The organism is Qipengyuania marisflavi (assembly GCF_005884405.1).
GTDB classification, from domain to species: Bacteria; Pseudomonadota; Alphaproteobacteria; order Sphingomonadales; family Sphingomonadaceae; genus Qipengyuania; species Qipengyuania marisflavi.
The window spans coordinates 1-450,723 of record NZ_VCAO01000002.1; the positions used below are offsets into that span (position 1 = coordinate 1).

Genomic DNA, 450,723 nt, shown 5'->3' on the forward strand with positions numbered 1-450,723 from the left:
GATTATCAAAAGATGCTGCAGGCTTACGGCCTGCGGCCATCGATGAGCGGCAAGGGTAATTGCTATGATAACGCCTCTGTCGAGACATTCTTCAAAAGCCTGAAGGCGGAACTAATCTGGCGGCAGAGCTGGCCAACACGGCGACAAGCCGAGGCCGCCATCTTCCAGTACATCAACGGGTTCTACAATACCCGCCGCCGCCATTCATATCTGGGCGGCATCAGCCCGCTCGCATTCGAAGCCAAAGTGGCATAATGAGATCAGTGACCGGCACAAAACCGTTACAAGTCCAGACCGCTGCATATTCACTGGATGATCCGCTGGCCCTTCAGAAAATGTGAGCGCCTCGACTATTTCCTACGGCGGCAATATCAGCGAGAATTTTTCAACGCTAAGCCCGGCTCTGTCAGATTGGGGAGGGTGCGCCATTCCCCGGCCGCTGCAGCATACATCGTGAAGGGTATCGATCCGCCATTTGCCAACCATCATCACATTGACCATATCCCTCAGGGACCGATTAATCATCGCCGGATCATAATATCGAGATCGCTTGGACCGACCGCGCGAAAGCGGGCAAAACAAGCTGGACGAGACCCCCTTCCAAAAAAACGAAAAGCCTATTTCAAGAAGTTCCGAAAGGTCGATATTGATCAGCTGATAACGAGGTCAAGAGGGGCCCACCGCGCCAAGACACAACAGCGAACTCTATTCTAATCATCATCGTCTTCCGGCACCAGTAGCACTTCACCGCGCACCGATGGGCGGGTCATCCCCTCGGCCAGCTCTCTTGCATTCTTGCCGATATGAATAATCAAATCCTGCGCCAGATCGGTCAGCTGCTGGCCGGCGGCCTGAGGCGAGGGAAGGGTCTCGTCGGCCGCGCCGACCAGGTTCAGCCGCTTCAACAGCTCCCAGTCGCGCAGAATTTCAACAGTCCCATCAGCCAAACGGCAGGCGCCGACCACGATCCGGCCCACTGTCTGGCCGTGGCCGGTAATTTCGTCAGTTATCGAAGTAATCAGCAGCGGGACTTTGAGACGGCTGCACCGGGCCAGAAAAGCTTCACGGTCAAGGCTTTCCTTTAGCGCGCGGTCGAGGAGGCTGTGCCCAATGCCGATCAGGCGGGTTGGCGCCTGCTTGCGGTCGATTGGGGCATTACGGTCGAACACCAAGCCAGTGTAGCGTTTGGCAATGGCATAATCGGTTTTCCTCCATTCATCGGGCGCGATCACTTCCATGCCATCTTCGCGGTTCATCGCTCGCTTGCCTTGGCGCTCGAGTTCCAGCTTAAGAAAACGCTCAAGATCGGGAAGGTCGACTTTGGGAATATTATTGCCAACCTGCGCGAAATCGAAACGGGTGACATTGCCAAGCATGTTGCGCACACTCTTGACGAGATCTTCCCCACCGATGGTGGCAGATGCCTGATCGAACCATGTGCTAACTCCCTCGCGAGCAGGTTTGCTATCGGCTCCGAAGCGGGCTTGGCCTTCGGCAAACATGACTTCGATCGAGGGGCCACTGAGGCCCACCACCAATTGCGAGATATCCTCTCGCTCGTCCATCGCCACATCCAACGCTGCCTGGATGCGTTCAAGCTTCGCATTGAGCAAATCCCAGATGCGGGCCTCGACAGTGGCCGGGTTGCGCAGGATGAACACCTGCACCGGCCTTGTCTGGCCATACCGCGACAGCCGGCCCACCCGCTGATGAAGGCGCATCGGGTTCCATGGCATGTCAACATGGACCAGCGTGGCACATCGTTCCTGCAAGTCGATCCCTTCGCCAGCGGCTTCAGTTGAAACCAGGAAACGCACCTTACCAGCGTTGAAATCGTCTGCCGCGGTCTCGCGGGTGGAGGATCGCGGACCGTAGCTGCCATCGGCACGCAGTAGGTTTTCGAGTTTGCCTTCGCCGTTGATGAAGGCGCAGCGGCCATACCCGAAACGGGCGTGCAGAGCATTGACTACCAGTGCCTGCGTCGCCTTGTATTCGGTGAACAGCAGGACCGGCTCGTCTTCGGGCAGGTCGGTCACGATTAGCTCCACAAGCCGCTCGATCTTTTGCTCGCTGACGATCGGCTCGGCGAGGTCGAGGAGTTCCTCGAGGCGCGCAACCTCACCGTCCATCAGTTCGGCAAGCAGCCTTGCCGATGCCTCTTCGTCGAGCACCGCAGCATCGTCGAGCGTTTCGGGCTGGTCGGTGGCAGCGATGGTAGCGCGCGCATTCTCGGCGACTGAAGCCAGCTTGTCGCGACGCTTGATCAGCGCGCTGCGGATGGCTGCGATCGAGCTTGCCGCCAGCTTCTGCAAGGCGATGAGCAGAAGCATGCGAGCCGTCTGCGCCTGTCCGGAAAGGTTCGAGGCATAGGCTCTCCCGTCGATGATAAAGGCGCTCAAAGTGTCATAGAACGCTGCCTCCGCATCCGAGAATTGATATTCGCGGCTTTCCACCGTCACCGGAGTGAACAGTTTCTCGCCCTTAAGGTCGGTGACCTTGGCCTTGTTGTTACGGATCATAAACTCGGGAAGCGCGGCGAGTTGCTCCTCGGGATCCTTGTCCGGCCCGAACCGCTCGTTGTCGAGCAGGCTCAAGAGCGAGAAAAAGCCGTGGTCCTTCCCGCGATGGGGCGTGCCTGTGAAAAGAAGCAGCGACTTGATCTTGCCCCGGCGCTCCATCTCCTTGAGCAGTTCGAGCGACAGTGTTTCGCCGGTGCGATCGTCGGCGTGCAGGTGGTGCGCTTCGTCCACCACCACCGCATCCCACGGCTCGGCATCGAGAAAGGCGCTAGCCTCCGCGCGTCCTTCGGATACCTCCTGCCTGAGAGTGTGGACCGAGGCGACCACCATCTGCGTCACGCCCCAGAAATCGGCCGAGGCCTTGGCGATCTCGCGGCCATACATCTGCAGCCGCAGGTCGAACATCTCGTAAAGCCGCTTCTGCCATTGCGGCACCAACTTGGCGGGCGCGAGGATCAGCAGGCGGCGCACCTGCGCCCGGGCGACTAGCGGCATTAGAACCAGCCCGGCCTCGATCGTCTTGCCGAGGCCCACATCGTCGGCCACGAGCCAGCGGAACGGCCACTGCCGGTTGACCTTATGGCAAACCCACAGCTGGTGCGGCAGCAATTGCACCCGCGAACGCGAGAACACGCCCCACTGATCATTGACCGAACGGATCGCCAGTGCGCTGGCGCGCAACAGGCCTTCGGCGCTGTCGTCGAAAGCCCCACTCTCCAGCGCTAAATCAAGCGAACGCGCGCGCACAAGTTCACTGCGCAGCACGGAATGGATCTCGCCCCCGAACCGCACGACGACGGCGTCCCCGCTATCGACGATGACTTGTCCGCTGCCGTGGAGCGGATGCGAAACTGGGGTATGCGGGGCGAGGAAGGTGTTAGTTTCAGGCATCGATGGTAAGCCTCGGTAAAGATTCTGTGTTCCAGCTTCCGCTTAGGATTTGTTGGCGGGCGAGGGGGTATCCCACGCTCCGGGTGCGGGTGTTGAGGATTTCCAGCGGCAGATCCCCATCAATGCCGAACGGAGGCTCGGCTTCCAGCAATTGCGCGACCTCATCGTGGATGCGCCTGCCTTCATCCACCCCGGGGGAGAAGGTGCCAAGCCCGATTTCCTCGGAAAAGTTACGGATGCGCTGGCGGGCGCTCCAGGCGAAAGGCTGCACCAGTTGGGCCTCATCTGGTTCGTAAAAGCCGCGCCGGGCCAGTTCGCGCACGATCCAGTTGGCACCCATGCCGATCGATCTTGCCAGCGGGGCGGCGTCGATGCCCATTCGGGCGATGATCTGGCTTTGCGAGGGGCGCAGCAATTCGCGCAGGCTGAAGGGATTGGCCACCTGTTCGACCATTTGCGGCAAGGCGGTGAGGATCTGGCGATAGGCGTCCAGATTGCGGGCGATCAGGCACATATCGCCAAGGCAGCGGCGCCAGTGCTGAAAGTCTTCGTCGGCACCGATCTCGCTCCATACCCACAGCCTTTGGGCATATTTGGTCAAGGCTTCGTCTTCCACGCTAGCGAGTTCGTGCCACCAATCCTCCCTTACTCCACGCAGAACGAAGTTGCGCGATTGCTTGGGAGTGATGCGGCCCAGCGTCTGGAACGAGGCAAGCGAGAGCATGGTGAACCAAGCTGTGTCGTCGTCTGCTTGCAGTTTCTGGGCGCTGCACAGATCTTCCAGCTCGCCGTAGGTCCGCATGTCGTGTTGCTCGACAAGCTCGGTGCGATCGGTTTCCCACCACTCGGCAATGTCCCAGAGGATGTCTTCGGCTTCGCGGACAGGCGGCGGGGTAGGGGTAGGAGCATCGGCATTCAGCCACGCCAGCAGGGTGCCGAGTTGCTGCGACGAAAGCTCCTGGTGTGCCGGCTGCGCCAAAAGCGCGTCTGCATCGCTAAGCCAATTCAGTCCTGAGATCGCCTTCGGGTTCTGCGCTAGATAAATGAGTGCCGCCTCGCAGCGGGCGTGATCGCGGTGGGCATCCTTGAGGTGTTCGCGCTCGATCTGGGTGCTGTAGCCCTTAATCGAGCGGGCTAGCTGGGCAAAGTCGACGCCGCGCGCCTGATAGTCCGGGTGAAGCCGGGCTTGGGGCGGCATAAAAGCAGCGCGCAGCCGTTCGGTTTCGCCTTCTTGGCCCTGGCGAGGATCCTGCGCGAACCAGAGATTATGAACTTGCACAAACTTGCCGTCTGCTGCCCTCAGCTGCACATCTTTGAGCGCATCTTCGACGCGCTTTCTTTCTTCCGGAAACCAGCGTTCACGTTCGCTGGCGTTGAACACCTCGCCGACCATGGCCGCAGTTTCGGCAGTGATCTGGGACCGGCAAATCCGCCTTGCCATAGTGCCAAGGTCAATGGTTTCGGGCGCAGCAAAGCCCAGCCTTTGAAGACGGTTCGCCCAATTCTCCTCAACATGATTGGCTTTGGCATCGCCAGCGCCGGGCCAGCCCTCGACCTTCTTGCGCACCTCGGGATCGGCGAGCGTGTGACTGTAGACGCCATCGACCTCATTCGCACTCACTAGCCTACCCGAAGCGAGTGGCACCACTGCCCGGCTCCCGATCAGTGCTGCCAACCCCCGCAGTTCTCCACCACTTGCGCCGTGCAGATACTGGGCGAGATGGTCGTTGAGGTCGTGCATCATTCGGTCGATGAGCGCGGCAAAGAAGGCATCGCGGCCCTGCTCGGCAAGGCCTGCAGCAGGCGCGATCGTATCCCACTTGTCGAAAAGTTCTAGCAGCCGCTCGCCCAACGGCGCGCCGCGCATCTGTATGGTTTTTAGCGCGCTTGCGGCCTCGCCGTGCAGTTTACGGCGGCCCTGATCCATTTCGAAATTTCCGTCGATCAGCCACTCGGTGCGTAGATCTTCACCGTCTAGCGGGGCCAAGTTCCACAGGCGGCTCCAGTCCTTCGCAAAGTTTGAAGGCATACCATCGAGCAGCCGCAAATAGAGCTGATGGCCTGCGCCAAGGTCAAGCCGCAGCGTGCGCTTGTCTTGCCCGTATTCGACCAGCGCGATAGTCGGCGTGATAGATTGCACCAGTGCCTTGCCGCTGGGCTTGTCCAAGTTATCGAACAGCACCACTTCGCCAAGGTCGGAAGCGACTACGGGCAGAAACTCGGCTACCCTCGCAAACTGATCGAATGCGCGCTTAGCCGCATCGGCCATGCCCGGCGCGATCGGCATCTCGATAATCGTTGCTGGCGCATCGGGCAGGTTGTGCTTCAACTGCAAGTCCCGGCCTTTCTCCCAGTTCAGTGGGATCATACCGCCGCGGATGGCAAAGCGCAGGCGCCCGCTGGCGACCCGGGTTTCATCGCTAAGCATATGGCAGGTCTTGAAACCCAGCCCGTGCTTGCCTCGATCCTCGCTCGCCTTCTCGGAGGAATCCATGTCCAGCATGTTATCGAGATCGCGCTCAAAGCGTTGGGGCGTCCTAGGGCCGCCTGCGACATTGATCGGCCGTCCCCAGTGGATCACACGCAGGGTGGCAATTGTGCCGTTCTCATCGCGCTCTGCTTCTACCCGCATATCGGTTTGCTGGCCGTTCTGGTGTGCGGCATCCACCGCGTTTTGGAACAGCTCGAAGAGGGTGCGTTCGGGTGCGTAGCCGCGGCGATGTATCTTTTCGCGAATGGCCTGCAACAGTTCGCCTGCTGCCTCCTCACGCTTGATCGCCTGCCACAGGTTCTCCTTGGCTCGGTTGCGTGCGGATGCCTCGTCGCCTTCGCGGCGCCCGGTCTTGTGATCCGCATCGTAGATGCTGAGCGCCTGCTTGAGGTAGTCACTACGGTCCAGCTTCTTGACGCGCTCGTAGAGGCCATCCTGGATGTCTTCAATCAGGTTATCAAGCGTGGCCTGATCAGAGGCGAGATAGCTGTCGAGAAGCTGGAGAAGCGCGCCACGCTGTTCGTGCATCCGCATGGTGATGGGATCGGCCAGTTTGCTGACGGCTTCACGCAGCATGGTCGTAGCGTGGTCAAGGTCACGCGGCTCGCTCGCTGACATCGTCAGCTGCCAGTGATTGGGCGCAAGCTTGGTGCAGTCGTAGAGCAGCGTTCCATCAGCCCCGGACCGTGCCAGCGTCTCCACACCGGCGGCCGACATGACGAGGGCTTGCCCCTCTTGCAATGGAACCACGGTAAACTGCTGAGCCTGAATATTCTCGTAGGCGCCAAGTCGCCGCTTCGAACAATCTGCGATGTCCGCGCAAATGTCCTCATAGTTTGGGTTGCCTTGGAACTGCCCGGCAACTCTGCGCAGCTCCGGGCCGCGGCCAAGCATGGCGAGGACCATCAAGACGGCGCTGTGCAACTCGTGAAACTTGCGAAAGGGGGCAAACAGTTCGCCTATGCGGCGCTCCAGCGGTTCCCCTGCAATTGTCGCGGAGGTGCGGGGTGGCGCATGGTTTTCAGGCCGTTCAAACCCACAGTGGGCGGCGAGGCAGGCTGTATCCTCAAGGCCGGTCCTTGCAAGCGCGAGACAGTCGGCACGGCTAAAGGTGCCCGCCTCGCTTTCGACCAAGAGGTCGGCGGGTAGGAACTCGCTTGCTGCGCGCAGGCCTTCGACATGGGCAGCATAGCCCGCCCGCCACAAGTTCCGGGCGGCTTCGCTCAGGCGCCCCTCCTGGCGGTCTGAGGCGAGCTCCGCCAGCGCATTGAGCTGGTCGATCGCGGCATCTTCATCCGGCGCGGGAAAGGTGATCCCGGTGAGCAACTGGCTCCACCTCTCGTCATCCTCGATTGCGCGCAGGGCACTCGAGAGCAGCGGCCAAAGATCATCGTCGATCCTGCGCCCGGCTTTGGCCAGAGCGCAGAGATCGGCGCGCTGTTCGCGCAGGTCGACAACCAGACCGCTCCTGTGCTGCGCCATGTTCTGCAAGAGCAGCCGATAAGAGGCGAGGCGAGTGTGCACCAGCTTCAAGCGTTGCAAAATCTCGCGCTGGTCTTGCGGTAGCTTCTCAATCAGGGCCGGGGCGATACCCAGCGGAAAAGCGGGCCATGCATCGAGCACGCAGGGCAGGAAATCGCGCAGATCGCCAGGCGCCACGGTGCGCCCGTTTACGCGGAGCCATTTTCCTTCGCGCAGAGACTTGGCCAGATCGTCAGACAGGTTGGGGAGCTTTTCGAGCGCAGCGAAGATGTCGGCTGCAAAATCCTCCGGCCTTTCGCTGCCGAGCGCGATGGTGATCTGCCGCTCAGGTGTCCAGTCCGCGATCAGGTCGCGCTGGCGCTGGCCCGCCTGGGCCGGATAGGGATCGACGATGCGCACCAAGTGTCGCATGGCTTGAGGCACCTCAGCAAGCCTGCCGCGCAGGAGATTACTGCAACGATGCAGACCGCCTTCCCCTTGAACCCTGTGCAGCGCCAGCGGGACCAGCGTGTCAGACGGCAGCTGGGCGGAAAGCAGGGCCTCGGCTTGATGCTCGGTGAGGTCAATCTGGCTGCGCTTCAGGCGGCTGCCAAGCCAGTCGATACCCAATTCCTCGACCCTGGCCTTGGTGGCATCATCGGGCGCGATGTGCCTGGCGATGTCCGGATCAAGAATGTGCAGCCCGCGCTCGTCGGCGGAGATCTGATCTGCCAGCGACTTGAGCGGCGAAGGCAGGTCGGCAATGCGGGCCACGCGCGGTTCGTCCTGCAGATCGGGCTGGCCGGTCAGCAGGCAGCGCATCTGCTGCGGCGACATCTGAGCTTTTAGCTCTTTAAACTGGTTCGCGCGGGCGGCCACGGAGCCGAAAGCGCGCGCCTTGCCAAGGACGGCGGCCAGATGAGCGGGAGTGTTGGACGACGAGAGCGTCGTTCCGGGCGACATCTTCAGAGTAACGTTCTGCCGCAGGCTCCAAAGCGTCGGCTCGGTGACCGCTTGCGCAAGGCTGTCCAGCAGATTGATCTTGCCGCCCTGCTGGAACAGCAGCCCCTTATCGACCAACGCGCGTGCTTCGGCAGGCGCTAGCAAAGCATCGCCGCCGTCACCTGCACGTCGCGCGGGGATCACCTTGAGCGCACTGACGCGCACATGCTGTGCCAAGCTGCCAAGATGGGGGCCTTTGGCCAGCACCCGCCCCAGCAAACTGATTGCCTCGCTGCGGACCTTGCCTTCACGTCGCCCCAGCGGTTCGAGCGCTTCCAGCAGGGCAAAAGCATCGTTTTCGGGCAACTCTTGGTCGCTGTCCGCGCGGTTTGCGGCGATCTCCTCGGCGACCCATTCATCACGCAGGCAGAGCAGGGGTGCATTCTGCGCAAGATGAGCGAGCAGTTCCGGGGCGCTGACCGATTTGGGTAAAACAAGGATGCCTGCCGGCCTCAGGTGACGGGTGAGCTTTCTTAGCTCGACCGTCGGTGCCATCTTGCTTTTGGCAATTAAGGCAGCGCGTAAGCTCTCACCAAGGCTCTGTTGCGCAAGTTCGCCCAGCTCCACGAAGCCGTTCGCGGGCGCTTCGAGCAAGGCAGATAGCGTTTTTGCCGCCTTCATGCTGCTCCATGCTGCCTGGCCCATGCCATCGATAATGGCGGCCAGTTCACTGTCGCTCCAAGTCGGAGCGGCAGCGCTTAGCGTGCCGCCTTGGGCAAGCACGATGCCGTGCTGCTTGCGCCATTCGGCAAAGCCTGGCCAAGCTTCGTCCAGCATACGCGGGCGGGTCGCTTCGCCGACCGGAACGGGGCGCAGAGTGGCGGCGGGTTCGATCCCCCAGCGCTGGCCTGTGCCATCGGCCACGCAGGCTAGCGCGCGCTCCCCGCAGATAGCGGCGGCATTGGCTAGCCACCAGTCTTTCGCCTCCTGCAATGCCCTTATCAGGCCGTAGCGCGCGGGGTTGTCGGGCAAGGCCGCGACAGCGCTAGCCACTGCATTGAGGACGCATGGAAGTGCAGCTTCTCGCTGCAGTTCGGCGTTCCAGCGCGCCTTGATGTCATTCCCTCGATGGAGTGACCTGCGATCGCTTGAGACGAAAAAATCGCCGTGCACGATCAGCTCGACATTCTCCTTGCCCTCCAGCGCCGCATCGACGAGCGGGACCTTTTCCTTGTCCCTTTCGCGCGCAGGGTCGCCCAACGGAAGATAGACCGCGTCCCAGACCCGCAGTCGCGCCTGCGCCCCCTCGGCCACCGGATGACGGCAGACGATGGCCCCGCCGTGTGGTGTGGCCTTGTCCCTATCAAGTCCGGTTAGGGTCCAGATCTTGGGCCACTCCGGATCGTGGCGAAGCGCATCGGCCTTGCCGCCAGCCGCATTACGCTGCGCGCCGTGGACAGTTGCCGCCATGCCACTGATGACAAGGGAGCCGCCAATGCTCTCCTGCATTTGCTCCTGTGCCGCGGCGCCCGGACCAGCCAGACGGGCAAAGCCCGGCCTTACCTCTGCCCGCCAAGGCTGCTCGCCCGGGCATGTGATTTCGATGCTTTCAAGGCGGCGCAGGCACGCCAAGGCGGCAAGGAGCTGCTGCCCATCTCGGATGTCCGTAATCGCCTCTTGCGCTGTCCAGTGTGCCCCGGTCAGTCGCATCTGCCTGTCATCCCCCGGGCGCAGGCTTTCGGTCCGTAGCGGGATGCGCAGGACTAGTCCCCCGCTCATGCCTGCAGCTTCGGCCCAGGTCGCGAGCAGCGCCTCGTCGAGTCGGCTCAGTTCTTTCCAGCCTTGGGCATGGTGCGCGACCGGAATGTCTTCATAAGGGTTCAGGACCATCGAGGTTGCCTCGGCCGCGCCATCGAGACGGGCGAACACCGCATAGGCATCGCATAGGTGGTAAAGCGCCTTTTGTCCCAAACCATACCGGCCCACCGCTGCTTCTTGACCGCCTTTACTCCCGCCGGCCGCCTTTTGAAGGCCTTCCCAGTCCGCGCGCGTTACGTTGCCATCGTTGGCCACAAATAGGCCGGGCACCCTCAGCAGGAGGTTCTCCGCCTCAGGAAAGCCATCATGTCCGGCAAGCAGCAGGCGCGTGGCGCCCCCATCGTCGGCGTTCTGGATCAGTTCCTTGAAAATCGTGAAGCCGGTGCCGTAGCCCTCCTGCAGCAGGGTCTGGATTTGTTGAATTGTGGTTTCCGGAGAATGTTTTAGGGCGGTCATGCGGTTTCCTGTGTGGCCGCGGCGGCCTGGGAGAGAGCAGATCGCGCATCTTCAGCAGACTGGCATGACAAATCCGGACGTATCCATTTGCGCGCGGCCGATTTCTCACAGCGGCAATCACCTAAAAAATTGGCCTGTAATGATGCCAGCAGATATTGGCTTATTTTCATTTCCCACAGGTAATTGAGCGTTCTACACTTGAACAGGTTCATAGTCGCGCGAAAGTAGTAGTTGGTGCATTCTTTCGCGCTGAAAGATATCGACGAGCTAGCCGATCGGGTCCCACAGCCGGCTGACGGTCCGCTCACATATTCTCCGAGGATCCTCTCGTCTTGCGGTGTTACCTATCGCGCTACTCTGGTGCCGGCCAGCCGTTCTATGCTCTCCACGCTGATCAGGGTGCGCCGGCCTACCTTCGTCCTCTCTAAAGTGCCGTCTCGCATAAGCTGATCGATTTTGGTTCGACCCAGCCCCGTCGCCTGCACGGCTTGCGCGACCGTTGCTGTAAGGTCGCCTGGTTTGATTGGCGCAACTTCTTTTCTTCTATGCTTGCTACTTTGTGAAGGAATAGCGGAAGATCGACCCACCTGAGGTTCTGAAATTCGGGCGAGGGGCTCCTGAAGAATAATCGAAGGCGCATCCGTGCAATAGCGATCTAGAACCTTGGTCAGGGATGCTTCCGAGAAACTGATACCGGTTATCCGGATTGTCGGTGGTCCACCAGGCAGTTTTGACCCTTCCAGTTGAACTGTGCCCCCGTTCAAAGCTGTCACGATATTGTCTGAAGCGACGATACGACCCCATTCCTCTTGTGGAATCTGAGAATCCCTGACTGTCTTCGTCGGCCCACCCGCGGGCCGTATTTCACGCATCAGGGCATAAGTCTTGATCAGTCCAGCGGCCGCATAATCGGCGAGAAGCTTCTCGGGGGCATCCAAATTGCGGGATTTGACAAGTTGGATTGCCTTGCCGGGCAGGATAGGTCGGTGAAATGACATCGTTCTTCTCGCTCTTTGGCGCTCAGACCTGCCAGCGAAACGTGAAGAAGGGGTAACTTGCTGGATCGATGCTTGAATCGGTTGAAATTGGCTCAGCCAGGGATCGCAAGATCAAGACCCCAAAGCACCGCTGATGTTCGCGGATGCCCACCCAAGTTTTTCATGTTTTTTTCATGGAAACGCCGCCCATCTCTTATAAGTCATTGAAAAGATGGTGGGCGCGGCAAGGATTGAACTTGCGACCCCACCCGTGTGAAGGGTGTGCTCTACCACTGAGCTACGCGCCCGTCCGTTACCCGGAAGCATAAGGCCCGGAATCCGGGACACCTCGGCTGGACAGGGCCGCGCCTTTACTCGGGGGGTGGGTGAATGACAAGCGCCAGATTGGCTCTTGCCGTTCAGTCTGCCAGCAGGCGCACCAGCTTTGCCAGCCAGCCTTCGAGTGGCAGCTGCCCGGCGGTTGCCGCGCGCGACGCGGGACATTCCAGGCAATAGGCCTGCATCCCCTTGGCGTCCATCAAACGCCCAACATCCGCAGACAGCCGCGTGGCCAGCGCCGCATCGCGCCGCGCGAACAGCGTCACGACATCGGCCCGCGCGCTCTCCTCGCCATCACCTATCAGCCAGGTGCGCAGCAGCGTATCATAAGTGCTTTCCTCGGTGCCCAGATAGTCGGCATGCCAGTCCCCATCGGCCAGCTTGGCCTGCTTGGCCGCCCATGCCAGCGCCGCATCCATACCGCCATATTGATCGACCAGACCCAGCTGGCGTGCGGTGCCGCCATCCCAGACGCGGCCCTGCGCCATGGTGTCGACCTTTTCGAGCGTCATACTGCGCGACTTGGCCACCCGTTCCAGAAAATCACGATAGCCGTCTTCGATGGTGGCTTGCAGGATGGCGTCGACTTCGGGGGTGAAGCCGCCAATCAAATCGGGCTGTCCCGACAGCGGCGTGGTGCGCACACCATCGCTGGTTACGCCCAGCATTGCGGCGGTTTCCTCGAAGGTCGGGATGACTGCAAAGATGCCGATGGAGCCGGTGATCGTATCGGGCTCGGCAAAGATGCGGTCGGCGGGGGTAGCTACCCAATAGCCGCCACTGGCCGCGACATTGGCCATCGATACTGCGATCGGGATACCCTTCGCCTTGTGGCGCAGGATGGCGTGGCGGATTTCTTCCGACGCCATGACTGAGCCACCGGGCGAATTGACGCGCACCACCAGCGCAGCCAGATCGTCATCGGCCAGCGCCGCGTCGAGCAGTTCGGCAATGCGTTCACCGCCAGCGGTGCCGGGGCCCGCAGAGCCATCGACAATTTCTCCGGCAATCGTCAGCACACCGATGGCACTACCCGATTTTTCGGGGCGCTGATCTTCAAGCCACGCCGCCAGCGGTGTGGCGGGATAAGCGCCGGGCAAATCGCTCCAGCTGTCTTTCCCGACCAGCGCGACCATGCGCATTTCAAAATCTTTGCGCGTGCCGATCTTGTCGACCAGCCCGGCTGTCAGCGCCGCAGTCGCCAGATCACCCTTGGCCGCAGTAATCCAGCCCACAGGGTCGGAGGTGACCAGCGCGACATCGGCACCGGGGCGCGCCTTTTGCAGGTTCGCGCGATATTCCTCCCACAACACACCATACAGCGCAGCAGCGTTTTCGCGGGCGGGTTCGGACATATCGGCGCGCGAATAGGGCTCGATTGCACTCTTGTAGGTGCCGACCTTGTAGATCCGTGCCTTAACCTTCAGCTTGTCCAGCAAGCCCGAATAATACAGGTTTTCGCCGCCCGGCCCGGCAATAATCGCGCCGCCCAGCGGGTTTACCCAAACCTCGCTGGCGTGGGCTGCCAGCAGCATTGCGTCATCGGCATAGGCGGTGGCGTAAGTCAGCACCGGCTTCTTGGCCGCGCGCACCCGGTCAATTGCCTCGCCGACTTCGGTCAGATGCACCTGGCCTGCGCCTATGAAGCGGTCTAGATCGAAGACAACCGCAGTAATCCGCTCGTCACCTGCAGCCGCGTCCAGCGCGCGGATCAGGTCGCGGGATTGATATTCGCCCATCGGCGCCTGACCGGACAGCAAAGCCTGGATCGGATCGACCCGCGATCGCTCTTCGACAATCACGCCGTCCAGCGCGATCACCAGCGCGCCTTCACGCACAGCAGCGGGGCTGGGGCGGGCGGTCAGAATGGCAAACAGCGCCATGAAGAACAGCAGCATCAGGATGAGCACCAGCCCGTCCTTGATGCCAACCAGCAAGCGCCAGACTTTGCCTGCGAAATGCATATCCGAAGTGTCCCGTGTTTGTGTTCTGCGCCCTAGCTAGGGGAGGAGAGCGGGGTGCGCCACCCGAATATGCTTGAGGGTATGATGGCACTCGATTAAGGGCTCGGCTTTAATGACATCGTTGCCGACATCCAGCCACGCGGCCCGCTATCCAGCGGGCGCGCAGGCCTTCCCGCACCGCGACCTGCTGGGCATTGGCCAGCTGGAGCGCCATGAAATAATGTTCCTGCTCGACGAGGCGGAACAATGGGTGCGGCTGAACCGCCAGCCAACCAAGCATAATGATCTGCTGGCCGGGCTGACGATCATCAACGCTTTTTTTGAAAATTCGACCCGCACGCTGCTCAGTTTCGAGATTGCGGGCAAGCGGCTGGGCGCTGATGTGGTCAATATGCACGCCGCGCAATCGAGCGTAAAAAAGGGCGAGACGCTGATCGATACCGCGATCACACTGAACGCGATGCGCGCCGATGCGATCGTGATCCGCCACGGATCAAGCGGAGCGACCGGCCTGATCGCCAGCAAGGTGGAATGCCCGGTGCTGAATGCCGGTGACGGGCAGCATGAACATCCCACGCAAGGCCTGTTGGATGCGCTGGCCCTGCGTCAGGCCTTGCGAGAGCGGGGCGAGGCAGCGGACGATTTCACCGGGCTGGTGATCGTGATCTGCGGCGATATCCTGCACAGCCGTGTCGCGCGTTCCAATTTGCTGTGCCTTCAAGCATTGGGCGCGACTGTGCGCCTGTGCGCGCCGCCCGCGCTGATGCCCACGGGTGTCGCCGCAATGGGCGCAGAAGTTTTTCACGACTTTGACGCTGCGTTGGATGGCGCGGATGTGGTCATGATGCTGCGGCTTCAGACCGAGCGGATGAGCGGCCAGTTCATCGCGTCGGAACGAGAGTATCACCATCTCTATGGCCTGACCCAGAAACGGCTGGCCAGTGCGCAGTCCGATGCGCTGGTCATGCATCCGGGACCGATGAACCGCGGCGTGGAAATCGATAGCGAAGTGGCTGACATGATCGACCGTTCGATCATCACCCGGCAGGTCGAAATGGGCGTGGCGATCCGCATGGCCTGCCTCGACGTGCTGACGCGCCGCGCGCGCGGGGTCGCGGGATGGGGAGAGCGGCCATGAAACAGCAGCGTCCCCTGACGATTACCAATGGACGGCTGGTCGCCGCAGATGGCCTGCGTGAGGGGGCAATCCGCCTGGTCGATGGCCGAATTGATGCGCTGGGAGACGTCACGCCGCAGGACGGCGACGATGTGCATGATGCCAAAGGCCAGCTGATCGCACCCGGTTTGGTCGACCTTGGCGTGTTCGCCATCGACAAGCCGGCGTTCCGCTTTGGCGGGATCACGCGGGCGGCGCTGATGCCCGACCAGTCACCGTTGCTCGATTTGCCGAGCCGGGTTTCCTACATCGCCAAGAGCGGCAAGCCTGATCTGTGGGTGCACCCGCTGGCCGCAGCGACACGCGGGCTAGAGGGCGAGCAGATTGCCGAGATAGCGCTGATGCGGCAGGCCGGTGCGCGCGGGATTGCGACAGGGCGGCGCTGGATTGCCGATACCGGGGTGATGCTGCGGCTGCTGCAGTATGCCGCCATGCTGGATCTGACAGTGATCGCCCATGCCGAGGATGCGGCGCTGGTCGGCGATGCTGTGGCCACTGCGGGCGAGATTGCCACGCGGATCGGGCTTCCCGCTGCTCCGGCAGAGGCAGAATCGCTGGCGCTGGCCCGCGATATCGCGCTGGCCGAACTGGCAGGCGCACGAATTCATTTCCGCCAGGTCACGACCCGTGCCGGGCTCGAACTGATCCGGCAAGCCAAGGGCAGGGGGCTGCCGGTCACTGCTGGCGTAACTCCTGCGCACTTCATGCTGTCGGATCTGGCAACCGTGGATTTCCGCACCTTCGCCCGGATTTCACCGCCGCTGCGCTGCGAAGATGACCGGCAAGCGGTGCGCGAAGCGATTGCCGACGGGACAGTGGATGTCGTCTCAAGCGGTCACGATCCGCGCGGCCCCGAGGATAAGCGGCTGCCCTTCGCCGATGCCGAGCCGGGCATGGCGGGGGCGGAGACGCTGCTGGCCATGGTGCTGACACTGGTGCGCGATAACTTGCTCGATATGTCGCGGGCGTTCGATCTGGTTGCGGGCAAGCCAGCGCGGTTACTGGGGCTGGAGGCGGGCGCGCTGATTGCGGGCCATGACGCGGATATCGCGCTGGTCGATCCTGAGAAGCCGTGGATCATCCAAAGCCTGCGCATGGAGGCGACGGCGGGCAACACGCCGTTCGACGGTCAGCCCACACAAGGCCGCGTCATCGCGCTGTTCAAGGGCGGCGTTCGGCTGACGGACTAGGCAGCAACGAAAAGCCCCTCCCGGATTGCTCCGGAAGGGGTCTTCCATTCGGTGCTTGGTGAAATGCGCGTTTACCGCGCTGCGACCCGCACGTCTTTGTTGATTGTGCCGGGCAGTGGGTTGCTGGCCGCATAAGCGATGCAACCGGCGCCTTTGCCTTTGACCATCGAGCACATGGCCCGGGCCGAGCTTTTGGCAAAGCCGGTGGCGGCGACACGGTAGTAAATCTTGCCGTTCACGCGCGCCTTGGTGATCTGCTTTTCAGCATTCGCCAGTTCGGGATAGCGTTTCTGGAACTGCTTCCAGGCTGCCTGTGCATCGGACATCGAGAAGTACGAGCCGAGTTGGACATTGTGATCGCCGCCGACAAATTCGAAGCCAGCCTGCTTGGCGGCTTCGGTTTCAGGGGCGAAGGCCTGCGCCACGGTCCCGGCTACCCGCGGGGCGACTCGCGCCCGTGATGCGGTGCGCGGAGCGGGTACTGACTGAACAACTTCCTTCGATACAAAGCGGGTGCCGCTAACCGCAGTGACTGCGGTTAGCTGGGCCAGTCCGGCATCTGCCAGTGCAGCATCACCAGCCTCATATTCAGCCGGAGCTTCGCTTTGTGCGGGCAATTCCGCCGCGAAGGCAAAGTCGCTGACCGGCTGAGGCGCGGGATAATCCTGTGCAGCGCTTTCAGCAGCCAGCTGTTCGACCGCCGGATGGTTGGCCAGCGCCAGCATCGTGGGCTGACCCGGATCCGCGCTGGGCATGACACCCAGCAGGTTCGCGACGCGTGTCAGATATTGTTCGGGCCGGATCATGGCCGCCCACTGGGCCAGCCGTGCACCAACCTGATCGGCAGGAACATCCTCAGCGGCCATCAACCGGGCCGAGCGCCAGTCACCCATCAGGGCATAGGTATAGGCCAGATTCTGGCGGACTTTGGCAGTGTTCTGGCCGCTGCGCAGGGCGTTGCCGAGTACGTGAACACCCTGCTGAGGACGTCCGGCCAGCGCAACCGCCAGGCCAAAATCGGCGGAGTCGAGAGAAGTTTCCCAGCGCTCCAGCGTTGCCAGCGCGCCGCTTTGATCGCCCAAAGCGGTCTGTGCCAGCGCATAGCTGATGACAGTGCGCGGGGCGGTATCGCCCAGCTCGATGGCTTCGGCAAAGGTGGTCACAGCCGACAGGAAGCGGCCCGATTCGAGATAGGCATTGGCGAGCAGCGTGCGCGTATAGGCGTCACGCGGCGTGGCCAGAACAGCCGCTTCGGCATGGCTGACAGCCTGCGAGCTCTTGCCCTTTTCCAGAGCGACCTGGGCCTTGGCAGCAGAATAGGCCGCGCTGGGCGCGACCTTGGCATTGCAACCGGAAAGCATCGTCGATGCCAGCGCCGTGGTGATGGCGAGCGTGACGAGCCGTGTGTTCTTGGCTTTGGTCTCAGTACTCATTGGTACCCCCTGGGTGCGATCCATTGGTTCGCTGATTCTCATTGCGAGTCGCGGTTCACTTGCGCCGCGAGGCTTGCGATTTCGGGCATTTCAGCCAGTAAGTTGTCGAGTGCGTCGGTGACCAGCTGCTGCGCGCTGCAATTGCGCACAGTGCAGGCCAGCCGCAGCATCAGATGCCGGTCATGATCAAGGCGCAGTGTAAAGGCGGCGCGCTTGCCCTGACTGGGTGCCGATTTGCGTTCGACCGGCTTGGCAACTGCCGGCTTTTCAATATGCGCTGCGATCCGGTCGAGCGACTGGCGCACCTGATTGGGTGCGTCTGCCTGCGCGGCCGGTGCATCCTGATTGGCAGCGGCAGCGGGTTTGATCGAAACAACCTGTGCACTGGACGCAGGGGTTTCTTCACCCATGTCGTTCCAGCCCAAATCTTCGAGATTGGCCGCGGCTTCTTTGCCGTCGACAGGTCCCGCGATCCCCGATTGCGGGCGCATGGCAGGCTTGGCCCCACCCTTGCGCGCAAGCAAAGTGGACGAAAGCGAAGCGAAACTGGCGTCAGACATTAAGCGTACCTCCGCCTTCGCGTTCTTACTGAGCCACCCGGCGGCCGAAGCCACCAGCGGGGCGATGTGCGACACCCGGATGCACCGCTTGGGTGTTCGGGGCGGCAAAGACCGTGCGCCGGAAATTCTTCTCCAGCCGGTCTGCGATATATTTCCACAAGGCGGTAACCTCGGCAGCGCTACGGCTTTCCGGGTCCACTTCCATCACCGTGCGGCCATCGATCATCGAAGCAGCAAAATCGGTGCGATGGTGCAGGGTGATCGGGGCGACGGTGCCGTGCTGCGACAGGGCAACGGCGGCTTCCGAGGTGATCTTGGCCTTGGGAGTTGCGGCGTTCACTACGAACACCAGCGGCTTGCCAGCCCGTTCACACAGATCGACCGTGGCACCCACAGCGCGCAGATCATGCGGGCTGGGACGGGTCGGGACGACGATCAGTTCAGCGACCGAGATTACCGATTGAATGGCCATCGTGATGGCTGGAGGGGTGTCGACCACCGCCAGTTTGAAACCTTGCTGGCGCAGGACCGCAAGGTCACTGGCGAGCCGGGCGACAGTGGTTTGGGCAAAGGCGGGATATTCCGCCTCGCGTTCATTCCACCAATCGGCCAGTGATCCTTGCGGATCGATGTCGATAAGGACGACCGGGCCAGCGCCAGCGCGCTGCGCCTGCACAGCCAAATGTCCGGAGAGCGTGGTCTTGCCCGATCCGCCCTTCTGCGATGCCAATGCCAGTACACGCAAGGCTAGGTCCCCCTGATTACGCCTGTGTTCAAATTCGTTGCCGCTGGTTGTCTGCGGCGGTCTCGATGCTGGAAATCGCAGACTACCCCTAATTTTGGGTTAACCTGCTGGCATTTTGCCCGAAATGGTTTGGCAACATTTTGCTAAGCGACGATTTACTATAGTGTATGCGTGAAACCGGCCCTCCCGCAGGGCAGCGCATCAAGGGGCAAGTTATGGCTGGACAGGCAAACCGCATCGGACTTTTGCTTTTGGGGGCCGCATTTTTTTCTGCGAGCGCGCCAGCTGCCGCCGATGTCGAGGCCGGCGTCAATGCCTGGACCAGCGGCGATTATGCAGCGGCGGTGCGCGAATGGGCAACGCCTGCCGCGCAGGGTGACCCCGATGCCCAGTTCAATATGGCGCAGGCCTATCGGTTGGGGCGCGGGGTCGAAGCCGATCCCCGCCAGGCCGAGGCATTGTATGCCAAAGCCGCCGCGCAGGGCCATATCAAGGCAGCTGACAATTACGGCCTGCTGCTGTTCCAGAACGGCGAACGCGAACGGGCCATCCCCTATATCGAAGGGGCGGCAAGCCGCGGCGATCCGCGCGCGCAGTATATTTTGGGGATCGCCCATTTTAACGGCGATCTGGCCGCCAAGGACTGGCCGCGCGCCTATGCCTTGCTGACCCTCGCCAATGGGGCAGGGCTGCCGCAGGCGCGCGCTGCGCTGACACAGATGGACGAATATATCCCGCTGTCAGAGCGCCAGTCTGCACAAACGCTGGCTGCGGCGCTGAAAGCCGAGGCTGAGGCGAGTCGTGCACGCGATCTGGCCGCAGTTGATCTGGCACTGGCTGGAGATGCTCCGGCCGGGCCGGTGGTCACTGCCACAGCACCACCGCCGGTGGCTCCACGCGTCGCCGGTACAGCAAGCGCCGGGGCCGATTATACGCTGCCTGCTGCAAATGACGGCGAGGTGCTGGCGCGCGAAGTCGTGGTGGCATCTGCGATCCCTGCGCACAAACCCGCTCCGGCTACGACTGTAGCAGCGGCCCGCGTATCCGCTCATGGCGGGCCGTGGAAAGTCCAGCTGGGTGCCTTTGGCGTCGCGGGCAATGCCGACCGCCTGTGGGACAAGTTATCCACGCGGCGCGAGTTGGCGGGGCGGGCAAAACTCAAGACGCCCGCAGGCCGCCTGACCAAGCTACTGGCCGGAGGATATGCGACCCGCGCTGAGGCGGACGCCGCCTGTGCTTCGCTCAAGGCCAGCGGCCAGGCTTGCCTCGTCACCCGGTGAGGTCTTTCCCCATGCAACCGGGCTGCTAAGGCGGCGCGCTGAGCGATAGGGGTTAGCCATTGAGCGAATCGGAAAGCGCCACTGCCCCGCAACCGCTGGGCGGCGATGCTGCATCACGGATCGAAAGTCTGGATTTCATTCGCGGCATCGCGGTGATGGGAATTCTGGTCGCCAACATTATCGTGTTCGGTCAGCCGCATAGCGCCGGGTTTTATCCCGGTGCCTTCATTTCTGACCCCGGGACAGGCGCGGATGCCATGTGGGCGGCCCAGCTGGTGTTGGTGGATGGCAAGATGCGCGGGCTGTTCACTCTGCTGTTCGGGGCCGGGCTGCTATTGTTTATGGATAAAGCGTGGGCGCGGGGTGCCACGCGGTGGCTGCAAGTGCGGCGGCTGGCCTGGCTCGGCCTGTTTGGCGCGCTGCATTATTTCCTGCTGTGGCGCGGGGATATCCTATTTCTTTATGCGGTTGCCGGATTGGTGGCATTGCTGGTCGCAGCGCTCTCGCGGCACAAATTGCTGGTGCTCGGCGCGCTGGGTTATGTTGTTGGCGGGCTGCTGGATGCGGGCAGCTCGATCCCGTTCGCATTTGTTGCCGACACAGATATGGGTGACCGCCCGATCTATGCGCAGTTGGCCGCCGATCTGGATGCCAGCAAGGCCGCCGATTTTGCCGATGGGATGCTGGAAACCGCGCTCATCACGCAGGGGCGCTATGGCGAGTGGGTGGCGCATAACGTGTCCGAACATGCCAGCTCCTTCGCATATCAATTGCAGGATTTCTGGATCGAAACGCTGCCGCTGATGCTGCTGGGCATGGCACTATATCGCTATGGCCTGTTTAGCGGGGGCTTGGCAGCCGGACGCCAGCGCCTGTTCGGGTGGATTCTCCTCGCGGCAGGCACCGCTCTGTCCGTTCCGGTTGCGGTGTACACGCTGGCAGGGGGGCTGACCTATTACGGCACGCTGGCGGCGCTCACCGGCTGGCTGGTGGTGCCGCAATTGTTAAGCACTTTGGGGCTGGCCGCGCTGCTAGGCCTGTGGGGAATGCACGCAAATGGCTGGCTGGCCGAGCGGATCAAGGCGGCAGGCCGAGCTGCGTTCAGCAATTACCTTGGCACATCGGCGGTAATGATGATCGTGTTTCACGGCTGGGCAGGGGGATTGTTTGGCCAGCTATCACGCGGGGAGCTGTATCTGGTGGCCGCGGCCACCTGCGCGCTGATGCTGCTGTGGTCGAAGCTGTGGCTGGACAGATTTCGCTATGGTCCGCTGGAATGGCTGTGGCGTTGTCTGACCTATGGCTGCCGCTTCCCGCTGCGCAAATCCCGGCCAGCAAGCGCCTAAGCACCCTCGCGATGGCGCATCCGTTCGCGGTTGCGGTGTGCGGCGGTGCGGGTTTCCAGCAGGAAGAACGTCAGCCCGATGAACAGCAGCGACATCGTTGCGATCCACGCCAGCGCCACTAGCGTGCCCAGCGGGGTGTAAACAAACGCGCTCACAAACAGCAGCACGATTACCACGCTGATGGTCAGCGCCGCCGCTGTGCTGAACATGACCGAACGCTGCGCATAGATGCGCCGCTGTTCCAGCGCGGGCAGTTCCTCGACTTGTTTGCCTGCCGACCCGTCAGCATCGGCCTGCATGATCCGTTCGATCTTGTTCGCCACCCAGATCAGCCGGTTGGTCATCACATTCATGATCGCACCGATCCCGGCGAGTAGGAAGGCGGGTGCCATGCTCAATTGCACAACATGCTGCACGCGTGAGGTGGAGGACGTGCGTTCGAGCAGATCGCTCGCCATCGCTCCGGTCAGGACAAGCAGGTCCATCGCGGTCACTTCTTGGAATAAGGGTTTTTCGGGCTTTTCAGCACGACACGCACCGGGACCGCGTCAAAGCCCAGCTTGGCCCTGATGCCATTGACCAGATAGCGTTCGTAACTGGTGGGCAGCAGTTCCAGACGCGTTCCGAACACCACGAAGCGCGGCGGGCGGGTGCTGGCCTGCGTAATATAGCGCAGCTTGATGCGCCTGCCCTTGGGCGCGGGCGGTGGATTAGCCTCCAGCGCATCGTCGAACCAGCGGTTGAGCGCAGCGGTGGAGACACGCTTGGACCAAGCTTCACGCAGTTCGAATGCCGCGCCCAGCATCTGGTCGAGGCCCTTGCCGGTCTTGGCGCTAACCGCGAACAGCGGCACACCGCGCACCTGCGCCAGACCATCTTCCAGAGCGGCCCGCACGCCGTTGAACAGCGAGCTGGCTTCTTGCGCAATGTCCCATTTGTTGATGGCAATCATCAGCGCGCGGCCTTCTTCGAGCACCATGCTGGCGATCTTGAGGTCCTGATGCTCCAGCCCGCGGGTGGCATCGAGCAACAGCACCACGACCTCGGCAAAATCCACCGCGCGGCGGGCGTCCTGAACGCTCATGATTTCGAGCTTTTCGACGACATTGGCGCGTTTGCGCATTCCGGCGGTGTCGATCAGGCGGATTTCACGCGCTTCACCGCTGGACGGATCGGTCCATTCCCAATCGACCGCAATCGAATCGCGTGTGATCCCGGCTTCGGGGCCCGTCAGCAGGCGATCTTCGCCCAGCATTCGGTTGATCAGCGTGGACTTGCCCGCATTGGGACGTCCGACGATGGCGAGCTTGAGCGGACCCAGCGGCGCATCTTCGCCAGCCTCCTCGGCCAGCTCGATCGCTTCATCGCGGGCTTCGGATTTTGCGCCGATGATCGGCCACAGATGTTCAAACAGATCGGCGACGCCTTCGCCATGCTCCGCTGACAGCGCGACAGGTTCGCCAAAGCCCAGTTTGAAGCTTTCGAAAATTCCCGGATCGCCAAATTTGCCTTCGGCTTTGTTCGCCACCAGCACCACGGGAATGTCTTGCGCCCGCAGCCAGCGCGAGATTTCCTCGTCCAGCGGGGTCACGCCGGCGCGCGAATCGAACACCAGCAGCGCCGCATCGGCGCCTTCGATGCTGACCTCGGTCTGCTGGCGCATCCGGCCGGGCAGGCTTTCGGGATCGTCATCTTCCCACCCGGCGGTGTCGACGATGGTAAATTCCATCCCGGCGATCTCGGCCTCGCCAAAGCGGCGGTCGCGCGTCACGCCGGGCTGATCATCGACCAGGGCCAGCCGTTTGCCAACCAGCCGGTTGAACAGCGTCGACTTGCCGACGTTGGGCCGTCCGATGATAATGACGGTGGGCTTTTCAGGGTGTTTTTCTGGTGCGGACATGATGGCGCGCCAAGTGGCCCCTTGCCGCGTGCTTTGCAAGCAATCGCGCCGCCCGTGGTTAATTCGCATTAACCGTGTGCGGAAGGCCGGCAGCAAGGTTAACGGCCTAACCAGCATGGCCATGAAGGTTAGCTCAACAGCATTCGCCCTGGTCTGCGCCAGCTTCGCCATCACTCCGGCAGCCGCCGAAGATGTGCGCGATTTCAGCGGGAGCCGCGAATTGCGCGGCGCCAGTGATGGCCGTGAACTGGCCCCTTATCTGCAATGCGTTCCCTATGCCCGCACTGTGTCGGGGGTTGAAATATATGGCGATGCGCGCAGTTGGTGGGATCAGGCGCAGGGACGCTATGCAACAGGCAAGCGCCCGCGTGTCGGCGCGGTCATGACGTTCCGCCCGCACCGCAATATGCAATTGGGCCACGTCGCAGCAGTCAGCCGCGTGGTCGATTCGCGCCGCGTCCTGCTTGATCACGCCAATTGGTCTCCTATCGACGGACGGCGCGGGCAAGTCGAAAAGGATGTGCTGGCGATTGATGTGTCGCCGGATAATGACTGGAGCCAAGTGCGCGTCTGGTACGCGCCGCTGGATGCAGTCGGGAACACCGCCTGGCCGGTCGAGGGCTTTATCTACCCGGACACGGCCCGCAAATCGCGCCGCGTCCATGTGGCTCGGGCCGCCACGCCGCCTGCCAATGCTCCGGCGCGCGAGAAAAGCTCCAAACGCTTCCTCGCCGCCTTTGCAGATATCAAATAATCAGTCGGCCTTGGCGACCGGGGCATCCTCACCCAGATCTTCGAACCATGCCTCGACAGGACCGTTCAGCTTGAGTGTCAGCGGATTGCCGTGGCGATCCATCGTCTTGCCTGCCTGAACCCGCACCCAGCCTTCGGAAATGCAATATTCCTCGATATCGGTGCGCTGACGCCCCTTGAAGCGGATGCCCACGCCGCGTCGCAGAATCTCGACATCGAACTGCGAATTCTTCGGATTGACCGAAAGGTGATCGGGCGGGGTGTCGGGTTTGGTCTCTTCAGTCATGGAGCGCCCACTAGTTTGCGTTGCGCGCGCTCGCAAGCCCGATCAGCCGCAAATTAAACCATCGGCGGCGGGGTTTCATCCGGAGTGTGTCCCGGATCGTCATAATCGGGCTGCACCGGCTCAATCTCGTCAGGTTCGTGCATGGGCGCTTCACCTGGGCTGGTCTGCGGCGGCATTTCCTGCGGAGCGTCGGGATTGATCGTATCGGGCTGGGGGTCGGGCTGGGTGGCCATTGGGCAGGTTCCTTCATGCGGGAGGAGATATAATTATAGCAACGCTGCGGACCTTATGTGCGTTCCTGTGGACACGCGCGCGCTTGCGCTCTGGCCCGCAGCCGACTAGAGGCGCACGCCTATACGCGTGGTGGACAACGCCAACGCGCAAAATTCGTTCGGGCTAGCGGGCGTGGCGGAATTGGTAGACGCGCTGGTTTTAGGTACCAGTATCGTAAGATGTGGGGGTTCGAGTCCCTTCGCCCGCACCAGTTTTCGCCGCCGCGTGGGCCTCTCGCGCCATTGTACTAGATATGGAAAGTCACGAGTTTCATCCCATGCAGATTAAAGAAACCGCCAATGAAGGCCTGAAGCGCGCCTATACCGTCACCATCCCCGCCAAGGAGATTGACGCGCGCATTTCGGCCGAGGTCAAGAAAATTGCTCCGCAGGTCAAAATGCCCGGCTTCCGCCCCGGCAAGGTGCCTGCGAATCTGGTGCGCAAGATGCACGGCGAGCAGCTGCACGGTCAGGCGGTCAACGACATGATCCGCGAATCGGCTGACAAGGTCATGAAGGACAACCAGCTCCGCCCGGCAATGCAGCCGAAGATGGAACTGGCCGAAGGCTATGAAGAAGGCAAAGACGCCAAACTGACGATCGAGCTGGAGGTCCTGCCGCAAGTCGAAACCCCCAGCATCGACACATTGGCAATCGAACGTCTGACTGTTCCGGTCACCGATGAAGAAGTGATGGAAGCGGTGACGCGCATCGCTGGCCAGAACCAGAGCTACAAGGATGCGCCCAAGACCAGGAAAGCTGGCGAAGGCGACCAGCTGATCATCGATTTCGTTGGCCGCACCGACGGTGTCGAATTTGAAGGCGGCAAAGCCGAAGATGCCGCGTTGGTGATCGGTTCAGGCCAGTTCATTCCGGGTTTTGAAGAGCAGCTGACGGGCGTCAAGACAGGCGACAAGAAGACCATCACGGTCACGTTCCCCGCTGACTACCCGGCCAAGGATCTGGCTGCCAAGGATGCCGAATTCGACATCACCGTGAAGCAGGTGAAGATCGGCACCGAAACCAAGATCGATGATGATTTCGCCAAGAACCTCGGCCTCGACGGACTGGACAAGCTCAAGGAATTGATGCGCGGCCAGCTGGAGCAGGAAACCGGCGGCCTGACGCGCACGCAGATGAAGCGTTCGTTGCTCGACCAGCTTGCAGCCGGGCATGATTTCGCCGTGCCCGAGGGCATGGTCGACGCCGAATTCGAACAGATCTGGGCGCAGTTGCAGCAAGAGGCTGCCAAGTCCGATGATCCCGAAGCGTCGATGAAGGAAGTCGAAGGCGAGAAGGACGATTATCGTCACATCGCCGAACGCCGCGTGCGTCTGGGACTGTTGCTGTCCGAAATCGGACAGGCCAATGATGTGCAGGTCTCGCAGCAGGAAATGAGCATGCTCATCCAGCAGGCGGCCCAGCAATATCGCGACGAAGACCGCGAACGGTTTGTCCAGTACGTCCAGCAGGAACCGATGGCCGCCGCCCAGCTGCGGGCGCCGTTGTATGAAGACAAGGTCGTCGACTTCCTGTTCGAAAAAGCCACGATCACCGAGCGCGAAGTGACGCGCGAGGAGCTTGAGGCTGCGATCGAAGCAGAGGAAGACGCGGCGCCTGCCAAGAAGGCTCCGGCCAAGAAAAAGGCTCCGGCCAAAAAGGCAGATCCGAAAAAGGCTGCTGCAAAAAAGGACGAGGCCAAGGCTGAAGAGCCCAAAAAGGCCGCCGCCAAAAAGCCAGCCGCCAAAAAGGCTCCGGCCAAGAAGGCTGACGCTGACAAGGCACCTGCGAAAAAACCCGCAGCCAAGAAGGCGCCTGCCAAAAAGCCAGCCGCCAAGAAGGCAGCACCGAAAAAGTAAGCTGATCGCCGGAACCGGGAGCATTAGCTCCCGGTTGTCCGGTTATGCTTGAAAACCTCATCCGTGAAATCACTCTCGCCATCTCATTGGTGGTGGAGGGGGTTGCTGCCGTGATCGTTGCTTATGCGGTCATCGAGGCGGTTCTGCGGCTGGTCGGGGGGTTTTGGCACCACTCTGTCGCCGATTCCGAGGCACGGGCTCACAATGCCAAGGAAGAAATCAGGCTTCGCTTGGGGCGATGGCTGGCATTGGCGCTGGAGCTGCTGTTGGGCGCGGATATTCTGCGGACCGCAGTGGCCCCGAGCTGGAGCGAGATTGGCCAATTGGCAGCGATTGCCACCATTCGAACTGCTCTCAATTATTTCCTGCAAAAAGAAATCGACGCCAAGGATCGCGGTGATCAAGTGCGGGATTCGACAAAAATCCGCGATTATCGCCCTGAGACCAGAGAGGCTGGCAATTAGAAATTGCCGCTTACCGAGAAGCGGAACATCGGCCCTATCCGGCGATCCGATTGCTCGTTGAACAGGACATCGCCGCCGGGGCGTGGGTCTGCGAAAACCGTGCGAAAGTTTTTCTGCCGTGCGCCCGCGACATTGCCGACGCTGGCATTGACCGTCAGCCCCATGACATCCTTGTGCTCGACAAACAGGCTGACAAAGGATGGCCCTTCAAAATCACGCCCGATTTCAAAGCGCCGTGAATATGGGGCGTTTTCTTCGGTGAAGAGGCTCGCGCCATAGGCGATATCGCTGCCGGGAATGTCATGGCGAAAATCCAGGTCGAGAAAAGCGACCGTATCGCGGGAGAATGGCCGCGTTACCCCGACAAAGGGATCTGTTACCCGCATCCAGCGGCGCACTCCGTTTGCTTCGATCTGCGCGCCGTTGATGCCAAGCGGATCGAGCTTGATCGTCCCGCTCAGACCCACCGATGTGCGCTGGGCATTGCCGATGTTTCCCCGGGCCTCGCCAGTTGCACCCACCGGAAAGAAATCGATGAAATCCTCGAACCAGGCGTGGCCAATCGTCAGCTTGGCTGAGCCCCACGCGCCCAGCCGCTTGTTCATTTCAAAGTCAAGTTTCCAGCTCTGGTCAGGTACCAGTTCGTTATTGCCCGCATTTTCGTTCCCGTCATCCAGTGCGACGCTGGCCAGAAAGTCCCCGAAGGACAATTGGCCGACCTGGCGTCGCAACTCGAGCGATAGGTCAAAGTCATCGGCCGGGTTCCACGCCAGCGCCAATGATCCCTTGGGGCGTAGGAAAGTGCGGGCATTCGCCGCGACACCGGTCTGTTCGATCTGCGAATATTCCGCCCCGGCGATGGCCTGAAGCGATAGCTTCGGGGTCAGCTGGGTCCCGAAGCTGAGCGAACCGTCATACCGCGATTCGCGAACGCCGCCGGTCCCCTCCGGAAAAGCTAGCTGGGTGAAAGTGCCGTCAGGGGCAAGCTCGAACAAGCCGGAGACGCGGTTGAGCCGGTTGAAAGCCGCCTCTCCTGAAATCTGCCAGTCGGAACTCCACATGTTCCAGCCATATTCGAATCGTCCGATGCGTTCGCCGGCCTCGCCGATTTGCGTAAAGCGAAAGCCCTCCGGATCGCTGCCATCGTCGAAGCTGTCCATCAGCTGGGTGCTGAAATTGTCCCGCTCGAACCGCTCAAGCGCGATCAGCTTGAGCGCGCCCGGACCCAACGGGAAAGCGAGATCGGCGCTCAATTCATATTCCGGGCCATCTTCATACGTGCGCAAATCGCGTGTGCGGACCGGGCCGGATACCGGAAAGCCGGTTTCAGGTTCGTTGCGTGAGAAGAAGTCCTCGCCATAGCTGGCGTTGAAATGGGCAAGCACATCGCCGCCAAAGTCATAGGTGAAATTGGTCGCCAGCTTGGGGTTGTCGAATTTGCCGGAGAATTTGGTGTCCTGCGTTTCGATCAATGCGCCTGTGCCATCGGTCAGGATGTTCGGGCCATCGGCACCGAAGCGGTCGTTGCGATTGCTGAGCGCGACAGTGAAATCCAGTGCACCGCTTTTGCCGGTCAGCGACACCTCGCCGCCGTAAAGCTGCGCCTCGGTATTGTGCGCCCGGAAGCCCGTGTTCCAGCGGAACTGGCCCGATGCGCCGGTATTGTTGACGATGACATTGGCGACCTGGCCGGTAAGTCCGGGAATATCCAGCGTGGCACCTTCGACGATATCGATGCGCACGACATCGGCAGCAGGGATGCGGCTCAGCTGGTCGCGCAGGCTTTCAGACTTGCCGGAGAACCGTTTGCCATTGATCAGGACATTGCCCGTTGCCTGGCCCAGGCCACGCTGGCCTCCGCCGCCGTCAGAGATTGAAAAGCCCGGAATACGCGCCACCATGTCACGCGCATTGCGCGGGGCGAATTGTTCAAAATACGCCGGTTCATAGCTTTGCCCATTGGCCGGAGCGGCGGATACGGCAGTCTCGCTCGCTGGTTCATCGGCGGCATCCTGTGCAAACGCAGGGGCGCACTGCATCGCGGCGAGCGCGATCAGGCTCGCGGAAACAGGCAGTTTGGCAAATGGCATTGGGCGGGGGCTCCAAGTAGACAGATTGTTCGCCTACAGCTGTAATTCATGATCCCTAGCTTGCTTCGACAGGCGGCTATTCGAATTCGACAAACAGCCACTTGTCACTGTTGAACGACGGGCACAGCCTGCGCCGCACTATAATGCTGGTCGGGTATATCGGAAGGTCAAGAAGGTTAAGCCCCTTGAACATCGGTGCGGCTGACGCGACATAGGCGCGCAACAGACCCGACGAGAGGACCTTTGATGATCGACCTGTTCGGCAGCGATGCCCATGCCAGCCAAGGCCAGTTTACCCAAGACCCCATAACCGGGGCGCTGGTCCCAGTTGTGGTCGAACAGACCAGCCGCGGTGAACGCAGCTTTGACATTTTCAGCCGCCTGCTGCGCGAACGCATTGTGTTCGTCACGGGTCAGGTCGAAGATGGCATGGCCAGCCTGATCACCGCCCAGCTGCTGTTTCTGGAGAGCGAAAATCCCTCCAAGCCGATCAGCATGTATATCAATTCGCCCGGCGGCGTGGTGACGGCCGGCATGGCGATCCATGACACCATGCAATATATCAAACCGCGCGTTTCGACCGTGTGCATGGGCCAGGCCGCATCAATGGGCAGCTTCCTGCTGGCCGCAGGCGAGCCCGGAATGCGCGTGGCGCTGCCGAATGCGCGGATCATGGTTCACCAGCCTTCGGGCGGTGCCCGCGGTATGGCGTCCGACATTGAAATTCAGGCGCGCGAGATCCTGCGGATTCGCGAGCGGATGAACAGTCTCTATGTGAAATACACCGGCAAAACGCTGAAAGAGATTGAAAAGGCGATGGACCGCGACACCTTTCTCGAAGCCGATGAAGCGATGAAATTCGGGATCGTCGACAAGGTTTTCGAGACTCGTCCCGAGAACGAATCCGACGCCGAACCCGAGGGTACAGGCGGCGCACCCGAGTAAAATACCGACGGCAGACTGTCCCCGGACAGGACTGCCGTAAATTTGTCGTAGGAATTCGGCAACCTTGGCGCTTCAGCTTGTGGCAAGGGATGTCGGGTACCTATGATATTGACCCAAACACGCTCCGGCCTACAGTTGGCGGATTCGCCCACCTAGCGGCGCGGGGAAGACACAGGATATGACCACGTTGAGCGGAACCGATAGCAAATCCACGCTGTATTGCAGCTTCTGCGGCAAGTCGCAGCACGAAGTCCGCAAGCTGATCGCCGGGCCCACCGTGTTCATCTGCGATGAATGCGTCGAACTGTGCAACGACATCATCCGCGAGGAAACCAAAGCCGGGATCGCCGGGCGCAAGGAAGGCGATGTTGCTACTCCGGCGGAGATTTTCGCCACGCTCAACGATTATGTGATCGGCCAGGACCGCGCCAAGCGCGTGCTCTCGGTCGCAGTGCACAATCATTACAAGCGGCTGAAGCACAGCGGCAAATCGGGCGATGTCGAACTCGCCAAATCGAACATCCTGCTGGTTGGCCCCACCGGGTCGGGCAAGACGCTGCTGGCGCAGACGCTGGCGCGCACGTTTGATGTGCCGTTCACCATGGCCGATGCCACCACGCTGACCGAAGCGGGTTATGTGGGCGAAGATGTCGAGAACATCATTCTCAAGCTGCTCCAGTCCTCTGATTACAATGTCGAGAAGGCGCAGCACGGCATCGTCTATATCGACGAAATCGACAAGATTACGCGCAAGGCGGAAAACCCCTCGATCACGCGCGATGTGTCGGGTGAGGGCGTACAGCAGGCCTTGCTCAAGCTGATGGAAGGCACCACAGCTTCGGTCCCGCCGCAAGGCGGCCGCAAGCATCCGCAGCAGGAATTCCTGCAGGTCGACACCACGAACATCCTGTTCATCTGTGGCGGCGCGTTCTCCGGGCTTGAAAAGATCATTGCCGACCGGCTGCAGAAGCGTTCGATCGGGTTTGGCGCGCATGTTGCCGATCCGGACAAGCGCCGGGTGGGCGAACTGCTGGAGAAGGGCGAGCCCGAGGATCTGCTGAAATTCGGCCTGATCCCCGAATTCGTCGGCCGTCTGCCAGTGATCGCTTCGCTGCGTGATCTGGATATCGACGCGTTGGTGACCATCCTCACCCAGCCGAAGAACGCACTGGTCAAACAGTATCAGAAGCTGTTCGAGCTGGAAGATGTGGAACTGACCTTTACGCCCGAAGCGTTGCAGACGATTGCCGAAAAAGCGATCTTGCGCAAAACCGGCGCGCGCGGCCTGCGCTCGATTGTCGAAGGCTTGCTGCTCGACACGATGTTCGACCTGCCCGATATGGACGGTGTGACCGAAATCGTTCTGGACAAGGACGTGGTCGAAGGCCGCAAGGAACCGATCCAGGTCCACGGCGGCAAGAAGGATGACGAAGAGAAAGAGGAAGCGGCCTAACACCGCGCCTTCGTTCTTTGCGGCACTTCCTGTTCGTCTGTAGCCAGAACCGGCTTCGCAGCCCCACCGCAGAACAGATTTTTGCAGATTATCCCGGCGTGACAGCAATGTCCGCCGGGACCAACAATGATGCGGAATATCCGCTGTCGGACGAGCTGGTCGCGTGGGCTGACACAGTGTTCGTGATGGAACGGGCACACCGCCGAAAGGTGTAGGCGCGCCACCAGCAGGCGCTGGGCAAAACGCGCATCATCTGCCTCGACATTCCCGATGATTTCGCTTTCATGGATCCTGAGCTGATCAGGTTTCTTAAAGTGAAAATGCGTGCCCATCTCCCGGCTTGCACCCAGGACACCGCTGCATGAAAACCATTGGCCTGATCGGCGGGATGAGCTGGGAAAGCTCGGTCCATTATTACCGCCTGATAAATCAGAGCGTTCGCGCCGCGCGGGGCGGCATCGCTTCGGCGCCGCTGGTAATGCACAGCTTCGACTTTGCCGAGATTGCCGCGCTGCAATCGGCAGGCGAGTGGGATGCGCTGGGCGACAAGCTGGCCGATGCGGGGCGCGGATTGCACGGCGCGGGGGCAGAGGCCCTGCTGATCTGTACCAACACGATGCACAAGCTGGCCGAGCAGGTGGACACTGTTTCCCCCGCGCGGCTGATCCATATTGTCGATCCGCTGGCCGATGCGGTGCTGGCGGCGGGGCATCGCAAGCTTGGCCTGCTGGGCACGCGGTTCACCATGAACGAGCCGTTTTATTCCAAGCGGCTGGCGGCCAAGGGGTTGGAAGTTATCCTGCCCGCACCGGAAGCGCGGGACGAACTTAACCGCATCATCTTCGAAGAGCTGTGCGCGGGGACCATCTGCGACAAGGCGCGCAGCTTTTATTGCGAGGTTATCGCCGACATGGCGGCGCGCGGAGCCGAAGCGGTTGCGCTTGCGTGTACGGAGATCATGCTGCTGGTGAAACCGTGTGACAGCAGCCTACCGGTGTTCGACACGACTGAACTGCATGCCGCCGCAGCGGTCGACTTCATCTTATCCTAACAGCCCGCCGCGCAGTCACGGCTGCGTTCGACCTGAATGGTGGAATGGCCGATGCGGTGGTGATGCTCCAGCTGATGCGCAATATCGGCCAGAAACGCGTCACCGGGTGATCCGTCGGGCATGACGATATGCGCGGTTAGCGCTGTCTCTGTGGTGCTCATCGGCCAGATGTGCAGGTCGTGGACGGCAGATACCCCCGGCAGGCCGGTCAGATAGGCGCGTACAGCGCTTTCAGAGATGCCCTTGGGCACCGCAAGCAGGCTCATCGCCAGACTGTCCTTGAGCAGCCCCCAGGTCCCCCAGGCGATCACGGCCACGATCAGCAGGCTGACCGCCGGATCAATCCAGTTCGCACCGGTCATGATGATAGCGATCCCGGCGATCACCACCCCAAGGCTCACCAGCGCATCAGCCGCCATGTGCAGGAATGCACCGCGAATGTTGAGGTCGTCATGCCGCCCGCGCAGGAAAAGCAGCGCGGTGCCTGCATTGATCACTATGCCGATGCCCGCGACAATCGCCATCGTCTGGCCCTGCACCACGGCAGGTTCGGCCATGCGGTGCAGCGTTTCGAAGGCGATCGCACCGATAGCGACCAGCAGCAGCCCGGCATTGGCCAGCGCGGCAAGGATGGTCGAACTTTTGAAGCCATAGGTGAAGCGTTCGGACGGTGGCCGCTTGGCAGCGACACTGGCGCCCCATGCCAGCGCCAGGCTGAGCACGTCGGACAGATTGTGCCCGGCATCGGCAATCAGCGCCATCGATCCCGACAGCCAGCCATACACCGCCTCGACAATGACGAAGCCGGTGTTGAGGATGATGCCAAACAGGAATGCGCGCCCGAAATCGGCGGGGGCATGGCTATGCCCGTGACCATGTGCGTGGCTGTGACCCGTTTCCGAGGTGTGACCTACTTCCGACGTATGCCCCGTTTCCGAATTGTGACTCTGACCCGCGCCCATAGTGCCTACTGGTATACACAGGAATCGAGGCCGTCACGTCCGACCACGCCGATCCTTGCGGATATCGTGTTGCCGTGGCGGCGCAGCCACCCGCCGGGGTTTACGACAGAGCGTTCCTTGGGCAGCGGCAGGGCAGCCGCCATGCGGGCAGCTTCAGTGGGGCTGAGCGAGGCGGCGGCATGGCGGAAATAGCGCTGCGACCCTGCCTCCACACCGTAAGTACCGATCCCGGTTTCCGCGATGTTGAGATAGACTTCCATGATCCGGCGCTTGCCCCATACCTGCTCGATCAGCAGCGTAAACCAGGCTTCCAGCCCCTTGCGGACATAGCCGCCGCCTTGCCACAGGAAGACGTTCTTGGCGGTCTGCTGGCTGATGGTGGACCCGCCGCGAATGCGTCCGCCCTTGGCGTTTTGATGCAGCGCCTTTTCGATAGCTGCGCGGTCGAAACCGTCATGCGTGCAAAACTTGCCATCCTCTGCCGCGATCACTGCGCGCACCATATTGCGGTCGATGTTTGCCAGCGATTCCCAGTTCTTGGTAATCCCGTTGCCATCCATCACCATCGTCGCGGTGACCGGGACGGGCACGAATTTGAACAGGATGACCAGCGCCAGGCTCAGGCCGACAAAGCCGATCAGGAGACGGAACAGGAGCTTGGTGAGAAAACGCATCGTCGGCCTCTAACGAAAAGCGGCGCGAGAGGAAATTCCCCTCGCGCCGCAAAGCGTCGATTGTTGGCGGATCAGGCGGCGACCGGAATCAGCCGTTCGCCCGCGATCCGCTGCATGGCCTTCTGCAGCTTTTCAAACGCGCGCACTTCGATCTGGCGGATCCGTTCGCGGCTGACGGAATAAACCTGGCTCAGCTGCTCCAGCGTCTGCGGGCTGTCGGTCAGGCGGCGCTCGGTCAGGATATGCTTTTCGCGATCGTTGAGGCTATCCATCGCCTCGACCAGCATTTCGTGGCGTACATGCGCTTCTTCGGCCTCGGCAACGGTTTCGTCCTGCAGCGGGCGGTCGTCGGTCAGCCAATCCTGCCATTCGCCAGACCCGTCTTCACCATTGCGCATCGGGGTGTTGAGCGAACCATCGCCGCCCATCATCATCCGGCGGTTCATATTGACCACTTCCTGCTCCGGCACGCCCAGATCGGTGGCGATCTTCTTGACGTCGTCAGGGTGGAGGTCGGAATCCTCGTAGGCTTCGAGCTGTTTTTTCATGCGGCGCAAATTGAAGAACAGCTTCTTCTGCGCGGCGGTGGTGCCCATTTTGACCAGCGACCAGCTGCGCAGGATAAATTCCTGCATGCTCGCCTTGATCCACCACATTGCATAGGTGGCCAGACGGAAGCCGCGATCAGCCTCAAATTTCTTGACGCCCTGCATCAGGCCCACATTGCCTTCGGAAATCAGGTCACTGACCGGCAGGCCATAGCCGCGATAGCCCATGGCGATCTTCGCGACGAGCCGCAGGTGGCTGGTCACGAGCTGCGCCGCAGCTTCGGGGTCTTCATGTTCCTCGTACCGCTTGGCAAGCATATATTCCTGCTCAGCCGTCAGCACGGGAAACTTCTTGATTTCAGATAGATAGCGGTTGAGGCTCTGCTCCCCGCCAAGCGCCGGAACGCCGATAGTTTTCTTCGTAGTCACTTATCCCTGACCTTTCCTGTGTCGACCTCTGGCGCCGGACCCCTGCTGGGCATCCGTTCGATCGGGCCACTTGGTTACATATATACGAGTTTTGCGCGCTGTGCAGCGACTTTCATCGATTTCAACGAGCGGTTTCGTCGATGAGTTCCCGCATATCCGCCGGAAGCTCGGCCCGAAAATCCAGCCGCTGCGCCGTGACCGGGTGTGTAAAGCCCAATTCGGCGGCGTGCAGTGCCTGGCGCCGGAAATCGAGCCGGTCGAGCAGGCCGCGCAAGGCAGCGGGAGAGCGTCCATAGACAGGATCCCCCAATAGCGGATGACCAATTGACGCGCAGTGAACGCGCACCTGGTGGGTTCGCCCGGTTTCCAGCGTGCAGGCGATCAGCGCACTGTGGTCAAGCCGCTCGATCACCGCGTAATGTGTCACCGCATGTTTGCCCCGGCTGCTGTCATCATCCAGAACTGCCATCTTTTTGCGGTCGCGGTCTGACCGGCCCAGTCGCGCCGCGATGGTTCCGCTGGCGGGGGAGGGGTGCCCGGCGCAAACCGCGAGATAGCGGCGGTGGATCGAATGATCAGCAAACTGCTTGGCCAACCCTTCATGCGCGGCATCGGTTTTCGCTGCCACCATCAGACCCGAGGTATTCTTGTCGATCCGGTGGACAATGCCTGGACGCGCGACCCCGTTGATACCCGACAGCTGCCCGCGGCAATGGTGCAGCAATGCATTGACCAGCGTGCCATCATGATTGCCCGCCGCCGGATGCACGACCATCCCGGCAGGTTTGTCGATCACCACCAGATCGGCATCCTCGAACACGATGGTCAGCGGGATATCCTGCGGCTCGGCAGTCAGCGGTTCGGGCGGCGGGACGATGATGGTGTAATGCGATCCGGCCTGCACCTTGGTGGATGGCGAACTGGCCACAGTGCGTCCCACGGTCACCGCTCCATCGCTAATCAGCGTCTTGACCCGTTCGCGCGAGAGGCCCGACACTTCGGCCAGCGCCTTGTCCATACGGCCCGCGCTTTGCAGGATTCCGGTAAGAGTTTCGCTTTCGCCCATGCTAGGGCCATGCGCGATGATGCTGAGAGTCTCAAGCGCGATCCTGACCCGGCTTCACCGCGAGGCCGATGCCGCGCACCCGCAGGAATGCTGCGGCATCATGCTGGGCGAGGGCGATCGGGTGACTGCGCTCTGGCCAGCGCGCAACGTCCATGCCGCACCAGCCACGCATTTCGAGATTGACCCTCAAGCGCTGGTGGATGCGCACCGCAATGCGCGGCAGGGCGGCCCTCAGGTGATCGGCTATTACCACTCGCACCCGGTCGGACAGCCTGCCCCGTCAGCCACCGACAGCGCGATGGCGGCGGGTGACGGGATGGTCTGGGCGATTGTCGGGGCAGGACGAGTCGCTTTCTGGCGCGATGGGGGTGCCGGGTTCGAAGCGCTTCCCTATCTGGTCTGCGATAGCTAAAGACCCCGCTAACCAGTTTTTGTCGCAGACCCGACGGGATCCCCATGACCGACCGCCAAGCCACCGACCTCGCCGCGATGCTGTGTTCGCGCCTTTGCCACGATATGCTCAGCCCCGTGGGCGCGATGAGCAACGGGCTTGAGCTGCTGGCGATGGAAACCGACGCCGAAATGCGCAAGAATGTGATGCAGCTGCTTGAACAAAGCGCATCGATCAGCACCAACAAGCTGAAATTCTTCCGCCTCGCTTTTGGCGCCGCGGGGGGTTTTGGCGATCATGTCGATGTCGAAGAGCCCAAGGCGCTGATTGCCGCGCTGGTGGCGGACAAAAACGGGGTCACGATCAATTGGGCGCTGGCCGACCGCACGTTGGGAAAGCCGGCAATCAAGGTGCTGCTGAACTTTGCGCAGATCGCGATCGATGCGGTGGTGCGCGGCGGTACGCTGGATATCGGGGCGGAACGCCGTGATGGTGCGTGCGAGATCGTGGTGCGGGCCGCCGGACCGCGGATTGCCTTCGACGATACGATTGGCCACGCGCTCGACGGTTCGCTTGACCCGGCAGAGCTGTCCAGCCGCACTGCCGCTGCCCACATGATTGCGCTGCTGGCAGCGGAAAATGGCGGCGGGCTGCAATATGCCAAGACGGGCGATACTCTGGTGCTCGGGGCAATCCTGCCCGAGGGCGAAGGATTGATCGGTTGAGCTCGGACGAGCTCGGCGCGGGATTGCCGCTCAGCCAGGACGAACTGGTCCACCGCGAAGTGCTGTCGCCCAACCATGACGAGCGCGCGCTGCCGATCACGATGGTGGTAATCCATTACACAGAAATGAAGGACAAGGGGTTCGCGATTGAACGCCTGTGCGATCCCGAGGCAAAGGTCAGCGCGCATTATCTGATTGGCGAGGCTGGCGAGGTTGTGCGGCTGGTGCCCGAGCAAAAGCGCGCCTGGCACGCGGGCCTGTCATACTGGCGCGGCCACCGCGATGTGAACTCGGCTAGCATCGGGATCGAACTGGATCATCCCGGCCACAAATATGGCTACCGCGAATTTCCCGATGTTCAATTCGAAGCGCTCGTCCCGCTGCTCGCGCGGATCGTCAAGACATACGACATTCCCCGCTCCAATGTGATCGGCCATTCGGACGTTGCCCCGGCGCGCAAGATCGATCCGGGCGAGCTGTTCCCGTGGGACCGGCTCGCCGAATATGGTCTGTGCCTGCCGCGCCCCAAGATCGATCTTGGCGATCCGTTCGACAATGACGGGGCGTTTTACCTAGCGCTCGAACGCTACGGCTATGACATCACCGACGGTCACAAGGCGGTCGAGGCGTTCCAGCGCCGCTGGCGCCCGCACAAGATCAATGGCGAAATCGACGGCGAAATCCGCGCGATCCTGTTCCAATTGCTGCTGGACCGTGATCGGGGTAATGCGCGGTAGGGATTGGTCGGCATGGGGTGGGAAGCGGCCATCAGTCCTTGACACTAGTCACCTATGGGTTACATGTAACCTGTAAGTTACAGGAGTAGGCAAATGTCCGATGATTTTCAAGCCGCTGACAAGTTCACCAATTCGCGAGCCCTAATGGCCCCTTTCGTGGGTTTTCTCATATTGGCTCTCCAGCAAGGCGTGTTTTCGCATGGGATTGGGGGCCAAACTCAATCATGCAATCCGTGCTTTGGATCATTTTTGCCGTAGCCATGCTCATCCTTCTTCTCACGGGCGGAGGCTGGTTTTTATCGGCAAGAGCACGCGAATTGGCGAATGACGAACCCACACAAAGAAATCGCGGCAAGGCAGTGGAAATCGGCTTCGTCGCCACAATAGCTACGTGTTTACTAGTGGTCGGCGTAGCCCCCTTCGAGCCGCTTCCGGCGCAGGAAGCCGCTCACATAATCGCGAGTATTGGTTTTGGCTGCGCTTTCCTCGCATTTGGTATTGCAGAAATCAGCACCAATGGTTGAGGAACTTAACAATCAAATCCGAGACTTCCGAGAAGCCTCAAGTTTGACGCAAGCGCAATTAGCGGAGTTGATGGGAGTAAGCAGAAAAACAGTTAATACTGTAGAGAACGGGGTTTTCGCTCCATCCGTCATTGTGGCCTTGAAATTCGCTCATGCACTTGAAACTTCGGTCGAACAGTTGTTCGAACTTAAAAGCGCTCATGACCGCTAAGGACCGCTCTTGGGTCGTTAGCTGACAGCGAACTTTCCTACATTTGCGCGGTTCAATAGGTTGCGATTGGCTCTTTCCTATCGTTGGATCGCGCAGCGCGCTTGTCGGTGCGGGCATCGGGCATTCGCGTCGTGTCTCCGTTTTTCTGCGGTGAGCCGACTTTGTTTGAATTTTGGCGAAACTGGAAGGTTACAGATGATGCACCGAAATTCGCCGCAAACCGTTGTTTTTCATTTGGATTTTAGTCAGCCAATAATTTTCCAGTCACCCCCTGTCTGTGTAACACTCTGGCGCTTTCGCTTGGCGGCAAGCGCGGCACGCACTATCTGCCACAACGCCAGGGGGCCGGGCAGCCGCGAGCGGGGTAACCTGTTCGAGGAAAGTCCGGGCTCCACAATACAAGGGTGGCGGGTAACGCCCGCCGGGGGTGACCCCAGGGACAGTGCCACAGAGAGCAAACCGCCGATGGTCCTTTCGGGGACACAGGCAAGGGTGAAAGGGTGCGGTAACGGCGCACCGGGGCTTCGGTAACGCGGCCCGCACGGCAAACCCCACCCGGAGCAAAGCCGAATAGGGGCGGCGCGCCAGCTTGCTGGCAGATGTGTTTTGCATCGACCGCCCGGGTTGGCTGCTCGAGCCACGGAGCAATCCGTGGCCTAGACGAATGGCTGCCACCGCCGATACGGTCCCACCTGGGATACCGTCAGCGGTACAGAACCCGGCTTACAGGCCCCCTGGCATTTTCTCCGCAAAGCTCTGGACTTTGCAGCGGCAAACCGAAACAAGGCCGCGCATAGGGTTTGAGGAGAGAAAAGCCATGACACGCACCACCAAATTTGCATCCGCCGCACTTCTGGCCGGGGGGCTAGTAATGGCCGCCCCTGCCAGCGCGGACGAGGGGATGTGGACCTTCGACAGCTTCCCCGCCGACAAGATGCGGGCCGATTACGGCTGGGCACCTGATCAGGCATGGCTGGACCGCGTGAAGTCCGGTGCGGTGCGGTTGACCGGCGGCTGTTCGGCCAGTTTCGTTTCGCCCGAGGGCTTGATCCTGACCAATCATCACTGTGTGGCGTCCTGCCTGTTCGACAATTCGACGGCGGCGATGGATTATCTCGACAAGGGACACGTCGCGAACCGCCGTGACGAGGAGCTGAAATGCCCCGGCCAGCAGGCCGAGGTTATGACCCGGATCACCGATGTCACCAATGATATCAAAGCGACCTTCACCGGCCTGACCGGCGAGGCGCTGACCAAGGCGCGCAATGCCAAGATCGCCGAGATCGAATCGGCGGGCTGCCCCGACACGGCGACAACGCGCTGTCAGGTGGTGACGCTGTTCGGCGGCGGGCAGTACAAGCTGTACAGCTATCGCAAATATTCCGATGTGCGGCTTGCCTGGTCGCCGGAAGACCGCGCGGCGACCTTTGGCGGTGATCCCGACAATTTCAATTTTCCGCGTTACTCGATGGATGCCAGCTTCCTGCGCGCTTATGAAAACGGCCAACCGGTCAAGACGCCCAAGCATCTGAAATGGAACCCGCGTGCTCCCAAGGCTGGCGAGGCGACATTTGTGGTGGGCAACCCCGGTTCGACCAGCCGTCTTTACACGCAAAGCCAGCTGGCGTTCGAACGTGAAGTCCGGTTGCCGATCACGCTGACCGTGCTGTCCGAGCTGCGCGGCCGGTTGATCACCGCGATGGACCAGAACGCGGAACGTGAGCGCGAAGGGCTCGACACGCTGGGCGGGATCGAGAACAGCCTCAAGGTCTATATCGGCCGCGTCAAAGCGTTGAATGATCCGGCTTTCACCAAGAAGCTTGCCGATGCCGAACTTGCTCTGCGCGCTAAAAGTGCCGGCAATAGCGACCTTGGCGATCCGTGGGCGGATGTCGATGCCGCGGTCAGCGAATACCGTTCGCTGTACCTGCCGCTGCGATTCACCCAGCCTTCGGGCAGCCTATACGGATACGCGTCGACGCTGGTGTTTGCCGCACAGGAGCGGGTCAAGCCCAATGGCGAACGGCTGCGGGGCTATACCGACAGTGCCTTGCCGCTGACCGAAAAGCGCCTGCTGGATGATGCGCCAGTCTATCCCTGGCTCGACGAGCTGATGATGGGCTGGAGCCTGTCCAAGGCCCGCGAATATCTGGGCGTGGATGATGCGGACAGCAAGCTGCTGCTGGGCAAGGAAAGCCCCGAGCAACTGTCAGAGCGTCTGGTGAACGGCACCCAACTGGCCGATCCGGCAGTGCGCAAGGCGCTGTGGGATGGCGGACTGGCCGCGATTGAAGCTTCGGACGATCCGATGATCCAATATGCGCTCAGGCTTTCGGACCGCCAGCGCGCGCTCGATAAGATGAGCGACGAGGCTTATTCCGGCCCGCTGGCGATTGCCGGGGGCAAGCTGGCCGATGCGCGCTTCGCTGCCTATGGCGACAGCCTGTATCCCGATGCGACGTTCACTTTGCGGATCAGCTATGGTCAGGTGAAGGGCTGGGAAGAACGCGGCAATATGGTGCCGATCGCCACCACGATGGGCGGCACATTCGAACGCGCGACCGGCAATGCACCGTTCGATGTCGCGCCGGGTTTTGCGGCGAATCAGGACAAGATCGATATGGCCGCAGCCTATGATTTCGTGACCACCAACGACATCATCGGCGGCAATTCCGGCTCACCCGTGATCGACAAGGATGGCACCGTGATCGGCGCAGCCTTTGACGGCAACATCCACTCGCTGGGCGGCAATTACGGTTATGACGGCAAACTAAACCGCACAGTCGTGGTGTCGACCGACGCAGTGCAGGAAGCGCTCGAGAATATCTATCCGGCGCCCGCACTGGTGAAGGAACTCGGCGCCAAGTAAACAATGGGGCACAGGGGCCGGGCGCTATGCCTGGCCCCTGACACCGCCGGATCAGCTGCGGCCGACGCTGATATAGTCGAAGCCCAGCGCGCGGACATCCTCGGGCCGGTAGATGTTGCGCAGATCGACCAGTACTGGCGCCTTGGCAATGTCCTTGACCCGCCGCAAATCCAGCGCGCGGAAGGCATCCCATTCGGTGACGATGGCAATGGCATCGGCATCTGCAATCGCGGCGTAGGGATCATCCTGCATCGCAACCTCGGGCATCAGCGGCTGCGCCAGTGCCATGCCTTCAGGATCATAAGCCGCCACGTTCACCCCCGCATCGACCAGCGTTTGTGCAATGGCAATGGCAGGCGAATCGCGCATATCGTCGGTATTGGGTTTGAACGTCAGACCCAGCAATGCGACCTTCTTGCCGCGCGCAGTTTCCGCGCCGCCAATCGCGTCGAGCACCTTGCGGCCCATCGCGCGCTTGCGGCTTTCATTGGTCTTCACCACCGCCTCCACGATCCGCGTGGGACTGTCATAATCTTCGGCGGTTTTGAGCAGCGCCAGCGTATCCTTGGGAAAGCAGCTGCCGCCATAACCGGGTCCGGCATGGAGGAATTTTGCGCCGATGCGGTTGTCCATGCCGATTCCCCGGCTGACATCCTGAACATCCGCCCCGACCTTTTCGCACAGATCGGCCATTTCGTTGATGAAAGTGATCTTGGTGGCGAGGAAGGCATTGGCGGCGTATTTGATCAGCTCGCTGGTGCGCCGTCCGGTGAACAGGATCGGGGCCTCGTTGAGGAATAGCGGGCGGTACACTTCGCGCATGATGTCGCGGCCAAATTCGTCTTCAGCACCGATTACGATACGGTCTGGGCGCTTGAAGTCGCCGATAGCGGCCCCTTCGCGCAGGAATTCGGGGTTCGAGACCACAGCAAAGCGGTGGCTGTTGCCGCTGTCCTGCAGGATGCGCTCGACCGCGTCGCCGGTGCCGACGGGGACTGTGGATTTGGTGACGATCACTGCGTCATTCGCTAGATGCTCGCCAATTTCCTTGGCTACGGCATAGACATAGGACAGATCGGCGTGCCCGTCGCCGCGGCGGCTGGGGGTGCCCACTGCGATAAAGATCGCGTCGGCGTCCTTGATGCCCGCCGCCAGAGTGGTGGTGAAGGTCAGCCGCCCGGCGCGCACATTGGCGCCGACCAGCTCGGCCAGACCGGGCTCGTAAATCGGCATGACGCCGTCATGCAGCCGGTCGATCTTCGACTGATCCTTGTCGATACACACCACATCGTGTCCGAAATCAGCGAAACACGCACCCGATACCAGGCCGACATAGCCTGACCCAACCATTGCGATTTTCATTCCGCCTCCGCCTTTTCGATGCCGATCGTCCCGTCGGTTTCGACCGCTTGTATGGTGCGCCGCCTATCGCCCTCAAGCACAAGCGCGGTCAAGCGTCCGGTGCGAAAAGCGCCCGTGTCGATGCCGATCCGGTGTTCGCGGTTCTCGACTTCTTCGAAGATCGTGTGCCCGTGAACCACGACATGGCTGAAGGGTTCGGTGTGCTTCAGAAACCGCTCGCGGATCCATCTCAGATCGCCAGTGCGCTGTTCCTCCAGCGGGCGGCGCGGATCGATACCGGCATGGACCAGCACATAATCGCCGATGATGATGACATCTTCAAACCCGCTCAGGAAGTCGCGGTGGTCCTGCGGGACGACGCGGATCAGTTCCTGTTGCAATTCGGCGATTGTCAGCTTGTTATAGGTCGCGCGGTCCAAACCGTAGCTGAGAATGGTTTCGCGGCCGCCGTGTTTGACGAAGTGGCGCAGCATTTCCGTATCGTCGAAGCTTTCGAGGAACATTTCCTCGTGATTGCCAGCGATGCAGCGCAGCGTGCGCTGCTTGCCAAGCGCCATAGTGCGCGCGATCACTCCTGCGCTTTCGGGGCCGCGATCGACCAGATCGCCCAGTAGCACCAGTGTCGTTTCCGCAGCGCCGCTTGCCGCGTCATCTTCGTCGATGGCAACGAGCAATGCGTTGAACACATCGAGCCGGCCATGGATATCGCCCACGATATAATGGCGCGTACCATCGGGGACGCGCGCGATGCGGCGCTGGGGCCGTTCGGGCCGGAAGAAATTTCGAAGCGGGCGGATCATGTGGGGACTGCTGGATAAGGGCCTGAGTTGCACAATTGCAGATAGGTGACTGCGCCCTAGCGGGCAACCGATGAGCCATAAGTGAATATTGTGCAGTTGCGAAAAAGACACGCTAATGCTGCAATTGCGAACAAACGTCGTGGCGATCTTGCGTGTCGGTGCGAAATGGAGCACGAATATTCCCAGATCAGCAGCAGGAACCCATCAGATAATGTGGGCCGCGCCGATTTGCAGGCGGGACGAAGCGACACTCAATCAGGAGTCTGTAATGCTCACGTCCTTTCGCGGCTTTACCGCCGCAACACTCGCTGCGTCGGGTCTGTTTCTTTCCGTGCCAGCGCTCGCGCAAACCGCCAACCCCGCCGATGAAGTCGATGGCGATGGCGCCTCTGCGGGACCGATAACCTTGTCCGCCAATGCTGCGATTACCAGCGATTACCGCTTTCGCGGGGTTTCGCTGTCGGGCGGCGATCCTGCGATTCAGGGCGGTTTCGATGTCTCGCATGACAGCGGATTTTATGCCGGTACCTGGGCGTCCAGCATCGATGATGGCGGCACCGGCGCTTATGGCGATCTGGAACTTGACCTGTATGGCGGGTGGAGCGGCGAAGTCGCACCCGGGCTGACGGTCGATACGGGCCTGTTGTATTATCTTTATCCGACCGAAGACCTTGGGCTGGATACCGATTATTTCGAACCATACGCTTCGCTCGGCTTCACCTTTGGCCCGGCCGAGGCGACTGTTGGCGCTGCTTATGCCTGGAAGCAGGATTCGCTGGGCGGCAGCGATAATCTGTATCTTTACACCGACCTTGGCGTCGGAATTCCCACGACCCCGCTCACGCTCAATGCGCATCTCGGCTTTACTGACGGGACGCTGGCTCCGCCGTTATTGGCGGGCACGGGAGATGATACGGGCTTGGATTGGTCTCTCGGCGCTGCCGCTACGCTCGGCATGTTCGAACTCAGTGTCGCCTACGTCGGCGTCGAGGGGCCAGCCATTGACGGCTTCACCGAAGATACGGTCGTTGCCACACTGTCAGCCAGCTTCTGAACCATGTTCGGGGGCGTAGCAGTGCTGCGCCCCCGGCCTTTCAGTCGAGCGCGAAATCGACGGTGGTCACCACGCGCACCTTCTTAAAGGGCGTGTCGCCCACACCCCATCCACCCGCCTCACCATCGCGGGCGTCGATCGAGAAATAACCCTGCGTCGCCTTGCGGATGCTGCCGACATCGGCACCGCTGTCCTTGGCGAATTGTTCGGCGGCCTTGCGCGCATCGCGGGTGGCCTGCGCCACCATCTCGGGTTTGACGGTGTCGAGAGCGGTGAAGGTATAATTGATGCCTGACCCGTCTTCCAGAACCACGCCGCTACGCACCAGCTCTGCCTGGCGGCGCACCGCCTGCTGTGCCCGCTCGATATCGGTGGTGCGCAGCACCATGCGCTGGCGCACGGTGTAATAGGTCACGCCATCATCGGTGTAGTTCGACACATTGATGCCGGCGGGGGTAAGCTGTTCTGCGGGGAAACCCAGTTCTGCAAAGAACCGTTTGATCGCCGCGCTGTCGCGGTCGGTATCCGCCTGCGCACTTTGCAGGTCGGTGCGGGTGGAGGCATAGGAGATTGTCCAGACCGCCAGATCGGCGATCACGTCGCGTTCGGCCAGCCCGCGCACAGTAACGCTGCGCTCTGCCGCTTTCATGCGGACGAGCCCGTCACCCATGACAAACCCTCCGACCATCAGGCCCAATGACAGGATCGCGGCGCTGCCCAGCCAGCGCCGCAAACTGTGGTCGTGGGGCAGAGACGGGGCACCGGTTGCGGTTTGGCGAGTTGTGGCGGACATGATCACGGCTCCTTACTGGGGGCGACCCGATGGCGTTACATCTGGCACGCTGCCGCTGAACCGTGCTTTAATGTCGATGAATGGAGTTGCCTTGACCAAATTTCTGCACAGTATGATCCGCGTCACCGATCCCGATGCTACCGTGGCGTTCTTCAAATTGATCGGGCTGGAAGAGGTTCGCCGCGTCGATGTGGAGCAGGGACGCTTTACGCTGATCTTTCTGGCTGCGCCGGGACAGGAGGGCGTGGCCGAGGTCGAGCTAACGCACAATTGGCCGCCCGAGGATGGCAGCGCCCCTGAAGAATATTCCGGCGGACGCAATTTTGGCCATCTGGCGTACCGGGTCGATGATATTTACGAAACTTGCCAGCGTTTGCAGGACGCCGGACATATTATCCACCGCCCGCCGCGTGATGGACACATGGCATTCGTCAAGACGCCTGACGGGGTCTCGGTCGAATTGCTTCAGGACGGTAATCTTCCGCCTGCTGAACCGTGGGTCAGCATGGCGAATAGCAGCAGCTGGTAATCAGCGCAGCAAGCGCGCCGCGGGTCAGGTCCCCGGCGCGCGCGGATCGTCGGGATGCGGTGTCGACAGGCGCAGGATGGTGTAACCCACCAGCGCCGAAATCATCGAGCCCAGCAATGTACCAATCTTAGCCTCATCGATCAGCAGGCGCTGCCCCGGGAAGGCCAGCTCGCCGATGAACAGCGACATGGTAAAACCAATCCCGCACAGGATGGAAATGCCCCAGATTTCGACCCAATTGGCCTCATCGGGCCGCGGTGCGAAGCGCAGTTTGTCGGCAATCCAGATCGCGGCGAAAATCCCGACCTGTTTGCCAAGGAACAGACCCGTCGCAATCGCCAGCGGCAGCGGCGCAAGAATCCCGGCAAGCCCCATACCCGCCAGCGGGACACCGGCATTGGCAAAGCCGAAGATAGGGACAATCAGATAGGCGCTCCACGGGGCCAGACCATGCTCCAGATTTTCCAGCATGGTATCGTCATTCTGTCCGACCATGGGAATGGTCAGCGCGGCCACAACTCCAGCGATGGTGGCGTGCACGCCGGTGTTGAGCACAAAGAACCACAGGACCGCCGCCAGCAACAGGAACGGCCAGACGCTGGTGACCTTCATCCGGTTGAGCGCGAACATGATGCCAGTGACGATCAATGCACCAACCAGCCATGCCAGCTTGATCCCGCTGGTATAGAACACCGCAATCACCAGCACCGCGCCGATGTCGTCAACGATCGCCACGGTCAGCAGGAACAGCCGCAAAGATGCCGGCACGCGGTTGCCCAGCAGGCCCAGCACGCCCATCGCGAAAGCGATGTCGGTGGCAGCCGGGATCGCCCAGCCTCGCGTCAATGCTGGGTCACCGCCTACCACGAAGATATAGAAAGCCGCAGGAACCGCCATCCCGGCGACTGCCGCCAGGATCGGCAGACGGCGTTGTTGCACGGTGGATAGCTGTCCCTCGATCCACTCGCGTTTCACTTCCAGACCGACGACGAAGAAGAAGATCGCCATCAGCCCGTCGTTGATCCACAGATGCAGATTGTTGAGCTTGAACACGCTCTTGTCGAACATCGCCCCGTGGAACAGATGTTCGTAAGTTCCTGCCAGCGGAGAGTTTGCCACCAGCATGGCCGCAGCAGCCACAAGGATCAGGAGGATGCCTGCCGAAGCGTCGCTGACGAACAGCGCGCGGACGGGGGCGAAGACGATCTGGAAAGCTGATGGGCGCTGGGTCATTATGCGGACGCTCTCTTTCGCATAATGTGCTGCGTTGCAAGGGGCCAATCCGCGCGTTACCAAGGCAATTGGGGGGAGGGTCGTGTTGCCAGCAGTACAATTCAGTGCCGCAGAGTGGTTGCTCGTGGCCCAATACGAGCTGTTGCTGTTCGCGGCCTGCTTCTTTGCGCTTGGCGCGCTGGACGAACTGGTTGTCGATTGCAGCTATTTCTGGCTGCGCCTGACCGGCAAGGCGCGCACGCCGAAACTCGAGGATAGCGACTGGGGCAGTGCAAGGCTGGCGGGCAGGGCGGCGGTATTTATTCCTGCCTGGCAGGAATCTGCGGTCATCGGTCCCACGATCTCGCATGCACTGACGGTTTGGCAGCACGCGGAGATGACGATCTATGTCGGCTGCTACCGCAATGATCCGCACACCATCGCCTCTGCGATGGTGGCTGCACGCGGCGATGTGCGGGTGCGGGTGGTGATCCACGCAGCACAAGGCCCCACCAGCAAGGCGGATTGTCTGAACCGGCTCTATGCCGCGCTGTGCGAGGATGAGGCGCGTAGCGGAGAGCTGGCGCGCATGGTGGTGCTGCATGATGCCGAAGACATGGTGGACCCGGCGGGTCTCGCCGCGATGGATCAGGCGCTGTGGCACGCCGACTTCATCCAGTTGCCCGTGCTGGCCTTGCCGCAAGGCGGATCGCGCTGGATCGCTTCGCATTATTCCGACGAATTTGCCGAGGCGCATGGCAAGACAATGGTGGTTCGCGGCGCGTTGGGTGCCGCGCTGCCGGGTGCGGGGGTAGGCAGTGCGATTGCGCGCACCATGCTGGGCACGCTCGATCGCAAGGCGCGCGGCGATGGCCCGTTCGCCCGCGAATCGCTGACCGAGGATTACGAGCTGGGCTTCCGCATCGCGGCGCTGGGCGGCTCCAGCCACTTCCTCAGGGCGCGCGCAGCAGATGGCCGTCTGATCGCCACCCGCGCTTATTTCCCTGCGCAGCTATCGGTGGCGGTGCGCCAGAAGACACGCTGGATGCACGGGATCGCGCTGCAAAGCTGGGACCGGCTGGGCTGGAGCGGCGGCGCGATCAGCCAGTGGATGCAATTGCGCGACCGGCGCGGGCCGCTCGCCGCTATCTTGCTGGCGATTGCCTATATGCTGGTCGCCACGACTTTTATCGGCCTGCTGGCAAGCAATGCCGGATTGATCGAACCACCCCCGCTGTCGCCGCTGGTCGAGGGGCTGTTGGCGTTCAACATTGTCGCCCTGGCGTGGCGATTTATCATGCGCGCGGTGTTTACCGGGCGCGAATATGGGGTTGCCGAAGGTTTGCGGGCAATCCCCCGCATGTTCATCTCAAACATCATAGCGATCATGGCGGGGCGCCGCGCGCTGAGCGCCTATCTGTCCACATTGCGCGGCGCACCAGTGGTGTGGGACAAAACCGAACACCGTGACCACCCCGCCTTGTCGCGCGATGCGGAGTTGCTTGCATGACAATCAGATCGGCGAGGCGGGGCCAGCCCGTTTTCTTCTTTGCCATGCTGCTGCTGGGCTGGGCCGGGTTGCGGCTGGCGATCTGGGAGACGCCGTGGCCCGCTGCGCTGAATCAGCCACTGTCACTGATTGCAGCGAGCGAGCCTGCATTGGCGAAAATTCGCGAGCCCATCGCCGCGAGGCGCCCAGCAGATGCGCCGAATCACAACGCTCAGACGCTACCGCCACTGCTCGCCGCGCCCGAACGTGCGATCACTCCGGCACGCGAGGCAGCCATTACCCCAGCCGAAGAGGAATTGTTTGCCGCCAATCGCAGCGCGGCGGGGCACAGTCTGATCTGGATGGCGGGCATGGCTGCCCTGCCAATGCCCACAAGCGTTGCCGCCGTGATTGATCGCGGTGCCGCGGCGCTTACCGGCAATTCTCAACCAACCACGGCGCAGCCAGCCAACCCCATTTTTACAGCACTGCAACACTCTCGCTGGCAAGCAGATGCATGGCTGCTATGGCGGCCGGGCGGCGCGCGTATTGATGGCGAAGGCGCGCAGCCTGCGGGTTATGGCGGCAGTCAGGCGGGCGCAGTGCTGGCCTTCCGGCTGGCTCCGGGCGGCAGCTCTGCCCAGGCCTATATGCGGCTTGGGCGCGGGCTTTCGAACATCGCCGATACCGAAGCAGCGATTGGCCTGAGAGCCCGTCCGGTCGCGGCCATTCCGGCCACCTTCCACGCGGAAGTCCGCGTACGCCAGAACATTGGCGGAGTGGAATTGCGGCCCGCAGCGATGGTTACTTCAGGCTTCGACCGGACGCCGGTGCTAAAGGGGCTGGAGGCGCGGGGTTATGCTCAGGCGGGCTATGTCGGCGGCCGCGATACCACTGCGTTTGCCGATGGTCAGCTGATTGCCGATCACGCGGTCGCGCGGTTCGATCTGGCTGCGGTACGCGCAGGCGGCGGTGTCTGGGGCGGGGCGCAGCGCGGAGCCGCCCGACTGGACGTTGGACCGACCATATCGGTCGATGTTGCACTGGGGCCGATGCCTGCGCGGCTGTCTGTCGATTACCGGCTGCGGATTGCGGGTGAAGCACGGCCCGCATCGGGTGTTGCGCTGACGCTTTCGACCGGCTTCTGAAAGCGCACGCTTTGCGCGGAGGCCATGCTGGGATAGGGCGGCTGGAATGGACGTCTATCTCCCCATCGCGAACCTGTCCGTCAACGGACTGTGGATCGTCGCGCTGGGCGGGCTGACGGGAATCCTGTCCGGCCTGTTCGGTGTGGGCGGCGGGTTTCTGACCACACCGCTGCTGATTTTCTACGGAGTTCCGCCCACTGTGGCGGCAGCATCGGCCTCCACCCAGGTCACAGGTGCCAGCGTAACCGGCGTGATCGCGCATGGCAATCGCGGCGGGGTGGATTACCGCATGGGTGCGGTACTGGTGGCGGGCGGCGTATTTGGCGCGGGCATCGGTGCGCTGCTGTTTCGCTTCTTCCGCTCCATCGGTCAGATCGATGTGGTTATCAGCGGGCTCTATGTCGTCCTGCTGGGCACCATCGGTCTGTTAATGGCGCGCGAATCGATTCAGGTGCTGCGCGGCACTGGCGCCGCCAAACAGGCGGCGCGGCGGCGGCATCACCCGCTGGTGGCTTCGCTGCCGATGCGCTGGCGGTTTTACGGGTCTGGCCTGTATATCTCGCCGCTCGCACCGTTTATCGTCGGGATTGCGGTGGGAACTTTGACGATGCTGATGGGCGTCGGCGGCGGCTTTATCCTCGTCCCCGCCATGCTGTATATTCTGGGTATGAGCGCAAATGTTGTGGTCGGCACCAGCCTGTTCAACATATTGTTCGTGACAATTTCGACCACCATGATGCACTCGCTGACCACCAAATCGGTCGATATCGTGCTGGTCGTTCTGCTGCTGCTGGGATCGGTGACGGGCGCGCAAATCGGCTCGCAATTGGCCGTGAAGGTCAAGCCGGATGCCTTGCGGCTGGTGCTGGCGGCGATTGTTCTGGTGATCGCCTTTCGGATGTTCCTTGGTCTGTTTTATCAGCCCGAGGAAATTTACACGATATCGCCGCTATGAAACATCTCTGGCTGATCCTGTTTGCGGTCTTGCTGATGGGCCAGCGCGATCCCATTCTGGTGCCCGATGTTTCGCAGCACGAGGTTCAGGTTCGCCAGGGCTTTACCGGGACCGAGCTGCTGCTGTTCGGCGCGATCCTCGATCCGCGCGGGCAGCGGGCAGGTCAGGATTACGACATTATCGTGGTGTTGAAGGGGCCGTCGCAGCCAATTCGCCTGCGCGAAAAAGAACGGTTCGCAGGTGTATGGATGAATGCCGACAGCACCGACTTTCGCTCGGCTCCGGCATTCTTCGCCGTGGCGGCATCGCGGCCGATTGGCGAGATTGTCGATGAAAAGACCGCTGCGATCTATGAATTCGGGACCAGCTATATCCAGCTCAGCCCAAGCGGTGTGATCGACACCGAGGAACAGCAGCGCTTTGCCGCCGGTCTGGTCGATCTGCGCGAGCGGCAGGACCTTTACAAGGAAGACCCGCAGGGCGTGCAAATCCGCGAAAATGTGCTGTATCAGGCGCGGATCAGTCTGCCGTCCAGCGTGACGACGGGCACTTATACCGCCGAAACTTTTGCCGTCAGCCGGGGCCGCGTCATCGCCTCCGCACTGGCCGAGGTTGAGGTGCGCAAGGTCGGTTTTGACCGGTTTATTACTGACAGTTCGCAGAATTATGCACTGGCCTACGGGCTGATCGCAGTAATGTTGTCGGTGGGGATGGGCTGGGCCGCAGGACGCTTCTTTGCGATGATCTGAGCGATCGGTGCAAACTATCATTGACCACATCTTAACCGCTTTCGGGCAGGAAACGCTGAGATCAGCACGCATGTGCGAACGGGGATCCAGGCGACATCATGACCGATATGGGCAATCAGAACTTCCGAACTTTCGACCCGGCCAAGGAGGCTGGCGCCGAACCACCGCAGCCGCGCGGCAACAGTCTGCGCGACCGGATCAAGCGTTCCGAACAGGCGCATAGCGCCGGGCAGCCCTCGACATCGGGCTATGTCCACCAGCCCGCTCCTGCCCCGTCGGAGCAGCCGGAGCAGGTCGCTGAACAGGCACCGCAGCCAGTGGCTGAACCCGCGCCGCAGCCCGCTGCCGAAGCGCCTGCACCGCCGCCGGTGGCTACGCCCTCGCCAGAGCCTGAAGCTGAAGCCGATGAAGCTCCTGTCGCGCTCAGCGACAATGCTGGCCAACCCCTTGGGGTGGTGCTCGAAATTTCTGGTGCAGGGTCGCAAATCGCGATTGATCTGCAACGGCTCAACGAATGCATGACCGACGAAGACCCCTCCATTGCGATGGCAGGTCAGGTCGGCAGCCAGATCAAGATCCGCGTCGGCAACAGCTGGCTGCTCGCCAGCGTGCGCAATCAGAAACAGGACCGCAAAGCTGGCAGCATTGTCGCCAATATCGATTTCCTCGGCGAAGGCGTTGAGGAGAAGCTGACCGGCAAGCTCCACGGTTTCCGCCGCGGTGTTACCCGCTATCCAGTGCCTGGCGCGATGGTTTATCCCGCCAGCACACTCGATCTGAAACAGGTCTATGCCAGCGATGGCCGCAGTGCGGTGACGATTGGCCGGGTCTATCCCACCAAGGACATCCGCGCCGGGATTTATATCGATGCGATGCTGGGCAAGCATTTCGCGCTGCTGGGTTCGACCGGCACGGGTAAATCGACCAGCGCCGCGCTGATCCTGCACCGCATTTGCGAAGCTGCGCCCGAGGGTCACATCGTGATGATCGATCCGCATGGCGAATATTCGGCAGCGTTTCGCAATACCGGCGTCATCCTTGATGTTTCGAACTTGCAGATGCCGTATTGGCTGCTCAATTTCGAAGAGCATTGCGAGGTCCTGCTGACCTCCAACGGCAATGAACGCCAGGTCGATGCCGACATTCTGGCCAAGTGTCTGCTGGCCGCGCGCAGCAAAAGCCGACTGGCCGAGACGATGGGCAAGATTACCGTCGATTCGCCGATCCCTTACCTGCTGTCCGATCTGTCGAACGAAATCCAGAACCAGATGGGCAAGCTGGACAAGGCGACGTCGTCTGCGCCGTTCATGCGCATCAAGAACAAGCTGGAGGAGCTGAAAGGCGATCCGCGTTACCAGTTCATGTTCTCCGGCATGCTGGTCGCCGATACGATGACCAGCTTTATCTCCAAGATTTTCCGGATGCCGTCGAATGGCAAGCCGATCTCGATCATAGATGTGTCGGGCGTGCCCTCCGATATTACCGCCACCGTGGTTGCCGTGCTTAGCCGGCTGGTCTTCGATTTCGCCATCTGGGGCCGCGAGGAACGCACCACGCCGATCCTGCTGGTGTGCGAAGAAGCGCACCGTTACGTGCCCAGCGAAGCCAATGCGGACGGGTCGAGCGTTGGCAATATTCTGGGCCGTATCGCCAAGGAAGGCCGCAAATACGGCATCAGCCTTGGCCTGATTACCCAGCGCCCGTCCGACCTTGCCGAAGGCGTCTTGTCGCAATGTGGCACGATCATTTCGATGCGCCTCAACAACGACCGCGATCAGGCGTTTGTGAAAGCCGCCATGCCCGAAGGCGCACGCGGCTTCCTTGATGCCATCCCCGCCTTGCGCAACCGCGAGTGCATCATCTGCGGCGAGGGTGTCGCCATTCCGATCCGTGTCAGCTTCGACAATCTGGAAGAATCGAAGCGTCCCGCATCCGAAGATCCCAGCTTTGTCGAACTGTGGAACAAGACCGGCGGCGAGGAAGATATCGTCCAGCGCACCGTCCAGCGCTGGCGTTCGCAGGGCTGATCACGTTCCGCGGGTATCTCCGAACAGATGGATATGCAGGCGGTCCGACAGGCGAAAACCGTGCTCGACACACAGCGGCGCGAGCCATTGTTCGCGGGTCCGCAAAGTCTCGCTCTCGGTGCCTTCGGGCATCAGGAAGACATGGCCGGGGCGGAAGCGATAGCGTTCGGCCAGCGCCAGCACCTCGTCCACATCGGCGGGTGAGGCGATCACGAATTTGAACCATGCGCGCGGGTCGGTGGCGTAAAAGTCCAGCCGCTCGGGCAGCAGCGCCAGCTCTGCCGGATTGCCCGAATGCGCCAGCTTGGGGCTGACGTTGAACTGGTCGATGCGGACATCCAGCTGCGGCGGAGCGGCGGTGGTGCCGTTGGTTTCAACCTCCACCGTGATATCAGGCAACAGCTCAAGCAGCTTTGCCAAAGCGCCAGCCTGCAGCAGCGGTTCGCCCCCGGTGATCACCAGCCGGTCCTGGCCCAAGGCGCGGATGCGGCCGGCTACCACTGCCTCGTCCAAAGACAGCTGATTGGCCTTGCGGGCAAAAGTCGCGCCATCGCGGTGGGGCCGGTCGTCGCCATCAAAATGCCAGGTGTAAGCGGTGTCGCACCAGACGCAGGCAAGATTGCAGCGGCTCAGACGCAGGAAAGTACAAGGGCGGCCCGCGCTCGGCCCTTCGCCCTGTACCGACGCGAAAATCTCCGCTTCGCCGGGGGCCTGCGTGGCAAGCATCAGCGGCATGGTGCACCTGCAAATGAAGGTAACAAAGGTGACACCGTGTCACCTATACCCAACATGACGCAAACCTTGGAAACCACGTGCAAAATTACCGGAAATCCCAAGGTGACAGTCACGGGGGTGGGGCGCGCAGGGCTTCGGGTCGATTTCGCAGTCATATCCGGCCCATACCTGAAGCTTGGCGTGTAGGAAAATCCTCCCCGCATGGGGGAGGCTTTAGCCCAGCCGTGTCAGGGCCGCTGCGATCCGCTCCACTTCGGCGCTGTGATGCGCCAGATCGGCGCGGGCTTTCTCGACCGCTTCGGGCTTCGCCCGGTCGACGAAATTGGCATTCGACAGCCGCCCGTCGAGCGATTTGGCTTCTTTGCGCGACGCCTCCAGCGCCTTGCTCAGCCGCGCCTTTTCGGCATCGACATCGACCACGCCTTCCAGCGGAATGATGAAGGCATCGTCCCCCGCTGCGATCTGCATCGCCGCGCCTGCGGGCGCTTCGGCGAAGTGGATGGGGGTGAGACGCGCCAGCCGCTCGATCGCAGGCGCATTGGCCTCGATCACTGACTTGCCCAGCGCGCTGGGGGCTGGGCACCATGCGGCCAGTTTGACACCCGGAGAAATGCCAAGCTCGTTCTTGGCCCCGCGCATCGCGCTGGTCAGCCCGATCAGCCAGTCGATTTCCGCCTTGGCCTGCGCGTCAACCTTGGCATCCGGCTCGGGCCATTTGGCGGTGATCAGCGGGTAATCCGCGCGGTCGCCCTGTGCATTCCACAGCTCTTCGGTGATGAAGGGCATGAAGGGGTGTAGCATGACCAGAATCTGGTCGAGCACCCACCCGGCAACAGCCTTGGTCTCGGCGTCGAAATTTGCCCCCACGCCCGGCTTGATCAGTTCGATATACCAGTCACAGAACCGGTCCCACACGAAGTGGTAGATGGTGTTGGCGGCAGCATCGAAGCGCAGATCGGCCAGCGCCTTGTCCAGCGCGGCCTGTGTTTCCACCACTTCGCCGATGATCCAGCGATTGACCGCGTGGCTGGCGGCAGGCGCGGCCAGTGTCTCGCTCGCGCCGATGCCGTTCGACTGGCAGAAGCGGGTAGCGTTCCACAGCTTGGTGGCGAAATTGCGATAGCCTTCGACCCGGCGGTCATCCATCTTGATGTCGCGGCCCTGGCTTTCCATCGCCGCCATGAAGAATCGCAGCGCATCGGCGCCATATTTGTCGATCAGGCCCAGCGGATCGACCACATTGCCCTTGGATTTGGACATTTTCTGCCCGTCCGCCGCGCGCACCAGACCGTGCAGATACAGCTTCTTCCACGGGTTTTCGCCGGTCAGATGCCGTCCCATCATCGCCATCCGCGCATCCCAGAAAAACAGGATATCGAAGCCGGAGATCAGCAGGTCATTGGGGTAGTGTTTGTCGAGCAGGTCGGTTTTGTCGGGCCAGCCGAGCGTGGCAAACGGCCACAGCGCGGAGGAGAACCATGTGTCGAGGACGTCATTGTCGCGGGATATGCTCACGCGGTGCTGGTTGAAAACACCATCACCAATAAATACTTCAATTCCGTCTCCATAGTATTCACGGGCTTGTTGAAGCGCGTCGTCTTCTGACTCAGCGACAAAAGGTTGCTTGTCTAAAATCGCGCGAATTTGGCCCTTTGGGGAAAATGCAGCAGCGTCTTCGGAGGCCGCAAGATATAATCCGGACGCGTCTTTTTTCGGTCCATACCATGCCGGTATCCGGTGCCCCCACCACAGCTGGCGGCTGACACACCACGGCTGGATGTTCTCCATCCAGTTGAAGAATGTCTTCTCCCAGCTTTTGGGAACAATCTCGATATCGCCATCGCGCACGGCCTTGATCGGGGCCTGTGCCAGTGTTTCGGCATCGACATACCATTGGTCGGTCAGCCACGGTTCGATGACCACGCCGCCGCGGTCGCCGAAGGGGGTCTGGATGGTGCGCGGCTCGAAATCGGCCTGCGTTTCCTCGCCATTCTTGTCTTTGGTCACGTGCGGGATCAGGAAGCCAAGCGCGTTCATCCGCGCCGCCACCAATTCGCGCGCGCCATCGACCTTGTCGCGGCGGAAACGGTGCAGGCCGAGAAATTCTTCGGGCACCAGTCCGTCCGCCGTCTGGCAGACATCGCCATTGCCATCGAGCATATTGAGCATCTCGCCCGGTTTGAACCCGGCGCGTTTGCCCACTTCGAAATCGTTGAAATCGTGGCCCGGAGTGATCTTCACCACGCCGCTGCCCAGTTCGGGATCGGCGTGTTCATCGGTGATCACCTTGAAGCGGCGTCCGGTGATCGGCTGGAGGATATCCTTGCCCACCACGCTGGCATAGCGCGCATCATCGGGGTGCACCGCCACCGCCATATCGGCCAGCATGGTTTCGGGCCGCGTGGTGGCGACCACGAGGTGATCCTTGCCCTCTGCCGTCATGACACCATCAGCCAGCGGATATTTGAAGTGCCAGAAGCCGCCCTTGGTCTCCACGGTTTCGACCTCGAGATCGGAAATCGCGGTCTTCAGCTTGACGTCCCAGTTCACCAGCCGCTTGTCGCGGTAGATTAGGCCGTCCTTGTGCAGATCGACGAAAACCTTGGTCACCGCATCGGTGAAATGCGGGTCCATCGTGAATTGTTCGCGGCTCCAGTCCATCGAACAGCCAAGGCGGCGCAGCTGGCGGGTGATCGTGCCGCCGCTTTCCTCTTTCCACTGCCAGACCTTGGCGATGAAATCCTCGCGGCTGTAATTGGTGCGCTTGTCCTGCTGTGCCTCCAACTGGCGTTCGACCACCATCTGCGTGGCGATGCCTGCGTGATCGGTGCCAACCACCCATAGCGCATCCTTGCCGCGCAGCCGTTCATACCGGATCATGATATCCTGCAGCGTATTGTCGAGCGCGTGGCCGATATGCAGACTACCCGTCACATTGGGCGGCGGGTTGACGATGGTATAGGGCGCGGCGCCGGGCCGGGCCGGGCGAAACAGCCCTTCCTGCTCCCAATGCGCGTACCAGCGCGCTTCGATTTCAGCGGGGTCGAAGGTGGTGTCAAGTTCCTGGGCCATAGGGCCACGGCCTTTGCCAGCCTGTATTGTGCGATGCAACGCGCTTGTGCCTAGCGGCTTGTTTACCGGCCAATTTCACCGCATACGCAGGGTAGATGAACGAACTGGCGCAATACGAGCTCGATCAGGGGGGCGACGGGGGCGGGGTGCTGACCCTGTCCGGCCCCTATCTGGTGTCGACCGTGGGCGCAGTCGAAGACGATTTGCAGGATCTGGACGGCCCCATCGCCACCATCGATGTGTCGCAAGTGACCGAAATCGACACGGTTGGCGCATGGATCGCCAACCGCCTGTCGCGCCAGCATTCGGCTGAAATCACCGGCGCCAGCGAACGCGCGCAGCGACTGATGAATGCGCTGGGTGAAGACTTTGACGAAGAGGAAATCGCCGCCCCGCGTCTGCCCTTTGCCACCCGCGTGCCCGAGGCGATGGGCGAGAAAGTGTTCAATGCGGGCCGGGGTGTGCGGGGCGTTATCGGCTTTCTCGGCGCGCTGCTGATCGCGTTTGGCTCTGTAATCCGCCACCCGCGCAAATTCCGCTGGCTGGCGCTGGTCCATCAGTTGGAGCTTGTCGGCGTGTCGGCGCTGCCGATTATCGGCCTGATGAGCTTCCTGATCGGCATCGTCATTGCCCAGCAGGGCGCGGTGCAGCTGCAACAATTCGGGGCGGAGACTCTGACGGTCAATCTGGTTGGCCGGATCACCCTGCGCGAACTGGGCGTGCTGATGACTGCGATCATGGTCGCGGGCCGTTCGGGCAGCGCCTTTGCCGCGCAGATCGGGACGATGAAGCTGACTGAAGAAGTCGACGCGATGCGCACTATCGGCATTTCGCCCATGGTTGCCTTGGTGATCCCGCGCGTGCTGGCCTGCACTTTCATGATGATCGTGCTGGGGTTTTACGCCTCGATCATGTCGATCATCGGCGGCGCAGTGGTCGGTGATGCGATGCTGGGCATTCCGTTCTGGACCTTTCTGGTGCGCATTCAGGAAGTGGTGCCGGTTTACGATTTGTGGGTCGGGATGATCAAGGCGCCGGTGTTCGGCCTGATCGTGGGCCTGGCTGGCTGTTATCACGGGATGCAGGTGCAGGGCGATTCCGAACAGGTCGGGCTGCGCACCACGATGGCAGTGGTGTCGGCGATCTTTGCAGTGATCGTGATCGATGCGTTCTTCGCGGTGTTTTTCACCAATATCGGGTGGGGCTGATGGCCGAGGATGATCAGGGCCAGCCGCTGGGCCGCCACCAGCGCTATCGCGGTGAATATCCCATCGTCGTCGAAGGGCTGCAAACGGCATTTGGCGAACAGGTGATCCACGACGGGCTGGACCTGAAGGTCAAGCGCGGCGAGATTCTGGGTGTGGTCGGCGGATCGGGCACCGGCAAATCAGTGCTGATGCGCGCGATCATCGGGCTGCAACATACGGCTGCGGGCAATATCGACGTGTTCGGTCGGTCAATGACCGATTCCGACCCCGATGCGGACATTGGCGTGCGCAACCGCTGGGGCATCCTGTTCCAGGGCGGCGCGCTGTTCTCCACGCTGACCGTGGGCGAGAACGTGCAGGTGCCGCTCAAGCAGTTCTATCCTGAATTGTCGGAGAGCCTGCTGCACGAAATTGCGCGCTACAAGGTCAAGCTGTCGGGCCTGCCCGAAGCGGCGGTGAACAAATATCCGTCCGAACTGTCGGGCGGGATGAAGAAACGCGCAGGTCTGGCGCGGGCGCTGGCGCTAGATCCTGAACTGTTGTTTCTGGACGAGCCGACGGCGGGTCTCGACCCCATTGGCGCGGCGGCATTTGACCAGCTGACCAAGGAATTGCAGAAAACCCTGGGCCTGACCGTGTTTCTGATCACCCACGATCTGGATACGCTGCACGAGATTTGCGACCGGGTCGCGGTGCTGGCAGACAAGAGGGTGATCGCGGTGGATACGGTCCCGAAGCTGATGGAACTCGACCATCCCTGGATACAGGAATATTTCAACGGTCCACGCGGCCGCGCGGCGCTGACCGCGCAGGCGCTCGATGAATTGCGCAAGCATATGGACGAGCCCGTGGCTGCGCAGGCGGTCAAAGCGTTGGACAAGCCCGCACCGGGCAAGGCATAGGGCAAACAGCATGGAAACGCGGGCAAATCACGTTTGGGTAGGCGCGGTCACATTGTTGATCCTGGGCGCCCTTGCGCTGTTCATCGTCTGGCTGGCGCGGCTGGGGACGGGTGAGCAAAAGGAATATGACATCTTCTTCAAAACGTCGGTGGCCGGGCTTGCCAATGGTAGTCAGGTGTCCTTCGCGGGTGTTCCCGTCGGACAGGTCGACCAGATTGTGCTGTGGGACAAGGACCCCGAATTCGTCCGCGTGCGGATCAAGGTGAAGGAAGATGTGCCGATCCTGGTCGGCACCACCGCCACCATTCAGGGCAGCTTTACCGGCGTTTCGGCGATCATGCTCGACGGCGCGCGCAGCGGTGCCCGCGAAATCACCTGTGAAACCACCGCCTGCACCGAAGGCGCACCGATCATTCCGCCGGCAGCGGGCGGCTTTAACGAAATCCTCGCCAACGCCCCGCTGCTGCTGGAACGGCTGGCGACGCTGACCGAGCGGTTGACGATGTTGTTGTCGGACAAGAATCAGGACGAAATTCAAGGCATTCTGGGCAATGCCAATGAAGCGAGCGCGGGCTTTGCCAAGGCGGCCCCGCAAATGGAACGCACGCTGGCCGAATTGCAGGTTACCCTGCGAGAGGCGAGCGGCGCTTTGGACGGGTTCACGCAGGTTACGAACTCGACTGACAAGCTGCTCAATCAAGAGGGCGCGCAGCTGGCGAACGAATTGCGCGGTACGCTGAAAGCCGCCAATGGCGCGGCGCGGCAGCTGGAGCAGACTTTGGCCGAAGCTGCGCCTGCGACCAAGCAGCTGACCGAAAGCACGCTGCCCGCTGCCGAAGCCACGCTGAAAGACCTGCGCGCCACCAGCAAGGCGCTGCGGCAGGTGACCGAGAAGATCGACGAAGGCGGCGCGGGCGCATTGCTGAGCAGCCAGCCGCTGCCCGATTACGAGCCGTGATGTGAGGGAAGCCCGAGCCATGACCACCCTGTTCAAAATGGCCGCACTGGCCCCGGCGCTGCTGCTTGGCGGCTGCCTGAGTCTGGGCGGTAAAGTGCCCGAGAGCCTGCTGACGCTGACCCCGACCGCAATGGCCCCGGCGGGAAACACCGCCGGTAGTCAGAGCAATGCGCTGGCGATGGTGGAATTTGACGCGCCGTCCTCTGTCGATGTCACGCGAGTGCCGGTGCAGATGTCCGACACCGAACTGGCCTATCTCAAGGACGCGGTATGGGTGGAAAAGCCCGCCCGTCTGTTCCGCCGCCTGATTGCCGAAACTATCCGCAGCCGTTCTGGCCGCGTTGTCATCGATGGCGATGATCCCGGCGTATTGGCAACCGACCGGCTGCAAGGCACCTTGCGCCAGTTCGGCTATGACGTGCCGACATCGTCGGTAGTGCTGGTATTCGATGCGGTTCGCAATGGCGAAGGTTCGGCCGTGAACACGCGCCGGTTTGAAGCGCGCGTCTCGGGCGTTTCTGCCGATGTGGCATCGGTTGGACCGGCACTGAATCAGGCCGCGAACGAAGTTGCTGGCCAGATCGCCGACTGGGTCGGCTGAGTTAGCTGCGCACTGCGGCGGCAAATTGCATCGCTGCCAGAAAATCCGCCTCACGCCGCGCAGTACGTTCAGCGGCCTCGGCATCTTTGCCCCATTGTTCGGCCTGCCAGATTTCTTCCAGATTGGCAGCGTCCCACAGCGCCTTGCCATCGGCATACGGTTCCAGCGCGGCCAGACCAACCACCAGTGAGGCGCTGAGCGCGGTCAGCTGGTCGAAAGCAGCCAGAGTGAACGGGTCGAGCGCCGCCAGCCGTGCGCGCAAAGCCGCCAAAGTGGCCTCAGCCTGCGGGCGGTGAACCACCCCGCTGACACGCACCAATGCAATGTTTTCGCGTGCTTCGCAGGCGGTGACAATCGGCTCCCACACTGCGTGCTGACGGCGATAGAATGGCTCGTCCGGATCGGCGCGGTAACACAGCGTATCGGTCTCGGCGAAGGCGAGCAGCTTGTCGGCCACCGCCGCCGGATCGGGCGCGACCACATCCAAGGCGTAATCGGCCATATCGCGGAAAGTAAAGGCGGCAGGGTCGAGCTGCTCCCCCTGCTGCTCCCATTCGGCGGCCAGCAGTTCGGCCAGGCCGGCTGTCGGCACACTCTGCGCCGCACCGCGCTGAGTCTTGAGCGGCTTGCCGTCCAGCCGGACTTCATACGCGCCCGCTGTTTCAGCCACTGTTACATCGCGATAGAAGCGCTTCATTGACGCGGGTTTTTCCAACTTTTGGCCAGCATGATCGGGATCACGAAAAAGCCTGTCGCGCCCAACACTAACAGCATCGTGCCAAGCGCGCGCGGCTGGTCCAGCCGCCCGGCGATAATCATCGCGCCGATCACCACCATGGCCGCCCCGCTAAGGCGCAATGCCTGAAGCAACCAGAACCGTTTCATCGCCAGATCAGGCTCAGCCATTGATCAATTCCCATAAGTCGCCGGGCGCCTGTGCCACTGCGCAGGCTCCGGTGGCGAGCAATTCGCCCGGTTTGTGATAGCCCCATGCCACGCCGATTGCCCGCACACCCGCGCTGCGCGCCATTTCGGTGTCGAAACTGGTGTCACCGATCATCACTGCGTCGCTCACCGCCACTCCGGCCTCGGCCAGTGCAGCCTCCAGCATGGCGGGGTGCGGTTTGCTGGGATGCCGGTCAGCGGTTTGCAGGGTTACGAATTTGTCGCGGATGCCGTGAGTGGTCAGACACGCCTCCAGCCCGCGATCGCTTTTGCCGGTGGCCACGCCCAGCAGCCAGCCGGCATCATCCAGCCGCTCGATCAGCGCGGCAATGCCATCGAACAGCGGTTCTTCCAGCCGACCAGAGGTGCGGCGGCCTGAATAGCCGCTCTTGTAAGCATCCAGCGCGCGGGCGTGCTGGTCGGCGCTGGCATCGGGCGCCAGCATCCGCAGCGCCTGCGGAAGGCTCAGCCCGACCATCCGGCGCACGGTGTTGCGATCTGGCTGGGGCAGGCCCGCAGCGGCGAACGCCTCTTCCATCGTCTCGCAAATCGCCGCCTGCCCATCGACCAGCGTGCCGTCGCAGTCGAACACGACCAGACGGCTCATCAGCGCTTGTCCTTCGGCTTGGGCTTGGCCCTGGAATTGGATGGCGGTTTGGTTTTGGCACCATCACTGGCATCGCGCCGTCCGCGACGTTCGCCCTTGCGCGCCTTGCGATATTGCTTGGCGTGCTGGCGGGCGGCCTGCTTCTTTTCCTCACGCGTGCGTTCGGGCGGAGAATCGTTGAGCGGCTGGGCATCGCTCAACCCCTGATCGAAGCCCAGCTGCGCCATGCTAGCGGCGAAATGTTCGGGCAGTTCGGCCGTGGCATCGATCTTGCCGCCGCCCGGTGCGCCAATGATCAGCCGCCGCGCGTGGAGATGCATCTTGCGGCTGAGCGAACCGGTCAGGAACGCTTCCTTGCCGCCATATTTTCCGTCACCCACAATCGGATGCCCCATCGCCGCGCAATGCACGCGCAATTGGTGGGTGCGCCCGGTCAGCGGTTCCAGTTCAAGCCATGCGGCCTTGTTGCCCGCGCTGTCGACGACACGGTATTTGGTCTTGGCAGGCTGGCCCTCTTCCTCGTCGACATGCATTTTCTCGCCGCCGGTGCCCGGCTGTTTGGCCAGCGAAGCGTCGATCGTGCCTTCGCGGATGTCGGGCACGCCGACCACCAGCGCCCAGTAAACCTTCTTGGCGCTGCGTCCGGCAAAGCGTTTGGAGAAAAACGCCGCGCTGCCCGGCGTCTTGGCAATCAGCAACACGCCGCTGGTGTCCTTGTCCAGCCGGTGGACCAGCCGCGGGCGAATATCGTCATCGCCGGGCGCAAAGGCGTCCAGCAGGCCATCAACATGGCTGAAGGTGCCGGTACCGCCCTGCGTGGCGAGGCCGGGAGGCTTGTCCAGCACCAGCGCGGCATCGGTTTCGGCGATCACCATGCCCTTGGCCTGCTCGATCTGATCAGGCGTGAGCGGGCGTTTTTCCTTGGGTTTGCGCTGCGCAGTCTCGCCGCCGGGCGGGACGCGGATTTGCTGGCCGGTGACCAGCCGGTCCTCAGGTTTGCTGCGTTTGCCATCGACGCGGATCTGCCCGGTGCGTGCCCAGCGCGACACGGTGCCGAAGCCGACCTGCGGCAGATGGCGTTTGAACCAGCGGTCCAGCCGCACGCCGTCATCATCTTCGCCGACGATAAACTGGCGTACATTGTCGGAAGCGGTCATGCCGTCACCCGCATCACGGTCAGCCCGAACAGCAGCGCGCTGATGCCCAGTGCAAAGGACAGCACCGCATAAAGCGCGGCGAAAGTGTATTGGCCGCGCTCGATCATCATGACCATCTCCAGGCTGAATGCGGAAAAAGTGGTGAAGCCGCCCAGCAGGCCGACCCCCAGTAACAGGCGCAATTGCTCACTCTCGGCAGTGCCGTGGCGGAACAGATAACCGGCCAGAATGCCCATCAACAGGCTGCCCAGCGCATTAACGGCCAGCGTGGCCCAGGGAAACATCGTCACCGCCTGCGGGCCAAGCCATGCGGTCAGCGCGCGGCCCGACTGATAACGCAGGACGGCGCCAGCCGCGCCGCCAATGGCGACATGGAGCGAGGCGACAAGGGGAGACAGCGATTGCATCGCGGCACCTCTAGCGATTTGGGCGGGGCGAGGGAAGCGGCCAACGAACGCGGCAGAAGTGCTTGCAATTCGCGCCCCGAATCCGTAGGTGCGCCCTGTGCGAGCCGGTCCGGAACGGATTCGGCGCGTTTTTCGTTTATCAGACGAACCCATTATTTATTCAAGGCAGACCCGCTGGCGCGGGCTTTCGCCCGTTTTGTGAGGTGTTGGAATTTATGCAGATCATCGTTCGCGATAACAACGTCGACCAGGCCCTGCGCGCGCTCAAGAAGAAGCTGCAGCGTGAGGGTGTGTATCGCGAAATGAAGCTGCGTCGCCACTTCGAGAAGCCGAGCGAGAAGCGCGCCCGCGAGAAGGCAGCTGCCGTGCGCCGCGCCCGCAAGCTGGAGCGTAAGCGCCTGGAGCGCGACGGGTCGTAAATAGCGAACCCGCCTCGCAAGCAAAGCGCTTGCGGGCCAAGCCAAGCTAAGCCAAGAGGGCGCGGACTTGTTTCCGCGCCCTCTTGCATTGCGGCGCCAGCCTTCAGGATTCCCCAGATGACCGAGATTACCCGTGTTCCCCTGCAACCTGTTGCCAAAGGCTCTCTGACCAAGCTGTGGCTGGGTGTACTGATCGCAGTCCTGATCGGTGCGGGTCTCGCCTTTGCGGCGTGGCAAGGCGGGCCGCGCGGGGTCGAAGTTGAAACAATCCGTGCGGGCACTGGTGGTTCGCCGCAGATGGGCGACGTGGTGTTCGTATCCTATGTCGGCAAATTGGCCGATGGCGCTGAATTTGACCGCTCGCAGCCGCTGCCGATCCCGCCGGGCCTGTTTCCCGATGGCAATCCGCTGCTGATGGAAGAAGGCGCGATTATTCCGGGCTTCCTTGAAGGGCTGCAACAGATGGAGAAGGGCGGCAAATACACGCTGACCATCCCCGCTGATCAGGCTTACGGTGCTGAACCGCCGGAAGGTTCGCCCATTCCGCCAAATTCGGACCTGCTGTTCGAGATCGAGCTGAACGAATTTATGGGCCGCGAAGATTTCCAGCGCCGCGCCGCCGCGTTGCAGCAGATGATGCAGGCCCAGCAGGGTCAAGGCGCGGGACCGGGCCAGGGACCGGGACAGGGCGCCGACGGCCCGCTTGGCCCGCCATCACCGCCAGCGGAATAATCGCCGCCAGTAACGGAACGGGGAGTTCGCATGACGTCAGCCGCCGCCGCGACCCCCGATTTTCCCACGATTGTCGATTGGCCGCTGCGGCCATGGCCGCTGGCCGCGCTGCTGGGTGTCGCCGGATTGCTGGTGCATTTCGCCAGCCACACACGCGATTACGCGCAGGATCTGGAGGCATGGCGCGCGGCGCTGACCGCGCTGGTGTTCTTTGGCCCGCTCGCCGCGGCCTTCACCATTGACCGCAATGACTGGCAAGCGCCGGCGGTGCTCGCGGCGCTGGTCGGACTGGTCATGGCGGGCATCGCCTGGCGCGTGGCCCGCGCGCAGGACCATTATGCGGACGAACAATTCTGGTTCGCCGCCGGCGTGTTGGCGATCGGGCTGGCGCTGCCGCTGTTTCAGGCCGGGTTCCACCGGCTGCGCTGGAACACATCATACCGTCAAACCCATTTCCACGTCTGGACCGACGCGATCAGCGCGGCGGGCGCGATGGCCTTTACCGGCCTGTCGTGGCTGCTGCTGTTTCTGCTGGCCGAACTGTTTTCCGCAATCAAGATCGAACTGCTGCGCGATCTGGTGCGCGAGGGCTGGTTTGGCTGGATGTTCAGCGGTGCGGCCTTTGGCGCGGCTCTGGGTGTGCTGCGCAACCAGCTGAAAATTATCGGCACGCTGCAATCGGTGGTCTTTCTGGTGTTTTCATTAATGGCAGTGCCGCTGGCAGCGGCGCTGGCGCTGTTCCTGTTGGCGGTGGTGTTCAGCGGACTGGATGTGTTGTGGGCCGCAACGCAGCGCGCCACGCCGCTACTGCTGTCCTGCGCGGTGGGCGCGTTCGTGCTGGTCAATGCCGTGGTGCGTGACAGCGATGCCGAGGCCAGCAATTCGCGCGTGCTGCGTATCGCCGCATTTGTGCTGGCGCTGGGCATCCTGCCGCTGGCGCTGCTCGCCGCGGTGTCGATGGGCACACGCATTTCGCAACACGGGCTGAGCCCCGAGCGGCTGTGGGCGTTGATCGCGATTGCGGTCGCTGTGGCCTATGGGGCGGGCTATTTCGTCGCCGCGCTGCGCGGACGGCGTGAAGGCTGGCGCGATCTGGTGCGGCGGGCAAATCTGCATCTGGCAGTCGGAACCTGCGTGATTGCATTCCTGCTGGCGATGCCGATCCTCGATTTCGGCGCGATCTCCACGCGCGACCAGCTGGCGCGGCTGCAATCAGGCGCAGTTTCGGTGGAGGATTTCGATTTCGACGCCCTACGCTGGGACTTCGGCGATGCAGGCCGCGCGGCGCTGGCGAAGCTGACCAACAGTGACAATGCGAAAATCGCGGAACTGGCGACCGATTCGACCAAGAGCGAATACAGGAGATACCGCGCCGAAGCCGCAGATACCCGCGCCGACCGGATCGAGAATCTCCGCATCCAGTTTGACGACGCCACGTTGCAAGACGCAGTGCGATCCTATGTCCGCGCGAATGGATATCTCTGCAACGACGCTTGTTTCGCTCTGGATATTGGCGCGGCGGAAGAGGGCGGTCGGCGCATTGTGTTCGTGCAGGAACGCGGTGTGTCTTTCCAGACCATCGATCCGGCCGCAAAAATCGACAGCGCAGACAACATCACCCAAACGCGAGAGATTGATCGGCCTGTCCGCGCAGACCAGCCGCTCACCACCGATTCCAAGGTCGAAATCCGCGAATGGAACGGTCGCCAGATCTATGTCGACGGCAAACCGCTGGGTGACCCCTTCGAATGATGGTGCGATGCGGCGAAAGCGTGCTTGAAGCGGTGCGCCAGCCCAGCTAACGCGCGTGCCATGTCGGTCAATAAAGCAGATGTGGCGAAAATCGCCTCGCTCGCGCGGATTCGCATGGACGATGCCGCGTTGGAGCGCATGGTCCCTGAACTCAACAATATCCTCGGCTGGGTCGAGCAATTGGGCGAGGTCGACACCAGCGGTGTCGAGCCGATGACTGCGGTCATCGCCAACACGCTGCGACTGCGCGACGATGTGGTCGATGCCGACCCACTGACCGCAGGCGGACGGCGCGAGGATGTGCTGGCCAATGCGCCCGCTGCCGAGCATGGATTTTTCGGCGTGCCCAAGGTGATTGAATGATGTCCGATCTGACCCAGCTTGGCGTCAAAGCCATCCGTGACGGCGTGTCCGGCGGCGATTTCACTGCGCGCGAAGTGGCCGAGGCGTTTAATGCCGCTGTTGCCGGTGCCGCCGCGCTCAACGCCTTTATCGTCACCACTCCCGACCATGCATTGGCCGCTGCCGATGCAGTGGATGAGCGGCGCGCGCAGGGCGAAGCGCTTGGCGTGATGGGCGGCGTGCCGATTGGCATGAAGGATCTGTTCTGCACCAAGGGCGTGCAGACCACCGCCGCCAGCCACATTCTCGAAGGCTTCATCCCGCAGTATGAAAGCACTGTGTCGAGCAACCTCTGGGCCGCAGGCGCGGGGATGCTGGGCAAGCTCAATCTCGACCAGTTCGCAATGGGCTCGTCCAACGAGACCAGCTATTTCGGCAATGTCTCCTCGCCCTGGCGCAAGGATGGCACCAATGCCGCGATGTCGCCCGGCGGTTCGTCAGGCGGGAGCGCGGCCTCTGTCTCTGCGCGCATTGCCCCGGCGGCAACCGGCACCGACACCGGCGGTTCGATCCGCCAGCCTGCCGCCTTTGCGGGCATTTGCGGGATCAAGCCGACCTATGGCCGGTGCAGCCGTTGGGGAGTGGTGGCTTTCGCCTCCAGCCTCGATCAGGCCGGACCGATGGCACACAGCGTGGAAGATTGCGCGATCATGCTCGGCGCGATGGCGGGCTTCGATCCCAAGGATGCGACCAGCCTGAAAATGGACGTGCCGGATTGGGAAGCAGCTCTCGACGCGGACCTCAAGGGCAAGCGCATCGGCATCCCGCGCGAATACCGCATGGAGGGCACCGATCAGGCAATCCTCGACAGCTGGGAACAGGGCAAGGCGTGGTTGCGCGATGCCGGGGCCGAGATTGTCGATATCAGCCTGCCGCACACCAAATATGCGCTGCCCGCCTATTACATTATCGCACCTGCCGAAGCCTCCAGCAATCTGGCGCGCTATGACGGCGTGCGCTACGGCCTGCGCGATCTGCCAGAGGGTTCCGGCCTGCAGGATATGTACGCCGCCACCCGCGCCGCGGGTTTCGGCGACGAGGTAAAGCGCCGCGTGCTGATCGGGACCTATGTGCTCAGCGCGGGCTTCTACGACGCCTATTACACGCAGGCACAGAAAATCCGCGCGCTGGTGGCGCAGGATTTCGCGCAGGCATGGGCGCAGTGCGATGCGATCCTCGCACCGACCACGCCCACCGCCAGCTTCCCGCTGGGTTCGCTGAGTGACGATCCGCTGACAATGTATCTGAACGATGTATTCGCAGTGCCCGCCAGCCTAGCCGGACTACCCGCGATGTCAGTGCCCTGCGGCGTGACCAGCGAAGGTCTGCCGCTGGGCCTGCAATTGGTCGGCAAAGCCTTTGACGAGCAAGGTGTGCTGAATGCTGGGTTGGCGATTGAAGAACGCGCCGGGTTTACGGCTAAGCCGGAGAAATGGTGGTGACGATTATCGGGTTTCTTGCAGTTGTTTTTGTAATTGTGGGACCAATTTTTCTCGTACTAAGTGTCGCTCAGGCCAAATGGACAACTTACGTTTTCACCTTTGCCGGCTTGGCCATCCTTGCTCTGATGGTTTGGCTGATGACCATTTTTGATGAAGACACGGTCATTTTTGCGTTTTGTGGCATCGGGTTGATCTTTGCTGCCGTTGTTTGGTGGTTCCAAACATACGATCCAGAAACCAGTCGTATGCGACAGGACTACCTTGAGAAGAAGCAGCGTGAAAGAGAAGCAAGAAGGAACAATTGGTGACCAAGGAAAGCGCCGATACAGCTTCAAAATCTGCCGTCACCCCGGCAAAGGCCGGGGTCCAGTGCGGTTTCGCGACGTGGCAAAGCTGGATTCCGGCCTTCGCCGGAATGACGAAGGGTTGAGGCAATGAGCAACTACCGTATCCAGGGCGCAACGGGCGAATGGGAGGTCGTGATCGGCCTTGAGGTCCATGCGCAGGTCACTTCGAATTCCAAGCTGTTCAGCGGCGCCGACACCACTTTCGGCGCCGAGCCGAACACGCAGGTCAGCCTCGTCGATGCCGCGATGCCGGGGATGCTGCCGGTACCCAACCGCGAATGCATCCGTCAGGCGGTGCGCACCGGCATGGCCATCGAAGCGCAAATCAACAAATACAGCCGGTTCGACCGCAAGAACTACTTCTACGCCGATCTGCCGCAGGGTTATCAGATCAGCCAGCTGTACCATCCCATCGTAGGCGAGGGATCGCTGACCATCGACGCCGATGACAAGGCGGGTATCCCCGAGGATAAGGTCATCGGGATCGAGCGGATCCATGTCGAGCAGGACGCTGGTAAACTGATGCACGACCAGCATCCGACCATGTCCTATGTCGATCTCAACCGCTGCGGTGTGGCGCTGATGGAAATCGTGTCGAAGCCCGATATGACCTCGCCCGCCGAGGCCGGGGCCTATGTCCGCAAGCTGCGTAGCATCCTGCGCTATGTCGGATCATGCGACGGTAATATGGAGCAGGGATCGATGCGCGCCGACGTCAATGTCAGCGTCCGCAAGGTGGGCGATACTGAGTTGGGCACCCGCACCGAGACCAAGAACGTAAATTCGGTCCGCTTCGTGATGGCCGTGATCGAAGGCGAGGCGCGCCGTCAGGTCGCGCTGATCGAAGACGGCGGCACAGTGGTGCAGGAAACGCGGCTTTACGATCCTGACCGCAACGAAACCCGCTCGATGCGCTCCAAGGAAGACGCGCATGACTATCGCTATTTCCCCGATCCGGACCTGCTTCCGCTGGAGCTGGAGCAGGACTTCCTCGACGCTTGCCGGGCCAGCTTGCCCGAGCTGCCCGATGCCAAGCGCGCGCGCTATACCGATGCGCTGGGCCTGACGCCGTATAATGCGCGCGAACTGACTGCCGAGGTCGAGACTTTTGCGCGCTTTGAAACGCTGCTGGCGGCCACGGCGGGCCTGCTGGGCAAGGGCGAGGAAGCGGTGGCAACCCAGGTCGCCAACTGGTCGCTTTCGGTCGCGCCGGGCGTGATGAACGCGCTGGGTGACGAGGCCAATCCCGCCCACGCCACTGCCGCTGCGCAGGCAGCGATCCTGAAGATGCAGGCGGCGGGCGAAATCAGCGGCGGGCAGGCCAAGGAGATCTACGAGATCGTCCTGAAAACCGGCCGCGAACCGGGCGAAATTGCCGAGACCGAAGGCCTCAAGCAGCAGAGCGACACCGGCGCGATCGAAGCGGTGATCGACGAGGTTCTGGCCAGCAACACCGACAAGGTGGAGCAGTATAAAAGCGGCAAGGACAAGCTGTTCGGCTTCTTCGTCGGCCAGACGATGAAAGCGATGCAGGGCAAGGGCAATCCGGCGGTGGTCAACCAGCTGCTGAAAGACAAGCTGGGCTGACCCGCGCCGGGCAGTCGGCGTCGCGGCTTAGTCGGTCGCGGCCTGCACTGCGATAAAGCCGTCACCCTTGGACCAGATCACTGGCCCTGCCGCATCGCGCATCAGCACTGGCCCGTGGAAACCGCCGGTAAAGGCGCTCTCGCGCTTCTTGTCGGTCGCGGCGTCGAATTGTGCGGGTGTCAGCGCCATAACGGCAGGGATCAGCGTCTCCAGCCGGGCAAAGGCGGCGGTGAGCGCAGCCTTGGCCACGCGGCCATTCTCGGCGCTCCAGCGTGTCACATTCTCGCTTGGCTCGTAAGACCGCTTCGCCAGCCGCACACTGCTGACGATCTGCTGGCCGTAAAGCCGCTTGAGATTGTCCCCGTGTGCCACCGACAGATCGGCGATAATTTGCAATTGCGTGAAATCGGGCGACATCTGATAGCGATAGCTGACCAGACCGACCTGCTGCGCCGGATTGGCAGCGACAAAATCTGCAACCGAATTAAACGCCGCGCCAGGCACCAGTTCGATTTCGCTGGCCGCGAACCATTCGGGCGCAGCGATGGCCTTGCGCGTGGTTTCCAGCGCCAGACCTGCGACATCGAAATCCATCAGAACGTCAGCCAGCGGCGCAACCGCCGCATCGGCGCGGTCGGCTGCATTGGCCGTCATCACCGAACGCTTGTTGTCCATGCCGGCAATCACCAGCGCCCCGATCAGGCCGCCGCCAGCTCCATCGGTGACCACCCGGCCGACATCGACCGAGGTGCCGATCCGCTCTTGCGCGATCGTCACTGCGACCGGGCGCAGGCTGGCAATCGCGCGTTCGGTTTCCGGCATGGCAGGCGCGCCATCACCGGCATTCGCCGCAACGGGTGCGGCCAGTGCGAGAAGGATGGCCAGGGTACGGTTCACCGGTATCTCCGAGTTTTTATGGAGGGTAGAAATACGCAGCGGGGCACCGCCATCGGCAGCACCCCGCCAGCGGGATCAGATCTTGTTGGAATATTCGAGGAAGTTCTTGGTGAAGGCACCGCGCAGATCGGATTCGGCAGCCTCGGTCTCGTCAGTGGTCTTGGGCGGGAACTGGCTCAGGCCATTACCGCCGCGACCCTTGACCATGTCGGTTTCGGTTTTGCCCGTACGGAAATCCTTGAAGATGAAGCGGTTGTTCAGCGAACGACCGTAAATCGCCTTCTTCTGGTAGAGGTTCTGCGTGACGATCAATTCCGCATAGCAAGGAGCAGTCGATTCGGTTAGGCGGGTCTTCACCTTGGTCGTGATCTTGCGATCGGCGATCGGGGTTTCATAGATGATCTGCGTGCCTTCAGGCATTTTCAGCTCGGCAACCAGATCGATTTCCGCCAGCGCAGCAACCTGCAGCCGGGGGCCGAGGGCTTCCTTGAGGTATTCTGCCTCGGAAATGTTGCGGTCCTTATTGGCCGCCGCATCGGCAATCGCGCCAACTACGCCGAAGCCCGAGAGCAGCGAAGTGGTCTGCGCCTGACCTTCAGTGGTGGGGAAGACGTGCAGTTCGCAAGTTGCGGTCTGCGGTACAGCTACGGCTTCCGGCTGGGCGTCCTGCGCCGCAGCAATAGTGGCAACACCCAGAGCGAGCGTGACGCCCGCAGTCATTGTGAATTTACGCATTAAAGTTCTCCGTCCAGATCGTTAATTTCGGAATTGGCTGGGGCGGCCGCGCTGTCGCTGTCCGCCAGAATTTCGGTTGTTTCGGCAATGGGTTGTTCCGGCTGCGCAGCCAAAACTGGTGCTGCATTCTCGCCAATGATGAAGGCAATTTTCTCACCTGTGCGGGCACGCAGTTCGCGGCCCTGTTCGATGAACCCGGCCTTGCCCTTGATGAAACCGGAGAAGACCCCGACGGCAATCCAGCTGGCGAACACTGCGCCATTGTTGTTCTTGCCTTCTTCGCGGTAACGGCCATCCAGCCGCACACCGCCCGTGGCCAGTTCCAGCGTGCGCAAGGAAATGCCCAGGATGCCGGGCTTGCCAAAGCCGCCCTTGGCCGTTGCGAAAGTGACCTCGCCCCAGCCGATGCTGCCCGCCGGGACGACCACTGTGTCGTTGTCGATCACATCTTCCAGCACCGTGACGCTGAAGCGGTCACCGACCTTGTGGGTCTGGCTGGAAAGCTCTTCATTGAGCATGACCTTGAGCGGGGTGAAGCCTGGCAAGGTGGCGGATTGCGCCACGATTGCTGGTTCAACTGCCGGTGCAGCAACCGCGGCCTCATCGGCAGCAGCCATGGCTTCACCAGCAGCCACGGTATTTACCGCGCCAACCTGGGCAACGGCGCCTGTATTCAAGAAGATTGCCGTCAACGCCAATGCTGCGGCGCGGGTTACGTCAGAAATGCCGCCCATAATTTTACCCACCCGTTGTTTGGCGGCAGCTATGACAAGGCATTATGCGAGTCTATGATTCCTAGCCAATCTGGCCCCATACCAATTGCTAATTTGCGCCACTGTTGCGCGCCAACAACACGTTCACCGGCCAAATGGATTTTCATCGCCGGTTCAGCACGATGCCGGCATATATCCGCCGCATTGATCGTGGAGGGTCGCATCCCATGAAGGCATTACTCACGGCGATTGTCGCCGCATTGTTACTGTTCGTCCCCGCCGGTTCCGCGCATGCGCAGTTCGGCGGGTTGGAGCGTACCGAGGTCAAGGAGGGCTATCAGCTCAAACCCGGCGCAGTGCAGATTCTGGTGTTCCGGCCCGATGTCCACGTGGGTGAACAGACCACCGGCGGGATGAACGAACCCAATGCCGAATGGACCCAGACTGCCAAGGCGCACATCATGGCGGCGCTGGAGCAGGAGCATCTGGCGCGGGGCAGCCAGCTGGTGATGGTGACGCAGGAAGACGGCGAAATGGGCGAACTGGTGGCGGATTACACCGCGCTGTTCGGCACGGTCGCCAATTCGGTGCTCAATCACAAGATGGTGCGCAGCAACCGCCTGCCGACCAAGCGCGATGCGTTTGACTGGACGCTGGGCGAAGATGCGGCGCGGCTTAAGGCGCTGGGCGGCGATTATGGCCTCTTTTTCTACACTTACGACAGCTATGGTTCGACCGGGCGCAAGATCATCCAGGGTCTGGCGCTGGTGCTGGGCGGGGGCTTTGTCCCCTCTGGCGTGCATATCGGTTATGCCGGTCTGGTCGATCTGGATACCGGCGATCTGGTCTGGCTGAATGTCGACACGTCGATGGGCGGGGACATCCGTACAGCCGAGGGCGCGCAGAAACGCGTGGCGCAGCTGATGGAGGAATTTCCGGTGCGCGCAGAGGGTGTTGTGGTGCCAGAGGGGACCGTGACCTTTGATCCGCCGCTGCCGCCAGACGGGCCGGTTGATGACGAGCCGGTCGTTGCCAGTCCAACCGCTGCGGGAGACGGGCAATGAAGCAATTTGCAATCACCCTGGCCGCCAGCGCTTTGTTCGCCAGCCCGCTCGCCGCGCAGGACGTGGCTGCGGTGGAGCAGGTGGCTGACCCCGCGCCGCTGCCCAGTGCGCATGGCTATGAACCGCAGGACGATCTGGAAAAGGGCCTGTGGTACGAAATGGACGAGGCCGAGCGGCGGCTGAAACAGTCCAAATTCCTGATCGAAGACCCCGCGCTTAACGATTATGTGCGCGGTGTGCTGTGCCGCACGGTGGGCGAGGATCGCTGCCCAGCGGCGCGGATCTATCTGATGCGCACCCCGCAGTTTAACGCCAGCATGGCACCCAATGGCGTGATGCTGGTCTATTCCGGCCTGCTGCTGAGGATGCGCGATGAAGCGCAGTTGGCGGCGGTGCTGGGGCACGAGTTCACCCATTTTGAGAAACAGCATTCGCTCCGCCTGTTCCGTAATATGCGCAAGAAGAGCGATCTGATGGCATGGCTGTCGGTCGCGCCGGTCCGGCTGCCCTATGCTGCGGCGATGGCGACGCAATTTGCTGTGATCGGCAGTGTGTTCTCCTTCAGCCGCGATATGGAGCGTGAGGCGGATGCCGGATCGATCAAGGAACTGGCGCAGGCCGGTTACGATCCGCGCGCAGCCAGCGCGGTCTGGTCGCAGCTGGGCGCTGAAATGGACGCCACCGCCAAGGAGCGCCGCCACCGCAGCAACAAAAAGCGCGGCGGCCTGTTCGCCACGCATCCGCGCACCACTGACCGGATGGGCACGCTGGCGCAGCTGGCAGAGGCCGCCGTGCCCGATGCCAGCGCCGCGGAGACTCGCGCCGCTGAATATCGCGCGGCTCTGGGAGACTGGTGGCCGCAGCTGATTGACGACCAGATCGCCTTGCAGGATTTTGGCGGGACCGAATATCTGCTTGCCACGCTGGCGGGTGGTGATCCGGCGGGCTGGACGGGCGATCTGCTCTATGCCCGCGGCGAGTTGTACCGCGCGCGCGCCAAGGAAGGCGATTTCGCGCAGGCGGCAGACTTCTTCCGCCAGGCAATTGCCACCGGCGATACACCGCCTGAAAGCTGGCGCGGGCTGGGGCTGGCGCTGATGAGACTGGGCAACAAGCCCGAGGGGCAGGAGGCGCTGCGCAGCTATCTGACGCTGCGGCCGCAGGCAGCCGATGCCGCCTTGCTGCGAACGATGGCCGGGGAGACACTATCGTGAAGCGTCTGGGAAAACTGTTCATCGCACTGGCTCTGGCAGCCGGGCTGACAACGCCCGCACAGGCGGGCTGGCGTCTGGTCGAGAAGGGCGAGGAGCGCAAGGTTGCGGGCCGGATGTATGTCACCCCGACCGAAGACTGGAACCGCTCCACCATCCGCCCCGTCAGCCGGTCCGAAGTGTGGACGCGCGACGGACGTGAGCTCAACGATCTCGATTTTTTCATGGGGATCAAGGATGGCAAACCGCTGTTCCGCGAAACCCATCGCAAGCGCGCGCCGCTGCCCAAATTCGACCCCGCAATGCTGCCCACCGATATCGTGGAGTGGTATCAGGACACGGCCAACATCGTACTGGGCGGATCTTTGTTTGCGATTACAGAGGTCAAACCGGCGCGGCTGGCGGGCTATGACGGCGTGCATTTCGCCTTCAGCTACACCGGCAGCGACAATGTCGAGCGCAAGGGCGAGGTCCGCGCGGCGATCATCGACAGCCGCCTGTATCTGATCAGCTTCGATGCTCCGTCGCTGTATTATTTCGACCGCAATATCGGCGGTGTTCGGGTGTTGATGGATAGCGCGCGGCTCAAACGCTGACGCATAACAACTGATGTCACTAAAAAGGGGCGCCGGAGATTAGTCCGACGCCCCTTTTGCATTGCTGCGCAGGATTAGTCCTGACGCTGGCCTGTGATCGGCATTGCGCCAAATGCACCGGCATTGACCGTTCCGGTCATCTGATTGCCTTCAACAGTGGCTTCACAATCGAGCGTCATCGGCATGGGGACCGTCATGTCCATCTTCCAGGTCAGCTTGTCGCCGTCCATTTTGCCATCTTTGACGTCCATCGAGCCCATCGCGCCGGCCATCGAGCCGGTGAAGCAGCCATCATCGCCGGGTACGACGGTGAAGGTGCCTTTCTGTTCGCCCATCGGGCTCTTGACGACGGTGTCATAGGTTCCAGCTGCGGACATACATATTCTCCTGTAATTGATTTCGTGGACATTGGGATAACTGACAGTGATGTCAATAAGGTCCCTTATTCGATCTCCATCACTTCGACTTTGAGGCCAAGCGTGTCCAGCTGCGGGCGAACCACCGCTGCATCGCCGACCACCACATAAACCAGGCTGGGTTCAAGGAAATTGGCCCGGCCAATTGTGTCGAGTTCGGCAGCGGTCAGGTTCTTGTACCGATCAGCCAACGTTTCGTAATAGGTATCGGGACGGCCATAGCGCACGATATTGATCAAGCCGCCCAGCACATCATTAGCGGTTTCGAACTGACCCGGCAGCTCGCGCATATTGCCGTTGATGATCCGCTCCAGCTCGTTGGGCTGCACGCCGCGGGTGGTAACGAAATCGCCGATCTCGCGGCGGATTTCGGCGATGGAATCGCCCGTGCGGTCAGCCTGTACCGGCGCGTTGATGCGATAGGACACGCGGTCCAGCCCGGTAGCGATGCCAGTGCCGGCACCATAGGACCAGCCCTTGTCTTCGCGCAGATTCATGTTGATCCGGGCGAGGAAGCCGCCGCCCAATGCCTCGTTCGAGGCGTTGACCAGCACCAGATCGTCCGTGCCCTTGAAGTCGAGCACGCGGCCTGCGGAGATGATCGACTGCGGCGAATTGGGCCGGTCGAGCAGGATTATCCGCTGCGTGTTCTGCGGCAGAGCCAGATCATAACCACGTGCCGGTTTGGCCGTGGCAGGGGCTTTCCAGTCGGCGAAGCTGGCTTCGAGCAGGCGCACCGATTCTGCCAGCGTGGTATCGCCCACCACATAGATGCGCGCATTGTCGGGGCGCAGCCAGGTGGCGTGGAATTTCTCCAGATCGCCGCGGCTCAGCCCCTCCAGCGTGGCGGCAGTGCCAAGGCCGGAGCTGGGCAGGCCATAAGGGTAATCGCCAAACAGCGCCTTTTGCAGCGCACGGGCGGCGATCGAATTGGGGTCCTTCAGCTCGGCATTCAGGCTGTTGAGCAGCTTGCTGCGCACCCGTTCGATATCGCTATCGCGCAGACCCGGATGCCGGATGAAATCGGCCAGAAGTTCAAGCGAGGGGGCCAGATTGGGTGATAGGGCCGACAGCGTAAAGGTCGTCCAATCGGCGTCGAAACTGCCTGAGACATTCGCGCCCAGCCGTTCCTGCGCGATGGCAAGAGCGGTGGAGTCGAGATCCTTGGTGCCTTCATCCATTACCCCGACAAGCAAGCGCTGCGTGCCCAGTGTGGCGCGGGTTTCAGCGGCACGGCCGGCATCGAATTCCACCATGACCGAAACGGTCGGCACGGCGTCGCGGCGGGCGAAGTACACTTCCATCCCGTTCGACAGTGTAGCGCGTTCGATATCGGGGAAGTCCAGCCCGGTCAGGTCGCCCATCGGCGGCAGCGTGCTGCGGTCGGCGTGGGAGAGCGTGACCATGGCGTCGAGATCGCAGACCTCTCCGGGGCAGTAATTGGCCTGCGCCACGTCTTCGATCCGCGTTGGTTCGCGCACGGCACCGCCGCGATCTTCGCCGCCTTCGGTGCGTTCACCGGGGGTGATGATCAGGTTGAAAACCGGACGCGACACCCACTGGCGGGTCAGCGCGGTAACCTGTTCAGGCGTGGCAGCTGCCATCTGTTCCAGCTGCTTTTCGACAAAGCCGGGATCACCCATGAACAATTCGCCGGAGGCCAGCTGCGGCGCTTTGCCGCCAAAGCCGCCAACCGATTCCAGCCCGCGGATCACGCCCGCCATGGTGCTGACCTTGGCACGCTCCAGCTCGTCAGCGGTGGGGCCTTTGGCCAGGAAATCGGCGATCTGGGCGTCGAGCTTGGCGGCCACTTCGTCCACCGAAACACCCGGCTTCACATCTGCCTGAACGATAAAGACACCGGCATCTTCCAGCGTCCAGTTGAACGCGGCCACCGAGACTGCAACCGGATCCTTGCGGACAAGCGCATTGTCAAGACGCGAGCTGGACAGCCCGCCGAGCACAGCCGCGCCCAGACCGACCGGAATGGCGTCTGGCGAGTTCGAGCCGGGTACGGTCCACATCCGGTACAGGCGCGTGGTGGCGACCTGATCGGTGATTTCCTTGGTTACCGGCGCTGCCAGTGTCGGGACCGGCATGGCGGGATGGTTTACTTCCGGCCCGGCGGGAATATCGCCGAACCATTCCTGCACCTTGGCGCGGGCGGTTGCGGTGTCGATATCACCGGCCAGCACCAGCACGGCATTGTTGGGGCCGTAATGATCCTTGAACCAGCTTTGCACGTCATCCATCGACGCCGCGTCCAGATCGCCCATCGAGCCGATGGTCGAGTGGTGATAGCGGTGCCCCTTGGGGAACAGGTTTTCGAAGATTTCGTACCGCAGCAGGCCATAGGGCTGGTTGTCGCCCTGGCGTTTTTCATTCTGCACAACGCCGCGCTGGTTATCGAGCTTTTCCTGCGTCACCGCGTTGAGCAGATGGCCCATGCGGTCGCTTTCCAGCATCAGCACGCGGTCCAGCGCGCCGGTGGGCACGGTCTGGAAATAATTGGTCCGGTCGCCATTGGTGGTGCCGTTGACGTCGGTGCCGCCCATTTGCTGGATATATTCAAACCAGTCCTCTGGCGCGTTTTCGGTGCCGTTGAACATCAGATGTTCGAACAGATGCGCAAAGCCGGTCTTGCCCGCAGGTTCGTGCTTGGAACCGACGTCATACCAGACCGAAACGCCGACCAGCGGCGCCTTGCGGTCTTCATGGACGATGACGGTGAGGCCATTGTCGAGCGTGAATTTGTCGTAAGGAATATCAACTTCGTCGACCAGTTCCTGCAGGCTGGCGACCTTGCCCATTTCGGCATGGTGGTCGGCATAGGCGGGGGCCGCGCTCGCAAAGGCGAGGGCAATGGCGCTGGTGGTGGCCAGGCGAAGTTTCATGATGGCAGTCCTTCCGGGAAATTTCGTGAACGAGTGGTAGTTTAAAGGGTCAGCGGCGGTGTGCAACCGTCTTGCGGCTGGCCGCATTGGCCAGCACATCCTGCCGCCAGAAGCGCACCGGTTTCAAGCGGTGCTGGACGAACAGCGTAGCCTGATCGGTGTAATGCACAGAATCGGGCCGCGTGGTCGCCGCGCCAAAGGGCTGGATTGATTCCGACCGGACCCGCTGGCCCGGCTCCCATTCCACAAATTGCACGAAGCTGTCGCCGTGACGCACGGCCAGCCGCCCGTCCTCATGCACATCCCACAGCGTCGAAGCGCGCAGCGTGTCCGACCCGCCATCCAGCGGCAGATCAACCTCGCCCTGACGCAGCCGCAACAGCTCGCTCATCGGCGGGTCGATCCGGCCAAAATGCTTCATCAGATGCTCGGTGGCCGATTCCAGCCGTTCAAGCGGATCGGGAGCGACCTTGTTCTGGTATTCGGACGACATGAATTCGCGGATCAGCAGCAAGGCGATGCTGTCAGCGCGCCCGCGATTGTCGGCGGTGTAATCCCAGCTATTCAGCAGCGTGCGCGCGCGGGCCAGATCGGGGCGATCCGACAGATCCAGCTTGGCAATGCCCGCGTACATATCCGCGACATAGCCTGCGTGTTCATAGCCCTGGTCATATTTGATCCGCTCCAGCGTTTCGCGGTCGATAACGTCCGCCTCGCTCATCAGCTTCCATGCGCGGCGTGACCGGTTGGTGGTCTTTAGCTCCACCCCCATTTCAGCCGGCACGCTGTCAGGCGACAAATCGCTGCCCGGTCCCGCCGCATTGAACGGCGTGTTGTTGGCATTGTAGAGCCAGCCGCTGGCCGGGTTCACATATTTGGGAATGTCCGCATAGGCGACCGGGCCGGTCCAGATCAGCCGCGGATCGTCGCCCGGCAGGATACCGCGCCAGTCATATCCGGGCAGCCGGTCGGGCATGGCGGCGTTATAGACATAGGCGATATTGCCCTTGGCATCGCCGTAAATGAAATTGGTCGACGGAATATCCATCCGCGCCAGAATGCCCTGCCATTCGTCCAGCGTCTTGGCCTTGTTCAGCCGGTAATAGGCATCCAGCTGGCCGAGATTGTCGATCCCGCCATAGCGGAAGGCGAACACGCCATTGGCATTCTTAATCACCGGGCCGTGGACACTGCGATACACCGTGCGGCGCACCGGCAGGACAATGGGGCCAAACCGGACGGGTAGGGTGACGGTCTTTTCTTCCAGATCCAGCCAGCGTTCGCCCATGCGGTATTTCTTGCCGCTGTCGTCCATCACCAGCTGATAAACATCGACCATGTCGGGGCGGTTGACCGTGTTGGTCCAGCCCAGATTTTCGTTATGACCCAAGAAGGGGAAGGGGCTGCCTGGGAAGTTTGCGCCCGCGAAATGCCAGCCCTCTTCGCTTTCGACGACCAGCTCGTACCACGCCACCCCGCCGCGCCACGGTTGGTGTGCGTTGGAAACCAGCCGAGTGACCCCGTCGCCCGATTTCTCCGGCGCAATGGCAAAGGCGTTTGATCCGGACAGCGCGCCATCCTCGCCCCACGGCAGCGGTTTGGGGCGCGCCGAAATCTGCATTGGCGCACCATCGCGGATAACGCGGGTGGGTTCGATCTGCGGCTGGTCCTCGCCCGCATCCTTGGGGATGGCGGGGCCGAATTCGGGAAGCAGTGGCTCGCCCTTGACCAGCGGTTCGATCACGCCGTTAAGGCCGAAGAAAAACGGCTGGCGCAGCGCAAAGCCGGCCGCGACATCCATCCCGTCAACCGGGAACAGATTGCTCAGCTTAAGTTCTTCAGGATGCGCCTCGGCATAATCGTTCAACCCGGTGGCATAGGCATCGAACAGCGCGCGGGTATCCGCTGGCAGCTGCATATAATGCCGCTCTGCCGTGCCGCGCGCGTCGAGCAGGTGATAGACGTAATCAATCGCTGCGCCGTCTTCCCCGGCAATTGCGCCAAAGCGGCCGCGCGTCATCGCTGACACGTCCTGCAAGGTTGAAAAATCATCCTCGGCATGGGCCTGCGCCACGCCGTAAGCGACATCGGCATCGGTTTTGCCATAGATGTGGGGGACGCCAAACTCGTCGCGCACAATGTCCGCCGAATAGGCGCGGCTGGACAGCCTGACGTCGTCGCGCTGCGCCCAGAATGGCTCCCAACTTGCCAATGCCACAAAGGCGATCAGCACGATCACGATAAGCGCAAAGCCGATGCGCCCCAACCATTTCCGCATGCAGTAAGTCCTCTCCTGCAACTGGCCTAGCGGGAATTGGCCGCGCCGGAAAGGGGGTGAAACTGGAACAGGGATAAGTTGCCGCGCACCCTTCCGCCAAATGGATTCGCCCCGCTACCCCCGCCGGTGTGACAGCACAGATCACCATCGGCCATGATGCCACCGGCAAGCCGGTCGAGTTCGATATCGAGGAGCTGCTGGCAACGCGCCTGCTGGTCCAGGGCAATTCGGGCAGCGGCAAATCGCACTTGCTGCGCCGCCTGCTCGAAGAAAGCGCCGCAATGGTGCAGCAGGTGGTGATCGATCCCGAAGGCGACTTTGTGACGCTGGCCGAACCGTTCGGCCATGTGGTGATCGACGGCGCGGCCTATTCCCCGCACGAGATCGAGGCGCTGGCGCGGCGCATCCGCGAACACCGCGCATCGGTTGTGCTGGCGTTGGAAGGGCTGGAGGTCGAACAGCAAATCCGCTGTGCCGCGCAATTCCTGGGCGCGCTGTTCGATGCACCGCGGCAACATTGGTATCCGGCGCTGGTGGTGGTGGACGAGGCGCAGATGTTTGCCCCTGCGGTCGCGGGTGAAATGGCCGAAGACACGCGCCGCTTGACGCTGTCGGCGATGACCAATCTGATGTGCCGGGGCCGCAAACGCGGACTGGCCGGGATCGTCGCGACGCAGCGGCTGGCCAAGCTGGCCAAGAATGTCGCGGCAGAAGCGTCCAATTTCCTGATGGGGCGCACCTTTCTGGACATCGACATGATCCGTGCCGCCGATTTATTGGGTATGGAACGCCGCCAGGCCGAACGCATCCGCGAGCTGGAGCGCGGGCATTTTCTGGCGCTGGGTCCGGCGATCAGCCGCCTGCCTGTGGCGGTCAAGATCGGACCGGTTCAATCCGGCCACGCAGCCCGCTCAGAAGGGCTGATGCCGATGCCCGAAGCGGCGGCGGGCGATATGGAAGCGCTGCTGATGAACGAGCTGTCGGTGGAGGCCGCCAAGGCTGCACCCCCGCCGCCCCCGCCGCCCGCGCCGCGTCCCGAACAACTCGCTGACAGCATCGCGCGGGCCGAGGAGCGTCAGGCTCCGCCACTGGCCGCCGCCACTCCGCCGCCGTCAGAAATTGCCGCGCAGGTTGAGGCGATCATCGCCGCGCTGGCTGCGGAGGAGGGCAGCGCGTTCCAGTCTGCCTCCGCGCAGTTCCAGACCTTCCTGCTGCGTTGCCGGCAGCAGCGACTAATTGGCCCGCTGCCTGATATGCCCGCCTTCCGCCGCCGCTTTGCCGTGGCCGGGGCCGGGCTGGACGATCTGGACAGCGCAGTGCGCGCGCGGATCATGGAGCTGGCGCACGGGGTGGAGGACGATCTGCTTGCCCCCTTTCTGGTCATCGCGCGCAGTGCCCATGCGGGTGAAACCACTGTCGATGAAGACGCGATTGCGCGCGCCTATGGCACCAGCTCGCCGGGCCGCATTCGCCGCCTGCTCGAACATTTCGAAAAAAAGGGCGTGATTGTCGTTCGCGAGGAGTTTGGCGGCGGGCGCACGGTGATGGTGCCCGGCATGGAGCAGGTTGCGCAGTCTTGAAGTGTGGCCTTACCACGCCCTTGCAGTGACACCGGGCGGCTCGCATACATCGGACATGGAAATCGCAAGCTTCGCCCAGTTCGCAGCGCTGGACATTCGCGCCGGGACGATTGTGCGGGCGGAGCCTTTTCCCGAAGCGCGCAAACCCGCCATCAAGCTGTGGGTCGATCTTGGCAGCGAGATCGGCGTGCGCAAAAGCTCGGCCCAGATCACCAATCTCTATACACCCGAAACGCTGGTGGGCCGCCGGGTGATGGCCGTCGCCAATTTCGCCCCCCGCCAGATCGGGCCGATGCTGTCTGAAATACTGGTGCTGGGCTTCCCTGATGCGCAGGGGCGGATCGTGCTGGTCGAACCGGAAACTGCGGTGCCCGATGGCGCGCGTTTGGCGTGAGTTGCGGCGCACCCCTTCCAACTCCGCCACCGACCCCTATATTCGGGTAACACACCTTTCCACCGTGAAAGGCTGCACGGCAATCGATTGAGGGACACTGCATGAATCTCGAAAAATTCACCGATCGCGCCAAGGGTTTCCTGCAAAGCGCGCAGACCGTCGCGATACGCATGAATCACCAGCGGATTTCCCCCGCGCATATCCTCAAGGCCTTGCTTGAAGATAACGAGGGGATGGCCGCTGGCCTGATCCAGCGTGCAGGCGGCGATGCGCGCCGGGCAGTCGATGAAATCGACGCAGTGCTGGGCAAGGTGCCCGCAGTTACCGGGGGCGGGGCGCAGCAGACGCCAGGGCTGAACAATGACGCCGTGCGCATCCTCGATCAGGCGGAGCAGATTGCCGAGAAATCGGGCGACAGTTTTGTGACGGTAGAACGGCTGCTGGTCGCGCTATCGCTGGCCAGCACCACCTCTGCCGGACAGGCGCTCAAGGCAGCCAAGCTCGACCCCAAGGCGCTGGAGACCGCGATCGGCGAATTACGCGGCGGGCGTACTGCCGATTCGGCGAGTGCGGAAAATGCCTATGACGCGATGAAACGCTATGCCCGCGACCTGACGCAGGCGGCGCGCGACGGCAAGCTGGACCCGGTAATCGGCCGTGACGAGGAAATCCGCCGTACGATCCAGATTCTGGCGCGGCGGACCAAGAACAATCCGGCGCTGATCGGCGAACCCGGCACCGGCAAGACCGCGATTGCCGAAGGTCTGGCGCTGCGCATTGCCAATGGCGACGTGCCCGACAGCCTGAAAGGCCGCACGCTGATGAGCCTCGACCTTGGCTCGCTGATCGCCGGGGCGAAATATCGCGGCGAGTTCGAAGAACGGCTGAAGGCGGTACTTGACGAGGTAAAGGGCGCCGATGGCCAGATCATCCTGTTCATCGATGAAATGCACACGCTGATCGGCGCGGGCGCGTCGGAGGGCAGCATGGATGCCGGCAATCTGCTCAAACCCGCACTCAGCCGCGGCGAGCTGCACTGTATCGGCGCGACCACGCTGGATGAATACCAGAAATATGTCGAGAAAGACCCCGCTTTGCAGCGACGCTTTCAGCCAGTGCATATCGCTGAACCCTCGGTGGAGGATACAATCAGCATCCTGCGCGGGCTGAAGGAGAAGTACGAGCTGCACCACGGCGTGCGGATCACGGACGGTGCGATTGTCGCGGCTGCGCAGCTGTCCAACCGTTATATCCAGAACCGCTTTCTGCCCGACAAGGCGATCGATCTGATGGACGAGGCCGCCAGCCGCATCCGCATGGAAGTGGAGAGCAAGCCAGAGGAAATCGAAAACCTCGACCGGCGCATCATCCAGCTCAAGATCGAAGAGCAGGCGCTGCAAAAGGAAACCGACCGCGCCTCGCAGGACCGGCTGACCGCGCTGCGCAAGGAGCTGGCCGAGCTGGAGCAGCAATCATCCGAGCTGACCACCCGCTGGCAGAACGAGCGGGACAAGATCCATGCCGAGGCCAAGCTGAAAGAACAGCTCGATGGTGCGCGGCTGGAACTGGAGCAGGCGCAGCGTGAAGGCGATCTCGCCAAGGCGGGGGAGCTGTCCTACGGGCGCATCCCGCAGCTGGAAAAGCAGCTGGCCGAGGCCGAAGGTCATACCGAGAATGCACTGCTGCGCGAAGAGGTCACCGATGACGACATTGCGGGCGTTGTCAGCCGTTGGACCGGCATTCCGGTTGATCGCATGCTGGCGGGCGAGCGCGAAAAGCTGCTCGATATGGAGAACCTCATTGGCAAGCGGGTGATCGGCCAGAGCCAGGCGATCGAGGCGGTGGCCAAAGCCGTCCGCCGGGGCCGGGCGGGGCTGCAAGACCCCAATCGCCCGCTCGGCAGCTTCCTGTTCCTCGGCCCGACCGGCGTCGGCAAAACCGAGCTGACGAAAGCGCTGGCCGGTTTCCTGTTCGATGACGACAGCGCAATGGTGCGCATCGACATGAGCGAGTTCATGGAGAAGCACGCGGTCGCCCGCCTGATTGGCGCGCCTCCGGGCTATGTCGGGTATGAAGAGGGCGGCGTGCTGACCGAAGCGGTACGGCGGCGGCCCTATCAGGTGGTGCTGTTCGACGAGGTCGAAAAGGCGCATTCGGACGTCTTCAACGTGCTGCTGCAAGTGCTCGACGATGGCCGCCTGACCGACGGGCAGGGCCGCGTGGTGGACTTTACCAACACGCTGATCATCCTGACCAGCAACCTCGGCAGCCAGTTTCTGGCGAACATGGAGGATGGTCAGGGGGTCAAGGATGTCGAGCCCCAGGTGATGGATGTGGTGCGCGGACATTTCCGCCCCGAATTCCTTAACCGGCTGGACGAGATCATCCTGTTCCACCGCCTGAGCCAGGAACACATGGCACCCATCGTCAAACTGCAGGTCGCGCGGGTGCAGAAACTGCTCAAGGACCGCAAGATCGCCATCGATCTTACCGAGGCGGCAGAACGCTGGCTGGGCCGGGTCGGGTACGATCCCGTCTACGGCGCCCGCCCGCTCAAGCGCGCGGTGCAACGCTATCTGCAAGATCCGCTGGCGGACAAATTGCTGAGGGGCGAGGTACCCGATGGGGCATCGGTCAAGATAGACGAGGGCGATGGTGCGCTGGTCATGACGGTGGTGTAACGCATTGGCAACACACTGAGGAAATGGCTTGGCAAATTTCGGTGCCACATAAATTCTGCTACCAGAATTGGCGGTCCCCTGCGGTTTTCCGGCTACAACCTATGCTGTGTGATTTTCGCCACAAGGCGCCCAAAAAGCTATTCTGCGCTTTGACAAGGCGGCCCGTCTCTTGCAGGAAAGAAGTTCTAGGGACTGGGGGTCTCCTGATTCAAGGGCGCCATGCATGGACGCTGCGGCAAGTTGCCGTGATCGGACGCTGGCTTTGATTGGGAAATTCAGTTCCGGTTGTCGCGACTGGAGTTGATATGAAAACGTTTCACGAAAATACAATTAAGGGTCTTGCGGTCTCGGTTTCCGCACTCGCACTGGTAGCCGGTGCGCCTGCATGGGCGCAGACTTCGCAGCCTTCTGGCGTAACGTCCAACGAAACCCAGACCATCGATTGCGATGACTATGTCAACGCGCCCGACGGCACTGTAATCCCGGTAGAGTGCGACAACGCACCTGTCGACGTGACGGGTACGGGCGCGGACGGCTCGGTTACGCCGGGCTCGATCGTTGTTACTGGTTCGCGCATTAAGCGCGATACCTATAGCAGCATCTCGCCGCTTCAGGTGATCACCACAGAAGCTTCAAATGAACAGGGCTTGTTTGATCCGTCGCAGATTCTGCAACGTTCGGAATCGGCTTCGGGTCAGCAGATCGACGCCACCTTCCAGGGCTTCGTGCTCAACAACGGTCCGGGTTCGCAGACGCTGAACCTGCGCGGCCTTGGTGCCGACCGAACTCTGCTGTTGGTAAATGGCCGGCGTCTCGCGCCGTCGGGTACCGAAGGCGCACCAGTCAATCCTTCGATCAACCTGCTGCCAGGTTCACTGATCGACCGCTATGACCTGCTGCTTGATGGCGCGTCGTCGGTTTACGGTTCGGACGCTGTCGCAGGTGTCGGTAACGTCATTCTCCGCAAGGATTTCGACGGCCTTGAACTTTATGCTCGTGGCGAAATCAACCCGCAGGGCGGCGGCGATGACTATACGGTCAGCGCGGCTTTCGGTAAGAACTTTGACCGTGGCTTTATCGGCATCGGTGCGGAATATGATTTCCGTGACACTGTTCGCTTTAATGATCGCGATTTCTTCCGCGGTTGCGACAAGAACTATGAAGTCGATCAGGATGGCAACATCTACACTCTCGGGGTGCGCGATAATGCGGTGGTTCTAAATGCATCGGGTGGCGCAGTTGGCGTTTCAGAGAACGAATGCAAAATCGGCGGCATTTCAGGTCGTCTCTTCAATCCCTACACTTTCTCAGGTTCGATCTATTATCAGGGGGACAATGGTCTCGCATTCCCGGGCTTTGTACCTGGCTATAGCGACTCGCAGAATGCCTTTGGTCAGCAGATCGATTTCAACGGAGACGGTATCCGCGACGTCGATTTCCAGAACGTCAACACCAATGGATCCAATCTCGACCAAGTGTTCCAGAGCCAGCAGAAGCTCTACAACATCATGGCTTATGGCGAATACACCTTCCCTAGTGAAGTCAATCTGACGCCGTTTTTCGAGGCCAATTACAGCCGCGCGGAAATTTTTGCTGACAATGCAGGTACGCCGCAGATTTTCCCGTCGGTACCTGATCTTAACGCTTTCAACCCTTGTAACTTTGCAACCAACCCTAATGGTGTTGACTGCCGTCTAGCTGACAATGCGATCAACAATTTCCCAATCTATAGCCCGACCGGGGGTTTTAATGGCAGCTCGTTCTCGGGAATCAATCTGCCGGTTCTGCCAATCGTTTCGGTTCGCGGTGATCGTAATAACACCGATGTTGTTCAGGAACAGTACCGCGGCGTGATTGGCGTACGCGGCGATTTGCCTTTCATCGATCCAAGCTGGACGTTTGAAGTTTCGGGCGTGTATTCGCGCTCTGAAGGTACTTCTGTCCGGCGCGGTATCCGTGAGGACAAGCTGGCGTTTGCGCTGGGTATCGATCCCACTGGCGATTTCAACGGTGACGGAATTGTAGACAACGACACCGACGCCAACGGCGACGGCATCCCCGACAATCCTGGTGACGGTATCGCAGATGATTACGATTCAGACTATGATGTCTTCGGTGCCTTTGGTGATCCGCTCTTTATTGGTGCCTGTAATGGCGCCGGTCTCGCCAATCCCGACCTAGCAGCATCAGATCTGCTTCAGGGTTGTGTGCCGGTAAATCTGTTCGCTCCCAGCCTTCTGACTGGGGCAATTGGTGATTTCGCTTCGCAGGCTGAACGCGATTATGTCTTCGGTGTTCGCAGCTTCGATACCACTTATGAGCAGATGATCGGTAACGCCTTCATCACCGGTGATCTTTTTGATCTCCAGGGCGGCCCCGCTGGCGCTGTGCTGGGTGTTGAAATCCGCAAGGACAGGATCGATTCGCAGCCGAATGATGTCGCTTCTAATGGCCTGTTCTTCGGCTTCTTCCGTGACCGCGGCGCCGTTGGCAGCAAGGTGACCAAGGAAATATTTGCGGAGCTCGATCTTCCGCTGACGGCTGATAAGCCTTGGGTGCGCGAATTGAGCCTCAATGTCTCCGGTCGGCTTACCGATGACGAAATCTATGGCACAAACTACACCTACTCGCTCAAGGCGGGCTGGCGCCCGGTTGACCCGCTGTTGCTGAAGTTCAGTTATGGTACGTCGTTCCGTGCTCCAAACCTTCGCGAAAACTTCCTGCTGGGTCAGTCGGGCTTCCTGACACTGTTCGATCCGTGTGCTGTTCCTGCCAACGCTTATTTCCCGCTGGCTGGTGGGTATGATCCCACTCAGGATGAGCGTGATCCGCAAGTGCTTGCTGCTTGTCGTCGCGAAGGGCGCGATCCGACAACGGTCGGGACCAACGGTGTAACCACTATCCAGAGCACCAGCATTGAAGTGGAAACTCAGGGTAGCTTGGACATCGATCCGGAAACGTCACGTTCGCTGACGGCCGGCTTCGCTTTCGAAGAAACACTTGGTGACGGATTTGATGTGGCGCTGGGCGCAAGCTATTTCGATATCAAGGTGAAGAATGCCATTGTCGAACTGAGTTCACAGTTCGCCATCAACGATTGCTTCACCCGCAGCGATGGTCAGCGTAGTACGTTTTGTGATGTCCTCACCTACGGTGCGACCGCGGGCAGCCGCCAGCTGATCACCGATGTGACGCCGATCTTCCTGAACCAGGATGCAGAGAGCGTTCGCGGCATCGATTTCAGCGCCAACTTTGGCAAAGAAGTCACCTTTGGCAACACTCTGGTTGATTTCGGTCTGAACCTTCGTGCCAACCATTTGATCGAACGCAGTTCGCTGTTTGTGGGTGATGATGGCCAACCGATCCGTTCGGATGTCACCGGTGAGTTTGGCTTCCCGAAATGGACTGGCCGCGCTGCTTTCACTGCTGACGTGGATAAGTTCCGCTTCACATGGACGACGCGCTACATCGGTGCGGTCGAACAGAACGAAGATGGTATTGACGCATTCAGCGATGCCTTTGGCAATGGTCCCGATGGCAATCCCACCGGCTTCTTCAGCGATACTTGCCTTGGTGGCGGTTCGGCGAATGGCGTGGTTCCGGGTGACGGTCGTTATTGCCGGGACGTTGGTTTCGCCAAGGAGCAGTTCCTGCACACCGCATCGATCCGTTATCGCGCTGATACGTTCACGATCATTGCTGGTGTTGATAACATCTTTAACACCGCTCCGCCGCTGGTTGACAGCAGCGAAGTCCTTGCCATCGCCAACACTGCGATCGGTAACGGCTATGACTATGACGGCCGCGAATTCTTCCTCTCGGTCGAGAAAAAGTTCTGATTGTCAGCTAAGCGATAAGCGAACAACAAGAGGGGCGGGGGTTTTCTCCCGCCCCTTTTTTGTGCCAGCTTCCGAAGCGGCAGGCAGTGACCAAGCCCGTGCGCTGCGGCGAAGTCTTGGTCTGGCGTTTTCAATCTGATAGATCATCCCGGCACATTTGATCCATCCGAGAGGAAATTCGCCGATGTCACCTATGTACGCCATTGCAACGCTCGCTCTGGCCCCGTTGGCCGCTCTAACTGCCCAGATAGCGCACGCCCAGACCCAGCCTGCGGACAGCCCGTTGCTGCCGTGCCGCGCGATTGAGAAGAAGTCCGATCGGCTTGAATGCTACGACCGCGCGATGGATGCGGTTTACGGTGTCGATCAGGCGCTGATGCAGCAGCGTGAGGAAAGCCGCCGCAATAATTTTGGCGATGCTGATGCTGCGCAAGAGGACCGCGCCACGGAAATCACCGCCACGATCACCAATATGGATTACGATCAGCGCTATGACATCCTCCAGATCGAACTCGACAATGGGCAGGTATGGCGCGCGACGTCGCTGGGCGCGCTGCGTAACGGCTTTGAGCGCGGGCAGGTTGTTTTGATCAAGAAAAGCGGTCTGGGTGGTTACAAGCTGACAATGGAAGGCCGGAACGGCTTTCGCGGCGTGCAACGCGTCCGGTGATGGATGCGCGCGGCGCGCAGCACGCTCTGGCACAGGCGCAGCTTGCTCTCCAGCAGGGTAGGCCTGGTGAAGCCAAAACGCTGCTCGCCGGATTGAGACGCCAGCTCCCGCGCGAAAAGGCCATACTCTATCTCAGCGCCAGAGCAGAGCGGGCTGCGGGCGACCACGCTGCGGCTGCAGCTTACCTGCGCAAGGCCACCAAAGCCGCTCCGAAGGAAGCGCCACTATGGGCGGAGCTGGGCCAATCGCTCGACGATGCCGGATCGCCGCGTGACGCGGTGCGCGCCTATGACCGGGCGTTGCAACTGGCGCCGGCGCTGATTGATGCTGCGATTGATCGCGCGGTGGTACGCGCTCGGGCGCTGGGCGAGGCTGCGGGACTGGACGAGCTGCGTGCGCTGGCGGCGGCCAATCCGCAGCATTTGCGGGCCTGGCGCAATCTGGCGATCCTCGAGCGCGAGGCACTGGCTCCCGAACGTTCCAGCGCGGCAGCCGATCACGTGCTGCACATGGCGCCCGGCGATGCCAAGGCGCTGGCTTGCAAGGCCTATGCGCAGTTCGATGCGGGCGCCCCCAGCGCGGGCCTGTTCGCCAAGGCGCGTGACAGTGATCCGCGTAATCCCGATCTTGTTCTGAAGCACGCGGCTGCGCTCCACGCAGAGGGGCATTCGGACGAAGGCGAGCGCCTGCTTGATGCCGTCACCGCGGCCAATCCGCATTGGGTGGAAGCGCACCGCACCTTGGCGCAATTGCGCTGGGAGGCGCAGACGGGTCCAGATCCGCTGGCCAGTTTCGTGCGCGCTGAAGCTGGTGGAGCGTTGCCGGCGGAAGTGTGGGTGGAGCACGCGAGGCTGGCTGAACGGTTTGCGGACTCTCAGGCGGCAGATGCCATTATCGCCCGTGCCAGCGAGGCCATGGGGCCAAACCTGCAAATCGACCTGATCGCTGCCCAGATTGCGTGTGAGGCAGATGATTTTGCCGGGCGCGAGGCTGAGATTGCGAAAATCCGCGATCGGCACGATCCTGCGGCGGCTTTGACCCTGTGCCGCTGGTTGGGGCGGATGCACCGGTTTGACGAGCTTTGCGAACGTAGTGAGGCCTTGTGGAAGCGGGGGTTTGGCCGTGATGTCCTGCCCTACGTCGCGCTTGGGTGGCGGGGTATCGACGATCCGCGCTGGGAATGGCTTGAGCGCGGGGGCGGGTTTGTTCGCGCGATGGATCTGGCTGGCGAGATTGACGATCTGGAGGCATTGGCGGCACGTTTGCGGAGCCTGCACCGGACCAAACACCACCCGCTTGAGCAATCTCTGCGCGGCGGTACGCAAACCGATGGCATGCTGTTTGCGAACAGCAGCCCCGAGATCCGGCAGTTGCGCGATGTTATCGAGGCAGCGATTGCCCACTATCTGGCGGAGCTTCCCAAGGCGGACCGCAAGCATCCGTTGTTGTCATTGCCGCGCGATCATCACCGCTTTGCGGGCGCGTGGTCGGTGCGACTGGCGGGAGGGGGCTTCCACGTCCAGCATTTCCATCAGGCGGGCGATCTGAGCTCTGCCTGTTACATCGCCTTGCCTGACGGCCTGGGAGCGGGCGCGGGAAGTGACGGCGCAGCGGCGCATGCGGGCTGGCTCAGCGTAGGCGAACCGCCTGCGGAGTTTGGTCTGGATTGGGAACCGCTCAAGCTGATCGAGCCGCGTGAGGGGCTGCTGGCGCTGTTCCCTTCGTGGAGCTGGCATGGCACGCGGCCATTCGCAGCCGGAGAGCGGCTCACCGTCGCATTCGACGTCGCGCTAGGCTGAATTTCTGACATATCGGATGAGTGCGCAGTCTTGGCCGCGCCTCCCTGCACTCAAGAATTTCTGAGCGAGCAATTACGGTATTGGGCTGAGGATTCTGGACAAAAAGAAAGGCGGGCCGAAGCCCGCCTTTCCTGTTTGTACCGATTTCGAACTGCTTAGAATTCGAGGGTCGCGCTTGCGAAGATGCGACGGCCAACCGGATCGTAGGTTTCGACATAGGTGTTGCCGTTGCTGCCACCGAAGTTGGAGGCGATGATCGGCGGTTCCTTGTCGAGGATGTTGTTGACACCGAAACGCAGCGTAACCGGATCGAGCTGATACGAAAGCGTCAGATCGAAATAGCTCTGCGAGCCGATATTGGCAGTGGTGACCTGCGAACCTGTGCCGAGATCGTCGTCAGTGCTCGTCTGATCCCAATCGACTGGGCCAAAGTACCGCCAGCGTCCCGAGAGGCCAATTCCGCCGTCGAACTGATATCCGATGCGAAGCTGATGGCGCCAGTCAGGCTGCGGCGAGCCGCAGGTGTTACCATGATAACCGGCACAATCGTACACGCCATCATTACCGTTGACCGCAGCACCCGTATCGAACTCGAAATTGTCGAGATACGTACCAGTGAAACCGATAGTTACCCGGCCCGGTCCGATCGAGCGGTTATACGCCGCTGAGATATCGACACCTTCGGTCGAGACGCCACCGACATTCTGCGTCACGTTGGTCACGAAACCACCGTTGACCCACAAGGCAAGGCTACCGGGAGCGCGCGTAACTGCATTGCAGAACAACGGATCGCCGGTCTGGCCACACAGGTTGAGGACGCTCTGCGCGCCCAGGGTCGAAATCGCCGAGTCTACCGAGATGTTATAGTAGTCAACCGCGAGACTGAAACCGGGAAGGATATCGCGAGGATCAAGCACAACACCGGCGGTATAGGTGTCAGCCTTTTCCGGGTTTACGTTCACGTTGCCACCGATGAACTGGTTGTACTGACCAGCCGGGCTAGCGGCGATTGAGCCGTACCGGTTGGCGGGTACACCCAGGTTCTGACACTGAGCAACCGTGAAGTCGGGGTTTGCGCCTGCGCAGGGATCGCTGCCGCTGAACAGCGCCACACGGCTGGGCGAGAACAGTTCAAGGATGTTAGGAGCACGGACCGCGCGGTTGTAACCCCCGCGGAACTTGACCCATTCAACCGGAGCAAATTCAACGAGCGCCTTGTAGGTGTCAGTCTGCGCGCCAGTGCTGTAGTCCGAATAGCGATATCCGAGTTCGAACGCCAGCAGATCGACAAAACCGTCCTCGATCAGCGGGATGCGAAGTTCGCCGAAGACTTCCTTCACATCGAAGCGGCCTTCAACATCGAGCTGCGGGCTACCCTGGCCGGCACCGTCCTGCGTCTGGAAAGCGAGATCGTTGCGGGTCGAAAGCAACTCTTCACGATACTCGGCACCGATTGCAAAACCGATTGGGCTGGCATTGCCGATGCTCATCAGATCGCCGGCGATATAGGCATTGACGATCACTTCTTCCACTTCGCCCTTCGAAAGGAGCGGAATGTTGACGTAATCGATTGCGGCCTGAGTGATGCCATCACGCGGATCACCGCTGGTTACGATACCAGGGCCCTGGAACGGATTGTAAACCGAACAGGATGGATCGGTACCATCGACAACCGACTGACAGACAACGTTGCCATTGGCGTCGGTGGTCGCCTGAAGCGCATTGCGCAGACGCGAGACCGAGAAGTCGTTGTTGTAGACCTGGCTGAAGATCGTGGTGCCGTACTGGACCGACGCGTCGTAACGGATGTTGTCGGTGATCGGACCACGCAGGCCGCCAACCATGCGATAAGCGGTGTGACGAAGATCGTCGAAACGCGGACCACCTTCGACGTTACGCTTGCCGATATAGATCGGAACGATGCCGGCACCGGTAGGATCGGTATCGGCTACGCCGTCACCGTCGGTGTCGATAAAGTCGCCATTTTCTTCAACGCCGTCGATTGCATTACACAGGAATGCGCCCTGACCAGCGGTGAACAGCGGGCTGTTGCAATCCAGATTGTACTGTTCGGCAAAGAATGTGCCGGACTGTGCGATCTGAGCCTGCGACCGATCGTCCATGAACATGAATTCGGCATAGGCAGTGATCGCCGGCGAGATTTCATAATCGCCGAAGAAACCAGCCGTATATCGGGTGTCGGGACGCTGGAAGTAGTTGATCGGGTTGTAGTTATAGGCTGCGAACGGACGGCTGAAGTCGTCCGATCCGTCAGCTACAAGCGTGCCGAACAGGTTGAAGAACGGATCGGTGACGGTCGCGTATGGCGCCGTCGAGGAGCCACCGCACGATGCGTTGTCGTTGTTGCCACCACCGGTGAGGGCGCAGAACGAATAGTCACGGTCGCCAAGGAACAGCGCCTCGACTTCGCGATAGCCGACATAGCCGGTTACGTGGCCGCGGCCATCGTCGAAGGCAGCGCCGACCGACAGTTCAACATTATACTGCTGACCGCCAACCGTATTGCCGCTCGGCGGAGTGAAGCCGCGCGCATCATTACGGTCGAGGATGGTCTGGCCATCGCCGCGAACGACCTGGTTGGTGTCGTTGTCGTGCTGATAGAAGCCGTAGGTTGCATCGAGGCGAACGCCTTCGAAATCGGTGTCCATGACGAAGTTGACAACGCCGGCAACAGCGTCGGCACCGTAGGTTGCAGAAGCGCCGCCGGTGAGAACTTCAACACGTTCGATCAGACCAGCAGGGATCTGGTTAAGATCGGCTGCGGGCAGCGCGGGATCGCCCGGCTGCAAACGGCGACCATTGACCAGCACTAGGGTGCGCGAGGTGCCGAGACCGCGAAGATCGACCGTTGCGGTGCCGCTGGCGCCGTTGGCGATAAAGGCGTTCTGGCCGCCGACAACCTGCGGCAGCGAGTTGAGCAGATCTTCCACGCGGACGGTGCCGGTGTCAGCCACTTCCTGTGCACCGACGACGGTGACGGGGCTGGCGCTTTCGACTTCGGGACGGCCGATACGCGAGCCGGTAACGATAATCGCGTTGGTTTCAGTGACGGTCGGATCGTCGACGGTTGAATCGTCGGCGGGGCCAACCTGGGCGAAGGCAGGCTGCGAAAGCAGTGCCAGGCCAAGTACGGCAGGAGCCGCGCTGGCTTTGAGATAGCTGTGAATTTTCACTCTGTAGATCCTCTTTTTAAAACCGGTCCCGGAAGGGGTCCCGGTATAAAAACCCCTGGTTGGGCATAGCCAGTCACGCCGTGCGATCATGGTTTACCTTCCGGTGGAGGCTCGCATTTGCCTTGTGAGAGGGGGGCAATGCAAAGCTTTTGTTACAAAGGGAACCGATTGGCGCATGCGGTGTTGCCCGCAAAGCACACCCCTGTCGGAGGACACCGATTCCCTCCGAGGGCCGCAGCAATCCAGCGTAAATGCAACCAAGCGTGCTTGATTCTCCACAATCGCGCACCTAATGCCAGTGGCAATTCGCAACGCATAGGAGAGCGCGGTGCCCGAAGCATATATCGTCGAAGCTGTAAGGACTGCCGGGGGGCGCCGTGGGGGCCGTCTGGCCGGGGTGCATCCGGTCGATCTGGCGGCGGTATCGCTGGATGCGATCATCGCGCGGTCGGGTGTCGATCCGGCGGCGGTCGAGGATGTCGTGATGGGTTGCGTCAGCCAAGGCGGCGAACAGGCCATGCAGGTCGGGCGCAATGCCGTGCTGGCCAGCAAGCTGCTCCCGCAATCGACACCGGCAGTGACGATTGACCGCCAGTGCGGGTCGTCGCAGCAGGCGATCCAGTTTGCCGCACAAGCGGTGATGTCGGGCACGCAGGACGTCATTATCGCCAGCGGCGTCGAGAGCATGAGCCGCGTGCCGATGGGTTCCACCGCCATGCTGCATATGAAAGAGGGGCTGGGGCATTACAAATCGCCCGGGCTCGAAGAGAAATATCCCGGCATCCAATGGTCGCAGTTCATGGGTGCGGAGATGATCGCCGCCAAACATGGCCTGTCAAAAGACGATATGGACCGGTTTGCACTGGCCAGCCATGAGAAAGCGATTGCGGCGACCAAGGCCGGAGCGTTCGAAGCCGAGATAGTTCCGGTCGAGATCGAGACGCCTGAGGGCAACGAGATGCACACGGTGGACGAGGGGATACGCTTCGATGCCACGCTGGAAAGCATCGCCTCGGTCAAATTGCTCAGCCCCGATGGCAAGATCACAGCCGCCAGCAGCAGCCAGATCTGCGACGGATCCAGCGCGGTGCTGGTGGTGTCCGAACGGGCGCTCAAGCAGCATGGCCTCACCCCGCTGGCGCGTATCCACAATCTGACCGTGACGGCGGGCGATCCGGTGATCATGCTGGAGGAACCGCTGTTCGCCACCGACCGCGCATTGCAGCGCGCGGGCCTGAGCATTGGCGACATCGATCTGTTCGAGGTAAACGAAGCGTTTGCTCCTGTGCCGCTGGCATGGCTCAAACACACCGGCGCTGATCCTGAGCGGCTCAACGTCAATGGCGGCGCGATTGCGTTGGGCCACCCTCTTGGTGCATCAGGCACCAAGCTGATGGCCACGCTGGTCCACGCGCTGCGCGCCCGCGGCAAGAAATACGGCCTCCAGACGATGTGCGAAGGCGGCGGCGTCGCCAATGTCACCCTCGTCGAGGCGCTTTAATTCCTTCAATTCCAAGAGGATTTTACCATGGAAGTTTCCGCCAATACCCCCGCAGTCGTCACCGGCGGCGCATCCGGCCTGGGTGCCGCAACCGCCCGCGCGCTGGCCGCCAAGGGGGCCAAGGTCGCCATTTTCGACATGAATGAGGAAAAGGGCACCGCTCTTGCCGAGGAACTGGGCGGCGTGTTCTGCAAGGTGAATGTCACCAGCGACGAGGATGTCGATGCCGGTTTCGCCAAAGCGCGCGAGGCGCATGGCCAGGAACGCATTCTGGTATGCTGCGCCGGGATCGGCAACGCGATCAAGACTGCCAGCCGTGACAAGCAGACGGGCGAGATCAAGCACTTTCCGATCAGCGCATTCGACTTTGTCATTCAGGTCAATCTGATCGGCACCTTCCGCTGCATCGCCAAATCGGCTGCCGGGATGATGACGCTCGACCCGATGAGCGAAGACGGCGATCGCGGCGCGATGGTCAACACCGCCAGTGTCGCTGCCGAAGATGGCCAGATGGGCCAGGCGGCCTATTCCGCATCCAAGGGCGGTGTTGTCGGCATGACCCTGCCGATCGCGCGCGATCTGATGCGCGAAGGCATCCGTGTGAACACCATTCTGCCGGGCATTTTCAACACCCCGCTGATGAATGCCGCCCCGCCGCAGGTGAAGGAAGCACTGGCGCAATCGGTGCCATTCCCCAAGCGGCTCGGCAATCCCGAGGAATATGCCAAGGTCGCCATGTGCATGATCGAAACCGGCTATTTCAACGGCGAAGACGTGCGCCTCGACGGCGCGATCCGCATGGCACCGCGCTAATATACACCACAGACGCCGCCGCCCGCACAAATGGACGGGCGGCGGCGCATTTCATTATTGCCATTTGAGATTGATGCGTCGCCTCAGTCGTCCGGATCGTCGACCAGACGCGATGCTGCGGCAAATTCGCGCCAATCCGTCAGTCCGTCCATATCCTCGGACGCGGTTTTCTCTTCAAGACTTCCGCGCGGATAATACAGCCAGTGATATTCCTCGTTAGCCCCAAGCTGACCCGGAGCCAGACCATAAAGCCTGCGGACGTCGCGAATCCAGTGTGACTGGTCGACATAGTCAATTTCAGCAGGAACATTTGCCCAGCGCAATGTGGGATAGTCATGTCCCACCATTGACCGGAAAGTCCGGACCAGCTTGGTATATTTGAGCGGTGACATCCCGTATCGGCGTCCAAATGCGCGTTGCAGGGTACGCTGGGATACGCCGAGCTCATTTGCCAGATCCGGGATTTTCACAGTGTAATCATTGGCAATCATGATCCGCGCTTGCTCGGCAATGCCTTCCGGTTCGGCCCCATTAAGCGCATCAAGGAAAAACCGGTTTATCTCCTCCAACAGGAACCCAGTGTTGCTCTTGCGCGCGACAAGCCGGTGGTGAAGTTGCGCCAAAGCAGGATTACGATTGGGGTTGAGGGGCGTTATCGAATGGCTGATCGAAGCCGGATCAATCCCGAGCAGGCGCGACCAGACGCCTTGATCGCACAGCACGTACAGGATGCGACCCGCCGGCTTGGAAACCAGCGGAGCCTGCTTCAACCGGGAGCAACCCCACACAGGTCCGCTGATCTGCGTCCCATCAGCCAAAAGCGTAATATCATCCAAGTTGAAGCACAGAGCATTGGCGGCAAGGAAACGGAATTCGGGGATTGGGTCATCAACGACCGCATAGAAGTAAACGCAGCGCGCGAGTGCAAAATCAGGAAGATGGGCGTGCGCCGTCATGCCCCGCAATTTAAAGCAGTGCATTATCCTTGCAAGAGCGCGGCCTAGGCGCGGGCGGGCGTCATTTCCGGCTGAGCTGCTGCGACACGCCCGTCATCAATGCCTTCATCCTCGTAAAGGCGATAACGGTGCAGCAGCCTGACACTGGCCAGCATGCAAATTCCGGGCAGGACAGCAATAGTCATCGTCATCGCAATCGTGAAATTCGGCCCTTGCTCCTGATTGGGCATATAACCGGCAAGTTGCAGCATCCAGCCAAGCAGGAATGCTGTCAGCGCGGCCGCGATTTTCCCGACAAAGCCATAAATGGTCGCATAAACGCCCTGACGCTGACGTCCCGACACCTTGGCATCGTAATCCGCGATATCCCCCAGCATTGCGTATCCGACGCAACTGCCCGCCGCTGATCCGATACCCCCCAGGAAGGCCAGCACGAAAAACGCAGGCAGCCCGAACACCAGCACCAGCGGCCACATCGCCAGAGTCACCAGCCAAACATATTGTCCCGCCAGCCATGTGCGCCTTGTGCCGAGCCGCCCGACCACCAGCCACCATCCTCCGCCAGACACAACAGCGATAATCAGATTGGTGAGGTAGATATACATCGTCATGTCCGGACGGCCCAAGGTGTATTGCATCACATAGGGCACCGCGAAGCCAATGCTGACATATGCGAAGGTCTCTGCCATCTGGATGCCGATATATTGGCGATGATATTTGTTGGCCAGCACCTCGCGCATCATGTGGATGGGCGGGCGTTCTTCGGAACGGTGCGGCTTGGGCAGTTCTTTGAGCCTTAACCCCATCAGGAACGTGGCTGCGAAAGATAGAGGGACGACAATCAATACGATTGGCACAACGGCGCTGCGCGGGTCTGGATGATTAAGCAGATATTGCATAACGAATATGCCAATGACACTGCCTATCAGGGCCGCAATCCCCGAGAGCACCATGGTCATAGTGCGCCGCCGGGCAGTCGTCGCCACTTCAAACCCCAGTGCCCCAAATGCCACCGTACGAAGCGTTTGGCCGGTTTCCCAGATAAGTAAGATCATGGTAAGCCATGCAGCCAGCGCCAAGCCGGTCAGATGCTCGGGCACGATCCAAATCCCCAGCATCGACAAAGTACCCAATGTGCCGACAAGGTAGAACGGGACCCGGCGCGGAGCTTTTCGCCGGTCGGATAGCCAGCCGAAAATCGGGTCCGTCACGCCGTCGAAAACTCTGGAAATCAGCATCACGGTGCCAAGCATGGCGGGCGCGAGCAGCAGGACATCAGTGGCGTAGATAGCAAAATAGCGCAGAAACATTCCGCCAAGTATCCAGCTCGGAATGAACGCCGGCATCATCCACAGATAGCGGCGAAAGGCGAAATTCTCGTCCTCAACTATGATCTGCATCTGCGCCTCCAGCTTGAGCACTTGGGTTCAGGATAAGCGCGTGCAATCCTTTGGCATTGGATGTTTTCGTCATGCGCCTGGTCTTCGCATTTGGAGCAATTTCGCAGGCTTGGTGAGACCCGGATCGAAGTTCCCCATTCCTGCACGGACGGCTACGATCTAACGCCTTGCCATTCCGCACCGCCTTTTCCTTATCCCGAAACACGGTTCTTGTTGTGATGATGGTGCCATCGCCCGGACTGACCTGTTTTCATTGCCAGGACCGTGTCCCATGTGTTCCATCCAGATGGACTGACCAGGGGGAATCCAAACCATGTCCTACACGCAGATCAAGCTCGACATCGCCGATGGCATCGCCACCGTGACGCTGCATCGGCCCGAGAAGATGAACGCCTTCACCCGCGTGATGATGGCCGAGATTATCGACGCCATCGACACCACCGATGCCGATGACAGGGTGCGCGCGGTGATCGTAACGGGTGCGGGGGAGCGGGCCTTCTGCGCCGGGGCGGATTTGACGCCGCCCAAGAATCAAGATGGGAGCGGGGGGCATGTGTTCTCCGATCCCAACCCGGTTGATGACCTGTCGGACAGCCGTGTGCGCGATGGTGGCGGGCGGCTGGTGCTGCGACTGTTCAACTCGCAAAAGCCGCTGATCGGTGCGTGCAACGGGGTGGCCGTGGGCGTGGGGGCGACCATGCAGCTGCCCTTTGATATGCGGCTATGCAGCGACAACGCGCGCTTTGGCTTCGTGTTCGCGCGGCGCGGGATCACGCCGGAAGCTGCCTCCAGCTGGTTCCTTCCGCGGCTGGTGGGCATGCAGACTGCGCTGGAATGGTGCATGACCGGGCGTATTTTCGATGCCAATGAAGCGCTTGATCGGGGGCTTGTACGTTCAGTACACTCCCCGAACACCTTGATGGACGCAGCCCGCGGCCTAGCGCGCGAGATTGCCGACAACACATCTGCGGTATCGGTGGCGATGACCCGGGCGATGTTGTGGCGCCTGTCAGCCACGGAGCACCCGATGATGGCACACCGGATCGACAGCCGCGCGATCTACCGGCTCAGCCGCAGCCAGGACGCCAGGGAAGGGATCGCCAGCTTTCTGGAGAAGCGCCCGCCCGACTATCCCGACACAGTGGGCGCGGATATGCCCGACTTCTACCCGTGGTGGGATGAACCGGATTACCGGTAGTTACAGGTGATACGGACTTGCCAAGCGCGGCACGGTTTCTAAGAATAGCATCATGTCCAAACGCCAGCCCGCCCAGCGCCTCGCCAACTTCCTCCCGTATCAGCTGTCGATCGCCTCGAACGCGGTGTCGGCGCGGATTGCCGAGCAGTACCGGCGGCGCTTTGCGCTGAAGACGGCGGAATGGCGGATCATGGCGGTGCTGGGTGACAGCGGTGCCACCACCCAGCGCGAGTTGAGCCAGCAGACGCTGATGGACAAGGTGCCGGTCAACCGCGCGTGCAAGGCGCTGGAGGACCGCGGACTGGCAGAACGCCGCCCCAATGCGCGCGATGGCCGCTCGCATCTGCTGGAACTGACGGCGGAGGGGCGGGCGGTGCACGCCGGAATCATGCCGCTGGCGCTGGATATCGAAACCGAGCTGTTTTCCGTACTGTCCGCCGACGAACAGGCCAGCCTGCGCGAAATGCTGGTGCGGGTCCGGGACAATGCGGGTGACTTTGACGCGGAAAGCCTGGCCGACAGATAACGCCGACCAGGCTTTGCGCGCGTACCGAACTGCGACTTGTGTTTAGCCGGTGTTGCCGATCCCGCCGCTGAAGGCATCGGAGATCGAGCAGGCCGCCGGGCCAAGAATAACGATAAACAGCACCGGCAGGATGAACATGATCAACGGCACGGTCATGATGGCCGGCAGGCGCGCAGCCTTTTCCTCGGCGCGCATCATGCGTTCGTTCCGGAACTCAGCGGACAGCACCCGAAGGGCAGAGGCCAGCGGCGTACCGTATTTTTCAGTCTGGACCATCGTCGTCACCACGCCCTTCACCGCATCAAGATCGACGCGGTAGGCGAGGTTGTTGAACGCTTTGCGGCGTTCATTGAGGAACGACAGTTCGATGGCAGTGAGCGCGAATTCGTCGCCCAGTTCAGGGTACGCCCGGCCCAATTCCTTGGCTACGCGGTTAAACGCAGCATCGACGGTCAGGCCCGCTTCGGCGCAGATCACCAGCAGATCGAGCGCGTCGGGCAAACCCTTGCGGATCAGGTCCGAACGCTTCTTCGCCTTGTTCTTGAGGAAGATTTCTGGACCCTTATAGCCTGCGAACAGCGCCGCACCGAGCGCGAAGACGCGCTTCATCTGCCAATCAGGTTTGATTTCCAGCACATAGAGCAGGATGAAAGCTGTGAGGCCCAGCAAGACCGGCAGCACCAGCCGCAGACCAATCACGAATACCGCAAGTTCCTTGTTGCGGTAACCGGCGTGAGCCAGCTTTTGCTGGACCGTTTCGACTTGGCTCTGCTGCAGCACTTTCATGCTGCCCAGCGTGTCCTTGATCTTTTCGGTCGTATCGGTCTTGCGGACCAGCGACTGACGCTTCTTGGCGGTCGCAGTGACGAGGCCGAGCTTGAGCTCCTCGCGCCGTTCGCCCAGCGCCTTGACGCGCTTGGCCATCGGGTCCTTGATGGTCACCGCAGAATAGATAGCGACGAATACGGCCATGGCGGCGATCCCGGCAAGGATCGAGCCGATGAGCATAACATCGAAACCAAGAAGAGTCGGGCCTGAAGGCGTATCGAACATGGCTTACCGTCTTTCCTCGATCAGATTTCGAAATTGACCATCTTGGCCATGATGAAGGCGCCAAGCGACATCCACACCAGTCCGCCAAGCCCGGTCGCGATCAGCCGGTCATCGACGAAGAACCCGCCGACATATTTGGGATTGATCCACCAGATCATGGTGAACACGATGAAGGGCAGCGAGCCGACGATATAGGCCGACGCTTTGGACTCCGAGCTCATCGCCTTGATCTTGAGCTTCATTTGCGAGCGTTTGCGGAGCACATCGGACAGATTGGACAGCGTTTCGGCCAGATTGCCGCCCGTTTCGCGCTGGATCGCCAAAGTGATGCAGAAGAAATTGAATTCGGCGATACCCAGACGATCAGCCGCTTCCTGGAGCGATTCGTCCATGGAACGGCCAATTCTGATGCGTTCGGTGATGCCCTTGAATTCCTGACCCACGGGCCCCGGAACTTCCTGCGCAACCACACCCAGCGTCTCGGTTACAGGCAAGCCCGAACGCAGGCCGCGGACCAGCAGTTCTATCGCGTCGGGAAATTTCGTGTTGAAATTGTTGGTCCGTTTCTTGATCGCGCGGCCCACCAGGAAATGCGGGATGCCCAAACCGGCCAGCGCGCCCACGCCAAGCGAGAGCATGAGCGAACCACTGCGCAGATACAAAACGAGCGCGACCACCAGCCCGATGCCGAGCGAAGTGTAGGCATATTGGCTCAGGCTCCACCCCTTGCCGGTCCGGTCGAGCCGGATCGCCAGCGCTTGGATTCGCGAACCGGACCCGGCGATGATCTGCATCTTGGGCTTGCGCGAGGCGATTGCTTTCTTGAACTGCGATTCAACCTTGGTGTCGGTGCTTTCCGAATGGCGATAGCGCAGCGCCATCAAGCGGCGCTGGCCGGCTTTGGCGGCATTTGGGCCGGCAAGCAGGGCGTAGGCGATGGCCATCAGGGCCAGTACCCCGATCACTACCAGCGCTAGCTGGAAAATGCTCATGCCTTATCTCCGTCCATTCTGTTCAATAGGTGGCGGCGGGTGGGCCGCGATTGTGGCCCGCCGCCGTCCATGTTCAATCGGCTGCCGCAGGGGCGGGCTGGGTCTTTTTCTTCGCCAGCAGGCCCTTCAGGTCGAAACTGCCGAGCAGGGATTTCTTGCCCTCCACAGCGGCATCGCCTTCCTCGCCTTCGTCACCGGCGCCAATGATGCGGACCGCCAGATCCTTGATGGTCGAAGTGGCCTTGGCCGAACCATTGGCTTCTGCAAAAGTCTTGCCCAGCTTGGCCGCATTGGCCGCTGCTTTCTGATCGTAAGGGATCGTGAAATCGATCTTGCGTTCGATCGAAGCTTCAAAATCGGCCTTGCTGATCTCGGCTGCGCCTGCCTGCACCTTGTTGGCAACAATCACCGGAGTCGCATGGGCGACGTTGGTCTTGAGCCAGGACAGCAGGCGAATGGTGTCACGCGCCGAAGCGAGCGTCATCTCGGTCGCCAACACAATAATGTTGGTGTCGTTGAGCAGATGCGGGAAATTGATCACCATATGACGCGGCAGATCGACCACGGTCATTTCGAAAGCGTGGCGGAATTCTTCCTGCAATTGCATGAAGGCCGCGCCATCGGTCATCAGCGGAGCATTGATGGGCGCCTCTGCTGACAGGATCGCCAGATTGTCGTTTGCGCGGATCATGGCGCGTTCGATGAACAGTCCGTCGATCCGGCTGGGATTGTCGATTGCATCGGTCAGGCCGCGGCCCGGTTCGATATCGAGCGTCAGTGCGCCGGTGCCGAAATGCACGTCGAGATCGAGCAGCGCGGTCGGCATCTTGTGCGTGTCGCTGAACATCCACGCCAGCGAAGTCGCCAGTGTCGATGCGCCAACGCCGCCGCGGGTGCCGATAATGGCTGTCGAGACGTGCTTGCGCCCCTCCTGGTTCTCATGCGCCTTGGGAGCAGAGAAGATCGCCTGCGCCTGATTGAGCGAATCGCGCAGGGCATTGGCGGATAGCGGCTTGAGCAGGTAATCCTGAATGCCGCTGGCCAGCAGGTCGCGGTACAGGCGGACATCGTTGACCTGGCCAATCGCAATCACGACCGTACCGGGCTCGCACACCTCTGCCAGGCCGTTGATGTCGTTCAGCGGATCGCCGCTTTCCGAAAGATCGACCATCAGGATGTTCGGGCTGGCGGCAACCGACAGGGACTGGACCGCGTTGCGCAGGCCGCCCTTGTTGCATTTTTCCGGCTGCCAGCCGAGTTCGATCACCACCGGACGCAGAACGTCGAGCGCGTTTTCGTCGCAGATAAAGGCCGCGAAGGGATCACGATTCCCCGGCGTGCCGAGTTTTAGGGGAGCGTTCATCGCTTAGTTGCCTCCTTCGGTGCTGCTGACTTCAGCCAAACCGCCGGTGCCGGTGGGTTCTTGGCTGCGATAGGCCCTGATGGCCTTTGTTGACGTGGTGACGATGGTTTCACCAGTGCCCTGCTGGCCCTGAATCAGGTCCTCGGGATTGGCGACCATCGCGGCCAGATTGCTGTTGGTCGCACAGCCGTAATTGGGGCTGGTGCGGTTCATGTCGTCGGCATCGCGGTTGAATGACCAGTCGGGACAGCCGGGAACAGATGCGGTCGAACGGGTGATGACCACGCGCGCCTGACCGGGCTGGACATAACCAACCGTGACTGGAACCCCGTCGCTGACCAGCAGACCATAGCGGCCCGCAATCGCGGCGACATTGGCGCTGACCGCCGGGCTGTTGCCCGGATTGTCCAGCGAGATACGGTCGCCGTGGCGCAGGTCCATAGCTTCGAACCAGTCGGACAGCCGCTGCTGTTCGGAAACCTGCAGGCCTTCGTATCCGGTGGCCAGATCGATGGAGAAATTGCTCCGTTCGACCACTGGCTGGTGGGCACTGTAAAGCGTCCGGTTGATCTCGGGCATACTCCCGCTGCTGCAGGCGCCGAGGACCAGGCTGAGCGAAACGGCGAGGGTGCCGGCAAGCTTGCGATTGGTTGTGATACGCATGGTTCTCATCCCCTTATTCGAAGCTGAAGCCGGGCTTGGCAGCAGCGGTCTTTTCGGCGCGACGCGCCTCGCTCTGCGCCGCAGCCTGCTGCTGACTGTTACCGGCCGGCTGGCCGTTGCTGGAAATTTGCGGAGCCGCCGCCGCACCATTGCCGGTTGTCGCAACCGGACGGCCCTGGCCAACCACCCCGTCGCCGGTCTTGTAACCAAGCAGGCGCTGGAATTCGGTGGGCTTCATATAGCCATCGGTCGGCAGCCTGATCTCGTTGGCATTGACCGGCTTCACCAGATACGGCGTGACAACGATAACCAGTTCGGTTTCGCCGCGACGATAGGTGGTGGAGCGGAACAGATTGCCGAGGATCGGAATATCGCCAAGGCCGGGAGCCTTTTCGATGGTGTTCTGCGAATTGTTCGACATCAGACCGGCGATCATGAAGCTCTGGCCTGAACCCAGCTCGACCGTGGTTTCTGCCCGGCGCGTGGTCAGAGCAGGAACCTGAAAACCGTTGAGCGTAATCGCGCCCTGGCTGGAAAGTTCGGACACTTCGGGACGCACGCGGATCGAAATACGGCCGTTTGAAAGCACTGTCGGCGTATAGGCCAGGCTGACACCGTATTTCTTATATTCGATGGTGGTCGTGCCCAGACCCTGGCTGAGCGGGATCGGGAATTCGCCGCCAGCAAGGAATTCTGCAGTCTCGCCAGACAATGCTGTCAGATTGGGCTGCGACAATGTCGTCACAAGTCCCTGAGTTTCAGCAAGGTCGAGCGCTCCGGAGAGGTCGAGACCCAGCAGCTGGCCGGCAAAGCCCAGCGTCGAACCGATGCCCGCACCCTTGATATTGGTTGCAGGAACCTCTCTGATGGCGCCGGTGACCGGATTGATGATGCGGTCTACCGTCGCACCAGCATTCAATCCGAGCGAGCGGCCCGGGTTGAAGGTCGTCGGACCTGCACCCTGACCAACGCCGAACTGGAAACCGCCCGTGGAATCGATCGAGGCGAGATTCATGCCGATGGCTTTCACCACGCTGCGGCTGACCTCGGCAATGCGAACCTGCAGATTGACCTGCAGCGGGGTCGACATCCGCAGGCGGCTGATGACATTGGTGCCTTCACCCACGAACGCTTCGACCAGCATCTGTGCTTCGGCAGCGTCTTCCGGCGCGGCAACAGTACCGGTCAGCAAGACGGTGTTGGTGCCCATGGTGGACACGGCAACCTTGGCCTGCGGCATCGCCAGCGCCAGCATCTGGTCGATGCTGCCGATGTTCGATCCGACGCGAATGTTGGCGGACCAGACGATGTCGCCTGCGGCGTTACTGGCATAGACTGTTGTTTCACCGCCAGCCTTGCCGAACAGATACAGCTGGCGCTGCGACTTGACCTGCACATCGGCGATGGCTTCGTTCGCGATGAACACGTCGGCCATTGCGCCCGGCACGTTGATCAGTTCACCGCGCCCGATTGACAGCACGATGTCCTGGCTCGGGCGGACGACCGACTGGGCCGTTGCCGGAGCTACTGGCAGGCTGGCCAGCGGCGCAAGCGCCAGGCTGGCAAGCAGCAGTTTGGTGGGAAGACGATATGTCATGGAATTGCCCCCTGAATGGCTTCCTGATGATGCTTTGGTCACTTACTTGCCGCCCTTCTTGGAAACCGGCACTTCGACGGTTTCCTTGCCGCGGGTAACGCGGACGGTGGGTCCCTGCCGGACAGGGACTCCGCTGACAGTCACAGCCACGCCCGGTGCCGCCTGGGTGGGTGCCGCAGTCGCTGCACGGGGCGTGCCCTGTGCAGGCATCGAACCGCGCTGGAACCGTGAAACATCGGCGCCCGTGCTGTAGGTGCTTCGGGCGTCGTCGGGACGAGCCATTGCATCGCGCAGCAGCTTTTCCTCTTCGGCAGGTGAGAGATTGTCGGGGATCGCAAAGTCACCCGAGGCAACGGCGCGTTCCAGTTCGCTCTGGCTGTCGGCAATCGAGCGCAGCGAGAGGCTGAGCGTGCCGATAGTCTGGGCGACCGATACCTTTTCAGCGATGGTCGGCGTCACTTCCAGCGTAACCGTGCTGAACGCGCTGACGATCGTATTGCCGTCTTCGCCCTTTTGCTGCGTGGTCGACTGGTCGGTTGCCAGCACGCGCAGATTGCGCAGGATGGTTTCCGATGCCTTGAGATTGGTGCCGTCATTGCCCTGGACCGTCTGGGTCAGGACCATATCGACGCGGTCACCCGGGAAGATAAAGCCGGCAACGCCGCTTTGCGCCGAAACCGGGACCGTGATGGCCCGCATGCCTGGGCTGAGCGCCGCTGCGAGGAAGCCGCGGTCGCCGGGGCTTACCAGCGATCCTTGTGTGATGGGTTCACCCGCTGTCACAGCGTGGCGGACCACGGTGCCGAGCAGCTTGGAGATATCCGCCTCACCATCGAGGAAATAGGCGTCCTGCACCAATTGCGAAGGCCACATCTGATAGCTGATGGCATCTGCCGTGATCAGCGTTCCGACGGGCAGCGCGCGTTGCGCCACCAAAACCTTGGGTCCCTGCGGCTCGACTGCCGCAGCTTCGGCAGACGGTGCACCGGCACCGGCAAACATACTACGCGCAACCAGTGCGGTACCGATCGCAACGATCAGTGCACCTACCAGCAGAACCAGCTTCTTCCTGTCCATGGCTAAACTAGCCCCCTCGTTGGCCCGCGAGAATCTGTGTGCGGGCATCTATGGTTTCCGGGCTTAGCGCCCGATTGGTTAAGATCGGGTTGTCAGCCCACGGTGCCGGTGACGCCGGCAAGTGCAAAAGGTTCGGTTCCAAGGACCCACAAACCGCTGGTCGCGATTGCCAGGCCATAGGGAATGGCGATGCGGTCCTTGCGGCGGCGCATGATGTGCCAGCCACCGAACACGATGGTCAGCACGCCGCCGATCAACGCCATCAAGAGAATGAGTTTGAAAAATGCCGCAGGCGGAACCCACAGCGCCAATGCGGTCAGCAATTTGACATCGCCGCCGCCCATCTGGCGAACAGCGAACAGCACGCAGCAAACGGCAAAGGTGGCGAGCGCCACGCCAAGCTGCATAGTCACGCCGGGATATAGCGACAGGCCGCTGGCCCACCAGAACAGCGGTGCACCCAGCGCAATCGCACCGTTCAGCCAATTGGCAATCTTGCGATGCCGGAAATCCGTGAAGGCGGCGATCAGCAGTGCGATTGCCAATGCGCCGAGCAATCCGTAGGTAAAAATCTGGTCTGGCATAAGGCCCCCGAAAGTTCTTGAGGGCCTTGCTACAGGACAGTGCTTACCAAATAGTAACCATGAGGAATGGGTCATCAGCGCGCATCAGACACAGCCGGGCAATGCTTCGGACACGGGCACAAACACGAGCACCGGAAGGATCGATCGGCGCGCAATTCCGGCGCACGCCAGCGAATCGGTTTGGAGCACCACTGACGGCCATCAGGTGCGGCGCATCGATTGGCCGGGAAGCGAGCCTGCGCGCGGTTCGATCCTGTTCTTTCCGGGACGCGGCGACAATTACGAAAAATATATCGAGACGCTGGAAGAATGGCACCGCGCGGGCTGGCGGGTCACCGCTGCCGACTGGCGCGGGCAGGCCGGATCGGGACGGCTGACCAAGGATGCCGTCACCGGGCATATCGAAGATTTTTCGATCTGGATCGACGATCTCGCTGCGTTCTGGACGCAGTGGCAGGCCGAAACCCCCGGTCCCCATGTGCTGGCGGGCCATTCGATGGGCGGACATCTGGTGCTGCGGGCGCTGGTCGAAGGGCGCGCCACTCCCGATGCGGCGTTTCTTTCGGCGCCGATGGTCGGCTTTGTCGGGCCGAAGCTGCCGTTTGGCTTGCTGCACGGCGTGGCCAAGGTGATGCGCAAAATCGGCGATCCGATGCGCCCGGCATGGAAATGGAGCGAAAAGCCGGGCGAAATGCCCGCTGGACGCAGCAAGCTGCTGACGCATGATGCGCAGCGTTATGCAGATGAATTGTGGTGGCGGGAAAAGCGCCCCGAACTGGTGATGGGGCCGGGCAGCTGGGGCTGGGTGGAGCGCGGCTATGCCTCGACCCGCGTGCTCGATGCGCCTGGTGCAATGGAAGCGGTGCAGGTGCCCGTGCTGGTACTGTCCACGGCGGTTGACAAGCTGGTCAGCCACCCTGCTGCAGTGCGTGCTGCTGAACGCCTGCCCAAAGGCGAGCTGGTCGCTTTTGGCGCAGAGGCAGAGCACGAATTGCTGCGCGAGACCGATGAAGTGCGCGGCCGTGCGCAGGCGGCAATCACCGAATTCCTCGACCGCACGGCGCCGCGCCCGGCCCAGTGAACGTTTACGATTTCGCTGTCATCGGCGCCGGAATGGCGGGCGCCAGTCTTGCTGCCGAACTGGCGGACGATGCGCGCGTGCTGCTGCTCGAAGCGGAAGACACGCCGGGTTATCATGCCACTGGCCGCTCCGCCGCATTCTGGGAGGAATGCTATGGCGGACCGGAGATCGTGCCGCTTACGCTGGCGTCTGGCGTGTTCCTGCGCGAGGGCGGCTATCTTACGCCGCGCGGTGCCTTATATGTCGGGCGTGACGAGGATGCGTCTGCACTTGATGCCTTTGTGGACCGCTTCGCACCAACCGGCGCCACGATCCAGCGTCTTGGGCGCGCGCAATTGGCGCAAAAGATTCCCGGTTTGCGGTCAGAATGGACTGGCGCGGTGTGGGAACCGGCCTGCGCGGATATCGATGTCGCCGGATTGCATCGCCATTATCTTTCACTGGGACGCCAGTGCGGAGTTGAGCTGGAAACCCGCGCCCGTGTGGCACTGGCGCAGCGCGCAGGCGATGTGTGGACCATGCGGACGCACAGCGGTCAGGAATATCGCGCCCGGACCATCGTCAACGCCGCCGGGGCATGGGCAGACAGTATGGCGCAGATTGCCGGGGCACGCCCGCTGGGCATCCGCCCGCTGCGGCGGACGGTGCTGCAATTGCGGGTCGATCCCGCGCCGCCTGCCGATTTGCCGCTGGTGCTCGACATCGGGTGGCAGTTCTATTTCAAGCCGGAATCCGGACGGCTGTGGCTTAGCCCGCATGACGAGGAACCCAGCGACCCGTGTGACGCTGCGCCGGAAGAGCTGGCGGTGGCCACGGCCATCGACCGGCTGCAAAATGTGGTCGATTGGCGGGTCGAAGCGGTCGAGCACAAATGGGCCGGCCTGCGCAGCTTCGCGCCAGACCGGCTGCCCGTCTATGGCGCCGACCCGCAGATCGCAGGTTTCTTCTGGTTCGCAGGGCAGGGCGGATTTGGCATCCAGACCGCGCCCGCCGCTGCACGGCTGGCGGCGCAGGATCTGCTGGGGCACGAATGCGACGCCATGACGCAGGCGATTGAAGGCGCGATCTATTCACCCGCACGCTTCGGGTAGCCAAGTGCCTTGCGGCTGCTAGGATGCTGGCAGTTCAACATTAAAGGGAGCACCACGATGGCGCATCAGTTCGAAATCTACAAAGACAAGGCCGGGGAATTCCGTGCCCGCTTCAAATACAATTCTGAAGTGATGTTCTCGTCAGAAGGCTATTCCAGCAAGGCCAGCGCGAAAGAAGCTGTGGAATCGATGAAGAGCAACGGCCCCTCTGCCGAGGTCGTCGACAACAGCTGATTTAGCTGCGCGCCGCCTCGTCCGCAGCATCGCTGGCGAGGCGGTCGACCCGCTCGTTCTCGACATGGCCGGAATGGCCTTTGACCCAGTGCCAGTCGACCCGGTGCGTGGCGGTCAGTTCGATCAGCTCATGCCATAGGTCTTCGTTGCGGACCGGCTTCTTGCTGGCATTAACCCAGCCGCGCTTTTTCCAGCCGTGGACCCACTTGGTGATCCCGTCGATGAGATATTTGCTGTCGGTGTAAAGCGCGACCTCGCACGGTTCGACCAATGCGGACAGGCCGCGAATCGCAGCGGTCATTTCCATGCGGTTGTTGGTGGTGTCAGGCTCGCCCCCGGACAGTTCTTTTTCATTGCTGCCCAGACGCAGCAAAGCGCCCCAGCCGCCCGGACCTGGATTGCCCTTGCAGGATCCGTCGGTGAACAATTCTACTTTTTTCATCGCGATGCGCTTAGCGTGCCCGGCGGCCTACGCGAAGACCTGCTGGCCATTTTCGTCATAGAAGTCCCACCGCCGGACAAAATCCATCGGGTCCTTGCGGGTGACATGGGCATCGCCGGGCGTATCCAGCCAATCCTCGGCGCGGCTGGCGACAAAGCGCAGGCAGGCCCCCTGTGCCAATATTGGCAAGGCATTGCGTTCCGCGGCATCAAGCGGGCGGACACTCTGGTAACCGTCGATCAGCGCCCGCCCAATTGCCGCATCATAACAAGAACCGCTCTTGTCGAAGCTCCATGCCGCATGGGTCACCGCCAGATCGTAAGCCATTGCGTCGCTGCAGGCGAAATAGAAATCGATCATGCCCGACACCGTGCTGCCGCGCATCAGCACGTTGTCGGGAAACAGATCGGAATGAATGATCGAGGCGGGCAGATCGCTAGGCAAGTGCGCGGCCAGATCGCGGGCGCGTTGCAGCGCGGCGGGTAACGCGGGATCGATCTGCGCCAGCCGGTCCTCGCCGCAATCCTCAAGAATGCGTGCATTCGCCTCAGCGTCCAGGGTGTTCGCGCGCGTGAGCGGGAAATCCGCCGCCGCCAGATGCACCTGAGCCAAGGCAGCGCCCACCGCCTGTGCCTGCTGCGCGGTCGGCCGGGTGGGGGAGACACCGGGCAGGAACTCGATCAGGGCAACCGTTTTGCCGTCCAACACGCGAAAGGCGCTGCCCGCGCAGTCGTGAATGGTGCTTGGGACCGGGCAACCCTTGGCTGAGAGATGGTCGAGCAAGCCAAGAAAGAACGGCAAATCGCCCGTGTCGATCCGCCGTTCGTACATGGTCAGGATAAACCGCGCGCCAGTGCCATCCGCGCCGCTGGTCTCGATCAGCCAATTGCTGTTCGAAATGCCTTCGGCAATGCCCTTGGCGCTGACCAACTCGCCCACATCATAGGCTGCGACCAGCTCGGCCAGCTGCTCCGCGCCGAGATGGGTATAGACCGCCACTTATTCGGTAAGCTGGCGGGGCAGCTTGAAAATCATGTTCTCTTCTGCGGAAACCAGCGTCTCTTCTTGGACCAGCCGCCATTCGGACAACCGGTCAACCACTTCGCGCACCAGCTTTTCAGGGGCCGAAGCGCCCGCAGTCAGCCCCATCGTGCCCACGCCTTCAAGCCATGACGGATCGATATCGCTGGCCCGCTGGATCAATCTGGCATCGGTGCCAAGTCGCTCGGCAACTTCGACCAGACGCACTGAATTTGAGGAATTGGGCGCGCCGATCACCAGCACCAGATCGCTAGCCGGCGCGATCCGCTTGACCGCTGCCTGACGGTTGGAAGTGGCATAACAGATGTCCTCTGCCTTCGGTCCGACGATCTGCGGATAGCGGGCCTTGAGCGCGGTGATCAAATCCTCGGTATCATCGACCGACAGCGTGGTCTGCGTCAGGAAAGACAGCGCATCGTCCTGCGTAAACGGCAGCGCGGCGACATCGGCAAGCGTTTCAACCAGGGTAATCTGTCCCGGTGGCACCTGGCCCATTGTCCCGATTACCTCGGGATGACCCTCGTGCCCGATGAACAGGATGTGCTGACCCTTTTCGATCTGGCGTTCGGCCTGACGGTGGACCTTGCTGACCAGCGGACAGGTGGCATCGACATACAGCAGCTTGCGGCGATCGGCTTCTGCGGGGACCGATTTGGGCACGCCATGCGCGCTGAACACTACGGGGGCGTCGTCGGGAACTTCATCCAGTTCCTCGACAAAGATCGCACCCTTGGCTTTCAGCGCGTCGACCACATAGCGATTGTGGACGATTTCATGCCGGACATAAACCGGTGCGCCATATTTTTCGAGCGCGCGCTCAACGATTTCAATGGCGCGGTCGACCCCGGCACAGAACCCGCGTGGCGCGGCAATCAGGAGCTTTAGCGGCAGACGATGATCGCTGCTGCTGCGGATGCCGGACGATGTGCCGGTGGATGGAAAGGGGGCATTCATATCCCGCCCTCTAGCGCTTTCATTAAGCGCAAGCTAGGGCGTGCCAGCGCGCACCCGCGCACCGAATTCGAATGCCTCGCAAGGATAGACGCCGCATGACCAGCCCACTCCGCCTCCTTCCCGCGCTTGCCATCGGCATCGCGCTCGCCGGTTGCGCCAAGGAAGGCGATCTGATCGTTGACCAGGGGGTCGGTATCACAGCGATCCGCACCGCCTGCCCGGCCGTGGGTATTCCCGATTTTACCGGCGATATCACCACTTTCCGTCAGGCAGGGTCGACTACGATGGCCGATCTCGACGTAACCGCGGCGATGACCAATCTGCGCTTTACCTGCAACGAAACTGCTGATGACCGGGTGTATTCGGAGGCGACTTTCGACGTCCGCGCCCGTCGCACCGATGTGCGCGGCGCGCGCACTGTGACGCTGCCCTATTTCAGCACCGTCCTGCGCGGCGGTAGTGCGGTTGTCAGCAAGCGAGTCGGTTCGGTCACGCTGGCCTTTGCCGATGGCCAGGAACGCGCCACGGCACGCGGCACCGCCGGGGCCTATGTCAATCGCGCGGATGCCACGCTGCCCGCCGATGTCCGCGAACAGATCACGCGCAAGCGCAAGCCGGGGGATCCCGATGCGGCGCTTGACCCGCTGGCTGATCCCGCGGTGAAAGCAGCTGTGCAGCGCGCCACGTTCGAATTGCTGGTCGGTTTCCAGCTGACCGAAGCGCAGCTGAAGTATAACGCCACCCGCTAATCCGGTTTTCCGTTGAAAATGTGTGACGCGCGGAAGCGATTCCAGCGCGGCCCCACTTGCGATTCTGGCCCATTCGGCTAGGCGCGCGCAATGGCTGATATGCAGACACTACACGCCGCCTTCGTGGCCAAGATCGACGCAGTTTTGAACGCGCTGGAGATGGAGGGCGCGCTGCCGCCAGAAACCGCGCGCGGCAATGTGGCTGTCGAACCGCCCCGCGATCCTTCGCACGGTGATCTGGCGACCAATGCCGCAATGGTGCTGGCCAAGCAGGCAGGCACCAATCCCCGCGCTCTGGCGGACAAGATCGTCGCGCATATCGCCAATGATCCCGATGTCGTCTCGGCAGAGATTGCCGGGCCGGGCTTTATCAATCTGCGCCTGTCGGACGATGTCTGGCGGCGCGAACTGGCGGCGATTGCCGATCTGGGCGCGGATTATGGCCGTTCGGCGCTGGGCGCAGGCACGCGGGTCAATATCGAATATGTCTCCGCCAATCCGACCGGGCCGATGCATATGGGCCATTGCCGCGGCGCGGTGGTGGGCGATGCATTGGCGGGCCTGCTGGAATTTGCCGGCCATCCGGTGACACGCGAATATTACATCAATGATGCCGGAGGTCAGGTCGACGTGCTCGCGCGCTCGGCGCACCTGCGTTACCGCGAGGCATTGGGCGAAGATATCGGTGCCATCCCCGAGGGGCTGTATCCGGGCGATTATCTCACTGACATTGGTCAGGCCATTGCTGACCTTCACGGTGATAAGTTTGTAGATTTGCCTGAAAGCGAATGGCTTAGTGACTTTCGGAAGGCATCGGTCGCGGCCATGATGAAGCTTATTCGTCATGACCTTGAGCTGCTGGGCATCAAGCACGATCTGTTCGCGTCGGAGGCTGAGCTACAGGCTGCGGGCAAGCCGGAAGCCGCCGAAGCATGGCTGCGCGAACGCGATCTGGTTTATGACGGCGTGCTGGAAGCGCCCAAGGGCAAGGCTCCGCCGGAAGATTGGGAGGCGGTCGAACTGCCGCTGTTCCGCTCGACCAAATTCGGGGACGATCAGGACCGCCCGATTCGCAAATCGAACGGCAGCTGGACCTATTTCGGCGCCGATCTGGCCTATCACATGCAAAAAGCCGAGGCTGCCGATGCGCTGATCGACATCTGGGGCGCTGATCATGCGGGCACGGTCAAGCGGATCAAGGCAGCTGTTGCGGCCTTGTCCGAAGGGCAGGGCAAGCCGATCCCGTTCGATGTGAAGCTGATCCAGATGGTCCAGCTGATGCGCGGCGGCGAGCCGGTGAAAATGTCCAAACGCAGTGGCAGTTTCGTGACGCTGGCCGATGTGGTGAGTGAAGTGGGCAAGGACGTTGTCCGTTTCACCATGCTTACCCGCAAGCCCGAAGCGCAGATGGAATTCGACTTTGCCAAAGTCGTCGAAGCCAGCAAAGACAACCCGGTCTTCTACCTGCAATACGCCCATGCGCGGATCCGTTCGACCCTGCGCAAGGCAGGCGTGGAGCCAAGCGCCGATCATCTTGACCGGCTGGGCGATGCCGAGCTGGGGCTGGTGCGCGAAGCGGCGCAATTCCCGCGCATGGTCGAAGCCGCCGCCAAGGCGCGGGAGCCGCACCGCATCGCGTTTTTCCTCGGCGATCTGGCGGCTGCCTTTCACAGTTTCTGGAATATGGGTAATGATGATCCGGCAAAGCGGATCATTCTGGAAGCCGATCCTGAATTGACTGCCGCGCGGCTGTTTGTCGCGGCGCAGGTGGCGCAGGTGATCCGCAACGGTCTGGCGATCCTTGGGGTCGAGGCTGTGGAGGAGATGTGAGCATGAGCACCACACCATACGATACCGACCCGTATGACACGGACGAGGACTGGGACGAGAACGGGGAACTGGCGCTGAGCGACAGTGACGAACGGCTGCCCTGGCTCGAATCGGATGACGATGAAGAGGCTGCAACCGGTTTCGATACGGCGCGGCTGTTGTTGATGGGCGCATTGGCGCTGGTGTTGCTGGCCGCAGTGGTCGGCGGCATCTGGTTCGCCAGCCGTTTTGGCGCGGGCGCCGAGCCTGAGGCTGACGGCAGCGTGATCGCGGCGCCCGACGGACCATACAAGACGCGGCCTGAAGACGAAGGCGGCAAGACTTTCCCCGGAACCGGCGACACCAGTTTCGCAGTGGGCGAAGGGCAGACCCGTGAGGGGCAGCTGGCCTCCGCCCCCGCAGTAACGCCGCCCAAAGAAGCCGCCGCGCCCACTATCCCCAGCACCGTTGACGAAGAACCGCGCGCTGCGCAGCCGACTGGTCCCAGTGTGCAAGTGGGCGCGTTTCCCCGACGCGAAGATGCCGAAGCGGGCTGGGCATCGCTGATCCGCCAGACCGAAGCGTTAAGCGGTGTCAGCCACCGCGTGGTCGAAGGCCAGGCCGATATTGGCCGGGTGTTCCGCCTGCAGGCGCTGCCGGGTGACCGTGCCGCGTCGCGCCGCCTCTGTGCAGCGCTCAAGGCCGATGGGATCGCCTGTTTCGTGAAGTAAGCGCCAGCTTTTGCACATTCAGGCGTTGCGCGAAACTTGCGCATGGGGCGGGAAACTGCGATTCCCCTGCGCATGATACCCGCGATTTTCGGCATTTCCGGTGACCAGCTGACAAAGGACGAACGCGCCTTTTTCAAAGATGCCGATCCGGCGGGCTATATTCTTTTCGGCCGCAATTGCGTGTCGCGCGACCAGATGCGTGCGCTGACCGATGATCTGTGCAGCCTGCACGGGCGTGACCGTAATTTTATCTCGATCGATCAGGAGGGTGGCCGTGTCGCACGGATGAAGCCGCCCGAATGGTCTGCCTTTCCCGCAGGGGCGGCGTTCGACGCCCTGTACCAGATTGCCCCCGCCAGCGCGATCGAGGCAGCGCGTATCAATGCCGAGGCGCTGGCACGCGAACTGGCGGAGGTTGGCGTGACAGTCGATTTTCACCCCCCGCTCGATATCCCGCAACCCGGTGCGCATGATGTCATCGGGGACCGGGCCCTGGGGCACGAGCCGATGCAGGTGGCGGCGCTGGGCCGCGCGATCCTCAACGGATTTTCCCGCGCGGGCGTACTGGGCTGTATCAAACATATGCCCGGCCACGGCCGCTCCACCGCCGACACGCATAAGGAAATGCCGACGGTCACGGCCAGCGCCGCTGAGCTGGCGCGCGATATCGCGCCGTTCAAGACGCTGGCTGGCACACCGCTGGGAATGACCGGGCATTTGCTGTTTACCGCTTGGGATGCCGAAAACCCCGTGACGCATTCTCCCGCGATTATCCATGACATCATTCGCGGCGAGATCGGGTTCGGCGGGCTGTTACTGACCGACGATATCGACATGGAGGCGCTGAGCGGCTCGATCCCCGAACGATCGGAACGCGCCCTCGCCGCTGGCTGCGATGTGGTGCTCAATTGCTGGGCAAAGATGGACGATATGATCGGTATTGCGCAGCGGTGCCCCGCTATGCGCGGCGATAGCATTGCCCGGTACGACCGCGCGATGGCGGCGCTTGGCGCGCCGCCCACCAGCTTCGAAACTGGCGAGCTGCTGGCCAAGCGTGATGCGCTGTTGGCCATCACGGAAGAAGCGACCGCGTGACTGCGGACGGCCTGCTGTTTGCCGATCAGACGGCAGCCGGGGCCGCTGCCGAAGCCGACGATTGGGACGGTATCGCGGCCGATGACACGCGCGATAATGAGGCGCTGTATCTTGAGCTAGACGGGTGGGAGGGGCCGCTCGACCTGCTGCTGGATCTGGCGCGGCGGCAAAAGGTCGATTTACGGCAAATCTCGATCCTGGCGCTGGTCGACCAATATCTCGACTATATCGATCAGGCTGGGGCGCTGCGGCTGGAACTGGCCGCCGACTACCTCGTGATGGCGGCGTGGCTGGCCTATCTCAAATCGACCATGCTGCTGCCGCGTGACGAGCAGGAAGATCCCAGTGCCGAGGAGCTGGCGCTAAAACTGCAATTGCGGCTGCAACGGCTGGGCGCGATGCGCGAGGCGGCCGGGCGGTTGATGGGCGGCGACCGGATCGGGCGTGATGTGTTCCTGCGCGGCAATCCTGAAGGTCTGGAGATTGCCCGCAAGACGCTGTGGCGCTGTGACCAGTTTGCGCTGCTGGAGGCCTATGGCAGGGTCAAGGCGCGCACGGCGCCCGCCGTCCATATGGTGCGCGAACGTCCGGTTATGACGCTCGACAGCGCGCTGGAACGTGTCAGCCATATGCTGGGCGTCACGCTGGACTGGATGGAATTGCGCGATTTTCTGCCGCCGCATGCCGAACCCCGTCTGCGGCGCTCGGCCCTGGCTTCCAGCTTTGTCGCCGCGCTGGAACTGGCGCGGATGGGGCGGGCTGAAATCGCGCAGGAGGATGTCTTCGGACCCATGCGCCTGCGCCGGATCGCGCAGAAATGAACGAGCTGGCGCGCGCTATCGAAGCGGCGCTGTTCGCCGCAGACGAGCCGATGACTGCCGATGCGCTCGCCAGTTTTCTGGGCGATGCTGCGGCTGGTGATGTCAGGACGGGCCTGCGCGAACTGGCCGAGCATTACGGCAAACGCGGTGTCCATCTGGTGGAGCGCGGCAAGCGGTGGCATTTCGAAACCGCACCCGATCTGGCGCATCTGTTGCGGCGCGAAAAGGAACAAGTCCGCCGCCTGAGCCGCGCGGCCACCGAAGTGCTCGCCATCATCGCCTATCACGAACCCGTCAGCCGCGCCGAAGTGGAATCGATCCGCGGGGTGCAGACCAGTGGCGGGACACTGGATGTGCTGATGGAGGCGGGCTGGGTGAAAATTGCCGGTCGCCGCGAAGTGCCCGGACGCCCAGTGATCTATGCCACCACCCCCGATTTCCTCGACCACTTCGGCTTGTCCAGTCGTCGCGACTTGCCCGGCATCGCCGAATTGCGTGCCACCGGACTGCTCGATCCGGTCGAGGATGCATACGAAAGCCTTGTTTCCGGGGCCGAATCCGAGGGCGGGGGCGAAGGCGATCAACAGGCCCCGCAGGACGCTTCGGACAACGACACCGCTTACTGACTGGCACTTGTGCCCACCAACGCCTATATTGATGGCAATCTAGCGAAAGAGAATTTCCCATGGGACTTAGTGTCTGGCAGCTCGCCATCATCGCCATCGTCGTCCTCGTCCTGTTCGGGCGTGGCAAAATCTCTGAAATGATGGGTGATTTCGGCAAGGGCATCAAAAGCTTCAAGCAGGGTATGAACGAAGAAGACGGCAAGCCCGCGCCGCGCATCGAAGGCCCCACGCACGAGCCGAAGCCGGCTGATCAGGCGGCCAAGGATCCGCAGCCTGCGCCGCGTCAGGATCTGAACTGATCCGTTAAGAGAGGGCTCCGCCCATGTTCGACATCGGCGCCAGCGAATTGCTGGTGATCGTCATTGTGGCGATCCTGGTCATTGGCCCCAAGGATATGCCGCGCGCGCTGCGCAGTGCAGGCCGCTGGATCGGCAAGATGCGCAGGATGTCCAACCATGTCCGCGCCGGAGTGGACGCCATGATCCGCGATGCGGAGATGGAGGACATGGAAAAGTCCTGGGCCGAACGCAACCGCCAGATCATGGCGCAATATCCCGATGGTTCGCAGCCAGAGGGCGGCGCTGCCGAGAGCGACCCGGAGAATTTGCTGCCTGCTGAAATGGAACCGCTGGCCGCCGCTGGCCGCGTACCCGATGCGGATGCCGCTGCCGAAGCGACGATTGCGCGTGCTGCGCCGGTAAAGGCGCCAGAGCATGGCGAGGAGCCACCGCTGCCGCTTGATCCGCCATCTCCCCCGCCCGCGAAGGGCGACTGACATGCCCCTCAACCTCCGCGATATTGACGAAACACAGGCCCCGCTGATCGATCATCTGATCGAACTGCGCACGCGGCTGGTGCGCAGCGTGCTGGCGCTGGCGATTGCCTTTGGTGTGTGCCTGTATTTTGCCGATCCGATCCTGGGTTTCCTGATCCAGCCGCTTAAAAATGCCTTTCCTGCGGGCGAGGGGCAGTTGATCTTCACCAAGCTGTATGAAGTATTCTTCGTCGAGATGAAGGTCGCGCTGTTCGCCGGGTTCTGTCTCAGCTTTCCGATCATTGCCAACCAGCTGTGGGCCTTCATCGCGCCTGGTCTCTATGCGCGCGAGAAGAGGGCATTTCTGCCGTTCCTGCTGGCCACACCCATCCTGTTCGCGATGGGCGCAGCGCTGGCTTATTATGTCGTGATGCCCACGGCCTTTGAGTGGTTTCTGGGCTTCGAGGGGCAGGCCGGCGGGCTGGAAATTCAGGCACTGCCGTCCGCCAATGAATATCTCGGGCTGGTGATGCAGTTCATTCTGGCGTTCGGGATGAGCTTCCTGCTGCCGGTACTGCTGTTGCTGCTGCACCGCGCGGGGATTGTCAGCCGGGCGCAGCTGGCGGGGGCGCGGCGCTATGTCATTGTGCTGATAGTCGCGGTTGCAGCCATCATCACGCCGCCCGATCCGGGCTCTCAGCTGCTGCTGGCGATCCCGCTGCTGCTGCTGTTCGAAGGCTCGCTGCTGCTGATGCGGCTGACCGAGCGGCGCGCCGCGAAGGACGCGCCCGCTACTGAAGATACCGCGACCGATGACACGCCAGCCGACGAGTCTCAGTCCGCGTCGTAAACCTTGCGGCCGCCGACCCAGGTTTCGTACACCTTTGTCGCGCGCAATTCTTCAGGCGTTGCCAGCAGTGGATCGCGGTCGATCAGCACGAAATCGGCGCGCTCGCCCGGCAGTAGTCTGCCGAATCGGCCATCGGCAAAGCCTGCAAAGGCAGCGTCCGAGGTAAATCCGGCCAGTGCCTGTTCGCGGTTCACCCGCTCTTGTGGACGCCAGCCGCCAAATGGCTGGCCATCGGGTCCGGTCCGGCTGATCGCAGCGGCAAGCCCGGCGAAGGGATCGGGCGATTCCACCGGCGCATCCGAGCCGAACGCCAGCTTCCCGCCATAACGCAGGATCGTATTCCACGCATAAGCGCCGTCCAGCCGGTTAGGCCCCAGCCGCGCTTCGGCCATGGTCCGGTCGCTGGTCTGGTGGACCGGCTGCATCGAGGAAATGATGCTGTGCTTGCCCAGAGTGGGGAGGTCGGCTGGGTCGACGATCTGGACGTGTTCGATGCGCCAGCGGCGGTCGCCGGTGAAGCTTTCGGACAGTTCGGCAATGGCGCTGATCGCCTCGGCATTGGCGGCATCGCCGATGGCGTGGACGGCGGTCTGAAACTCGCCATTGGCGGCGCGCACCATGACATTGCGCAGCCGTGCGCTGTCGGTCAGCGGCAGGCCGGTGTTGCCGGGGTCATCGCTATATGGTGCCTTGAGCCATGCCCCTCGGCTGCCCAGCGCGCCGTCGAGGTAAATCTTGATGCCGTTCATGCGCAGCTTGTCATCATACAGCCACGGTGTCGGGCGCGCGCCTGCGATCAGTTCCATCGCATCGGCGCTGGCGGCATAGGACATGATCCGCACATGCAGCCGCCCGGTGTCGCCCGCGCGGCGGAAAGCCTGCCAATCCTCGATCGTGGTGCCCATATCGGCCACCCCGGTGATGCCAAATTTGTGGAGGATTTTCTGCGCCGCATCCAGCGCCAGATCACGCTCGGCAGGGCGGGGTGCAGGAATTGCGGCAGTCATCAAAGTGGTCGCATTATCGACGAACACGCCCGATGGCATTTGCGAACCACTGGCCCGCTCGATCCGGCCACCATCGGGGCTTTTCGTGCCAGCGACGATACCGGCGGCCTCCAGCGCCTTGCCATTGGCCCAGCCGGCATGGCCATCGACCCGCTCCAGATAGACCGGGCGGTCTGACACTGCGGAATCCAGTTCGGCAGCGGTGGGGAAACGGCCCAGACCCCACTTCTCCTGATTCCATCCGCGCCCCAGAATCCACGGACGGGCGGGGTTCTCGGCGGCAAATCTGGCAATGGCGGCAAGCGCTTCCTGCAGCGAATTGGTGTCTGACAGATCCAGCGTCAGCGCGCCGATGCCCAGTCCCATGACATGGGCGTGTGCGTCGATCAGGCCGGGGATCATCACGCGCCCCGCGCCATCTTCGCGGTAATCGGTCCGCGGGCGCTTGTCCTTGGCCGCCAGCAATTGCGACACGCGCCCTTCGTCATCGATCACGATGGCGGCAAAGCGTTTTACTTTGCCGTCCTTGTCGATGGTCAAGCCTTCGACATTGTCGATCAGCACATCGGCGTGAAGCGGCGAAGCAAGCAGCGCGCAGGCGAGCGCGGCGGTGGAGGCGAGTAATTTCAGTGTCATGGCAATCCCGATGGCGCTTGGTGGCTGCGTGAAGCGATAAGCTATAGCTTGGCCTGCGCAAACCCTTTCCGCAATTGCGCGAGGCGCGCCTGCGCCGTAGGGGCTTTCGCCATGACCGCAGCATCCACAGTCCACAGTTCGGCCAAAGCGACCGACCTTCTCACCATCGACGACGTCCGCGCCGCCGCTGCGCGGATTGAGGGCGCAGTGGTCAAGACGCCGATGATGCGCTCGATCACGCTGTCGGAAATCACCGGGGCCGACATCTGGCTCAAGTTTGAAAACTTGCAGTTCACAGCCGCTTATAAGGAACGCGGCGCGCTCAACGCTTTGCTCCAGCTGACCGATGAACAGCGCGCGCGGGGGGTGATTGCCGCATCGGCGGGCAATCATTCGCAGGGGCTGAGCTATCATGGCCGCCGGCTGGGCGTGCCAGTCACTATCGTAATGCCCAAGACCACCCCCAGCGTGAAGGTTATGCAGACCGAAAGCGTGGGCGGCATGGTCGAGCTGTTCGGAGAGACTTTCGACGAAGCCTATGCCCATGCGCGCGAGCTGGAACAGCAACGCGCGCTGACCTTCGTCCACCCGTTTGATGATCCCAAGGTCGCCGCAGGGCAGGGCACGGTCGCGCTGGAAATGCTGGCGCAGGAAGACGACTTCGATTGCCTGGTGGTGCCGATTGGCGGCGGCGGGTTGATGAGCGGGATGGCGACAGTCGCCAAGGCGCTGAACCCTGAAATAACGATGATCGGTGTGCAGGCCGCGCTGTTCCCGTCAATGTATGCACATCTGCGCGGCGAGGACATGACGTGCGGCGGCGATACGCTGGCCGAAGGCATCGCGGTCAAGGCTCCGGGCAATTTTACCCGCGAAGTGATCGCCGATCTGGTCGACGAGGTGCTGCTGGTTGACGAAGCTGCGCTGGAACACGCGGTGGCACTGTTGCTGCAGATCGAGAAAACCGTGGTCGAGGGTGCGGGCGCCGCCGGGCTGGCCGCCGTGCTGTCCAATCCGGAGAAATTTGCGGGCAAGAAGGTCGGCCTGGTGCTGTGCGGCGGCAATATCGACACGCGGTTGCTGGCCAATGTGCTGCTCCGCGATCTGGCGCGCGGCGGGCGGCTGGCCCGGCTGCGGATCACGCTGCAGGATCGTCCCGGCGCGCTGTACAAGGTGATGCACGAGTTCAACGCGCACAACCTCAACATCATCGAGATTTATCACCAGCGCATTTTCACCACGCTGCCCGCCAAGGGTCTGATCACAGAAATCGAGTGCGAAGCCCGCGATGCGGAGCTGATCGATACGCTGGTGGAGGCGTTGCGGGCCAAGGGCTATCAGGTCGAATTGGCCGAGGTGGAATAGGCCAGATCGGGCAATTTCGGCCCACAAGGCCAGATTTCATGGTTAAGGGACTTTTAACACTTTCATCTGTGCGGCATACAGGGTCCAGGTGAGGATGTGCTTCGCCCCCCTGATGAAAGGTTGCTCCACCCCGTGACGGCCCCGATCCGCTTCCCACGCTTCTTCGTGACCAGCCCCGCGCCGTGTCCGTACCTGCCGGGCAAGAGCGAGCGAAAGGTGTTTACCGAGCTGCGCGGTGACAGTTCCGATGAACTGAACGAAGCGCTGGGCCGCATCGGGTTCCGCCGCAGCCAGACCGTGGCCTATCGCCCCAGCTGCCTGGATTGTCAGGCCTGCGTATCGGTGCGGGTGGTGGCCGGAGAATTCAAACCCTCGTCAACGCAGAAGCGCGTGCTCAAGGCCAATGCCGATCTGGTGGCGACCGAATGCCGCCCCTGGGCGACCGCCGAACAGTTCGAATTGCTCCAGCGCTACCTCGCTTCGCGCCATCCCGGAGGCGGCATGGCGCGGATGGAGGAAAGCGACTTTGCAGATATGGTGGAACATACTCCCGTATCCAGCTATGTGATTGAATATCGGGAACGTGGCATAGGGTCCGCACCGGGTCGCCTGGTCGGTGTTTGCCTGACCGACTATCAGGGTGACGGGCTGTCGATGATCTACAGCTTCTATGACCCGGAAAACAAGGATCGCGTCGGGCTTGGCAACTTTATCATTCTGGATCACATCCGCCGCGCGGCGGAACGGGGCTTGCCCTATGTCTATCTCGGCTATTGGGTCGATGGGGCAGATCGGATGCAATACAAGATCCGCTATCGTCCCATTGAACGGCTTACCCGTGGCGGCTGGGAACGGATGCCCGATGACGAACAGCGCCAACGGATCGCGGCCATCGCCAGCCCTGGCAAACCGCGAACAGCCGATGCGCTGCCTGCCAAGGATGGCCATCCGGCAGGCTACAAACTCGCCGACTGACAGCTTTCGCGGCGTACTGCACGCCTGCGCCGCTGTGCTGGCGCTGGTTGCGGCCCCGCTTGCCGCGCAGGATATGGATGCGCCGCAGCGGCTTGAAGATCTGATCCCCGACAGCGCTGTTTCCGACCCAGAGGCTTGGGCGCAGCAGGGCACTGTTGCCGATCCCGATGTTCCTGCCGATGGCTTGTCCGAAGTAGCGGTTGAAACGCCTATCGCCGATTTGCCCGGCACCGATCTTGCTTGGCCCGAATCCCTCGAGATCGGCGATATCGACGTGCTGGCACCCGATGAAGACATCCAGTTTGCCGAGGTTGACGAGGGCCGCCCGCAAATCGCCTTCGCCGATGCCGAGCTGGAACGCATTTCCGATGAGCTGGTGCTCGGTTTCCCGCAAAAGGCACCGCCGTTCAGCGAACGCGGCGATTTCTTCAACCGGTTCAAGGCGCTCTCTACTATCGAGCAGCTGGACAGCGACGAAGACAATGTCGCCCAGCTGGCGGCACGCGCGCGGCAGGACGAGGCGCTGCTGAACAATCTGTTGCACGTCTATGGCTATTATGACGGCGAGATCGTCCGCTCCATCGGCACCCGCGAAGTAGGCGAAAACACCGCCGATACGCGCCCCGAAGTGCGTTTCGATATCATTCCCGGTCCGCGCTATACTTATGGCACTGTCACGCTGGGACAGCTGGACACCGCGCCCGATTACCCCGCGCTGCGCGACAGTTTCGACATCAACAGCGGCGATTTCCTGCAAAGCGATGTCATCGTGCAGGAGCAGTTCGATCTGGACCGCGCGCTTGGTGAAACCGGCTATCCCTTTGCCGCCATCGATGCGCCTGAACTGCTGATCGACCATGACCGGCTGGAAGGCGATCTGACCATGCTGGTCACGCCGGGCGGCAAATATATCTTCGGCGAAGTCATCAGTGACGATCCGGAATTTCTGTCCAGCAAGCATCTCGCAGAAATCGCCCGCTTCGAGCCGGGTGACGTTTATCAGCGCAGCCTGTCGCTCGATTTGCGCCGCGCGATTACCGCCACCGGACTGGTGTCCAGCGTCAGCGTCACGCCACGCGAAGTCACGCCGCCGCAGGGTGACCAGCCGGGCGTGGTGGCGATGGATGTCGCATTGCAGCAGGCCAAGCTGCGCACCATCGCAGGCGCGATCGGCTTCGGCACCGAAGAAGGCATCCGGCTGCAAGCCAGCTGGGAGCACCGCAATCTGTTCCCGCCCGAGGGATCGCTGCGGGTTCGCGGCATTATCGGCACGCGCGAACAGCTGGCGGGGGTCACCTTCCGCAAGAACAATTTTGGCGGGCGGGACAAGATCCTGACGCTGGATGCCTATGCCTCCACCATCGACAGCGATGCCTATGATGCGCAGACGGTGGCCATTCGCGGGACCTATGAACGCACATCCAACCTGTTGTTTCAAAAACCGCTGAGCTGGGGCGTGGGTGCAGAAATTCTGGCAAGCGATGAACGCAACCGTATCGTCGACGGTATCGAGCGGCCCCGGCAACGCTATTTCATCGGCTCGCTGTTCGGACGCGCCACCATCGATTCGACCGATTCGCTGCTGGACCCGACGCAAGGTTTCCGCCTCGGCGGCTTCCTAGGCCCCGAAACCTCGCGGACCGAGGGGCAGCAATTCTATTATCTGCGAAATCAGGCTGATGCGTCCTATTATCAGTCGGTGGGCGACAGCATCGTGGTGGCGGGGCGCGTGCGCTTTGCCAGCATTCAGGGGGCCGATCTTGTCGGCATCGCACCCTCGCGGCGGCTGTATGGGGGCGGCGGCGGATCGGTGCGCGGCTATGGCTATCAGGCGATTGGACCCAAGAACGATCTGGGCGAGCCCATTGGCGGACGCTCGCTGGTCGAAGCTTCGATTGAGGCGCGCATCGGCACTGGCTTTTTCGATGGTGCGGTGTCGATTGTACCGTTCCTCGATGCGGGCAGTGTGTCGACTGCGACCGTGCCTGATTTTGGCGCCATCAAGCTCGGCGTTGGGGTGGGGCTGCGCTACACCACCGGCTTCGGGCCGATCCGTGTGGATGTCGGCGTCCCGCTTAATCCGGAGGAGGATGACGCGCCGGTCGCGGTCTATGTCTCGCTGGGGCAGGCTTTCTGATGGCGAACGAAGCGACTTCCGCGCCGCCCGAAGCGCCAATGCCGCCACCCGCACGCAAGCGTTCGCGGATGGGCCGTGCGGCCAAATGGGGCATCGGCATTGTGGCGGCGCTGGTGCTGGCGCTGGTGGCCGGCGTGGTGCTGCTCAACACACCGCTGGGCGAGCGTTTTCTGGCCAGCAGGATTGCCGAACGGACCTTTCCCAACGGCCTCAACATCAAGATCGGACGGATCGAGGGCAATCTCTATGGCGCGGCAGTGCTGCACGATGTGCAATTGTCTGATCCCAAGGGCGTGTTCCTGACCATCCCGCGCGCCGAAGTGGACTGGAACCCGCGCGGCTGGCTGAACAATCGGCTCGATATCGACAGCTTCTCTGCACGCCGCGCCACGCTGTCGCGGCTTCCAGAGTTTCTGCCGAGCGAGGAAGACAGTCCGCTGCTTCCCGGCTTCGACATTGCCATCGACAAATTCGCTATCGACAATCTGATGCTGGCACCCGGTATCGCCGGCCCCGATGCGCAGCGCGTCGATCTGGCGGGGTCGGTGCTGGTCGAGGATAGCCGCGTCAAACTCGACGCCAGGGGCAAGCTTGGCGAGAAGGACCGGGTGGCGCTGCTGCTTGATGCCGAGCCTGACGGTGACACCTTCGACCTCGCGCTCGATCTGGGCGCGGCGGCGGATGGCCCGCTTGCGGCAATGATCGGCGTGACCCGGCCCTATTCGGCAAAAATTCGCGGTGACGGGACATGGCGGTCATGGGCTGGCGGATTGCTGGTTCGCAGCGCTGACGAGCGTGTCGCTGCGTTGAAAATCACCAATCGCGCAGGCAAGTTCGGCGTGCTGGGAAAAATCGACCCCAGCGATTTTCTCACTGGATTGCCCGCCAGTGCACTGGGCAATGATGTGGCGCTGGGCGCTGATTTCACCTTCGATAACCGCGTGTTCGATGGCGGTTTCAAACTGATCGGGCGCGGCGTGACGGCGCGCGCCGAGGGCGGCGTGAGCCTTGCCGAGAATAGCGTGAGCGCGCTCACACTCGATGCGCTGCTGACAGACCCGGCCTTGTTCGGGCCGACTATGCAGCTGGAAGATGCCCGGCTGAAAGCGACTGTGGATGGTCCAATGAAGGATCTGACCATTGTCCACAATCTGTCGGTGGGGCGCCTGCTGGCGGGAGAAACCGAAGTGGCGGGCCTGACGCAGCAGGGCACGGCGCGCTATGACGGCACGCGCTGGACGTTGCCGCTCAACCTCGCCGTGGAGCGGGTGAAAAGCGGCAATGCGATGGTCGATCCGCGGCTGGTCAACGGCACCGGTAAGGGCACGCTAGTGCTGTCGGGCACCAAGCTGCTGGGCGACGATCTGCGGCTGACCTTTCCGGGCACTGTCGCCAATCTGGCGCTGCGCGGCGATCTGGGCGGCGGCAGTTATGAAATCGCCGGACCGATCCGGGCAGACCGTCTGGTGCTGGACAATGTCGGCACGGCTGGCGGCACGGCGGTGATCAATCTGATGCTGGCCAATGGCGCGCCGTGGCGGCTCAAGGCGCAGCTGGATGCGCGGGTCGCGCAGGTCAGCAATGCCACGCTGGCCAATCTGGCGGGTCCGGCAATCCGTGTGCGCGGCGGCTTCGCGATGGGCGGCAATGCGCCGCTGATGTTCAACAACGTCCGCGTCGATGCCGCCAAGCTGACGCTCGCGCTCAATGGCTCGGTGCGGCAGGGCACCACCAGCCTGGCGGGCAATGGCCGCCATACCGATTATGGACCGTTCACTGTCGAAGCGCAGTTGGCCGATAGCGGCCCCAAGGCAGTGCTGGTGTTCGCCAGCCCGGTAAACGGGCTCGACAATGTCCGCGTTGCCATCGCGCCGACCCAGGACGGCTTTGCCATCGACACCTCGGGCGGCTCTCTGCTCGGGCCGTTTCAGGGCCAGCTGGGCCTGTTCGCTCCGGCGGGCGGGCCCACGCGCATCCAGGTCAATACGCTGACCGTATCCGACACCAATGTCACCGGCGCGCTGACGCTGGTCGATGGCGGCGCACAGGGCAAGCTGGCCTTTGCTGGCGGCGGCGTTGACGGCACGGTGGCGCTGGTCCCGCGCAGCGGCGGGCAGGGGCTCGATGTCAATCTGCAGGCTCGCAACGCGCGCTTTGGCGGCGATACCCAGCTCACCATCGCGCGCGCCAATGTCGATGCGCAGGGCCTGATCCGCAAAGGGCACACCAGTTTCAGCGGCGAGGGTACCGCGCAGGGCATTGGCTATGGCTCGCTGTTTATCGGCAGGCTGGCAGCGCGCGGCAAGATCGATGACGGTACCGGCCGGATCGACGCATCGCTGTCGGGACGCCGGGGCAGCCGGTTTGACCTGGACCTCAACGCGCTGGTCCAGCCGCAGCGGGTCGCACTGGCAGCGCGGGGCGAATTTGCTGGCAAGCGCATCGTGATGCCGCGCCGCGCAGTGCTGACCAGCCTGCCCGAAGGCGGCTGGCAATTGGCGCGCACGCAGCTGTCCTATGGCAGCGGCGGTGTGGTGGCTCAGGGCAGGGTCGGCGGCGGGGAAACCGCGCTGGAACTGAAGCTGGCGCGGATGCCCTTGTCGCTGGCCGATATCGTCATGTCCGACCTGGGGTTGGGCGGGACGATTTCCGGCGTAATTGATTATCGCGCGGCCAAGGGTGGATTGCCGGTTGGCACTGCACGGGTGAAACTGGACGGGCTGACCCGCTCGGGCCTGGTGCTGACCTCGCGCCCGGTCGATCTGTCGCTGGTGGCGCGGCTGGATGCTGACAGCCTGGATGCCCGCGCGCTACTGCGCAATCAAGACATCAAGCGTGGGCGAGTGCAGGCGCAGATTTCCGGATTGCCATCAAGCGGTGTCCTGTCTGAACGGCTGCGTGCCGGACGCCTGTTCGCCCAATTGCGCTATGACGGCGCAGCGGAAACGCTGTGGCGCTTGGCGGCGATCAATGCCTTCGACCTTACCGGCCCGGTTACGGTGGCCGCCGATGCCACCGGCTCGCTGGCCGATCCGCGCGTACGCGGCACAGTTGCTTCCGACGCGTTGCGGGTGCGCAGTGCGCTGTCGGGGACAGACATTACCGACGCCGCTGTGCGCGGACGGTTCAACGGTTCGCGCCTCCAACTCACCCGCTTCTCGGGCAAGACCGGCAATGGCGGCAGCGTGTCTGGCAGCGGGACTGTGGATCTGCAGGGTCTGGGCGAACGGGTACAGGGCCGCTTCCTCGAAGTGCGCGGGCCGAAACTGGATCTGCGGGCAGCGGCCAAGAACGCCAATCTGCTCAACGCCAATGGCATCAACGCCACCATCACCGGACCGCTGCGGATTGTTTCCAATGGGCTGGGCGGGACGATTGCGGGCCGCGTGCGGATCGACAAGGCCAGCTGGAAACTGGGCACTGCTGCCGATGACCTGCGGCTGCCCAAAATCGCTACGCGCGAAATCAATGCGCCTGCCGACCGCGCGCCCAGCCTCGCCGCTGCAAGGCCCTGGCGCTATCTGATCGACGCCAAGGGCGACAGCCGCATCGAAGTGGACGGGATGGGGCTGGAAAGCGAATGGGGCGCCGACATCATCCTGCGCGGCACCACAGAAAATCCGCGCATCGGCGGCAGCGCTGAAGTCGTGCGCGGCGATTACACCTTTGCCGGAACGCGGTTTGAACTGACGCGCGGCGAAATCGCCTTTGATGCCAGTGTCCCGGTCGATCCACGGCTGGACATCCTTGCCGAGAGCGAAGCGCAGGGCGTTTCGGTAGAAGTCGCGGTGCGCGGCAGTGCGACACAGCCGGAGATTACATTCTCGTCCAACCCGTCTCTGCCTGAGGAAGAATTGCTCGCACGGCTGCTGTTCGGCGGTTCGATCACTTCGCTATCGGCAACGGACGCGCTGCAATTGGGTGCGGCGCTTGCCTCGCTGCGCGGCGGCGGCGGGATGGACCCCATCAACCGCTTGCGTTCGGCAATCGGGCTGGACCGTTTGCGCATCGTCAGTGCGGACCCGGCTTTGGGGCGGGGTACGGGTGTGGCTCTGGGCAAGAACTTTGGCCGCCGCTTCTATGTCGAGATCATCACCGACGGCAAAGGATACAGCGCGACCGAGGTCGAGTTTCGCGTAACCAGCTGGATTTCGCTGCTGGCATCGATCTCGACTCTCGGCCGCGAGAGCGTGGTCGCGGAAATCAGCCGCGATTATTAAACGGGGCGGTTAGCCCTCTTCTTTCGGCATCAACACTGCATCAAGCGGCAGCACGACGCCATTGTTCGCCGCGATGGAGGTGCCCACCACGCCGGCACTGGCACCGCCGCTGTTCGATACGGTCAGCCTGTCGCCTACCTTCGAGAAGGTTATCGTGCCGTCTCCCAAGGTGGTCATCGTGACCGGGCCGCCCTTTTGATCGACTGCGGTGGCAATCGTTTCCGGCGTAACGTGGCCGGGCAGGATGTGATCACGCAAGATCGCCACCAGCAGCGGGCGCTGCTCGTCTTCCATCAACGCGCTACCCTGCTCCCCCAGCGCGGAAAATGCGCCGTCATTGGGGGCCAGCAAGGTGTAGCTGGCCGGACCATCAAACAGCGAACTCAGCTCCGACGCTGTCAGCGCGGACTGCAGGGTCTGCATATCGTCCTGCGAGCCCAAGGCTGTGGCCAGAGTGACAGTTCCGTCCTCCTTGGTCGCAGTGCTGGGGTTCTGGTCCACAACCTTGCTACAGCCAGAGATCAGCGGAAGCGTCGCGGCCAGAGCCACAGCCGCCGCAGCGGTTTTCAACTTGTCCATCATATTTATGCGCTCCCTTAAACCAGCAGGTCGATCGCGGCAGCGACCAGTTGCGTGGTGGGATCGATGCGATAGACATAGCCGTCGGAGTAGCGATAGTTCGCCTCGGGCGTGTCGTAATACCGGTCACGATACGAATAGGGCACGTTGTACACGTCATATCCGCGCGGCATCGGCTGGCCGATATTGATGTCATCACCCGTCAGCAGGGCCGCAATCGAAACGATGGCGGAATCCTGCGGGTCGACACGATAGATCACGTCGTCGGCGTAACGGTAATTGTTGGTTCCGCCGAGATTGTAATAATCGACGTAATAATTCGGCACCTCATAGCTCTGGTACGAATTGGGCCACTGGTTGCCCACGGCCAATGCGCCGCCGAGCAGCGGGATATAGCCCGCCACCGAACCACGGTCATTCATCCGTAGCAGATAGCCATTGTTGTAAGTGTAGCGGCCGCTGCTGTAATTGGTCAGACCGAACAGGCGCGGGCGATAATCATAGCGGAACATCTGCATGTTCGTGCGAGCACGCTTCGCCAGGCCCGGAGGGGTGCAACCATTGCCCTTCTTGGCCAATCCCGGTGGGCAGCCGTTGATATAGACACGGCTGCGGTCGCGGCGCATGAAATCACGCTGGCTCTCGTAAGCTACGCGGTCGACATAACGCGGCGCGCGGCGATCATCATCCCGGCGCGTTTCGCGCCGGTCCTGCCGGTAATCCGTGCGGCGCACATCGCTGCGGTCATCGCTGCGGCGCGTGTCGTACGAGCGATCATTATTTTTACGATCATCCGATTTGGCGCGCTTGGGAGCCTTGTTGTCCTGCTTGTTATCCTTGCTGTCAGAACGGCGATAATCCTTGCGATCATCGGCCCGTGAAACCCGCACTGTGTCGCGGCGTTCAACCTTTGCCTTGGCTTTCACGTTGGATTTGTTGCCCACTTTGGCCTTGGCGGAAACCTGCGCCTTGCCCTTATGGTCCTTGCCGTTCCCCTTGTCCGGTCCGGCCTGTGCTCCGGTAGCGGCCAATGCAATCACTGCCGCTCCAATAAGAAAATGCTTCATAAGTTAACTCCTTTGGAGGGGTAACGCCGCGAAACGAGATATAGTTCCACCGGGAAAACTTGGAAAATCCCCGTTTTCTGCGGTGTTCAGCTCCCCGAAAGGTAGAGCGCAGCCTCTTCGCGGCGGCGGCGGGCAAGGCCTTCAAGCACCCGTCCCCCGGCCCTGTTCCAACGACCAAACTGGCCTGCAGCAGCGGAAAACTCATGGTTTTTGTGCAATCTGGTCAGTGTGGCACGGCCAATCGCGCCGGTATTGTAGTGAAAACTGACCAGTGCATCGAACTGCGCCTGGCTGGTCGGAAACCCCGCCACAGCGATTTCGACTTCCCGTGCATGGCGCATGATATCCTGTTGCAACCGCGCATCACATTGCGCCTGTGTCCACACAGTGCCTGGCCCGATGTCGCTGCCTGTGGCGCCCCAGCCGATTGTCCAGGGATGGCCGCCCGTACCCGGATCGGGATAGGCCTCCACCATTCCATCCCGGCGCAATCGCGCGCAGCCTTCGAAGCGTTTGATGATGGCGACCCCGGCCTCGCTGACCGTCAGCCCTTTGGCGCTGCTGTCGCCCCCGGCACAATCAATCGCCCGGTCCAGCGCCGCAATCTCGCTGCGCCGGAACCCGCGGCCCAGCAAGCGGCGGACGGTATCGAAAATCATTTTGCGCTGCATGGCTCACCCCGGTGAAGAATCGAGGCGCAGCAAATAGACACCAGTGGGGCGTGTAGGAAAATGGTTTCTGCGTGGCAGGCACACAAAAAGGGCGCCCGGTCTCCCGGACGCCCCTTGTGTCGTGATTTCAGGCCCGTGTCAGGCGCTGTAATACATGTCGAATTCCACCGCGCATGGCGTGACTTCGAGGCGCATGACCTCTTCCCATTTCAGCTCGACATAAGCGTCGATCTGGTCCTTTGTGAACACATCGCCCTTGAGCAGGAATTCATAATCCTCGCCCAGCGATTCCAGCGCTTCGCGCAGCGAACCGCATACTGTCGGCACATCCGCCAATTCGGCAGGCGGCAGATCGTAAAGGTTCTTGTCCATCGCCTCGCCCGGGTGGATCTTGTTCTGGATCCCGTCGAGACCCGCCATCAGCAGCGCCGAATAGGCGAGATAGGGGTTGGCCATCGCATCGGGGAAACGGAATTCCACGCGCTTGGCCTTGTCACCGGCGCCATAGGGGATCCGGCACGATGCCGAACGGTTGCGGGCGGAATAGGCCAGCAGCACAGGCGCTTCGAAACCCGGAACCAGCCGCTTGTAGCTGTTGGTCGTAGGGTTGGTGAAAGCGTTCAGCGCCTTGGCGTGCTTGATCACGCCGCCAATGAAGAACAGGCAGTTTTCCGACAGCCCGGCATACTGATTGCCCGCAAAAGTCGGATTGCCATTCTCCCAGATCGACATGTGGGTGTGCATCCCGCTGCCGTTATCGTCCTTGATCGGTTTGGGCATGAAGGTCGCGCTTTTGCCATAGATATGGGCGACCTGATGCACGACATATTTGTAGATCTGCATGTTGTCGGCGGTTTCGACCAGCGTGCCGAACGTGACACCAAGCTCGTGCTGGGCAGCGGCGACCTCGTGGTGGTGTTTGTCGCAATTGAGGCCCATTTCGATCATGGTCGAGACCATTTCGCCGCGAATATCCACGGCGCTGTCGACCGGGGCGACGGGGAAATAGCCACCCTTGGCGCGCGGGCGATGACCCAGATTGCCGCTTTCATATTCCTTGCCGCTGTTGGTGGGCAATTCGATGTCATCGATGGCATATCCCGAAGCGGCATAGCCGTCTTCGAAGCGGACATCGTCGAACATGAAGAATTCGGCCTCGGGACCGACATAGATCGTGTCACCAATGCCGGTGGATTTCAAATAGGCTTCGGCGCGCTTGGCGGTGGAGCGCGGGTCACGTGCATACCATTCGCCTGATGACGGTTCCACAATGTCGCAGAACACGATCATCATCGGCTCCGCACTGAAGGGATCGATGAAAATCCGCTCCAGATCGGGCTTCAGGATCATGTCGCTTTCGTTGATGACTTTCCAGCCGGCGATGGAGGAACCATCGAACATCAGGCCGTCTTCCAGCTCGTCTTCACCCAGGATCTTGGCGACCATAGTCAGGTGATGCCATTTGCCCTTGGGATCGGTGAAGCGCAAATCGACCCATTCGATGCCATCGTCCTTGATCTGTTTGAGGACGTCCTTCGCACTTGCCATTTTAACAGTCTCCATTTGGATAATCACTTGTAGCCCGCGTGATGCAGGCGGGATAATTCAGATTGCGTCTTCGTCACGCTCGCCAGTGCGGATGCGCAGCGCCGCTTCGATGTTCGAGACGAAGATCTTGCCATCGCCAATCCGTCCGGTTTGTGCAGCGGCAGCGATCGCTTCGACCACCCGGTCGGCGATGGCGTCGGTCACAATAACCTCCAGCTTCACCTTGGGCAGGAAGTCGACGACATATTCGGCGCCGCGATACAGTTCGGTGTGGCCCTTCTGGCGGCCAAAGCCCTTGGCTTCAGTGACAGTGATACCGGAAACGCCAATTTCGTGCAGCGCCTCTTTCACCTCGTCCAGCTTGAACGGCTTGATGATCGCTTCGACTTTTTTCACGGTTTGCTTGCCCCCGTCTGGAACTGGATTTGATCCTCGCGCAATACTATCCAAGAATCGTGCCAAGCGTTGTTGAGGGGCCTTACCGAAGATTCCAGCTGTGCCAAACCCGGTTGGCGTAATTTTTGCCAAGCGGCAGCCTGTCCGCGCGCAATACGGTCCAGTTACGGCTGGTACTGTGCTTATGCTTCGGACAGCACGTGCCTAATTATTGGGCAACGCCAAGTTGCAAACCGCTGGTTTCGGGCAAGCCGCACATCAGGTTCAAATTCTGGACCGCTGCGCCGCTGGCACCTTTGCCCAGATTGTCGAGCCGTGCGACCAGCCGCGCGTGCCAGCCGCCCTTGTTGCCGAACACGAACAGCTCCAGAGCATCCGAAGGCGCGGCGTGAATTTCCAGCAGTAATTCCTCGCAGGGACTGCCATCATGGACGGTCACAACGGCAGAACCATCGTAAAATTCGCGCAATGCCGCGCGCAGTCCCTCCACCGTTACCTCTCCCGCCATCGCGCCAAGGTGCAGCGGTACCTCGGCAAGCATTCCGCGATACGCGGGGACGACCGCGGGGGCGAAGATTACCGGGTGATCCAGCCCGGCGTGGATCTTCATTTCATCAAGGTGCTTGTGCGCCAGATCATACGCATAGGCGCGAAACGCCGGTGCTCGGGCGCTATTGAAGCGCTTGATTGACGCCTTGCCGCCGCCCGAATAACCACTGACTGCATTCACGGTATAGGGCCAGTCGGCAGGCAGCAGCCCGGCCCGCACCAGCGGTGCAACCAGCGCCAGAAACCCGGTGGGATAACAACCCGGATTGCTCACACGAAGCGCATTGGCAACCCGTTCCGGCCCGACCAGTTCGGGGAATCCATAGCACCATCCCGTCGTCGTGCGGTGGGCACTGGAGGCGTCGATAATGCGCGTCTTGCTGGCGGGATCGAGCAGATCCACCGCTTCACGCGCAGCATCATCGGGCAGGCACAGGATCGCAATATCTGCGGCGTTCAGCGCATCCCGCCGCGCCTTGGCATCCTTGCGCATTGTATCATCCAGCGTGATCAGCGCAAATTCGCTGCGACCCGCCAGTCGCTCGGCAATTTCCAGCCCGGTCGTTCCCGCCGCGCCGTCGATGAAGATATTATGCACTGCGGGAGGGGGCGAGCGCAGCGCGCCGGACATATCCGCTGGGCCCCTCGGGACCGCGCGTGATCCACAGCCAGTCGCCAGCTTCATCGAGCAGTTCAACCATCTCGCCCGCTGCGAAGGTGACGCCGTCATCGGCATCATCGCGCGGCTGGAGTTTGAGCGTCACCGCTGCATCGCCCAGCGCATGCGCTATCGGGATCACGTAATGCGCCGCGAGGAATTGGTCCGCCAGAGCGATATGCGCCAGATCACCGCGCAGGGGCAGGGTGCCCGGGGCCGGTCGCTGGATCGGACCTTTCAGGCCAACAATGCCTTCTGGTAAGGAATACAGGGCAGGCCCGGTCACTCTGGTCGCAATGCTCGTCTGTTGCAGGATGCGGGCGCTTACCCCTCCCGCCGCAAACTCGCAAGCCGCCGCCGCTGATTATGATCAGCCATAGCGTTTGCGCAGCATGTGCCAGGCGGCGCGCAGGCCATAGGCATCGCCGCCCTTGGGCCGCCCCGGCTTGGCTGTAGGCCGCCAGGAAAACGTGTCGAAATGTGCCCAGTCGATCTCCTCACCAACGAATTTGTCGAGGAACAAGCCCGCCACGCTGGCACCGGCAAAGGAATTGGCGTGCGCATTGTTGGTGTCAGCAATGTCGGAGTTAAGCCATTCGCGATAGACATCTGGCAGCGGCAGTCGCCACGGTTCGTCATCGCATTCGCGGCCCGCATCGATCAGCGCCTGTGCCGTGTCATCACGGCGCGTCATCAGCGCAGGAAATTCCGGCCCCAGCGCCACCCGCGCTGCGCCCGTCAGCGTGGCGAAATCCAGGATCAGGTCGGGATCTTCCTCACTCGCCCGGTCCAGCGCATCGGCCAGCACCAGCCGCCCTTCGGCATCGGTATTGCCAATCTCCACCGTCAGCCCCTTGCGCGACGTCAGGACGTCACCGGGCCGAAAGGCATTGCCCGCAATCGCGTTTTCAACCGCAGGCACCAGCAGGTGCAGCCTCACGCGCAGACCCGCGCCCATGACCAGCCCGGCCAGGGCGATGGCGTGCGCTGCGCCGCCCATGTCTTTCTTCATCAGCAACATGCCGGAAGAACTTTTCACGTCCAGCCCGCCGGAATCAAAGCACACTCCCTTGCCGACAATCGCCAGCACCGGGTCGGTTTCCTTGCCCCAGGTCAGATGGATCAGGCGCGGCGCATGGGGGCGGGCGGCGGCCCGGCCAACCGCGTGGATCATTGGATATTCCTGCTCCAGCGTATCACCGCGCGTGGTCTTAACCGCGCCGCCATGCTGCTTGGCCAGCGCGTCGATGGTTTCCTCAAGCGCGGCAGGGCCCATATCCTCGGCGGGGGTGTTCACCAGATCGCGGATCACGCACACAGCCTGCGCCTCGGCAATGGCACCGTCGATCTTGCTTGCTTCCTTGGTCAGCAGAACACGCGGGCCGGTGGGGTTTTCGGCCTGTTTGTAGCGGTCGAAGACATATTGCGCAGTCTGCCAGCCATGCAGCGCCGGACCCGCATCGCCATCAGCGCGGCGATACGTGCCTTCTGGCAGGGCCTCGGCCAGTTTCGCCATGCACCAGCTCGACAGATCGTCAGGATTGGCGACGCCGCCCACTGCAAACCAGTCATCGCCATCGGGCACGATGCCGACCTGATAGCCGCTGCCATTGAATTTTTGTGCGGTCAGCGCTGCCCGCTGTCCGGTAGAGAGCTTTTTCGCCCAGCCTTCAAAGCCATCCTTATCCACCAGGTGGATCGGGATCGCATCCTGTCCGCGATCGGGCTGGATTAGCGGGTTGCTCTCGGCCATAATGGGAACGCTCTCTGTCAGTTTTATCTCTGCATAAGGAAATCCCATGCATCCGCGCCTGTTCCTGATTCCATTGCTCGTGTCGAGCGCAGGATGTTCGGATGCGGGCGAATATGGTGACGCGGTAGGGGTGGATCAGGCCGCAGCAACCGCCTCTGCCGAAGCCAGTGCCAGCTCTGCCAAGGGCAAGGCGCGCAATGTGTCGGAGGAAACCGACGCCTATTTCTTCGAATATTCCTATCCGGCCGAGGTTGGCGCCTATCCTGAATTGAAGGCAGAGCTTGACCGGCAGCTGGAGGCCGAACGCGCGCAGTTGGTGAAAGACACGGCCCAATGGAAGGCGGAGGCCGAGGCCGAGGGGTTCGAATTTCGCGCGCATAGTTCCAATCTGGAATGGAAAGTCGTGGCGGATATTCCCGGCTGGCTGAGCCTGTCGGGAGATGCCTCCAGCTATACCGGCGGGGCGCATGGCAATTATGGAACGGTCGGGCTGGTTTATGACAAACAGGCCAAGACCATCCGCGAGGCGATTGACCTGTTTCGCTCACCCACCGCATTCTGGCAGAGCGTGTCGGCGAAGTTCTGCGAGAAACTGGACGCCGAGCGTGCCAAGCGTAGGGGCGAGCCGGTCGATCCCAATGACGAAACCTTTGGCACCTGCCCTCCGATAGACGATCTGGTGCTGCTGTTGGGATCATCGAACGGCAAGGTGTTCGACCGGGTGGGGATCATCGCCAATCCCTATGTCGCGGGCGCTTATGCCGAGGGGCTGTACGAGATCGATCTCGACGTCGATGCCCGCATGGTCGATGCCGTGAAGCCCGAATTTGCCTCAGCCTTCACCATTCACCGCTGACATCTCGCAATTTGCCATCGGGGGCGCTACATTGCGGCCATGACCGAATATCAGATGATCGACAGCGACCAGACCGTTTACCGTGACGGCACCATCAAGCTGCACGGGCCGGAAGGCTTTGACGGGATGCGCAAGGCAGGCCGACTGGCTGCCGACATCCTCGATGCGTTGGTGCCAATGGTGCAACCCGGCGTGACCACGGCCAGCCTTGACGATACCGTGCGTCAGATGACGCTGGATGCCGGGGCGGTGCCCGCAACGATGGGCTATCGCGGTTATGCGCACAGCAGCTGTATCTCGATCAACCATGTGATCTGTCACGGTATTCCTAGCGACAAGGCGCTGAAGGATGGCGACATCGTCAATATCGACGTTACCCCGCTGCTGGACGGCTGGCATGGTGATACGAGCCGGATGTTTCTGGTCGGCGATGTCCCGCTGAAAGCGCGGCGACTGGTCGATGTGACGTATGAATGCCTGATGCTGGGGATCGAAGCCGCAGCACAGCCCGGCGCGCGGCTGGGCGATATCGGCGCGGTGATCGAAGGCCACGCGCGGCAGTTCCGTTATGGCGTGGTGCAGGAATTCTGTGGCCACGGCGTGGGCCGCCTGTTCCACGACGCGCCCGAAGTCATCCATGCCGCCCGCCCGGGCACCGGACCAGAGCTGAAACCGGGCATGTTCTTCACCATCGAACCGATGATCAATCTGGGCCGCCCGCACGCCAAATTGCTCAATGACGGCTGGACTGCCGTAACCCGCGACAAATCACTCAGCGCGCAGTTCGAACACTCGATCGGCATCACCGAAAACGGCGTGGAGATTTTCACCGAGAGCCGGACGGGAAAGCATCAGCCGCCTTACTGAGCTTTGGTCGGCATTGGGGTGGCAAACGGACATTCGTCATGCAACGGTCCTGCCTAAGGAATTGCCTCTAACCATGCGCCGCCGCTGGTTGCTGTCGGTGCTAATCATCATCGCTGGAGCACTGGTCTTGTGGCAAACCCAGTTCCGCTACGGCTGGCTCGAAATGGCTCTCGGTAGTTTTGCGTGGTTGTTTTGGATCGCTGTCGTCGCATGGGGTGCGCTAACTGCTGTTGCGATCCGTCGGCATCGGGCATGGTGGCTGCTCATTGCTGCTCCTGTCGTGCTTTACCCGGTCGTCATGGCAGCCGGTTTGCTCGTTTCGTGTGCAGGGGGCGATTGTCTCTAAGGTTCAGCGGAAACGACAGCAAATGGCTGGTTAGCAAAGAGTTCGCTTAATCCTCCCGCGCCGCCCGGATCGCCGCGCCTGCCGCAAATGGTGCCAGCGCACAAAGTCCCAAACTGATCGCCGCAGTCAGCAGCAATCCTGAACTGTCGGGTCGTGACAAAGCGCCGGCTCCGAAAATCAGGATCGGTACCGCCAGCGGGATCATCATCAGGCCTGCCAGAGCTGCTCCGCCGCGCAGGCTGGCGGTCAGGGCTGCGACGGCGAGGCCCACTGCGGCAAGGCCCGGAGTGCCTGCCAGCAGGCCCAGCAGGACAGTCCGCACAGTCTCAGCTGACAGGCCCAGCAAAGCGGCGGCGGGCAGGGTGGCCAGCAGCAGCAGCGGCGCGAAGGCCAGCCAGTGCGCAATCAGCCGGATGGCCATCGCCAATTCCTCCGATACGCCGCGCAGATGCAATTGGTCGAACACGCCCCCCTCAAGATCGCTGGCGACCAGCTTTTCCAGCGGCAGGATCGCTGCCAGCAGGGCGGCGACCCAGATCACGCCGCCGCCGGTCCGTGCCAGCAATTGGGCATCGGGCCCGACTGCGAAGGGAAACAGCATCGCCACTGCGATAAAGAACAACAGCGGCAGCACCCCGCCGCCTCGCCCGCCGGGTAGCAGCAGTCCCAGATCGCGGCGCAGCAGGGTCAGTGCCGCGCTCATTTCGCGTAATCCGCCAGCGCAATCATGCGTGCGCGGGGCAGCGCCATCGGCTGGTGCGAGGCGACCACGGCGATCCCGCCGCCGCCGCAATGCAGCGCCACCAGCGCCTCGACACTTTTGCGCGCCTGATCGTCCAGCCCGTTGAGCGGTTCGTCGAGCAGCCAGATCGGCTGTGCGGCGTTGAGCAGCCGCGCCATTGCGGCGCGCTTGCGTTGGCCGGTCGACAGGAATCGCACCGGCACATCCATCAACGGGTCCAGTTGCAACACCTCCAGCGCGCGGCCCGGATCGCCGCAGCCATCAAGTCTCTCCCAGAATGCCAGAGCGTCACGCAGGGTGTGATTTTCGTCCATTGCCAGCCGCTCATCGACCAGACCCATCGCGCCATCGTGGGATACTTCGCCCAGATAGGGGCGCAGCAATCCGGCGAGAATACGGATCAGGCTGGACTTGCCCACGCCGTTTGCGCCCGCGATGTGGACGGCATCGCCAGCCGCGCATTGCAGCGACAGCCCGCTGAACAGCAGGCGGTCGCCGCGGCGGCAGGCGATGTCCTTCGCGGCGAGTTGCGCTTGCATGGCTGGCAGCGATAGGCAAAAGCCGGGCAGCCGACAAGCGAAGGAGTATTCGGGCGATGACAGTGGAAAAACTGGACGAGGACGAACGCGCCAGCTGGCTGAGCGTGTTGCCCGAATGGTCACTGGCCCGCGATGGCGACGCGATCGAGCGCAAGTTCGAATTTGCCGATTTTTCCGAGGCGTTCGCCTTCATGACGCGCATTGCGATCATGGCGGAAAAGCGTGACCACCATCCCGAATGGTTCAATGTTTACAATCGGGTGGAAATCACGCTGACCACGCATGACGCGGGCGGGCTGAGCCTGCGCGACGCGCATATGGCCAAGGCCATCGACAAGCTACTCCCCTAGATTGCCCTCCCGCGCGACTGGCCCCAGATCGAGGTTCAGGCAGCGGTAGAACAGCCGGTCACGGCCCATGGCCGCACTTTCCGGCGTCAGCGCGGTGGTGTTCTGCGCAGTGCATTCCGTGTCCAGCATGGCCTGTTCGGCGGCAGTGCGCGGCGCTGCTTCGCGGCCCAGCATTTCTGACGCGGGGCGATATTCGCGCGTCGTGGTGCCATAAAGCAGACGAAACGCATCCAGCGCGGCGGTGTGGTAAATCGTGCCATGCGTTTCGCTGCGACCCAGCGGGACATAAGCCCATTGCCAGTCGTCAGGGGCGTCAGACCGCAGCGCATCGACCATCCGCTCGACCCCTTCCTCGTGCCGATATCCCTCGTTGGCGAGTGTCAGATATAGCCGTTCCTTGCCGCCCGCCGCCTGCCGCAAACGCGCAGGGGCCGCGATGGCCAGCTTCATATTGTCCCACCACAATGATGGCGACACGGCGATCCAGTCGTCGAACAGATCGGGCTGCTCGAACAGCGTTTCGATGATGAACAGCCCCGCCAGAGATTCGCCCATCACCGCGTCCTGCCCGCTGGTGCGGTAGGCCTGCTCCACCCAGGGCTTCACATCCTGTGCCAGAAACCGCCGAAATTCTGCAGCTCCGCCCGGTGTTGCGCCCAGCGATTCGGTGTAGTCTGCCAGCGCATCGGCGCGCACCGGGGGCGAGATTTCGGCGCGGCGGTTGACCGTCTCCACCCCAACCAGAATGAACCGGCCAAAGCTGTAATTCATGTCGCGGCTCTGCACGATGCCTGCAATATGCGGGAAATCCTGCTCCGGTCCGCCGTCGATCACATAGACCACTGGGAAGCGCATTTCAGGCTGCTCGACATAGCCAAGGGGGAGGCGGACAGTAATCCGCCGCTCGCCGCCCAGCACTGCCGAGGGGATCGTATAAGTGGTGCCGATTGTGACCGGCTCACCCAGCGAGCTCTGGCCAAGGGCCGGGGCCGCCAGCATCAATGCGCCGACAGCAATCATCGCATTATTCAACATCTTACTCTCCCATCGGCCGCAAAGTGGTGCGGACCTGTTTGCGCACGCGGCCAGGCATAAAACGTGCCCAAAACTCAAGCCGCCGCGCGCTCTTACCGACCAGCGTGTGGAGCCGCTGGCCATGCACCGCGGCCCATGCTGCCTTGGCGACATCCTCGACCGGCGAAATCTCCAGCTCCGATTGTTCGACCTGCGTGCGGATTGCCGCATTGCTCTTGGCATTGCTGGTGTGGTCCAGCAGCGGCGTGTCGATAAAGCCGGGCATCAGCGAGCGTACATTGATGCCGTCCTCCGCCCATTCGGCATCAAGGCTTTCGGTAATGGCGCGCACTCCGAATTTGGTGGCGGAATAGACGCTGGCTCCGGGGGTTCCATAAATGCCCGCCAGACTTGCCGTGTTGAGCAGGCAGCTGCCCGGCGCGGTTTTCAGCAGATGCGGATAGGCGGCCTGTGCACCGAAAATCACGCCCTTCAGATTGACGTCCAGACAGCGGACAATCTCGTCCTCGCTATTGTCCAACAGCGCGCCGCCAAGCGGGACACCCGCATTGTTCGCGACCACATCGATCCGCCCGCCGGTGGCGGTGCTGAACCCGTCCAGCGCCTTGTCCCACGCTGCGCGGTCGCGCACATCGAATTTATGCGTGTAGACGAAACCGTTGGAAATCTTGTCCTCGGTTACGCGCATCCCGTGCTCGTCAACATCGGCCAGCCCGACGAACCAGCCCTGCGCGGCGAAATGCAGCGCGATGGCGCGGCCGATGCCCGAACCGCCGCCGGTGATGAAAATGGCCTTGCGAATGCTCACAGCAAATCCTCTCGTGTCATAATGCCGGGTCGGCATAGGCATGCCAGGTAAACACTGCCATCGCGCCGCGGTGGGGCCGCCAGCCCTCTGCCAGCGCACGGGTTTCTTTTTCGCTGGGGCGTTCAGCCAGATCCAGCATTTTGCCCACCGCCGCCTGTACCGCCAGATCGCCCGCGGGCCAGATGTCGCGGCGGCCTTCGGCAAACAACAGGTAAATCTCTGCCGACCAGCGCCCGATGCCCTTGATCTGAGTCAGCTCGGCAATCGCTTCCTCGTCATCGGCAGGCAGGCTGTCGAAACACAATTCGCCATCGGTCACCAGCTGGCACAGGCTGCGGACATAACCCTGTTTCTGCCGCGACAATCCGCAAGCACGCAAAGCGTCGAAGTCGCGGGCGAGCAAGGCATCGGCGGGCACATCGTCGCCCAGCTCGGCCTGCAATTTGCGCCACACCGATGCGGCAGAGGCTACGCTGACCTGCTGGCCCACAATCGTGCGCAGCAATGTCTGGTATCCCACATCGCGGATACGTTCTTCGGGATAGCCGCAGCGCGCCAGCGCGCCCGCCACCACCGGGTCGCCAGCCGCCACCGCGTCCAGATCTTCGCGCAGCTGCGCATTTGTCAGGCCCATGACTGCGGCTTGCCTTCCCGTTCACGATTGAATAGCAGCGCCCGCAATAGGGCCGCGAACGGGGCCGACGCAACAAGGACCTGCACGCGATGCCAAAGCTGATTGTTACCACCCGCGACGGCGCGACCTCCGAGATCGAAACCGAGGACGGCCTGACCGTGATGGAGGCCATCCGCGACAATGGCTTTGACGAATTGCTGGCGCTGTGCGGCGGCTGCTGCTCCTGCGCGACCTGCCATGTCCATGTCGACCCCGCCTTTGCCGACCGCCTGCCGCATATGAGCGAGGACGAGGACGATCTGCTGGAAAGCAGCGATCACCGCGCACCAACTTCGCGGCTCAGCTGCCAATTGTCCTTCACGCCTGATCTCGATGGCCTCATGGTTACTATCGCGCCTGAAGATTGATGTTGTTTGCGGCGCGGCCCGGCTGGGATTACTCCAACTGACATGACAGCACCTGTTCTGCGCGAGCATACGCTCGACCTCATCGGCAACACGCCGCTGGTTCGCCTCGAAGGGCCGAGCCGCGAGGCGGGCTGCGACATCTTTGGAAAATGCGAATTTGCCAATCCCGGTGCGTCGGTCAAGGACCGCGCCGCGCTGTGGATCATCCGCGATGCCGAGGCGCGGGGCGAATTGCAGCCGGGCGGCACAGTCGTCGAAGGCACCGCTGGCAATACCGGGATCGGCATTGCGCTGGTCGCCAATGCGCTGGGCTATCGGACAATCATCGTGATGCCCGACAACCAGAGCCAGGAGAAAATGACCACGCTGCGTGCGCTGGGGGCCGAGCTGGTGACGGTTCCGCCCACCAAATTCGCCGATTGCAATCACTTCGTCCACACCAGCCGCCGCCTTGCAGAGGAAACCGAAGGGGCGATCTGGTCCAACCAGTTCGACAATACCGCCAACCGCAAGGCGCATATCGAAGGCACCGCGCGCGAGCTGTGGGAACAGATGGAGCATCGCATCGATGGTTTCACCTGCGCGGCTGGCACGGGCGGGACGATTGCGGGCGTTGGCATGGGGTTGAAGGAATTTGACGAGAAATGCGTGATCGCGCTGACCGATCCGCATGGCGCCGCGCTGTTCAACTATTACGCCAATGGCGAGCTGAAGGGCGAGGGTTCTTCCGTGGCCGAAGGGATCGGGCAGGGACGCATCACCGGCAATCTGGAAGGCGCACCGATCGATACGCAATTCCGCATTTCCGACGAGGAAGGGCTGGACTGGGTCGCGCGGTTGCTGCGCGAAGAGGGCCTGTGCCTTGGCCTGTCATCGGGCATAAATGTCGCAGGCGCGATTGCGCTGGGGCGGCAATTGGTGGCCGAAGGGCGCAGCAATCCGCGCGTCGCGACGATCCTGTGCGATACCGGCTTCCGGTATCTGTCGACGCTGTACGATGCGGCATGGCTGGAGGCGAAAGGGCTGCCGGTCTTCCCATGGTTGCAGACCGGCGATTGACGCAAATGCGAACTGGGGCCTAGTCTGATGGTCATGCGCTTCTTCGATATGAGCCGTAAGCCCCCTGTGGGCGAGCTGCCGCAGATCGGCGATGCCCGCCGTGCGCGCATTGTCCAGCGGTTGCAGATCGGGATTACCGGGGTCACGATGATGATCCTGCTGATCGGACTGGCCAGCATCATCCAGGACCGCGCTGCGCAAACCGACGCCACGGCCGTGCCGCAAGCCGCCGCAACGACCGAACCAAACGAAGGCGCTTCGCAAAACGATCCGCTGGTGGAGGCGGGCGTGGTGCCCGATCTGCCTGACAGTCCGGTTGATACCCCGGCTCAGCAGCCAGCGGTAATGCCCGAAACCGGACAGGACGCGCCGGGTGCGCAGTAAGCACGCGCTGCTGCTGGCAGCGCTGGCGTCCTCCGCCCTGACCGGGTGCAATGACGCGCAACCGCAAGCCGACAATTCCGCAGGGCCAGAGCTGGGTCTGTTCACCACGCTGCCGATCTATTGGGGTGAGGGGGAGGATATCACGGCGCTGCTCGATCCCGCTGGCGAGCCGGACTGGGTGCGCAGCGCGCTCGAAGAACGCTACCGCCTGCAACCGCTCGACACGTTATCACCTGATACGCTGAAACCGCTGGCGCTGATCTTCCTCGCCCAGCCGCGCGTGCTAGCCCCGGCGGAAAATCTGGCGCTGGACGAATGGGTACGGAGCGGAGGTCGGGCATTGATCATGGCGGACCCGATGCTGACACGGCACAGCGAATATGCGCTGGGTGACAAGCGGCGGCCGCAGGATGTTGCGGTGCTGTCACCGATTCTGGCGCGTTGGGGGTTGGAGTTGCGGTTTAACGAGGATCAGCAAGGCGGCGAGCGGAATGCCAATTCTGACGGTTATGCAATCCCGGTCGATCTGGCGGGCCAGTTCGTGCTGAAAAGCACTGACGCGCCTGCCGATTGCACTGTGTCGGAAGATGGTATTCTGGCGCGCTGCCGGATCGGGGAAGGGCAGGTGACACTGCTGGCCGATGCCGCGTTGCTGGACTGGGAAGGGCCGGGAGCACCGCCCCCGCAGCGGCGCGGCGCGCTCGACTCGCTGCTTGCCGAGTCGCTGGTGAATTGAGCCGGGGATTATGCGGGAGCAGCGCGTGTTCTGCCGGAATTACAGCGGTTTCTCAGATGGATCATTAATGAAGTGGTAAGTTTTTCGAGGAGGCAGGCAACTAATTTTCTGTGATTTTGCAATGATTTATAGGGTTTTCCCGTAAATTCCCGCAATTTTCCCTTCCATCCCCGCCGCTCGCGCGGTAAACCCCCATCACATCGGACAGCCACTGTCTTTGCGCGCTTCGCTTTCGCGAGGTGAGCCACCCACACTTGCGTGCGGGAGGACGCGGAGAAGGTCTGTCCGGTTGGAGTCGGGGATTTTGGATCGGGGTAGAGGTCGGTGCTTTTCGGAGGATACAGTGGACAGGCTTATTCGCCCGCAGGCGATAAGGGTCGGTTCGTCCTCCCGCCGCTGTTCCGCAAAGCTCTGAAGGAAAGCAGCGAAGGCCGCGTCCTGTGCATTGCCAAGCACCCGACATGGAACTGCCTCACCGGGTTTGGCCTCAGCCGCAAACTGGAACTCGAAACGCAGCTAGATCGCGAAGAAGAGCTCGCCTATCGGGCGTCACGCGATTTTGACCGCGATACCCGCGCCAGCCAGCTGTTCGGCTTTGTCGAACTGCCTTTCGATGACAGCGGCCGCTTCGTCATGCCCGATCACTTGCGCGATCTGGGCCGGATCGAAGACGGGCTGTATTTTCAGGGCGGCGGGCGCTTTTTCACCCTGTGGAACCCGGCGGAGCTGGAAAGCATGGGTGATGACTGGGCCAGCGCCAAGGCAGCATGCGCCAGCTTCCTTGCTGACAGCAAGGGGACCAAGAAGTGACTCAGCCCCACGTTCCAGTCCTGCTTGACGAAGTCGTCGCCGCGCTCGACCCGCAGGCTGGCGATGTCATTATCGACGCCACTTTTGGTGCGGGCGGATATACCCGCGCGCTGCTGGATCGCGGCGCCACAGTTCATGCCTTTGATAGAGACCCCGATGCCCTGGCCTCGGGTCGCGACTGGCGCGAGACGGGGGAAAACCCGCCGCGCCTTATCCTTCACCCGCGCCGCTTTTCCGAAATGCTTGATGTCATGACAGCATTCGGTGTGGCGCGGGTCGACGGGGTGGTGATGGATATCGGCGTTTCCTCAATGCAGCTTGATCAGGCCGAGCGCGGCTTTGCCTTTTCGCTCGACGGTCCGCTGGACATGCGGATGAGCCAGGACGGCGAAAGCGCAGCGGATTTCGTCAACAGCGCGGAAGAAAGCGCGATTGCCGATGTGCTGTACAATTTCGGCGAGGAACGTCAGTCGCGCCGCGTCGCCCGCGCGATTGTCGCGGCGCGCCCGCTTTCAACCACCGGCGAACTGGCGCGCGTGATCCGCAAGGCGCTGGGCTACCGGACCGGCGCGCCCAAGGATCCTGCGACGCGCAGTTTCCAGGCCATTCGTATTCATGTGAACGGCGAACTCGACGAACTGTCCCAGGGGCTGTCGGGTGCCGAGCACTTGCTGAAGGAGGGTGGCCGCCTTGCGGTGGTCAGCTTCCACAGCCTCGAGGACCGGATCGTGAAGCGTTACCTGCGCGACGCATCCTCAACCCCGAGCGCGTCACGCCATCTCCCACTGGTGGCAATGCGCGATCCGGTCTTCACCCATGTTAGCAAGGCGATCAAGCCGGGCGAGGCCGAACTGGCACGCAACCCGCGTGCCCGCTCATCCGTGCTGCGCCACGCCGTGCGCACTGCCACACCCGCACGAGACGCGGCATGATTGCGGCTGGGTCACGGCTTCGCCAGATCGGCTGGGCGCTGGTGCTGGGCCTGTGCTTTGCCGCGCTGCTGGCGCTGACGTTCAAAGTGAATGCGGTCAAAAGCGAAGTGCGGCTGACCGAACGCCATATCATTGCTGCTGAACAGTCACGCATCATGCTGGAAACCGAATTCCAGACCCGCTCCAACCAGAAGCAGTTGGCTGCATGGAATGCGGTCGAGTTTGGCTATGGCGCGCCGCGCGCCGATCAATATCTCGAAAACGAACGCCAGCTGGCATCGCTGGGCACGCCGCGCGGTAGCGGCGCGCCGCAGCAGGTTCGCGTGGCGCTGAACCGCCCGGTGGAAGACGCTGAAGACAGCAGCATGATTGCTGATTGGCTGGCGGGCGAAGACGATGCGCCTGACAGCGAAGCGCCGCCGCCTGCGCCGCGCCGCGAGCTGGTCGCCAATTCCATCGCGCAGCGGCTGGCCCGTCCCGCCGGGTCGATGGCCGGTTCTGCCGAGGTGCAGCAATGAACGCCATGACCGGTTTCGGTCCGATGTTCGCACCGGCCGGACGCGCCGCGCCCGGTGCGGTCAGTCAGGCAGCGGTGGTTGGCCGAGTCAAACTGGTGACTCTGCGCCAGACCGCCATCGCGCTGGCCCGTTGGCGGGTGCTGTGGCTGGCGCTGGCCTTTGCCTTTATTGCGTTGATGGCGCTGCTGCGGATCGGCTATCTGGGCATGTCCGACCACGGCACCCGCGCCACGTCGCTGGCCGAGGCGCTGCTGCCTGCGCGCGGTGAAATCACTGATCGCCACGGTGTGCCGCTCGCCCGTGCCTTCCCCGCATACGCGCTGTGGTTCAATCCCGAAGCTTTGGGCGAAGGCGGTTCGCCGCTGGTTGGCGCGGCGGCTTCTGTTGCTGCCAAACTCAAATCGATTTTCCCCGATCTGGATGAGAAGCGCACTGCCGCGCAGCTGGTCTCTGGCAAGCAGGGCTATATCCGCCGCCGCGTCCTGCCCGAAGAAGCCAACAGGGTGCAGGAGATTGGCGAACTGGCGCTGGAAATGCCGATGGAGGCTGACCGCCACTATCCCCAAGGATCGATGGCAGCGCATGTGCTTGGCTATGTCGCCGCCGACGGCAAAGGCCGGGTGGGCATGGAGCAGGTGCTCAATGAGCGGCTGAGCGACCCCGCGCAGCGCGGCACGCCGGTAGCATTGTCCATCGACATGCGCGTACAGGGCGCGCTGGAAGACGAACTGGCGCGCGGCATGAAGCTGACTGACGCGCAGGGCGGCGCGGGCATCGTGCTGGATGTCGACACAGGCGAAGTGCTGGCGCTGGCCAGCCTGCCCGAATTTGATCCCAACAAGATCGACGCCAAGGGCCAGAGCCTGATGTTCAATCGCGTGACCAATCAGGTTTACGAGTTGGGCTCCACCTTCAAGCCGATCACTGTCGCCGCCGCCATCGACGCGGGCGTGGTCCGCGATTTTGGCAAGCGCTGGGATGCCGCCCCCATCAAGGTGGGACGCTTCACAATCAAAGACAGCCACCCGTTGGGCAATACGTTGAATGTTGCCGAAACCCTGATCCACTCATCGAACACGGTCACGGCCCGGATCGCCGATTCCCTCGGTCCGGCAAAAATGCGTCAGACTTTGATCGATCTGGGCATGAATGAACGGCCCTATATCGAACTGCCGGCCAAGGGCTTCCCGATCTGGCCGGGCGACAATTGGCCGCGTCTGCGCAATATGACGGTCAGCTATGGCCACGGTATTGCTGTCACGCCGCTGCATCTGGCCTCGGCCTATGGCGCGATGGTGAATGGCGGCATCTGGCGTCCGGCAACGCTGCACAAATTGGCACCGGGCGACGTGCCCAAGGGGCGCCGCGTGTTCAAGGCATCGACCTCCAGCCGGATGCGCCAGCTGCTGCGGATGATCGCGGTCTATGGTACGGGCCGCAATGCCAATGCACCGGGCTACCGCGTGGGCGGCAAGACCGGCTCGGCAGAAAAGCCCTCCGCTACCGGCTATCGCAAGAAGGCGCTGGTTTCGACCTTTGCCGCAGCGTTCCCGATGGACCGCCCGCGCTATGTCGTGATTGCCATGCTGGACGAGCCGCGCGGCACAGTGGCCTCCAGCTTCCAGCGCACGGCGGCGTGGAATGCCGCGCCCATCGTCGGGCGGCTGGTTCCGCGCATCGGCCCGCTACTGGGTGTGCAGCCCGATGACACGCGCGATGTCGATATTTCGGACCTCAAGCCGCTGGTTCCGGGGAAGCACGAATGAAGCTGGGCAAACTGTGCGCGGCTGCTGGATTGGCCTGTCCGTCTGGCGAGGACCAGGCCGTCACCGGCTTTGCCATCGATCACCGCAAGGTTGCGCCGGGCACCGTGTTCGGCGCGTTTCAGGGCACGCAGGTCAATGGCGAGGATTACATCGCCCCCGCCATCGCCGCCGGAGCTATCGCGGTGGTCGCCCGCGCCGAGGCTGTTGTCGAGGGCGCAGCACATATTGCTGTGGCACAGCCGCGCCAGACATTCGCGCAGCTGGCCGCCGGGTTCTTCACACCGGTGCCCGAACATATCGTCGCGGTGACTGGCACCAATGGCAAAACCTCCACCGCCGAAATGACCCGCCAGATCTGGCGCATGGCAGGCGAACGTGCGGCCAGCATCGGCACGCTGGGCGTCACTACGCCGGACGAGAGTGTTTCCACCGGGCTGACCACGCCCGACATCGTCACTTTCCTGTCGAACATGAGCGGGCTGGCACGCGAAGGCGTGACCCATGTTGCCTATGAAGCGTCGAGCCACGGCCTGTCGCAATATCGCAATGAAGGCGTTCCGGTGCAGGCCGCTGCTTTCACCAATTTCAGCCGCGACCACCTCGATTATCATACCGATATGGAGGATTATTTCACCGCCAAGATGCGGCTGTTTGGTGAAGTGGTCTCTGATGGTGCGACCGCTGTCGTTTGGTTGGGCGAAACCGATAGCGACTGGAACCGCCGCGCCGCCGATCATGCGCGCCAACGCGGCCTGACCTTGCTGACCGTTGGCGAGCAGGGCGAGGATATCCGCCTGACCAGCCGCAAACCCACGCAGCTCGGGCAGACGCTGACCGTCGAACACGCCGGACAGCAGCGCCAGATAACACTGCCGCTGATCGGCGCCTATCAGGTCGCCAATGCGCTGACCGCTGCTGGGCTGGCGCTGGCCACGGGCACCGATGCCAGTCTGGTGTGGGACGCAGTCGCGCGGCTCCAGCCCGTGCGCGGACGGCTGGAACGGGCGGTTATCGCGCCAAGCGGTGCGCCGGTCTATATCGATTACGCCCACACGCCCGACGCACTGGAGGCCGCCATTGCGGCCCTGCGTCCGCATGTTTCCGGACGGCTGATCACAGTCTTCGGAGCCGGCGGCGACCGCGATCATGGCAAGCGTGCGCCAATGGGCGCAGCGGCTGCCGGGGCGAGCGATCTGGTCATCGTCACCGATGACAATCCGCGCGGCGAAGATCCTGAGGAAATCCGGCGCCAGGTGCTTGAAGGCGCAGCAGGAGCAAGCGAAGTGGGCGACCGCCGCGCAGCCATCCGCACCGCTATCGCCGAGGCTGGGCGCGATGACATCGTGCTGGTCGCGGGCAAGGGACATGAAGTGGGTCAGATCATCGGATCGGGAGAAAACATGCAAGTGCTGCCCTTCGACGACGTCGAGGTCGCGCGCGAATGCGCTGCTGCCATTGCCAGAGGCGCGGCATGAGCGCCGCAATCCTGCGCCATCCCGCCTATCTGGAATGGCCCGCCGATCCGCGTGACCGGCTGCCGCTGACGCTGTGGGATGCCGCCAGCATTGCCGAGGCAGTGGGCGGCACCGCCAGCTGTGATTTCCAGGTGGCGGGCGTCGAAATGGACAGCCGCGACGTCGTCAATGGCGATCTGTTCGTGGCGCTGAGGGGCGAGGCGATGGACGGCCACCGCTTTGTGGACAAAGCTTTTGCCAATGGCGCCTCTGCTGCACTGGTCGATCGCCCTGTCGATAATCCGCATATTCTGGTCAAGGACACCGGTATTGCGCTGGAAGCATTGGCGCGGGCCGCGCGTTTGCGGACCAAGGCGACCATAATAGGGGTGACCGGATCGGTTGGAAAAACCGGCGTGAAAGAAGCGATTTTCGCGGGGCTGGAACGCGCCAGCCGCGGCGCGGCGCATCGTTCCACCCGCAGCTATAACAACCATGTCGGCGTTCCGCTCAGCCTGGCGCGGATGCCCGCGCGCAGCCGTTTCGGGATTTTCGAAATGGGTATGAACCATGCGGGCGAAATCGCGCGGCTGACCACGCAGGTTCGCCCGCATGTCGCGGTGATTACCACCATCGCGCCTGCACATATCGAAAACCTTGGCAGCGAAGAGGCGATTGCCGATGCCAAGGCTGAAATCGTTGCGGGGGTCGAACCGGGCGGGGTCGCAATTATTCCCGCCGACAGCCCGCATTTTGAACGACTGAGTAAGGCAGCACAGTCCGCCGGGGTACGTGTGGTCAGCTTTGGCCGGGCGCGCGGCGCGGATATGCGGCTGCTGGATTCTATCCCCAGCGCCAATGGCGGATCTCTGGTGACCTGCGAGTTTGATGGCGGGCGGCTGTGTTTCACTGTGGCCGAGCCGGGCGATCACTGGGTGATAAATGCGCTTGCTGTCATGGCAGCTGTGCGTGCGGCGGGCGGCGATATGGCCGCTGCCGGACTGGCGCTTGCCGAAATGGGCGGCCTGAAAGGTCGCGGCGCGCGTCACGGAATTGATGCGCCGGGCGGCAAGGCGCTGCTGATCGATGAAAGCTATAACGCCAATCCGGCCAGTATGCGCGCCACACTGGCGCAGCTGGGCCAGACCCCGTCGGCCCGCCGCATCGCGGTGTTGGGCGCAATGAAGGAATTGGGTGATTTCGCTCCGAAATTTCACGCCGCACTTGCCGAGCCTTTACTGGCCGCCGATGTCGATCTGGTGGTGATGGTGGGCGAAGAGATGCGCGCGCTGGCACGCGAATTGGGGAAACAGACTGCTCAGTCGCTTGGCAACACGATACGCTACGCCCATTGCAATACAGCCGACGAGGCAATCGAACTGCTGAATGACTTCGGGATCGTCGCTGGCGATGCCGTGCTGGTGAAAGGCTCCAATTCAGTCGGGCTCGGCAGGCTCGTGGATCACTTCACCCGCGCCCGCTGAGGGCGCCGAGAGGCTCAATGCTTTACCTGCTTGCCGAATGGTTGGATTTCGAAGGCCTCTCGAACCTTGTGCGGTATCAGACCGCGCGGGCCGGGGCCACGCTGCTTACCGCGCTGTTGATCGGGCTGGTCATCGGGCCGCGCTTTATCGATATGCTGCGGGTGCGACAGGGCAAGGGTCAGCCAATCCGCGAAGATGGCCCGCAAACCCATCTGGCCAAGGTTGGCACGCCGACAATGGGCGGGCTGATGATCCTGGTCAGCCTGTTCCTGTCGCTGATGCTGTGGATGGATTTGAAGAACCCCTTCGTCTGGGCCTGTCTGGCGGTCACCGGGGGCTTTGGCCTGATCGGCTTCCTTGACGATTATGACAAGGTGACGAAGGCCAGCCACAAGGGCGTATCGGCGCGCGTCCGTCTGCTGATGGAATTTGTCGTCGCAGGCATCGCCAGTTATATAATTGTCAGCCAGATCAACACTTTCCTCTACGTCCCCTTCGTCAATGACTTCGGAATCGAGATGGGGTGGTTCTATTATGTCTTTGCCGCCGTGGTGATGGTGGGCGCGGGCAATGCGGTCAATCTGACCGACGGGCTGGACGGGTTGGCGACCATGCCGGTGATCATTGCGGCAGGCACCTTTGCCGTGATCGCCTATCTGGTCGGACGCGTCGATTACTCCGAATATCTGGGCATCCCCTATGTTGAGGGTGCGGGTGAGTTGGCGATATTCTGCGCCGCTATCATGGGCGCGGGACTGGCCTTCCTATGGTTCAACGCGCCGCCTGCTGCGGTCTTCATGGGTGACACCGGCAGCCTGGCCCTGGGCGGCGCGCTGGGCGCGATTGCCGTGGCGAGCCATCACGAGGTCGTGCTTGCCATCGTTGGCGGGCTGTTCGTGTTCGAGGCTCTGAGCGTCATCATTCAGGTGTTCTGGTTCAAGCGAACCGGTCGGCGCGTGTTCCGCATGGCGCCGATCCACCACCATTTCGAACAATTGGGCTGGTCTGAAAGCAAGGTCGTGATCCGGTTCTGGATCGTCGCCATCGTGCTCGCGCTGATGGGGCTCGCCACGCTGAAGCTGAGATGATCACCTCGCCCGCCTTTTCGGGAAAACGCTATGCGGTGCTGGGCCTCGCGCGGTCGGGGCGGGCGGCGGTCGAGGCGCTGCTGGCAAGCGGAGCCGAGGTGCTGGCGTGGGACAATCGCGAGGAAGCGCGGCAGGCTTTCGCGGGCCGCGTGGAACTCGCCGATCCGGTTAAAACCGATCTGACCGGGTTTGCTGGCGTGGTGGTCAGCCCCGGCGTCCCGCTCAACACCCACCCGATCAAGCCCCATGCCTACAGCTTCGGCGTGCCGGTGATCGGCGATATCGAACTGTTCGCGAAGGCGAGGGCGGACCTGCCGCCGCACAAGGTCGTCGGCATCACCGGCACCAACGGCAAATCGACCACCACCGCGCTGGTCCACCATATCCTCAAGACCGCAGGCGTACCGACCACCATGGGCGGCAATATCGGCCTGCCGATCCTCGAGCAGGAGCCATTGCCCGAGGGCGGGGTCTATGTGCTGGAGCTGTCCAGTTACCAGATCGACCTGACCTATTCGCTCGATTGCGACGTGGCGGTGCTGCTGAACATCACGCCGGATCATCTGGACCGGTATGACGGGGATTTCGAGAAGTACGCTGCAGCTAAGGCTCGGCTATTCGAGATGCAGAGTCCCGGAAGCAAGGCACTTCTCTATGACGACCCTCGAGACGCGAGCGATGTTATCCTCTGGATGATGGATGACTTCGAGGACGGGGAGTGGCCGATTCTAGCGGACGTAATCGGTATGGTTCGAATTAGTTTGGATGGCCTGACGCTAGCTTCAAGCCTCCGAGGACCACATAATCACGCCAATGCCAGTGCCGCATTTTACACCGGCACGTATCTCGGGATTTCGGAACCGCAGATGGAGGCTGCCCTCCGCACCTATCCCGGCCTCCCGCACCGCATGGAGCGGGTCGCGGAAATCTCCGGCGTTGCCTACATCAACGATAGCAAGGGCACCAACACCGCTGCCTCCGCCCCCGCGCTGGCGGCGTTCGACAATGTCCACTGGATCGTCGGCGGTCTGGCCAAGGAGCAGGGGCTCGGCGAATGTGAAGCGCAACTCGGCCATGTCAAAGCCGCCTATACCATCGGCGCGGCGGGCGAGGATTTTGCGCGGCTCCTGGAAAACAGGGTGTCAATCAAGCGCTCGATAACGCTCGAACAGGCGGTGTTCGACGCTTCGAACGCTGCCGAACGCGGCGACACAATCCTGCTCTCCCCTGCCTGCGCCAGTTTCGACCAATATCGCGATTTCGAAGCGCGCGGTGACCATTTCCGCAGCCTTGTGGAGGCGCTCGCATGAGCACCGTGCAGCCCTATGTCCCCGGCAAGCGCCAGCCGATGCATATGCCGCGCCAGCGGCTGTCGCGGCTGTCCGAACTGAAAATCTGGTGGCGCGAGATTGACCGGGTGCTGCTGTTCCTGATCCTGCTCCTGATGACCTTCGGCACCGTCGCAGTTGCGGCGGCTTCCCCTGCCAGCGCGGGTCGTCTGTCGACATCGGCAACCACGCTCGACCCGCTGTATTTTTTCTACCGCCATATTGCCTGGCAATTTTTCGGTCTGATAGCGATGGCGGCGGCGTCGATGATGACACGGGAAAATGCCAGGCGATTTGGCGTGCTGGTCGCTGCGGCAATGCTGGGGCTGATGTTTCTGGTTCCCATCATCGGCGCGGAGGTCAACGGCGCCCGGCGCTGGATCAATTTGGGGATGCGTTTCCAGCCCTCCGAATTTCTCAAGCCCGCCTTTGCCATTACGCTGGCATGGATCATTTCGTGGCGGATGCGCGATGCGCATATGCCGGTTGTGGCCATCACTTCGGCGTTGACGGCGGTGGTGGCTATTCTGTTGATGATTCAGCCCAATCTGGGCGAGACCATTTTGATTGCGGGCGTGTGGTTCGTGATGATCCTGCTGGCCGGGGTGCCGATGAAGCGGATCGGCGCGCTGGCGGGCGGGGCGATGGTGGGGCTGACCGCTGCCTATTTCCTGTACGACAATGCGCGCCACCGTATCGATGCGTTTCTGGGCGGCGGCACGGCCTATGACCAGGTCGATCTGGCCAGCCGCACCTTGCTGGCGGGCGGCTGGACCGGAGCGGGATACGGGCTGGGTATCCGCAAGATGAGCCTGCCCGAAGCGCATACCGATTACATCTTCAGCGTGATTGGCGAGGAATTCGGCCTGATCGCCTGCGGTTTTGTGGTGCTGCTGTATCTGGCGATCATCACCCGCGTGCTGATGCGGCTGGTGGAGGAGGATGATCTGTTCGCGCTGCTCGCCGGGGCCGGGCTGACCGCGCTGCTGGGCGGGCAGGCATTTATCAATATGCTGGTCAATCTGCAGCTGTTCCCGTCCAAGGGCATGACGCTGCCGCTGGTCAGCTATGGCGGGTCATCCACCATCGCGGTTTGCCTGACCGTCGGGCTGCTGGTCGCAGTGACCCGGCGCAACCCGTTTTTGAAAACCAGCACTTCGGGACTTGGCGACAGGCTGGGTTTAGGGCAACCGCGGGCGATGAACGATAAACCGGGCAGCATCATACGCGAGGTTACGCCGTGACCACCGCGAACCGCCATTATGTATTGGCCGCAGGCGGCACCGGAGGCCATCTGCTGCCGGCCTTTGCGCTGGCGACCGAGCTGGAGCGGCGCGGGCATCATGTCGCGCTGATCACCGATGAACGCGGGGCGGAGATTCCGGGGAAGCCCGATTTCCTGCCCGCACATGTCCTGCCTGCGGGCCGGTTTCGCAAGAACCCGCTGCATTGGTTCAAGGGGCTGTCCGCCGTGCTGGAAGGGCGCCGCATGGCGATGCGGCTGTTCGAAAGCTTCCAGCCCAGCGCGGTGGTCGGCTTTGGCGGCTACCCCTCGCTGCCTGCACTGCTGGGCGCGACGTCGGCGGATATTCCCTGTGTCATCCATGAACAGAACGCGGTGCTGGGCCGGGTCAACCGGCTGTTGTCGGGCCGCGTGCAGGCCATCGCCACCGCCTATCCCGATATCGAGCGGCTGAAACCGCGCCATCAGGAAAAGGTCCATCTGGTGGGCAATCCGGTGCGTGCTGGCGTGTTGACGCTGCGGGACGAACCCTTCCCGGCATTTGGCGAAGACGGCGTGCTGCGCGTGCTGGTGACCGGCGGCAGTCAGGGCGCGCGGATATTGTCCGAAGTGGTGCCTGACGGCCTTGCCATGCTGCCCCCCGCCTTGCGCCAGCGGTTGCAGGTGACGCAGCAGTGCCGTCCCGAAGATCTGGACGCGGTACGCGCGCGCTATCGCAATCACCAGATCCCCGCCGAGCTGGCGACCTATTTCGAGGATATGGCCGCGCGGCTGGCTGACGCGCATCTTTTCATTGGCCGTGCGGGTGCATCAACCATTGCCGAGCTGACTGCGGTTGGCCGCCCGGCGATCCTGATCCCGCTGCCCATCGCCACCGACGACCATCAGGCTGCCAATACGCGCGAAATGGTCAAGGCAGGCGGCGCGCGGATGATCCGGCAGGAACGCTTTACCGGCAAGGAATTGGCCAAGCAGATCATGGCGCTTGCCGATGATCCCCAAGGTCTCGCAAATGCGGCCCATGCGGCGTGGAATTGCGGGCGGCCCAAGGCGGTGCAGGACCTTGCCGATCTGGTCGAAAGTTTTGGCGGCGCAGATCTGATGGATGTCATCCGCGTCGGCGGCAATAATGAACGCGGCGCGTCGCAGGGCGCTCCTGCCGGACAAGGCGCAGCGCGGGAGGCGAGCAAGTGAAGGGTGTCGGCACCGATATCGGAACCATCCATTTCGTCGGCATTGGCGGGATCGGCATGTCGGGCATTGCCGAAGTCATGCACAATCTGGGCTACGCCGTGCAGGGTTCGGACATTGCCGAGGGGCCGAGCGTGGAACGGCTGCGCGGGCGCGGCATCCCGGTGATGATCGGCCATGCTGCAGGGAATGTGGACGGGGTGGCGGTGGTCGTCACTTCAACGGCGGTGCGCCGCACCAATCCCGAAGTCGCCTGCGCACTGGAAAACCGTATTCCTGTGGTTCGACGCGCGGAAATGCTGGCCGAGCTGATGCATCTGAAATCGACCGTCGCGGTGGCCGGTACGCATGGCAAGACCACCACCACCAGCATGATCGCCGCGCTGCTCGATGCCGGGAATATCGACCCGACCGTGATCAATGGCGGGATCATCGAACAATATGGCTCCAACGCGCGGCTGGGCGACAGTGAGTGGATGGTGGTCGAAGCCGATGAAAGCGACGGCAGCTTCCTGCGGCTCGACGGGACCATTGCGGTGGTCACCAATATCGATCCCGAACATCTCGACCATTACGGCGATTTTGACGGGGTAAAGCGCGCCTTTGTCGAGTTCATCCACAATGTCCCCTTCTACGGGGCTGCAATCCTGTGCGTCGATCATCCTGAAGTGCAGGCGGTGATCGGCCAGGTCCGCGATCGCCGCGTGGTCACCTATGGCTTCTCGCTCCAGGCGGATATCTGCGGTGTGAATGTGCGGCCCAGGGATGGCGGCAATGCTTTCGACGTGGTGGTACGCCAGCGGGGCGAGGAAGACCGCAGGATCGAAGGCGTGCATCTGCCCATGCCCGGCCGCCACAATGTCCAGAACGCGCTCGCCGCGATTGCCGTGGCGATCGAGATGGGCTGTTCGGACGAGGTTATCTGCAACGGCTTTGCCAGTTTCAGCGGCGTGCGGCGGCGCTTTACCAGAGTGGGCGAAGTTGCCGGTGCAGCGATCATCGATGATTACGCGCACCACCCGGTGGAAATCCGCGCCGTGCTGTCCGCCGCGCGCGAAAGCGCCAGAAACCGCGTGATCGCTGTGGTGCAGCCGCATCGCTACACCCGGCTGCGCGATCTGATGGATGATTTCCAGACCTGCTTCAACGAAGCGGATCAGGTCTATGTCACCCCGGTCTATACCGCAGGCGAGGACCCGATTGAGGGTGCCGACGCCGCGTCGCTGGTGGCGGGGCTGAAATCGCGCGGCCACCGTTCCGCCGCCACGATTGCCGATCAGGCCGATCTGGCAACAACCTTGGCCGGGGAACTGGCCGAGGGCGATGTTGTCGTCTGTCTTGGCGCGGGCGACATCACCAAATGGGCCGCCGCTCTTCCCGATGCGATTACAGCGCAGTTGGACGCGGCATGAAGCAGCTGGGCGAAATTCCCCGCCGCGATAATGGCGAAGCGCCGTTTGCCGAAACCGCGGGTAAATCGCGCACTCCGGTTTCGACCAAGGGGCTGCGCGGGACGCTGACGCCGCAGGCGCCGCTGGCGAAACTGGTGTGGTTCAAGGCGGGCGGGAAGGCTGACTGGCTGTTCGAACCGGCCGATATGGACGATCTCCAGCTGTTCCTCGAACGGCTGAATAACGATCTGCCCGTGATGGCTCTGGGGCTGGGTTCCAATTTGATCGTGCGCGATGGCGGGGTGCCCGGCGTGGTGATCAAGCTGGGCAAGCCGTTTGCCGAAATCGAAATCCGCGATGACAATGTGCTGGCCTGCGGGGCGGGCGCACACGGTATTCTGGTGGCCAGTGCCGCGCGCGATGCGGGCATTGCGGGAATGGAATTCATGCGCGGTATCCCCGGCACGGTCGGCGGCTTCGTGCGGATGAACGGCGGTGCCTATGGCCGCGAGGTGGCCGATGTGCTGACCGATTGCGATGTCATCATGCCCAATGGCCGGGGCCACTGCCTGACCGCGCGCGAGCTGGGCTATTCCTATCGCCATTCCGAGCTGCCCGCCAACGCCGTGGTCATCGCCGCGCGCTTCAAGGGCGTGCCCGGCGACCCCGAGGCAATCGGCGCGAAAATGGACCGCATCGCCGCTGCGCGCGAGGAGGCGCAGCCGCTGCGCACCAAGACCGGCGGATCGACCTTCAAGAACCTGCCCGACCGCAAGGCGTGGCAATTGGTCGATGATGCCGGGTGCCGCGGGCTGACACTGGGCGGCGCTCAGGTGAGCGAGAAGCACACCAACTTCCTGATCAACACCGGCGATGCCACCAGCGCCGATATCGAAGGGCTGGGCGAAGAAGTCCGCCGCCGTGTCTATCAGAAATCGGGCGTCGCGCTCGATTGGGAAATCCAGAGGGTCGGCAGGCCATGAACGCACTCCCCAAACTCCATGTCGCGGTCCTGATGGGCGGCTGGGCCAATGAACGGCCCGTTTCGCTGATGTCTGGCGAGGGTGTTGCCGAGGCGCTGGAGCAGCGCGGGCACCGGGTCACGCGGATCGATATGGACCGGCAGGTGGCTGCACGCATTGCCGAGGCTGCGCCCGATGTCGTGTTCAACGCGCTGCACGGGGTGCCGGGGGAAGACGGGACGGTGCAGGGCATGCTCGACCTGATGGGCGTGCCCTATACGCATTCCGGCCTCGCCACCTCGGTAATCGCGATCGACAAGCAGCTGACCAAGCAGGCGCTGGTGCCGCATGGTATCCCGATGCCCGGCGGGCGGATCGTGCATAGCGAGGAACTGTATCAGCACGACCCGCTGCCGCGTCCCTATGTGCTTAAACCCGTCAATGAAGGCAGCTCGGTCGGCGTGGCGATTGTCACTGACGAGGGCAATTACGGCAATCCCATTGCACGCGATACGGCGGGGCCGTGGCAGGAATTTTCCGAGCTGCTGGCCGAACCCTTCATCAAGGGCCGCGAGATGACCACCGCCGTGGTGGATTTTGCCGATGGGCCGCGCGCGCTGGCGGTGACCGAGCTGAAGCCCAAGAGCGGCTTTTACGATTTCGACGCCAAATATACCGATGGCATGACCGACCATATCTGCCCCGCAGAAATCCCCGGGCATATCGAGCAATTGTGCCTCGAAATCGCGCTGAAGGCGCATAAGGTGCTGGGCTGCCGGGGCTGTAGTCGCACCGATTTCCGCTGGGATGATGAGCAGGGCGAAGACGGCTTGTTCGTGCTGGAAACCAACACCCAGCCGGGCATGACCCCGCTCAGCCTGGTGCCCGAACAGGGGCGCTTTGCGGGCATGGAATATGCCGATACCGTCGAAGCGATCATCGCGGCGGCCATGCGGCATTTCGAGGCTAAGGATGGCTAAGGTCAGCCGCAAACCCCAAGGCGTTCGGCGATCTGCCGCAGCGCGCAGCCGCAGTCAGAAGGCGCGCGCGGCGCGTCGCCACACGCATTCTTTGCTGGATCAGGCAATGGCCGCGCTGCCGTTCACCGAAGAGCAGTGGAACAAGTTCTTCCTGTTGCTGATCGTCGGCATCGCTTTGGCGCTGGCGTGGACCGTGGCAAGTTTCGCCGGGGTGCCCGAAATGGCGCGGGTGCAGCTGGCGCAATCCGCCTCGCGTGCGGGTTTCGAGGTCAGCCGGGTGCGCGTGTCCGGGGTCGAGCGCATGAACGAGCAGTTGGTGTATGAGCGCGTCCTGTCGGAACAGGATCGCCCGATGCCGCTGGTCGATCTGAAGTATGTGCGCGAGAGGCTGCTCGAATTGCCATGGGTCGCCGATGCGCGCGTATCGCGCCAGCTGCCCGACACGCTGAAAATCGATATTGTCGAGCGTGTCCCGCACGCCGTGCTGCGCAAGCCGGGGCGGCTGATGCTGGTCGATCGTCAGGGTAATGAACTGGAACCGATCTCCGCCAAGGCTGCCAAGGGCAAGCTGCTGATCGAAGGGCCGGGCGCGCAGAAACAGGTCGATGAGCTGGGCAAATTGCTCGATGCCGCGCCCGCGCTGAAACCGCGCATCGCCTCTGCCGAATGGGTGGGCAATCGCCGCTGGAATCTGATCTTCGAAACCGGCCAGATGCTCGCGCTGCCCGAAGGTGATGCAGGATCTGCGGCGCTGGTGAAATTTGCCAAGCTTGACGGGATGCACCGGCTGATCGGCGGCAAGCCTGTGGCCATCGATATGCGCGTGCCCGATCGCGCCTATCTGCGCTGCAAGGACGGTCCGTGCCCCAAGCAGCTCGCCGCCAATGGACAGGCCGAATAATGGCCGCGCCGCTTCCCCGCATCAGCCGTGTGTTCGGGGCGGTCAATATCGGCTCGTTCCGCGTGTCGGCGATGATCATGGGGCTGGCCGATGGCGGCGAGATGGTGGTGCTGGGATCAAGCCACCGCGCCAGCGAGGGGATCAAGCGCGGCTATGTCACCGATATGCGCGCCGCGACCCACGCGATCCGCACGGCGGTGGAAAAGGCGGAGGCCAATGCCAACACCAGCATCTCAAGCGTGTGGATCGGCTGCGCGGGGGCAGGGCTGTCCAGCAAGATTTCCTCGGTAGAGATCGCCATTGGCGGCCGCCGCATCGAGGAAGATGATATCGAGCACCTGCTCTATGCCGCGCGCGATCATATCCAGCCCGACGGCAAGATGGTGCTGCACGCGCAGCCGGCGCATTACACGCTGGACGGGGCGCATGGCGTCGCAAATCCCAAGGGCCTCCATGCCGAGGCGCTGGGGGTCGATATCCATGTAACGCTGGCCGAGGGTCCACCCATCCGCAATCTGATCGAGGCAGTGCAGAACGCGCATCTTGATGTCGAAGGCGTGGTCGCCAGCCCGCTGGCCGCCGCTTATGCGTGCCTGTCTGCCGAAGAGCGCGAGCTGGGTGTGGCGCTGATCGAAATCGGTGCGCAGGTCACCAATGTCTCAGTCCATGCGGGCGGGATGCTGCTGGGCCTGAAATCGGTAGCGGTCGGATCGAACGATATCACCGATGCTATCGCGTCGAATCTGGGTATCCGCCGCAGCCAGGCCGAGCGGCTCAAATGCGTCGCCGGTTCGGCCATTGCCACGCCCACCGATCACCGCGAAATGATCGCCGTCAACGCGCCGGGTGACGAGGCCAGCGGCCCGCTGGCCCGCGGCGCGGACGAGCAGAACCGCATTGCCCGTGCCGAGCTGGTATCGGTCGTCACCGACCGGCTGGGCGTGCTGACCGCTGAAATTGCCAAGGGTCTCAAGGCGCTGGGCTTTTCTGGCGCGGCAGGCGGGCAAGTCGTATTGACCGGCGGCGGCGCAGAATTGCACGGCATTGCCGAATTCATGCAGGGCGCGCTGGGGCGGCCAGTACGCATCGGCAAACCGCCTGTGTTGACCGGTCTGCCAGAAGCCCATGCAACGCCCGGATTTGCTACGCTGGCGGGGCTCTGCCTCTATGCTGCGGAAGATCCGGTGGACATCCGCTCGGTCGGTCCACGCCATCAGCCAACCCGTCGCTATTCGGGTGTCGGATTGGTCAATCGCGTGGTTCAGGCGGTGAAAGAGTATTTTTAGCCGGTGCCGCAATCGTCAACGCCGCGTTTAGGCATTGTGGATAAGGCAACATTCCCTTTGCACCATCGATTCGCTTTGTGCCAAATGTGTTACACCGTAATACTGGCGATTATTTCTACCCCGGGGGACACCCAATGAGCATCAATATCGGACCCGCATCGACTGACGAACTTCGTCCCAAGATCATGGTCATCGGCGTCGGCGGCGCGGGCGGCAACGCCATTGCCAACATGATGCAGGCCGAAATCGAAGGCGTCGACTTCATCGTCGCGAACACTGACGCGCAGGCGCTGGCGATTGCCACCTCTGAAAAGCGGATCCAGCTTGGCCCCGACATTACCGGCGGCCTGGGTGCAGGCGCACGTCCCGAAGTGGGCAAGGCTGCGGCTGAAGAAACCGTCGACGAGATCGACGAGGCGCTGGAAGGCGTGAATATGTGCTTCATCGCTGCCGGCATGGGCGGCGGAACGGGCACTGGCGCGGCACCTGTCATCGCGGAAGCTGCCCGCAAGAAGGGCGTTCTGACCGTAGGTGTCGTGACCAAGCCGTTCCTGTTCGAAGGCACCCGCCGGATGCGCGCGGCTGAGGCCGGAATCGACGAGCTGCAAAAGCACGTCGATACGCTGATTGTCATTCCCAACCAGAATTTGTTCCTGGTCGCCAAGGCGGAAACCACCTTCAAGGAAGCCTTTATCCTTGCGGACGAAGTGCTCCAGCAGGGTGTGCGCTCAATCACCGATCTGATGGTGATGCCGGGCCTGATCAATCTCGACTTTGCCGATGTACGTTCCGTGATGAGCGAAATGGGCAAGGCGATGATGGGCACGGGCGAGGGCGAGGGTGACAACCGTGCGCTCGACGCTGCCGAACGCGCGATTGCCAATCCGCTGCTCGACGGGGTCAGCATGGCGGGCGCCAAGGGCGTCATCATCTCGATTATCGGCGGCGAAGACATGAAGCTGCTCGAAGTCGATGAGGCGGCGAACCACATTCGCGAACTGGTCGATGAAGACGCCAACATTATCTGGGGTTCGGCATTCAATCCCGATCTCGACGGCAAAATCCGCGTTTCGGTGGTTGCGACCGGTATTGATGAAAGCGGGCGGTCGACAGAATCGGCCCCGCGTTCATTCTCCATGTCCGAAGCGCGTGCGCCCAAACGTCCGATCCTCGACCTGCCCAGCGAAAGCATGGCCGAGCCGGAGCCATTCGAATTGAGCGAGGGTCTGTCGGCTGAGCCCGAGCCGGAGCCGGTGGAAAAGCCCGCCTATGAGGCGGCTCCTGAGCCAGCTTACGACCTGACGGAATCCTACAGCGGTGCCGACGATTCTGCGACTTCGGACGATGACGAAGAGCCGGAAGCCGAAGAGGAAGAGCCGGTCTATTCGGCTGGCGGCTTGTCGCCCGCTTCGGGTGGTTCGGATGACGAAGAAGACGAGGACTATGACGACGTTGACGGTATCGTCGACCCGCTCGCTGGATTGAGGGATTCGCACACCGAGCGCTTTGAAGGCAGCGAAGATATGCCCGAGCCTGCTGCCGACGCTGGCTTCGGCGGCGCTGCTGAAGAGCCCGGCTGGAGCGCAGAAGGCACAGACGACAGCACCCCACTCGACCTGTCCGACCCGGCCAGCGAGGGCGGCGACCAGGACGAATTCCAGCTTGGGAGTGACCATATGGCCGAAGGCGAAAGCCCGCTGGTCGCCAAGCCCGGTCGCAAGCGTCCGCTGGTGCCGGGCGGCGACGCCGGAGGCTTTGGCGGCGGCGGCGGTGCAGGCGGGGGCGGTGATGATGACGGTGCCGGCAGTACGCTGTTTGAACGCATGGCCAAGCTGTCTCGCGGGTCCTCTCCCACAGCTTCGGAAGAGGATGAAGAGGACGACGAGGACGAGGGCAGCGGCGGCGCGCTCAATATCCCGCGCTTCCTCGGACGCCAGAACAATCAATAACCGGACTTTCGCGTCAGCGGATGTTCAACCGCGCGCGGATACGGACACGCAATGAGCATTGTCAGGCGATTGACCGGCGCGGCAGCGCTGGCGGCATTATGCGCGGGTCCGTCCACCGGATGGGCGCAATCGGGCGAAGTCGTCCAGCCGCTGCCGCCCGCCGGTTCTGATGCGCTGGAGACGGCGCTAGGCCGGTTAGCCCGCGATCCGCGCAACGTGGGGGCGCTGGTCGATGCCGGTGAAGCGGCTCTGGAGCTTGGCGATATTGATGCGGCGACGGGCTTTTTCGGGCGCGCGCAAGATCTGTCTCCGGGCGATCCGCGTGTAAAACTGGGCATGGCCCGCGCCTTTGTGCGTGCCCGCCGCCCGATTGAGGCGCTGCGGCTGTTTGCCGAAGCAGAACGAGGCGGCATCCCGGTAGCGCGTATGGCCGCTGACCGGGGCCTTGCCTTCGATCTGGTTGGTGACAGCGCCAGCGCACAGGCGATGTATCGCACGGCGTTGCGGCAGGGCAGCGATGATGAACTGATCCGCCGGCTGGCTATCAGTCAGGCGATTGCCGGTAACCGGCAGGGTTTTGAGGAGTCGTTGCTGCCGCTGCTCAAGCAGGGCAATCTCTCCGCCTTCCGCACGCGCGCATTCGGTCTGGCGATCCTGGGCGAGGAGAAGGAGGCCCTGTCGATCGCAGGGTCGCGCATGACCCCTGCGCTCGCACAGCAGATGGCGCCCTATCTCAGCTATATGCCGCGTCTGACGCAGGCACAGCAGGCCGCTGCGGCCAATCTGGGGCTGTTCCCGCGCGCCGCCAATATCGGCACGGACGACGCCGCGATTGCGCAATATACACGGTCTGGTGGACGCTCGGCGGATGCGGGACTGGTGCCCAGCGGAACGCCGCTTGGCGCGCAGGCAAATAACACGCCGAAAACGGATCCGCGCAGCCGGGAACGCCGCCGCAGACCCGACCGTACCGGCAGCCGTAGCGCGCGGGATTCGGGTGGTACCGCCTATCCCGGCCGTCCGCGCGTTGATCCGCAAGCTGGCCGGTCGACCAGGCGGCAGGCTGCGGCAAAGCCTGTGGTGACGCCCAAGCCTGCGCCGCCTCCGCCTCCGTCACCGTCACCTGCGCCATCACCGACGCCAGTTCAGGTCGCTGGGCCCACACCCATCCCCGCGCCCTCAATCGCGTCAACAGTCGCCCCTGGCCCTGCGCCCACAAAACCGCCTGTCGTGATCATCAATGTCCCGACGCCTGCCGAAGCCGCATCGCCGACACCTGTCGTGGTGGCTACAGTGTCCGACCCTGCGCCGCCGCTTCCCGCCCCTCAACCGGCAGATGTCGCGGATGCCTTCGCCAGCTTCGACCTGGCCGACACCGCGCGCGCTGAGCCAGCACCCGGAGCGGTCGACATCACCGCCATCGCAATCCCGCGAGAGGTCGAGGAGGCCAAGCCACCGCCGCCTCCACCCCCGCCGCCAAAAGCGCAGCATCCATCGCGCCACTGGGTACAGGTGGCGACCGGTAAAGACCGCGCCGCTCTGAAATATGACTGGCGGCGCATTGCCCGCCGGGCTGCTGGCAGGCTCGACAAAAACGGGCCGTTCGTTACCCCGTGGGGTGTCTCTTCCCGACTGCTCGCCGGACCTTTCCCCACCGCCACCGCCGCGCGCGAGATGGTAAAGGAACTCAACGCGTTGAACCTCGATTCCTTTACCTTCACCAGCAAGGCTGGCGAAGAAATAGAGCCTTTGTAAAGACTTGCGCCTTGGCGCGCAGCTTGTGCACAGGGTTTACACAGGCCAGATCAGTTCTCCCCAGCCGCCATCGCTGCGCGCATTGCCAAGCCGGACCAAGACACTGCAAGCAGCATGCATGGCTTGGACGGGACCTTTTCGATGAGAGCGGCTGAAGAACGCTTCGAGGCGGTGCATGACGCCGCGCCGCTCGAAATGCTGGCTGCGCTGTTCGATGCGCGGGGCTGGCCGTGCGAGCGCGGGGCGGACGAGATCAGCGGCGAAATTCAGGGGAGTTGGACCAAGTATCAGATCAAGGGCATCTGGCGCGCCGAGGACAGAGTGCTGCAAATCCTCTGCCTGCCCGATATCCGTATCGCCGCCGAAAAGCGCGGTCCCGCCAACGAGCTGGTGGCGCGGGTCAATGAACAATGCTGGCTGGGCCATTTCGAAATCTGGTCGAGCGGCAGCGTCCTGCTGTATCGTAATGGCACCATGCTGTCTGATGACGGGATGCTGAGCCTGGGTCAGGCGCAATCTCTGGTCGAAATCGCAGTTGATGAGTGCGACCGCTTCTATCCCGCGTTCCAGTTTGTGCTGTGGGGCGACCGGACGCCTGCCGATGCGCTGGATGCGGCAATGGTGGACGCAGCGGGCGAGGCCTGACATCACCCACTACACCCCAAATGGAGGGTGCAAATGACATCGAATATTCTGATTTACGGTTACGGCACGATGGCTGCCGCGATGGTCGATGGCTGGCTGCACGCGGGTGTGCCTGCCGATACCATCACCGCCTACAACCCGCGCCCCAAGCAGGCCGCGCCGGGTGTCCGGCTGGTCACTGAATTGCCCGAGACGCAGTTCGATTTCGTCGTGCTGGGGTTCAAGCCCTACATGCTCGCCGACATTGCTCCGGCGATGCAGGCGGTGGCGGGTCAGGGTACGGCGATCCTGTCGGTGCTGGCCGGGGTCGATCTGGCGACGCTGCGGCGCAGTTTTCCGAAGGCGGGCGGCGTGGTGCGGTTCATGCCCAATCTGGCGGTGGCGCTGGGCAAATCGCCCAATGCGCTGGTGGCCGAAGGTCTTGACGATCACCGCCGCGATCAGGTCACAGGTTTGGCCGAAATGCTGGGCAGCGCAGAATGGCTGGCGGGCGAGCAGCAGTTCGAGCTGGTCACGGCGCTGGCCGGATCGGGGCCGGGCTTCGTCTATCGCTTTATCGATGCGCTGGCGTCTGGGGCGGCTTCGCTTGGGTTGGAAAGCGCTCAGGCGCAGCGGCTGGCGGTGCAGATGGTTGAAGGCGCTGCGGCGCTGGCGGCGGCATCGCCCGATGCGCCGGGTGAATTGGCACGCCGTGTCGCCAGCCCTGGCGGGATGACGCAAAAGGGGCTCGATGTGCTGGATAAGGACGCCGCGCTGGCCACTTTGGTGGAACGCTGCCTGCGTGCCGCCCGCGATCGCGGCGTGGCCATGGGTGAAGAGGCCCGCAAACAAGGTTGACGCCCGCAAACCTTTATTGCGTCGGTTTTGCTTGAAATACGCGCGCATACTGCCGATATTGGCGAAAGAAGCGGGTGCCCCGGTGCCCCGCGCAAATGGAGTGACGCAGACATGGCCGATTGGGACGACACCAAGCAGAGGCAGGGCTTCGGCTCCGTGCCGCGCGCCGGGGACCCCGTTGCCCGCGCAGAAACTTTCGACGCGGGCCTGCGCTCGCATATGCTCAAGATTTACAATTACATGAGCTCGGGCGTGTTGCTGACCGGGCTGGTCGCGCTGTTGACGGCGCGGTCGGGTCTGGCGATGACTTTCGCATCAGGTCCGCTGATGTGGTTGGTGGCATTGTCGCCGCTCGCCATCGTTTTTGCGATGAGCTTTGGCGCCAAAAAGTTCAGCCAGGGCACGCTCCAGCTGATGTTCTGGGGCTTTGCGGTCCTGATGGGCCTGTCGCTGTCGACGATTTTCCTGGTTTATACCGGCGCATCCATCGCGGTTACGTTCTTCGCCACCGCCGGTGCATTCGCAGGGCTTAGCCTGTTCGGTTACACCACCAAGAAGAACCTTCAGGGCTTCGGCACATTTCTGGTGATGGGTGTGATCGGGTTGTTGATCGCCATGGTGATCAACATCTTCCTGCAGTCTACTGTGATGACGATGGCGATCAGCTTCATCGGTGTGCTGATCTTCGCAGGCCTCACCGCCTACGATACGCAGCGCCTCAAGGCGGAATATCAGTTCGTCAAAGGCACCGAGTTCGCTGGCAAGGCGATCATCATGGGTGCGCTGACACTGTATCTCGACTTCATCAATATGTTCCTGTTCCTGCTGCGCTTCATGGGCAGCCGCGACTAAACGCATACACGACTCGTTTCATCGTGCCCGGGGTGCCAAGCGCACTCCGGGCATTTCTTTTGCCCAAAGCGCACGTTAGAAGTGGCTGCTTCATCCCCGGTCAATCTGTCACGGGGGATGATGCATCGGGAAATTTCAGGAGGGTCGCGCGCCATGAGCCGCGTTACATCGAACATCATCCGCATCGTTACTGTTGCCAGCGGCATTGCCGCGCTGGGCGCTTGTACCACACCTCCGCCGCCGCCGCCGCCGCCTCCCCCACCTCCTCCGGTTGTGGTTATTCCCTACCGGCCGCTTCCCCCCGGCGGCGCGGCTACCGCGATGACCATTCCGATGGTGGGCGTGGATGGTGTGCGCCAGACAGTGAATGCCAATCTCACACCTGCGCAGACGACGTGGAACCTGCGCTCAGCCTTGAACGTGGCCGCGCTCAACTGCCTTGGTCCGCAGCACGCCGCGATCCTGCCGAACTACACCAGTTTTCTGGACCGCAATGTGCGCCAGCTATCGGCGACAAACCGCGCCTTGCAGAGCGAGTTCCGTCAGAAATACGGCCCGACCTATCGCGATGTGCAGGATTCCTACATGACGCAGGTCTACAATTATTTTGCGCTGCCACCCGCGATCAACCAGTTCTGCGATATCGCGCTGGTGGTCAGCAACGAGGCGCTGCTGGCCGACCCGGGCGATCTGGATGTGTTCGCCGCACGGACCATGCCGCGGATCGAGGCCGTGTTTGAAGACTTCTTCCGTGCTTACGAACAATACCGCATCAATCTGTCGAGCTGGGACGCGCAATATGGCCCGCCCACCGTGCGGACCACCGCGACGGGCTACACCAATCCGCTCGACCCGTCGGTGCGTATCGAACCGGGCGAAACGGTGGTGGGAACGATGCCCGCGACACAGCCGGTGGTGATCGCCGGGGAATCGCAGGCCCCGATCGATCTGCCGCCCGCCAGCGCTATTCCTGCACCAGCTCCGATGATTATCTTGCCGGGCGCGGGTCCGGTTTTCAGTTCTGGCGAAGTCGTACAGGGTGAAGATGCCCCGGTCACCGCTCCGGTCATCACACTGCCCAGCGAAGGTCCGATCTTCCAGTCTGGCGAAGTGGTGCAGGATAATGACGGCGTAACCGGAGGACAGCCGCAGGGCTAAACCCTCCGGCCCCTTTGTTGCGCTCGCCTTGGCGATGAAAAGCGATTAGGGCGCCATCCATGCATTTCCTCGACCAAGCAAAGATCTATCTGAAGTCCGGCGCGGGCGGCCCCGGGGCTGTCAGCTTCCGGCGTGAAAAATACGTTGAATTCGGCGGCCCCGACGGCGGCAATGGCGGCAAGGGCGGCGATATCGTGTTTGAAGCCGTGCAGGGCCTGAACACGCTGATCGACTTCCGCTATGCGCAGCATTTCAAGGCCAAGCGCGGCAGCCACGGCATGGGCCGCGACCGCACCGGCGCGGGGGCCAAGGAACTGGTCGTCAAAGTGCCGGTGGGCACGCAGGTCATGTCCGAAGACCGCGAGGAAGTGCTCGCCGATTTTACCGAGGTTGGCCAGCGCGTGGTCTTCCTTGAAGGCGGCATGGGCGGCCGGGGCAATGCCAGTTACAAATCCAGCACCAACCGCGCCCCGCGCCAGCATCAGCCGGGCGAAGTGGGGCAGGAGCTGTGGGTCTGGCTGCGGCTGAAACTGCTGGCCGATGTGGGTCTGCTGGGCCTGCCCAATGCCGGCAAATCGACATTCATCAATCAGGTGTCCAACGCCAAGGCCAAGGTTGGCGCATACGCCTTCACCACACTGGTGCCAAAGCTGGGCGTGGTGCGGCACAAGGCGCGCGAATTCGTGATCGCGGATATTCCCGGCCTGATCGAAGGCGCTGCCGATGGCGCGGGGATCGGGGACCGGTTCCTGGGCCATATCGAACGCTGCCGCGTGCTGATCCACCTGATCGACATCGCCGGAACCGACCCGGTTGAGGCTATGCGCGTGGTCGAAGAAGAGCTGGAAGCTTACGGCGCGGGACTTGATGGCAAGACCCGGCTGGTGGCGCTGAACAAGCTCGATCTGGCCGATGACGAGCTGGTGGAAGCCTTTTCGGACGAACTGCTGGCGGCGGGCGCGGACAAGGTGTTCCCGATCTCGGGCATAACTGGTGCCGGGGTCAGCCAATTGCTCGACGCAGTGCTGGGTTATCTGCCTGATCGTACCGCGACCGAAACCAAGCAGGGGCAGGTCGAAAGCATCGAAGAAGAGGAAGGCGACTGGTCGCCGCTCTGAGCGCATGAATTTCACCGTCCTGTCCGATTTGCGCAGTGCCAGGCGGCTGGTCGTCAAGATCGGCTCGTCACTGCTGGTCCAGCGCGGTCAGCCGCGCGGCGAATGGCTGGCGGCGCTCGCTGCGGAACTGGCCGGGCTGCGCGCGAGTGGGCAACAGGTGATCGTGGTCAGCTCTGGCGCAATCGCACTGGGCGCGGCGCGCATGGGCATGGCGAAAGGCGGGCGCGGCAGTCTGGAAGACGCGCAGGCCGCCGCCTCAGTCGGTCAGATCGAACTGGCACGGCTGTGGTCCGAAGCGCTGGCTGCGCATGACATTGTCGCGGCGCAAATGCTGGTGACATTGGGCGATCTGGAAGGTCGCCGTCGTTACCTCAACGCCGCCGCGACGCTGGAACGGCTGATGGCGGCAGGCGCGGTGCCGGTGGTCAATGAAAACGACAGCGTGGCGACCGAGGAAATCCGCTTTGGCGACAATGACCGGCTGGCCGCGCGGGTGGCGCAGGCGGCGGGGGCCGATGCAGTGTTGCTGCTGTCCGATGTTGACGGCCTGTATGACCGCGATCCGCGCAGTGATGGTGCCACACTCTTGCCGCAGGTCGACGGGATCACCCCCGAGATATTCGCAATGGCCAGTACGAAGTCGGGGTCCGGTCTGGGTTCGGGCGGTATGACCTCCAAGCTCAAGGCGGCTGAAATTGCGGAGCGGGCGGGTATCGCTCTCGCCATCGTCAATGGCACCCTCACCGCGCCCATTGCGCGGGCGCTGGATGGCGGTATCGGCACGCTGTTCCTGCCCCAGCGCCATGATGATGCGCGCAAATCATGGCTGGGCGGGCGATTGGCGCCAGCGGGCGTGTTGACCGTGGATGCGGGCTGTATGGCCGCGCTGCAAACCCATGCCAGCCTGCTGGCCGCCGGAATGACCGAAGTGCAGGGCGATTTCGCGCGCGGCGATCTGGTGGCGGTGTTCGGGCCGAAAGGGGAGCGGCTGGCGCAGGGGCTGGTCGAATATTCCGCCGGGGAATGCCGCGCGATTCTAGGGCTCAAGGTCGAGCAGCAGGCCCCCGTGCTCGGCTATGTTCCGCGCGGCTGCGTAATCCACCGCGATCATCTGGTGCAGCTGTGACAGTCGCGCTGACTGGCGGCACGGGCTTTGTCGGGCAGGCGGTGCTCGACGCGGCGGAGCGGCATGGCACGGCGATCCGCGCATTGACCCGGCGGCCACCTGACCAGGCGCGCAAAGCGGTGGACTGGGTGAGCGGAAGCCTGTCCGACCCGGCATCGCTGGGCGATCTGGTCCGCGGGCTGGACACAGTGATCCATGTCGCCGGGCTGACCAACACGCCCGACACTGCCGAGTTCGAGATTGCCAATGTCACCGGCACGCAGAACCTGCTTGATGCCTGTGACCGGGCCGGGGTGGAGCGTTTTGTGCTGGTGTCCTCGCTCTCCGCGCGCGAGCCGGAGTTGTCGCAATATGGCGCGTCGAAGGCCCGCGCGGAAACGCTGGTGGAGAGCAGCCGCCTCGACTGGACGATCGTGCGTCCGCCAGCGGTCTATGGCCCGCGTGACAGCGACATGTTCGAACTGTTCCGCGCCGCAAAATATCGCGTGGTTCCAGTGCCGCCCAAGGGGTACAGCTCGATTATCCATGTCGATGATCTGGCAGAATTGCTGCTGGCGCTGATCCCTGCCGGACGCTTGGTATCGGGTAAGTTGTTCGAGCCTTCGGACGGCAATACGGCGGGTTATGAGCATGGCCAACTGGCGCGGTTGATCGGCGATGCTGTGGGCAACAGCGTGGTTGCGCCGCATCTGCCCGCGCCGCTGCTGACGCTGGGGGCGAAACTGGACCGGATGCTGCGCGGCGACGCTGCCAGGCTTACCGCCGACCGGGTGGGCTATATGACCCATCCCGATTGGGTCGCCCGTTTCGACCGCGCGGTCCCGCTCGAGATCTGGGAGCCGCGCATTGGCGGCGAGGAAGGGCTGAAAGCCACCGGCGAATGGTATCGCGCTCAGGGGTGGCTGTAAGATCTTGATAGGCAATAGGACGCTAGCACTGTAACCCATGCCTCAGGGGAGCTTTTGTCTGGCCTTCGACACGATAGTCGGGCGTCCGAAATTGGGGAAATTTCGATGAAATATATTGTTCTCGTGGCCGCGCTGGCCAGCCTTTCAGCGTGCGGCGGTGCCGCGACTGAAGAAGAATCTTCGGCAGCACCGGCGGAAATGGTCGTAGAAGAAGCGCCAGCCATGACCGCCGCCGATGGCGGGCCTTCAACCGGCACGTTCGAGATTACCAATGCCAAGGGCGAAGTCAGCACTGAAGTGCTGGCGGCCGACGGAACCTTCACCAGCACAAATGCAGCAGGCGAATCCAAGACCGGCGTATGGGAACAGCGTTCACCCAACGAATTCTGCGCGCAGGATGCGGACGAAACCGAAATGACCTGTTTCGCCGAAGCGGTTGGCGATGATGGCGTCTGGACCTCCACCGATCCCGATGACGGTGAGGTTTCGACCGTCAAGCGGGTTGCCTCGTAAATTGATCCCGGCCTTCGGGCCAATATAAATGCCTACGGGGTTCCGGGCGCTGCTGCACCCGGGGCCCCGCTTGCTATCGGGACTAGAGGAACGGCTCCTCGCCGGGTTTGTGGATGCCGCATTCGGTTTTGTCCCACCCCTTCCACCGGCCCGATCGGGGGTCTTCGCCGGGCGCGACGGCGTGGGTGCAGGGGGAGCAGCCGATAGAGGGGAAGCCGCGCTCCACCAGTGGGTGGCGCGGCAGATCATGCGCTGCGAAATAATCGGCAATCTGCGCGCCGTCCCAGTCGATCAGCGGGTTGATCTTGAGCCGCCCCTGCGCATCCGCAGTGTCGATTTCAAAGCGCGGCAGATTGGCGCGCGTGCTCGATTGGAATGCCTTGCGGCCTGTAAAGCTGGCGTCGAATCCCGCCATCGCCAGTTCGAGCGGGCGCACCTTGCGCATCTCGCAGCACCCATCGGGATCGTAAGACCAGCGCATCCCGGTGGCGTCACGCGCCTCCAGGTCGGGCAGGGCTGGGTACAGATCGCGGAAGTCCGTCAGCGCCAGTCGCCCGACCAGCGCGTCACGATAGGCCAGTGTTTCGGGGAAATGCTTGCCGGTTTCCAGAAACAGAACCGGCACTGACTGATCGACCGAGGCAATCAGGTGCAGCAGCACGGCGCTTTCTGCACCAAAGCTGGAAACCACCGCCACATCGCCCGCCAGCCGGTCGCCAATGACTGCACGCAGCATCTCTTGCGTGTCGGCGCCGCGAAACCGGCGGTTGAGGCCGATTGCATCCTGTTCGGTAAAGCGCGGCGCGGTGTCGAGCCGGTCGATGGCGCGCAAGGCGGTCACGCAGCGTGCCCGTCTCCATGCCGCAGCGCCCAGATTGGCGCGCGCTGGTCGGCAGCGACCTGATATACATCGGGCCAGCGGGCCAGCGCCGCCTCGACATCGCCGGCATCGAGAGGGGCATCGGGTTCAAAGGAATCGTAGCCGCAGCGGCGCATATAGGCCAGCTGGTCCACCAGCACATCACCCACCGCGCGCAGCTCGCCATCATAGCCGGCTTCGCGCAGGATCCGTGCCGAGGAATAACCACGACCGTCGCCGAATGCAGGGAAATTCACCTCCACCAATGCAATCCGTTCCAGATGCGGCAGCAAGGCGCGGGCATCATCGCCCGGCTCCACCCGCACCGCAGCTGCGTTGCTCTGGTCGAGGAAGGAATCCACCGTGACGGCGGCATGGCCGACAGCTTCGTCATCGCGGTATCGCAGGATATCAACCATAGAGCGCCTCTTTGAACGGGGTCATGCCAATGCGGCGGTAGGTGTCGATGAAGCGCTCGCCATCACGGCGTTCGCGTTCGTAAACCTGCGTGACGGTGTCGACAGCATCCACCACGCCATCCTCGTCAAAACCGGGGCCGGTGATCTTGGCCAGGCTGACGTCCTCCGCCTCGCTGCCGCCAAGCGAGAGCTGGTAATTTTCCACCCCCTTCTTGTCGACGCCAAGGATGCCGATGTGGCCAGCATGATGGTGCCCGCAGGCGTTGATGCAGCCGGAGATTTTCAGCTTCAGCTCGCCCAGTTGCGCAGTCTTGCCGCTGTCGGCAAAGCGGGTCGCGATCTTCTGCGCGACAGGGATGGAACGGGCGTTGGCGAGGCTGCAATAGTCGAGGCCGGGGCAAGCGATGATGTCTTCCACCGTATCGAGATTTGGACTGCCCAGACCCGCTGCATCCAGCGCGGTCCACAGCGTGTGCAGATCAGCCGTGCGGACATGCGGCAGCACGATGTTCTGCGTGTGCATGACGCGCAATTCGTCGCAGGAGTAATCCTTCGCCAGATCGCCCATCAGCCGCATCTGTTCGGCTGTGGCATCGCCGGGAATGCCGCCGGGCGGCTTCAGGCTGACGACTGCCGACACATAGCCGGCGGTCTTGTGCGGCACCGTATTGCGATCCGCCCACAAGGCGAAATCCGGATCGCTGCGGTCGAGAGCATCGGCAGCGGCGTCTGCGAACAAGGGTTCTTCGAAATAGGTCTTGATCCGCTCAAGCTCGGCCAGCGGCGGCTCCACACCCTGTTCCAGCAGAAGCGCAAACTCCTCCTCGACCTGCCGCGTGTATTCCTCTGCGCCCAGCTCGTGGACCAGGATCTTGATCCGCGCCTTGTACTTGTTGTCGCGGCGACCGTGCCGGTTGTAAACGCGCAGGCACGCCTCGGCATAGGTCACCAGCTGATCCAGCGGGACAAATTCGCGGATGCAGGGGGCAATCATCGGGGTGCGGCCCATACCGCCGCCGACATAGAATGCCGCGCCCAAAGCCCCGTCACGCTTCACAATGCGGATGCCGATATCGTGCAGCCGCATGGCCGCGCGGTCTTTCTTGCTGGCGATGACGGCGATCTTGAACTTGCGCGGCAGATAGCTGAATTCGGGGTGGAAGCTGGACCATTGGCGCAGCAGCTCGGCATAGGGGCGCGGGTCGGCGACCTCGTCCGCGGCGGCCCCGGCGAAATGGTCGGAACTGATATTGCGGATGCAATTGCCGCTGGTCTGGATGGCGTGCATCTCAACCTTCGCCAGATCGGCGAGGATATCGGCGGCGTCCTCCAGCTTGATCCAGTTGTACTGGATGTTCTGGCGGGTGGTGAAGTGGCCGTATCCGCGGTCATATTTGTCGGCAATATCGGCCAGCGCATGCATCTGGCGGCTGTCGAGCGTGCCGTAAGGGATGGCGACGCGCAGCATATAGGCGTGCAGCTGGAGATAGAGGCCGTTCATCAGCCGCAGCGGCTTGAACTGATCCTCGCTGAGCGAACCGTCGAGGCGGCGGCGTGCCTGATCGCGGAATTCCGCGACACGGGTATCGACCATTTGCTGGTCGTAAGTGTCATATTTGTACATCAGATCACCCAATTGCCGATATCGGGATCGGCCGGCTTCAGCGTCAGGTCGGGGCGCACCGTGGGGCCGAGCGCGCGCACACGGTCCTTGATATGTGCGGGGCGGGGGCTGCCTTCGTGCAGGTCGGCTGCGATGGCATAGGGCACGTTGACGCGCCGCGCGGCTTCTTCGCGCCGGGCGATTTCCTCTTCGCTGCCAGTCACATCCACCGCGTCTTCGACATGGAGCGACCAGTCGCTGCCGGTCCACCACGTGACTGCGCCGGTTTTCAGATCATTGCCGGTCAGGATTTTCACAGTGCTGCCTCCTGCGCCAATGCCACCAGCGCCACATCTGCGCGCGCGGTCACTTCGCCGATTACGATCAGCGCAGGGCTGACCACGCGCTCGCGCTCGACCAGTTCAGGCAATTCAGCCAGCAACCCGCGCAGCACACGCATATTTGGCCGCGCGCCATTCTCGATGATCGCCACAGGCATGGCCGGGGCAAGGCCGTCCGCCATCAGCTTCTCGGCAATTTGCGGTGCGGTCTTGACTCCCATGTAGATCACCAGCGTGCGGCCGGTTCCGGCGAGGCCGGCCCAATCCTGCTGCGCCAGCCCCTTGCACTGGCCCGCCACGAAGCTGACGATGCTGGCGGCATCGCGGTGGGTGAGCGCGATTTGCGCGGCTGCGGCGGCGCCATTGGCGGCGCTGATGCCGGGGACGATCTCGACCGTAATTCCGGCGGCGCGAGCGGCCTCGGCTTCCTCACCGCCGCGCCCGAAGACCAGCGGATCGCCGCCTTTCAGCCGCACGACATCGCGGCCCGCGCGCGCATGGCGCACCAGCAGCGCGTTGATATCTTCCTGAGGCAGGGTGTGATGCGCTCGGCGCTTGGCGACATTGATCAGCACCGCTTCCTTGCAGGCCATCGCCAGCACTGCGGGTTCGATCAGCCCGTCGTGAACGATGATCTGCGCGCGTTCGATCAGCCGCGCGGCGCGCAGGGTCAGCAGGTCGGGATCACCCGGCCCGGCGCCGACGAGATAGATGGTGCCATGTTTTTCCATGGCTGCGAAAATGCGGGATGCCGCTGTTTCGCGCCAATCAGAATGAATGTGCGGCTGGACAGATCAGCTTTTGAAATCGCCGCTACCGCACCTGCAAGCTATCCTTGGGGCTCAGTCTGTAACTTTGCCCAGCGCGCGGCGATTGCTGAGGCATGATCCCTCCGCCAGTGTGACCAGCGAGCCCGCAACCAGCGCAGCGGCCAGATAGATCGGCAATGTTTCGGTGGCGAAGCGTTCGCCGGTCAGGCCGATGCCGTAGCCGCGCGACCAGTCGGCGGGGATCAGCGCCAGTGCCAACAGCTGCGCAGTGATGGCCGCCAGAATATCGGCAAGCCGCAACATCGCACGCTCCAGCCGCAGCAGCTTGCGTGCGGCCAGCGCCAAGCCGCCGAAGATCAGCCCGAAGCCGAGCTTGGCCATTGGCGAAACCTCGTCCGCCACCGCGAACATCCCGGCACCGAAGGATTGGCCGTTGGCCAGCGGTGACAGGCCCGCAGCGGCAATCGCCGCGCTCGCCAGAAAAATCGCCAGCGCCCATGCGGGCACCCAGCCAAAGGCAAAGCATTTCCAGTGAAACACGCGCGCCTGCGTCTGCGGCAAGTCAGGCATTGCCATCAGGGCCGCGCGTTTCCTCGCGCCGCGCCATCAACTCGATCAATTTGTCGAGCTGGTCGCTGTTGCGCAAATGGATGTCACGCTGCGGGAAGGGGATTTCGACGCCTTCTTCGGCAAACAGCGTCCATAGCTTCTTGAGCACAGCGGAACGGACATTGCCGACGCCTTCTTCCGGGTCCTTGATCCAGCACTGGATAATGAAATCGACCGAACTGTCACCATAACCGTCCAGCCAGATCGTTGGCGGCGGCGCTTTTAGCACGCGGCTGGAGGATTTGGCTGCCTGCAACATCAGGCGTTCGGCCAGGTCCAGATCGCAATTATAGGACACACCCACCGGCACCTGAATGCGCACATTGCGTGAGGAATAGGACCAGTTTTCCACCTGATTGATCATCAGATTTTCGTTGGGAATCAGATATTCACGCTGATCACGCGTGGTGATCGACACGGCCCGGATACCGATCTTGCGGATTTGTCCGAAGCTTTGCTGACCAGCAGTGTCGGTCACTGCGATCACGTCGCCCGGTTTGATCGATTTGTCCATCAGCAGGATGATCCCGGCGATCAGATTACCGAAGGTTTTCTGAAGGCCGAAACCGATAGCCAGACCGAACGCGCCGGAGAATACCGCCAGCGCGGTCAGGTCGATACCCAGCAGATCGATCCCGATAAACAGCGCGGCGGCCCACACCAGGATCGAAACCAGCTTTTCCGCCAGCAATTGCTGCGACGGGTCCAGCTTGGTCACCCGGCGGACCATACGGCGGCCCAGCTTGGCAAGGAACCACGCCAGCGCGAGTACGCCGACGATCACGCCGACGACGATCAGCACATCCCACAAGGATATTCGCACATCGCCGAAACTGATCGCCAGACTGTTTAGCGAATCCACCAGCGAGCCGAGCGTATCGCTCTGCTTGGCGACCGCGTCACGCAGGCCCTCGGCTGCGGCGACGCCCTGCTCGGGCGCATCTTCGGACAGGCTCCACGCCTGTTCGATTGCGGGTGGCTCGGGCGTTGTCTCCGGCGAGGGGGTGGGCGATGCCTGCACGTCTATCCTTCGTTCATGGCGGCAAACCCGCGTTCAAGATCGGCGATCAGGTCACCGGCGTCTTCCAGTCCGACCGATAGGCGAACCGCGTGCCGGTCCTCAAGCCCCCAGCCCGCGCGGGGCCATGCCATCACGCTGCGCACTGGATTGACATCAAAGGGCAGGGCCAGGCTTTCAAACCCGCCCCAGCTATAGCCTATGCCAAACAGGCTAAGCGCGTCGACGAAGCGGCACCGCGCCGCATCATCGCGGCCAGCCAGCACAAAGCTGAACAGTCCGCAGCTGCCGGAAAAATCGCGTTGCCACAATTCGTGGCCGGGGGTGCCGGGCAGGGCGGGGCAAAGCACATGCGCTACCTCGTCGCGCGCTGCCAGCCATTGTGCCAGCGCCAGCGCGCTTGCGCTTTGCCGTTCCAGCCGGACGCCCATTGTGCGCAGTCCGCGAAGCGCCAGTGCGGCATCATCGGGGCTGACCACATGGCCCAGCTCCTGCGCGGTCAGGCGCAACTTGCGATACCAGCGGTCCCCTGCTGCGGCAGAACCCATCATCACGTCCGAATGCCCGCCCACATGCTTGGTCAGCGCGGTAATCGCGATATCGCAGCCATGTTCAAGCGCAGGAAAGCCCAGCGCGGTGGCCCAAGTGTTGTCAACCAGGCTGACCGCGTCATGCTCACGCGCAATCCGGGCAAGCGCGGGAATGTCGCAGACTTCCATCGTCAGGCTGCCGGGATTTTCGAGGAACACCGCGCGGGCCCGATCACAAAATGCGTCGGCAAAGGCATCCATATCGAGCGGGTCGAAGAAACGGTGCTCGACACCATAGCGTTTCAGCAGGCCCGCCGCTGTATTGCGCGTGGGGTCATAGGCATTGTCCGACACCAGCAGCACGTCGCCTGGCTTCAACACTGCCAGCAGCGCGCCGACAATCGCCGCCAGCCCGCTGGGATACAGCACTGTGCCCGCCGCGCCGGGTTCCAGCGCGGTCAGCGCTTCGGACAGTGCCCACTGCGTCGGCGCGCCGCGGCGGCCATAGAAGAACTCGCCATCCTTATTTGAACCCTTGCGGCTGCGAAGATCCTCGCAGCTGTCATACAGATGCGTGCTGCCGCGCCACACGGGCGGATTGACCACATGACGGGCAAAATCGCCCGAGCGGCCGCCGGTCACCAGCGTGGTCGCTGCGGTGCGCTGCGTGTCGCCTTCCTTGGCCATATCAGTCGGCGGGACCGCTCTGTTTTGGAGTGGCGGGGTCTGCGCCCCATTCCAGCCAGCTGCCATCATACAGCGCCGCGTCACCTTTGCCCGCGCGGGCAAGGCCGAACAGCAGCACCGATGCGGTCATCCCGCTGTTGCAGCTGGTGATGACGGGGGAGTCCAGTGCGATCCCGGCGGCGGTGAATTCGGCGCGAATGGCTTCGGGGTCTTTCCATGTGCCGTCTTCTGCAAACAGCCGCCCGAACGGCAGATTGCAGGCGCCGGGGATATGGCCATCCGAACCGCTACCCTCTGCTCCGGCAAAGCGGCCCGCGTCACGTGCATCGACCACCTGCTCGTCACAGGCCGCGCAATTGGCGAGCATATCGGCCTTGCTGCGTACTTCACGCGCAGTGCCGGGCACGGGAAAGTCACTCGCCGGAAATTCGGCCATGCCGCTTTCGGTCGGGCGGCCCTCAGCCAGCCATTTGGCCAAGCCGCCGTCGAGAATCGCGACCTGTGCGATGCCGTATAATTCGCAAACGAACCAGCCGCGGGCTGAACTGCGGATCATGCTGTCATCATACAGCACCACGCGGCTGCCGGGCGGAACGCCCAGCGCGCCCATGCGGACTGCGAATTGTTCTGCCGATGGCAACGCCTTGGGCACTGGCGAGGTGCTGTCGACAAAGCTGTCCAGATCGAGGAACCGTGCGCCGGGTATATGCTGCTGGCCAAATTCGGCGCGCGCATCGCGGCCACTGTCGGGCAAGTGCATGCTGGCATCCAGCACCACCAGATCGGGAGTGCCTAACTGGCCAGCGAGCCATTCGGTTGAAACGAGATTATCCATGACCGAGGCCTAGCGAGCGCGGGGCCTCAAGTCGACTCACGCCAGCTCGCGCTGCGCCACCGCATCATAACTGCGCGGCGCATCATCCAGCCGGAACGGTTGCAGCCGCCCGCCGCCCGGTACGCCCTGACCGATCACAAAGGTCTTCACCAGTGCGCCATCGCCCGCCCCGTCCACGCGCACGCGCAGCAGCGGCACCAGCAGCGGCAGGCGCCCCTGATGGATAATCTGCGCTTGCGCCAGTGGCATCTGCACCTGACCTTCAATGGTCATGCTCTGGCTGGGCGAGACGCGCGCGATGGTGTGGCGCGTTTCGATGGCAGTGCCGCTATTGGCGACCTGCTGATCAACAGGGGATTGCGCATGGGCGGACACGATATCCGCGCCCACGGTCACATCCTTCAGCGCCGCATGTGTGCGATTGATCAACGTCAGCCGGTATTTCAGCGTTGCGAAGGCCACGCTGCGGGTCAGTTTTACCGCCTCGGCGCGCAGGATGACTGTCTGGTCAGCAGGCGCGGCAGGGCGCGCAGTGGCTCCGGCGACCACCGGCTTCTCGATCTCCGGCGGCGGCCGACTGGCCTGACGTCGCCGCCAGAATGCGAAACCGGCAGCCAGCAATGCCGCAAGGGCTGCCAGCGCGGCGAGCAGGGGCCAGTTGCTGTCTTCGCTCTCCGTATCATCGATGGGCAGGGTAAATGCGGGATCGGTGGGAGTGGTAGCGTCCGTGGGGATCGGCGGCGGCATCGGCGCGCCCGTGTCGGAGGGCAGCGGAAGCGGTTCGGCTGGCGTCACGGGGGTCCGCTCGACCGGCGTGACCTGATCGCGCTGCGATGGCGAAGCTGAGGGGCGCGGGCGCGGCGAGGGTACGGTGCGCGTAGGTTGCGCTGGTGTTGGCGTTGGGGTGGCAACCACCGCGCCGGTAGCAGGCGACGGGCGCGGAGCGGGAGCAGGGGTTGGCTTGGAGGTCGCGATTACACGGGGCCTTACGGGAATCACGCCGCTTTCCTCGTCCACAGGACCTTGAACACGCGATTCGGGCGTCGGCGTTGGAGCGGGCGGCAGCTGGAAATCCTGCGGCGAGCGCGCGGATTGCGCCGCGGCGGGCGCAGCTGCCACTAATGCGAGAGCGAGGGTCAGGAAGCTTGGTCGAAACATCATATTCAGGAGAAATCTGCCGTTGCATGGGCATCCATGCGAATGCGCGCTGAATAGGTACTGAAGGCCGCCAGTCCAACCCCCGGCTTGCACCCGCGCACGCTTCACGGCAAATGCGCGGCATGAGCGACACACCTGCACCCAAATTCCTTGGCGCCAATACCGCGCTGCCCGCCTCTCCCGAAGCGGCCGAGCTGGATTATGTGCCCAATCCGCGCGCCGGCCAGCTGTATATGGTCCGCTTCGCCGCGCCGGAGTTCACATCGCTGTGCCCGGTGACCGGTCAACCCGATTTCGCGCATCTGGTGATCGATTACGCACCGGGCGAAACCATCGTCGAATCCAAAAGCCTCAAGCTGTTCCTGGGATCCTTCCGCAATCACTGCGGATTTCACGAAGATGTGACCGTGGGCATCGGCCAGCGCCTGTTCGACGAAATGCAGCCCCGCTGGCTGCGGATCGGCGGCTATTGGTATCCGCGCGGCGGCATTCCGATCGACGTATTCTGGCAAAGCGCCGCTCCGCCCGAGGGGCTGTGGCTGCCCGACCAGGGCGTCAGCGGTTATCGCGGACGGGGTTGAGCCCCGCGCTCAAGCAGCGCAGCGGTAGGGCAGACAAGAACGCCCTCAAGCAGCGCAGCGATAGGGCAGACAAAAACCCATTTCCGCCTTGGCGGAAATGGTGCCGGCTAGAGGATTCGAACCCCTGGCCCCCTGATTACAAATCAGGTGCTCTACCAACTGAGCTAAGCCGGCGTGCCGATTGGCAGCGGCGCCCTTTATTGCGAAACGGGGGCGCTCGTCCAGTCTCTTGATAGCGACAATCTTCATATCGCGCCTGCATTGCGCGCCGGACGGCGGCGGACTATCGGCGGATCATGGATTTGCAGCGCATTGTCGACGAAACGTGGGAGGCGCTGGCGGACCAGCGCGGCAGCGGTACACCTGCACGCTATATCCCGGCGCTGGAGCTGGTCGATCCGCGGCAATTCGGCATTGCGATGGCGACCCGCGACGGGCCGGTTTACTGCGCGGGTGACGCCGATGTGCCGTTTTCGATCCAGTCGGTGTCCAAGGTGTTTGCGCTGGCACTGGCGTTGGAGCGTGAGGGACCGGCGCTGTGGGATGTGGTCGGGCGCGAGCCGTCGGGCAATCCGTTCAATTCGATCCTGCAACTGGAACGCGAAAAGGGCGTGCCGCGCAATCCGTTTATCAACGCCGGTGCGATTGTGACGACTGACCGCTTTATTGGTGACCGCAGCCCCGAAGTCGCCATCGACGATCTGCTCGCCCGGCTGCGGCTGATGGCGCGTGACGAAGGGGTCACTATCGATACGGAGGTCGCGCGTTCGGAAAGCCAGACCGGTTCGCGCAACCGTTCGCTGGCCTATTTCCTCGCCGATTTCGGGCGGCTGTTGAACCCGGTCGAAGATGTGCTGTCGGTCTATTTCCGCCAGTGCTCGCTGGCGATGAGCTGCCGCCAACTGGCCGAAAGCGCGCTGTTTCTGCCGTTTGACGGCACCGATCCAGTGTCCGGCGTGACAATGTGTTCGCCCAGCCGGGCGCGGCGCATCAATGCGCTGATGCTGCTGTGCGGACATTACGACAATTCGGGTCAATTCGCTTTCGAAGTCGGCTTCCCCGGCAAGTCCGGGGTGGGCGGGGGCATATTGGCCAGCGTGCCGGGCCGCGCCTCGATTGCGGTATGGTCGCCGGGGCTGAACCGCGCAGGGACCAGCCTGCTGGGAGCCAAAGCATTGTCGGATATTGCGCTGCGCACCGGCTGGTCGGTGTTCAGCGGCAAATTGCCCGAGATCTAAAGCGCGCCGAAGGTCCAGCCTTCGGTCCGGGCGATCTGCGGGGTCAGGCCCGCCGGGTTCCAGCGGCGCGGATCATCCGCGACCGCGCGCAGCCATGCAGCGGTCAGCAGCGCATCGGAGGAATGATCGTCAATCGCGCCGCTGCCGGTGACGGGCGGCGATCCCAGCGCGGCAAGGGCATGGTTCAAGTCCTCAAAGCTGCGCATCTTGGATTTCGCCGCGCTGCGCCCCGCTTCGCGCGCAGCCAGGCTGGTGTAAATCTCCACCACCACCGAACCTTTGTCCGGTAGCAGATCGACCGGCCACACCGGCAGGTGCCCGCGCAGCGCGTGCAGCATTCGCATGCCCGTCAGGCTGGATTTGCCCACCTGCGCCGCACCGACGAGGTTGAAATTGGAATACGGTTTGCACCCCATCGCCGCCTGCGCGTGCTCGGTAACGCGCAACCGCCCGCGGCCATGCTCTGCGCCGTCGCAGCCGAACTGCGCGCCGGTATTTGCACCGTCGCGGAAATAGGCGCGCAATTCGGGATGTGTGACGAAGCTGCTAGCACCCAGATTGGCCTCCCCGGCACAAACCGCCTCGATCAGCGCCCACAGGCCCTGCGCATCGCGGGGCGAGCCGGGCCAGCCGGGGAAATAGTCGCCGCAATCCGCGTGGGGCAGAGCAATCCCGAGATCCAGGCCGACTAGCGTATCGGCGGGCAAGCCATCGCGCAGCACGGCAAGCGCATCTTCTCTGCTCCAGCGATGCGCGGCAAGCACTGGTGGCCCGCCATCAGCATCAGCAATCGCCAGCGCAACGCCCTTCTGCCGCCCACCTTTCGCACCCGACCAGTCGATGGCGAGGAAATGCGAAAAGCGGCTCATTCGCGGTCGCGCCGCAATTTGTCCCAATAGTCCAGCCGCTTGGCAATGTCGCGCTCGAACCCGCGTTCCACGGGCTGGTAATAGGTTTGCGGGTCCATTTCTTCGGGCCAGTAATTGTCGCCCGAAAAGCCCTCGTAAGCGTCGTGATCATAGCTGTAGCCTGCACCGTAACCGATGTCCTTCATCAGCTTGGTGGGCGCGTTGAGGATGTTTTGCGGGGGCGTGAGGCTGCCGGTTTCGCGCGCACTTTTAAAAGCCGATTTCTGCGCCTTGTAGACCGCATTCGATTTCGGCGCGGTGGCGAGGTAGATGCATGCCTGCACCAGCGCCAGCTCGCCCTCGGGACTGCCCAGAAATTCGTAGGCATCCCTGGCCGCCATGCATTGGGTCAGCGCCTGCGGATCGGCCATGCCGATATCCTCCACCGCCATGCGGACCAGTCGGCGAGCAAGGAAGCGCGGCTCTTCGCCCGCCACCAGCATCCGCGCCAGATAATACAGCGCTGCCTGCGGGTCGGAGCCGCGCACCGCCTTGTGCAGCGCCGAAATCAGATTGTAATGCCCCTCGCGATCCTTGTCATACACCGCCACGCGGCGTTGGAGGAAGGCACCCAAGGCTGCGGGATCGAGCGGCTCGCCCAGCATGGCATTGTAGAGCGTTTCCGCCTGATTGAGCAGGAACCGCCCGTCGCCATCGGCGCTCGCCACCAGCGCCTCACGCGCGGGCGGGGTGAGCGGCAGAGGGCCTTCCAGACCTTCCGCGCGGTCAAGCAATTGGTCGAGCGCCTTGTGATCCAGCCGCTGGAGGATCAGCACCTGTGCACGGCTGAGCAGGGCGGCGTTGAGCGCGAAGCTGGGGTTTTCGGTGGTGGCACCCACCAGCGTCACCGTGCCGCGTTCCACAAACGGCAAGAAGCCATCCTGCTGCGCGCGGTTGAAGCGGTGAATCTCGTCCACGAACAATAGCGTGCGCTGTCCCGCCTCGGCGGCCCGATCGGCGGCGGCGAAGGCTTTCTTGAGATCGGCGACGCCGGAAAACACCGCGCTGACGCTTTCAAAGCGCATTCCAACGCTGTCGGCCAGCAACCGCGCGATGGTGGTCTTGCCGGTACCGGGTGGCCCCCACAGGATCATCGAGGACAGCCGCCCTGCCGCCACCATGCGCCCGATTGCGCCTTCGGGGCCGGTCAGATGTTCCTGTCCGATCACCTCGGCGAGTATCGCGGGCCGCAGCCGGTCGGCCAGCGGCGCATCTTCGCGCAGCGGGGCAGGCTTGCTGTCGGGAAGCGGATCATCGTCAAAAAGGTCGGGCATTGCGGCTAGATAGGCGGGCACAGCGAAATTTGCACCGGGGCACTTGCATTCAATCCTTAAAGATATATCTTAGAGCCATCTTAGATAGGTCAGGATATTCTCATGAACAGACATTGCAACAAACGCAGCCGCCGCAGCGCGTGGCCGCTGATTGCCATGATGGCAGCCAATTCCGGTCGTCACGGCTCAGGCAAAAACTGGGGCAGTGATTGGGGTGACTGGAGCGGTGGGTTTGGACCCGATGGCCCATTTGGCCCCAAGGGTCCGTTCGGTCCCGATGGCCCGTTTGGCCCCGGTGGCCCCTTTGGAAAGGGCGGACGCGGCGGTGGACGGCGGCGCGGGCGGATGTTCGGCTCTGGCGAATTGCGACTGCTGCTACTCCATCTGATCGCCGAGGAACCGCGCCACGGTTACGAGCTGATCAAAGCTATCGAAGAGATGACCGGCGGCCATTATGCGCCCAGTCCCGGCACGGTTTACCCCACATTGTCACTGCTGGAAGACGAAGGCGCGATCCGTCAGGCGACGGGCGGTGACGAAGCGCGCAAGGACTATGAAGCGACCGACAGCGGGCGCGCCGAGCTGGAAGAGCGGTCGAGCGAGGTTGAGTCGCTGCTCGAACGCCTGACCGGCCATGCCGAAAAGCGCGGCGCCTTTGCCACACCCGAGATGTTCCGGGCGGCAGGCAATCTTGCCGCCGTTCTCAAAAACCGCGCGCGCTCCGGTGATCTGAACGACGCTAAAATCGCTGAGATCGTCGATCTGGTGGATGATCTGGCGAAGAAGATCGAGCGGCTCTGACCCGGCCAAACTTGCGCTCCGCGCCGCAGGCGATAGTCTGGGTGCGGGCCGCAAGCGGGAGGAACAGTTATGGATACTGAGACGACGACGAAAACCCCCTGGCACCTGTGGCTGATCGGTGCGCTGGCAACGGCATGGAATGCGATCGGACCCTATGACTATATCCAGACACAGACTGGCAATCTGGACTATTTCAAAAGCTCTGAAGAGATGATGGGCGTCGATGGCGCCACCGCGCTCGCATATTTTCAGGACCTGCCTGCATGGATCGACGCGTGTTGGGCTCTGGGCGTTTGGGGCGCGCTGATCGGATCGATCCTGCTGCTGCTGCGCTCACGCTATGCCGTATGGTCCTTTGCGATTTCGCTGTTTGGGCTTGCCGGATCGACCTTTGGCCAGCTGGCGCGCGGAATGCCCGAATGGGCATCTGGCGGTAGCAATACGATTTTCACAATCGTCATCTGGTCAATTGCCACATTCCTGCTGATTTATGCAGTCAGCATGCGCAACAAGGGTGTGCTGCGTTAAGCGTCAGCTGCGCGCGTCGCCATTGGCGCGGGCTTTTGCCAGCCGCAGATAGACGTCGACCACTGCCTGGTTGATTGCGTCCCAGCTGAACTCGCGGCTGCGCATCTCGCCAGCCGCGCCGTGCGCCTGCCTCAGCTGCGGATCGCGGCAATAGCGTTCCAGCACGTCGGCATAGGCCTCTGCACTGCCCGTGGGCACCAGCGCGCCGGTTTCGCCGTCCAGTACCAGACTGGTGCTGCCGGTCGCCCCGGCGGCGACCACGGGCAGGCCGCTGGCCATAGCTTCCAACGTCACATTGCCGAATGTCTCGGTGATCGAAGGGTTGAAGAACAGATCGGTGCTGGCCAGCGCGCGGCCCAGATCGGGGCCGGACTGGAAGCCGACGAAAATCCCGCCGGGCAGCGCCTTTTCAAACCATGCGCGCGCCGGGCCTTCACCGATTACCACCACGCGGTGCGGCACCTGGCGGCGGCGCAATTCGACGACGGTGTCGGCAAACACGTCGAGGCCCTTTTCCATCACCAGTCGGCCCAGAAATCCGATAGCGACCTCGTCCGGCGCCAGTCCCAGCTCGGCGCGCCATGCCGCGTCTCGTTTGTCGGGGCCGAAGACATTGCGATCGACACCGCGCGACCACAGCGAGATGTCGTGATGCATCTCCTGTTCGCGCAGCGTTTCGATCATGCTTGGCGAGGGGGCCACCAGCGCATCGCACCGGCGATACAGCCGCCGCAGGATAGCTTCGACAGCGGGTTCCAGAAAACCCATCTTGTAATAGCGCGGATAGGTCTCAAACCGCGTGTGCACCGAAGCCAGCGCCGCCACATCATTGTCACGCGCCCAGCTGACCGCGCGGTGGGCGGACACATCAGGCGATGCAACATGCAGCACATTGGGCTTGAACGCTTCCAGATCGTCTCGCACGCGGCCCGGCAGGCCCAGTGGAAACTGGAATTCGCTGCGACCCGGCAGTGGGAAGGATGGCAGCGAGACCAGCTCGCCCGTGGGTTCAAAGGCGGGGGTTGGCACGGTGGGGGAATAGACCCGAACCTGCGCGCCCTTACCCATGACATAACCCATCAGGCAGTTGAGCGCCTGATTGGCCCCGTCACGGGTGTAATTGTAATTCCCGCTGACCAGCGCGATGCGAAGATCCGACACGTTCATCAGCGCGCCCATAGGCAAGCTGGACGCATTTGGCGAGAGGGAGTTCACCGTGTCGCCAAACCGGCCCGGCGCTGCATACCTATTTCGCATTGACATGTTGCGGCGCAACATTACTGCGGCCGACGGGCCACGCGGTCCCAACGCCGCGCGAGCTCTCTGTAAGGAGAGAATACATGACCAATACCCCTGCGCTCAAGCCTGAGCGTCCTTTCTTTTCGTCCGGCCCCACCGCCAAATTCAAAGGCTGGTCGGCGAACAATCTCAAAACCGAAGCATTGGGCCGTTCGCATCGCTCTGCCGTTGGCAAGGCGCGGCTGAAATATGCCATCGATCTGACCAAAGAGCTGCTCGGCGTGCCCGATGATTATCTGGTCGGTATCATGCCCGGTTCGGACACTGGCGCGCTGGAATGCGCGATGTGGACCATGCTCGGTGCGCGCCCCGCGACGGTTGCGGCGTGGGAAAGCTTTGGCAATGTGTGGATTCAGGATGCGGTCAAGCAGCTCAAGCTGGCCGACCTGACCACGCTGGATGCCGATTATGGCAAGATCCCCAATCTGGCATCGATCCCGCAGGACAATGACGTTGTCTTTACGTGGAACGGCACCACCAGCGGTGCGAAAATTCCGAACACCGACTGGCTGGAACCGGGCCGCGCGGGCATTACGATCAATGACGCCACCAGCGCCGTTTTCGCAATGGAGATGGACTGGGCCAAGCTGGATGCCACCACTTTCAGCTGGCAGAAGGTCATGGGGTCCGAAGCGCAGCACGGGATGCTGATCCTCAGCCCCAAAGCGGTCGAGCGGATCGAAAGCTATGATCCCCAGTGGCCGCTGCCAAAGCTGTTCCGCATCAAGAAGGGCGACAAGCTGAACCGCGCGATCTTTGAAGGCGCGACCATCAACACGCCGTCCATGCTGGCCACCGAAGATTATATCGCGGCGCTGGAATGGGCCAAAAGCATTGGCGGCCGCCAGGCGATGTTCGAACGCGCCGATGCCAATGCCAGGATCGTCACCGACTGGATCGAGGCCACGCCGTGGCTGCGCAATATGGTGCCCGACCCTGCGCAGCGCACCAATACCGGCGTCTGCTTCGTGTTTCAGGGCGACTATTACGACAGCCTCTCGCCCGAAGATCAGGCCTATGTGCCCAAGCAGATCGCCAAGCAGCTGGAACAGCTTGATGTCGGTTACGACTTCAATGGCTATCGCGATGCGCCGCCTTCGCTGCGCATCTGGTGCGGCGGCACGGTCGAGCAGGAGGATCTGAGACGCCTGCTGCCGTGGATCGAATGGGCTTACACAGAGCTGCAGAAATAGCGTGTCATCCCGGCGCAAGCCGGGATCGCTCGCCGCACGCTCCAACCAAATTTCCTATAGCGATCCCGGATCAGGTCCGGGATGACGAAGGTATTATCATGACCAAACCAAAAGTTCTCATCTCCGACAAGATGGACCCCAATGCTGCGCGCATCTTTGAAGAGCGCGGCTGCGATGTCGATGTCATCACTGGCGAGACCCCCGAACAGCTGATCGCCCGGATCGGCGATTACGACGGGCTTGCCATCCGGTCCTCCACCAAGGTGACGGCTGCGATCCTGGATGCGGCCACCAATCTCAAGGTCGTTGGCCGCGCGGGTATCGGGGTCGACAATGTCGATATCTCCTATGCCAGCGGCAAGGGCGTGGTGGTGATGAACACCCCCTTCGGCAATTCGATCACCACCGCCGAACACGCCATTGCGATGATGTTCGCGCTGGCCCGTCAGATCCCGGAAGCCAACACCCGCACACAGCAGGGCGAGTGGCCCAAGAACGCCTTTATGGGCGTGGAAGTCACCGGTAAGACGCTGGGCCTGATCGGTGCGGGCAATATCGGTTCGATCGTGGCGGCACGGGCGCTGGGGCTGAAGATGAAAGTGGTGGCTTTCGACCCGTTCCTGACGCCGGACCGCGCGGTGGAGATCGGGGTTGAAAAGGTCACGCTGGACGAGTTGCTGGCGCGCGCGGATTTCATCACGCTGCACACTCCGCTGACCGACGAAACCCGCAATATCCTGTCGGCTGAAAATCTGGCAAAAGCCAAGCCGGGCGTACGGATCGTCAATTGCGCGCGCGGCGGGTTGATCGACGAGGCGGCGCTGGCCGAGCTGCTTGAAAGCGGCCACATCGCCGGTGCGGCCTTGGACGTGTTCGAAAGCGAGCCCGCCAAGGAAAGCCCGTTGTTCGGCAAGCCCAATTTCATCTGCACCCCGCATCTGGGCGCCTCCACCACCGAAGCGCAGGTCAATGTTGCCTTGCAGGTGGCCGAACAGATGGCCGATTATCTGGTCAATGGGGGTGTTAGCAATGCGCTCAATATGCCCAGCCTCAGCGCCGAAGAAGCGCCTAAGCTGCGCCCTTACATGAAGCTGGCGGAAAGCCTGGGCAGCCTGGTCGGGCAGCTGGCGCATGGCAATCTGACGCAGATCAGCATCGAACGCGAAGGGTCGGCGGCAGACCTCAATGGCAAGCCGATTACCGGCGCGGTGCTGGCGGGTCTGATGCGCCAATATTCGGACACGGTGAACATGGTCAACGCGCCCTATCTGGCCAAGGAGCGGGGGCTGGACGTCCGCGAAATCCGCCATGACCGTGAAGGCGTCTATCATACGCTGCTGCGCGTTACAGTGGGCACCGAGCAAGGTGACCGTTCGGTTGCAGGCACGCTGTTCGGCAGCGAGGCACCCCGGCTGGTCGAGATTTTCGGTGTCGGGATCGAGGCCGAGTTGGAGGGCAATATGCTCTATATCGTCAACGAGGACGCGCCGGGTTTTATTGGCCGGATTGGTACGTTGCTGGGTGAAAACGGCATCAATATCGGCACCTTCCACCTTGGCCGCCGCGATGCGGGCGGGGAGGCGGTGCTGCTGCTCAGTGTCGATATGCCGATCCCGGCAGATGTGGTCGCCAAGGCCAGCGCGCTGGAAGGCGTGAAGGTCGTGACGCCGCTCGCCTTTTGACGATTGGGGCAGCGCGGGCTTGACCCGGGACCGCTGACGGCACAGGCGCGTGCCCGAAAGCGGTCCCGGCGGCCGGTGCGATGAAGAGATGTGACGATGCCCAACCAAGATGATCTACTCCCCATCGGCCTCGAAGACGCGCTGCCGCAGCGCGCCGCCGCGATCACGCGAACCATGCGCGCGGTGCTGGATGCGATGGATGCGCATGGTTTCGACCGGGTGCGCCCCCCGCTGATCGAGTTCGAGCACTCGCTCGCTGGACGGATGGAGGGCGTGCACACGCGGCGCATGGCGCGCTTTACCGATCCCGAAAGCCTGCGCACGCTGGCCTTGCGCAGCGATATGACCCCGCAAATCGGGCGGATTGCCGCGACCAGCCTGTCTGCCGCCCCGCGCCCATTACGGCTGTGTTATGCAGGCGAAATTGCCGTGCTGCGCGCCGACCAGCTGGACCCCGCGCGCCAGCGCTTACAGATGGGGGCAGAGCTGATCGGCAGCGACAGCGTGGCCGCCGCAATCGAAATGGTGATGCTGGCCATCGACACGTTGAAGGCCGCCGGGATCGCTGATGTCTCGGTTGATTTCACGCTCCCCGATCTGGTCGATACGCTGGCGCAGCAGGCGTTGCCGCTGGACGCTGGGCAGCGCGATGCGGTGCGCCGCGAACTGGATATGAAGGACGCTGGCGAACTGGCCGAAGTGGGGGGGCAGGCCTATCTGCCGCTGCTCTATGCCACCGGGCCGTTTGACGACGCGATCGAAAAGCTCTCCGCCATTGATGCAGGCGGCGCGCTGGCGAGCCGGATCAGCGGGCTGCGCGCAATTGCTGCTGCTGTCGGTGACAGTGCCCGCGTCACGCTGGACCCCAGCGAGCGGCACGGCTTTGAATATCAGAGCTGGTTCGGTTTCACGCTCTATGCCGGCGGCGCGCGCGGCGTTGCGGGCCGCGGCGGCAGCTATGCGATCCGCGGCAGTGACGAGGCCGCGACCGGGTTTTCGCTCTATATGGACCCGCTGCTAGAGGCCCTGGGCACGGCGTCAGAAGCGCTTCGCCAGACGCTATTCCTGCCATTGGACCACGATCATGCAGCGGCATCGCGGCTGCGCGCGATCGGCTGGCGCACGGTGGCGGCCATTGGCGAGGGTGACGATGCGGTGGCGCTGGGCTGCACACACCGGCTCAGCGGATCGGAAACCATCGCGCTTTAGACGGCGCTGCGCCACTGGGGGTGTTTGACCATGATCCCGGTGAATAGCGCGGATGCTGTCATTTCCGCCAGCCAGCGCTGCACGCCGGATAGCGGCTGCGCGGCGAACCAGTCCCGGTCGGTATGCGCAAACTGGCGCACAAACGGCATGATCGCCGCATCCGCCAGCATCCGTCGCTCTCCGCACAGATAGGCGGATTTCGTCAGCCGCGCGTCTAGCTCACCAAGTATCGCCAGCCCGGCCGCGCGGTGCTCCTCTGACGCACCGGCATCGTCATAACGGCCCGCATATTTGTACCTGTCGAGATGGTGTTTGAACGCCCCGTCATTCGCCGTGATCAGCGCCGTGTCATCACCCTCCAGCCACCCCTCGGGGTCGCTGCGGGCCAAAGCCCAGCGCATGATATCGAAACTTTCTGCGATCACGCTGCCATCGGGGCGGACCAGCACCGGCACGGTTCCCTTGGGGGATGCAGCCAGCATTTCGGCGGGCTTGTCGCGCAGCACCACTTCACGGTGTTGGTATTTGCATCCGCTAATCGCCAGCGCCATCCGCGTGCGCATCGCATAGGGGCAGCGGCGGAAGCTGTAGAGCACCATGTCAGCCATCGCCGCGCTGACCCTGCTTGGCACCAATATGCTCCTCTCCCCGCTGCTGGGCCAACGCGGTCTGGCGCTGGCGTTCGGCATAGCGGGCACGTTGTTCGTCGGTGCGCTGGGCATGGCAATGCGGGCAGCTGACGCCGTCTTCAAACAGATCGGAGGCGCGGTCCGCCGCGTTCAACGGCATCCGGCAGGCGCGGCACAATGTGTGATCGCCCACCGCCAGCCCGTGGCCCACGCTCACCCTTTCGTCGAACACAAAGCATTCACCCTGCCAGCGGCTGTCCGCTGCGGGCACTTTCTCCAGATAGGACAGGATCCCGCCTTTAAGATGATAGACGTCCTCCAGCCCTTCGCTCTTGAGGAAAGCGGTGGATTTTTCGCAGCGGATGCCGCCGGTACAGAACATCGCGATGCGCGGGGTTTTGCCGCCTGCTTCGAAAGCCGCGCGGCGGGCGCGGAACCAGTTGGGAAATTCGCTGAAACTGTCGGTTTCGGGATCTATCGCCCCGGCGAAGCTGCCGATGCCGACTTCATAGGCATTGCGTGTGTCGATCACGACGGTATCGGGATCGTCGATCAGCGCGTTCCAATCCTCTGGCGCGACATAATGGCCCACGCCCTTGGCGGGATCGAGATCGGGCTGGCCCATCGTCACGATTTCGCGCTTCAGACGCACTTTCATGCGGTGGAACGGCATTTCGCCAGCGCGCGAAAACTTCACCTCCAGCGCCGCGCAACCGGGCAGCGCGCGGATTGAATCCAGCACCGCACCAATCGCGGCATCGGACCCGGCCAGCGTGCCATTGATGCCCTCGGACGCCAGCAACAAAGTGCCGCGCACGCCCGCATCATCGCAAGCGGCCTGCAATGCGGGTTTCAGCGCGGCAGGGTCGGCGAACCGGGTGAAGTGATATAGCGCAGCGATCAGTATGGGGGCGGTCTGGGTCAATGATGTCTTGCGGTTTGAGTGGGCAGGGCAGCGGGCCGATAGCATCCTATAGCCCGCGCTGCACCTGCGCATAGCTCAGTTAAAGTCGGCAGGGTCCGGCCCCATCCGTCCATCGGCGCTGTCCAGCGCGTCGATCGCGGCCATCTGATCGCCGGTCAGATCAAAATCCAGCGCCTGGAAATTTGCTGCCATGTGATCGCGGCTGGATGCCTTGGGAATGGCGCACAGGCCGTGCTGCATATGCCAGCGCAGGATCACTGCAGAGGCGGGCTGGCCGGTCGCCTCGGCAATCGTCTTCACCGCAGCATTGTCCATGCCGCCGCCCTGGCCCAGCGGGGACCAGCTTTGCGTCACAATCCCCAGCTCTTCATGCACCGCGCGCAATGCGCGTTGCTGAAATCCGGGATGCAGTTCGATCTGGTTGAGTGCAGGGACCACGCCGGTTTCGTCGATAACCCGCCGCAGATCCTCTTCGCGGAAGTTGGAGACCCCGATGGATTTGGCCTTGCCCTCTTCCCGCAGCCCAATCAGCGCGCGCCAGCTGTCGGTGAACAAGTCCTTTTCCGGACAGGGCCAGTGGATCAGCAGCATATCCACCGATTCGCGGCCCAGCCGCTCAAGACATTTGTCCGCCGCCTTTTTCGTCCGGTCGAACCCCTGGCTTTCATTCCAGATCTTGGTTTGCAGGAAGATGCCGCCCGCATCGCGCAGGCCTTCGCCCACGCCGCGCTCGTTCTGGTAAATCGCCGCAGTGTCGACCATCGGATAGCCGACCTCCACCGCCGTGCGCACGGCGTCTGCCGCTTTGTCTTCGTCAATCTGCCAGGTGCCAAAGCCCAGCTGGGGCAGCTGGCGGCCATCGTTCAGGGCGAGTGTGGGGGTATCGGTCATGAAATCTCCTGTGTTCACCAGCCCAACGGCGGCGGCGCGCAATCTTTCCGCAGCCATTTCCTACAGCCGCGCAAGCTGGCATGGAGGCGGCGAATAAGCACCGCGCGATGTTGCCCCGCTCACCGGCTTGCCCTAGGGCGCGGCGGGCTTTTTTTCGAAGGATAGCTAGCTTGGCAAATGTCACCGTAATCGGCGCCCAATGGGGCGATGAAGGCAAAGGCAAGATCGTCGACTGGCTGGCCAGCCGCGCCGATGCCGTCGTGCGTTTTCAGGGCGGGCACAATGCCGGTCACACGCTGGTGGTGGGCGATACCACCTACAAGCTGTCATTATTGCCCAGCGGCATCGTTACCGGCACACTGTCGATTATCGGCAATGGCGTGGTGCTGGACCCGTGGGCGCTGAAGGCGGAAATCGCCAAGCTGGAAGGGCAGGGCGTCACCATCAACCCTGACAATCTGGCAGTGGCTGACAATTGCCCGCTAATCCTGCCGATCCACCGCGATCTGGACGGCCTGCGCGAAACCGCAGCGGGCAGCGGCAAGATCGGCACCACCGGACGCGGCATCGGCCCGGCGTATGAAGATAAGGTTGGCCGCCGCGCGATCCGCGTGTGCGATCTGGCGCATCTGGACCATCTGGAACCGCAGCTCGACCGGTTGTGCGCGCATCACGATGCGCTGCGTGCCGGGTTTGAAGAACCGCCGGTGGACCGCGAGCGCTTGCTGCGCGATCTGCGCGAAATTGCGCCCTTCGTGCTGCAATATGCGCAGCCGGTGTGGAAACGCCTGAAGAAGGTCCGCAAGGCGGGCGCCAAGATTCTGTTCGAGGGCGCGCAGGGCGTGCTGCTCGATGTCGATCACGGCACCTATCCCTTCGTCACCAGCTCCAACACGGTCAGCGGCACTGCTGCATCGGGCAGCGGGCTTGGCCCCAATTCCACCGGCTTTGTGCTGGGTATCGTCAAGGCGTACACCACCCGCGTCGGCAGCGGTCCGTTCCCCACCGAACTGGACGATGAAAACGGTCAGCGGCTGGGCGAGCGCGGGCATGAATTCGGCACCGTCACCGGACGCCAGCGGCGGTGCGGCTGGTTCGATGCGGTGCTGGTCCGGCAAAGCTGCGCGATCAGCGGCGTGACCGGCATCGCGCTGACCAAGCTGGATGTGCTCGACGGGTTTGCGACAGTGAAAATCTGCACCGGTTACCGCCTGCACGGCAAGATCATGGATTATTTCCCCAGCCACTCCGCTGATCAGGCGGCGGTTGAGCCGATCTATGAAGAAATGGACGGCTGGCAGGAAACGACCGCCGGCGCGCGCAGCTGGGCCGATCTGCCCGCTCAGGCGATCAAATATATCCAGCGCGTGCAGGAATTGATCGAAACCCCCGTAGCGCTGATCTCGACCAGCCCCGAACGCGACGACACCATTCTGGTGCGCGATCCGTTCATGGATTGATAGGGCAGGAGCGGCTAGAGTGCCTGCCATGATGCGCGCTCTGTCCGCCCTGCTGCTGTTGCTCGCCGCCTGCGCCCAGCCTGTTCCGGCAGCGCGTGCGCAGGCAGAGCAGGTGGCCGATCTGGTAGTGATCGACAAGTCGGAGCGGACGCTGTGGGTCTATTCCGGCGACATCATCATCCGCACCTATCGCGGCCTGCAATTCGGTGACGCGCCTCAGGGGCACAAGCAATTTGAAGGCGATGAGCGCACGCCCGAAGGCCGCTATACCATCGATTACGGGAACGAGCAGAGCAGCTATTATCTCAGTCTGCACATCTCCTATCCCAATGCGCAGGACCGCGCCTTTGCCAAGGCGCGGGGCCGGTCACCGGGCGGGCTGATCTTCATCCATGGCCAGCCCAACGGCCTGCCCACCGGGCGCATTCCCGGCGACTGGACCGATGGCTGCATCGCGCTGACCAATGCCGAGATTACCGAGCTGTGGGGATTGGTCCCCGACGGCACGCCGATCTACATCCGCGCCTAGGCCTCCCCACCGGGACGCATGGCCAGCTGCAATTGCAGCCGCTTCACTTCGCGCAGAATGCTCAGCATGTTCATGCGGCTGAACATCCATTGCTTCAGGAAACCCTGCATGATCAGCAGCGCCAGCGTGACCGCCGCCCAGCGGATGATCGCTGCGGTGTCTGCCACGGTGAACACCTGCCAGGCCGAATAAACCAGCCCCAGCCCGATCACGAAGGACAGCACAAAGGCCATCTTCGCCCAGCCGCCCAGCGGCCCGGTCAGGCTGTCGCCGATCTGCCGGTATAATCCCCGGTCGCTTTCCAGGCTCGCCAGGAACGCCTGATCATCGGCGCCCAGACCCTCGCTGATCCGTGTGTCGAAATCGGTCATTATTCGTCTCCTTTCAGCGCCGCTTTCAATTTGCGGCGGGCATGGAACAGGCGCGTCTTGGCTGTGCCCAGCGGCACCTCCTGCACCTCGGCAATCTCGGCGAGAGTCAGCCCCTCGACGAAGAACAATTGGGCGGCCAGCCGCTGGTCAGCGGGCAGCGCAGCAAAGGCATTGCGCAGATCAATCGCTGCATCCGGCTCTGGCAACGCAGCGTGTTCGGTCTCCAGCGGTGCCTCGGTCCCGCGCCGGGTTTGTGCGCGGCGAATGGTATCGGCGCAGCGGCGGCGCAGGATCGCAAAGGCCCAGGGCGCAAACCGTGCCGGATCGCGCAGACTGCCGATGCCGCGCAGGATCGCCAGCCAGCTGTCCTGCACCGCGCTCACCGCAGATTCGTCCTCACCCAACAGCCTGCGCGCGGTGCGCAGCAACCGTGGCTGCCAGCGCCGCGCCAGCCGCTCGGCAGCGGCGCGGTCACCGGCCTGGAGCATGGTGACGAGCAGTTCGTCATACAGCTGGCCCGCGCCGGGCAGTGTGACCTGCTGTGTCCCCGCTTGCATCATGGCCCTATAGTCGCAGGCCGGACGTCAAAGGTTCAATCTTGGGAGCGAATATCTCCAAAATCTTGACATGATCCGTGTTTGTTCTCATCCTGTTCGAAACTTTCGGGCAAGGAGTGCGAATCGATGCAGGCGGATTTTGCTTATCAGGCGGCGCAGGATTCGGCCGGTTGCCAATTGGCGGTGACGATCATCGCCGACCGCGAGCTTATTCGCGCCCAATTGCATGATGATGCAGAGGCGGCCGGGTTCCGGGTGATCGAATGCTGCACTCTGGAGGACTATGCGCAGGCGGGAATTGCCTCACTGGGGGACTTGCTGCTGATCGACTGCGCACAGGTCGATGCGCAGGATATGGCGCAATTGTCGCGGCTGGATATCCGTGCGGGCAAGGCGGGCGCGCAGATGGTGGTGGCCACCAGCATGGCGGCGCTGGATGCGGTGTTTGGCTGCTTTGCACTGTCCGGCCCGCAAATTCTGGTCGATCCGGGCCGGGCCGAACGGGTGATCGCGATTGGCCGGGCGCTGGCGCATGTGCCCAATCTGCGGCTGCGCGAACTCGATGAGGAAGATCGGCTGATGTTGCTGCGCCTGACTGAGCAAGTCGGGCAGATTGCAATGCGGCTGGAACGGACATCGCCGGGCAAGAGTGCATCGGGCGGGGCGTTCCGGCTCGAATCCCCTGCACCGGCATGGCGCGGTCAGGGCGAGGAATATCTGGTCGAGGCCAAGGTGCGGGCAAGGCTGCCTGAACCCGCTTTGCTGCGGCGCATTCTCAAGGCGCGTCAGGCCCGCGCGCGGTTCTTCGATGGCGATCTTTTCGCCGATCCTGCGTGGGATATGCTGCTCGACCTTGCCGCCGCACGCGGGGAAGGGCTGCGCGTCAGCGTGACCTCTCTGTGTATTGCCGCCGGCGTGCCCGCGACCACAGCGCTGCGGTGGATCGGGCAGATGGTGGAGGCGGGGTTGCTGCTGCGTGTGCAGGACCCGGAAGACCGCCGCCGTGCCTTTATCGCGCTAGCGGACACCAGTGCCGCCGCGCTGGCGAATTACTTTGCAGAAGTGGGCACTGCCGAACTTGCGGCGGTGTGATCCGCGCGCCGCAGCACCACGGTGAGGCCGGTCTGCGGTTCCGGCTGCGCGCTCAGCAATTGCCGCACGGCATCGGCCCGCGCACGGATCAGGATCGCCTCGGCCACGCCGGGATCGTGCAGCACCCGGTCGGCCATGCCCAAGGCGCGCGCCTGCCGCAGGGTCAGGTCTTCGGGATCATCGCTGGTGAGCGTGAATTCCACTGTCTGTGCGGTGTCATCCACGGCTGCGCCTGAAAGCCAGTCCGTTACCCGCTCGCCGCTCGCCGGATCGAACGGATCAAGCGTGCCGCCCTGCGCCAGCGCGGTATCCAGCGCCCGCCGCCGCTCGTCACCGCCCGGAAAGCGCGCCCGCAATGCTGCGCGCGTTTCGTGCAATGCCGCCGCCAGTCGGCCCAGCGATTGCGGCAGGATCGCCTCCAGCCGCAGCCGGATATGTTTCGCCAGTCCTGCTGATGCTCCGCCCGTGCTGACCGCTACCAGCACCGGATTGCGGTCGAGAATGCTCGGCGTGGTAAAATCGCACAGCTCGGGCCGGTCCGCGACATTGACCAGCAGCCCGCGCCGTTTCAACCGCAGCGCCGCTGCTTCTGCCGCGCCTGTATCCTCCAGCGCCACAAAGGCCAGCCGCGCATGATGCGCTTCGGCCTCGCTGCACACAGCGCCGCCAGCCCGCCGGATCAGCCGCCGCTTGGCCACTGCCATATCGCCGTCGCCCACCACCACGACGCGGGTTCCGGCGATGCGGTGGAACAGCGGCAGGGAATGCATCGCGCCGCCGGTCATGCCAGCCACTCGGGCACGCGTTCGGCCCCCATGATCGCGTCAGCGGGGATCCGGTCCGCTACCACGGCAAACTGGTCGCCATCCACCAGCACTTCGGCCACAAAGCCGCGCGAATTGTAGGAGCTGGCCATAGTTGCGCCGTATGCTCCGGCGGTGCGGAACACCGCCAGATCGCCGGGGGCCAGCGTGTCGCACATTCGGTCCATCGCAAAGGTATCGCCGGTCTCGCAGATCGGCCCGACAATATGCGCCGGGGCCAGCTCCCCGCTGGGTTCCACCGCGTCGAAATCATGCCACGCACCATACAGCGCCGGGCGCGCCAGATCGTTCATCGCGGCATCGACAATCACGAAGGGCGGCCCGCCCGCGCTGCGTTTGGAGCGGATGACACGGGTCAGCAGCACACCTGCATTGCCCGCGATCACACGGCCCGGTTCGAATGTCAGCGCGACGTTCCAGTCCCGCGTCACCCGCGCCACCATCGCGCCATATTCCGCCGGAGTGGGCAGCACTTCGCCCGCTTTGTAGGGCACGCCAAGGCCGCCGCCGAGATCGGCATGGGTCACCGCGCAACCCCGCTTGCGCAACTGGCCGATCAGCGCGCCGACACGTCCGAAGGCATCCTCCAGCGGTTCAAGGCTGGCCAGCTGGCTGCCGATATGCACCGCAATTCCGCGCATTTCGAGGCCTGCTTCATCCGCCAGCGCGGCGTAGATATCCGCCGCCCTATCCAGCGGTACGCCAAACTTGTTCTCGCGTTTGCCGGTCGAAATCTTGTCATGCGTGCGCGCATCGACATCGGGATTGACGCGTAGCGCGCAGGCGGCGCGGTGGCCGTGACGCTGCGCCAGCAGGGACAGCTCGTAACCCTCTTCCTCGCTTTCGAGGTTGAACTGGCCAATCCCCGCCTCCAGCGCCTGCAGCAATTCGGCATGCGTTTTGCCGACACCCGAAAACACGATCTTGCCCGGCGCCATGCCCGCCGCCAGCGCGCGCGTCAGCTCGCCGCCTGAAACGACATCGGCGCCGAAGCCTTGTTTCTGGAGCACTTTGAGCACGGCCAGATTGGGATTGGCCTTCACCGCAAAGGCGATCTGCGGGTTGTCCAGCGCGGACAATGCCTCGCGGAACACTCGTGCGTGGCGTTCCAGCGTGGCGCGCGAATAGACGTAAACCGGCGTTCCGACCGCCTCGGCAATCGCTGGCAGCGGCACATCCTCGGCGTGCAATATGCCGCCGCGATAAGTGAAATGGTCCATGATCAGCGCCTTTGCAGACCCCGCAGTGCGCTGTCGAGCAAGCCTTGCTTGGCAGGCTGCAACCTGCCGCGAAGCCTATTCCGGCGGCAGGTCGAACGGATCGTCTTCGCGTTCCTCGGACCGGGTGCGCAATTCCACCGAGCGTTGCGGTGCGGCCTGCGGGTCAAGCGCAAGCAATTCGTCCGCGCTGGGCTGTACGGTGGAGCCATAGGGTGCGGGCGGCAGGCTGGCCCCGGCGGCCGGTGTCAGATCGGCTTTCTGCCCGCAGGCGGCCAGCGCCAGCAGTGCGATCAGGGAAACGGCTTTGCGCATGGTCACTCCAGTCCCAGCCGCTCCCGCGCGGCCTTCACCTGCTCGCATACCCGTTCCGGCGCGGTCCCGCCATAGGATGTGCGCGCGGCGACCGAAGCCTCCACCGACAGCGCGCCAAACACCCGCTCGTCGATCCGCGCATCAATGGCCTGCAAATCCGCCAGTGCCAACTGGTCCAGCGCCACTCCCCGCTCATCGGCCCGCTTCACCGCCGCGCCGGTAATATGATGCGCCTCGCGAAAAGGAATGTCGGCGGCGCGCACCAGCCAGTCGGCCAGATCGGTCGCGGTGGCGTGACCCTGTTCGGCCAATTGGCGCATCCGGGCCGTGTTGAAAGCACTGTCCGCGACCATGCCGGTCATCGCCGCCAGGCTCAGTTCCAGCAGGCCCGCCGCCTCGAAAACCGGCGGTTTGTCGTCCTGCATATCCTTGGAATAGGCCAGCGGCAGGCCCTTCATCGTCACCATCAGCGCTGTGACACAGCCGACAATCCGCCCTGCATGCCCGCGCACCAACTCGGCGGCGTCGGGATTGCGTTTTTGCGGCATGATCGAACTGCCGGTGGAAAGGCTGTCAGGCAATTTGATGAAGCCAAAGGGCTGGCTGGCCCACAGGATCATCTCCTCGGCCAACCGCGACAGATGCAACGCGCACTGGCTGGCGGCCATCAGATAATCGAGCGCGAAATCGCGGTCGGATACGGCGTCTAGGCTGTTGCGGGTCGGCTGCGCAAAGCCCAGTGCGGCAGCGGTCGCATCACGGTCCAGCACAAAGCCCGTCCCCGCCAATGCGGCGGAGCCTAGCGGGCACTGGTCCATCCGCGCGCGGGCATCGGCAAAGCGGCTTCGGTCGCGTTCAAACATCTCATAATAGGCCAGCAGATGGTGGCCCAGCGTCACCGGCTGTGCGATTTGCAGATGGGTGAAGCCAGGCATGATGCTGGCCGAATGCTCGCCAGCCCGCGTGACCAGCGCCGCCTGTAGGCGGGCGAGTGCGGCATCGCTTTCCTCGCACGCATGGCGCACCCACAGGCGGAAATCGGTGGCGACCTGGTCATTGCGGCTGCGCGCGGTGTGGAGGCGGCCCGCAACCGGCCCGATCAATTCGGTCAGCCGCGCCTCCACCGTCATGTGGATGTCTTCGAGGCTCCAGTCCTCGGGCACGCCGTCACGCGCATATTCCTCGGCAATGGCGGCCAGACCGGCATCGATGGTTTCAGCATCGGCGGCGCTGACGATATCCTGCGCGGCCAACATGGCAACATGCGCGCGGCTGCCGGCGATATCTTCCCGCCACAGCGCCTTGTCGAAGGGAATCGAAGCGTTGATTTCGCGCATGATCGCGCTAGGCCCTTCGGCGAACCTGCCGCCCCACATTGCGTTGGAACTGCCCATGTTTGTCCGCTTCTCGCTCACGCTCGTCCTGACCCTCGCCGCTGCTGTTGGCGGCTGCGATAGGGGCGCACCGGACGCCGCGCAAGAAACCACCGCTTCACCGGCCACAACCGCAGGCGGTACTATCGACACCGGCATGGCGGGTGAACTGATGCCTGCAGTGGCGCTGACCGATCCAACAGGGGCGCAGCTGAACACGGGCGCCTTGCAGGGCGGGCCGGTGCTGCTCAATCTGTGGGCCACATGGTGCGCGCCATGCGTGAAGGAAATGCCGCTGCTGGATGATCTGGCGGGCGAATATGGTGACCGGTTGCGGGTGCTGACGGTGAGCCAGGATATGGGCGGCGCAGACAAGGTTGCGGCATTTTTCGCGCAGCGGGACTTTGCCAGGCTGGAACCCTGGCTGGACCCCGACACCGAACTGCTGTTCGCATTGGGCAGCAGCGATTTGCCGACCACGGTGCTCTACGATGCGCAGGGCCGCGAGGTCTGGCGGGTTTCGGGCGACTATGACTGGGCGAGCGAGGAAGCGCGCGCCGCCATCGAAGAAGCGGTTGTTTCAGAAACCGATATTTAACCGAAAGACGGCACTAGCGCCGCATGAACTATGTCACTGGCAAAGCCATTTCGGGCGGCACCCCGCTTGACTCGGCAGAAATCGAATCGCTCGCAACCACGCATCTGAGCGCGCTGCGCGAGGCGATGCGGCGTCCTGAGGTCGAGAAATCCGGCGATGTCCTCGACCAGCGGCTGGGCGAGGAATTGCGGCTGGTCCAGCGGATGCTCGAAATGATCGAGGCCGATATGCGCCGCCGCGGCGACAAGATTGCGGCCGACGCTATCGAACAAAGCGAAGAGGCGATCGAGGATCTGGCGGATATCGTCGAGGCCGAGGATCGCTGCGATGCGATTGCCACAGCCGATGAAGACATGGCGCGGCGGATGACCCGGCGCTCGCTGGATGGCGGAGCAGTTCCCTGCGACAATCGCCGCCCAGTGCCCGCAGAACCAGACAAATAAGCCCGCGTCAGGTAACCTCCTGCTGTGCTGCTGCAAGCGCGGCATAATCCGGCGCGTCAAGCCCCAGCATTGCCAGCGGCCAGCCGAACAGGCCGCTCATCAATTGCGCCTGTATCCGTGCCACCGGGGCGAACCCTGAGAGCGGGGCCAGCACACGGTCGCGCAGGGCTGGTAGCAGCGTGCTGTCGGACTGGAACAGCGGTGTGAAAGCCGCCGTGACTGCCTGATACAGCGCCACATGTCCGCGCCGCGTAGCGCAGACATAGCGCAATGCTTCGGTGACCGACCGCCCTTCCGACAGCCTCTGCGCCAGCGCCCAGGCATCCAGCAGTGCCATATTTGCACCCTGGCCCAGCTGCGGGCTTGCCGAATGCCACGCATCGCCAATGCGGATGAATTTGTCGCCATGCGACCGGCGCGCGGTGCGGTGGGCGTAGCGGGCAAAGGTCAACTGATCGCGGGTGTGGATACGGTCCAGCAGGAAAGCGATTTGAGGCCATAGCGCGCGCACTTCGGCTTTCCAGTCGTCCAGCGGTGTCGCCAGCCAGCGGGCATGGTCTGCGCCCTTGAGCGACCAGAAAAACGCCACTTCTTGCGGCTGACCCGGCCCCCGCGTGCCGATGGGCAGCACTCCGACCATTTGCGATGCCCGGCGGTATCTTTGTTCCAGCAGATTGCGCGCATGCGAATCATCCGGCGCCACCGGCAGGCTGGCCCACAGCGCGCCGAAGGGCAGCACGCTAGCGCCTGCACTATCAGCGCCGCCATCACCCAGAGGCGTGTTCCACCCGGTCGCATCCACCAGCAAATCCATGGGCCGCGAGCGCGCGCCATCGGCAAAGATCAGCTGACGGCCACCAGCGGCCAGCGCGCTGCCGGTAATCTCATGCGCGGTCTGGATCTCGATCCCTGCGCCCAGCGCTGCCTGATACAACACATCGAACAGGCTGGCGCGGTGGATTCCGATGCCGAATGCGCCGGGCAGGCCAAGCCGGGAATAAGGGGCATCCAGCGCTGTGCGGCCATGCTCCTCCAGCCCCTTTAGCGCATCGATTCGCGCGCCGCGCATTGCCACCGCCTCGGCCAGACCCAGCTTCGCCAGCACCGCCATGCCGGTGGGCTGGAGCATCAGGCCGGAGCCAAGCGGGCGCGGTTCATCGAAGCGTTCGAACAGCGTGACCCGGTGCCCGCCGCGATGCAGCAGTAAAGCCGCCGCCAGCCCTGCCGGACCGCATCCGGCAATCGCAATGTCGAGACTGTCAGCTGGGGAAATTCTGAAATCCTCCAACATCAGGGATGGTGGGCGCTGACGGGCTCGAACCGCCGACCCTCTCGGTGTAAACGAGATGCTCTACCAACTGAGCTAAGCGCCCCCATGAACTGCGTGGGGTGGCGCGCTTCTACCGTGCTATTCTGCAAAATCAATTGCCGATAACACTCGGCCCCGGCTAGGCGCGCAAATTATGACTGCAAAGCTGATCGTTTTGGCCACAGGTGGCACAATTGCGGGGATTGCCGGGTCGGCGCTGCGCAATGATTATCAGGCGGGTGCGATCGATATCGATTCGTATCTGGAACAGGTCGGCGGACTGGGGCTGGATGCGAAGTTTGCCGGCCAGCAGATTGCCAATATCGATTCGGCGGATATCGGCCCGGCAGAATGGAACGCGCTGCACGCGGCCACGCTGGCGGCGATTGCCGATGACAGCTGCCAGGGCGTGATCGTGACCCATGGAACCGATACGCTGGAGGAAACCGCTTTCCTGCTCGATCAGACGCTCCCCTGCGCAAAGCCGGTCGTGGTGGTCGGGGCGATGCGGCCTGCCGATGCGGTGGGTTACGATGGCTTGCGCAATTTCGCCAATGCGGTGCGCGTGGCCAGCGATGGCGAGGCCTCCGGGCGCGGTGTGCTGGTGGTGATGGGTGACCGCGTGTTTGCCGCGCGCGACGTGCGCAAGGTACGCACGCGCGGGACCGATGCGTTTCGCGGCTTTCCGCGGGGTTCGATCGCAATGGTTACGCCATCATCGCTCGAATGGTTCGGCGCGCCGTGGCGGGTTGGCGAGGCGGCGCGCTGCGGCTGGCATGACACGCTGCCCGAAGTGCCCATTGTCTATGTCCATGCCGGGTTGCGGGCCGGTGAATTGCTGCGGCAGATCGGGGACACTGCGCGCGGGATCGTGCTGGCGGGTGTGGGGGAGGGCAATATGCCTGAAAGCGTCCGCGCCGAACTGGTGCGGCTGCGCACAGCTGGCCTGCCGGTGGTGCGCGCCAGCCGGACGGGTGAAGGTCTGGTCGACCGCGAGCCTGAGGACGATGCCAATGGCTTTGTCGCGGCGCGGGCGCTCAACCCGCAAAAGGCGCGTATCCTTCTGCAGCTGCTGATCGCCGATGGAATTGATGATCCATCGGCGATCCAGACAGCTTTCGACGGGCGTTGATCAGTCCGCCGGTCAGGCGTGCGGCGTAACCAGATATTTCTCGCCGGTTTTCATCGCGCGATATTCCAGCGCGGCTTCCTTGGTCAGCATTTCGGCCAGCCCTACCTTGCGCTTGTACTTGCTCGCAAAGGTCGTGGTCAGGCCCGCCAGCACGCGCTGGCGCATCCGGCCCATCGTTTCCATCCCGGCGCCTTGCAGGAAGGGGAACAGCAGCCAGCCGGTCAGCGTGAAGCCAAAGCCATAGCTGGGCGTCAGGATGGTCGGGCCGAGGTCGAGACGGCCATAGATGTGCATCTTCTTCGCCTGGTTCGAACCATAGCGACTGAATTCGGTCATCTTGCCAACCGCGACCTGCTCCATCGCCTTGAAACAGTAATCGACCATCTGCCCGCCGCCAATCGGATCAAATCCGTAATAGGCGTCGGTGGTGTCGATAGCGGTGCGCAGCTGCGCCATGAAGTCGTCTTCGGCTGAATTGACGACATATTCGGCGCCCTGGCCCTTGAGGAGATCGACCTGCGCTTCGCTGCGCACAATATTGACCAGCGCGATGCCGTCTTCCTGACAAATGCGGTTGAGCATTTGGCCCAGATTGGATGCGGCTGCCGAATGGACGATGGCCTTCTGCCCATCCATCTTCGCGTTTTCGACAAACCCCAGCGCGGTCATCGGATTGACGAAACCCGACGCGCCATCTTCGGATGAAAGATCGCCCAGCGGCAAGCACATGGGCGCATCGGCGAGGCAATATTGCGAAAACGCATTGCCCGGTACGCAGGCGACGCGCTGGCCCATCAGCGCCTTGGCCATGTCGCTATCACCTGTGGCGATAACGGTGCCCGCGCCTTCATTGCCAACCGGCATCCGCTGGCCGTGGCGGCCCTTGGAGCCGGTGTTGAAGGGCTCAGGCATTTTCGCCACGACCTTGCCGGGCGAGAAATCGGCGTTTTCCAGATCGGCGGGGCCGAACAACAGCGCCAGATCGCTGGGATTGATCGGCGCGGCTTCCATTTTGACCAGCACCTGATTGCCGGTGGGCGCGGGAAAAGTCGCGTCGGCCAGTTCCACAGTCAGCGTGCCGTCGGCGGCCAGCGTGGTGAAAATCTGTTGTCCGGTGGTGCTCATGAAACTGCTCCTCTCGAGTGATGTTGCCCCCTCGCTACGCCTGCATTCACAGGCTGGCTAGGGTGACGTAGGGTAAAGTGCCTCGACAAAATAAAGGCCCTGCGGCGGAGCGTTCAGGCCCAGCGCCTGACGGTCGCGTGCGGCCAGCGCCTCGGCAATCTGCTCCTCGCGCCAGCGGCCCATGCCGACCAGCGCAAGGCAGCCCACCATGCTGCGCACCTGATGATGCAGGAAACTGCGCGCGGCGGCATGGATGCGGATTTCATCGCCTTCGCGTTCGACATCCAGCCGGTCCAGCGTCTTGACCGGATCGGCGGACTGGCAATGCGCGGAACGGTAGGTGGTGAAGTCATGCCGCCCGACCAGTGACTGAGCGGCGCGGTGCATCGCGGTGTGATCCAGCTCCGGCGTGACTTGCCACACCCGGTTGCGGTCCAGCGTCATCGGGGGCCGCCGGTTGGCGATGCGATAAACATAACGCCGCCCGGTGCAGGAAAACCGCGCGTGCCAGTCATCGGGCACATTCTGACACGCGATGATGGCGACAGGGTCAGGGCGGAGCAGTGCATTGAGCGCCTCCATCAGACGGAACGGGGTGATGTCCTTCGCGATATCCATATGGCTGCGCATCGCCAGCGCGTGGACGCCTGCATCGGTGCGCCCCGCGCTGTGCAGCGTGGCATCTTCGCCCGTCACGCGGCGCGCGGCGGCTTCGACCGATTGCTGGACACTGGGGCCGTGCTTCTGGCGTTGCAGCCCGAAAAACGGCGTGCCGTCGAATTCCAGAGTGAGCGCGAACCGGGTCACCGCACCTGCGTTCCCGGCTTGACCGCCTTGCCGCGCAGAAATGCCGCGCGCTCCATCGCCGGTCTGCCCGCGCGCTGGAGCATCAGCGGGCGCAGCGCGCCATCACCGCAGGCAATTGTCAGCGCGTCGTCCAACACGGTCCCGGCATCGCCGCCGCCTTCGGCAAGTTCGGCGCTGAGCAGCTTGACCCGCTCGCCATCCAGTTCGAACCACGCACCGGGGAAGGGGGCCATCGCCCGCACCTGTCGCTCGATTTGCTGGGCACTTTGCGACCAGTCGATCCGCGCCTCCGCCTTGTCGATCTTGGCGGCATAGGTGGCCTCGGCATCGTCCTGCGCCACGGCGTGCAGCAACCCCAGATCGGTCAGCGTGCCAACCATCAGCTGCGCGCCCAGCTCCGCCAGTTCCGTGGTCAGAACGCCTGTAGTCTTGTCTTCGATGGGGGTGCGGGCGGTGGCCAGCATGGGTCCGGTGTCCAATCCCGCTTCCATCTGCATGATTGTCACGCCGGTTGTCGGATCGCCCGCCATCACCGCGCGGTGGATCGGTGCCGCCCCGCGCCAGCGCGGCAGGATCGAGGCATGGACGTTGAGACAGCCATGTCTGGGGGCCTCCAGCACCGGGCGCGGCAGGATCAGTCCATAGGCCGCCACCACCGCCACATCCGCTTCAAGCGCAGCGAAGCGCGCCTGTTCCTCTGCCGATTTCAGGCTGACCGGGATGCGCACCTCCAGATGGCGAATCTCGGCCTCGCGCTGCACGGCGCTGGGCTGCAATTTCTTGCCCCGGCCCGCCGGGCGCGGCGGCTGGGTGTAAACGGCCAGAATTTCGTGCGCCGCATCGTGCAGGGCGGCGAGGGTGGGGACCGCGAAATCGGGCGTTCCCATGAAGATTATGCGCATGGCGGTGGCTGTGCCCTTTCGTGTTCGCGCCGTCGCCCCTATCTGTCGGCCCATGGCATCGCAAGAGATCGAAACGCTCGCCTCCACGCTCGCACGCCTGCCCGGCCTTGGTCCGCGCTCGGCCCGCCGCGCTGTGTTGTGGCTGGTCAAGCGGCGCGAAACCGCGCTGCCCGAACTGCTGGAGGCGCTGTCCAGTGTGGGCGAGGCGCTGGTGGAATGCCAGACCTGCGGCAATGTCGACACCCGCGATCCCTGCGCGATTTGCGCCGATCCGCGCCGCGATCAGCGCAGCCTGTGTGTGGTGGAAGATGTCGCCGATCTGTGGGCGCTCGACAAATCGCGGCTGTTCGGCGGGCGCTATCACGTGCTGGGCGGCCGGCTGTCCGCGCTCGACGGGGTGCGGCCCGAAGACCTCAATATCGCTGACCTGCTGGCGCGAGTGGAGGCGGGCGGTTTTGACGAGATCGTTCTGGCAATGAACGCTACGCTGGAGGGCCAGACCACCGCGCATTATCTGGCGGAGCGGATGGAGGCGTTGCCGCTACGGATTACGCAGCTGGCGCATGGCCTGCCGGTGGGCGGAGAGCTGGACTATCTGGACGAAGGCACACTGGCACAGGCCCTGCGCGCGCGCCGTCCAATGTCCTGACCGCGCTGCGAAACATTCGCGGCGGCTTGTGAATCGGCAAAACGCACACTAAATCACCGCGCATGGCTATACGTGAAATTCTCGAAGTGCCGGATCCCCGGCTCAAAACCGTGTCGCAGCCCGTCACCGTCTTCGATGACGAGCTCAAGACGCTGGTCGAGGATATGTTCGAAACCATGTACGCCGCGCCCGGCATCGGGCTGGCCGCGATCCAGGTCGGCGTGCCGAGCCGCGTTCTGGTCATGGACCTCCAGCCTGAAGATGAAGATGCCGAGCCCGAGGCGTGCAGCCATGACGGGCACGCACACACGCATCAGCCGGTCAAGCGCGAACCGCGCATCTTCATCAATCCGGAAATCCTCGACCCGGCAGAGGAACTGGCGACCTATCAGGAAGGCTGCCTGTCGGTCCCCGAGATATACGCCGATGTCGACCGCCCCGCCACCTGCCGCGTCCGCTGGCAGGATTTGTCGGGCACAGTGCACGAAGAACAGATGGACGGGTTGATGGCGACCTGCATCCAGCACGAGATGGACCATCTCGAAGGGGTGCTGTTCATCGACCACCTCAGCCGGTTGAAACGCAATATGGCGCTGAAGAAGCTCAAGAAAATGCGCGAATACGCCTGACCAGAACCGTCATTCCGGCGCAGGCCGGTATCGCTGTCAATTAGGCGCTAGTCCGCAAAACAAACCTGCTCAGTACCGAGAAAACGGATGTGGGAAAGATGTTTTCCAGACTCTGGCGTTCCGCATCCGTTCCGCCTAACATGGCGCGATGGATCCCACTGTATTTGCCCTCATCGCCATTGTCCTCGGCCTCGCCATCGGGGCTGCGCTCGGCTGGTTCTTCGGCTCGCGCCCCGTTGCCGACTGGAAGGCGCGACACGACGAACGCGATGCCGAGGCGCGCGGACTGGACGAAAAGTTTCGCAAAGCTATCGTTGACCTCGAAAACGCGACTGTGCGCGCCGGTCGGGCCGATGATCTTGAGCAGAGGCTCGAGCTCTTGCGGGCCGAACATGGCGAGGCCAGTGTAAAGTTGGCACAATTGCGCAGTGAAATGACGGAACGGGAAAAGGCGCAGAACGCGCGCATCGCAGACCGCGAACTGCAGTTCGAACGTGAGTTGAAACGGCTGGTCGATGCAGAGGAAAAGCTGCAGGCCAAGTTCGGCGAGATCGGGGAAAGGATGCTTGAAGGCGCACGCACCCGCTTTCTGGAAGGGGCGGGCACCCATCTGAGCGCGCTGGGCAAGGAAAGCCTCGATCAATTGGAAAAGAAGGTCGGCCCGGTGGGCGAAACGCTGGAACGTTATCGCAAGCGGGTGGAGGAACTCGAAAAGAATCGCGTGACCGATTTCGAACAGCTCAAAGGCGTGATCGGTGAAGTGCGAGCCGGTCAGGAGCGAGTGATGGAAGGCGCACACCGCCTCACCACCACGCTGCGCGGCGCCACCAAGGCGCGGGGCGACTGGGGCGAATTACAACTGGAAAACCTGCTTGAGAGCTGCGGCCTATACGACAAGGCCGACTTCGATTTTCAAGCGAGCGTGCGGGGCGAAACGGGCAATATCCTGCGCCCCGACGCAGTGATCAACATCCCCGGTGGACGGCGGCTGGTTGTGGACGTGAAGAACGTATTTAACACCTATGCCCGGGCCAATGAAGCGGACAGCGAGGACGAGCGCCAGACGCTGCTCAAGGCCCATGCCCGCGAATTGCGCACGCATATCGAAGATCTTTCTTCGAAACGATATCAGGATCATGTTGCCGGATCGGCGGATTTCGTAGTGATGTTCGTACCCGGTGAACACGTCCTTTATGCGGCCATCACGCAAGACAATGGCCTGCTGGAATTTGCGCTGCAACGGCGGATCGTTCTGTCCAGTCCGCTGAACTTCATGTCGATCGCACTCACCGTCAGCACGGTCTGGCGACAGGCAGGTGAACAAGCCGACGCGCGAGAGATCGCGCAGCTCGGTAAGGAACTTTACGACCGACTTGGCGTGGTGGCGGGGCATCTTGCTTTGATGCGCAAGAATCTGGCTTCTACCAATCAGCATTTTGACAAGTTGGTGGGCAGCTTCGACACCAATCTGCGCCGTACTGGGGAACGCTTCGAGACGCTCAGTATCGACACCTCGGCGCAGGATATCACCGAAGTCCTGCCGCTTAATACGCAGCCAAGACAACTCATGAATTTCGATACAGCTGGTTCGGAAGACGAAGCCTCTGCCTGATGGCAGAGGGAAAAGGTGATAACCGCCGAAACCGCGCCATTTAGTGGGTGCGTGTGTCTGGCAATTTCGATTTGACTCGTTCGTATATGGGTGTGCAGGAGATTGCTCGCATTGCCTGCCCACCCAGCACACTTTCCTACACGCGGCAATTCTGCTCCATGCTGGCCGGTGCCCAAATCTCCCGCTCACCGCTGCCGCTGTCGGCCGACGTTTTTTCATCCCGTCCCGCTGCGCGGGCGCGCGGACGGGTGGAGCGAACTTCGGCAATGCGGATTTCTTGCGCAGCTCTATTTCACCGGCTCGGTCACGGCGGCGGCGCGCAGCGTGCAAATGTCACGCGAAAGCGCGTACCGCCTGCGCTCCCGATGCGGAGCGGAAGGGTTTGCGGCGGCATGGGACCGGGTGCTGACGCCGCCCGGATCGGGACGGATCAGGGCCCCCAGACCCGATTTTCGGAAGGTCACGAACGAAGCGCTGCTGCGGCGTCTTGAAACCGGGCTGGTCCAGCCGGTCATCTATCAGGGGAAGATGACGAATATGCGCCGAAAAGCCGACAATTTCGCGCTTTTCCGGCTATTGCGGCGCGGCGCGGTGATCGCTCGACTGGCGGGGCCAGAAGGCTGGGACCAGTGAGAAGAAAGTTTTTTAGAACCCCCCGGTCGGTGGTCCACCGCGCCCTAAAGGCCCGCCAGCACTTCATAGCCCAGCACCGCCGCAGCGACGGCGGCGTTCAGGCTGTCGGCGCGGCCTTTCATGGGCATGGTGACCCGCAGGTCGCAGGCCAGTTCGTAATCCTCGGGCAGGCCGCGCGATTCGTTGCCGACCATGACGAAGCACGGCGCGGTGTAGGGGGCGCTGCGATAGGGTTGGGCGTCGCGCAGGCTGGCGGCGACCAGCTGGCCTGCGCCGCTGCGCAGCCAGGGGTGGAATTCGTCCCAGCTGGCCTGGGCGATGGTCTGGGTGAACACTGCGCCCATGCTGGCGCGCACTGCCTCCACGCTGAAGGGATCGGCGCAATCGTCGATCAGGATCAGCCCGCCCGCACCGATGGCGTCACCCGTGCGCAGCATGGTGCCCAGATTGCCGGGATCGCGCACCGCCTGCCCGACCAGCCAGATATCGGCGGCGCTGCGGTCCAGACTGGCCAGCGATGTGTCGAATTCAGCGAACACGCCTGCCACCGCCTGCGGGTTGTCCTTGCCGGTGATCTTGGAGAGGATGTCGGGCGCGGTCTCGATAATCTCGCCGCCCGCAGCGGCAACCTCGGCTTCCAGCTCGGCCAGCAGCGGATGCGGATCGCGGGTGGTGGCCAGCACCAGCACCTCTGGGATGTGGCCGCACTCGCGGGCATCGGTCAGCAGCCGCAGCCCTTCGGCGAGGAATTTGCCCTCGCGCTTGCGGTGCTTCTTGTCGCGCAGCTGGCGCAGCGCCTTGACTGTGGGGTTGGAGAAACCGGTAATCTGGCGGCGCATCTCTATCGCTCCGGCTGCGCGGTCATGGTTCGCCGAACCCGTCCTCGACCATGGCGGACAAATCCGCGAGCACGCTGTCGCCATTGGCGCCGGTTACGATGATGTCGATTGTGTCGCCCTTCGCCGCGCCCAGCATCATCAGCCCGAGGATCGAACCGCCGCCCGCCTCATTCGCACCTTTGGCCACGCGGACCTCGGTGCCCTCTGGCAATTCGGATACGGCATTGACGAATTTGGCGCTGGCACGGGCGTGCAGCCCGCGTTGGTTGACCACGGTGAGCGTGCGGCGATGTTCGCTCAAGACGCTTTCTTCCGTGCCGAATCCAGATCCTGCCCGAGAAATTCCGAAGCGACGGTGATATAATTGCGCCCGGCGGTCTGCGCGGCGTGCACGGCATCGACGACGCTCATCGTCTTGCGCGTGCCCGCCAGCCGGATCAGCATCGGCAAATTGATCCCGGCGATCACTTCGATCCGCCCGGTGTCGAGCAGCGAAATCGCCAGATTGGACGGGGTGCCGCCGAACAGATCGGTCAGGATGATCGCGCCGTCACCGGTATCGACCGCAGCGATGGCATCGGCAATTTCCTGTCGCCGCTGCTCCATATCGTCATTGGGACCGATGCAGATGGTGGCGATTCCATCCTGCTTGCCGACCACATGTTCCATCGCATCGATGAAGTGTTCGGCCAGCTTGCCGTGGGTGACAAGGATCATGCCTATCATGAAGGGGTTCCGATTGCGGCCATCGAAGGATTGTTTGCCTGGCTTTCGACCATTGTTGCGCTCCGGGAATCAGCGGCGTTCGAGCGGGTCGGCGGGGCGGGTTCCCAGATTGCGGTGAATAACAGTGGGCGAAAAACCAGCCTCGCGCAAGACCTGCGCTGCACGCTCGGCCGAGTAGACCGAGCGGTGCCTGCCGCCGGTGCAGCCAAAGGCGATGTTCAGATAGCTGCGCCCCTGCGCGGCGTAATGCGGAATTAGCGTGCGGATCAGATCGGCGATGCGGTCGAATGACGGGGCAAAAGCGGGGTCGCGCCGGATGTGTGCGCCCACCGCATCATCCAGCCCGGTCTGCTCGCGCAGCTCCGCAATCCAGTGCGGATTGTCGAGAAACCGCATATCGAACAGCAGATCGGCCAGCGGCGGCATCCCGCGCGAAAAGCCGAAGCTGGAGACGGTGACGGTCATCTCGCGCGCGGCGGTATCGGCGAATTGTTCGCGCACAACCTGTTGCAGCTGGTTGCTGGCGAAATCGCTGCTGTCGATAACATTGTCGGCCCAGCTGCGCAGCGGGTCGAGCAATTCGCGTTCGGCCTTGATGCCCTCCAGAACGGGGCGTTCCCGCGCCATCGGATGCGGCCTGCGGGTTTCGTTATAGCGCCGCTCGATCTCGCCGCTGGCGCAGTCGAGAAACAGCGTCTCCAGCTCGACATCGCTCTGCGCGGCCAGCTGGCTGCACAGAGTGATGATCTCGTCCGGGACAAAGCCGCGGGTGCGCGAATCGAAGCCGATGGCGAGCGGGGCGGGTTGCACCGCCTTGCCGCCGACCATCCCGCCCAGCAGGCGCACCGGGAAATTGTCGATGGTCTCCCACCCCAGATCCTCCAGCACCTGCAGCGTAGTGGTCTTGCCCGCGCCGGACAGGCCGGTGACGAGCAGGATACGCTGGCGGGCAGACGGGTTCTCGGAAGGCGCATCGCTGGTCATACGGCGCCTTCCTGCGCGCTTTTCACCGCCACGGGGAGGGGGAGGCCATGAATTTGCAGCGCGTGTTCGGCGCGCAGCGCCTGCGCCGCATCGCCGGGGGCGAACGGCAGTGCAGGAATTGCAACGCCGCAGATCTCCCGCGCCGCCAATTCCAGCGGGAAACGCGGCGCTGCCGGATCGAGCGTCAGGACCAGCGCAATTGGCGCTTCGGTGGTTGGCATTCTGGCGATCCCAACATTGCGAATTTCGATCAGTCCGGCGGTGTTGGGCGGGGGGGTGGCCCAGACTGCGCCGCCGCGCAGCGCTGTGCTCACCGCATCGTCACCGATCAAAACCGCGCCGCGATCAATCAGCGCCAGAGCCAGCGCCGATTTCCCGCTGCCCGGCGCTCCTTCAATTAGCAAAGCGCGGCCTGAGATGGCGACGCCGGTGACATTGGCCAGCACGGCTGCGTTCACAGCGGAGCCTTGGGCATGACGGGCAGGTCCAGCTGAAGACACGCGCCCGCCGCGCCATCGCTGCGGGTGGTGGCGAACAGGCGGCCGTCATGCGCCTCGGCAATGGTACGCGCGATGGCGAGACCAAGACCTGAGTGATTGCCGAAATCCTCACCCGTCGGACGGTCGGAGTGGAAGCGGCTAAACACTTTCTCGCGCTTGTCTTCGGGGATGCCCGGACCCTCGTCGCAGACGGTCAGCGTCAGCGAGCTCTCGCCAGTGGCCAGAGTGACATCAATGGTCCCGTCAGGCGGCGAGAAGGATACCGCATTGTCGAGCAGGTTTTCGATCACACGCTCCAGCCGCAAAGCGACCCCCAGAACCCGCTCCGGCTGTCCTTGTGCTGAGACAACAATCTGGCGGCCCTCGTTCTCGCCCCGCTCGTCACGGCTGGTCACGATATTGCGCACCAGTGCGGCAATATCGACCGGTTCGAATTCGGTTCGCGACAGTTCGGCATCGATGCGGCTGGCTTCGGAAATCTCGGAAACCAGCCGGTCGATCCGGCGGACGTCATGGGTGGCGATGGCGAGCAATTGGGCGCGCAGTTCGGGGTCTTCGACCTTGGCCAGCGATTCGGTTGCGCTGCGCAGGCTGGCGAGCGGGTTCTTGATCTCGTGCGCGACATCGGCAGCGAAGCTTTCGACCGCGTCAATGCGGTGCCTCAGCGCGCCGGTCATGTCCGAGAATGCGCGCGCCAGCATCCCGATCTCATCTCGCCGGTCGGGCAGGCGGGGCACCTCCACCTGACGGTCACGCCCCTGGCGCACGCGCACTGCCGCCTGCACCAGCTGGCGCAGTGGCTGCACAATAGTGCGCGCCAGAAACAGCGAGAGCAGCGTGGAGACGAGCAGCGCGAGCAGCGCCACCACAGCCACCGTGGTCCGCGCATCGCGCACGCTTTGGGTGATATCGACCGGGTTGCGGGTCAGTAGCAGGGTCTCGCCATCCAGCCCCACGGGAGCAGCGGCGTTGATGACATGCGTACCATCGGGCGCATCGCGCAGCACGATCTGCGTCAGGCTTTCCTCTCTCGCCCGCCCAAGCTCGGGCCATTGGTCAATATTGTCGGGTTGCGGTTCGCGGTAGTCGGGCAGCAGCGGCGCCCCAACGATGCGATCGAACCAGCGGTCGAGTGTCAGCGAAAACGAATCGCTGGCGGCAGCATCCGATCCAGCGAGTGTGTAGCTGGGCGGGGCCAGCGCGAAACTGTCTGCCGTCTTAACGCCATCGGCGGCGTAAATCCTCAGCCGCAGCCGCTGTTCCTTACCGATCTGGATCAGCAGCGCATCCTGCCGTTGCGGCGTCGCCCCGGCCAGCGCCTCCGCCGTGATCTGCGCCTCGACCAGCGCCAGCTTGAAACGTTCATCGAGCAGTTGCTTGCGATAACTGTCGAGATAGATGACCCCGCCACCCAGCAGCACCAGCGGCAGCACATTGACGAACAATATGCGGCTGGTGAGCGAGAGCCGCCGCGACCAGCGCAGCTTGTCGAGGCGAGGGTCACCTCTGAGGACGCTGCCGCGTTCGGACATCGGCCCGTCAGCCGTCGGTAAAGCTGTAACCGGCGCCATAAAGCGTTTCGATGGCGCCGAATTGAGGGTCCACACTGCGGAACTTGCGCCGCATCCGTTTGACGTGGCTGTCGACAGTGCGGTCATCGACAAAGACATCGTCGGGATAGGCCGCATCCATCAACTGGTTGCGGCTCTTGATCACGCCGGGCCGGGCAGCCAGCGCCTCCAGCAACAGGAATTCGGTAACGGTCAGCGACACCGGAATATCGGCCCATGTCACCTGATGCCGCGACGGGTCCATCCGCAGCCGTCCGCGTTCGATCACCTCGCCCACCGGATCATCCACGATTTCGTCGGCGGGGAAGGGACGCAGGGCATCGCTGCGGCGCAGGATGGCGCGGATACGGGCGAGCAACAGGCGCAGGCTGAACGGTTTGGCGATGTAATCGTCCGCGCCCATTTCAAAACCGGCCTGTTCGTCTTCCTCGTGATCCTTGCTGGTCAGGAAGATTACCGGCAGCGGTGAATGCTCGCGCAGACGGCGCAGCAATTCCATCCCGTCCATCTTGGGCATCTTGATATCGAAAATGGCCAGGTCAGGCGGGTTTTGCAACAAGGCGGCCAGCGCCGTCTCTCCATCGGAATAGACGCGCGTGGAATAGCCTTCCGCCTGCAAAGCTATGGAAACGGTGGTCAGGATGTTGCGGTCATCATCGACCAGCGCGATGACCATACGGTCGGCGTCGAGAGTCTCCGCCTGCGGGTGTTCGCTTTCCATGGATACTGCCTATCGCGTTTGCCGGGCCAAAACAACGCGCTGACTGTCCTGCAGGTGGATAATGGCCCTGGCGGCGGTTTGACGCGGCTTGCAGGCACGACTATGCGCAGCAGTGAAGTCCGGTGCATTCGTATGCGCCGACGCGATTCCATCAAAAATGCCTTCGCGCGCTGGAGATTTTCCGTGACCGTTCCCCTTTCCCATTCGCTGACCGACCAGGGCATCGATACCGATGCCACCATCCATTCCAATCTGTCGTCGCGTGAATTGACCGACGCAGCGCTGGCCAATGACGAGGGCAAGCTTGCCAAGGGTGGCCCGCTGGTCGTCGAAACCGGCAAGCACACCGGACGCAGCGCGAAGGACAAATTCATCGTCCGCGATGCCGAAACCGAAAACTCGGTGTGGTGGGATAACAACGCGTCGATGACGCCTGACCATTTCGCGGCGCTGGAAGAAGACTTCATGGCGGCGCTGGCCGAGAAGTCGAAGCTGTATGTCGCCGATCTGTTTGGCGGATCGCAGCCGGAATACCGGGTTAATGTCCGCGTTATCAACGAACTGGCATGGCACAATCAGTTCATCCGCACGCTGCTGGTCCGCCCGACCGAGGAAGAGCTGGCCGACTTCACGCCTGAATACACCATCGTCGACCTGCCCAGCTTTCAGGCTGATCCAGCCCGGCATGGCACGCGCGGAGAGACTGTGATCGCAGTCAATCTGTCGAAGAAACTGATCCTGATCGGCGGCACCAAATATGCAGGCGAAATGAAAAAAAGCGTGTTCGGCATCCTCAATTACCTGCTTCCGCCGCAGGGTGTGATGCCGATGCATTGTAGTGCGAACATCAGCCCCGCTGGTGAAACCGCCGTGTTCTTCGGCCTGTCGGGAACGGGCAAGACCACGCTGTCCGCCGATGCCAGCCGCACGTTGATCGGAGATGACGAACATGGCTGGTCCGACACGGCGGTGTTCAATTTTGAAGGCGGCTGTTACGCCAAGATGATCCGGCTCTCGCCCGAGGCAGAGCCCGAAATTTTCGCCACCACCAAGATGTCCGGCACGGTGCTGGAAAACGTGGTGATGGACGAAGACGGCGTCATTGATCTGGACGATAACAGCCTGGCTGAGAACACGCGCGGGGCCTATCCGCTCAGCTCGATCCCGAACACTTCTGACGAGAATATGGGGCCGGTCCCTTCCAATGTGATCATGCTGACCGCCGATGCGTTTGGCGTGCTGCCTCCGATTGCGCGGCTGACGCCCGATCAGGCGATGTATCACTTCCTGTCCGGCTACACCGCCAAGGTTGCGGGTACGGAAATCGGCGTGACCGAACCGCAGGCCACTTTCAGCACCTGTTTCGGTGCGCCCTTCATGCCGCGCCATCCCAGCGTTTACGGCAATTTGCTGAAAGAGCGGATCGCCAAGGGCCAAGTGTCATGCTGGCTGGTCAACACTGGCTGGACCGGCGGCAAATATGGCGTGGGCCAGCGGATGCCGATCAAGGCAACCCGCGCGCTGCTCAACGCTGCGCTCGACGGCAGCCTGAACGATGCGGAATTCCGCAAGGACCCCAATTTTGGCTTTGAAGTCCCCGTGGCGGTTCAGGGCGTCGACAGCGCGATTCTAGATCCGCGCACTACGTGGAGTGATGCGGACGAATATGACCGCACGGCGCAAAAGCTGGTGAATCTGTTCATCGACAATTTCGCGCCCTTTGCCGAGCACGTCGATCAGGGTGTGCGCGATGCCGCACCCACGGCATCGGTCGCTGCCTGACACCAGCCGGTCTTGAAGTTGGAGAGGAGAGCCCCCGGCCGGGAAACCGGACCGGGGGCCTTTCGTTGGTAGTCTGAGACGGCCGCGATTTTCCGCGGCTGCCAATCGGAGAATTGACGATGAACCTGGCCCAGACCCTTCAGCAAGACGGCGTTTTCGACAGCATGGCGCGTGAACTCAATATTGACCCGCAGACGGCACAGTCCGCAGCCGGGGCCTTGCTCCCCGCGATTGTGGCAGGGCTGGGGCGCAGCCATGTCGGCGCAGGCGGATCACGCACTGCGGCGGGCGGCGGACTGGGCGATTTGCTCGGCGGTGTGCTGGGCGGCGGTGCAGGCGGCGGCGGAATGGGCGGCGGCTTGCTCGAACAGGTATTGGGCGGCAGCCCGACGCCGAAGCAGCCCGGCAATGACATCCTCGGCCAGATTTTCGGCAGCAAAGATGTGAGCCGCGGCGTGGCTGAGGAAGTGTCCGGTTCGACCGGCATCCCTGCAACATTGCTCAAACAAATGCTCCCGATGCTCGCGATGGCGGTGGTCGGTCACATGATGAAGGGCAAGGGCGGCGCGATGGGCGGTGCGCTTGGCGGCATCCTTGGTCAGGTCGTCACCGGCATGATGCGCGGGCGGTAATACTGACAGGCGGCGCGCGGCCTATTCGGTTGCTGCGCCGCCGTCATCATCCTGCATCCCACGGCACCACCTACTGCGAGCGCAGCAATTGGCGCAAGAACCATGCTTGTGATAGGCCTCACACTGGGTCTTTGTGGGGATGATTATCCTGCTTCGAGTGATGATTGCGGTGATTGCCGTATTTGGTTTGCTCTCACCCGGAATGGCAGAGGCGCGCAAAGTTGCCCTGATTATCGGCAATTCCGATTATGAATTCGCCAGCCCATTGAGGAATCCCAAGAACGATGTCGCGTTGATCGCGGAGGCGGCGCGTGAGGCCAATTTCGATGAAGTAATCGTGGTTGAGAATTTGGGGTCCGACGCCTTCGAGATCGCCTTGCGCCAGTTTGCCACCACTTCCGACGGGGCCGATGTGGCGATGGTCTATTACGCGGGTCACGGCATAGAGGGGCGGGGCGAGAACTGGTTGATCCCGGTGGACGCCAAATTGCTGTCCGACCGCGATCTGAAATTCGAAGTGATCGAGCTCGATATGGTGGTCGAAAGCATGGCGGGCGCGCAGGTCCGCATGGTGATCCTCGATGCGTGCCGCAACAGTCCCTTCGGGCAAAAATGGAAAAGCGGGACTCGCGCGGTCAGCCGCGGGCTCGCGGGCGTTTAGGCGGATGATGTCATCGTGATTTATGCGGCTGCACCGGGCCAGACTGCGGCTGATGGGGCAGGCGGAAATTCGCCCTTCGCCAAGTCGCTGGCGAGCCGTCTGCCCCAGGCCGATCTGCCGCTGCAATTGCTGGGCGGGTCAGTACGCGATGACGTGCTGGGCGCGACCGGCGGAGACCAGCGCCCGTTCGTCAGCGCCAGCGTCACCGGCACACCGATTTATCTGGTCCCCCGCAGCCTGCGCGAAGGGGTGCCCGGTGCGCCACTGCGCTATATGGTCGACAATATCGTGATCACCTGCATCAAGCGGACCGAGAAATTCGGCGAGGACGAGATCTATTTGCGCGTCAACAATGGCGAACGGCTGCCCGAGGGTGAGGGATCGAAATTCGATATTGGCAATGGTGAAAGCTGGGTGGTCGACCAACCGTTTTCATCCGTCGCCCCGATCAGCCTGACCGTTATGGAGGATGATCCGATTGGCGATCATGATGTTATCGGCATCATCGAAACCGGCACTGTAAAAGGCAGCTTCACCAAGACCCTGCTCTATGATGCGGGCGAGTACACCGTGAGCTATAACGTGCGTATCGGAACCTGATTGCAGCGCGTCAGGTGGTCTTGTCGCGTACGCTTTGGGTCAGCCGTTTGTCCGGCTGGGTATCGCCGTGCAGCACTGACACATCGCCGGTGGTCTCCAGCACCACGGCGCTGACCTTGCTGAGGTCAAGCGCGTTGGCTTCGCGCAACTTGGCGTAAAGATCGGATTCTGCCACGCGGGTTTTCGCCAGTGCCTTGTGACAGATCTTGCCATCTTTCATCAGCAGGACCGGTTCGTTCTGCATCAGCTTTTCAGCCGTATCCGATGCCCGGCGCAGGCGCGCGGCAAGGTTCTGGAACACGAACAGCCCGGTCATCGCGGCCAGGGCTTGCCACACGCCGGTCCATTCGCTGGCCTGCGCTGCACCGGCCACCAGTGACCCCATTGCGATGGTCATCACGAAGTCGAAATTCGTCATTTTCGACAGGGATCGCAGCCCGTTTACGCGAATGAGGAAAACGACAAACAGCAGCGCAGCCACGCTCAGGACAAAGCCCCGCGCAACCGCATCCAGCACCGGATCAGCGATGAAGAAAATTCGCTCTACCCTTCGCTGCGCGCGATATAGCGGTCAACATTGCGCGCCATTACGTCCAGCGGGGCATTGCCGCCCAGAATGACCGCATCGTTGAACGCCTTGAAGTCATAGGCATCGCCCAAATCCGATTGCGCGCGGGCGCGCTGGCGGACGATTTCGGAATGTCCGACCTTGTAGCCGCAGGCCTGACCCGGCCAGCTGCAATAGCGGTCGACTTCGCTGGCCACCTCTTCAGGCTTGGAGCCATTGCGCTCCACAAAGAAGGCGCGGCCCTGTTCGCGGGTCCAGCGTTTGTGGTGCAGGCCGGTGTCGACCACCATGCGGCAGGCACGGAAGGCCAAGCTTTGCAGATAGCCCAGCCGCCCGACCTTGAATTCGTCATAAGCGCCCAGCTCGTCGGCCAGCTGCTCGCCATATAGCGCCCAGCCTTCGGAAAAGGCGTTGAAGGCCAGGATCGAGCGGATCAGCGGCAGCCGGTTGGAGTATTCGCCCTCCCAGACATGGCCGGGAATGGTCTCGTGATAGGCAAGATCGGCCAGATCATATTTGCGGTGCAGGTCGGTGCTGCCCAAGTTGATCCACATCCGGCCGGGGATCTTCCCGTCTTTGCTGCCCGCGCCGCCATAGGCGCCCGGCCCGCCGGGTTCTTCGGCCAGCGGCAGGCGGCGGATTTCCATGTTGGGATCGACCAGCGTGTTGAACGCTCGCGGCATCTGCGCCTTGATCCAGTCCACCCGCTCATGCAGGAAATCCATGATCTCCTTGCGGCCCGGATCGCCCTCGGCAAATTTGTAGCGCGGATCGGCGCTCAGCGCCTGCATCCGTTCTCCCACAGAGCCACTGGTATAGCCGATCTCGCGCAAGATCGGATCCATTTGTGCGTGTAACGCGGCCAGTTCTTCAAGGCCGCGTTCGTGCACCTCGTCCGGGCTGAGTGTGGTGGTGGTGCTGGCGCGCAATGCCCAAGCGTACCATTCATCGCCGCGCGGCTGGCTCCACATCCCCGGATCGGAATCGGCGACGCCGCGCTGGACTTTCAGTTCATCAAGCTGGCGGGTGAGGGCGGCAGTGACCGGGCCGGTGACCAGCGTTTTCGCGCCATTGGCATAGGCTTCGGGCATTCCCGCCTTGGCCAGATTTTCGCGCATGGCGGGGACAAACAGCTCTGCCGAACCGGCGCTGGCAATGGTTTGCTCCATCGCCGCGATTGCCTTGTCGAGCAGGAAATCGGGCGGCACCATGCCCATCGCGCGGGCCGCCTGCATCCGCTCAAGCTCGCCATCCAGCGCGGTGGGCAGGGCCTCCAGACGGTCAATATAGGCATCGGCATCATCGCCATTGGCCATCGGCTGCGTCGAATCGAGGAAGCGCGGCATGTCGAGAAAAGTGCCGACGTTCTGGATCACGACATAGGGCGCGTTGCGCCAGCTGCCGACCGCGACATCGCCATAGGGAAGCGCGAAGCCATCCAACGCGACGCTATAGGCGCTCTCGACCACTTCGAGGCTGGTCAGCGTATCGGCATCAAGCCCATCCTTGGGGAAGGCGCGCACTCTGCCAAGATCCTGCCGCAGCGTGGCGGCATAGGCGTCCTGCCCGCTCTGTGACTGATCCTCCAACTGGCTGCGCAGCGCGGCGTAGCGGCCAGTATCGACGCCCAGCGAGGTGGCGCGTTCAGGCTCGTGTTCGAGGAGGTTGTAAGCGACCACCTCCAGCAAGCGGTCGGCACCGATCTTCTGTGCCGCTGCAATGCCTTCGGGTCGCGGTACCGAAGCGCAGCCACTGATGGTGAGTGCAGAGGTGGCGCCAATGCCTGCGATGACCTGGCGCCGGGTGATGTCGAAGCTGGAATGAGTCATGCGCGCGGGTTTGCGGCCCGCGCGCATCACTGTCAAATAACGCTTTGATAATTGGTTCAGGTTAATCAGTCGAGAAACTGAGCAGGCACCTTGCCGCCATTCGACGCCAATTCGCGCATTACACGCTGGTGCAGCCAGACATTGTCTTCGGCCGAACCGGAATAATTGTCACGGCCCAGCTCGTTCGCCAGTGCCTTGCGCGCTTCGTAATCGGAATCGATGTTGAGCAGCTTCATCAGATCGACGATCGAGGTGCGCCAATTCAGATTGTCTGCACCGGGCATGGAATCGAGATTGTTCTCGACATCGACGACCGGCACGGCCTGCTTGTCGACGACAGGGGCATTGGCCCAGGCGTTGTTTTCACCGGGTGTGCCGGTGGTCGGGGCGTCGGCCTTTTTTCCGAAGATGGCGTCTTTGATTTTTCCGAAAATACTCATGGCAATGCTCCCATAGTGCGGCGTAACCGGAAGCGGTCGCCTCTCGCGCAATCAACGCCGGGGCGGCGGTGACGTTCCGTAACTGGCATCGGTGCAGCAAATTTCAGGGGCTATGCTAGCGCACGCCGCATCGCCTATGTGGGGCCGATGCTCAATTTCGCGCTCTCGCTCGCCGTCCTTGCTGCCTTTGCCCTGCTCGCCGGGGCTTATGTGATGTGGCGCAGGACGGGCAATGTGCAGCAGGCGGTGCTGATGGCGATCATGGCGCTGGTGGCACTGGTCAATGTCGGGATCTGGACCATTCCCGACAAGGACGGCGAAGCCCCGCTCGAAAAGCTCGAACGGGGCTCTCAGTAAGTCAGGCGCTTATTCGGGCAATTGCCACTGCACCGCGCCGTTGTACGATCCGGCGGCCGCCGCACCATCGGCACCGCGCGCTGGTTCGAAGCGGGCGCGTTTGGTGACCAGCGCACAGGTCGCCTTGTCGAGCGCATTATGTCCGGTTGATCCGGTGATCCGGCAATCGCTGACCCGGCCATTGGCGGCAATTTCCAGACGGAAGCGGGCCAGCCCAGTCAGTTCCTGCCGCGCCCAGCTGGGGCGATAGTCAGCATCGCTGAGCCAGCCTCCGGGATCGTTTTTGGGCTTGGCGGCGACCACATCGAAGGCTTTGACGCTGGGTGTCGGCTTTGGGACCATCTCGGTGCCTCGCCCAGGTTGCGGGATTGGCGGGAGCGGCGGAAAGATCACATCACTGGTGGCAACCCTCGGCTCAGGCCGCTCGAGATCAAGCTTGGGCGTGGGGACGAAGATTTTCGGCTCCATCGTGTCCGGAGTGCTTTTCGGCGTAACTTCTGGCTCCGTTTCGGGGGGCTCGGGCGGTGGTGGGAGAGTGTAGTCGGTCACTTCAAGACCCTCATCTTCTACCGCAATTATCCCGCTCACGGTCAGTCCGGCAACAAGTGCCGCTGCTATCGCAACGTGAACGGCAACCACTGCGGCCATGCTGGTGGGGGATGGTCTGCGCGACTGGTCGACATAGGCCATTGTGTTCTCCTCTTCCCTTGGGCGACCTATTCAGGCCGCCTCCTCAATTGCAATGTTACAACATTACACTTTGAAAGCAAGCGCTTTCGCGTTGCTATTTGAAATGCAAACGCCGCCAAGGCTGGCGGCGTCTGTTGTATCGGTCAGGAGGGTAGGTTGGCGCTACGCCAACGCATCACTTGATCGGGCAGGACGGATCAAGCCGGAAGTCGAGGTAATTGTCGACCGCGCCCATCAATTCCTTCTGTTCGTTTTCGAAGAAGTGGTTGGCGCGGGGGATTTCCTCGTGGTGGATCGTGATGTGCTTTTGCGTGCGCAGCTTGTCGACCAGCTTCTGCACCGCATTGGGCTGCACCACCGTATCGGCGGCCCCCTGGATGAAGATGCCCGAGGCAGGGCAGGGCGCGAGGAACGAGAAATCGTACATATTCGCCGGTGCACCGATCGAGATGAAGCCGCGAATTTCGGGGCGGCGCATCAGCAATTGCATGCCGATCAGCGAACCGAAGCTGACGCCGGCCACCCATGTTGTCTGCGCTTCGGGATGGATCTGCTGCACCCAGTCGAGCGCGGCAGCGGCATCGGACAATTCGCCGATCCCGTTGTCAAAGCTGCCCTGACTGCGTCCTACTCCGCGGAAATTGAACCGCAGCACTGCGAAACCGCGATCCACGAAGGTTTTGTACAGACTCTGCGTCATCCGTTCGTTCATGGTGCCGCCGCCTTGCGGATGCGGGTGAAGGATCATCGCCACAGGTGCGCGCGGACGCGGTGCCGGTGCGAAACGGCCTTCGAGACGGCCTTCTGGACCGGGGAATATGACTGAGGGCATCTGGGAAATCCTGCCGGAAATGTGGGGTCACGCCGCGACCGGGTGGCGTAAGCAAGGTCGCGGGCTATATAGTGCCCGCGCGCAGAATCGCAATTGTTTCGAGCACACTCACACCAGGGCCGCCCCATTCCGGAACGCATTTACCTCGATCACGCTGCCACCACCCCGCTGCGCCCCGAGGCAAAGGCGGCGATGGAAGAAGGGTTTGCGCTGTGGGCCAACCCCTCAAGCCCGCACGCCGAAGGGCGCAAGGCGCGCGAAATGTTGGAAGATGCGCGCGCGCGCTTGAAGGCTTCTCTGGGTTGGGAGGGAGAGGCGATCTTCACCAGTGGTGCCAGCGAGGCGGCGGCGCTTGCGCTTGGACACGCCAAGGCCGGTGCGCGGCTGGTCAGCGCGGTTGAACATGACGCCATCCTTCAGGCTGCACCAGAAGCCGAGCGCCTGCCAGTGCGCAGTGATGGCGCGCTGGACATGGAGATTTTGGCCGAGGCAGTGCAGCGCGAACGTCCGCTGGTTGCGGTCCAGCAGATCAATTCCGAAACCGGCAGCCGGCAGGATATCGCTGCCATCGCCAAAATAGTGCAAGCGGCGGGCGGGCTGCTTCTGGTCGATTGCGCGCAAGGGGCGGGCAAGTTTGCCGTGCCGCCATGCGATATGGCGATTGTGTCCGCCCACAAATTTGGTGGTCCGGTCGGGGTGGGGGCCTTGCTGGTCAGGGATTACGCCATGCTCAAACCCAGCGGCGGGCATGAGCGCGGCTATCGCCGGGGGACCGAGAATTTGCCCGGCGTGCTGGGCATGGCCGCTGCGCTGGAGGTGTGCGGGCATCCCTATCTCGCGCCCGAAGTGCTGGCGCCGCTGGATGCATTGGCACACGAATGCCGCCAGTTGGGCGGGACTTGGCTGGCCGACCGGCTTTCCAATCCCACGCCGCTGATCAACGCCATCGCCATGCCGGCGATGAGCGGTAGCGCGCAATTGATGCGGTTCGATATGGCGGGGATCGCGGTATCTCAGGGCAGCGCATGCTCGTCAGGCACCATGAAGCGTAGCCATGTGCTGGCGGCTATGCAGGTCGAGCCCGATGTGGCTGATCGCACGATCCGGGTCAGCACCGGCTGGAATACCTCCCGTTCAGAGGTGACGCGGTTTTGCGAAGTGTGGCTGAACATGGCACGGGTGGCAGCATGATCTACCTTGACTATCAGGCGAGCACCCCGCTGGCTCCCGAAGCCCGCGATGCGATGATGCGCTGGCTGGACGGACCCGGCGGCACCGGCTTCGCCAATCCGCACAGTTCCCACAAAATGGCGCGGCAGGCCAAGGCGGCCATCGAACTGGCGCGTGACCGCGTCGCGGCGCTGTTCCCGCCCGGCGGCCGGGTGATCTTCACCAGCGGCGCGACCGAGGCCATCAATCTGGCCATGCGGGGCAGCGGCACCGGCGGCACAGTGGCCATCTCTGCAATCGAACATTCGGCAGTGACCGACACGGCGCGCGCGCTTGGCAAATGCCACATTTTGGATGTCGATAAAGACGGGTTGTGCACTGCCACTCAGGATCTGCCGGAGGACACCCGGCTGGTCTGCGTGATGCAGGTCAATAACGAGATCGGGACGGTCCAGCCAACGCTGGAATGGCACCGCAGGGCCAAGGGTGCGAATGCGCTGTTCCTGTGCGATGCGGTCCAGTCTTTCGGCAAGATCGAAGTCACCGGCGCGGATATGATTGCCATCAGTGCGCACAAGTTTCACGGGCCGAAAGGCATCGGGGCGCTGTGGGTTCGCGACGGGCTTGACCTGGCGCAGGTGCAAACCGGCGGCGGGCAGGAGTTTGGCATCCGCTCGGGCACGCTCAGCCCGGCGCTGATCGCCGGAATGGGCGCGGCGGCAAAACTTGCCAATGAAGCGCTTGATCGGGACGTTGAACACCTCGAACAGCTCTGGACACGCGCGCGTGACCTGTTTTCCGACTGGACCGTCAACGGCAGCGAAACCGCGCGGATGCATGGCAATCTGAATATGCGCCGAGATGGTCTGGATACTTCCCGCCTGATGAGCGATTGCCGCGAAGTGATGTTCAGCGCCGGATCGGCCTGCGCCAGCGGATCGGGAAAGACCAGCCATGTGCTGCGCGGTATCGGGCTCACCGATGCGCAGGCGAAAAGCTCGATCCGGCTGGGCTTCGGGCGCTATTCCACGATCGAGGAACTGGATCAGGCAGCGGGGATCATCAATACAGCGGCGGCGGCGCAGGGATTGTGAAAGTCTGCTTCGCCAGACCTGCAGGCGATGACGTGATTGCCGATGCCGATGCGGGCGACAATCTGCTGCGCGTCGCACAGGTTGCGGGCCTGCCGCTGGAGGGGACGTGCGAAGGGCAGATGGCCTGTTCCACCTGCCATGTCATCGTGGGCAAGGAATGGTTCGCCAAGCTGCCCGACGCCAGCGAGGAAGAAGAAGACATGCTGGATCTGGCCGCTGGAGTGCAGCCGACCAGCCGTCTGTCCTGCCAGATCGTGCTCGGCGAGGAGCTGGACGGCCTCACCGTCAGCATCCCCGCCGAAAGCCACGATATGCGGGTGTCTTAGGCGCCCTGTTCCGCCTCGGCCTTGTCTGCGGGGGTCCAGCCTTCACCGATCCCGCTCGACAGCCCCATGCGCCGCCACAGGCGGACGGCCAGCCAGACCAGCAGGCCCAGCGGCAGCAGCACCGTGACCACCAGGATCAGGAAGGCGACCAGGTTGCCAAGAATCTTGCCAATGGCGCCCCAGGCGTCGCGGATCGGATCGGTGAAGCCGCCTGAACTGGGTGTCCCGGCGGAATAGGCGATTTCCATCTGGCTGAAGGCAACGCGGCTGCGCATCTCGGTCAGCCAGCTGCGTGCCTGATCGATCTCCTCATTGACCTGCGCCACGCCGCGCTCGGCCTCCACCAGTTCTGCGACAGTGCCCTTGCGGCTGCGCAGGACCTCCATCAGACGATCGCGCAAGATGCTGCGCGCGCGCAGCCGTGCCTCGGTATCGACAATCCGCTTGGACAAATCCTCACCCTCGATGGATGAGGCAATCAATTCGCCATCCGCTTTGCCAGTTGCTGCGCTCAGATCCTTGCCAAAACGGCGCGCTTCACCCGCAGCGACAGCCAGTGTCAGGCTGCCGGAGGAATAATCGCCTTCCTCGTCGACCTGCTCCATCGAGATGATCCGGCACAGATCGGGGCCTTTGTTCTCGCACATATCGGCATGGCGTTCCTGCAAGGGCTTGATGCCATCTGCGGGCAAGCGAAAGCCGTAGGAATAGCGATAGGCCACTTTCGGCATGCCGACCGGGATGGCGGGGATACCCGGGCCAGCCGTGGAGGATTCTGTGCCCATTGTGGAAGCAGGGACGCGCGCCGGCGGCGGTGGCGGCAGTTCCCGCATTGCGGACGATTCGCTGCTGGGTTCGGAAAAGGCGTAATCCGCTGGCGGGGCCATCGCGACATCCGCAGTTGTGACATATTCGGCTTGCTTCGTGTCATCGCCCGCCTCGCTGCACGCAGCGCAAAGCGCCGTGGTTGCCAGCACGCCCGACATTAAAATTCGCATCACTGTCTCCTCTTCCCAAATAACCCAACTCCCGCCGTGCCACATTGTTGCCATAATTGCGACACAAAGAAAACACATTTAGGCTTGATGTTACAACATATCGTAAATGAAATGTTAGCCACAGGCAATGGGTTTGGTGATCAGGCAGCCCCGGACGCATACTAAAAGACCCCACCGCATCGCTGCGGCAGGGCCAAAATTCTGTGTTTTGTGAGTAAGTTAGGTGGTTTCCATCTCGTGTGCCTTGGCCTTTTCGCCAAGCATCTCGATCATTGCCTTGCTGAAGGCCGGAATATCGTCAGGATTGCGGCTGGTGATCAGATTGCCATCAATAGCGACTTCGCAATCGACCACATTTGCGCCCGCATTGGTCAAATCGATGCGCAATGATGGCCAGCTGGTTACGGTCTTGCCGTTCACCAATCCGGCATCGATCAGCAGCCAGGGCGCATGGCAGATTGCCGCAATCGGCTTGTCTGCAGCACCGAATTTCTTGACGATATCGATCGCCTTATCGCTCATGCGCAAGATGTCGGGGTTCATCTGGCCGCCTGGCAGGAGCAGGCCGTCATAATCTGCGATGTCGCCAAAATCATCGACGGTCTTGTCGACAGTGACGGCCTCGCCCCAATCCTTGTCGTCCCAGCCTTTGATTTCACCGCTTTCCAGGCTCACCACAGTGGTCCGGTAACCGGCGTCTTCCAGATTGGCCTTGGGCTTCATCAGCTCCGACTGTTCGAAGCCGTTGGTGGCAAGGATCATGATGCGTTTGGTGTGGTGGCTCATAGGTAGATCTCCGTGAATTGCGTTCACCAGACCTACGTGTGGGGAAAGCGGAACGTTCCGCGTTGTTAGCCGAGCCGTGGCAGTGGTAGGGCGGACGGCATGGCTATCAAAGAACTTGATGCAGACGGCGCCGATCCCTTCGATGCAATCGTCGATGCGCCTTTCGATTCGGCGCTCAGTGAACGCTATCTGGTCTATGCGCTGTCGACCATTACTGCGCGTTCGCTGCCCGATCTGCGCGACGGGTTGAAGCCGGTCCATCGCCGCCTGCTGTGGGCGATGCGCCAGCTGAAGCTTGACCCCACCAGCGCCTTCAAGAAATCGGCCCGCGTGGTGGGCGATGTGATCGGCAAATATCACCCGCATGGTGATGCCTCGGTCTATGATGCGATGGTCCGGCTGGCGCAGGATTTTGCGCTGCGTTACCCGCTGGTCGAAGGTCAGGGGAACTTCGGCAATATCGACGGGGATAATGCCGCCGCCTATCGTTACACCGAAGCGCGCATGACCCGCACCGCCCTGCGGCTGATGGAAGGGCTGGATGCGGGTACGGTCGATTTTATCCCGACCTATAATGGCGAAGAGGAAGAGCCGGAGATTTTCCCCGGCCTGTTCCCCAATCTGCTGGCCAATGGTGCGAGCGGGATCGCGGTGGGCATGGCGACCAATATCCCCAGCCACAATGTCGCTGAAATCGTCGATGCCACTTTGGAGCTGATCGACAATCCGCATGTCGAACACGCACGGTTGATGGAGCTGTTCCACGGACCCGATTTCGCCACAGGCGGCCTGGTGGTGGACAGCCCCGAAGCCATCGCCGCGGCGTACGAAACCGGGCGCGGCAGTTTCCGCCTGCGCGGGCGCTTCCACGCCGCCGAGGTGGAGAGCGATGATGATCGCGACGCCGGGATAGAGCGGCTGGGCGCAGGCCAGTGGCAGCTGGTGATCAGCGAAATTCCGTATCAGGTCCAGAAGGGCAAGCTGATCGAACAGATCGCGCAGCTGATCGCCGATCGCAAGCTGCCGATTCTGGAGGACGTGCGCGATGAAAGCGACGAATCGATCCGCATCGTGCTGGTCCCGCGCAGCCGCAATGTCGACCCCGAACTGCTCAAGGAATCGCTCTATAAGCTGACCGATCTGGAAACCCGTTTCGGCCTTAACCTCAACGTGCTCGACGCCACACGCACGCCGATGGTTATGGGCCTCAAGGAATTGCTGGGCCACTGGACCGCCAGCCAGATCGACATATTGCAACGCCGCAGCCGCCACCGGCTGGAGCAGATCGCGCGGCGGCTTGAGCTGGTCGAAGGCTATATCATCGCCTTCCTCAACCTTGACCGGATCATCGAGATTATCCGTACCGAGGACGAGCCCAAGCCGGTGATGATGGCCGAGTTCGCGCTGACCGACCGTCAGGCAGAAGCCATCCTGAATATGCGGCTGCGGTCCCTGCGCAAGCTTGAGGAAATGGAACTGCGCAAGGAGCACGCCACGCTGCTCAAGGAACAGGAAGAGCTGAACAAGCTGCTCGACAGCCCGGCGCGGCAACGCACCCGGCTCAAGCGCGATCTGACCGCGCTGCGCAAGGAATATGGCGAGGATACCGCGCTGGGCCGCCGCCGCACCACTATTGCCGAGGCCGCGCCTGCGGTGGAATTCAGCATGGATGCGATGATCGAGAAAGAGCCGGTGACGGTCATCCTGTCACAGCGCGGCTGGATTCGCGGTGCGAAAGGGCATCTGCCGCTGGATCAGGACTGGAAGTTCAAGGAAGGCGACGGGCCGGCCTTTGTGTTGCACGCGCAGACCACCGACAAGCTGTTGCTGGCGGCGGACAATGGCCGTTTCTATACACTGGGCGCGGACAAATTGCCCGGCGCGCGCGGCTTTGGTGAACCGTTGCGCAACACGCTGGACATCGACACCGAGGCGCAGATTGCCGCGCTGGTGGTACACAGGCCGGGGCAGCGGCTGTTGCTGGTGGCCAGCACCGGCAAGGGCTTTGCCGCCGCGACCGAAACGATCCTGGCGGAAACCCGCAAGGGGCGGCAGGTCGTCAATCTGAAAGGCGAGGCGAAACTGGCCGTGGTCCGCCCGATTCCTGAGGGACACGATCATGTCGCGGTGATGGGCGACAACCGCAAGCTGGTGGTGTTCAATCTTGAGGAACTGCCCGATCTGGCGCGCGGGCAGGGCGTGGCGCTGCAGCGCTACCGCGATGGCGGGCTGGCCGATGCCACCACCTTCGCGCTGGCCGAAGGGCTGAGCTGGACGATGGGCGGCAAGGGCGACCGGACCCGCACGGAAAGCGATATGTGGCAATGGAAAGTCGCGCGCGGCGGGGCCGGGCGGATGCCGCCGCAAGGCTTCCCGCGCGACAACCATTTCTGATCGCGCCAGTTTTAGACCAGCGTTACGTTTCAGCCAAGATAGCGGCGAGCAATTCCAGCGTCCGTTCACGGCCTGGAAAATGTTCGGCGACCCAGCGTTTCTCGACCGCTTGCAAGACGCGCGCGACCTCAGGCCCTTTGCCAACTCCGCGCGCGACAATCTCGCCGCCTTTGAGCGGCAATTGCGGAATGTCCCAATCTTTCAGCGGTGCCGGGTCCGCGCCGGTCAGCAGCAGCCGGTCGGTCGCGCACTCGGCACCCTTGCCATAGGCGAGCGCGCGGGGATGCTCGCCGTCACGCATATCGCGCGCGGCAACACAGGTCAGCCGCTCGCGCTGGCTGCGCGACAGCCGCAGGCGGGCGGAAACGCTTTCGGCCACCGGCGGGATGGCGGGCAGCAGCGCGGCCAGCCGGCGCATCGCATCGGGCGCGATATCGGCTTCGCGCTCGGCGGCGATCAGCTTGCCCAACGCCTCGACCTCACGCCGTCCGCATTCGGGCAGCACGACTTGCAGCACGGTCAACGCGCGCATTTTGGCGATGGTGGGTGCCGGGTCGGGCAGCGCCAGCAAATTCTGCAATTCCCATCCCACCCGCTCCCGGCTCAGGCCCTTCAGCGCCGGGGCAAGCTCGGCACAGGCCGCGCTGGCGGTGTCGTCCCATTCGCCGCCAAAGCGTGTCTGGAAGCGGAAGAACCGCAGGATGCGCAAGTGGTCCTCGCGAATGCGGGTGCGGGCATCGCCGATAAACCGCACACGGTGCGCCGCCAGATCGTCCAGCCCGCCGAAATAGTCGGAAATTTCGCCGGTTTCCGGGTGCGCATAAAGTGCGTTGATCGTGAAATCGCGCCGCGCGGCATCCTCGCGCCAATCCTGCGAAAAAGCGATGGTGGCGCGGCGGCCATCGGTGGCGACGTCATGACGCAGCGTGGTGATCTCGACATTACCATCGGGCAGGATCGCAGTGACCGTGCCGTGGTCGATTCCAGTGGGAATGGTGCGGATGCCCGCATCCTTGCAGCGGTCGATCACGGCCGCCGGGTGGTGCCGTGTCGCCGCGTCGATGTCGTGTGCGGGATAGCCCAGCAAAGTGTCGCGCACACAGCCGCCGACCCAGCGAATCTCGTCAGCGCCCAATGCCTGCACCAGCTGCGCCAGATCCCCGCGCCGGGTCCATGCGATATCGGGCAGATGCTCAGCCATTGGCATCTTCGTCCCAATGCAACCGGCGTGACAAGTTCCAGCAGATCGCAGCGGTAACGCCCCAGATGCGGTAACCGTGCCAGTCCATTTCCAGAAAATCGCGCTGCGCACCCTTCCAGAACACCGAATTGCGGGTCCAGCGCGCATCATCCATCAGCAGCGACAGCGGACATTCAAACCAGCTTTCCACCTCGCGCGCGTCGGGCTGGATCGGCAAATCTGCGGGAACGGTCGCCAGCACCGGAGTGATGTCGAAGCCGGTGCCGGTCTGATACCTGTCGGTCGTGCCGATAATGCGCACCTGATCGGCGGCGATGCCCAGCTCCTCCTCCGCTTCGCGCAGCGCTGCGGCAATCGCATCCTCGCCGTGATCCAGCTTGCCGCCGGGGAAGGCGACTTGTCCCGGGTGATCACGCATGGTGCGCGGGCGCTGGGTCAGCAGCACGCCGGGTTCCTCGCGGTCGGTCACGGCGATCAGCACGGCGGCCTGCGCAGTGCGCGCCGCATCGGCAAAATTGGCGTCGGACAGCAAGCCGTCGACAGTCCTGTCATGACCCGCTGCGAACATTTCCGACAACCGCTCGAACAGCGCGCTCATGCAGGCAGCAGCGAAAAAGCCGCGCCGCCGCTGCGCACGGTCCAGTTATCACCCTGCGCCAGCGCGATTTGTGCCAATTGTTCATAGGTCGATCGGTTGAGCCGCGCCTCACATCCCCGGCGCACCATCACGTAAATCGCCGGTGCATCAGCATCGCCTGCCGCGCGGATCGGATTGTCCGGCCCGGCAATCACCAGCTCGTCAGTGGCCAGCCGGAACGCCAGATCACCCTCGGCCAGTTGGCAGTCGACCGCGATAAAGGCGGCATCTTCGACCGCAATCGACAGTTTCTGGAAGGGTGTGACCAGCCAGTGCTGGCCGGTATCGTCGCGGGTCAGCAGACCGGAAAATGCGCGGACCATTGCCGTGCGGGATATTGGCGAGCCTTCATGATACCAGGTGCCATCGGCGGCGATGCGCATCTGGCTGTCGGCGGATTCCTGCGGGCTCCATTGCTCGACCGGCGGCAATTTGCGCTGCGCCACCTGATCGGCAATCTGCGCCAGTGACAGTCCGGCAAGTTCGGGAGGGGGATCGTAAGGCATCGTTATGCAAGGCGATGCCAGAGCTTGGCTATTTCGCCAAGGCCTGCGTGGTTTCTTCGGTCCAGCCGCCCACCATTCCCGCGCGCGGCAGGATGGCGGGCTGGGCGCAGCGGACCAGCAGGCGTGCGGGGTCGAACGGGCCGGGACAATGCCAACCGGCGGTGTGCGCGGCTGTGAAGTCCCAGCGGCCGTAATAGTCGGGATCGCCGATCATCATCTGGGGCAGCGGAGCCGTGTCCCCTGCCGAAGCGTCAATCGCCCCTAGCGCAGCGGCCATCAGCGCCTTGCCAAAGCCTTCGCCCTGCCGACCCGGCATCACCGCGACCGGGCCGACCATCATCATCGGATGCGGGCGGCCATCGGGATCGGTCAGCGCCACGGGCCAGACCTGAATCGATCCGGCCAGATACTCCTCATCGTCCAGCACCGCGAAGCTGAGCGGCTCTAGCGGCGCAATACCTTCGCGAATCCGGTAGGCTGTGCGCGCCAATCGCCCGGTTCCAAAGGCGGCATCAAGCAGCGTTTCGATCAATGGGGCGTCAACGGCAGACAGGGGGACAAGGGTGGCCATGCGGCGCGCCGATTAGGTGGGTGCGCGCGCAGTGTCGATCAATTTCGCCTTGGCCGGCGTAAAGGCTCAGCCGGGCGTCAATCGCAGCAAGCGCCCGTTCTCGCCATCCTCCAGCACCCACAAAGCGCCGTCTGGCCCTTCGATCACCGAACGGATCCGCTTGCCCATCGGATACCGCGCCGCCTCGCGCGCGGTCTCGCCGTCCAGCGCGACCCGGATCAACGCCTCTGTCTTCAGGCCCGAGATCAGCGCATGGCCCTTCCACCCGGCAAACATATCGCCGCGATAGATCATCAGATTGCCCGGCGCGATCACCGGCGTCCAGCCGATTGCCGGTGCGGCCAGATCGGGGCGGGAGGCGTGGCCGGGGATCGCCTTGCCATCGTAATGCACACCGTCAGACACCACGGGCCAGCCGTAATTCGCACCCGCCCGCACCAGATTGAGTTCATCGCCGCCCTTCGGCCCATGCTCCAGATCCCACAGCCGGCCCTGCGCATCGAACGCCAGTCCCAGCACATTGCGATGGCCATAGCTCCAGATTTCGCGCGTCACCGGGTCATTCACAACCGCCTCATTGCCAACCCCCATCGGGTTTCCGGGGGCGGGCTGCCCGTCCAGCGTCAGCCGCACGATCGAGCCGAGATTGTTGCCCAGATCCTGTGCCGGCTGCATTTTCTGCCGGTCCCCGCTGGAAACAAACAGGTGCTGTTCGTCCGGGCTGATCGCAATGCGATGCGAATAATGGCCGCGCCCGGTGACCTTTGGTGCCTGCCGCCAGATTACTGTCAGGCCGCGAATGTCGCAGGTCTGGTGCTCTTCACACACCAATGTCCCCTTGCCGACCACTGCGCCGCGCGTGTTGCCGCTGCCCGCCTCGGCCCAGCTGAGGAAAATCGTGCGTGCGGTGAGGGTGTCCGCTGCCTCGCTGGGCAGGAAGGCAATGTCGCCCAATCCGCCCTGGCCGCCGTAATCAACGTTCGGCACGCCGGTTACAAAGATCGCCCGCCCATTGGGTTCGCGCCCCTTGATCGTGCCGCCCATTTCAGTGACAAAGATCACCCCGGTGCCCGGTGCGAAGGCCGCGGCCCAAGGCTCCTCGAACGTGCCCATTTCCTCGATCACAAAGGTCTTGTCTGGGTTCGGCGTGGAGCTGGTCACGGCGCTATCCCCGCTGGCGGCGGGCGCGCAGCTTGCGGCCATCAGGGCGAGGGTCGATAGGGCGAGGCTGAGCTTGAGGCGTGTGATCATGTTAAGTGCAACTCCCGAAAACGGCTTGGGTGCCGCACCGCTGGTCATCGGGGTCGATGAGGCAGGGCGCGGCCCGCTGGCTGGCCCTGTGGTGGCGGCTGCGGTGGTTTTGTGCAAGCCATGCCCCGGCGGGCTCGACGATTCCAAAAAGCTTTCGGCGAAGAAACGTGCCGCGCTGGAGCCGCAGATCTTGCGCCGCTGCGCCTGGGGGCTGGGGGTGGTGGAGGTGGCCGATATCGACCGCCTCAACATCTTCGGCGCGACCATGCTGGCGATGACGCTGGCTGTCGAGCACTTGGTCGATGCGCTGGGAGGCGATCCCGAAGCAGTGCTGATCGATGGCAATATGACCCCCGCCGGACGCACCGCAGGGTGGTGCTGGCCAGCTCGCGCCATCGTGGGCGGCGATGCGCTGGAGCCTTGCATCTCAGCCGCCTCGATACTCGCCAAGGAACACCGCGACCGCATCATGCGCGAAGCCGCGCGCCAGCATCCGCATTACGGGTGGGAGCGCAATATGGGCTATGGAACACAGGCGCACATCGAAGCATTGCACAGGCATGGGCCAACCCCGCTGCACCGCCGCAGCTTCGCGCCTGTTTCACAAATGGAGATGTTCGCGTGAGCTTTGCCTTTGCCGATATTCCTGAATTGAGCGGCAAGACCGCGATTGTCACCGGTGCCAACACCGGCATCGGGCTGGAGATTGCCCGCGGCCTCTCTCGCAAGGGCGCGCGGGTGCTGCTGGCTTGCCGAGACGGTGACAAGGCCCGTGCGGCGCAGGACGATCTGCAACGCGGGCATGAACGCGCCGATGTCGGCTATATTCCGCTCGATTTGGGAAACATCTCATCGGTTCGCGAGGCGGCAGAAATTGCCGCCAGGGAACCGCGCATCGATATGCTGATCAACAATGCCGGGATAATGGTTCCGCCTCTGGGTCACGCCACTGCCGGCTGCGAGATGCAGTTTGCGGTCAACCATCTGGGCCATTTTGCCCTCTCCGCACTATTGCTGGAAAAGCTGGCAGAGGACGGGGGCGGGCGGGTCGTCACGCAATCCAGCATCGCGCATCGCGGTGCGAAGATCGATTTCAGCAATCTCGACGCGGGCAAACGCTATACCCGCACCGGCTTTTACGGTCAGAGCAAGCTTGCCAATTTGCTGTTCGCGCTCGAGCTGGACCGCCGCCTGCGCGCAGCCGGTTCGCCTGTGTCATCGATCGCCTGCCATCCCGGCATCGCGAAATCGGAACTGACCCGCCATCTCGGCCCGTTCGGCGCAGTCTTTGGCGCTGTTACCGGTCTGCTGCTCAACACCAGCGAACAGGGCGCACTGCCCGCACTGCAGGCCGCCACCGATCCTGATGCCCAGGGCGGCGAATATTACGGACCCTATGGGCTGCGTGAAATGAGCGGGGCGAAGTCCGGTCTGGCCAGCGCCAGCAGCGCCGCACGCGATCCGCAGCTGGCGGCACGGCTGTGGGACACTTCCGTGGATCTGACGGGGATCGATCCACAGCTCAGCCCCGCCTGAGGCCGACTGCCCCGTAATTTCACGGCAAGCGAGTCCGTTCGGTCACACCGCATCATGTTGAGTCCGGCGAATCTGTGTGGACTCAACATCTTGTGGGGGACTCCTTTCGTTCTCTCCACGAAACCCGCCCGGCCGAACCGCCGCTTTGCAATAGAAGCTTGACCCTTTTGCCGCTTGGACTCATCCTGTGGATAAGTCAGGACAGGGGAATGGGGATGGGGGTCATCGAGACCACTAAGAAGCGCGCACAAGCAGTTGAAACCGCAGTTGAATTGCCAAGGGAATTGCCAGTCGGGCAGATCCTGGACGGCGATTGCATTGCGGCGATGAAGCGCCTGCCCACCGCCAGCGTTGATCTGGTGTTCGCCGACCCGCCCTACAATCTGCAACTGGGCGGCGATCTCAACCGGCCCGATGGCAGCCATGTCGATGCCGTGACCGATGATTGGGACCGCTTCGACAGCTTTCAGACTTATGATGCCTTTACAAAGGCCTGGCTGGCAGAGGCAAAACGTGTGCTGAAGCCGGACGGCGCGCTGTGGGTGATCGGCAGCTATCACAACATCTTCCGCGTCGGTGCGATCCTGCAGGATCTGGGATTTTGGATCCTGAACGATGTAGTGTGGCGCAAGGCCAATCCGATGCCAAACTTTCGCGGCACCCGCTTCACCAATGCGCATGAAACGCTGATCTGGGCGAGCCAGGGCGAAAAGGCCAAATACCACTTCAATTACCGCGCGATGAAAACGCTCAATGACGAATTGCAAATGCGCAGCGACTGGGTGCTGCCGATTTGCGGCGGTCAGGAACGGCTGAAAGAAGGCGGGACCAAGGTTCACCCGACGCAAAAGCCCGAGGCGCTGCTGTACCGCGTGCTGCTGTCCACGACCGAGCGCGGCGACGTGGTGCTCGACCCGTTCTTCGGCACCGGCACCACTGGCGCGGTGGCCAAACGGCTGGGCCGCCAATGGATCGGCTGCGAGCGCGATAGCATTTATCGCGGCGCGGCGCTGAAACGGATCGAGAAGGAACTCCCCCTCGACGAAAGCGCGCTTACCACCATGCAGGCCGGCCGCAGCGCCCCCAAGGTGGCTTTCGGCGCGCTGGTCGAAAACGGCTATATCACACCGGGTACGCAGCTGTTCGACAAACAACGCCGCTGGCTGGCGACCGTACGCGCCGACGGATCACTGATGTGCGGCAAACAAGCGGGATCGATCCACGGACTAGGCAAGGACCTGCAAGGCGCCCCCAGCTGCAACGGCTGGACCTTCTGGCACTACGAAGTTGACGGCGATGTGAAGCCGATCGATGCCGCACGGCAGGTGTATTTGCTGGCGGTGGAGGATTGAGGCGGTAGGTCTGCTTCTGGGGTGGAAAGCGGACATTTGAAACACTTGTTAATGTCTCAGCAGATTGTAGGTGTTGCGGATGGCCAGCGCATGGAACCGCTTCATTCTCTTTTTCCTCTACTGGGTTGCGCCCGGCTTGACACTGCTGATGATAATATTCGGGGGCGAATTCCGGATCATCGGCTATGTTACCTTCGGCGCGCTCTTCGTTTTCTTTTTAGTGCGCGGAAAGGACTATCAAGGAAACCCCACTGTGTTGGGCATCAGGCGCGGCAGTTCGTGGTTGGGAAATCAACGGCAGGCCAGCCAAGGTAAGTCAACTTCCGACGAAACTCATCGAGCAGCGGAACATTCGAAGGACGAGTGATCAATCGAAACTTCGAATGTCCGCTATGGGTCGATAGCGGACGAAAGCCAAATCAGGCAGACCTCCCGTGAAAATTTCATCACTCCGGACTTGATCCATGGGGACGTATCGAGTGGCGTTGTGGCTGTCCTACATACCAATGAGCCGCTATCAGGTTCTATATGACACAGCGCCTCCTTAAGTCTCCATGGTCGCACGCACTCTATCCGCGCTGCCGGCATTTTTATTCCCTTGGACCGTGTAACACCCGGTCCATGTTTCAGCTTCTGTGCGAGAAACCTGAATGACCCATGCCGTCGCCATCCGCCCCATCGCCTTCGTCCCCGGTCCGCAATCCGAACATGGCAATGCCATCCGGCTGGGGGGCGGGATGGGCTATGCCAGCCGCTTTGCGGTGATCCTGCGCGATGGCGGGGCGGTAACCGAACGCTGGCTGGCCGCGCCGGACAGTATTGCCGAGGTGCTGGGGCAATTGCCCGATGCGGTGGGCGCGGAAGCGGAGGAGCAGTGGGCGAATTTGACGCTGGCGCATCCGCCGCTCCAGCTGGGCGCGCGCACCATCCGGCTCGACCAGCCGCAGGTGATGGGCATCCTCAACGTGACGCCTGACAGCTTCAGCGATGGCGGCGAGTTCCTCGACAATCCGGAGGTGGCGCGCGACCATGCCGCCGCGATGCTGGAAGCCGGGGCGGCGCTGATCGACATTGGCGGCGAAAGCACGCGGCCCGGTGCGGAGCAACTGTGGGAGGGGGACGAGATCACCCGCGTGCTGCCTGCAGTGGAAGCCTGCGCGGCGATGGGGGCGGCGATCAGTATCGACACGCGCAAGGCCGCGGTGATGGAGGCGGCGCTGGATGCCGGGGCGCATATGGTCAACGATGTCTCGGGACTGGCCTATGATCCGCGCAGTGCCGAGGTGGTGGCGGCTCGCGGTTGTCCGGTGGTGCTGATGCACGCTCCGGGTGCGGCGGGCGAGGATCTGCATGACGGCGGTGATTATGACAACGTCGTGTTCGCCGTGTTCGATGCTCTGAAGGCGCGGCGCGATGCGGCGATTGCGGCGGGCATCGGGCGCGCGCAGATCCTGCTCGATCCCGGTATCGGCTTTGGCAAGTCGCTGGCGGACAATCTGGCGCTGATCAATGCGCTGCCGCTGTTCCATGCGCTGGGCCATCCGCTGTTGCTGGGCGCCAGTCGCAAACGGATGATCGGGGCGCTGAGCAATGAAGCGCCGGTGGAGAAGCGGCTGGGGGGCAGCCTGATGCTGGCGCTGGCGGGCATGAACGCTGGCGTTCAGATGCTGCGCGTGCATGACGTTGCGGAGACAGCACAGGCGCGCAACATATGGCGCGGCCTGCGCGATGCGGCGCTGACCGACTTTGCGGATTTGCCGGGTTAGAAAACGCTTTCCTACAGATTTGCGGGCAGACTACGCCGCGTTGTCGATGCCCAGTTCGCTGAGTTTGCGATACAGCGTCGAGCGGCCGATGCCCAGGCGGCGGGCGACTTCGGTCATGCGGCCGCGATAGTGGCCGATGGCGAGGCGGATCACGTCAGCCTCGATCTCGTCAAGCGGGCGCAGATTGCCGTCGGGTGCGTATAGCAACACGCCAAGCCCGCGCGCCCGGCTCTCGCCGCGATCAGGGCTGTCGCCCAGCAATTGCGACAATTGCGGGAAGCTGTCGGCGGTCAGCGCCTCGCCGTCGCAGAACACCGCGGCGCGGAACAGCACCGCCTGCAATTGGCGGACATTGCCCGGCCATTCATAGGCTTCGAGCAGGGTCAGCGCGCTGTCGGCGATGGAGTGATGCTGGAGGCCCGGCTGCTCGGCGATCTTGGCGAGGAAATAGCGTGTCAGGCCGGGCACATCGCCGATCCGCTCGCGCAGCGACGGCATATGGATGCGGGTGGCCGAAAGCGCTTCCAGCAGGGCGGCGGAGAATTCGCCAGCCTCGGTCAGTTCGTCGAGCGGGTGATCAGTGGAGGCGAGTACGCGGATGTCGATCTTGAAGCCATGTGCAGCGCCGGTCGGACGGACGATACCGCTTTGCAGCACCTCGGCCAGCCGGTCCTGCTGCGCAATGTCGAGCCGGTCGATGTCGTCAAGCACCAGCGTGCCGCCATCGCAATGCTGGAGCAGCCCGACCTGGCTTTCGAACGCACCGGCAAAGGCACCCTTCTCGTGACCGAACAGAAGCGAATCGAGCGACCCGGCAGGCATTCCGGCACAATTGACCAGCCGCATCGCCGTTTTGGCACGCATGCTGGAGGCGTGCATCGCGCGCAGCAGCATTTCCTTGCCAGTGCCGCTTTCGCCTTCGACCAGCACATGGCCATGCCCGCGCGCCGCCGTTGCGGCCTTGGCCAGAGCGGTGCGGAATGGCGGGGCAGTGCCGACCATCGCATCGAAATCGAGCACGGTCTGAAACTTTTCGGACAAGGGTTGCAACTCGTCTCGCGGCCGGGTGCTGCGCGTGGCACTGCGCAGCGCGGACAGCAGCCGTTCGGGCGCAATGGGTTTGATCAGATAGTCTGTGGCCCCTGCGCGCATTGCCTCGACGGCCTGGAGCGGCGAGGCGCTGGCGGTCACCATCAGGATGGGCAGTGCCGGGCGCGCTGCGCGCAGACTACGGATAAAATCGCAGGCATCGTCGCCGGGCACCCATTGGTCGATCAGGATGGCCGCGACCTCGGCCCCGTCTTCGCTGGCCAGCGCCGCCAGAGCCTCTTCGCAATCGGTCACCACCAGCGAGCGCCAGCCTTCACGCGCCGCCAGCGCGGACACCAGCCGGCTTTGTGCCGGTTCGTCATCAATCAGCATCAGCAGGGGCGTGTCGATAGTCGCCATGGCTGCTCCCGCGGGGTGGTTCCCGAGTGTCCCGGACCCGGAAATGGGCAGGGCACACCCAAATCCCTACCCAGAAGATGTAAAAACCCGATTAAGCCTGTTTCGGGGATGGCTGCGCACAGCGGGCTTGAGCAAGGCCCCGCTGCGCGATAGACCCACCCGCAATTGTCCCATCACAATTCCGAGGATTTACGCATGGAATCGGCCAACGATCACAAAGCCCACGCCAAGACTTATGACGGCTTCATCGGCAAGCTCAAATGGTCGATCCCGCTGCTGGCCGTCATTACCGCTGTCGTCGTCTTTCTGATTTCGAATTGACTGCCGCGCCGATGCGGATTGCGGTGTTGAAGGAACAGGCGCCGGGCGAAAGCCGGGTTGCCGCCACGCCTGAAACGGTGAAGAAATTCATCGCCCTGGGTGCCAGCGTCGCAGTCGAGGAAGGCGCGGGCACCACCGCTTCGATCCCTGATGCCGCCTTTCGCGATGCCGGGGCCGAGCTTTGCCCGGCAGCGGCGGCGGTCAGGGATGCGGACATTGTGCTGGGTATCCAGGCCCCCACAGTTGCCGCGCTGGCGGGCGCGAAGCCCGGCGCATGGGTCGCCGCCAGTTTCGATCCCTTCATGCAGCGCGAGCGGGTCGATGCCTATGCCGCCGCCGGATATGAGGCGCTGAGCATGGAGTTTATGCCGCGCATTACCCGCGCGCAAAGCATGGATGTGCTGTCAAGCCAGTCAAACCTGTCGGGTTACAAGGCAGTGATCGCGGCGGCTGACACCTATGGCCGCGCCTTTCCGATGATGATGACCGCCGCTGGCACCATTCAAGCGGCGCGGGTGTTCGTGATGGGCGTGGGCGTGGCCGGGCTTCAGGCGATTGCCACGGCCAAGCGGCTGGGCGCACAGGTTTCCGCCACCGATGTGCGGTCGGCAACCAAAGAGCAGATCCAATCGCTGGGCGCCAAACCGATTTTTGTGGAGGAAGTCGCAGGCATCGAAGGCGAAGGTTCGGGCGGCTATGCCACCGAAATGAGCGACGAATACAAGGCCGCACAGGCCAAGCTGGTGTCAGAACATATCGCCAGGCAGGATATCGTCATTACCACCGCGCTGATCCCCGGCCGCGCCGCGCCGCGGCTGATCTCCGACGCGCAGATCGCCAGCATGAAACCCGGCAGCGTAATTTTCGACCTTGCCGTGGCACAGGGCGGCAATGTGGAAGGCTCGCAGCCCGACCAGACCGTCGAGAAGCACGGCGTGAAAATCGTCGGCTATTCGAATACTGCAGGACACCTCGCGGCAGACGCCTCGGCGCTGTTCGCTCGCAATCTTTACAATTTTCTGTCGGCCTTCTGGGACGAGGAGGCGGGCAAGCCGGTGCTGGACGATGAAATCGGCGACGCCGTCCGTCTGACGCAGGGCGGGAAGGTCGTGAACGAGAGGCTGTCGGGTTGATACGTCAATTCCGATTCCAAGACGTATTTCTGGGCGGCACCTTATTCGTTGCTGCGTGCACAATCGCATCGCCGCAGGACAAACGCACGTTCGGGGAATCCGTCGAAAGCATGGTTTGGGCTTCTCATTGTGCAGGATCACCTGAACACGCGCCCATACCGCCTTTCGATGAACGGATCGCACGCATCAAGAAGAGCGCTGAAAGTCTAGGTCTCTTGGGGGCTTACGAGCGTGCCGCGCATGACGCGAATGAAGAGCTGGCCCAGATAGAATTGGTTTGCGACGGACTCGAAACAGGGCGTGAAGACTTTTCAGAGGCCTTGGCGACGCTCGAAGATTTTCTAGCGGAAGAAATTGCAGGCTGATGGAACGCCACGGCGTGAAAATCATCGGCTATTCCAACACCGCCACCCATCTGGCCGCCGACGCCAGCGCGCTATATTCACGCAACCTCTATAATTTCCTGTCTGCATTCTGGGACAAGGAGGCGGGCAAACCAGTGCTGGACGAGGAAATCGGCGATGCCGTGCGGCTGACGCAGGGCGGCGCGGTTGTGAACGATAGGCTGAAATAAATTTGCACCTTTTTGATCACTTGCCTCGTTATAAACATATGGGCGGGAACAGGAGATCACTATGATTAAGAGAATTTACGCGAGTATGCTGCCACTTGCTGGCGCGCTTGCACTGGGCGGCTGCATGATGTCCGGCGATATGGCGATGGACGACATGAATATGGACGATGTCGCCTATGTTGACGGCGCAGCGATGTATTCCAACAAGACAATTGTCGCAAATGCGGTGAATTCGCCAATCCATACCACGCTGGTCAAGGCTGTGACGGCTGCCGGGCTGGTTGACACACTCAATTCCGCCGGACCTTTCACGGTATTCGCGCCGACTGACGAAGCGTTTTCGCGAGTCCCCAGCGCCACGCTCAACAGCCTGATGATGCCGTCGATGAAGTCGGACCTGGCCAAGGTGCTTACGTATCATGTGGTGCCGGGCCGGATTACCGCCGCTGACATCATGGCCAAGATCAAGGCTGGCGGCGGCACCGCGATGTATAAAACTGTCGCAGGCGAAAACCTCACTTTCCATATGCAGGGCGGCAGCGTCATGATCATGGGAATGAACAATAGCAGCGCCTATGTGACACAGGCCGACGTCATGCAGTCGAACGGCGTAATCCATGTTGTGAACGGGGTCTTGCTCCCCAGCATGTAACCCCTTTTGCTGGTTGCAAGACAGGACGCCGGTTTCCGCAAGGGGACCGGCGTTTCCTGTGGCAAAGACTATTGGATGACTGATCCGCAGACCAACCCGCTCGACACGGCCACCAAGCTTTGCGATAGGTTGTCCAGAGCGGTTTTGGGGGCTGATTTGGATTTCATAGCTATTCTGTCGATCTTCGTGCTGGCGTGTTTCGTCGGCTATTACGTGGTCTGGTCGGTAACGCCCGCGCTGCACACGCCGCTGATGGCGGTGACCAATGCCATTTCCAGCGTGATCATCGTCGGCGCGCTGATCGCGGCGGCGGCGGCGGATGTGCCGGGGGCGAAGTGGCTGGGGCTGCTCGGCATCGTGCTCGCAAGCGTGAATATATTCGGCGGGTTTGCAGTGACCGCGAGAATGCTGGCGATGTACAAGAAGAAGGAGAAGAGGTGATGATCTTTCTCCTCGCTTCCGCACCGGTTGCTGAATGCATTCGCGATGATTGCAGCCCGACAAATCCGATGACTTATGACCAGATGGCAATGCAGACGGCAGAGGTGGCAACGTCGCACGGTCCGGTGAACCCTTGGGTCGCGCTCGCCTATCTCGTGTCGGGCGTATTCTTCATCCTCGCGCTGCGCGGCCTGTCCTCGCCCGCGACGAGCCGGACGGGCAACCGCTTCGGCATGATCGGCATGGCTGTAGCGGTCGTGACCACGCTGGTGACGCACGACATCGCGAACCTAATCGAAATCCTGATAGCCATTGCAGTGGGCGGCGTGATCGGTCTCGTTATCGCCCGCCGCATCGCCATGACCGCGATGCCTGAGCTAGTCGCAGCGTTCCACTCGCTCGTTGGCCTCGCTGCGGTATTGGTGGGCTGGGCGGCCTATCTGAATCCGGGCGCTTTCGGCCTGCTGACCGAAACTGGCATCGGGGCGGTTTCCAAGATCGAAATGGGACTCGGCATCGCTATCGGGGCGATCACCTTCTCCGGTTCGGTAATAGCTTTCCTCAAGCTGTCCGGGCGGATGAGCGGTTCGCCGATCCTGCTGCCCGCGCGCCATGTCATCAACCTCGGCACGCTGGCGGCGATTATTGTACTCACCGCGCTGTTTGCCATGGCCGGACCTTCTGAAACCATGCCGCTCATCATCGCGATGACGGTACTGGCCTTCGTCATTGGCTTCCTGCTGATCATCCCCATCGGCGGGGCGGATATGCCGGTCGTTGTCTCGATGCTGAACAGCTATTCGGGCTGGGCGGCAGCGGCGATGGGCTTCACGCTGGGCAATACGGCGATGATCATCACCGGCGCGCTGGTTGGGTCGTCGGGTGCAATCCTCAGCTACATCATGTGCCGCGCGATGAACCGCAGCTTCATTTCCGTCATCGCGGGCGGCTTTGGCGCGGATGCCAGCGCTGGCGGCGGCGAGGCGCGCGAACAGCGCCCCTACAAGACCGGCAGCGCAGCGGATGCGGCGTTCATGCTCGAACAGGCGGAAAAGGTCATCATCATCCCCGGCTACGGCATGGCGGTGGCGCAGGCGCAGCACGCCTTGCGCGAAATGACCGACGTGCTCGAGGAAAAGGGCGTGGACGTGAAGTTCGCCATCCACCCCGTCGCCGGACGTATGCCGGGGCACATGAATGTGCTGCTGGCCGAAGCATCGGTCGATTACGACAAGGTGTTCGAGCTGGAAGACATCAACAGCGAGTTTGCGCAGGCGGACGTAGCTTTCATCATCGGCGCGAACGACGTGGTGAACCCGGCGGCCAAAACCGACAAATCATCGCCCATCTACGGCATGCCGGTGTTCGATGTGGACAAGGCCAAGCAGGTGTTCTTCATCAAGCGCAGCATGGGCGGCGTCGGCTATGCCGGGGTCGATAATGACGTGTTCTACATGGACCAGACCATGATGCTGCTGTCCGACGCCAAGAAGATGGTCGAAGAAATCGTCAAGGCGATGGATTGAGGTGGCGCAGTGAAACGCGCTGTCATTATCGGGCTGGTGGCGGCCGCATTGGCGGTAGGTGCGTGGTTCGTATTTGGCGGCGGGCTGGACCGGGTGGCGCAGTCGCGGATTGAAACCGCGCTGGTCGCCAATGGTCTGCCGCAGCCGATGGCCGCCTGTATGGCGACGCGGCTGACCGAGCGGCTGACGGTCGTTCAGTTGCGCAAGCTGGAACGGCTGGAGCCGGAGGAGGGCGAAAGCGTGGTCCCGACCAATCTTTCCGGCCTGCTGGAACGTGTGCGCCGGATCGACGACCCCGAAGTTATTGAGGTTGCAGCCTCTTCTGCGGCGATGTGTGCGTTTGGGATGGCATCACCTTCGCGATAGGGCCGCTTGCATTCCGCTCGCCTTGCGCCACAATGGGTTGCAAGGGAGAGACTCATGATGATCCGACTGACGATTGCCGCCGCCCTGCTTGCCAGCGCCGCACCCGCATGGGCCGAAACCCACAGCATAGCCGCAGGTGAGGGCGCTCAGGAGCGTTTGCAGGAAGCGCTGATCCTGGCGCAACCGGGTGACGAGATCGTGCTGGCCGCAGGCCGCTATGCGATCAGTGATGGGCTGAGCCTGGATGTCGACGGCGTGACCATTCGCGGCGAGGGGATGGACGAAACTGTGCTGGACTTCACCGGCCAGCAGGGATCAGGCGAGGGGCTGCTGGTCACCAGCGACAATGTCACCATGCGCGACTTCGCGCTCGAAAATCCCAAAGGTGACGGCGTAAAGTCCAAGGGCGCGGACAATATCATCTATCAGCGAATCCGCGTGACGTGGACCGGCGGACCAAAGGCCACCAATGGCGCATATGGTATCTATCCGGTCGAAAGCGACGGCGTGCTGATTGATGGCTGCAAGGTGTCGGGCGCATCGGATGCGGGCATCTATGTCGGCCAGTCCAATCACATCACTGTGCGCAATTCCATCGCCGAGGCAAATGTTGCCGGGATCGAGATTGAAAACAGCCGCAATGCGCTCGTCACGCACAATGTGGCGACGCGCAATACGGGCGGTATTCTGGTGTTCGACCTGCCCAATCTGCCCGTGATGGGCGGCGGCAATGTGATCGTCGAAAACAATCTGGTTGTAGCCAATGAAACCCCCAATTTCGCACCACCCGGCAATATCGTCGCCGGGGTGCGCCGGGGAACGGGTATTCTGGTGATGGCCAATGACCGCGTGCTGATCCAGGACAACATCCTGTCACGCAACCCGACTGCGCCGATCATGATCGTGGCCTATACCCAAGGGTTCGACGACCCGCGTTACAACCCGTTGCCGCGCAATGTGGTGGTCGGTGCGAACTTGATCGAAGGCGGCGGCTATGACCCGCAGATGGAAGGCGCAGAGATGCTGCTGGCGGCGTTTGGCGGCGAACTGCCCCCGGTGATGTGGGACGGGCTGGGCGCGCCGGGCACCGTGCGGATCGCGCCAGGGATTACCGGCTGGAACCTCAACCTGCCCGAACAGGGCAAGGGGCTGACGGGCGCCACGCCAGGCCCGCTGCAAGCTCCGCCGCCAGAGGATATCTTCTACCGCGAAGGCATCGGCGCGCCTGCCGCGCTTGAGGCCCGGTTGGCGGGATGAAGCACTTTGGCGTCTTTGCAGCCGCCGCGCTGGCGCTGGCTGGGGCAGTTGCGGTCAGCGCCACCCCTGCTGGCAGCGTCGACGAGGCGGCAATCCGCGATGACGCGATGCCGCGCGTTCTGTCCGCATATGGTTTCTTCGCCGATGCGTGCGCGCAGGTGCCGGGGAAAGGCGTCACGGCATACCGGCTCAACACCCCGCTGTTTTCCGACGGGGCGGAGAAATTGCGCTTCGTCTATGTGCCCGCCGGGGCACAGGCACAGGCACAGGCCCACGGCGAAGGGCTGCTGAACCTTCCAGTCGGCAGTGCGCTGATAAAAACCTTCGCCTTTGGCGAGGGTGATACGCGCCGCCTGATCGAAACCCGTGTGCTACTGCACCGAGATAGCGGGTGGGTGGCGCTGCCCTATCTGTGGAATGAAGAGCAGACCGAGGCCAAGCTGGCGGTTGCCGGTGCGCGGGTGGCGCTGAAAACACCAGGGGGCGAGCAAATCTCGTACCGGGTGCCGAACAAGAACCAGTGCAAGGAATGCCACGGGCTGGATGGGGCAGTGGTTCCGATTGGTCCCAAGGCGCGCAATCTGTCCAAGGACTGGCTGGCGGACATGGTGTCGGCGGGCCATCTCGATACGCTGCCTGACGGCGCAGACACGCTGCCCATGTGGGAAGACCGAGCCAGTGCATCGGCGCAGGCCGCTGCGCGCGCCTATCTCGACGTCAATTGCGCGCATTGTCATCGCCCCGGCGCGACCGCGTCGAACAGCGGGCTGGATTTACGCTGGGAGCAAAACGATCCCCATGCACTGGGCATCGGAAAGCGCCCCGTTGCCGCCGGACGCGGGGCGGGCACGCATCTGTTTGACATCGTCCCCGGCAAGCCTGAAGAATCCATTCTGGTCCACCGGATGCTGAGCGAAGATCCTGGCGTTGCCATGCCCGAATTGGGCAAGGCAACGGTCGATGATGACGGGGTGGCCGCAGTGCGTCGCTGGATCGAAGAAATGTCTGCGCAATGAAATGGCTCTGGCGCTTTCTTGGCGGCGTGGTGGTTGTGCTTGCCGCGCTGTTCCTGATCTTCCGTGTCCCCGATACTGAACCTGATGAAATGCGCGCAAAATATGGTGGAGCGCCGTCACAATTCGTCGAGCTACCCAGCGGTCTTACCGTCCATATGCGTGACGAGGGGCCGCGCGATGCGCCTGTGATTATGCTGCTGCACGGTTCCAATGCCGATCTGCACACCTGGCAGCCCTGGGCCGAGGCTCTGCGCGAGACTTATCGCGTCATCCGGTTCGACCAGATCGGTCACGGCCTCACCGGCCCGGCGCGGAACGGCGATTATGCGCAGACCAGCTTTGTGGCGGGCGTCAATGAAGTTGCCGATACGCTTGGGCTGACGCGCTTCACTCTGGCGGGCAATTCGATGGGCGGCGGCATTGCGCTGGCATATGCTATGGCACATCCCGAGCGGCTGGATGCGCTGGTGCTGGTCGATGCCTCTGGCGCGCCGATCAAGCGAGAGGGCGGCGGCAATCTGTTTTTCAAGCTTGCGGCAATTCCCGGGCTGAACAAGGTGATGGCCGAGATTACTCCGCGCTCTCTGGTCGAGAAAAGCTATTCGCAGAGCGTTTACAATCAGGCGATTGTTACGCCGCAGGCGGTAGATCGCTATTGGGAAATGGCGCGCTATCCGGGCAACCGCACTGCCACACTGCGGCGCTTTGCCACACCGCGCTCCGCTTTCGATGGAGCGGCGGTGGCACAGGTGCAGGTGCCAACTCTGGTGATGTGGGGGGAGGAAGATTCGCTGATCCCATACGAGGCGGCTGGCTGGTTCATGCAGCATCTGCCCAACGCCACGCTGGTTCATTATCCCGACATCGGTCACGTCCCGATGGAAGAAGCGCCGGAGCGCAGCAGCGCTGACCTGCAAAGCTGGCTGGGCGACGTGTTATCTGCGTCACAATCCTCCGGCGCTGGAACTGCGCGATAATCCGACCGTTAGCCAAGATATGAGGGCAGCCCCGTTCCGGGGTTGGATATCTGCGACATAAAGGGGTTTGAATTTGCGCAAGCTGGGGCTGATCGGGGGGATGAGCTGGATCTCGACCCGCGCATATTACGAACGGATCAACAAGATGATCCAGAAGAGCGGGCCGGCCATGTCGAGCGCGCCATTGCTGATCGAAAGTCTCGATTACGCGCAGATCTACAACAGCAAACAGAGCGAAAACTGGGACCATATCGCCGGTGTTCTGGTGGAATCCGCGAAGCGTCTTGAGGGCGCCGGGGCAGAAGGATTGGTGATAGCCGCCAACGCCATGCACAAGGTCTATGATCAGGTTGCCGAAGCCGTATCGATCCCGGTGCTGCACATTGCCGATAGCGTGGGAAAGGCGATGCAGGATGCAGAATGCGAAAATGCAGCCTTGCTGGGTACGCGTTTCGTTATGACCGAAAGCTTCTATCGCCAGCGTCTGGTGGCGCATGGCGTCAATTTGCTGCCGCCTCTGCCAGAAGAGGTCGAGATGGTGGATGGCATCATTTACAAGGAATTGATGCTGGGCCGTGTCACGCGTGATGCCGAACGCGCGCTCAAGACGATCATTACGCACAAAGACAAGCATGGGGCGAAAGCGATCGTTCTGGCGTGCACCGAATTGGAAATGGTAGTCGACACCAATGCCAATGTGCTGCCGGTGTTCGATTCAACCGAAATTCACTGCCGCGCGGCGGCGGACTGGATTTTGGGAAGCGGCTGACCCCGCAACAATGTGACTACCGCGTAACACAATCGCAATTTTGTGTTGAAATTAACCATTACGCGATTGCGTTTCCCAAATTGCGCGTCAGTCTGTCCTTCTCAAATCTTTGGGAAGGGATTGCTAATATGAAAATTACCTGGGGTCGCCTGGCGACCGCGAGCATCGTTGCGCTTGCGGCAGCCGGAACTGCTGCGCCTGCTGCGGCGCAGAAAATCGATAATTCGTATATCTGCGTGTTCAATCCGGGCCTTGTCGCCAAGGGGCAGGTCAAGGCTGAAGCCAACCGTTCGGCCCGTGCCGCTGCGGCGCAGGTCAAGCACACCTATCAGAACACGATCCGCGGTTTTGCCGTAAATGCTTCTGCTCAGGGCGTGGCCAAGATGCAGGCCAACAACCCGCGCATCGCTTTCTGCGAGCAGGACCAGATCATGTCGACCGTCGATGTGAAGGCGAAGAAGGGCAAGCCCGGCAGTGGCGGCGGCGGCACCCAGCCAGCTGAAACCACACCCTGGGGTATCACCCGCGTAGGCGGCGGCCAGACCGGCTCAACCCGCCGCGCCTGGGTGATCGATTCCGGTGTGGATTTCACCCACCCCGATCTGAATGTGAACACCTCGCTGTCGCGCGTGTTCACGCGGGAAAGCACTGCTGACGACAACAATGGCCACGGCAGCCATGTCGCGGGCACCATTGGTGCGATCAAGGGCAACAATATCGGTGTTGTCGGGGTTGCTCCGGGCGTTGAAATCGTCGCGGTCAAGGTTCTCGACCGGCGCGGTTCGGGTTCGAACAGCGGCGTGATTGCCGGTGTCGACTATGCGGCAGCCACATTCACGGCTGGCGATGTCGCCAATATGAGCCTGGGCGGCGGTTTCAGCCAGGCGCTGAACGATGCGGTGATCGCTGCAGCGCAGAAGGGACTCAAGTTTGCTCTGGCTGCGGGTAACGAATCCACTGACGCAAACACCAAATCGCCCGCGTCCGCCAACCACCCGAACATCTACACTATCTCGTCCTTCGCACAGGGTGACAACTGGTCGAGTTTCTCGAACTACGGCAACCCGCCGGTCGATTTCGCGGAGCCCGGCTCCTCGATCTTCTCGACCTATAAGGATGGCGGCTATGCCACGCTTTCGGGCACCTCGATGGCTGCCCCGCACATGGCCGGCCTGCTGTTGCTCGGCACCCCGCGCAGCGGCGGAACGGTCAAGGGCGATCCGGACGGCAATGCCGACACTATCGGTATCAACTGATCGGTTGATCCACTGACGCAATGACGGGGCCGCGTGTCACAAGGCGCGCGGCCCCGTCTTTTCATCCGCTTTCACCGCGGGTTCGTGATCTGTTCACGTTGTCTGGGCTGGCGTGCTGACCTAAGCCTCGCGCACTCATGGACAAAGCCCCCTACGCCGCCGACCCCGCCGCCTCGCGCGGCCGTGCTTTTGCTGAAGAGCGCGCCGGGACGCGCGGACCGCGCAGCGAATTCCAGCGCGACCGCGACCGGATCGTGCATTCCATCGCCTTCCGCCGCCTGCGCTCCAAAACGCAGGTGTTCATCGCGCCTGATGGTGATCACTATCGCACCCGGCTGACTCACAGCATCGAAGTCGCGCAAATCGGGCGCGTGATCGCGCGCGAACTGGGCCTGGACGAGGATCTGACCGAAGCGCTGTGTCTGGCTCATGATATTGGCCACCCGCCGTTTGGCCATGCAGGGGAGAAAGCACTGGAAGAGGCGATGATCCAGGCCGGAGGATTTGACCACAATGCACAAGGCCTGCGCACGCTGGTGTCGCTGGAAAGTCCCTATTGTGACCATGAGGGGCTGAACCTGACATGGGAAACGCTGGAGGGGCTGGCCAAGCACAATGGGCCGGTCGGCGCGCCAAATTGGGCCCTTGCCGAAATTGACGCCGATTTTCCGCTCGAGCTGGGTCAATGGCCCTCGCTGGAGGCGCAGATTGCGGCGGTGGCGGACGATATTGCCTATGACAATCACGATATCGATGACGGCCTTCGCGCGGGCTTTCTTGATCTGGACGATCTGCTGTCGGTTGATTTCCTTGCCGATCAATGGCGAGGGGTCGAACAGCGCTTCCCCACTGCGCCGCGGGATCGCCAGCTGCGTGAACTGGTCCGCAGCCAGATCGGGTTGATGGTCAATGATGTGCTCCACCATACGCGCGCGCAGGTGAAGGGCATGACGAGCAGCGATGACGTGCGCGCTGCGGGCCGCCAGATCGGCAGCTTCTCCCCCGCGATGCGCGATGAGGAACGCGGGTTGAAAGCTTTCATGTATCAGCGGCTGTATTATCACCAGACGCAGCTGGCGACGGCGGAACGGGCGCGGGACGTCATCGGGCGGCTGTTCGTTGCTTACCATCAGGATCCTCAGACCATGCCCGACAGCTGGCTGGCCGGACTTCCCGATAATGAACCGCAGCGCAGCCGCCATATCGCCGATTTCATCGCCGGGATGACTGACCGGTTCGCCATCGACCAGTGCCACCATATCTACGGCCGCGCACCAGAGGGATTGAGCAATGTCTGATCCGGTTCGCATTGGGTTAATTGGTGCCACCGGCCTGATTGGCAGCACTGTTATGCGCGCCTGTGTCGGGCGTGAGGATTTGCGGCTGACTGGCATTGCGCGGCGTGAGGCCAAGCTGCCCAGCGGCATTCGCATGGAGCTGTTCGTGGCCGAGCCTGACAAGTGGGGCGAAGTGATTGAAGCAGTCCGCCCCCGCGCCATGATCTGCGCGCTGGGCACCACATGGAACAAGGCCGGACAGGATGAAGCAGCGTTTCGCGCTGTCGATCAGGATCTGGTTCTGGCCACAGCGGAGGCGGCCAAGGAATATGGCGTGGAAACCTTCGTCCACGTCAGTTCTGTGGGTGCAGATGTGGCATCCAAGACGTTTTATCTGCGGGTCAAAGGCGAGGTTGAGCGTGATCTGGCCAAGCTCCGGTTCAACCGGCTCGACATCCTGCGCCCCGGCCTGCTGCGCGGTAACCGCGCCAACGACCGGCGGCCGGCAGAGCGGCTAGGCATCGCTGCTGCACCCATCCTCAATCTGCTGTTGCACGGGCAATTCCGTAAATATCGCGGTGTGCGAGCCGAAACGGTGGCAGATGCGGCACTGGCGCTGGCCATGCGCCCGGTGCGGGGGCGGTTTGTGCATGACCATGACGCGATACTGCGCGCGGCACGCAGCCTGCCGCAATTGGCAGCGGACGAGGTCTAGCGGCGATGTGGGAGGGTCTTTTCAGCGCGACCAACGCTCTGGCGCTGCTGGGTTGGGCGGCGCTGATCCTGCTGCCGCGGTGGCCCGCGCTGATGGCGGCAATCCTGTATCTGGGCGTCGGCCTGCTCTGCATTGCCTATGCGGTAATGTTTGCCGGGCTAATGGGAGGATGGTTTGATCCATTGCGCGATGCCGGTCTTGCTGCACCCGATCTGGCCAATTATTCGGTCGCCGGACTGATGGACCTGTTCCGCTCACAAGGAGCGGTGGTTCTCGGCTGGACGCATTACCTCGCCTTTGACCTGTTCGTGGGCATCTGGATTGCACGTGACGCCGATGCCAAGGGTTTTTCGCGAATTGGGCAGGCCCCGATCCTGCTGGCGACCTTCTTCGCAGGGCCAATCGGCCTGTTGGTTTGGTTGGCGATCAGGGAACGGCGTGCCCGCGCGCAAGGTCGCTGGCAATAAATCTCAGCCAAACCCGCCCGTACAAATTTGGCGGCCAAACAACACGTCCGCCGGTGAGGGCGGACGTCTCGGCAATTGCTTTGCCTCTAATCAGATAGCGTCGTCGACTTCGTTTGCTACGGATTCGACATCGGCGGCAGCGCCGCGGACGGTGTTACAAGCCGCTGCCGAAAGTGACATTGCGGTAATTCCGACGGCGATAAGAATCTTGCGTACCATGTTGTTGCTTTCCCGAAGAGCTCGTTTTTTGAGCGTATTGGGTATAAAACGGGAAAACCTGAAATGGGTTCCCATCGCATCCATTGTCGCGGCGGAACCGGCCCCCCATATCCGCGCACGATGAACAGCTTCCAACCCGATTTCCTGCTGTTTGCCAGCGATGCAGAGCGCTTGGCCCTGTGGGGCGCACTGTTTGTGCTGCTTGCCGGGATCGCCTCGCTGATGGAACGGCGGCGGATGAAGCGCGCGCAGATCCACCGTGTCGGCTGGGTGCCGTGGACGGGGCTGTTCGTCGGATTCGCCGTGATCGGCGGAGGGATGCTGGCAGTTGCAGTCCCTGTATTGCTGCAGGGCTGACGCAAACTTAGAGGCAGGCTTCCAGATAGGCCTGATCGAAGCCGAACTGACGGGCCTTCTCAAGCGTATAGGGGCGCAGGCCGGACGGGCGGAATTCGCCCAGAATTTTGCCGTCATCGGTCTCGTCGAGATATTCGAACTTGAACAGCTCCTGCGTGACGATGACGTCGCCTTCCATTCCGATCACCTCGGTGATGTTGGTGGTGCGGCGTGAACCGTCGCGGAGACGTTTGACCTGCACAATCAGATCGACTGATTCGGCGATCTGGCGGCTGATGGCTTCCTTGGGGATCTTGATGTCGCCCATCAGGATCATGTTTTCCATACGGCCAAGGCATTCGCGCGGGCTGTTGGCGTGAAGCGTACACATCGAACCATCATGGCCGGTGTTCATGGCGGCAAGCAGATCGAAGCACTCTGCGCCGCGAATTTCGCCCAGGATGATGCGGTCTGGCCGCATACGCAGGGCGTTCTTCACCAGATCGCCAATCGTAATCGCGCCCTGGCCTTCAAGGTTTGGCGGACGGGTTTCCAGCGGCAACCAGTGCGGCTGTTGCAGACGCAGCTCGGCCGCATCCTCGATCGTCAGCACGCGTTCGCCCGGGTCAATCATTTTTGACAGGGCGTTGAGCATGGTTGTCTTGCCCGAACCCGTACCGCCGGAAATGACGACGTTCATGCGGCAGGCACCGGCAATCTTCAACGCGGTCGCCATCTTCTCGCTCATCGAACCAAAGTCCTTGAGCATATCGATGGTGATCGGCTTCTCGGAAAACTTACGAATCGAGATCGCCGTGCCCTTGAGGCTGAGCGGCGGCACGATGACGTTGACACGGCTGCCGTCCTTGAGACGGGCATCGGCCAACGGCGTGGTTTGATCGACGCGGCGGCCGACCTGGTTCACAATCCGCTGTGCGATCTGGAACAGATGCTGTTCATCGCGGAAACGGATCGGGGCCATGACCAGCTTGCCCTTCTTCTCGATATAGGTCTGGTCAGGACCGTTGACCATAATATCCGAGATGTCGGGATCGTTGAGCAATTCTTCGAGCGGGCCAAAGCCCAGCAGCTCGTCGACCAGCACTTTTTCCAGAGCGAACTGTTCGCGGCGGTTCAGCGTGACCTTAAGTTCGGCCAGCACTTCCATGATAATCGGGCGGAATTCTTCGGACAGCTCGTCCTTGGACAGCGTCGCCGCAGCTTCGGGATCGACCCGTTCGAGCAGGCGCGGCAGCACCTGTTCCTTGATCTTGTGAACGCTGGCTTCAAACCCGCCGACTTCGGAATTGCCATCGTGGATGGCGTTCGACCGTTCGGCCAGACGCGCCATCGCATCGCCATTTTGCTGACCAGAGCCGCCTGCGCCGGGCGCGGGCGTGTCATTATCGGGCAAGGGCGGGAATTGCTCGCCGCCGCTTGCACCATCATCCTGTTTCTTGGACGGGGTGGGCGAACCGCCACGCATAGGTTTGGCGACGCCGAATTGCGGACGCGCGCCCGGGCTCATCCCTGCCGGCCCGTTCTTCCGTCCAAATGCGCTCATGCCCGTAAACCCCCGCGGAATAATCCGTGATTCGCTGTGTTTGAACCGTGCCCATTCAAGGCAAAGTCCGTCTCTCGAAGTTTGGTGAATAAAAAGGAAACCTTGATTTTTCCCTAATGGGCAGGGGTCTGTGAGCAATGTTTCGGTCAGGGGCTGCAGTGATCGCACGCACTACCTATATCCCGGTGCTGGTGGCTGTTTGGCGATGTCCCCGACAGGCTGACACTGGTTGTTGCGGCCATTATCATCAGGGCCGGGTTGTTTCTATGGTGGACCACTCCGCGCCAGATCCAGTCCAGCAATTGATTGGGCACGAATAGCGGCTAAGCCGTAATAATACGGCAGGCAGCAAGAAGGGCAGCGTATATGTGCGGCATTATCGGGATCGTTGGCGACCGGCCGGTTGCTGAACTGCTGGTCGAAGGACTGCGGCGGATGGAATACCGCGGTTATGACAGTTCAGGCATTTGCACGGTTCACGGCGGCGTGCTGGTCCGCCGCCGGGCTGAAGGCAAGCTGGCCAATCTGGCCGCTGTGCTGGCCGATGATCCCGCGCCCGGCACCATCGGCATCGCGCACACGCGCTGGGCCACCCACGGTGCCCCGACGGCGCGCAATGCGCATCCCCACGCTACCGAGCAGGTGGCGCTGGTCCACAATGGCATCATCGAGAATTACAAGGAATTGCGCGCCGAGCTGATCGCGCAAGGTCGCACGCTGGACAGCGATACCGACAGTGAGGTGGTGGCGCATCTGGTCTCCAAACAGGTTGAGGACGGCGCCAGCCCGCAAGATGCGGTGCGCGAAGTTCTACCTCGTCTGCGCGGTGCCTTTGCCCTGGCCATTGCCTTCCGCGATTATCCGGGATTGCTGATTGGCGCGCGGCGTGGGTCGCCGCTGGTCATCGGATATGGTGATGATGGCGAGGGCGCGGAAACCTATCTCGGTTCGGATGCGCTGGCATTGGCCCCGCTGACACAGCGGATTGCCTATCTGGAAGAGGGCGACTGGGCGGTCATAACGCGCGATGGCGCTACCATTTATGATGAGGATGGCGAGGCGGTCACCCGCAAGGTCACGATCTCCGGCGCTTCGGCGGCTGCCGTGGAAAAGGGCAATTATCGCCACTTCATGCAGAAAGAGATTTTCGAGCAGCCCACCGTGGTCGCGCAGACGCTGTCCTCCTATCTGCGCCGGTCGGACAATTCGGTGGCATTGCCGCAATTCGATTTTGATATCGGTTCGGTCGACCGGGTCACGATTGTCGCCTGCGGGACGTCATTTTACGCCGGTATGGTTGCCAAATACTGGCTCGAACAATTCGCTCGCGTCCCTGTCGATATCGATGTGGCAAGCGAGTTTCGCTACCGTGATCCAGTGTTGAAGCCGGGCGGGCTGGCGCTGTTCATCTCACAAAGCGGCGAAACTGCCGATACGCTGGCGGCGCTGCGGCATTGCAAGGAAAATGGCCAGATCATCGGGGCCGTGGTCAACGTGCCCACCAGCAGCATGGCGCGCGAAGCTGATCTGCTTTTGCCGACCCACGCGGGTCCGGAAATCGGGGTGGCCAGCACCAAGGCATTCACGTGCCAGCTGGCCGTCCTGGCCGCACTGGCCGCACATATGGCGGTGCGCAAGGGATTGATGAGCCGCGAAGAAGAACATGATGTTGTCGAGCACTTGCTCGAAGCACCGGCCTGCATGAACGCCGCGCTTGATCACGATGATGATATTGCAGCGATGGCGCATCTTATCGCTCCGGCGCGCGATGTCCTCTATCTAGGCCGCGGCCCGGACTATCCCCTGGCGCTGGAAGGCGCGCTAAAACTCAAGGAAATCAGCTACATTCATGCCGAAGGTTATGCCAGTGGTGAAATGAAGCATGGACCCATTGCGCTGATCGACGATCTGGTGCCGGTGATCGTATTGGCACCCTCTGGCCCGCTGTTCGAAAAAACAGTCTCCAACATGGAGGAAGTCCGCGCCCGTGGCGGCAAAATCGTCCTGATTTCCGATGCCGAGGGGCTGGCGCTGGCGGGTGAGGGTTGCATCGCCACCATCGAGATGCCGCGGGTTCACCCGCTGATCGCGCCCCTGGTCTATGCGATTCCTGTGCAATTGCTGGCATATCATACGGCGTGCGTGAAGGGCACCGATGTCGACCAGCCGCGCAATCTGGCAAAGTCAGTAACTGTCGAATAAGCTCTTGTTCTGCCATCAAATGTTAAAGTGATGTTCAAACGCGGCGAACACGGTCCACAGCGTCTTTACCGGGATATAACCTTTCGCACCTATCGCGGGTGTCGTGAGCAATCCAAAACCAGATATCGCAACAATTGCGGCGCCGATTTCGGCGCGACAGGTGATCGGACTGGAAGCGCCTGGAAGCGCTGACTGGTCGCGTTTCCACGGGTCGCAATATGCCCTGCTGAAAGACCGCACCAAGCTGCGCGCCGTGGTTCATGCGATTTCGTTCGTTCTGGCCTGTGTTACCCTTTGGGGATTTGCCTATCCGGGATCGCTGGCGGTCTGGGGCATAGCTCTGGCTGTTGCCGTAACGCTCACCGCGCGTGACGAAATGAAGCTCGGCGATGCCGATGTTCGGACGTTCACCTTTGATGAAATGAAACGCCATGCGATCGGCGCGGCGTTCAAGGGGTTCGCCTGGGGCTTTGGCATCTTCCTGTTTGCTGTGATGGGCGGACAAAGCCAGCTGCTGATGCTGTGGAGCATTGCAGCGCTGCTGATCCTGCTGACCAGCGCCAGCCGTTACAGCGCACCGCTCAGCTCTATTACCTTTACGCTGGCCCTGGGCAGCTGTGTGTTTCTGGCCAGCCTGGTGACGCTCCAGCTGACGCTAGCGGCGGTCATTCTCGCAACGACGATATTCGCCGCATTTGGTGTGGTCGAAGGTTCGCGTATCGCCTTAGGTGCCCGTATGTCGGACACGCAGATGCAGGAGAAGACCGAGGTCGTCTCCATGCTGCTGCGCGAGTTTGAGGAAGGCAAGGCCGATTGGCTATGGCAGATCGACACGCGCCGCCGCCTGTCCGGGGTATCGCCGCGTTTCGCCTTCGCACTGGGCCGTGCCACCAGCGAGATCGAAGGACAGTCCTTCCTGCAATTGATTTCGGGTGATGGCTGGAAAACCGGCCAGTTTCCGCAAAGCCTCCACGAGCTTGCTGACAAAATCAAACGCAAGGAGAACTTCTCCAATCTGATGGTTCGCGTCACCATCGCTGGCGAACATCGCTGGTGGGAGCTTTCGGGCACGCCGATTATGGATGAAGACGGGGTTTACCAGGGCTTCCGCGGGGTCGGCTCCGATGTGACCGAACAACGCGAAAGCTCAGAGAAGATCGCTTATCTGGCGCGCTATGATACGCTGACCCAGCTCCCAAACCGCCTGATGCTTAATGAATCGGTGGCCGAGGCGCTGCACTATGCAGAACAGTGGCGCACACGCTGCGCCTTCCTGATGGTCGACCTTGACCGCTTCAAGGCGATCAACGATTCGCTGGGCCATCTGGTCGGCGACCAGATGCTGGCCGAAGTGGCGGGGCGCATTAAGGCCGTCATGACCGAAGGCGAACTGTGCGGCCGGCTTGGGGGTGACGAGTTCGCCATTGTCATCCGCGATGCGTCGGATCGCAAGCGGATCGAAGCGCTGGCCCGCAAGGTCATTGCCCGCCTGTCCGAACCCTATCTGATTGAAAATCAGGTGCTCTATGTTGGTGCCAGTATTGGCTCATCGATTGGCCCGCGCGATGGCCGGACCGTCGAAGAATTGCTGCGTAACGCCGATCTGGCGCTGTACCGTGCGAAAGATGCCGGCGGCGGCGAATATTTCGAATACGAACCCTCGCTCCATGCGATGGCCGAGGAAAAGCGCCAGCTGGAATTCTCGCTGCGCGGTGCGCTGGAGAAGCAGGAATTGCTGCTCCATTATCAGCCGGTTGTGGACGCTTACAGCGAAACCATCGTCAGTTTCGAAGCTCTGGTGCGCTGGAACAGCCGCGAGCATGGTTTCATCAGCCCGGGCAAATTTATCCCGCTGGCCGAAGACACTCGCCTGATCGTCCCAATTGGTACCTGGATCATGCAGGAGGCCTGCCGTGAGGCGGCTGCCAATTGGCCCGAAGACGTGAAGGTCAACATCAACGTCTCGCCCGAGCAGCTGCTTGAGCCAGACTTCGTTACTGTGGTCGTGCGGGCTCTGTCACACAGTGGCCTGGACCCCAAGCGGCTGGAAATCGAGGTTACCGAAAGCATTTTTGTGCGCGACGCGGACATTGCCCGCAAGGCGCTGGAACAGTGCATGGCGCTGGGTTGCTCAATCGCTCTCGACGATTTCGGAACAGGCTATTCCTCGCTTGGCTATCTGCGCAAACTCAGCTTCTCGACCATCAAGGTCGACCGCAGCTTTGTGCAGGGCGCCGCGCAGAACAGCCGTGAGAGCCTGGCTATCATCCGCGCCGTGGTGGCGATGGCTGAAAGCCTTGAAATGACCACCACCGCCGAAGGCGTCGAAAATGAAGAAGAAGCCGAAATGATCCGCAAACTCGGCTGCGACAAAATCCAGGGCTTCCACTTCGGCCGACCAATGCCACCAGCCGATGTGATCAAGATTTTCACGCGAAAAGCGGCTGACGAGCAGCGCAAAATCGCCTGATCAGGCGGTTGCCAACGCCTTGATAGCGCTTTCGAACAAGGCGCGGCCATCGGTTCCGCCATGCGCAGGTTCAACCGCCCGTTCAGGATGCGGCATCATGCCCAGCACATTGCCCGCTGCATTCAGCAGCCCGGCGATATCGCGCCGTGATCCGTTGCAATTATCGGCATAGCGGAACGCCACGCGGCCATCGCCCTCAATCCGGTCGAGCGTATCGTCATCGGCAAAGTAATTGCCATCGTGATGCGCCACTGGGATGTTGATCGTCTGGCCCGCGTCATAGCCCGCCGTGAAAAGCGATTGCGTGTTCTCGACCGTCAGTGCCACGGTGCGGCAGATGAAAGTCTGCCCCGCATTGCGCATCAGCGCGCCGGGCAGCAGCCCCGCTTCGGTCAGCACCTGAAAGCCGTTGCACACGCCCAGCACGGGCACGCCGCGCCCGGCTGCGGCGATCACCGCGCGCATGATCGGGCTGCGTGCTGCCATCGCGCCAGAGCGCAGATAGTCGCCATAGGAAAACCCGCCGGGCAGCACGATGAAATCGAGGCTTTCGGGCAGTTCGGCATCGCCGTGCCAGACACGCAGCGGGGCTTGTCCCGATACAGTCTTCAGCGCCACCGCCATGTCGCGGTCGCAGTTGGAACCCGGAAAGGTGATGACTGCGGTGCGAAAGCTCATGCGGGCTCTTTCTCGATCCGGTAGTTTTCGATCACCGTATTGGCGAGCAGCTGGCGGCACATCGTGTCGAGCGCTTCGTCAGTGGTGTCGTCGGCGGCGTCAAGTTCGATCATCCGACCAATGCGGACATCTTCGACACCGGCAAAGCCCAATCCTTCCAGCGCATGGTGGACAGCACGGCCCTGCGGGTCGAGCACACCGGGCTTGAGGTTTACGAACACGCGGACTTTCATGGGCAGGCCTTTCGGATCGGACGGCGCGAAACTGTGGGCGCGCCTATGCCGTGAAGGGCGCCGACAGGCAAGGCGCGGCGCGATTTGCCCCGCAATTTTGCCGCTGAGGGTACAGGGTGTTGGCTTTGCAGCAAGCGCTTGGCTAAGCCTGCGGTGTGATCCGCATCGACCTGTTCTATAACCCGTACTCGGGCGGCTTTCGCGCACCGCGCCTCGCTGCGTTGGTCGAGGCTCTGGCGGCAGAGGGCTTTGCGGTTACCCAGCGCGAAACTTCGCTTGAACCAATTCAGGTCAGCGCAGGGTGCGAACTGGTGTGCATCCACGGCGGCGATGGCGCATTGCGCGATACAGTCGCGGCGCTGGGAACTGCTGCCGGGCAAGTCCCGCTGTGCGTCGCGCCCACCGGCACGATCAATCTGGTCGCACGCGAGCTTGGCTATGCAGCAGAACCGCGCAAATTCGCGTCCGCGTTGCGGGCAGCGTGGGATCGCGGGCAGGACAGCTGGGTCCACGCTCCGCTTTATACGCTGGGCGAATTGCCAGTGGTGTCATGCCTCAGCATCGGCCCCGACAGCCATGCGGTGTCGCGAGTGTCCAGCGCGCTCAAGATGCGGATCGGCCGCTATGCCTATGTCGTGGCACTGCTGCGACAGATGCGGGATTGGCCGCGCAATCCGATGACTGTTCGCGGTGAGCTCGCGACGGGAGAGGTGTTCGAATGCGAGGCAGAGGCGGTCATAGCCTCGCACGGCGCACTGTTCGCCGGGCCATTCCGCCTCAGCCCCAAAGCGGCCCTGACAGCCGATGCGGTGGAGCTTATTACGCTGCACCGCTCGACCCGACTGGGCACGCTCGCACTGGCACTGGCGGCGATGCTGCACCTGCCCATCGCCAAGCTGCGCCTGGCCGAAATCCGTAGTATTCGCCGCGCCAGTTTCAACCGCTGTGTGACGCCCGTACAGGTCGACGGCGACCACTTCCCGGACTGCGCTTACGCCATCGGGCCCAGCGGCCTGACGCTGCGTTATGTGGTTTAAATGCTTACTTTTTAACTGGTTTGGCAGTGTTGCGCAGCCGCCCGCGATGGGCGTTGAGATCGAGCACTTCGCCGGGTCCTGAATCCTCGTTCTGCAACAGGCCGAGGCGGCGGGCGACTTCGCGATAGGCTTCTTCGACACCGCCCAGATCGCGGCGGAAGCGGTCCTTGTCGAGCTTCTCGCCCGAATTAATGTCCCACAGGCGGCAGCCGTCGGGGCTGATCTCGTCGGCCAGAATTACGCGCGCGTAATCGCCGTCCCAGATGCGGCCGAACTCCAGCTTGAAGTCTACCAGCCGGATATCGATCGCGGCGAACATGCCGGACAGGAAATCGTTGATGCGGATCGCCATGCTGGACATGTCCTGCAGCTCTTCATGGCTGCACCAGTTGAAGCAGGCGATGTGTTCTTCGGACACCAGCGGGTCACCCAGCGCATCGTCCTTGTAGTAATATTCGATCAGCGTGTGCGGCAGCGGTTCGCCCTCTTCGATCCCCAGGCGTTTGGAAATCGAGCCAGCGGCGACGTTGCGCACGACCACTTCAAGCGGAATAATTTCGACCTGGCGCACCAGCTGTTCGCGCATATTGAGGCGGCGAATGAAATGCGTCGGGATGCCGATGTGGCTGAGGCGCGTGAACACATATTCGCTGATGCGATTGTTGATCACGCCCTTGCCGTTGATCGTGCCCTTTTTCTCGGCATTGAAGGCGGTCGCGTCATCCTTGAAATACTGGATGATGGTGCCCGGTTCGGGGCCTTCATACAGGATCTTGGCCTTGCCTTCGTAGATCTGGCGGCGACGTGCCATGGGCGGTTATTCCTTCGTGCAAAAAGCCAAGCGCCCCGGCGGCGGAATCGAATGGCTTCCGCAAGCTCCGGGGCGATGGCCGCGCCATACCGCAAGGGCAGCAGGGACGCAATTGCGCAGCTTAAAGGCGCGCTGGAAATACGAATCGATCAGTGAACCGAACTGGAGGGCGTTTCCTCGACCGCGGGGGCGTGGTCAGCCTTCAGCTTGTCGATCAGCCGCCCCAGCGTGGCGCGCTGGACCAGTACCGAGAACAGCACGGCGGCAAAGGTTGCGGCCAGGATCAGGTCGCGCGTTTCGCCCGGTGGTAGCGAGAGCGCCAGAGCGATCGAGATGCCGCCGCGCAAACCGCCCCACCACAGCACACGGCCCGCCCCTTTTTCGGCCAGTCGGGTTGCAGGGATGGCTTTGGTGCTGACTGTGACGGCCACGGCGCGCGCTGCCAGCGTCAGCGGGATGGCGGCGAGGCCGAGGATCAGGTCGTCGACGCCGGGCACCAGCGCGATCATCTCAAGCCCGATCAGCAGGAACAGCACCGAATTGAGCAATTCGTCGACCAGCTCCCAGAACTTTACCACGTAATCGCGCGTCACATCGCTCATCGCGTAGGTGACCCCGTGATTGCCAATCAGCAGGCCAGCAACCGCCATCGCCAGCGGGCCGGAGATGTGCAGGCTGGAACACAGCGCATAGCCGCCCATGACGATGGCCAGCGTGATCAGCACTTCCAGCGTATATTCGTCCATGCTGGCCAGCGCACGGTAACCGATCCAGCCGAACACCAGACCGACCAGCACACCGCCACCGGCCTCGATAGCGAACAACCGCGCGCCTTCGGACAGCGAGAAATCTGCGCCGGTCACTGCCGCGCCCAGCAGGATGGTGAAAATCACGATGCCTACGCCGTCATTGAACAGGCTCTCCCCCGCCACCGCGCTTTGCAGTGATAGCGGCACGTTTTCCTCGCGCAGGACGCCCAGCACCGACACCGGATCAGTGGGCGAAATCAGCGCGCCAAACACGAAATACCAGATCGGCGTAATCGGCAGCCCCAGCGCAAGGCCGACGCCCCATGTAGCCATGCCCACCAGAATGGTCGACACCATCACGCCAATCGTCGAGAGCAGTAGCACTGGCAGCCAGGCGTTCTTGAGCCGGTCAAGATCGACATGCAGCGCCCCCGCAAACAGCAGGAAACTGAGCATCCCCTGCAACAAGGTGTCGGTGAAATTCATCTGCGACAACAGGCCTGCAACCTGATCATCCAGCGTCACGGCTGGGAAGAACGCATTGGCGATCATCAGCCCCATCGCCGCCAGCGCGCCCATCACGGTCAGCCCGATAACATGCGGCAGCTTGATGAAATGATGATTAAACCAGCCGAGCAGCGCGGCGGCCACCACCAGAATGGCTGCGATGTCGAAGGCGTTGAGCGCGTTGGCAGAAGTTTCATGCATGGCCGGGGTCGATAGCGGCACTTGGCGCTAAGGTGAAGCTTGCGTGTGCAGGCGTGCTTGGGCAGGCAGGCGCACCATGCAGGCAAGCGATCAGGACCGCGCGGCGGAATACCGATACCGGCATTCGGGGCTCATCGTCGCCTCAGCGCTGCCCTTGCCCGAATGGGAGGCGTTTGCGGCGCAGGATACTGGCGCGGCGGATGTGACGATTGCGCTGGGCGAGGGGCCGATGGCTTGCAATCTGGCGTACGATGGCCTGACCTTTGATGATGGCGTGATGCGCTTCCAGATCGACGATATTGGCGGCTGGGAAATCGCGGAGGGCAATCGGATTACGCTGTTCCTCGATCCTGCTGCCGATATGCGTGAGTTGCGGCTGTTCACGCTGGGCAGCGCGTGGGGCGCGCTGGGTTATCAGCGTGGGCATGCGATGTGGCATGGCAGCGCGGTGGCGCGCGAGGGCCACGCGGTGCTGCTGTGCGGTGATGCGGGCGAGGGCAAGAGCACGATGGCAGGTGCGCTGCTGTCACGCGGCGGCACGCTGGTCGCAGATGACCTCAGCCGCATCGCTCCGGGGAAGGGCGCGGCCGTCATCCACCCCTCCAGCGCCCGGCTGAAACTGTGGCGTGAGGCGATTGACCGGCTTGGCTGGCAGGACCGCGTGATTGAGCGCGATTATTACCGCGAGGACAAGTTTCATTGCAGCGTCGCTGCGCACGCGGCTGGCGATCCGCCAATGCCGCTCGCCGCCGTTGTGGTGCTTACCACTGGCGAAGCAGTGTCGCTGGAGCGTTTGCAAGGGGGCGCAGCGGTGCAGGCCGCGCTGCGCGGGACGATGTACCGTCCCGAAATGCTTGAGGCACTGGGCGAGTGGGCACAGCAGGGTGCGTTGGCCGCTCGCATCGCTGTGAACTGCCCGGTCTGGCGGTTGACGCGCCCGCGCGACTTCGCTGCGCTGGACGAAGCCTGCGCTGCGCTGGCACCTTTGTGGCCTGGACAAGAACCATAGAGGCGTTCGCGCGTTCGAAGGCGCGGGAGGATTTTACTGTATGACCATCAACAGCGTTACGGACTGGCTGTACAATACCGCATGGCCGTGGCTGCGCGACCGTCCGCTGCGCTATACGCTGCTGTTCGCTTTCCTGATCGTGTTGCTGGCTTGGGAAACCGCCGCCGCGCCGCCGTGGCGGATGGGCGAGACGGGGCAGGCCGACGCGCTGGAATTCCTCGCCGCCGATGACACCGTGATTGCGCGGCGCGGCAATGCTGTCCCTGAACCGATCGAGGCCGGATCACTGCCGCCGCACGTCCGCAACGCCTTTATCGCTATCGAGGATCGCCGGTTCTTCGACCACGGCGGGTTGGACCTGCGCGGTCTGGCGCGCGCTATGCTCGCCAATGCGCAGGCGGGCGGCGTGGTGGAGGGCGGCTCCACCATTACCCAGCAATATGTCAAAAACGCCTATCTGACTCAGGACCGCACCTTTGCACGTAAGCTGAAAGAGGTGGTGCTGGCCGATTGGGTCGAAGTGTGGATGGGCAAGGATGACATCCTCTCCGGCTATCTCGAAGCGGCATATTATGGCGACGGCCAAAACGGCCTGGCTGCCGCCGCGCGCCATTATTTCGACCGTGCACCCGCGGATCTGACGCTTGGCCAATCCGCCTTGCTGGCCGGAATGCTAAAGGCGCCGTCCAATCTGGCACCGACCGTGGACCGTGAGGCTTCGCTGGAGCGGATGCGTATCGTGCTGTCGGCGATGGCGGATGCAGAGTTCATCACTGCCAAGCAGGCCGAGGGCGAGCCTGACCCCCGCGTCACGCACCCGCGCGCTGGCGGTGATGATGTACCAGGCGGGTCATGGTTTACCGATTGGCTGGCGCAGGGCATGGACGATAATGCGACCGGGCAGGTCAAGACCACGCTCGACGCGGCATTACAGGCTCAGGCCGAACAGGCAGTTGCTGCGGCATCGCTGGGCAGCGCCGAGGTCGCCCTGATCGCAATCCGTCCCGATGGCCGCGTGGTGGCGATGGTAGGCGGTAAGGAATGGCAGGCCGAGGCGTTCAACCGCGCGCTGTTTGCCGAACGTCAGCCGGGTTCGACGTTCAAACTGTTCGATTATCTCGCCGCTTTTCGTGATGGCGCAACGCCCGACGACACCATGCTGGACGGCCCCCTGAACATTGACGGGTGGCAGCCGAAGAATGCCTATTCGGGCTATCGCGGAGCAATCACCATCCGCGAGGCCTTTGCGATTTCCAGCAACACCGTGGCAGTGCGCGCGGCGCAGACCGCAGGCTATGACGAAGTGCGCAAGGCTGCGCGCGATCTGGGTGTGCATTCGGAGCTGACCGAGATGGACAGCCTGCCGCTGGGCACGTCAAACATGACGCTGGCCGAACTGGTTACCGCCTATGCCGCCTTTGCGGGCGGGCGGTATCCGGTCACATTGTACGGGATCGAAGATGACGCCGACCCGCCAAGCGAGGAGCTGGACCGGCATGGCGAATGGATCCCGATGCTCGATCTCTTGTGGCAGGCGGCCAATGCCGGAACGGGCAAGCGCGCCGTGCTGGCGCAGCCGACCTTTGGCAAGACCGGGACATCGCAAGATGGCCGCGATTCGCTGTTTGTGGGCTTTGCCGGTAATCTGGTGACCGCCGTGTGGGTGGGCCGTGACGACAATGATCCCATCCCCGGCAATAGCGGCGGCCATGTGCCCGCACAGATTTGGAACGCCTTCATGTCCGGCGCCGATCTGGAGCCGATGGACCTGCCATTCAATGCCAATGGCGCGTCCACTTCCACTTCCACGTCCACAGCCGCTGTCTCTACCGCAGCAGCAGGCGCAACTGCGGCAGCAGCAGCCACCACTCGCAAGCCACCGAAAAAGCGCGGCAAGAAACGCGGCGGCAAAGGCCGCAAAAAGCGCTGAGGCGGATTGTCAGGAAAAAGGAATGGTGCCCAGGGGCGGAGTCGAACCACCGACACGACGATTTTCAGTCGTCTGCTCTACCACTGAGCTACCCGGGCATTCCTGTCGCAGCCGTCCTTGCGTGGGCGGCCAGCGGTTGGAGTGCGCGCCTATGGCGAAGCCTCGCGCGCTTGGCAAGGGGGAATCAGTCCTCTTCGCCGCGGACCACGGCCGCGGCGATTTCTTCGGGCAGTGCGGTGCGACCGGGCACAGCGTAACCTTCGCCGAACCAGCGCGCCAGATCGCGGTCGCGGCAGCGGGCCGAACAGAACGGCGCAAATTCTTGACTGCGTGGTTTGCGGCAGATCGGGCAGGGCTTGGCTTGGCTAGTCATGTGGCACGATCTGGGCAAAACACGCCTCATATTCAAGCCGCTCGTGGTCGATCTTCACCAGCACCGGCCACCCGGTCCGGCGTTTCAGCTGGATCAGCCAGTCCTCTTGGATGGCACTGGCAATTTCGGGCCCGCAATTGAGCTGGATCACGCCGGGGTGGTCCAGCCGTTCCGCTTCGCGCAGCAGCGCGCGGGCATAGGCACCCGCCCGATTGTGGACGATATGCGCCAGCAGCGATGGCCGCTGTAGCCGTGCGACCAATTGCACAAAGCCGAAGCCGTTGATCGCAGTGCGTTCATGCGGCCAATTGTCCAGCGAGTCGGCCAACGCCCGATCCACCGCCTTGCGGCTTTCCCGAGTGGTCAGCGTGGGAAAATCGATCCCGACATTGCCGCCAATGTCGAACCGCTGCAGCGCCTTGGCCAGCGGCGGGACTGCGGCCAGCGCCAGCCGCTCTGGACTGTCTTCGCCATCCACGTCGATCAGCAGCATCGCGGGGGTGGGGTAGAGCAACAGCGCACCACCGGGAAATTCGGCACGCTTACTGTCCGCTTCGCGCCAAAGCTCTGCCCAATCGGCTTCATCCGGGAAACGGCGCACAATCCGCACCGTTGCACCGTCCGCGCGCAATTGGTCGGCCAGACTGAGCGGGCCGCGCAATTCGGCGTCGCTGGGACGGCCCTGCGCCAATTTTTGGCGACCAGCCTCCCAGATGCGGGCGCGGGTGATTTCTATGCGCAGCGATGCGCCTTCGGAAGCAGAGGGGGGAAGCCGGTCTATATTCGCCCGCTCGCCTCCGGCAAATTCGGCAATGCCCCGTAAAGCACCCTTGCGGCGGCTAATCAGCTTGGCATCGGAGATTTGTCCTGCGGTAAGCCCGCCGGGCCAGTGTAGCCGTGCCACGGCAATTTCACCGCCATCGAGCAGGATCGCGCGGTCTTCGCCGATCCCCTCCTCGACCAGCCACTGGGGGCCGGACGGTTCAGGCAAGCTCGAACCCCGCCGCCTTGAGCAGCAGGCGGGCTTCGTAAAGCGGCAGGCCCATCACGCCCGAATGACTGCCCTGAATGCGGGCAATCAGCCCTTCCGCGATTCCCTGGATGGCATAGCCGCCAGCTTTGCCATCCCATTCGCCACTGACGATATAGGCGTCGATTTCCTCTGCGCTCAGCCGCTTGAACATCACCATTGTCTCGCTCAGCTTCTCGCGGATCGTCCCGTCGGGCGCGCGCAGTGCCAGTGCGGACAGCACGCGGTGGCGGCGGCCCGACAACAGTTCCAGACAGGTGCGCGCGGTGACTTCGTCCTCGGCCTTGGGCAGGATGCGGCGGCCAGCGGCCACCACCGTGTCACCCGCCAGAACGAAGCCGTCATCCGAAGCGGCTGCAACAGCTTTCTCGCGCGCCATGCGGATTGCATAGGCGCGGGGCAGTTCAGCCTTGAGCGGGGCCTCGTCGATATCGGCAGGCACGATGGCATTGGGCACCATGCCCAGCCGCGCGAGCAATTCGCGCCGCCGGGGGCTTGCCGATGCGAGAATGAGTGTGGGGGAGCCCACGCGCGTTTATTGCGGGCCGGGGCCGCCGCGTCCGGGCATGAAGCGGTAGGTGATCCGCGCCTTGGTCAGATCGTAAGGTGTCAGTTCGCACAGCACCTCGTCACCAACCAGCACGCGGATGCGGTTCTTGCGCATTTTACCGGCGGTGTGGCCAAGCACTTCGTGGCCGTTCTCGAGCTCTACCCGGAACATGGCGTTGGGCAGCAGCTCAACCACGCGTCCGCGCATTTCGAGGAGTTCTTCTTTGGCCATGCAGTTCAAGTTTCCGTAAATTACCGGGATCGGTGGCCGCGCCCTTTAGCGGGGGGTGGGACAAAAGGGAAGCCTTGGCGCCCATAGTGCCGTTTTCTGCCAACAGCGCATCGGGGATGACCAGTGACAATGCGTTACAGTCAAGCGCTTGCATCATGTGCCGGAAATCCGCACTGCTTTGAAGGGGGAGGGTTATTTCAGACGATTTAAGGAACCGCGATCTTGCGATTTTCTACGGTTTTGATGTTTTCTGCTGCCGCAATCGTGTGGCCCGCAGCTGTGAAGGCGCAGTCTGAAGATGCGACCGAAGCGCAAGCGAGGCCGGAAGTGCCAGATGCCGGGACGATTGTGGTCCAGGGCACGCGCATTCGCGGTCAGCTGATCATCGACGTACCACCTATCGCTGAATACGATGCCGAGGATATTGCCGGTTTTGGCGCGGGCTCCATCGCCGATGTGCTCGAAGCAATTGCCCCAGCCACGGGCAGCGGGTCACGCGGCGGGCGCGGCGGAGGTCGGCCGGTGTTCCTGATCAACGGTATTCGCGTGTCCAGCTTCCGCGAGTTTTCCAATTACCCGCCGGAATCCATCGCCAAGGTCGAGGTTTTTGCCGAGGAAGTGGCGCAGCGGTTTGGTTTCTCGCCCGATCAGCGCGTGGTCAACATCGTGCTCAAGCCCGATTTCTCCAGCCTCACTACCGAGGTGGAATACGAACAGCCCGATCGCGGCGGCTATTCGCGAACCGAGCAGGAGGCGACTTTTCTCAAGATCGCCAATGGCGGACGGCTTAATTTCAATGTCGAAGTCAACGACACCAGCCTGCTGACCGAGGCCGAGCGCGGACTGGAGGTTGATGGTCAGCCGGGCGTCGCGGAGTTTCGCAGCCTGATTGCTGACAGCTTCGGGGTCGAAGCGACAGCGAACTACGCCCGCGCGTTTATTGACAGCGGAACTTCGCTCAGTCTGAATCTGGCGGCAGAGCGGAACAAGAGCCGCAGCCTGTCAGGGCTGGATGCAGTGACGCTGTTTGCGCCCGATGGCACCAGCGCTTTCCGGATCATTGACGCAGACAACCCGCTGGAACGGCGTTTGCAGACTGATACATTGTCGATGGGCGGATCGCTGAACAAGAACTTCAGCGGCTGGAACACGACCTTCACCGCTGACGCAGTTCGCGCCGATAGTATGACCGAGATTGACCGCCGTTCGGACACCACCGCGCTGGTGACGGCAGCGGCGCTGGGCACCTTTGCAATCGATGCCGCGCTGCCCGGATTTGGCGATCCCGGCGTCGATAGTGCGACCAGCCAAACCACAACTTTCGTCAGCAAGGCCACCACCACCGGCTATCCGATCACCCTGCCAGCGGGCGATGTGTCGGCCACCTTCGATGCCGGATTCGATTACAAGCAGCTCAAGAGCGAAGACACCCGCTCGCCCCTGCCTATCAGTGTCAAGCGGCGGCGGCTGGCGGGCGGTGCCAATGTCACAGTGCCCGTGCTGAAGCGCGATGATACCTGGGCAGGATTTGGCGATGTCAGCCTGACATTTGCCGGCGGTTTCGAGAATTTGTCCGACTTCGGCACGCTTAAGGACTGGAGCGCCGGGGTGAACTGGTCGCCGTTCGACAGCCTGTCGCTCAGCGCGACGCGGATCTGGCGCGAGGTTGCCCCCAGCCTGACCACTCTGGGCAGCCCGCGCATCGATTTGCTCAACACGCAGGTGTTTGATTTCACCACCGGCCAGAACGGGTTCGCCACGATTATCAGTGGCGGCAATCCTGACCTGCTCGCGGAAACACAGGCCGACTGGAAATTCAGCGCGAACTGGCGTCTGCCGTTTTTGGATGGCGCGCGGTTGCAGGCGGATTACGGTATCAACCGTTCACGTGACGTGACCAGTTCGCCCGGTTTCAGCGCGGCGTTCGAGGAGGCCTTTCCCGACCGCGTGACACGCGGTGCAGGCGGGCAACTGACACAAATCGACCTGCGTCCAGTGACCTTGTACGAAACCCGCAGCCGAGTGCTCAGCTTTGGCCTCAATATGCGCGGCTCCATCGGCAAAGCTCCTGAACGGGGCGAGCGCGGCGGACGGCCCGGCGGCGTTCCCCCAGCAAGTGTAGCGCCGGCTGGCGGCAGGCCTGAAGGCGCACCTCCGGGGAGAAGCGGCAGCGGATTCGATCCTGCACGCTTTGCCGAAATGCGTAAGACTTTCTGCGCCGTGCCAGAGGGTGAAATGCCCGATCTGTCCGCGATCCCCGAAATGTTTCGCGCGCGCCTGATGGACGCTGACGGCAATCCCGATCCCGAGAAAATCGCCGCTGCCCGCGCCCGGTTCTGCGCAGCCGATGGCGGTGAAGCTGGTCCGGGCGGCGAAGGAGGCCCCGGCGGGGATAGCGAGCGCTTCGCTGCAATGCGCACCGCGATCTGTGCCGATCCGCCCCAGCTCGACGGCTTGCCCCCGCAAATGCTCGAACGGCTGCGCGGAGAGAATGGCGAGATCGATCCCGAACGGCTGAAACAGGTCCGCGCGCGGTTCTGTGCTGCTGATGATGCACCACAGGGCGGGAGCAGTCAGGCTGGCGGCGGTCGCCGTGGTGGTGGCGGGTTCAATCCGGCGGCGATGTTCGGACGCGGCGGCGATAGCCGTGCGCGCTATTTCCTCAGCCTGAACCACAATATCACGCTGGAAAACGAGGTGCTGCTGGCGGCTGGCGGGCCATTGTTCGACCAATTGGCAGGCGAAGTCCTGAGCGGCGGGACCATTCCGCAGCACAGCGCCCGGCTGGAGGGCGGAATTTTCTGGCAGGGCTACGGATTGCGCCTGTCGGGCCGCTATACCGGCGAAGCGGAATTGCGCGGCGCTGGCCTGAACGGTAGCAACGATCTGTTCTTCGGCGATTTGGTCACATTCGACGTGCGCGTGTTTGCCGATCTTGGCCAAGTGCTGAAGCAGGAGGACGGCTGGCTGAAGGGCCTACGCGTGTCCCTCTTGGCAGACAATGTATTCGACGCACGCCGCAGTGTGGTCGACAGCAATGGCGTCACCCCGGATTCCTATGAACCGTTCCGAATCGATCCGGTCGGGCGTTATCTGGGTATCGATATCCGCAAAGCGTTCTGAGCCGCCCGGTTATAGATCAGTGCAAGTTGCGACGCGGGAAGGCCAGGCAGGCCAGACCGCGCGGGGCAAAGGGCTGCCATGCGCCTTCGGTCTGCGAGAGGCGGTCAGCGATGGCATAGACCGCCGCGGGATTGACGCCCAGACCGCAATGGCTGGCGATAACTTCGATGTTCTCGCACTGGTCGTGATCGCCCGCCTGCACTGATCCGCGCCAATGGACCACGCCATCGGTGCGCGTCAGGATCGAGGTGGTGGGGACCGGCGGCGCTTTGGCCAGCTCGCGGAAATTGCCCTGCCGCATAGGCTCAGGCTCGCGCCCGTTGAGCATTTCGAACAGGCGGCGGGCATTGGTGTGGTTGCGATCATCGCTGATCGGGCTGCCCAGACTGATGACCTGACGCACCTTCTTGGGGGCCAGCTTGGCCAGTTCGCGCGCGAACACGCCGCCCAGGCTCCACCCAACGATGCTGATTGCGCCGCCGCTGCGGTCATACAGCGCGTCGACACAGTCCATCATTTCGGAAATCCGCGCGTTATCGACGCGGATATTGCGGCCAAGTTTCCAGCCCACCGCATCATAGCCAAGGCTTTCCAGCAACGAGCGCAGCGGGCGGGTTGAACCGTCCGACGCCATGAAGCCGGGCAGGACCAGTACGCCGTGGCCATCACCCTTAGGCAACAGCCGCATCATCGGGCGCAGCGCATAGAAACTGGCCAGTTCGCCCATCGCGCGGCCCGGTTCGGACAGGGCGAGGAGGGCGTGGGGCGGGCGGGCCTGCGCCCGGCCGGGTGCTGTGGTGGTGGTAGCGGTCATGTCTTGGTCGAACCCTTTTTCGGTGCGCTCGGCTTGCGCGGTTTGCGCGCAGTCTTGCTTGTCGCCCCCATGGCCGGCGCAGTCGGCTTGGCGGTTCGTGGCTTGCTGGTGGTTTTCTTAGCAGAAGACTTCTTTATGGTTGCTGACTTGGCCTTGGGCTTTTTCGCAGCGGGTTGCTTGTCAGGCTCACCGGCCTTGTCCCGCGCAGTGTCGCGCAATTCGTGGAAGCTGTCTTCGATGCACTGCGCGTAGAATTCCGGATCGGGCAGCAAATCGCGGCAGGCGGTGAAGGCGATGGTCGCTTCATCGACATAGCTTTGCACGACATGGCCCAGACCCATGCCATCGGTAAGGCAGACCAGCCCCATCTGGCTTTCCAGCCGCGCACCCGATGAATAAATCGGCACCGGCGGTCCGGGTACGTTGGTGACCACGGTGGTGAAGGGCGGGCCGACCCGATTGGCAAGCCCCAGCCGCGTGTACAGCTGTGCGCCCAGCGACATATAGAGTGCGGGCGAAACCTTGCTGATCTCGGTCATGTTCCGCGCGCCAACAGCCTCAGTCATGGCTTTGGAATTCATGGTTTTTTCATGGACGAAGGTCAGCCGCTCGGCCGGATCGTTCAGATGTGTGCCCAGCGGCGCGACCATTGCCGCGACCTGATTGCCCATGTTGCCTTTTTCCGATGCGGAGCGAACCGAGATCGGTGCCATTGCGGTTAGCGTCTTCTCGGGCAAATCGTCCTTTGACAGCAGATATTTGCGCATCGCCCCGCCGACAATCGCCAGAAACACATCGTTGACCTTGCAGCCCGGTGACAGCGCGCGGATCGCTTTGATATCGGCCAGTGGTACACTGCGCCCCTCGATCACGCGGGTGGAGGATATCGGGCGGTTGAAGCGGCTGCGCGGGGCCAGCATTTCGCGGCTGACGCTGAAATCCTTGGCGGCCAGCCCCTTGATGGCCTTGGCCAGGCCCGGCGCGGCCTTGGCGGCCACTTCCAGCTGTTTGAAGGGGTTGGTCAGCGCGTTGAAATAGCTTTTGCCGAGCAGTTCGGTGGCATTGGGCAGTTTCCCCGGCTGCCACGGGTCGGGCTTGTCAGGTGCCGGATCGTCGGGGTTGAGCGTGTGCATCGCTTCGAGCAGATCGACCCCGCTCATCCCGTCGATGGCGGAATGATGGACCTTGGTGACCATTGCATAGGAACCCGGCGCTGCGCCTTCGACGCCGTCGAGCCCTTCGATCACGGTAAATTCCCACGGCGGGCGGGTCAGGTCCAGCGGGCGGGCAAAGATTCGCGCGGCCTGAATGCACAATTGCCGCCAGTCACCCGGCTTGGGCAGCGCGATATGGCGGACGTGATATTCCAGATCGAAATCGGGATCCTCGATCCAATAGGGATAATCGAGGTCGAAGGGCACGCGGACCAGCCGCTGACGGATGGTCTTGCTCAGCTGCATCCGGCTTTCGAAAAACGCCAGAATGTCCTTGAACCGGACAAAGCCGCCGGGTGCGGTTGCGGGATTGTAAATCAGGATAGAGCCGATGTGCATCGGGGAATTGCGCGTTTCCAGCGCAACGAAGCTCGCATCCATTCCCTGCAATTGTCGCATCCGGTTTTCCCTGCCACAATCCGTTTATTGCGGATCACACGGGTCACGGCGTAACAGAATTGTGCACTGCGTCAAATGCGCCTTACATTGCATCCCCTGCGGCCACTGCTGATGCCCATGCCCATTGGAAATTATAGCCGCCCAGCCAGCCGGTAACATCAACCGCTTCGCCAATTGCGTAAAGGCCGGGAGTGCGTTTGCTTTCCAAGGTCTTCGACGACAATTCTGCTGTAGAGATGCCGCCGACGGTAACCTCGGCCTTGGCAAAGCCTTCGGTGCCATTGGGGCGGAAATCCCACTGTGCCAGCCGCTTTTCGGCATCGCGCAGTGCCTTGTCCGAGGCGTTGCCCAGATCAGCAGCAATGCCCAATTTGTCGGCCAAGATGTCCGCCAGACGCGCCGACAACGCCTCGCGCAGCACAGCCCGCAGGGTGGCGCGGGGTGTGTCGCACTTGCGGGCGAGCAGCCAGCCTTCTCCGCGTCCGGGAAGGAAGTTGATTGTCACCGGATCGCCTGCTTTCCAAAAGGACGAGACTTGCAGGATCGCCGGACCCGACAGCCCGCGATGCGTAAACAAAGCGGCTTCGGCAAAGCTGGTCTTGTTGGCGCTGGCGATAATTGGGGCCGATACCCCCGAAATCTCGCGGAACAGCACCTCATCACCGCCCAAGGTCAGCGGGACCAGCGCGGGACGCGGCTCGACCACCTTCATCCCGAACTGACGGGCCAGATCATAGGCAAACCCGGTCGCGCCCATCTTGGGGATCGACGGTCCGCCGGTCGCGATAACGAGCGATTTGCCGCGATAGGTGCCTGTCTGCGTGGTGACGGCATAGCCGCCATCCTCCGTGACCGCCGCGATTTCCTCCCCGCAGGCGACTGTCACGTCACCCTTGGCGCATTCCTCCATCAGCATGGCGACAATCTGCTTGGCCGATCCGTCACAGAACAGCTGGCCGAGCGTCTTTTCATGCCATGCAATCCCGTAACTCTCGACCAGATCGAGAAAATCGCGCGCGGTATAACGGGCCAGTGCGGATTTGGCGAAATGCGGATTGGCCGACAGATAATTGGCCGGGCCCGCGCCGATATTGGTGAAATTGCAGCGCCCGCCGCCTGAAATCAGGATTTTCTTGCCCGGTGCCTCTGCCCGTTCCAGCACCAGCACGCGCCGCCCGCGTTGCCCCGCGCGCGCCGCACACATCAGCCCGGCCGCACCCGCGCCCAGCACTATGGCGTCATAGGTGTCAGGCACTCAGGCCTCGGCAATCGGGGTTTCGGGGGCCTGTCTTGCGGCAATGAAATAGAACCCTGTGCCCAGCACGATCAGCCCGCCCAGCACTGCAAAGGCCTTGGCATCGGCGTGGGTCGCAACCCACAGCGAGCTGACAAAGGCAAACCCTGCCACCAGCGCATGGGGCACATTGATCGCGCCGTCGCGCTTCTCCAGCACGGGCAGCGCGGCGCAGCTGATCAGGTATGTGACCAGCCGGGTCAGCGTGCCCGCCACCGCCAGCACCTCAAACCCTTCCCACAGGCCAAACAGTATCCCCGCCACGCCATAAAACAGGATCGAATTGGAGGGCGTGAGCCAGCGCGGGCTGACATAGCCAAACCAGCGCGGCAGCATCCCGCGCTCGGCCATGCCATAGGTCATGCGCGGCAGGCTGATACCGCCGGCAAAATTGTTCGCGCCGATGCTGAAAGCTGCCGCGGTGACGATGGCGATCGCACCCAGTTTACCCATGATCTCCTGCGCCGCGCCAGCCAGCGCATTGCTGTCGTTGACCGCGCCGGGTGCAATAGCGAGATAGGCCCAGATCACGGCCATATACAGCAGCGTGACCGCCGCCAGCATAGTGACCAGCGCCAGCGGTACATCGCGCTTGGGCTGCTTCATTTCGCCAGCGGGCAGGGTGACGCCCTCAAACCCGATAAAGGCGTAATAGGTCAGCAGTATGATCGTCTCGGCCTCGCTAAACACGGGCAGGGCAAAGCCAATGTCCCCGGTCCCAGCGAACAGTGCGGCCACCACCAGCAGGCCTAGAGGGGCCAGCTTTACGGCAGTCATCAGCCCCAAAGTCCCGACCGATTTCTTCATGCCGAATAGATTGATCGCGGTCAGCACGGCGATGATCGCGGTGACGGTAATCGGGCGGATCAATGGCCCGTCCAGCACCGGGAACAATGCAGCCAGATAAGTGACCATCACATGGGTGTTTGCCGCCACTGTGACGATGGCGCTGGTATAGCGTGCCCAACCGGCCTGAAAGCCAATGAAGCGGCCAAACGCAGCCTCGCCATACAGGATCGGTCCTCCGCTGTGATCGAACCGCCCCGCCAGCCAGGCGAAGGTCAGGATCAGCGGCAGGAACAGCAATCCGCCCAGCAGCATCATCCACGGCGCAAAATCGCCCACTGCGGCCACCAGCACTGCGGGCAGCGCAAAGATGCCTGCGCCGATCATGCCATTGACCGGGAACAGCGCAGTGCCCCAGAAACCCACCGTGCGCGGCGGCGCGATATTCGTGCTCATGATATCCCCTTGCGTCACCCGCGACGCTGCCCGCATTCGCGCAGCGGTGCAAGCGCAACGACAGGCGATTGAGATTGGCGGACGCCGCGCCTATCTCCCTCCGAATGGCCCGAACCCCTGCCGGATCCCCGCCTGACCCCCGTGGGCAAGAGCGCTTCAATGAAGACCGCGCGACCTATACGGTTGCCAGCGGCCAGCAAGATCTTGAAGCGGGCATCACCGCCATTCGCGAGGTGGTGCAGACGCTCAAGCCGCATCCCGGTGTATACCGCATGCTCGATACACGCGGTGATGTGCTGTATGTCGGCAAAGCGCGCAGCCTGAAGGCGCGGGTGGCCAATTACACGCAGCCCAAGGGGCTTTCCAACCGCCTGATCCGCATGATTGGCAGCACGCGGCGGATGGAGATCGTCACTACCAATTCGGAAGCCGAAGCACTGCTGCTGGAAGCGCAGCTGATCAAGCGGTTCCGCCCGCCGTTCAACGTGCTGCTGCGCGACGACAAGAGCTTTCCATTCATCCTGCTGCGCGTCGATCACGATTTCCCGCGCATTTCCAAACATCGCGGCGCGCGGCGGGCGAAAGGCAATTATTACGGCCCGTTCGCCAGCGCCGGATCGGTCAACACCACGATCAATGCGCTGCAAAAACTGTTCCTGCTGCGCAGTTGCACCGACAGTTTTTTCAGTCGCCGTGACCGGCCATGCCTGCTATACCAGATCAAGCGTTGCTCCGCGCCCTGCGTGGGCCGGATCGATGCTGATGGCTATGGCGAGTTGGTGCAGGAGGCGAAGGACTTTCTGGCAGGCAAATCGGGCGCAGTGCAGGCCAAGATCGAAAAGCAGATGGCAGCAGCTGCGGCCAATCTGGAGTTTGAAACCGCCGCCATGCTGCGCGACCGGCTGCGTGCGGCGACTTTCATTCAGGGCAGTCAGGCCATCAACGCCAGCGGTGTGGGGGATGCGGATATCTTTGCGCTATCCGCCAAGGGCGGGCAGGTCGGGGTGCAGGCGTTCTTCATCCGGGGCGGACAGAACTGGGGGCACCGGGCCTTTTTCCCGCGCCACACGCAGGACATTGCCGAGGATGAGGTGCTGGCCGACGTCCTGCTGCAATTTTACGAGGAAGTGCCGCCGCCGCGCACCATTCTGGTCGATCGCGCGCTGCCCGAACAGGAACTGATCGCCGAGGCGCTGGCCGAGAAGGCCGGGCACCGCGTCGAAATCTCTATCCCGCAGCGCGGTTCCCGCCGTCAGCTGATGGAGCAGGCGCAGCGCAATGCGGTCGAGGCGCTGGAGCGGAGGCTGGCGGAAAGCGGCACCAAGGCGCGGACCTTGCGCGAGCTGGCCGAATTCCTCGAGCTGCCCGAACCGCCGCAGCGGATCGAAGTCTATGACAACAGCCATATCCAAGGCACCAAGGCGGTCGGCGCGATGGTGGTGGCGGGGCCGGAAGGCTTCGAGAAAGGCCAGTACCGCAAGTTCAATATCAAGACCGCGCAGGGCAATGACGATTTCGCAATGATGCGCGAGGTCATGGGCCGCCGCTTCGCGCGCGCCATGAAGGACGATCCCGATCGCCAGCAGGCGGGGGTGTGGCCCGATCTGGTACTGATCGATGGCGGCAAGGGCCAGATGTCATCGGTGCGCGATACGCTGGAGGAAATGGGGATCGAGGATGTCCCGCTGATCGCCATCGCCAAGGGTCCGCATCATGGACGTGAAGGGCGCGAGGTGTTTCATTTTCCCGATGGCCGCGAAAAAACCTTGCCGACCAATTCGCCGGTGCTGTTCCACCTCCAGCGACTGCGCGACGAGGTTCACCGCTTCGCCATTGGCGCGCACCGCGCCAAGCGCAGCCGCGCGATTACGGCCAGTCCGCTGGACGAGATTCCCGGCATCGGGCCGTCACGCAAACGCGCCTTGCTGCTGCATTTCGGCACCGCCGGAAAAGTCCGCGCTGCCAGCCTGCAAGACCTGCAACGCGCCCCCGGCATCAGCGAGGGCGTGGCGCAGCTGATCTATGATTTCTATCACGCGGGCGGGTAAGAAGCCCCGCGCTGAGCCTATTCGCGGACCAGTTCGAGATCGTGGAAGTCGAAAGAGAAATCGGTGATGTCCGAAATTGCTTTCATGGTCATCCCCGTGACCGTGCCATCTGCGACGGTAAAGGTAACAAAGGCATCGGCTTTCAATGTTTTATCCGCCCAAATCGCAGCGAAGGTATCGCCGTCAAAGGGGGTGAGCGGGCCGTCGAGAACTTCCGACCGGCTCATATCGATATGCAGTTTGCCGCGCGTTTCGCTGATGGTCACAGTGCCGTACCAGGGATCACGATAAACCCCGGCATAGGCTGATAGCGGCAGCGTAGGCTTGGCGGCACCCTTGGGCGGAGCGGCGGCATTGGCAACCAGTGCCTTGGCAGCTTTGTTCTGTTCCAAGCTGGCAGCGATGGCACCACCGATCACATCACTGTCCTGTTCGCCATCAGCCAGCACATCGGCAATCTGCCGCGTCCACGCAGCGGGCGTGCTCATGTAGTCATTCGATGATGCGAAAATGGCGATATTCTTTTGCGGCAGCAGGATGAAATTGCTGGTTACCCCCGGTGCGCCGCCCGAATGTGTGATCATCGGCGTGCCTTCGAAATCGCGCACAAACCAGCCCAGCGCGTACATCGCCAGATTGGTGGATCCGCCGCTTTCGGCAATTCTGCCGCTGCCGACCGGCGTGACGCCTTTCCACAACTCGCGGGCCTGATCTTCGCTGATCAGCCGCATTCCGTCTGCGGTCACGCCGCGATCAAACCATAATTTGGCCCAGACCATCATGTCGCCGGCAGTGCAGAAAATGCCGCCCGCCGCGTTCCATGTGGTGCTGAAGGCCGTGCGCGGATCAATGGGCTTGCCTGTGACCGCGCCAGCCGGACGTTCATGCCCGGAAACCACCGCCCGCCCGGGGGCAATCCGGCTGCGGTCGGCCGCGCATTGTGTCATGCCGACAGGGGCGAAAATCTCGTCGGTAATGAAGCTCGCCCAGCTTTTGCCGGAAACCCGCTCGATCACTTCACCGGCCACGATATATAGCAGATTGTCATAGGCATAGCCGTCGCGGAAACCGGTGCTGGGTTTCAGATGCGGCAGCGCGCGCAGAATATCGTCGGCTTTGGCATCGCCATCGGGCCAGATCAGCAAATCGCCTGCACCCAGGGGCAGACCAGAGCGGTGTGTCAGCGCGTCTCGGATGGTGAAATGTTCGCTGACCCACGGGTCATACATGGCGAATTCGGGAATGTATTTGCGGATCGGATCGTCCCAATCCAGCTCGCCGCGATCGACCAATATGGCCAGCGCGGTGGTGGTGAACGCCTTGGAAATGGAGGCAATGGGGAACAGCGTGTCCACCGTTACCGGACGGCCAGACCCCTCCTCCTCGACACCCAATGCTCCGGTATAGACTACGTTGCCATCGACCATCACCGCAGCAACCATACCAGTGGCATGGAGACCGTCGGCAATCCGCTGTGCTTCGCCCGCGTAATCGGGGACCGTCACAGCCGGAGCTGATGCGGTCAGCGGCGGGGCAGGATCATGCGCCTGAGCCGTCGGCGCAGCCAATGTGCACATTGCAACCGTACAAAAAATCCGCAGCTTCATAGCCCTGTCCCCTGTTTGCTAAGGTCAGGTCTATGAGAGTGGACGGTCAGCGCCAAATCATTTCTGGCGCTTGCTCTGATCAGTTGGAGGGCTTGCCCGGCTTGCCCTTGAAACCGCCGCCCGGCTTGGGTTTGCCTTTGCCGGGGAAGGGCTTGCCGCCTGGCTTGCCGCCGAATTTTCCGCCCGGCTTCGCGCCAAACTTGCCGCGCGGCTTGTTATCGAAGGGATCGGCAGGCTTGGCACCGAATGAACCACCCGGCTTGCCAGCGGGTTTGCCGCCAGCATAGCCGCCGGGCTTGCCGCCGCTTGGCTTTCCACCGACATAACCGCCGGGCTTGCCGCCGGTCGGCTTGCCTCCAGCATAACCGCCGGGCTTGCGGTCGGGGCCGCCATGGCGAGAGCGCGGCGGGCCGCGATCGGGCCGGGAACTGTTCGACCGAGGGCCGTTGGAGCGGGGTCCGTCGCGGCGATTGGTGCGCGCGGCTTCGCGCGGGCCATCGGGCGCCGGTTCGATCACGATGGAATCCTGGTCATCATCACCCTCGGAAGTCCGTCCCAGAGCTTCCTGGAATTTGGCAGCTGCGGCGCGAGGAACCTGGAAATGGGTTTCGGTCTGGCCGATCTTGATGGCGCCGATTTCATTGCGCGTGATATGGCCACGGCGACACAGCAGCGGCAGGATCCAGCGGGCTTCGGCGTTCTGATTTCGGCCGATGGCGATGCGGAACCACACGATGTCCTCGAACCCTTCGCGGTGGCGCTGCTGCTTGGCGGCGTCACGCGCTTCGGGCGTGTTGGCGAGCAATTCCTCGGGCTGCGGCATCGCGGCGCGGTGCGCGTGCACCAGCGCGGCGGCGATGTCTTCGGGTGTGCGCTGTTCCATCAGCTGCTTTGCCAGCGCGCGATCCTCGTCCTCATATTCGGTCGGGGTCATCAGTGCGGTCAGCAACCGCTCACGGTCCTTTTCGCGAATGTCGTCAGGAGTGGGGGCATCCATCCACTCCGCTTCGATCTTCGCTCCGCGCAGCATTCCTTCGACGCGGCGGCGGCGGTTGTACGGCACGATAATCGCGGCGGTGCCCTTTTTGCCAGCACGGCCGGTACGGCCCGAACGATGCTGCAAAATCTCGGCATCGCGGGGGATCTCGACATGAACCACCAGGCTCAGCGTGGGCAGATCGATCCCGCGTGAGGCGACATCCGTGGCCACACAAACGCGCACGCGGCGGTCGCGCATGGCCTGCAGTGCCTGATTGCGCTCGGACTGCGAATGCTCGCCCGACAGCGCGACAGCGGCGAACCCGCGTTCCTGCAGGGTGGCGTGCAGATGGCGCACATTGTCGCGCGTGGCGCAGAACAGGATCGCCGTCTCCGCCTCATGGTAACGCAGGATATTGACCACTGCGTTCTCGATTTCGGAAGGCGATACAGTGATCGCCTGATAGCTGATATCTCCGTGGCCGCGGTCCTGACCCACCAGCGACAGGCGCACCGCGTCGGTCTGGTAACGCTGCGCCAGCGCCACGATGGACTTGGGCATGGTGGCCGAAAACAGCAGGGTGCGGCGGGTGTCGGGCGTGGCGTCGAGGATTTCCTCCAGATCGTCACGGAACCCCATGTCGAGCATTTCGTCCGCTTCATCCAGCACCGCGCCGATCAGGCCCGACAGGTCGAGCGCGCCGCGTTCCAGATGGTCGCGCAACCGGCCCGGCGTGCCCACGACAATCGCGGGGCCAGAGCGCAATGCGCGGCGTTCTTTCGAGGCGTCCATCCCGCCGACACAGGTAGCGATCCGCAGTCCGGCCTTGGCATAGAGCCACGCCAGTTCGCGGCTGACCTGCAGGGCCAGTTCGCGGGTTGGTGCAATCACCAGCGCCAGCGGCTTCTCAACCAGCGGCACATTGGCGGTTTCGGCCAGCAGCGCATCGGCCAGCGCCAGCCCGAACGCCACGGTCTTGCCCGAACCGGTCTGTGCCGAAACGACCAGATCGCGGCCCACGGCCTCAGGCTCAAGCACGGCGGCCTGGACCGGGGTGGGGGCGGTATATCCGCGTTCGGCAAGGGCTTCGCCGAGAATCGGCGGCAGGGTTTCAAAACTCATGATGCTCACAGGGTCTGGGCACCGGAAATTCGGTGCGGATGGGGAGATGGAACGTTCAAGGCCGTTTCCGGGGCCGGTGTGTCGCGCGTTTGCGGGCATCAAAGCCCGACGCGCGCCCGGCGTGTGCGGCGGCGCCTACACGATTGTGCAGCGTTTGGCTTGCAGTTTTTTTGCAGGTGCGAAATGGAGGGGTTCAGGTGTCGAGCGGAAGCTTGATCTCGCGCATGATCCGGTCGGTTTCGATCAGGATTTTCACGATTTTCTGATAATGCCCGATATCGTCATAGCCAAGGCTGCGTCCGCGCCGGTCCTTGAGCCATTTCTGCGCGGGCTGATATCCGCCGATGTGGAACTCCCACGCCAGTTTGGGCACCCCGGCGAAATACTGTTCCCTATTGATATACACGTTTCCGCCTTCCAGCCTGGGATGGCCGCTGGCGACCACATCATCGCCGTGGCCGTGATAGGGAAAAGGCGTGTCGCCAATGGCGGCGGGTTCCATCAGGTGGAGACGGCGTAGGGCCTCACCCTTCTCGCTGATATGCGCGAACACCTCCGGGCTGGCCGGATAGGGAATGCGCGGGAAGTCGATCTTGAGGAATTCGGCGAAGGTCTCGCGGTAATCGGGGCTGTGCAGCACGCCGTAGATATAGTCGAACACTTTGACCTCTGACGGGCGCGCTTCGCCGGTCGCGGCGCGGAAATCTTCCTCCGGCCCAGCTTGGTCGGCGGGATCGATCCCGGCGGCTTTGCAGATTTCGGCGTAGAGCATGGGGTCGAGGTTTACGGTGCGCTCGGTTGGGGCAAGCGCATCGGTTTGTTGGGCGTTTTCGTCTGGGTAGAGGTAAAGGGGGAAATTGACCGACTGAGTGCTGCTTTCGGCAAATTTCGTTTCTGAGATTTTTTCAGTGACAAAAAAGTGATCCGCAGTTGGGTTCTTGTTGCTGCGCGCAGTGGCTAACCCAAGATTGATGTGTCGGTGAAAGTGATTCATGACTCTTTCACGTCGGTGAACCGCCACGTGGGGGTCATATATCGTCCATCGATCATCGAACGGACGATACGAAATCGGGGCCAACTGTTGTCTGGCTGCCTGAACCGACAATTCCCTCTTAGCGCTTTCGAAATTCCACTGCGTGGTAGAGCAAAGGCGGAAATGCTTTCGCGCGTCCGTTTCATTTGCTGATGCCAGCAAGAGACTTACTTTTTCGATAGCTTCAGTAGCACTCCACGAGATAGCAAATTGATCTTGGGTAGTTACAATTCCGGGGGCAGGTCTACCGTTTGGTGAAAAGAGTTCAGCTGTAGAAAATCCAACTTGATATGCGACCAACAAATCCTCGTTTGTCGGTTTGAACCGCCAAGGGGGCGATTTGGGAGTCGCATCTGCGAATAACATTGAATTGAGGCTCGCTTCCCGCAGCGCCGCATACTTTGCCTCCCGCTTTCCCCAAAGCTCTGCATGGCTCACCGTTGCATCGTCCACTTTAGCGCTTGAATTGTGTAACTTCTTAACTGCTAGAATGATGGCAACACCCTGCTGAATATCGAAGACATTCTTATCGGGCGTTTCGTCGGGAGAGACTTCTTTTCGCTTAGAATTACCATGTAAGTCAATAATATGGATACTGTCGAACGTTTCTCTAAGATGTCTCCTCATGTCGAGAAAGGTCGGATTATCTAGATAGGCGTGGTTGGTAATAAGTCCCATTATACCATGCCCGTTCTTGGCAATCATATGTTCTGACATTCGGACGAATTTTACGTAATCATCTGAAAGCCATTTCGCTTGCGCAGGTCGCTTCAATTCAGGGCTAACCTTGTATTCACTCATTAAGCCTTCAATCCAATCGCCAAAGTTCGACGAATGTCCCGAATAGGGCGGGTTCCCGATCACGCACATGATCGGCGTCTGGCGCTTCACCTCGCTCGCACCGCGCGCTTCGTCGGCGAGTTGCTGGAAGAACAAATCCTTGACCTCGCGCTCGGCGGGTTCCAGCGCATTGGTCAGCCAGACGGACAGGCGCGGCGGGTTCTTGCTCGGCACATAGCCGCTCTCGGTCAGCTGCATGTCCAGCTTCATATGGCACATGGCATAGCTGGCCATCAGCAGCTCGAACCCGTGCAGGCGCGGCAGCAAGTCCTCCTCGACATAGCTGGACCATTTGCCCGGTGCGCGGGCCTTCACCCGGTCGGCAATGGTTTGTACCGTCTTGGCCAGGAAAGTGCCGGTGCCGGTTGCCGGATCGAGGATTTGCACGCGGTGCACGTCCTTCTTGATCGTCACCGCTTTGCCGTCCTTGGTCTCGCCTGTGTCCCAGTCCACCGTCACCTTGCCGGTGTCCGCCAGCCCGTCGGCAATCCCAAACTCGCTTTTCAGCACATCGTCCACGGCGCGGACGATGAAATCGACCACCGGTTCCGGCGTGTACCAGACCCCCCGGCTTTTGCGCTTTTTAGGATTGTATGCGGCAAGAAAGGTTTCGTAGAAGTGGATGAAGGGATCGTTGCGGGCGGTGAACTTGCCGAATTCCGCAAACAGCGAATGCGGATCGCTGGCGCGCAGCACTTCGGCAAGATCGTCCACTACGTAACGCAGCCGGTCGGGAATGTCGTAACCCGCAATATATTGGAACAGCCCGCGCAGGAACGGGTTTGACTTCGGCAGCTTTTCCAGTGCCTCCTGCCGGCTGAAAGTCTCGAGGCTGTCGTCGTGCAGCCGCGCGGCGAACATGCCGTAGGTAATCGTCTCGGCATAAATATCGGCGAATTCGCCCGGCTCCAGATTGGGCAGCAAATTCTCTTTGAAGGTGGTGAACTGGCGGCCCAGCCCCTTCTGAAACGCCGGGTCTTCGGCCAGTGCAATGCCGACTTCATCCTTGATGATCGCCGCCTTGCCCGCCATCATTTCCGCCAGCTTTTGTGCGCTGGTGATGCTGATGGGTTTTTGCTGGGCAAAGGATTTTAGCTGACGCTCAAGCTCGTCGAATTTGCCGGGCAGCGGCTGCAACCCGCCAAGGCCACCCATGAAATCCGCGATGGAAGTATGGTGAACCACATCCTTGTTGCGGATGAATTCGAAATCGACGCCATTGGTATAAAGCAGGTTGGGGTACGCGTTTTCATAGCGCCTGCGCTGTTCGACGCTGTAGCCTTTCAACTTGATGACATCCTTGGGCAAATCCTTTGCCTCGGCCCAGCCGAAGGCGATGCCGTCGCGCTGGAACAGGAAATCGGGCATTCCGCCCTCTGACCGTTTGGGTTCGTTGATGACCTGAATGTCGGGATCGATCGATTGGAACAGTCCCTCCAGCGCCGCGCGATAACTGTGTTCGGTTGCCTGACCGCTGGCGTATATGCCGCTGATCTGTTCAAGATAATTGGCAATATCCATCATTCGCGCCCCCTGTGCCGTGCCGTTCTAACGTGCGCGTGGCGCGGGGCAAGCGGCACGTTTTCCTACAGCCACACACCGCGATAGGGTGCGGGAATGCCTCTTTATCCGCGCCGTGTTCCTGCCCGTTTCATTCACGCAGGGCGGGCTTGCGCTGAACGAAGTTTTTTGTCCTTGGACTGTGTAACACCCGGTCCATGTGTTCCTCAGCAGCGACGAACCGAGCGACGTCAATCGGCCTTCCGCGCGGCGCGAATCATGCCTTCCTGCGCCACGCTGGCGACCAGCTGGCCGCTGCGGTTGAAGATGCGGCCGCGGTTGAAGCCCCTGCCGCCGCCCGACCACGGGCTGTCGGTGACGTACAGCAGCCATTCGTCAGCGCGGGCGGGGCGGTGGAACCAGATGGCGTGATCAAGGCTGGCGCCTTTCAGCTCGCCGCGCGCCCAGCTCAGCCCATGCGGCAGCGCGGCGGTGCCCAACAGGGTGAAGTCGCTGGCATAGGCGATCACGGCGCGGTGCATCGCCGGATCGTCGGGCAGGGTGGCCACTGCGCGGAACCAATTGTGCGCGTGCGGGGGGCGCTTGGCATTGTTCATCCAGTGCTGCGAACCACTGGTGCGGATCTCGATCGGGCGCGGGCGCAGCATCAACGCCTTCTGCTGTTCGCTGGGCTCGCCGATCTTGGCGATGAAGTTGCGGCGCTGCTCCATATCCGAAGGCAGATCCTCGGGCGGTGGGACATCGGGGATGGTGTAATCATCATGCGACAGCCCCTCTTCAGGGCGTTGGAAGCTGGCGGTCAGATTAAGGATGGGCTTGCTGGTCCCGCTATCGCCAGCCTGGCTCACCACCACGCGGCGATTGGCAAAGCTGCGGCCTTCGAAATCGCGCGAGATGGCGTGGTTGATATCGACACCCTCGCGCCCGGCGCGCAGGAAATAAGCGTGCAGCGAATGCGCCGCCATCCCCTCGGGCGCGGTGGCCTGCGCGGCCTGTAGCGCCTGTGCGACCACCTGCCCGCCAAACACGCGGCCAATGCCGCCGGGTTGCTGGCGGCCGGTGAAGGCGTCTTCGCTGTCACGTGAAACGGTCAGCAGCCGGACGAGGCCGGAGACGAGGTCTTGCGGGGTGGGTTCTGGATCGCTCACGGATCCGCCTGTGCGGGCGCGGGCGGGGCGCGTCAAGCGCGGGCGCTGCGCCATTGCTGCCAGCCATATGCGGCAAGGCCCAGCGCCAGGAACAGCTCGCGATATTCAGAGCTGTCATACATCGCCACCATCGTGTGGCCGAGCGCGAGGTGGAGAATTTGGCCCAGCGCCACAAAGATTGTGAGCGCGGTCCACAACCGCGCCTCACCCGGCTTGCCATCGCGGCGCGCCAGCAGCGCAAAGGCCAGGCAGACCGCCAGACCGATGAAGAATGCGGAGCGAACGGGGAGCAGGTTCCAATGGCTGTAAGTGAAGATCAGCATCGGTGCGGACAGTGCCGCCACGCTGTGATCGGGCAGCAGGTTGCGGATCGGTGCGACGATCCGCCAATGTCCCAAGGCCGCGCGCACCAGCGGCAGCAGCATCAGGAATATACCCGTTCCGGTGTACAGCGCCAGCTCGGTGAGATCGGTCTGGAAATTGTGGAAGTTGAACTCCCCCTGCCAATTGCGTTGCGCCACCACATCGGGCGTGTCGAACCCGACCACGCGCTGGAACCAGCTGACTTCCTCGCCCGCCATCAGGAAAAACAGCGCGGCAAACCCCACCGCGCCGATGATGTGCAGCCTGCGCCAGGGGCCTTTGCCGGTGCGCAGCGATTGGCGCAGTTTGAGCGCCATCCCCACGCTGGCCAGCAGCAGCAGCAGCGCGGTGAGCCATTCGATCGCGCCATCCTCTGCGCCGACCAATTGGTACAGCGCGGGATCGGCGGCCAGCAATGCCAGTGCGGCGGCGGCGGCGGCCATGACCGCCCAGCTGAGCGTGATGACGGTCTGGCTCAATGGTGGTAGTTTATTGGCAGCCGTGCGGCTCAGGCTCCAGACCAGCGCGAAACTCAACGTTGCATTTACTGCACCGCGAAGCCAGAAATAGGCGCTGTCCCCCGGCACGTCTTCACGCGCGAAATGCCAGCCCAACGCCAGCTGCTCATACGCCATCACGCCAAGCAGGAAGGCGACCAGCGCCACCGCCGCTGCGAGTACAGGCCATGCGACGCGCGCCATCAGCCGCGATCCCAAAGGGGCCGGAGCAATCTGGCCAGCACTCGTCCGCGCACGAACAGAATGTCGTGCAGTTCAGCCCCCGTCTGCGCCCCCATCTCGCTTTTGTATCCGGCATCACCAAGGCCCCAATTGACCTGCGCTGTGCCGGTCTGTGCGGCGCGTTCGAAGTCATCGTAAAGCAGCACACGGCCGGGGCCGAAGCTGGTGAAGCGGTCGTCATAATTGTTGGCGATATAGTACCGAGTGTCGCCCGCCGCGACGCCGAAGGTGAAGGCGGCGGGGGTGTCGCCCAGCCACAGCACGCTGCCGAACAGCATCTTGGCGAGCTGCGGATCGTCGCACAAATCTTCCCAGAACTGGCGCTGGACCGGGTCGCGAAACTTGGTGTCGCCGCCATCGAGCCGTTTGCCCAACCAGCTTGACGCCTCGACCGCTGCCATCGCATCACGGTGAGCGGCGGTCCAGTCGGCGCCGGTGAAGAACTCGGTTCGCAATGCGCCGCCTTCTTCCTCAAGCCGCCGCTTGCGCCAGCGGTTCTTGCGCTTGGTCTTGGTGGAAGGCCAGTCGCCCGAGGCGTTGAGGTCTGCCAGATTAAGCGTGAACAGCATTCCGAGCGAGCGGTGGAGGGCTTGCCACCCAGCCTGCCGGGCAGCAGGGATGAGGGTCGCCAATGCCGGATCATCGGCAGCCACCGGGCCAAGCCGCCACACCTTGCCAAGAACGCGCTTCATGTCGGGGCAAGCCATCGCCGCAGCCAGCGAGCTGATATGGCAATCGGAGGCGATAGGGAGGCTGCGAAGGGGCCAATAGCCGCCGCCAATCTGGCGCAGGGCGAACGGTCCTTTGCGCATATCGGCCAGCGGGAATGCCGCAAGCGGCACGCCCAGCTGATCGTGCGCAATCGCGACCTTTATCGCGTCAGTGCCAGAGGAGAACCACCGGGCGCGCAGGAATGCCAGCTTCGGATCGAGCTGAGCAGCAAGCGTGTCGATTATCGCGCCCTCACGCGAGTCGGCGAATTCTTCCATGCTGCCGATTATCACGTTTGCCCCGGCGACCCGAATACGCGCCGCCAAGCCCGGAAAGCGAGCGATTTGGCGCTATTGCTGGCGGGCCAGCGACCGGGTGGGCGCGGGGTCACGCCGATGCGGCGCACCAGTCCGTTGAAGCAGCGCGCCCCAGCTTCGGCATAGCTCCAGTCGGACCGCCAGGTGATCGATAGCGAGATTGAACTGACGGGGCCGTTGCGGACAAAGTGCGGGGCCATCACGGGCACATACAGCGCATCACGGCGGCCAAGCCTGAATTCGGTGCCGCGCGGCGCCATCCTGTCCGACCATGCCAGTTCGCGCGGACCGCCCAGATGATAGCTTTCATGCACGCTGTCGGGCGCAAAGCGTGGATCGCCCGCAGGGAATTGCGTCATCGTCTTGCTGCCAGACAGCTGGAGCAGGATGTTGTGCTCGGGGTCGAAGTGATACGGCGTGACCGCCATCGGACTGGAGATGAAAACGAACCCTTGCGGGGTCAGCATCTCGCCAGTCCGTGCCTCGATCACAGGGCGCAATTCTTCGAGCAACTTCATCAGCAAGACGCGATAGGCGGGCACCTGCTCGATATTCTTGAGCACGGCCCAGCTGTCGCTGCTGGCGATATGCCGTATGGTCTCGCCAATGCTCAGACCGGTTGGTGCGGGTTTGCCGTCGACGCCTATGGGCTGCTGGCCGCGATTGTATTCGATGGCAGTGGCGGGCAGCTGTTCGGCCAGCTCCGCCAGAGCAGGAAGCGTAAGCCGGTCGTCACGGTCGAGCCGGTGGCGTAGCAGATGCGGGATTTCGGGATAGCGGTCTGCGAACACCCGGCGCGCTTCCTTGGGGAAGACAGCGGCAGCGGTCTGGCGCGAAAATGCGGGATCGTGGGCCGTCACGCGCGCTTTTCCACACGGTGCGCTTCAATTGCGGCAAGACTGGCGCCAAGCCTGCGCCGAAGTTTGCCGCCGATGGCAATCGACAGTCCTACCATCTCGCGCCGGTCACGCCAGATACGCTCAATCATCGGGTGATCGGCGGCAGCGCAGCTATCGCACCAGGCAATGCGCGGGTCGTCCAGCAGCGCGAGGTTTTCCACCTGCAGCAGCATCCCGGGTGAAAATCGCGCGAAATCTTCGTCGAATGTGGTCTTAAATGCAAAGGCACCCGGCGCGGCGAGGAAGGTGGCCAGCATCGCAACCGGTCGGTCCGCGCACCATAGCGTCAGCCGTTCAAGCCGCCCGGCTGCGGCGGCATTGGCGAGAGTGGTGACAAAGAGCGTCTCTGTTCGCGGATCGCATGCCAGTGCAGAGCCGTTGGCACCTTTCCATCCGCGCTGTTCCAAGGCGAGGAAATCTGCTGACCACTCAGTCAGTCCAGACTCGTCACGGCGGCGCTCGAAACGCACTTCGCCTTCGTCCGCAAGCCGGTTGCTCTGGCGGCGCAATTCCTTGCGCTTTTTCGTGCTCATGGCTGACGTCAAATGTTCTTCCGGGGCCAAGCCACTTCGCAGCAGGGCGCGCTGTTCACGGTGAACTGTCCGACAGCTGCGTCCGCTATCCTCGCAGAGCTGCAACAGCGCGGCAGTGACGCTGCTGTCGCCTGGCATTTGCGGGAGGTGCAGTAACAGAGATTTGCCCGCCTTGCTGTCAACGCACTCGAGATAGGCACGCCAGAACCGGCCTTCGTGACCAGGCGCGACCAATGGCACGCCGCAAAAGGCGTTGGGGTGCTGCCAGGCGGCTATATTGGGGAGCGGGTGACCGTGGTAATCGCGATCGCGCCAGCTGGGCATCAGACCGGTCAGCCTGCCGCCATCGACCAGCATGGCGAGGTGCACTTTGCCCGCCGGATCGAATTGCTCAAGCGAGGGGATCAGGAAACCCGGTTCATAAAAGGGATTGGGCTCAGCGGCGGTTCTGGCCAACGCGTCCCATGCCGGGATCAGCGCCGCACGGTCGATCTCGGTCCACGGCAATGCGTGAAATCCGTCGGACAGCGGCAGAGGCGCCGCGCCAGTGCGCGGGGCAGCCCAATTGCGGGCCAGCAGCTCTTCGATCTGTGCCACGTTGCGTGATCCACCCGTTGCGCCGATGTGAGGTTCGATAGCTGGGAGACCTACGTGAAATCCGCTTATTATTGCTTAACGTGCTGGAAAGCCTGAGTCACAAGCCCCGACTAACGAAGGGCGGCGGCACCCTTCGATGCCGCCGCCCCTGCGTTACAATTGATCGAAGGATCAGCCTGCCGCGAGTGCTGCCAGCAGCAGCAGTGCGACGATGTTGGTGATCTTGATCATCGGATTCACTGCGGGACCCGCAGTATCCTTGTAAGGATCGCCAACGGTATCGCCGGTAACGGCAGCCTTGTGGGCTTCGGAACCCTTGCCGCCATGATTGCCGTCTTCGATGTACTTCTTCGCATTGTCCCACGCACCGCCGCCAGCGGTCATGGAAAGCGCCACGAACAACCCGCCGACGATCACGCCGAGGAGCAGAGCGCCCAGTGCCGCAAAGCCATTTGCCTGACCCGCAATCGCAGTGATTGCGAAATACACCACGATGGGTGCGAGCACCGGCAGCAGCGACGGAATGATCATTTCCTTGATCGCTGCCTTGGTCACCAGATCGACCGTGCGTGCATAATCGGGACGGCTGGTGCCAGCCATGATGCCGGAATCGCCCGCGAACTGTTCGCGAACGTCCTTCACCACATCGCCAGCCGCGCGGCCCACCGCAGTCATGCCCATCGAACCGAACAGGTACGGGAGCAATGCGCCAAGCAGCAGACCGACAATGACGTAGGGGTTCTCAAGACTGAAATCGACATCCAGCCCTGGGAAGAACTCCGCCAGATCGGTGGTATAGGCCGCAAACAGCACCAGCGCGGCAAGGCCGGCCGATCCGATTGCATAACCCTTGGTCACCGCCTTGGTGGTGTTGCCCACAGCATCCAGCGCATCGGTCTTTTCCCGAACGCTATCATCCAGACCCGCCATTTCGGCGATACCGCCAGCATTGTCCGTCACCGGGCCATAGGCATCGAGCGCTACGACCATACCCGCCAGCGCCAGCATTGCGGTGGCGGCATAGGCAATGCCCATCAAACCAGCCAGCTGGAACGAGATGATGATCCCGGCAACGATGGCCAAAGTCGGCAGTGCGGTCGACTCAAGGCTGATCGCCAGACCCTGGATCACATTGGTGCCGTGGCCTGTTTCACTGGCCTTGGCGATCGAGCGTACTGGGCGGAAATTGGTGCCCGTGTAATACTCTGTGATCCAGATGATCAGGCCCGTCAGGACCAGACCGACCAGCGATGACCAGAACAGATCCATGCCGGTGAAGCCAGCGATCGAAGAGGTCCCCTCTTCAGCAAGTGACGCACCCGCGTCGACATTGGCCAGATTTGCTCCGCCCATTTCGGTGGTCATGTCGCCGCTCAGGGCAAACCAGATTGCGCCAAAGATTGCCGGAACCGACAGGATCGCGGTGACAAGGAAGCCCTTGTACATTGCGCCCATGACATTGGTACCGCCGCCCAGCTTGACGAAATAGGTGCCAATGATGCTGGTCACGATGCAGACGCCGCCAATCAGCAGCGGCAGCGCCATCATCGGAATCAGCAGATCGCCAAGTCCGGTGAGCAGCAATGCAGTCAGCACCATGGTGGCACCAACAGTTACAACGTAGGTTTCGAACAGATCGGCGGCCATGCCGGCACAGTCGCCAACATTGTCACCGACATTGTCGGCAATCACGGCCGGGTTGCGCGGGTCATCTTCGGGAATACCCGCCTCGACCTTGCCGACCAGATCGGCACCCACGTCTGCGGCCTTGGTAAAGATACCGCCGCCCAGACGCGCGAAGATCGAAATCAGCGAAGCGCCAAATGCCAGCGCAATCAGCGCGTCGATCACGGTCCGGTCATTCGCGGCGTATCCGGCCACTTCAACGAGGTAATAGAAGAACACGGCAATCGCCAGCAGGGCGAGGCCTGCCACCAGCATGCCGGTGATCGCCCCGGCGCGGAACGCCAGCGTCAGACCCTGTTGCAAACCGCTTTGCGCGGCGGCAGCTGTGCGGACGTTCGAGCGGACCGAGATATTCATCCCGATAAAGCCCGCCACACCAGACAGGATCGAGCCGATCACAAAGCCGATTGCTGAAATAGGTCCGAGGAAAAAGAACACGATGGCAGCGACAACCACGCCGACCATGCCGATGGTGGCATATTGCCGTTTCAGATAGGCCTGTGCGCCCTCTTGAATGGCGCCTGCGATCTCTCGCATCTTGTCGTTGCCGGTGCCGCTACTGAGCACCTGGCGGCTGGTTACAAAGCCATAGACGATGGCTACCAGTCCCAGCACAATGGATATCAAAACTAGGTTCACGAAATTTATCCCCCTCCCGCTTATTGTTTGTCGGCTATCCAGCGCGGGACGCACCGGATGCTTATGGCGCGACGGTATAAAGCGCGGACGTGGGCTGACAAGGCCCGAAAACGCGCCAATGCCCGCGTTTGTGGCTGCCGGGGGGGGTGTCAGTGCTGGTAGCCGATCCCGTCTTTGGGGAAAATCATCTCTCCATCGACCCAAAGCGGTGCCAGATCGTCGCCACCGACTTTCCCAATTAGGGTGGCCGGGACGGGAAGGGGGGTTTCCGGGGGCAGGGTGAACAGAAGCTCGTAATCGTCGCCCCACCGCACGCATTCGTCACGCATGTCAGAGTCGGCAACGGGAAACCGGCTGCTATCCAGATCGATCGAAATATCGCTCGCCTGCGCCATGCGAAAGCAATCGAGCAGCAGCCCGTCAGAAACGTCCATCATGGCCGATACATGGGGGGCCAGGGCGATCCCTTCGGCAATCAGCGGACTGGGGCGGCGATAGGCCAGGGCGTGATCGCTATCCCGGTCGGCCGCTTCAAAGCCCAGCATTGCGCGGCCCAGCGTGCCGGTGACGAACACCCCATCGCCTGCCCGCGCATTGCGGCGATCAGGCACCGGCGTGTGCGTGGCGCGTCCTATGGCGGTGCAGCCCCAGCTGCGCGGACCACTGCCGCGCACGGTATCGCCGCCGAGCAGCGGAACGTCATGCGCCTCCAGCACCTCACGCAGGCCTTTAATAAACCGCGCATCGCCTTCGCCAAGCATATGGCCCAGCAACACGCCAATGGGCTGTGCGCCCTTGGCAGCGAGATCCGACAAATTTACGGCGACCAGTTTCCACGCGACATCCGCCGCATCTTCGTCAGTGCGGACGTGGACACCCTCGACCAGCACATCATGCGTCAGGACCAGCGTTTCGCTGCCCAGCTCCAGCACCGCCGCATCATCGTCCAGCCCGCGCGCAGCGGGATCGCTCGCCAACGCTTTCAGCGCGGCGATGAAATCGCTTTCGCCTATCGCCCGGCATCCTTGGCTACCGCGTCGAGCACGCCGTTGGCAAACTTGGCCTCGCGGTCGTCGAAGAACGCCTTGGCGACATCGACATATTCGCTGATTGCGGCGCCTTTGGGCACGTCGGCGCGGGCGATGAGTTCATAAGTCCCGGCGCGCAGCACCTGCAGCATGGTCTTGTCGAGCCGGGCCAGCGTCCATCCGGTAGCCAGCCGCGCGGCCAGCTTCTCGTCAATCTCGTCGCGGCGGGCATCGACCCCGGCCACGATGTCATCGAAGAAATCGACATCGGCATCGGCGAACCACACGTCCTCGATCTCCGCACCCAGCCGGTGCTGGTGGAATTCGTTGAGCAACCGCGCCAGCGCGGTGCCCTCCATATCCATCTGATATAGCGCCTGGACCGCAGCCAGACGGGCAGCGGAGCGGGCTTGCGAGCGCGGATTGTTATTTTTATCGGTCACTTGAGTCTCACGGAAATCGAATGGGCATGGGCCGGCAGGCCCTCGGCCTCGGCAAGGCGAATGGCGGCGGGTCCGACGGCGGCAAGCGCCGCTTGGGACGCGTCTATAAAACTGGTGCGCTTCATGAAATCGAGCACTGAAAGACCGCTGGCAAATCGTGCGCGGCGGCCGGTAGGAAGGACGTGATTGGGGCCGGCGATGTAATCCCCGACGGCCTCTGGCGTATGGCGGCCAAAGAATACGCTGCCCGCATGGCGCAGCTGGTCGAACATTGCCTGCGGATCGGCAATTGCCAGTTCGACATGCTCAGCAGCCAGCCGGTCTGACAGGGCGGGCGCCTGATCAAGACTTTCCACCAGCACGATCACGCCGTGATTGTCCCAGCTGGCCCGCGCGGTCTTGGCCGTTGGCAGGGTCATCAATTGCAGATCAATGGTATCGGCAACCATCCGCGCCAGTGTCAGATCATCGGTGATCAGGATCGCCTGACTGGTCGGGTCATGTTCTGCCTGGCTAAGCAGATCGGCGGCGATCCATTCGGGATCGTTATCCTTGTCGGCGATCACCAGAATTTCGCTCGGTCCGGCAACCATGTCGATACCGACCACGCCGTAAAGCTGGCGCTTGGCCTCGGCGACCCAGGCATTGCCGGGTCCGGTCACGACATCGACCTTGCCGATCCGCTTGGTGCCATAAGCCAGCGCAGCAATCGCCTGCGCCCCGCCGACACGCCAGATTTCATCCACCTGCGCGATATGCGCGGCGGCCAGCACCAGATCATTGGTTTGCCCCCGCGGTGTAGGCGTAGCGACCACCAGCCGCTCCACCCCGGCGACCTTTGCAGGAATCGCGTTCATCAGCAGCGATGAAGGATAGGCCGCGCGGCCTCCGGGCACATACAGCCCCGCCGCATCAACCGCGTTCCAGCGTGCGCCCAGCCGCATTCCAGCTGCATCGGTATAGTCGCGGTCCTGCGGCAACTGCGCCTCGTGATAGGCACGGATCCGGTCAGCGGCGAGATGCAGCGCCTTGCGCAGATCGCTATCCAGCGCGTCATAGGCGGTCTTGCAGTCAGCGGCAGGGACGCGCCAATCGGCATCATCGGTCAGGCGGTGCTCGTCAAACCGCATGGTGTATTCCACCAGCGCCGCGTCACCGCGTTCGCGCACTTCGTTGAGGATCCCGGTAACATCGCGCCCGACATTGGCGTCGCTTTCCCGGCGGTCGCGAACGATCCGGGTGAACTTCGCTTCAAAATCCGCATCCGTGGTGCGCAGCATCTGCATCACGCGGCGGCCGCCTGCTGGCGCTCGGTGCGAAAAGCCTCGACCAGCGCGGCAATCCGGCGGTCGGTTTTCAGCGCGACGCGGTTGACGATCAGCCGCGCAGAAATGTCCATGATGTGCTGCGTTTCTACCAGCCCATTGTCGCGCAATGTCTGTCCGCTGGACACCAGATCGACAATCCGCCCTGCCAGACCCAGCGCCGGGGCAATCTCCATCGCGCCGTTCAGCTTCACACATTCGGCCTGGACCCCGCGCGCCTCGAAATGGCGGCGCGTGATGTTGGGATATTTGGTCGCGACGCGCAGATGGCTGGCGCGGCCCGATGCACTGGTCCCGTCCCGCGGTTCGGCAACGGCCAGATGGCAGTGGCCAATGTCGAGATCGACAGGGGCATAAAGATCGGCGTAGTCAAATTCTGCGATGACGTCGGACCCGACGATGCCCAGCTGCGCTGCACCATGCGCAACAAATGTGGCCACATCGAATGCGCGCACGCGGATCAACCGCATGTCTTCGCGCGTTGTGGTAAATGTGAGCGAGCGGTTGGCCTTGTCGTGAAACGCGGCCTCAGGATCGATTCCGGCACGCGCCATCACCGGCAGCGCCTCGTCGAGGATGCGGCCCTTGGGAATGGCGAAGGTCAGGCTGGCAGGCATGGTTGGCGCAGATAGGCAGCAGGGGGACAAAGGGCAATGGCGATCAGCGGGGCAAAATATGTAGTGGCCGATCTCGATGCCACCGGTCTGGACGCTGTGCGCCGCGCTTTTGAGAACCAGGTTGCCTATTGCCGCGACAATGATGCCGGGATTACCGCATTGATTTGCGACGCGATTGGCGCGCTGATCGATACGCAGCGTGGCGGCAAGGTGATGGACCGCGTGCGCCAATGGACAGGTCCGGCACTGTCGGATGCAGTACCGCTGCGGCTGGCTGGCGGTGTCCATGCGCTGCATCTTTCAGGCAAGGCTCCGGCGCTTGGCGCGATTTATCGCGGTGATGCCCCGGCTAACGCGGTTGATCTGGTGGCGGATGCTATCGAACTGCATGAGGCATTCCTGCTGCAGTGGCTGGACGGGCCGCCGCAAACCAATGAGGCAGGACGCTCTGCGAATTTCGCAGTGTCGCTGTTGTGGTTGGCGGGCCAAGGACTGCCCGCCGATTTCGCGCTGTACGAAGTGGGGGCCAGTGCGGGTCTCAACCTGCTGATGCAGCATTATCGCTATGATCTGGACGGGATCACACTGGGAAGTGCGAAGTCAGGGGTCCATCTGACGCCAGGATGGCGAGGCCCGCAACCGCCGGATCGCAAGATCACCATTCGCTCTGCAGAAGGGTGCGATATTGCGCCGATAGACATCTCCGATCCCGCGCAGGCGACGCGGCTGAAGGCGTACATCTGGCCCGAATTTACCGAACGCTTTGCACGGATGGATGCAGCAATTGCGGTGGCTAAACGCTACCCACCGGCGATTGCCAAGCTTACCGCCAGCGCCTTTCTTGCAGATGTGCTCAAGCGGCCCGCCACACGCGGGGTGACCCGCGTGGTGATGCATTCGGTCGTCTGGCAATATCTCCCGCCTAAAGAGCGTGATCGGATGACCGATCTGATCGAGCGGGCGGGCGCGCAGGCCACTGATGATGCGCCGCTGGCATGGGTTTCGCTGGAGGCGAACCGCGATACACATCGGCACGAACTGACGATCAGCTATTGGCCGGGCGGTGAAATGCGCCGCCGCGTTGCCACCGCGCACCCGCATGGCGCGTGGATAAAGTGGTCGGGCTAAACCGTTCGCTGCAAGAATTCGTCCATCGCTGCATTCACGGATTCGGGCGCTTCCCACGGTATAAAGTGGCCGCATTCGGGCACTTCAACAACTGACAGTTCGTCGATGATGGCATCCAGACCGGCCAGATTGACCGGCGGAAGGGCAAGATCATCCTGTCCCCACAGCACCAGTGCTGGAATGGTCAATTGCGGCAATGTTGGCGGCGTCCAATGCTCAGGCGCATGGTAAGTCGCATTGGGCAGGGGTATGTCCAGAGTGCTGGCGCGATACCAGTTCAGCATCGCTATCGCGGCCTCGCCATCTTGCCAGTCCTGCATCAGCAGGGCGCGTTCGTCAGGCTCCATCCGGTCGGCTGCACCCCAATTGATCTCGCGGCGCAGGAACGGTTCCAGACCCTCCTCGCGTAGATTGGCATCATGGGCCGGATCGCGAAACGCGCGCATATACTGGCTCGCCATACGCTGGACCGGATTGGTGTAGAGCAGTTTCTGAAACAGCGCCGGGTGCGGGGCATCGGCAATGACTACACGGCTGACACGCCCGGTCATCTGCCCTCCCAACGCGACGCCCCAGGCGATGGCGCCGCCCCAATCGTGGCCGATGATGGTGAAATCTGCGATCCCCAACGCATCGGCCAGCAGGAAGATGTCACCAATCAGTTTGTCAGGCGTGTAATCCTCGACCAGCGGCGGCTTGGACGATCCGCGATAACCGCGCTGGTCGGGAGCGATGCAGCGGAAACGGTCCGAAAAATGCGCGATCTGATGACGCCATGTGCGGTGATTTTCGGGAAAACCATGCAGGAAGATCAGCGCAGGCGCATCACGAGGACCGCAATCGGCCACATCCAGCGCGATACCATTGGCCAGTGTGATGCGCGTCTGTTCCACTGTGCTCAGCTGTCCGCCTGCATTTTTTCCATATAGCCTGCCGCGACCATACCGGCGATCTGGTCAAGCAAAGCCTCGGGCGTCCGGCGCGCTTCGCCCATGGCCTCTTCTACGCCGCGCGCCACGATGATCTCGCGCTCTTCCGCCGCTACTGCGTCCACGATGATGCGTGCGGCCTCTGCGGGGGGGATGCCGTTGTCGATAATCTTGTCGCTGCGTCCGCGCACCGATCCGTCGGCATTCAGCGCATTGCGGCTGACATCGGTCGCAACCGATCCGGGGCAGACGACATGGACCGCAATCCCACTCTGCGAAAGCTCGGCGCGCAAGGCATCGGCATAGCCGATCAGGCCGTGCTTGGCCGCGCAATAGGCTGTGCGCATCGGCACGCCGACCTTGCCCGCGATGGACGAGATGAACAGCAGCCGCCCGCTGCCGCGCGCAGTCATATGCGGCAGCAGCGCCTGTGCGGCGGCGATCTGCGCGGTCAGGTCGATCTCGATGATCTGGCGATAGACGGCCATTGCCGTGTCGACAGCCGGGCTGCGCTGCGAAATCCCGGCATTGGCCACAAAGATATCGATACCGCTCCGCCAAGCGGTGGCCTGCACCGTGGCATTATGCATTGCCGCTTCGTCGCGCACGTCGAAGGGCAGCACCAGCGTTTCGGTGGGCAAGCTGTCAGCGACCTCTGCCAGCCGTGCCTCATCGCGCCCTGACAGCACAATGTTCGCCCCGCGGCTCGCCCATTCGCGCGCCAGTGCGGCACCGATGCCGCTGCTTGCGCCGGTGATCCAGGCGGTCTTGTCGGCAAAGCTCATCGGGGTCTCCATCAGGGATAGGTAGCGGTGTTGGGTGCGCCATCCGGCAGCGGGATGCGTTCTTCAGTGTCGCCCGGCACATCCGGAAAGCGACCCTCGCGCCAGTCTTCCTTCGCCTGCTGGATACGCTCGCGGCTGGAGCTGACGAAATTCCACCATGCGTGTCGCTTGGTCGCAAAGGCCTCGCCGCCCATAAACATGACCCGCGCGCCCGGTGCGGAAGAGAGCGTCATCTCGCGATCAGGGGCCAGCACTGACAGCTCGTACAGTTTCAGAGGATGGCCATCGACCTGTGCCTCGCCGCCCACCAGCATCAGTGCCCGCTCGTCTGCTTCGATCTCGATGGGAATCAAGCCTCCGGGAGCCAGAGCGATTTCGGCATAGATCGTGCCCGAATGCGTGGTCGTCGCCGCTTTCTCGCCCCACAGCTCGCCCATGATAACGATGGCGCGCGCAACACCGTCCTCGATCACTGGCAGATTTGTCACCGCCTCGAACGCCGGATCAATCTCCTCGCGGCCATCGGGCAGGGCAAGCCACGTTTGCATGCCGTAAAGCTTCGGTCCCGCAGCACGCTCGTCGGCGGGCGAGCGTTCCGAATGGACGATCCCGCGCCCTGCGGTCATCAGATTGACCTGACCGGGCTGGATGGTGGCAAAGCTGCCCAGACTGTCACGGTGCTCGATAGCGCCTTCGAACAGCCATGTGACTGTCGCCAAATTGATATGCGGATGCGGGCGGACATCCATCCCGCTGCCCAAATCAAGCTGCGCCGGACCGAACTGATCGACAAAGATAAACGGCCCCACCATGCTACGTGAACGGGCGGGGAGCACCCGCCGCACCTGAAACTGGCCGAAGTTGTGGGTGACTGGCGTCAGCGTCTGCTCGAAGATGTTCACGGCGTCGGGGCCGAAGCCTGGATTGCCAGCGCGTGGACCCGCTCGCCGGGAATATCACCTAGCGCGCGGTTGACCATGCGTTGGCGTTCGAGGCGGGACTTGTCGGCAAAAGCAGGCGCTTCGATCACCACGGTGAAATGCGATGCGCCGCTGCCGTCGTCACCCGAATGCCCGTGATGCTTGGCGCTGTCGTTTATTACCTCGAGCCGGGTGGGGGTGAAGGCGTCTTGCAACAGCTGCTCCATTTCCTGTTGAACGGGGCTGGTCATAACAAATCTCCTTCAGGGGGTTCACTAACGCGCTTTGGCTCCCCATCCTAACGCGAATGCGCGGCGCAAGGTTTCACGGCAGATACGAAAAGGCGGGGCGCGTCTGCGAGCACCCGACGTGCCGCGAATTGGGCGAATTCCGCGCGCCCGGATCACGCGGCAGCAGTTTCGACGGGCCGGGTGACTGGCGCTGGTTCTGCCTTGACCATGTGCGCGAATTCAACGCCGGCTATGACTGGTTCGATGGAATGAGCGCCGAAGAAATCTATGCCGCGCAGGCGCCCAGCGCGGGGTGGCGCACAGAAAGCCCCAGCTTCAACCCGATGGCGGGCGTGGACGGAATGCCCCGCTGGGCGGACTATGCCGACCCGCTGGAGGCGATTTCTGCCCGCGCCAATGGCATCAAGAGCCGCGCCCGGCGCGAGGCTGAGATGGCGATGGATGGCCGGTTCAGCCGCGAGGAGGCCGCCGCGCTCGACGTGATGGGGCTGGGCTTGGAAATCGACCGGCACGGGCTGCGCAAGCGGTATTCAGAGCTGGTCCGCCGCTATCACCCCGACCGCAATGGCGGCGATCGCCAGCACGAAACGCGCCTGACCCGCGTGGTCGAGGCGTATCAATTGCTCAGGAAAAGCCGCGTCTTCGCCTGATTACCCCGCTTCGCACAGCGCCGCCAATTGCTCGGCACAGGCGGTCCAACCCTGTTCGAAGCCCATTGCCTTGTGCTGCTCGCATGCTTCTTCAGTCCAGTGACGCGCGCTGGCGGTGTACCGGGTCCCGTCACCCTCGGGTGCGATTTCCCATATGCCAATCATGAACGGGCCACTCGGTTCGAAATCGCCGGTTACGGCATCGGTGGTGACAAAGCGGCGCCCCTCGTCCCAAGCCAGAAAAATCCCCTCATTGGGCATCATCTCGCCATCGGGGCCGTGCATCGTCATCACGCTGCGACCGCCAGCCCGACGTTCCTGCACTGCGATTTCCACGCGCCACGGGGCGGGGCACCACCATTCGGTCTGACGGTTGGCCATCACGTCCCAGACTTTTGCGGTAGGCGCAGCGATAAAGCGGCTTACGGACAGTTCGTGCATCAGGAAGCGCCCTCGATTGCTGCCTCGATCGCGTCATGGTCGATCTTGATCATCTGCGACATCGCGGCAAAAACGCGTGAACGGACTTCCGCGTCTTCGTGCCGCAACCCGTCCATTAAAGCGCGCGGGACAATCTGCCAGCGGACGCCGTAGCGGTCGGACAGCCAGCTGCATGCCATCGGCTCCCCGCCGCCCTCCAGCAGCGCATTCCAGTAACGATCCGTCTCGGCTTGATCGTCGGTATAAATTTGAAACGATACCGCATCGGTAAACGGCTGATCGGGTCCGCCATTGAGCGCGAGATATGGTGCGCCCAAAATCGTTGCTTCGACAGTAATGGTGCCGCCAGCTTTGCCGCCGGGCCAATCCGATGGTGAGGGGTTCACTTTGTCGATCGAGGAATCCGGAAAAATACCGGCGTAGAAGCGCATCGCTTCTTCGGCATTGCCGTCGAACCACAGGCAGGGTGCAATTTTATCAGCCATTGGCCTGCGCCTCGTCGATCAGTTTCTGGTCAATCGCCTTGGCCTCGCGATATTTGGGCCGCACGCGTAGCCGCTCGGCATAGGTCTTGAATGCGTCGTCTGCGGGGAGGGACTGGAACATCAGCCCCCAATCCACCTGGCTGCCAACATAGACATCGGCCATGGTGAAACGGTCGCCGCAGATGAAATCGCGGCCCGACAAGACCGATGCCAGCGTTTCGACGGTGCGGTCATAGGTCCCGAAACCGGCCATCGATTCCTTGCCGTCGGGCACATCCCAGCCCATCGCCTTGGCAGTGACCGCCTGTTCAACCGGCCCGGCGGCGAAGAACATCCAGCGCAGATATGACGCGCGCTCCTCGACAGTTGGCAGTAAATCAGGCGCGCTAACCTCGGCCAGATAGGCGCAGATCGCGGCGGCTTCAGTGATGACGTGCACATGGCTGCCGTGATGGTGGACCAGCGTGGGCACCTTGCCCATCGGATTGGCATCCAGCAGTGCTCCGGGCTTCTCCTGCCAGTCGACCAGCTCGGTATCATAATCCGCGCCCGCCTCGTGCAATGCCCAGCGCGCAATCTGGCCGCGGCTCATCGGATTGGTGAAAAAGGTATAGTCAGCCATGTTTCAGGTCTCCTCTATGCGGCGATTGCTGCCGGACATACGAGGGTGTCAGTTGCAGCAAGGGTTGCACACGCGGCGGCGTTCATGCGTGCTTTTCGACAATTGGTTCGAAACCGCCAAAGATCATGCGCTTGCCATCGAATGGCATTTCGCCAAAATCTTCCATGCGCGGGTCGCTCATCATTTTCTGCTCGCCCGCATCGGCGGTGGCGCGGTCGGGCCAGGTGACCCAGCTGAAGACGATTTTCTCGCCGTTATCAGCCTTCACGGCGCGGCGAAAATCGGTGGTGTGGCCATCGGGAACATTAGCCTCCCAGCATTCGACCTGGCTCAGCGCGCCATATTCCTTGACCAATTCCCAGAACTTTTCGGCAGTGTCGCGATAGGCGTCCTTATTGCCTTCAGGCACAGCAGCGATGAATCCGTTTACATACATACCGTCTCTCCAAGCCATCTGCGCGAGCACTCTTTTGCGACTCGCCATTTGCCAAGATTGAGCGATTGCGTTACAAAAAGCAACTATGAAGTCACCTAAAGTAACTAAGGCCACCGAGCGCGCGCATGGCAAGTGGTATGACGACGCTTGCGGCACGGCGTTCGCGATGGAGCTGGTGGGCGAGCGGTGGTCGATGCTGATCATCCGCGAATTGCTGTTGGGTGGGCGGCGGTTTTCCGATCTGCGAACCAGCCTGCCGGGGATCAGCGCAAAAATCCTGACCGAGCGGCTGGCGAGCATGGAGCAGGCGGGCGTGCTCAACCGGCGCAGACTGCCGTCACCCGGCGCGGTGCAGATATATGAGCTGACCGAGTGGGGGTTGCAGGCAGAGCCCGCAATTCAGGAATTGGGACGCTGGGCCGCGTTGTCACATCGGCATGATCCGACATTGCCGCTCTCGCCAGTATCGCTGATGATTTCGCTGCGGACGATGTTCGATCGGGCCAAGGCGGCGGGGATCACTGCGCGGATCGGGTTCGAGATTGGCGGAGAGACTTTCGTGGCCGAACTAAAGGATGGCGTACTGACCAATCGGCGCGACCAGATTACCGGGATGGAGGCTGTCCTGCGCGTTCCTGCGGCTCCGGTGCTGGCGGCGCTGATCTATGGCAATGTGCCGCCAGCCGCATTGGAGCAGGACGCCGGGCTGGTCATCGAGGGCGACCGAGTGCTGGCACTGCGTTTCACCGATATTTTCGAGCTGCCCGAAAAGATCGGTTAATTCTGCCGGAATGCCCAGCGCAGCGTCTTGCCCATGCCCCATGTCACCGCGCGTGCCGGAATGCCTGACAGGCCGGGCCGTTCCAGTCCCAGCATTGACCGGGCAAACGGCGGGAGCAACGCCACTGCCTCTGTCGCCAGCACGGCCTGAACCGCAGGCGGCGCGCCCTCTGGCTTGGCCGACACAACAAATTGCGCCACCTCGCGCGCTTCGGGGCTGGTGCGCAGATCATCGCGCAGGTCGTGGAAGATAGCCTCCGCCTCGCGCCGGTTTACGGGCACCGGGTCGGCACCCAGTGCGCGCGCAATCTGCGCAAACTGCGCGTAATATTCGTCCTGGTCGCCGCCCGGCATATCGGGGCGGACATGGCGCAGATAGGCCGAAAGAAAGCTGGTCGATTCGGCCACATGGACCCAGGCCAGCGTGCGCGGATCCGTTGCAGAATAGCGCGATCCGTCGGGCAGGGTTCCGCCCACAGATTTATGGATGCGGTTGACCCGCTCAATCGCCGCCATCGCCACATCGCGATGTGCAAATGTGGTGTCGGTTATGAAATGGGCGGTCCGGCTCAGCCTCCCGTGCATATCTTCGCGAAAGTTCGAAAAATCGAGCACGCCCTGCAACGCATGGGGATGCAGCATTTGCAGGAACAGCCCGCGCATTCCGCCCACCATCATCGCCACGACGTCGGCATGGACCAGCCGGATCGGGCTGTCCTTGGCAAACAATGCGTCATCCGAGGGTGGGCGCGGCTGCGCGTCGTGATTGCCTTCGTTGAAGGCCGCGCGAACGCCGCCGACTATCTTGCCACGGAGAATTTCTACCGGATCGATTCGCGCCATAACGTCCAATATAGGGTTGGCGCGCTTCGCATAAATCCCTAACCGACCTGTGCAATGAACGAGATGACCGACAAACCTATCGATAATGCCGCCGGAACCGTGCTGGCAGCCCCCGACACAACCGTTGACGTTCGCGATATTTTCGGGATCGATATCGACTGGCAGGTGCCCGCATTTTCCAGGGCGGACCAGCGCGTGCCCGATCTGGATGAAAGCTACGTGTTCGATCCGGACACCACGCTGGCGATACTGGCCGGTTTTGCGCATGATCGCCGCGTCATGGTGCAGGGTTATCACGGCACGGGTAAATCCACGCATATCGAACAGGTTGCGGCGCGGCTGAACTGGCCCTGCATCCGTATCAATCTGGATGCGCACATCAGCCGCATCGATCTGGTCGGACGTGACGCCATCGTGCTGCGCGACGGTCTGCAGGTCACTGAATTCCGTGAAGGATTGCTGCCGTGGGCGTTGCAGCATCCCGTGGCACTGGTGTTCGACGAATATGACGCCGGACGCCCCGACGTGATGTTCGTGATCCAGCGCGTGCTGGAACAGCAGGGCAAGCTGACTCTGCTCGACCAGAACCGCGTCATCCGTCCCGATGCTCATTTCCGCCTGTTTGCCACTGCCAACACGGTTGGGCTGGGCGATACCAGCGGGCTGTATCATGGCACGCAGGCGATCAATCAGGGGCAGATGGACCGCTGGAACATCGTGGTTGCCCTGAATTACCTGCCCGGCGAAGTTGAGGAACAGATCGTCGCATCGAAAACCCCTGATGCCGATCCCAAGGTATTGGCCGATATGGTCAAGGTTGCCGATCTGACGCGCCAAGGCTTCATAAACGGCGATATCTCCACCGTGATGAGTCCGCGGACAGTGATCACTTGGGCGGAGAATCTCGCCATTTTCAAGGATGTTGGCTTCGCGTTCCGTCTCTCGTTCCTCAACAAGTGTGACGAGGCAGAGCGGATGCTGGTGGCCGAATATTACCAGCGCGTCTTCGGCACCGAATTGCCCGAGAGCGTTGTGGGCAAGGGATAGGCTCTATGCATCGCTGTGTTGTTCGTTTAACACAGTAGGCCATGGGCGTGTTTGACCTCTTTCGCCGCAAAGCGGGCCCCGATGCCGAGCCTGTGCCGCATCGCGGATATTACGCGCTTGATGATCGCGTAGCTGGTGCGCCCGATTGGGATGATTGGGACGACCGTCTGGAGAGCGTCGACCGGACGTTGGCGGTCGAGGAACGGCGTCCTTCGCATTGGTGGCAGCCCGCACATTACCGTGGCCGCCGGAAGCGGTGGTGGGCCGGGCGGATCGTGGCGGGCGTCCTTGCGTTGTTCATCGCGATTGTCGCATGGCTGGCGATCACTGCACCGCTGAACAAATCGCTTGAACCGATTGCCGCACCGCAGGTCACTCTGCTCGCCGCCGATGGTACGCCGATTGCGCGCAATGGGGCGATTACTGACGAGCCGGTCGATGTCTCCAAACTGCCGCCGCATGTTGTGCAGGCGTTTCTGGCGATTGAGGATCGGCGGTTTTACGACCATTGGGGTATCGATCCGCGCGGGCTGGGCCGGGCGGCCTGGGCGCGGGTTACTGGCGGGCGGATGCAGGGCGGTTCGACCATTACGCAGCAACTGGCCAAGTTCACCTTCCTGACCGCCGACCAGACGCTCAGCCGCAAGGCGCGTGAGGCGCTGATCGCCTTCTGGCTGGAGAGCTGGCTGACGAAGGATGAAATTCTCGAACGCTATCTGTCCAACGCCTATTTCGGCGACAATGTGTACGGGCTGCGCGCCGCCAGCCTGCACTATTTCTATCGCCAGCCGGAAAAGCTGCGGGTCGATCAGGTCGCGATGCTGGCCGGGTTGCTGCAGGCGCCATCCAGCTATGCCCCCACCAAGCATTACGACCGCGCTGAGAAACGGATGCGGCTGGTGGTGCAATCGATGGTCGCGGCTGGCTATCTGACCGAAGCGGAGGCGCGGAAAATACGCCCGCCCGCGCTTGATGTACGCACTCGCAATGATTTGCCGACCGGCACCTATTTTGCCGACTGGGCACTGCCGCAGGCGCGCGCGCTGGCGCAGGGCGGGTATGAGCGGCAGACGCTGACAACCACGCTGGACAGCCGGTTGCAGGGGATCGCGCGCAAGGTCACTGCGAATGCGGGGCTGGGCAGCGCGCAAGTGGCGCTGGTCGCGATGCGGAGCAATGGCGAAGTGGTGGCGATGATCGGCGGGCGCGACTATGCCAAATCGACCTTCAACCGCGCCAGCCAGGCGCGGCGGCAGCCGGGATCGACCTTCAAGCTGTTCGTCTATCTGGCCGCCTTGCGTGAAGGGTGGGACCCGGAAGACCGCATCGCCAACACCGCGTTTACCGAAGGCAGCTATCGCCCCAAAAATTCGCGCGACAGATATTCCGAGAGCCTGACGCTGGAAGAAGCCTTCGCCCAGTCGAGCAATGTCGCAGCTGTGCGCTTGTTTGGCGAGGTGGGCAGTGCGCGGGTCATCGAAACCGCACGCGATCTTGGCGTGGCATCGTCACTGGCAAAGGGTGATCCCAGTCTGGCACTGGGCAGCAGCACTATGACACTGATTGAACTGACCAGCGCTTATGCCGCGCTGGCCGCCAATGCCTATCCGGTTGCGCCGCGAGCGTTTGCCGTGCCCGAAAAGTCGTGGTGGGAAAGGCTGTGGGATGGCCCTTCCAGCTTCTCGTCATCGACGCTTCGCGGGATGGAGCAGATGCTACGCAAGGCCATCAATGATGGCACCGGGCGCGCTGCGATGCTCAAGGGGCCAAACTTCGGCAAGACCGGCACCACGCAGGACAATCGCGATGCTCTGTTTGTCGGCTACGCAGGCGATCTGGTGGTAGGGGTGTGGATCGGCAATGACGACAACTCACCGCTCGACGGGATTTCCGGCGGCGGTCTGCCCGCCAAGATGTGGCGCGATTTCATGAACCGGGCGATGAATGTAAAGGCCGCACCATCGCAGCCCGCACCGCGCGAAAAGAGCGATCCGGGCGGCCCGGTCGAGCCGCTTGATGTGCCCGATCTCGACGACATTCCGCTGGGCAATGGCAATTCACGCCTGCGTATCCGCGATGGCGAAACGATCCTGTCGACCGAGATCGAGGGCATTCCGGTAGAGATCGTGATGGGCCGCGAAGGCGTGCGGGTCACCTCCGAAGAGATCGAGCGCACCCGCAGACGCGTGGCCGAACAGATCCGCCGCGAGGAAGCCCAGCGGGAGCGGCAATTCGACCGCGCTATGGAAGAGGCCGAGTTTGCCGACCCTATCGGTTACTGATTTTCGGTCACCATCATCACATTCATTACCGCCGTGGCGATGGGCCGTGCGGGATCATCCTGCCACGCCTCCACCGTGATGTTCGCGCTGCGGCGGCCAAGCTTGGTAATCCGCCCGCGCGCGTAGCTGGTCAGCTCGCGTCCGGCGGCGAGATATTGCACAGTGATATTGATCGGCTTGAGCGAGGCCACGCGCCCGATCCGGTCAAGCTCGGCGCGCAGCACAGCGTAGCCTGCCGTCTCCAGCAAACCGCCGGTCGCGCCGCCATGCATATGGGCGGGGCGCCCTTCGATAATGTCAGAGAAACCGATGGAGAACACGGGTGTGCCGTCCTCCCACCGCTCCAGCGCGATGCCGAGCGAACGGGCATAGGGTGTCAGTGCTTCGATGTCGGAGTGTTCAGTCACCATGCGGCTTTCTGGGATCGACTGCGATTTTCATAAAGACCGCTTGGATATGCGCGACCGGATCATCGCCATCGCCATCATGAGCCAGCCCGCGCACAAAGGCTGCGCTGCGGGTCAGTCGGTAACATTGCGCGCGCCCGAAAACCGAGGCTTTCACCCGCGCCGGGCGGACATAATCCACGCGTAAATCCAGCGTGGCGATGGCGCGGAAATCGTCCATCGCCTTCCAGATCGCCAGCCCGCTCGCCATGTCCATCAGGCTCAGGATCGGACCCGATGCGAGAACTTGCTGGGCCGATTCTCCCAGCAGATCCTCGCGCCACGGAAGTTCCAGCTCCACCCAGTCATCGCCGTGATCGGAATATTGCAGGCCCAGCCACCCGGCATGCCCACGGCTGGTGAAAAACGGCGTCGCCGCCGCCGGATCGAACTTTGCGGCAGGAGGTGATGCGGGGGCGTCCATGGTCCGCGCCGATAGCGCCCGCTTTGCGCGCATTACAATGTTTTAATTTCAAACCGTGCGCTGTGCACGGCAGCTAGCCCGCCCGGCGGATCGCAATTCTGCAGATCCGCCGCATGAGGGAGCAATATTTATGAACCTACCCAAGATTGATCTGGCGAGCCTGCCGGGCATTGATGCGGTGACCGGGCTGTTCGGCAGCATGACGGCCACCACACCCACGGTGGACGACCGAATCGTCGTCCTGATGGTCTATATTTATGAGGTCCTGCCCCCTCCGCCGACGTTCTTCTGACACTGGCGCCGGAGCGATGCGTATTGATCCGGAAATGCTGGCGCTGCGAGGTGATACCGCCTTGCAGCGCCACGCGCAGGAGGCGCTAGAGCGGGCGCGCGACCGCTGGCTGGCGAGTGAGCCGGTGGCAGGAGTGATGGCTGAGTTGCGCGCCTATGGTCAGGGTGAAAAACTGGCGCATTGTCCTGCGTTGGGGGACCTGTTTGCGGGACAGGGGCGTGAGGCCGGATGGCTGGACCCGCTGGTCCATGGTCTGACCACAGCGCTGCGTGACTATCCGCTTGGCCAAGTCCCACTGCGGCATCAGGTGTCGGACGGCTTGAGCATACTGCAACTTACCATCTGTGGCCGCGCCACGCTGTCCCTGATTATCTATGAGGACACTGCCGCTTCTAATGCCGAAGCACCGACATCGATCTGTTTTTCCGATGTCGAGCGCCGGGAAGTGGTCGTGGCAGGCGCAGCCGATTTGCGGCTGTTCGAAATTGTGCAGGACCGCGGTGACACCGCCGTCCTCGACAGCGATCCGCGCCGCGTAGTCGCGCGTGAGGCGCTGCACTTCCCCGGCTTTGTCCATGCCAAGCAGGTGGTGAAGGTTCACGGGCGGATGGTAATGCTGCGGTTGTCCCGCACGCCGGAAACACCGGCTCCGTCGCGGCAATTCTGCCTGAATACGGGCAAGCTGCTCCACCGCTCAAGCGGCGACCGGCGCGAGAGCCAGCATGAGCTGATGATGGCATTGCTCGGCAGGATGGGGCGCGAAGATGCAGCCCCGATCTTTGCTGAAATGATGCGCAGCGGCAGCGACCATCTGCGCTGGCAAGCTATGCGCGAATGCCTCGCGCTCGACACAGCGACGGGGTTTGCTGCGCTGTGTGCGATGGCCGAGAACCAAGCGGATGCGCTGTGCGATCACGCCAGTGCGCTGCGCGATCAACTGCTTGCGCGTCATCCCCAACTCGCCGGAAAGGAAGCTGCGCAATGCCGCGCATAATCGAGAACCGCGCCACTGATGCGATCACGCTGGCACAGGCGCAGGAAGCCTTGGCGAGCCGCGCTTTCAACCCGGCTGATGAGGACAGCCTGGACCACGCCGCACAGCTGCTGGCCCGTCTGGCCGCAGATCGCGGCTTTCTGGGCGATTTGATGGTGGCGCAGCTGCGCGACCGGCACCGCGATATGGCGGTGGAAAGCGGTTATGGACCGCAAGCCATCGTTCTGTCGCCGCTGCGCAATGGCTGTTTTCTGCGCGCCAATATCTGGCCGAGCGAGCAGGAAAGCTGCTTCCACGCCAGCGGCGCCAAGAGCTTTGTCTATGGCGTCCCGCACGATCACAATTTCAGTTTCCTGACTGCCGGCTATTTCGGTCCCGGTTATCAAAGCGATTATTACGAATATGATTAAGAGAGCGTGGCGGGCTATCGCGGCGAGCAAGCCGATTTGCGCTTCGTCGAGCGCAGCGCGCTGGGGGAGGGCAAGCTTATGCTTTACCGCGCACACACCGACATTCATTCGCAGCTCCCGCCCGAAAGCCTGTCAGTCTCACTCAACATCATGCACATCGACCCGGCGCAGGGCTGGTTCGATCAATATGGCTTCGATCTGGACGCGAAGACCGTCACGGGTATTCTCAATCCGACGTCTACCGAGGCGTTCCTGCGGTGCGCTGTCGGGCTGGGCGGACATGAGGCGCGCGATCTGGCGGAGCATTTCGGCTCCCATCATCCAAGTGACCGGCTGCGCTTGGCCAGCTTTGAGGCACGATCTCTGCTCGCACCAGACGCGGATGCCCGCGACGCGATCTGGCGCGCTGCGGAGCTGTCGGGAAGTATGATGGTGGCGCAGGAGGCAAAGGCACGCCGCGCGGCTCTGACGGCTTAGAAAGCCCCGCCAGCCAAGGCGTCGATTGCGGCTTGCAGGATCACTGCAGCGGCATGGCTGTCAATGCGTTCGGCGCGCTTGGCCCGGCTCATATCCTGCGCGATCAGCGCGCCTTCCGCGCTGGCTGTGGACCAGCGTTCATCCCACAGCAGCACTGGCAGCGGCAGCTTGCCAGCAAGATTGAGCGCATAGGCGCGGCTGGCCTGCGCACGCGGGCCTTCGCTGCCGTCCATATTGCGTGGCAGGCCAAGCACGATGCCGCGCACCCTACGCTCGGCAACCAGCTGCGCCAGCTTGCCTGCGTCCTGCGTAAACTTGCCGCGTGACAGCGTTTTGCCAGCGGTAGCAAAGCGCCATCCTGCATCGCAGGTCGCCACCCCGATGGTCTTGGTACCCAGATCGAGAGCAAGCAATACGCCGCCATCGGGCAGCGCATCGGCAAACGTGCTGGCGCTGTCGGTTACGAGCGGCTGGCTGTCCATGCCCCGACCCGGCGCACGACATCTTCCTGCAGATTCTTCCAGAACAGCGGGATGTCATAGACGTGATAATTGCTTCCCGGCAGCACACCCTGTCCCAGCGCGGGCGGATCGCCAATCAACAGCAGGCCGCGCGGATCGCAGCGCGCGCCAACCGCATTTGCCACCAATTCGCCGCTGGTCAGCGTCTCGTCAGGAACCAGCGTCCCAAGATTGGCAGTCACGGCCGCAGCGCCGCCCGTCATCCCGGTCAGCGGATTGACGCACAGGATCGGCCCATCGCCGCGTGGCTGGCCATCGAAGCCGGGAGTGGCCTTGTAGCGGTCCATGATGAAATCTGGATCACCGTCATCGGCAAAGCTCGACCAGCCGAGCAGACATCCCGATTGGGTCGGTGCGGCGCAGGCAGGGATAGGCAGCGCGGGCAAATCGTGGGCGACCGAAATTGGCCAGCCCGGTGCATAAACAGCTGCCATGCGGGCTTCCAGCGGTGTTCCGGCCACCTTGTCACGCAGCAGGCGCAGTACATGTGCTGCGCCCTGGCTATGTCCGGCCAGCACAATGGGCTTGTCCTGATCAACGCTGGCGACAAAGAAATCGAACGCCAGCGCAACATCGCGATAGGCCATGTCGATCGCAAGATCAGCTTCGGGCTTGTCTGTCAGAAACGCCCCGGCGACGGCCTGGCGGTATTTCGGTGCCCAGATCTCGTCCGCGCGGTTGAAGGGGCTGGCCATGCCTTTGATGAACAGCCGTGCGCGGTTTTCCGCCGTGGGATCTTCCAGCGCAGCATTCCAGTCTGCACTCACAGCCTCGCGGATATAGCTGGTGGGATGCACGAAGAAGACTGCAAAGCCGGGGGTCGCCTGCGCATCCGCCGGTTCACCGGGCAGCGCGCCTTGCGTGTCGAAAGGCGCTGGGCTGTCGAGGCTTTGCTCGGCTGCCGGAGTGTCGGGCGAGGGAGCTTGCTCGGCCGGATCTAGCGCGATCTCTGCAATGCCGGGCTGATAGCGCGCCGGATCGTCCACGCCGATGCCGGGGCGCGAATACCACATTGCCGGGTCTTGATAGGCATTGGTCTGGAGCGGGGCCTGTTCAACAAATTCGCCGCGCGGGACAAACGCGATCTGCGTCGCCTCACGCGACCAGATCGACAGTGCAACGGCACCGGCGATGAAAAGCACGATCACAACTGCGACCAGATAGAGGAATTTGCGGACCATTAGGCAGCGGCCTCTGCACCTTTGGGCTCACCCGGTTTGCCCGCCGCTTCGATACGCGCCGAACGCCGTTCCAGCGCCACCTTGATCATCGCCAGCATCGGATCGGCCAGCGCCATTCCCAGAATGCCGAACAGCACCCCGAAGATAAGCTGCGCCGACAGCACCAGCGCGGGTGCCAGATCGACTGTTTTCTTGGCGATCAGAGGGACGAGGATATAGCCGTCGAAATTCTGCACGAGGAAATAGACGAAGATCGTATAGATCCCCATGTCGACACCGCCGGAGAAGCCGACCAGCACCATCAGGACGCCCGAGATAATCGCGCCGATATTGGGGATAAAAGCCAGCAGGCCCGTCAGCAGACCCAGCAGCGCCGCCATTGGCACGCCGTAGAATGCCAGCAGCGCCCAGGTGAAAATCCCTTCTGCGACCATGCCCACCAGTCGTCCGGCGAGCAGACGGCGCATGGTGTAAGCCTGATAGCTGAGCGTATCGTAAAACGCGCCGCGACGATGGGAGGGAATCATCCATGCCAGCCCGCGCTCGTAAACGCGCGGGTCGATGGCGAAATAGATGCCGATGATCAGGATCAGGAACATCGTGGTCAATCCGCCGAACAATCCGCCAATCGCTTTGGTAATCGTACCGACGCCGCTCATCATATTGCTGGCGATGCTCTGAACATCTTCCTGGCTGATGGCAAAGCCCTTGCTTCGCAGGAACGAGAGCAGTCTGCCCAATTGTTCACCGATGATGGCCGGGAACTCAGCGGCCTGCTGCGAAATCTGCGAGCCTGCGAAAAAGCCCAGCCAAAGCATGAATGCCACGCCGAACAACAAGGTGATGCCCACGCGCCAGCCGCGCCCGATTGGCAATATCCGGCCCAGCAGACGTGCGCCGCCATCGATCATAGCGGCGAACACCAATGCCCCGAAAATCACCAGCAGCGATTGCGACAGATGCACAGCCAACACGATGAAGCCGATTACCATCCCCCAGACCAGCGCCTTTGATGCTTCGTAACGAAGCTTGGGGCTGGCGATGTGGGTAGGGCTGGCGCCCGGTTCCTTTTCAGTGCCGTTCTCTGACGAATCGGCAGGCGCGGTTTTCTCGGTCATTCGGCGGGAGTCCTCTCCACAAGCGGCGGTCGCAAAGTGCTCCACGCGCGACCGCTACGCAAGGAGGTAAACCAGCTCAAAGGATTGAGGCTTGTCGTGCCATCAAGCGAAAAAGTGATGAATTCAGCGCGCCCACCGATGTTGGTGAGCGGGATCGGTCCAGCCAGCCCGCTATCATCGTAAGCGCGGCTGTCGGAAGAATGGTCACGGTTGTCGCCCATCACGAACACGCTATCATCGGGAATTCTGATCTCGCCAAAATTGTCGAGCCGCTGATTTTCGTGATCAATCACCAGATAGGTGGCACCATTGGGCATGGTCTCGCGGTAAACCGGCAGCTGGCAGGCGCGCGTGCCGTCGGGGCGGGTGACGCGGAAGTCATACAGCCCAAACCCGTTGCAGCGTGAATTGGCATCGAGTGGAATTTCGATTGCCGGTTCAACGGTTTGCGGCACGGGCTGGCCATTCAAGATAATCTGGCCATTGCGCACTGCGATGCGATCACCCGGAAGGCCGACCACGCGTTTAATGTAATCCTCGTCCTTCACCGGATGCACCGGGATAACGATGTCGCCATATTCGGGAGCAGAACCCCAGATGCGCCAATCACCGCGCGGGGCGACGTGGAAACTGATCGACGACCAGTTCCAGCCATAAGGATATTTGCTCACCACCAGCCGGTCACCAACCAGCAGATTGGGCATCATCGATTCGGACGGGATATAAAACGGCTTGGCGATAAAGCTGTGAAACCCGACCACGGCGAGCAGCATCAGCGCCAGCCCGCGCAGCTCGGCCAGCCAGTCGACTTTCTCGTCTTCGGTTTTGGCGTCTTTGGTAATGGGTTGTGCTGCCGGGTTGCCGGTGATCATGTGGGCACCGCTTCGATGATTACGAAAGCCTGTGCCCATGGATGATCGTCGGTGAGGGTGAGATGAATGCGGGCCTCATGCCCCGCGGGAATCATTTCCGCAAGCCGCGTTGCTGCGCCGCCTGCCAGCGCCAGTGTCGGCGCACCCGACGGGGCGTTGACCACGCCGATATCCTTCATGAAGACGCCGCGCCGGAAACCTGTGCCAACCGCCTTGGAGAACGCCTCTTTCGCCGCGAACCGCTTGGCATAGGTGCCGGCGATGGTGAACGGCCGCCGCCGCGCCTTGGCGCGCTCTGTCTCGGTGAAGACGCGGTTTTCGAAACGCTCCCCATAGCGGTCGAGAGAATTCTGGATCCGCTCTATATTGCACAGGTCGGAGCCAAGGCCGATGATCATCGCGCGCTCCGCCAGTGACAGATTGGTTTGCCAGCAAAGAAATTGATCATGCGCCTGAAAATTTCCGCGAGAAGGCCGCCGAAAATCACCATTCCTGCTGCTTTCGGGACCAGACTGCCCCAATCGCCTCGCCCCCACTCGGGGTTGAGCAAGATGGCAAGAACGATGATCGGCACAACTATCAGCATCAGGACAAAGGTCGTTTTAACAGACCGCCAGATTTCCAAGGCATATTCTTGCGTCAATTACCGCGCCTCATCCATCAGCTCGCGCATATGGCGCACGGCGTGTTCCAGCCCGGTGAAGATCGCCTCGCCGACAAGGTAGTGTCCGATATTGAGCTCGGCCAATTGCGGGATGGCCGCAATTGGCTGGACGTTTTCATATGTCAGGCCATGCCCCGCGTGCGGTTCGATCCCGTTTTTCACCGCCAGCGCAGACATATCGGCAATGCGCTTCAGCTCCGCAGACATCCGTTCGCGGTCGCCATCAAGATGGGCGTGGGCATATTCGCCTGTGTGAAATTCGACCACCGGCACACCCAGCCGCAGGGCAGCGTCCAGCTGGCGCTCGTCCGCCTCGATAAACAGGCTGACGCGGATGTCGTTGTCTTTCAGTTTCCACACAATGGGCGTCAAAGTGTTGTGCAGGCCAGCGGCGTCCAGCCCGCCCTCGGTGGTGCGCTCCTCACGCTTTTCCGGGACGATGCAGGCGGCGTGCGGTCTGTGCTTCAACGCGATGGCCAGCATTTCCTCGGTCGCTGCCATCTCCAGATTGAGCGGCAGATCGGTGGCTTCCTGAATGCGCTGCAGATCGGCATCGCGGATATGCCGCCGATCCTCGCGCAGATGCGCGGTAATACCGTCGCCGCCCACGGCCGCCACGATTTGTGCCGCGCGCACCGGATCGGGATGGTCGCCGCCGCGCGCATTGCGGATCGTGGCGACGTGATCGATGTTCACGCCAAGCCGCAGCGGGCGGGAAGGTGCGGGGCTGATCAAGCCTTCCGGCTTCCGGGCTTGGTGATGGCTATGACTGCCAATTCCTCGGGCACCTCTTCGGTTGCATAGGTCGGGAAGGTAATGTCGATCAGCGGGAAAAATGGCACGCCCAGATCGGCGGACCCGTTCGAACGGTCGACCAGCGCCACTTCGGCCAGCACTTCGCCGCCCTCACGCGCGACCGCAGCGATCGCCTCGCGGCTGGAAAGGCCGGTGGTCACCACATCCTCTACCATCAGCACCTTGGCGCCGGGTTCGAGCCGGAAGCCCCGGCGCAGTTCGAAAGTCCCCTCGGGCCGTTCCAGAAAAACGGCATCCTTGCCCAGTGCGCGGCCCATTTCGTGGCCGATGATCAATCCGCCCATCGCCGGGCTGACCACCAGATCGATCTGGCTGCGCAGCTCGCGCGGGATTTTCTGAGCCAGCGCGCGGGCCAGCCGGTCGGCCCGCTCGCCATTCATCAGCACGCGGGCGCATTGCAAATAATGGCCACTGTGTCGTCCGCTCGACAGGACAAAATGCCCCTGCAGCAAGGCTTCACTGGCGCGGAATTCCTGGAGGATATCTTCTTCTGTCATAGCCAGCGTCCAAAGCGCCTCACGACCGATTGCGCAAGGGGGTATCATCGCTGGCACACAGGATGGCTGGGCAGATGACGTAGGGTAAGGCGAATTTTTTGTGGGCTACGCGCTTGAGGCAAGCGCAAAGCCTGCCTATAGGGCACGCCAAACCGGGCCCTGCAATCGGGGGCTGCCCATGCGCATGGCCGGGTTTCGCGGCGGACACACCGCCGAGCCGACAAGAACTTACGGAAAGCATCCCGACGATGAAATTTCTTGGCTCCATCAGCGCCCTGCACCGGATTGCCGCCAGTATAGCGATGGCTGTCGCGCTTGCGCTGACCCCGTCACTGGCCGCCGCGCAGGACGATCCCGCCGCACAAAGCGTGTCGGCAAGCGCGGACAGCACTGCTGCTGCTGACCCGACGCTCGATCCGGCGCTGGCCGCCGACGGTTCGACCGCCGAAGCTGCGCCGGGGGCCGGTGCCTATGTCCCGATGAAGCCGACTGAAGGCAAGGGGATGCCGGTCGCTGGCGGCTATGATGTGCAGGACCAGTTTACGCAAATCGGCCATTTTGCGCGCGGCCTGCATTTCTGGCTGTTCTGGATCATGGTGGCGATCAGCGTATTTGTGCTGGCACTGATGCTGTATGTGATGGTGCGTTTTCGCAAGAGCGCCAATCCGGTCCCGAACAAGACCTCGCACAACACCTTTATCGAAGTCGTCTGGACCGTTGTTCCCGCGCTGATCCTGCTGGGCATTGCGATCCCGTCGATCACGCTGCTGGCCAAGCAGTATGAGACCCCGCCCAAGGATGCGATCACCATTAAGGCGATCGGTTACCAGTGGTATTGGGGTTATGCTTATCCCGACAATGGCGATTTCGAAGTCGTTTCCAATATGCTGACCAAGGAAGAGGCTGAGGCCAACGGTGAGCCGCATCAGCTGGCTGTCGACAACCGCATGGTTGTGCCGGTCGGCGTGCCAATCCGGTTGCAGGTTACCGGCGCGGATGTGATCCATTCTTTCGCGGTCCCTTCGCTGTGGTTCAAGCTCGACGCGGTTCCCGGCCGGTTGAATGAAAAGCTGCTGCAGATTGATGAACCCGGCGTCTATTACGGCCAGTGTTCGGAACTGTGTGGCGCGCGCCACGGCTATATGCCGATCGCGGTCGAAGCCTTGCCGATGGCCCAGTACAATGCCTGGGTGCTGGCACAGGGCGGCAAGGTCGCCGGTGCCGAAGAAGAAGGCGTGGAGGCTGATCCCAAGGCCGCCCCGTTGCAGCAGCCTGAAAGCGCCATCCCTGGTGCTCCGGGTGCAGGTGCGCCGCCGGTCACTGACGACACGACCACCTGATAGTTTGATTTAGAGCTCGAGAGACCAGTACGATGGCTACTACCGCCGACGCTTTCCAGGCCCACGATGCCGACCACGCGCATCATGACGCCGATCACAAACCCGGCTTCTTTGCGCGCTGGTTCATGTCCACCAACCACAAGGACATCGGCACGCTTTACCTGATCTTCGCGATTTTCGCGGGGATCGTCGGTGGCGCCATTTCGGGCGTCATGCGTGCCGAGCTGGCCGAACCGGGCATTCAGGTACTGGGCAGCTTTGTGCAGTTCATGGGCGGCGAGGCCGGTTTCGACCAGAGCCTCCACGCCTGGAACGTGCTGATTACGGCGCATGGCCTGATCATGGTCTTCTTCATGGTCATGCCGGCGATGATCGGCGGCTTCGGCAACTGGTTCGTCCCGCTGATGATTGGCGCGCCCGACATGGCGTTCCCGCGCATGAACAATGTGTCGTTCTGGCTGACTATTGCAGGCTTCCTGTCGCTGATGTTCTCGATGTTCGTGCCCGGCGGTACCGGCATGGGCGCAGGCACCGGCTGGACCGTCTATGCCCCGCTATCGACCAGCGGGTCGGCAGGTCCGGCGGTCGATTTCGCGATCTTCTCGCTCCACCTTGCGGGCGCAGGCTCGATTCTAGGTGCAACCAACTTCATCACCACCATCTTCAACATGCGTGCCCCCGGCATGACGTTGCACAAGATGCCGCTGTTCGTGTGGTCGGTGCTGGTGACCGCCTTCCTGCTGTTGCTGGCGCTGCCGGTGCTGGCTGCGGCCATCACCATGCTGATCACCGATCGTAACTTTGGCACGACCTTCTTCGATGCCTCGGGCGGCGGTGATCCGGTGCTGTACCAGCATCTGTTCTGGTTCTTCGGCCATCCCGAAGTGTACATCATGATCCTGCCCGGCTTCGGCATGATCAGCCAGATCGTCTCGACCTTCAGCCGCAAGCCCGTGTTTGGCTATCTCGGCATGGCCTATGCCATGGTCGCGATTGGCGTGGTCGGTTTCATCGTCTGGGCGCACCACATGTATACCGTGGGTCTGGACGTGAATACGAAGATGTATTTCACCGCTGCGACGATGATTATCGCAGTGCCTACCGGCGTGAAGATCTTTAGCTGGATTGCCACGATGTGGGGCGGCTCGATCGAGTACAAAAGCCCGATGGTGTGGGCACTGGGCATGATCTTCCTGTTCACCGTGGGCGGCGTTACCGGCGTGTATCTGGCCAATGGCGGCGTTGATGATGTGGTGCACGACACCTATTTCGTGGTCGCGCATTTCCACTATGTCCTGTCGATGGGTGCAGTGTTCAGCTTGTTCGCAGGCTTCTACTACTGGTTCCCGAAGATGAGTGGGCGGATGCATTCCGAATTGCTCGCACATCTCCACTTCTGGGGCTTCTTCATCGGCGTAAACGTGGTGTTCTTCCCGCAGCACTTCCTTGGTCTGCAGGGCATGCCGCGTCGCTATCCCGACTATGCTGACGCCTACACCTTCTGGAATGAAGTCAGCTCGTTCGGCTATGTGATCATGGCTGCTTCGATGATCTTCTTCTTCGTGAACCTGGTGTACGCTTTCACCGCTGGTAAAAAAGCGCCTGCCAATTACTGGGGTGAGGGCGCGACGACGCTGGAATGGACATTGTCCAGCCCGCCGCCGTTCCATCAGTTCAGCGAGTTGCCGGTGATTGAAGAATATCATGACGCGCACAATCACATGCCGCGCGATACGACTCCGGCGAAAGTCGACGCCTGACGCCTGCGCCATGGCATGATTATCTGACGGCCGGTCCGCAAGGGCCGGCCGTTTGCTTTTGAGCGAGGAGCTGCCCAATGCCCACCATGCGCCTGATCGACACCGGCGATGTCAGCCTGCGCTGCGCCATAGAAGGCAGCGGCCCGCTGGTGATCTTCGTCCACGGTTTTCCGGAAAGCTGGTACAGTTGGCGTCACCAGCTTGGTGCTGTGGCGGAGGCCGGGTTTACCGCCTGCGCCATCGACGTTCGCGGCTATGGCGGATCTGACAAGCCAGAGGCCATCGAAGCCTATGCAATGGAGCATATGGTCGGCGATCTGGTCGCGCTGAGCGAGGCGTTGCAGCCGGGCAGATCGGCGGTACTGGTCGGCCATGATTGGGGCGCGCCGATAGTGTGGAATTCCGCGCTGGCCCGGCCCGCCAGCTTCCGCGCGGTCGCGGCGCTATCGATACCTTTTGCCGGTGTCCCGCGCCGCCCCTTCACCGAGGTTTATCACGAGCATTTCACGTCCAAAGGCCGCTATTTCTATCAGGAATATTTCCAGCAACCCGGCATTGCCGAGGCGGAGGCAGAGGCCGATCCGCGCAATTTCGTCCACCGCATGATGTATTCGATCAGTGGCGATGTGCCTCCGGGCGATTATTGGAATAAACCCCACGGCGCGCGGTTCCTCGACAAATTGCCCGATCCGCTGCCCGTGCCGTGGCTGACCACGGCCGATCTCGATTATTACGAAAGCGAGTTTCGCGCCTCCGGCTTTCGCGGACCGCTGAACCGCTATCGCAATCACCAGCGGGATTTTGCCTGGCTGCAACAATTCGCCGAGGCGCGTATCGAGCAACCTGCGCTGTTCATCGGCGGGAAGCGCGATGTTGCCAGCTTCCTGTTCGGCGCGACCGCCGATCCTGTCGGGCTGACCCGCAGCTTTGCGCCCCTGGTCGAAGGCCATTTGCTGGAGGGTTGCGGGCACTGGACGCAGCAGGAAAAACCGGTTGAGGTCAATCGCCTGCTGATCGACTGGCTGCTGCGTCTCTAAGCGCCCTTTCGCCAATCGCGTGACGCGCCTATAGGGACAGCGATTCCATGCAACAGACCGCTTCTATCCCGCTCCCCGCCGACTGGCGCGACTTCTTCGCGCTGACCAAGCCGCGCGTGATGAGCCTGGTGATTTTCACCGGCCTGTGCGGCCTGCTGGCGGCTCCCGGCCATATCAACCCCGTGCTGGGCTTCACCGCCGTGCTGTGCATCGCATTGGGCGCAGGCGGCGCTGCAGCGCTGAACCAGTGGTGGGAGGCCGATCTCGACGCGGGCATGAAGCGCACTGCGGGTCGCCCGCTGCCCGGTGGCCGCATGGCGCGCACCGACGCGCGCGATTTCGGGATTGCTTTGTCGGTTGCATCGGTCATCGTGATGGGGCTGGCGATTGGCTGGCTGGCCGCCGGAATTCTGGCGTTCTCGATTTTCTATTACGCGGTGATCTACACCATCTGGCTGAAGCCGCGCACACCGCAGAATATCGTGATCGGCGGCGGGGCAGGGGCGTTTCCGCCGATGATCGGCTGGGTTGCTGTGACCGGCGATATCACCGCCATGCCGGTGCTGCTGTTTGCCATCATCTTCTTCTGGACGCCGCCGCATTTCTGGGCGCTGGCGCTGTTCGTCCAGTCTGATTACGCCAAGGTCGGCATTCCGATGATGCCGGTAGTCAAGGGCCACAGATCGACGCGCCGCCAGATTCTGGCCTATGCGATAGTGCTGGTGCCAATTGCTGCCGCACCTTGGTTTATCGGCGGTACCGGCGCGGTTTACGGGATCGCTGCCGTGATCCTGTCGCTGGCCTTTCTAGGCTTCAGCCTCCCGGTCGCGTTTCGCAATCCTGTGGATGGCGACGGGATGAAGCCGGAAAAGCGGCTGTTCGCGTTCAGCATTCTGTATCTGTTCGCATTGTTCGGTGTGCTGGTGGCCGACCGGCTGCTCGCCGCTTACGGAGTAATCGCATGACCCCCGACGAAAAGACCGAGTTCGATCGCCGCCGCCGCAGCAAGAATCTGGTGCTGGGCGGTATCTTGCTGTTCTTCGTCATGCTGTTTTACGCAATCACGATTGTACGGATGGGATAATTGCGATGACCAGCGCGGCTGCCTCCTCCTCACTCGATTTTCGCAAGAAAAGAACGGCGATGTTCGCCATGCTGGCGGCGCTGGCGATGCTGGGTCTGGGCTACGCAGCGGTCCCGCTTTACCGCATGTTCTGCCAGGTCACCGGGTTTGGTGGCACCACGCAGCGCGCGACCGAGAGCGATGCTGCAATTGCCGAACGACTGGCGCAGAGCGCGGGCGGGCAGACGATTTCTGTGCGGTTCGACGGCAGTGTCGCGCGCGATATGCCGTGGAGCTTTGGCCCCGAACAGGTGACCGACACGGTGACCATCGGCCAACGCGATATGGCGATTTATCTGGCGAAGAACAATTCCGACCAGCCGGTGACCGGCACCGCCACCTTCAACGTCGAACCGGCGCAGGCGGGGATCTATTTCAACAAGATCCAGTGTTTCTGTTTTACCGAACAGACGCTGCAGCCCGGTCAGGAAGTGCGTATGCCGGTGCTGTATTACGTCGATCCCAAGGCGATGGACGATCCCAATATGCAGGGGGTCGAGCAGATCACCTTGTCATACACTTTCCACCGCGCCAAAGATTAAGGCCGCTTGGCTCTGGACCGCAGGGACAGGGCGCATTAAGGGCAGCGCGCAAAGCGAGACACAGGACGCGAGACAAATGGCTGGCAACGTCAATCACGAATATCACATCCTCGAACCCGATATCTGGCCGCTGATCGGCTCGATTTCGGCACTGACCTTCACCAGCGGCATGGTGTTGTTCATGAATGACATGAGCAGCGCACATCTGGTGCTGGGCCTTGGCGTCGCCGGGCTGATCGCCACATTCTTCAGCTGGTTCTCCAATATCGTGAAGGAAGCCGAACGCGGCGACCACACGCCGATTGTGCAGTTGCACATGCGTTACGGGATGATCCTGTTCATCGCTTCTGAGGTGATGTTCTTCGTCGGCTGGTTCTGGAGCTGGTTTGATTTCTCGCTGTTCCCTTCGGAATTGTCCGAGGTGATTGGCGGGCAATTCCCGCCCAAGGCGATTGAGGCGGTGATGGATCCGTTTTCGCTGCCACTGCTTAACACGCTGATCCTGCTGTGTTCGGGCACCACGGTAACTTGGGCGCATCACTGCCTGATCCACGGTGACCGTGACGGGCTGAAGAAGGGCCTGTGGCTTACTATTCTGCTGGGCGCGCTGTTCACTGCCATTCAGGCATACGAATATGCGCACGCCCCGTTCGCCTTCGGCGGCAACACCTACAGCTCGGCCTTCTACATGGCGACTGGCTTCCACGGCTTCCACGTGCTGGTTGGCACGATCTTCCTGATCGTCTGTCTGGTGCGCACCTACAAGGGCCACTTCACCCCCCGCCAGCACTTCGGTTTCGAAGCGGCGGCGTGGTATTGGCATTTTGTTGACGTGGTGTGGCTGTTCCTGTTCGTGACGGTCTATGTCTGGGGCGGCTGGGGCGCTCCGATCCACTGATGGATGCAAGCGACAATTCGGATACCGAGACAGGGCAGCCCGCGAAAGTCGAGGCTGCCCTGCTTGGTTTGTGCCCCCGATGCGGCGCAAAGACGCTGTTTGCGGGCATCCTGCGCTTTGCTGATCGCTGCCCCGCCTGCGGGCTGGATTACAACCGCTTCAATGTCGGTGACGGACCTGCGGCGCTGGTGACGCTGGCGGTTGGCACAATTACAGTCGGGCTGGCGATCTGGCTGCAATTGGCGGCAGAGCCTGACTGGTGGGTTCATGTGCTGCTGTGGGGGCCGCTGACGCTGGGGCTGGTGATGGGCGGTCTGCGGATCACCAAGGGGTTCCTGCTGCAAAGCGAATATCGCAACAATGCGGGCGAAGCGGGCAGGCGCAAGCCATGAGGGTGCCGATTTTCTCGACCATCGTCGTGGTCGCCGCAGCCGCGACGATGATCGCGCTGGGCGTGTGGCAATTGCGCCGCGCGGATGAAAAAGCGGCGCTGCTGGCACATTATGACAGCGCGATCAGGATGTCGTCCAACGTGACCTTCCCACGCGATCCTGCCGATATTCAGCAGGCGCTTTACCGTCATTCGGTGGTGACCTGTGATCGGGTCGTGGCGCGGCGCACTACTCCCGGCCGCAGCGAAGGCGGCAAGACCGGCCTCGCGCAGATGGTTCGCTGCGCAATGCAGGGCGGCGGCGAAGCAGAAATCGCGCTTGGTTGGTCGCTCGCGCCCGAACCGGCGAAGTGGGATGGCGGCGAGGTCGCCGGCTTTATCGGGCCGGCAGGCAAGGAAGCGCGCCTGATCGCCTCACCGCCGATGGCCGGTCTTCAGCCGCTCGCGCCGCCCGATCCGAAAGACATCCCCAACAATCACCTCGCCTATGCCGGTCAGTGGTTCTTCTTCGCCCTGACCGCACTGGCGATCTATATCCTCGCGCTGCGGCGGCGGAGGAAGAACGCTTGAGCGTTCTAAAGACCCGCTTGCTTGCCCGCGCCGCACCGCGCCGCTAACCCACCGCGCGATGCAATATGTCTCCACTCGCGGTAGCGCTCCGACGCTTGATTTTGCCGGTGTAACGCTGGCTGGCCTGGCGTCGGATGGCGGGCTTTATGTACCCGAACACTGGCCGAGCTTCACCACGGATGAAATCGCCGCAATGCGCGGGCTGCCCTATGCGGAGTTGGCGGCGCGGGTGATGCAGCCCTTCGTTGGCGATTGCCTGACGCCGGAGCGGCTGCGCGCGCTGTGCGAGGAGGCTTATGGCCGGTTCTCGCACAAGGCGGTGACACCGCTGGTCCAGCTGGACGAACGGCAATGGCTGCTCGAACTGTTTCACGGCCCGACGCTGGCGTTCAAGGACGTCGCGCTGCAACTGCTCGGCCTGTTGTTTGAGGAATTTCTGGAACGAGACAATGCGCGGCTTACCATCGTCGGGGCGACCAGCGGCGATACCGGCAGCGCCGCGATTGATGCGGTGGCGGGGCGCGAGCGGGCGGAGATTTTCATGCTCCACCCTGCGGGCCGGGTCAGCGACGTCCAGCGGCGGCAGATGACCACCGTGCTGGCCCCCAACGTCCACAATATCGCCATCGACGGAAGCTTTGATGATGCGCAGGCGATGGTGAAGCGCATTTTTGCAGACGATACTGTCACTGCGAAGCATCGTATTGGCGCGGTCAATTCGATCAATTGGGCGCGGCTGATGGCGCAGGTGGTCTATTACTTCGCCGCCGCGCTGCCACTGGGCGCGCCACAGCGCAAGACCGCCTTCAGCGTGCCGACGGGCAATTTCGGCGATGTCTTTGCCGGCTATGTCGCGTCGCAGATGGGGCTGCCAATCGAACGTTTGATCGTTGCCACCAACGTCAACGATATCCTCCACCGCGCGCTGAGCGACGGTGATTATTCAGCGGGCGCGGTCACGGCGACTGCGGCACCCAGTATGGATATTCAGGTCAGCTCGAACTTTGAACGGTTGCTGTTTGCCGCTGGCGGACGCGATGGCGCGGCGATGGCCCAGCAAATGCGCGGGTTTGAGGCGGACAAGGTCATGCAGCTGACCAATGCGCAGCGTGACGGCATGGCGGCGCTGTTCACCAGTGCGCGCGCCGATGACGCCGATATGGCGCACGCCATGCGCTGGGCGCAGGAAAACTGCTGCCAGATACTGGATCCGCACACCGCCATCGGACTGCACGCGGCGCTGGCCAGCGATGTGCCGCCCGATGTGCCGGTTGTGACGCTGGCCACCGCCCATCCGGCTAAGTTTCCCGACGCAGTGGAACGCGCCACCGGCGCTCGCCCTGCGCTGCCCGCCCGAATCGGTGATCTGTTTGCGCGGGAAGAACGGTTTACGGCATTGGACGGCGGCTATGACGCCGTGCGCGCATATATTCTCGGGCACGCCAGCTGATGGCCGGGCTGCGCCGCGAACCCGTGCTGATGGTGGGCGAGGGGTGGGATAGCTACCGCCTGCTCGACAGCGGGCATGGCCGCAAGTTCGAAGAATACGGCCCCTATCGATTCATCCGCCCCGAACCACAGGCCATGTGGACCCCGCGCAGTGACGATTGGGAGGCACATGGCGAGTTTGTGCCCGGCTCGGATGAGGATGGCGGCGGTCGCTGGCATTTCTCCGCGCCGGTGGCCGAGGATGGCTGGGAGCTGGGGTGGGGCGAAGATGCGCGCTTCACTGCGCAATGCACCCCGTTCCGGCATCTTGGCTTCTTCCCTGATATGGCTCCGGTCTGGGACTGGATGGGCGCGCAACTGGCGGGGCGCAGCGATGCCGAGACGATGAATCTGTTCGGCTATACCGGCGTAGGGACGCAGGCTCTCAGCCGATACGGCCGCGTCACTCATGTCGATGCGAGCAAGAAATCGGTCGCTCAGGCCCGCGCCAATGCGGCGCTGGCCGGGCTGGAGAATCGCCCGGTGCGCTGGCTGGTCGATGATGCTGCAAAGTTCGCCGCGCGCGAAGTGCGGCGCGAGCGGCGCTATGACGGGATCATACTGGACCCGCCGAAATTCGGGCGCGGTCCCGATGGCGAGGTGTGGCGGCTGGAGGACAGCCTGCCGGGTCTGGTCGCCGATTGCCGCAATCTGCTGGATGCCGACAGCCGCTTTCTGTTCCTCACCGTTTATGCGGTGCGGATGAGCAGTCTGGCGCTGGCTGGCCTGCTGGACGAGGTGTTTGCCGAAATGCCCGGCACCATCGAGCATGGTGATCTGGCTGTGCAGGACAGCGGCGAGGCGGGACGGTTGCTGCCAACTGCGATCTTCGCACGCTGGTCAAATCCGGAGTAGAGAGCGCCATGTCCGATTCGCTCCATCTCGAAGTCGCTGATTTCGAACACGACGTTCTCACCGGGATTTATTCCGAGGAGACCGGCAAGCCGCAGCCCTTGCGGATCACCATCAGTGTGCGCCTGACGGTGCTGAACCACTATGGCCCCGACACCGCGCTGGATGCGTCGAAAAACTACATGGATTTGAAATTCGCCGCTTCCGATGCGCTGCCCGAAGGCGTGCATTTCAAGCTGATCGAGGCGGTTGCCGACCATATTTGCGAAACCCTGTTCGTGCAGGACAGAAGGGTCGAGGCGGTGACGGTCAAGATCGTCAAGCTGGCGATTGCCGAAGCGGGTGAGAAAATCGGGATCACGCTGCACCGTGAGCGGCGTTAATGAAGCGCTTCATCGTGGACGAACTACCGTCTGATCCGCTCAGAGCGACCGGCGTGTTCCATCAGCATTGGCTACCGCGCATAGAGGCTGTGCTGACCAGCGGCCAAGACGTGATGCTGGTGCTGCCCGCTGCCGATTACACGCACCGCGAATGGCGCCGCGCCGCAATTGCAATGCTCGCCCGTAGCCATACCCCCCGGCGCATCAATGCGGTGACCGGCCAAAGCACACAGCTTGCGGTATTTGAGCGATATCTGACCGATGCACACGGCGTGACTGGCCAGTATCTCGAAGGGGCTGGCGCAACTGGCGAGAATTCGCCACGCTGACGGCATGCTGGTTGATAGCTTCCAACGCCGGGTGACCTATCTGCGCCTGTCGGTCACCGACCGCTGCGATCTGCGGTGCAGTTATTGCATGCCCGAGCGGATGCGCTTCCTGCCGAAAAGCGAAGTGCTGAGCCTTGAAGAGCTTTACCGGCTGGCGCTGGCGTTCATCGCGCGCGGTGTGACCAAGGTGCGGCTGACCGGCGGAGAGCCGCTGGTGCGGCGCGATATGATCGATCTGGTTCGGACGCTGGGCCGCAAGCTGGGTCACGGTCTGGAAGAACTCACGCTCACCACCAACGGGATGCAGCTGGGCCGCTATGCCGGCGCATTGGCAGAGGCGGGAGTGCGGCGCGTGAATGTCTCGCTCGACACGCTAGATCGCGCACGCTTCGCCGCGCTGACAAGGCGTGATGCGCTGGATCAGGTGCTGGCCGGGATCGCCGCGGCCAAGGCCGCCGGGCTGGCGGTCAAGCTGAACACTGTGGCGCTGAAAGGCGTGAACGAGCACGCAATTCCGTCGCTGATCGAATGGGCGCATGGTCAGGGCCACGCGGTGACGCTGATCGAGGTGATGCCGCTGGGCGAAGTGGATGGCGACCGGATCGACCATTTCCTGCCGCTCGATGCGGTGCACGCTGATCTTGAGCGCCGCTGGACGCTGGCACCATCGCCCGCCAGCACGGGCGGCCCGGCGCGCTATTTCGACGTGACGCAAACGGGTGGAAGGCTGGGGATGATCACCCCGCTCAGCAACAATTTCTGCGCCAGCTGCAATCGGATGCGCGTGACAGCGACCGGCCAGCTTTATCCCTGCCTTGGCGGCGGCGAGCGGGTCGATCTGCGCGCGGCTCTGCGCGATGGGACGCAGCGCGACGTCGATGCTGCGCTCGACCGGGCGCTGGCGATCAAGCCCAAACGCCATAATTTCGCGATTCGCGGTCCGGGCGAGCATCCTGCGCAGCCGCGCCATATGTCGGTGACGGGCGGCTGAGATGGCAGTGCGGCTGGTGTTGCTTGGCCCCTTGCGCGATCTGGCGGGAATGGCCGAATCCGAAGTGCCCGCGCCGCTGCATTGGGAAGGGCTGCTCGCCGCTGTCAGCCCCGAACTTGCCATGCAATTGAACAGCAACCGCGTGCATATCGCCTGCGGCGGCGTAGTGCTGGCCGACAAGACCGCGCTGGACGCCAGGGATGGCGAGGAAGTGGCGCTGCTGCCGCCGGTGAGCGGTGGATAGGCTTCCTGCAGATATCCAGCTGTTGTGCGAGCCGATGGCGGTCAGCGAAGCACTGGCGGCGTTTGACGCTGCGCACTGCGAGGCCGGGGCCATCGCCAGCTTTGTCGGCAAGGTCCGCCCGGACGAGACCGTGCGCGCGCTGGAGATAACCCATTACGAACCGCTCACACTGCCGGGAATGCAGCAAGTGGCAGACCGCGCCATCGCGCGGTTTGCTCTGCTCGGGCTGCTAGTCTGGCATCGCACTGGCGTCATGACACCGGGCGAGCCGATTGTGCTGGTGGCCGCCGCCGCGCGTCATCGCCGGGATGCCTTTGCCGCCGCCGAATACGCGATGGACCACCTCAAATCTGCCGCATGGTTCTGGAAACGCGAACAGCGCGCCGATGGCTGGCACTGGATCGAACCGCGCGGCCAGGACCACGAGGATCTTGCGCGCTGGGTTTAGCGCACCTGCGCGCGCAATTGTTCCAGCACCGCGTCTTCCTGTTTCACCAAATCGATCACCTGCGCGCGGGCGGAATCGATGGCGGCGCGGTCCTGTGCCTCTACCGAGGCGGCGACGAACAGAATGTCGAGATCACCCAGCGCAATGGCGGATTGGCTGCGTGCCGAATCCAGATCGGCCAGCGCGACTTGTGCAGCGGCCCAACTGTCGCTGCCAGCGGAGCTGCCGCGGGCGGCGGCGGCGAGCCGTGCTGCGCTGCCCTGAGCGGCGGTGAAGTCTGCGTGCGCCTCGCGCGCCTGTGCCACCAGAGCGGCGAGTCGCGTGCCAAGGTCGCCCACCAGCCCGGTTTCAACCGGCGGCACGTCCAGACGCGTGCTGGCGACAGGTTCGAACTGACCCTGCGCTCGCTCGATATCGCGGGTGGCCAGCGACGGATAACGATCGGAGGCGGAGGTCGCGCAGCCGCCCAGCAGGGGGGCAACACACAGGGCGATGGGATAGCAGCGGCGCATCATGGTGCGCGCGGCATAGCACGGCTGCGGTGATGCGCCAGTGTCCAGCGATGGCCCGGGGCACGCCTCCATCACTGCCCGTTGGCAAGCGGCGCTGGCAAATTTCCATGCGATCTTGCGTTGACTTGGACCAGCCCATCCCCTAACGGCACCCATCTTTCCGGGCCTCGCTGTAAGGCGGGCGGGCGGACGCGCCGTTGTTTCGCAAGAACGCGGCACAGCATTTTGATTGAGAGACAAGCACCATGTTCGCAGTTGTGCGCACGGGCGGCAAGCAATACCGGGTTGCCGCCGGAGACAAAATCGCGGTTGAGAAGCTGGCTGGTGAAGCCGGTGACACCATTACGCTGGGCGACGTTCTGCTCGCTGGCGAAGGTGACAATCTGGCCGACGCCGCCAAGGTAATCGTTTCGGCGGAAATCATCGCGCAGGCGAAAAGCGAGAAGGTGATCGTTTTCAAGAAGCGTCGCCGTCACAATTATCGCCGCAAGAATGGCCACCGTCAGATGCTGACGCTGCTGCGCATTACCGCAGTGGGCGATTCGAAGGCTGAGAAGAAGGCCGCGCCGAAGAAGGAAGCCGCTCCAAAAACGGAAGCTGCTCCGAAGAAGGAAGCTGCGCCCAAGGCTGCTGCTGCCGAGAAGGAGGCACCGGCCAAGAAAGCTCCCGCCAAGAAGGCTGCTCCCAAGAAGGAAGCTGCTGAAAAGGCCGCTCCGGCCAAAAAGGCTGCGCCTAAGAAGGCCGCTGCCAAAAAGCCCGAAGCCAAGAAGTAAGGATCACGGACGATGGCACATAAAAAAGCAGGCGGTTCATCGCGTAACGGTCGCGATTCGGCAGGTCGTCGCCTCGGCGTGAAAAAGTTCGGCAGCCAGGGCGTTGTTCCGGGCAACATTATCGTGCGCCAGCGCGGTACCAAGTTCTATCCAGGCAGCAATGTCGGCATGGGCAAGGACCACACGCTGTTCGCGCTGACCGAAGGCGTCGTGCGCTTCCACAAGGGTAAGCTCGGCCGCAAATTCGTATCGGTCGACATGATGGCGGAAGCCGCCGAATAATCGGATAATCCGATGACGGGATTGTCCTCCAGGACAGTCCCAGCCGGACCTATGGACCGGCAGACGTAGAGGGAGATGGGGCTTTCCTGGTTTTCAGGGGGCCCGTCTCCCTTTTGTCGTTTCTCCCTCTGCAAAACGTCGCGCCTGATGGTGCGCTATCATGCAATTGTCACGCGCCCGGCCTAGGAGTTCGGGGTGTGGTCAAAGGGGAGAAGTCCGATGTTCCATGTGACCAAGAGGCTGCTGCTGCGGCCCGCTTGGCCCGAGGATTGGGAGGCCGTGCTGGCGGCGATTGCCGACGAGGCAATTGTGCGCAACCTTGCCCGCGCGCCGTGGCCCTATGGCCCGGACGAGGCGAAGACCTTCGTGTCGCGGCCCCAGGATTATCGACTGCCGCACTTTCTGGTCGTGGAGTCGGCCAGTGGCCGCGTGATCGGTTCCGCCGGGATGGGCGAATGCGATGGCGAGGCCGAGATCGGATATTGGCTCGCTCGTTCCGCATGGGGCAAGGGTTATGCCTGCGAGGCAGCACGCGGAGTGATCCGTGTCGCCCGCTCGCTGGGACATCGCCGCCTTGTGGCGGGCCACTATGCCGACAATCCCCGCTCTGGCCGCGTGCTGCGCAAGGTCGGCTTTGTCAGCACGGGGCAAACCGCGCGGCGTTACAGCGCCGGGCGCGGCGGTGAGGTGCCTTCCATCGAATACACGCTCGATTTGGAGGCAGACGCGATGTGCAGCCCGCAGGCCGCCTGATCTCGCCAGTCCTGCACATACAAAAGGCCCCGCATCGCTGCGGGGCCTTTTACGTTGGTGTTCAGCGCTTTATTCGGCGGGCATCAGAGCCGCTTCGAAGTCGCCGGAATATTTGCCGATCAGTTCGCGGTCATCATGGTCCCACGGGTGGAAGCCCGGTTTGAAATAGGCCAGCCATGCCGGGAAGATCCGGCGCACCACGCCTGGCGTGATGGTGAGATATTTGAACAGCCCCCAGCGAGCTTTCCAGCCGGTGATGCCGTCCTGAGCGAGCAAGTTCATCGAATCAACCCAGCGGTTCTTGAAGAACCGTCCGGTGACCAGCACCATGACCAGACTGCGCGTTTTCCAGCTTTTCCAGCCCGACCAGTCACGCGTGGCGTGGTTCCAGGTGTCGTAAGCGACGCCCTTGTGCTCGATCTCCTCAACCGCATGCCAGCGCCACATTTCGCGCACCTCGGCATCGGAATTTTCAAAATGCTTTGGATTGGCGAGGAATTCATGCGCCATCATGGCGGTGTAATGTTCCAGTGCCATCGTGACCGCCAGATTGGCAATCGGCGGGCGGCCCTTGGTCAGCGCCAGCAATTCCTCGACCCGCTTGTCGATCGCCTTGATGTCGTAACCGGCATCTTCAGCCAGCCGGTTGAACGCGATGTGCTCGCGGGTGTGGTTGATTTCCTGCTTCACGAATGCCCGGATTTCGGCGGCGAGCTGCGGATCGGCGCCATCGCGGTGCGCCTTGACCGCTTCGATAAAGAACGCCTCGCCGCGGGGGAAGGTCGCCGACAGCGCATTGTGCCAGGCGGTGCCGAATGCATCGCCCGCCCACCAGCGGCGCGGCGTGGTGCCGCGATTAAAGCGCTCGTCGCGCACGGTGATCGTCAAATCAGCGGGCGTGGGATTACGCGATGCGCTGGCTGTGTCGATACGAATAGGGGCGTTCATGGACGGCTCCGGAGAGTTACTGACATTGATGTAAGTAGTGGCTACTGACACAGCTGTCAATAACGGTAGGTTAACGGCTTCGCAAAAGCGGGCGCATGGGTTAACGCAAACATCGAATGGCTACCCGCAAACGTCTCTCACCCGAAGAATCGCGCCTCGCAGCTCTTGAGGCGGCGCGTATCCTGCTGATCGAAACCGGGCCACAATCGGTTACGCTGAAAGCGGTCTCTGCAAGGATCGGGCGCACCCACGCCAATTTGCTACATCATTTTGGTTCGGCAGCGGGCTTGCAGAAAGAACTTGCCGGTCATCTGGCGCGCACCGTCTGTGCGACCATTGCCGATGCCGTACGAGCCAGCCGGGCGGGGCTGGGGCACCCGCGCGAAGTGGTCGATCTGGCGTTCGATGCCTTTGACAAGGAAGGTGCCGGGGCGCTGGCCAGCTGGATGATCCTGACCGGCAATGAAGACGCGCTGACCCCGATTGTCGAGACGATCCACAGTCTGGTCGACGAGATCGCGCCAGAGGAAGCCGATCATGATGGCGATGTCCGCGCGCTGCATGAGGAAACGCTGGCGCTGGTGCTGATGGCTATGGGTGATGCGCTGATCGGCAAGGTGCTGGCGCGGTCGCTGGGCCTGCCCGAAACCGCCGCGCGGGACCGGGCCGAACTGATGCTTAAAAACTCGCTGTCGGGCGTCAATCAGCCGGGCTGAGGCTGGCGCGCAGCCATTCTGGTGCCTGTGCGGGATCAATGTTCTCTGAACGCAAATGGTCGATGGCCAGGCCCAGAGCGGGAAAGTCCGCCTTGCGCCGTTTCTCCTCCGACGCGGCGAGGGGGACCACCATCAGCCGCCGGTTGATCTTCTGCCGCCAGTTCATCCGCGCGGTGTTTTCCTGTCCGACATAACAACCCTTGGTGAAGCTGACGCCGTTCAGTTCGGCAGCGTTGGTTTCCAGCCACAGGATATCGCCAAGCTCGGCGCGGCCCTCTGCCACGCCCAGCGCCAGCCGATGCTGCAGCCACCGGGCATCGGCGCTATCCTCGCCATCGCTTGCCCCTTTATCGCTTACGGGGACCAGCCAGCGTTGCCCCAATGCGCTCAGGCGCGGGTCGGCTATGCCGTCAGCGTCCGACCCTGCCCGCCAATGCACGGCGAGCGATGGATCGATAGCGATGCCGACCTTGCGCCGGAGCCGGTATAGCGACAGCCGCCGGACCAGATCTTCCGCCGCCTCGGCCTCGCAATCCACCAGCAGATCACCATTCTCACCGGGCCAGATCAGGAAATCGAACAGCGTCTTGCCCTGCGGGGTCAGCAACCCGGCATAGCAAGGCAGCGCACCAGCGGCATCATTGGTCACCAGCCCTTGAAGGAAAGCGGCAACGTCCTCGCCAGCCTCCAAAGGGGTCAGGCGGATCACGGCGCGATTGGTCAGGCGGGTAGCGGTCATGGGTGACAGATAGGGGGCCGCGCGGCATAGGCAACGCCCATGACCGCTGCGCCCGAATCGCTCACCATCCGCCGCCCCGACGACTGGCACCTGCATTTCCGCGATGGCGCCACCATGCGCGCCGTGGTGCCGCACACCGCCACTCAATTTGCGCGGGCGATTGTCATGCCCAATCTTTCGCCGCCCGTAACCACCAGCGCGCAGGCCGCCGCCTATCGCGAGCGGATCCTTGATGCGGTGCCCGAAGGTGCTCAGTTCACTCCGCTGATGACCGCCTATCTCACCGATCAGACCGATGCGGATGATCTGGCGCAGGGCCATGCGGCGGGAATTTTCACCGCTGCCAAGCTCTATCCTGCTGGCGCGACCACCAATTCGGCGCATGGTGTCACCGATGTCGCCAATATCATGGCGGTGCTGGAGCGGATGGCGGCAATCGGGATGCCGCTGTGCGTCCACGGCGAGGTCACCAGTGCCGATATCGATATCTTCGACCGCGAGGCGGTGTTTATCGACCGCGTGCTGGCCCCGCTCGTCAGCAAGCTGCCCGAATTGAAAGTGATCTTCGAGCACATCACCACGTCTCAGGCTGTGCAATTCGTCGATGGTGCGAGCGCGAATGTCGCCGCGACCATCACGCCGCAGCATCTGCACATCAACCGCAACGCCATGCTGGTGGGCGGGATGCGGCCGCATATGTACTGCCTGCCCGTCGCCAAGCGGGAAGAGCATCGGCTGGCGCTACGCCGCGCGGCGACCTCTGGTTCGGCCAAGTATTTCCTGGGCACCGACAGCGCCCCGCACCACCGCGCCGCCAAGGAATCGGATTGCGGATGCGCCGGGATATTCAACGCGCCCTTCGCGCTGGAAAGCTATCTGGCGGTGTTCGAGGAAGAAAGCGCGATTGCCCAATTCGAAGGCTTCGCCAGCGAGAACGGCCCGCGCATTTACGGCCTGCCGCTGAATGAGGGCTCAGTCACCTTGGAAAAGACCACGCACATTGTGCCGGACGAGGTCGATGGCGGCGATGCGCGCATCGTGCCCTTCCACGCGGGCGAAACGCTCAACTGGCGGCTGGTTTCCGTGACCGACTGACCAGATCCCACACGAAGATGCCCGCGGCCAGCCAGATACAGGCGAAGCACGCTAGCTGAACCGGGGCCAGCTCCTCGCCAAACACCATCAGCCCCAGCACGAAGACGATGCTGGGTGCCAGGAACTGGATAAAGCCCAGCGTTGAATAGGGCAGCCGCCGGGCGGCAATGGCGAAGAACAGCAGCGGGAAAGCGGTAAACACGCCGCCCAATATGATCAGCAGGCTGAGCTGCAGCTCGTGACCAAAGGATGATCCGGCGGCTGTTGTGCCATACCACGCGACCACCCCGGCGGCGGGCAGCAGCAGGAGGATCGATTCGATGGTCAGCCCTGGCAAGGCCCCGACTGGAACCTGTTTGCGAACAAGGCCATAGGTGCCAAAGCTCAGCGCCAGCGTCAGACTGATCCACAGTGTGGTCAGCGCGCCGCCCAACAGTAGCGATACGCCCACAGCGGCCAAGGCAACCGCCGCCCATTGCGGGCGCGACAGGCGTTCCCCCAGCAGCATGGTGCCCAGCAGAACATTGATCAGCGGGTTGATATAATAGCCAAGGCTGGCGGCATAGACATGCTCGTTCTGGATCGCCCAGATGTAAACCACCCAGTTTATCGCAATCAGCGTGGCAGACAGTGTCAGCCAGCCCATTACCTTGGGTGTGCGCAAGGCCGTCAACAGCTCCGGCCCCTGACGCCGCGCCGCCACAATCAGCAAGCATAACGGCAGGGTCCAGATGATCCGCCAGCCGACAAATTCAAAGGGCGGAACGCTGCTGACCAGAATCAGATAAAGCGGAAGGAACCCCCAGGTTACATAAGCGCCCAGCGCCGCGAAGAGGCCCTGGCGGCGGTGTTCGGCGGGGTTCTCGTTCATCTGGCGCTGGCGCTAGGCCCGCCGCCACTTGCCCGCAAGCCGCAAATTCCCGGGTCTTGCACGCTGTCTTCATAAAAATGCTTTTCTGACCGAGATGTTGCAGTTGGTTCATGTTCGCTGCGCTAAAGATGAATGACAGCGCAGGACACGCAGCGACGCCAGTCCCGCGATGGTCAGTTTATTGTCTACGGCCGGGCCCACCCCTGGTCGCAGCGCGGCTTCCACCGAGCCGTGAAGGGCGCCGTCTGTCCCGCACCCGCGGGCGGGCGGCGCCCTATTTCGTGGCCCCATTGCAATCATCGCCGCCAATGTCCCGAAATGATGCAGCAATGCGCCCGGGGTGGTAATGCGGGGGAGGTTTGGGCACTTGGCGTCCACATGAACTCCCGGAGAACACCGATGAAACTGCGCTTTGCTGCCTGTATTGCCCCGATTGTCCTGCTCGCCGCCTGCGGAGACAAGGCCGATGACACCGGCACTGACGAGGCGATGGACCCCGCCAGCGAGCAAGCGCTCAATGCCGATCTGATGACCGATCCGGATATGGCGGGCAGCAACGAAGCGGGCGCAGCGCTGTCGGGCGGCGGCAATGGCGCGATCCCCAAGATCGACAGTTCACCCCGAGCGATCGAGGCGGCGCGCAGCCGGGCGGTAGAGCTGGTGGGCGGCGTCGATTCGCTGCGTCCCGCGCCGGCGCCCAGGACGCTCGCGGCCGATGCCCCGGACAGCCCGGCAATGATCCGTGCGGCGCAGACCGCCGTAACGCCGGGCGGGGCCAATTGCGCCGACGATGTCACCTATACCTCGGCATGGGCGGCCAAGCTGCCGGGTGCATTCCCGGTCTATCCGCGCGGCAATACGCAGGAGGCAGCGGGCACTGATAAGGGCGATTGCGCGCTGCGGATTGTTACATTCCGCACGCCTGTGGCGCTGGATGATGTGATGGCGTTCTACAACACCCGCGCCAAGACAGCGGGTTACAGCGTCGAGCATGTCAAGAAAGGCGGCGACAATGTTCTGAGCGGCGTCAAAGGCGATTCCGCCTATGTCGTTTACAGCCGGACATTGTCAGGCGGCGTGACCGAGGTTGACCTGGTCACCACCGACTGACGGAACGGATCAGTTGTCCGCCAGCCCGACCCCGATGCTGGCGCGTGGCTGTTCCATTTCCGTGCTGGCCACCGGATAGGCGCAATAATCGGCGGCGTAGAAAGCCGCTGGACGATGGTTGCCCGACAGCCCGACCCCGCCAAATGGAGCAGCCGATGACGCGCCATTGGTCGGGCGGTTCCAATTGACGATTCCGGCGCGAATCTCATTCCAGAACATTTCGAAATCCTGCGGTCCGCCGCCGATCAGCGATGCTGACAAGCCGTAACGCGTGGCGTTGGCTTCAGTGATTGCCTCGTTGAAATCGGCAACGCGGATGACCTGCAACAGCGGGCCGAACAGTTCGATATCGGGGCGCTCGTGAATATCGGTGGCGTCCAGTATCGCGGGAGATAGGAACGGCAGGTTCTCGTCCGGGCGCTTCATATGCATCAGCGGGCGGCCGCCGCGCTTCATCAATTCGACAAAACTTTCCGACAACAGATCGGCTGTGGCGTTGTCGATCACCGGACCCATGAAGGGCTGCGGATCGGCAAAGGGTTCGCCCACGATCAGCCGTTCTGCCAGCAGTTTCACCGCCGGCACAATCTGGTCATACATCGCATCGGTGACGATCAACCGGCGCGCGGCGGTGCAGCGCTGACCAGCGGAGGTGAAGGCTGACTGGATTATAGTGACCGCTGCATCCTCGATCTTGGGCGTGTCGATCACGACGATGGGATTGTTGCCGCCCATTTCCAGCGCCACGATCTTGCCCGGATCGGTAGCCAGTTTGCGGTTGATGGCAATGCCCGCGCGGGCGGAGCCGGTGAACAGCACACCATCGACCATCCAGCTTTCGACCAGCGCCTGACCCTGAGCGATTCCGCCTTGCAGGCATTGGATCACACCCTCGGGCACGCCCGCTGCGTGGAAACATTTGACCAGGAATTCACCGGTGGCCGGTGTCTTCTCGCTTGGCTTGAAGATCACGACATTGCCCGCGATCAGCGCGGGGACGATGTGGCCATTGGGCAGATGCGCCGGAAAGTTATAAGGCCCAAGCACGGCCATCACGCCATGCGGTTTGTGCCGCAATGCGGCGGTGCCTTGCAGCGCGCTGCTCAGTTTCTTGCGCCCGGTGCGTTCGGCATAGGCGGTGATCGAAATCTCGACCTTGCCGACGACAGCCTCGACCTCGGTGCGGGCTTCCCACAGGGGTTTGCCGGTTTCGCGGGCGATCAGTTCGGCGAAGGGTTCCGCCTGCTTGCGCACTTCATTGGCGAAGCGCCGCAGCAATTCCATACGCTGGCCCAGCGGCTGGCTGGCCCACTCGCGCATCGCCTGACGTGCGCGCTCGATCGCCTGATCGGCATCGCCCACGGGGGCACGCCAGAATTCCTTGCCAGTTGCCGGTTCGATAGAGACCAGTTCGTTGTCAGCCACGGCTTGCATTCACCTCGGATTATCGTTGCGTTTCGGGATTCTAAGTAATTAACGCGATTTCACAATTTGCGCTTTCGACCGGAGAACTTGTCTGTTATCAAGCTGCCGATCCGCAGGCCGCTGGCTTGTGGTCGGTAATGCACGATGGGTCAATTCGTGTTTCGGGAGAGGAAGGCCAATAGGCCGCTTTTTGGTTCAACTTCCAAGATTGCTCGGCATTCATGGTGAACCCTCCTGGTATTCGAGTCGCAAAATTTTGTTCCGGCGCAATTGTGCCGGTCGAACGGGGCACTTGCCTCAAAAGAGGATACAGGATCGATGAAAAAGAATTTCAGCAAACTTGCCGGTTATTCAATCGGCGCATCGGCGATGGCAATGGCCTTCGCGATGAGCGCAACCCCCGCCGCAGCGCAGGCCTGCCTGCTCGACAGCGATGGCGATGGTATGGTCACCGTGGGTGTTGATGGCACCGAAGGTGCGACGACCGATCCGGGTGAAAACGCGCTCGCTTGCGGTCCCAACGCAACGGCGACTGGTGTGGATTCCACCGCAGTTGGTCCCGATAGCTCGGCAACCGGCGACGGCAGCACCGCTGTCGGTGTCGCAACCAGCGCATTTGGCACTGCCGGTTCGGCTGTGGGCGCAGGATCGCAGGCTGGGAACTTCGGTTCAGCGTTTGGCGTGAATTCGTCGGCTGTAGGCGGCCAGGATATCGCCATCGGTCAGAGCGCATTGTCGAGCGCTGTTGGCGCCACGGCAGTTGGCGTTTTCTCCGAAGCTAGCGCCTTCACCGCAACCGCAATCGGCGCTGTTTCGACCGCGTCGGGTGTTCAGTCCACCGCGGTAGGCCCGTTCTCGACTGCAACCGGTTTCAATTCAGCGGCCTTCGGTGTCGGCTCTCAGGCTCTCGCTGACGGCGCCTTGGCTGCTGGTGGTGGTTCACTGGCTGCTGGCCTGCGTTCTACCGCGTATGGTCAGAGCGCATCGGCACTGGGCGATTTCAGCTCGGCAATGGGCAATGGCGCCACCGCTGCAGCATTTGGCTCACTCGCATCGGGCACCATTTCGCTCGCATCGGGCGTCACCTCGTCGGCTTATGGCTTCAATGCCCAGGCGACCGGCGATGATGCCGTAGCTATCGGCGAATCGGCTGTCTCCAGCGGCACCAACTCGACTTCGGTCGGTTCGGAAAGCCAGGCAACGCAGCCCGGAACATCGGCCTTCGGTTGGCAGTCTGCTGCGACTGGTGAACGGGCAACTGCGCTCGGCCATCTGTCTGCAGCATCGGGCACCCGCTCGACTGCGGTAGGCGAAGATTCCGAAGCATCGGGTGAGTATTCCACCGCGATCGGCAATCAGTCTGAAGCCTCGGGCGATTTCTCCTTCGCAGGCGGCACATTTGCCAATGCCACCGAAACGCGCACCACTGCGCTGGGCGTATCGGCTTTTGCCACGGCCAATTCGGCAACGGCAGTCGGCGATCGCTCAACAGCTAGCGGTGGTCTTTCGACCGCAATTGGCGAACGTTCGGTTGCCGCTGGCCGGATGTCCACTGCCCTTGGTTCCGCTGCAGAAGCCAACGGTCCGTTCACCACATCAATCGGTGGCCAGTCGGAAGCGCGTGGCCGCTTCGGCACCGCAGTCGGTGCGTTCTCGTCAGCACTTGGCGTACGTTCGGTTGCCGTTGGTCCAAATGCGATTGCTCGCGGTGTGGCCTCAACGGCTATCGGCACCAATGCTGAAGCCCGCGCATTCGATTCGGTAGCGATCGGCAACAGTGCGGTTACGACGGGCAACCGTTCGACCGCAGTCGGTTCGCAAAGCGTCGCCACGATGCTTGCAGCATCGGCATTCGGTTGGCAGGCCATGGCAACCGGCGAACGCGCAACGGCGCTTGGCCACCTTGCCACAGCTCAGGGCGAACGTTCGCTGGCAGTCGGTGAGAACGCCGATGCGCAGACCGAATTCTCGACCGCTATCGGTAACGAATCGATTGCCAATGGCATCGATGCGCTGGCGATCGGTGACACGGCGATGGCAATGGGCAATTCGACCACTGCTGTTGGCGGCGAATCGGTAGCTACCGGACCGGGTGCCACATCGTTTGGTTGGCAGTCTGCCGCTAACGAACGCGCAACGGCGCTGGGCCATCTGGCTCAGGCAACCGGCGTGCGTTCGGTGGCAATTGGTGAAGCTGCGGCAGCTTCGGGCTTCCAGGCGATTGCAATCGGCGATGGCGCAACCGCCACTGGCGACGGTGCGGTAGCTCTGGGTGCGACAGCAGCAGCTGGCAACGCCCGTGCAACTGCGGTTGGCTTCGGTGCAACTACCACTCGCGATGACCAGGTTGTCCTGGGCGGCACGGGTAGCTCGGTCACCATCGGTGATCTCGCTGCCAGCACCGCTGCGCAGACCGGCGATATCTTCTTCGCCACGGTCGATACCGGCGGCACGTTGGGTCAGGGCGTCAATGTTGCGACGCTGGCAACCAGCGCCAATCTGGCTGCGACCAATGCCAATGTGGCAACCAACACGGGTAACATCGCAGCGAACCGCGCTCTGATTAACACCAACACCACCAACATTGCCGGTAACACTGCTGCGATCACTTCGCTGCAGTCGCTGACGGCGAACCAGTCCTCGCAGATCAGCCAGCTGTTTGGTGAAACTGCGGTGAACCGGATCGCTATCGACCGGGCCAATGAAGGCGTCGCGATGGCACTGGCGATGGAATCGCCGATGCTGCCGGCTGGTACCAACTTCGGCCTTTCGGGCGGCGTTGGTTACTTCGCCAATCAGGGTGCCGGTACGATTGCCATGTCGGCCCGTGTCGGTGAGAACGCAGCGTTCTCGGCCGGTGTCGGTATCGGTTTCGACAGCGGTGAAGTCGGTGCACGTGGTGGCTTCCAGGTAGCCTGGTAAACCGCTACACGCAGATCCCATGAACAGGATCGCACAACCTAAAAAGATGCCGGGGCTTCGTGCCCCGGCATTTTTTATCGCCCCGGCACTGCTTGCCGCAATCGCCTCACCGGCCATTGCCCAACAGGCACCGCCGCAGCCCACCGTACAGGCACCGCCTTCGCTGCGGCCCACGCCCAGCCAGATCGAATTGTCGAAGATGATCTGGTCCACCGTGGCCGCTGTCGATCACGCCAATCGGTCGGGCAATTATTCGGTCTTGCGCGATATTTCCGCGCAGGGCTTCCAGATCAACAACAATGCAGCCCAGCTGGCTCAAGTCTTTTCCGGACTGCGCAGTCTGAACGTGGATCTGGGCAACGCCTTGCTGGTCCCGCCCACATTCACCACTGCGCCAACCATGATACGCGAGGATATATTCCGCGTGCAGGGGTTGTTCCAATTGCGCCCGATTGCAATCGGCTTCGACCTGTATTTCCAGTGGGAACAGGGCCGGTGGAAGCTGTTCGGCGTCGATCTCCAGCCGCTGCAAATGGCGACTGAGGCCCCGACGCGCTAAATCAGACGTGTCCAGCCGGTGTTGGCGGGGCGCCATGCGCCTCGCCCATCCGGCGGATATTGGCGATCTTCGTCTCCAGCACGCTCCAGTCGTCGCGCTCGGCGATGGCTTCCCAGATCGCTTCGACTTCCTCCAGCAGCATCGTCTGCGGCGTATCACTGCGCCAATATTCATGCGCCGAATCGACAGCGTCATAGTCTGCAAACGCATGGCCCAACGCGCCATCGGCTGCCCGCCCGCCGCGATGCCGGAAGAAGAATGCATCGGGCGTCTCGTCGCTGTCCCGCAGCACTGCCTCGCACGCCCCGACCAGCGCCGTATCCGCCTCCAGGCCGCGACTTTCCAGACCCAGACGCCAGCACCAGCGCCGCCCGATTGCAGCCATGTAAAGCGGTCCGAATCGCTCCATCGCGGCGAGCAGTGGCGGCGCATCTGCCAGTGCGCGCAGAGCCACGGCCAATTGTCCGCAATTCCAGTGCAGCGCTTCGGGCTGGCGGCCAAAGGCATAGAGGCCCGAATGGTCGAAATAGGCGGCGGTAAAGCTCTGGTCCCAGCGCGGCAGCCAGCGCCACGGACCATAATCGAAGCTTTCGCCGCTGATATTCATATTGTCGGTGTTGAGCACGCCGTGGACGAAGCCGGCAACCATCCAGCTGGCGGCCAGATCGGCCATTCGTTCGACCACCTGATGCATCAGCTGCACCGCAGGTTCATCACGCCCCGGCGCATCGGCGGGTGGCGGAGGGCCGGGGAATTGCGCCAGGCAATACTCCACCAGCGCGGCCATATTGTCTGTCTGCTCAAGCGCCAGCAGACGCTGGAAAGTGCCAATGCGGATATGTCCGTGGCTCAGCCGCGTCATTACGGCAGAGCGGGTGGGGGAGGGTTCATCCCCGCGCCACAGCTGCTCCCCGGTTTCCACCACACAGAATGTCCGCGAGGTATAAACGCCCAGCGCCTCCAGCATTTCAGTCGCCAGAATTTCGCGCACCGCGCCTTTCAGCGTCAGCCGCCCGTCGCCCTCACGGCTCCACGGGGTCTGCCCCGATCCCTTGGTGCCCAGATCCATCAGGCGGCCTCCGCCATCACGCATTTGCCCAAACAGGAAGCCGCGTCCGTCGCCGATCTCGGGATTGTACACGCGGAACTGGTGGCCGTGATACCGCAGCGCAAGCGGCTGGGGGAGATTATCGGGTAGCGGCACAAACCGCCCGAAATGCGCGGTCCATTGCGCGTCGTCCAATGTCTCCAGCCCGACACTGGCCGCTGCACGGTAATTGCGAAAGCGCAGCTTGGTCTCGGGGAAATCACCCGCCGCGACCGGATCGCCCAGCCATTCGGCCAGCGCGGTGATCGGGTTGTCGGGGCGATAGCGGACGGGCGTGGGGGCAATCTGCATTGGAGGACAGTGCGGGCTTGTCACCGCATCCGCAAGCGAAGGCTCGAAATCCGTTGCATAACCGGCTAGCGGAGGATTTATGGACACTGCCTATACTGACCGCAGCTGGCAAAGCGCCGACGGTCTCACCCTCCATTTTCGCGATTATCCGGGCAGCGGGGAATTGCCGCCGGTGGTCTGCCTGCACGGGCTGACCCGCAATGGCCGCGATTTTGAGGTGCTGGCTGACTATATCGCCAATCAGGGCCGCCGCGTGCTGGTCCCCGATATGCGCGGGCGCGGGAAAAGCGAATATGCCAGCGACAGCGATACGTATGCGGTGCCAGCCTATGTCGGCGATGTGATTGCGCTGTTGGCGCAGGAGGGGATCGACCGGTTCGTTTCAATCGGCACGTCGATGGGCGGATTGATGACAATGGTGATGGCGCAGCTGCTGCCGGGCCGGATTGCGGGCGCGCTGCTGAACGATATCGGGCCGGTGCTGGAAACCGCCGGGATCGATGCGATCAAGGGCTATCTGGGGCAGGGGCGCAGCTTCCCCAGCTGGATGCACGCCGCGCGCGAATTACAGGAATTGCACGGCGCATCGCACCCCGGCTTCACGATCGAGGACTGGATCAAGATGGCCAAGCGCGGGCTGACCCTGTGCAGCAATGGGCGGATCGCCTTCGATTACGATATGCGTATCGCCGAACCCTTCGCCAAGCTTGATGATGCGGCGGTCCCTCCCGATCTGTGGCCTGCCTTTGCGGCCTTGGCCGAACAGCCGCTGGTGCTGGTCCGCGGAGAGATTTCCGCGCTGTTTTCCGCTGACACCTTCGCTGAAATGCAGCGCCGCGCGCCGGACGCCATCGCGGTGACCGTGCCGCAAGTGGGCCACGCGCCTACGCTGGACGAGCCGGAGGTTCTGACCGCAATCGACACACTGCTGACCCGCACAGCATGAATTTGCTGCCGCCGCACGTCCTGCATCTGCACTCAACCTTCGCGCCGGGCGGGAAGGAATTGCGCACGGTGCAGCTGATCAATGCCTTTGGCGCGAAGCTGCGGCATACGATCATTTCGGCAGAGCCTGACCAGCTGGGCGCGGCGGAGCGGATTGCCAGGGGCATTCGCGTGTCTGTCCAGCCGGACTTTCCCGCGCTTAAGGGCGCGCCGCTGCCGGGGCGGTTGCAGCACATTGCGCGCGCGATGAAGCCCTATGATCTGGTGTGCACATACAATTGGGGCGCGATGGATGCGGTGATGGCGCACACGCTGTTCAAGGATCTGCACACGCTGCCGCCGCTAATCCACCACGAGGACGGATTTGACGAAAGCGAGCTGGAGAAGCGCAAGACCACGCGCACCTGGTATCGCCGGATCGCGCTGGGCAAATCCGCTGGTCTGGTGGTGCCGTCCGAAGTGCTGGAGGGCATCGCGCTGACCGAATGGCAGCAGCCCATCGGGCGGGTGAAGCGCATCCCCAATGGCATTGACACCAAGGCTTTCGCCATGCGCCCCAAGCCCGGCGCATTGCGGGTGATCAAGCGACCCGGCGAGATGTGGGTGGGCACGCTGGCGGGCCTGCGCACGGTCAAGAACCTGCCCCGGCTGGTGCGCGTGTGCGCTGGTCTGGCGGAAAACTGGCATCTGGTGATTTTGGGTGAAGGCCCGGCGCGCGGCGCGATCGAGGCCGAGATTGACCGGCTGGAAATCAACCACCGCGTCCATTTGCCCGGCGCAGTTGCCGACCCGTCGCGCGTGGTCGGGCTGTTCGATATTTTCGCGCTGTCGAGCGATTCGGAGCAATTTCCGCTCTCGGTGGTCGAAGCGATGGCGGCGGGCCTGCCGGTGGTGGCCCCTGATGTGGGCGATCTGGCCGATATGGTGTCCGATCCCAACCGCGAATTCATCACGCCGCGCGGTGACGAGGGCGAGCTGGAGCTGGCGCTGACTCAACTCGCCGTCGACAAACAGCTGCGCGAAAGCGTGGGGCAGGCCAACCGTGCCAAGGCGCGGGCGCAGTTCGATCAGGACAAGATGATTGCCACCTACCGCCGTCTGTACGCCAGCGCGATGGGCCGCGAGCTGTGACCTGTTTCATCGCGCGTTCACGCGAGCGGGGACAGGCAGGGGGCCAATCCCAGCAAAGCATTGCCCTTGGCAGACGCCTTGCCTAAAGACCCGCGCATCTGATCGACCCAATATCTGGAGCCCGCCCGCAGTGGCCCGCACACCCACCACCGAACTATCCCGCGAAGAAAAGCGCGCCAAGCGCGATGCTGCAGAAGCCGATGTGCTGCTGCGCGAAGTCGATGAAGCTGTCCGTCAGGGCGATTTCGAAGCTTTCGTCAGCCGCTGGGGCAAGCCGATCATTGGCCTGGTGCTGCTGATCCTGGCTGCATTTGGCGCCTATCTGTATTGGCAGAACCAGCAGGAAGCCGCGCTGGAACGTGATTCCGAAGCGCTGGTGGCCGGGCTCGACAGTGTGCAGGCGGGCAATCTCAACGATGGCTATGAAAAGCTGGGGCCGCTTGCCGATTCCGGCAAGGGCGCAGCCCGTGCCGCCGCGCGGATGATGCGCGCAGGCATTGCGCTGGAACAGGGCCGCCGCGAAGAAGCGGCCAAGCTGTTCGGCACCGTTGCCGCCGATACGGACACACCCGCCGAACTGCGCGATCTGGCGCGGCTGCGCGAAATCACGATCAATTATGACAGCATGGACAAGGCCAAGGTTGTCGCCGCGCTGAAGCCGCTGGCGATTCCGGGCAAAGCCTATTTCGGCAGCGCGGGCGAATTGCTTGGCCATGCCTATCTCGATCTGAACAAGAAGGCCGAGGCAGGCGCGATCTTTGCGCAGGTTGCCAAGGACGACAACGCGCCCGAAAGCCTGCGCTCACGCGCGCGGCAGATGGCCGGAGTGCTGGGTGTCGACGCCATCGAGGATGTCGACCAGCTGCTGGAACAACAAGGTGTCGTACGCGAACTGGCGGATGGCGAAGGCGCCGCCGCTCCCACAGAATGACGGCCCTCAAGCGGGCGGACAACGGACGGAAACCGATGATGCGAGTGGATGCGAAACCCCTGATGCGCGGTGCGCTGTTATTGGCGCTGGCGACCAGCCTGAGCGCGTGCGCCGGCGGCCTGTTCGGCAAGGCCGACAAGAAAGACACCCCCACGATTGGTGATCGCGAACCGATCCTGTCGCGCATTGGGACCGGCGCAATTGTCGATCCCTCGCTGGCGACCGTTACAGTGGTGCTGCCCCCCGCACAGGCGAACACCGGCTGGACGCAGGCAGGCGGCAATGCAGGCAAATCCTATGGGCACCTCGCATTGGCGGGCAATCCGACCCGAATTTTCACTGCACAGATTGCAGGCGGCACTGACCGGCGGCGGCTGGCAGCTGCGCCCGTTATCAGCGGCGGCATGATGTATGCAATGGGCGCCGACGGCCAGCTTGAAGCTTTCGATGCGAACACTGGCGCGCGCCGGTGGAGCTATGCCGCGGATCTGAGCAGCGATCTGCGCCCCTCGGCCTTTGGCGGCGGCGTGTCGGTTTCGGGCGACACCGCCTATGCCACCAATGGCGGCGGCGATGTGATGGCGCTGGATGCAGCGACCGGAGCGCTCAAGTGGAAAGTGCGCCCCTCGGGCCCGCTGCGCGGCTCGCCAACGATATCGTTTGGTTCAGTCTTCGTGATGACACAAGACAACCAGATCTTCGCGCTGAGCGGTGCCGATGGCAGCACGCAGTGGCAGGAATCGGGTTCCTCGACGCAGGCCGGCGTGTTTGGCGTGGCCGCTCCGGCGGCGGCACAGGGCACGGTGATTGCCGGTTACAGCTCAGGCGAACTGATTGCCTATCGCTATGAAAATGGCCGCACGCTGTGGGCCGATGCGCTGGCGAAGACGTCGATCTCGACCGCGGTTGGCTCGCTGACCGATATCGATGCCGATCCGATCATTGATCAGGGCCGCGTTTACGCGCTGGGTCAGGGCGGCCGGATGGCGGCCTATGAGCTGGTCACCGGACAACGCATCTGGGAACTCAATCTGGCGGGTATTTCTACTCCGGCGGTGGCGGGCGAATGGCTCTTCACGCTGACCGACGATGCCCGTCTGCTCGCCATTGCGCGCACGACCGGCAAGGTGCGCTGGCTGACCCAGCTGCCGCAATACCGCAAGGAAGAAGACAAGAAGGACCCTATCTATTGGCAGGGTCCGGTGCTGGCAGGCGACAATCTGTGGACGGTCAATTCGCTGGGCCAGGTTTACCGCATCAGTGTGGGTGAGGGTTCGGCCAGCCTGTTTACCGAGCTGGACGAGGCGATCAGCCTGCCGCCGGTGGTGGCGAACAACACGCTGTATATCCTCGATGACGCCGGCCGGATCAGCGCCTTCCGCTAAAGCGGAGATTTTGATCACCGGTTAACCATCTTTGCGATATAGGCTGGAGCCATGACCAAACCGGATGGCTTCCCGGCTGCTCTGCCGAAGAGCGATATTTCATCCGCTGTCGGCTTTGTCGGTCTGGCGGCGCTGATACTGTGGGTGGCCATCGCCCGCTATTGGGCAGTGGTGGCCGAGACACTGGGCATTGCGGGTCCGCGCCTGCCGATGGATGGCCCCCATGCGGCGATTGCCGGGGTTTTGGTGGTCGCACTGCCAATGGTGCTGTGGTCGGTGTTTGTCGACAAGGTGCATCTGAACGCCACAACCGGAATCGACTGGTCGCTTAAACGCAGCAGGCAGCAATTGCGCGGTGTCACCTGGCCCAAAATATTGGGGCTGTGGATCACCTGGGCAATGCTGGCCGTCTATTTCTGCCTGTGCCGGTGGTATTGGGATGGCAATTACATCTTCGCGGTAAAGTTGCTCGCCATTTCAGCTGTAGCGATGGCGGTTTTGTGTGTGCCGTATACCATGTGGCTCGACCGCAAGATGATCGAGCCGCGCGATCATGCCTGGCATTTCGGGGCCATGCTCCTCCGCCGCGAAGGCTGGGAAATGCGCGAAGTCAAAAAGCACTGGCGCGCATGGATGATCAAGGCGTTCTTCGGCGCTTTCATGCTGTCGATCGTGCCAGGTAATTTCGCCAATGTCGTCCGCGCTGACCTGACAGAATTCGGCAGCAATCCGGTGTCGTTCGCAGTGACGATGATCAATTTGCTGTTCCTGATCGATGTGATGGTCGGCACGGTCGGCTATATCGTAACATTCCGCCCGCTCGACGCGCATATTCGCAGCGGCAATCCTTTCGTTGCGGGCTGGGTGGCGGCGCTGATTTGCTATCCGCCGCTGGTGTGGGGCGTGATCGGCAATGGCATGGTGCTCAGTTACGAACATGCCATTGCGCCGTGGCATGATTGGCTGGAGGGCAGCCAACCGTTGCTCTGGGCCTGGGCTGGCCTGCTGGTGTTCCTGACTGCTGTGTACGCCTGGGCAACCTTTGCGTTCGGGCTGCGGTTTTCCAACCTCACCTATCGCGGCGTCGTTACCAACGGGCCGTACCGCTTCACGCGCCATCCGGCCTATGTTTCGAAGAACCTGTTCTGGTGGTTTGGCGGTCTCCCGTTCCTGGTGACCAATGGCAATCCTGTGGACGCAATCCGCAACGCGGTCTTCCTGCTGGTGGTCAACGGCATCTATTACTGGCGCGCGCGGACCGAGGAAGCGCATCTGCTGGCCGAGGATCCCAAATACCGCGAATATTACGACTGGATGGGGCAGCACGGCCTGATCACTGCGCCGCTGACCCGGCTGGCGCTCCGTCTGCGGCCAACAGGTGAAATGATCAGCCAGCCTGCGGAATAGCGCTTACAGCGCTTTGCCCTCATCGGTTTTGTACAGCACCAGATTGCGCTCGGTCACGCCGATCTGCGTGGTAACTTTCTGCCAGTCGGCCATGTGCGGCGCGGTAAAGTGGGCTTTCAGCGCCGCCATATCCCGCCACGCCTCCGCCACATGCATGATGCCTGCATCCAGCGTGTCGATGGCATAAGCGTAGCGGATGCAGCCGTTTTCGGCGCGGGATGCTTCGATCATAGCGGTCATCTCGTCACGGAATCTGTCGAGGCTGCCCGGCGCAATACGCACGGTTCCGGCAATCACAATCATTGCTGCTCTCCTGTCAGAAACTCAGGTCATAGACGCGTTTGATATCGCCGTCCCAATCGCCGCCAAACCGGTCAAGCAGGACCTGCGCGGGCACCTTGCCGCTTTTGACGATTTCTTCGAGCGGTTCGAGAAAGCCGGTTTCATTGTCGCCCGCGCTGTTCAACCGCCCGCGCGCGGCCAGCCCCTGCCGCGCGATGGCCATCACCTCGCCCGCGATATTGCGCAGCGTACCGCCGCCGGGGATGGGGGCATCCAGTCCCAGTTTCGGCACCGCATCGCGCAGAGCCTCGCGTTCTTCCATCGTCCAGTTCTTGACCAGATCCCAGGCCGCATCCAGCGCGCCCTGATCATACAGCAGCCCGACCCAGAAGGCGGGGAGCGCGCAGATGCGGTTCCACGGCCCGCCATCGGCCCCGCGCATTTCGAGGAAGCTTTTCAGCCGCACTTCGGGGAAGGCGGTCGACAAATGGTCCCACCAATCGCTCTCACGCGGTTTTTCGCCGAGCAGGGCGGGCAGCTTGCCTTCCAGAAAATCGCGGAAGCTCATCCCCGCCGCATCGATATATTTGCCGTCGCGGAAGACGAAATACATCGGCACGTCGAGCATGTAATCGACATAGGCCTCGTAGCCGAAGCCGTCTTCGAACACGAAGGGCAGCATTCCGGTGCGGTGCGGATCGGTGTCCGACCAGATATGGCTGCGGTATGACAGGAAGCCGTTCGGCTTGCCTTCGGTAAAGGGCGAATTTGCAAACAGCGCAGTGGCGAGCGGTTGCAGCGCCAGCCCGGTGCGGAATTTCTGCGCCATGTCGGCTTCGGAGGAATAGTCGAGATTGACCTGGATGGTGCAGGTGCGCAGCATCATGTCGAGACCCAGCGTGCCCACGCGCGGCATATGCCGCATCATGATTTCATAGCGGCCCTTGGGCATCACCGGCAGTTCTGCGCGTGTCTTGTCGGGCCACATGCCAAGGCCAAGGAAGCCGACGCCCAGCTTCTCGCCAACCTGTTTCACCTGCGCCAGATGCCGCCCGGTTTCCGCGCAGGTTTCGTGCAAATTCTCCAGCGGCGCGCCCGACAGTTCCAGCTGTCCTGCGGGTTCCAGACTGACAGTGCCGTCATCGCCGCGCATGGCGATGACCTTGCCGCCTTCTTTAACCGGCTCCCACCCGAACTCTCTCAGCGCCATCAGAATGTCGCGGATGCCGCCTTTTTCGTCATAGGACGGCGCCTTGAAACTGTTGCGGCAATAGACCAGCTTTTCATGCTCGGTCCCGATCCGCCAGGCGGATACGGGCTTCTCACCCTGTTGCATCGGGGCGACCAGCTGGTCGCGGCTTTCGATGACGGGCTCTTCGGCCCCCGATGCTTCGCGTGTGCTCATGCCGCCCGCGATAGGCAACGCATACATAGCGCGCCAGACAATTATTCTTGGGCGTCCTGCCAGTCGCCCGCCGTACCCATCCACAGCGCAGTCGCGGCCAGCGCCGCAGTTTCGCCGCGCAGGATACGCGGCCCAAGGGTAATGGCGCGCGCCGCAGGATGCGCGCGGATCGCGGCACGCTCGGCATCGTCGAAGCCGCCTTCAGGCCCGATCAACAGCGCCGCGGGGCCACTGGCCTGTGCAAAGGCGGCGGCAGCGGGCTCTCCGCCCAGTTCGTCAGCAAAGAACAGCGTGCGTTCTGCGGGCCATTCCGCCAGCAGCGCCGCCAGCTTCACCGGCGCGGCAAGACCGGGCAGTGCAGTGCGGGCGCATTGCTCAGCAGCCTCGGTAACAATGGCGCGCGCGCGGTCTGCATTGAGCTTGTCGGCGACGCAGCGGCGGGTGATCACCGGATGCACCGCGCTAACTCCCAGCTCGGTCGCCTTTTCCAGCACGAGGTCGAAACGGTCTTTCTTGAGCAGGGCCGGGCACAGCCAGAAATCGGGCACCGCCTCACGCCCGCGCAGCAGCGTAGTCGGCTCCAGCGTGACATGACGCTTGGCGACTTCTGTAACCTCAGCCGCCCATTCGCCGGTCACATCGTCACACAGGATAACCACCGCGCCAATCCCCACGCGCATCACCTTGGTCAGGTAATGCGCCGGATTGCCCTCCACCCGGACAGGCGCGCCGAGCGCCAGCGGCGTCTCGACAAACAGGCGCGGTGCGCTTTTCGGGGGCCAGGCGGGGGTGGCGGGCATGGCTTCCCACTTGGCGATACGGCGGATAGGAAGCAAGCCATGACAGACACCATCGTCCCCGACAGCGAACATCGCGGCATCGTCGCGCGCTTGCCCCAGCTGCCGCGCGATCTGGCGCAGCTGGCGCGGTTTGACCGGCCGATTGGCTGGTGGCTGCTGTTCTGGCCTTGCGTATGGGGCGTATGGCTGGCGGGTGCGGGATGGCAGGTCGCGCTGCTCGGCTGGCTGCTGCTGGGCAGTATCGCGATGCGCGGGGCCGGGTGCGTATATAACGACATCGTCGATGCCGATCTTGACCGTAAAGTCGCGCGCACGGCTGCGCGTCCGGTGGCCAGTGGGCGGGTGCCCAAGACACTGGCGTGGGGCTGGCTGGGACTGCTGTGCCTGATCGGGCTGGTGGTGCTGTTACAATTGCGGCCACTGGCGCAGATCGTCGCGCTGGCGAGTGTGGCACTGGTGGCGGCTTATCCGTTTATGAAACGGATCACATGGTGGCCGCAGGCGTGGCTGGGGCTGGTGTTCACCTGGGGGTTGCTGGTTGGCTGGACGCAATTGCGCAGCGACAATTGGGATGCGCTGGCGGCGATGTATGCGGGCGCGGCGCTGTGGGTGATAGGCTATGACACGATCTACGCGCTGCAGGACCGCGAGGACGATGCGCTGGTCGGTATCCGCTCCAGCGCGCTGCGGCTGGGCGAGGGCGTAAAGCGCGGCGTGGCGCTGTTTTATCTGGGCGCGGTTGCCCTGTGGGCGCTGGCATTCTGGCTTTATCGCGCGGACTGGATTGCGCTGCTGGCGCTGGCCCCGGCGGCGGCGCATCTGGCGTGGCAGGTGGTGACACTGGACCCCGCCGATCCCGACAATCCGCTCGCCCGCTTCCGCGCCAATCGCTGGACCGGCGCGCTGGTCGCGGCGGCGTGCTTCGTGGTGGGCAACGCCTGAAGCTGTATTGATATGCAACCATCTGGTTGCATATAGCAATGGCATGACCGATATCTTCTACGCGCTCGCCGACCCCACCCGCCGCGAATTGCTCGACCGGATGTTCGGGGCAGGCGGCCTGACGTTGACGCAATTGTGCGAGGATTTGCCGATGTCCCGGCAAGCGGTGGCGAAGCATCTCGCCGTGCTCGAAGCTGCGGAGCTTGTTGCCGTGCGATGGCGCGGGCGGTCAAAGCATCATTACCTCAATCCCGTACCGCTGGCCAAGATCGTCCACCGCTGGGTCGGCAAGTTCGAAGACGTGCGGATCGAGGCGCTGGCGGGCTTTGCCGAAGACATCGAAAACCGTGATCAGGACAAGGAGAAACGCCGTGCCTGAAGCCGAGACAACACGTAGCGACACAGGGCAGCAGTCTGCGCCGGATTTCGTCTATGCCATCTTCATACGCGCCGATATCGACACCGTATGGAACGCGTTGACCGATGGAGAACTGACCAGACGGTATTGGGGGCATACCAACGATTCCAGTTGGCAGGCGGGCGTCCCGTGGGAGCATGTGCGTAGCGATGGTGACGGCAAGGTCGATATACGGGGGCGAGTCGTTGCGATGGACCCGCCCCGGCGCATGGTATGGAGCTGGGCGTCACCGGCAGATTACGACCGGCCCGAAAAACGCTCGCTGGTGACGTATGAGCTGATTGCACTCGGCCCGGATACCAAGCTGACTGTAACGCACAGCGATCTGGAGCCCGGATCGAAGATGGATAAGGGCGTCCGCGAAGGGTGGCCCGGTGTGCTGTCGAACCTCAAGACCCTGCTGGAAACGGGCGAGGTGCTGCGTGAGGAGCAATGGCCCGCACCCGATCAGGTCGATCCCGACGCGGCGCATCCCCCTGCCGGTGGGCACGATCAGGCCAGTTGAAGCGGAATGGCGGTTCGCGGAAAATCGGCTCATTCATAGCTGACCACCTCGAATTCGATGCCGTCCCAGTCGAAGAAATAGAAGCTGCGCGGGCCGGGATCGTATTGGCCTTCGCTGAAGGGTTTGAGGCCCGCAGCACTAACCACCTGCCTGGCGGCGTCCAGGTCGGCGACGGACAGGCCGACATGGTTGAGCGGTGCGCCTTTTGCGTAGCCGCCTTTCGCCGTGTCATTGGTGTAAATCGCCAGATAGCTGTCATCGCTGCCGACATGGATGGTGCGCCCGCCAAATTGCGATGGCCCGCTCCAGCGTTCGTGCCAGCCCAGCAGATCGCGAAACAGCGCGGCGCTGCGATCAGCGTCGGATACGGTGATATTGACGTGCTCGATTTGTCCGGTGGCCATGGGCATTTCCTCAGCTGTGCGGTTGCCGGGATGTCGCTCCGGCGGGTCCGCGGTTGGTCGATGCCCACACTCATGCAACCTCAAGCTTGGTTGAGGTCAAGCTTTGAAAATGCTATCAGTGTGATCGATGAAAGCGAACGATCCCCTGCCAATCGGCGAACTTGCCCGGCGCACCGGGCTGACGGTGTCGGCAATCCGGTTTTACGAGGACAAGGGGCTGGTCGAAAGCTGGCGGACATCGGGCAATCAGCGGCGCTTTTTCCGCAGCGATATTCGCCGTCTCAGCTTTATCCTCATTGCCCAGCGACTGGGGCTGTCACTGACCCAAGTCGAACAGGCGCTGGCGGGGCTGCCGCAGGGGCGCACGCCCAATGCCAGCGACTGGGAGGCGATCAGCGGGCAAATCCGCGTCAGACTGGATGCGCAGATCGCCAGTCTGGAAAAGCTGCGCGACAATCTGGATGGGTGTATCGGCTGCGGGTGCCTCAGCCTGAAAAGCTGTGCGCTGTACAACCGTGACGACGCGGCCGCATCGGGCGGCAGCGGGCCGAGCGTTTTGCGTTAAAATTCGGGTCCCAGGTCGGGATCGATATCGCGCGGGCGGGCGAAATGGACCAGCTTGCCGCATTCGGAATCAAGCTGTGACCAATCGTCAATGGCCAGCTCGAACACGGCGAAGGCGGCGGTGGGAAATTTCACTTTCGCCTCGTCAAACAGCGCGTCTTCATGTTCGGGGGACACCAGTTCCAGCACCATGTCGCCCAGTCCCGGATTGTGGCCGGCGATCAGCACTGCGTCGGCGTCACCAGCCTGCTCTCGGATCACATCCATGATGGTGTCCGTCCCGGCCAGATACAGCCGTTCTTCCCAATGCGGCGCGAGATCGGGCAGCGCCTGTTCCAGCGTGATCCGCACGCGCTGGGCCGGGCTGGCGTACAGCGCGTCCCACTTCACCCCGTGCTCGCGAATATGCTCGCCAATCAGCCGCGCGCCGCGGCAGCCGCGATCATTCAATCCGCGATCGAAATCGCGTTTGTCGCTGGTGCCCCAGTCGGATTTCGCATGGCGCAGGAGGCCGAGCAGCTTCATCGGCGCCGAGCCGCAGCGTGATCAGGCAAATCCGCCTCCGGTGACTTTATCGCGCGCACGCCGCAGCGGCTGCGCAACTGCGCGGAAGCGTTCCTTGTACTGCGGATGCTCGGTCCCCATCCAGCGGTCCCACCAGGTGAAATACAGCCCGAAATTGTAATTGAACGTGCTGTGATGCAAATCGTGGTGGGTGGTGGTGTTGATCCAGCCGACCCATTTGTTGTCGACCCAGCCTGCGGGCATGATCTCGACCCCGGCATGGCCCATCACATTGCGGATGATCTGGAACCAGATGAAGATCAGGATTGCCATGCCGATGTAGGGAATGCCCAGCAGGCTGGTGACGAGCAGGAACAGCGGTACGAAAGCGGCTTCGGTAATCGCTTCCCAGACCGAGAAGCTGTAGGCAGTAAACGGTGTGGGCGTGCGTGATTTGTGGTGATGCAGATGGGTCGCCTGATACAGCGCGCGCGTGTGCAGCCCGCGATGCATCCAGTAGAAATAGGCGTCGTGCACCACGATCATCGCGGCCGCCTGCACAGCCAGGACTGCGGGCGAGAAGCTGTCGAAATGGAAGCGGATAATGCCTGCCTCGCGCAGGAACAGTGTCGCCAGCGTGGTGATACCGAAGAAGAACACGGTGCGCACCGATGAGGTAATCTCGCGCGCGTAATCGCCCTTGGAGGCGCGGCGCTGCTGGATCCGGCGGAGATCGGCCCAGCCTTTGAATATGAAGATGACCGCGAACATCGCCGCCGCTGTCACCGCATAACGGAACAGGTCGAAATACATCACGCGCATGATGTGATCGGCGATCACTTCCATTATTGCCGGTTCGCTTGCGCTCATTGTCGCTACCTTCCACCGCTCCTGATGCATCGTGTTGCGGTTTTTCGCAATCACCGACTTGGCGCTAATTGGCTTGGCGGGCTTTCGGTTCGCTTGACCCGGTCACGTCCGCCGCGCTGGCATCCTGTTCCTGCCCAATCCCAGCCGCGACCCGTTCCAGCGCCTCGTCAAGTGTCAGCCGTGCCACCGGCGTGCCTTCGGGAAAGGCGGAGAGCAGGCGGCTGGGGAAGGCGGAGGACAGGACGATAAAGTGGCCCGCATCATCGCGCGTGCGGATCAGCCGCCCGAACGCCTGTGCCAGACGGGCGCGGATGATGCGGTCGTCATATTTCTGCGCGCCACCCTTTTCCAGATTGGCAGCAGCGGCGGCGCGGCGGGCGCGGTGCAGGATGGTGGGGCGGGGCCAGGGCACGCTTTCCATCACCACGCAGCGCAGCGATCGTCCGGGCACATCCACCCCGTCACGCAATGCATCGGTGCCCAGCAGGCTGGCGCGCGGATCATCGCGGAAAATGTCGGTCAGCGTCCCGGTGTCGATCGGATCGACATGCTGGGCATAGAGCGGCAGGCCCGTGCGGGCGAGCCGGTCGGCAATCCGGCCATGCACTGCACGCATCCGGCGGATCGCGGTGAACAGGCCCAGTACGCCGCCGTCCGACGCCTCGATCAGCCGCGCAAAGGCTCCGCTCAGTGCCGGAATATCGCCGCGCGCGATATCGGTCACGATCAGCACTTCGGCGCGGCGCGGATAGTCAAACGGGCTGTCGGCCTGCACGGTCGCAGGCACCAGTTCCAGATGCGCCGTGCCTGCGCGTTCCATCGCGCCTTGCCAGTCGGTGCCGCTGTCGTCGCGGTCGGTCAGAGTGGCGCTGGTCAGCATCACGCCATGCGCGGGTTCCAGCACGGTCTTGGCAAACGGCTTCATCGGGTCGAGCCAGTGGCGGTGCACGCCGATATCAAATTCGCGCGCGTCATTGCGGTCCACAGCCAGCCAGTCAACGAATTCCGGGTCCGCCGGTCCGCCCAGCCGCCCCAGCAGCGCCTCCCACGCGGCCAGCAGGTCGATCCGCCAGGCCAGCGAATGGCGCGCGCCTTCGATCCGTGCGCGGCCCTGTCCGTCCAGCCAGTCGGGCGCGTCTTCCAGCACTGCCTCCAGCCGGGCGGACAGCTTCATCAGCGGCGCGCGGATCGCCGCCAGCGCCTGGGCCGCAATGCCCGCCGCCTCGACCAGTTCGCCGGGCAATTGCGCGGTTTCGGTCTCGATGCCGTAGCCAGCTTCCTGCCTGCCGCTTTCATCGCGCGCATAGGTCGCGGCGCGCACCTGCGCGAGTAGCGCCTCCACCGGCCCGGCAGGCATCCCCTCGGCCAGCCGCGCCAGCCAGCCGTCAGAGGGCAATTCCTGCGCCGCCTCCACCGCAGCGGCAACCGCTTCGCCGCCCGCCTCGTCATAGCTGGCGACATCCGCCAGCCGCGCAGCCAGGCCCCGGCGGCGGCCACGATTGGTGCGTTCGGGGCCGACGATCCAGCGGCGCAGCTCGATTGCCTCGGCCCCGGTCAGCGCGGCGGAGAAGGTAGAATCTGCGGCATCGAAAACGTGGTGTCCCTCATCAAACACGATCCGCGTCGGGCGGCTGGCCGGGTCGCGCCCGCGTGCGGCATTGACCATCACCAGCGCATGGTTGGCGATCACCAGATCGGCCTGCGCTGCGGCGCGGGCGCTGCGTTCGATGAAGCATTTGCGGTAATGCGGGCACCCGGCATAAACGCACTCGCCGCGCTGGTCGGTCAGCGCCGCGATGCCGCGCTTGCGGAACAGCGTGCCCAGCCAGCCGGGCAGATCGCCGCCAATCATATCGCCATCCTGCGAAAAAGCGGCCCAGCGCGCCACCAGCTGCGCCAGAATCGCGGGCCGTCCGGCAAACCCGCCTTGCAGGGCATCTTCCAGATTGAGCAGGCAGAGGTAATTCTCGCGCCCCTTGCGCACCACCACCGGCGGCGAACCATCGGGGCGCACAGTGGGCCAGGCGCGTGCGGATTCGCGGCGCAATTGCCGCTGCAAATTCTTGGTGAAAGTGCTGACCCACACCGTGCCTCCCGAAAGGCCCGACCACAAGGAAGCGGGGGCGAGATAGCCCAGCGTCTTGCCGATCCCGGTCCCGGCCTGCGCCAGCAGGATATGCGGGCGTTTCTGGCGGTCGCGCGGGGCGAACACGCTGCCCGCGCTCTTTGCAAACATCCGCTGCCCTTCGCGCCGTTCGGCCCCGTCGCCGGTCAGCCATTGAAGCTGCGCTTCGATCTCGGGTTCCTCGATCACCACCTGCGCCGGCTGCGCGCGCTCGGGCGTTTCATCCCATTCGGGCAGGCGCGTAAACAGCCATTTCTCAGCGCGTTCCGGCTGGCGGATATGCGCGGACAGCACGCCCGCCCACGGCCAGCGCAGCCGCGCCAGCGATTGCAGCGCCGACCATGCCCCCTCGCGCTCGGCCCAATCTGCGCTGCCGCACATCGCGATCAACGCGCCCGCTGCCTGTTGCAGCAACAAGGGCACACCCGCATCGTCCGACGGTTCCTCCAGCCCCAGCGCATGCGCCAGCCCCTTGGGCGTGGGCACACAGAACCGCGCAGGGTGGATAAAGGCGTACAGCTCCAGTAGATCCAGCCCCGACAGATCGGGATAGCCCAGCCGGTTGGCCACCAGCGGCGCGTTGAGCATCAGCAGCGGCGTATCCGCCGCCGCCATCACCGCCTCACCCTTGGAACACCCCCGTGTGCCGCCCTGCGCATCGCGCAGCCAGGTCCCCGCATGGCTGGCATGAAGCGCAGGGAGGGAGAGAGGATTGGCAGACATTGCGCGTCGTTAGAACGGATACGGAACGTTGCCAATTGCCCGTGGCCAATATCCCCAGCAACCGCGCAATGCGGACATTACTGGCAAACTTAAGGTGGATATGGCGCGCATAGGAGGGGAATTTGGGATAGCTCCTACAGGTTGGTCTCAGCAGGCTTCTACGATTGTGAGAAGTGAAGCGTCCGGTTTTTGATGCCCGGATAAATTTGCTTAATGACCAGATGTGGGGTGGGTAGCTGACGAAGCGTCAGCGCTACCGGCGTCATGCTATCCACAGCGGAACAAGACCGTGCAGCATACCGGCGCCACCGCAACCCGCGATTACCATCAGCGCGCCAGCTTTGAACCGGTACATCGCTACCATCGCCGCGAGGGTTAGAAGAAGCGCGGGTAAGCTGACACTGCTGAGGATGGGAACATCGAAGCGGAAAGGCCCGGCGCGAAATTCGAAAACCTGTGCGAAGATGGTGTGGAGCGCAAACCACACCGCCAAGTTGAGCACCACTCCGACCACGGCAGCCGTAACCGCCGTCAGCGCGGAGGAAAGGGCCACGTTCCCCCTCATTCGCTCCGCGAAGGGGGCTCCGAGGAAGATCCAGAGAAAACAGGGGACGAACGTCACCCAGGTTGTGAGGAAAGCTGCCAGCGTTCCCGCGAGAAGCGGGTTCAGATCACCCGCGTTGCGAGCCGCACCCATGAAGCCGACGAACTGTGTGACCATGATGAGCGGGCCTGGGGTGGTTTCTGCCATTCCAAGCCCGTCCAGCATCTCTCCGGGCCGCAGCCACCCGTAGTTTTCCACTGCCTCTTGCGCGACATAGGCGAGAACCGCGTATGCTCCGCCGAATGTTACTACCGCCATCTTAGAAAAGAAGGTGGCGATCTCGGTGAAGACGCTGTCCGGCACCAGTATGAGCAGTGCGGCAACAGGCGCGAGCCACAGCACGAGGAACACCGCCGAGATCCGCAAACTCCATCCGAGCGACGGTCGAGCGTGATCGGGAATGTGGTCTCCCAGTGCCGTGTCCCGGTCGGCTACAGTCGTGCCCCCGAGGCTTCCGTGGCCGCCAGTCGCCTCGAAAGCCTTGAGGCCGCTTTTGCCCCCTAGATAGCCCACGATAGCGGCGACCGCGATGATGATCGGAAAAGGCACGGCAAGGGAGAAAATCGCGATGAAAGCGCCAGCAGCGATCACCCACATGGCCGGATTCCTGAGCGCCTTGCTGCCGATCCGGCGCACGGCCGCGAATACGATAGCTAGGACGGCAGCCTTGAGACCAAGAAACAGGGCTTCAATTGCGCCAAGATTGCCATAGAGGGCATAAAGCCACGACAGCACCATGATTGCGACAAAGCCCGGCAGCACGAAGAGGGTCCCGGCCACTATCCCGCCCTTCGTCTTGTGCAAGAGCCACCCGATGTAGGTGGCAAGCTGCTGCGCCTCGGGACCGGGCAGCAACATGCAGTAGTTGAGCGCATGCAGGAAGCGCTCTTCGCCGATCCACCTTTTCTCCTCGACAAGAATACGGTGCATCACAGCGATCTGACCCGCTGGTCCGCCGAACGAAAGAGCTGCGATACGCGCCCAGACATAGACCGCTTCACGGAAGGGGATGGTGTGAGATTCGGGAGGTGTCATCGCTGCCCCTTAACAGTCGCAGAAACGAATGTACGAAATTGGGTCGTTAGCGGGATGTCCTCTTTTAGAGATGATCTTCTAGATGTCCCACATTCCCCACACGCCAGCTTACCGCTCTTTTGCATGTTAATCACCCTGTCGAATGTCACTGAGCAAATCTTCCGGTCACATCGCTGACGGACGGGAAACGGCGACGTCGCATTCGCGCCTCCCAATGGGCCAACAAAACAATGTCCTACACTTTGAGCGGCCGTTAGGGTCGGGTGGTGAGAACTGATCGATCCCCCTGTCTCTACGACACCAGCGCCTACAGGCCGCGCGATGCGAAAAGTTACACAATTGGCTGGCAATTGGCAGGCAAGATATTGTTTGCAAAAACAAATTGCCCGCGCAGATATTTCTCAAAACCCCCACTTAGGTGGTCCAAGGTCGGTGCAGCACTTGCCTCCAACCCTTTGCGCTGCAAAGGGCTGCGATCATGACCGAACAAACCCTGATCGAAGCCGCCCGCGTGTCCAAGGCCTGGCCTTTTCAGGAGGCGCAGCGGCTGCTCAAACGCTATCCGCAGGGCAGCAAGCCCGATGGATCGCCCGTGATCTTCGAAACCGGATATGGCCCCAGCGGCCTGCCCCATATCGGCACCTTTCAGGAAGTGCTGCGCACCACGCTGGTCCGGCGCGCGTTCGAGGCGCTGATTGGCGCGAAGCCCGAGGACGGCAAGACGCGGTTGATCGCGTTCTCCGATGATATGGACGGTTTCCGCAAGGTGCCCGACAATCTGCCCAATCAGGACATGCTGCGCGCCCATCTGGGCAAGCCATTGAGCCGTATTCCCGATCCGTTCGATCAGGGTCACGCCAGCTTTGCCGCGCACAACAACGCCAAGCTGCGCGCCTTCCTTGACCGATTCGGGTTCGAATACGAGTTTATCGCGGGCAGCGAGCGTTACAATTCCGGCGCATTTGACGATGCGCTGAAGAATGTGCTCGCGCACAATCAGGAAATTCTGGACATCATGCTGCCTACATTGCGGGCGGAACGGGCGGCGACATATTCACCGATCATGCCGATCTCGCCCACGACTGGCACGGTGTTGCAGGTGCCGGTTGAAGTGGTCGATGCCGCTGCGGGCACGATCCGTTTCGCTGACGAGGATGGCAGCGTGGTCGAGCAATCCGCGCTGGGCGGCATGGCCAAGCTGCAATGGAAGGTCGATTTCGCCATGCGCTGGGTGGCGCTGGGCGTCGATTACGAGATGTATGGCAAGGATCTGACCGATACTGGTGTGCAGTCGGGCAAGATTGCCCAGGTGCTGGGCGGGCGCAAGCCGGACGGGCTGATTTACGAGCTGTTCCTCGACGAGAATGGCGAGAAGATCTCGAAGTCCAAGGGCAACGGGCTGACGATAGAGCAATGGCTTGAATATGGCAGCGAAGAGAGCCTTGGCTTCTATATCTTTCCCAATCCCAAAAGCGCCAAGCAGTTGCACGGCGGGGTGATCCCGCGCGCGGTGGACGATTACTGGCAGTTCCGTGAACGGCTGGCGAAGCAACCGCTGGACAAGCAGCTGGGCAATCCGGCGTGGCATCTGCTGCGTGCCAATGGCGGGTTTGACGCGGCAGAGGCTCCGGGCGCGGGTGACAGCCTGCCGGTGACTTACGGCTTGCTGCTCAATCTGGTGGGCGTGCTGGGCGCGGGCGCTGACCGGTCGCAGGTGTGGTCCTATCTGGGCAATTACATCGCCAATCCCGACCCTGCCGAGCACGCTGAACTCGATAAGCTGGTCGGCACCGCGCTGGCTTACAACCGCGACTTCGTGGCGCCCACGCTGGTCAAGCGTGCACCCACTTCGGGCGAGGCGGCGGCGTTGGCATCGCTTGACCAGAAGCTGGCCGAAACAGGCGCCGATACGACCGCCGAATACCTGCAAACCATGATCTATGAGATTGGTAAGCAAGGAGAGTTCGGCTTCGAGAATTTGCGCGATTGGTTCCGCGCGCTATACGAGACGCTGCTGGGATCGCCGCAAGGGCCAAGAATGGGCAGCTTTATCGCTCTTTACGGCATCGACAATTCGCGGCGTCTGATTGCCGAAGCTTTGGCGCGTACAACTTGAAGATATAGCGACTGGAAGACGATTGCGATGTCAAAGGACGATATTCCCGACCGGCAATCCGTCGGCAAACAGGTCGACATGGAAATCGACCAGCGTGATGTCCACAATGAAGCCAATGTCGAGCCTGAGAATCTGCGCATCGACAGTGCCAAGCTGTTCACTCAGGCGACTGAACAGACCCGGATGGCGCTGTGCCTGTGTGACCCGTTTCAGGACGATATGCCGATCGTCTATGTCAACGAGGCTTTCACCGATGTGACAGGCTATTCGCGCGAAGACGCGGTTGGGCAGAATTGCCGCTTCCTGCAGGGTGAAGACACTACGCCGGAAGCCATCGAGCGGGTGCGCGCTGCGATCAAAGCGCAGGAAGTCACGGTTATTGACATCCTCAATTACAAGAAAGATGGCACGCGCTTCTGGAACGCGCTGCATGTCGGCCCCATCTTCGACGATGATGGCGAACTGGCGTATTTCTACGGATCTCAGTGGGATATCACCGCAATCTTCGACGCGCGGGAACGCGCGATGGAGCAGGAACGCGTTGCGGAAGAGCTGCAGCACCGCACGCACAATCTGTTCGGCATCATCACCTCGATCATCTCCCTGTCCTCGCGAAACGAGAGTGATGTGGCGACGGTCATCGACAAGATCACCGACAGGATTACCGCGCTGGCACGGGCTCACAAGGCATCCATTGCGCCTGGCGGGCGGGCAGCTGAGGCAGCCAGTCTGCGGGCATTGATCGATTCCGTCATGGAGCCCTACCGAACCTCAGCAGAGGGGCGGATCAAGCTGACCGGAGAGCGCGCCGAACTGCATCGCAATATGGTGACGCCAGTGGGCCTTGCGCTGCATGAGCTGGCGACGAATGCCATCAAATATGGCTCGCTCAGCGATCCTGGCGGATCGGTGTGCATCGACTGGGAGGTCGATGGCGATGATATGCGGATTTGCTGGATCGAACGCGGCGGACCGTCACCGGACAAAGACCCCCAGACCAGCGGTTCTGGGACGGGATCACGCATCGTGCGCGGGGTTTTGCAGGGGCTGGGCGGCGATATCGATATGGACTTCGAGCCCGAAGGCCTGAACGCAACGCTGCGCTTTCCCTTCGCAGGCTAGCCAGGCTTTCCTACACCCATTTGCGCGTGCGATACCATTTGGTGAGGACGTATTTCGCGCCCGCAACCACCGGCGTTCCGGCGTGCAGCGTATCGAGATTCGGTGTGCCGTCGGGATTGGCATTGTTCCAGATCAGCAGCACGCCGGGCTTGGGTTCGATCAGTGCGCCGACTTCGACGAAATGGGTGTGGCCTCCCTCTTCAACCGTGTTGAGGAAAGCCATCGCAGTCCAGCTGCGCTGCCCGCCGCGCTTGTTCTCACCCTGCCAGTATTCCTGGTCGGTATAGAACCAGTCGTTATGCGGCTTGAACTCCTGGCCGGGCAGATAGCGCTGGCCCTGAATGGTCTCGCCGCAATTAGAATTGACGCCCAGCAGATCGTCGATGCGCCGGGAAATGGATTGCACAAACGGATCACGCGCGTCGAAATTGCCGGAGTAGGAAGTGCGGAATTTCTCGACATAGGCGGTCAGATGCAGCTCGCTGGGCTTGGCCACCACGTCGATCAGTTTCACAAACCGTTCGCACTCCAGTGGGGTCAGGAAATCGCCCACGGCAAAGATTTCGGCCTTGTCGGTCGGGACTTTGTAAATGCTGGGATCGGCTTCGAGTCGCTTCCTCACCGCCGCGCCAGCGCGCTTGAGGGCATCCTGATCGGGAACGTTAGCGGTCTTCGACATCGCGGCAAGTGTTAGCAACTGGCGCGCAAGTCGCAAGACACTCGCTTGCCCCTTTCCAGCGAACAGCTAAGTTCGCGCGCATATTTCCACGGGAGCCGATCTATGACCACCAATACCGCCGCCGCCCGCCGCTATTCCACTGGCGCGATGATTTTCCACTGGCTGATCGCGATTTTGGTGATCGTGAACTGGCGGATCGCCGAGGCTGCCGAACATGCCGAAATGCCTGCCAAGGCGGAGATATTCGCCGATCACAAGGCGCTGGGGATTGCCATTCTGGTGCTGACGCTGGGTCGACTGATGTGGCGCTGGACGCATCCGGTTCCACCGCTGCCGTCAACGTTGAAAGCATGGGAAGCGAAGCTGGCGCGCTTTGTCCATATCCTGTTTTATGTGCTGCTGATCGGTTTGCCACTGGGCGGTTGGCTGGCAAATTCGCTGGCGGGCCGCGCGGTTGAGTTCTTCGGCATGTTCACCATTCCGGCACTGCCAGTTGGGTCCAATGAGGAACTGGGCAAGACGATCTTCGACCTCCATGCCACCGGCGGAGAGATCTTTATTTACCTGATCGGCCTGCACATTCTGGGCGCGCTGAAACACACTTTCTTCGACAAGAACGGCGGCATCTTCCGCATGTTGCCGTTTGGCAAGGTGCCCGGCTGACGAGCAAAGAAAAACCCCCGCCGATCGCTCGGCGGGGGTTCGGTGGCTTCCCGGATCCACTCTCAGGCCCGGGTCGCAAATCCAATTCCGGATATTACCAGAAGAAGTCGTAGATCACATCGACCACTTCGCCGCTGTAGATATCGACCAGCATTACGTCGTCGTAATACCGGACCCAGCGATAGGGGCCGTAAGCTTCTGGCAGGCGATAGCGCCACGGATCGTTGATCTGGTAACGACTGCCGAAGAACACGCTGCCTAGGCGGAAGCCGATGTTGATCCGGCTGTAGCGATAATTCCTATAGGGCGAGTAATAGCTGCCAAGGTGGAAAATGTTGCGATTCGACTGGCGATAATTATACCAGTTATAACGGTTGTTCGTGCGCCAGTAATTGTTGTTCCAGCGGCTGTATTCTCGCCAGCGCTTGCCATCGTAATACCGGGCCTGGCGGTTGGCGTCTCGGCGGCCATCGCGATAAGCGTCACGGCGGATTTCGCGGTGATTGTAATTGTGGCCATCGCGGCTTTCCGTGCGGTGACTGGTCGAACGATCACGGTCATGGCGTGCATCGCGGTGACTGGTGGTCGTCTGGTCGCGGCGTTCCGAAGTGTTGCTGCGGTCGCGGCGCTGGTCACGATAGGTGGTGTTGCGTTCAGCAGTATAAGTCCGGTTGCGCTCGGTATCCTGCTGGCGCGGTGCCTCGGCACGGCGGTCGCTGCGGTTCCATTCGCGCCCGCTGCGTTCTTGCCCTCTTTCCGAGGCATTGGTGCTGGCTCCGCGGCGCTGCGCGTAGTCTTCACGAACACCCTGACGGGCCTGATTTGCTGCCTGCTGCTGCTGAGCACGCGTTGCGGTCTGGCGTTGCTGCTGGCGCGTGGCCTGAGGCTGCTGCGTAGGGGCCGGAGCCTGCTGACGGGCCTGTTGGCTAGCGGCGCGATTGTCGCGTTTCTCCTCACGAGCCTGCTGGCGATCATCACGATCACGCGGCTTGGCTTCGGCAGAAGCAGGAAGTGCGGTCAGCGCCATCGCGGCGGCCAAGGCCCCCAGCGCGCTGCCCTTCAAGAATTTGGTAATAGACATGGAGCGAGTCCTTCCTTCGTGTCGCCGCTCCACCACCCGCGGCTCTATGTCGATGTCACCGTTCTACACTATCGCCCTGTCCCGAAACTGAACCGGTCCGTCAGGGTCCCGTTCATGTTTCAAAGGCTTTAGATAAACAACGAGCCCGGCACGGAGGACCGGCCGGGCTCTTGGCTGTCATCTTGTGAGCCGGTCTAGCGCGTGAGCTTCTTATACGCCAGCCGGGTCGGGCGATCCGCCGCATCGCCAAGGCGGCGGCGTTTGTCTTCTTCGTATGATTCGAAATTGCCTTCAAACCATTCGACATGGCTGTCGCCTTCAAACGCCAGGATATGCGTGGCCAGACGGTCAAGGAAGAAACGGTCATGGCTGATGACGACGGCGCAACCGGCGAAGTTTTCAATGGCTTCTTCCAGAGCGCCCAGTGTTTCCACGTCAAGATCGTTGGTCGGTTCATCAAGCAGCAGCACGTTGCCGCCTGCTTTGAGCATCTTGGCCATGTGGACGCGGTTGCGTTCACCGCCGGACAGCTTGCCGACGTTCTTCTGCTGGTCGCTGCCCTTGAAATTGAACGCCCCGACATAGGCGCGGGTCGACATATCGTGACCGTTGACCTTCATGTAATCGTGCCCTTCGGAGATTTCCTCCCACACGTTTTTCTTGGGGTCGAGGTGGTCGCGGCTCTGGTCGACGAAGCCCAAGTGAACTGTCTGGCCGATATCGACATCACCGCTGTCGGGTGTTTCCTTGCCCGTCAGGATGCGGAACAGCGTGGATTTGCCCGCGCCGTTGGGGCCGATCACACCGACGATGCCGCCGGGCGGGAGGATGAAGGACAGGTCTTCAAACAGCAGTTTGTCGCCATAGGCCTTGGAGACGTTCTTGATCTCGATGACCTTGCCGCCCAGCCGTTCGGGCACCTGAATAACGATCTGCGCTTTGCCTGGCTTGCGGTCGCCCTGCGCGTCCTGCAACTGCTCAAACTTGCGGATACGCGCCTTGGACTTGGTCTGGCGCGCGGCGGGGGTCTGGCGAATCCACTCCAGCTCTTCTTTCAGAGCCTTTGAGCGACCGCTTTCTTCACGCGATTCCTGTTCGAGGCGCTTGGCTTTCTTCTCCAGATAGGTCGAATAATTGCCTTCATACGGGTAATAGGTCCCGCGATCGAGTTCGAGGATCCAGCCGACCACATGATCAAGGAAATAGCGGTCATGGGTGATCATCAGCACCGCGCCGGCATATTCCTTGAGATGGTTTTCCAGCCATTCGACCGATTCGGCGTCGAGGTGGTTGGTCGGTTCGTCGAGCAACAGGATTGACGGTTTCTGGATCAGCAGACGGGTCAGCGCGACGCGGCGTTTCTCGCCGCCGGACAGGCTCTCCACGGTCCAGTCACCCGGCGGGCACCGCAAAGCTTCCATCGCGATTTCAAGCTGGTTGTCGAGCGTCCAGCCATCAACCGCGTCGATCTTTTCCTGCAGCGTCCCCATTTCTTCCATCAGCGCGTCGAAATCGGTGCCATCCTGCGGGTCGCCCATTTCGGCGCTGATCGCATTGAAGCGGTCAACCATGTCAGCCACTTCGCGCGCGCCATCCTTGACGTTTTCCAGCACGGTCTTGGTGGCGTCCAACTCTGGCTCCTGCGGCAGATAGCCGACCGTGATGTTCTCGCCCGGCCATGCCTCGCCGGTGAAATCGCTGTCGATCCCCGCCATAATCTTCATCAGCGTGGATTTGCCTGCGCCATTTGGGCCAACGATCCCGATCTTGGCACCCTGATAAAATTGCAGGCTGATATCCTTGAGCACCGGCTTGGGGGCACCGGGGAAAGTCTTGGTCATGTTCTTCATGACATAGGCATATTGCGCGGCCATCGGGCTTGTCCTTCGAAACGCTGGAGGGGAGGCGAGGGGCGCCCCCGCGATATATGCGCGCCAGATAGTGCCCGCAGCGTCTTGGGGCAAGCGCGGGATTGGCTTGATGCAGGCTTTGCCCTAGCGCGGGGAGGATGTCTGCACCGCCTGCCAGCCAGAACACCGACCTGCCGCAGGTCGCCATCCTGTTCACGCACTTCGCCCCCTATCACATTGACCGCATCGAAGCGGCGGCGCGGCGATTGGCGGGCCGGGCGCGGGTGCTGGCGGTGGAGGCGGCGGATGCCAGCGACGAATATGCATGGGAACCGGCGCGCGCCTTCATACACGCCAAACACCTCGTGCTGTTTCCGGGTCGCGTTTATGAACAGGTCGGGCGTTTCGAGCGGTTGCAGGCCTATGCCGAAACGCTGCGCGGGGCGGAACTGGTGCTGACCGGAATACCCTATTCCGAACCGGACATCGTCGCACTGGCGTGGCGCAGGCGTGCGCGCGGGCGGCGGATCGTGGCGATGACCGACAGCAAGTTTGACGACAAACCGCGCAATCTGCTGCGCGAGCAGGTCAAGGCGCGGCTGCTGGCGGGGTTCTCTGGAGCGATGGTGGCCGGACTGCGCCAGCGGGCCTATCTGGAGTTTCTGGGCTTTGCGGACAAGCCGCTGGTGCCCGGTTATGACACTCTGAGCGTCGAACGGGTGCGCGCGCTGGCAGGCGATATCAAGATTGCGTGGGCTGAGCGGCCGTTCGTCTTTGTCGGGCGGCTGGTGGGCAAAAAAAACCTGCCGACATTGCTGGCGGGTTATGCGCGCTATGCAGAGCAGGCGGGCGGCAAGGCGCGGCGGCTGGTGCTAGTCGGCGATGGCGAGCAGCGCGCAGAGCTGGAGGCGCTTGCCGGACAGCTTGGCATCGCCGGGACTGTCGATTTTGCCGGGCTTCAGGTATCGCGCATCGTGGCGCAGCATCTGGTGCAGGCACTGGCGCTGTGTCTGGTCAGTACCGAGGAGCAGTGGGGGCTGGTGGTGAATGAGGCGGTCGCATTGGGCATCCCCGCCATCGTTTCGCCCGCAGTCGGCGCGCGCGATGCGCTGGTGCGCGGCGGGGTAACTGGCCATGTTGTCGAACCGCAATCGCCCGAAAGCATCGCCCGCGCTATGACCGTGATGGCTGCGGATGAGGGTCAATGGCAGGCTATGTCGCAGGGCGTCACCCAGCGCGCATGGCTGGCTGATGCCGAACGGTTTGCTGATGCAACGGAGCTGCTGTTCGATCCGGAAAACCCGGATGCGGCGCGTGATATCCAGCGGTTTTGGGATGCCTGCGAGGCGGGCTGACGGCTGCACACTGGACAGCGCCGAACGCTGCATCTAGCACCCCCCGCATGATCAAAACTCCAGTCGCTCTTGCCGCCCTCAGCCTCCTTGCCTCCACCCCTGCTCTGTCAGCCACGCCAGCGGAACAATCCGCGGATCAGGCGCTGTCGGGTGACACCATTGCATGGGATTTTCTGGAAGGGATTACGACAGAAGTCGGTCACCGTCAGGCCGGGACAGAGGCGGAAACGCGCGGGCGCGTCTGGGCGATGAAGTGGCTGCGCGCCAATGGCTTTGCCAATGTCGCGGATGAAGCATTCATGATGCAGACCTGGGTGCGCGGCGAAGAAGAGGCGGCGATTGTGGCCCCCTTCGCCCAGCCAATGATCATTACCGCGCTGGGCAACACGGCCTCGACAGGTGCCGACGGTGTGACAGCAGAAGTTGTCTATTTCCCCAGCTATGCCGATCTCCAGGCCGCCCCGGCGGGCAGCTTGCAAGGCAAGATTGCCTTTATCAGCCACTATATGCGCCGCACTCAGGATGGCTCGGGTTATGGTTTCGCCGGGCCGGCGCGCTGGACGGGCCCGGGGCTTGCCGCGAGCAAGGGAGCACTCGCCACAGTCATCCGCTCGATCGGTACCGAAGACCACCGCACGCCGCACACGGGGGGCACAGCCTTTCCTGACGGTGTGGCGGCAACGCCCGCTGGCGCGCTGTCCAATCCAGATGCCGACAATCTGGAACGGATGTTCGCGCGTGCCGGGGGCAAGCCGATCACCATGCATCTGACGCTGACGCCGCGCTGGCTGGGCGAAACGCAAAGCGGCAATGTCGTCGGAGAGATAGTCGGTCGCAATCCTTCCTTGCCACCACTGTTGCTGGCCTGCCATCTCGACAGCTGGGATCTGGGCACCGGCGCGTTTGACGATGCCGCAGGCTGCGCGATCATCGCCGCAGCGGCCAAGTGGGCGACCAAGAATGGCCAGCCGCTGCGCACCATTCGCCTGCTGTTCGCCGGAGCCGAAGAAACCGGGCTGTGGGGCAGCAAAGCCTATGCCGCCGCGCATCAGGACGAACCGTTTATGGTTGGTCTGGAAAGCGATTTCGGGGCCGACCGCATCTGGCGCATTGACAGCAATTTCACCAAGACCACGCCTGATCTTTATGGCCAGCTTGCTGCCGCAGTCGCGCGGTTTGGCGTTGCTCCTTCGACAACCCCGGCCAGTGGCGGTGCCGATTTGAATGTCATGCGCGAACAGCAGGGGGCGCTGGTCGATCTGCAGCAGGACGGCACCCGCTATTTCGATCTGCACCACACACCCGACGACACTCTAGACAAGGTCGATCCCGTACAGTTGCGCCAGAATGTAGCGGTTTGGGCAGCGACTGTGGCGGTTCTGGCAAATCACCCGGACGCGATTGTCGTTGACTGAACTGTTTCTTTCAATGCCTGTTGTTTACTTGCCGTCAATCTAGTTCTGGTAGGTCCGGCACAGGGGTTGGGTCGGAGTTAATGCGAGAATTAATCCTTGGAATGATCACGCCATTGATGGCGGCAGTGTTTGTCGTTGTCTTCGTCGTGATGTGGCGCCGCGGGCGAATGGACACTTATGTCTTGGCGTTTGCGCTCGCCTATTTCTCGCTTGGAACCGGGTTTATCGCGACGCATATCGTCCCTGACACCTCCGCGCCCTATGTTTTCCACCTTACACAGTTCTTCTATTCCATCGGCGTAATGGCAGTGGTGTGGGGTGCCACGAGGCGCGTTGGCCACACTGTGCCAATCCCTTGGCTATTGGGCGTTTACGCAATTTCTGCGGTAACACTGGGCGCGGCAGTTCTCAGTTCGCAAGACACTGATCCGCGGTTGTTTATCGTCAACAGCGGCTATGGGGTGATGTTCCTGATCGGCACGCTGGCCCTGATCACCAGCCCGCGCCGCGAGGCTATCGACAAGCTTGTGATCGCCCTGTTCGTCCTGTCGGCAGTGCAATTCTTTGTGCGTCCGCCACTGACGATGCTGTCCGAAGGGCTGGTGAATGCCGGGGAATACCGCGAATCGATCTACTATTCGGTGCTTAATGTCGCAGTGACGATCCAATCTTTGATGACCGCTGTGACACTGATCGGGGCCTGCGCATGGGACCAGATGCGGACCATGCGCGATGCGTCCGAACTGGATCATCTGACCGGACTGCGAATGCGCCGCGCATTCGAGCAGGAAGTTATTGCCGCGCTCGACAAGGCTAGCCGCGAGGACGTGCCGGTCGGGCTGATCATTGCCGACATCGACAATTTTAAGAGCGTGAACGACGTTTACGGCCACCAGCGCGGTGACCGGGCGATTGCCGGATTTGGCACGGTGATCGCCGACATGATTCGCGAAACCGATATTGCCGGCCGTGTTGGCGGCGAAGAATTCTGCATTCTGGCGTGGAATTGCGACGGCGACAGCCTGAGCGCGATGGCGGAACGTATACGCGCAAAATTCGCCAGCACCGCTGTCGATGGGATGCCTTCCGAACAACGCCTGACCGCCAGCTTCGGCACCTCCGCCCGTCGCGAGGGCGAGGGCTATGGCAAGCTGTTTGCACGCTGCGACGCGGCGCTGTACCGCGCCAAGAATGCCGGGCGAAATCGGGTCGAAAGCGTCGAGGCCGACAAGAGCGCAATTGCTGTCGTTCTCGGCGGCGCTGACCGTAGGGCCAACGCTTAGGCTATCAGCCCTTCCATCGCCCGCTGATTGCGGCCCGGGAACATCGTGTCAAAAGTTCGCACTGGATCTAGCCCGAAATGGCCGCTGAGCGCGCCGGTCAGGAATGCTTCGACCGAGCCTGTGGGCATCAAATCGCGGCCTTCGTAAAGCTGCGACGGGGCGAGGCCCGGCCAGTCACTGACCACGCGGCCACCATTGACTGCGCCGCCCAGCAGCAAGCCAGCGCTGGCGGTTCCGTGATCGGTCCCCTTGGTCCCGTTGATCGCGACAGTCCGGCCGAATTCGGTAACTACGGCGACCACTGTGTTGGCCCACATCGGCCCTATCGCATCATGGAATGCGCCCAAGGTCGCATCCAGATTGGCCAGCGTTTTCTTCAGTTGCAGTTCCTGACCCGCATGGCTGTCCCAGCCGGGCAGGTCGACCATTACCAGCCGCGCGCCCTCGGAATTGTCCATCAGCCTGGCGGCCAAATTGCCCAACTCCACGGCACCGCGCAGATTTTCACCCGCACTGTCGCCTGCCAAACCACGGGTTTTGATTGCGGAATCCCACATCTGCTCCAACTGGGGATCGTGCGAATACAGGCCGCGTACCCGGTCGACCAGTTCACCACTCGCATCGGGCAGCTTGGTCGGGGCATAGCTGGTCACCGGATTATCGCCGCGCATCGCCAGCGGCAGTGTGGGGGCGATAGCCAGCGCCGGGAAGTCCTGCGCCGGCATCAGCCCAAGCGCGCGGTTGAGGAAACCGTCGCGGCGCTCGTAAGCTTTCAGACCACCCGATTCGAGCAGGTTCTGCGCATCAAAGTGTGAACGCTCGCGGTAATTTGTCGCAATCGCGTGCGCGACCAGCGCATCACCTTGTGCGTAGAATTCTCCCACGCGTTTGAGCGCGGGGTGCAGGCTGAACATGCCGCCAAGCGAGGGTGCGGAGGCATAACTGTCTGACCACGCCGCCCGCGCACGGGCAAAGCCGGGATCGCCAGTCGGCGCGGCAATAGACAGGCCATCGGCGGCACCGCGCAGGATGATCACCATAAGGCGTTTATCAGTCGCTGCCGTGGCAGCCGTGATCCGCGCGCCGGACATGGACAATGCGGCAAGCCCGGCGCCGGCACCCAAAATCGTGCGTCTTGACATCATGATCATCTCCGCAACATTTCGGGTGACACCATCAACAGGGCCAACGCCATCTGATTGCTTTCAGCGGCATCGATGGATGCCTGCGTGGTGGAAGATAGTGCGCCGGGGAACATGGCATCGGCCAGCTCGCGAACATCTGACAGGCGTGTCTTTTCGGCAATGGCTTCAGCCGCTTCAACTCGGCGGAACAGGGCATCCGGCCCCATCCAGCTGTCCGCCCGGTCGTCCCAACCGGCAGGTGATGTTGGCGCCCAGGTTTCCTGTCCCAATTCAGAAAGAATTCTCGCCAGCCACCAGTCTTTCACCACTTGGTCGCCCGCTGCACGCAGCATACCAACGACCCATTCAAAAGGTTGCCGAACCTTGACCGGCTCTGGCGCCCAGGCCTCTGGCGAATCGATGATCGCGCGGTAAACAGTCGGCAGGTCTCCGCCGCTATCGTTGTAAGCTTGTTCAAGCCGGGCAACCATTGCGGGCGGCGGGACATCGCCTGCGAAATGCCGTGCCAGCTTGGTGGCAAGATGACGCGCAGTGGAGGGGTGCAGCGCCAGATCATCAAGGATCGCAAGTGCTTGTCCGGCACCGTCCTCACGATACGAACGGCCGGCAATGGTCCGAGTACCGGGTTCATGAATCGCGGAGAAAAAGGCGCTACCATTGTGCTGCGGAGCAGCCCTGGCAGCTTGCTGAATCCCCTGCACGGTCCAGCCGGTCAGTGCCTTGGCAAGCTCCAGCACGTCGGCCTGCGAATAGCCGCCATTTACGCCCAATGTGTGCAATTCGAGTATTTCGCGGCCAAGATTTTCATTAAGGCCACGCCCACCCTGCTGTGCACCGCTCCGGGTCATTGCCGCGCTGGCCGGCCCGGTTGAGCTGAATTGGTCGAGGTAAAACAGCATGGCGGGATGCAGGCTGGCAGCGCGCAGCAAATCGCGGAAATTTCCTGTTATGTTAGGGCGTATTGCCCCGAATTCGTAAATTCCCACCAGATTGGTGATCCGCTTCTTGCCCGTCGAAACGGCAAAATGGTTCGACCAGAAGTGGACAAGGCGTTCCATAAATGGAGTATCGGATTCGACCGCAACGCGGGTGCGAACTGCCACGTCGGCGGTGTAAATTGTCTTCACTTCGCGACGACCTTCGCGCGACATCTCTACTTGCTGCTTGCCGGCATCGGCCGCGCCGGTCTTGCCGATGTTGCGGCGCCGAGAGCGAAACTCGTCGACGTTGCTGACCAGCGAAGTCAATTGTTCAGCAGCGTAATCCTCTTGCGCCAGCTCTCCTGACCAAGGATTATAGGCAGCGATCTGGCCGCGCAGCCATGCCTTGGGATCGCGCGGCAATTCGTCGCCCTGGCGGTAGCCGAGGCCAAACCGGTTTAGCGCGATGGATGTGGGGGTCATGATGCCATGTCTCGTCTGCTGTGCCCCTGTTTAACGCGGGTGCCGCAGATTGGTTCTACGGCGTGAAGCTTCTGACTACGAGGCGGGGCATGAATGCTGCCTGTAACAAGGCACGCAGTGCCAGGAATGCGGTGAAGGAAAGCCACAGTCCGTGGTTGCCAAGCGGCCAACTGACCCACAGCAGCACGGCATAGCCCAGCGCCGCCCCTGCCATCGTGGCCAGCAATGCGCGGGTCCAGCTGGCACCCACATAGATCCCGTCAAAGACAAAGCTGGCCACTCCGGCAAAGGGGATGGCGACCAGCCACCAGTGCATTCCATAGGCAGTTTGCGCAACCTCCGGCGTGGCCGCGAAGCTGGCGATGATTGGCCAAGCGGCAAGCGAAAATATTGCTGCCAATACGGTAGCAGCTGCGAGCCCGCGTATCAGGATGGCACCTGTCATCTGGCGAAACCCTGTCCGATCCCGCGCGCCGGTGCGTTCGCCATGCAGCACTTGCGCCGCATTCTCGAACCCGTCTAGCAGCAGCGCGGTAAACACGAACAGCTGGTACAAGATGCCATTGGCAGCAAGCACCACCGGGCCGCGTTCGGCACTCAGCCGGGTCAGCGCGGCCAGCGCCAGCATCAGCACCACCGTGCGCAGGAACAGGTCGCGATTAACCGACAGAAAGGGGCGCAGCTGCGCCAGCCGTATCACGCCGCCCTGCCGCCAGCGTGCGGCCAGTGCGGCGCGGGCCGGACCGCCCAGCAACAGGCCAGCCACCACCAGCAATTTGGCATATTCGGCCACCACGCTGGACCAGCCGATCCCCGCGATACCCTGATCGAGCACCAATACGAGGAACAGACCCAGAGCGACATTGAGCAGATTGTATGCGACCTCGATAATCAACACCGCACGCATCCGGCGCTGGCCCACGAGAAAACCGATACAGGCGAAATTCGCCATAACCGCAGGCGCGCTCCAGTAACGGATTCCTGCATAGCTATAAGCCGCGTCATAGACTGCGCCGCTGGCCCCCAGCGCCTCCAGCATCAGCGGTAGCAGCAATGGGCGGGCGAGCAGCAGGACTGCCGCGATGGCACATCCCACCACCAGTCCGCGCAGTAATACTGCCGCCTGTTCCTGTACGCCGGAACGCGTACCGGCCTGTGCCACCAGTCCGGTGGTGCCGGTCTTGAGAAAGTTCATCACCGTGAACAGCACAGCGAACAGCCGCGCACCGACATCGACCGCGCCCTGGGTCGGGGCGTCGCCCAACTGCCCGACGATCCACATATCGCCAATACCGATCAGCGCGGTGGCGACATTGGTGACCATTGCGGGCAGGGCAATCGCCCAGATCGCGGCGTTGACGCGGGGAGTTTGCGGTTTGGGAGGAGCGGGGGGCTGCGTCTCAGCTGGCAATTGGCGTGCCTTCCGCTGGGCCAGCCGGGCGATCGCTGCGGCGGCCGGTCCTTGGTGGTGATGATGGTCGGGGAGACAGGATTCGAACCTGCGACATCCTGCTCCCAAAGCAGGCGCGCTACCGGGCTGCGCTACTCCCCGACACTCATCATCGTTCACTCATCGGCGGCGTCCGGTGGGCCCGGCAGGATTCGAACCCGCGACCTAGCCGTTATGAGCGGCCAGCTCTAACCGCTGAGCTACAGGCCCGTCGGAAACACCGAAAGCGAAGCGCCGCGCCTAGCGGGCAGTTGTCCGAAGGGCAAGCGGCGAAACCACCGATTTGTCAGACTATGACCGATTGCGTGATTTCGCGCACACTTGTGGGGCGCACACCGCGCTTCCCCAGATAGGCCAGCACCGATCCCAGCCAGTCATACAGCGCCTCTACATCAGCGGCATCGCTGACATAGGGCGTGTATCCGGGCGCCAGCGAAGGGCTGTGGAAACTCAGGATCAACACGGGCAATTCATCATCGATGGCAATGTCGATACCGCGTAATGCCTCCGCCTTGGTCACGCCTTCGGGGGTGAGGGAAATCCGCTCGAGCAACCCGGCACGCGATAGGACGCCGCCGACCTTGGGCACTTTCGCCGACAGCGGGAACAGCGTCTTGCCCAATTGCCGCAGCATTCCCCAATACACTGTGGTCAGCGGCAGTTCGAGCAGCGTCTGATCCGCATCGGTCCAGTAGGGGTTTAGCGGGTGGCGGCTGTAGTCCGGCCCGTGACCCGCGCTGTAATCGTAATTCGCCCGAACCGAGCTGTCGATCGCCACGCCCAGCTCTTTCAGCAGACCCGCGGTGTTGGGGCCAAGGCCATAGCGGCCCGCGCGGTAGATTTGCGGCGTCACGCCAAAATTCTCGGCAATCGCATCGCGCAACCGGGTCAGTTTCTCCCGCTCCAGCGGCTCAGGCAGGCTCCCGGCAAAGCTGTTGGCAGTCGATACTTCCTCGTCATGCGGCGGATTGACCCAGGGATGCAGCTGGATGCCAACCTCTGCGCGGCCTGCGCGAACGGCATCGCCCAGAATGTCCTGTGCTTCAGTGGATGTCGCGATGGGCCAGTCGATCAGATAAACCGGGACCACGCCGCGCTCTTCGCAAAAGCTTTGGAAGCGCGGCAGCGCGGACAGATGTTCCAGCCCGAAGCCTTCGCGCTGGAAGGGCGCATTCCAGTCGAATTCCTCTTCGGTATCAATGGTCAGCAATACGCGTTGCCCGAACCCGTGGGCGAAGCGCGCACGCTGATCTGAGGTCGGCGGATTAAGCAAGCTGCGGTTGGCGATGGTGCGGTGCTCCTGATGCGGTGCCCGGCGATGCCAGCAGAGCCGGCTAGCCCGCCGCGCGGTCGGGCTGGCCCATGGGGCTAGGCAGGCTGTCGGCGGGGGTCAATAGCGGCAGACTGAGCACCAGCCAATCGTCCACCCGCGCCAGATCGCCCCCCGCCGCCCGGGTTTCTGCCCGCGCCAGCCGCAACGAGAATCCGGCACCGAAAATCCCGGCGCTCAAGGTCCCGCCGCCGACGCGGGTTTCGGTGGAGAAAATGTCAGCTGCCGCCTTAAGCGATGCGGGCAGTTGCGCGCGCAAGGCGAGCTGGCCGTTCTCGACTTCGAAGGCCAGTTTCACCGCCTCGCCGGCGCCGATGGCTCCGGCAAGAGTTGCCAGCAAGCGCCAGGCCAGCACTTCGGCCTCTGCCTGCGCAAGCGCCAGCGGCGCGCGGTCTTCGCCAAAGCTGGCATCGAAGCGTGCCACACGCGGGCTGAGCACGCTTTGCAGCTGCTCAACCTGTGTACGGGCAATCGCGGCGAAATCCGCCTCACCCGGATCGAGATCGAGATCGCCGCTTTCGAGCCGTGCAAGCCGGTCCAGCTCGTCAAAACCCGCCAGAATGCGTGCGCTGTCACCGGCAATTGCTGCCGCGAGCGCGCGGTATTCGTGCGGAGTCGGACCGAACAGCTGCTGCTGGATGACCTCGGCGTAGCCTTGCATCGCATTAACTGGCGTTCGCAATTCGTGGAGCAGCTGGCGCAGTCGGTCCGCCGCCGCTTGCACGGTATCCTCACTGCCTGATACCGCGCGGCGGAAGCGGCCGACATAGCCCTGGAAACGTCCCTCTATGCGGGTAAAGCGCGGGGCCGCGTCGACCACCCAATCGCCGGTTATGCGCGCGGCACCGCGCAGCTGTATCGGCAAATCGCGCAGTGGCTGGCGATTGAGGAAGGCGGCTGCAACATCTTCCGCGGTGTCAGGGGCAGTGTGGACGGCGGCCAAATCCAGGCCGGTTACCATCGGCGCGATCTCAGGCTCTGCCCAATCGATTTTGCCCTGCGAATCGGTGCCAAAGGCGAAGCTGGCCAGCTCTTTGCGCTCGGCAGGCTGGTGCAATTCCGCAAGCGGCAGTGACGGGGCATCGCCTGCCGGAGTGCGCTCGCCGCGATGACGTTGGAACGCATCGATCCGCTCAACCAGTGCGCGAATGCCGCTGGGGTTTTCGGAGGCTGGCTCGGCTAAAGGTTCGTCCGCATCATTTGCAGGTGACAGAGCAAAGGGTTCAGGCTCGGTCGCCTCAGCAAGGGGTGCCGGTTTCTCTGCTTCGGGAGAATCGAGCACGGCGTCTTCGCCAAGTTCGAGGATATCGGGCATTGGCAAGGCGCGGTCCTGCACGCCCAGCCGGTCGAGCATCTGCACAGCCTCGTCCGGCAAATCGCGGCGATGACGAAGGAACCCCCGCGCCCGGATAGGCAGCTTGGGGATCAGATCCTGCCATTCCGTTCCGGTCAAATGCGCACGGTACAGCGCGCCTGCAGCGACCGCAGGGGCCGCGCTGCCAAACCACTTCACCAGATCAGGGTTGCGGAACCGCCAGCCGCTTTCCGCCACCAATGCGGCACGCGATTCCACAGGAATCATCTCGCCCAATGCAATCAGGCGCAGATAGGCCGCCGCCTTCAGAGACCGGTCACCGGCCTGCGGACGTTCGCCCAACAGGTCGATCAACTGCCGGAACTGCGTCCGCGCCGCACGCTCGCCCGCAGCGCGGTGGCGCAGCACAGTGGCAAGGCGGTCGTCGAAATGCATGTGTTCTCCAGCGGCGTCAGTTTGGGCCGATATTACCATCGCACGCGATGGTTCATACTTGTGAAAAATATAGCGTGAACGAGAAGTTGCGTTCGCGTTGCAAAGCGGGACAATTGCTGGCAAGAATAATAATCTTAGCCAATCCGGTGCCGCGGCGTTTACAACATTTCGCGTGCGTGGCCGATTCGGCTGCACCAGTCACGGTTTGGGAAAGAAGTCACAATGTCCAATCTCGACGAGATCGATCGTCGCCTGCTGGCGGAATTGCAGTCCGAAGGACGCGTTACCAATGTCGAACTGGCCCATCGGGTCGGCCTGACCGCCCCGCCATGCCTGCGCCGCGTCCGCGCGCTGGAGGAAGAGGGCGTGATTCGCGGCTATCACGCAGAGATCGACCCGTCCAAAATGGGCTTTTCAATCACTGTGTTTGCGATGGTCAGCCTGAAAAGTCAGGCCGAAGACGCGCTGCGCGAATTTGAAACGCATATGCACAATCTGCCCGAAGTGCGCGAAGTTCACATGCTCAATGGCGAAATCGATTTTATCCTGAAGATCGTCAGCAAGGATTTGCAGAGCTTCCAGGAATTCCTGACCAGCAAGCTGACGCCCGCGCCCAATGTGGCCAGCGTGAAGACTTCGCTGACAATCCGCACCAGCAAACATGAACCGGGTGTGCCGCTGGGGTGAAGGCGGTGGGTTTGGGCAGTTAGCTTACCTTGCGCTTCTGGTAGGTTGCCGCTTCAGGCTTGGCTGTTGTCCACCCTGAAAGGTGCGAATTTGTAGCTCGATATCATCGAAAGGAGCTTGAAGGGCTTCCGCGCTGTCGTCTTCTGCGGAGGCTGAGAAGCTATGGCGTTTACCGTGGTGGCACACGCTTCGCGATACGGTGACTGGCATTCGATTGCATTAGCAATGTCGGCGCAACCGCAAAATGTCCGCTATTGGGTCAGGCCGCCGCTAGCCCTCACGCTCACGCAGCCAGTCCTCAAGCCATTTGATCGAGTAATCACCGCTCAGCACGTCGTCCTGCTTGAGCAGTTCCTGATGTAACGGAATACTCGTCTTCACACCCTCGATCACCATCTCCTCCAGCGCGCGGCGCAGGCGCATGATGCAACGTTCGCGGGTGCGGCCATAAACGATCAGCTTGGCGATCATGCTGTCGTAATAGGGCGGGATCTTATAGCCCGCATATAGCCCGCTATCGACGCGCACATGCATCCCGCCGGCGGCGTGGTAATACGTCACCTGGCCGGGGCTGGGGGCAAAGGTGAACGCGTCTTCGGCATTGATCCGGCATTCGATGGCGTGGCCGTGGAACGCGATGTCTTCCTGTTTGCAGGACAAATCCTTGCCATCGGCAATGCGGATTTGCTCGCGCACCAGGTCGATGCCCGTGATCATTTCGGTCACAGGATGTTCGACCTGCAAACGTGTGTTCATTTCGATGAAATAGAACTCGCCATTTTCCCACAGGAATTCGATCGTCCCGGCACCGCGATACTCCATCTGAGCCATCGCATCTGCGCAGATCATGCCCATCCGGTTGCGGTCTTCCTCGCCCAGCACGGGGGAGGGGGCTTCTTCGAGCACTTTCTGATGGCGGCGTTGCAGCGAACAATCACGCTCGCCCAGATGCACGGCCTGGCCGCGTCCATCGCCCAGCACCTGGAATTCGATGTGCCGCGGATTGCCGAGGTATTTCTCGATATAGACAGTGGCGTCGCCAAACGCGGCCTTCGCCTCGCTGCCCGCCTGCTGCATCAGCGTTTCCAGCTGGTCTTCGGATTCGCAGACCTTCATCCCGCGTCCGCCGCCGCCCGATGCAGCCTTGATGATCACAGGATAGCCGATGCGGTGGGCAATCTCCTGCGCATCGGCGATGTCCGACACTGCGCCGTCTGATCCGGGGACCAGGGGCAGACCCAGCTTGCCGGCGGTACGCTTGGCCTCGACCTTGTCACCCATCGTGCGGATGTGTTCGGGCTTGGGGCCGATCCAGGCGATGTCATGAGCCTCGACAATCTCGGCAAACTTGGCGTTTTCGGACAGGAAGCCATAGCCGGGGTGGATCGCATCAGCCTGCGAAATCTCGGCAGCCGAGATGATCGCGGCGACGTTCAGATAGCTGTCGGAGGCATTGGGCGGACCGATGCAGACCGCATGGTCGGCCAGCCGGACGTGCATGGCATCGGCATCGGCGGTGGAGTGCACCGCGACCGTCTCAATGCCCATTTCATGTGCGGCGCGGTGAATGCGCAGCGCGATTTCGCCGCGGTTGGCGATAAGGATGCGGTGAATTGCCATCGAAACGCCCCGCTTCAGCCAATCACGACGAGCGGCTGGTCGAATTCCACCGGCTGGGCGTTTTCGACCAGAATAGCCTCGATCTTGCCCGATTTGTCAGCGGCGATGGGGTTCATGACCTTCATCGCTTCGATAATCAGGATCGTCTGGCCTTCCTTCACCGTGTCACCCACTTGCATGAAGTCCGCTGCACCGGGTTCGGGCGCCAGATAGACGGTGCCCACCATCGGCGATTTGAGCGCTGCAGCGTTGTCAGGCGCAGCGGCAATCTCGCTGGCGACTGGTGCCGGAGCAGGGGTGGCGGGCGGGGCCGCCGCCGACATTGCCTGGCCCTGTGGTGCCATCATCATCGTGGTGCTGGAGCCACCGCGCGCGACGCGGATCTTGCGATCATCGTCCTCGACTTCGATTTCGGTGAGACCGGTCTCGGCAAGCAGTTCCGCCAGCTCGCGCACGAGATCCATATTTACATTCATGCCGGTTTTGCCGGCGCTACCCTTGGAGTCAGCCATGGTAACCCTTGTTGCTGTTCGCAGCCGCCTATGCGCGCGCGGATGCCAAGAGGCAAGGGCTCGTGACGGTTGCGTTACAGTGCGGCGGCGCGCTCTAACGCTACGACATAGCTGCGCGCGCCCAGGCCCTGCACCGTGTCAGCGGCTGCCATCGCCACATAGGACAGGTGGCGAAAGGCCTCGCGGGTGGCGGGGTCCGACAGATGCACTTCGATCACCGGTGTGCGGATTGCGCGGATCGCGTCCAGCAGTGCAATCGAGGTGTGGGTATAGGCCCCGGCATTGAGCAATACGGCTTTCGCGCCAGCTGCCTGCGCATCGTGCAGCCAGTCGACCAGATGCCCCTCATGGTTCGATTGCCGCATATCGATGGCCAGACCCAGCGCGCGGGCCCGATCCTCCAGCATCTCCGCAATATCGTCGAGCGTGTCAGAGCCGTAAATCTCAGGCTCGCGCAGGCCGAGCAGGTTGAGGTTGGGGCCATTGAGGACAAAAACGGTGTCGGTCATGCAATGTTTCCTAAACCAACTGCTGGCGCAGGAACATAGTTGGATTTGACGGGCAAAGTTGGAAAGCGCGCCAGCAAGTCCAAGCACATGGACCGCATGGACCACAGTCCTGAAGAAAAAAACGGTCCTCGACGTTTCGTTTCCAAATCAGCCACAACCCGGGGCGCCAATCACGCATCCACCCCCTTTACTTTGCCCCACTGGCGCGCGGCTGTGTAACCAAGATAGCCCGTGCCGAAGAGGGCATACAGCGCATCGGGCAACCCGCTGAGATAGGCGGTCATGCCCTTGCCAATGGCCTGCGCCGCATTGGCGTCAAAAGCGGCAAGAATGCCCATCGGCACGGACCACAGGATCAGCACATACATGACATAGAGGAACGAGGGGCGCGCGCGGCTGGTCCACACATCGGGCGACTGGGCCTCGGCAACTATAGCGGACAGCCTGGCTTCGATCGTCTTCAGCTCGTGACTGCCTTCCAGTTCCAGCAGCGCCAACTTGGCGCGAGCACGCGCTTCCTTGTCGGGAATAATCTTGTCGATGATCGAGGCGATGGGGCCGATGAGGGAATCGAGTAGGGGCATGATCTGGTTCTCCAATAGACTATCGGCTAACCAGATTGGTTCATGTAGGAAAGTGTTAATGCCTTGCAATTCGCGAAGACCTCACATTCTTGGAGATATGTAAATTTACGGCACATGTCGATATGGGTGGGTGTCCTTCACCAATTCGACAGGAAAACAGGGCATCAACGCTCTCGTTGATTAATCTTGGCGAAAGCCTTAAGCTGTCATCTCATCGAAAGAGCCCTTTATAAAATGAAGTTCATGTTCATCCCCATTTTGGCTGCTGTTGCAATTTCGCTCCCAGGAACAACTGAGCAAGGGGTCCGTGCAGCCGATGTTACTTTGCAATCCGGAGCGCCAGATGCTGGTAACAAACCTGACGAGCCGGTGATCGATTCGGACTCTCCGGGTGCCTTGGATCCTAAGGATGCTTGGTCATGCGAATTGATCTTGCCGGAATACCGCGCTTGGCTCGATGAGGGTAACGATCCTGCTGACTGGAAATTTGTGGGAAAAACATTTCGTGATGTACGCGATTCCGCTACTTACACTTGGCTCGACTGGATCGATTGGATCAACGAAAACGACTGTGTCGAAGGTGGTTTGGTAAAGCCGGAGATTGCACCATTAGCCGCGTTCTCAATCTTGCCCGCCCTTCTGACGACTGCCCCGGTGGCAAGTGCCTTGGCACTGAACAACGATAGTCCGGGTTAAGCGCTCAATCTTCACGAATTAGACAGATGTCATCGCGAAGCGAGGACGATGCGATCAGTACTTGTGGTCGCGGAGCGCAGCTTAGCCGCGGCGAAACCCGCTATTGCGACTGCCAGACCGGCATCTTTTTCGCGTGCGGAGTGAATGGCTACGACTTGAATGCGACCGTCTATGGTGGCGAACAATGGTGCCCCACTCATTCCGGGCGCAGTATCACATTTATGTCGTAGAATAATCGAGCCGCTCCGTGTTGGCCGAGCGAGACAGTTGGTGTCGCTGACCTGAGTCTTCAGCCTGTTGTGGTTCGAAGCATATCCGGCAATATCTATGCGACCTGCGTCGGAAAGATCTTCGTTTACCGCTACGTCGACGGGCTGCCGATCGATCGGGGATTCATCGGTCAGCGTCAATATGGCCCAATCGGTTGCACGGCTCAATTCGAGATTCATTCCAACACCGCCTCGGGCAAAGACTTTAAAGGCACTTCGAAATTCCACTTTTCCCTCTGAACTTAGAAGTTGGAACGTGCACTGTTGAACAGGGATTACTTTATTTTCTGCTTCATGGATATTGAAGTGGGATACGGACAGGACGGTCTGCCGATTTCTCACCAGAGTTGCTGTGCTTATAAATCGCTTCCCATCGGCACGGCATTCTATTCTACCTATCGAACGCGCAACGGACGGTAGATCCAATGCGGCAGCGGTAGCAGTTGAGGGAAGCGCGCCACCAGTAAACAGCAAGGTTGCAGCGGAAAGAAGAACTAGCGCACTTCGAAAAGCGCTGGTGAGAGGGCGTATGAAAATCATGCCGCAATCCTCGCAATTTGTGCACCCAAATTCGGCCAGCGTGAGACTTCATTTTCAATGTTGCGGATCAATGCCTTCAGAGCTTCGAATTGCTCTCGCGCGGCTCCACGAGCCTTGCTGAGGCGAGATGCCTCGCACATGCAGAATTTGTGCATTGCTACGAGGTCCCGGCCACACATCGAGCAGAGATCGCTTTGCGTTGGGTACTGTGAGTGCTTTGCCATTTCGCCCTCCTAAGCCGCAGCGCGCATGTAAGATTGCGCACCATCAATAATTTCGGAAAGGGTCTGGAGGCGCACCGTCTGGTCTAGAGAGAGGCCCACCATGCCATCCCGGGACCACCGCACAGTGCAGTTCTCGAAATTTTCGTTTCCAAAGGAAACGGATGCAAGCTGCCCCTTCCGCAAAGAGCCGCTATGGCTGACAGCGATCCCCTTGGTGGACATGTTGAGTATTTCACCCAAGTGGCTGCTGCCGGCGATGTGTATCTCGCCTGGGAGGCCGACTGGCACACGAACTGACCGGTATGGATGGGTGCGTGAATATTCCAGCGGGTCGGTTTCGACATTGATTCCGAAACGATTGCCTAGCGTCCACTGAACTCTGCCAGCGAGCGGCTCACAATTGCCCCACTGGATGTGAACGGTTTCGCCGATGCGTGGCAAGAAGTCGGACTGAACGCCGATGCCCTTGCTCGACATATCGCGAATAACGCCGACGTGAAAAACGTCTTCATATTCAAAGCAGGCAGGCAAGAAAATATGCCGTAATCTATCGTGTTCCCTACGCTCGATCATCTGTCTAACCCTTTTTCAAAACCCACATCGAAGGTGGGCGACTTGAGGATTACAATGTCGGCGACACGGAACTTTTTATCGAGTTGATAGCGGCTAATGTAACGTTACAAACTGGAAAAATGCAACATTTTCAATAGTTCAACAAAATTACGTGCGAAACGTTACATAAAGTCCTACTAAAAATTAACCTTTTGCAGCCAGTAAAAATTCGGGCGGTGCAACGCAGATTTATGAATTTAGCAGAATCAATAGAGGCTGAAATTTCAGCGATACTGGCGAGTCCGATCTTTGAGCGGGCTAGAATGCAGTCAAAACTCTTGCGTTATCTTGCCCTGAAAGCGGTAGAGGGGACTGGCGCTCATCTGACACAATACGAGATAGCGACAGAAGGGCTCGGTCGAAACGCAGATTTCGATGACGCTACCGACAGCTACGTAAGAGTACACGTCTCCCGGTTGCGTACCTCGCTTAGAGGGTATTATGCGAGGCATCAGCCTTTGCGCAACGCCTGCATCTATCTAAGGCCTGGATCTTACCGGCTGAGAGCCGGTAGCTTTGAAGTTGCCTATCCCAATTTGGCGCGCCGCGTCAGCGATAGAGCCAGGTCAGCCGCAGTCGAGGCCCCCCCGCAGTCCGCTATTATCGGAGATATTCCTGCGGAAGTTCGGGTGAACAAGCAGAAAAACATCCGTCAATATGTCTTGCTCAGTGTTCTCGTAGCTGCGCTTGGCATCTGGGGAATTTTGACTTTAAGCGATATTCTGAAGCCGAGTGTAGTGGAAGCAGAAGGACCGCTCATGCGTCCGGGGCTCAGTATTTCCATCAACCCTGTGGGATTCTCTTCGCAAGACGAAGACTTCAAAATCATTGCTTCTCGCCTGAGAGCGGATGCGCGAGATCACCTCGCCAAGTCTTTGGTGGCACGTCATATCCGGGATGACGACGAAGTGACGAGGCCATTTGCGTTGGAAGTCACGATTGCTAGAGAATCACAGAATCAGACGGTGGCTAATTTCACCCTCTACGATCCCGACGGGAACCCAATTTATCATGGTGAGCGCGAGTCGTCGGACAACGGACCGGGGCTTGTCGAGAATTTGGAGATGGAGCTGAACCAGATCCTATCCCCTCCCGGTATACTTTCACGCCACTTGGCCGATCAAATTTCCGGGGCACCTCGGTCAGATTTGGAATGCTTTGTAATGCTGGAAGTCGGAAGTTCGAACGACCAGGCGATATCCGACCCTCTTCAGGGATGTATAGATAATCACGCTAACAGCTCATATTATCCCTATTTTGTGGCTCGTCAGTTGTTTGGGCAAATGCAAGCTGAAGTAGCTGACGGTAGTGTCGTTTCGATGGATTCATCGCAGTGGGAAAAGCTTGGCGCTCTAGTGACCGAATTTCCTGATAACCAATATCTGAATTTTCTGGTTGCGAAAGCATTGCTTAGCAACGGGCGTTGTGATGATGCAAAAGTGTATATAAAACGAGCGTCAATACAGGGAACAAAATTTCCTGCGCTGGAGCAATCTTTGAATATTGAAAGGCTCGGTTGTCCTTTTGAGGATATGGAAGAAAGTGAAATTATAGAACAAATCATTAGAATCGCGACGTCGTATGATTTAGCGCCGCCACTGCTTGAGGTGTATTCATTGATTGGTCTGATGGCAATAAACCGCCCTGATCTCATCAGCGACACCAACACAAGTGTATTCAGTGCGGTATCAGGGGGAGGAACGGGTAAATTGATAGTTGCATTGAAGAGCGTTTCAAGAACCCGTTCGCAGTTCGGTCAGAAAGATGCCTTCAACCGACTGGTTTGGAACCCGAAAGTGCGAAATCAGACATTTACTAATATCAAATTAGTAAAGAAGATGCATTCTTCCGATAAGGTTCTCTAACAAGACTTGACGTGGGTATTGGATTGACCGCCTGCGCAGCGACTGCTGACTTCGTGGGAAGCCTTCGCCATGTTGAGATCGCCTTGGAGACTCTCAGCGGCGGTTGTGAGGCTTATCTCGCTTTACAAGCAGAGCGCTTCCTCATCGGAAAGCCATGAAGCGCTAACCAAGAAAACAGTATGCCACTGGTCGGGACGAGAGGATTCGAACCTCCGACCCCCACACCCCCAGTGTGATGCGCTACCAGGCTGCGCTACGTCCCGAAACCAGTGGAGGGCGGCCCTATAGGCGCGGTGTTTGGGGATGGCAAGCGGGTGTCTGCACGATCTCGGCCGCGCCAATTCTCGCTTGCCGTTTCGTCACCCTATTCGTTGCCCTGCGCCAGCATTGCTGCTAGGCGCGCCGCCATCTTGCGGGATGGGCGATGTGCCGCGCTTGAATTGCGCCGCGTGACGTCCCACCTGCGACCGATTGTTTGACCCCTTCGACAGGCTTTTTCCCGATGCTCGATTTCCTTGCCGCCGCAACTGGTGCCGCAGCTCAGCCCGCATGGATCGGCTGGCTCCCCATTGTCGGCATGATCCTGATTTTCTGGTTCCTCATCATCCGCCCGCAAATGCGCCAGCAGAAAGCGCACGCCGCCAAGGTGGCCGGGCTGAAGCGTGGGGATCAGGTGGTGACCGCAGGCGGACTGGTCGGCAAGGTTATCAAGGTCGATGAGCATTACGCCGAAATCGAACTGGCCAAGGGCACTGTGGTCAAGGCGGTCAAATCGACGATTGGCGATGTGATCCCGCCAGCCGGCGCCAAGCCTGCCAACGACTGACGACAGGCAGCACCAACACATGCTCGATCTCCCGAAGTGGAAAAAAGCCTGGCTGTGGATGATCACGGGCCTGGCGGTTTTTGCGGCCCTGCCGTCGCTGTTCTCGATTGCCAATGCATCGTGGCCACAGGCCTTGCCGGACCCGATGGTCAATCTGGGTCTTGATCTTGCGGGCGGTAGCCACATCCTGCTCGAAGCAAATTCCAGCCAGGTTGCGACGCAGCGTATCGAAAACATGGAAGAAACGGTGCGTTCCACCATGCGCCGGGCTGAGCCGCGTCTGCGCATCGGCGAGGTATCGACGCGCGGCGGGCGGCTGAGCTTTATGCTCGATAATCCGGGTGATGTTGACCGGGCGCGCGAATTGCTGCTGCCGTCCATTAACGGCAACGGTCTGGTGCGCGAATGGGATTTGCAGGTTGTTGATTCCAGTCGTTTTGTCCTGTCACCGACCGAGCAGGGGCTTGATCAGGCAGTAACTGATGCGATGGACAGCGCGACCGAGGTTGTGCGCAAACGCATCGACGCACTCGGCACGCGTGAGCCGACGATTATTCGTCAAGGCGACACGCGCATCGTGGTGCAGGTTCCTGGCTTGCAAGACCCCGAACAGCTCAAGGCGCTGCTGGGGCAGACAGCCAAGCTCGAGTTCAAGCTGGTCGACCAGACCGCTTTGCCATCTGATGTGGCGCAGGGTCTTGCGCCTCCGGGTAGCGAAATTGCGCCCTATTCCGACGGCTCGGCATCGGCGGGCACTTCGATTGCCGTCAAACGGCTCGGCGGTATTCGCGGCGACAATCTGACCAATGCGCAGCAAAGCTTCGATCCGCAATCGAACGAGCCGGTGGTCAATATCACCTTCGACAGCGAAGGCGGGCGGCGGTTTGCCAAGCTGACGACTGAAAACGTCAATAAGCCTTTCGCCATTATCCTTGATGGCAACGTACTGTCCGCACCCAATATCAACGAACCGATCCGTGGCGGTACGGCCCAGATTTCTGGCGGCTTTTCTGTCGAGTCTGCCAACCAGCTGGCCATTTCGCTGCGTTCAGGCGCTTTGCCGGTTGATCTGGCAGTGATCGAAGAACGCACGGTTGGTCCGGATCTTGGCGCCGATTCGATCCGCAAGGGAATGATGGCTATGGCCGTCGGCTCGCTGCTGGTCGTCGTGCTGATGATCTTCACATATGGACGCTTCGGGATCTATGCGACGGTCGCCTTGGTGATCAATGTGCTGATGCTGCTGGGCATTATGGCGATCCTCAACACCACGCTGACCCTGCCCGGTATCGCCGGTTTCGTGCTGACGATTGGTGCGGCAGTGGATGCCAATGTGCTGATCAACGAACGCATTCGTGAAGAGCGCAAACGTGGGCGGCGCGTGGTTGCGGCGATCGAGAACGGTTACAAGGAAGCCAGCCGGGCGATTTACGATGCCAACATCACCAACCTTATTGCCGGTGTGCTGTTGTTCCTGTTCGGCTCTGGCCCGATCCGCGGCTTTGCGGTCGTGCTGGTTATCGGCCTGTTCACCTCGGTTTTCACCGCTGTTACGCTGACCCGCATGTGGGTTGCCGGGTGGCTGCGCAAAGCGCGGCCCAGCGACATCCAGCTTTAAGGGACACGGCATATGAAACTTCTCAAGCTCGTCCCCGACGACACCAATATCAAGTTCCTGAAATGGCGCATTCCGTTTTTTGCGGTCAGCCTGTTGCTGATCGCGGCAAGCTGGGCATTGGTGCTGACCAAGGGACTGAATTACGGGGTTGATTTCGCTGGCGGTCTGGAAGTGCGTGCGACCTTCACGCAAACCCAGGAGGCGCCGATTGCCCAGTTGCGCAGCGATGTCGGCGCGCTGGGTTATGGCGATCCGGTGGTGCAGCGTTTTGGCAAGGACAATCAGGTTTCGATCCGTGTCCGTCTGCCTGACGAAGTTGCAGCTGACAAGGAAGCTGCGCAGGTCGCGGCGAATCAGATCGTTGGCTCGCTGAAGGACAAATATCCCGACTTCCGACTGGACGGTAACGACAATGTTTCGGGCAAGGTTTCGGGTGAGTTTCGCAAGGATGCCGTGCTGGCGCTGATTGCCGCGATGCTGGCGGTGGCGATGTACATCTGGTTACGGTTCGAGTGGCAGTTCGGGGTCGGCGGCCTGTTCGCATTGTTCCATGACGTGTCGTTGACGCTGGGAATGTTCGCGCTGTTCCAAATGGAATTCAGCCTGCAGATCATCGCGGCAATTCTGGCGATCATTGGTTATTCGCTGAACGATACCATCGTGGTTTACGACCGCATCCGTGAGAATCTGAAGAAATTCCGCAAGATGCCGCTGCCAGAATTGCTTGACCTGTCGGTCAATGAGACGCTGGCCCGGACGGTGATGACATCATTGACGCTGCTGGTGGCGCTGGTGCCATTGCTGCTGGTCGGCCCGGCCAGCCTGTTCGGTCTGGTCGCTGCGATCACGCTGGGCATTTTTGTTGGTACGTACAGCTCGATCTATATGGCCGCACCGCTGCTGATCTGGCTGGGCATGACGGGTGACAGTTTCGTCCCGGACGAAACCGCGGTGGACCGTCAGGAAAAGATCGCTCGCGGCGAAGCTTAAGTTGCCAACAGTCTGTCGTAGTAATCCGCCAGTGCTGCGCCGTTTGCCTCCCAGCTGAACCCGTCGACGCTCGCCGCCACCACTTGCGGCGAATATTTGCGGTCGATCACCAGGCGGATACCTTCGCGCAGGGCGCGGACAGTTCGCGCCACGATTACGCCGGCTTCCGGCCCTGTGACCACTTCGCGCGCACCGCCAGCGTCGGTGATGACAATCGGGGTGCCGCAGGCAAGCGCTTCGATCCACGCATTGGCGAGGCCTTCGCTCGTTGATGGCAGCACCATCACATCGGCAGCGGACAGGATCGGCGGCAGCAGATCGTGATCGACCGAGCCGAGGAAATGCACACGGTCCGCGACGCCGCTGTCCTTAGACAGCTTGCGCAGGCTCGCATCGTCTTCGCCCTGTCCGACCAACAGCAATTGCGCCGCCGGTAACCCGGCCAGCGCTCGGATGACCAGTTCCTGCCCCTTACGTGCGATCAGCGCGCCGACAGTCACCACCAGCTCGTCATTCTCGCCAATCGGCACGCCCAGCTCGCCTGCAATCCGCTGGCGCAGCATGGTGTGGCCAAGCGGGCGGAACCGATCGCGGTCCAGGCCGGTGTAATGTACGGTAATTTTGCCGCGCTCCATCCCCAGCGCTGTCATATCGTCCGCCAGCGCTTCGCACACTGCCAGCACGCCCGCCGCCTTATCAGCGGTTTCGAGCAGCGCCTTGCGGCCATAGCTTCGTGCGCCCCAATAATGGATGTCGGCACCGCGCGCCTTGGCAGAGAAGGGCAGGCCCAACTCCTGCGCGATTCGCATTGCGGCGGGGCCATCGGGATAGAAGAATTGCGCATCGACCAGATCGAAGGGCTGCTGCGCATGAAGGCGGCGCGCCAGGGGTAGGGCGGCACGCACGATCTGACCGGGATTGAACCGCCCGCCGAACTTCGGGAGCAGGCGGAAGGTCGGCCGGTAAATCTCGATCCCGCGTTCTTTGCCGTCCACAGCCGCAGCGGACAGCGCCTTGTAAGGCCCCACAGTCAGCGGCGGCAGGCCGATGGGATTGATCACAGTGGGCTGCCAATGACTGCCCGCCTGCAATGCCTCGACAGATTGCGCAACGAAGGTGCCGAAACGCGGATTGGCCGCATTGGGCCACAGGGTCGACAGCGTGAGGACACGCCGCGTTTTGTCGGGTGTCACAGCCGCCGCACCAGCATCTCAGCGACAGCAATCCACGGCGGATTGTCGACAACCTGCTGCTTTTCGCCATGTCCGGGCGGGAGAATGCCCACCAGATTCGCCTTGCGGTCAATCAAGCGGCCAAACGCAAATCGTCCCGCTTTCCTGGGCACCAGTACATCGCGGTTGATCGCTCGCCCTGCATCCTCGGGCGCCAATTGCCGGAGCCACAGCTGATCGCCAGATCGGTATTCGCCGTGTGGGTAATCGACCGTCATCACCATCAACACGCCGTCGCCGCCAAAGTCGGTTGCCAGCAGTGCGTCGCGGGTGTTGGCGAGCGCTTCGGGCCCAGATGCCGCCAGTGTCGCCACGACTTGCGGATACGCGGCGCTTTCTGAACGGACGAGCAGTTCGGGCTCGATCTCCAGCGCTGCGGCAATCCGCTCCATCCATTTGAGCGACAGGGTTCGCATTCCGGTTTCGAGGCGGCCAATCGTCTGCGCCGTAGTGGGCGGCGAACAGGCGGCGGCGAGGTCGGCCAGGGTCCAACCCTTGTCCTTGCGAATGTCGCGAATGCGATTGATCAAACCAGCGCTCCGATAACCAAATTGGTTTTTTCCCTTTCCTACACTAACCCGAATTTTGCAAGAGCAACCTTCACAGCGAAAGGATTTCGATGCGCAGGAAATTGGTAGAACGCGAATTGACAGAAGAAGGCCCGCGAAGCGCAGGACAGGCACGCGCCAAGCGGCGCAGTGTCACTGTAAATCTGGCCGAATCGCCGCTGACCTGGCTGCATTCGCGCGGGCATCTGGACAACCGGCAATTCGATGCAGGCGAGCGGTTGCGCTCCGATTACGAGCGTGCGCATCTCAGCGCGTCTATCACCATGCGCTGGGACTCGGTGCGGATCAGGGGCAGCGGCGGTGACGGGCTGACTCACAGCGAACGCCAGATCGCGGCAAAGCGCCGGTTCGATGGGGCGATGGAGGCAGCAGGCAGGGGCCTGAGCGATATATTGTGGCGTGTAGTGTGCGCCTGTGAGGGACTGCCCGATGCCGAGAAAACCCTGCAATGGCCCGCGCGCAGCGGCAAATTGGTGCTTAAGCTGGCGCTCGACCGGGTGGCGGGGTTCTACCGGATCGCCTGACGCACCAGCGTCCGCAGTTCGGGCAGCACTTCAGCGGCAAACCACGGGTTCTGGCGCATCCAGATAGCGCTGCGCCACGCCGGATGGGGAAGGGGCAAGGTGGCCGGAAGGAATTCGCGGAATTGCCGGACACGATCGGTCAACGACAGGCGGCGGGTGGCGGGCAGATAATGTGCCTGCGCATAGCTGCCAACCAGCAGGGTCAGCCGGTCGCGCGGCAGTTTTTCCAACACGCGGCCATGCCATTGCGGCGCGCATTCGGGCCGCGGAGGCTTGTCGCCGCCGCTGGCCTTGCCGGGATAGCAAAAGCCCATCGGCACCAGTGCTACCTGGGCGGGATCATACATCACGTCCCTGCTAAGTCCGGTCCAGTCGCGCAGTCGGTCGCCGCTGGCATCGTCCCACGGAATGCCGCTTTCGTGCACTTTGGATCCCGGCGCCTGACCGATGATGAGCAGCCGTGCGGTCGGAGAAAAGCTGACGACCGGACGGACGCCGTGCGGCAGATGGTCCGCGCACAGGCGGCAAGAAGCAATTTCGCGGGCCAGGCGTTCGCTCACCCCTCGACCAGCTCCGCCAGCTCCAGCCAGCGTTCTTCCGCCACGTCTTTTTCGCTCCGCGCGTTCTCGATACCCTTGGAGATATTGGCGAATTTCTGAGGATCTTCAGTGTAGAGCGCGGGGTTGGACAGGATTTCCTCGCCTCGCTGGATCGCCGTTTCCAGCTCTTCTATCCGCGCGGGGAGCAGTTCGTAATCGCGCTGGTCCTTGTATGACAGCTTGCCCGGTTTCGGCGCAGTGCGGTTGGGGGACGGGGCGGGCGCAGCACTCTCGGTTTTCCCGGCCTTGGGCTTGGCGGCAAACGGTTGCTCACGCTTGGCCTGCCAATCTTCATAACCGCCCGCAACCACATCGACCTTGCCCGATCCGTCCAGCCCCAATGTCAGCGTAACAGTGCGGTCGAGAAAATCGCGATCATGGCTGACGATCAGCACCGTGCCTTCGTAATCCGCGATCACTTCCTGCAACAGGTCGAGCGTTTCGAGGTCAAGGTCATTGGTCGGCTCGTCCAGCACCAGCAGATTGCTGGCCTTGGCAAATTCGCGCGCCAGCAACAGCCGCGATTTCTCGCCGCCGGACAGAATTCCCACCTTGGTGTCGACGATCTTGGGATCGAACAGGAATTCCTTGAGATAGCCCTGAACGTGCTTGCGTACTCCGCGCACATCGATCCAGTCGCCGCCTTCGGCCACGATATCGCGTACGGTCTTGTCCGGGCTCATCAGGCGGCGCTGCTGGTCGATCATCACCCCGGTCAGTGTTTTGGCGATCTCGATGCTGCCGCTGTCAGGTTCCAGCTCGCCCGTCAGCATCCGCAGCAAGGTGGTCTTGCCTGCGCCGTTCGAGCCGACGATTCCGATCCTGTCGCCGCGCTGGATGCGTAGCGAGAAGGGGCGGATGATCGTGCGGTCGCCATAAATCTTGGTGATATTGTCCGCGACGATAACCGATTTCGACTTGAAATCCTCTGCGGTGGCCAGCTTCAGCTTGGCCGTGCCGCCCGCCGAAATCATCGATGCCCGCGCGGCGCGCATTTGCCACAATTTTTCCAGCCGTCCCTGGTTGCGCTTGCGCCGGGCGGTTACGCCGCGTTCGAGCCAGTGCGCCTCCAGCTTGAGCTTGGCGTCCATCTTGTGCACGGCGCGCGCTTCTTCGGCATAGACCTGTTCTTCCCACGCCTCATACCCGCCAAAGCCGACATCCTTGCGCCGCATCGCGCCGCGGTCGAGCCACAGCGTGGCGTTGGTCAGCCGTTTCAGGAAGGTGCGGTCATGGCTGATGACCAGAAACGCGCCCTTGTAGCGGTCCAGCCAGCTTTCCAGCCAGTCAATCGCTGCGATGTCGAGATGGTTGGTGGGTTCGTCCATCAACAGCAGATCGGGTTCCTGCGCCAGCGCACGGGCAATCGCCGCGCGGCGCCGTTCACCGCCGCTGGCGCCCTTGGTCGGGGTTGCCATGTCGATGCCCAGCTGACCGGCGATGGCTTCGATTTCGTGTTCTGCGGGAGGGCGGTCGCCCGACAGCGCCCAATCCATCAACGTCTTGTGGCCTGACAGATCGGGGTCCTGTTCCAGCAAGACAATTCGCGTGCCAGGCTTGACCTTTCGCAGCCCCCGGTCGGAATCCAGATAGCCGGCAATCAGTCTGAACAGCGTGGTCTTGCCCACGCCATTACGCCCGATCAGCGCCAGCCGGTCACGCGGGCCTACGTGCAGATCGAGGTTCTCGAACAGCCAGCGGCCGCCTTGTTGCAGGCCGAGGCCTTCCCAGCTCAGGATCGGAGGTTGCGCCATAGGCCGCGCGAAGTAGTCGCTCCCCAAGCCGGGAACAAGGCGGTTCAGCCGTGCGTAACCGGATCGGTGGCAGCAATGCCCTTTATTCTGCGAGGATAATGATGATTATGCGCAAATTCCTTCCGCTTCTGCTGGGCGCCGCACCGTTGGCGCTGAGCGCACACACCGCCCATGCCGCGGAAATCGGCATCGCGGTTTCCGGCCCGGTGGTGGAATTGCAGGTTTCGCAGCAGGTGCTGGGTGACCCCGACAAAGCCATGGTGAGCGCCGGCGTATCATCGCGCGCGGCCACCGCGGTGGCGGCAATGCAGCAAAACGCGGCGGAGATGGACCGCGTGCTGAAGCAGATGGCGGCGCTGGGGATACCCAATGAGCGCATCCAGACCAGCGGCATCACGCTGAACCCGCAATACAATTACCGCGATAATCTTCCGCCGCAATTCACCGGATATGAAGCGACGAATACTGTGTCAGTCGAATTGCGCGACCTTGAACGCGTTGGTCCGGTGCTCGATGCGCTGGTGGCTGCCGGGGCGACCAATTTGAATGGGCCTAACTGGGGCATAGTCGATCCTGAACCCGCCCGCGCACAGGCCCGCACCAAGGCTTTCAGCGTCGCCGTAGCTCAGGCGAAGGATTATGCGAGGATGGCCGGTTATCGCGATGTGCGCTTGCTGGCGCTAGAGGAATCGCTTGGTTCACAGCAGGTGATGTATAACGAAAGTGTAATGGATGCTGCAGCGCCGGCGATTAAGGCGTCCACGCCCACCAGGCCGGGTCTGGTAGCAACCCAGGTAACGTTGATTGCCAAATATGAACTGGTCCGCTGAGCTTAGACAGCCTGAACACTCGCTACTCGCGGTATTCAGACATTGTTCAATGCTCTGGTTTTAGCAATAACGGCATGATGAAACGCCCCATTCTTTCCCTGCTCACCCTTGGCTTTGCCGTCTCCACGCTCGCCGTGACACCTGCCGAAGCGCAGCGCCGCAGCGATCAGGGCGAAGCGCGTAAGGAAGCCAGCGCTGGCAATATCCTGCGCTCGCGCGATATCGAGGCGCGGGTGCTGCCCACCATGCGCGGCGCGGAATATCTGGGGTTTGCCTATGATCCAACCGCGATGGCCTACCGCCTCAAATTCATTCGCGACGGCCGCGTATTGTTCGTGGATGTCGATGCGCGCACCGGACGCGTGCTGCGCCGCAGCCGTTAACGAAACCCCCTTCGGCTTGACGCGTTCATGTTCCTGAACGACATGAACACAAGGGACGGACCGCCGGTCACGCCCCGCAAGCCAGAGGGAATACGCGCATGAGGATCCTGATCGTCGAGGACGAGCCTACGCTCGGCAAACAGCTCAAATCGACACTGGAGCAGAACGGCTACGCCGTTGATCTGTCCACTGATGGCGAAGATGGCCATTATCTTGGCAGTACCGAAGATTATGACGCGGTCGTGCTGGATCTGGGGCTGCCCGAGATTGACGGGCTGACCGTGCTGGGCATGTGGCGCAAAGAAGGGCGGGCGTTCCCTGTGCTGGTGCTGACCGCGCGTGATAGCTGGTCGGACAAGGTGGCCGGGCTCGATGCCGGGGCCGATGATTATCTGGCCAAGCCATTCCAGACCGAAGAACTGATCGCCCGCCTGCGCGCTCTGATCCGCCGTGCGTCGGGCAATACCTCATCCGAACTGACGGCGGGCGGTGTTCGCCTCGACACACGCTCGGGGCGGGTCACACTGGGCGGAGAGCCGGTTAAGCTGACCGCTCAGGAATACAAACTGCTCAGCTATCTGATGCACCATAAGGGCAAGGTGGTCAGCCGCACCGAATTGATCGAACACATTTACGATCAGGATTTTGACCGCGATTCCAACACAATCGAAGTCTTCGTCACTCGCATTCGCAAGAAGCTGGGTGCCGAAGTGATCACGACGATCCGTGGACTTGGCTACAGCCTCGACGATCCCGCTGACCAGCCCCGCGCCTGAGGCCGGGACTGGCGCAGCGGCAATCGCCCCAGCCGGCGATAGCGACCACGCGCCTGCCGACAGTACGGTAACAGCTCCATTGGGCCGCAAGCCGCGCCGCAGTCTGGCGGCGCGGATGATGGCCATAGCCGCAGTATGGATTTCGGTCCTGCTGCTGGGCGGCGGCTTCGCGCTGGACCGCACGTTGACCAATCTTGTCAGAGACAATTCCGACGACCAGCTGGAATATGTGCTGACCGCGCTGATCGCCACCGCCGAGATCGACAATTGGGGCGAAATATCCTTCAACCGTCCGCTTGGTGACCAGCGGTTCCTGGAACCCAACAGCGGAGCCTATTGGCAGATCAGCGGCGAGGGGTTTGAAAATTTCCCCAGCCGTAGCCTGTGGGATCGCAGTCTCGAAGACCGTGATCGGCATATTGATGACGAACCCCATTTTTATGACAGCGGACAATTCCCCGGCGAACCGCTACGCGTAGTTGAACGCACGGTAACATTGCCCGACAGCGAAACCCGCTGGACTTTTACCGTTGCGTCCTCGCTGGAGGAACTGGACGAACAGATCAGCCGCATCCGATCGATTTTGGCGTGGAGTTTTGCTGCGCTGGGCTTGGGCCTGTTCGCCATGGCGATGGCGCAAAGCTATTACGGCCTGTCACCGCTTAGGCGCGTGCGGGCGGCGATCCAGTCGATGCGCAGCGCGGGCACGAATAGCATTACCGATCCGCTGCCGCTGGAGGTTGAGCCGCTGGTGGAAGAGATCAACGCCCTGCTGGCGCATACCGAAACGCAGGCAGAGGAAGCGCGCACCCATGCGGGCAATCTGGCGCACGCGCTCAAGACGCCGCTGACGGTGGTCACCAACGCCGCCACCGCGCACGCGCCGGATCTGGCCGATACGGTGATTCGCGAAGCCAAGACGATGCAGCGCCATGTCGATCACCATCTCGCCCGCGCCCGCGCGCTGGGCCGCCGTGCAGTGGGCCATGCCCGCACGCCGGTGTGCGAAAGCGCCGAAGCCGTGCGCCGCGCGGTGGAGCGGCTGTATCCCAACACCCGGCTGGATATTGCGGGCAATCGCGGCGCGACAGTGGCGATCGAGCGGCAGGACCTCGACGAAATCCTCGGCAATCTGATCGAGAATGCGGCCAAATACGGCGGCGGCAGCGTGTTCACCACAGTCGATGTCGAACCCGAGGCGGCATTGTGCGAAATCTGGGTGGAGGATGACGGGGAGGGGATTCCCGAAAGCGAGCGCACCCGCATCTTCGACCGCGGCGCGCGGCTGGACACCGGCAAACCCGGCACCGGGCTGGGCCTCGCCATCGTTCGCGATGTCGCGCAAATCTATGGCGGCGATGTCGAATTGGGCGAAAGCGAGGATCTGGGCGGCCTGCTGGTCAAGCTCAGCCTGCCGCGTTCAGGCTAGCCGTCACGCGCCTGTTCGTGGTGGCGGATCACTTCGTCGATGATGAAGCGCAGGAATTTCTCGCTGAATTCGGGGTCCAGCTGGCTCTCCTCAGCCAGATGGCGGAGGCGGGCAATTTGTTCGCTTTCACGCGCCGGATCGGCGGGGGGCAGGGTTGCTTTGGCTTTATATTCGCCCACCGATTGAGTAATCCGAAAGCGTTCAGCCAGAATATGCACCAGCGCGGCATCGATATTGTCGATGCTCTTGCGGAAAGCGGCGAGCACGGGGTCAAGGGGCGGCTGATTGGTCATTCCTTGCAGGCTAGCAGCGATTCCACGCTTGCCAAGAAAGGATGTGCAGCGCATGGCCAAGGCGAAATGGCCGCTCAAATCGTACCCTTGCCGCGCAAACAGCCCGAAGCCTCGATCGAGCCCATGCTCGCGATCACCGCGTCGGGCATGAACCAGGTCAATCAGGTCATCCTTGACCGGATGCAAAGTGAGATCCCGCTGATCCCCGCCTTGGCCGGGCATTTGATCTCTGGCGGCGGCAAACGCCTGCGCCCGATGCTGACGCTCGCGGGCGCGCAGCTGGTGGGATACAATGGTACGCGCCATTACAAGCTGGCTGCGGCGGTTGAGTTCATCCACACCGCAACGCTGTTGCATGACGATGTGGTGGATGGCAGCGATCTACGGCGCGGCAAGGCGGCGGCGAACATCATCTTCGGCAATCCGGCAACAGTGCTGGTGGGCGATTTCCTGTTCAGCCGCGCGTTTGAACTGATGGTCGAAGATGGCAGCCTCAAGGTTCTCAAAATCCTCTCGGGCGCATCGGCCATCATTGCCGAGGGCGAGGTTGACCAGCTGACAGCACAACGCAAGATCGAAACCAGCGAAGAACGCTATCTCCAGATTATCCGCGCCAAAACCGCCGCGCTGTTTGCAGCGGCAAGCCGGATTTCGGCAGTGGTGGCGGAATGCAGCGAGGATGAGGAGCGCGCACTGGACGAATATGGCCGCAATCTGGGTGTCGCCTTCCAGCTGGTCGATGACGCTTTGGATTACGATGCCGATGCGGCCCAGATGGGCAAGGATCGCGGGGACGATTTTCGCGAGGGCAAGATGACGCTGCCGGTGATCCTCGCCTATGCGCGCGGTGACGAGGAAGAGCGCATTTTCTGGCGCGCAGCGATCATGGGTCACCGTTCCAGCGACGAAGATCTGGCGCACGCGGTCACGCTGATCGCCAAACATGGCGCGGTGGAGGAAACCCGCGAACGGGCGCGCCATTTCGCCGCGCGCGCCATCAATGCGCTGGCATGCTTTCCCGATGGCAAGGCGCGTCAGGCGATGGAGCAAGCCGCCCGCTTTGCAGTGGCACGCGGATACTGACGGCGTATTCGCGCGCCGCTCGCGCGGTATCAGGCACCTAACGCTTCCGCCTGCCTGAAGACTTGGGTATCGCCCCGGCGTGCCAGACCTTCCCATCCACACCGTCCTGCCCGAATTGCTGGACGCCTTGCGCGAACGCAGCGGCGCGGTGCTGGTGGCGCCTCCGGGGGCGGGCAAAACCACGGCGGTCGCGCCTGCCCTGCTGGATCAGGAATGGTGTAGCGGGCTTGTCATCCTGACCAGCCCGCGCCGCGTCACCGCGCGCGCCGCGGCGGAGCGAATGGCGCAGATGCTGGGGGAAAAGCCCGGTGAGACAGTCGGTTATCTGACGCGGCTGGACAGCAAACGCTCTGCCAAAACCCGAATTTTGGTGATGACAGAAGCAATTTTCGTCAACACCATTCTTGGCGATCCCGAACTTTCCGGCGTGTCTGCCGTGCTGTTCGACGAAGCGCATGAGCGGCATCTCGACAGCGACCTTGGGCTTGCGCTGGCCTTGGAAAGCCGCGCAGTGCTGCGCGAGGATTTGCGCGTGCTGGTCATGTCGGCAACCATTGATGGCGCGCGGTTTGCTGATCTGCTGGGCGGTGCGGCGCAGGCGATCGAGAGCGAGGGTCGGGCCTTTCCCTTGCGGATCGCATGGCAGGGATCGTCACCGGGCGTGCCGGTGGAAGACGCCATGACGGCAGCCATTGTCACTGCGTGGCGCGCAGAGGATGGCGATATCCTCGCCTTCCTGCCCGGCGTTCGCGAGATTGAACGCACGCGCGAGCGTTTGGAAGCGCGGCTGGCCGAGGCTTTGGTGCTGCCGCTGCATGGTCAGGTTGATCCGGCGGCGCAGCGTGCGGCGATCCGGCGCGATTCGCAGGGACGGCGGCGGATTGTACTGGCGACCGCCATTACCGAGACTTCGCTGACGCTGGACGGGGTTTCGGTGGTGGTGGACAGCGGATTGTCGCGCCGCGCCGAATTCGACCGCGCCGCTGGCACCACGCATCTTGTAACGCACCGCGCCAGTCAGGCTGCCGCTGCACAGCGCGCAGGCCGCGCCGCGCGGCAGGGGCCGGGTGTCGCCTACCGCCTGTGGGAGCAAGCCGGACACGCCGGGCGGCCCGCCTTCGATCCGCCCGAAATGCTCACTGCCGATCTTGCGCCGCTGGTGCTGGCGCTGGCGCAATGGGGCAGCGGCGATCCCGGCGCGCTGGGATGGCTGGACCCGCCGCCCGCCGCCTCAATCGCCGCTGCGCGCACGACATTGCAGGCATTGGAGGCGCTTGATGGCGAGGGCCGGATTACCGCGCGCGGCCGCCAGCTGGCCGAACTGCCGCTTGATCCGCAAGGTGCGGCCAGTGTGCTGTTCGGGGCGGAGCATGGTGCCGGGGAGCAGGCTGCACGGCTGGCGCTGTTGTTGCAGGAACGCGGGCTGGGCGGGCGCGGTGAGGATCTGGAAGCGCGGCTGGCGCGCTGGAACACCGACCGCAGCCCCCGCGCCGAGGCCAGCCGCAAGCTGGCAGCGCGCTGGGCCGACAAGGCGAATCGGCTGGTGGGCGGATCAGGAAAATCGGCCAATTCCGTTCCGCCTGCTGTCCTGTTGGGAGCAGGACGCCCCGAATTTATCGCCAAGCGCCGCGATGGCAGCGGCGAGCAATGGCTGACGGCGGGCGGGCGTGGGTTTATGCTTGATCCGACATCCCCGCTGGCGCGCGCGGATTTTCTCGTGATCGGCGATGCACAGGGTCAGGCCAAGGGCGCGCGCATCACCGCCGCTGCTGCTTTGGCGGAGGATGACCTGGAACGCTGGCTGGGTGATAGGATCCACCGCAATCAGGTTCTGCGCTGGACCGGATCGAGGGTAGAGGCCCGGCTGGAGCGGCGGCTGGGCGCGATCACGCTGGCGAGTGGTCCTGATCCGTCGCCTGATCCGCAAGCGATTGTGGATATCCTTGTGGAAAAAGCGATGGATAAGCTGGCGACAATTCTCCCGGCCAGCCTCACCGCGCGGGCGCATTACGCCGGGATAGCGGCTCTGGGGCATGATACGCTGGCGGGCAATACCGACCAATGGCTCGCCCCGCTGCTGTCCGGACGGCGCGATCTGGATTTGCCGCGCGGAAAATTGACCGAGGCGCTGCTGGGCCTGCTCGACTGGGATGCCCGCCAGCGGCTCGACCGGCGGGCCCCGCGTGAGTTCACCTCACCGGCGGGCACCACGCACATGATCGTCTATGAGGGCGATGATGCCCCCAGCGTCGAAGTGCGCGTGCAGGCGCTGTTCGGATTGGAGCGCCATCCAATGGTCGGCGACACGCCGCTGCTTCTCAAGCTGACCAGCCCCGCCGGACGCCCCTTGCAGGCGACTCGCGACTTGCCAGGTTTCTGGCGCGGCAGCTGGAATGATGTGCGCAAGGATATGAAAGGCCGCTATCCCAAACATCGCTGGCCCGAGGAACCGTGGAGCGAGCAGCCCAGTTTGAAAACGAAGAACGCCTTTTCACGAAGCCAAAGCTGACTTAAGGACCGCGCCCATGGCAGCAAGAATTTACCAGCGACCGCAAAATGCAATGCAATCGGGCAAGGCGCGCACCGATGAATGGGTGCTCGAATTCGAGCAGTCCGAGGCGCGGCAGGCCGACCCCCTGATGGGCTGGAGCGGCAGCGCCGACACGCAGGCGCAGGTCATTCTTACCTTTCCTGACAAGGATGCGGCCAAGGCCTATGCAGCAAAGTATGGCATCGCCGCGCGGGTCCACGCCACGCCGCCGCACACGCTGAAACTACAGGCCTACGCCGACAATTTCCGCTAAGCACGGCGCTCTCGCTATCGTGGGGCCACGCAAGTGTTGAAATGCCGCGCGACTCCCGCCATATGCGCCGCGGGAGTCGGTCGGACGTTTGCGTCCGCTAACCTGGTCAGGTCCGGAAGGAAGCAGCCACAACGGGTTGCGGCGGGTCGGCCGGCTCCTAATTTTCCCCAATCGCCCGCATGACATTTGGCCAAGCAGGTCCTACCTAACCGGGCATGGGTGATTCACCGCAAGACACTGATGGCCTTCCATGGGAAAGCGCAGCGCAACAGCCCGCGCCGACGGCTGCCGAACTGGAGCAGGCAGGGCAGAACGCGCTGTTCGGCAATGCGCCCGAAGCGCCGCCGCCAGCAGAACCTGCTGTAGCTGAACCAGCCCCGCCCCCGGCGCCCGCTGCTGCGCCGCCACCTGCTTCAGCACCGACCCAGCCGTACCGCGTGCTGGCGCGCAAATACCGTCCTCAGACCTTTGCCGAATTGATCGGACAGGATGCGATGGTCCGCACGCTGGCCAATGCCATCGCGCGCGAGCGGCTGGCCCATGCGTTTCTGATGACCGGCGTGCGCGGGGTGGGCAAGACCTCCACCGCACGGCTGATCGCCAAAGCGCTCAATTGCATCGGCCCCGACGGGCAGGGCGGACCAACCATCAGCCCCTGCGGCGAATGCGAACCCTGCGTTGCGATTGCCGAGGGGCGGCATATCGACGTCATCGAGATGGACGCCGCCAGCCACACCGGCGTGGACGACGTTCGAGAGATTATCGAAGCGGTGCGCTATGCGGCGGTCAGCGCGCGTTACAAGATCTACATCATCGACGAAGTCCACATGCTCAGCCGCAACGCCTTCAACGCGCTGCTCAAGACGCTGGAAGAACCGCCCGCCCATGTAAAATTCCTGTTTGCCACTACCGAAGTCGACAAATTGCCGGTGACGGTGCTCAGCCGTACGCAGCGTTTCGACCTGCGGCGCATCCCGGTCGATCTGCTGCAATCGCACTTCGCTGAGATTTGCACCAAGGAAGGCGTCTCTGCAGAAGATGAGGCGCTGCACATCATCGCCAGCGCTGCCGAAGGGTCGGTGCGTGATGGCCTGTCGATCCTCGACCAGGCGATTGCCCATGCCGACATGGAAACCGAAGGCAAAGTGACCGCTGCACGCGTGCGTGACATGCTGGGGCTGGCCGACAAATCGGCGCAGCGGCGACTGCTCTCGCACATTCTGGAAGCCGATGCGCGTGCTTTGCTGGCGGCGGTGGACGAACAATATGCCTTGGGCGTCGAACCCTTGGCACTGCTGCGCGCCATGATGGATTTGACCCACCGGATCACCGTTGCACAAATCGCAGGCGGGGAGGGCGAGGCGCCGACCGCCGAAGAACGCGCGCAATTGGGCGAATGGGCGCAGCAGATGACGCCGGGACAGCTGCACCGGCTGTGGCAATTGCTGCTGAAGGGGCACGAGGAAGTGCGTCAGGCTCCAGATCCGCTGGTGTCGACTCGCATGGCGCTGCTGCGCGTGCTGCACGCCGCCGATTTGCCCGATCCGGGCGGGCTGGCGCGCAAGATCGAGGAATTGGCTCAGCGCGGTCCCGCGCCAGCGCCAGCGGCGGCAGCTGCTCCGGCTGAGGCCGCACCTGCGCCCAGCGCGGCGCTGTCATGGCGTGAACTGGTCGAGCAGGTGGAAGACGGCGGCAACCATCTCGCGGCCAGCCTGATGCGCCTTCAAATCCGCCCGATCACGATTGAACCGGGGAAGCTGCGTTTTACCCGCGCGGCGCAATTCGCCGATGACATTGCCCCGACCCTGCACGACGCGTTGATGGCGGTGACGGGCGACCGTTGGCAGCTGGAAGAAGCGCGCGATGAAGAGGGGCAGCCCACGCTGGTGGAGCAGGCCGAGACAGACCGCGCCGCCGCCGAACAGAAAATCCGCGATCACCCCTTGGTAAAGGCCGGCCTTGCCGCCTTTCCCGATGCCGAATTAATCACCGAAACCGACTCCCCCCTGCGGCGCGAAGTGCCGTGGAGCCGCAAAGCCTGAAGGACAGACACGATGCAATCAATGGAAGAAATGATCGCCGCCGCACAGAAAGCTGCCGAGACGATCCAGACGCAGATGACCGAAGCACAGGCCAAGCTCGACACGCTCGAAGTTGAAGGCAGCTCGGGCGGCGGATTGGTCAAGGTTCGCGCCAGCGCGCGGGGTCGGATCATGGGCGTGTCGATCGACGACAGCCTGATGAAGCCCGAAGAAAAGCAAATGCTTGAAGATCTTGTGACCGCGGCGCTGAACGATGCGCGCAGCAAGGCGGATCAGGTTTCCGGCGAAGAAATGACCAAGATCCAGCAGGGCATCGGCCTGCCGCCGGGGATGACGATACCGGGCCTGTAATCGCACGCAACGCCAGTTTCGGTTGCGAGGCCAGATGGTTATGATAAATCCTGCGGCACGGCGGCGTGATCCACTGCGCCGCTTGGGGAGTTAGCGTCATGCTCAAAAATCCTTCAGCACTTCCTGGGCTTGGTAATTCGAGGCAATCCGGCCAGCCTATGATGTACCGCCACGCGCGGTCATTGGTGGGCAAGCCGATTGGACTGGTGCCCGATTTCATCACCGAGGCAGAGCGCAAGCAATTGCTCAAATTCGCCAGCGCCCCCAATGCACCGTGGGAGCTGTATCTGCCCAAGACCGATGTCTGGCGCGGGCGGATGATCAATCCGCGTTCAATGCCGCCCAAGATGCTGACGCTGATGGAAAGGATCCGCACCCGCACCGCCAGCCACATCAAGGCGGATTACGGGATCACCGACCCGATCTACGCCGATACGCTGCAATTGGTGCGATGGCGTCCGGGCGATGATCAGGCGGCCCATGCCGATTGCGAGGAGCCCGATGGGCGTCCCAATCAAACGCCGTGGCGGGCCTTTGCCTCGATCATCTATCTGAATGACGAATATGAAGGCGGGGCGATCCATTTCCCCAAGCTTGGCCTCCGTCCCGAACTCAAGCCCGGCCTGTTGGCCTATTTCCCCTCGACTGCGGATTACCTCCACGGCGTGGAGAAGATTACAGCGGGCGCGCGCTACACCTTCAGCTGCTTTTATACCTTCGACCCGCGCCGGCACGACGGGCACGCGGTCTGATCGCATTCGCAGCGACTTGCGGCTGCAATGATCCACATTAGATTGTCCGGCGCGCGTTGCGAAGCGGGCGGCGCCTACCCATATTCGCAAGACTTGCCCGGCCCTGTGCCGCAAATGGAACCAATATGACCCAGACCTACCCCCTCCTGCCCCTGCGCGATATTGTCGTATTTCCCGGCATGGTCGTCCCGCTGTTTGTCGGCCGTGACAAATCGGTGGCGGCGCTGGAAGCGGCGATGGAGGACAGCAAGGACATTTTCCTGCTGGCCCAGCTCGATCCGGGCTGCGACGATCCCGGCGCGGACGATCTGTATGACATCGGCGTGGTGGCGCAGGTGCTGCAATTGCTCAAATTGCCTGACAACACCGTTCGCGTGCTGGTCGAAGGCAAGGCGCGGGCGCGCCTGACGGGCATGGCTCCCAAGGGTGATTTTGTCACCGCCTCGGTCGCCTACCCCGACGGGATAACCGCTTCGGGCAGCGAAGTGACCGCCAGCATGCGGCAGGCGCTCGAACATTTTGGCGAATATGCCAAACTTAACAAGAAGCTGGGCGATGATGCCGCAGACCAGCTGCGCGAGATCGACGATGCTGGCGAGCTGAGCGATACCATCGCCGCCGCCATCAACGCCAAGGTCAGCGACAAGCAGGCGGTGCTGGTCGAAAACGATCCGCTCAAGCGGCTTGAAATGGTGATGTCCTATATGGAGGGCGAACTGTCCGTCCTGCAGGTTGAGCGCAAGATCCGTGGCCGGGTGAAGCGGCAGATGGAAAAGACCCAGCGCGAATATTACCTCAACGAACAGATGAAGGCGATCCAGAACGAGCTGGGCGGCGGCAGCGATGACGACGCGAACGAAATCGCCGAACTGACCGAAAAGATCGGCAAGACCAAGCTGTCAAAAGAAGCGCGCGCCAAGGCGGATAGCGAGCTGAAGAAGCTGCGCGGCATGCAGCCGATGAGCGCCGAAGCGACAGTGATCCGTAATTATCTCGACGTGCTGCTGGGCTTGCCCTGGGGAAAGAAGAGCAAGGTCAAGAAAGATATCTCTAAGGCGCAGGGCATTCTTGATGCCGACCATTATGCGCTGGAGAAGGTCAAGGACCGGATCATCGAATATCTCGCGGTTCAGGCGCGTACCAACAAGCTGAAGGGGCCGATCCTGTGCCTCGTCGGCCCTCCGGGTGTCGGCAAGACCAGCCTGGGCAAGTCAATTGCCAGAGCGACGGGGCGCGAATTCGTGCGCCAGTCACTGGGCGGCGTGCGTGATGAGGCGGAAATCCGCGGTCACCGCCGGACCTATATCGGCTCGCTCCCCGGCAAGATCGTCACCAATCTGAAGAAAGCGGGCAAGAGCAATCCGCTGTTCCTGCTCGACGAGATTGACAAGCTGGGTCAGGATTTCCGCGGCGACCCCGCCTCGGCGCTGCTCGAAGTGCTCGATCCCGAACAGAATTCGAAGTTTCAGGACCACTATCTGGAACTGGATATCGATCTGTCGGATGTGATGTTCGTTTGCACAGCGAACAGCCTGAACCTGCCGCAGCCATTGCTCGACCGGATGGAGATTATCCGGCTGGAAGGCTACACCGAGGACGAGAAGGTCGAGATTGCCCAGCGGCATTTGCTGGCAAAACAGATCAAGGACCACGGCCTGAAGCCGGGCGAGTTTGAGCTAACCGAAGAAGGCCTGCGCGACCTTATCCGTTTTTACACACGCGAAGCCGGGGTGCGGACACTGGAACGCGAAATCGCGCGGCTGGCCCGCAAGAGCCTGCGCAAGATCCTCGAAAAAGAGGTTGAGAGCGTGCGGATCACGCCGGAAAACCTCAATGAATTCGCAGGTGTTCGCAAGTTCAAGCACGGGGAGGGCGAGGAAGAGGCGCAGGTTGGCGCAGTTACCGGGCTTGCCTGGACCGAAGTTGGCGGCGAACTGCTGACCATCGAAAGCGTGACCACGCCCGGCAAGGGTGAGGTCAAGACGACCGGCAAGCTGGGTCAGGTGATGAATGAAAGCGTCGCCGCCGCCTTCAGCTTCGTCAAAGCGCGCGCCCCGGCATACGGCATCAATCCCGGTATTTTCCAGCGCAAGAATATCCATATCCATCTGCCAGAAGGCGCAGTGCCCAAGGATGGTCCCAGCGCGGGCGTGGGCATGGTAACGTCCATCGTCTCCACCCTTACCGGCATTCCGGTTCGCCCGGATGTCGCGATGACTGGCGAAGTCACGTTGCGCGGACGCGTGCTGGCGATTGGCGGGCTCAAGGAAAAGCTGCTGGCGGCACTACGCGGCGGGATCGCCAAGGTGCTCATCCCGATCGACAATGTGAAAGATCTGGTCGAAATTCCCGCCAAGGTGAAAGACGGGCTGGAAATCGTACCCGTGGCGCACGTCGACGAGGTTCTGGAGCACGCGCTCACTGCGGTCCCGGAAGCGATCGAATGGACCGAGGCGGACGATCTGGCGAGCCAGCCCTTGCATGGCGGACTGCACGCCGCGCCGCCGCCGACCGCGCACTGAATCAGCGAAAATCGTCCGATTGCCTGACATTAGGGATTGGTTTGTAGTGAGTTTTCGACAGTGCACTGGCACCCTGCTGGCACCCTGCTGGCACCCTGCTGGCACCCTGCTGGCACCCTGCTGGCACGTGATGAATCCACGATTCACGATGATTTATGCGTCCAACCAACAAAAAAGCGCGATTTACTGCCGATTTTGGCTTTGACAGGAGCGCCAAAAGGCTCTCAATTCGCTCCATTCCGCAGAGCGATTCATTCTGCCATGGAAATTCAAAGACGAGGGGGGTTCAAAATATGAACAAGAACGATCTGATCAGTGCAGTTGCCGAAGCCAGTGGACTGTCGAAAAGTGATGCATCCGGCGCCGTAGAAGGCGTGTTTGATACAATCACCAAATCGCTGTCCAAGGGTGACGACGTGCGCCTGGTCGGGTTCGGGACATTTTCGGTCGCCAAGCGCAAGGCTTCGACCGGACGTAACCCGCGCACCGGCGAGCCAATGACGATCAAGGCATCGAACCAGCCCAAGTTCAAGGCTGGCAAGGGCCTGAAGGACGCGGTCAACTAATTCCGCCACTTCCGACTGAGCATGAACGCCGCGCCTGCCATTCGGTAAGCGCGGCGTTGCTTTGTCTGGAGCAGACTATCCCGAGGTGTTGCGCGTCGCGGCGGCATAAAGCGCAACCGCAGCGGCGTTTGAGACATTCAGGCTCTCGATCGCATCGCTGATCGGCAGTTTGGCCAGCGCATCGCAGTGGCCTTCGATATTGTGCCGCATGCCTTCGCCCTCAGCCCCGAACACCAGCGCCACCGGGCCAATTGGCAGCGCGTCGGCCAGCGTCAGGTCGCAGGCGCCGGTCATGCCAATGCGCCAGTAGCCAGCCTCGGCAATCTGTTCGAGCGCGCGGGCCAGATTGACCACGCGCACCCACGGCACAGTTTCCAGCGCGCCGGACGCCGATTTGCCGACCACGCCGCCTTCTGGCGGTGCATGGCGGTCCTGGGTGACGATTGCCGCCGCGCCAAACGCCGCAGCCGAGCGCAGGATCGCGCCGACATTGTGCGGATCGGTCACCTGATCGAGCACCACGATGGGACGGTCCGCCTCGCCCACCAGCACTTCATCAAGGTGAATGTCCTCAAGCGGCGCACATTCCAGCACCAGACCCTGATGCGGCGCATCACGCGAAACCAGCCGCGCCAGATCAGCAGCTTCGGCATATTCCAGCGGGAAATCGGCTGGCAGTTCGCCATCAAGCGATTCAATGCCCTCCTTCGTCGCCCACAATTTGCGGTGGACACGTTCGGAGTTGTTCAGCGCCGCCTCGACCGCATGGCGGCCCCACAGGCGTACCTGACCAGTTCCTGCACGCCCGCTCCCGCGCCCGCCCTTCATCCGTCCTGCGCGCCCGCGTAGCGCCTTCTTGCGATCTGGCTTGGCCATCATCTTGTTCCGTTCCATCAACTGGCCATCAATTGGCCCGCGCCCTGTGCCAGCAGGCCCATTGACAGGCAAGCGCAGCTTCGCCAAAGGGGCGCCTCTCGGCTCGGCAGCCCAGCGCGGCTGCCATCATTTCTCACGAGAAATAGCCCTGTGTGGACAGGTGGCCGAGTGGTTAAAGGCAGCAGACTGTAAATCTGCCCGCGCAAGCGTACGCTGGTTCGAATCCAGCCCTGTCCACCATTGGCTTTCAAGCGTTGGCTGCGCTTAACTTGCATGGATTTGGGTGCAAGATGCGCAAGGCCTGAGGCACCGCCACCTTAGCTTGCGAGCTGAGGCACCGTGCAGAATTGGCGAGACAATTTAACCAATAACGAAAGGCATTGCTGCATCGTCTTGCGGCACCCAATGGATGTCTACAATTTTGTTGGGTAGATTGTAATAAATGAAGTCGCTTTGGCTCAAATTGGCCAACGAAACGTTTTCAAGCAAAAGTTGCGTTTCTCCAAAATTCAGCACCACATCATTGCCCTGTTGCTGGATTGCAGAAGATAATTCGTCGAAGTCTATGATCCGTAAATCACGGATATCAATAAGATCTTTACCATGCTCAAAGTCTTCTATTATATTATTTGATCGAGTGTTGGTTATATAAAAATAATCACGTCCCGGGCCACCGCTTGCGGTGTTCGTTCCGGAACCGAAGACGATAGTATCGTCACCATCTCCGCCTCTATAAGTATCGTTGTTAAAGTCTCCCCACATGACGTCGTCACCTTCACCCCCGATGAGTACGTCGTTTCCGTCTGAGCCGAATATAATATCGTTTCCGGCGCCGCCCTCAATAGTATCGTTCCCGGAAAAGCCCCACAAACGGTCATCGCCCTGGTTCCCAAAAAGTAGGTCATGGCCCAAATTACCCTGAATGCGGTCGCTGCCAGTGCCTCCGCTCAAATAGTCGTCGCCATTCCCGCCAAAGATGCGATCGTCGCCCTCCTCTCCCCACACTTCGTCATCTCCGAAACCGGCAGTCAGCCAGTCATTTCCCAGTCCGCCATAAACGACGTCGTCGTCATGGCCCGCATCAACAAAGTCATTGCCACGTCCTGCATGAATTATATCGCGCCCTGTTTCCCCATAAATAGTGTCGTCACCGCCTCTTGCAAAAATCTCTCCGTTACTTGCTGCAGCAGTGATAATATTATCAAGATCATTGGCGTATATGATGTAGTGATTTGTTCCACTTTGCAGGCGGAAATTTTCGACATTTATCGGCATGGTATTGACGCGAACACTGCTTACAATGGTATCTGTTCCGCCGTTTTCAGGTTCCAAGATATTCACTTCACCAGAAATATAGTAAATATCATCACCAGCTCGGCCACGAGCGGTGTCATTGCCATTGCCGAGTATGAATAGGTCAGCGCCAAGCCCGCCTATAAATGAATCGTCACCCAGAGTGCCAAGATGGACATCGATACCATCAATCTGAGGAGGTGTGTCACGGTGTTGCTGCAGAATTTCCTGATAGTCCGGGTCGTCGACCAAATTTCGGATCTGATGAGGATCTGAGCTAATGTCGTAAAATTCTTCACTGCCGTCAGCGTTACGAATATACCTGAAGTGGTCGGTTCGATAACTGTATGCGCCGTACATCCACGTGAAGGCGCCATTTCCTTCATACAAGCTGGGATCGCCACCGGGCAGCAATGGCGTTAAAGAATTGCCATCTCCGCGAAATCCACCTGTTACATCGGCCAGATCCAGAACCGTGGGATAAATGTCGCTCAGGCTAACTACCGTATCAACGACAAAGCCTTCTGTTTGCCCAGCTGTACGGATCATAAGCGGTGCGCGCCCTGATTCCTCCCACAACGTAAATTTGTGCCATTCTCCACGGTCACCAAGGTGGTATCCGTGATCTGAAAAGACGACCACGTTAGTATTGGACGCATAGCTTGACGCGCCCAAGGTTGCGATCATTTCACCAAAGAGGAAGTCTGCATAAGAAACAGAAGCCAGATATGCATGGATCAGGTCTACCCACGCATCATTGTCAAGCACGACGTCATGAAAAGCTGAGCCGGTAAGCGCATAATGGAAATCGGCCATAGCTTCGGTATCGTCGCCGAAATAGGGCACCTCAATCTGGCTGCGATCATAAAGATCAAAAAACTCTTGCGGTACGATCCAAGGACCGTGTGGCCTGAAAATACCCGCTGCAAGTACGAACGGCCCATCATGCTCTTCCTGCAGAAAGCTGACGACGTTTGCCGTAAGTACAGTGTCACCAAGTACAGCGTCACCAGACGGTCCATAGCTGATCGACCGGATCGTCTCAGACGATCCAAGCATTCCTGTTCTGAAGCCATCGGCCGACAGGTAACGGTCAACAAAACGGTCCATCTCAGGTTCGTAAAGAGTGTGAAATACCTTTCCGCCCAAAGTGATATCATAACCTTGCGCAGCCAAACGCGCCAAAAGAATGTCGGCTTGAGGGACCTGATCGAAAACGCTCAGCGAGTTGTCGATGATCCCGCTGTCCCAGGGATTATGACCCGAAAGGATAGCCGACCGCGAGGGGTTGCAGAGGGCAACAGGTGCAAAGGCATGCGTAAAATTTGTAGATTGGCCAGCAAACGCATCAATATTCGGAGTTTTGAGCAGCCCGGCAAACTCTGGCCAAGCATAAATCGAAAAAAGATCGTCAAATGAAATAATAATTATATTCGACACGCAGCACCCCGCAGATGTAGAAATGGCGCACTTATATTGGCAATGCGACCCGGTACTCCCATATTGTAGTGTTACCGGGTGTCAATTCAATAAAATGATTTGCCGGCGTTGTGAGAGGGCGTGTGGGTTTTTTACCATAGTTGTTCTGCAGGAGCATGCGGAAGGTAGCTTTGAGGCGATTTAATATCCGTCTGTATCTAGGACTAGCATAAGTTGCCCTAGAGGAATCTTAGAATCGGATTCTCTTAACCAAGCCATCAGGCGGCTGCAGGCAGCTCAGTGCAAATCACCGCTTACATGAAGCAGGAAGGCTGATCGTTGCGTGCCCATCGAGGCCCAAACCGCGAAGCCTGCGGGGGAATGCGCGGGTGGACCTTGTGGCGGCTGGCGGCTGCGCGTAAGTCCGGCCGATGGCAGGTGATCTTCTCGATAATAAGGGCCGCGGCGACGCTAGTTGGTCGTGGCCTGCAATTCACCCGGAAGGGCGCAAATTCGGGGTGTTGGCTGTTGGTATCAGCCTGTTCTTCCTGTTGCTGCTCGACTGGGAGATCATTGGCTGGCCGCTATTGCTGCTCTCCGCAGGCGTCTTCGCATTCTTCCGCGACCCCGAGCGGGTCGTGCCGCAAGACGAGCACGCGATTGTTTCACCCGCCGATGGCCTGATCTCGCTGATCGCGGAAGTGGACCCTCCGCAGGAGCTGATGATCGACGATGGGACCGGCAATGCCGGGATGCCTGTAGGCAAGGTCACACGCGTATCAATTTTCATGTCGGTGTTCGATGTGCACATCAATCGCTCGCCCATCGCCGGGACGATCCAGCGGATCGTCTATATTCCCGGCTCGTTCATGGATGCCGGGCTCGACAAGGCCAGCGAAGAGAACGAGCGGCAGCATATCCTGATTGAACGGATGGACGGTACGCAAGTTGGTTTCACGCAGATTGCCGGGCTGATCGCGCGGCGGATTGTGCCGTTTGTGAAGCCCGGCGATACGGTTGGGGCAGGGCAGCGGGTCGGTTTGATCCGGTTTGGCAGCCGCGTCGATGTCTACCTGCCTGCCGGAACGGGTTCCAAGGTGCTGCTCGGCCAATCGGTCATCGCGGGCGAAACCGTGTTGGCCGAAATCGGCACGCAAAAATTGATTGAGGGTGTCGCGCAATGAGTATTCTCCCGCCGTTACCGCCAAAGGAACCTGAAGAACGGGCCCGGCTCGGGCCCAAGGCCGCCGAGGATGAAGCGCCGGTAATGGGGCGCACCCGCGGGCTGAGCCTGCGTGCGATGCTGCCCAATGCGATCACTGCCGCTGCGCTGTGTTCGGGACTGACGGGTATTCGCTTTGCCATATCCGACAATTGGGCCGCTGCGGTGGTTGCTGTGATCCTATCCGGGTTGCTGGATGGTATCGATGGTCGGATCGCCCGTGCTCTAAAAGCGCAATCGCGGTTTGGGGCGGAGTTGGACAGTCTGGCCGATTCGCTGAGCTTTGGCACAGCACCCGCGCTGATCATCTATCTGTGGTCGCTGAGCGCCGATCCGCGGCTGGGCTGGTTCGCGGCGCTGGCCTTTGCAATTTGCTGCGCATTGCGGCTGGCGCGCTTCAACGCCCAGATCGACGTGGCCGAACAGCCGCACAAATCATTGGGCTTCCTGACCGGCGTTCCGGCACCGCTGGGTGCGGGTCTGGCGTTCCTGCCATTCTATCTGTGGATGGCCACCGGCCTTGACCTGTTCCGTTCGCCGCTGTTGGTCGGGGTATGGATCGCGGTGATCGCGGTGCTGATGATCTCGAACATCGCGACAATGAGCTGGACCTCGGTTAGACCGCGCCGCAACGTCCGGTTGGAATTGCTGGCGGTTGGCGGAATGCTGTTTGCGGCATTGCTGCTGGAACCGTGGTGGACGCTCAGCGCGATCTCAATCGGCTATCTGGTGCTGATGCCCTATGCCCTGCTGAAGTATTCCCGCGTCAGGCAGCAGCGCGGCGTGCCGAGCGGCGAGTAGCCAGACCAGCACGCAGCGAACGGCCAGCCATCCTGGCACTGCAATGGGGTGTCGCAGGGCGCATCTTGCGTTCGCCACCACGCGGCTGACCCGCCGCAAGCTCAGCCCGCAGCTGGCCGAAAGCGGACCACCAGCGCAGTCCGTTATCGGCAAGCACACTCAGCGCGGCCATGCCGGTCACGGTGAGGAGGGCGGTAATCAGCAATGCGGTCATCGGTATGGACCTTTTTCTGTTCCCGCCTGGCGATGAGTCTGTTGACAGGCTGGGGATAAATCGTGGAAACTACCTACTGCTCGCCAGTTTGTTCCGGCGATGACGCTAATGTTCCCTATTTGTTCTCGGGCGTCAAGCGCTTTCTGCGACCGATCTGTATTTTTCTGCGATGAATTGAGGCTGGATTTCTTGGTCCTGTCCGGCTAGGGGCGCGCGGTCTGCAAGGGATTCGGCCATTCCGGTTCGTATCCACCAGCGGGCAAATCCACATGGAAGGCGCTCATACCGGTGCCCGGCGCGGGATACTCCGCACCTCGGGTTCCAGCTTTCCAGAGGCATAACCGGAAAGGAATTTACTTATGGCGGCTCCTACCGTCACGATGCAGCAGTTGATCGAGGCCGGCGCACACTTCGGCCACCAGACCCACCGCTGGAACCCCCGCATGAAGCCGTATATCTTCGGCGCTCGCAGCGGCATCCACATTATCGACCTGTCGCAGACCGTGCCCCTGATGGCGCGCGCGCTCGACTTCGTCGCGCAGACCGCGCGTTCGGGCGGCAAAGTGCTGTTCGTCGGCACCAAGCGTCAGGCGCAAGAACCCATCGCCGAAGCCGCACGCAAGAGCGGGCAGCACTTCGTCAACCATCGCTGGCTGGGCGGCATGCTCACCAACTGGAAGACCATTTCGGGTTCGATCAAGCGTCTCAAGGCGCTTGAGGAACAGCTGTCGGGCGAAAGCTCGGGCCTGACCAAGAAGGAACTGCTTCAGCTGACGCGTGAGCGTGACAAGCTGGAACTGTCGCTTGGCGGCATTCGCGACATGGGCGGCATTCCTGACGTCATGATCGTGATCGACGCCAACATGGAAGATCTCGCGATCAAGGAAGCCAACGTGCTTGGTATTCCAGTGATCGGCGTGCTCGATACCAATGTCGATCCGCATGGCATCGCATTCCCGGTTCCGGGCAATGATGACGCTGCCCGTGCGATCCGCCTGTACTGCGATGCCTTTGGCGCCGCTGCCCGCTCGGGCAAGGGCGAAGCCGTTGGCGATAGCGGCCAGGACGTTGGCGCGATGGCTGAACCGCCAACGGAAGCTGTCGAAGCCTGAGCCATTCGCAGATCGGGCGCACCGCGCGCCTGACCTGATAATTCCAGCGCCGGGCCGCTTTTGAGCAGGCCCGGCGCTGCATACCATTATACAAAGGAACCAGATCATGGCTGCATTCACTGCTGCTGACGTGAAAACCCTGCGCGAGAAAACCGGCGCGGGCATGATGGACGCCAAGAAGGCGCTCGAAGCCGCTGACGGCGATATCGAAGCTGCGGTTGACGCCTTGCGGGCCAAGGGCCTTGCCACTGCGCAGAAGAAGTCGAGCCGTACCGCGGCCGAGGGTCTCGTCGGCGTTGCCGTCGAAGGCACCAAGGGCGTTGCGGTCGAGGTGAACTCCGAAACCGATTTCGTCGCCAAGAACGACCAGTTCCAAGATTTCGTGCGCAAAACCACCGAGGCCGCCCTAGGCGTGTCGGGTGACGATGTCGAAACGCTGAAGGCTGCTTCCTATCCCGGCGGCGGCACTGTCGCAGACAAGCTGACCGACAATGTTGCGACCATTGGTGAAAATCAGCAGGTCCGCCGCATGAAGACAGTGTCGGTGAACTGCGGTGTGATCGTGCCTTATGTGCACAATGCTGCAGCCGCCAACCTCGGCAAGATCGGCGTGCTGGTTGCGCTGGAAAGCGAAGCCGGGGCGGACGTTCTCGAACCGCTTGGCAAGCAGTTGGCAATGCACATTGCTGCCGCGTTCCCGCAGGCGCTCGACGCGGACGGCCTTGATGCCGAAGTGATCGACCGTGAGCGCAAGATCGCTGCGGAAAAGGCTGCCGAAAGCGGCAAGCCCGCCGAAGTGCAGGACAAGATGGTTGAAGGCGCGGTGAAGAAGTTCGCCAAGGAAAACGCGCTGCTCAGCCAGGTCTTCGTGATGGACAACAAGACCCCCATCGCGGACGTGGTTGCCAAGGCTGGCAAGGAAGCCGGCGCGGCCATCGTGCTGAAGGACTATGTCCGTTTCCAGCTCGGCGAAGGCATCGAAAAAGAAGAAACCGACTTCGCGGCGGAGGTTGCTGCTGCCGTTGGCGGCTAAGCGACACTGTAACGCACGGCATTCGCGGCCGCCGGACTTCGGTTCGGCGGCCGTTTTTGTATCGGCTAGGTAGCGGGGGCGACCAGCTCCACAACCCAGATTGTCGGCTTGGTAAACAGGCGGATCGGCAGCAGGCTGGTGCCCAGACCAGCCCCGACGATCAGGGTCTTGCCGCCCTCGTCGATCCTGCCGCAAGCGTAGCGGTCGCCAAATTCGGAAAGATAGGCGGGCGCGCCGCCCCACGGGTAAGCGATCTGGCCGCAATGGGTATGCCCAGCCAGCATCAGGCGCACCGAAGGCGGGAGCTGAGGAAAGGCATCCGGACTGTGGCCGAGCATAATTTGCGCCCCGCTCAGCCGCGCCAGTGCGGACATGGTCGCAGGCACATTATCCTTGCCCGTATAACCATCGTCCAGCCCGCCGATCGCGAGTGGTCCGGCTTGGGTTGCCGAATTGACCAGCAGCGTGATGCCAGCCTTCTCAAGCTCCCGAGTGATGCCCGGCATGTCGAACCAGTGATCGTGATTCCCGGGAACGGCGATTGTTGCCAGCCGAGGCGTCAGCTTGGCCAGCGGCGCGATGGCTTGGCTGGCAGCATACATATGGGTGGCGGATCGTTTCTCGCTGATAAAATCATCCGCAATAGCCACAATATCGGGTTGCAGCGCGTTCACCTGATCGACAATCCGGGCAAGCCGTGAGGGCGGCATATCCGGCCCCGCCACATGGATATCGCTGATCAGCACCAGCGTGAGCGGCGGCGTATCGCTGGGCAGGTCCGGCAATGAAACGGTAGTGCGACGGACCACAGGATCGGCCATCGTGTCTTCCCACGCCCTGGCGCTGGTCAGCAGAGCGAGGCCTATCGCGGTGAGCAGCAGGATTTGCCATCTTTTGGGCTTGGTCATGGCGATGGCTTGACCATAAACAGCGCCGACCACAAGCGCGATGGCGCGGGCCTGTTCGCGCTGCTAGGACTTATCCCGATGCCCAGCGATTTCGTCACCGACCCGGCCACCATTCACGGCAGCCGTATTCCCGCCGACCCGGCCAATTTCGGCGATGATATCGCGTGGGATGACCACAAGCTGGCCTATATGGCGGCACGCGTGATGGGGAAGGACGTGCTCGATCTGGGATGTGTGCAGCATGACCCGGAAAATTACCGCAGCCGCTATTGGCTTCATCGTGCCTTGCGCGAGAAGGCGGCATCTATCCTCGGCCTCGATCTGAGCCGTGACGGTGTCGCCGCGCTGTCGGCCCGCGGGCTGGAGATCGTCCACGGCGATGCGCAGAATTTCGACCTGAGCCGCAGCTTCGATGTGATTGTGGCGGGCGATCTGATGGAGCATCTGGAGGACTTCGCGGGGTTCTTTACAAGTGTAAAACGGCATCTCAGGCCCGGCGGGGCGCTGCTCGTCTCCACACCCAACCCCTGGTACTGGCGCAATATCGCCAAGGCGGTGCTGCGCGCGGAGGTTGACAACAATCCAGAGCACACCTGCTGGTTCGATCCGCGCACTTTGCGGCAGCTGGCGGCGCGGCATGATATGAGCCTTGGCGAGATCGCATTCGGGTCGCGCTATTCCCGTGATCGGCTGATGCCATTGCCGCGCGGGATCAAGCATACCAGCTGGCACGCCACTCTGCGCGGCGGATGAGGCGATCCGCACCCTTGGCAGCACGGCACTGGCGCACTAAGGCCGCGCAAACCCACAATCTTGCGAGCTGCTGATGAGCCATCCCACCTACAAGCGCGTTCTCCTGAAGCTTTCGGGCGAAGTGCTGATGGGCGGCCAGCAGTTCGGGATCGACCCGGCTTTCGTTCTGGAGATGGCGAAAGAGGTGAAGGCAGCCAAGGAAACCGGGCTGGAGATTTGCCTGGTGATCGGCGGCGGCAATATCTTTCGCGGGATGGCCGGTGCGGCGCAGGGCATGGACCGTGCGCAAGCCGATTATATGGGTATGCTGGCCACCGTCATGAACGCGCTGGCGATGCAGAGCGCGCTGGAACAGATCGGTGTTCCCACCCGCGTGCAGTCAGCCATCGAGATGGACAAGGTGTGCGAGCCGGTGATCCGCCGCCGCGCCGAACGCCATCTTGAAAAGGGCCGCATCGTGATTTTCGCCGCCGGAGTGGGCGCGCCGTATTTCACCACCGATTCCGGGGCCGCATTGCGCGCCGCCGAAATGCGCTGCGACGCTTTGCTCAAGGGCACCAGCGTTGATGGCGTGTACAGCGCCGATCCGAAGAAAGATCCGGACGCAAAGCGTTATGATAGCGTGAGTTACGACCGGGTGCTCGCAGACAATCTCAAGGTCATGGATGCCTCCGCCGTCGCGCTGTGCCGCGATAACGGTATTCCCATCGTGGTCTTTTCCATTCGCGAGCAGGGCAATCTTGCCCGCGTGCTGGTGGGCGAGGGCACGCAGACCATCGTTACCAGTTAATCACCACAAACCAGACCGAGGAAGCCATGGCAAAATACGACAAAGCTGACATCGAGCGCCGCATGAAGGGCGCGATTGAAGCCCTGAAGGGTGACCTGTCGGGCCTGCGCACCGGGCGCGCCAACACCAGCCTGCTCGACCCCGTAATGGTCGAGGTTTACGGATCGATGATGCCGCTGAACCAGGTGGCAACCGTCTCCGCGCCGGAACCGAGGATGCTGAGCGTACAGGTCTGGGACAAGGCCAATATCACGCCGGTCGAAAAGGGTATCGCGCGGGCCAATCTGGGCCTCAACCCGATGATTGATGGGCAGACCCTGAGGTTGCCGCTGCCGGATCTGACCGAGGAGCGCCGCAAGGACCTTGCCAAGCTGGCGGGCGAATATGGCGAAAAGGCCAAGATCGCCATCCGCAACGTGCGCCGCGACGGTATGGAAACGCTCAAGGAAGACGAGAAGAAGAAGGAAATCTCCGAAGACGATCGCAAGCGGTCCGAGGATGAGGTCCAGAAACTGACCGACAAATATGTCGCCGATACCGATGAAGCGGTGGCGGCAAAGGTGAAAGAGATCCTGACCCAGTAAGGGCAGGTACCGGAGTGAGAGGATGAGCGGCGAGAGGCAGCGTGCGCGGCACGTCGCCATCATCATGGACGGCAATGGCCGCTGGGCAAAGCGGCGGCATCTGCCGCGTGCGGTGGGTCACCAGCGCGGGGTCGAGGCGGTGCGCAAGCTGGTGCGCTCGCTGAGCGATACCGGCGTGGAATGCCTGACACTTTACGCTTTCAGCAGCGAAAACTGGAAACGGCCCGAAGCTGAGGTCGATGATCTGATGAATTTGATGCGCAAGTTCATCAAATCCGACCTGCCCGAATTTATCGCCAATGAAGTCCGACTCCAGATCATTGGTGACTGGCGCTCGCTGGCGCCCGACATCGTCGCCTCTCTCGATGATGCGCTGGCACGCACTGCACAGGGCACCCGCACGCTGGCGGTAGCGCTTAATTACGGTGCGCTGAGTGAAATCACTCAGGCGGCGCGGCTGGCTGCGGAGCAGGGCGCGGTGACCGAAGCAGCGATTGCAGCCAATCTCTACACCGCCGATCTGCCGCCGCTCGATCTGCTGATCCGCACCAGCGGCGAGGTTCGCCTGTCGAACTTTCTGCTTTGGCAGGCCGCATACGCTGAGATGATTTTCACTGACGTGCTATGGCCAGATTTCACCCCGGCCCATTTGCAGGATGCGCTGGACGAATATGCCGACCGGGAGAGACGCTTTGGCGGACGTTGAACAGCAGACGGCACCGCAGCCGAAAAAGAACGCCGATTTGCCAGTACGGCTGGCCTCGGCCATCGCGATGTTGGCTTTGGCGGGCGGTGCCCTGTGGATGGGTGGGCAGTGGCTGGATCTGTTTATCCTGGTCGTGGTGCTGGCGACACTGGTTGAGTTGGTGCTGCTGGTGGTCAAGGCGACGACCAACATCCCCTATCGGCTGGGAGCGATTTTGGCTGGCACGATCTATGTGGGGCTCGCCGGGATATTCCTGTCGCGCTTTCCTGTGGCCATTGTGATCGGCGTGGTGGGTGCAGTGATCTGTGTCGATACCTTCGCCTATTTTTTCGGCCGCACATTGGGCGGGCCAAAGATTGCCCCGCGCATCAGCCAGTCAAAGACGTGGGCAGGGCTGCTGGGCGGCATCATTGGCGCGACCGCCTGGGTCGCAGCGTGGATTTACACCATTGCCCGCGCGACCAGCGGCGATACGACGATGCCCTTCGACGGTATGGAAATGCTGCAAATCCTGGCCATCGGCACAGCGGTGGCAGTGGCGGCGCAGGCCGGCGATTTCTTTGAAAGCTGGCTCAAGCGCAAGGCGGGGGTCAAGGACAGCTCGCGCATAATTCCGGGGCATGGCGGCGTGTTCGACCGCACCGATGGACTGATCCCGGTTGTGCTGCTGGCAGGCGGGATGCTCGGCGCCGCTGTATGACCCGCACGATTTCCATTCTCGGGGCGACCGGATCGGTTGGCTCCTCCACGCTCGATTTGCTGCGCCGCAATCGCGATGATTGGGAGGTGGTCGCGCTGACTGCCAATTCCAGCGTTGCCGAACTTGCCGCACTGGCGCGCGAATTCAACGCGCAGATCGCGGTGGTTGCTGACGAGAGCCTGCTGGGCGATCTGACCGAAGCTCTGTCGGGCAGCGGGATCGAAGTCGCTGCGGGCAAGCGCGCATTGTGCGAGGCGGCTTCGCATCCCACCAATGTGGTTGTGGCTGCGATTGTCGGCTGTGCCGGATTGGCGCCGACCATGGCGGCAATTGAACAGGGCTGCATCGTGGCGCTCGCCAACAAGGAAGCGCTGGTCTCTGCTGGCGAGGTGATGACCGCCGCTGTGGCGAAGCATGGCGCGACATTGCTGCCCGTGGATAGCGAGCACAATGCCATCTTCCAGTGCTTGCAGGGCAACGACATCACCGACGTCAGTACGATAACGCTGACCGCCAGCGGCGGACCGCTGCGGTTGTGGACGCCCGGGCAATTGGCCGCAGCAACGCCTGCAGAAGCGATTGCACATCCTAATTGGGACATGGGCGACAAGATCAGCGTCGATTCCGCGACCATGTTTAACAAGGGTCTCGAACTGATCGAGGCGCATCACCTGTTCCCGGTCGGGCTCGACCGCATCCGCATCGTGGTTCACCCGCAAAGCGTGATCCATTCAATGGTGGAGTACCGCGACGGCTCAACGCTGGCTCAGCTTGGCCCATCGGATATGCGCGTGCCGATTGCGTCATGCTTGGCATGGCCTCAGCGTATGGACACGCCGTGCGAGCGGCTGGATCTTGCCGCCATTGGCGAACTGAGCTTTTTCCCGCCTGACGAGGACCGCTTTCCTGCGACCAGACTGGCGCGCGAGGCGGCGCAGGCTGGCGGCGGTGTGCCCGCAGTGCTCAATGCCGCGAACGAGATCGCGGTGGCCGCATTTCTTGACGGTAAGATCGCATTCACGAAGATTGCGGTAACGGTGGAGGATATGCTGACCCGCGGAAACCCGCCCGCTGCGCCGGGTTGTCTGGATGATGTGATTAATCTCGACGCCGAAACGCGTAGCCATGCGGCGGAAATTCTGGAGCTTGCCTGACTTGGACGGATCGATCCCTTTCTGGATGTATATACTGGGCTTCCCGCTGTTGCTGGGGCCATTGGTGACATTGCACGAGCTGGGACATTATCTGGTCGGGCGCTGGTTCGGCGTGCAGGCAGAAGCGTTTTCCGTCGGCTTCGGCAAGGAATTGTACGGCTGGACCGACAAGCGCGGGACACGCTGGAAATTGTCCGCCCTGCCCTTGGGCGGTTATGTCCAGTTCAAGGGCGATATGAACCCGGCGAGTATTCCCGATGCGGAGGCAAACACTCAGGCATCGCCGGCGGAGCGGGATGGCAGCTTCCACCACGCTGCGCTGTGGAAACGCGCGCTGATCGTATTCGCCGGTCCGGCGACGAATATCATTGTCACATTGGCGATTTTCGCTGCCTTTTTCCTGGCGTTGGGCAGACCGGTTCCTGCCGATCCGGTCGAACAGCTGACAATCTCTGCATTCTCCGAACAATCCACCGCGCGTGAAGCCGGTCTGCAGGCGGGTGACCGCATTGTCAGCGTTGAAGGCCGGAAAATGGAATCGTTCTTTGACCTGCGCCGCGCCGTGATGCTGTATCCGGGCCGCACGCTGGCCATGACGGTCGAACGCGAAGGAAATATGCGTCAGTTTGCTGTCCCCGTGGCGGCGATCGAGGACACCGACCAGTTCGGAAACAAGTCAAAAATCGGACTGATCGGGGTGATGCCCGCCGCCGCCGGGTTCGATTTTAAAGCGGTTGGTCCCGTTAATGCGGTCGGTCTGGCGGTTGATGAAACCATCAGCATTGCCAAGATGATGGGCACCGGAATCGTGCAGATTTTTACCGGCGAACGCTCGGTCAAGGAACTTGGCGGACCGGTGACGATTGGCAAGGTCGCGGGCGAGCAGTTGAGTCTCGGCTGGCGGGATTTCGTCAACTTCGCTGCGCTTATCTCGCTTAACTTGGCGTTCATCAACCTCCTGCCAATCCCCGCGCTCGACGGTGGGCATCTGGCATTCTACGCGGCGGAAGCCATTCGCCGTAAGCCAGTTGGTCCAAGGGGTCAGGAAGTGGCGTATCGCGCCGGCGTGGCGCTTGTGCTGATGCTGATGATATTCGTCACGATCAACGACCTGGCAAAGCTCCCGATATTCGGGAAATAGCCGGGGAAAGGGAGACAGCAGGGGCGGCAATTCACTCCACCAATGCTTGATTGACCGCGACGCATGAGGCAGGGGACCTTCGGGCCATGCCGCACCACGCGACGCGGCTCCGCCACGGACCCGACAACAGCCGGTATCCATGAATTTTAACGAGGACGGGATCTCCTTGTCGATGTATATTTTAGCTACTGCCGCCACGGAAAATGTCCGTTTGCGCCGGACACCTGCAGCGCGGCTGGCCATCGGCCTATTGGCCGGAACCATGCTTGGCGGCGTTCCACACGCTGCCTGGGCTCAGGAAGAAACCACTGACCAAGCGGTCGCTGCGCCAGTTGTGCAGCAGGACATCGTGACCACCATCGCGGTGGCTGGTGCTCAGCGGCTCGAGCCTCAGACTATCCTGTCATACATTCGGCTGCGTCCGGGCCAGACATATACTCAGGCTGTTGGCGATCAGGTCCTGAAGGACCTTTACGCCACCGAATTGTTCTCCAGCGCCAATGTGGTCAACAATGCCGGCAATGTCGTCATTACCGTGGTTGAAAACCCGGTGATCAACCGCATCATTCTGGAAGGCAACAAGCGCCTGAAGAACGACAAGATCGTTCCCGAGATAAAGCTTTCACCGCGCCAGATTTTCACCCGTTCAAAGGTTCGCGCGGATGTGGCCCGGATTATCGAGCTGTACAAGCGTCAGGGCCGGTTCGCCGCCACTGTCGAGCCGAAGATGGTGCAACTGAGTCAGAACCGCGTTGATGTGGTGTTCGAAATTCAGGAAGGACCCAAGTCCAAGGTCCGCCAGATCAACATCATCGGCAACGAACAGTTTTCCGATGGTGAAGTGCGCAGCGAAATGCTGACCAAGCAGGCGCGGCTGACCAGCTTCCTTAGCTCGAACACCAGCTACGATCCTGACCGTCTGGCGTTCGACCAACAAAAGCTGCGGCAGTTCTACCTGACGCAAGGTTACGCCGATTTTCGCGTAGTTTCGGCGGTTGCGGAACTCACCCCGGACAAGCGCGACTTCATTATCACCTATGTGGTTGAAGAGGGTGAGCGCTACAAATTCTCAGACCTGACGGTCGAAAGCCAGCTGCGCGATTTCAACAGCGAATCGATGACCAGCCGGCTGCCGATGAAAACCGGCGATTGGTATGATGCCAAGCTGGTCGAAGACACGGTTGAGCAGATGAGCGAACTGGCTGGCACCTTTGGCTACGCCTTTGCTGAAGTGCAGCCCGAATTCCGGCGCAATGCCGAAGACAAGACGATGAGCGTGAACTTCGTGCTTCGCGAAGCACCGCGCGTTTATGTCGAGCGGATCGACGTTAACGGCAACACTCTGACGCAGGACAAGGTGCTGCGCCGCGAATTCCGCCTTTCGGAAGGCGATGCATTCAATTCGCTAGCGGTTCGCCGGACTGCGGCGCGCATCAATTCGCTCGGCTTCTTCCAGGAAAACCTCGAGATCAATCAGGTCCAGGGCAGCGCGCCCGACCGGATCATTCTCGAAGCCAATGTCCAGGAACAGGCGACCGGCGAATTGCAGCTGTCGGCGGGCTTCTCGTCGCTGGAAAGCTTCATTCTTGCCGGCAGCATCCGCCAACGCAACTTCCGCGGCCGCGGCCAGACGGTCGGGCTGAGCGTAAATTACTCGCGGTTTTCGAAATCGGCGCAGGTCAGCTTTTCGGAACCTTATGTGTTTGACCGGAATATTTCGGCGGGCGCCGACATTTACCGCAAGGATTTCAACAGCTTTAACTTCCGTAACAATGAGCGGAATACCACTTTCCAGCAATCGACCACGGGTGCGTCAATGCGGTTAGGTGTGCCGTTGACCGAATATCTGGCGGCGATTGGTAGCTACACATTCAATTACGATGATATTTCTCTCGACGAGGCGAGCTATTTCTCAGATCGCGACGGCGATGGGATCGCTACTTGTGACCCGCTCCGCGCAGGCCGTTTCCTCTGTGAAGCAATCGGCAAGCGGTCGAGCTCTATCCTCGGTCTGTCGCTCAATTACGACACGCTCGACAGTCGCTTGCGCCCTACGCGTGGTGAGACCATCACCAATACATTCGAATTCGCCGGACTTGGCGGTTCTGTCAAATATCTCAAGATGCGCAGCCGCATGGGCAAATACTGGCCTGTTTTGGGTGACTTCATTTTCTCGGTCACTGCGGAAGGTGGCTGGATCAAGGGGCTGGAAAATAATAACATTCCGGGTTCAGACGATATTCGACTCACTGACCGCTTCTTCCTCGGTGAACCGCAGATACGTGGTTTCGACATCCGCGGTGTTGGTCCGCGCGTGATCCGTCTCGACTATATCGACGATGACAATGATCCGGCGACGCCGAATGTGCCTGAGTCGATCGATGCCGCATTGTCTGGCGATCAGCGCTCAGATGACGCGATTGGCGGCAAGGCGTATTACCTGGGCCGCGCCGAACTTGAAATTCCGCTGGGTAGCGGCGCGCGCAATCTCGGTCTGCGCCCGTCGATCTTTCTCGATGTTGGCTCGCTATTTGGCGTACAGCGCCCGATCCTGCAGGATTTCCCCAATGGTGCGCAGGCAACCGACGCAAATGGGCAATTGCTGTTCATCCAAGCGGGTGTCGATGAAGACGGTGATCCCATTACAACGCTGGTCACTTCCCCGACCGCACCGGATGGCACGCCCAATGCGCGCAGCGTGATCCCCAATACCTTCTTCAAGGAGGTCTTTGTTGGTGATACGATCAGCCCGCGTATTTCGGCGGGTATTGGGGTCAACTGGAATTCGCCATTCGGTCCGTTCAGGATCGATCTAGCCTATGCCATTAAAAGCGCTGTCGGTGACGATACCAAGCTCTTCTCGTTTAACGTAGGAACCCAATTCTGATGAAAATTCTTGCCAAATCGCTCGCGCTTGCGGGTATCGCCAGCGCTGCGTTTGTCGCTACTCCCGCCGCTGCACAGGTCGCGGGCATCGCCACCAGCAGCCCGGAAGCCGTGATCGTCCGCTCCGCCGCACGCATCGCTGCGTATCAGCAGATCGATCAGCAATATGCCGCGCAGATCCAGCAGGCCCGCACTGTTCGCCAGGAAATTCAGGCGCTGCAGGTCAGTCTGGACACAAACAAGGACAACCAGCTCAGCGAGCAGGAAGTCGCTGCCAATCCGGGTGTGGTTCAGCAGGTCCAGCAGAAGGAACAGCAGATTGGTCAGATCAGCCAGCCTATCGTTCTGGCACAGACATACGCGGTAGAACAGCTGATCAATGACTACAACAATGCGCGTCAGCAGGTGATCTCCCAGAAAAAGATCCAAATCATGTTGGCACCCGATGCCATTCAGTGGGCACCTGATAGCGTCAACGTTACTGCCGATATCGTTGCGGCGCTGGATAAGCGTGTTCCTACTGTCCAGATTGTTCCGCCCGCCGGCTGGCAGCCGCGCCGCGAATCGTACCAGCTGCAGCAGACGGTGCAGCAGGTGCTGGTTCAGGTGGCTCAGCAGCAGGCAGCAGCTGCTGCCCAGCCGCAGCCGCAGACCGACGGCCGTTAAGCCAGAGATCGGCAGGGGCAGAGGATATGAGTGATAGCGGATTCGACGTCGTTGAGGTGCTCAAGCGCCTCCCTCATCGCTACCCCCTGCTCCTGGTCGACCGCGTGGCCGAACTGGTCATCGATGAGCGGATTCACGCGGTAAAAGCTGTCAGTTTCAATGAGCAGTTTTTTCAGGGGCATTTCCCCGGTGCGCCTATTATGCCCGGTGTCCTCCAGATCGAGGCGCTGGCGCAGGCTGCCGGTGTTCTCGCAGTGGAATCGCTGGGCTTGGCCGGTTCTGGCAAGCTGGTTTATTTCATGGCCATCGAAAATGCCAAGTTCCGCAGCCCGGTGACACCCGGTGTATTGCTCGATCTGAAGGTCGAATTCGTCCAGAAACGCGCACGTGTGTGCAAGTTTGCGGGCGAGGCCAGCATTGATGGCAAGGTGACCTGCGAAGTGCAGTTTACCGCGATGATCGCCGACGCGCCCGAATAGGGTTGATATTGCCGCGCCGCGCCGCTATGCGCGCGCCTTTCCCACCAACAGCTGGACCGGTCGGAACCGTTCCGTGAGCTTGGAGACTTGAGCCATGAAGGCCGAAGGACACCCCGATTACCACATGATCACGGTCAAGATGACTGATGGCACAGAATTTCAGACCCGTTCGACTTGGGGCAAGGAAGGCGATACGCTTTCGCTCGAGATCGACCCGACGAGCCACCCGGCATGGACCGGCGGCAAGCAGCAGCTTCAGGAAGGCGGCCGCGTTGCAGCCTTCAACAAGCGCTTCGGCGGGCTCAGCCTCAAGAAGTAAGCCATTTGCGAAGTCCGGCGATGCCCGGCTTCGCCAGCAGTTAGGCGATCGCAAGATCGTCTTTAGGAGGGCGGTCCGACGGGGCCGCCCTTTTTGCGTCACCAGCCCCACGGTTTCTCGCGGTACCATTTCGTGATCACGTATTTCACGCCTTGACGAACCTTCATCCCGTGGTGCAGAGTGTTGGGATTTTCGCTTCCATCAGCGCGGCGATTGTTCCAGCACAGCAGCTTTCCCGTCTCAGGCTGAAAAGTCTTGCCGATGCATTTGAACCGCGTCGCGCCGCCCGCCACAACATCGTTCAGATAGACCATGAAGGTCCAGCTGCGCTGTCCGGCGATTGAGCAATATTTGGTCCAGTCCTGTCCATCAGGATTGAAATAGTCGCAATGTGGTTTGAATTCCTGCCCGACATCGTATCGCTGGCCCTGCAACGGCTCGCCATGTTCAGGCGCAATTCCCGAAAGCGCGGCGAGCATTGCCTCAATCTGCTGCACCGCATCCTCTTCTGTATTAAGATCGCAGGTCTCGCTGGTGCGGAAATAATGGTCGTCCCCGGCGTCGGCCAGCGTCGATGGACGACGGTCCTGATCAATCAAAGCAATCAGCGCATCGCATAGGGAAGGGTCCGCAAATCCGCGCCGCTGAAACAGTTGGATTTGGCCGCTGGGGACACGTTGGACGGCAGGCTGTGCCAGCAGATGTTCTGCAGAGGATTCGCCTGCGCGCGTCATCGCTATCACGATAGCGGCTGGGGATAGCAGGACAAGCCGCGAAATATAGTTGCGCGGCAGGGGCTGCTCACGCTTTTTCCCTTCCCATATAGAACGACTTGTGCAACAGGCACGCGCCGTTGCGCCGGGCGGGTTGACGCCTTCCTGTGCGGGCTTATCAGGCGCCTTCCCGGCTGGTTCGGGGGCGTGTGTGGCGATCGTAGCTCAGTTGGTTAGAGCGCCGGTTTGTGGTACCGGAGGTCGGGGGTTCGAGACCCCTCGATCGCCCCATTTCTCCCCCGATGCACTGGCAGATATTGCAGGGGTTTTGCGCAGATGTCGGCATTCTGGACCGAATCGGACTACGACGATCATGAACTGGTCGAGGTGGTTCGCGACGCCAAGAGCGGGCTGACCGCTATTATCGCGCTGCATTCCACGCATCTTGGCCCCGGTGCCGGTGGCACGCGCTTCTGGCATTATGGCGATCCTGCGGACGCAATGCGCGACGCGCTGCGCCTCAGCCGCGGAATGAGCTACAAGAATGCGATGGCCGGCCTGCCCATGGGCGGCGGCAAGGCCGTGATCTTGGCCGGTAAGGACAATTCGAAGACTCCCGAAATGCTCGCGGCGTTTGCCGATGCTGTCGATGCCTTGGGCGGGAAATATGTCACTGCCGAAGACGTCGGCATTTCCGAAGCCGATATGTCCACGGTGGCAAAGCGCACCCAATATGTTTCCGGCCTGCCGGTAGAAGGCGAGGACGCCGCTGGCGGCGATCCGGGTCCGTTTACCGCGCTTGGCATCTTTCTGGGCATCAAGGCCGCTGTGAAGCACAAGCTGGGCAAGGACAGCGTCAAGGACGTCCATGTCGCCATTCAGGGCACCGGCAGTGTCGGCGGCGGCGTTGCCCGCCTGCTGGCCAAGGAAGGCGCACAGCTGACACTGGCAGACATCGATGCGGAGCGCGCCGCAGCGCTTGCTGCTGAACTGGGCGCGCAGACGGCCGCTTCCGAGGCGATCATGTCGGTATCCTGCGATGTCTTCAGCCCCAATGCGCTGGGCGCGATTCTGGACGATGACGGCATTGGCCGGCTGGATTGTCAGATTGTTGCCGGCGGGGCGAACAATCAGTTGCAGCGCCCCGAACACGGCCCGATGCTGGCAAAGCGCGGCATTCTCTACGCGCCCGATTACGTCATCAATGCAGGCGGGATTATTTCGGTGACGCTGGAATATCTGTGCCGCAGTGAAAAGGCGCCTTGCGACATCAACGAGGTGCGCAAGCGGATCGCGCTGATTCCCGGACGGCTTGAGCAGATCTGGCACGATAGCGATGCATCGGGCGAATCGTCTGACCAGGTCGCTGACCGGATGGCGCAGAAGCTGATCGGGCGCTGATAAGCACGTCGATGCTCCCACATCGGGTATCGTGCGGCCATCCCCCATTGTGCCCAGCGCCAACCGCTGCCAAGGGTTTGCGCGGACGGTAATTCGATGCATGGCTTTGCAAATCCCAAACGCTTTCTTGCGCTGGCAAGCTGGCTGACTCCGCTTTTTTTGGGCGGGGGTCTGGTGCTGACCACAGGCGCCCTTGCATGGGGCCTGTTTATGGTCCCTCCCGACCGGCTGATGGGCGAAACGGTGCGGATCCTGTTCCTTCACGTGCCAACCGCATGGCTGGGTATGGGAGGATGGAGCGCCATCGCGATTTCCAGCCTCGTGTTCCTCGTCTGGCGTCACCCGCTGGCGGCCATTGCGGCGCGCGCGGCGGCGCTGCCCGGACTAGTGTTTACGATCATCTGTCTGGCCACCGGATCGATCTGGGGCCGCCCGACGTGGGGCACATGGTGGGTGTGGGACGGGCGGCTGACCTCGATGCTGGTCCTCGCATTCTTGTATCTTGCCTATATCGCTCTGGCGCAGGCGGCCGAGCGTGAGGGCGTCAGCCCGCGCATTCCGGCGATTTTCGGGTTGCTGGGCGCGATCAATATTCCGATTATCAACCGCAGCGTGGTGTGGTGGAATTCGCTGCACCAGCCGCCCAGCATAACCATGGGCAAAAGCGCCATCGATGCGGCATTCCTGATCCCCTTGATGGCCGCTGTGCTGGGGTTCTCGCTTATTTTTGGCGGCGTGGTGCTGGCGCGAATGCGTGCGCTGCTTGCCGATATTCAGGCCGAGGCGCGTCTGCGCCGCCGGGCTATGGAGGCCGCGTAATGCGCGAAGCTTTGGATCAATGGGACTTCGTTATCGCGGCCTATGCTGTTGGTATCACAGGCACGTTGGCAATGATTGTGTGGAGCTGGCGGGCTATGACCGCAGCTGAGCACCGCCGTCAGGAGGCACGCCGCAAATGAGCGCGATGAAAGCCAAACATCAGCGGCTGGTTCTGATCCTGTTGGCTCTGGTCGCGCTGGTCGGCGCGGGGCTGCTGGCGGCCTATGCGCTGCGCAATCAGGCGAGCTATTTCTATCTGCCAGAGCAGATCCGCGACAATCCCCCTGCTGTTGGGCAAGCGATCCGGCTGGGCGGAATGGTGGAAACCGGCTCGCTGAAAACGCAGCCGGACGGTGTCACGATCAATTTCGTTGTCACAGGACGCGACCGGTCGCGCGTACCTGTGCGCTTCGCGGGCATCGCCCCTGATCTATTCGTCGAAGGGTCGGGCGTGGTGGCCGAGGGGCGGTTGGGGCCGGAGGGCACCTTTGTGGCGGACAATCTGCTGGCCAAGCATGACGAGAATTATATGCCGCGCGAACTTGAAGGCATGAGCGAAGATCAGGCCCGTACAATGGCCGAAGATACCACCGTGGGCCTCAAATGATTGCTGAAATCGGTCTTGCTGCGCTGTGGCTGGCGGCGGCGCTTGCGGCCTTGCAACTGGTCGCCGGGGCGCTGGCGGTGCGCGGCGGTGCAGGCAGTGAAATTGCCGCTCTGATCAGGCCGGCAGCAGTGGTGCAGGGGGCGTTGGCCTCCGTATCGTTCGTAATGCTGCTGTGGGTTTTCGCCGTCACTGACCTGTCGGTGAAGCTGGTCGCGGCCAATTCGCATTCGATGAAGCCGATGGTTTTCAAGCTGGCTGGCGCGTGGGGCAACCATGAAGGCTCCATGCTGTTGTGGGTGACGGTCATGGCGCTGGCGGGCGGCCTGATCGCGCTGGTAGAGCGCCGCCTGCCCGAACGGACCATGCACGCCACACTGGCGGCGCAGGGCTTTGTCGGGCTGGGCTTTTACGCCTTTCTGCTGCTCAGTTCCAACCCGTTCGAGCGGCTGGCATTGCCCGCGGCAGAGGGGATGGGGCTGAACCCGCTGCTGCAGGATATCGGCCTCGCCTTCCATCCGCCCACGCTCTATTTTGGTTATGTCGGGCTATCGATTGCGTTCAGTTTTGCCGTCGGCGCGCTGATCACCCGGCAGGTCACACCCGAATTTGCGCGTGCGATGCGCCCGTGGGTGCTGGGCGCGTGGGTGTTCCTGACACTGGGCATCACCGCCGGGTCATACTGGGCGTATTACGAGCTGGGCTGGGGCGGCTGGTGGTTCTGGGACCCTGTCGAAAATGCCTCGCTGATGCCTTGGCTCGCCGCGACTGCGCTGCTGCATAGCGCCGGAGTGCTGGCGGCGCGCGATGCGCTGCGGGCGTGGACAATCATGCTGGGCGTCGTGGCCTTTTCTATGAGCATGATGGGCACGTTTCTGGTGCGATCGGGCATTCTGACGAGCGTGCATGCCTTTGCAGTCGATCCCGAACGCGGCACGTTTATTCTGGCATTGCTGGCGCTGTATATTGGCGGCGCTTTGCTGCTGTTCGCGCTGCGCGCCGGGACCATCAGCGAGGGGGAGCGATTCTCTGTGACCAGCCGTGAAGGCGCGCTGGTGTTCAACAATGTCATGCTCAGCGCAATTCTGGCGATTGTGCTGATGGGCACGCTGTATCCGCTGCTGACCGAAGCTTTCGACACGCGGGTTTCTGTCGGGCCGCCCTATTTCAATCCGGTTGGCGCGATTTTTGTCGTACCGATGCTGATCGTGATGGCCGTAGGTCCGCTGCTGCGCTGGCGGCGCGACAGTTTCGAGCGGATCGGGCGCGAGGCGGCGCTGGTTGCCGCTATCATTCTGGCTGCGCTGGTGCTGGTCAGCATCATTGGCGATGTGGCGATCCTGCCGCTGCTGAGTCTTGCACTGGCGGCGGCACTGGCGGTTGGCAGCTTGTTGCCGCTAAAAGGCCGCAATCTGCGTCTCTTGCCAATTGCCACATGGGGCATGGTCATTGCGCATTTCGGCATTGCGGTCGCGCTGTTCGGCATGGCGAGCGAAAGAGCCTTTTCCAAAGAGCGATTGGCTGCCGTGATGCCGGGCGAGGCGGCGCAGGTGGGGCCGTGGACCGTCACTCTCGAAGCGGTCGAACCTGTCGCCGGGCCGAACTGGACCGCCATCGAAGGGCGCATGTCGGCACGTTACCGCGATGGGGATCCGACCACGATAGCCCCGCAGGCACGCAGTTTCTGGACGCCGCCGCAGGAAACCACCGAGAGCGCGCTGATCACCCGCTGGAATGGGCAGCTGTATGCCGTGATGGGCGATCAAGCTGCTGGTGGCCGCTGGCAGGTCCGGTTGTGGTGGAAACCATTTGTCACATTTATCTGGTACGGAGGGATGCTGGTCGCATTGGGCGGGGTGCTGGCACTGATCGGGCGAGTGCTGAGCGATCTCAAACGCCGCAGCGTCACGCGCCGTATTGCCGAGCGCAAGGCAGAAACGCCATGAACTGGCGGTTGTGGATTCCTTTAGCGCTGTTTGCGGGCTTTCTTGCCCTGTCCGCCTATCAACTGAACCAGCCGAAGGATGAATTCGTCGAAAGCCGGATGGTCGGCCGACAGTTGCCATACTTCGACCTTGCACCTGCAATGCCAAACCAGCCGGGTCTTGCCAGCGCACAATTTACCGATGGCACGCCGCGCCTGCTTAATGTTTTTGCCAGTTGGTGCCTGCCCTGCATCGCCGAGGCACCGCAGCTTGAGCGATTGCAACGCGAAGGCGCAGAAATCGTGGGTGTAGCCATCCGCGACCGGCCCGCAGATGTGGCGCGTTTTCTGGCGCAAAATGGCAATCCTTACAGCGCAATCGGCTCGGATGACCTGTCGGCGCTGCAGCTTGAGCTGGGATCATCGGGGGTGCCGGAGACCTTTGTCATCGATGGCAAGGGTATGATCCGCTATCAGCATATCGGCGATATCCGGGCTGGCGATGTGCCGATGTTGCTCGGAAAACTGCGAGAGGCACGTCAATGAAGCGCTTGATCCTGATGATTGCAGCGCTTGTTTCGTGCTTTTCAATGTCTGTTTCAGCGCAGGACACTATGCCGCCAGCACCCTATGCCTACCGGCAGCTCGACGATCCCGCGCTTGAGGCCAAGGCGCAGGATCTGATGGAAACTTTGCGCTGCCTGAAGTGCCAGAGCCAGTCGATAGCCGATAGCGATGCGCCCATGGCGGGCGATATGCGGCATCAGGTTCGGCTGCGCATTGCCGCGGGGGAAAGCCCCGATGCGATTCGCGGCTGGTTGATGGAGCGGTATGGCGATTATGTCAGCTACAAACCGGAAATCAGCGCCTCGACCTGGCCATTGTTTGCAGTGCCGATGATACTGGTCTTGCTGGCCGGGGTCATATTGCTGCGCCGCCTGAGGAATAGCACATGAACTGGATCGCGATTCTGGCGCTGGCAGCGCTGGCATTCCTGCTCGCCGCGACCGTATTGCGACTGCCGCGCGGTGGTTGGATGTTGTTCGGCGCAGCGCTGCTGTTTGGCCTTGCGGGGTATGCGCTGCAAGGTTCGCCCGGTCAGCCGTCATCGCCTGCGGCGGCCAAGGGCGAGGCCCCGGTGGAAGGCGAATTGCTGGTCGAGGCGCGGCGCGAATTCTTCGCCAGCCCGCAGCCGCCGTCGCGCTTCGTCACCACGGCAGACGCGTTTGCGCGGCGCGGAGACTTTGAAAACGCGGCCAATTTCCTGCGCAATGCGGTGCGCGAGAATCCCAATGATGCCGAGGCATGGCTGGCGCTGGGCAATGCACTGGTCGAACATGCAGACGGCCAACTGACCGCCAGCGCGCTGTTTGCTTATTCGCGTGCTGAGGACACTGCGCCGGGCAATCCGGCGCCGACGTATTTTTACGGACTGGCGCTGCTGCGCGCCGGACAGGCGGTTCAGGCACGCGGCCTGTGGGCAGAGGCGCTGGAGCAGGCCCCGCAGGATGCTGCATGGCGTCCCGGTCTGGCCGAGCGGCTGGAGCGGCTCGATGCGCTGATCGTCCAGATGTCACCGGGCAGCGCCGACAGCCCTGCACGCTGAGTCAATGCGTGCTCTATTGCGGGTGCCAAGCCATGCTGCTAATCGCCCCCGCCTTGCCCTGAGCCTGTTCGCTCGCGAGACAAGGCTTTGTACCATGCGGCTGGACGCTACCACGCAATGAACGAGACCACCGTGTCATCCACCGGACCCGTGCCCGAGGGCGCAGTGCCGGAAACTCACGGCCATGGGAGTGGCTCGAAAGCCGCGCTCGCCATCGGTTCGATTGGCGTGGTGTTCGGCGACATCGGCACCAGCCCGCTTTATGCGTTCCGCGAAACATTTTCCGGCGCGAATAATTTTTCGATCGCGATCGACCGGATGCATGTGCTGGGTGTGGTCAGCCTGATTTTCTGGTCGATGCTGCTGGTCGTGTCGATCCAGTACGTCACCATCCTGATGCGCGCCGATAACAAGGGGCAGGGCGGCAGTCTGGCACTGGTCGCGCTGCTGTCGCGCCATATCGGCAAGTCGAATTACGGCTGGCTGGTGGTGTTGCTCGGCGTGTTTGCGACGTCGCTGTTCTATGGCGACAGCATGATTACGCCGGCCATATCGGTGCTGTCGGCGGTCGAAGGGCTGGCAGTGGTCGATCATAGACTCGACCCGTTGATTATCCCGATTGCGCTGGTGCTGCTGATCCTGCTGTTCCTGCTGCAAAAACGCGGCACGGCCAAGGTGGGCGCATTGTTCGCCCCGGTGATGATTGTCTATTTCATCGTTATTGCCGGGATGGGTCTGAACCAGATCATCCAGAACCCCGACATCCTGTGGGCGCTGAACCCCTATTACGCGATGCAGTTTTTCGTCACCGACGGTTTTATCGCCTTTCTGGCGCTGGGCGCAGTGGTGCTGGCGGTGACGGGGTCAGAGGCGCTGTATTCCGACATGGGCCACTTCGGGCGCGGACCGATGCGGCTGTCGTGGTTCGGCTTTGTGATGCCTTGCCTGCTGCTCAACTATTTCGGGCAGGGGGCGATGATCGCCGGATTGCCACCGGAACTGGCATCCGAAGTGGTACGCAACCCGTTTTTCCTGCTGGCATCAGAGGAATGGCGACTGCCGCTGGTAATCTTGTGCACGCTGGCAACATTCATCGCCAGCCAGGCGGTTATCTCGGGCGCATTCTCGATCACGCATCAGGCGATGCAGCTGGGCTTCATGCCGCGCCTGTCGATCCGCCACACCAGCGAAACCGAAGCCGGGCAGATTTACATTCCCGTCATCAATTGGGCGCTGATGGTGGCGGTGATCGTGCTGGTGCTGACTTTCCAGAGCTCCACCAATCTCGCCAGCGCCTACGGCATTGCCGTAACCGGCGCGGTGACGATCGACACGTTGTTGATGGGCGTCTTGCTGGTCGGCGTATGGAAATGGAAACTGTGGTTGGCAGCCCCGGTGGTGGTGCTGTTTCTGATCGTCGATGGCGCTTACTTTGCGGCGAATTTGACCAAGGTTCCGCAGGGCGGCTGGTTCCCGCTGGTGGTAGGCCTGGTGGCATTCACGCTGCTGACAACCTGGGCGCGCGGGCGCAAGCTGATGCGCGACCGGATGAGCGAAGTGGCGCTGCCCATCGAAATCTTTGCCAAATCGGCCAAAAACAGCACCACGCGGGTGCCCGGTACGGCGATCTTCATGGCCAGCCAGACTGCCGGTGTGCCCTCCGCACTGCTGCACAATATCAAGCACAACAAGGTGTTGCACGAACGGGTTGTTATCCTGACCGTGCTGATCGCCGAGGTGCCCTATGTGGATGAGAACGAGCGGTGTGAGATCCACGATCTTGGTGACGGGTTCTACCGCGCCGTGCTGCATTATGGCTTTATGCAGGAAACCGACGTACCGCTGGGCCTGAAGCAGATGGAGCGTTGCGGCGGCAGTTTCGACATGATGCAGACCAGCTTCTTCCTCAGCCGTCAGACCCTGTTGCCCAGCGACAAGCCGGGGATGCCGATCTGGCGCGAGAAGATCTTTGCATGGATGCTGCGCAATGCGGCGACGGCGATGGATTTCTTCCGCCTGCCCACCAACCGCGTGGTCGAGCTGGGCAGCCAGGTCGAAATCTGAGGCTTATTCGCCGGTTGGTGGCTGGTTTTTCAGCACTTCATCTTCATCATCGAACGCCAGCCCGTGCCGCAGCAGCATGGGGATCTGCGTGAAGGTGAACAGGAAGCTGAGCGGCATGAACACCCACAGCTTGGCCCACAGCCACGTTTCGAACGACAACTGAGCGCGCATGACTTCGTTTAAAGCGGCGAGCGCAAAGAAGAACACGCCCCAATTGCGCGACAGCTTCAGCCAACCCGCATGATCGACGCCTTCGAAAGCGGCTTCCAGCAAAATCTGGAGCAGCGCCTTGCCGCGCAGCCAGCCGCCGATCAGCAGAACACCGAACAGGATATAAATCGCGGTTGGCTTGATCTGGATAAAGCGTTCGTCGCGCAGCCAGATGGTCAGCGCGCCAAAGCCAATGATCAGTGCGGTCGAAAGCATCAGCATTGGCGAGATGCGCCCGAACTTCCATTTCGAAAACACCAGCGCCGCCACGGCTGCGACCATAAACGCAACCGTTCCGGCGATGATGGCAGCGATCTCGCCCAGCGGGCCGGGTTCTTCGGGCGCGTAGAACTTGTAGGTGCCAAGGAAGACCAGCAGCGGGCCGTAATCGACCAGAATGTTCAGCCAGCCGCTTTTCGGCTTGGCCCTTGGTGTCGGTTCGGGTGTAGGTTCGCTCTGCGTCATCAAGCCACTCCTGCAATCACGCGCGCGACCAGTTCGGGGTCGAAGGGGCGCAAATCATCGATCTTCTCGCCCACGCCAATCGCGTGGATGGGCAGGCCATATTGCTCAGCCGCCGCAACCAGAACGCCGCCGCGCGCGGTGCCGTCCAGCTTGGTCATGACCAGGCCGGTGACGCCCGCGACTTCCTTGAACACATCGATCTGCGCCAGTGCGTTCTGGCCATTGGTGGCATCAAGGACCAGCACCACATCATGCGGTGCCTCGGGATTGATCCGGCCCAGCACGCGGCGGATCTTGGCCAGCTCGTCCATCAACTCGCGCTTGTTCTGGAGCCGTCCGGCCGTATCGACGACCAGCGCGTCGATACCCTGGTCCGTGGCCGCCCTGACCGCGTCAAACACAATGGAGGCGGGGTCGCCGCCCTCTGCACCGCGCACCAGCGGCACGTCGATGCGTTCGGCCCAGGTGGCCAATTGGCCGATAGCTGCGGCACGAAACGTATCGCCCGCCGCCAGCATGACCGAATAATCGTCTTCCCGAAACAGATGCGCCATTTTGGCGATGGTGGTGGTCTTGCCGCTGCCATTGACCCCGATCACAAGTATGACCTGTGGACGGGGGAAAGCGGTGATCTCAAGCGGTTTGGCCACGGGGCGCAGGATCGATGCAATTTCTTCGGCGACAGCTTCCTTGAGCTCCTGCGGCGTAATTTCGAGGCCAAAGCGTTGCTCCGCCAGCTTGGCACGAATGCGCGCGGCGGCGGATGGGCCCAGGTCGGACAGGATCAGCGCATCTTCGACATCATCAAGCGTTGCATCGTCGAGCTTGGCGGTGCCGACAACGGCGGTCAGGTTCTCGGTCAGCTTTTCGGAAGTCTTGCGAAACCCTCCGAACAGCCTGTTGCTCCAGCTATCCTGGCTCATTGCAGCAGGCCTTCCTCAATGCGTGTCGGAGTGATTGTGACGATGGTGCCGGGCACTGTGTCCTGCGGCATGGCAATTCGTGCGAAGTGCGGCGCATAGCCGGTGCCGTCCCGCTCGGCGAGCACGGACAGTGGTTTATCGACGAGCGACGCCAGCCACTCGGCACGTGTCGCAGCGATGGCGGCGCGCAGTTCGGCGGCGCGGGCGCGGATAATCTTGCGCTCGACCTGCGGCATCCGCGCGGCTGGCGTGTTGGGGCGCGGTGAATAGGGGAAGACGTGGCCGTGGACGATGCCCAGTTCGGCGATGATTGAAAGATTGGCCGCGTGGTGCTCAGCGCTCTCGGTCGGGAAGCCGGCAATCAGGTCTGCACCAATGGCGAGGTCAGGGCGGAGGGTCTTCAGCTTGGCAACCAGCTGGCGCGCATCCTCGCGGCTGTGGCGCCGCTTCATCCGCTTGAGAATCAGATCATGGCCATGTTGCAGGGACAGATGCAAATGCGGCATCAGGCGCGGCTCGCTGGCGAACAGGTCGAACAGCACAGGGTCGATTTCAACCCCGTCGAGTGACGACATCCGCAGCCTGGCCAGTTGCGGAAATTCGTCGAGTATCGCCTGCACCATAGTGCCCAGCGGCGGACGGTCGGGCAGATCGTGGCCCCATGAGGTTACATCGACGCCGGTCAGCACCACCTCCTGCGCGCCCTGCGCCAGATGCTGTGCGACCTCGCGCAGCACCGCAGCGATGGAGAGCGACCGGCTTGGCCCTCGTCCCTGCGGGATCACGCAGAAGGTGCAGGCGTGGTCACAGCCGTTCTGCACGGCGACAAAGGCGCGCGTGCGGCGGGGTAGCGATGGTGGGGCGTCAGCGGGCACATTCCAGGCGCGCGGGTCGAGCTTGGCCGTGTTGGCGACCAGGCCGTCGACTTCAGGCATCGCGGCAATCTGCTCGCGCTCAACCTCGGCGGCGCAGCCGGTGACCAGCAGCCGCGCGCCGGGATGATCGGCACGCGCGCGGCGGATGGTCTGACGGGTGGTCCGCACCGCTTCGGATGTGACAGCGCAGCTGTTGATGACAACAATGTCCTGCTCGCCCGCCAGCAGCGCAGTGATCCGCTCGCTCTCGGCAATATTGAGGCGGCAACCCAGCGAGATGACCTGCGCTGCGCTCATGCGAAATCATCCCATTCGAAACTGCCGCGATAGGCTTCGGTCGCCGGGCCGGTCATGCGGATGCGATTGTCTTCGCCCCAGACGATCTGTAAGTCGCCGCCCGGCAGAGTGACGGTCACTTCGCGGTCGGTCAGATTACGGCGCATTGCGGCGACGGCGGTGGCGCAGGCCCCGGTGCCGCAGGCACGCGTGATGCCCGCACCGCGTTCCCAGACCCGCAAGCGGATATGATCACGGTCCGTCACAGTGGCGACGTTTACGTTCACGCGTTCGGGAAACAGCGGGTCCTGTTCAATCACCGGGCCGATTTGCGCCAGATCTACCGCGTCGCAATCCGGGATGAAAAACACCGCATGCGGGTTGCCGACATTGACTGCGGTTGGATTGTCCAGCGCCTCCCAGCCCACCGGCATGGCGAGCGTATCCATAGGATAGGCCAGCGGGATCGCGTCCCAGTCAAAGCGCGGCTGTCCCATATCTACGGTCGCGCCGCCGTCACCGGGCCGGGCGTTGAGAATTCCGCCGCCCGTCTCGATCTGCACAGCAGAGCCATGCAGCAGCGCCACCGCGCGCGTCGCATTGCCGCAGGCGCCAACCTCGCCGCCATCGGGATTGAAGATCCGCATCCGCAAGTCGGCAGTGTCACTGGGTTCGAGCACGATCAGCTGGTCGCAGCCAATTCCCGTCCGGCGATCGGTAATCGCGCGCGCGAAACCGGTGGTGATGACAGGCAGGTCTGCCGCGCGTGCATCGAGCACGACGAAATCATTGCCTAATCCATGCATCTTGGTGAAAGCGGCGCGCATTGCGCGCGTCATCTATGCATTCCGGCGCGCAGCGTCCAGTGCGCGGCGCGATCAGCTGACTTTGGAATTGCCGCCTTTGGCGCTGGTTTTGGACGGCGGAGCGAATTCCAGCACCTTGCCATCACCATTGGAGCTGTCCGCCAGCATCCCTGCGGTCTTCAGCCGTTCCAGCACCATATCGGCGGGCTCAGGACGGCCATAATGATAGCCCTGACCCTTCATCGATCCCATTTTCTTGAGCGCTTCGAGCACTTCGGCGTTTTCGATACCTTCGGCAGTAATCGGCAGTTTCAGCCCGTCGCTCATCGAAATGATTGCATCGACCAGCTTGGTACCGTGATCTTCCTCACGCATTTCGTGGATGAAGCTGCGGTCGATCTTAAGCCGGTCAAACGGCAGGCTGCGCAGCTGTGACAGGCTGGAATAACCCGTACCGAAATCATCCAGACTGATGTGCACTCCCTGATTGCGCAGTGACGTGATCATCGACCGCACCATGCCCAGATTTTCGTGCAGGCAGCTTTCGGTAATCTCGATATCCAGCCGGTTGGGCGGGAAATTGTGCTGCACCATCAACTTCAGGATTTTCTGCGCGAACCACGGATCACGCATCTGCACTGGCGAGATGTTGACTGACAGGGTCAGATCCTGATCCCAGTTTTTGGCATCTTCAAAGGCCTGCGCCATCAGCCGTTCGGACATCTCGCTGATAACGCCAATTTCCTCGGCAATGGGGATGAAGATATCGGGGCCAACCGTGCCCAGTTCTGGCGATTGCCAGCGGGCCAGCATTTCGAAACCGGTCAGCGTGCCGCTTTCCAGGTCGATCTGCTGCTCGTAAAACGGCACGAATTCACCGCGCGAAATGCCGCGGCGGATCCCGGCTTCCAGCTCATTGCGGAAGCGCAGTTCGTTCTCCATCGGCGCTTCGAACCAGTAGAAGCGGTTTTTGCCCTGTTTCTTGGCGTGATACATGGCGATATCCGCCTTGTGCATCAACTTTTGCGCCGAGGCAGCATCACGTACCGGGCCGTCAAGATGATGGTCGGCAGCAATCCCGATGGATAGCGTGATCTGGATTGGCGTGCCTTCAAATTCGACAGGTGCAGCGGCCATATCAATGATGCGGGTCGCGAACTGGTCGATGCGGTCTGGGACTTGCGAATGATAGGGCACCACGCAGGCGAATTCGTCGCCGCCAAGCCGTGCCAGCAATCCGCCTTCCGGCAAGAGGCGCTGCATCCGGGCCGCTGTGGTGCGCAAAACCGCATCACCGGCAAGATGTCCGTTGAGATCATTGATCTGCTTGAAGTTATCGAGGTCGATGACGAGCGCGGCGAAGGCGCGTTCCTTGCCGTCAACATTGGCGAGAATCGTGCCGAGAGCTTTGGTGAAGCTGCGGCGGTTGGCGCAGCCGGTCAGATGGTCGATGTCCGCCAGACGGCGCGCCTCCACTTCGGAAACGCGGCGCTCTTTCAATTCCTTGTTGAGCAATTTGTAACGCTGCCAGCCAAAAAGGATCAGCGCGATATTGAGGAGCAGTGCATTGGTCAGAGCCATGTCGGGAATCGGACCACTGCCGGACCATGCGCGCACTATTCCGGGCAGGACCAGACCGGCTGTACCGATAAACAGGATGATCGCTGCCAGGGCGATACCCAGGGTCACGAAATCGTGGCCATGCGGCTCGCGCAGAGCGGCCGACGCATCGTCATTTTTCCGCCGAAATGGATTAAGCCTCGCGGACAATTACGCCCCCTGATGGTGTTGCACTTGGCATCACGTATCAAGATGGGGGTAAGAAACGGTTAAAGAACCACAGCAAATTTGCTCCGTAAAAACCCGCAAGTCGCGGGGTGGCACACACCGGGCAGCGCGGCTATCGAACAGCTTCACAATTTCGACCCATTGCAGGAGTGTCTTCCACATGGCCCGTTACTGGCTGATGAAATCCGAACCCAACGCTTACAGCTGGGATGATCTTGTGGCTGAGGGCGAGGGGATTTGGGATGGCGTGCGCAACCACCGCGCCAAGAACAACCTCGCCGCGATGGAAGTGGGCGATCAGGTTTTTTTTTACCACTCCAACATCGGCAAGGAGATTGTCGGAATTGCCGAGGTGAGCGAAGCCGGGTTGCTGGACCCCACCGACCCGGAGGGCAAATGGGCAGCGGTCAAGGTGAAGCCGAAGACCAAGCTCCCGAATCCGGTGACTTTAAAAGCCGTGAAAGCCGAACCGCTTCTGGCGGAAACAGAATTGGTGAAATTGTCGCGTTTATCTGTTGCTGAGGTGCAGCCGGATGA

Annotated in this window: 436 protein-coding genes, 10 tRNA genes, 2 other RNA genes and 2 pseudogenes (1 of these 450 only partly in view); 249 read left to right on the plus strand and 201 right to left on the minus strand. The window is 62.1% G+C overall.

The annotated features are described in order from the left end of the window. The coding region (locus FEV51_RS04540) for an IS3 family transposase (protein WP_171033042.1) at nt 1-255 on the plus strand (255 nt) is incomplete at its 5' end. A gap of 455 nt (nt 256-710) precedes the next feature. Here FEV51_RS04540 and FEV51_RS04545 read toward each other — a convergent pair. The 5 genes from FEV51_RS04545 to sppA all read right to left on the minus strand — a co-directional run bounded on the left by FEV51_RS04545 (nt 711) and on the right by sppA (nt 13,858). Continuing rightward, the gene (locus tag FEV51_RS04545; RefSeq protein ID WP_138616435.1) at nt 711-3,410 is read right to left on the minus strand and encodes a DEAD/DEAH box helicase; all 2,700 of its coding nucleotides are present in this window, start codon (nt 3,408-3,410) and stop codon (nt 711-713) included. Beyond that, a complete protein-coding gene (locus FEV51_RS04550) occupies nt 3,403-10,578 on the minus strand; it encodes an ATP-binding protein (protein ID WP_138616437.1) in 7,176 nt (2,391 codons plus the stop codon). Before FEV51_RS04550 ends, FEV51_RS04545 begins: the two co-directional genes overlap by 8 nt. Nucleotides 10,579-10,922: 344 nt before the next feature. Next, entirely contained in the window at nt 10,923-11,576 is a 654-nt protein-coding gene (locus tag FEV51_RS04555) for a MerR family transcriptional regulator (protein WP_138616439.1), read from the minus strand. A gap of 212 nt (nt 11,577-11,788) precedes the next feature. After that, nucleotides 11,789-11,863, minus strand: a tRNA-Val gene (locus tag FEV51_RS04560). A 111-nt stretch (nt 11,864-11,974) separates the two neighbouring features. Then, on the minus strand, nt 11,975-13,858 hold the full coding sequence (gene sppA, locus FEV51_RS04565; protein WP_138616441.1) for a signal peptide peptidase SppA: 1,884 nt from the start codon (nt 13,856-13,858) through the stop codon (nt 11,975-11,977). Nucleotides 13,859-13,970: 112 nt separating this feature from the next. On the opposite strand from sppA, the gene FEV51_RS04570 reads away from it, so the two are divergent. Together FEV51_RS04570 and FEV51_RS04575 are read left to right on the plus strand one after the other, a co-directional pair. Further along, a complete protein-coding gene (locus FEV51_RS04570; RefSeq protein WP_138616443.1) occupies nt 13,971-14,996 on the plus strand; it encodes an aspartate carbamoyltransferase catalytic subunit in 1,026 nt (341 codons plus the stop codon). Further along, nucleotides 14,993-16,225 carry a dihydroorotase gene (locus tag FEV51_RS04575; RefSeq protein WP_138616445.1) on the plus strand — a complete coding sequence of 411 codons (1,233 nt, stop codon included), beginning with the start codon at nt 14,993-14,995 and terminating at the stop codon, nt 16,223-16,225. Before FEV51_RS04570 ends, FEV51_RS04575 begins: the two co-directional genes overlap by 4 nt. A gap of 71 nt (nt 16,226-16,296) precedes the next feature. Here the strand turns inward: FEV51_RS04575 and FEV51_RS04580 are convergent, their stop codons facing one another. The 3 genes from FEV51_RS04580 to FEV51_RS04590 are packed head-to-tail and all read right to left on the minus strand — an operon-like array spanning nt 16,297 to nt 18,963. Further along, on the minus strand, nt 16,297-17,658 hold the full coding sequence (locus FEV51_RS04580) for an SPOR domain-containing protein (RefSeq protein WP_171033043.1): 1,362 nt from the start codon (nt 17,656-17,658) through the stop codon (nt 16,297-16,299). A gap of 38 nt (nt 17,659-17,696) precedes the next feature. Further along, nucleotides 17,697-18,218, minus strand: a complete 522-nt coding sequence (locus tag FEV51_RS04585; RefSeq protein WP_138616449.1) for a hypothetical protein — start codon at nt 18,216-18,218, stop codon at nt 17,697-17,699. A 25-nt stretch (nt 18,219-18,243) separates the two neighbouring features. Beyond that, nucleotides 18,244-18,963 carry a ParA family protein gene (locus FEV51_RS04590; protein WP_138616451.1) on the minus strand — a complete coding sequence of 240 codons (720 nt, stop codon included), beginning with the start codon at nt 18,961-18,963 and terminating at the stop codon, nt 18,244-18,246. A gap of 215 nt (nt 18,964-19,178) precedes the next feature. Between FEV51_RS04590 and FEV51_RS04595 the strand changes: the two genes are divergently transcribed. Together FEV51_RS04595 and FEV51_RS04600 are read left to right on the plus strand one after the other, a co-directional pair. Further along, nucleotides 19,179-20,243, plus strand: coding sequence for an SPOR domain-containing protein (locus tag FEV51_RS04595; protein WP_138616452.1), 1,065 nt, complete (start codon nt 19,179-19,181; stop codon nt 20,241-20,243). 59 nt (nt 20,244-20,302) lie between these two features. After that, a complete protein-coding gene (locus tag FEV51_RS04600; protein ID WP_246034444.1) occupies nt 20,303-21,589 on the plus strand; it encodes a DUF418 domain-containing protein in 1,287 nt (428 codons plus the stop codon). Here FEV51_RS04600 and FEV51_RS04605 read toward each other — a convergent pair. After that, nucleotides 21,586-22,074: a DUF2721 domain-containing protein gene (locus tag FEV51_RS04605; protein WP_138616454.1), complete on the minus strand. Its 489-nt coding sequence runs from the start codon at nt 22,072-22,074 to the stop codon at nt 21,586-21,588. The two genes, FEV51_RS04600 and FEV51_RS04605, sit on opposite strands and share 4 nt — an antisense overlap. A 5-nt stretch (nt 22,075-22,079) precedes the next feature. Then, nucleotides 22,080-23,489 carry a ribosome biogenesis GTPase Der gene (gene der, locus FEV51_RS04610; RefSeq protein ID WP_138616456.1) on the minus strand — a complete coding sequence of 470 codons (1,410 nt, stop codon included), beginning with the start codon at nt 23,487-23,489 and terminating at the stop codon, nt 22,080-22,082. Nucleotides 23,490-23,610: 121 nt separating this feature from the next. On the opposite strand from der, the gene FEV51_RS04615 reads away from it, so the two are divergent. Then, on the plus strand, nt 23,611-24,243 hold the full coding sequence (locus FEV51_RS04615; RefSeq protein ID WP_138617228.1) for a CHAP domain-containing protein: 633 nt from the start codon (nt 23,611-23,613) through the stop codon (nt 24,241-24,243). On the opposite strand, the gene FEV51_RS04620 is transcribed toward FEV51_RS04615, so the two are convergent. Then, the gene (locus FEV51_RS04620) at nt 24,244-24,528 is read right to left on the minus strand and encodes a DUF3297 family protein (protein WP_138616458.1); all 285 of its coding nucleotides are present in this window, start codon (nt 24,526-24,528) and stop codon (nt 24,244-24,246) included. A gap of 53 nt (nt 24,529-24,581) precedes the next feature. Beyond that, on the minus strand, nt 24,582-24,761 hold the full coding sequence (locus tag FEV51_RS04625; protein WP_138616460.1) for a hypothetical protein: 180 nt from the start codon (nt 24,759-24,761) through the stop codon (nt 24,582-24,584). Nucleotides 24,762-24,927: 166 nt separating this feature from the next. Between FEV51_RS04625 and FEV51_RS04630 the strand changes: the two genes are divergently transcribed. From FEV51_RS04630 to FEV51_RS04640, 3 genes are all read left to right on the plus strand, one after another. Further along, nucleotides 24,928-25,012: transfer RNA gene (locus FEV51_RS04630), tRNA-Leu, on the plus strand. 66 nt (nt 25,013-25,078) lie between these two features. Then, entirely contained in the window at nt 25,079-26,659 is a 1,581-nt protein-coding gene (tig, locus tag FEV51_RS04635) for a trigger factor (protein ID WP_138616462.1), read from the plus strand. A gap of 44 nt (nt 26,660-26,703) precedes the next feature. Continuing rightward, nucleotides 26,704-27,123, plus strand: coding sequence for a DUF1622 domain-containing protein (locus FEV51_RS04640; RefSeq protein ID WP_138616464.1), 420 nt, complete (start codon nt 26,704-26,706; stop codon nt 27,121-27,123). On the opposite strand, the gene FEV51_RS04645 is transcribed toward FEV51_RS04640, so the two are convergent. Further along, entirely contained in the window at nt 27,120-29,213 is a 2,094-nt protein-coding gene (locus FEV51_RS04645) for a TonB-dependent receptor plug domain-containing protein (protein WP_246034445.1), read from the minus strand. The genes FEV51_RS04640 and FEV51_RS04645 overlap by 4 nt on opposite strands. 246 nt (nt 29,214-29,459) lie before the next feature. On the opposite strand from FEV51_RS04645, the gene FEV51_RS04650 reads away from it, so the two are divergent. The 3 genes from FEV51_RS04650 to FEV51_RS04665 all read left to right on the plus strand — a co-directional run bounded on the left by FEV51_RS04650 (nt 29,460) and on the right by FEV51_RS04665 (nt 32,662). After that, the gene (locus FEV51_RS04650; protein ID WP_138616466.1) at nt 29,460-30,158 is read left to right on the plus strand and encodes an ATP-dependent Clp protease proteolytic subunit; all 699 of its coding nucleotides are present in this window, start codon (nt 29,460-29,462) and stop codon (nt 30,156-30,158) included. A gap of 178 nt (nt 30,159-30,336) precedes the next feature. After that, nucleotides 30,337-31,611 (plus strand): ATP-dependent Clp protease ATP-binding subunit ClpX, encoded by a 1,275-nt coding sequence (clpX, locus tag FEV51_RS04655; protein ID WP_138616468.1) that lies wholly within the window; start codon nt 30,337-30,339, stop codon nt 31,609-31,611. 361 nt (nt 31,612-31,972) lie between these two features. Next, the gene (locus FEV51_RS04665) at nt 31,973-32,662 is read left to right on the plus strand and encodes an aspartate/glutamate racemase family protein (RefSeq protein WP_138616470.1); all 690 of its coding nucleotides are present in this window, start codon (nt 31,973-31,975) and stop codon (nt 32,660-32,662) included. On the opposite strand, the gene FEV51_RS04670 is transcribed toward FEV51_RS04665, so the two are convergent. The 4 genes from FEV51_RS04670 to FEV51_RS04685 all read right to left on the minus strand — a co-directional run bounded on the left by FEV51_RS04670 (nt 32,659) and on the right by FEV51_RS04685 (nt 36,341). Beyond that, nucleotides 32,659-33,624, minus strand: a complete 966-nt coding sequence (locus FEV51_RS04670; protein ID WP_138616472.1) for a cation diffusion facilitator family transporter — start codon at nt 33,622-33,624, stop codon at nt 32,659-32,661. The genes FEV51_RS04665 and FEV51_RS04670 overlap by 4 nt on opposite strands. Nucleotides 33,625-33,629: 5 nt before the next feature. Next, the gene (gene mtgA / locus FEV51_RS04675; protein WP_138616474.1) at nt 33,630-34,298 is read right to left on the minus strand and encodes a monofunctional biosynthetic peptidoglycan transglycosylase; all 669 of its coding nucleotides are present in this window, start codon (nt 34,296-34,298) and stop codon (nt 33,630-33,632) included. Nucleotides 34,299-34,369: 71 nt separating this feature from the next. Further along, complete coding sequence (gene rpoH / locus FEV51_RS04680) at nt 34,370-35,257, minus strand: RNA polymerase sigma factor RpoH (protein ID WP_138617232.1); 888 nt, start codon at nt 35,255-35,257, stop codon at nt 34,370-34,372. Between the two features lie 139 nt (nt 35,258-35,396). Next, nucleotides 35,397-36,341, minus strand: a complete 945-nt coding sequence (locus FEV51_RS04685) for an RluA family pseudouridine synthase (RefSeq protein ID WP_138616476.1) — start codon at nt 36,339-36,341, stop codon at nt 35,397-35,399. Between the two features lie 16 nt (nt 36,342-36,357). Here FEV51_RS04685 and FEV51_RS04690 point away from each other — a divergent pair, with 16 nt between their 5' ends. From FEV51_RS04690 to FEV51_RS04720, 7 genes are all read left to right on the plus strand, one after another. Beyond that, a complete protein-coding gene (locus FEV51_RS04690) occupies nt 36,358-36,753 on the plus strand; it encodes a M67 family metallopeptidase (protein WP_138616478.1) in 396 nt (131 codons plus the stop codon). 44 nt (nt 36,754-36,797) lie between these two features. Further along, complete coding sequence (locus tag FEV51_RS04695) at nt 36,798-37,457, plus strand: histidine phosphotransferase family protein (protein ID WP_138616480.1); 660 nt, start codon at nt 36,798-36,800, stop codon at nt 37,455-37,457. A 101-nt stretch (nt 37,458-37,558) separates the two neighbouring features. Then, nucleotides 37,559-38,194: an N-acetylmuramoyl-L-alanine amidase gene (locus FEV51_RS04700; protein ID WP_138617234.1), complete on the plus strand. Its 636-nt coding sequence runs from the start codon at nt 37,559-37,561 to the stop codon at nt 38,192-38,194. A gap of 224 nt (nt 38,195-38,418) precedes the next feature. Beyond that, the gene (locus FEV51_RS04705; RefSeq protein ID WP_138616482.1) at nt 38,419-38,718 is read left to right on the plus strand and encodes a hypothetical protein; all 300 of its coding nucleotides are present in this window, start codon (nt 38,419-38,421) and stop codon (nt 38,716-38,718) included. After that, nucleotides 38,711-38,929 carry a helix-turn-helix transcriptional regulator gene (locus FEV51_RS13395; protein ID WP_138616484.1) on the plus strand — a complete coding sequence of 73 codons (219 nt, stop codon included), beginning with the start codon at nt 38,711-38,713 and terminating at the stop codon, nt 38,927-38,929. Before FEV51_RS04705 ends, FEV51_RS13395 begins: the two co-directional genes overlap by 8 nt. A gap of 337 nt (nt 38,930-39,266) precedes the next feature. Further along, nucleotides 39,267-39,671, plus strand: an RNA gene (rnpB, locus tag FEV51_RS04715) — RNase P RNA component class A. 75 nt (nt 39,672-39,746) lie between these two features. Further along, a complete protein-coding gene (locus tag FEV51_RS04720; RefSeq protein ID WP_138616486.1) occupies nt 39,747-41,798 on the plus strand; it encodes a S46 family peptidase in 2,052 nt (683 codons plus the stop codon). A gap of 51 nt (nt 41,799-41,849) precedes the next feature. On the opposite strand, the gene FEV51_RS04725 is transcribed toward FEV51_RS04720, so the two are convergent. Beyond that, nucleotides 41,850-43,160, minus strand: a complete 1,311-nt coding sequence (locus tag FEV51_RS04725) for a UDP-glucose dehydrogenase family protein (RefSeq protein WP_138616488.1) — start codon at nt 43,158-43,160, stop codon at nt 41,850-41,852. Further along, nucleotides 43,157-43,960 (minus strand): metallophosphoesterase family protein, encoded by an 804-nt coding sequence (locus FEV51_RS04730; protein WP_138616490.1) that lies wholly within the window; start codon nt 43,958-43,960, stop codon nt 43,157-43,159. Before FEV51_RS04730 ends, FEV51_RS04725 begins: the two co-directional genes overlap by 4 nt. A gap of 268 nt (nt 43,961-44,228) precedes the next feature. Between FEV51_RS04730 and FEV51_RS04735 the strand changes: the two genes are divergently transcribed. Next, entirely contained in the window at nt 44,229-45,014 is a 786-nt protein-coding gene (locus FEV51_RS04735) for a TorF family putative porin (protein ID WP_138616492.1), read from the plus strand. A 40-nt stretch (nt 45,015-45,054) separates the two neighbouring features. Here the strand turns inward: FEV51_RS04735 and FEV51_RS04740 are convergent, their stop codons facing one another. Next, complete coding sequence (locus FEV51_RS04740) at nt 45,055-45,807, minus strand: SIMPL domain-containing protein (RefSeq protein ID WP_138616494.1); 753 nt, start codon at nt 45,805-45,807, stop codon at nt 45,055-45,057. Between the two features lie 91 nt (nt 45,808-45,898). Here FEV51_RS04740 and FEV51_RS04745 point away from each other — a divergent pair, with 91 nt between their 5' ends. Then, the gene (locus FEV51_RS04745) at nt 45,899-46,336 is read left to right on the plus strand and encodes a VOC family protein (protein ID WP_138616496.1); all 438 of its coding nucleotides are present in this window, start codon (nt 45,899-45,901) and stop codon (nt 46,334-46,336) included. Between the two features lie 24 nt (nt 46,337-46,360). Here the strand turns inward: FEV51_RS04745 and nhaA are convergent, their stop codons facing one another. Next, complete coding sequence (gene nhaA, locus FEV51_RS04750) at nt 46,361-47,569, minus strand: Na+/H+ antiporter NhaA (RefSeq protein ID WP_138616498.1); 1,209 nt, start codon at nt 47,567-47,569, stop codon at nt 46,361-46,363. A gap of 82 nt (nt 47,570-47,651) precedes the next feature. On the opposite strand from nhaA, the gene FEV51_RS04755 reads away from it, so the two are divergent. The 5 genes from FEV51_RS04755 to FEV51_RS04775 all read left to right on the plus strand — a co-directional run bounded on the left by FEV51_RS04755 (nt 47,652) and on the right by FEV51_RS04775 (nt 53,916). Then, on the plus strand, nt 47,652-49,058 hold the full coding sequence (locus tag FEV51_RS04755; RefSeq protein ID WP_342773729.1) for a glycosyl transferase family protein: 1,407 nt from the start codon (nt 47,652-47,654) through the stop codon (nt 49,056-49,058). After that, nucleotides 49,055-50,185 carry a hypothetical protein gene (locus FEV51_RS04760; RefSeq protein ID WP_138616502.1) on the plus strand — a complete coding sequence of 377 codons (1,131 nt, stop codon included), beginning with the start codon at nt 49,055-49,057 and terminating at the stop codon, nt 50,183-50,185. The genes FEV51_RS04755 and FEV51_RS04760 overlap by 4 nt, the downstream gene beginning before the upstream one ends. A 46-nt stretch (nt 50,186-50,231) precedes the next feature. Further along, complete coding sequence (locus FEV51_RS04765) at nt 50,232-51,140, plus strand: sulfite exporter TauE/SafE family protein (RefSeq protein ID WP_138616504.1); 909 nt, start codon at nt 50,232-50,234, stop codon at nt 51,138-51,140. Beyond that, nucleotides 51,137-51,889, plus strand: a complete 753-nt coding sequence (locus FEV51_RS04770) for a TIGR02186 family protein (protein WP_138616506.1) — start codon at nt 51,137-51,139, stop codon at nt 51,887-51,889. Before FEV51_RS04765 ends, FEV51_RS04770 begins: the two co-directional genes overlap by 4 nt. A gap of 98 nt (nt 51,890-51,987) precedes the next feature. After that, a complete protein-coding gene (locus FEV51_RS04775) occupies nt 51,988-53,916 on the plus strand; it encodes an ATP-binding protein (RefSeq protein WP_246034447.1) in 1,929 nt (642 codons plus the stop codon). Here FEV51_RS04775 and FEV51_RS04780 read toward each other — a convergent pair whose 3' ends face one another. Together FEV51_RS04780 and FEV51_RS04785 are read right to left on the minus strand one after the other, a co-directional pair. Continuing rightward, a complete protein-coding gene (locus FEV51_RS04780) occupies nt 53,917-54,651 on the minus strand; it encodes a 7-carboxy-7-deazaguanine synthase QueE (RefSeq protein WP_138616508.1) in 735 nt (244 codons plus the stop codon). Nucleotides 54,652-54,864: 213 nt separating this feature from the next. Beyond that, the gene (locus tag FEV51_RS04785; RefSeq protein ID WP_138616510.1) at nt 54,865-57,723 is read right to left on the minus strand and encodes a valine--tRNA ligase; all 2,859 of its coding nucleotides are present in this window, start codon (nt 57,721-57,723) and stop codon (nt 54,865-54,867) included. A gap of 95 nt (nt 57,724-57,818) precedes the next feature. Here FEV51_RS04785 and FEV51_RS04790 point away from each other — a divergent pair, with 95 nt between their 5' ends. Genes FEV51_RS04790 through FEV51_RS04805 form a run of 4 tightly spaced genes read left to right on the plus strand, consistent with a single transcriptional unit; the run spans nt 57,819 to nt 61,392 of the window. Then, nucleotides 57,819-58,931 (plus strand): ABC transporter permease, encoded by a 1,113-nt coding sequence (locus FEV51_RS04790; RefSeq protein WP_138616512.1) that lies wholly within the window; start codon nt 57,819-57,821, stop codon nt 58,929-58,931. Further along, nucleotides 58,931-59,833 carry an ABC transporter ATP-binding protein gene (locus FEV51_RS04795; RefSeq protein WP_138616514.1) on the plus strand — a complete coding sequence of 301 codons (903 nt, stop codon included), beginning with the start codon at nt 58,931-58,933 and terminating at the stop codon, nt 59,831-59,833. Before FEV51_RS04790 ends, FEV51_RS04795 begins: the two co-directional genes overlap by 1 nt. Nucleotides 59,834-59,843: 10 nt before the next feature. Beyond that, nucleotides 59,844-60,791 (plus strand): MlaD family protein, encoded by a 948-nt coding sequence (locus FEV51_RS04800; RefSeq protein WP_138616516.1) that lies wholly within the window; start codon nt 59,844-59,846, stop codon nt 60,789-60,791. Nucleotides 60,792-60,810: 19 nt separating this feature from the next. Next, complete coding sequence (locus FEV51_RS04805; RefSeq protein WP_138616518.1) at nt 60,811-61,392, plus strand: ABC-type transport auxiliary lipoprotein family protein; 582 nt, start codon at nt 60,811-60,813, stop codon at nt 61,390-61,392. A gap of 1 nt (nt 61,393) precedes the next feature. Here the strand turns inward: FEV51_RS04805 and FEV51_RS04810 are convergent, their stop codons facing one another. From FEV51_RS04810 to crcB, 5 genes are read right to left on the minus strand one after another with little or no spacing between them, the layout of a single operon-like run. After that, a complete protein-coding gene (locus tag FEV51_RS04810) occupies nt 61,394-62,089 on the minus strand; it encodes an ATP12 family chaperone protein (protein ID WP_138616520.1) in 696 nt (231 codons plus the stop codon). Then, on the minus strand, nt 62,086-62,298 hold the full coding sequence (locus tag FEV51_RS04815; RefSeq protein ID WP_138616522.1) for a hypothetical protein: 213 nt from the start codon (nt 62,296-62,298) through the stop codon (nt 62,086-62,088). Before FEV51_RS04815 ends, FEV51_RS04810 begins: the two co-directional genes overlap by 4 nt. Continuing rightward, complete coding sequence (locus FEV51_RS04820) at nt 62,291-62,944, minus strand: HAD-IA family hydrolase (RefSeq protein ID WP_138616524.1); 654 nt, start codon at nt 62,942-62,944, stop codon at nt 62,291-62,293. The genes FEV51_RS04815 and FEV51_RS04820 overlap by 8 nt, the downstream gene beginning before the upstream one ends. Further along, complete coding sequence (locus FEV51_RS04825; RefSeq protein WP_138616526.1) at nt 62,944-64,101, minus strand: RluA family pseudouridine synthase; 1,158 nt, start codon at nt 64,099-64,101, stop codon at nt 62,944-62,946. Before FEV51_RS04825 ends, FEV51_RS04820 begins: the two co-directional genes overlap by 1 nt. Continuing rightward, nucleotides 64,098-64,508, minus strand: a complete 411-nt coding sequence (crcB, locus tag FEV51_RS04830) for a fluoride efflux transporter CrcB (protein WP_138616528.1) — start codon at nt 64,506-64,508, stop codon at nt 64,098-64,100. The genes FEV51_RS04825 and crcB overlap by 4 nt, the downstream gene beginning before the upstream one ends. Nucleotides 64,509-64,723: 215 nt before the next feature. Between crcB and rpsU the strand changes: the two genes are divergently transcribed. From rpsU to gatB, 8 genes are all read left to right on the plus strand, one after another. Further along, nucleotides 64,724-64,927: a 30S ribosomal protein S21 gene (gene rpsU / locus FEV51_RS04835; protein ID WP_138616530.1), complete on the plus strand. Its 204-nt coding sequence runs from the start codon at nt 64,724-64,726 to the stop codon at nt 64,925-64,927. A gap of 117 nt (nt 64,928-65,044) precedes the next feature. Further along, a complete protein-coding gene (locus FEV51_RS04840; RefSeq protein ID WP_138616532.1) occupies nt 65,045-65,659 on the plus strand; it encodes an FKBP-type peptidyl-prolyl cis-trans isomerase in 615 nt (204 codons plus the stop codon). A 30-nt stretch (nt 65,660-65,689) separates the two neighbouring features. Further along, nucleotides 65,690-67,411: a DUF4153 domain-containing protein gene (locus FEV51_RS04845; RefSeq protein WP_138616534.1), complete on the plus strand. Its 1,722-nt coding sequence runs from the start codon at nt 65,690-65,692 to the stop codon at nt 67,409-67,411. Nucleotides 67,412-67,471: 60 nt separating this feature from the next. Further along, nucleotides 67,472-67,774 (plus strand): Asp-tRNA(Asn)/Glu-tRNA(Gln) amidotransferase subunit GatC, encoded by a 303-nt coding sequence (gene gatC / locus FEV51_RS04850; RefSeq protein ID WP_138616536.1) that lies wholly within the window; start codon nt 67,472-67,474, stop codon nt 67,772-67,774. Next, on the plus strand, nt 67,774-69,255 hold the full coding sequence (gatA, locus tag FEV51_RS04855; protein ID WP_138617238.1) for an Asp-tRNA(Asn)/Glu-tRNA(Gln) amidotransferase subunit GatA: 1,482 nt from the start codon (nt 67,774-67,776) through the stop codon (nt 69,253-69,255). The genes gatC and gatA overlap by 1 nt, the downstream gene beginning before the upstream one ends. Next, nucleotides 69,252-69,563, plus strand: a complete 312-nt coding sequence (locus FEV51_RS04860; protein WP_138616538.1) for a hypothetical protein — start codon at nt 69,252-69,254, stop codon at nt 69,561-69,563. The genes gatA and FEV51_RS04860 overlap by 4 nt, the downstream gene beginning before the upstream one ends. Next, complete coding sequence (locus FEV51_RS13400) at nt 69,560-69,685, plus strand: hypothetical protein (RefSeq protein ID WP_281281596.1); 126 nt, start codon at nt 69,560-69,562, stop codon at nt 69,683-69,685. The genes FEV51_RS04860 and FEV51_RS13400 overlap by 4 nt, the downstream gene beginning before the upstream one ends. Nucleotides 69,686-69,689: 4 nt before the next feature. Continuing rightward, entirely contained in the window at nt 69,690-71,189 is a 1,500-nt protein-coding gene (gene gatB, locus FEV51_RS04865; protein WP_138616540.1) for an Asp-tRNA(Asn)/Glu-tRNA(Gln) amidotransferase subunit GatB, read from the plus strand. Between the two features lie 27 nt (nt 71,190-71,216). On the opposite strand, the gene FEV51_RS04870 is transcribed toward gatB, so the two are convergent. From FEV51_RS04870 to FEV51_RS04880, 3 genes are all read right to left on the minus strand, one after another. Continuing rightward, the gene (locus FEV51_RS04870; RefSeq protein WP_138616542.1) at nt 71,217-72,086 is read right to left on the minus strand and encodes a hypothetical protein; all 870 of its coding nucleotides are present in this window, start codon (nt 72,084-72,086) and stop codon (nt 71,217-71,219) included. 75 nt (nt 72,087-72,161) lie between these two features. Continuing rightward, nucleotides 72,162-72,821, minus strand: coding sequence for a hypothetical protein (locus tag FEV51_RS04875; protein WP_138616544.1), 660 nt, complete (start codon nt 72,819-72,821; stop codon nt 72,162-72,164). After that, a complete protein-coding gene (locus FEV51_RS04880; protein WP_138616546.1) occupies nt 72,821-73,555 on the minus strand; it encodes a hypothetical protein in 735 nt (244 codons plus the stop codon). The genes FEV51_RS04875 and FEV51_RS04880 overlap by 1 nt, the downstream gene beginning before the upstream one ends. A 206-nt stretch (nt 73,556-73,761) precedes the next feature. On the opposite strand from FEV51_RS04880, the gene FEV51_RS04885 reads away from it, so the two are divergent. The 3 genes from FEV51_RS04885 to FEV51_RS04895 are packed head-to-tail and all read left to right on the plus strand — an operon-like array spanning nt 73,762 to nt 76,405. Continuing rightward, the gene (locus FEV51_RS04885; RefSeq protein WP_187695307.1) at nt 73,762-74,598 is read left to right on the plus strand and encodes a hypothetical protein; all 837 of its coding nucleotides are present in this window, start codon (nt 73,762-73,764) and stop codon (nt 74,596-74,598) included. Further along, the gene (locus tag FEV51_RS04890; RefSeq protein WP_138616548.1) at nt 74,595-75,812 is read left to right on the plus strand and encodes a M48 family metallopeptidase; all 1,218 of its coding nucleotides are present in this window, start codon (nt 74,595-74,597) and stop codon (nt 75,810-75,812) included. Before FEV51_RS04885 ends, FEV51_RS04890 begins: the two co-directional genes overlap by 4 nt. Next, nucleotides 75,809-76,405, plus strand: coding sequence for a hypothetical protein (locus FEV51_RS04895; RefSeq protein WP_138616550.1), 597 nt, complete (start codon nt 75,809-75,811; stop codon nt 76,403-76,405). The genes FEV51_RS04890 and FEV51_RS04895 overlap by 4 nt, the downstream gene beginning before the upstream one ends. Nucleotides 76,406-76,479: 74 nt before the next feature. Here FEV51_RS04895 and FEV51_RS04900 read toward each other — a convergent pair whose 3' ends face one another. From FEV51_RS04900 to FEV51_RS04910, 3 genes are all read right to left on the minus strand, one after another. Next, nucleotides 76,480-76,782, minus strand: coding sequence for a hypothetical protein (locus FEV51_RS04900; protein WP_138616552.1), 303 nt, complete (start codon nt 76,780-76,782; stop codon nt 76,480-76,482). Between the two features lie 65 nt (nt 76,783-76,847). Beyond that, nucleotides 76,848-79,715 carry a M16 family metallopeptidase gene (locus FEV51_RS04905; RefSeq protein ID WP_171033046.1) on the minus strand — a complete coding sequence of 956 codons (2,868 nt, stop codon included), beginning with the start codon at nt 79,713-79,715 and terminating at the stop codon, nt 76,848-76,850. A gap of 49 nt (nt 79,716-79,764) precedes the next feature. Continuing rightward, on the minus strand, nt 79,765-81,993 hold the full coding sequence (locus FEV51_RS04910) for an acylase (protein ID WP_138616556.1): 2,229 nt from the start codon (nt 81,991-81,993) through the stop codon (nt 79,765-79,767). A 128-nt stretch (nt 81,994-82,121) separates the two neighbouring features. On the opposite strand from FEV51_RS04910, the gene FEV51_RS04915 reads away from it, so the two are divergent. From FEV51_RS04915 to FEV51_RS04940, 6 genes are all read left to right on the plus strand, one after another. Then, a complete protein-coding gene (locus FEV51_RS04915; RefSeq protein WP_138616558.1) occupies nt 82,122-83,573 on the plus strand; it encodes an ATP-binding protein in 1,452 nt (483 codons plus the stop codon). Between the two features lie 55 nt (nt 83,574-83,628). Then, nucleotides 83,629-83,967: a tRNA-binding protein gene (locus FEV51_RS04920; RefSeq protein ID WP_138616560.1), complete on the plus strand. Its 339-nt coding sequence runs from the start codon at nt 83,629-83,631 to the stop codon at nt 83,965-83,967. Nucleotides 83,968-84,068: 101 nt separating this feature from the next. Further along, nucleotides 84,069-86,648: an ATP-dependent chaperone ClpB gene (clpB, locus tag FEV51_RS04925; protein ID WP_138616562.1), complete on the plus strand. Its 2,580-nt coding sequence runs from the start codon at nt 84,069-84,071 to the stop codon at nt 86,646-86,648. Between the two features lie 305 nt (nt 86,649-86,953). Next, nucleotides 86,954-90,487: a TonB-dependent receptor domain-containing protein gene (locus FEV51_RS04930; RefSeq protein WP_138616564.1), complete on the plus strand. Its 3,534-nt coding sequence runs from the start codon at nt 86,954-86,956 to the stop codon at nt 90,485-90,487. 184 nt (nt 90,488-90,671) lie between these two features. Next, nucleotides 90,672-91,157, plus strand: coding sequence for a hypothetical protein (locus tag FEV51_RS04935; protein WP_138616566.1), 486 nt, complete (start codon nt 90,672-90,674; stop codon nt 91,155-91,157). 509 nt (nt 91,158-91,666) lie between these two features. Further along, nucleotides 91,667-92,956, plus strand: a complete 1,290-nt coding sequence (locus FEV51_RS04940; RefSeq protein ID WP_425466599.1) for a putative 2OG-Fe(II) oxygenase — start codon at nt 91,667-91,669, stop codon at nt 92,954-92,956. Between the two features lie 155 nt (nt 92,957-93,111). On the opposite strand, the gene FEV51_RS04945 is transcribed toward FEV51_RS04940, so the two are convergent. After that, complete coding sequence (locus FEV51_RS04945; protein ID WP_138616570.1) at nt 93,112-96,240, minus strand: TonB-dependent receptor domain-containing protein; 3,129 nt, start codon at nt 96,238-96,240, stop codon at nt 93,112-93,114. 238 nt (nt 96,241-96,478) lie between these two features. Between FEV51_RS04945 and FEV51_RS04950 the strand changes: the two genes are divergently transcribed. Next, nucleotides 96,479-97,651 (plus strand): acetyl-CoA C-acetyltransferase, encoded by a 1,173-nt coding sequence (locus tag FEV51_RS04950; RefSeq protein WP_138616571.1) that lies wholly within the window; start codon nt 96,479-96,481, stop codon nt 97,649-97,651. A 27-nt stretch (nt 97,652-97,678) separates the two neighbouring features. After that, the gene (locus tag FEV51_RS04955) at nt 97,679-98,464 is read left to right on the plus strand and encodes an SDR family NAD(P)-dependent oxidoreductase (RefSeq protein ID WP_138616573.1); all 786 of its coding nucleotides are present in this window, start codon (nt 97,679-97,681) and stop codon (nt 98,462-98,464) included. A gap of 83 nt (nt 98,465-98,547) precedes the next feature. Here FEV51_RS04955 and FEV51_RS13115 read toward each other — a convergent pair whose 3' ends face one another. Further along, nucleotides 98,548-98,955, minus strand: a complete 408-nt coding sequence (locus tag FEV51_RS13115) for a helix-turn-helix domain-containing protein (protein ID WP_171033047.1) — start codon at nt 98,953-98,955, stop codon at nt 98,548-98,550. Here FEV51_RS13115 and FEV51_RS13120 point away from each other — a divergent pair. Then, entirely contained in the window at nt 98,881-99,468 is a 588-nt protein-coding gene (locus tag FEV51_RS13120; protein ID WP_171033041.1) for a hypothetical protein, read from the plus strand. The two genes, FEV51_RS13115 and FEV51_RS13120, sit on opposite strands and share 75 nt — an antisense overlap. Here the strand turns inward: FEV51_RS13120 and FEV51_RS04965 are convergent. After that, nucleotides 99,465-100,820 carry an MFS transporter gene (locus FEV51_RS04965; protein WP_138616577.1) on the minus strand — a complete coding sequence of 452 codons (1,356 nt, stop codon included), beginning with the start codon at nt 100,818-100,820 and terminating at the stop codon, nt 99,465-99,467. The genes FEV51_RS13120 and FEV51_RS04965 overlap by 4 nt on opposite strands. A 313-nt stretch (nt 100,821-101,133) precedes the next feature. Here FEV51_RS04965 and FEV51_RS04970 point away from each other — a divergent pair, with 313 nt between their 5' ends. After that, on the plus strand, nt 101,134-102,018 hold the full coding sequence (locus tag FEV51_RS04970) for a crotonase/enoyl-CoA hydratase family protein (protein WP_138616579.1): 885 nt from the start codon (nt 101,134-101,136) through the stop codon (nt 102,016-102,018). A gap of 52 nt (nt 102,019-102,070) precedes the next feature. Continuing rightward, nucleotides 102,071-102,544 carry a MarR family winged helix-turn-helix transcriptional regulator gene (locus FEV51_RS04975; RefSeq protein WP_138616581.1) on the plus strand — a complete coding sequence of 158 codons (474 nt, stop codon included), beginning with the start codon at nt 102,071-102,073 and terminating at the stop codon, nt 102,542-102,544. Nucleotides 102,545-102,586: 42 nt separating this feature from the next. On the opposite strand, the gene FEV51_RS04980 is transcribed toward FEV51_RS04975, so the two are convergent. The 7 genes from FEV51_RS04980 to FEV51_RS05010 form a co-directional block, all read right to left on the minus strand. After that, entirely contained in the window at nt 102,587-103,597 is a 1,011-nt protein-coding gene (locus tag FEV51_RS04980; RefSeq protein WP_138616583.1) for a type II secretion system F family protein, read from the minus strand. 20 nt (nt 103,598-103,617) lie between these two features. Then, the gene (locus FEV51_RS04985) at nt 103,618-104,589 is read right to left on the minus strand and encodes a type II secretion system F family protein (protein ID WP_138616585.1); all 972 of its coding nucleotides are present in this window, start codon (nt 104,587-104,589) and stop codon (nt 103,618-103,620) included. A gap of 73 nt (nt 104,590-104,662) precedes the next feature. Next, the gene (locus FEV51_RS04990; protein WP_138616587.1) at nt 104,663-105,952 is read right to left on the minus strand and encodes a pilus assembly protein CpaE; all 1,290 of its coding nucleotides are present in this window, start codon (nt 105,950-105,952) and stop codon (nt 104,663-104,665) included. 3 nt (nt 105,953-105,955) lie between these two features. Further along, nucleotides 105,956-106,615: a CpaD family pilus assembly protein gene (locus tag FEV51_RS04995; protein WP_138616589.1), complete on the minus strand. Its 660-nt coding sequence runs from the start codon at nt 106,613-106,615 to the stop codon at nt 105,956-105,958. A 13-nt stretch (nt 106,616-106,628) separates the two neighbouring features. After that, on the minus strand, nt 106,629-108,212 hold the full coding sequence (locus FEV51_RS05000) for a type II and III secretion system protein family protein (protein ID WP_138616591.1): 1,584 nt from the start codon (nt 108,210-108,212) through the stop codon (nt 106,629-106,631). Nucleotides 108,213-108,254: 42 nt separating this feature from the next. Continuing rightward, nucleotides 108,255-109,289: a Flp pilus assembly protein CpaB gene (gene cpaB, locus FEV51_RS05005; RefSeq protein WP_138616593.1), complete on the minus strand. Its 1,035-nt coding sequence runs from the start codon at nt 109,287-109,289 to the stop codon at nt 108,255-108,257. A gap of 92 nt (nt 109,290-109,381) precedes the next feature. Further along, entirely contained in the window at nt 109,382-109,873 is a 492-nt protein-coding gene (locus FEV51_RS05010; protein WP_138616595.1) for an A24 family peptidase, read from the minus strand. Between the two features lie 139 nt (nt 109,874-110,012). Here FEV51_RS05010 and FEV51_RS05015 point away from each other — a divergent pair, with 139 nt between their 5' ends. From FEV51_RS05015 to FEV51_RS05025, 3 genes are read left to right on the plus strand one after another with little or no spacing between them, the layout of a single operon-like run. Further along, nucleotides 110,013-110,954, plus strand: a complete 942-nt coding sequence (locus FEV51_RS05015) for an alpha/beta fold hydrolase (RefSeq protein WP_246034473.1) — start codon at nt 110,013-110,015, stop codon at nt 110,952-110,954. After that, nucleotides 110,951-112,045, plus strand: coding sequence for an NAD(P)/FAD-dependent oxidoreductase (locus FEV51_RS05020; RefSeq protein WP_138616599.1), 1,095 nt, complete (start codon nt 110,951-110,953; stop codon nt 112,043-112,045). The genes FEV51_RS05015 and FEV51_RS05020 overlap by 4 nt, the downstream gene beginning before the upstream one ends. A gap of 57 nt (nt 112,046-112,102) precedes the next feature. Continuing rightward, nucleotides 112,103-112,279 (plus strand): YegP family protein, encoded by a 177-nt coding sequence (locus FEV51_RS05025; RefSeq protein WP_138616601.1) that lies wholly within the window; start codon nt 112,103-112,105, stop codon nt 112,277-112,279. Between the two features lies 1 nt (nt 112,280). Here the strand turns inward: FEV51_RS05025 and rnhA are convergent, their stop codons facing one another. Genes rnhA through ispH form a run of 3 tightly spaced genes read right to left on the minus strand, consistent with a single transcriptional unit; the run spans nt 112,281 to nt 114,716 of the window. Continuing rightward, the gene (gene rnhA, locus FEV51_RS05030) at nt 112,281-112,721 is read right to left on the minus strand and encodes a ribonuclease HI (RefSeq protein ID WP_138616603.1); all 441 of its coding nucleotides are present in this window, start codon (nt 112,719-112,721) and stop codon (nt 112,281-112,283) included. A 27-nt stretch (nt 112,722-112,748) separates the two neighbouring features. Continuing rightward, nucleotides 112,749-113,720: a homoserine kinase gene (thrB, locus tag FEV51_RS05035; protein ID WP_138616605.1), complete on the minus strand. Its 972-nt coding sequence runs from the start codon at nt 113,718-113,720 to the stop codon at nt 112,749-112,751. Continuing rightward, nucleotides 113,721-114,716, minus strand: a complete 996-nt coding sequence (gene ispH / locus FEV51_RS05040) for a 4-hydroxy-3-methylbut-2-enyl diphosphate reductase (protein ID WP_138616607.1) — start codon at nt 114,714-114,716, stop codon at nt 113,721-113,723. 95 nt (nt 114,717-114,811) lie between these two features. On the opposite strand from ispH, the gene FEV51_RS05045 reads away from it, so the two are divergent. From FEV51_RS05045 to tatC, 9 genes are all read left to right on the plus strand, one after another. Beyond that, entirely contained in the window at nt 114,812-115,465 is a 654-nt protein-coding gene (locus tag FEV51_RS05045; RefSeq protein ID WP_138616609.1) for a hypothetical protein, read from the plus strand. A 90-nt stretch (nt 115,466-115,555) separates the two neighbouring features. Next, a complete protein-coding gene (argS, locus tag FEV51_RS05050) occupies nt 115,556-117,295 on the plus strand; it encodes an arginine--tRNA ligase (RefSeq protein ID WP_138616611.1) in 1,740 nt (579 codons plus the stop codon). A 2-nt stretch (nt 117,296-117,297) separates the two neighbouring features. After that, complete coding sequence (locus FEV51_RS05055; RefSeq protein ID WP_138616613.1) at nt 117,298-118,005, plus strand: SPOR domain-containing protein; 708 nt, start codon at nt 117,298-117,300, stop codon at nt 118,003-118,005. 72 nt (nt 118,006-118,077) lie between these two features. Next, nucleotides 118,078-119,100, plus strand: a complete 1,023-nt coding sequence (gene nagZ, locus FEV51_RS05060; RefSeq protein ID WP_138616615.1) for a beta-N-acetylhexosaminidase — start codon at nt 118,078-118,080, stop codon at nt 119,098-119,100. A 71-nt stretch (nt 119,101-119,171) separates the two neighbouring features. Then, nucleotides 119,172-119,921: a segregation and condensation protein A gene (locus tag FEV51_RS05065; RefSeq protein ID WP_246034474.1), complete on the plus strand. Its 750-nt coding sequence runs from the start codon at nt 119,172-119,174 to the stop codon at nt 119,919-119,921. Beyond that, nucleotides 119,918-120,547 carry an SMC-Scp complex subunit ScpB gene (gene scpB, locus FEV51_RS05070; protein WP_138616617.1) on the plus strand — a complete coding sequence of 210 codons (630 nt, stop codon included), beginning with the start codon at nt 119,918-119,920 and terminating at the stop codon, nt 120,545-120,547. The genes FEV51_RS05065 and scpB overlap by 4 nt, the downstream gene beginning before the upstream one ends. Nucleotides 120,548-120,606: 59 nt before the next feature. Beyond that, a complete protein-coding gene (gene tatA / locus FEV51_RS05075) occupies nt 120,607-120,846 on the plus strand; it encodes a twin-arginine translocase TatA/TatE family subunit (protein WP_138616619.1) in 240 nt (79 codons plus the stop codon). Nucleotides 120,847-120,869: 23 nt separating this feature from the next. Then, entirely contained in the window at nt 120,870-121,322 is a 453-nt protein-coding gene (gene tatB, locus FEV51_RS05080; protein ID WP_138616621.1) for a Sec-independent protein translocase protein TatB, read from the plus strand. Nucleotide 121,323: 1 nt separating this feature from the next. After that, nucleotides 121,324-122,151 carry a twin-arginine translocase subunit TatC gene (gene tatC / locus FEV51_RS05085; RefSeq protein WP_138616623.1) on the plus strand — a complete coding sequence of 276 codons (828 nt, stop codon included), beginning with the start codon at nt 121,324-121,326 and terminating at the stop codon, nt 122,149-122,151. Here tatC and FEV51_RS05090 read toward each other — a convergent pair. Further along, nucleotides 122,136-123,794 (minus strand): amidohydrolase, encoded by a 1,659-nt coding sequence (locus FEV51_RS05090; RefSeq protein ID WP_138616625.1) that lies wholly within the window; start codon nt 123,792-123,794, stop codon nt 122,136-122,138. The genes tatC and FEV51_RS05090 overlap by 16 nt on opposite strands. A 111-nt stretch (nt 123,795-123,905) precedes the next feature. Between FEV51_RS05090 and FEV51_RS05095 the strand changes: the two genes are divergently transcribed. The 4 genes from FEV51_RS05095 (at nt 123,906) to FEV51_RS05110 (ending at nt 132,491) form a co-directional block, all read left to right on the plus strand. Further along, nucleotides 123,906-125,159 carry a threonine ammonia-lyase gene (locus tag FEV51_RS05095; RefSeq protein ID WP_138616627.1) on the plus strand — a complete coding sequence of 418 codons (1,254 nt, stop codon included), beginning with the start codon at nt 123,906-123,908 and terminating at the stop codon, nt 125,157-125,159. A 132-nt stretch (nt 125,160-125,291) separates the two neighbouring features. Beyond that, nucleotides 125,292-126,134 carry an arginyltransferase gene (locus FEV51_RS05100; protein ID WP_138616629.1) on the plus strand — a complete coding sequence of 281 codons (843 nt, stop codon included), beginning with the start codon at nt 125,292-125,294 and terminating at the stop codon, nt 126,132-126,134. Continuing rightward, complete coding sequence (locus FEV51_RS05105) at nt 126,022-128,271, plus strand: autotransporter assembly complex protein TamA (protein ID WP_246034448.1); 2,250 nt, start codon at nt 126,022-126,024, stop codon at nt 128,269-128,271. The genes FEV51_RS05100 and FEV51_RS05105 overlap by 113 nt, the downstream gene beginning before the upstream one ends. Next, nucleotides 128,271-132,491, plus strand: coding sequence for a translocation/assembly module TamB domain-containing protein (locus FEV51_RS05110; RefSeq protein WP_138616631.1), 4,221 nt, complete (start codon nt 128,271-128,273; stop codon nt 132,489-132,491). The genes FEV51_RS05105 and FEV51_RS05110 overlap by 1 nt, the downstream gene beginning before the upstream one ends. Before the next feature lie 9 nt (nt 132,492-132,500). Here FEV51_RS05110 and FEV51_RS05115 read toward each other — a convergent pair whose 3' ends face one another. The 8 genes from FEV51_RS05115 to FEV51_RS05150 form a co-directional block, all read right to left on the minus strand. Next, on the minus strand, nt 132,501-133,073 hold the full coding sequence (locus FEV51_RS05115) for a fasciclin domain-containing protein (protein ID WP_138616633.1): 573 nt from the start codon (nt 133,071-133,073) through the stop codon (nt 132,501-132,503). Nucleotides 133,074-133,087: 14 nt separating this feature from the next. Beyond that, entirely contained in the window at nt 133,088-134,137 is a 1,050-nt protein-coding gene (locus FEV51_RS05120) for a hypothetical protein (RefSeq protein ID WP_138616635.1), read from the minus strand. An 86-nt stretch (nt 134,138-134,223) separates the two neighbouring features. Then, nucleotides 134,224-134,796 (minus strand): lysozyme, encoded by a 573-nt coding sequence (locus FEV51_RS05125; RefSeq protein WP_246034449.1) that lies wholly within the window; start codon nt 134,794-134,796, stop codon nt 134,224-134,226. A gap of 150 nt (nt 134,797-134,946) precedes the next feature. Beyond that, a complete protein-coding gene (glnA, locus tag FEV51_RS05130; RefSeq protein WP_138616639.1) occupies nt 134,947-136,356 on the minus strand; it encodes a type I glutamate--ammonia ligase in 1,410 nt (469 codons plus the stop codon). A gap of 57 nt (nt 136,357-136,413) precedes the next feature. Continuing rightward, nucleotides 136,414-136,752: a P-II family nitrogen regulator gene (locus tag FEV51_RS05135; protein ID WP_138616641.1), complete on the minus strand. Its 339-nt coding sequence runs from the start codon at nt 136,750-136,752 to the stop codon at nt 136,414-136,416. A 208-nt stretch (nt 136,753-136,960) separates the two neighbouring features. After that, on the minus strand, nt 136,961-137,932 hold the full coding sequence (gene argC, locus FEV51_RS05140) for an N-acetyl-gamma-glutamyl-phosphate reductase (RefSeq protein ID WP_138616643.1): 972 nt from the start codon (nt 137,930-137,932) through the stop codon (nt 136,961-136,963). Then, entirely contained in the window at nt 137,892-138,245 is a 354-nt protein-coding gene (locus FEV51_RS05145) for a hypothetical protein (protein ID WP_138616645.1), read from the minus strand. Before FEV51_RS05145 ends, argC begins: the two co-directional genes overlap by 41 nt. Nucleotides 138,246-138,329: 84 nt before the next feature. After that, nucleotides 138,330-139,712, minus strand: a complete 1,383-nt coding sequence (locus FEV51_RS05150) for a leucyl aminopeptidase family protein (RefSeq protein WP_138616647.1) — start codon at nt 139,710-139,712, stop codon at nt 138,330-138,332. 46 nt (nt 139,713-139,758) lie between these two features. Between FEV51_RS05150 and FEV51_RS05155 the strand changes: the two genes are divergently transcribed. The 3 genes from FEV51_RS05155 to FEV51_RS05165 all read left to right on the plus strand — a co-directional run bounded on the left by FEV51_RS05155 (nt 139,759) and on the right by FEV51_RS05165 (nt 141,781). Next, nucleotides 139,759-140,568, plus strand: coding sequence for a DUF4163 domain-containing protein (locus FEV51_RS05155; protein ID WP_138616648.1), 810 nt, complete (start codon nt 139,759-139,761; stop codon nt 140,566-140,568). Nucleotides 140,569-140,607: 39 nt separating this feature from the next. After that, complete coding sequence (gene map / locus FEV51_RS05160) at nt 140,608-141,435, plus strand: type I methionyl aminopeptidase (protein WP_138616650.1); 828 nt, start codon at nt 140,608-140,610, stop codon at nt 141,433-141,435. A 73-nt stretch (nt 141,436-141,508) separates the two neighbouring features. Beyond that, nucleotides 141,509-141,781 carry a hypothetical protein gene (locus FEV51_RS05165; RefSeq protein ID WP_138616652.1) on the plus strand — a complete coding sequence of 91 codons (273 nt, stop codon included), beginning with the start codon at nt 141,509-141,511 and terminating at the stop codon, nt 141,779-141,781. Nucleotides 141,782-141,827: 46 nt separating this feature from the next. Here the strand turns inward: FEV51_RS05165 and FEV51_RS05170 are convergent, their stop codons facing one another. Together FEV51_RS05170 and ccmA are read right to left on the minus strand one after the other, a co-directional pair. Then, nucleotides 141,828-142,484, minus strand: coding sequence for a heme exporter protein CcmB (locus FEV51_RS05170; protein ID WP_138616654.1), 657 nt, complete (start codon nt 142,482-142,484; stop codon nt 141,828-141,830). After that, the gene (gene ccmA, locus FEV51_RS05175; RefSeq protein ID WP_138616656.1) at nt 142,481-143,062 is read right to left on the minus strand and encodes a heme ABC exporter ATP-binding protein CcmA; all 582 of its coding nucleotides are present in this window, start codon (nt 143,060-143,062) and stop codon (nt 142,481-142,483) included. The genes FEV51_RS05170 and ccmA overlap by 4 nt, the downstream gene beginning before the upstream one ends. Before the next feature lie 56 nt (nt 143,063-143,118). Here ccmA and FEV51_RS05180 point away from each other — a divergent pair, with 56 nt between their 5' ends. Continuing rightward, nucleotides 143,119-143,412: a 4a-hydroxytetrahydrobiopterin dehydratase gene (locus FEV51_RS05180; protein ID WP_138616658.1), complete on the plus strand. Its 294-nt coding sequence runs from the start codon at nt 143,119-143,121 to the stop codon at nt 143,410-143,412. On the opposite strand, the gene FEV51_RS05185 is transcribed toward FEV51_RS05180, so the two are convergent. The 3 genes from FEV51_RS05185 to FEV51_RS05195 are packed head-to-tail and all read right to left on the minus strand — an operon-like array spanning nt 143,401 to nt 145,889. Further along, a complete protein-coding gene (locus FEV51_RS05185; RefSeq protein ID WP_171033048.1) occupies nt 143,401-144,447 on the minus strand; it encodes an alpha/beta hydrolase in 1,047 nt (348 codons plus the stop codon). The two genes, FEV51_RS05180 and FEV51_RS05185, sit on opposite strands and share 12 nt — an antisense overlap. A gap of 1 nt (nt 144,448) precedes the next feature. After that, the gene (locus FEV51_RS05190; protein ID WP_246034450.1) at nt 144,449-145,255 is read right to left on the minus strand and encodes an SDR family oxidoreductase; all 807 of its coding nucleotides are present in this window, start codon (nt 145,253-145,255) and stop codon (nt 144,449-144,451) included. A 16-nt stretch (nt 145,256-145,271) separates the two neighbouring features. Then, complete coding sequence (locus FEV51_RS05195) at nt 145,272-145,889, minus strand: DNA-3-methyladenine glycosylase family protein (protein WP_138616662.1); 618 nt, start codon at nt 145,887-145,889, stop codon at nt 145,272-145,274. An 89-nt stretch (nt 145,890-145,978) separates the two neighbouring features. Between FEV51_RS05195 and FEV51_RS05200 the strand changes: the two genes are divergently transcribed. The 29 genes from FEV51_RS05200 (at nt 145,979) to FEV51_RS05340 (ending at nt 176,670) form a co-directional block, all read left to right on the plus strand. Then, nucleotides 145,979-146,296 carry a 2Fe-2S iron-sulfur cluster-binding protein gene (locus tag FEV51_RS05200; RefSeq protein ID WP_138616664.1) on the plus strand — a complete coding sequence of 106 codons (318 nt, stop codon included), beginning with the start codon at nt 145,979-145,981 and terminating at the stop codon, nt 146,294-146,296. Between the two features lie 42 nt (nt 146,297-146,338). Next, a complete protein-coding gene (locus FEV51_RS05205) occupies nt 146,339-147,355 on the plus strand; it encodes a cysteine synthase A (RefSeq protein WP_138616666.1) in 1,017 nt (338 codons plus the stop codon). Between the two features lie 27 nt (nt 147,356-147,382). Further along, the gene (locus tag FEV51_RS05210; protein WP_138616668.1) at nt 147,383-147,739 is read left to right on the plus strand and encodes a hypothetical protein; all 357 of its coding nucleotides are present in this window, start codon (nt 147,383-147,385) and stop codon (nt 147,737-147,739) included. Then, entirely contained in the window at nt 147,729-148,475 is a 747-nt protein-coding gene (locus FEV51_RS05215) for a DUF4350 domain-containing protein (RefSeq protein ID WP_138616670.1), read from the plus strand. Before FEV51_RS05210 ends, FEV51_RS05215 begins: the two co-directional genes overlap by 11 nt. A gap of 324 nt (nt 148,476-148,799) precedes the next feature. Then, nucleotides 148,800-149,285 (plus strand): division/cell wall cluster transcriptional repressor MraZ, encoded by a 486-nt coding sequence (locus FEV51_RS05220; RefSeq protein WP_138616672.1) that lies wholly within the window; start codon nt 148,800-148,802, stop codon nt 149,283-149,285. Further along, entirely contained in the window at nt 149,282-150,217 is a 936-nt protein-coding gene (rsmH, locus tag FEV51_RS05225; protein WP_138616674.1) for a 16S rRNA (cytosine(1402)-N(4))-methyltransferase RsmH, read from the plus strand. Before FEV51_RS05220 ends, rsmH begins: the two co-directional genes overlap by 4 nt. Continuing rightward, nucleotides 150,214-150,735, plus strand: a complete 522-nt coding sequence (locus FEV51_RS05230) for a hypothetical protein (protein ID WP_138616676.1) — start codon at nt 150,214-150,216, stop codon at nt 150,733-150,735. Before rsmH ends, FEV51_RS05230 begins: the two co-directional genes overlap by 4 nt. A gap of 23 nt (nt 150,736-150,758) precedes the next feature. Beyond that, nucleotides 150,759-152,501 (plus strand): peptidoglycan D,D-transpeptidase FtsI family protein, encoded by a 1,743-nt coding sequence (locus tag FEV51_RS05235; protein ID WP_138617246.1) that lies wholly within the window; start codon nt 150,759-150,761, stop codon nt 152,499-152,501. Then, complete coding sequence (locus tag FEV51_RS05240; RefSeq protein WP_138616678.1) at nt 152,498-153,976, plus strand: UDP-N-acetylmuramoyl-L-alanyl-D-glutamate--2,6-diaminopimelate ligase; 1,479 nt, start codon at nt 152,498-152,500, stop codon at nt 153,974-153,976. Before FEV51_RS05235 ends, FEV51_RS05240 begins: the two co-directional genes overlap by 4 nt. Continuing rightward, a complete protein-coding gene (locus FEV51_RS05245; RefSeq protein ID WP_138616680.1) occupies nt 153,973-155,439 on the plus strand; it encodes a UDP-N-acetylmuramoyl-tripeptide--D-alanyl-D-alanine ligase in 1,467 nt (488 codons plus the stop codon). The genes FEV51_RS05240 and FEV51_RS05245 overlap by 4 nt, the downstream gene beginning before the upstream one ends. Before the next feature lie 17 nt (nt 155,440-155,456). After that, nucleotides 155,457-156,527, plus strand: a complete 1,071-nt coding sequence (mraY, locus tag FEV51_RS05250) for a phospho-N-acetylmuramoyl-pentapeptide-transferase (protein WP_138616682.1) — start codon at nt 155,457-155,459, stop codon at nt 156,525-156,527. Next, nucleotides 156,524-157,837 (plus strand): UDP-N-acetylmuramoyl-L-alanine--D-glutamate ligase, encoded by a 1,314-nt coding sequence (gene murD / locus FEV51_RS05255; protein WP_138616684.1) that lies wholly within the window; start codon nt 156,524-156,526, stop codon nt 157,835-157,837. Before mraY ends, murD begins: the two co-directional genes overlap by 4 nt. Further along, a complete protein-coding gene (locus FEV51_RS05260; RefSeq protein WP_138616686.1) occupies nt 157,834-159,099 on the plus strand; it encodes an FtsW/RodA/SpoVE family cell cycle protein in 1,266 nt (421 codons plus the stop codon). Before murD ends, FEV51_RS05260 begins: the two co-directional genes overlap by 4 nt. Then, a complete protein-coding gene (murG, locus tag FEV51_RS05265; RefSeq protein ID WP_138616688.1) occupies nt 159,096-160,292 on the plus strand; it encodes an undecaprenyldiphospho-muramoylpentapeptide beta-N-acetylglucosaminyltransferase in 1,197 nt (398 codons plus the stop codon). The genes FEV51_RS05260 and murG overlap by 4 nt, the downstream gene beginning before the upstream one ends. Further along, nucleotides 160,289-161,701, plus strand: a complete 1,413-nt coding sequence (gene murC / locus FEV51_RS05270; protein WP_138616690.1) for a UDP-N-acetylmuramate--L-alanine ligase — start codon at nt 160,289-160,291, stop codon at nt 161,699-161,701. The genes murG and murC overlap by 4 nt, the downstream gene beginning before the upstream one ends. Continuing rightward, complete coding sequence (gene murB / locus FEV51_RS05275; protein ID WP_138616691.1) at nt 161,698-162,663, plus strand: UDP-N-acetylmuramate dehydrogenase; 966 nt, start codon at nt 161,698-161,700, stop codon at nt 162,661-162,663. Before murC ends, murB begins: the two co-directional genes overlap by 4 nt. Further along, the gene (locus tag FEV51_RS05280) at nt 162,660-163,622 is read left to right on the plus strand and encodes a D-alanine--D-alanine ligase (protein WP_138616693.1); all 963 of its coding nucleotides are present in this window, start codon (nt 162,660-162,662) and stop codon (nt 163,620-163,622) included. Before murB ends, FEV51_RS05280 begins: the two co-directional genes overlap by 4 nt. Next, nucleotides 163,615-164,523 (plus strand): cell division protein FtsQ/DivIB, encoded by a 909-nt coding sequence (locus tag FEV51_RS05285; RefSeq protein WP_138616695.1) that lies wholly within the window; start codon nt 163,615-163,617, stop codon nt 164,521-164,523. The genes FEV51_RS05280 and FEV51_RS05285 overlap by 8 nt, the downstream gene beginning before the upstream one ends. After that, complete coding sequence (ftsA, locus tag FEV51_RS05290) at nt 164,523-165,809, plus strand: cell division protein FtsA (protein WP_138616697.1); 1,287 nt, start codon at nt 164,523-164,525, stop codon at nt 165,807-165,809. Before FEV51_RS05285 ends, ftsA begins: the two co-directional genes overlap by 1 nt. 134 nt (nt 165,810-165,943) lie before the next feature. Next, the gene (ftsZ, locus tag FEV51_RS05295) at nt 165,944-167,758 is read left to right on the plus strand and encodes a cell division protein FtsZ (protein ID WP_138616699.1); all 1,815 of its coding nucleotides are present in this window, start codon (nt 165,944-165,946) and stop codon (nt 167,756-167,758) included. Nucleotides 167,759-167,809: 51 nt separating this feature from the next. Next, nucleotides 167,810-169,513 (plus strand): tetratricopeptide repeat protein, encoded by a 1,704-nt coding sequence (locus tag FEV51_RS05300; protein WP_138616701.1) that lies wholly within the window; start codon nt 167,810-167,812, stop codon nt 169,511-169,513. Between the two features lie 141 nt (nt 169,514-169,654). Further along, nucleotides 169,655-170,158 (plus strand): type III secretion system chaperone family protein, encoded by a 504-nt coding sequence (locus tag FEV51_RS05305; protein WP_138616703.1) that lies wholly within the window; start codon nt 169,655-169,657, stop codon nt 170,156-170,158. Between the two features lie 33 nt (nt 170,159-170,191). Then, nucleotides 170,192-170,995 (plus strand): pyrroline-5-carboxylate reductase family protein, encoded by an 804-nt coding sequence (locus FEV51_RS05310; RefSeq protein WP_138616704.1) that lies wholly within the window; start codon nt 170,192-170,194, stop codon nt 170,993-170,995. 111 nt (nt 170,996-171,106) lie between these two features. Further along, complete coding sequence (locus FEV51_RS05315) at nt 171,107-171,847, plus strand: Bax inhibitor-1/YccA family protein (protein WP_138616706.1); 741 nt, start codon at nt 171,107-171,109, stop codon at nt 171,845-171,847. A 153-nt stretch (nt 171,848-172,000) separates the two neighbouring features. After that, complete coding sequence (locus FEV51_RS05320) at nt 172,001-173,005, plus strand: hypothetical protein (RefSeq protein WP_187695308.1); 1,005 nt, start codon at nt 172,001-172,003, stop codon at nt 173,003-173,005. Between the two features lie 59 nt (nt 173,006-173,064). Beyond that, the gene (gene obgE / locus FEV51_RS05325; protein ID WP_138616708.1) at nt 173,065-174,123 is read left to right on the plus strand and encodes a GTPase ObgE; all 1,059 of its coding nucleotides are present in this window, start codon (nt 173,065-173,067) and stop codon (nt 174,121-174,123) included. A gap of 4 nt (nt 174,124-174,127) precedes the next feature. Next, nucleotides 174,128-175,249 (plus strand): glutamate 5-kinase, encoded by a 1,122-nt coding sequence (gene proB, locus FEV51_RS05330; RefSeq protein WP_138616710.1) that lies wholly within the window; start codon nt 174,128-174,130, stop codon nt 175,247-175,249. Further along, nucleotides 175,246-176,157 carry an NAD-dependent epimerase/dehydratase family protein gene (locus tag FEV51_RS05335; protein WP_246034451.1) on the plus strand — a complete coding sequence of 304 codons (912 nt, stop codon included), beginning with the start codon at nt 175,246-175,248 and terminating at the stop codon, nt 176,155-176,157. Before proB ends, FEV51_RS05335 begins: the two co-directional genes overlap by 4 nt. Nucleotides 176,158-176,262: 105 nt before the next feature. Continuing rightward, complete coding sequence (locus FEV51_RS05340) at nt 176,263-176,670, plus strand: hypothetical protein (protein ID WP_138616714.1); 408 nt, start codon at nt 176,263-176,265, stop codon at nt 176,668-176,670. Between the two features lie 82 nt (nt 176,671-176,752). Here the strand turns inward: FEV51_RS05340 and FEV51_RS05345 are convergent, their stop codons facing one another. The 10 genes from FEV51_RS05345 to FEV51_RS05390 form a co-directional block, all read right to left on the minus strand. Beyond that, a complete protein-coding gene (locus tag FEV51_RS05345) occupies nt 176,753-177,511 on the minus strand; it encodes a phosphoadenylyl-sulfate reductase (protein ID WP_138616716.1) in 759 nt (252 codons plus the stop codon). After that, on the minus strand, nt 177,508-177,948 hold the full coding sequence (locus FEV51_RS05350) for a DUF934 domain-containing protein (protein WP_138616717.1): 441 nt from the start codon (nt 177,946-177,948) through the stop codon (nt 177,508-177,510). Before FEV51_RS05350 ends, FEV51_RS05345 begins: the two co-directional genes overlap by 4 nt. Further along, nucleotides 177,941-179,572 (minus strand): nitrite/sulfite reductase, encoded by a 1,632-nt coding sequence (locus FEV51_RS05355; protein ID WP_138616719.1) that lies wholly within the window; start codon nt 179,570-179,572, stop codon nt 177,941-177,943. Before FEV51_RS05355 ends, FEV51_RS05350 begins: the two co-directional genes overlap by 8 nt. Then, a complete protein-coding gene (locus tag FEV51_RS05360; RefSeq protein WP_138616720.1) occupies nt 179,572-179,868 on the minus strand; it encodes a DUF2849 domain-containing protein in 297 nt (98 codons plus the stop codon). Before FEV51_RS05360 ends, FEV51_RS05355 begins: the two co-directional genes overlap by 1 nt. Then, nucleotides 179,865-180,623, minus strand: coding sequence for a uroporphyrinogen-III C-methyltransferase (gene cobA / locus FEV51_RS05365; RefSeq protein WP_138616722.1), 759 nt, complete (start codon nt 180,621-180,623; stop codon nt 179,865-179,867). The genes FEV51_RS05360 and cobA overlap by 4 nt, the downstream gene beginning before the upstream one ends. Before the next feature lie 111 nt (nt 180,624-180,734). Next, nucleotides 180,735-181,238, minus strand: coding sequence for a hypothetical protein (locus tag FEV51_RS05370; RefSeq protein ID WP_138616724.1), 504 nt, complete (start codon nt 181,236-181,238; stop codon nt 180,735-180,737). Further along, the gene (locus FEV51_RS05375; protein WP_425466593.1) at nt 181,225-182,292 is read right to left on the minus strand and encodes a mechanosensitive ion channel family protein; all 1,068 of its coding nucleotides are present in this window, start codon (nt 182,290-182,292) and stop codon (nt 181,225-181,227) included. Before FEV51_RS05375 ends, FEV51_RS05370 begins: the two co-directional genes overlap by 14 nt. Nucleotides 182,293-182,294: 2 nt before the next feature. Further along, the gene (gene metC / locus FEV51_RS05380; protein WP_138616728.1) at nt 182,295-183,506 is read right to left on the minus strand and encodes a cystathionine beta-lyase; all 1,212 of its coding nucleotides are present in this window, start codon (nt 183,504-183,506) and stop codon (nt 182,295-182,297) included. Between the two features lies 1 nt (nt 183,507). Continuing rightward, entirely contained in the window at nt 183,508-184,341 is an 834-nt protein-coding gene (locus tag FEV51_RS05385; RefSeq protein ID WP_138616730.1) for a sulfurtransferase, read from the minus strand. A 36-nt stretch (nt 184,342-184,377) separates the two neighbouring features. Then, nucleotides 184,378-185,136 (minus strand): hypothetical protein, encoded by a 759-nt coding sequence (locus tag FEV51_RS05390; protein ID WP_138616732.1) that lies wholly within the window; start codon nt 185,134-185,136, stop codon nt 184,378-184,380. Nucleotides 185,137-185,621: 485 nt separating this feature from the next. Between FEV51_RS05390 and queF the strand changes: the two genes are divergently transcribed. Next, nucleotides 185,622-186,080, plus strand: a complete 459-nt coding sequence (gene queF / locus FEV51_RS05395; RefSeq protein ID WP_138616734.1) for a preQ(1) synthase — start codon at nt 185,622-185,624, stop codon at nt 186,078-186,080. Nucleotides 186,081-186,178: 98 nt separating this feature from the next. On the opposite strand, the gene FEV51_RS05400 is transcribed toward queF, so the two are convergent. Beyond that, nucleotides 186,179-186,254: transfer RNA gene (locus FEV51_RS05400), tRNA-Thr, on the minus strand. Between the two features lie 122 nt (nt 186,255-186,376). Between FEV51_RS05400 and FEV51_RS05405 the strand changes: the two genes are divergently transcribed. Further along, entirely contained in the window at nt 186,377-187,318 is a 942-nt protein-coding gene (locus FEV51_RS05405; protein WP_138616735.1) for a glutaminase, read from the plus strand. Here the strand turns inward: FEV51_RS05405 and FEV51_RS05410 are convergent. Both FEV51_RS05410 and FEV51_RS05415 read right to left on the minus strand, forming a co-directional pair. Continuing rightward, nucleotides 187,315-188,187, minus strand: coding sequence for a hypothetical protein (locus FEV51_RS05410; RefSeq protein WP_138616737.1), 873 nt, complete (start codon nt 188,185-188,187; stop codon nt 187,315-187,317). The two genes, FEV51_RS05405 and FEV51_RS05410, sit on opposite strands and share 4 nt — an antisense overlap. After that, entirely contained in the window at nt 188,184-189,500 is a 1,317-nt protein-coding gene (locus FEV51_RS05415) for a replication-associated recombination protein A (protein WP_138616739.1), read from the minus strand. Before FEV51_RS05415 ends, FEV51_RS05410 begins: the two co-directional genes overlap by 4 nt. A gap of 102 nt (nt 189,501-189,602) precedes the next feature. Between FEV51_RS05415 and FEV51_RS05420 the strand changes: the two genes are divergently transcribed. Then, nucleotides 189,603-190,301, plus strand: coding sequence for a PadR family transcriptional regulator (locus tag FEV51_RS05420; protein WP_246034452.1), 699 nt, complete (start codon nt 189,603-189,605; stop codon nt 190,299-190,301). Nucleotides 190,302-190,370: 69 nt separating this feature from the next. Beyond that, nucleotides 190,371-190,829, plus strand: a complete 459-nt coding sequence (locus FEV51_RS05425; RefSeq protein ID WP_138616741.1) for a hypothetical protein — start codon at nt 190,371-190,373, stop codon at nt 190,827-190,829. A gap of 3 nt (nt 190,830-190,832) precedes the next feature. Here FEV51_RS05425 and FEV51_RS05430 read toward each other — a convergent pair whose 3' ends face one another. Beyond that, the gene (locus FEV51_RS05430; protein WP_138617250.1) at nt 190,833-191,996 is read right to left on the minus strand and encodes a glycosyltransferase family 4 protein; all 1,164 of its coding nucleotides are present in this window, start codon (nt 191,994-191,996) and stop codon (nt 190,833-190,835) included. A gap of 173 nt (nt 191,997-192,169) precedes the next feature. Here FEV51_RS05430 and FEV51_RS05435 point away from each other — a divergent pair, with 173 nt between their 5' ends. The 3 genes from FEV51_RS05435 to FEV51_RS05445 all read left to right on the plus strand — a co-directional run bounded on the left by FEV51_RS05435 (nt 192,170) and on the right by FEV51_RS05445 (nt 196,212). Next, nucleotides 192,170-193,321 carry a phosphoserine transaminase gene (locus tag FEV51_RS05435; protein ID WP_138616743.1) on the plus strand — a complete coding sequence of 384 codons (1,152 nt, stop codon included), beginning with the start codon at nt 192,170-192,172 and terminating at the stop codon, nt 193,319-193,321. A gap of 98 nt (nt 193,322-193,419) precedes the next feature. Further along, nucleotides 193,420-195,003 carry a phosphoglycerate dehydrogenase gene (serA, locus tag FEV51_RS05440; protein ID WP_138616745.1) on the plus strand — a complete coding sequence of 528 codons (1,584 nt, stop codon included), beginning with the start codon at nt 193,420-193,422 and terminating at the stop codon, nt 195,001-195,003. Nucleotides 195,004-195,099: 96 nt separating this feature from the next. After that, nucleotides 195,100-196,212: an ATP phosphoribosyltransferase regulatory subunit gene (locus FEV51_RS05445; RefSeq protein WP_138616747.1), complete on the plus strand. Its 1,113-nt coding sequence runs from the start codon at nt 195,100-195,102 to the stop codon at nt 196,210-196,212. On the opposite strand, the gene FEV51_RS05450 is transcribed toward FEV51_RS05445, so the two are convergent. The 3 genes from FEV51_RS05450 to FEV51_RS05460 are packed head-to-tail and all read right to left on the minus strand — an operon-like array spanning nt 196,209 to nt 198,657. Continuing rightward, nucleotides 196,209-196,820 carry a glutathione S-transferase gene (locus FEV51_RS05450; protein ID WP_138617252.1) on the minus strand — a complete coding sequence of 204 codons (612 nt, stop codon included), beginning with the start codon at nt 196,818-196,820 and terminating at the stop codon, nt 196,209-196,211. The genes FEV51_RS05445 and FEV51_RS05450 overlap by 4 nt on opposite strands. After that, complete coding sequence (gene trhO, locus FEV51_RS05455) at nt 196,813-197,811, minus strand: oxygen-dependent tRNA uridine(34) hydroxylase TrhO (protein WP_138616749.1); 999 nt, start codon at nt 197,809-197,811, stop codon at nt 196,813-196,815. The genes FEV51_RS05450 and trhO overlap by 8 nt, the downstream gene beginning before the upstream one ends. Before the next feature lie 30 nt (nt 197,812-197,841). Then, nucleotides 197,842-198,657: an aldo/keto reductase gene (locus FEV51_RS05460; protein WP_138616751.1), complete on the minus strand. Its 816-nt coding sequence runs from the start codon at nt 198,655-198,657 to the stop codon at nt 197,842-197,844. A gap of 170 nt (nt 198,658-198,827) precedes the next feature. Between FEV51_RS05460 and FEV51_RS05465 the strand changes: the two genes are divergently transcribed. Continuing rightward, nucleotides 198,828-200,117, plus strand: a complete 1,290-nt coding sequence (locus FEV51_RS05465) for an adenylosuccinate synthase (protein ID WP_138616753.1) — start codon at nt 198,828-198,830, stop codon at nt 200,115-200,117. 28 nt (nt 200,118-200,145) lie between these two features. Next, the gene (locus FEV51_RS05470; RefSeq protein WP_138616755.1) at nt 200,146-200,646 is read left to right on the plus strand and encodes a L,D-transpeptidase family protein; all 501 of its coding nucleotides are present in this window, start codon (nt 200,146-200,148) and stop codon (nt 200,644-200,646) included. Here FEV51_RS05470 and FEV51_RS05475 read toward each other — a convergent pair. Both FEV51_RS05475 and FEV51_RS05480 read right to left on the minus strand, forming a co-directional pair. After that, entirely contained in the window at nt 200,643-201,017 is a 375-nt protein-coding gene (locus FEV51_RS05475) for a DUF6768 family protein (RefSeq protein ID WP_138616757.1), read from the minus strand. The two genes, FEV51_RS05470 and FEV51_RS05475, sit on opposite strands and share 4 nt — an antisense overlap. Next, nucleotides 201,017-201,577 carry an RNA polymerase sigma factor gene (locus FEV51_RS05480; RefSeq protein ID WP_138616759.1) on the minus strand — a complete coding sequence of 187 codons (561 nt, stop codon included), beginning with the start codon at nt 201,575-201,577 and terminating at the stop codon, nt 201,017-201,019. The genes FEV51_RS05475 and FEV51_RS05480 overlap by 1 nt, the downstream gene beginning before the upstream one ends. Nucleotides 201,578-201,700: 123 nt before the next feature. Here FEV51_RS05480 and FEV51_RS05485 point away from each other — a divergent pair, with 123 nt between their 5' ends. Next, a complete protein-coding gene (locus tag FEV51_RS05485) occupies nt 201,701-202,666 on the plus strand; it encodes a helix-turn-helix domain-containing protein (protein WP_138616761.1) in 966 nt (321 codons plus the stop codon). Here FEV51_RS05485 and FEV51_RS05490 read toward each other — a convergent pair. The 4 genes from FEV51_RS05490 to argH form a co-directional block, all read right to left on the minus strand. Then, nucleotides 202,624-203,451: a precorrin-2 dehydrogenase/sirohydrochlorin ferrochelatase family protein gene (locus FEV51_RS05490; RefSeq protein ID WP_246034476.1), complete on the minus strand. Its 828-nt coding sequence runs from the start codon at nt 203,449-203,451 to the stop codon at nt 202,624-202,626. The two genes, FEV51_RS05485 and FEV51_RS05490, sit on opposite strands and share 43 nt — an antisense overlap. Next, complete coding sequence (lysA, locus tag FEV51_RS05495) at nt 203,448-204,710, minus strand: diaminopimelate decarboxylase (RefSeq protein ID WP_138616762.1); 1,263 nt, start codon at nt 204,708-204,710, stop codon at nt 203,448-203,450. The genes FEV51_RS05490 and lysA overlap by 4 nt, the downstream gene beginning before the upstream one ends. A gap of 75 nt (nt 204,711-204,785) precedes the next feature. Beyond that, nucleotides 204,786-205,022, minus strand: coding sequence for a lipoprotein (locus tag FEV51_RS05500; RefSeq protein ID WP_138616764.1), 237 nt, complete (start codon nt 205,020-205,022; stop codon nt 204,786-204,788). A gap of 2 nt (nt 205,023-205,024) precedes the next feature. Beyond that, nucleotides 205,025-206,416: an argininosuccinate lyase gene (argH, locus tag FEV51_RS05505; protein WP_246034454.1), complete on the minus strand. Its 1,392-nt coding sequence runs from the start codon at nt 206,414-206,416 to the stop codon at nt 205,025-205,027. On the opposite strand from argH, the gene FEV51_RS05510 reads away from it, so the two are divergent. Next, on the plus strand, nt 206,415-206,993 hold the full coding sequence (locus tag FEV51_RS05510) for a TlpA family protein disulfide reductase (RefSeq protein WP_246034455.1): 579 nt from the start codon (nt 206,415-206,417) through the stop codon (nt 206,991-206,993). The genes argH and FEV51_RS05510 overlap by 2 nt on opposite strands. A gap of 23 nt (nt 206,994-207,016) precedes the next feature. Then, a complete protein-coding gene (locus tag FEV51_RS05515; protein WP_138616768.1) occupies nt 207,017-207,436 on the plus strand; it encodes a hypothetical protein in 420 nt (139 codons plus the stop codon). 7 nt (nt 207,437-207,443) lie between these two features. Here FEV51_RS05515 and FEV51_RS05520 read toward each other — a convergent pair whose 3' ends face one another. Together FEV51_RS05520 and FEV51_RS05525 are read right to left on the minus strand one after the other, a co-directional pair. Beyond that, complete coding sequence (locus FEV51_RS05520; protein WP_138616771.1) at nt 207,444-208,727, minus strand: FAD-dependent oxidoreductase; 1,284 nt, start codon at nt 208,725-208,727, stop codon at nt 207,444-207,446. A gap of 6 nt (nt 208,728-208,733) precedes the next feature. After that, nucleotides 208,734-208,809, minus strand: a tRNA-Val gene (locus FEV51_RS05525). Nucleotides 208,810-208,899: 90 nt separating this feature from the next. Here FEV51_RS05525 and FEV51_RS05530 point away from each other — a divergent pair. Next, nucleotides 208,900-209,877 carry an asparaginase gene (locus FEV51_RS05530; RefSeq protein ID WP_138616773.1) on the plus strand — a complete coding sequence of 326 codons (978 nt, stop codon included), beginning with the start codon at nt 208,900-208,902 and terminating at the stop codon, nt 209,875-209,877. Between the two features lie 12 nt (nt 209,878-209,889). Here FEV51_RS05530 and FEV51_RS05535 read toward each other — a convergent pair whose 3' ends face one another. The 3 genes from FEV51_RS05535 to fmt are packed head-to-tail and all read right to left on the minus strand — an operon-like array spanning nt 209,890 to nt 212,711. Further along, the gene (locus FEV51_RS05535; protein WP_138616775.1) at nt 209,890-211,002 is read right to left on the minus strand and encodes a zinc-binding dehydrogenase; all 1,113 of its coding nucleotides are present in this window, start codon (nt 211,000-211,002) and stop codon (nt 209,890-209,892) included. Between the two features lie 57 nt (nt 211,003-211,059). After that, nucleotides 211,060-211,809 carry a tRNA pseudouridine(38-40) synthase TruA gene (gene truA, locus FEV51_RS05540; protein ID WP_138616777.1) on the minus strand — a complete coding sequence of 250 codons (750 nt, stop codon included), beginning with the start codon at nt 211,807-211,809 and terminating at the stop codon, nt 211,060-211,062. Beyond that, a complete protein-coding gene (gene fmt / locus FEV51_RS05545; RefSeq protein WP_138616779.1) occupies nt 211,806-212,711 on the minus strand; it encodes a methionyl-tRNA formyltransferase in 906 nt (301 codons plus the stop codon). The genes truA and fmt overlap by 4 nt, the downstream gene beginning before the upstream one ends. A gap of 52 nt (nt 212,712-212,763) precedes the next feature. On the opposite strand from fmt, the gene recR reads away from it, so the two are divergent. The 4 genes from recR to FEV51_RS05565 all read left to right on the plus strand — a co-directional run bounded on the left by recR (nt 212,764) and on the right by FEV51_RS05565 (nt 216,234). Beyond that, on the plus strand, nt 212,764-213,360 hold the full coding sequence (recR, locus tag FEV51_RS05550) for a recombination mediator RecR (RefSeq protein WP_138616781.1): 597 nt from the start codon (nt 212,764-212,766) through the stop codon (nt 213,358-213,360). A gap of 62 nt (nt 213,361-213,422) precedes the next feature. Continuing rightward, the gene (gene def / locus FEV51_RS05555; protein ID WP_138616783.1) at nt 213,423-213,989 is read left to right on the plus strand and encodes a peptide deformylase; all 567 of its coding nucleotides are present in this window, start codon (nt 213,423-213,425) and stop codon (nt 213,987-213,989) included. Between the two features lie 148 nt (nt 213,990-214,137). After that, entirely contained in the window at nt 214,138-215,601 is a 1,464-nt protein-coding gene (locus tag FEV51_RS05560; RefSeq protein WP_138616785.1) for a DNA recombination protein RmuC, read from the plus strand. Nucleotides 215,602-215,931: 330 nt separating this feature from the next. Then, nucleotides 215,932-216,234 (plus strand): hypothetical protein, encoded by a 303-nt coding sequence (locus FEV51_RS05565; RefSeq protein WP_138616787.1) that lies wholly within the window; start codon nt 215,932-215,934, stop codon nt 216,232-216,234. Nucleotides 216,235-216,278: 44 nt separating this feature from the next. Here FEV51_RS05565 and FEV51_RS05570 read toward each other — a convergent pair whose 3' ends face one another. From FEV51_RS05570 to FEV51_RS05600, 7 genes are all read right to left on the minus strand, one after another. Beyond that, complete coding sequence (locus tag FEV51_RS05570) at nt 216,279-217,073, minus strand: TrmH family RNA methyltransferase (RefSeq protein ID WP_171033049.1); 795 nt, start codon at nt 217,071-217,073, stop codon at nt 216,279-216,281. A 22-nt stretch (nt 217,074-217,095) separates the two neighbouring features. Next, nucleotides 217,096-217,374, minus strand: coding sequence for an HPr family phosphocarrier protein (locus FEV51_RS05575; protein ID WP_138616789.1), 279 nt, complete (start codon nt 217,372-217,374; stop codon nt 217,096-217,098). After that, nucleotides 217,371-217,799 (minus strand): PTS sugar transporter subunit IIA, encoded by a 429-nt coding sequence (locus FEV51_RS05580; protein ID WP_138616791.1) that lies wholly within the window; start codon nt 217,797-217,799, stop codon nt 217,371-217,373. Before FEV51_RS05580 ends, FEV51_RS05575 begins: the two co-directional genes overlap by 4 nt. 69 nt (nt 217,800-217,868) lie before the next feature. Further along, the gene (gene rapZ / locus FEV51_RS05585; RefSeq protein ID WP_138616793.1) at nt 217,869-218,783 is read right to left on the minus strand and encodes an RNase adapter RapZ; all 915 of its coding nucleotides are present in this window, start codon (nt 218,781-218,783) and stop codon (nt 217,869-217,871) included. Beyond that, complete coding sequence (locus FEV51_RS05590) at nt 218,780-219,241, minus strand: HPr kinase/phosphorylase (RefSeq protein WP_246034456.1); 462 nt, start codon at nt 219,239-219,241, stop codon at nt 218,780-218,782. Before FEV51_RS05590 ends, rapZ begins: the two co-directional genes overlap by 4 nt. Beyond that, nucleotides 219,238-220,815 carry a sensor histidine kinase gene (locus tag FEV51_RS05595; protein ID WP_171033059.1) on the minus strand — a complete coding sequence of 526 codons (1,578 nt, stop codon included), beginning with the start codon at nt 220,813-220,815 and terminating at the stop codon, nt 219,238-219,240. The genes FEV51_RS05590 and FEV51_RS05595 overlap by 4 nt, the downstream gene beginning before the upstream one ends. Nucleotides 220,816-220,822: 7 nt before the next feature. Further along, a complete protein-coding gene (locus tag FEV51_RS05600) occupies nt 220,823-221,575 on the minus strand; it encodes a response regulator transcription factor (protein WP_138616797.1) in 753 nt (250 codons plus the stop codon). Nucleotides 221,576-221,707: 132 nt separating this feature from the next. Between FEV51_RS05600 and FEV51_RS05605 the strand changes: the two genes are divergently transcribed. The 3 genes and pseudogenes from FEV51_RS05605 (at nt 221,708) to FEV51_RS13435 (ending at nt 225,250) form a co-directional block, all read left to right on the plus strand. Beyond that, nucleotides 221,708-223,357 carry a phosphoenolpyruvate carboxykinase gene (locus FEV51_RS05605; protein WP_138616799.1) on the plus strand — a complete coding sequence of 550 codons (1,650 nt, stop codon included), beginning with the start codon at nt 221,708-221,710 and terminating at the stop codon, nt 223,355-223,357. A 119-nt stretch (nt 223,358-223,476) separates the two neighbouring features. Further along, nucleotides 223,477-223,989 (plus strand): DUF937 domain-containing protein, encoded by a 513-nt coding sequence (locus FEV51_RS05610; protein ID WP_138616801.1) that lies wholly within the window; start codon nt 223,477-223,479, stop codon nt 223,987-223,989. Between the two features lie 202 nt (nt 223,990-224,191). Next, a pseudogene (locus FEV51_RS13435) lies at nt 224,192-225,250 on the plus strand (caspase family protein). Between the two features lie 10 nt (nt 225,251-225,260). On the opposite strand, the gene FEV51_RS05625 reads toward FEV51_RS13435, so the two are convergent. From FEV51_RS05625 to FEV51_RS05635, 3 genes are all read right to left on the minus strand, one after another. Then, nucleotides 225,261-225,767 (minus strand): DUF421 domain-containing protein, encoded by a 507-nt coding sequence (locus FEV51_RS05625; protein WP_246034457.1) that lies wholly within the window; start codon nt 225,765-225,767, stop codon nt 225,261-225,263. A 26-nt stretch (nt 225,768-225,793) separates the two neighbouring features. Then, nucleotides 225,794-227,647, minus strand: coding sequence for a DUF885 domain-containing protein (locus FEV51_RS05630; RefSeq protein WP_138616809.1), 1,854 nt, complete (start codon nt 227,645-227,647; stop codon nt 225,794-225,796). Between the two features lie 65 nt (nt 227,648-227,712). Further along, complete coding sequence (locus tag FEV51_RS05635; RefSeq protein ID WP_138616811.1) at nt 227,713-228,087, minus strand: DUF3597 domain-containing protein; 375 nt, start codon at nt 228,085-228,087, stop codon at nt 227,713-227,715. A 147-nt stretch (nt 228,088-228,234) separates the two neighbouring features. Between FEV51_RS05635 and FEV51_RS05640 the strand changes: the two genes are divergently transcribed. Continuing rightward, nucleotides 228,235-228,444 carry a hypothetical protein gene (locus tag FEV51_RS05640; RefSeq protein ID WP_138616813.1) on the plus strand — a complete coding sequence of 70 codons (210 nt, stop codon included), beginning with the start codon at nt 228,235-228,237 and terminating at the stop codon, nt 228,442-228,444. A gap of 9 nt (nt 228,445-228,453) precedes the next feature. Here the strand turns inward: FEV51_RS05640 and FEV51_RS05645 are convergent, their stop codons facing one another. Further along, nucleotides 228,454-229,134 carry an energy transducer TonB gene (locus tag FEV51_RS05645; RefSeq protein WP_138616815.1) on the minus strand — a complete coding sequence of 227 codons (681 nt, stop codon included), beginning with the start codon at nt 229,132-229,134 and terminating at the stop codon, nt 228,454-228,456. 175 nt (nt 229,135-229,309) lie between these two features. Next, nucleotides 229,310-229,966, minus strand: a complete 657-nt coding sequence (locus FEV51_RS05650; RefSeq protein WP_138616817.1) for an alpha/beta hydrolase — start codon at nt 229,964-229,966, stop codon at nt 229,310-229,312. A gap of 192 nt (nt 229,967-230,158) precedes the next feature. Here FEV51_RS05650 and FEV51_RS05655 point away from each other — a divergent pair, with 192 nt between their 5' ends. Genes FEV51_RS05655 through FEV51_RS05665 form a run of 3 tightly spaced genes read left to right on the plus strand, consistent with a single transcriptional unit; the run spans nt 230,159 to nt 232,556 of the window. Further along, a complete protein-coding gene (locus tag FEV51_RS05655) occupies nt 230,159-231,157 on the plus strand; it encodes a cysteine desulfurase family protein (RefSeq protein ID WP_246034477.1) in 999 nt (332 codons plus the stop codon). After that, nucleotides 231,154-232,230, plus strand: a complete 1,077-nt coding sequence (locus FEV51_RS05660) for a cysteine desulfurase family protein (RefSeq protein WP_138616819.1) — start codon at nt 231,154-231,156, stop codon at nt 232,228-232,230. Before FEV51_RS05655 ends, FEV51_RS05660 begins: the two co-directional genes overlap by 4 nt. Next, a complete protein-coding gene (locus FEV51_RS05665; RefSeq protein WP_425466600.1) occupies nt 232,224-232,556 on the plus strand; it encodes a 2Fe-2S iron-sulfur cluster-binding protein in 333 nt (110 codons plus the stop codon). Before FEV51_RS05660 ends, FEV51_RS05665 begins: the two co-directional genes overlap by 7 nt. Here the strand turns inward: FEV51_RS05665 and FEV51_RS05670 are convergent. Together FEV51_RS05670 and FEV51_RS05675 are read right to left on the minus strand one after the other, a co-directional pair. Then, nucleotides 232,553-233,554, minus strand: a complete 1,002-nt coding sequence (locus tag FEV51_RS05670) for a DUF4349 domain-containing protein (RefSeq protein WP_138616823.1) — start codon at nt 233,552-233,554, stop codon at nt 232,553-232,555. The two genes, FEV51_RS05665 and FEV51_RS05670, sit on opposite strands and share 4 nt — an antisense overlap. 219 nt (nt 233,555-233,773) lie before the next feature. Beyond that, nucleotides 233,774-234,340: a type 1 glutamine amidotransferase domain-containing protein gene (locus tag FEV51_RS05675; protein WP_138616825.1), complete on the minus strand. Its 567-nt coding sequence runs from the start codon at nt 234,338-234,340 to the stop codon at nt 233,774-233,776. 99 nt (nt 234,341-234,439) lie between these two features. Between FEV51_RS05675 and parC the strand changes: the two genes are divergently transcribed. Continuing rightward, a complete protein-coding gene (parC, locus tag FEV51_RS05680) occupies nt 234,440-236,734 on the plus strand; it encodes a DNA topoisomerase IV subunit A (RefSeq protein WP_138616827.1) in 2,295 nt (764 codons plus the stop codon). A 22-nt stretch (nt 236,735-236,756) separates the two neighbouring features. On the opposite strand, the gene FEV51_RS05685 is transcribed toward parC, so the two are convergent. From FEV51_RS05685 to FEV51_RS05705, 5 genes are all read right to left on the minus strand, one after another. Continuing rightward, the gene (locus FEV51_RS05685) at nt 236,757-237,935 is read right to left on the minus strand and encodes a CCA tRNA nucleotidyltransferase (protein WP_138616829.1); all 1,179 of its coding nucleotides are present in this window, start codon (nt 237,933-237,935) and stop codon (nt 236,757-236,759) included. Further along, complete coding sequence (locus FEV51_RS05690) at nt 237,928-238,533, minus strand: CoA pyrophosphatase (RefSeq protein ID WP_138616831.1); 606 nt, start codon at nt 238,531-238,533, stop codon at nt 237,928-237,930. Before FEV51_RS05690 ends, FEV51_RS05685 begins: the two co-directional genes overlap by 8 nt. Then, nucleotides 238,530-239,078, minus strand: a complete 549-nt coding sequence (locus tag FEV51_RS05695; RefSeq protein WP_138616833.1) for a DUF1285 domain-containing protein — start codon at nt 239,076-239,078, stop codon at nt 238,530-238,532. The genes FEV51_RS05690 and FEV51_RS05695 overlap by 4 nt, the downstream gene beginning before the upstream one ends. Before the next feature lie 28 nt (nt 239,079-239,106). Then, nucleotides 239,107-239,649: a GNAT family N-acetyltransferase gene (locus tag FEV51_RS05700; RefSeq protein WP_138616835.1), complete on the minus strand. Its 543-nt coding sequence runs from the start codon at nt 239,647-239,649 to the stop codon at nt 239,107-239,109. A gap of 66 nt (nt 239,650-239,715) precedes the next feature. Further along, on the minus strand, nt 239,716-240,900 hold the full coding sequence (locus FEV51_RS05705; RefSeq protein ID WP_138616837.1) for a PQQ-dependent sugar dehydrogenase: 1,185 nt from the start codon (nt 240,898-240,900) through the stop codon (nt 239,716-239,718). Between FEV51_RS05705 and FEV51_RS05710 the strand changes: the two genes are divergently transcribed. The 5 genes from FEV51_RS05710 (at nt 240,899) to folP (ending at nt 245,554) form a co-directional block, all read left to right on the plus strand. Next, complete coding sequence (locus tag FEV51_RS05710) at nt 240,899-241,525, plus strand: ribonuclease HII (RefSeq protein WP_138616839.1); 627 nt, start codon at nt 240,899-240,901, stop codon at nt 241,523-241,525. The two genes, FEV51_RS05705 and FEV51_RS05710, sit on opposite strands and share 2 nt — an antisense overlap. Continuing rightward, on the plus strand, nt 241,522-242,436 hold the full coding sequence (locus FEV51_RS05715) for an oxidoreductase (protein WP_138616840.1): 915 nt from the start codon (nt 241,522-241,524) through the stop codon (nt 242,434-242,436). The genes FEV51_RS05710 and FEV51_RS05715 overlap by 4 nt, the downstream gene beginning before the upstream one ends. A 215-nt stretch (nt 242,437-242,651) precedes the next feature. After that, complete coding sequence (locus FEV51_RS05720) at nt 242,652-243,788, plus strand: site-specific DNA-methyltransferase (RefSeq protein ID WP_425466594.1); 1,137 nt, start codon at nt 242,652-242,654, stop codon at nt 243,786-243,788. Nucleotides 243,789-243,867: 79 nt separating this feature from the next. Beyond that, nucleotides 243,868-244,155 carry a hypothetical protein gene (locus FEV51_RS05725; RefSeq protein ID WP_171033051.1) on the plus strand — a complete coding sequence of 96 codons (288 nt, stop codon included), beginning with the start codon at nt 243,868-243,870 and terminating at the stop codon, nt 244,153-244,155. Between the two features lie 283 nt (nt 244,156-244,438). Next, entirely contained in the window at nt 244,439-245,554 is a 1,116-nt protein-coding gene (gene folP, locus FEV51_RS05730; protein ID WP_138616846.1) for a dihydropteroate synthase, read from the plus strand. 30 nt (nt 245,555-245,584) lie between these two features. On the opposite strand, the gene FEV51_RS05735 is transcribed toward folP, so the two are convergent. Next, complete coding sequence (locus FEV51_RS05735) at nt 245,585-247,003, minus strand: sigma-54-dependent transcriptional regulator (RefSeq protein ID WP_138616848.1); 1,419 nt, start codon at nt 247,001-247,003, stop codon at nt 245,585-245,587. A gap of 195 nt (nt 247,004-247,198) precedes the next feature. Here FEV51_RS05735 and FEV51_RS05740 point away from each other — a divergent pair, with 195 nt between their 5' ends. The 17 genes and pseudogenes from FEV51_RS05740 (at nt 247,199) to FEV51_RS05825 (ending at nt 260,326) form a co-directional block, all read left to right on the plus strand. Next, on the plus strand, nt 247,199-247,324 hold the full coding sequence (locus tag FEV51_RS05740) for an aa3-type cytochrome c oxidase subunit IV (protein WP_138616850.1): 126 nt from the start codon (nt 247,199-247,201) through the stop codon (nt 247,322-247,324). An 11-nt stretch (nt 247,325-247,335) separates the two neighbouring features. Beyond that, nucleotides 247,336-248,457, plus strand: a complete 1,122-nt coding sequence (locus tag FEV51_RS05745; protein ID WP_138617265.1) for an NAD(P) transhydrogenase subunit alpha — start codon at nt 247,336-247,338, stop codon at nt 248,455-248,457. Next, a complete protein-coding gene (locus FEV51_RS05750) occupies nt 248,454-248,822 on the plus strand; it encodes a hypothetical protein (RefSeq protein ID WP_138616852.1) in 369 nt (122 codons plus the stop codon). Before FEV51_RS05745 ends, FEV51_RS05750 begins: the two co-directional genes overlap by 4 nt. Continuing rightward, nucleotides 248,816-249,031 (plus strand): annotated as a pseudogene (locus tag FEV51_RS05755) (NAD(P)(+) transhydrogenase (Re/Si-specific) subunit alpha); the annotation flags it as partial. The gene FEV51_RS05750 and the pseudogene FEV51_RS05755, both read left to right, overlap by 7 nt. Nucleotides 249,032-249,092: 61 nt before the next feature. Continuing rightward, on the plus strand, nt 249,093-249,683 hold the full coding sequence (locus tag FEV51_RS05760; protein ID WP_138616854.1) for a fasciclin domain-containing protein: 591 nt from the start codon (nt 249,093-249,095) through the stop codon (nt 249,681-249,683). 156 nt (nt 249,684-249,839) lie between these two features. After that, nucleotides 249,840-250,124 (plus strand): NAD(P) transhydrogenase subunit alpha part 2, encoded by a 285-nt coding sequence (locus FEV51_RS05765; RefSeq protein ID WP_138617267.1) that lies wholly within the window; start codon nt 249,840-249,842, stop codon nt 250,122-250,124. Between the two features lie 83 nt (nt 250,125-250,207). Then, nucleotides 250,208-251,650, plus strand: a complete 1,443-nt coding sequence (locus FEV51_RS05770; protein ID WP_425466601.1) for an NAD(P)(+) transhydrogenase (Re/Si-specific) subunit beta — start codon at nt 250,208-250,210, stop codon at nt 251,648-251,650. 9 nt (nt 251,651-251,659) lie between these two features. Beyond that, a complete protein-coding gene (locus tag FEV51_RS05775; protein WP_138616856.1) occupies nt 251,660-252,016 on the plus strand; it encodes a hypothetical protein in 357 nt (118 codons plus the stop codon). A gap of 57 nt (nt 252,017-252,073) precedes the next feature. Further along, entirely contained in the window at nt 252,074-253,273 is a 1,200-nt protein-coding gene (locus FEV51_RS05780; protein WP_138617271.1) for a parallel beta-helix domain-containing protein, read from the plus strand. Further along, nucleotides 253,270-254,289 carry an SO2930 family diheme c-type cytochrome gene (locus tag FEV51_RS05785; protein WP_138616858.1) on the plus strand — a complete coding sequence of 340 codons (1,020 nt, stop codon included), beginning with the start codon at nt 253,270-253,272 and terminating at the stop codon, nt 254,287-254,289. Before FEV51_RS05780 ends, FEV51_RS05785 begins: the two co-directional genes overlap by 4 nt. Next, nucleotides 254,286-255,266, plus strand: a complete 981-nt coding sequence (locus FEV51_RS05790) for an alpha/beta fold hydrolase (RefSeq protein ID WP_138616860.1) — start codon at nt 254,286-254,288, stop codon at nt 255,264-255,266. The genes FEV51_RS05785 and FEV51_RS05790 overlap by 4 nt, the downstream gene beginning before the upstream one ends. A 73-nt stretch (nt 255,267-255,339) precedes the next feature. Next, a complete protein-coding gene (locus FEV51_RS05795; protein ID WP_138616861.1) occupies nt 255,340-256,035 on the plus strand; it encodes an aspartate/glutamate racemase family protein in 696 nt (231 codons plus the stop codon). 128 nt (nt 256,036-256,163) lie between these two features. Then, nucleotides 256,164-257,291: a S8 family serine peptidase gene (locus tag FEV51_RS05800; protein WP_138616863.1), complete on the plus strand. Its 1,128-nt coding sequence runs from the start codon at nt 256,164-256,166 to the stop codon at nt 257,289-257,291. A 137-nt stretch (nt 257,292-257,428) separates the two neighbouring features. Then, the gene (locus tag FEV51_RS05805; protein WP_138616865.1) at nt 257,429-258,589 is read left to right on the plus strand and encodes a deoxyguanosinetriphosphate triphosphohydrolase; all 1,161 of its coding nucleotides are present in this window, start codon (nt 257,429-257,431) and stop codon (nt 258,587-258,589) included. Further along, a complete protein-coding gene (locus tag FEV51_RS05810; protein ID WP_138616867.1) occupies nt 258,582-259,283 on the plus strand; it encodes an NAD(P)H-binding protein in 702 nt (233 codons plus the stop codon). Before FEV51_RS05805 ends, FEV51_RS05810 begins: the two co-directional genes overlap by 8 nt. 5 nt (nt 259,284-259,288) lie before the next feature. Further along, on the plus strand, nt 259,289-259,750 hold the full coding sequence (locus tag FEV51_RS05815; protein ID WP_138616869.1) for an abscisic acid-deficient protein Aba4 family protein: 462 nt from the start codon (nt 259,289-259,291) through the stop codon (nt 259,748-259,750). Nucleotides 259,751-260,032: 282 nt separating this feature from the next. Further along, nucleotides 260,033-260,326 carry a hypothetical protein gene (locus FEV51_RS05825; RefSeq protein WP_246034458.1) on the plus strand — a complete coding sequence of 98 codons (294 nt, stop codon included), beginning with the start codon at nt 260,033-260,035 and terminating at the stop codon, nt 260,324-260,326. 7 nt (nt 260,327-260,333) lie between these two features. On the opposite strand, the gene FEV51_RS05830 is transcribed toward FEV51_RS05825, so the two are convergent. Beyond that, nucleotides 260,334-261,869 (minus strand): TadA family conjugal transfer-associated ATPase, encoded by a 1,536-nt coding sequence (locus FEV51_RS05830; protein WP_138616875.1) that lies wholly within the window; start codon nt 261,867-261,869, stop codon nt 260,334-260,336. Nucleotides 261,870-262,235: 366 nt separating this feature from the next. On the opposite strand from FEV51_RS05830, the gene glmS reads away from it, so the two are divergent. Further along, nucleotides 262,236-264,071 (plus strand): glutamine--fructose-6-phosphate transaminase (isomerizing), encoded by a 1,836-nt coding sequence (glmS, locus tag FEV51_RS05840; RefSeq protein ID WP_138616876.1) that lies wholly within the window; start codon nt 262,236-262,238, stop codon nt 264,069-264,071. A gap of 103 nt (nt 264,072-264,174) precedes the next feature. Beyond that, nucleotides 264,175-266,541, plus strand: a complete 2,367-nt coding sequence (locus tag FEV51_RS05845) for a putative bifunctional diguanylate cyclase/phosphodiesterase (protein ID WP_246034459.1) — start codon at nt 264,175-264,177, stop codon at nt 266,539-266,541. Here FEV51_RS05845 and purQ read toward each other — a convergent pair whose 3' ends face one another. Both purQ and purS read right to left on the minus strand, forming a co-directional pair. Continuing rightward, nucleotides 266,542-267,219 carry a phosphoribosylformylglycinamidine synthase subunit PurQ gene (purQ, locus tag FEV51_RS05850; RefSeq protein ID WP_138616878.1) on the minus strand — a complete coding sequence of 226 codons (678 nt, stop codon included), beginning with the start codon at nt 267,217-267,219 and terminating at the stop codon, nt 266,542-266,544. After that, a complete protein-coding gene (gene purS, locus FEV51_RS05855) occupies nt 267,216-267,452 on the minus strand; it encodes a phosphoribosylformylglycinamidine synthase subunit PurS (RefSeq protein ID WP_138616880.1) in 237 nt (78 codons plus the stop codon). The genes purQ and purS overlap by 4 nt, the downstream gene beginning before the upstream one ends. Before the next feature lie 155 nt (nt 267,453-267,607). Here purS and FEV51_RS05860 point away from each other — a divergent pair, with 155 nt between their 5' ends. Further along, nucleotides 267,608-268,489, plus strand: coding sequence for a diacylglycerol/lipid kinase family protein (locus FEV51_RS05860; protein WP_138616882.1), 882 nt, complete (start codon nt 267,608-267,610; stop codon nt 268,487-268,489). A 4-nt stretch (nt 268,490-268,493) separates the two neighbouring features. Here the strand turns inward: FEV51_RS05860 and purC are convergent, their stop codons facing one another. Together purC and FEV51_RS05870 are read right to left on the minus strand one after the other, a co-directional pair. Further along, complete coding sequence (purC, locus tag FEV51_RS05865; RefSeq protein ID WP_138616884.1) at nt 268,494-269,300, minus strand: phosphoribosylaminoimidazolesuccinocarboxamide synthase; 807 nt, start codon at nt 269,298-269,300, stop codon at nt 268,494-268,496. Between the two features lie 149 nt (nt 269,301-269,449). Continuing rightward, a complete protein-coding gene (locus FEV51_RS05870) occupies nt 269,450-270,757 on the minus strand; it encodes a cation:proton antiporter (protein ID WP_138616886.1) in 1,308 nt (435 codons plus the stop codon). A 76-nt stretch (nt 270,758-270,833) separates the two neighbouring features. Here FEV51_RS05870 and FEV51_RS05875 point away from each other — a divergent pair, with 76 nt between their 5' ends. Together FEV51_RS05875 and FEV51_RS05880 are read left to right on the plus strand one after the other, a co-directional pair. Next, entirely contained in the window at nt 270,834-271,766 is a 933-nt protein-coding gene (locus FEV51_RS05875; RefSeq protein ID WP_138616888.1) for a phosphoenolpyruvate carboxykinase (ATP), read from the plus strand. A 40-nt stretch (nt 271,767-271,806) separates the two neighbouring features. Next, nucleotides 271,807-273,696: a transglycosylase domain-containing protein gene (locus FEV51_RS05880; RefSeq protein ID WP_138616890.1), complete on the plus strand. Its 1,890-nt coding sequence runs from the start codon at nt 271,807-271,809 to the stop codon at nt 273,694-273,696. 23 nt (nt 273,697-273,719) lie between these two features. Here the strand turns inward: FEV51_RS05880 and FEV51_RS05885 are convergent. The 5 genes from FEV51_RS05885 to infA form a co-directional block, all read right to left on the minus strand. Further along, a tRNA-Phe gene (locus FEV51_RS05885) sits at nt 273,720-273,794 on the minus strand. Between the two features lie 86 nt (nt 273,795-273,880). After that, nucleotides 273,881-274,069 carry a DNA gyrase inhibitor YacG gene (locus FEV51_RS05890; protein WP_138616892.1) on the minus strand — a complete coding sequence of 63 codons (189 nt, stop codon included), beginning with the start codon at nt 274,067-274,069 and terminating at the stop codon, nt 273,881-273,883. Further along, nucleotides 274,062-275,060 (minus strand): Rne/Rng family ribonuclease, encoded by a 999-nt coding sequence (locus FEV51_RS05895; protein WP_138616894.1) that lies wholly within the window; start codon nt 275,058-275,060, stop codon nt 274,062-274,064. Before FEV51_RS05895 ends, FEV51_RS05890 begins: the two co-directional genes overlap by 8 nt. Continuing rightward, complete coding sequence (locus FEV51_RS05900) at nt 275,053-275,628, minus strand: Maf family protein (protein ID WP_138616896.1); 576 nt, start codon at nt 275,626-275,628, stop codon at nt 275,053-275,055. The genes FEV51_RS05895 and FEV51_RS05900 overlap by 8 nt, the downstream gene beginning before the upstream one ends. 6 nt (nt 275,629-275,634) lie before the next feature. Further along, nucleotides 275,635-275,880: a translation initiation factor IF-1 gene (gene infA, locus FEV51_RS05905; protein ID WP_007163491.1), complete on the minus strand. Its 246-nt coding sequence runs from the start codon at nt 275,878-275,880 to the stop codon at nt 275,635-275,637. A gap of 279 nt (nt 275,881-276,159) precedes the next feature. Here infA and FEV51_RS05910 point away from each other — a divergent pair, with 279 nt between their 5' ends. Next, nucleotides 276,160-279,003: a TonB-dependent receptor gene (locus FEV51_RS05910; protein WP_222927437.1), complete on the plus strand. Its 2,844-nt coding sequence runs from the start codon at nt 276,160-276,162 to the stop codon at nt 279,001-279,003. A gap of 16 nt (nt 279,004-279,019) precedes the next feature. Here FEV51_RS05910 and FEV51_RS05915 read toward each other — a convergent pair whose 3' ends face one another. The 4 genes from FEV51_RS05915 to FEV51_RS05930 form a co-directional block, all read right to left on the minus strand. Further along, on the minus strand, nt 279,020-279,817 hold the full coding sequence (locus FEV51_RS05915; protein ID WP_171033052.1) for an esterase/lipase family protein: 798 nt from the start codon (nt 279,815-279,817) through the stop codon (nt 279,020-279,022). After that, nucleotides 279,814-281,430, minus strand: a complete 1,617-nt coding sequence (locus FEV51_RS05920) for a WS/DGAT/MGAT family O-acyltransferase (protein WP_246034460.1) — start codon at nt 281,428-281,430, stop codon at nt 279,814-279,816. Before FEV51_RS05920 ends, FEV51_RS05915 begins: the two co-directional genes overlap by 4 nt. Nucleotides 281,431-281,512: 82 nt before the next feature. Beyond that, the gene (locus FEV51_RS05925) at nt 281,513-282,685 is read right to left on the minus strand and encodes a BaiN/RdsA family NAD(P)/FAD-dependent oxidoreductase (protein ID WP_138616900.1); all 1,173 of its coding nucleotides are present in this window, start codon (nt 282,683-282,685) and stop codon (nt 281,513-281,515) included. After that, nucleotides 282,686-283,966, minus strand: a complete 1,281-nt coding sequence (locus FEV51_RS05930; protein ID WP_138616902.1) for an APC family permease — start codon at nt 283,964-283,966, stop codon at nt 282,686-282,688. Nucleotides 283,967-284,070: 104 nt separating this feature from the next. Between FEV51_RS05930 and uvrC the strand changes: the two genes are divergently transcribed. Beyond that, on the plus strand, nt 284,071-286,014 hold the full coding sequence (gene uvrC / locus FEV51_RS05935) for an excinuclease ABC subunit UvrC (RefSeq protein WP_138616904.1): 1,944 nt from the start codon (nt 284,071-284,073) through the stop codon (nt 286,012-286,014). Nucleotides 286,015-286,031: 17 nt separating this feature from the next. Here the strand turns inward: uvrC and FEV51_RS05940 are convergent, their stop codons facing one another. The 13 genes from FEV51_RS05940 to hisG form a co-directional block, all read right to left on the minus strand. Beyond that, the gene (locus FEV51_RS05940; RefSeq protein WP_138616906.1) at nt 286,032-287,621 is read right to left on the minus strand and encodes a serine hydrolase; all 1,590 of its coding nucleotides are present in this window, start codon (nt 287,619-287,621) and stop codon (nt 286,032-286,034) included. Nucleotides 287,622-287,700: 79 nt separating this feature from the next. Next, complete coding sequence (locus tag FEV51_RS05945; RefSeq protein WP_138616908.1) at nt 287,701-289,722, minus strand: DEAD/DEAH box helicase; 2,022 nt, start codon at nt 289,720-289,722, stop codon at nt 287,701-287,703. Between the two features lie 193 nt (nt 289,723-289,915). Beyond that, complete coding sequence (locus tag FEV51_RS05950) at nt 289,916-293,119, minus strand: type ISP restriction/modification enzyme (protein WP_138616910.1); 3,204 nt, start codon at nt 293,117-293,119, stop codon at nt 289,916-289,918. Nucleotides 293,120-293,346: 227 nt separating this feature from the next. Further along, complete coding sequence (locus FEV51_RS05955) at nt 293,347-294,264, minus strand: acyl-CoA thioesterase (protein WP_246034461.1); 918 nt, start codon at nt 294,262-294,264, stop codon at nt 293,347-293,349. Nucleotides 294,265-294,296: 32 nt separating this feature from the next. Next, complete coding sequence (locus tag FEV51_RS05960; RefSeq protein WP_138616914.1) at nt 294,297-295,328, minus strand: hypothetical protein; 1,032 nt, start codon at nt 295,326-295,328, stop codon at nt 294,297-294,299. Then, nucleotides 295,328-296,356, minus strand: coding sequence for a GNAT family N-acetyltransferase (locus tag FEV51_RS05965; protein WP_138616916.1), 1,029 nt, complete (start codon nt 296,354-296,356; stop codon nt 295,328-295,330). The genes FEV51_RS05960 and FEV51_RS05965 overlap by 1 nt, the downstream gene beginning before the upstream one ends. A gap of 11 nt (nt 296,357-296,367) precedes the next feature. After that, the gene (locus tag FEV51_RS05970; protein WP_138616918.1) at nt 296,368-297,255 is read right to left on the minus strand and encodes a transcriptional regulator; all 888 of its coding nucleotides are present in this window, start codon (nt 297,253-297,255) and stop codon (nt 296,368-296,370) included. Next, on the minus strand, nt 297,252-298,424 hold the full coding sequence (locus FEV51_RS05975; RefSeq protein ID WP_246034462.1) for a GNAT family N-acetyltransferase: 1,173 nt from the start codon (nt 298,422-298,424) through the stop codon (nt 297,252-297,254). Before FEV51_RS05975 ends, FEV51_RS05970 begins: the two co-directional genes overlap by 4 nt. 171 nt (nt 298,425-298,595) lie before the next feature. Further along, a complete protein-coding gene (locus tag FEV51_RS05980) occupies nt 298,596-300,749 on the minus strand; it encodes a sodium-translocating pyrophosphatase (RefSeq protein WP_138616920.1) in 2,154 nt (717 codons plus the stop codon). A 149-nt stretch (nt 300,750-300,898) separates the two neighbouring features. After that, a complete protein-coding gene (gene thiL, locus FEV51_RS05985; RefSeq protein ID WP_138616922.1) occupies nt 300,899-301,762 on the minus strand; it encodes a thiamine-phosphate kinase in 864 nt (287 codons plus the stop codon). After that, complete coding sequence (gene nusB / locus FEV51_RS05990; RefSeq protein WP_138616924.1) at nt 301,759-302,220, minus strand: transcription antitermination factor NusB; 462 nt, start codon at nt 302,218-302,220, stop codon at nt 301,759-301,761. The genes thiL and nusB overlap by 4 nt, the downstream gene beginning before the upstream one ends. Then, entirely contained in the window at nt 302,217-303,506 is a 1,290-nt protein-coding gene (hisD, locus tag FEV51_RS05995) for a histidinol dehydrogenase (protein ID WP_138617281.1), read from the minus strand. The genes nusB and hisD overlap by 4 nt, the downstream gene beginning before the upstream one ends. After that, nucleotides 303,506-304,162: an ATP phosphoribosyltransferase gene (gene hisG / locus FEV51_RS06000; protein ID WP_138616926.1), complete on the minus strand. Its 657-nt coding sequence runs from the start codon at nt 304,160-304,162 to the stop codon at nt 303,506-303,508. Before hisG ends, hisD begins: the two co-directional genes overlap by 1 nt. Before the next feature lie 36 nt (nt 304,163-304,198). On the opposite strand from hisG, the gene FEV51_RS06005 reads away from it, so the two are divergent. Continuing rightward, nucleotides 304,199-305,290 carry a DUF2332 domain-containing protein gene (locus tag FEV51_RS06005; RefSeq protein WP_138616928.1) on the plus strand — a complete coding sequence of 364 codons (1,092 nt, stop codon included), beginning with the start codon at nt 304,199-304,201 and terminating at the stop codon, nt 305,288-305,290. Here FEV51_RS06005 and FEV51_RS06010 read toward each other — a convergent pair. The 4 genes from FEV51_RS06010 to FEV51_RS06025 are packed head-to-tail and all read right to left on the minus strand — an operon-like array spanning nt 305,287 to nt 308,175. Next, nucleotides 305,287-306,183: an alpha/beta fold hydrolase gene (locus FEV51_RS06010; RefSeq protein WP_138616930.1), complete on the minus strand. Its 897-nt coding sequence runs from the start codon at nt 306,181-306,183 to the stop codon at nt 305,287-305,289. The genes FEV51_RS06005 and FEV51_RS06010 overlap by 4 nt on opposite strands. 5 nt (nt 306,184-306,188) lie before the next feature. Continuing rightward, entirely contained in the window at nt 306,189-307,004 is an 816-nt protein-coding gene (locus tag FEV51_RS06015; RefSeq protein ID WP_138616932.1) for an SDR family NAD(P)-dependent oxidoreductase, read from the minus strand. Between the two features lie 11 nt (nt 307,005-307,015). Continuing rightward, on the minus strand, nt 307,016-307,906 hold the full coding sequence (locus tag FEV51_RS06020) for a pirin family protein (RefSeq protein WP_138616934.1): 891 nt from the start codon (nt 307,904-307,906) through the stop codon (nt 307,016-307,018). Further along, nucleotides 307,903-308,175: a BolA family protein gene (locus FEV51_RS06025; RefSeq protein WP_138616936.1), complete on the minus strand. Its 273-nt coding sequence runs from the start codon at nt 308,173-308,175 to the stop codon at nt 307,903-307,905. Before FEV51_RS06025 ends, FEV51_RS06020 begins: the two co-directional genes overlap by 4 nt. 56 nt (nt 308,176-308,231) lie before the next feature. Here FEV51_RS06025 and FEV51_RS06030 point away from each other — a divergent pair, with 56 nt between their 5' ends. Continuing rightward, a complete protein-coding gene (locus FEV51_RS06030) occupies nt 308,232-308,825 on the plus strand; it encodes a J domain-containing protein (protein WP_138616938.1) in 594 nt (197 codons plus the stop codon). Here the strand turns inward: FEV51_RS06030 and FEV51_RS06035 are convergent, their stop codons facing one another. The 4 genes from FEV51_RS06035 to FEV51_RS06050 all read right to left on the minus strand — a co-directional run bounded on the left by FEV51_RS06035 (nt 308,826) and on the right by FEV51_RS06050 (nt 310,809). Continuing rightward, nucleotides 308,826-309,266 (minus strand): SRPBCC family protein, encoded by a 441-nt coding sequence (locus FEV51_RS06035; RefSeq protein WP_138616940.1) that lies wholly within the window; start codon nt 309,264-309,266, stop codon nt 308,826-308,828. Then, entirely contained in the window at nt 309,266-309,751 is a 486-nt protein-coding gene (locus tag FEV51_RS06040; RefSeq protein WP_138616942.1) for a VOC family protein, read from the minus strand. Before FEV51_RS06040 ends, FEV51_RS06035 begins: the two co-directional genes overlap by 1 nt. Continuing rightward, nucleotides 309,744-310,373, minus strand: coding sequence for a glutathione S-transferase family protein (locus FEV51_RS06045; RefSeq protein ID WP_138616944.1), 630 nt, complete (start codon nt 310,371-310,373; stop codon nt 309,744-309,746). The genes FEV51_RS06040 and FEV51_RS06045 overlap by 8 nt, the downstream gene beginning before the upstream one ends. An 82-nt stretch (nt 310,374-310,455) precedes the next feature. Continuing rightward, nucleotides 310,456-310,809 (minus strand): DUF1428 domain-containing protein, encoded by a 354-nt coding sequence (locus FEV51_RS06050; RefSeq protein ID WP_138616946.1) that lies wholly within the window; start codon nt 310,807-310,809, stop codon nt 310,456-310,458. An 85-nt stretch (nt 310,810-310,894) separates the two neighbouring features. Between FEV51_RS06050 and FEV51_RS06055 the strand changes: the two genes are divergently transcribed. Beyond that, nucleotides 310,895-311,590 (plus strand): winged helix-turn-helix transcriptional regulator, encoded by a 696-nt coding sequence (locus FEV51_RS06055; RefSeq protein ID WP_138616948.1) that lies wholly within the window; start codon nt 310,895-310,897, stop codon nt 311,588-311,590. Here FEV51_RS06055 and FEV51_RS06060 read toward each other — a convergent pair. Next, nucleotides 311,587-312,432 carry an oxygenase MpaB family protein gene (locus FEV51_RS06060; RefSeq protein ID WP_138616950.1) on the minus strand — a complete coding sequence of 282 codons (846 nt, stop codon included), beginning with the start codon at nt 312,430-312,432 and terminating at the stop codon, nt 311,587-311,589. The genes FEV51_RS06055 and FEV51_RS06060 overlap by 4 nt on opposite strands. Before the next feature lie 54 nt (nt 312,433-312,486). Between FEV51_RS06060 and cobS the strand changes: the two genes are divergently transcribed. Both cobS and FEV51_RS06070 read left to right on the plus strand, forming a co-directional pair. Further along, a complete protein-coding gene (cobS, locus tag FEV51_RS06065; RefSeq protein WP_138616952.1) occupies nt 312,487-313,479 on the plus strand; it encodes a cobaltochelatase subunit CobS in 993 nt (330 codons plus the stop codon). A gap of 41 nt (nt 313,480-313,520) precedes the next feature. Next, entirely contained in the window at nt 313,521-315,761 is a 2,241-nt protein-coding gene (locus FEV51_RS06070; RefSeq protein ID WP_138616954.1) for a transglycosylase domain-containing protein, read from the plus strand. Here FEV51_RS06070 and FEV51_RS06075 read toward each other — a convergent pair. Beyond that, entirely contained in the window at nt 315,755-316,171 is a 417-nt protein-coding gene (locus FEV51_RS06075) for a PaaI family thioesterase (protein ID WP_138616956.1), read from the minus strand. The two genes, FEV51_RS06070 and FEV51_RS06075, sit on opposite strands and share 7 nt — an antisense overlap. Then, nucleotides 316,161-316,631, minus strand: coding sequence for a PaaI family thioesterase (locus tag FEV51_RS06080; protein ID WP_138617283.1), 471 nt, complete (start codon nt 316,629-316,631; stop codon nt 316,161-316,163). The genes FEV51_RS06075 and FEV51_RS06080 overlap by 11 nt, the downstream gene beginning before the upstream one ends. A 130-nt stretch (nt 316,632-316,761) precedes the next feature. Here FEV51_RS06080 and FEV51_RS13125 point away from each other — a divergent pair, with 130 nt between their 5' ends. The 4 genes from FEV51_RS13125 to FEV51_RS13230 are packed head-to-tail and all read left to right on the plus strand — an operon-like array spanning nt 316,762 to nt 318,804. After that, the gene (locus tag FEV51_RS13125) at nt 316,762-316,923 is read left to right on the plus strand and encodes a hypothetical protein (RefSeq protein ID WP_171033053.1); all 162 of its coding nucleotides are present in this window, start codon (nt 316,762-316,764) and stop codon (nt 316,921-316,923) included. Between the two features lie 16 nt (nt 316,924-316,939). Further along, nucleotides 316,940-317,917 (plus strand): hypothetical protein, encoded by a 978-nt coding sequence (locus FEV51_RS06085; protein ID WP_138616958.1) that lies wholly within the window; start codon nt 316,940-316,942, stop codon nt 317,915-317,917. Next, nucleotides 317,905-318,327: a hypothetical protein gene (locus FEV51_RS13225; protein WP_187695309.1), complete on the plus strand. Its 423-nt coding sequence runs from the start codon at nt 317,905-317,907 to the stop codon at nt 318,325-318,327. Before FEV51_RS06085 ends, FEV51_RS13225 begins: the two co-directional genes overlap by 13 nt. 6 nt (nt 318,328-318,333) lie before the next feature. Then, nucleotides 318,334-318,804, plus strand: a complete 471-nt coding sequence (locus tag FEV51_RS13230; protein ID WP_187695310.1) for a hypothetical protein — start codon at nt 318,334-318,336, stop codon at nt 318,802-318,804. On the opposite strand, the gene ruvX is transcribed toward FEV51_RS13230, so the two are convergent. The 8 genes from ruvX to pyrE are packed head-to-tail and all read right to left on the minus strand — an operon-like array spanning nt 318,801 to nt 324,473. After that, nucleotides 318,801-319,286, minus strand: coding sequence for a Holliday junction resolvase RuvX (gene ruvX / locus FEV51_RS06095; RefSeq protein WP_138616960.1), 486 nt, complete (start codon nt 319,284-319,286; stop codon nt 318,801-318,803). The genes FEV51_RS13230 and ruvX overlap by 4 nt on opposite strands. Continuing rightward, nucleotides 319,265-320,506 carry a DUF3089 domain-containing protein gene (locus tag FEV51_RS06100; RefSeq protein WP_138616962.1) on the minus strand — a complete coding sequence of 414 codons (1,242 nt, stop codon included), beginning with the start codon at nt 320,504-320,506 and terminating at the stop codon, nt 319,265-319,267. The genes ruvX and FEV51_RS06100 overlap by 22 nt, the downstream gene beginning before the upstream one ends. Then, a complete protein-coding gene (locus FEV51_RS06105) occupies nt 320,506-321,624 on the minus strand; it encodes an AI-2E family transporter (protein WP_138616964.1) in 1,119 nt (372 codons plus the stop codon). Before FEV51_RS06105 ends, FEV51_RS06100 begins: the two co-directional genes overlap by 1 nt. Further along, nucleotides 321,621-322,496 (minus strand): signal peptidase I, encoded by an 876-nt coding sequence (lepB, locus tag FEV51_RS06110; RefSeq protein ID WP_138616966.1) that lies wholly within the window; start codon nt 322,494-322,496, stop codon nt 321,621-321,623. The genes FEV51_RS06105 and lepB overlap by 4 nt, the downstream gene beginning before the upstream one ends. Next, entirely contained in the window at nt 322,493-322,894 is a 402-nt protein-coding gene (acpS, locus tag FEV51_RS06115) for a holo-ACP synthase (protein WP_138616968.1), read from the minus strand. Before acpS ends, lepB begins: the two co-directional genes overlap by 4 nt. After that, nucleotides 322,891-323,139 carry a hypothetical protein gene (locus FEV51_RS06120; RefSeq protein WP_138616970.1) on the minus strand — a complete coding sequence of 83 codons (249 nt, stop codon included), beginning with the start codon at nt 323,137-323,139 and terminating at the stop codon, nt 322,891-322,893. Before FEV51_RS06120 ends, acpS begins: the two co-directional genes overlap by 4 nt. Next, a complete protein-coding gene (locus FEV51_RS06125; RefSeq protein WP_138616972.1) occupies nt 323,140-323,895 on the minus strand; it encodes a pyridoxine 5'-phosphate synthase in 756 nt (251 codons plus the stop codon). Then, entirely contained in the window at nt 323,892-324,473 is a 582-nt protein-coding gene (gene pyrE / locus FEV51_RS06130) for an orotate phosphoribosyltransferase (protein WP_138616974.1), read from the minus strand. Before pyrE ends, FEV51_RS06125 begins: the two co-directional genes overlap by 4 nt. Nucleotides 324,474-324,721: 248 nt before the next feature. Between pyrE and coxB the strand changes: the two genes are divergently transcribed. The 16 genes from coxB (at nt 324,722) to FEV51_RS06205 (ending at nt 336,869) form a co-directional block, all read left to right on the plus strand. Then, nucleotides 324,722-325,813, plus strand: coding sequence for a cytochrome c oxidase subunit II (gene coxB / locus FEV51_RS06135; RefSeq protein ID WP_138616976.1), 1,092 nt, complete (start codon nt 324,722-324,724; stop codon nt 325,811-325,813). Between the two features lie 32 nt (nt 325,814-325,845). After that, on the plus strand, nt 325,846-327,573 hold the full coding sequence (ctaD, locus tag FEV51_RS06140) for a cytochrome c oxidase subunit I (protein ID WP_138616978.1): 1,728 nt from the start codon (nt 325,846-325,848) through the stop codon (nt 327,571-327,573). Nucleotides 327,574-327,650: 77 nt separating this feature from the next. Further along, entirely contained in the window at nt 327,651-328,610 is a 960-nt protein-coding gene (locus tag FEV51_RS06145; protein WP_171033054.1) for an alpha/beta fold hydrolase, read from the plus strand. A gap of 47 nt (nt 328,611-328,657) precedes the next feature. Next, a complete protein-coding gene (locus FEV51_RS06150) occupies nt 328,658-329,575 on the plus strand; it encodes a heme o synthase (protein ID WP_138616980.1) in 918 nt (305 codons plus the stop codon). After that, nucleotides 329,572-329,694 carry a hypothetical protein gene (locus FEV51_RS13405; protein WP_281281599.1) on the plus strand — a complete coding sequence of 41 codons (123 nt, stop codon included), beginning with the start codon at nt 329,572-329,574 and terminating at the stop codon, nt 329,692-329,694. Before FEV51_RS06150 ends, FEV51_RS13405 begins: the two co-directional genes overlap by 4 nt. A gap of 5 nt (nt 329,695-329,699) precedes the next feature. After that, nucleotides 329,700-330,275 (plus strand): cytochrome c oxidase assembly protein, encoded by a 576-nt coding sequence (locus tag FEV51_RS06155; protein WP_138616982.1) that lies wholly within the window; start codon nt 329,700-329,702, stop codon nt 330,273-330,275. Between the two features lie 76 nt (nt 330,276-330,351). Then, nucleotides 330,352-331,173, plus strand: a complete 822-nt coding sequence (locus FEV51_RS06160; protein WP_138616984.1) for a cytochrome c oxidase subunit 3 — start codon at nt 330,352-330,354, stop codon at nt 331,171-331,173. Beyond that, nucleotides 331,173-331,565: a DUF983 domain-containing protein gene (locus FEV51_RS06165; RefSeq protein ID WP_138616986.1), complete on the plus strand. Its 393-nt coding sequence runs from the start codon at nt 331,173-331,175 to the stop codon at nt 331,563-331,565. Before FEV51_RS06160 ends, FEV51_RS06165 begins: the two co-directional genes overlap by 1 nt. Then, nucleotides 331,562-332,134, plus strand: coding sequence for an SURF1 family cytochrome oxidase biogenesis protein (locus FEV51_RS06170; protein WP_138616988.1), 573 nt, complete (start codon nt 331,562-331,564; stop codon nt 332,132-332,134). The genes FEV51_RS06165 and FEV51_RS06170 overlap by 4 nt, the downstream gene beginning before the upstream one ends. 58 nt (nt 332,135-332,192) lie before the next feature. After that, nucleotides 332,193-333,584, plus strand: coding sequence for a threonine synthase (gene thrC / locus FEV51_RS06175; RefSeq protein WP_138616990.1), 1,392 nt, complete (start codon nt 332,193-332,195; stop codon nt 333,582-333,584). Beyond that, complete coding sequence (locus FEV51_RS06180) at nt 333,584-334,477, plus strand: RsmD family RNA methyltransferase (protein WP_138616992.1); 894 nt, start codon at nt 333,584-333,586, stop codon at nt 334,475-334,477. Before thrC ends, FEV51_RS06180 begins: the two co-directional genes overlap by 1 nt. Nucleotides 334,478-334,485: 8 nt before the next feature. Next, the gene (locus FEV51_RS06185; RefSeq protein WP_138616994.1) at nt 334,486-334,857 is read left to right on the plus strand and encodes a dihydroneopterin aldolase; all 372 of its coding nucleotides are present in this window, start codon (nt 334,486-334,488) and stop codon (nt 334,855-334,857) included. Next, the gene (locus FEV51_RS06190) at nt 334,857-335,186 is read left to right on the plus strand and encodes a Rossmann fold domain-containing protein (protein ID WP_138616996.1); all 330 of its coding nucleotides are present in this window, start codon (nt 334,857-334,859) and stop codon (nt 335,184-335,186) included. Before FEV51_RS06185 ends, FEV51_RS06190 begins: the two co-directional genes overlap by 1 nt. A 4-nt stretch (nt 335,187-335,190) precedes the next feature. Then, entirely contained in the window at nt 335,191-336,177 is a 987-nt protein-coding gene (moaA, locus tag FEV51_RS06195) for a GTP 3',8-cyclase MoaA (RefSeq protein ID WP_138616998.1), read from the plus strand. A gap of 1 nt (nt 336,178) precedes the next feature. Continuing rightward, nucleotides 336,179-336,421 (plus strand): MoaD/ThiS family protein, encoded by a 243-nt coding sequence (locus FEV51_RS06200; protein WP_138617000.1) that lies wholly within the window; start codon nt 336,179-336,181, stop codon nt 336,419-336,421. Nucleotides 336,422-336,455: 34 nt separating this feature from the next. Continuing rightward, entirely contained in the window at nt 336,456-336,869 is a 414-nt protein-coding gene (locus FEV51_RS06205) for a molybdenum cofactor biosynthesis protein MoaE (RefSeq protein ID WP_138617287.1), read from the plus strand. Here the strand turns inward: FEV51_RS06205 and FEV51_RS06210 are convergent. Beyond that, on the minus strand, nt 336,866-337,453 hold the full coding sequence (locus FEV51_RS06210; protein WP_138617002.1) for a hypothetical protein: 588 nt from the start codon (nt 337,451-337,453) through the stop codon (nt 336,866-336,868). The two genes, FEV51_RS06205 and FEV51_RS06210, sit on opposite strands and share 4 nt — an antisense overlap. 173 nt (nt 337,454-337,626) lie before the next feature. Here FEV51_RS06210 and rplU point away from each other — a divergent pair, with 173 nt between their 5' ends. From rplU to FEV51_RS06225, 3 genes are all read left to right on the plus strand, one after another. Next, nucleotides 337,627-338,154, plus strand: coding sequence for a 50S ribosomal protein L21 (gene rplU, locus FEV51_RS06215; RefSeq protein WP_138617004.1), 528 nt, complete (start codon nt 337,627-337,629; stop codon nt 338,152-338,154). A gap of 12 nt (nt 338,155-338,166) precedes the next feature. Then, nucleotides 338,167-338,436, plus strand: coding sequence for a 50S ribosomal protein L27 (rpmA, locus tag FEV51_RS06220; protein ID WP_138617006.1), 270 nt, complete (start codon nt 338,167-338,169; stop codon nt 338,434-338,436). A gap of 219 nt (nt 338,437-338,655) precedes the next feature. Then, the gene (locus FEV51_RS06225; protein ID WP_138617008.1) at nt 338,656-339,189 is read left to right on the plus strand and encodes a GNAT family N-acetyltransferase; all 534 of its coding nucleotides are present in this window, start codon (nt 338,656-338,658) and stop codon (nt 339,187-339,189) included. Between the two features lie 69 nt (nt 339,190-339,258). Here the strand turns inward: FEV51_RS06225 and FEV51_RS06230 are convergent, their stop codons facing one another. Continuing rightward, a complete protein-coding gene (locus FEV51_RS06230) occupies nt 339,259-340,137 on the minus strand; it encodes a metal-dependent hydrolase (RefSeq protein ID WP_138617010.1) in 879 nt (292 codons plus the stop codon). Nucleotides 340,138-340,253: 116 nt separating this feature from the next. On the opposite strand from FEV51_RS06230, the gene FEV51_RS06235 reads away from it, so the two are divergent. Then, a complete protein-coding gene (locus FEV51_RS06235; RefSeq protein WP_138617012.1) occupies nt 340,254-340,853 on the plus strand; it encodes a TetR/AcrR family transcriptional regulator in 600 nt (199 codons plus the stop codon). Here the strand turns inward: FEV51_RS06235 and ygfZ are convergent. Continuing rightward, nucleotides 340,837-341,592, minus strand: coding sequence for a CAF17-like 4Fe-4S cluster assembly/insertion protein YgfZ (gene ygfZ / locus FEV51_RS06240; RefSeq protein WP_138617014.1), 756 nt, complete (start codon nt 341,590-341,592; stop codon nt 340,837-340,839). The genes FEV51_RS06235 and ygfZ overlap by 17 nt on opposite strands. A gap of 39 nt (nt 341,593-341,631) precedes the next feature. On the opposite strand from ygfZ, the gene pyrC reads away from it, so the two are divergent. Then, a complete protein-coding gene (gene pyrC, locus FEV51_RS06245) occupies nt 341,632-342,687 on the plus strand; it encodes a dihydroorotase (protein ID WP_138617016.1) in 1,056 nt (351 codons plus the stop codon). On the opposite strand, the gene rarD is transcribed toward pyrC, so the two are convergent. Continuing rightward, on the minus strand, nt 342,656-343,558 hold the full coding sequence (rarD, locus tag FEV51_RS06250; RefSeq protein WP_138617018.1) for an EamA family transporter RarD: 903 nt from the start codon (nt 343,556-343,558) through the stop codon (nt 342,656-342,658). The two genes, pyrC and rarD, sit on opposite strands and share 32 nt — an antisense overlap. 399 nt (nt 343,559-343,957) lie before the next feature. Here rarD and FEV51_RS06255 point away from each other — a divergent pair, with 399 nt between their 5' ends. Then, on the plus strand, nt 343,958-344,668 hold the full coding sequence (locus FEV51_RS06255; protein WP_138617020.1) for a hypothetical protein: 711 nt from the start codon (nt 343,958-343,960) through the stop codon (nt 344,666-344,668). Nucleotides 344,669-344,677: 9 nt separating this feature from the next. Here FEV51_RS06255 and astD read toward each other — a convergent pair whose 3' ends face one another. After that, nucleotides 344,678-346,093 (minus strand): succinylglutamate-semialdehyde dehydrogenase, encoded by a 1,416-nt coding sequence (astD, locus tag FEV51_RS06260; protein ID WP_246034463.1) that lies wholly within the window; start codon nt 346,091-346,093, stop codon nt 344,678-344,680. A gap of 318 nt (nt 346,094-346,411) precedes the next feature. Between astD and FEV51_RS06265 the strand changes: the two genes are divergently transcribed. After that, nucleotides 346,412-349,015 carry a YadA-like family protein gene (locus FEV51_RS06265; RefSeq protein ID WP_138617024.1) on the plus strand — a complete coding sequence of 868 codons (2,604 nt, stop codon included), beginning with the start codon at nt 346,412-346,414 and terminating at the stop codon, nt 349,013-349,015. Nucleotides 349,016-349,061: 46 nt separating this feature from the next. Next, nucleotides 349,062-349,574, plus strand: coding sequence for a hypothetical protein (locus FEV51_RS06270; protein WP_138617025.1), 513 nt, complete (start codon nt 349,062-349,064; stop codon nt 349,572-349,574). A 1-nt stretch (nt 349,575) separates the two neighbouring features. Here FEV51_RS06270 and FEV51_RS06275 read toward each other — a convergent pair whose 3' ends face one another. Beyond that, the gene (locus FEV51_RS06275) at nt 349,576-350,973 is read right to left on the minus strand and encodes a protein adenylyltransferase SelO family protein (protein ID WP_138617027.1); all 1,398 of its coding nucleotides are present in this window, start codon (nt 350,971-350,973) and stop codon (nt 349,576-349,578) included. A 79-nt stretch (nt 350,974-351,052) separates the two neighbouring features. Here FEV51_RS06275 and FEV51_RS06280 point away from each other — a divergent pair, with 79 nt between their 5' ends. The 5 genes from FEV51_RS06280 (at nt 351,053) to FEV51_RS06300 (ending at nt 356,772) form a co-directional block, all read left to right on the plus strand. After that, on the plus strand, nt 351,053-351,919 hold the full coding sequence (locus FEV51_RS06280) for an alpha/beta fold hydrolase (protein ID WP_138617029.1): 867 nt from the start codon (nt 351,053-351,055) through the stop codon (nt 351,917-351,919). Beyond that, on the plus strand, nt 351,916-353,049 hold the full coding sequence (locus FEV51_RS06285) for a glycosyltransferase family 4 protein (RefSeq protein WP_138617031.1): 1,134 nt from the start codon (nt 351,916-351,918) through the stop codon (nt 353,047-353,049). Before FEV51_RS06280 ends, FEV51_RS06285 begins: the two co-directional genes overlap by 4 nt. A gap of 130 nt (nt 353,050-353,179) precedes the next feature. Beyond that, complete coding sequence (locus tag FEV51_RS06290; RefSeq protein ID WP_138617033.1) at nt 353,180-353,980, plus strand: tetratricopeptide repeat protein; 801 nt, start codon at nt 353,180-353,182, stop codon at nt 353,978-353,980. A gap of 38 nt (nt 353,981-354,018) precedes the next feature. Next, the gene (locus FEV51_RS06295) at nt 354,019-355,365 is read left to right on the plus strand and encodes an outer membrane protein assembly factor BamB family protein (RefSeq protein WP_425466602.1); all 1,347 of its coding nucleotides are present in this window, start codon (nt 354,019-354,021) and stop codon (nt 355,363-355,365) included. 51 nt (nt 355,366-355,416) lie between these two features. Continuing rightward, nucleotides 355,417-356,772: a methyltransferase family protein gene (locus FEV51_RS06300; RefSeq protein ID WP_138617037.1), complete on the plus strand. Its 1,356-nt coding sequence runs from the start codon at nt 355,417-355,419 to the stop codon at nt 356,770-356,772. Nucleotides 356,773-356,775: 3 nt separating this feature from the next. Here the strand turns inward: FEV51_RS06300 and FEV51_RS06305 are convergent, their stop codons facing one another. The 3 genes from FEV51_RS06305 to FEV51_RS06315 are packed head-to-tail and all read right to left on the minus strand — an operon-like array spanning nt 356,776 to nt 359,259. Further along, nucleotides 356,776-357,075 (minus strand): putative quinol monooxygenase, encoded by a 300-nt coding sequence (locus FEV51_RS06305; RefSeq protein ID WP_138617039.1) that lies wholly within the window; start codon nt 357,073-357,075, stop codon nt 356,776-356,778. 13 nt (nt 357,076-357,088) lie between these two features. Beyond that, complete coding sequence (locus tag FEV51_RS06310) at nt 357,089-358,459, minus strand: glutamate--cysteine ligase (RefSeq protein ID WP_138617041.1); 1,371 nt, start codon at nt 358,457-358,459, stop codon at nt 357,089-357,091. A 41-nt stretch (nt 358,460-358,500) separates the two neighbouring features. Further along, nucleotides 358,501-359,259, minus strand: a complete 759-nt coding sequence (locus FEV51_RS06315) for a 16S rRNA (uracil(1498)-N(3))-methyltransferase (RefSeq protein WP_138617043.1) — start codon at nt 359,257-359,259, stop codon at nt 358,501-358,503. A 39-nt stretch (nt 359,260-359,298) separates the two neighbouring features. Here FEV51_RS06315 and ubiA point away from each other — a divergent pair, with 39 nt between their 5' ends. The 3 genes from ubiA to FEV51_RS06330 are packed head-to-tail and all read left to right on the plus strand — an operon-like array spanning nt 359,299 to nt 361,124. After that, nucleotides 359,299-360,201, plus strand: coding sequence for a 4-hydroxybenzoate octaprenyltransferase (gene ubiA, locus FEV51_RS06320; protein WP_138617045.1), 903 nt, complete (start codon nt 359,299-359,301; stop codon nt 360,199-360,201). 43 nt (nt 360,202-360,244) lie between these two features. Further along, entirely contained in the window at nt 360,245-360,580 is a 336-nt protein-coding gene (locus tag FEV51_RS06325; protein WP_138617047.1) for an ArsR/SmtB family transcription factor, read from the plus strand. After that, nucleotides 360,573-361,124 (plus strand): SRPBCC family protein, encoded by a 552-nt coding sequence (locus FEV51_RS06330; RefSeq protein ID WP_171033055.1) that lies wholly within the window; start codon nt 360,573-360,575, stop codon nt 361,122-361,124. The genes FEV51_RS06325 and FEV51_RS06330 overlap by 8 nt, the downstream gene beginning before the upstream one ends. Before the next feature lie 29 nt (nt 361,125-361,153). On the opposite strand, the gene FEV51_RS06335 is transcribed toward FEV51_RS06330, so the two are convergent. Further along, nucleotides 361,154-361,528 carry a VOC family protein gene (locus tag FEV51_RS06335; RefSeq protein WP_138617051.1) on the minus strand — a complete coding sequence of 125 codons (375 nt, stop codon included), beginning with the start codon at nt 361,526-361,528 and terminating at the stop codon, nt 361,154-361,156. A 127-nt stretch (nt 361,529-361,655) separates the two neighbouring features. Between FEV51_RS06335 and soxR the strand changes: the two genes are divergently transcribed. Further along, on the plus strand, nt 361,656-362,093 hold the full coding sequence (gene soxR / locus FEV51_RS06340) for a redox-sensitive transcriptional activator SoxR (protein WP_138617053.1): 438 nt from the start codon (nt 361,656-361,658) through the stop codon (nt 362,091-362,093). On the opposite strand, the gene FEV51_RS06345 is transcribed toward soxR, so the two are convergent. The 4 genes from FEV51_RS06345 to chrA form a co-directional block, all read right to left on the minus strand. Further along, nucleotides 362,090-362,617 carry a SixA phosphatase family protein gene (locus FEV51_RS06345; protein WP_138617055.1) on the minus strand — a complete coding sequence of 176 codons (528 nt, stop codon included), beginning with the start codon at nt 362,615-362,617 and terminating at the stop codon, nt 362,090-362,092. The two genes, soxR and FEV51_RS06345, sit on opposite strands and share 4 nt — an antisense overlap. Before the next feature lie 21 nt (nt 362,618-362,638). Continuing rightward, nucleotides 362,639-363,466: a sterol desaturase family protein gene (locus tag FEV51_RS06350; protein ID WP_138617057.1), complete on the minus strand. Its 828-nt coding sequence runs from the start codon at nt 363,464-363,466 to the stop codon at nt 362,639-362,641. A gap of 64 nt (nt 363,467-363,530) precedes the next feature. Further along, nucleotides 363,531-366,314, minus strand: a complete 2,784-nt coding sequence (locus FEV51_RS06355; protein WP_138617059.1) for an ATP-dependent DNA helicase — start codon at nt 366,312-366,314, stop codon at nt 363,531-363,533. 262 nt (nt 366,315-366,576) lie between these two features. Continuing rightward, nucleotides 366,577-367,953, minus strand: a complete 1,377-nt coding sequence (gene chrA, locus FEV51_RS06360; protein ID WP_138617061.1) for a chromate efflux transporter — start codon at nt 367,951-367,953, stop codon at nt 366,577-366,579. 478 nt (nt 367,954-368,431) lie between these two features. Here chrA and FEV51_RS06365 point away from each other — a divergent pair, with 478 nt between their 5' ends. Further along, nucleotides 368,432-370,069 carry a lysine--tRNA ligase gene (locus FEV51_RS06365; RefSeq protein WP_138617063.1) on the plus strand — a complete coding sequence of 546 codons (1,638 nt, stop codon included), beginning with the start codon at nt 368,432-368,434 and terminating at the stop codon, nt 370,067-370,069. Between the two features lie 27 nt (nt 370,070-370,096). Next, the gene (locus tag FEV51_RS06370; RefSeq protein ID WP_138617065.1) at nt 370,097-371,191 is read left to right on the plus strand and encodes a PAS domain-containing protein; all 1,095 of its coding nucleotides are present in this window, start codon (nt 370,097-370,099) and stop codon (nt 371,189-371,191) included. 10 nt (nt 371,192-371,201) lie between these two features. Here the strand turns inward: FEV51_RS06370 and FEV51_RS06375 are convergent, their stop codons facing one another. Then, on the minus strand, nt 371,202-371,870 hold the full coding sequence (locus FEV51_RS06375; protein WP_138617067.1) for a prolyl hydroxylase family protein: 669 nt from the start codon (nt 371,868-371,870) through the stop codon (nt 371,202-371,204). Between the two features lie 102 nt (nt 371,871-371,972). Between FEV51_RS06375 and FEV51_RS06380 the strand changes: the two genes are divergently transcribed. Then, a complete protein-coding gene (locus FEV51_RS06380) occupies nt 371,973-372,533 on the plus strand; it encodes a cytochrome b (protein ID WP_138617069.1) in 561 nt (186 codons plus the stop codon). A gap of 94 nt (nt 372,534-372,627) precedes the next feature. Here the strand turns inward: FEV51_RS06380 and FEV51_RS06385 are convergent, their stop codons facing one another. Together FEV51_RS06385 and ettA are read right to left on the minus strand one after the other, a co-directional pair. Beyond that, nucleotides 372,628-373,614 carry an RcnB family protein gene (locus FEV51_RS06385; RefSeq protein ID WP_246034464.1) on the minus strand — a complete coding sequence of 329 codons (987 nt, stop codon included), beginning with the start codon at nt 373,612-373,614 and terminating at the stop codon, nt 372,628-372,630. A 194-nt stretch (nt 373,615-373,808) separates the two neighbouring features. Then, entirely contained in the window at nt 373,809-375,488 is a 1,680-nt protein-coding gene (gene ettA / locus FEV51_RS06390; protein ID WP_138617071.1) for an energy-dependent translational throttle protein EttA, read from the minus strand. A 134-nt stretch (nt 375,489-375,622) separates the two neighbouring features. On the opposite strand from ettA, the gene FEV51_RS06395 reads away from it, so the two are divergent. The 3 genes from FEV51_RS06395 to FEV51_RS06405 all read left to right on the plus strand — a co-directional run bounded on the left by FEV51_RS06395 (nt 375,623) and on the right by FEV51_RS06405 (nt 379,517). Continuing rightward, nucleotides 375,623-376,819, plus strand: coding sequence for a glycosyltransferase (locus FEV51_RS06395; RefSeq protein WP_138617073.1), 1,197 nt, complete (start codon nt 375,623-375,625; stop codon nt 376,817-376,819). A gap of 47 nt (nt 376,820-376,866) precedes the next feature. Further along, a complete protein-coding gene (locus FEV51_RS06400; RefSeq protein WP_138617075.1) occupies nt 376,867-378,234 on the plus strand; it encodes a M20/M25/M40 family metallo-hydrolase in 1,368 nt (455 codons plus the stop codon). Between the two features lie 101 nt (nt 378,235-378,335). Beyond that, nucleotides 378,336-379,517, plus strand: a complete 1,182-nt coding sequence (locus FEV51_RS06405) for a GGDEF domain-containing protein (RefSeq protein ID WP_171033056.1) — start codon at nt 378,336-378,338, stop codon at nt 379,515-379,517. On the opposite strand, the gene FEV51_RS06410 is transcribed toward FEV51_RS06405, so the two are convergent. From FEV51_RS06410 to FEV51_RS06440, 7 genes are all read right to left on the minus strand, one after another. Next, a complete protein-coding gene (locus FEV51_RS06410; RefSeq protein ID WP_138617079.1) occupies nt 379,514-380,662 on the minus strand; it encodes a DUF1501 domain-containing protein in 1,149 nt (382 codons plus the stop codon). The genes FEV51_RS06405 and FEV51_RS06410 overlap by 4 nt on opposite strands. A gap of 2 nt (nt 380,663-380,664) precedes the next feature. Continuing rightward, nucleotides 380,665-382,065, minus strand: a complete 1,401-nt coding sequence (locus tag FEV51_RS06415) for a DUF1800 domain-containing protein (RefSeq protein WP_138617081.1) — start codon at nt 382,063-382,065, stop codon at nt 380,665-380,667. A 55-nt stretch (nt 382,066-382,120) separates the two neighbouring features. After that, a complete protein-coding gene (locus tag FEV51_RS06420; RefSeq protein WP_138617083.1) occupies nt 382,121-383,476 on the minus strand; it encodes an MATE family efflux transporter in 1,356 nt (451 codons plus the stop codon). 64 nt (nt 383,477-383,540) lie between these two features. Further along, nucleotides 383,541-383,617, minus strand: a tRNA-Pro gene (locus tag FEV51_RS06425). Between the two features lie 35 nt (nt 383,618-383,652). Continuing rightward, nucleotides 383,653-383,725 (minus strand) — tRNA-Ile (locus tag FEV51_RS06430). A 76-nt stretch (nt 383,726-383,801) separates the two neighbouring features. Then, the gene (locus tag FEV51_RS06435; protein ID WP_138617085.1) at nt 383,802-384,803 is read right to left on the minus strand and encodes a polysaccharide deacetylase family protein; all 1,002 of its coding nucleotides are present in this window, start codon (nt 384,801-384,803) and stop codon (nt 383,802-383,804) included. 46 nt (nt 384,804-384,849) lie between these two features. Further along, nucleotides 384,850-386,595: a sensor histidine kinase gene (locus tag FEV51_RS06440; protein WP_138617087.1), complete on the minus strand. Its 1,746-nt coding sequence runs from the start codon at nt 386,593-386,595 to the stop codon at nt 384,850-384,852. Nucleotides 386,596-386,817: 222 nt separating this feature from the next. On the opposite strand from FEV51_RS06440, the gene FEV51_RS06445 reads away from it, so the two are divergent. Then, on the plus strand, nt 386,818-387,282 hold the full coding sequence (locus tag FEV51_RS06445; RefSeq protein ID WP_138617089.1) for an Lrp/AsnC family transcriptional regulator: 465 nt from the start codon (nt 386,818-386,820) through the stop codon (nt 387,280-387,282). Nucleotides 387,283-387,552: 270 nt separating this feature from the next. Here FEV51_RS06445 and accC read toward each other — a convergent pair whose 3' ends face one another. From accC to FEV51_RS06465, 4 genes are all read right to left on the minus strand, one after another. After that, the gene (accC, locus tag FEV51_RS06450) at nt 387,553-388,902 is read right to left on the minus strand and encodes an acetyl-CoA carboxylase biotin carboxylase subunit (RefSeq protein ID WP_138617091.1); all 1,350 of its coding nucleotides are present in this window, start codon (nt 388,900-388,902) and stop codon (nt 387,553-387,555) included. 14 nt (nt 388,903-388,916) lie between these two features. Next, complete coding sequence (accB, locus tag FEV51_RS06455) at nt 388,917-389,414, minus strand: acetyl-CoA carboxylase biotin carboxyl carrier protein (protein WP_138617093.1); 498 nt, start codon at nt 389,412-389,414, stop codon at nt 388,917-388,919. Between the two features lie 74 nt (nt 389,415-389,488). Continuing rightward, nucleotides 389,489-389,923 carry a type II 3-dehydroquinate dehydratase gene (locus FEV51_RS06460; RefSeq protein ID WP_138617094.1) on the minus strand — a complete coding sequence of 145 codons (435 nt, stop codon included), beginning with the start codon at nt 389,921-389,923 and terminating at the stop codon, nt 389,489-389,491. Nucleotides 389,924-390,093: 170 nt separating this feature from the next. Continuing rightward, on the minus strand, nt 390,094-390,507 hold the full coding sequence (locus tag FEV51_RS06465) for a holin family protein (protein ID WP_138617096.1): 414 nt from the start codon (nt 390,505-390,507) through the stop codon (nt 390,094-390,096). A 234-nt stretch (nt 390,508-390,741) separates the two neighbouring features. Here FEV51_RS06465 and FEV51_RS06470 point away from each other — a divergent pair, with 234 nt between their 5' ends. Further along, nucleotides 390,742-391,203 (plus strand): hypothetical protein, encoded by a 462-nt coding sequence (locus FEV51_RS06470; RefSeq protein WP_138617098.1) that lies wholly within the window; start codon nt 390,742-390,744, stop codon nt 391,201-391,203. Between the two features lie 29 nt (nt 391,204-391,232). On the opposite strand, the gene FEV51_RS06475 is transcribed toward FEV51_RS06470, so the two are convergent. Both FEV51_RS06475 and FEV51_RS06480 read right to left on the minus strand, forming a co-directional pair. After that, nucleotides 391,233-392,012, minus strand: coding sequence for a trypsin-like serine peptidase (locus tag FEV51_RS06475; protein WP_138617100.1), 780 nt, complete (start codon nt 392,010-392,012; stop codon nt 391,233-391,235). A gap of 233 nt (nt 392,013-392,245) precedes the next feature. Next, on the minus strand, nt 392,246-392,809 hold the full coding sequence (locus tag FEV51_RS06480; RefSeq protein ID WP_138617102.1) for a PilZ domain-containing protein: 564 nt from the start codon (nt 392,807-392,809) through the stop codon (nt 392,246-392,248). Between the two features lie 230 nt (nt 392,810-393,039). Between FEV51_RS06480 and FEV51_RS06485 the strand changes: the two genes are divergently transcribed. Further along, complete coding sequence (locus FEV51_RS06485) at nt 393,040-394,713, plus strand: hypothetical protein (protein ID WP_138617104.1); 1,674 nt, start codon at nt 393,040-393,042, stop codon at nt 394,711-394,713. 186 nt (nt 394,714-394,899) lie between these two features. Here FEV51_RS06485 and FEV51_RS06490 read toward each other — a convergent pair. Then, nucleotides 394,900-394,976: transfer RNA gene (locus FEV51_RS06490), tRNA-Pro, on the minus strand. Between the two features lie 239 nt (nt 394,977-395,215). Here FEV51_RS06490 and yajC point away from each other — a divergent pair. The 3 genes from yajC to secF are packed head-to-tail and all read left to right on the plus strand — an operon-like array spanning nt 395,216 to nt 398,147. Continuing rightward, nucleotides 395,216-395,539, plus strand: coding sequence for a preprotein translocase subunit YajC (gene yajC, locus FEV51_RS06495; protein ID WP_138617106.1), 324 nt, complete (start codon nt 395,216-395,218; stop codon nt 395,537-395,539). Between the two features lie 19 nt (nt 395,540-395,558). Further along, nucleotides 395,559-397,157 carry a protein translocase subunit SecD gene (gene secD / locus FEV51_RS06500; RefSeq protein ID WP_138617108.1) on the plus strand — a complete coding sequence of 533 codons (1,599 nt, stop codon included), beginning with the start codon at nt 395,559-395,561 and terminating at the stop codon, nt 397,155-397,157. Nucleotides 397,158-397,169: 12 nt separating this feature from the next. After that, a complete protein-coding gene (gene secF, locus FEV51_RS06505) occupies nt 397,170-398,147 on the plus strand; it encodes a protein translocase subunit SecF (protein WP_138617110.1) in 978 nt (325 codons plus the stop codon). Here the strand turns inward: secF and FEV51_RS06510 are convergent. Continuing rightward, nucleotides 398,144-399,340, minus strand: a complete 1,197-nt coding sequence (locus FEV51_RS06510) for a glycosyltransferase (protein WP_138617112.1) — start codon at nt 399,338-399,340, stop codon at nt 398,144-398,146. The two genes, secF and FEV51_RS06510, sit on opposite strands and share 4 nt — an antisense overlap. Then, nucleotides 399,337-399,909, minus strand: a complete 573-nt coding sequence (locus FEV51_RS06515) for a helix-turn-helix domain-containing protein (RefSeq protein ID WP_138617114.1) — start codon at nt 399,907-399,909, stop codon at nt 399,337-399,339. Before FEV51_RS06515 ends, FEV51_RS06510 begins: the two co-directional genes overlap by 4 nt. Before the next feature lie 89 nt (nt 399,910-399,998). Here FEV51_RS06515 and FEV51_RS06520 point away from each other — a divergent pair, with 89 nt between their 5' ends. Further along, complete coding sequence (locus tag FEV51_RS06520) at nt 399,999-400,472, plus strand: DUF6456 domain-containing protein (RefSeq protein ID WP_138617116.1); 474 nt, start codon at nt 399,999-400,001, stop codon at nt 400,470-400,472. Here FEV51_RS06520 and FEV51_RS06525 read toward each other — a convergent pair. Further along, nucleotides 400,457-401,032, minus strand: coding sequence for a uracil-DNA glycosylase family protein (locus tag FEV51_RS06525; RefSeq protein WP_246034465.1), 576 nt, complete (start codon nt 401,030-401,032; stop codon nt 400,457-400,459). The genes FEV51_RS06520 and FEV51_RS06525 overlap by 16 nt on opposite strands. After that, nucleotides 401,029-402,825, minus strand: coding sequence for an ABC-F family ATP-binding cassette domain-containing protein (locus FEV51_RS06530; RefSeq protein WP_138617118.1), 1,797 nt, complete (start codon nt 402,823-402,825; stop codon nt 401,029-401,031). Before FEV51_RS06530 ends, FEV51_RS06525 begins: the two co-directional genes overlap by 4 nt. Before the next feature lie 107 nt (nt 402,826-402,932). On the opposite strand from FEV51_RS06530, the gene FEV51_RS06535 reads away from it, so the two are divergent. The 4 genes from FEV51_RS06535 (at nt 402,933) to FEV51_RS06550 (ending at nt 406,243) form a co-directional block, all read left to right on the plus strand. Then, nucleotides 402,933-403,655: an SIMPL domain-containing protein gene (locus FEV51_RS06535; RefSeq protein WP_138617119.1), complete on the plus strand. Its 723-nt coding sequence runs from the start codon at nt 402,933-402,935 to the stop codon at nt 403,653-403,655. A 77-nt stretch (nt 403,656-403,732) separates the two neighbouring features. Beyond that, entirely contained in the window at nt 403,733-404,038 is a 306-nt protein-coding gene (locus tag FEV51_RS06540; RefSeq protein WP_138617293.1) for a PepSY domain-containing protein, read from the plus strand. 98 nt (nt 404,039-404,136) lie between these two features. After that, on the plus strand, nt 404,137-404,814 hold the full coding sequence (locus tag FEV51_RS06545; protein WP_138617121.1) for a response regulator transcription factor: 678 nt from the start codon (nt 404,137-404,139) through the stop codon (nt 404,812-404,814). Continuing rightward, a complete protein-coding gene (locus FEV51_RS06550; RefSeq protein WP_425466597.1) occupies nt 404,765-406,243 on the plus strand; it encodes a sensor histidine kinase in 1,479 nt (492 codons plus the stop codon). Before FEV51_RS06545 ends, FEV51_RS06550 begins: the two co-directional genes overlap by 50 nt. Here the strand turns inward: FEV51_RS06550 and FEV51_RS06555 are convergent. Next, nucleotides 406,240-406,536: a chorismate mutase gene (locus FEV51_RS06555; RefSeq protein ID WP_138617123.1), complete on the minus strand. Its 297-nt coding sequence runs from the start codon at nt 406,534-406,536 to the stop codon at nt 406,240-406,242. The genes FEV51_RS06550 and FEV51_RS06555 overlap by 4 nt on opposite strands. 66 nt (nt 406,537-406,602) lie before the next feature. On the opposite strand from FEV51_RS06555, the gene FEV51_RS06560 reads away from it, so the two are divergent. The 9 genes from FEV51_RS06560 to FEV51_RS06600 all read left to right on the plus strand — a co-directional run bounded on the left by FEV51_RS06560 (nt 406,603) and on the right by FEV51_RS06600 (nt 416,656). Next, nucleotides 406,603-407,619, plus strand: coding sequence for a polyprenyl synthetase family protein (locus FEV51_RS06560; protein WP_138617125.1), 1,017 nt, complete (start codon nt 406,603-406,605; stop codon nt 407,617-407,619). A gap of 79 nt (nt 407,620-407,698) precedes the next feature. Next, a complete protein-coding gene (hrpB, locus tag FEV51_RS06565) occupies nt 407,699-410,128 on the plus strand; it encodes an ATP-dependent helicase HrpB (RefSeq protein ID WP_138617127.1) in 2,430 nt (809 codons plus the stop codon). Nucleotides 410,129-410,144: 16 nt separating this feature from the next. Further along, nucleotides 410,145-410,423 carry an NADH dehydrogenase ubiquinone Fe-S protein 4 gene (locus FEV51_RS06570; protein WP_138617129.1) on the plus strand — a complete coding sequence of 93 codons (279 nt, stop codon included), beginning with the start codon at nt 410,145-410,147 and terminating at the stop codon, nt 410,421-410,423. Nucleotides 410,424-410,492: 69 nt separating this feature from the next. Beyond that, an RNA gene (ffs, locus tag FEV51_RS06575) (signal recognition particle sRNA small type) lies at nt 410,493-410,587 on the plus strand. 51 nt (nt 410,588-410,638) lie between these two features. Next, nucleotides 410,639-412,465 carry a DNA polymerase III subunit gamma/tau gene (locus tag FEV51_RS06580; protein WP_138617131.1) on the plus strand — a complete coding sequence of 609 codons (1,827 nt, stop codon included), beginning with the start codon at nt 410,639-410,641 and terminating at the stop codon, nt 412,463-412,465. A 12-nt stretch (nt 412,466-412,477) separates the two neighbouring features. Next, nucleotides 412,478-412,816, plus strand: coding sequence for a YbaB/EbfC family nucleoid-associated protein (locus FEV51_RS06585; RefSeq protein WP_138617133.1), 339 nt, complete (start codon nt 412,478-412,480; stop codon nt 412,814-412,816). Nucleotides 412,817-412,974: 158 nt separating this feature from the next. Next, complete coding sequence (locus FEV51_RS06590; protein ID WP_171033057.1) at nt 412,975-413,568, plus strand: 2OG-Fe(II) oxygenase; 594 nt, start codon at nt 412,975-412,977, stop codon at nt 413,566-413,568. A gap of 125 nt (nt 413,569-413,693) precedes the next feature. Further along, the gene (gene lon, locus FEV51_RS06595; RefSeq protein WP_138617137.1) at nt 413,694-416,090 is read left to right on the plus strand and encodes an endopeptidase La; all 2,397 of its coding nucleotides are present in this window, start codon (nt 413,694-413,696) and stop codon (nt 416,088-416,090) included. A 293-nt stretch (nt 416,091-416,383) separates the two neighbouring features. Next, nucleotides 416,384-416,656 (plus strand): HU family DNA-binding protein, encoded by a 273-nt coding sequence (locus FEV51_RS06600; RefSeq protein ID WP_138617139.1) that lies wholly within the window; start codon nt 416,384-416,386, stop codon nt 416,654-416,656. A 75-nt stretch (nt 416,657-416,731) separates the two neighbouring features. On the opposite strand, the gene rlmB is transcribed toward FEV51_RS06600, so the two are convergent. Further along, nucleotides 416,732-417,532 carry a 23S rRNA (guanosine(2251)-2'-O)-methyltransferase RlmB gene (gene rlmB / locus FEV51_RS06605; protein WP_138617297.1) on the minus strand — a complete coding sequence of 267 codons (801 nt, stop codon included), beginning with the start codon at nt 417,530-417,532 and terminating at the stop codon, nt 416,732-416,734. A 154-nt stretch (nt 417,533-417,686) separates the two neighbouring features. Between rlmB and FEV51_RS06610 the strand changes: the two genes are divergently transcribed. Further along, nucleotides 417,687-417,772: transfer RNA gene (locus FEV51_RS06610), tRNA-Tyr, on the plus strand. Nucleotides 417,773-417,892: 120 nt separating this feature from the next. Here FEV51_RS06610 and FEV51_RS06615 read toward each other — a convergent pair. Then, on the minus strand, nt 417,893-420,265 hold the full coding sequence (locus FEV51_RS06615) for a sulfatase-like hydrolase/transferase (protein ID WP_138617141.1): 2,373 nt from the start codon (nt 420,263-420,265) through the stop codon (nt 417,893-417,895). A 410-nt stretch (nt 420,266-420,675) separates the two neighbouring features. Between FEV51_RS06615 and FEV51_RS06620 the strand changes: the two genes are divergently transcribed. Both FEV51_RS06620 and FEV51_RS06625 read left to right on the plus strand, forming a co-directional pair. Continuing rightward, nucleotides 420,676-421,428 (plus strand): phosphatidylserine decarboxylase, encoded by a 753-nt coding sequence (locus FEV51_RS06620; protein WP_138617143.1) that lies wholly within the window; start codon nt 420,676-420,678, stop codon nt 421,426-421,428. After that, the gene (locus FEV51_RS06625; RefSeq protein ID WP_138617145.1) at nt 421,425-422,267 is read left to right on the plus strand and encodes a CDP-alcohol phosphatidyltransferase family protein; all 843 of its coding nucleotides are present in this window, start codon (nt 421,425-421,427) and stop codon (nt 422,265-422,267) included. Before FEV51_RS06620 ends, FEV51_RS06625 begins: the two co-directional genes overlap by 4 nt. Here the strand turns inward: FEV51_RS06625 and FEV51_RS06630 are convergent. Further along, nucleotides 422,233-422,481, minus strand: a complete 249-nt coding sequence (locus tag FEV51_RS06630) for a hypothetical protein (RefSeq protein WP_138617147.1) — start codon at nt 422,479-422,481, stop codon at nt 422,233-422,235. The two genes, FEV51_RS06625 and FEV51_RS06630, sit on opposite strands and share 35 nt — an antisense overlap. 359 nt (nt 422,482-422,840) lie before the next feature. Here FEV51_RS06630 and rpsB point away from each other — a divergent pair, with 359 nt between their 5' ends. Both rpsB and tsf read left to right on the plus strand, forming a co-directional pair. Continuing rightward, on the plus strand, nt 422,841-423,593 hold the full coding sequence (rpsB, locus tag FEV51_RS06635) for a 30S ribosomal protein S2 (RefSeq protein ID WP_138617149.1): 753 nt from the start codon (nt 422,841-422,843) through the stop codon (nt 423,591-423,593). A gap of 106 nt (nt 423,594-423,699) precedes the next feature. Beyond that, the gene (tsf, locus tag FEV51_RS06640; RefSeq protein ID WP_138617151.1) at nt 423,700-424,626 is read left to right on the plus strand and encodes a translation elongation factor Ts; all 927 of its coding nucleotides are present in this window, start codon (nt 423,700-423,702) and stop codon (nt 424,624-424,626) included. A 65-nt stretch (nt 424,627-424,691) separates the two neighbouring features. On the opposite strand, the gene FEV51_RS06645 is transcribed toward tsf, so the two are convergent. Next, entirely contained in the window at nt 424,692-425,534 is an 843-nt protein-coding gene (locus FEV51_RS06645; RefSeq protein ID WP_138617153.1) for a metallophosphoesterase, read from the minus strand. Between the two features lie 9 nt (nt 425,535-425,543). On the opposite strand from FEV51_RS06645, the gene FEV51_RS06650 reads away from it, so the two are divergent. The 11 genes from FEV51_RS06650 to rpmE all read left to right on the plus strand — a co-directional run bounded on the left by FEV51_RS06650 (nt 425,544) and on the right by rpmE (nt 435,712). Then, entirely contained in the window at nt 425,544-426,287 is a 744-nt protein-coding gene (locus FEV51_RS06650; protein WP_138617155.1) for a class I SAM-dependent methyltransferase, read from the plus strand. Nucleotides 426,288-426,360: 73 nt separating this feature from the next. Further along, nucleotides 426,361-427,077 carry a UMP kinase gene (gene pyrH / locus FEV51_RS06655; RefSeq protein ID WP_138617157.1) on the plus strand — a complete coding sequence of 239 codons (717 nt, stop codon included), beginning with the start codon at nt 426,361-426,363 and terminating at the stop codon, nt 427,075-427,077. A gap of 26 nt (nt 427,078-427,103) precedes the next feature. Further along, entirely contained in the window at nt 427,104-427,661 is a 558-nt protein-coding gene (gene frr, locus FEV51_RS06660; RefSeq protein WP_138617158.1) for a ribosome recycling factor, read from the plus strand. Nucleotides 427,662-427,683: 22 nt separating this feature from the next. Beyond that, nucleotides 427,684-428,367, plus strand: coding sequence for a polyprenyl diphosphate synthase (gene uppS / locus FEV51_RS06665; RefSeq protein ID WP_138617160.1), 684 nt, complete (start codon nt 427,684-427,686; stop codon nt 428,365-428,367). Beyond that, nucleotides 428,354-429,067, plus strand: coding sequence for a phosphatidate cytidylyltransferase (locus tag FEV51_RS06670; RefSeq protein WP_246034466.1), 714 nt, complete (start codon nt 428,354-428,356; stop codon nt 429,065-429,067). The genes uppS and FEV51_RS06670 overlap by 14 nt, the downstream gene beginning before the upstream one ends. Further along, the gene (locus FEV51_RS06675) at nt 429,064-430,221 is read left to right on the plus strand and encodes a 1-deoxy-D-xylulose-5-phosphate reductoisomerase (protein ID WP_138617162.1); all 1,158 of its coding nucleotides are present in this window, start codon (nt 429,064-429,066) and stop codon (nt 430,219-430,221) included. The genes FEV51_RS06670 and FEV51_RS06675 overlap by 4 nt, the downstream gene beginning before the upstream one ends. A gap of 25 nt (nt 430,222-430,246) precedes the next feature. Next, complete coding sequence (gene rseP, locus FEV51_RS06680) at nt 430,247-431,362, plus strand: RIP metalloprotease RseP (protein WP_171033062.1); 1,116 nt, start codon at nt 430,247-430,249, stop codon at nt 431,360-431,362. Nucleotides 431,363-431,534: 172 nt separating this feature from the next. Then, nucleotides 431,535-434,249, plus strand: coding sequence for an outer membrane protein assembly factor BamA (gene bamA, locus FEV51_RS06685; protein ID WP_138617303.1), 2,715 nt, complete (start codon nt 431,535-431,537; stop codon nt 434,247-434,249). Next, nucleotides 434,249-434,914 (plus strand): OmpH family outer membrane protein, encoded by a 666-nt coding sequence (locus tag FEV51_RS06690; protein ID WP_138617164.1) that lies wholly within the window; start codon nt 434,249-434,251, stop codon nt 434,912-434,914. The genes bamA and FEV51_RS06690 overlap by 1 nt, the downstream gene beginning before the upstream one ends. Nucleotides 434,915-434,940: 26 nt before the next feature. Continuing rightward, on the plus strand, nt 434,941-435,393 hold the full coding sequence (gene fabZ, locus FEV51_RS06695) for a 3-hydroxyacyl-ACP dehydratase FabZ (RefSeq protein WP_138617166.1): 453 nt from the start codon (nt 434,941-434,943) through the stop codon (nt 435,391-435,393). A gap of 94 nt (nt 435,394-435,487) precedes the next feature. After that, nucleotides 435,488-435,712: a 50S ribosomal protein L31 gene (gene rpmE, locus FEV51_RS06700; protein ID WP_138617168.1), complete on the plus strand. Its 225-nt coding sequence runs from the start codon at nt 435,488-435,490 to the stop codon at nt 435,710-435,712. A gap of 98 nt (nt 435,713-435,810) precedes the next feature. Here rpmE and FEV51_RS06705 read toward each other — a convergent pair whose 3' ends face one another. After that, entirely contained in the window at nt 435,811-436,446 is a 636-nt protein-coding gene (locus FEV51_RS06705) for a prolyl hydroxylase family protein (protein WP_138617170.1), read from the minus strand. Between the two features lie 193 nt (nt 436,447-436,639). Here FEV51_RS06705 and FEV51_RS06710 point away from each other — a divergent pair. From FEV51_RS06710 to FEV51_RS06750, 9 genes are all read left to right on the plus strand, one after another. Then, a tRNA-His gene (locus FEV51_RS06710) sits at nt 436,640-436,716 on the plus strand. A 45-nt stretch (nt 436,717-436,761) separates the two neighbouring features. Further along, nucleotides 436,762-437,826, plus strand: a complete 1,065-nt coding sequence (locus FEV51_RS06715; protein WP_138617171.1) for a Leu/Phe/Val dehydrogenase — start codon at nt 436,762-436,764, stop codon at nt 437,824-437,826. Nucleotides 437,827-437,922: 96 nt separating this feature from the next. Next, on the plus strand, nt 437,923-438,645 hold the full coding sequence (gene ccmC, locus FEV51_RS06720) for a heme ABC transporter permease CcmC (protein ID WP_138617173.1): 723 nt from the start codon (nt 437,923-437,925) through the stop codon (nt 438,643-438,645). 145 nt (nt 438,646-438,790) lie between these two features. After that, nucleotides 438,791-439,252 (plus strand): cytochrome c maturation protein CcmE, encoded by a 462-nt coding sequence (ccmE, locus tag FEV51_RS06725; protein WP_171033063.1) that lies wholly within the window; start codon nt 438,791-438,793, stop codon nt 439,250-439,252. Continuing rightward, the gene (locus FEV51_RS06730) at nt 439,249-441,195 is read left to right on the plus strand and encodes a heme lyase CcmF/NrfE family subunit (protein ID WP_138617177.1); all 1,947 of its coding nucleotides are present in this window, start codon (nt 439,249-439,251) and stop codon (nt 441,193-441,195) included. Before ccmE ends, FEV51_RS06730 begins: the two co-directional genes overlap by 4 nt. Next, complete coding sequence (locus FEV51_RS06735) at nt 441,192-441,719, plus strand: DsbE family thiol:disulfide interchange protein (RefSeq protein WP_138617179.1); 528 nt, start codon at nt 441,192-441,194, stop codon at nt 441,717-441,719. The genes FEV51_RS06730 and FEV51_RS06735 overlap by 4 nt, the downstream gene beginning before the upstream one ends. Further along, nucleotides 441,716-442,129, plus strand: a complete 414-nt coding sequence (locus FEV51_RS06740) for a cytochrome c-type biogenesis protein (protein WP_138617181.1) — start codon at nt 441,716-441,718, stop codon at nt 442,127-442,129. Before FEV51_RS06735 ends, FEV51_RS06740 begins: the two co-directional genes overlap by 4 nt. After that, complete coding sequence (locus tag FEV51_RS06745; RefSeq protein ID WP_138617183.1) at nt 442,126-442,779, plus strand: tetratricopeptide repeat protein; 654 nt, start codon at nt 442,126-442,128, stop codon at nt 442,777-442,779. Before FEV51_RS06740 ends, FEV51_RS06745 begins: the two co-directional genes overlap by 4 nt. A gap of 117 nt (nt 442,780-442,896) precedes the next feature. Then, nucleotides 442,897-444,843, plus strand: coding sequence for a potassium transporter Kup (locus FEV51_RS06750; protein WP_138617185.1), 1,947 nt, complete (start codon nt 442,897-442,899; stop codon nt 444,841-444,843). A 3-nt stretch (nt 444,844-444,846) separates the two neighbouring features. Here FEV51_RS06750 and FEV51_RS06755 read toward each other — a convergent pair whose 3' ends face one another. From FEV51_RS06755 to FEV51_RS06775, 5 genes are read right to left on the minus strand one after another with little or no spacing between them, the layout of a single operon-like run. Continuing rightward, entirely contained in the window at nt 444,847-445,518 is a 672-nt protein-coding gene (locus FEV51_RS06755) for an inner membrane-spanning protein YciB (protein ID WP_138617187.1), read from the minus strand. Further along, nucleotides 445,518-446,441, minus strand: coding sequence for a signal recognition particle-docking protein FtsY (ftsY, locus tag FEV51_RS06760; RefSeq protein WP_138617189.1), 924 nt, complete (start codon nt 446,439-446,441; stop codon nt 445,518-445,520). Before ftsY ends, FEV51_RS06755 begins: the two co-directional genes overlap by 1 nt. Beyond that, nucleotides 446,438-447,613, minus strand: coding sequence for a MiaB/RimO family radical SAM methylthiotransferase (locus tag FEV51_RS06765; protein WP_138617191.1), 1,176 nt, complete (start codon nt 447,611-447,613; stop codon nt 446,438-446,440). Before FEV51_RS06765 ends, ftsY begins: the two co-directional genes overlap by 4 nt. After that, nucleotides 447,610-448,419, minus strand: coding sequence for a diaminopimelate epimerase (dapF, locus tag FEV51_RS06770; protein WP_138617305.1), 810 nt, complete (start codon nt 448,417-448,419; stop codon nt 447,610-447,612). Before dapF ends, FEV51_RS06765 begins: the two co-directional genes overlap by 4 nt. 51 nt (nt 448,420-448,470) lie before the next feature. Then, entirely contained in the window at nt 448,471-450,087 is a 1,617-nt protein-coding gene (locus tag FEV51_RS06775; protein WP_246034467.1) for a putative bifunctional diguanylate cyclase/phosphodiesterase, read from the minus strand. 259 nt (nt 450,088-450,346) lie between these two features. Between FEV51_RS06775 and FEV51_RS06780 the strand changes: the two genes are divergently transcribed. Next, on the plus strand, nt 450,347-450,723 hold the 5' portion of the coding sequence (locus tag FEV51_RS06780) for an EVE domain-containing protein (protein WP_138617193.1). Its footprint extends 34 nt past the window's final position; only the first 377 of its 411 coding nucleotides appear in the window; it begins with the start codon at nt 450,347-450,349; the stop codon falls past the right edge of the window.

Bases quoted from the DNA above. Each gene is read 5' to 3' on its own strand.
- FEV51_RS04545 (WP_138616435.1), bottom strand. From the start codon at position 3,410: ATGCCTGAAACTAACACCTTCCTCGCCCCGCATACCCCAGTTTCGCAT.
- FEV51_RS04550 (WP_138616437.1), bottom strand. From the start codon at position 10,578: ATGACCGCCCTAAAACATTCTCCGGAAACCACAATTCAACAAATCCAG.
- FEV51_RS04555 (WP_138616439.1), bottom strand. From the start codon at position 11,576: ATGTCATTTCACCGACCTATCCTGCCCGGCAAGGCAATCCAACTTGTC.
- sppA (WP_138616441.1), bottom strand. From the start codon at position 13,858: ATGCATTTCGCAGGCAAAGTCTGGCGCTTGCTGGTTGGCATCAAGGAC.
- FEV51_RS04570 (WP_138616443.1), top strand. From the start codon at position 13,971: ATGACATCGTTGCCGACATCCAGCCACGCGGCCCGCTATCCAGCGGGC.
- FEV51_RS04575 (WP_138616445.1), top strand. From the start codon at position 14,993: ATGAAACAGCAGCGTCCCCTGACGATTACCAATGGACGGCTGGTCGCC.
- FEV51_RS04580 (WP_171033043.1), bottom strand. From the start codon at position 17,658: ATGAGTACTGAGACCAAAGCCAAGAACACACGGCTCGTCACGCTCGCC.
- FEV51_RS04585 (WP_138616449.1), bottom strand. From the start codon at position 18,218: ATGTCTGACGCCAGTTTCGCTTCGCTTTCGTCCACTTTGCTTGCGCGC.
- FEV51_RS04595 (WP_138616452.1), top strand. From the start codon at position 19,179: ATGGCTGGACAGGCAAACCGCATCGGACTTTTGCTTTTGGGGGCCGCA.
- FEV51_RS04605 (WP_138616454.1), bottom strand. From the start codon at position 22,074: ATGGACCTGCTTGTCCTGACCGGAGCGATGGCGAGCGATCTGCTCGAA.
- der (WP_138616456.1), bottom strand. From the start codon at position 23,489: ATGTCCGCACCAGAAAAACACCCTGAAAAGCCCACCGTCATTATCATC.
- FEV51_RS04615 (WP_138617228.1), top strand. From the start codon at position 23,611: ATGAAGGTTAGCTCAACAGCATTCGCCCTGGTCTGCGCCAGCTTCGCC.
- FEV51_RS04620 (WP_138616458.1), bottom strand. From the start codon at position 24,528: ATGACTGAAGAGACCAAACCCGACACCCCGCCCGATCACCTTTCGGTC.
- FEV51_RS04625 (WP_138616460.1), bottom strand. From the start codon at position 24,761: ATGGCCACCCAGCCCGACCCCCAGCCCGATACGATCAATCCCGACGCT.
- tig (WP_138616462.1), top strand. From the start codon at position 25,079: ATGCAGATTAAAGAAACCGCCAATGAAGGCCTGAAGCGCGCCTATACC.
- FEV51_RS04640 (WP_138616464.1), top strand. From the start codon at position 26,704: ATGCTTGAAAACCTCATCCGTGAAATCACTCTCGCCATCTCATTGGTG.
- FEV51_RS04645 (WP_246034445.1), bottom strand. From the start codon at position 29,213: ATGCCATTTGCCAAACTGCCTGTTTCCGCGAGCCTGATCGCGCTCGCC.
- FEV51_RS04650 (WP_138616466.1), top strand. From the start codon at position 29,460: ATGATCGACCTGTTCGGCAGCGATGCCCATGCCAGCCAAGGCCAGTTT.
- clpX (WP_138616468.1), top strand. From the start codon at position 30,337: ATGACCACGTTGAGCGGAACCGATAGCAAATCCACGCTGTATTGCAGC.
- FEV51_RS04665 (WP_138616470.1), top strand. From the start codon at position 31,973: ATGAAAACCATTGGCCTGATCGGCGGGATGAGCTGGGAAAGCTCGGTC.
- FEV51_RS04670 (WP_138616472.1), bottom strand. From the start codon at position 33,624: ATGGGCGCGGGTCAGAGTCACAATTCGGAAACGGGGCATACGTCGGAA.
- mtgA (WP_138616474.1), bottom strand. From the start codon at position 34,298: ATGCGTTTTCTCACCAAGCTCCTGTTCCGTCTCCTGATCGGCTTTGTC.
- FEV51_RS04685 (WP_138616476.1), bottom strand. From the start codon at position 36,341: ATGGGCGAAAGCGAAACTCTTACCGGAATCCTGCAAAGCGCGGGCCGT.
- FEV51_RS04690 (WP_138616478.1), top strand. From the start codon at position 36,358: ATGATGCTGAGAGTCTCAAGCGCGATCCTGACCCGGCTTCACCGCGAG.
- FEV51_RS04695 (WP_138616480.1), top strand. From the start codon at position 36,798: ATGACCGACCGCCAAGCCACCGACCTCGCCGCGATGCTGTGTTCGCGC.
- FEV51_RS04700 (WP_138617234.1), top strand. From the start codon at position 37,559: ATGGTGGTAATCCATTACACAGAAATGAAGGACAAGGGGTTCGCGATT.
- FEV51_RS04705 (WP_138616482.1), top strand. From the start codon at position 38,419: ATGCAATCCGTGCTTTGGATCATTTTTGCCGTAGCCATGCTCATCCTT.
- FEV51_RS13395 (WP_138616484.1), top strand. From the start codon at position 38,711: ATGGTTGAGGAACTTAACAATCAAATCCGAGACTTCCGAGAAGCCTCA.
- FEV51_RS04720 (WP_138616486.1), top strand. From the start codon at position 39,747: ATGACACGCACCACCAAATTTGCATCCGCCGCACTTCTGGCCGGGGGG.
- FEV51_RS04725 (WP_138616488.1), bottom strand. From the start codon at position 43,160: ATGAAAATCGCAATGGTTGGGTCAGGCTATGTCGGCCTGGTATCGGGT.
- FEV51_RS04730 (WP_138616490.1), bottom strand. From the start codon at position 43,960: ATGATCCGCCCGCTTCGAAATTTCTTCCGGCCCGAACGGCCCCAGCGC.
- FEV51_RS04735 (WP_138616492.1), top strand. From the start codon at position 44,229: ATGCTCACGTCCTTTCGCGGCTTTACCGCCGCAACACTCGCTGCGTCG.
- FEV51_RS04740 (WP_138616494.1), bottom strand. From the start codon at position 45,807: ATGTCCGCCACAACTCGCCAAACCGCAACCGGTGCCCCGTCTCTGCCC.
- nhaA (WP_138616498.1), bottom strand. From the start codon at position 47,569: ATGACCCAGCGCCCATCAGCTTTCCAGATCGTCTTCGCCCCCGTCCGC.
- FEV51_RS04760 (WP_138616502.1), top strand. From the start codon at position 49,055: ATGACAATCAGATCGGCGAGGCGGGGCCAGCCCGTTTTCTTCTTTGCC.
- FEV51_RS04765 (WP_138616504.1), top strand. From the start codon at position 50,232: ATGGACGTCTATCTCCCCATCGCGAACCTGTCCGTCAACGGACTGTGG.
- FEV51_RS04770 (WP_138616506.1), top strand. From the start codon at position 51,137: ATGAAACATCTCTGGCTGATCCTGTTTGCGGTCTTGCTGATGGGCCAG.
- FEV51_RS04775 (WP_246034447.1), top strand. From the start codon at position 51,988: ATGACCGATATGGGCAATCAGAACTTCCGAACTTTCGACCCGGCCAAG.
- FEV51_RS04780 (WP_138616508.1), bottom strand. From the start codon at position 54,651: ATGCCGCTGATGCTTGCCACGCAGGCCCCCGGCGAAGCGGAGATTTTC.
- FEV51_RS04785 (WP_138616510.1), bottom strand. From the start codon at position 57,723: ATGGCCCAGGAACTTGACACCACCTTCGACCCCGCTGAAATCGAAGCG.
- FEV51_RS04790 (WP_138616512.1), top strand. From the start codon at position 57,819: ATGAACGAACTGGCGCAATACGAGCTCGATCAGGGGGGCGACGGGGGC.
- FEV51_RS04795 (WP_138616514.1), top strand. From the start codon at position 58,931: ATGGCCGAGGATGATCAGGGCCAGCCGCTGGGCCGCCACCAGCGCTAT.
- FEV51_RS04800 (WP_138616516.1), top strand. From the start codon at position 59,844: ATGGAAACGCGGGCAAATCACGTTTGGGTAGGCGCGGTCACATTGTTG.
- FEV51_RS04805 (WP_138616518.1), top strand. From the start codon at position 60,811: ATGACCACCCTGTTCAAAATGGCCGCACTGGCCCCGGCGCTGCTGCTT.
- FEV51_RS04810 (WP_138616520.1), bottom strand. From the start codon at position 62,089: ATGAAGCGCTTCTATCGCGATGTAACAGTGGCTGAAACAGCGGGCGCG.
- FEV51_RS04815 (WP_138616522.1), bottom strand. From the start codon at position 62,298: ATGGCTGAGCCTGATCTGGCGATGAAACGGTTCTGGTTGCTTCAGGCA.
- FEV51_RS04820 (WP_138616524.1), bottom strand. From the start codon at position 62,944: ATGAGCCGTCTGGTCGTGTTCGACTGCGACGGCACGCTGGTCGATGGG.
- FEV51_RS04825 (WP_138616526.1), bottom strand. From the start codon at position 64,101: ATGACCGCTTCCGACAATGTACGCCAGTTTATCGTCGGCGAAGATGAT.
- crcB (WP_138616528.1), bottom strand. From the start codon at position 64,508: ATGCAATCGCTGTCTCCCCTTGTCGCCTCGCTCCATGTCGCCATTGGC.
- rpsU (WP_138616530.1), top strand. From the start codon at position 64,724: ATGCAGATCATCGTTCGCGATAACAACGTCGACCAGGCCCTGCGCGCG.
- FEV51_RS04840 (WP_138616532.1), top strand. From the start codon at position 65,045: ATGACCGAGATTACCCGTGTTCCCCTGCAACCTGTTGCCAAAGGCTCT.
- FEV51_RS04845 (WP_138616534.1), top strand. From the start codon at position 65,690: ATGACGTCAGCCGCCGCCGCGACCCCCGATTTTCCCACGATTGTCGAT.
- gatC (WP_138616536.1), top strand. From the start codon at position 67,472: ATGTCGGTCAATAAAGCAGATGTGGCGAAAATCGCCTCGCTCGCGCGG.
- gatA (WP_138617238.1), top strand. From the start codon at position 67,774: ATGTCCGATCTGACCCAGCTTGGCGTCAAAGCCATCCGTGACGGCGTG.
- gatB (WP_138616540.1), top strand. From the start codon at position 69,690: ATGAGCAACTACCGTATCCAGGGCGCAACGGGCGAATGGGAGGTCGTG.
- FEV51_RS04875 (WP_138616544.1), bottom strand. From the start codon at position 72,821: ATGCGTAAATTCACAATGACTGCGGGCGTCACGCTCGCTCTGGGTGTT.
- FEV51_RS04880 (WP_138616546.1), bottom strand. From the start codon at position 73,555: ATGGGCGGCATTTCTGACGTAACCCGCGCCGCAGCATTGGCGTTGACG.
- FEV51_RS04885 (WP_187695307.1), top strand. From the start codon at position 73,762: ATGAAGGCATTACTCACGGCGATTGTCGCCGCATTGTTACTGTTCGTC.
- FEV51_RS04890 (WP_138616548.1), top strand. From the start codon at position 74,595: ATGAAGCAATTTGCAATCACCCTGGCCGCCAGCGCTTTGTTCGCCAGC.
- FEV51_RS04900 (WP_138616552.1), bottom strand. From the start codon at position 76,782: ATGTCCGCAGCTGGAACCTATGACACCGTCGTCAAGAGCCCGATGGGC.
- FEV51_RS04905 (WP_171033046.1), bottom strand. From the start codon at position 79,715: ATGAAACTTCGCCTGGCCACCACCAGCGCCATTGCCCTCGCCTTTGCG.
- FEV51_RS04910 (WP_138616556.1), bottom strand. From the start codon at position 81,993: ATGCGGAAATGGTTGGGGCGCATCGGCTTTGCGCTTATCGTGATCGTG.
- FEV51_RS04920 (WP_138616560.1), top strand. From the start codon at position 83,629: ATGGAAATCGCAAGCTTCGCCCAGTTCGCAGCGCTGGACATTCGCGCC.
- clpB (WP_138616562.1), top strand. From the start codon at position 84,069: ATGAATCTCGAAAAATTCACCGATCGCGCCAAGGGTTTCCTGCAAAGC.
- FEV51_RS04930 (WP_138616564.1), top strand. From the start codon at position 86,954: ATGAAAACGTTTCACGAAAATACAATTAAGGGTCTTGCGGTCTCGGTT.
- FEV51_RS04935 (WP_138616566.1), top strand. From the start codon at position 90,672: ATGTCACCTATGTACGCCATTGCAACGCTCGCTCTGGCCCCGTTGGCC.
- FEV51_RS04940 (WP_425466599.1), top strand. From the start codon at position 91,667: ATGGCGCCCGGCGATGCCAAGGCGCTGGCTTGCAAGGCCTATGCGCAG.
- FEV51_RS04945 (WP_138616570.1), bottom strand. From the start codon at position 96,240: ATGATCGCACGGCGTGACTGGCTATGCCCAACCAGGGGTTTTTATACC.
- FEV51_RS04955 (WP_138616573.1), top strand. From the start codon at position 97,679: ATGGAAGTTTCCGCCAATACCCCCGCAGTCGTCACCGGCGGCGCATCC.
- FEV51_RS13115 (WP_171033047.1), bottom strand. From the start codon at position 98,955: ATGATTGCCAATGATTACACTGTGAAAATCCCGGATCTGGCAAATGAG.
- FEV51_RS04965 (WP_138616577.1), bottom strand. From the start codon at position 100,820: ATGCAGATCATAGTTGAGGACGAGAATTTCGCCTTTCGCCGCTATCTG.
- FEV51_RS04970 (WP_138616579.1), top strand. From the start codon at position 101,134: ATGTCCTACACGCAGATCAAGCTCGACATCGCCGATGGCATCGCCACC.
- FEV51_RS04975 (WP_138616581.1), top strand. From the start codon at position 102,071: ATGTCCAAACGCCAGCCCGCCCAGCGCCTCGCCAACTTCCTCCCGTAT.
- FEV51_RS04980 (WP_138616583.1), bottom strand. From the start codon at position 103,597: ATGTTCGATACGCCTTCAGGCCCGACTCTTCTTGGTTTCGATGTTATG.
- FEV51_RS04985 (WP_138616585.1), bottom strand. From the start codon at position 104,589: ATGAGCATTTTCCAGCTAGCGCTGGTAGTGATCGGGGTACTGGCCCTG.
- FEV51_RS04990 (WP_138616587.1), bottom strand. From the start codon at position 105,952: ATGAACGCTCCCCTAAAACTCGGCACGCCGGGGAATCGTGATCCCTTC.
- FEV51_RS04995 (WP_138616589.1), bottom strand. From the start codon at position 106,615: ATGCGTATCACAACCAATCGCAAGCTTGCCGGCACCCTCGCCGTTTCG.
- FEV51_RS05000 (WP_138616591.1), bottom strand. From the start codon at position 108,212: ATGACATATCGTCTTCCCACCAAACTGCTGCTTGCCAGCCTGGCGCTT.
- cpaB (WP_138616593.1), bottom strand. From the start codon at position 109,289: ATGGACAGGAAGAAGCTGGTTCTGCTGGTAGGTGCACTGATCGTTGCG.
- FEV51_RS05010 (WP_138616595.1), bottom strand. From the start codon at position 109,873: ATGCCAGACCAGATTTTTACCTACGGATTGCTCGGCGCATTGGCAATC.
- FEV51_RS05025 (WP_138616601.1), top strand. From the start codon at position 112,103: ATGGCGCATCAGTTCGAAATCTACAAAGACAAGGCCGGGGAATTCCGT.
- rnhA (WP_138616603.1), bottom strand. From the start codon at position 112,721: ATGAAAAAAGTAGAATTGTTCACCGACGGATCCTGCAAGGGCAATCCA.
- ispH (WP_138616607.1), bottom strand. From the start codon at position 114,716: ATGAATGCCCCCTTTCCATCCACCGGCACATCGTCCGGCATCCGCAGC.
- FEV51_RS05045 (WP_138616609.1), top strand. From the start codon at position 114,812: ATGACCAGCCCACTCCGCCTCCTTCCCGCGCTTGCCATCGGCATCGCG.
- argS (WP_138616611.1), top strand. From the start codon at position 115,556: ATGGCTGATATGCAGACACTACACGCCGCCTTCGTGGCCAAGATCGAC.
- FEV51_RS05055 (WP_138616613.1), top strand. From the start codon at position 117,298: ATGAGCACCACACCATACGATACCGACCCGTATGACACGGACGAGGAC.
- nagZ (WP_138616615.1), top strand. From the start codon at position 118,078: ATGATACCCGCGATTTTCGGCATTTCCGGTGACCAGCTGACAAAGGAC.
- scpB (WP_138616617.1), top strand. From the start codon at position 119,918: ATGAACGAGCTGGCGCGCGCTATCGAAGCGGCGCTGTTCGCCGCAGAC.
- tatA (WP_138616619.1), top strand. From the start codon at position 120,607: ATGGGACTTAGTGTCTGGCAGCTCGCCATCATCGCCATCGTCGTCCTC.
- tatB (WP_138616621.1), top strand. From the start codon at position 120,870: ATGTTCGACATCGGCGCCAGCGAATTGCTGGTGATCGTCATTGTGGCG.
- tatC (WP_138616623.1), top strand. From the start codon at position 121,324: ATGCCCCTCAACCTCCGCGATATTGACGAAACACAGGCCCCGCTGATC.
- FEV51_RS05090 (WP_138616625.1), bottom strand. From the start codon at position 123,794: ATGACACTGAAATTACTCGCCTCCACCGCCGCGCTCGCCTGCGCGCTG.
- FEV51_RS05095 (WP_138616627.1), top strand. From the start codon at position 123,906: ATGACCGCAGCATCCACAGTCCACAGTTCGGCCAAAGCGACCGACCTT.
- FEV51_RS05105 (WP_246034448.1), top strand. From the start codon at position 126,022: ATGACGAACAGCGCCAACGGATCGCGGCCATCGCCAGCCCTGGCAAAC.
- FEV51_RS05110 (WP_138616631.1), top strand. From the start codon at position 128,271: ATGGCGAACGAAGCGACTTCCGCGCCGCCCGAAGCGCCAATGCCGCCA.
- FEV51_RS05115 (WP_138616633.1), bottom strand. From the start codon at position 133,073: ATGATGGACAAGTTGAAAACCGCTGCGGCGGCTGTGGCTCTGGCCGCG.
- FEV51_RS05120 (WP_138616635.1), bottom strand. From the start codon at position 134,137: ATGAAGCATTTTCTTATTGGAGCGGCAGTGATTGCATTGGCCGCTACC.
- FEV51_RS05125 (WP_246034449.1), bottom strand. From the start codon at position 134,796: ATGATTTTCGATACCGTCCGCCGCTTGCTGGGCCGCGGGTTCCGGCGC.
- glnA (WP_138616639.1), bottom strand. From the start codon at position 136,356: ATGGCAAGTGCGAAGGACGTCCTCAAACAGATCAAGGACGATGGCATC.
- argC (WP_138616643.1), bottom strand. From the start codon at position 137,932: ATGTCCGGCGCGCTGCGCTCGCCCCCTCCCGCAGTGCATAATATCTTC.
- FEV51_RS05150 (WP_138616647.1), bottom strand. From the start codon at position 139,712: ATGGCCGAGAGCAACCCGCTAATCCAGCCCGATCGCGGACAGGATGCG.
- FEV51_RS05155 (WP_138616648.1), top strand. From the start codon at position 139,759: ATGCATCCGCGCCTGTTCCTGATTCCATTGCTCGTGTCGAGCGCAGGA.
- map (WP_138616650.1), top strand. From the start codon at position 140,608: ATGACCGAATATCAGATGATCGACAGCGACCAGACCGTTTACCGTGAC.
- FEV51_RS05165 (WP_138616652.1), top strand. From the start codon at position 141,509: ATGCGCCGCCGCTGGTTGCTGTCGGTGCTAATCATCATCGCTGGAGCA.
- FEV51_RS05170 (WP_138616654.1), bottom strand. From the start codon at position 142,484: ATGAGCGCGGCACTGACCCTGCTGCGCCGCGATCTGGGACTGCTGCTA.
- ccmA (WP_138616656.1), bottom strand. From the start codon at position 143,062: ATGCAAGCGCAACTCGCCGCGAAGGACATCGCCTGCCGCCGCGGCGAC.
- FEV51_RS05180 (WP_138616658.1), top strand. From the start codon at position 143,119: ATGACAGTGGAAAAACTGGACGAGGACGAACGCGCCAGCTGGCTGAGC.
- FEV51_RS05185 (WP_171033048.1), bottom strand. From the start codon at position 144,447: ATGTTGAATAATGCGATGATTGCTGTCGGCGCATTGATGCTGGCGGCC.
- FEV51_RS05195 (WP_138616662.1), bottom strand. From the start codon at position 145,889: ATGGGCCTGACAAATGCGCAGCTGCGCGAAGATCTGGACGCGGTGGCG.
- FEV51_RS05200 (WP_138616664.1), top strand. From the start codon at position 145,979: ATGCCAAAGCTGATTGTTACCACCCGCGACGGCGCGACCTCCGAGATC.
- FEV51_RS05205 (WP_138616666.1), top strand. From the start codon at position 146,339: ATGACAGCACCTGTTCTGCGCGAGCATACGCTCGACCTCATCGGCAAC.
- FEV51_RS05210 (WP_138616668.1), top strand. From the start codon at position 147,383: ATGGTCATGCGCTTCTTCGATATGAGCCGTAAGCCCCCTGTGGGCGAG.
- FEV51_RS05230 (WP_138616676.1), top strand. From the start codon at position 150,214: ATGATTGCGGCTGGGTCACGGCTTCGCCAGATCGGCTGGGCGCTGGTG.
- FEV51_RS05235 (WP_138617246.1), top strand. From the start codon at position 150,759: ATGTTCGCACCGGCCGGACGCGCCGCGCCCGGTGCGGTCAGTCAGGCA.
- FEV51_RS05240 (WP_138616678.1), top strand. From the start codon at position 152,498: ATGAAGCTGGGCAAACTGTGCGCGGCTGCTGGATTGGCCTGTCCGTCT.
- FEV51_RS05245 (WP_138616680.1), top strand. From the start codon at position 153,973: ATGAGCGCCGCAATCCTGCGCCATCCCGCCTATCTGGAATGGCCCGCC.
- mraY (WP_138616682.1), top strand. From the start codon at position 155,457: ATGCTTTACCTGCTTGCCGAATGGTTGGATTTCGAAGGCCTCTCGAAC.
- murD (WP_138616684.1), top strand. From the start codon at position 156,524: ATGATCACCTCGCCCGCCTTTTCGGGAAAACGCTATGCGGTGCTGGGC.
- FEV51_RS05260 (WP_138616686.1), top strand. From the start codon at position 157,834: ATGAGCACCGTGCAGCCCTATGTCCCCGGCAAGCGCCAGCCGATGCAT.
- murB (WP_138616691.1), top strand. From the start codon at position 161,698: ATGAAGCAGCTGGGCGAAATTCCCCGCCGCGATAATGGCGAAGCGCCG.
- FEV51_RS05280 (WP_138616693.1), top strand. From the start codon at position 162,660: ATGAACGCACTCCCCAAACTCCATGTCGCGGTCCTGATGGGCGGCTGG.
- FEV51_RS05285 (WP_138616695.1), top strand. From the start codon at position 163,615: ATGGCTAAGGTCAGCCGCAAACCCCAAGGCGTTCGGCGATCTGCCGCA.
- ftsA (WP_138616697.1), top strand. From the start codon at position 164,523: ATGGCCGCGCCGCTTCCCCGCATCAGCCGTGTGTTCGGGGCGGTCAAT.
- ftsZ (WP_138616699.1), top strand. From the start codon at position 165,944: ATGAGCATCAATATCGGACCCGCATCGACTGACGAACTTCGTCCCAAG.
- FEV51_RS05300 (WP_138616701.1), top strand. From the start codon at position 167,810: ATGAGCATTGTCAGGCGATTGACCGGCGCGGCAGCGCTGGCGGCATTA.
- FEV51_RS05305 (WP_138616703.1), top strand. From the start codon at position 169,655: ATGAGAGCGGCTGAAGAACGCTTCGAGGCGGTGCATGACGCCGCGCCG.
- FEV51_RS05310 (WP_138616704.1), top strand. From the start codon at position 170,192: ATGACATCGAATATTCTGATTTACGGTTACGGCACGATGGCTGCCGCG.
- FEV51_RS05315 (WP_138616706.1), top strand. From the start codon at position 171,107: ATGGCCGATTGGGACGACACCAAGCAGAGGCAGGGCTTCGGCTCCGTG.
- FEV51_RS05320 (WP_187695308.1), top strand. From the start codon at position 172,001: ATGAGCCGCGTTACATCGAACATCATCCGCATCGTTACTGTTGCCAGC.
- obgE (WP_138616708.1), top strand. From the start codon at position 173,065: ATGCATTTCCTCGACCAAGCAAAGATCTATCTGAAGTCCGGCGCGGGC.
- proB (WP_138616710.1), top strand. From the start codon at position 174,128: ATGAATTTCACCGTCCTGTCCGATTTGCGCAGTGCCAGGCGGCTGGTC.
- FEV51_RS05340 (WP_138616714.1), top strand. From the start codon at position 176,263: ATGAAATATATTGTTCTCGTGGCCGCGCTGGCCAGCCTTTCAGCGTGC.
- FEV51_RS05350 (WP_138616717.1), bottom strand. From the start codon at position 177,948: ATGGTTGATATCCTGCGATACCGCGATGACGAAGCTGTCGGCCATGCC.
- FEV51_RS05355 (WP_138616719.1), bottom strand. From the start codon at position 179,572: ATGTACAAATATGACACTTACGACCAGCAAATGGTCGATACCCGTGTC.
- cobA (WP_138616722.1), bottom strand. From the start codon at position 180,623: ATGGAAAAACATGGCACCATCTATCTCGTCGGCGCCGGGCCGGGTGAT.
- FEV51_RS05370 (WP_138616724.1), bottom strand. From the start codon at position 181,238: ATGGCAATGCCTGACTTGCCGCAGACGCAGGCGCGCGTGTTTCACTGG.
- metC (WP_138616728.1), bottom strand. From the start codon at position 183,506: ATGGCCAAGGAAGGCGACACGCAGCGCACCGCAGCGACCACGCTGGTG.
- FEV51_RS05385 (WP_138616730.1), bottom strand. From the start codon at position 184,341: ATGGATAATCTCGTTTCAACCGAATGGCTCGCTGGCCAGTTAGGCACT.
- queF (WP_138616734.1), top strand. From the start codon at position 185,622: ATGAGCGACACACCTGCACCCAAATTCCTTGGCGCCAATACCGCGCTG.
- FEV51_RS05405 (WP_138616735.1), top strand. From the start codon at position 186,377: ATGGATTTGCAGCGCATTGTCGACGAAACGTGGGAGGCGCTGGCGGAC.
- FEV51_RS05410 (WP_138616737.1), bottom strand. From the start codon at position 188,187: ATGAGCCGCTTTTCGCATTTCCTCGCCATCGACTGGTCGGGTGCGAAA.
- FEV51_RS05415 (WP_138616739.1), bottom strand. From the start codon at position 189,500: ATGCCCGACCTTTTTGACGATGATCCGCTTCCCGACAGCAAGCCTGCC.
- FEV51_RS05420 (WP_246034452.1), top strand. From the start codon at position 189,603: ATGAACAGACATTGCAACAAACGCAGCCGCCGCAGCGCGTGGCCGCTG.
- FEV51_RS05425 (WP_138616741.1), top strand. From the start codon at position 190,371: ATGGATACTGAGACGACGACGAAAACCCCCTGGCACCTGTGGCTGATC.
- FEV51_RS05430 (WP_138617250.1), bottom strand. From the start codon at position 191,996: ATGAACGTGTCGGATCTTCGCATCGCGCTGGTCAGCGGGAATTACAAT.
- FEV51_RS05435 (WP_138616743.1), top strand. From the start codon at position 192,170: ATGACCAATACCCCTGCGCTCAAGCCTGAGCGTCCTTTCTTTTCGTCC.
- serA (WP_138616745.1), top strand. From the start codon at position 193,420: ATGACCAAACCAAAAGTTCTCATCTCCGACAAGATGGACCCCAATGCT.
- FEV51_RS05445 (WP_138616747.1), top strand. From the start codon at position 195,100: ATGCCCAACCAAGATGATCTACTCCCCATCGGCCTCGAAGACGCGCTG.
- FEV51_RS05450 (WP_138617252.1), bottom strand. From the start codon at position 196,820: ATGGCTGACATGGTGCTCTACAGCTTCCGCCGCTGCCCCTATGCGATG.
- trhO (WP_138616749.1), bottom strand. From the start codon at position 197,811: ATGCTATCGGCCCGCTGCCCTGCCCACTCAAACCGCAAGACATCATTG.
- FEV51_RS05460 (WP_138616751.1), bottom strand. From the start codon at position 198,657: ATGACCGATACCCCCACACTCGCCCTGAACGATGGCCGCCAGCTGCCC.
- FEV51_RS05470 (WP_138616755.1), top strand. From the start codon at position 200,146: ATGATGCGCGCTCTGTCCGCCCTGCTGCTGTTGCTCGCCGCCTGCGCC.
- FEV51_RS05475 (WP_138616757.1), bottom strand. From the start codon at position 201,017: ATGACCGATTTCGACACACGGATCAGCGAGGGTCTGGGCGCCGATGAT.
- FEV51_RS05480 (WP_138616759.1), bottom strand. From the start codon at position 201,577: ATGATGCAAGCGGGGACACAGCAGGTCACACTGCCCGGCGCGGGCCAG.
- FEV51_RS05485 (WP_138616761.1), top strand. From the start codon at position 201,701: ATGCAGGCGGATTTTGCTTATCAGGCGGCGCAGGATTCGGCCGGTTGC.
- FEV51_RS05490 (WP_246034476.1), bottom strand. From the start codon at position 203,451: ATGACCGGCGGCGCGATGCATTCCCTGCCGCTGTTCCACCGCATCGCC.
- lysA (WP_138616762.1), bottom strand. From the start codon at position 204,710: ATGGACCATTTCACTTATCGCGGCGGCATATTGCACGCCGAGGATGTG.
- FEV51_RS05500 (WP_138616764.1), bottom strand. From the start codon at position 205,022: ATGCGCAAAGCCGTTTCCCTGATCGCACTGCTGGCGCTGGCCGCCTGC.
- FEV51_RS05510 (WP_246034455.1), top strand. From the start codon at position 206,415: ATGTTTGTCCGCTTCTCGCTCACGCTCGTCCTGACCCTCGCCGCTGCT.
- argH (WP_246034454.1), bottom strand. From the start codon at position 206,416: ATGGGCAGTTCCAACGCAATGTGGGGCGGCAGGTTCGCCGAAGGGCCT.
- FEV51_RS05515 (WP_138616768.1), top strand. From the start codon at position 207,017: ATGAACTATGTCACTGGCAAAGCCATTTCGGGCGGCACCCCGCTTGAC.
- FEV51_RS05520 (WP_138616771.1), bottom strand. From the start codon at position 208,727: ATGTTGGAGGATTTCAGAATTTCCCCAGCTGACAGTCTCGACATTGCG.
- FEV51_RS05530 (WP_138616773.1), top strand. From the start codon at position 208,900: ATGACTGCAAAGCTGATCGTTTTGGCCACAGGTGGCACAATTGCGGGG.
- FEV51_RS05535 (WP_138616775.1), bottom strand. From the start codon at position 211,002: ATGAGCACCACCGGACAACAGATTTTCACCACGCTGGCCGCCGACGGC.
- fmt (WP_138616779.1), bottom strand. From the start codon at position 212,711: ATGCGCATAATCTTCATGGGAACGCCCGATTTCGCGGTCCCCACCCTC.
- recR (WP_138616781.1), top strand. From the start codon at position 212,764: ATGGCATCGCAAGAGATCGAAACGCTCGCCTCCACGCTCGCACGCCTG.
- def (WP_138616783.1), top strand. From the start codon at position 213,423: ATGGCTATACGTGAAATTCTCGAAGTGCCGGATCCCCGGCTCAAAACC.
- FEV51_RS05560 (WP_138616785.1), top strand. From the start codon at position 214,138: ATGGATCCCACTGTATTTGCCCTCATCGCCATTGTCCTCGGCCTCGCC.
- FEV51_RS05565 (WP_138616787.1), top strand. From the start codon at position 215,932: ATGTCACGCGAAAGCGCGTACCGCCTGCGCTCCCGATGCGGAGCGGAA.
- FEV51_RS05570 (WP_171033049.1), bottom strand. From the start codon at position 217,073: ATGCGCCGCCAGATTACCGGTTTCTCCAACCCCACAGTCAAGGCGCTG.
- FEV51_RS05580 (WP_138616791.1), bottom strand. From the start codon at position 217,799: ATGATAGGCATGATCCTTGTCACCCACGGCAAGCTGGCCGAACACTTC.
- rapZ (WP_138616793.1), bottom strand. From the start codon at position 218,783: ATGACCAGCGATGCGCCTTCCGAGAACCCGTCTGCCCGCCAGCGTATC.
- FEV51_RS05595 (WP_171033059.1), bottom strand. From the start codon at position 220,815: ATGTCCGAACGCGGCAGCGTCCTCAGAGGTGACCCTCGCCTCGACAAG.
- FEV51_RS05600 (WP_138616797.1), bottom strand. From the start codon at position 221,575: ATGGAAAGCGAACACCCGCAGGCGGAGACTCTCGACGCCGACCGTATG.
- FEV51_RS05605 (WP_138616799.1), top strand. From the start codon at position 221,708: ATGCGCCGACGCGATTCCATCAAAAATGCCTTCGCGCGCTGGAGATTT.
- FEV51_RS05610 (WP_138616801.1), top strand. From the start codon at position 223,477: ATGAACCTGGCCCAGACCCTTCAGCAAGACGGCGTTTTCGACAGCATG.
- FEV51_RS05630 (WP_138616809.1), bottom strand. From the start codon at position 227,647: ATGACTCATTCCAGCTTCGACATCACCCGGCGCCAGGTCATCGCAGGC.
- FEV51_RS05635 (WP_138616811.1), bottom strand. From the start codon at position 228,087: ATGAGTATTTTCGGAAAAATCAAAGACGCCATCTTCGGAAAAAAGGCC.
- FEV51_RS05640 (WP_138616813.1), top strand. From the start codon at position 228,235: ATGCTCAATTTCGCGCTCTCGCTCGCCGTCCTTGCTGCCTTTGCCCTG.
- FEV51_RS05645 (WP_138616815.1), bottom strand. From the start codon at position 229,134: ATGGCCTATGTCGACCAGTCGCGCAGACCATCCCCCACCAGCATGGCC.
- FEV51_RS05650 (WP_138616817.1), bottom strand. From the start codon at position 229,966: ATGCCCTCAGTCATATTCCCCGGTCCAGAAGGCCGTCTCGAAGGCCGT.
- FEV51_RS05655 (WP_246034477.1), top strand. From the start codon at position 230,159: ATGGAAGAAGGGTTTGCGCTGTGGGCCAACCCCTCAAGCCCGCACGCC.
- FEV51_RS05660 (WP_138616819.1), top strand. From the start codon at position 231,154: ATGATCTACCTTGACTATCAGGCGAGCACCCCGCTGGCTCCCGAAGCC.
- FEV51_RS05670 (WP_138616823.1), bottom strand. From the start codon at position 233,554: ATGCGAATTTTAATGTCGGGCGTGCTGGCAACCACGGCGCTTTGCGCT.
- FEV51_RS05675 (WP_138616825.1), bottom strand. From the start codon at position 234,340: ATGAGCCACCACACCAAACGCATCATGATCCTTGCCACCAACGGCTTC.
- parC (WP_138616827.1), top strand. From the start codon at position 234,440: ATGGCTATCAAAGAACTTGATGCAGACGGCGCCGATCCCTTCGATGCA.
- FEV51_RS05685 (WP_138616829.1), bottom strand. From the start codon at position 237,935: ATGGCTGAGCATCTGCCCGATATCGCATGGACCCGGCGCGGGGATCTG.
- FEV51_RS05690 (WP_138616831.1), bottom strand. From the start codon at position 238,533: ATGAGCGCGCTGTTCGAGCGGTTGTCGGAAATGTTCGCAGCGGGTCAT.
- FEV51_RS05695 (WP_138616833.1), bottom strand. From the start codon at position 239,078: ATGCCTTACGATCCCCCTCCCGAACTTGCCGGACTGTCACTGGCGCAG.
- FEV51_RS05700 (WP_138616835.1), bottom strand. From the start codon at position 239,649: ATGGCCACCCTTGTCCCCCTGTCTGCCGTTGACGCCCCATTGATCGAA.
- FEV51_RS05710 (WP_138616839.1), top strand. From the start codon at position 240,899: ATGTTAAGTGCAACTCCCGAAAACGGCTTGGGTGCCGCACCGCTGGTC.
- FEV51_RS05705 (WP_138616837.1), bottom strand. From the start codon at position 240,900: ATGATCACACGCCTCAAGCTCAGCCTCGCCCTATCGACCCTCGCCCTG.
- FEV51_RS05720 (WP_425466594.1), top strand. From the start codon at position 242,652: ATGGGGGTCATCGAGACCACTAAGAAGCGCGCACAAGCAGTTGAAACC.
- FEV51_RS05725 (WP_171033051.1), top strand. From the start codon at position 243,868: ATGGCCAGCGCATGGAACCGCTTCATTCTCTTTTTCCTCTACTGGGTT.
- folP (WP_138616846.1), top strand. From the start codon at position 244,439: ATGACCCATGCCGTCGCCATCCGCCCCATCGCCTTCGTCCCCGGTCCG.
- FEV51_RS05735 (WP_138616848.1), bottom strand. From the start codon at position 247,003: ATGGCGACTATCGACACGCCCCTGCTGATGCTGATTGATGACGAACCG.
- FEV51_RS05740 (WP_138616850.1), top strand. From the start codon at position 247,199: ATGGAATCGGCCAACGATCACAAAGCCCACGCCAAGACTTATGACGGC.
- FEV51_RS05745 (WP_138617265.1), top strand. From the start codon at position 247,336: ATGCGGATTGCGGTGTTGAAGGAACAGGCGCCGGGCGAAAGCCGGGTT.
- FEV51_RS05760 (WP_138616854.1), top strand. From the start codon at position 249,093: ATGATTAAGAGAATTTACGCGAGTATGCTGCCACTTGCTGGCGCGCTT.
- FEV51_RS05770 (WP_425466601.1), top strand. From the start codon at position 250,208: ATGGCAATGCAGACGGCAGAGGTGGCAACGTCGCACGGTCCGGTGAAC.
- FEV51_RS05780 (WP_138617271.1), top strand. From the start codon at position 252,074: ATGATCCGACTGACGATTGCCGCCGCCCTGCTTGCCAGCGCCGCACCC.
- FEV51_RS05785 (WP_138616858.1), top strand. From the start codon at position 253,270: ATGAAGCACTTTGGCGTCTTTGCAGCCGCCGCGCTGGCGCTGGCTGGG.
- FEV51_RS05790 (WP_138616860.1), top strand. From the start codon at position 254,286: ATGAAATGGCTCTGGCGCTTTCTTGGCGGCGTGGTGGTTGTGCTTGCC.
- FEV51_RS05800 (WP_138616863.1), top strand. From the start codon at position 256,164: ATGAAAATTACCTGGGGTCGCCTGGCGACCGCGAGCATCGTTGCGCTT.
- FEV51_RS05805 (WP_138616865.1), top strand. From the start codon at position 257,429: ATGGACAAAGCCCCCTACGCCGCCGACCCCGCCGCCTCGCGCGGCCGT.
- FEV51_RS05810 (WP_138616867.1), top strand. From the start codon at position 258,582: ATGTCTGATCCGGTTCGCATTGGGTTAATTGGTGCCACCGGCCTGATT.
- FEV51_RS05815 (WP_138616869.1), top strand. From the start codon at position 259,289: ATGTGGGAGGGTCTTTTCAGCGCGACCAACGCTCTGGCGCTGCTGGGT.
- FEV51_RS05825 (WP_246034458.1), top strand. From the start codon at position 260,033: ATGGGTTCCCATCGCATCCATTGTCGCGGCGGAACCGGCCCCCCATAT.
- FEV51_RS05830 (WP_138616875.1), bottom strand. From the start codon at position 261,869: ATGAGCGCATTTGGACGGAAGAACGGGCCGGCAGGGATGAGCCCGGGC.
- glmS (WP_138616876.1), top strand. From the start codon at position 262,236: ATGTGCGGCATTATCGGGATCGTTGGCGACCGGCCGGTTGCTGAACTG.
- purQ (WP_138616878.1), bottom strand. From the start codon at position 267,219: ATGAGCTTTCGCACCGCAGTCATCACCTTTCCGGGTTCCAACTGCGAC.
- purS (WP_138616880.1), bottom strand. From the start codon at position 267,452: ATGAAAGTCCGCGTGTTCGTAAACCTCAAGCCCGGTGTGCTCGACCCG.
- purC (WP_138616884.1), bottom strand. From the start codon at position 269,300: ATGGCACGTCGCCGCCAGATCTACGAAGGCAAGGCCAAGATCCTGTAT.
- FEV51_RS05870 (WP_138616886.1), bottom strand. From the start codon at position 270,757: ATGCATGAAACTTCTGCCAACGCGCTCAACGCCTTCGACATCGCAGCC.
- FEV51_RS05875 (WP_138616888.1), top strand. From the start codon at position 270,834: ATGCAGGCAAGCGATCAGGACCGCGCGGCGGAATACCGATACCGGCAT.
- FEV51_RS05880 (WP_138616890.1), top strand. From the start codon at position 271,807: ATGACCATCAACAGCGTTACGGACTGGCTGTACAATACCGCATGGCCG.
- FEV51_RS05890 (WP_138616892.1), bottom strand. From the start codon at position 274,069: ATGACTAGCCAAGCCAAGCCCTGCCCGATCTGCCGCAAACCACGCAGT.
- infA (WP_007163491.1), bottom strand. From the start codon at position 275,880: ATGGCCAAAGAAGAACTCCTCGAAATGCGCGGACGCGTGGTTGAGCTG.
- FEV51_RS05915 (WP_171033052.1), bottom strand. From the start codon at position 279,817: ATGACCGCTACCACCACCACAGCACCCGGCCGGGCGCAGGCCCGCCCG.
- FEV51_RS05920 (WP_246034460.1), bottom strand. From the start codon at position 281,430: ATGCGACAATTGCAGGGAATGGATGCGAGCTTCGTTGCGCTGGAAACG.
- FEV51_RS05930 (WP_138616902.1), bottom strand. From the start codon at position 283,966: ATGAGCACGAATATCGCGCCGCCGCGCACGGTGGGTTTCTGGGGCACT.
- uvrC (WP_138616904.1), top strand. From the start codon at position 284,071: ATGGCCCGAACCCCTGCCGGATCCCCGCCTGACCCCCGTGGGCAAGAG.
- FEV51_RS05940 (WP_138616906.1), bottom strand. From the start codon at position 287,621: ATGAAGCTGCGGATTTTTTGTACGGTTGCAATGTGCACATTGGCTGCG.
- FEV51_RS05945 (WP_138616908.1), bottom strand. From the start codon at position 289,722: ATGAGTTTTGAAACCCTGCCGCCGATTCTCGGCGAAGCCCTTGCCGAA.
- FEV51_RS05950 (WP_138616910.1), bottom strand. From the start codon at position 293,119: ATGATGGATATTGCCAATTATCTTGAACAGATCAGCGGCATATACGCC.
- FEV51_RS05960 (WP_138616914.1), bottom strand. From the start codon at position 295,328: ATGGCGCGCGTCGCATGGCCTGTACTCGCAGCGGCGGTGGCGCTGGTC.
- FEV51_RS05965 (WP_138616916.1), bottom strand. From the start codon at position 296,356: ATGGAAGAATTCGCCGACTCGCGTGAGGGCGCGATAATCGACACGCTT.
- hisD (WP_138617281.1), bottom strand. From the start codon at position 303,506: ATGCAGATGCTGCGCACCACGGATGCGGATTTTGAAGCGAAGTTCACC.
- hisG (WP_138616926.1), bottom strand. From the start codon at position 304,162: ATGCCTGCCAGCCTGACCTTCGCCATTCCCAAGGGCCGCATCCTCGAC.
- FEV51_RS06005 (WP_138616928.1), top strand. From the start codon at position 304,199: ATGGCGATCAGCGGGGCAAAATATGTAGTGGCCGATCTCGATGCCACC.
- FEV51_RS06015 (WP_138616932.1), bottom strand. From the start codon at position 307,004: ATGAGCTTTGCCGACAAGACCGCCTGGATCACCGGCGCAAGCAGCGGC.
- FEV51_RS06025 (WP_138616936.1), bottom strand. From the start codon at position 308,175: ATGACCAGCCCCGTTCAACAGGAAATGGAGCAGCTGTTGCAAGACGCC.
- FEV51_RS06030 (WP_138616938.1), top strand. From the start codon at position 308,232: ATGCGCGGCGCAAGGTTTCACGGCAGATACGAAAAGGCGGGGCGCGTC.
- FEV51_RS06035 (WP_138616940.1), bottom strand. From the start codon at position 309,266: ATGCACGAACTGTCCGTAAGCCGCTTTATCGCTGCGCCTACCGCAAAA.
- FEV51_RS06040 (WP_138616942.1), bottom strand. From the start codon at position 309,751: ATGGCTGATAAAATTGCACCCTGCCTGTGGTTCGACGGCAATGCCGAA.
- FEV51_RS06045 (WP_138616944.1), bottom strand. From the start codon at position 310,373: ATGGCTGACTATACCTTTTTCACCAATCCGATGAGCCGCGGCCAGATT.
- FEV51_RS06050 (WP_138616946.1), bottom strand. From the start codon at position 310,809: ATGTATGTAAACGGATTCATCGCTGCTGTGCCTGAAGGCAATAAGGAC.
- FEV51_RS06055 (WP_138616948.1), top strand. From the start codon at position 310,895: ATGAAGTCACCTAAAGTAACTAAGGCCACCGAGCGCGCGCATGGCAAG.
- FEV51_RS06060 (WP_138616950.1), bottom strand. From the start codon at position 312,432: ATGGCGCGAATCGATCCGGTAGAAATTCTCCGTGGCAAGATAGTCGGC.
- cobS (WP_138616952.1), top strand. From the start codon at position 312,487: ATGAACGAGATGACCGACAAACCTATCGATAATGCCGCCGGAACCGTG.
- FEV51_RS06070 (WP_138616954.1), top strand. From the start codon at position 313,521: ATGGGCGTGTTTGACCTCTTTCGCCGCAAAGCGGGCCCCGATGCCGAG.
- FEV51_RS06075 (WP_138616956.1), bottom strand. From the start codon at position 316,171: ATGGTGACTGAACACTCCGACATCGAAGCACTGACACCCTATGCCCGT.
- FEV51_RS06080 (WP_138617283.1), bottom strand. From the start codon at position 316,631: ATGGACGCCCCCGCATCACCTCCTGCCGCAAAGTTCGATCCGGCGGCG.
- FEV51_RS13125 (WP_171033053.1), top strand. From the start codon at position 316,762: ATGAACCTACCCAAGATTGATCTGGCGAGCCTGCCGGGCATTGATGCG.
- FEV51_RS06085 (WP_138616958.1), top strand. From the start codon at position 316,940: ATGCGTATTGATCCGGAAATGCTGGCGCTGCGAGGTGATACCGCCTTG.
- FEV51_RS13225 (WP_187695309.1), top strand. From the start codon at position 317,905: ATGCCGCGCATAATCGAGAACCGCGCCACTGATGCGATCACGCTGGCA.
- ruvX (WP_138616960.1), bottom strand. From the start codon at position 319,286: ATGGACAGCCAGCCGCTCGTAACCGACAGCGCCAGCACGTTTGCCGAT.
- FEV51_RS06100 (WP_138616962.1), bottom strand. From the start codon at position 320,506: ATGGTCCGCAAATTCCTCTATCTGGTCGCAGTTGTGATCGTGCTTTTC.
- FEV51_RS06105 (WP_138616964.1), bottom strand. From the start codon at position 321,624: ATGACCGAGAAAACCGCGCCTGCCGATTCGTCAGAGAACGGCACTGAA.
- lepB (WP_138616966.1), bottom strand. From the start codon at position 322,496: ATGATCACCGGCAACCCGGCAGCACAACCCATTACCAAAGACGCCAAA.
- acpS (WP_138616968.1), bottom strand. From the start codon at position 322,894: ATGATCATCGGCCTTGGCTCCGACCTGTGCAATATAGAGCGGATCCAG.
- pyrE (WP_138616974.1), bottom strand. From the start codon at position 324,473: ATGACAGAAGAAGATATCCTCCAGGAATTCCGCGCCAGTGAAGCCTTG.
- coxB (WP_138616976.1), top strand. From the start codon at position 324,722: ATGAAATTTCTTGGCTCCATCAGCGCCCTGCACCGGATTGCCGCCAGT.
- ctaD (WP_138616978.1), top strand. From the start codon at position 325,846: ATGGCTACTACCGCCGACGCTTTCCAGGCCCACGATGCCGACCACGCG.
- FEV51_RS06145 (WP_171033054.1), top strand. From the start codon at position 327,651: ATGCCCACCATGCGCCTGATCGACACCGGCGATGTCAGCCTGCGCTGC.
- FEV51_RS06150 (WP_138616980.1), top strand. From the start codon at position 328,658: ATGCAACAGACCGCTTCTATCCCGCTCCCCGCCGACTGGCGCGACTTC.
- FEV51_RS13405 (WP_281281599.1), top strand. From the start codon at position 329,572: ATGACCCCCGACGAAAAGACCGAGTTCGATCGCCGCCGCCGCAGCAAG.
- FEV51_RS06155 (WP_138616982.1), top strand. From the start codon at position 329,700: ATGACCAGCGCGGCTGCCTCCTCCTCACTCGATTTTCGCAAGAAAAGA.
- FEV51_RS06160 (WP_138616984.1), top strand. From the start codon at position 330,352: ATGGCTGGCAACGTCAATCACGAATATCACATCCTCGAACCCGATATC.
- FEV51_RS06165 (WP_138616986.1), top strand. From the start codon at position 331,173: ATGGATGCAAGCGACAATTCGGATACCGAGACAGGGCAGCCCGCGAAA.
- FEV51_RS06170 (WP_138616988.1), top strand. From the start codon at position 331,562: ATGAGGGTGCCGATTTTCTCGACCATCGTCGTGGTCGCCGCAGCCGCG.
- thrC (WP_138616990.1), top strand. From the start codon at position 332,193: ATGCAATATGTCTCCACTCGCGGTAGCGCTCCGACGCTTGATTTTGCC.
- FEV51_RS06180 (WP_138616992.1), top strand. From the start codon at position 333,584: ATGGCCGGGCTGCGCCGCGAACCCGTGCTGATGGTGGGCGAGGGGTGG.
- FEV51_RS06185 (WP_138616994.1), top strand. From the start codon at position 334,486: ATGTCCGATTCGCTCCATCTCGAAGTCGCTGATTTCGAACACGACGTT.
- FEV51_RS06190 (WP_138616996.1), top strand. From the start codon at position 334,857: ATGAAGCGCTTCATCGTGGACGAACTACCGTCTGATCCGCTCAGAGCG.
- moaA (WP_138616998.1), top strand. From the start codon at position 335,191: ATGCTGGTTGATAGCTTCCAACGCCGGGTGACCTATCTGCGCCTGTCG.
- FEV51_RS06200 (WP_138617000.1), top strand. From the start codon at position 336,179: ATGGCAGTGCGGCTGGTGTTGCTTGGCCCCTTGCGCGATCTGGCGGGA.
- FEV51_RS06205 (WP_138617287.1), top strand. From the start codon at position 336,456: ATGGCGGTCAGCGAAGCACTGGCGGCGTTTGACGCTGCGCACTGCGAG.
- FEV51_RS06210 (WP_138617002.1), bottom strand. From the start codon at position 337,453: ATGGAGGCGTGCCCCGGGCCATCGCTGGACACTGGCGCATCACCGCAG.
- rplU (WP_138617004.1), top strand. From the start codon at position 337,627: ATGTTCGCAGTTGTGCGCACGGGCGGCAAGCAATACCGGGTTGCCGCC.
- rpmA (WP_138617006.1), top strand. From the start codon at position 338,167: ATGGCACATAAAAAAGCAGGCGGTTCATCGCGTAACGGTCGCGATTCG.
- FEV51_RS06225 (WP_138617008.1), top strand. From the start codon at position 338,656: ATGTTCCATGTGACCAAGAGGCTGCTGCTGCGGCCCGCTTGGCCCGAG.
- FEV51_RS06230 (WP_138617010.1), bottom strand. From the start codon at position 340,137: ATGAACGCCCCTATTCGTATCGACACAGCCAGCGCATCGCGTAATCCC.
- FEV51_RS06235 (WP_138617012.1), top strand. From the start codon at position 340,254: ATGGCTACCCGCAAACGTCTCTCACCCGAAGAATCGCGCCTCGCAGCT.
- ygfZ (WP_138617014.1), bottom strand. From the start codon at position 341,592: ATGACCGCTACCCGCCTGACCAATCGCGCCGTGATCCGCCTGACCCCT.
- pyrC (WP_138617016.1), top strand. From the start codon at position 341,632: ATGACCGCTGCGCCCGAATCGCTCACCATCCGCCGCCCCGACGACTGG.
- rarD (WP_138617018.1), bottom strand. From the start codon at position 343,558: ATGAACGAGAACCCCGCCGAACACCGCCGCCAGGGCCTCTTCGCGGCG.
- FEV51_RS06255 (WP_138617020.1), top strand. From the start codon at position 343,958: ATGAAACTGCGCTTTGCTGCCTGTATTGCCCCGATTGTCCTGCTCGCC.
- FEV51_RS06265 (WP_138617024.1), top strand. From the start codon at position 346,412: ATGAAAAAGAATTTCAGCAAACTTGCCGGTTATTCAATCGGCGCATCG.
- FEV51_RS06270 (WP_138617025.1), top strand. From the start codon at position 349,062: ATGCCGGGGCTTCGTGCCCCGGCATTTTTTATCGCCCCGGCACTGCTT.
- FEV51_RS06275 (WP_138617027.1), bottom strand. From the start codon at position 350,973: ATGCAGATTGCCCCCACGCCCGTCCGCTATCGCCCCGACAACCCGATC.
- FEV51_RS06280 (WP_138617029.1), top strand. From the start codon at position 351,053: ATGGACACTGCCTATACTGACCGCAGCTGGCAAAGCGCCGACGGTCTC.
- FEV51_RS06285 (WP_138617031.1), top strand. From the start codon at position 351,916: ATGAATTTGCTGCCGCCGCACGTCCTGCATCTGCACTCAACCTTCGCG.
- FEV51_RS06295 (WP_425466602.1), top strand. From the start codon at position 354,019: ATGCGAGTGGATGCGAAACCCCTGATGCGCGGTGCGCTGTTATTGGCG.
- FEV51_RS06300 (WP_138617037.1), top strand. From the start codon at position 355,417: ATGACCAAACCGGATGGCTTCCCGGCTGCTCTGCCGAAGAGCGATATT.
- FEV51_RS06305 (WP_138617039.1), bottom strand. From the start codon at position 357,075: ATGATTGTGATTGCCGGAACCGTGCGTATTGCGCCGGGCAGCCTCGAC.
- FEV51_RS06310 (WP_138617041.1), bottom strand. From the start codon at position 358,459: ATGAGCACACGCGAAGCATCGGGGGCCGAAGAGCCCGTCATCGAAAGC.
- FEV51_RS06315 (WP_138617043.1), bottom strand. From the start codon at position 359,259: ATGCCCGCCACCCCCGCCTGGCCCCCGAAAAGCGCACCGCGCCTGTTT.
- ubiA (WP_138617045.1), top strand. From the start codon at position 359,299: ATGACAGACACCATCGTCCCCGACAGCGAACATCGCGGCATCGTCGCG.
- FEV51_RS06325 (WP_138617047.1), top strand. From the start codon at position 360,245: ATGACCGATATCTTCTACGCGCTCGCCGACCCCACCCGCCGCGAATTG.
- FEV51_RS06335 (WP_138617051.1), bottom strand. From the start codon at position 361,528: ATGGCCACCGGACAAATCGAGCACGTCAATATCACCGTATCCGACGCT.
- soxR (WP_138617053.1), top strand. From the start codon at position 361,656: ATGAAAGCGAACGATCCCCTGCCAATCGGCGAACTTGCCCGGCGCACC.
- FEV51_RS06345 (WP_138617055.1), bottom strand. From the start codon at position 362,617: ATGAAGCTGCTCGGCCTCCTGCGCCATGCGAAATCCGACTGGGGCACC.
- FEV51_RS06350 (WP_138617057.1), bottom strand. From the start codon at position 363,466: ATGAGCGCAAGCGAACCGGCAATAATGGAAGTGATCGCCGATCACATC.
- FEV51_RS06355 (WP_138617059.1), bottom strand. From the start codon at position 366,314: ATGTCTGCCAATCCTCTCTCCCTCCCTGCGCTTCATGCCAGCCATGCG.
- chrA (WP_138617061.1), bottom strand. From the start codon at position 367,953: ATGACACCTCCCGAATCTCACACCATCCCCTTCCGTGAAGCGGTCTAT.
- FEV51_RS06365 (WP_138617063.1), top strand. From the start codon at position 368,432: ATGACCGAACAAACCCTGATCGAAGCCGCCCGCGTGTCCAAGGCCTGG.
- FEV51_RS06370 (WP_138617065.1), top strand. From the start codon at position 370,097: ATGTCAAAGGACGATATTCCCGACCGGCAATCCGTCGGCAAACAGGTC.
- FEV51_RS06375 (WP_138617067.1), bottom strand. From the start codon at position 371,870: ATGTCGAAGACCGCTAACGTTCCCGATCAGGATGCCCTCAAGCGCGCT.
- FEV51_RS06380 (WP_138617069.1), top strand. From the start codon at position 371,973: ATGACCACCAATACCGCCGCCGCCCGCCGCTATTCCACTGGCGCGATG.
- FEV51_RS06385 (WP_246034464.1), bottom strand. From the start codon at position 373,614: ATGTCTATTACCAAATTCTTGAAGGGCAGCGCGCTGGGGGCCTTGGCC.
- ettA (WP_138617071.1), bottom strand. From the start codon at position 375,488: ATGGCCGCGCAATATGCCTATGTCATGAAGAACATGACCAAGACTTTC.
- FEV51_RS06395 (WP_138617073.1), top strand. From the start codon at position 375,623: ATGTCTGCACCGCCTGCCAGCCAGAACACCGACCTGCCGCAGGTCGCC.
- FEV51_RS06400 (WP_138617075.1), top strand. From the start codon at position 376,867: ATGATCAAAACTCCAGTCGCTCTTGCCGCCCTCAGCCTCCTTGCCTCC.
- FEV51_RS06405 (WP_171033056.1), top strand. From the start codon at position 378,336: ATGATCACGCCATTGATGGCGGCAGTGTTTGTCGTTGTCTTCGTCGTG.
- FEV51_RS06410 (WP_138617079.1), bottom strand. From the start codon at position 380,662: ATGATGTCAAGACGCACGATTTTGGGTGCCGGCGCCGGGCTTGCCGCA.
- FEV51_RS06415 (WP_138617081.1), bottom strand. From the start codon at position 382,065: ATGACCCCCACATCCATCGCGCTAAACCGGTTTGGCCTCGGCTACCGC.
- FEV51_RS06440 (WP_138617087.1), bottom strand. From the start codon at position 386,595: ATGCATTTCGACGACCGCCTTGCCACTGTGCTGCGCCACCGCGCTGCG.
- FEV51_RS06445 (WP_138617089.1), top strand. From the start codon at position 386,818: ATGTCCAATCTCGACGAGATCGATCGTCGCCTGCTGGCGGAATTGCAG.
- accC (WP_138617091.1), bottom strand. From the start codon at position 388,902: ATGGCAATTCACCGCATCCTTATCGCCAACCGCGGCGAAATCGCGCTG.
- accB (WP_138617093.1), bottom strand. From the start codon at position 389,414: ATGGCTGACTCCAAGGGTAGCGCCGGCAAAACCGGCATGAATGTAAAT.
- FEV51_RS06460 (WP_138617094.1), bottom strand. From the start codon at position 389,923: ATGACCGACACCGTTTTTGTCCTCAATGGCCCCAACCTCAACCTGCTC.
- FEV51_RS06465 (WP_138617096.1), bottom strand. From the start codon at position 390,507: ATGCCCCTACTCGATTCCCTCATCGGCCCCATCGCCTCGATCATCGAC.
- FEV51_RS06470 (WP_138617098.1), top strand. From the start codon at position 390,742: ATGAAGTTCATGTTCATCCCCATTTTGGCTGCTGTTGCAATTTCGCTC.
- FEV51_RS06475 (WP_138617100.1), bottom strand. From the start codon at position 392,012: ATGATTTTCATACGCCCTCTCACCAGCGCTTTTCGAAGTGCGCTAGTT.
- FEV51_RS06480 (WP_138617102.1), bottom strand. From the start codon at position 392,809: ATGATCGAGCGTAGGGAACACGATAGATTACGGCATATTTTCTTGCCT.
- FEV51_RS06485 (WP_138617104.1), top strand. From the start codon at position 393,040: ATGAATTTAGCAGAATCAATAGAGGCTGAAATTTCAGCGATACTGGCG.
- yajC (WP_138617106.1), top strand. From the start codon at position 395,216: ATGCTCGATTTCCTTGCCGCCGCAACTGGTGCCGCAGCTCAGCCCGCA.
- secD (WP_138617108.1), top strand. From the start codon at position 395,559: ATGCTCGATCTCCCGAAGTGGAAAAAAGCCTGGCTGTGGATGATCACG.
- secF (WP_138617110.1), top strand. From the start codon at position 397,170: ATGAAACTTCTCAAGCTCGTCCCCGACGACACCAATATCAAGTTCCTG.
- FEV51_RS06520 (WP_138617116.1), top strand. From the start codon at position 399,999: ATGCGCAGGAAATTGGTAGAACGCGAATTGACAGAAGAAGGCCCGCGA.
- FEV51_RS06530 (WP_138617118.1), bottom strand. From the start codon at position 402,825: ATGGCGCAACCTCCGATCCTGAGCTGGGAAGGCCTCGGCCTGCAACAA.
- FEV51_RS06535 (WP_138617119.1), top strand. From the start codon at position 402,933: ATGCGCAAATTCCTTCCGCTTCTGCTGGGCGCCGCACCGTTGGCGCTG.
- FEV51_RS06540 (WP_138617293.1), top strand. From the start codon at position 403,733: ATGAAACGCCCCATTCTTTCCCTGCTCACCCTTGGCTTTGCCGTCTCC.
- FEV51_RS06545 (WP_138617121.1), top strand. From the start codon at position 404,137: ATGAGGATCCTGATCGTCGAGGACGAGCCTACGCTCGGCAAACAGCTC.
- FEV51_RS06555 (WP_138617123.1), bottom strand. From the start codon at position 406,536: ATGACCAATCAGCCGCCCCTTGACCCCGTGCTCGCCGCTTTCCGCAAG.
- FEV51_RS06560 (WP_138617125.1), top strand. From the start codon at position 406,603: ATGGCCGCTCAAATCGTACCCTTGCCGCGCAAACAGCCCGAAGCCTCG.
- FEV51_RS06570 (WP_138617129.1), top strand. From the start codon at position 410,145: ATGGCAGCAAGAATTTACCAGCGACCGCAAAATGCAATGCAATCGGGC.
- FEV51_RS06580 (WP_138617131.1), top strand. From the start codon at position 410,639: ATGGGTGATTCACCGCAAGACACTGATGGCCTTCCATGGGAAAGCGCA.
- FEV51_RS06585 (WP_138617133.1), top strand. From the start codon at position 412,478: ATGCAATCAATGGAAGAAATGATCGCCGCCGCACAGAAAGCTGCCGAG.
- FEV51_RS06590 (WP_171033057.1), top strand. From the start codon at position 412,975: ATGATGTACCGCCACGCGCGGTCATTGGTGGGCAAGCCGATTGGACTG.
- lon (WP_138617137.1), top strand. From the start codon at position 413,694: ATGACCCAGACCTACCCCCTCCTGCCCCTGCGCGATATTGTCGTATTT.
- FEV51_RS06600 (WP_138617139.1), top strand. From the start codon at position 416,384: ATGAACAAGAACGATCTGATCAGTGCAGTTGCCGAAGCCAGTGGACTG.
- rlmB (WP_138617297.1), bottom strand. From the start codon at position 417,532: ATGGCCAAGCCAGATCGCAAGAAGGCGCTACGCGGGCGCGCAGGACGG.
- FEV51_RS06620 (WP_138617143.1), top strand. From the start codon at position 420,676: ATGGCAGGTGATCTTCTCGATAATAAGGGCCGCGGCGACGCTAGTTGG.
- FEV51_RS06625 (WP_138617145.1), top strand. From the start codon at position 421,425: ATGAGTATTCTCCCGCCGTTACCGCCAAAGGAACCTGAAGAACGGGCC.
- FEV51_RS06630 (WP_138617147.1), bottom strand. From the start codon at position 422,481: ATGACCGCATTGCTGATTACCGCCCTCCTCACCGTGACCGGCATGGCC.
- rpsB (WP_138617149.1), top strand. From the start codon at position 422,841: ATGGCGGCTCCTACCGTCACGATGCAGCAGTTGATCGAGGCCGGCGCA.
- tsf (WP_138617151.1), top strand. From the start codon at position 423,700: ATGGCTGCATTCACTGCTGCTGACGTGAAAACCCTGCGCGAGAAAACC.
- FEV51_RS06645 (WP_138617153.1), bottom strand. From the start codon at position 425,534: ATGACCAAGCCCAAAAGATGGCAAATCCTGCTGCTCACCGCGATAGGC.
- pyrH (WP_138617157.1), top strand. From the start codon at position 426,361: ATGAGCCATCCCACCTACAAGCGCGTTCTCCTGAAGCTTTCGGGCGAA.
- frr (WP_138617158.1), top strand. From the start codon at position 427,104: ATGGCAAAATACGACAAAGCTGACATCGAGCGCCGCATGAAGGGCGCG.
- uppS (WP_138617160.1), top strand. From the start codon at position 427,684: ATGAGCGGCGAGAGGCAGCGTGCGCGGCACGTCGCCATCATCATGGAC.
- FEV51_RS06675 (WP_138617162.1), top strand. From the start codon at position 429,064: ATGACCCGCACGATTTCCATTCTCGGGGCGACCGGATCGGTTGGCTCC.
- rseP (WP_171033062.1), top strand. From the start codon at position 430,247: ATGTATATACTGGGCTTCCCGCTGTTGCTGGGGCCATTGGTGACATTG.
- bamA (WP_138617303.1), top strand. From the start codon at position 431,535: ATGTATATTTTAGCTACTGCCGCCACGGAAAATGTCCGTTTGCGCCGG.
- FEV51_RS06690 (WP_138617164.1), top strand. From the start codon at position 434,249: ATGAAAATTCTTGCCAAATCGCTCGCGCTTGCGGGTATCGCCAGCGCT.
- fabZ (WP_138617166.1), top strand. From the start codon at position 434,941: ATGAGTGATAGCGGATTCGACGTCGTTGAGGTGCTCAAGCGCCTCCCT.
- rpmE (WP_138617168.1), top strand. From the start codon at position 435,488: ATGAAGGCCGAAGGACACCCCGATTACCACATGATCACGGTCAAGATG.
- FEV51_RS06705 (WP_138617170.1), bottom strand. From the start codon at position 436,446: ATGACGCGCGCAGGCGAATCCTCTGCAGAACATCTGCTGGCACAGCCT.
- FEV51_RS06715 (WP_138617171.1), top strand. From the start codon at position 436,762: ATGTCGGCATTCTGGACCGAATCGGACTACGACGATCATGAACTGGTC.
- ccmC (WP_138617173.1), top strand. From the start codon at position 437,923: ATGCATGGCTTTGCAAATCCCAAACGCTTTCTTGCGCTGGCAAGCTGG.
- ccmE (WP_171033063.1), top strand. From the start codon at position 438,791: ATGAAAGCCAAACATCAGCGGCTGGTTCTGATCCTGTTGGCTCTGGTC.
- FEV51_RS06730 (WP_138617177.1), top strand. From the start codon at position 439,249: ATGATTGCTGAAATCGGTCTTGCTGCGCTGTGGCTGGCGGCGGCGCTT.
- FEV51_RS06735 (WP_138617179.1), top strand. From the start codon at position 441,192: ATGAACTGGCGGTTGTGGATTCCTTTAGCGCTGTTTGCGGGCTTTCTT.
- FEV51_RS06740 (WP_138617181.1), top strand. From the start codon at position 441,716: ATGAAGCGCTTGATCCTGATGATTGCAGCGCTTGTTTCGTGCTTTTCA.
- FEV51_RS06745 (WP_138617183.1), top strand. From the start codon at position 442,126: ATGAACTGGATCGCGATTCTGGCGCTGGCAGCGCTGGCATTCCTGCTC.
- FEV51_RS06750 (WP_138617185.1), top strand. From the start codon at position 442,897: ATGAACGAGACCACCGTGTCATCCACCGGACCCGTGCCCGAGGGCGCA.
- FEV51_RS06755 (WP_138617187.1), bottom strand. From the start codon at position 445,518: ATGACGCAGAGCGAACCTACACCCGAACCGACACCAAGGGCCAAGCCG.
- ftsY (WP_138617189.1), bottom strand. From the start codon at position 446,441: ATGAGCCAGGATAGCTGGAGCAACAGGCTGTTCGGAGGGTTTCGCAAG.
- FEV51_RS06765 (WP_138617191.1), bottom strand. From the start codon at position 447,613: ATGAGCGCAGCGCAGGTCATCTCGCTGGGTTGCCGCCTCAATATTGCC.
- dapF (WP_138617305.1), bottom strand. From the start codon at position 448,419: ATGCGCGCCGCTTTCACCAAGATGCATGGATTAGGCAATGATTTCGTC.